This is a genomic window from Nonomuraea gerenzanensis (assembly GCF_020215645.1).
Taxonomy (GTDB): domain Bacteria; phylum Actinomycetota; class Actinomycetes; order Streptosporangiales; family Streptosporangiaceae; genus Nonomuraea; species Nonomuraea gerenzanensis.
In genome coordinates, this window is record NZ_CP084058.1 from 9,454,238 (window position 1) to 9,909,519 (window position 455,282).

A 455,282-nucleotide genomic window follows, 5' to 3' on the forward strand; every position below is an offset into this window, starting at 1 on the left:
CGCGCAGGTCGTCGAGGATGACGCGGGGGCCGACCGCGAGCCACAGGTTGAGCGTGTCGGCGTTGGAGGAGACGACGACGGCCGGCTCCGCGTGGCGGCGCCAGCGCTCCGCGTCGGCCACGCGGGCGGCGCTCACCCACGCGTACAGGGGCTTGAGCAGGGAGGCGCAGCGCAGCCGGGTCATGCCCGAGCTGAAGCTCACCGCCCGGGCGGGCGGCCCGCCGTAGCCACGCCTGATGCCCGCCGCCTGGGCGGTGGCACTGTGATCGAGGTCCTCTAGCAGCTCGTTGAAGCCCACGCACCCCACCGTAGACCTACGGAGGGCTTCCCCAGCGCTGTTCGTACCACTCCATGGTCGGCGCCGGGCCCGGCAGCTCGGTCAGGCCCGGCGCGCGCAGGCCGTCGAGGGCGATGGCCAGCAGGCGCTGCTTGACGTGCTCGTGCTCCGGGCGGGGCGGCCCCGCAGCCGGGCGGCTGAACTGCTCCATGAGCAGCGAGACGTCCAGCATGCTCACGTCGCTCCTGAGCACGCCGGCCTCGTGCGCGCGGGCCACCAGCCGCTCGGCGGCCTCGTCGGCGCGGCGGGAGGTGCGCCACATCTCCTCGGTGACCTCGATGGTGCCCGCGACCGGTGCCAGCGCGCCCGCCCTGTTGGCCACGCAGGTGCGGACGTACAGCGCCAGGCCCTCCCACGGGTCCGGCTCCGCCAGCCCCGCCTCCGCCGCCTCCACGACCCGCTCCATGGCGATCAGGCACAGGCGCTGGAGCAGCTCCTCCTTGGTGCGGTAGCGGCGGTAGAGGCTGCCCATGCCGACGCCCGCCTGCTTGGCGATGGCCGACACGGGCGCGTCGAAGCCCTGCGTGGTGAACACCTCGTGCGCCGCGCTCAGCAGCCGCAGATCGTTGCGTGCCGCCTCGGCCTGCCTGCCGCGTGTGCCCATGCGCTACAGGATATTCAGGGTCGCACGCCGGGTCGCACGGCGTCAGAAGCCGTGGCGGGTGAGTGCCGCCGCGAGCGCCACCGGCAGCAGCGCCACCACGGCGAACGCGATCGCCGCCCGCATCCGCCGGGAGACCCCGACCTCCGTCACGAACGCCGCCAGCGCCCCCGCCACGGCGAACGCCGCCCCTGCCACGGCCGCGTCGGCGAGCGACGACGGCCACGAGGGCAGCGACTCCCCCGCCAGCCGGAACACGATCAGCACCCCGGCCGCCGTGAGCGCCACCCGCCGCCCGGGCCGTACCGCCACCCGCTCCAGCGCGTACACGGCTCCGGCGAGCAGCACCAGGCTGATCACCACGACGACGCCGACGGCCGGCACCAGGCAGCCCCAGTCCTCGCAGCCGACGCCGGCCCAGGCCAGCCGTACCGTGGCCCACCACAACACGCCGAGCGCGGCGCACACCGCGGCCGCTCGCCCTGTTCGCCCCCTCATACACCAATGCTCCCATCAGCCGTGCCTGCCGCCCGATGGTCGTCCGCCTCCGCCTCGGCATGGCGGCCGAGGGCGCGCAGGGCGACCGCGCGGTTGGCGTACAGGTCGGACTGGGGTCGCAGCCCGATGGCGTGCGTCAGGTCGTCCACCGCGCCTTCCAGGTCGCCGGTGGCGTACCGGAGCACGCCCCTGCTCCCCCAGGCGGCGACCAGCCCCGGCGCCCGCTCCAGGGCCTGCTCCAGCGCCGTCCCGGCCTCCCTGTAGCGGCCCGCCGCCGTCTCCAGCTGGCCCAGCACCGTCAGCAGGAACGGGTTGCCCGGCGCGAGCCGCAGCCCGGTCTCGACGTCGGCCCTGGCCTCCTCGTCCCGTTCGCAGCCGGCCAGCAGCCCGGCGCGGTTGATGTAGGCGTCCAGGTAGCCGGGGTCGAGCTCGATCACCCGCCCCAGGTCCGCCAGCGCGGCCTCGACGTCCCCCTGCACGGCGCACAGCTCGGCGCGGTTGTAGTGCGCCTCCGGCAACGGCGGCCCGGCCCGCATGGCCTGCTCGAAGTCGGCCTCCGCCTCCTCGTGGCGGCCCAGCTTGAACAGCAGGTTGCCTCGTTCCAGGTACTGGTCGGGAAAGCCGGGATCGATGGCGATCGCCGCCCCGTAGTCCTCCAGCGCCTCCTTGGTCCTGCCCAGCGCGGCCAGGAGCTGCGCCCGGTTGGCCAGCAGCACCATCCGGTGCGGCCGGTGGCGCTCCCCCAGCTCGCCGGCCAGCTCGATGGCCGACTCCACCAGCGTCAGCGCGGCGTCGAGGCGACCCTGCCGCAGCTCGATCAGCGCCAGGCCGTTGCGGTCGAAGCCGAGCTTGAAGGCCCGCTCGGCGGGGTCGGGCAGGATCGTGGAGATCGCGATGGCCTCGTTGATCCAGGCCCTGGCCCTGGTCAGGTCGCGGCGCGCGGGATCGGGGTGCCGGGCGTCGAGCATGGCGGTGCCGTACGCCGCCGCCGCGTGCATCGCCGGGTCCTGGCTGGACAGGCGCACCAGGTCCCAGATCGCGCGGGCCTCGTCGGTGCGCCCGAGTCCGCCGAGTGCGGTCGCGGTGCGCTGGGCGAAGCGCCACCAGCTCGGCTCGCCCGGCGGCGTGCGTGCCATGCCGCGCTCCCCCAGCTCGGCCACGGCGTGCAGGAAGCCCTCGCGCGTGCAGCGGTCGACCAGCTCCCACAGCTCGTCGGCGCCGCGGGTGTCGGGCGGCGGCTCGGGGCCGCCGGAGTACAGCATGATCGTGAGAGTGGCGGGCGGGATCCGCCGCGTCATGACGTCCAGCAGCTCGGTGTCCGTGGGGTCGGCCGCGTCGGTGTTGCACACGGCGATCGCCCGCCCCGGGCGTACGGCGTCGCGGACGAACTCCGCGATCCCGTTGGCCAGCCGCAGCGTGCGGCGGGGCGCGGGCACGAGGATGCGCTCCTCGTCGGGCAGCTCCATGTCGATCGTGACCCGCGTGGGCCGCACGGTCCCGGCCAGCCGGGGTGCGGCCGCCAGGATCTCGATGTCGTGCGCGGCCACCAGCTCAGGCGAGCGCCGCAGCACGGCCGGCACCAGCCGGCCCAGCAGCTCGGCGGCGAAGGTATAGGGGCCGTGCGGCCGACGATGCGCGTCCATCAACGGCGTCAGCAGCCGCACGGCCCCCCATCGGGCGGGTGGTTCGCCCTGGACCCTGAGGTGGGACCTCTCCTCAGTCACCCCTTGTGAATGACGCTGGAGGTCCCAGCCAGCCTCGCGGTTCCAGGCTTGCGGACGACGATGCGCTTCATGACGTACCTCTCCACTTGGGGTTGAACACCCATTATTGGGTCACCCCACCGAATATCAAGGTTTATCGCGAATAAGTGGGAGGCTAATGGATAAAATGCAGTTGCCTTTTGTGGGGAATATCTAACCTATTAGGACCGAAACCACCGCTGCAATCCTGTGGTATGCGCGCGCTCCGATTCCTCCATCAAGTCGCACAGGCACCTGCCGAGCAGCGTGACCGACTGGCAGCAACCGGGCCCAGGATGGTTCCTGGCCCGCACGATGTGGGTGGCCCGCTCGATCAGCCGTTCCAGGCTGGGCTCGGAGCCGCCCTTGAGCGAGCGGGTCTGCCAGGGGCAGGAGGCCGCGTCCGCGCAGGCACTCTTGGCGATGTACGGCGCCGCCCCGCTCGTGAGCCGCAACGGGTCCGCACGCTTGATCCGGTGGCCGGCGAGCACGCGGGTGGCCCGGCGGGCGACGGCCAGCAGTCGGCGGCGTTCTTTTCCCCGCACCTCACTCCTGGTGGGCAACGCCAGCAACATCGCCCCGGCCATCAGCACCCCGCCCACGACCATGCCCCACCCCAGCCGCTCCTGGAACCAGATCACCGCGATCGCGGCGACCCAGAGCGGCTGGGACGACATGAGAATCTGGCTGGGCACGGCCGGCAGGTGCGCCTGGGCGTGGGAGCGCGCCAGGAAGCCGAGCGCGCACGAGATGACCGACAGGTGCAGCAGGATCATCCAGTCGGCCGGGGCGACCGGCACGGAGACCCCGTCGCGTACGGCGTAGCCGGCGCTGAGCACGCCGATGGTGAAGAGCTGGATCACCGTCAGCGCGTACGCCGGAAAGCCGGTGGGCCGCTCCGACAGGCGCCCCAGCAACAGTGTGTGACCGGAGTAGAGAGCGGCGGCGGTGAGCGTGACCACCAGCGCGAGCAGCGAGATCCCGCGCTCCTCCACCCCGCCGACCAGGGTGAAGACGGCCATGCCCGCCAGCGCCAGCGCGACCCCCGCCCAGATGCGCCGGCGCACCGGCTCCTTGAAGATCACCAGCGACAGGATCGGCGTGATCATCACGCTGCACCCCACGGCGAACCCGGAGACCGCCGACGGCAGGCTGCCCAGGGCCATGGCCTGGCCCACCTGCCCCACCCCGAACATCACCCCGAGCACGGCCCCGCTGATCCACGTCTGACGTGACAGCCCCCGAAGGCAGCCGGGTCTGATGAGGAACAGCGTCAGGGCGGCCAGCAGATAGCGCTCGGCGAGCAGATCCTCCACCGGTAACCGGTGGATGAGGTCCTTCATCAGCGGGAAGGCCGACCCCCAAGCGGCGCTGACGAACAACAGAAGCACGGCTCCCAGAAGGGGGCGGGGAGCGGGCACGTCTGCCATAGGGAAAGCATGGCACTACTGTTAGCAGCGCCACATGTACGTTCAGCAGCCGGAGGTGCTCCCTTACACCTGAGTGGTAAGACCCTCACCCGCGGGTTCGTACATCCTTATCCGTGGAAGCCGCTATACGACCTATCCCGACATTACGCCCATGAGAATTTCGCGCAAGATGTCAGGCTCCATGGCCGGTCGGACGTCACCCACCGTGACGGCGAAGGCCCGGCGGCGAGATCACGCCGAGCGGCCCCGGGAGAGCTCACCGGGGGAATCGGTCATTCGGGGCGGCCCCTGGAGGGGAAGGGGTGGGGCCGCGCTGTTCAGAACTCCAGAACAGCCGGGGGAAGCAGGCGTTTCTCACCGTAGACGACGGTCAGGCCGCCCACCTGCTCCCTGGACAGCTCGCGCCAGCCCCGGCGTTCGTACAGGGCCAGTGCCGCTTCCTGGTTGAGCGTCGTGTCACCTCTGACGCTGTGGAACCCGAGCTCCACCGCACGCCGTTCGAGCGCGATGAGCATGGCCGCGCCGAAGCCGCGCCGCTGGAACTCGGGATGGACCCGCAACCGGCAGATCTCCGCCGTGCCCGTGTCGACGGGTCTCAGCCCGCCCATGGCCACGACCCGCGAGCCGGTCTCCCCGACGAGGAAGTCGCCGCCGCAGGCCAGGTAGATCTCCTGGATGCGCGGGAAGTCGTCGTCGTAGTAGACGCCGTCACCGGGCATCAGGCCCACTTCGGCGAGGCAGATGCGATGGAGCGCGAGGATGGTGTCGAGATCCGACCACCGATAGCGTCTGATCGTCAGCTTCATCCATCGCCCCCTTTCAGCTCGGGCTGCCGGGGCCGCCGGAGGGCGGCCGACAAACCGTCCAGTCCTGGAACTCCGGCGTCCCGCGCGAGGATCGCCCGTTCGAGCTGCAGCGCGGGCCGCACGATGAGGTCGGTGAGGTACTCGTCGCCGACCATGTTGAGGGCCTTCGTCGCGATCGACACCGCCTCCTGCACGTCGCCGTCGATCAGCCGGCACTGCGCCTGGTCGAGCCTGATCAGCGTCTGGTCGAGGATGTGGTCCTCGTACTTCTCCAGCGCCTGGTCGAGCACGACCTCGGCCTCGATCGTCTGGCCCAGCTTGGTGAGCACGTCGCCCTGGTAGAAGTAGAGCTGCTTCTCGGTGTAACCGAACGCGACGTCCTCCTGGTCCTCGGGACGCAGGTGGGCGAAGGCGTTCCTGGCCCGCGCCAGGGCCCGCTTGGCCTGGTCGACGATCTCCTTCTTGGTCTCGCCGTTGGACATCATGGCCAGCGCCCTGGCCTCGACGACCGGCGCCATGGCCTGGGCCGCGCACGGCGTGGAGCCCGCCATGTCACGGCTCTTCTTGGCCAGGGTGAGCGCCTCGCGGGCGTCGCCGAAGTAGAGGGGCACGAGCGACTCGCGGGCCGCGATCCACGCCCGCAGCGCGCGGTCGCCGGTCTCGTCGGCGGCGGTGCGGCCGGTGCGGAAGAACGACCGCGCCAGCCGGTGATCACCCAGGTTGATCATGATCATGCCGGCCAGCCCGGCGAGCTGGGCGGCCATCCTGCACAGGCGCTCCTGCAGGTCGATGGGCTGGCGCCGGGCCATCGCCGTGCGCACCGCGCTGAGCTCCAGCAGCACGTCGCACAACAGCCGCAACGGGGCCGTCGTGGTGTACTGGCGGCCGAAGCTGACCGTCGCCTCCTCCCACTGGTCGAGCATCGCGGCGGACACGGTGGCCATGACCAGCGTCTCGTCCATCCTGCGCCGGATGCCCTCGCACGCCCCGAGCACGGGGCCCTCCAGATCGGCCAGGTTGGCGTCGGCCTGGAGTGAGTTTAAAAGGGTGCGCCGCAGGATGTTCTCGTTCTCCTCGTCCTCCGGCTCGGTCTCCATCGGCTGGATCACCAGCTCGCGCTCCTGAGCCGGCCGCTGCGGGCGGTCCGCCGCCTCCACGGCGCCGCTCAGCACCACCCCCGGCATCCGGTGGCCGTGGCCACAGATGCAGGGCGAGTCGTAGCCGAGCGCCGCGGGCTCGACCCGGTAGACGGTGCACAGATAGTGCAGGTACTCCGGGCCGGGGCGTTTGAGCCCGCTCTCGTACGCGGACAGGAGAGTCTCGCCGATGCCGGGCATCGCCTTGCCGTCGCGCTCGAACAGGGCTCTGACCTGCTCGATCACGTCGGCCAGCGCGATGCCGTAGGCCAGCCGATGCGCCTTGACCCGGCTCGTGCTGAACCCGGCGCACGCCTCGTGGATCTCATCAGCTATCTGAGCCGACGTGCGCCCGGCGGCCAGGCCCTTGGCCCTGATCCGCCGGGCGATCTCCGTCTCCCTGTGCTGTCTGCCGGACATCCCGGCCCCTCTCACGCATGTCTCGACCGGTCCGCAACTGGTGACTCAGCGTAGCCCTCAAGTTGCCCTGCGCCTACCCATGACTATGAAGCAATGCCGAGATGATTGGAACGCCTTGGAGCGGCCTGGGGATAAGGAACATCCTCCCGGGGACTGTTTCTTACATCCCGCGAGGAAGAAGCGACTCCCCGTGAGCGGAACCCCTCGTTGCACGAACCGTTGACTTGGGCCATCTTTGGCCCACCAGCAACCCTTCCCGAGGGAGGAAAGAACGGTGGGGGACGACAACTTCGAGCACCTGGAGCGTCTCGTGACAGAACTGGACGCCCGCGGGCTGCTCGCACGAGTGGTCCGGACCCAGAGCGGACGCACGTTCGTACGGGTCATCAACCCGAGCGCGACGAGTCTGTCCGAGAACGTCACATGCCGGTCGGCAGCGGTCTCCAACATGCGCGACTGGTGGTACTGCTGGTCCTGGGGCGAGCCGATGCACACGGCCGACGACCCCGCGGGTGCCGCGACCAAGGTCGCTCGCGTGCTCGCCGTCGTGGGGGAGTGACGACCCGGTGATCCGGGTGGAGCGCAGCCACCACGGCTCACCGCATCCCACGACGGCTACTGGGAGCCGGCGGAGTGGCCGGTGCGGAGGGTTTTCCGCGCGACGGAGCCCTGGCCACTCCGCCGGTTCCGGCCCGTTTCACGCGGCGCCGCGCGCCGCGTCCAGAAGCCGCCCGCCCGGGTCAGGGCGGGTGTTCGGGGGATCCCTCCCGGAACCGGCACGGGACACGCTTCCGGGTGCGTGCCCCGGTCCGAGCCGTCCGTCATCGGAGCGTCCGCTCTCTCCCTCCGCGGCCCAGAGAGCGGGCGACCCCGTCTTCCCCGGCGTGATGTGACGGCGGGCGGTTCGGTCAGCGGTATTTTTGGACCCGAAACGGTCCAATTTGCTGACCGAACCGCTTCCGGAGGGGGATCCACCATAGTGTTACTGCTGGTGACGCCGTCGCCACCGCCGACGACTCCATCGGTGCTGCCCGATATCGACAAGGTGACCTCACAAGTGGCCGTGACCTGCCAGAACGACCCCGTCTGCTCGACGATCGCCGGGATCTTCAACAACGCGGCCTGGGCACCTCTGGCAGCCATGCTGGTGGTCGTCTTCCTGATCCTCGTGTTCGCGTTCGTGCTCCGTAACGTCTCGCACCGGGTGATCACGAGGGTGGTCACCCGCGCGGCCACGGGGGGATCGATCACCAGCCGGTTCCGCAAGGGCGCGGCGACCGACGGCATCGACGCGTTACTGCACGAGCGGCGCAAGCAGCGGGCCGAGACGATGGGGTCGGTGCTCAAGCACATCGCCTCCGTCGTCATCCTCGGCACCGCCGTGCTGACCGTGCTCGACAGGCTGACGATCCCGATCGCCCCCCTGCTGACCAGCGTCGGCATCCTCGGCGTGGCTATCGGCTTCGGCGCGCAGGAGCTGGTGAAGGACTTCATCGCCGGCATGTTCATGCTGCTGGAGGACCAGTACGGCGTGGGCGACGTGATCGACGCCGGCCCGGCGGTCGGCACCGTCGAGGCGGTCACCCTGCGCGTCACGCGGCTGCGCGACGTGGACGGCCGCGTCTGGTACGTCCGCAACGGCACGATCACCCGGGTCGGCAACGAGTCGCAGGGCTGGTCGCGCGCGTTCATGGACGTGCCGGTGGCCTACGACGCCGACGTGGTCGGCGTGCGGGTGCTGCTGGAGCACGTCGCCGAGGAGGTCTGGGCCGACCCCGAGCTGCGCGAGTCCAAGGTCGTGGAGCCGCCGCAGGTGTTCGGGGTGGAGCAGCTCTCCGACAGCTCGCTGGTGTTCCGCATCACGGCCAAGACGCTGCCCTCCGCGCAGGCGGAGGTGTCGCGGGAGCTGCGGCTCCGGGTCAAGACGGCTCTGGACACCGCGGGCATCTCCATGGTCGCCACCGCCTAAGCTAGGAATCGTGACAGAGACCTCCTTCTACGACGCCGCCGGAGGCGAGGAGACCTTCCGGCGCCTCGTGCACCGCTTCTACGAGGGGGTCGCGGAAGACCCGATCCTGCGGCCGCTCTATCCGGAGTCCGATCTGACGGGCGCGGAGGAGCGGCTGCGGGGCTTCCTGATCCAATACTGGGGCGGCCCCAACGACTACAGCAAGCAGCGTGGTCATCCCCGGTTGCGGATGCGGCACATGCCCTTCGTGATCGGCGAGCCGGAGCGCGACGCCTGGCTGAAGCACATGCGTGACGCGGTCGACTCGCTCGATCTGCCCGACGAGCTGGAGACCAGGCTTTGGGACTATCTGGTCTACGCTGCCCAGAGTCTGGTGAACTCCCCCACCTGACGGGGCATGACACGCCACATGGATATCCCCTGGTGGCGTGACGCAGTCGTCTACGAGATCTATGTCCGCAGCTTCGCCGACGCCTCTGGAGACGGTGTCGGCGATCTGGCGGGGGTGCGCGAGCGCCTGCCGTACCTGCGGCGACTGGGTGTCGACGCGATCTGGCTGACCCCGTTCTACCGCTCCCCCATGGCCGACGGCGGCTACGACGTGGCCGACTACCGCGACGTGGACCCGCTGTTCGGCACGCTCGGCGACTTCGAGGCGCTGGTCGCCGACGCGCACGAGCACGACCTGCGGGTGATCGTGGACATCGTGCCCAACCACAGCTCCGCCGAGCATCCCTGGTTCCAGGCGGCGCTGCGCGGCGAGGGCCGCGACCGGTACATCTTCCGCGACACCGTCAACAACTGGCAGTCCACGTTCGGCGGCCCCGCCTGGACCCGGACGGCCGACGGGCAGTATTACCTGCACCTGTTCGCGCCCGGTCAGCCCGACTTCAACTGGCGCAACCCCGAGGTGCACGCGGAGTTCCTCGACGTCCTGCGGTTCTGGCTGGACCGGGGCGTCGACGGCTTCCGCATCGACGTGGCGATGGGCCTGTACAAGGCGGAGGGGCTGCCCGACGTGGGCGACCAGTCGTTCAAGTCGGTCTCGCCGGTGTGGGGGCAGCCGGAGGTGCACGGCGTCTACCGCGACTGGCGGCGGGTGCTCGACGGTTATCCGGGTGAGCGGATGGCCGTGGGCGAGGTGTGGACCGACAGTCCCGAGGATCTGGCCCGCTACGTGCGGCCCGACGAGCTGCACCAGAGCTTCAACTTCGCCTGGCTGCAGGCGCCGTGGTCGCCGACGGCGTTCAAGAAGGTGATCGACGACACGATGTCCACGGTGCCGTTCGCGACGTGGGTGCTGTCCAACCACGACGTCGTACGGCACCGCACCCGCTACGACACCGCCGACCCCGGCACGGGCCTGGCCCGGGCCAGGGCCGCGCTGCTGACGATGCTGGCGCTGCCCGGCTCCGCCTACCTCTACCAGGGCGAGGAGCTGGGCCTGCCCGAGGTGACCGACCTGCCGGACGAGGCCAGGCAGGACCCGGTGTTCTTCCAGTCGAAGGGCAAGCTGCCGGGGCGCGACGGGTGCCGGGTGCCGATCCCGTGGACGGTGGATCCGCCCTCCCACGGCTTCTCCCCCGGCGGGGTGGAGCCGTGGCTGCCGCAGCCGGACTCCTTCGCGGAGCTGAGCGTGGAGAAGCAGGAGGGGGTCGCGGACTCGACGCTGGAGTTCTACCGGCGGGCCCTGGCCTGCCGCCGCGAGCTGGTGCGCAGCATTCCCTACACCCTGGGGTGGCTGAAGTCTCCCGAGGGAGCGCTCTTCTTCACCCGGGGCCCGCTGATCTGCGCGCTCAACTGCGGCACCCGGCCGGTGCGCCTGCCGGAGCACGAGGAGGTGCTGCTGGCGAGCGGGCCGCTGAAGGGCGGGCTGCTGCCACCCGACACGGCGGTGTGGCTCAGGAGCGCTTCGACCGCTCCCAGCGCCGGGGGATGACGGGCAGCGAGGCCGCGGCGCAGGCCAGCCCCGCGGCGAAGCCGGCCCAGTAGCCGGCGCCGACGATCAGGGCTCCGGCGAGCGGCGTGACGGCCAGGGAGACGGTGTTCTGGACCGTGTTGTGGGTGCCGAGCACCTTGCCCGCCCAGCCGGGCCCGGCCAGCTCGCCCGCCGCGAGGTAGGCCAGCCCGTTGCCGGACACCGTCGTCACCGAGGCCAGCACGAGCGCCGCCGCCCCGAGCCAGGCGGTGGTGAGCGTGCCGGCGACCAGCAGCGCCAGCACCACGAGGTTGCCGAGGGTGAGGATGAGCAGGGGCCGCATGCGCAGGCGCAGGTGGTCGGACCAGCGTCCGGCCGCGATGCGGATCGCGGCCCCGGCGATCGCGGCCACGCCGAAGAGCCGGCCGGCCGCCACGTCGTCCCAGCCGTAGGTGGTGACCAGGCAGTCCACGCCGTACGTGGTGACCACCACCTGTGGCACCACGTGCAGCGCGCTGGTGGCGTGCACCCGCCAGAGCGCGGGCTGCCGGTACGGCGAGCCCGCCCGCGGCGTGCCCGGCGCCTCGATCGGGCGCGGCGGCTCGGCCATGAACAGCGCGGCCAGCACGGCGGCCAGCAGGCTCACGCCGGCGCAGAGCAGCAGCACGCCCGGTAACCCGTGGGCCCGGGCCATGGGCGGCAGCGCGAAGGCGGACACCGCCATGCCGAGGGTGAAGGAGACCTGGCGCACCCCCATGGCCACGCCGCGCTCCGCCGGCTCGAACCAGCGCAGCACGATGCGCCCGCCGCCCACCATCGCGGCCGAGCCGCCCGCGCCCGCCAGCGCCAGCAGCGTGATCACCGCCCAGGTGCTCCCGGCGAAGGCCGTGGCGGCCAGCATCGCGGCGGCCAGGCCCACGCCGGCGCCGAGGATCACCCGCTCGCCGTAGCGGTCGGCCAGCGCGCCCCAGGCGACGAGGGCGAGCATGACCCCGATGGCCGGGGCGTTGGCGATCAGGCCGCCTACAGGCAGTGAGACATTGAAATGTCGCAATATTTCGGGCATGACCAGAGGCAGGCCGAACAGCCCGAGGGTGACGCCGGCGTGCGCGTTGACGCCCAGCGCCAGCATCCACCAGCGCCTCATTCCGCGGCGTAGCGCTTCAGGTAGGTCCGCTCGTTCTCGGTGAGCCTGCGCGGGGCGGCCCGTTCGACGTCGTAGGCCGCCATGACCGACATGGCGGTGACGTAGAGGCCCTCGTCGTCGCGGATCTCGTAGCGCAGCGTGAACCGCACCGCCCTGATCTCCGTCACCCAGGTCTCGACCCGTACGGGCTGCGCGCGAAAGCCCAGCGGCCGGCGGTAGTCGATCTCGTGGCGGGTCACGACCAGGCCCTTGAACGGCTCGTCCCCCGCCACGTACGGATCGATGCTCAGCATGCCGAAGCGGGCGTCCTCCAGGTAGTCGAGGAAACGCACGTTGTTCACGTGCCCCTGGGAGTCGATGTCGCCGAATCTCACCGTGCGGGGATAGATGTGCCGTTCGGCCGGGGTGCTCTCAACCACGTCCGCCACCGTACCCGCCCCGGTCAGGTGGCCTTGCGCCGGGCCAGGCAGGACAGCACGGTCAGCACCGAGATCGCGGCCATCGAGCCGAGCACCCAGCGGTAGCCGGTCACGAGCTGCTCGACGGCCCCGCCGGAGAGCTGCGCGAGCGTGCCGGCGAACACGCTCTGGTGCAGCTCGGCGGGCAGCGGCGCGGTGAGGATCGACAGGACCAGGCCGGTGCCGACGACGTTGCCGGTGTTCTGCAGCATCAGGCGCATGGCGTTGACGATGCCGAGCCGGTTGGAGGGCAGGCCGTCCAGGATGGCGGTGGTGTTGGAGGGCAGGAACGCGCCCGAGCCGAGCCCGATGAGCACGAGCCCGGCCGCCACGGCGGGGTAGGGCGTGTCCGCCGACATCACGGTGAGCATGACGGCCAGCCCGCAGGTGGTCGTCGCGGCGCCGGCCACGGCGAGCGTGCGCGCGCTCATCAGGCGCTGCAGGAAGCCCGAGCTCACCGAGCCGATCATGGCGGCGATCGCCAGCGGCAGCACCTTCAGCCCCGCCTGGACGGGATCGTCGCCGCGCACCGCCTGGAAGTAGAGCGCGACCAGGAAGACCATGCCCATCCGGGCCACGGCGTTGAGGAAGGAGGCCAGCGTGCCGAACGCGAAGGCCCGTTCCCTGAACAGGCTCAGGTCCACCACGGGATGCGCCGCCCGCGACTCCCTGAGCAGGAACAGCGGCAGCCCCGCGACGAAGGCGGCCAGCCCGCCCAGCACCACCGGGTGGTCCCAGCCGAGCCGGGTGAACTCCGACAGCGCCAGCAGCAGCCCGCCCAGCGTGACCAGGACCAGGACGTTCCCCGGCCCGTCGAGCCCGCCCGCCCGTTCGGCCCTGGGCGGCCTGGGCAGCACCAGCACCCCCCACAGCAGGCAGAGCAGGCCGACCGGCACGTTGAACCAGAACACCCACCGCCAGCCCAGGCTCTCGGCCAGCACCCCGCCCAGCGTCGGCCCGATCAGCCCGGCGATCGAGAACGAGGCCACGTACACGCCCATGCCCTCGCCCAGCCGCTCGCGCGGGAAGGCGTCACTGATCAGGGCGGCGCTGTTGGTGAGCAGCATCGCGCCGCCCACGGCCTGCAGCACCCGCATGAACACGATCACCCACGCGTTCGGCGACAGGCCCGCGAGCAGCGCCGCCAGCGTGTACGTGGCGAGCCCCAAGAGGTACATTCGGCGCCTGCCGAACAGATCGGCCAACCGGCCGAAGACCACCATCAGCACGGTCGTGGTCAACTGATAGCCCAGAAGGATCCAGCTCGCGGCCGTGGCGCCGGCCCCGGTGTGCCGGGCGATCTCGGGCAGCGCGACGTTGATGGCGCTGCCGCTGAGGCCGGTCAGCACGCTGGCCAGGCTGACGACCGACAACGTTCGCCAGGCGTCTCGGAGTGGGGTGGTCGTCGTCGCCGGCAAGGGCCCTGTCCTTTCTAGATTTTAATACTAGAATCCAATTCAAATCGTCAGCCGGTCAAGGATCGAGGTGTCGGATGAGCGGGATCGTCGAAGGCCGCGTGGTGATCGTCACCGGTGCGGCCAGGGGCATCGGACGGGGACACGCGCTGGAGTTCGCCAGGCAGGGGGCCAAGGTGGTGGTCAACGACCTGGGCGCGGAGGTCGACGGCACCGGCTCGTCCGGAGCCGCGGCCGAGGTGGTGGCGGAGATCGAGGCCATGGGCGGGCAGGCCGTCGTCAACGGCGAGGACGTCTCCGACTTCGACGGCGCCGAGCGGCTCGTCAGAGCCGCCGTCGACCACTTCGGCCGCCTCGACGTGCTGGTCAACAACGCCGGCATCCTGCGCGACCGGATGCTCGTCAACATGACCGCCGACGAGTGGGACGCCGTCATCAGGGTGCACCTGCGCGGCACCTTCGCCCCGCTGCGCCACGCCGCGGCCTACTGGCGGAACAAGGCCAAGGCGGGCGAACGGGTGGACGCCCGGATCATCAACACCACCTCGTCCTCCGGCATCTACGGTAACCCGGGGCAGGGCAACTACGGCGCCGCCAAGGCCGGCATCGCCGGCCTGACGGTCATCGCCGCGAAGGAGCTGGAGCGCTACGGCGTCACCGTGAACGCCATCGCCCCCGCCGCCCTCACCCGCATGACCGAGAACCTCATGCCCGCCGGCGCCACCGGCGCCGACCCCGACGACATCGCCCCCCTGGTCGTCTGGCTCTCCAGCGCCGAGGCGCGCGGGATCACCGGGCGCGTGTTCAACGTGCGGGCGGGCAAGATCAGCGTGGCCGAGGGCTGGCACGCCGGGCCAGAGGCCGACAAGGGCAGCCGCTGGGACCCGGCCGAGCTGGGCGCCGTCATCCCCGCCCTGGTCGAGAAGGCCGCGCCCAACGCGCTGACCAACGGCCGCATCCCCGGACGGGAGGACTGATCCGCCATGGCACTCGACCACTCGCTGATCGGCGTCGAAGGGCCCGCCCACGAGCGGACGTGGACCGCGAAGGACACCATGCTGTACGCGCTCGGCGTCGGCGCGGGCACCTCGGAGCTGGAGTTCACCACCGAGAAGGAGCAGCGCGTGCTGCCCACCTTCGCCGTCCTGGCCGCCCAGGCACCCGGCCGGCGCATCGGCGACTTCGACCCGGCCATGCTCGTCCACGCCGAGCAGGGCTTCGAACTGCACCGCGAGCTGCCCGCCGCCGGTGGCGTGCGCACCACGTCACGGGTGACCGGCATCTACGACAAGGGCTCGGGCGCGCTGGTGACCTCCGAGGCGCGCGCCGTGGACCTGGCCACCGGGGAGCTCGTCATCGCCTCGCGCAGCTCGGTGTTCATCCGGGGCGAGGGCGGGTTCGGCGGCGAGCGCGGGCCGCGCGACGAGTGGGCGCAGCCCGACCGGGCGCCCGATCACAAGGTGACCTACTCGACGCTGCCCGAGCAGGCGTTGATCTACCGGCTGTCGGGTGACTACAACCCGCTGCACAGCGATCCGGCGTTCGCCGCCAGGGCCGGGTTCGACCGGCCCATCCTGCACGGGCTGTGCACGTACGGGGTGACGGGGCGGGCGCTGCTGCACACCGTGGCAGGGTCCGATCCGGGACGGTTCAAGGCCATGTCGGGGCGCTTCTCCAGCCCGGTCTTCCCCGGCGAGTCGCTCACGGTGTCGATCTGGGTGGACGGGGCCGACGTGCTGTTCAGGACGGCCAAGGACGACGGGACCGTGGTGATCGACCGGGGCCGGGCCACCATCACCTGACCCGCCAGCCGGACCTGGGGTGAGGGCGGGTGCCTCACCTCAGGTCCGGGCCTCGGCGGTCCACCGGGCGGGCTCAGGTCTCGTCGAGTGCCCTCAGCGGGTCGAGGCGGTGGATCAGGGTGACGGCGGCCTCGATGACCTCCCGCGCCTCCTCCTCGGTGTCGGAGGTGGCGACCTCCCGGGCCGCCTCGCCGATGATGCTGGTCAGCACCGCCACGGTGAACCGGTCGAGCGGATCCCCGCCGGCGCCCAGCAGCACCGCGTTCTGCCGCACCCACTCCCGTCCGCGCGTGCGGCGGATCAGCTCGAAGCCCGGCGGCCCGTCGCCGTCGATGAACAGGCGCACCAGGTCGCGCCGCTCCCACGCCCCGGCGAGGTAGGCCCGCGCCCCCGCGATCAGCAGCTCCACCGGGTCGGAGACGCCGTCCTTCCTGGCCTTGGCCACGCTGGAGGCGGACGCCTGCTCGTGGGCGGCCTGGTGGTCCTCGTACAGGGCGAGGAAGAGCTCGGTCTTGCCGCCGAAGTGGTGGTAGAGGCTGCCGACGCTGGAGCCGGCGCGGGCGACGACCTCGGAGACGTTGGCCTCGGCGAAGCCGTGCTCGCTGAAGACCTCGCGCGCGGCCTGCAGCATGCTCTTGCGCGTCTGCGCCGTACGGCTCCACTCCCACGAGGACTTGCGTGCCATGACAGCCATCCTAGCCCGCCGAATTCTAGAATCAGATTCTTGACACAGAGCCGTAACGGATAGAGTGTCTTCCTAGAGAGCGATTCTAGAAATAGCATCAGGGAGGCGGCTGTGGACTTCTCGCTCACCCCGGAGGAACGCCAGATCCGCGACACCGTCCGCGCCTTCGTCGAGAAGGAGATCATGCCGCTGGAGCCCGAGGTCCTGCGCAACGAGCGCGAGGGCCGGCCAGGTCTCGATCCCGACGTCCTGCGCGAACTGCGCGCCAAGGCCAGGAAGTCCGGCTTCTGGGGGATCAACACCCCCGAGGAGTACGGCGGAGCGGCGCTCGGCCCCATCATGTCCGCGATCATCGCCATGGAGATCGGCCGCACGTTCGTGCCGTTCTCGTTCGGCGGCAGCGCCGACAACATCCTCTACGCAGGCACCGAGGAGCAGAAGCAGCGCTACCTGATCCCCACCATCGAGGGCGAGCGCCGCTCCTGCTTCGCGATCACCGAGCCGGGCGCCGGCTCCGACGCCCGCAACATCCGCACCAGGGCCGTGCGCGACGGCTCGGAGTGGGTGATCAGCGGCGAGAAGACGTTCATCACGGGCGGCAGCGAGGCGGACTTCGTCATGGTGTTCGCCGTGGCCGGGGAGCACGGCGTCACCTGCTTTCTGGTGGACCGCGACATGGGCTGGAAGTCCGAGCCCATCCCGACCATGGGGCAGTGGGGCCCGGCCTCGCTCGTGTTCGAGGACGTGCGCGTGCCGGAGGAGAACATCCTCGGCGAGCTGGGCAAGGGCTTCGAGCTGGCCATGCAGTGGATCGGCCAGGGCCGTTACATGATCCCGGCGCGGGCCATCGGCTCGGCCGAGCGCATGCTGCAGATGGCCATCGACTACGCCAAGATCCGCAAGTCCATGGGGCAGACGATCTCCAACTACCAGGCCATCCAGTGGATGATCGCCGACTCCCAGGTGGAGATCGAGGCGGCCAAGTGGCTGACGCTCTACGCCGCCTGGCGGGTGGGCCAGGGCCTGGACGCCCGGCACGCCTCCTCGATCGCCAAGCTGAACGGCGCCGTCATGGCCAACCAGGTCGTGGACCGGGTACTGCAGATCCACGGGGGTATGGGCTACACCAAGGAGCTGCCGATCGAGCGGTGGTACCGCGAGCTGCGGCTGCTGCGCATCTTCGAGGGCACCGACGAGATCCAGCGCCGCACGATCGCCCGCAACCTCATCAAGGGCCACGCCAGGCTCGGTCTCATCGGGGAATGACGCGCATGTCGGTTGGGGAGCTGTTCAATCCGCGTTCGATCGCGCTGGTCGGGGCCACCGACAAGTCGGGGTGGTCGATCAGCACGCTGGCGAACCTGCGCGCCCACGGCTTCGCCGGGCCTGTGCACCTGGTCAACCCGCGGGGCGGCGTGGTGCACGGCCAGCCCGCGTACCGGAGCCTGACGGAGTTGCCCGAGCGGGTGGGTCTGGCGTACGTGATGGTGCCGACCGCGGCCGTGCTGGGCGTGCTGCGGGAGGGCGCCAAGCTGGGGATCCGCTGCTACGTGATCCTCACGGCCGGGTTCGGGGAGTCCGGGGAGGAAGGGGCGCGGCTGGAGGCGGAGGTCTCGGCCTTCGCGGCGGAGAACGGGCTGACGATTCTGGGGCCGAACGGCAACGGTTACATCAACGCGGCCGCCGGCGTGACACCGTACGGGCTGCCCATCCCCGCGCCGCTGCTGCGCGGCGCGGTCGGCGTGGTGTTGCAGAGCGGGGCGCTGGCCAGCTCCGTGCTGGGGTTCGCGCAGGCCCGCAACGTGGGGATCAGCCTGCTGACGTCGATGGGCAACGAGTCGGTCGTCACCGTGACGGACGTGGTCGACTATCTGGTGGACGATCCGGCCACCAAGGTCATCGCATTGTTCCTGGAGACGGTCAGGAACCCGGCCGAGTTCGCCCGCGTGGCCCGGCGGGCGCTGGAGGCGGGCAAGCCCATCGTGGCGCTCAAGATCGGCCGCAGCAAGCTGGCCTCGCACACCGCGCAGGCGCACACGGGCGCGCTGGTGGGCGACGACGACGTCATCGACGCGGCGCTGCGGCAGCTCGGCGTGATCAGGGTGCGGTCGCTGGAGGACCTCATCATCACGGCCGGGCTGCTGGCGTCCTCCGGGCCGCTGCCCGGGCGGCGGGTCGGGGTCGTCACGCCCTCGGGCGGCGCCTCGGAGATCATCGCCGACCGGGCCGAGGACGAAGGGCTGGAGCTGCCGCCGTTCGCGCCGGAGACGGTGGCGCGGCTGGCGGAGATCGTCCCGTCCTTCGGCACCGTGCAGAACCCGCTCGACGTCACCGGGTACGTGCTCATCGACCGCACCCTGCTGGGCCGGGCGCTGGAGGCGGTGACGTCGGATCCCGGGATCGACCTGATCATGCTGCTGTCGGAGCCGCCCAAGGTGGCGCCGCCCGACCCTGCTCCGGTGCTGGCCACGTACGCGGCCAGTGCGGCGCGGATCGCCGCCTCGCCGGTGCCGGTCGTGGTGGTGAGCAACGTGCTGACCGATGTGACCGAGTTCGGGCGGCGGGTGCAGGCCGAGACCGGGTTCCCGTACGTCGCGGGCGGGATCGAGCACGGGCTGCAGGCCATCGCGGCGGCCGTGCGCTGGTCGGAGCAGCGCGAGCGGGTGCTGTCCAGGCCCGTCCCGCTCCCCCGCGCCGTCGTGCCGCCCGAGGGGGCCGGCGGGGTGTGGGCCGAGCACCGGGCCGCCGCGCTGCTGGCCGCCGCCGGGCTGCCGGTGGTGCCGTCGGAGCTGGCCGCCGACGAGTCGGGCGCGGTCGCGGCGGCCGAGCGGTTCAGCTATCCCGTGGTGCTCAAGGCGGCGGCCGAGGGGCTCGGGCACAAGAGCGACGTCGGCGGGGTCCGGCTCGGGCTCGGCGGGGCGGAGGAGGTGCGGCAGGCCTACCGGGAGGTGGTCACCGCGGTGCCGTCGCTGGCCGGCGTGCTCGTGCAGCCGCAGCGCGGCGGCGGGATCGAGCTGCTCGTCGGCGTCGTACGGGATCCGGCCTGGGGGCTCACGCTGGCCGTGGGGCTGGGCGGGGTCTGGGTCGAGGTGCTGCGGGACACGGCGCTGCGGGTGCTGCCGGTGGACGCCGGGGAGGTGCGTACGGCGCTCATGGAGCTGCGTGGCGCGGCGCTGCTGAACGGGGTCAGGGGCAGTCAGCCCGCCGACCTGGACGCGGTGGCGGACGTGGTGGCCAGGGTCGCGGCGTTCGCGGAGTCGCTGGGCGACGGGCTGGATTCGCTGGAGATCAACCCGCTGCTCGTCAGCGGCTCCCGCGTCGAGGCCCTCGACGCGCTCATCACCTGGCGATGAGGTCATTCATCGCCTGGGAGCATGGGGAAACGGGCGGCCCGCCGGCCGCCCGTTTCCGTTCTCGTGGCTAGTCCACCTCGACCGGGAGCTCGTAGATCTCGCTCGTCGGATGTCCGGCCTTCTCGTGCACCCGCAGCACCGCCTCCTTCGACGGCCCCGACGACAGGCAGAACACCTTCCCCGAGTCCGGGTCCAGCCAGGCCCGCTCGAAGTGCACGCCCTCCGCCTCCTCGATCGCGAGGTCACGCTCGTGAGCGGCGCGGAGCTGCTCCTCGGTGGCGCCGACGAACCCGCTGTGCACGTCCATGAACTTCGGCATGGCGCATCCCTCCCCATGGGTGGAAGTGTCCCTCTTTCCTGGAAGGCGTTCCATGCCGTGCCATCTCACGGCAGGTGGTTGGCGAGCACCAGGGTGGCGGCCGAGGCGAACATGCCGCCGTTGCCGAGCACCACGCTCACCTCCACGTCCGGCACCTGGGCCGCCGCCTCGCCGCGGAGCTGGCGTACCGACTCCTGGATGGCGAACATGCCGTACATGCCGGTGTGCGTGTAGGACAGGCCGCCGCCGTTGGTGTTCAGCGGCAACCGGCCGCCCGGTGAGGTGTGGCCCTCGGCGATGAACGCGCCGGCCTCGCCCCGGCCGACGAAGCCCAGATCCTCCAGGCCGTAGATGGGCACGTGGGCGAAGGCGTCGTACACCATGAGATGATCCACGTCCTCGTGCGTGATCTTGGCCTCGCCGAACGCGGCCTCGCCCGACAGGCGGAAGCCCTTGGAGGTGGTGAAGTCCTCCATCTGCGAGATGATCGGCGACTCGGCGGCCTCGCCCGAGCCGAGCAGGTAGACCGGGGAGCGGCGGGCGCGCTCCTCGGTGGTGACGATCAGCGCGCCGCCGCCGTCCGTCACCAGGCAGCATTCCAGCAGGTGGAAGGGGTAGGCGACCATCCGCGAGCTGAGCACGTCCTCGACCGTGATGAGGTCGCGGTACATCGCGCGCGGATTGTGCTGCGCCCAGCGCCGCTGCGCCACCGCGACCTCGGCGAGCTGCTCGTGCGTGAGGCCGGTCTCCTTCATGTAGCGCAGCGCCGTGATCGTGAACGACGTGGGCGGCCCGACCACCCCGTACGGCAGCTCGAACTGCCCCAGCAGCGAGTCGGCCCCCAGCCCGAACCGCCCGGCCCCGACCCGCGACCGCCCCGACTCCCCGTGGGTGATCAGCACGGTGCGGCACAGCCCCGCCTTGACGGCGGCGGCCGCGTGGCGGACGTGGAAGAGGAACGACGAGCCGCCCACCCCCGTGCCGTCCAGCCAGGCGGGCGTGATGCCGAGGGCGTGGGCGATCTGGATCGGGCCCGGGGTGCCGACCGTGGCGATGCCGTCGATGTCGTGGATGGTCATGTTCGCGTCGGCGAGGGCGTTCCTGGCGGCCTCCAGGTGCAGCTGCACGGTGGAGTGGCCGGGCAGGCGGCCGACCTCGTCGGTCTCGGCGGCGCCCGCGATCACGATGGTCATCGGGCGCCTCCGGCCGGCTCGAAGAGCGGCACGCTGACGTCACCGCGCCGTTCGAACACCACCCGCAGCTCCATGTCCAGCTTCAGGTGCTCCGGGGTGTTCGGCACGCCGACGATGTTGGTCATCATGCGCACGCCCTCCTCCAGCTCGACGACGGCGATGGCGTACGGGGCCTCGTCCTCGAAGCCGGGGGCCGGGCGGTGGTTGATCACGTAGGAGTACAGGGTCGCGCGACCGCTGGCGCGGACCCATCCGACCTGGTCGCCGCCGCAGCGGGGGCAGCTCGGCCGCGGGTAGAAGTAGTGCCGCGCGCAGGGTTCGCAACGCTGGATCCTGAGCTCGCCCGCGGCCGTGCCGTCCCAGAAGGGCTGGGTCTCGGGTGTGGGCTTAGGTGCCGGCTTCATCGGCCTCCCCAATCCTAGTTCTAGAATTCCACTCTAGATCTAGGTTCTGCCGCGACTCAAGGGCCTGGGCGTCCGTCGCGGATCCACGGACTCGAGACGCCGTTCGCCGATCACGAGCCGGGGATGCCGTTGTCGATCATGGGCTGGGGATGCCGTCGCCGTTCCTGCCGCGCCCGGCCAGCACCTCCTCCAGCGTCGGCCGCTCCTCGACGGGCTCGCGCACGCCCGGCTGGGCGAGCTGGATCAGCACCCCGTGCGCCTCCTTAGGGTGCAGGAACACCTCCTGCCACCGCACATCGCCACGATTGAGCCCATGCAGCCGGAACCCGCGCGCGGTCAGCCGGGCCACCGCCGCGTCCAGATCGTTGACGTGGAAGTTGAGGTGATGCACCCCACCTCGCCCCCGCGTCAGCTCGAAGAAGCTGTCGAAGAACGTGGACCCGGCCAGCGGCTCCATCACCTCGACCTTGTTGCCGTTGGCGTAGGTGAGCTGCAGGGTGCGGTACCCGGCCACCCGGTTGTCCCCGCCGCCGCCCAGATGCCGGCCGCCGAGCAGGTCGCGGTAGATCGGGAGCAGGTCCCTGATCCGCGGCGCGGCCACCGCCGTGTGGTCGAAGTGCACTTCCAGCCCGTCGAGTTCCAGATCCACGCGGGGGCTCCTTCCACATTCGGAATCCTAGAATTTCATTCTAGCCGCTCACCCTTGACGGGCCCTCGCTGTGAGGCGCAACATCACAGAAAGCAATTCTAGGAATCGCTTCTAGAACGTACGGGGGTCCAGCTCGACCAGAAAGGCTGCCATGAGGCTGTCCTACGTCCGTGAGCTCGACGAGTACCCAACCGGCGCCAGGCGCATGAAGATCCTCACGATGGCCGTGCTGGCCATCCTCATCGGCTCCTACGAAGGGCAGATCGCGCCCGTCGTCCCCCTGCTGCTCGAAGACCTCGACATGTCGCTGACCACGTACGGCGCCGTGTCCGGCACGGCGGCGGTGGCCGGGGCGATCGCCTCCATCCTGGGCGGCCGGCTCACCGACCGGCTCGGCCGGGTCCGGCTGCTGATCCCGCTCATGGCGCTCACGGCCGTGTGCTGCTTCGCCATGACGCTCGTGCACAGCCCGCGTGACCTGCTGATCGCCAGGATCGTGCTGGCGTTCGTGGACGGCGTGGCCATGGCCAGCACCGCACCGCTGATCCGCGATTTCTCCCCGCGCCTGGGCCGGGCCCAGGCGTTCGGCTTCTGGACCTGGGGCCCGGTGGGGGCCAACTTCCTGGCCGCGGCCGTCGCCGGCTGGACGCTGCCCATCTTCGACGACTCGTGGCGCTCCCAGTTCGTCATCATGGGCTGCTTCTCGCTGGTCATCTCGGCGGTCATCGCGTTCAACATCGCCGACCTCTCCCCCGAGCTGCGCGCCAGGATCCAGCACACCGAGCGGGCCGCCACCGACGTCGTGGACCTGACCCGGCCGCCCCGCGTCCGCTCGCTGTTCGCCCGCCGCAACATCTGGGCGCACGTCGTCGGCATCTCACTGTGGCTGGTGCTCTACATCACGCTTTCCCTGTTCGGCCAGACGATGCTGGTCGGGGCGCTCGGCATCAGCAGCGCCGAAGCCTCCACCATCATGGCGGCCTTCTGGAGCCTCAACCTCATCACGCTCATCGTCACCGGCCGCCTGTCCGACCGTACCCAGCTCCGCAAGCCCTTCTGCCTCGGCGGCACGGTCGCGGCCGTGCTCGTCACCGGGTACCTGGCGGTCTCGCTCGGCCAGGAAGGCGTCTCCACCGGCACGCTCATGGTGGTGGGCGCGCTGCTCGGCGGCTCGCTCGGCGTCGCGTACGCACCCTGGATGGCCAACTACTCCGAGGACGCCGAGGACGCCGACCCTCGGCTGCAGGGCACGGCGTGGGGGTTGTTCGGGTTCCTCAGCAAGGGGATCGCGGTGATCGGGCTGCTGGTCATCCCGCATGTGGTGGCGGCCACGAACTGGCAGACGTGGCTGTTCGTGGCGCTGGGGTGCCTGGTGCTGTTCGTACCGGCGATCGTGATGTTCAACGGGCCGTGGCGGCGCCGCCCCGTCCCCGCTCCGGCCACGGTCGGCGTCGAGAGCTGAGCCTGCTCCGGCCACGATCGGCGGCGTCGAGAGCCGAGCCCGCCTCCGTTCGCTCGTCCCGGGGCAGGTCGTGGCCGCGGCGCGCGCTCACGGCGACGGCAGTCGGGCTCTCAGCCGCTGTTCATCCCGAAACACGAAACCCATGGACCAGCCCGATGCATGGCGTGGTCCATGGGTTGTCGTTCAGTCGAAACCGATCAGTCGCGGTGCAGCTTCCGGTAGGTCACCCGGTGCGGACGCGCCGCATCGGCCCCCAGCCGCTCGATCTTGTTCTTCTCGTAGTCCGCGAAGTTGCCCTCGAACCAGAACCAGTTGGACCCTTCTTCCCAGGCCAGGATGTGGGTCGCGATGCGGTCGAGGAACCACCGGTCGTGCGAGGTGATCACGGCGCAGCCCGGAAAGTCGAGCAGCGCGTTCTCCAGCGACGACAGGGTCTCGGTGTCGAGGTCGTTGGTGGGCTCGTCCAGCAGCAGCACGTTGCCGCCCTGCTTGAGCGTGAGCGCCAGGTTGAGCCGGTTGCGCTCGCCGCCGGACAGCACGCCGGCCTTCTTCTGCTGGTCGGGGCCCTTGAAGCCGAACGCCGCGATGTACGCCCGCGACGGCATCTCCACGTTGCCGACCTTGATGTGGTCGAGCCCGTCGGAGACGACCTCCCAGACGTTCTTGCTCGGGTCGATGCCGCCCCGGCTCTGGTCGGCGTAGGAGATCTTCACGGTGTCGCCGATGATGATCGAGCCCGTGTCGGGCGTCTCCCCGCCGGTGATCATGCGGAACAGCGTGGTCTTGCCGACGCCGTTCGGGCCGATGACGCCGACGATGCCGTTACGCGGCAGGTCGAACGTGAGGTTCTCCATGAGCAGCCGCTCGCCGAAGCCCTTGGTGAGGGCGTCGGCCTTGATCACCGTGGTGCCCAGGCGCGGGCCCGGCGGGATCTGGATCTCCTCGAAGTCCAGCTTGCGGTACTTGTCGGCCTCGGCGGCCATCTCCTCGTACCGCTGGAGTCGGGCCTTGCTCTTGGTCTGGCGGGCCTTGGGGTTGGACCGGACCCACTCCAGCTCGTCCTCCAGGCGCTTCTTGCGCTTGGCGTCCTTCTGGCCCTCGACCTTCAGTCGCTGTGCCTTCATGTCGAGGTACGTCGAGTAGTTGCCCTCGTACGGGTAGCAGCGGCCCCGGTCGAGCTCGAGGATCCAGGTGGCGACGTTGTCGAGGAAGTATCGGTCGTGGGTGACGGCCAGCACCGTGCCCGCGTACTTCTCCAGGTGCGACTCCAGCCACTGCACGCTCTCGGCGTCGAGGTGGTTGGTGGGCTCGTCGAGCAGCAGCAGGTCGGGCGCCTCCAGCAGCAGCTTGCACAGCGCGACCCGGCGGCGCTCACCACCGGACAGCTTGCTCACCTCGGCGTCGGGCGGCGGGCAGCGCAGCGCGTCCATGGCCTGCTCGAGCTGGCTGTCGAGATCCCATGCGTTGCGGTGCTCGAGCTGCTCCTGCAGCTTGCCCATCTCCTCCAGCAGCTCGTCGCTGTAGTCGGTGGCCATCTGCTCGGCGATGTCGTTGTAGCGCTGGAGCATCGCCATCGTCTCGGCGACACCCTCCTGCACGTTGCCGAGGACGGTCTTCTCCTCGTTGAGCGGCGGCTCCTGCTGGAGCATGCCCACCGTGAAACCAGGCATGAGCTTGGCATCACCGTTGGACGGCTGCTCCAGGCCGGCCATCATCCGGAGCAGCGTCGACTTTCCGGTGCCGTTCGGCCCCAGGACACCGATCTTGGCTCCGGGCAGGAACGACAGCGTGACGTCGTCAAGCACAACCTTGTCGCCGTGCGCCTTGCGCACGCGCTGCAGCGTGTAGATGTACTCCGGCATGCTCCCTAGCTTAGGGGCTCCCAACCCAGGCTTCCGCCGCTCCCTCCTTACCTGTGGCCGCCATTCCGCTGTGACGCGGCTCGGGTGGGGGTGGGGAGGGTGGCTTGGGTGGCATCGGTGGGGGTGCGGGAGAGCGGTTCGGGGGTGGCGCTTCTGGCACGTGTACGGGGCTGCGCGCCATACCTCAGTCCCCGAGCCCGAGCCCGAGCCCGCAGGCGGGGCGCGGCGGGGATCGAGACGCGCAGAAGAGGAAAGCGGAGAGATGCGCTATGGGGTCGATGTGCCGTCGGAAAGGTGCGATGGGGCGTCGGGAAGCTGCGCTACGAGGTGGCGAGGCGTCGGGAAGGTGCGTTACGGGGTCGGTGGGTCGTCAGGGAGGGAGGGCGGTGGAGGTGGTTGGACGGCGGGGATGCAGACGCGGTCGCGGCCCAGCTCCTTGGCGCGGTAGAGAGCCAGGTCGGCCGCCGTCAGCAGGTCGATCAGGTCGTCACCGTGGACGCTCATCAGCGCCACCCCGGCCGAGATCGTGACCCGGACCAGGGTGTCGTCCACGGGGATGGCCATGTGGCTGATGCGGACGCGCAGGCGTTCGGCCACGCGGCGGGCCTCGTCGATGTCGGCCCCCGGCAGCAGGACCACGAACTCCTCTCCCCCGAACCGGCCCACCACGTCATAGTCGCGAAGCTGGCCGCGCAGCATGGCGGCCACCCCGACCAGGACCTGGTCGCCGACGAGGTGGCCGTGGGCGTCGTTGACGCGCTTGAAGTGGTCGATGTCGATGATCAGGAGCGCCAGCGTGTCGCCGGTGCGGCGGGCGCGGACGATCTCGGTGTCGGCCTCGCGCTGCCAGGCCGCCGCGTTGAGCAGCCCCGTCTTGGCATCCGTACGGGCTGCGGCCTGGAGTTGGGCGTGCAGGAGGCTGCGCTGCAGGAGGACCACGGGCGGGAGGGCGAGGATCAGCAGGCCCAGGTTGAGGCCGCAGCCGATGGAGACGATGACGCCCAGGCAGAGCTCGACGACGTCGAGGAGCACACTCTCCCTGTCCCACAGGACCTCTCGCCAGGCGCTGTCGGGGTTGGCCGTGTGGGCGGCGATGGCGATGAGGGCGATGTTGAGCAGGGAGAAGAGCACGGCGGCCGCCACCGCGCAGAGGATCGGCGGCCCGCTGCCCTGCGTCAGCACCCAAGGATCGGCCACCAGCCAGTGGAACACCATGGACGCCGTACACCCGGCGAGACCGATGGCCGCAGAGCTGAACACGCGCCGATAGACCACCGTCGCCCGCACGCGGACCTGAAGCAGTATCTGCAGGACGATCGGCGCGAAAAGGGCATAGACCGGGGGCAAGAGCAACGCCACCGGCAACCACCAAGCCGACAGGAGGTCACGCGACACACCGGCGGGCATGCCCAGCCGCCTGCTCGCCTCGATGCACACCGCACCGCAACCCATGAGGGCGGCGAAGGTGAGCGCATCACGCCAGGCGAAGACGGTGGACGCCGAGAGCACCATGATCGCAACTAGGTCAAGAGCGACGATCGCGCACAAATAGACCACAAGCGGCCGACGTTGCCCAAGCAACGGCCAGCGGTCGGCCAGCGTTGACACACCGTCGCGAGACTTGATCGATGCGTGACTGGTCACCGCCATCTCGTCTCCTTTCTGACTAACGATGTGTAACACAATAATTGCGGAGTGTGCGTTGTGCGATGGGAACCGATACGTTGGCAGTGACCACACCTGCTCGCTTTTATGAGCAGGCCGTGACACAAGGAGCCGTGCAGGAAAGGAGCAGCCATGGTGCGGGGCGTGACCTGGACATGACAGATGCTCTAGCCATCTGACGCGGGCAACACACCATCGGCCGCCCCTCGGGGTGTCAACGGGACCCGGCCGGTGCCCCCTCCCCCCTCCATTCCGCCCTTTCGACTGCTTCGGCCGCTCTGCCCGATCTGGCACTGGATCTTTCGGTGCATCGCCGCTTCGAGGCTTGGGCTTCGTTGCTTCGGCGCTTGAGGGGTTTGCGTGCCTCGCCGCCTCGCCGCCTCGCCGCATCACCGCTTAGGCGCTTAGCCCGTTTCGCCGCTTCGAGGCTTGAGCACTTCGACGCATCGACGCATCGGCGCTGCGCCCTTCCTCGACGTCCTCCTCCGGAGTGGGGCCACAGGCAGCGCAGTGCGTGGGGGCACCGGGCTGTGGTCGGTGCCCCCGTGCGTGCCGTCGTCAGGCCGCCGCCTTCTCCGTCATCGTCAGCTGCTTGTCGTCAGCACCGGCGTGCTTGCCGCCCCTCTCGTCTCCCCCGCCTCCGGTGTCGCGTCGCTGGTCTTGCGCGTCTCGCCTCTTGTCGCCCGCTGTGCTCGGGACGCGGACCGTGCCGGCCTCTGGTTCGAGGGCGCGGAGAATGCCGTTCTTCGCCCCCTTCTTGCGTGAGGTGCCCTCGGACGTCTGCGGGGTGTCGCTGTCCGGGCCCGATGCCTGCATGGTGCCTTGGGCGGGGTCCGGAGTGCTGGCCGTTTCGGTGAGCTGTGTCGGAATGGCTGCCGGGGTGGGGGTTGTGGAGTTTTCGGTGGTCGGGGGGCGTTCGGTGCCGGTGGTGGCGTCCAGGGTGTGGAAGGGGTTGAGTTCTTCGTGGGGGGTGGAGTTGGCCAGGGAGCGTTGGGGGCGGGGGCCCATGGCCCAGTCGCGGGTTTCCTCGTCCAGGCGGTCGCGCATCTCCTTGCTCACGCCGCCGGCTCCGCCTCGCTCCGGCTTGGTGAAGGCCCCGGTGCCCCAGCGGAGGTCGTGTCCTACCGCGCTGGCCTCGATCTCGGGCATGAAGCGGCGATCGCCCTCGGCGCCGAACTCCCGGATGCGTAGCTTGCCTGACACCACCACGGGATGGCCTGCTCGGATGGAGGCGGCGACGTTCTCGCCGAGGGCGCGCCAGCAGCGGACTGTGAAGCAGACCTTTTCGCCGTCCGCCCATTGGCCTGTCTTCTTGTCGAAGAAGCGGTGGGTGGTGAGCACCCTCAGCGAGGTGACCTTGACGCTCTCGTCGAAGCTGTACTGCCTCGGCTCTGATGCGACGTTGCCGGTGAGTGTGATGTAGATGTCGTTCATCCCGTGCCTCCCATGTGGCGGGCCGGCTGCCCGCGAGCTGAGGAACACGGTGCCGGGGAGGGAGGGGGTGGGGAGGGGCCGAACGGGGTTCTGTGGATGAGGGATGCGGTGGGGGTGCGCGCCTGTGGGGGCAGCTCTGTCGGTGTCGTCCTGTGGCCGTTGGAGCTGTGGATGCAGGCTGGCGGGCTGTTGATCGTGGGCGGGGTGTCGTCGGGGCGGCTGCGGGTGTGAGTGCTGGCTGAGGCAGCGTCTGGCAGAGGGCCGTGGTGTCAGTGGGCCAAGGGGCTGCTGAGGTCAAGGGCGCCGATGCTGTGCGGACGGCGGCGGTGGTGGCGGTGAGGAGTGCGGCGCCGCGGCGAGGGTACGCCGGGCGGCGCCGTTGACTCATACGGACAGGTCGCGAAGGGCTGTGTAGAAGGCGTGGTGCCGGCCCAGCTCCCGCTCCACCGGCTCCACCACCATCGTGGTCGCCACGGCGGCGACCCTGCGCCGCATCTCGCGTTCCAGCCGCTCCCGCTCCCGCGAAGCCCCGAGCTCCACGAAGTTCCGGGACGCGATGCCGGACAGGGCGCCGAGACCGAGCACCGAGGCCATCATCAGCCCCACCCACGGCAGCGCCGCCGTGTCACCGAGGAGCTCCAGGGACGGTGGGAGCTGGCCGGGCACGAGGAGGCCGACCGCCAGCCAGGCCAGGCCCGCCACGAACGCCACCACCAGGAAGTACTGCCACACCTTGAGCGCCCGCCACCAGCCCGGCACGCGGTCGAGCTGCGGTGCCACCTCGGCGAGGTCCTCCGTGAGGGCCTGCGGGAGCTGGGTGGCGCGGGATCGGGCCGCCTGGTGCACGGCTGTGCGCCACACCGGCTGCATGCCCATGGACAGCCCGTCGGCCAGGGCCTGGACGGCGTTGGAGACCTCGGCCGACTGGGCGCTCACCGAGGTGGTGGAGATGCCGCGGATCTCGTCGCTCACGTCGTCCAGACGCAGGCTCTTGAGCGGGTCGCCGCGCAGCTTGTTGATCCAGCGCGGGTACGGCCAGCCGACCCACCGGCTCGACCGCTCCGCGTAGACGTTCTCCATGGCCTCGCCCACGGCCGGGACGCCGACCGCGTCGCACAGGGCGTCCGTCAGGCCCATCCTGCGGGCCTCGTCCACGGACGACGGCGCGGACAGCGCCTCGCCCATCGGCATGGCCTGGCTGAGCTTCTGCTCCAGCCGCTGCAGGTCCGCCTCGAGCTTCTGGATGGCGGCCCGCCGCCGGGCGACCGCGGTGGCGATGACGCTCTTGAGGCTCTCGATGCCGCGGCCGGTGACGGCGGAGGTCGGTACGACGCTCGGGTGCTCGACGCCTTCCCTGCGGAGCAGGTCGTTGAGGTCGATGACCAGCTCGGCCAGCTCCTCGGCGGTCAGCCGGTCGGCCTGGTTCAGCGCGAACACGGTGACGGCGTCATGCCCCGCCAGCTCTGTCACGTAGCGGCGGTGCGTGGAGGCGTCGGCGTACTTCTGCGGATCGAGCACCCACACCACCAGGTCGGCCAGGCCGATCAGCCGGTCGGCCTCGGTGTCGGTGAGTGCCCTGATCGAGTCGTGGTCGGGCAGGTCGAGCAGGATCAGCCCGTGGAGCTGGCTGTCGGCCTTGTCGAGCGCGCTGGCCCGGGAGAAGCGGTGACGCCACTGGATCTGCAGCCAGTCGAGCAGCGGCCCCGCGCCCTCCAGCCCCCACACGCAGGCGTGCGTACGGGCGGTGGTCGGCCTGCGTACGCCGGTCGGCGACAGCTCCAGCCCGGAGAGCGCGTTGAACAGCGACGACTTGCCGCTGCCCGTGCCGCCCGCGAGGGCGACGACGGTGTGTTCCGAGGACAGCTTGAGCCGGTTGCCCGCCCGCTGCAGCAGCGCGCCGGCCTCGGTGAGCAGCTTCTTGTCCAGCCGCCCCGGGCCCAGCTCCACCACCTTGGTGAGCGCGGTGAGGCGCGGCGCGAGCCCCGGCCTGGTGGTCGTGGTGGTCATCGAGCGACCTCAAGGTTGTACGTTGCCTGGTAGAGGCGGGTCGCGACGGATTCGTCGGGAATGCCCGCGGAATCGAGCGCTTGCACGTAACGCATGGCCTCCTCATCGAACAACATGCCGATCCTGGCCCGCAGGTCGCTGAGCGCCTTGGCCCCGATGCCGCGCAGCGACTCGGCGCCGAGCAGAGCGTTGACCAGCCGGTGCGGCACCCCTTCGCCGTTGCCGCCGCTGAACATGGCGACCATGAAGATCAACGCGAGCGACTCCGGATCGAACGAGACCAGCTTCGACACCGACCGCTTGGCCACGCCCTCCGTGCGGACGAGCTCGCCCACGTGCTCCTGCCACGACGCGATGGCCCGTCCCGTGTGACGGATGAGGTCGTCGGACGGCCGGTCGAGGTCCTCCCCCAGCTTGGCACCCAGCTCCGCGCGGTGCCGCCAGCGCGCCACCACCTCCTCGGAGGCGCGGTTCGCGGCGGCGACGATCACCGACTCCAGGCCGGTGCGGATGGCCGCCTTGAACGCCAGCACCCGCTCCGGCGCCTGCTTGGCCGCCCGCCCGCGCTTGCGCAACTGCAGTGACCGTACGAGGTCACCGGACCCCGCGAAGTCCTGCCACCGGGCGAGCACCTCGCCGTGCAGCAGGGAGCCGTTCCTGGACGCCTTGTCGATCTCGCTGAGCGCGCCGAGGAAGGCCGACTCCACGTCGCCGCGCAGCTCGGCCCTGAACGCGACCTGCGCCTCCAGGTGCTTGGCCAACGCCGGAACGCGGGTGCGGAAGCTGTTGAGCACGCCGTTGAGCGTCTCGCGGACGGCCTGCGCCCGCCGTTCCTCATCCACCGACAGCTCGGCCAGCCACAGCCGCAGATCGGTCATCTCGGCGTCGGGCAGCCGGCCGTCGCTCACCTTCGCCTCGTGGATGACGAACCTGTCGATGTCGCCCAGGCCGTACTCGGTGAGCATGCGGACGAAGTGCTTGAGCACCACGTCGGCGGAGCGCTGCTGCACCCGCGACAGCACGATCGCCAGGCGGGCGCCGCGCTCCTTGGCCAGGCGCAGCAGGTTCCAGGCGGGAGCGTCGGCGTAGCGGGCGGCCGTGGTGACGAAGATCCACAGGTCGGCGGCGTCGAGCATGCGGTGGGCGATCTCGTGGTGCTCCTCGACGACCGAGTCGATGTCGGGGGTGTCGAGCAGCGCGACGCCCTGCGGGAGCTTCTCCGTCGCGACGATGACCAGGCTGCCCATCCCGGCCTCGGGGGACGGCTTGTCCAGGCGTTGGAGGCCGCCGAGCAGCTCGCCCTGGGCGAACCACTCGTGGTCGTCCGGGTGGCAGACCAGGACGGGGGTGCCGGTGGTCGGGCGGCGTACGCCGGTGCGGGAGACGTTCTTCTCGGCGAGGCTGTTGACCAGGGTGGACTTGCCTGCGCCGGTGGAGCCGGCGATGACGATGAGGGCTGGGGCGGTGCGGGTTCTGACGCGGGGGAGGACGTAGTTCTCCAGTTGGGCCAGGAGGTCGGCCTGGGCCTGCCTGGCTTCCTCCGAGCCGGGGAGGTCGAGGCCGAAGCGGAGGTCTGCGACGCTTTCCCGGAGGGTGGCGAGGGCGGACATGAGGGCTTCGGCGGCCTCTGCGGGGAGTTCTTCGAGGGTTTCGCCTGGCTGGGCGGGCTTGTCGGCTGGTTCTTCGGGGTGGGGGGTGGGCTCGTCCTCGGGGGCGAGGTCCGATGCGGGCTCGGGGTCGGGGTCGGAGGCGGGCTCGGGCTGCGGAGTGGGCTCGGGCTCGGCTTCGGCGGCGGACCCAGGCTCGCCCTCAGACGCGGTCTCGGCGTCGAAGGTCCCGTCGGCGTCGATGGCGGGGACAGCGTCGGCTGCGGAGGCAGTGTCGGCGTCGGGGGCGGCATCGGTGTCGGCGTCGGGGGCGGCATCGGTGGCGGCGTCGGGGGCGTCGGCGTCGGGGGCGTCGGCGTCGGGGGCATCGGCGTCGGGGGCATCGGCGTCGGGGGCATCGGCGTCGGGGGCATCGGACGCGGAGGCAGGGCTGTCGGCCACAGGGGCCCAGGCATCGGACGCGGGGGCGTCGGCCTCGGAGGCAGCGGGCTCGGAGGCGACGGCCGCAGGGGCGGAGGTGCCGGTCTCGGAGGCGGAGGCTGCGGCTGCTGAGGCGGCATCGGCGTCGGAGGCGGCATCGGCGTCGGCTTCGGCGTCGGAGGCAGCATCGGAGGCAGCGGGAGAAGGCGGCTCGGCCTGGGCGGCAGCCGGTGAAGGCGGTGCGTCGGCTGCGGCAGGCGCGGCGCCGGGCCCGCCGAGCGCGGCCGGCTTCACGAAGAGGGACGGCCGCTCCGAGGCGGGCGAGCCGGAGCCACGCGCATCGGAGCCGTCACTCGGTTTCGCCCCCGGCGCCCCCGGCGCCGACGGCGGCTCGGCGCCCGGTCGGGGCTGCCGAAGGATGGCGGGCTTCTCGAAGAGGGACGGCCGCCGAGCAGGCGGCTCCTCACGGGCACCCCGCGCATCCCGCGACCCTCCGGAGCCCTCCTCAGGCTCACCGGACCCCGAACGAGCCTCGTCAGGCCCGGGCACCCCCGGCCGCCCCGCCGCCCGGTCCCTGCTGCGGGCCTCGGCGTCGAGGTCCTCGTCCGTCACCGGATGGAAGCTCAACGTCTGCTCCCCAGGCGACTCCTGCCACCCGTCATCCATGGCCGTGTTCACGGCAAGCGCTCCGCTCGTACCATCTCGACCTCCTGGCCGACCCGCACGACGTCGCCGACGATGACGATCGCCGGCGGCCGTATCCCAGCCGCGGACACGCGGTCGGCCACGGTGGAAAGCGAAGCGGTGACCGCCCGCTGGGTCGGAAGGGTACCGTCCTGTACCACCATTACGGGAGTCTCCGGCGAACGTCCGTCGCGGACGAGGGCTTCGGCGACCTTCGCCAGGCGCTCGACGGCCATCAGCAGCACCAGCGTGCCCTGGGAACGGGCCAGGCCGGGCCAGTCGACGGTGGAGCGGGGGTCGTCGGGCGCCACGTGCACGGAGATGACGTGGAACTCCTGGCTCACGCCGCGGTGGGTCACCGGCACGCCGGCGGCGGCGGGCACCGCGACGGCGCTGGTGAGGCCGGGCACGACCAGGACGGGGATGCCGGCCTCCGCGCAGGCGATCATCTCCTCGCCACCGCGGCCGAAGACGAAGGAGTCGCCGCCCTTGAGCCGGACCACGAACTTGCCCTGCCTGGCGCGGTCCACGAGCAGCTCGTTGATGGTCTCCTGGGACAGCGAGCGGCCGTAGGGCACCTTGGCGGCGTCGATGAGCTCGACGTCGGGGGCCAGCTCGTCGAGCAGGGCGCGGGGCGCGAGGCGGTCGGCGACGACCACGTCGGCCTGGGAGAGGAGCTGACGGCCGCGCACGGTGATCAGGCCGGGGTCGCCGGGGCCGCCGCCGACGAGGGCGACGCCGACCGGTTTGGTGCGGTTGCGGCGGGCGTCGACGGTGCCGTCACGCAGCGCCTCGACGACGGCGTCCCTGATGCCGGCGGCGCGGCGGGGGTCGCCGCCCGCGGTGATGGCGACGCCGATCTCGTCGACCCGCCCCGTGGCGGGTGTCCAGGCGGCGGAGGCGTCCTTGTCGTCGGCGCGCACGCACCACACGCGCTTGGCCTCCGCCTCGGCGGCGACCGCGGTGTTGACGGACCTGTCATCGGTGCAGGCCTGTACGAGCCAGGCCCCGTCGCAGTCGCCGACCTCGTAGGGCCGGGCGTGCCAGGTGACCCGGCCGGCCGCGATCAGGTCGTCGAGGGCCGGGGTGACGCCCGGCGACACGACGGTGACCTCCGCACCGGCCTCTAGCAGCGCGGGGACCCGCCGCTGCGCGACGCGGCCGCCGCCCACGACGAGGACCCGGCGGCCGGAAAGCCGCAGGCCGAGGAGGTAGGGACCCATGGGGGGAATCTCCCGTTCGCGAAGGTTTGTGTTAAGAGGTAAACCTACCGGCTCCGCATGCGTCATTTGCTGCGCATGGGTCAACGGCCGTCAAGAAGCGGCTGCCTGGGATCCCAGCGGGGCCCGCCCTCGTCGTCCTTGCGGCGGCGGGCCATCGCCGACAGGGCCTCCAGGATGACCCGGTTGCCGAGGAAGGCCGTGATGTCCGCGTGGTCGTACGGCGGCGCCACCTCGACCACCTCCATGCCGGCCACCGGCAGCTCGTAGCAGATGCGGCGGACGGCGTCGAGCAGTTGCCTGGCCGTGAGGCCGCCCGGCTCGGGCGTGCCGGTGCCGGGGGCGTGGCCGGGGTCGCAGACGTCGATGTCGACGGACAGGAAGATCTGGTCGCATTCGTCCAGCGCGATCCCGAAGGACTCGGTCAGGCATGCGTCAAGCCCGCGAGTCACAATTTCGGTCATTTCATAGGAACGCATATTTTGCCGAGCCATCCAGCCGAGCGTCTCCGGCTCGGGCCAGTAGCCGCGCAGGCCGAGCTGCAGGAACCTGTCGCCCCTGATCGCCCCGGACTCGATGAGCCGCCGCATCGGCTGGCCGTGCCCGTACAGATGGCCGAAGGCGATGTCGCCGGTGTCGGCGTGCGCGTCGAAGTGGATCATGGAGGTCCGCCCCGGCGCGTACGCCCTGGCGGTCCCCCGCGCGTCCGGCAGCGCCACCGTGTGGTCGCCCCCGAGCACCAGCGGGATCGCCCCCGAGGCCGCCACCCGGTGCACCGCCTCCTCGATGGCCGCCAGCGAGCCCTCCACGTCGCCCGAGTAGCACTCCACGTCACCGGCGTCGAGCACGCGCAGGTCGCGCAGCGCGTCCACGCGCAGGGCCAGGCTCGGCCTTGAGCCGTCGTGCGGCAGGTAGCAGGCCTGGCGCAGCGCCATCGGCCCGAACCTGGCACCCGGCCGGTTGGACGTGCCGCCGTCGAACGGCGCGCCGATGATCACCACGTCGGCGCCCGCGTAGCTGCCGGGATCGCTCAGGTCGCAGCGGTCCACCCCGAGGAACGTGATGTCGGGGCCGAACATGGGTCCATAACGAGACACTGTGCCTACCTCCAGTGCCATCATCATCACACGGGCTTCTCGGTCACTCCCGCCGAGTCGAACGTCGCCACGTCGTGCATCACGCGTACCGCCGCGCACACCATCGGGTGCGCCAGCAACCCGCCCGTGCCCTCGCCGAGCCGCAGCTCCAGGTCCACGAGCGGGCGCAGCCCGAGGTGGGCCAGCGCGGCGGTGTGGCCGGGCTCGGCCGAGCGGTGCCCGGCCACGCAGTGGTCCAGGGCGGCCGGGTCGAGGGCCGCCGCCACCAGGGCGGCGGCTCCGGCGATGACGCCGTCGAGGATGACGGGCACGCGCAGCGCCGCGCCGCACAGGATGAAGCCGGCGATGGCCGCGTGCTCGAACCCGCCGACGGCCGCCAGCGCGCGCAGCGCCTCGCTGGGCGAGCCGGACGGCTCCGTCACCGCGTTCGTGCGCAGGGCCGCGCGCACGATGCCGACCTTCAGCGCGTACGTCTCGTCGTCGATGCCCGTGCCCCGCCCGGTCACCTCGGCGGGGTCCTTGCCGGTGAAGGCGGAGATCAGCGCGGCGGAGGCGGTGGTGTTGGCGATGCCCATGTCGCCGGTGATCAGGCAGCGCGCGCCCTTGGCGACCAGGTCCCTGGCCACGACGATGCCCGCCTCCAGCGCCCTGACGGCCTGGTCGACGGTCATGGCGGGGCCCTGCGACAGGTCGGCGGTGCCGTACGCGATCTTGTGCGAGACCAGGTCGGGGGCGTCGGGCAGGTCGGCGGCGACGCCCACGTCCACCACGGTCACCGACGCCCCCGCCTGGGCGGCGAAGGCGTTGGCGACGGCGCCGCCGGCCAGGAAGTTGGCGACCATCTGCACCGTGACCTCCTGCGGCCACGGGCTGACGCCGCGGGCGTGCACGCCGTGGTCGGCGGCGAAGATGGCCAGGGCCGCGGGCTCCGGCATGGGCGGCGGGCAGGTGCCGGCCGCGCCGGCCAGGCGGACGGCGACCTCCTCCAGCACGCCGAGCGAGCCGCGGGGCTTGGTGAGGCGGTCCTGGTAGGCGCGGGCCTCGGCGAGCACCCGGGGGTCGGCGGGACGGATCGCCGCCAGCGTCTCAGCGAACACGGATCCTCCAGTCACGGGACGAGTTGGAGCGCTTCCTCGTAGCGGTCGATCACGACGTCGGCCAGGGTCTCGCAGTCGCCGATCACCTCGGCGCAGCGGATGTCGAGGTCGGGGTGCCCCGCGCCGTACGCCAGCGCCTGCGCCCAGACCCGCTCCAGCAGCCCGCCCGCGAACAGCAGGTACGGCACCACGATGACCCGCTTGGCCCCCAGCCGCCGGCAGCGCTCCAGCCCGCCGGGCACCCCGGGCGGGGTGACGGAGACGAAGGCGGTCTCGACGGTCATGAAGTCGTAGGCGTGCGTCTCCCAGAACAGCCGGGAGACGCGGTGGACCTCGGCGTTGGCGGTGGCGTCGGTGGAGCCCTCGCCGACCAGCACGACGGCGGTCTCCCCCGGCTCGATGTGCTGGTGCACGTCCTCGACCGGCAGGGATTCGACGGCCCGCAGCCGCGGCCTGGCGCCGGCCAGCTCCAGCGCGCGCGGCCTGGACAGCTCGGCGGCGGCCTCGTTGAGCCGCTCCGCCAGCAGCGCCAGCACGCGCGGATCGGGGCCGAGCGGGCGGCCGTAGTCGTACATCAGGGTGGGATGGCGCTGCTGCTCCAGTGCCATCGCGGCGGGGAACTCCTCGCCCATCCTGCTCAGGCTCAGCGGCAGCGCCACGAGCCGGTGGTGCCCCCGCGCGACCAGCGAGGCGACGGAGTCGCTCAGCCGCGGGGTGGCCCGCTCCAGGTAGCCGCCCGACACGTCGGCGCCCGACTGGTCGAGCCGGCAGCGCAGGCGGTGGACGAACCTGCCGAACTCGGCGGCGTAGGCGTCATCCTGTGAGCCCTGCCCGATCAGCAGGAGCGGCGGCTTCATCGTGAGGGTTCTCCGGTGCGGTGGACAAGGACACGCGAGGATAACCGATGCGCCCGTGTGGGGAACAGGTCACGCTGCGTGCGCAGGTGTCGCGTGCACCACGAAAACCGGGTCCGACGCTGCGAGACTGTGGGAGCCGTCGGGGTTGAGCACCAGCTTGGAGGCCAGGATCTGGGTGCCCTCGCCGCGGTAACCGTGCTCGCGCAGGCGTTCGAGCACCCCGGCGACCTGCTCGACCTTGCGCAGCGCGCACACGAGCACGCGCGGGCCCCTGGCGGCGCAGGCCACGATCACGTCCAGGCCGCCGCCGCCCACGAAGACGGCGTCGGGGTCGGGCAGCGGCTCCAGCGCGGGCGGCGCCTGCCCCCTGGTCAGCGCCACTTTGACGCCGTGTTCGAGCACGTTGGCGCGCAGTCTGGCGCAGCGGGCCTCGTCGCGTTCGACGGCCATCACGGCCGCGCCCAGCCGGGCGCACTCGACGGCGATCTGGCCCTCGCCCGCGCCCACGTCCCACACCAGGTCGCCGAGCCGGGGGCCCAGCTTGGCCAGCACGTACGCCCGCGCCTCCGGCGGGATCCCGCCCTCGAACGGCAGCGCCCACTCCGACGGCCCCGGCTGCGCGCCCGCCACCCAGCCCGGCTCCTTCGGCTGGTGCAGCGGATCGACGACGAGGACCACGTCGGGGTCCTTCCACGGCCTGGTCGTGGCCTCGCCCATGCGGCTGTGCGTGACCCGCTCGTCGGGCCCGCCGAGGTCCTCGCAGACGATCAGCGCGCGCGGCGTGGTGGGCGCCAGCTCCCTGGCGATCTCGCCGGGGCCGACGCCGGGCGCGACCAGCAGCGCGACCTTGGGGTGCGCGCGGCAGGCGTTGACGGCCCTGCTGAGCTGACGCGGGCCCGACGGGGCGACGACCAGCGCGTCCTCCCAGTTGAGCCCGGCACAGGCGAAGGCCCGGGTGACGAGCGAGGTGGCCGGCAGCACGTCCGGTTTGAGGCCGTGTGCCCGGAGCCGGCGTACGACGCCGAAGAAGCCGGGGTCGCCCTGCGCGAGCACGACCGCGGGCCCTTCGCCGTGCTCCAGGTGGTCGTCGAGGGCCTCCAGCAGCGCACCGTCCGCGGCGGTCGCCGCCGAGAGCTGGAGTTGTCCGAGAACGGCGTCGGGCCCCACGACGAGCCTGGCCTCCCGCAGCTTGCCCACTGCCTTGGCCGGAAGCTCGGTTCCGTCCCAGCCGACAACCGTGATCATTGCGCCTCACCGTCCTCACCACCAGGGTGACGGCTGAGAGGTGGTTTCACCAAGGGGTGCCGGGGCCATTCCGGTGTGCCCTCAGGCCAGGTCCGACGGGACGAGGCTGTAGACGATCATGTCCTCGCCGGCGATCGAGGCGCGGGCCAGCCCTTCCCGGACGAAACCGGCCTTCTCCGCGACCCGCTGGGAGGCGGTGTTGGCCGGGGAGACGCGGAGCTGGAGCCGGCTGAAGCCGTGCCGCTCGAACAGCCAGCGGGCGACCGCCTCGACGGCCTCGCCCGCGTAGCCCCTGCCTCTGGCCCAGGGCGCCGTCATGTAGCCGACCTCGGCCGTCCTGCCACTCCAGTCGAGGTCGCGCAGGTCCACGTTGACCACGTAGCGGCCGCTCGCCAGTTCGGTGGCCGTCCAGGCGACGCCGACGCCCCTGATCCACCTGCGCTCGGCGTGGGCGACGTAGGCGCGCGCGTGCTCGGCCGTGTAGTCGCGTGGCACGCCGGTGAACCGCTGGGTCAGCGGGTCGGCGCCGGTGGTGGCCACGTCGGCGGCGTCCTCGGGCAGTTGCCTGCGCAGCAGCAGCCGCTGGGTGCGCAGCTCGGCCTTGGCCAGGGCGGCGGCCGGCACGCGGCTGTCGTAGTGCAGCAGGCCGAACAGGACGAGGTCGTGCGCGCCGTCCTCGTCCACGACCGCGTCGCGCACCACGCCTTCCCAGGTGAAGCCCGCTTTGCAGGCGACGCGGAGCGAGGCGAGGTTGTCCAGCCTGGCGGTCAGGTCGATCCTGCGCAGCCCCATGCTCTCGAACGCCCAGTCCGTCAGGCCGCGCAGGGCCTCGGTGGCGAAGCCGCGGCCCCGGTAGAGGGGGTGGACGCCGTACCCGACCTCGGTCGTGCCCGCGCTCCACGACGTCTTGAACAGGCTGATCGCCCCGACGATGACGCCCTCGGCGTCGGTCATGGCCAGGTGGATGCCCTGGCCGGAGCGGCGCAGCTCGTGCACACCGTGCATCAGCCAGGGGGCGATCCCCGAGACCCTGGCGGGCGCGCCCGGCGGCAGGAAGCGGGTGCCGGACTGCACGATGGAGCGGACGCGGAGGGTGTCCTTGGGGCCGAACGGCCGGAGCGCAAGCCGTTCCGTGGCGATGCTCACGTCGGGATCGAACACGCTGTGGAGGGTACACAGTGGCGATGTTTGCCCACGAAAGCGGGGGTAGGGGCGGATTGAGAGGAGTGAGGCTGATGATGGAACGTGGAAGCGACAAGCACGGCCCCCGTCTCGACAACGAGCAGAAGCACGAGACCGAGGGCATGGTTCGCGGTGGCGGCACGACGCATGCCGAGGAGTGGAAGGAACCCGAGGCCATGCCGGCGCCCGGAGAGGAGTCGCTTCAGACGTACGCGCCAGGTCACGAGCCCGGTGTCCCGGAAGGCATGACGCAGCGGGACGTGAACCTCCGCAGCGACCTCGCCAAGTGGCTGAGCGACACCCATTGGCCCTCGTCCAAGCGCGAACTGCTGGCCCGCGCCCGCCGCGAGGGCGCGCCCGACCAGGTGATCGACCTGGTCGAGTCCCTGCCCGAGCGCAGCTACACGAACATGGCCGACCTCGCCAAGGCGCTCGGCATCGGCGTGGAGAAGCGGAGGTGGTGAGCGGTGCGGCTCGACTTCATCCGGCCGCTGTACGAGCGGCGCGGCCCGTACGCGTCGGTCTACCTGGGCGCGCTCACCGGCCCCGAACGGGAGTCCCACTGGCGCGGCATGCGCGACCGGCTCAACGGGCACCGCGGCCCGGTGGACAAGGCGACCATGGACGCGCTGGAGGAGCAGGCCCTCGGCGCCGCCGCCGGGCGGGCGCTGTTCGCCACGCACGGTGAGGTGGTGCTGGCCGAGTCGCTGCGCGAGGCGCCGTCCGAGCTGGCCACCTGGACGCCGCTGCCGCACGTCACGCCGCTGCTGATGCGGCGCGGCGAGAACGTGCCGCACCTGCGGGTCATCGTGGACCACGCGGGCGCGGAGGTGACCGTGTTCGGGGGCGGGGCGCCGCGCCGGGCCACCGTCGAGGCCACCGCCTGGCCGCTGCAGAAGACCGCCCAGGGCGGCTGGTCGCAGAAGCGGTACGAGCGGGCCGTGGACGAGGCCTGGGAGAAGAACGCGGTGGCCGTGGCCCACGAGGTCGACGAGCAGGTGCGCCGGATCGGCGCGGAGCTGGTCCTGGTCGCGGGCGAGCCGAAGTCGCGCTCTTACCTGCTGCACCACCTCGGCACCAAGTCGGCCGACCGGGTGGCGATGGTGGAGCACGGCAGCCGCGACGACCACGGCCGCTTCGAGCAGGACGTGGAGCAGGCGCTCGACGACTGGCTGGACCGCAAGCGGGCCGAGCTGCTCGAACGCCACCAGGAAGCCGCCGGCCCCACCGGCATGGCGCGGGTCTCGCAGGCGCTGCGCGAGGGCCGGGTGCACGCGCTGCTGCTGCCCGGCGAGCTGCCCCACCCCGTGTGGATCGGGGAGGGCGGCACGCAGCTCGCCACCGACCGGGGCGAGCTGCAGCGATGGGGCGTGGAGGAGCCCGTCCAGGAGCGCTCCGACTCCGCGCTGGCCAGGGCGGCCGCCATGACGGACGCCGAGCTGTGGTTCACCGACGCCGTCGAGGACGTGGCGGCGGTGCTCAGGTACTGATGACCACTTCCAGGGTGCGGGGGCCGTGCACGCCCTCGACCCGGTTCAGCTCGATGTCGCTGGTGGCCGAGGGGCCGCTGATCCAGGTGAGCGGACGCGACGGGTCGAGCCTGGCCACGGCCTCCGGCACGCCCGCCACGATCTGGTCGGCCCGCACCACGCACAGGTGGTAGTCGGGGACCAGGGTCTGGGCCCTGGTGCCCTGGCCGGGGCCGTGGTCGAGGACGATGGTGCCGGTCTCGGCGATGCCGACGGCGCAGTTCGTGATCACGCCGTCGGCGGTGTCGAGGTCGTCCCAGCCGCCCGCCCGGTCGAAGCCGTCGGGGACGATCATGCGCCGCTCGCCGAGGCACTCGTCGATCTTGGCGGCCAGCCCGGCCGCCGGGACCACGTGCACGATCGCCCGGTAGTCGTCCACCCGCTCGGCGAACAGCCCGACCAGGTCCTCGACCTGCCGTTCTGTCCGGTAGCGCCGGGGGATCTCCACGTCCCCCGCCCCGGCGACGGCCTTGCGGACCCTGGCGAGGATCTCCTCACGCGCGCTCATTCCGCTCCCACCAGTCTCTGAAGGATTCTTCGGGAATCTCGGGGATGTCCCGGGTGTCCGTCCACGCCGACAGCGGGCCGGGCAGCCGCTTCGGCACCAGCTTGCGTACGCGGGTGGCCGCGCGCTGCGCCTTGGCCAGCCGCTGGTGGTCGTTGAGTATCCAGCCGGCCACCTTCATGCCGGCCCGCTCCGCCGCCGCGTGCGGCGCCTTGGCCCGCAGGTCCACCAGCACCTCGGGGATGTCGATGGCCACCGGGCAGGCCTCGTAGCAGGCTCCGCAGAGGCTGGAGGCGAACGGCAGCGAGGCGTCCAGCTCCGAGGACATGCCCCTGAGCTGCGGGGTGAGGATCGCGCCGATGGGGCCGGGGTAGACCGAGCCGTACGCGTGGCCGCCCGCGCGCTCGTACACGGGGCACACGTTCAGGCAGGCCGAGCAGCGGATGCAGCGCAGCGCCTGGCGGCCCACCTCGTCGGCGAGCACGTCGGTGCGGCCGTTGTCGAGCAGCACCAGGTGGAAGTCCTGGCCCTCGGTGGCGCCGGTCCACATGCTCGTGTACGGGTTCATCCGCTCGCCCGTGGAGCTTCTGGGCAGGAGCTGGAGGAAGACCTCCAGGTCCCGCCAGGAGGGCAGCAGCTTCTCGATGCCGACGACGCTGATCAGGGTCTCGGGCAGGGTCAGGCACATCCGGCCGTTGCCCTCGGACTCCAGCACGACCAGCGTGCCGGTCTCGGCCACCATGAAGTTGGCGCCGGAGATCGCGACCTTGCTCCTGAGGAACCGCTCGCGCAGGTGCAGCCGGGCGGCCTCGGCCAGAGCGGGCGGGTCGTCGGTGAGGTCGGGGGTGACGTGCGGCATCTTGTCGAGGAAGATCTCGCGGATCTCCGACCGGTTGCGGTGGATCGCGGGGACCAGGATGTGACTGGGGAAGTCGTCGCCGAGCTGGACGATCAGCTCGGCCAGGTCCGTCTCGTACGCGGTGATGCCGTGCGCCGCCAGCGCCTGGTTGAGCTCGATCTCCTGGGTGGCCATCGACTTGACCTTGACGACCTCGGTCTCGCCGGTGGCCTTGACCAGGTCCGTCACGATGCGGTTGGCCTCGGCGGCGTCCCTGGCCCAGTGGACGGTGCCGCCCGCCCGGGTGACCGCCTCCTCCAGCTGGAGCAGGTAGCGGTCGAGATGGTGCAGCGTGTGGTCCTTGATGGCCTTGCCGGCGGCGCGCAGCTCCTGCCAGTCGGGCAGCTCGCCGACGACGCTCGCCCGCTTGCCGCGAATGGTGTGGGTGGCCTTGCGGAGGTTGAAGCGGAGCTGCGAGTTCTGTACGGCCTTTTTCGAGTTCTGCGGGAAATTTCCTGGCATGCCGATGAATGTCGCGCTCATTGGGCTTCCTCCGTCGAGGCGAGGATCTCGGCCAGGTGCATGGTCCTGACGCCGGTCTGCTGGCGGCTCAGGGTGCCGCCGATGTGCATGAGGCAGGAGTTGTCGGCCGCGCACAGCACCTCGGCCCCGGTGTCCATGATGCTGCGGGTCTTGTCGGCGCCCATCGCGGCGGAGACCGCCGGGTTCTTGACCGCGAACGTGCCGCCGAAGCCGCAGCACTCCTCCGCGCCGGGCAGCGGCACCAGCTCCAGGCCGCGCACGTTCCGCAGCAGCCTGGTGGGCCGGTCGCCCAGGTGCAGGCCGCGCAGCGAGTGGCACGTCGGGTGATAGGTCACCCGGTGCGGGAAATAGGCGCCGACGTCCTGGACCTTGAGCACGTCGATCAGGAACTCCGACAGCTCGTACACCTTCGGCGTGACCTCCGCGATCGCCGCCGCTCCCCTGCTGCCCGGCTTGGCCAGCTTCGGGTACTGCTCGCGCACCATGGCCGCGCACGACCCCGACGGCGCCACGACCGCGTCGTAACCGGCGAACACCTCGGTGAAGTGCCGGGCCAGCCGCACACCCTCCTCCCGGTAGCCGGTGTTGACGTGCATCTGCCCGCAGCACGTCTGGGCGGCGGGAAAGTCCACGTCGCAGCCGAGCCTGCGCAGGAGCGACACCACGGCCTTGCCGGTGCCCGGGAAGAGCGTGTCGTTCACGCACGTGATGAACAGGGCGACTCGCACGGCCCTCCTTCCGAAGTATGGTCCGACCACAGTATGGTCAGACCATATCGAACCACAACGTTTCCGGCCAGCATGAGGAGGCTCCGAGGTGGAGGACACCGGCTGGCGTCCCGTCAAGCGGACGCGGACGTTCGAGGACGTACTCGCTCAGATCGAGCGGCGCATCGCCGAGGACGGCCTCACCGTGGGCGACCGCCTGCCCGCCGAGCGCCAGCTCGCCGAGCAGCTCGGCGTCAGCCGCTCCTCGGTACGCGAGGCGATGCGCGTGCTGGAGACCCTCGGCGTGGTCTCCTCCCAGGTCGGCCGGGGCCCCGACGCCGGCGCCGTGCTCACCTCGCGCCCCGACTCGGCGCTGACCGACCTGCTGCGGCTGCACCTCGGCCTGGCCACTTTGGAGATGCGCGAGGTCATCGACACCCGGCACATGATCGAGCAGTGGGCCGCCGCCCAGGCCGCCACCGCCGGCGCCGACACCTCCGCCCTGGCCGCCGCGCTGGCCGGGATGGACGGGGCGCGGACGGCCGAGGAGTTCGTCGAGCACGACACGGCCTTTCACTGCGCGATCGCCGACGCCTCGGGCAACCGGCTGATCGCCGCCATCATGCGCTCGCTGCGCGACTCGATGCGCAGGTACTCGGTGGAGGCGGTGCAACGGCTGGGTGACACGTCGGTCCTGCGGGCGGACCACGTACGCATCCTGGAGGCCATCGAGCGGGGCGAGGCGGGCGAGGCGACGCGAGCCGTGTCGGAGCATCTCGCGCACGCCTACCCGTCGTTGTTCCGCTAGCCCTGACTGTCGGCCTGGCGGCAGCTCGCCCCCGAGCACGCGGCCATGGCCGCCAGCCGCCGGTCCAGCGCGGTGATCAGCCCGGGGTCCGCGGTCGCCGCCAGGTTGCTGAGCTGGTAGGGATCGGTGGTCAGGTCGTAGAGCTGCCGCTCCCCCGTCTCGTACTTGACATAGGTGTACTGCTCGGTGCGCAGCGCCTGGTAGGCGGGCACGGGCGTCTGGGCGGCCGACGACCTGTTGGCCGGCCGGGTGAACTCCACCAGCACGTGCCTGCGCCACTGTGAGGGCGGTCTGCCGCGCAGCAGCGGCACCAGCGAGCGGCCCTCCGCGAACGCCGGCATCGTGGCCCCGCCCAGCTCGGCGAAGGTCGGCGCGAGGTCGATGGTGGCCCCCAGGTGCGCGACCGTCAAGCCGGCCGTGACGCCCGGCCCGCGCACCACCATGGGGACCCTGACGGCCTCCTCGAACGGGGTGGTCTTGCCCTGCTTGAGGCGGTGCGTGCCGAGGTGGAAGCCGTTGTCGGAGGTGAAGAAGACGTAGGTGTCGTCCAGCTCGCCGCTCTCCCGCAGGGCGTCGATCACCGAGCCGACGAGGTCGTCCACGCCGAGCATGGCGCGCAGCCGCCTGCGGTAGTGCTCGTCCACGTCGGCCTGGGCGTCCAGGCCGAGCGCGGGCCTGTCGCGCAGCCACAGCGGCTCGTTGCTGACGTCCGTCTGGTTGAACGACGGGGTACGCGGCACCATGGCCAGCGGGAAGGCGTGCGCGTGCCGGTGGGCGGGGTTGGCCGGGTTGTGCGGGCCGATCGGGGCCAGGTAGAGGAAGAACGGCTCGTCGGAGTCCGTGATGAAGTCGCGGGCCTTGCGGGCCAGCACGTCGGACAGGTAGTCCTCCTCCTCCCAGCCGTAGTCGCGCGGCACGCCGTTCTCGTTGAGGCGGTAGCCGTACTCGTCGTAGAGCTTGCGCACCGGCACGGCCCACTCGTCCCAGCCGGGCGGCACGTACGTCTCCTCGGCCGTCTCCCCCGGATAGTGGTTGAGGAACTTGCCCATCAGGCCGGTGCGGTAGCCGGCCTGCTGCATCCAGGTGCCGACCGTGGAACGTTCCAGATTCGAGGTGTGGAAGCGGTCGAAACCCCCCTCGGGAGCGGTGTTGGTCAGCACGCCGTGACTGTGGACGTGCTGGGAGCGCAGGATCGACGCCCTGGAGGGGCAGCACCAGGAGTTCGTCACGAAGAAGCGGTCGAACGAGGCGCCCTGGCCCACCAGGTGCCGCGAGATGTTCGGGAAGAGCGGCAGGGTGCCGGTCTCCAGGTCGTCGGCCAGGATGAGGACGATGTTCGGCCGGGAGTCGCCCTGCGCGATCGTGGGCTCGGCCGCCGGCAGCAGAAGCAGCAGGCAGGCGAGCCGACAGAGGACCTTGAGCACAGAGTGTGACTACCCCGGAAGATCCTCCATTGACACTTGGGGCATCCCCGGCCGTAATAGAACTTAATTCCGGAGGTGTCCCCATGAAGCTCGGTCTGAACCTCGGCTACTGGCAGCGCAACGCCGACGACGCAACCGAATCGGTCCTGGCGGCCGAGCGGCTCGGCTACGACTCGGTGTGGACGGCCGAGGCGTACGGCAGCGACGTCTTCACCCCGCTGGCCTGGTACGGCGCCCGTACGTCCCGCATCAAGCTGGGCACCTCGATCGCCCAGATCTCCGCCCGGCCACCGGTCACGACCGCGATGACCGCGATGACCCTCGACCATCTGACCGGCGGCCGGCTGCTGCTGGGCGTGGGCGCCTCAGGGCCGCAGGTGGTGGAGGGCTGGTACGGCCAGCCGTTCGCCAGGCCGCTGGCCAGGACGCGCGAGTACGTCGAGATCATGCGCAAGGTGTGGCGCCGCGAGGAGCCGGTGACCAGCGACGGCGAGCACTACCCGCTGCCGCTGCCCGGCGGGCTGGGCAAACCGCTCAAGTCCATCACGCATCCGCTCCGCGCGGACATCCCCCTCTATCTCGGGGCGGAAGGACCGAAGAACGTGGCGCTGGCCGCCGAGGTGGCGCAGGGCTGGCTGCCGCTGTTCGCGTTCCCCGAGAAGATCGAGGAGATGTACGGCGAGGCGCTGTCCGGCGCCGAGCCGGGCTTCGACGTGGCGGCCATGGTGATGGTGCTGATCTCCGACGACCTTCGGGGCGCCCTCGACGTGGTCAAGACGATGCTGACGCTCTACATCGGCGGCATGGGCGCCAGGCAGCGCAACTTCCACGCCGACATCATCGGCCGGATGGGCTACGCCGAGGCGGCCGAGCACATCCAGGCGCTGTACCTGGCGGGGCGCAAGGACGAGGCGTTCCGGGCGATCCCGGACGAGCTGGCCGACGGCATCTCGCTCGTCGGCCCGCCCGGCCGGATCAAGGAGCGGCTGGAGCTGTGGCACCGCAGCCCGGTCACCAGCCTGCTCGTCATGGGGGTGCGGGACGAGCCGTCCCTGAAGCTCGTCCGCGACCTCGTTCTCGGTTAGCGGAGGAAGGCTAGTCGGGGCGGGGCGCCGGGTCGGCGGTGACCGAGCGGAGCAGCGGGCGGCTCAGCGCGCCCGCCGCGATCACCCCGGCGAAGCCCGCCACGACGCAGCCCGCCAGCGTGAGCGTGCCGGCCACGTTCATGCCGCCGATCATGAACGGCACCGCGCAGAACGCCCCCACCAGGATCGCCCCGCCGCCCATGACCGTCAGCGGGACGAGCGTCTCGGTGCGGCGGGCCCGGTCGAGCACCTCCAGCGGCGTGCCCGCCAGGCGCAGCAGCCCGTACGTCTGCCGCCGGTCCAGGATCGACGACGCGGCCGTGATCCCCGCGCTGGCGACGGCCACCAGGAACGACACCGACAGCACCACGATCGTGCCCACCCGCACGTCGGCCAGGAGGTCTATGCCGAACCGCCGGTCGTCGCGCTCGGTGGTCGGCGTGCGGCCCGGCACGAGGCCGGCCAGCGCGGTGCGGGCCCGGTCCACGGTGGCCGCGTCGGCGGTGCTGCCCAGCGCCGCGACCACCACGTCCTTGACGGGCCGCACCGTGGCCGTCACGCCCGCCGCGCGCAGTCGTTCGCGGGCCTGCGCGCTCACCTGCCCGACCTGGCCCGCGGGCGCGGTGACCCGGAGCTGGGGCGGCCCCGTCACCTCGGCGCCGAACCCCGACGGGCTGAGCAGGCCGAGGAAGCCGGCCACGAAGCCGGTCAGCGCCACGCCGCTCACCGTGCGCCAGGCGGAGCGCGGGTCGTCCACGAGCCGGCGGCCGGCGAGCAGCCGGGCGGGCCCCCGCGCGCTCGCCGCCGTGATCCGGCCGATCACGCCGACCACCCACGGCCCCACCAGGTTGACGCACAGGAACGCCAGAGCCAGCGCCACCGCCACGATCGCCACGCTGGTGCCCCTGGTCATGACCGGGAACGCGGCCAGCACCGCCAGCAGGGCGAGCACCCGGACGAACCGCATGGCGGGCGGCGTCTCCCGCTTGGCCACGCCGAGCGGGCTCACCACGACCCGCCGCAGGCCCGCCACCGCCGACAGCCCCACCAGCAGCGGCACCGCGACCAGCACTCCGGCCAGCGCGAGCGGCCCGGGAAGCAGGTCGGCGGCGAACCACGGCCCGCCCTGCATCTCGATCCTGGCCAGCAGCGGCACGGCCAGGGCGAAGACGACGGCCCCCGCCAGCGCGCCGGCCAGCGCGACCATCACCGCCTCCGCCACGGTCATCGCGACCACCTGCCCCGGTGTCGCCCCGATCAGGCGCAGCGCAGCCAGCCGCTGGTCGCGCCTGGCCACCGTGAGCCGGGCCGCCGCGCCCCCGAACACCAGCAGCGGCACCACCATCAGCACGCTGGCGACGAGCGAGAGCGCCTGGTACGCCTCCGCGTCCTCGCTCGGCTGCCCGGCCAGGCTCGCGACCTTGACGGGCGGCTTGGCGATGATCCAGTCGTCGGTCCGCTCTGCGGTCATGGCCGGGGCGTCCGGCTCCTGGCCGACGACCGCGACCAGCTCGTCCGGATGGACGAGCGCCTCGTCGCCGAGCACGCCCTCGGTGTCCGGATAGCGACCGGCCAGCTCTGCGGCGGGCAGTTCCTTCGCCAGCGCGGCCAGGGCCGGTGACAACCACACCTCGCCGGGCGCGGGGAAGCGCGGCATCCCGGGCGGCGGCGCCGGCTTCCTGCCCGGCAGGGCGGCCAGGTCGACGACGGTGATGGTGCGGTCGCGGACGAAGTCGAAGCGCGAGGCCTCGACGGCCACGGCGGCGCCGGACACGGCCGGGACCGGGTTGCGCCAGGCGCCGCGCTCGGCCCTGGCCTGGAAGGCGGAGTTCGCGGCCACGGCGAACAGCAGCAGCGCCGTGGCCACCGCGACGGCGCCCAGCGTGAGCCAGGTGCCCAGCATGCCCTTGCGCCCGCCGCCCCTGAGCAGCCGCCAGGTCAGGTCGAGGTTCACGCGAACACCCCGGGCTCCCGCGCCGGCAGCCGGCCGTCGCGGACCTCGACCGTGCGGTCGCACCAGGCGGCCACGTTCGGGTCGTGGGTGACGACGATCAGGCTCGCGTCGTTGTGCTTGGTGGCCTCCACCAGCAGCCGCATCGTCTCCTGCCCGGTCTGCTGGTCGAGCGCCCCCGTGGGCTCGTCGGCGAAGACCACGGCCGGCCTGGTGACCAGCGCCCTGGCGATGGCCACCCGCTGCGCCTGGCCGCCGGACAGCTCGCCGGGCCGCCTCGACTCCATGGAGGCCAGGCCGAGCGGGGCGAACCACTCGCGGGCCTGCCGTACGGCCTGGGGCCTCGGCACGCCGCCCAGCATGAGCGGGAGCGCCACGTTCTCCTCGGCGGGCAGCTCGGGCAGGAGCTGGCCGAACTGGAAGACGAAGCCGAACCTGGTGCGGCGCAGCGCGCTGCGCTTGCGCTCGCCGAGGGTGTCGATGCGCTGGCCGAGCAGGTGCACCTCGCCCCCGTCCGGCTTCATGATGCCGGCCAGGCAGTGCAGCAGGGTCGACTTGCCGGAACCGCTCGGCCCCATGATCGCCACGGCTTCGCCCGCCCGTACCGCGATGTCCACGCCGCCCAGGGCGACCGTCTGCCCGAACCGTTTGGCCAGGGCTCGTCCAACAAGCACGTCGTTCATGCCGTCCAGGCTCCCGCCGGAGCGGGGGGCGGCGGATCGGCCGTGCGTCCATACCGGCCTCAGCCGAACGGCTGATCCTTAGAGTTGAGCCCGTGACTATTCGGGTTCTCATCGCAGACGACCAGCAACTGGTGCGTACCGGCTTCCAGATGATCCTGAACGCCCAGCCGGACATGGAGGTCGTGGCCGCGGTCGCCGACGGCGCCGAGGCCGTGGCGGAGGCCAGGCGGCTGCGGCCGGACGTGTGCCTGCTCGACATCAGGATGCCCAAGCTCGACGGGCTGGAGGTGACCCGCGTGCTGGCGGGCCCCGGCGTGGAGAACCCGCTGCGGGTGGTCATCGTCACCACCTTCGACCTGGACGAGTACGTGTACGGCGCACTGCGCTCCGGCGCCACCGGCTTCCTGCTCAAGGACAGCGGCCCCACGCTGCTGATCGAGGCGGTCAGGGCCGCGGCGGCGGGCGACGCGCTGGTCTCACCGTCGATCACCGTGCGGCTGCTGCAGCACCTGGCCCAGCCGCGCAGGACCGCCGCGCTCCCCGCCAACGACCCGCTGACCGAGCGCGAGCTGGACGTCGTCCGGCTGGTGGCCAGGGGGCGGACGAACCAGGAGGTGGCCGGCGAGCTGTTCGTGTCGCTGTCGACGGTCAAGACGCATCTGGGCAGCATCCAGGCCAAGCTCGGTGTCCGCAATCGGGTTGAAATCGCAGCTTGGGCGTGGGAATCCGGCGTGGTGAGCTGATTAACAGCGGGGCTGCCGGGATACAAGTGAATCAGAACCTCAGCGCATGGCCCGGGGGGAGATCAACGTGCGCTACACCCAGGCATCGCCCACCAGAGCCGCCTCTGCCGTCTACCTGACGCTCACCGCCCAGATCCTCTCCCTCGGCGCTCTCGTGAGCTTCGAGCTGTCCCGCGGGCGCCGCCTCGCCGCCGAGCTCGCCGCGTTCGGCGGCCGGCCCCAGGGGGCCGACGCCGAGGCCGTGGTGGGGGCGGTGACGATGTTCGCGGTGCTGATGATGCTGGTGGCGGGCACCACGATCGCCGCCGCTGCCGCCTACGTGACCTGGCTCGTGCGCGCCAGGCAGGCCAACGACCGCTCCGCCGCGACCGCTCCCGTCGCGGCGGCCTGGCTGGTGCCCGGCGTCAACCTGGTCGCGCCGGCGGTGCTGGTCGACGAGGTCTGGCGCGGCACCCGCCCGCCGGCCGGGCGGCGCGGGCGGTGGCTGGCGCTGCTGGCGGGGTGGTGGGCGGCGTGGCTGGCCACGATCGCGCTGGTGACCATCCGGCTGCCGCTCGACGCCTCCGCCGGTGACCTGACGGGGGTGGGGGTGCCGGAGCTGGCCTGCGCCTCGGTGGCCGCGCTGCTGTGTGCCTGCACGGTGCGGGAGCTGACGCGGCTGCAGCGGGCGGCCCGCTCGGCCCGTCCGGCCGAGGCCGGCACCGTGCACACCTTCTCGCCGCAGGCGCCGCAGGCCGCGCCGGGGTCCACGGCGGTGGGGCGCACGAGCTGAGCCGCCCGTCAGGCCGCCGTCGGGCCCGAGCTGCCCGGGCTGGCGTGCCAGAGCTGCCTGGGCGGGTTGGTGGTGACGGCGGGGCCGAGGTCCGAGTAGGGCGACAGGCGGAAGCCGTTGGCGTACTCGATCGTGCGCCCGCCGACCCCCGCCAGCTCCTCCGGCGTCCGCTCGATGACGGCCCGCACCGCCTCGATCCCCCGGGAGCGCCATAGCGCGTCGAGATCGGCCAGGTTCCAGCAGTCGACCGCCCGCAGCGACACCGCGCGGGTCCCCGTGCGCCGGACCACCCCCTTGGCCAGCATGAGCCACGAGCCGAACACGATCGACGCGCACCGCCCCTGCACCGACTCGAAGAACGTCAGGTCGATCGGCCCCGTCGAGTCGTCGAGCGTGGCGAAGATGACGCGCTGGCCCGAGCGCACCGCCGGGGTCTGGGTGGCCACCTTGACCCCGGCGACCAGGATCTCCGCCCCGTTGCGCTGGGCGAGCAGGTCCCGGGAGCGCACCACTCCCAGCGCGTCGAGCAGTTCGTCGTGGAAGGTGACGACGTGCCGGCTGACGTCGATGCCGAGGATCTCCAGCTCGGCCTCGACCATCTCCGTCTCCGTCATCTCGGGCAGCTCCCCCGGCGACACCCTCTCGCCGAACCCGAGCGGGAGCTGCACCGCCGGGGGAGCCGCGGCCCTGGAGAGATCCAGATGGGAGTTGTAGCGCCTGGACTTGCGCGGGCCCGCCTGCACGCCGATCGCCGAGGCCCGGTCGAGCGCGCCGACCTGGGCGATCAGGTCGCGTCTGGTCAGCTCGCCGGGACGCCAGCGGCGCCCGTCGCCTGGGTGCAGGTCGTGCAGCGCGTCGAGGCCGCCGACCTGGACGATCCGCTCGATGATGGGCCGCGAGGGCCTGGCGCGGTCCCAGAAGTCGGCCAGCGAGGTGTACGGCTGCCCCGCCACCATGCGTTCGACCTCGGCCTCGCTCACACCCTTGATCGCCGAGAACGGCACCCGCAGCGCGTACCCCTTGCCGATCTCACCGATCTTGAAGTCTCTGACCCGCCGCCGCGCCTCGTCGGGTGAGCCCAGCTCGGCGGGCCGCACGCGGACCTGGACGCGCGGCCCGAGCCGCTCCACCTGCCAGTCCTTGCCCGAGTTGTTGATGTCCAGCGGCAGGATCTGCACCCCGCACTGCCTGGCCTCGTCGATGATGACGCGCGGCGGGTACATGCCGGGCTCGTGCGTGAGCACCCCGGCGAAGAACGCCGCCGCGTGGTGCCGCTTGAGCCAGGCCGACTGGTACGTGGGCAGCGCGAACGCCGCCGCGTGCGCCTTGCAGAACCCGAACGAGCCGAACGCGTCCAGCACCTGCCAGGCCCGCTCCACGGCCGCGTCGTCGAACCCGTTGGCCTGGGCCAGCGGGACGAACGCCCGGCGGACCCTGGCCCGCCCCTCCGGCGTGTCGAGCGTGCGCCGCAGCTTCTCCGCGTAGGACAGGTCGCGCCCGGTCATCACCGAGATGATCTTCAGCACCTGCTCGTGGAAGACCACGACGCCGTGCGTCTCGCTCAGCGCCTCCCGCAGCCGCTCGTGCGGATAGTACGGCTGCCGCCACCCGCCCCTGGCCTCCAGGTACGGGGTGACCATGTCGGAGTTGACCGGCCCCGGGCGGAACAGCGAGATGTCCACGATCAGGTCGTGCATCCTGCGCGGCTCCAGCTTGGCCACCAGCTCGCGCTGCCCGGGCGACTCGATCTGGAAGCAGCCCAGGGTGCGGGCGGCGCAGATCATGTCGTAGGTGTCCTGGTCGTCGTGCGGCACGTACTGGACGTCGGGGTCGTCGCCCTGCTGGGTGTCCAGCTCGATCACGACGTCGTCCACGCGCTTGACCTCGCTCAGCGCGTACGCCAGGGCCGACTGCATCCGCACGCCCAGCACGTCGAGCTTGAGCAGCCCGGCCTCCTCGACGTCGTCCTTGTCGAACTGCGACATCGGGAACTCCAGCAGGCTGCGCTCCACCGGCGTGCGGTCGCGCAGCCCGGCGTTGCCGATCAGCACGCCGCACGGGTGCAGCGCGATGTGCCTGGGCAGCCCGTCGAGCTTCTCGGCCAGCCGGAACACCCGGTCGAGCCCGGCCTCGCCGAGCCGGCTCTCGCGCAGCTCGGGCAGGTCCTCCAGGGACGCGGTGATCTGCTTGGCCCTGATGTGCGGGAACGCCTTGGCGATGGCGTCGATCTCGTGCGGCGGCAGGCCCATCGCCCCGGCGACGTCGCGGATGGCGCTGCGGGCCCGGTAGGTCTCCATCATGGACACGCACGCCACCCTGGACTCGCCGTAGCGGTCGAAGATGGCCTGGTAGCAGTCGAGACGGCGGGCCGACTCGACGTCCACGTCGATGTCGGGCAGGCCGATGCGGCCCTCCGACAGGAAGCGCTCCATGAGCAGGCCGTGGTCGAGCGGGTTCACCTCGCCGATGCCGATGAGGTAGTTGACCAGGCTGCCTGCCCCGGAGCCGCGGATGGCGCAGCGGATGCCCTTGTCGCGGATCATGTCCGTGATGCCGGCCACGGCGATGAAGTAGCCGGACAGGCGCTTGCGCTCGATGATGGCCATCTCGTCGTCCAGGCGCCGCCTGGCCTCGCCCGAGCGGTCGAGGCCGCGCCTGAACAGGCCGTCCTCGACCCGGTGGCGCAGCAGCGGCACGGGGTCGCGGCCGATCTCCGGCAGGTGCAGGCCCGGCGGGTCCTTGCGCAGCGCGAGCACGTCGAGCGGCTCCATCGCGCACGCCTCGGCCAGCCGCCTGGTGGTGAACAGCAGCCTGCCCACCCGCTCCTGGTCGGCGCCGCACACCTTGGCCGCCACCTGCCGCATCTCCTTGGTGCTCTTGAGGTAGGCGTGGGAGGTGGTGCGCTCCAGGTGGCGCGGGTGCAGCGGGACGAGCTGGCGGGCCGCGTCGAGCACGTCGCCGACCTGGTGGTCGGCGGGGTCGAGGTAGCGGACGGCGTTGGTCAGGACGGCGGGCACGCCCATGGTCTCGGCCAGGCTGAGCATGCGCACGGCGGTGGTGGCGTCGCGGAAGCCGTACTGGTCGACCAGCTCGATCACCACCCCGGGCACGGCGGCGCGCCACCTGCCGAGCAGCGCCATGGCGTGCTCGTCGCGCCGGTCGGCCACCGCGCGGCCCACGTCGGACCTGGGGCCGAGCAGCACCACGAGCCCGTCCTCCGCGCCGAACCCGTGCTCGCCCGGGCCGCCGGCCCACTCGCCGACCAGCTCGCGCGTCACCTTGGGCGCACCGCGCTCCCCCACGTGGTGCGCGGCCGTGACCAGGCGGCACAGGCGCGACCAGCCCTTGCCGCGGGCCAGCACGGTGACGCGGTCCTCGGCGTCGGCGCCGGTCCTCGGGCGCGGCGTGCGCGCCCCCGGCACCGGGGTGAAGGCCGAGGCGGGCACGTCGAGCGCCAGGTTCACGCCGACGACCGGCGCGATGCCGGCGTCCGCGCACGCCTGGACGTGCTTGATCGCGCCGTAGAGCCCGTCGCGGTCGGTCAGGGCGAGGATGTCCATCCCGTGCTCCGCCGCGCGGCTCACCAGCGCTCGCGGGAAGGCGGTGCCGTAGCGCATGGAGTAGGCGGAGCTCACGTCGAGGTGCGGGAACGGGGGCGCCATCAGTCCCACGCCCTCATCAGCAACCAGCCGTTGCCGGCGGTGTCGTAACGCAGCTCGTAGGAGCCGACCTCGCGGCCGGGGCTGGCCTCCACCCGCCAGAACTGGCGCTCACCGGGGTCGCCCTCGCCGGTCTTCCACCACTCGCGCGCGACCACCCACTGGTCGAGGACGCGGCGGACGAGATAGAGCCGGTCGCGCCAGACGAACTGGGTCGGCTCCCCGTCCCTGGTCCACACCTCTATCGGATCGCCATAGAGTCTGCTCAAGATCGCTTCTCCCCGCGGCTCTGGTCCGTATGCTGAGCCACCCGGGGGAAGACGGGCGCTATGACTCGAACATATGTTCTCCGGCGCCGAAACGCAAGTCGCCCGGGTGCCGCACGAGCGGGTTCGCGCCGATCGAGTTGCGGATGCTGAAAGCCACGCTGCCTGCGCGGTAACGGTCGTCGGAGGTCTCCACGGGACGGCCCTCGTGGGTGGTGGTGGTCCTGCGCTGGCGCAGCAGCGGGCTGCCGCGGCGCACCCCCAGCAGGCGGGCGTCCTGGGCCCCCGCCGGGACCGCGTCGATGAGGTGCTCACCGTAGGCGAACACCAGGCCGATGGATTCGTACAGCGCCTCGGTAACCGACTCGCAGTCGGCGGGCAGCTTCTCGACCGCGCCGGCCACCCACTCCGCGTACACCGTCCGCTCCAGCAGCACGGGTTCGCTCTCCAGCGTGCGCACACGCAGCACCTCCAGCACCTCCGAGGAGCCCAGCCTGGCTGACTCGGGGCCCCGTGCGGCCCTGCGGCGCTGGGCGATCACCTGGCCACCGTAGCGGTAACCGTTCGCGCGTGCCCACTGGGCGAAGCTGTGCAACTCGGCGAAGCTCTGGCTGCGCGTCCTGCCGAGCACGATCCGCCTGGCGCCCTGCCGGGAGCCGACCAGCCCCTCGGCGGCCAGCACGGCGATCGCCTGGCGGACGGTGCCGCGCGCCGCGCCGTGCCGCTCCGCCAGCTCGGCCTCGCTGGGGAGCTGGGAGCCGACCGGGTGCGCGCCGGACAGGATCTCGCCCCGCAACTCATCGGCGATCCGTTCATAGCGCGCAACCATCCCCGATCCTTCCCATTCACGAAAGAGCAACATTGATGCGACTAACTGGTGCTCGCTTGTTTGTACAAGTTCCCCTACGTTCTTGCCACACCCCCTGGAAAGTGGAGGCGTCGTGTTCACACCTCGCGCCCGTGCGGCCACCGTTGCCGCAGCCCTTACCGTAGTCACCGCGGCGTGCGGCGCCGCTCCGAGCACCCAGCAGACCACCCAGGCCTCGCAAGGCGGGGTGAACGCGGCCACCGCCACGTCCGCCGCCGACTTCGGCGGGCTCGACAAGCTGGTCGAGGCCGCCAAGAAGGAGGGGCAGCTGCACGTCATCGCCCTGCCGCCCGACTGGGCGAACTACGGCGAGATCATCGAGAAGTTCCAGGCCAAGTACGGCATCAAGATCGAGAGCGAGACCCCCGACGCGGCCAGCGCCGACGAGATCAACGCCGTCAAGACGCGCAAGGGCCAGGACCGCGCCCCCGACGTGCTCGACCTGGGCCAGTCGTTCGCGATCAGCGGGGCCAAGGAGGGGCTGTTCGCGCCGTACAAGGTGCAGGCGTTCGACAAGATCCCCGAGGGCCAGAAGGAGCCGACGGGGCTGTGGGTCAACGACTACGGCGGCTACGTCTCCATCGGCTGCGACGCCAAGAAGATCAAGACCTGCCCGACGAGCTTCGCCGACCTGCTCAAGCCCGAGTACAAGGGCCAGGTCGCGATGAACGGCAACCCGACCGAGTCCGGCTCGGCCTTCGCCGGCGTGTACGCCGCCGCCATCGCCAACGGCGGCTCCTTCGACGACATCCAGCCCGGCATCGACTTCTTCAAGAAGCTCAAGGACGCCGGCAACTACAACCCGGTCGAGACCACGCCCGCCACCATCGAGAACGGCGAGACCAAGATCAGCATCGACTGGGACTACAACAACGCCGCCTACGCGCCCCAGCTCACCGCCAAGGGCATCGACTGGAAGGTGAACGTGCCGTCCGACGGCAAGTACTTCCAGATGTACGCCCAGGCCGTCAACAAGGACGCCCCGCACCCGGCCGCCGCCCGCCTCTGGCAGGAGTACCTCTACAGCGCCGAGGGCCAGAACCTCTACCTCAAGGGCTTCGCCCGGCCCGTCCTGCTGCCCGCGATGACCGCCGACGGCACCGTGGACCAGGCGCTGGCCGCCAACCTGCCCGCGGTCGAGGGCGAGCCCGCGTTCCCGACGACCGAGCAGGTGGACGCCGCCAAGGCCAAGCTGGCCGCCGGCTGGGACACCGCGATCTCGGGATGACCCGCTCCCGATCGTCCAAGGGCCGGCTGGGGGCGCTGCCGCTGCTGGTGTTCTTCGCGCTCGTGTTCGGCGTCCCCGCCCTCGTGCTGGTGGCGGGGGCGTTCACGGCGCAGGGGCGGCCGAGCCTGGCCAACCTGACGCAGAGCCTGCAGGGCGGCTACCTCACCGCCATGATCGGCAGCGTGCGGCTGTCGGCCGTGGTGGCGGTGCTGGGCGCCGTCATCGGCACCCTGCTCGCGTACGCGGTGGTGGCCTCGCGCTCCCGGCTGCTGCGAGAGGCCGTGCTGACCGCGTCCGGCGTGCTGGCCAACTTCGGCGGGGTGCCGCTGGCGTTCTTCTGGATCGCCACGCTCGGCAACTCCGGCGTGGTCAGCGGCCTGGTAGGGCTGCCCTCCGGCTCCCTGTACACGTTCTGGGGGCTGGTCGTGGTCTACCTGTACTTCTCGATCCCGCTGATGGTGCTGGTCATGGCGCCCGCGCTGGACGGGCTGCGCCCGCAGTGGCGCGAGGCGGCGGCCAACAACGGGGCCACCGCCTGGCACTACTGGCGCTTCGTCGGGCTGCCAGTGCTGGCCCCGGCCATGCTGGGCGGGGTGGTGCTGCTGTTCGGCTCGTCCTTCTCGGCGTACGCCACCGCCAACGCCATGGTCGGCACCGTCGTCCCGCTCGTCACCCTCAAGATCGCCAGCGCGCTGACCGGCGACGTGCTGATCGGCTACGAGAACATCGCGATGGCGCTAAGCCTCGACATGGTGGTGGTGGCCGGGCTGGTGATGGCGATCTACCTGCCGCTGCAGAGGAGGACCTCCCGATGGCTGCACTGACCGGCCTGGAGCGCGTCTCGGGCGCCGCCGCCGAGCGCCCCCCGCGGGCCTGGTGGCGCGGGGTGGTGCTCCTGCTGGCCGCCGCCTACTTCCTGATCCCGCTCGGCACGTCCTTCTGGTACACCGTCCACACCCCGACGGCCGGCGTGTCGCTGTCGGCCTACGGCGAGCTGCTCACGGCCGAGGGCTTCGTCCGGTCGCTGTCGCTGTCGCTCGGGCTCGCGGTGGCCACGATCGTGCTGGTGCTGCTGCTGACGCTGCCGGCGATGCTGGCCGTGCGGCTGTTCGCGCCGGGGCTGCGCGTGGTGATGGAGGTGCTGTGCACGTTGCCGCTGATCGTGCCGCCGATCACGTTCGTCGTGGGGATCGGCACGGCGCTGCGCGAGGGCACCGACCTGCTGGCGCCGACGCCGTTGTGGGCCACGCTGATCGCCGTGCAGGACCCGGCGTTCCCCGTGGTGCTGGTGCTGGCGTACGTGGTGCTGGTGCTGCCGTTCGTGTACCGGTCGCTGGACGCCGGGCTGCGCACGATGGACGTGCGCACGCTGGTCGAGGCGGCCCGCAACCTCGGGGCGTCGTGGCCGTACGTGCTGGTGCGCGTCGTCGTGCCCAACCTCCGCTCCGCGCTGGCCAGTGCGTCGTTCCTGACGCTGGCGCTGGTGCTGGGCGAGTACACCGTGGCGAGCCTGCTCGGCTACGAGCCGTTCGCGGTGTGGATCGTGACCGTGTCGGGCTCCAAGGGGCAGCTCTCCGTCGCGGTGTCGATCCTGAGCCTGCTGCTCATCTGGCTGCTCTTGCTGGCCGTGTCCACGGTCTTCAGTAGGGAGAAGGGGAAATGACCGCATCGGTGGAGTTCCGGGCGCTGCGGCGGACGTTCGGCAAGACGGTCGCGCTGGACGGCCTGGACCTGGTCATCGCGCCCGGCGAGTTCGTCGCCCTGCTCGGCCCCTCGGGCTGCGGCAAGACGACGGCGCTGCGGTGCGTGGCCGGGTTCGAGCGGCCGGACTCCGGGGCCGTGCTGGTGGACGGCAAGGACGTGACGAACGTCCCCGCCAACAAGCGGGACGCGGGCATGGTCTTCCAGTCCTACTCCCTGTTCCCCAACCTGAACGCCCGCGACAACGTCGCCTTCGGCCTGCGCGTCCGCAAGGTGCCCGTGGCCACCAGGCGGGCCAGGGCGGACGAGCTGCTGGAGCTCGTCGGCCTGCCTGCGCACGCCGACCGCTACCCGCACCAGCTCTCCGGCGGCCAGCAGCAGCGCGTCGCGCTGGCCCGCGCGCTCGCCCTGGAGCCGCGCGTGCTGCTGCTGGACGAGCCGCTGTCGGCGCTGGACGCCAAGGTACGGGTCGCGCTGCGCGAGGAGATCCGCCGCCTCCAGCTCGACCTGGGCATCACCACCGTCTTCGTCACCCACGACCAGGAGGAGGCCCTGTCGGTCGCGGACCGGGTGGCGGTGCTGCGCGAGGGGCGGCTGGAGCAGGTCGGGGCGCCCGCCGAGGTGTACGACCGGCCTGCCACGCCGTTCGTGGCGGAGTTCGTCGGCACCATGAACCACCTGGCCGGGCGGGTCTCCGGCGACCAGGTGACGGTGCTCGGCCAGCTCCTTCCGGTGGACGGGCCCGTTCCGGATGATCCGTCCGTGGACGTGCTGATCCGTCCGGAGGCGGTGCGGGTCGTCCCGGCCGACGACGGGCCGTCCGAGGTGCTGGCGGCCTCGTTCCGCGGCGCCTCCGTACGGCTGCGGCTCTCCGTGGAGGGCGGCGAGGTGCTCGCGGACGTGCCCGGCCACGAGGCGGCCAGGCTCGGCGTCGGCGCGCGCGTCGTGGTGCGCCTGGTGGAGCGGCCCGTCCTCGTGGCGGCCCGCACGGTCACCGTCCCCGCCCCCGTCGTGGCCGCCGATGCCGTCTGACCCGGCGGCCGTCCTGCTCGACATGGACGGGACCCTGGTGGACACCGAAGGGCTGTGGTGGCAGGCCGTCGCCTCCGTCGCGGGGCGTCCGCTCACCGACGCGGACGTCCCCTTCGTCCACGGGCGCACGATCGAGGACGTGGCCGTGCACCTCGGCTCCCCCGAGCTGACCGGCCCGCTCACCGCGGCCTTCGCCGAACGCGTCGAACGGGACCTGACGGTCGTGCCGGGGGCGCCCGAGCTGCTGGCCGGGCTGGCCGCGAGCGCCATCCCCACCGCCCTGGTCAGCGCCTCGCCGCGGAGCATCGTGGAGCTGGTGCTGCCTCGGCTGGGGCACGTGTTCGACCTGGTGATCGCCAACGAGGACACCGAGCGGGGCAAGCCCTGGCCGGATCCGTACCTGGAGGCGGCCAGGCGGCTCGGAGCCGTGCCCTCGCGGTGCGTGGCCATCGAGGACAGTCCGGCGGGGATCGCGGCGGCCCGGGCGGCGGGGTGCAGGGTGCTGGTGGCGTCACCGGAGACGGGGTTGCCGTCGCTCAGCCGCATCCGCGTCTGAGGCCGCCACCGTAGGAGCGTCTTCCCGCCGAATCTGCTGCGGGAAGCCTCGTATCGGTAAGCTAGCGCGCCGTGAGCGGTGATACCTCCCGGATCGGGCGCTACAAGCTGCTTGGCGTGCTGGGGCGAGGCGGGATGGGCACGGTGCATCTCGCCGAGGACCCCGCCGGGCAACGGGTCGCCGTCAAGGTGATCAACCCCGAGCTGAGCCAGCACGAGCAGTTCCGCATGCGCTTCCGCAGGGAGGCGGACGCGGCCCGGCGGGTGCGCAGGTTCTGCACGGCCGCCGTCCTGGAGGCCGCGCTCGACGGCGACCAGCTCTACGTGGTCACCGAGTACGTCCCCGGCCCGAACCTCGACGCGGCCGTACGCCAGTCGGGCCCCCTGCGCGGCTCCAGCCTCGACGCGCTGGCCGTCAGCGTGGCCACCGCGCTCACCGCCATCCACGCGGCCGGGGTCGTGCACCGCGACCTCAAGCCGTCGAACGTGCTGCTGTCGCCCGTCGGCCCGCGCGTGATCGACTTCGGCATCGCGCGGGCGCTCGACACGCTCGGCGGCGTCACCGGCACCGGCGAGCTGGTCGGCACGCCCCGCTACATGGCTCCCGAGGTGCTGCGGGGCGACCCGGTCTCCCCCGCCTGCGACGTCTTCTCCTGGGGCTGCCTGGTGGCGTTCGCGGCCAGCGGGCGGGCCCCGTTCGGCGGCGACACCCTGCCCGCCATCGTCTACCAGGTGCTCAACACCGAGCCGAAACTCGACGCCGTCGAGCCCGGCCTGCGCGAGCTGGTCGCGGCGGCGCTGCGCAAGGACCCGGCCACCCGGCCCACCGCGCAGCAACTGCTCGACCACCTCGTCGGGCGGGCGGCCGCACCGGAGCAGGCCGCGCACACCGTACAAGCGGCCTGGTCGACCACCCCCTACACGTCCGTGCCCGCGCCGGTCCCGGGGCAGCGGCGAGGGCGGCTGTACGCGGGGCTGGCGGCGGCCGTGGCCCTCCTGGTGACCGTGGGCGTGGGCGCCTGGGCCGTGCTGCGGCCGAGCGGCCCGCCGGAGCTGAACCTGCTCTACGCCGAGGACTTCACGCAGACGTCAGGGGGCTGGAGCGGCACGTACGACGCCTCGGTGTCGAGCAGCTACGGCTACCGCACGGACGGCACGTACGGGCTGGACGTCGAGCCGTACGACGAGGAGAACTGGGCCCAGGCGCCCGCGCCCTTCCTGATCGCCAAGCCGACCACCACGCCCGACGCGTCGGCCTCGCCCACGCCGATGATGCCGGAGACCGTCCTGGTCAGCATCACCAGCGAGGTCAGGAAGGCCACCGGGGTGGGCGAGTACGGGCTCTACTGCCACGCGGCCGAGGACGGGACGTACTACGAGTTCGGGCTCGACACGACCGGGCAGGCCAGGATCCGGCGCATCTTCGACGGGGCGGGCAGCACTCTGGCGCAACCGGTCAAGGTGGAGGGGCTGACGGGCAAGGCGCGCATGACGGCGTCGTGTGAGCAGTCCGGGTCCGCGGTGCGGCTCACCATGTGGGTGAACGGGGAGCAGGTGCACGAGGTGGAGGATCCTAACGGGATCGGCAACGGGTATGTGGGGTTGTTCGCGCGGACGCCCAAGGATCGCAAGTCGTTGCTGAAGATGTCGTTCGACGACTTCGAGTTGCGGGGCACGGTGGAGCCCTGACGTCTCCATCGCCATGACGGGAGCCGCCGCCTGCGCGGCCCCTTGATCGCCCACCACCATCACCTGCCCGGGCCCCTGATGGCCTACCACCGCCTACAGGACACCTGCGCGGGCCCCTGATGGCCTACCACCGCCTACAGGACACCTGCGCGGGCCCCTGATGGCCTACCACCGCCTACAGGACACCTGCGCGGGCGGCGGCCAGCGCCGCGTCGGCGGCGCGGTCGGCGTCACGCTCGCTCACCGGCTCGTGCGCCACGAACAGCCGGTAGTACACGGGCGCGACCGCCACCCTGATCACCTCACTCGCATCGATGACCTCGGGCAACTGCCCCCGCGCGACCGCCCGCCGCACCACCTCGGCCGACTGCTCGTGCCTGGCCGCGAAGAACCCGTGCAGCGCCCGCGCGGCAGCGGCATCCTGAACGGCCGCCGCCACGAACGCCGACGACACCGGCCCCAGCTCCGGATCGGCGAACCCGCTCCGCACGAGCTGGACGACCCCCCGCAGATCCCCCTCGATCGATCCGGTGTCGGGCACGGGCCACGGCTCGGTGGCGGCCAGCGCCAGCGCATCGGCGATCAGCCCCTCGACGCCGCCCCAGCGCCGGTAGACGGTCGTCTTGTGCACGCCTGACCGCTCGGCGACGTTCTCCACCGTCAATCCCTGGTAACCCCGCTCGGCCAGCTCGGCCAGCGTGGCCTGCCGCACGGCGTCACGCACCCGCGCGCTCCGCCCTCCAGGACGCCTGCTCGTCTCCAAAAACTACTCCAGTTGCATTAGCCCCGATCCCGTGTAACACTAACGCTACCCCAGTTGCGATTGGAGCTCCATCCTGATCAGCCTCCACAAGGTCTTCAAGTCCTACGCCGAGCGCGCCGTCCTCACCGGCGTCTCCCTGTCCGTCGGCCCGGGCGAGCGGGTCTGCATCGTCGGCGAGAACGGCTCCGGCAAGTCCACCCTGATGCGCCTGCTGGCCGGCGTCGAGCACCCCGACGACGGCGAGATCAGGGTGACGGGTGACGTCGGCTACCTCTCCCAGACGCTCGACCTGCCGCCGACCCACACCGTCCGGCAGGCCGTCGACGCCGCGCTGGCCGGCCTGCGGGCCATGGAGCGCAGGATGCGGGAGCTGGAGTCCGCCCTGACCGACGAGGTCATGGACGAGTACGGTGAGCTGCTCACGGCGTACGAGCTGCGTGGCGGCTACGAGGCCGACGCCCGCGTCGACCGCGCCTTCCACGGCCTGGGCCTGGCCCACGTAGGCCGCGACCGGCGGCTGTCCAGCCTGTCGGGCGGCGAGCAGGCCCGCCTCGGCCTGGCCTGCGTGCTGGCCGCCGCGCCGAGCGTCCTGCTGCTCGACGAGCCGACCAACCACCTCGACGAGTCCGCCCTGACCTGGCTCGAAGACCGGCTGCGCGAGCACAGGGGCGCGGTGGCCGTGGTCTCGCACGACCGCGTCTTCCTCGACCGGGTCGCCACGGCGATCGTCGAGGTCGAGCACGGCTCCGCCACCCGCTTCGGCGGCGGCTACCAGGGCTTCCGCACGGCCAAGGCAGCGGCCAGGGCCCGCTGGGAGCAGGCGTACGCGTCCTGGTGCGAGGAGGTCCGCCAGATCCGCGACTACGCCGCCACCACCGCCCACCGGGTGGCGGCCGGCCGAGTCATGCGCGACAACAACAAGATGGCCTACGACCGCAACGCAGGCCGGGTCCAGAGCTCGGTGGCCACCCGCGTCCGCCACGCCCACGAACGCCTGCGCCGCCTGGAGACCAACCCCGTCCCCCGCCCGCCGGCCCCCCTCCGCTTCCAAGGCACCTTCACCACCACGTCCACCTCCCCCGCCGACCAGCACGACCCCACGCCCCTCCCCGACACGGCCGCACACCTCCCAGGCACGGCCGCACACCCGCGCCCCGGCATGACCGCTCCCCCACTCCCCGGCACGGCGGCTCCTCCACTCCTCGAACTACGTGACGTGCGGATCGACAACCGGCTGCGCATCGAGTCGCTGACACTCGGAAGGGGCGACCGGCTCCTGGTGCGGGGGCCTAACGGCGCAGGCAAGTCCACCCTGCTGCACACCCTGGCCGAGCGGGCGACCGGTTGCCGCGTCGGCTACCTCCCGCAGGAGGTGACGTTCGACCCCGCCCAGAGCGTGCTGGAGGCGTACGGCGTGGGCTACGCCGACGAACGCCGCGCCGCACTCCTGAACACCGGCCTCTTCCAAGCACACACCCTCGACCAGAAGGTGGGCACGCTGTCGGTCGGCCAACGGCGCAGGCTGGCCCTGGCCAAGCTGCTGGCGCACGAGCACGACGTCCTGCTGCTCGACGAGCCGACCAACCACCTGTCACCCACCCTGGCCGAGGAGCTGGAGCAGGCCCTCACCGCCTACCGGGGCACGCTCGTCCTGGTCTCGCACGACCGCGCCCTCGTCCGCCACTTCCACGGCACCGAGATCGAGCTGATCGAAGGACGCATCCGCTGACCTCCACCACCGCAGCCCGCCACCCAACCAGAACGACCACCAACACCACCATCGGGGGACACACATGCTGACCAAGATCGAGGCAGGCGCGCCGTACGGCATCGCGACCGCTACCGACGGAGCCATCTGGTTCACACTCGCCCACCAGGGCTGCGTCGGCAGGCTGGTGCCAGGCGAGGAGCCCGTGATCCACCGGCTCGACCCGGCCGACGGTCTACCGACCGTGATCACGAGGGGGCCCGACGACGCGATGTGGTTCACCGAGTACAAGGGCGGGCGCATCAGCCGCATCACCGCCGACGGACAGCTCGGCATCCACAGATCGAGCACCCCGTACGGCATCACAGCCGGACCAGACGGAGCCATGTGGTTCACCCAACTCGAAGCCACCAAGATCGGGCGAATCGACCCCGACGGGTCGTTGACCGAGTACGAGGTACCGGTGGAGGGCGGCATGCCGTCATTCATCACGGCGGGCCCTGACAACGCCCTCTGGTTCACCCTCAACCAGGGCCACGCGATCGGCCGCATCTCACTCACAGGCGAGGTCACCGTGTATCCGCTACCCACCGAGGGAGCGGCCCCGGTAGGCATCACGCTCGGACCAGACGACGCTCTCTGGTTCGTCGAGATCGGCGCAGGCCAGATCGGCCGGATCGACACCTCGGGCAGAATCACCGAGTATCCGCTCCCCGACCGGACCGCGCGCCCACACGCGATCATCACCGGACCCGACGGCGCCCTCTGGTTCACCGAATGGGCCGCCAACCGGGTCGGCCGCATCACCGTCGAAGGCGCCATCGAGGAGCATCCGCTGCCCACCATGCCGGGCGAGGGCGAAGACCAGGGCAAGGCCGAGCCCCACGGCCTGACGGTCGGGCCCGACGGGGCGATCTGGGTCGCGCTGGAGGCAGGAGCACTGGCCCGCCTCACCTGACCATCACCGCCCGCAGCACCAGCAGCCGACCCCGGAACGGCCCAACGCCGGCAACGGCCGTCTCCGGGGGCGGCAACACACCACCCGCACCCGCACAACCTCCCACCAGCAGCGGTCACCCTCGCAGACAACGCCATCACGCACACAACACACCACCAGCAGCGACGCCTTGGAAGACCACGACACCACTGAGCGGTAGCCGACGACCGGAGAAATGCCGAAAACTCCGGGCCTTCTCACCCGCCAGCCGCCAAAGTTGAGAAAACCCGCGAGATCCAGCTTCCGAGAGGACCTTCATGAAGCCTCTCTCGATCGTGGTCACCCTCACCGCCGTGGTGCTCGTCGCAGCGATGGGCTGGCTGCTCGGCCCGGGCGCCGCCTGGTGGCTGACGCATGTCGACGGGGTGACCGGCCTGTCCGGCGAGAAACTGGCAGCCGCTGTGGACGCGGTCCGCGGTCGCGCCCTCGCAGTCGCCACCGGCCTGGCGGCGCTGGCCGCGGTCTACTACACGGCCCGCAACGCCGACACCGCCCGGCGCACCTTCCAACTCGGCGAACGCGGCCACGACACCGACCGCTACGGCAAGGCGGTGGAGCAACTCGGCAGCGACGCGGCCCCGGTCCGGCTCGGCGGGCTCTACGCCCTGGAACAGCTCGCCGAGAACAACCCCGCGCTGAGGCAACGGATCGTGGACGTGATCAGCGCCTATCTGCGCATGCCGTACACGCCGCCGAGGGATGAAGGGCAGGAAGGCGGAGGGCAAGGCGGGCCCCGCACTGTGCCGGGCGGAAGGTCGATCGCTTCTGACGCTGTGACGGGCGGAGAACCTACCGCATCCGGCGCTACGACGGGCACAGGGCCGGCCGTGACGGGCGCAGGGCCGGCCGTGACGGGCGCAGGGCTGACCGTAGCCGGCGCAGGAGAGGCCTTTGCGGGTGATGTGGTGAGCGCAGGGGAGGCCGTTCCTGGTGGGGTGATGGGCGGCGGGGGTGGCCGGATCCATGGGCGTGATCCGCGTGAGGAGCGGCAGGTCCGGCTGACCGCCCAACGTATTCTGACCGCTCATCTGCGCCGTCCCGCTCTTGTTGAGCGACGTGGATGGCAACGCCTTCCACCACCACCCGACGCGTTCTGGCCTGGCATCCGGCTCGATCTCACCGCAGCCGCGCTCATCGGCTTCGACTTCGCTACGTGCCGGGCAAGTGAGGCGCTGTTCAACGAGGCCGCCTTCTACGGCACCGCCAGGTTCGACGGGGCCACCTTCGAGGGTTCCGCCTCGTTCGGCAACGCGATCTTCCACGACGGCGCCTCGTTCGTGGCGACCGGCTTCGACGGCAGCGCCTGGTTCCGAGGGGCCACCTTCCGGTACGGCGCCGGGTTCGGCAGGGCTGTCTTCCTCAACGGTGCTGATTTCAGCCAGGTCACCCTTCATGGCGACGCCTGGTTCGGTGAGGTCGTCTTCCACAACGCCGTCTCGTTCCAAGGGGCCGTCCTCCATGGCGAGGCCTACTTCGACGGGGCCGCCTTCAACAGCCTCGCTTGGTTCGGTCAGGTCTCCCAGGGCCGGAGCGTCCACCTCGCTGGGGCGTTCGTCACGCCGCAAGCCCTCGGAGTAGAGCACCAGTGGCCGCCCGGTTGGCTGGTGGAGCGGGACGGGAAGGGAGGTGGCGTGCTTCGGCAGCAGGTGTCGACCGACACGGGTGCGGAGCAGGAGGCAGGGCCTGATCTTCCTGCCTAGAGCGAGTCATTCGGGGCACGACTCGTGGTGGGTCTGCCGGCTTGGCCTGCGCGGGCCGGCCCAGGGGTGCGTGCCGTGGTCCCGCCACGGACGTCGCCCGGGGAACGTGAGCGTCACAATCCGGCCGCTAACGTCACCCTGAAACGGATGAGCGTCACAATACGACCACCCACATCGCCTGGTTACGGGTGAGCGTCGCAGTCCGGCCGCCGACATCACAGGGACAACGTGAGCGTCACGACGGTGGCTGGGTGAGTTTGGCGGCTACGGCGTCGAGAACCCAGTCCAGGCCAGTGGTGAAGGACTCGTCGGCGTCCACCTCCCTGCCGTCGTGCACGGCCTTGGCCAGCGTCGGGAAGCGGCCCGTGGCCAGCATCCTCGTCACGTGCGGGCCATGGGCGCGCTGCCACTCGCGCTTGGACAGCCCCGTGGCGCGTTCGGCCCGTACGTTCGCGATCTCACGTCTGATCGCACCGGTGACGTAGGCGCTGACGGTCTCCACCGCACGCCGGACCGTGTCGAGGTCGGCGAGACCGTCGAGAGCGGCCAGCGTGAACTCGGTCGAGGCGAGGGCGTTCGGGCCCAGGGTGGGGCGACCGCCGAGCAGGTCGGCCAGCCATTCGTGGCGGAGGGTGGCCTGCCTGGTGCGGTGGGCGTGCACGCGCAGCGCCTCCCGCCAGTCGCCTGGTTGCTCCTCGGGCAGGATCTCGGCGTAGACCTCGTCCACCATGAGGTCGAACAGCTCCTCCTTGGTGGAGATGTAGCCGTACAGGCGCATGGGGCCGGCGTCCAGCCTGGCGGCGACCTTGCGCAACGACACCGCTTCCAGCCCGCCCTCGTCGGCCAGCGCGACGGCGGCGGCGACGATCCGCTCCCGATCGAGCGGCACGGGGCGCGCGGGTGGCTCCGGCCGATCCCAGACAGTCATGGGATGCATCGTACTGTTGCGATACGGCGCATACGGTCAATACAGTGTATCGATATGAGACATCGTATCGCCGTAGTGGGAGGCGGGCCTGCCGGGCTGACCTTCGCACGCGTCCTGCAGCGCCATGACGAAGCCGTCACCGTCTTCGAACGGGACTCCGGGCCCGACGCCCGTCCCCCCGGCGGCACGCTGGACCTGCACGAAGGGATGGGGCAGCTCGCGTTGACCAAGGCGGGACTGCTGGCGGAGTTCCAGGCGCTGTCCCGGCCCGAGGGGCAGGCCATGCGCATCCTCGACACCGACGGGACCGTCCTGCGTGATTGGCGGCCGGGGGCGGAGGAGCGGGCGCATCCCGAGATCGACCGCGGGCAGCTCCGTGACCTGCTGCTCGGCTCGCTCGACGTGCAGTGGGGGCGGGGTGTTGCGGAGGTGGTGCCGGGGGCGCGGGATGGGGTGCTGGTTCGGTTCGCGGATGGGCGGGAGGAGACCTTCGATCTCGTGGTCGGGGCGGATGGGGCCTGGTCGCGGGTTCGGCCGGCGGTCTCGTCCGCGGTGCCGCGGTACAGCGGCGTCACTCTGGTCGAGACCTCCATGGACGATGTCGACGCCCGCCATCCCGATCTTGCTCGGTTGATCGGGGACGGTTCCATGGCCGTGTACGGCGTGAACCGTGCCCTCGTCGCCCAGCGCAACAGTGGTGGGCACGTCAAGGTGTACGCGCAGTTCCGCGCGCCGCTGGACTGGCACACGGACCTGGAGCGGCATTTGGGCCTGGGCCGGCAGCTGGAGGTGGAGCGGCAGCTGGGCCTCGGCCGGCAGCTGGACGCGGAGCGGCAGCTGGGCCTCGGCCGGCAGCTGGACGCGGAGCGGCAGCTGGGCCTCGGCCGGCAGCTGGACGCGGAGCGGCAGCTGGAGGTGGAGCGGGTTGAAGGGCGGGATGGGCGCGCGCGGCTGGATCTGGATGATGTCGAGGCTGTGCGGTCGAGCTTGCTGGCCTTGTACGACGGCTGGGCCGCGCCCGTCCTCGATCTTCTCCGTCACGGCACCGCCTTCGCTCACCGCCCGCATTACGTCCTGCCTGTGGGGCACACCTGGGCGCACGTGCCCGGGGTGACGTTGCTCGGGGACGCCGCGCATCTGATGCCGCCCTTGGGGGTGGGCGCGAATCTCGCGATGCTGGAAGGGGCCGAGCTGGCCGAGGCCGTCGTCGCCGCCGCATCCGGTTCCGGTGGGCTGGATGAGGCTGTGCGGGCTTTCGAGGAGGGGATGTGGGCGCGGGCCGGTCGGTACGCGAAGATGACGGCGGCGGGGCTGGAGCGCCTCGTGAGCCCGGATCCGGCCGAAGCCCTCGCCCTCTTCGATGAGCTCCAGCCGTCCTGACCGCCGCACTCGCGGACGTCGCCACGCTTCCCCAGCACGACCAGGCGACGCATGGGCGTGGGGCCGGTGGAGCGCATGGTGCCGGGCTGCTGTGCGAGCCCGAGTTCAGGAGGCGCAGCCGGCGAGGCTGCCGCCGGGCCGCGCGGGCTGAGGACCCACCAGGCGGCCGGCCGAAAGACGGCTCAGGACCGCACGAGCCAAGGTCCCCAAGACGACCGGCCGAGACACGGCACAGGACCGCACAGGCCAAGGCCCGCAAGACGACCGGCCGAGACACGGCACAGGACCGCACGGGCCGAACCCCGCGAGGGGCCCGGCCGAGGAGGCGGTGGAGGGCCGCCCGGGTGGCATTGGTCCTGAGGGGAGGAGTTGACTAGGACCATGCATGCCATCATCGTCTCCGCCCCAGGCGGCCCCGAGGTTCTCGAGTACGTCGAACGCCCCGACCCCGTCCCCGGCGACGGCGAGCTAGTGATCGACGTGGCCGCCGGCGGCGTGAACTTCATCGACATCTACCACCGCTCAGGCGCCTACCCCCTCCCCCTCCCCACCCCCATCGGCTCCGAGGGCGCGGGCACCGTGACGGCCGTCGGGCCCGGGGTGTCGGGCGTCGCCGTGGGTGACACCGTCGCGTGGGCGAACGTGCTCGGCAGTTACGCCGAGAAGGCCGTGGTGCCGGCGCACCGGGTGGTGCCGGTGCCGGAGGGGGTGCCGGCCGAGGTGGCGGCGGCGGCGATGTTGCAGGGGATGACGGCCCACTACCTGACCCACTCCACGCACGAGGTCAAGGCGGGCGACCAGGTGCTCGTGCACGCCGGAGCCGGCGGCATGGGGCAGCTGCTGATCCAGCTCGCCAAGCTCAAGGGCGCCAAGGTCTACACCACGGTCTCCACCGAAGAGAAGGAGAAGCTGGCCAGGGCGGCGGGTGCGGACGAGGTGCTGCGGTACGAGGACTTCGCCGAGGCGCTGAGCGGCCGGATCGACGTGGTGTACGACGGGGTGGGCAGGTCCACGTTCGAGGGCGGGCTGGTGGCGTTGCGCCCGCGCGGCCTGATGGCCCTGTACGGCGCCGCCAGCGGCCCCGTGCCGCCGTTCGACCCGCAGACGCTCAACAAGCAGGGCTCGCTCTTCCTCACCCGGCCCACGCTGGTCCACTACATCGCCGAACGGGAGGAGCTGCTGCAGCGGGCCGCCGACCTGTTCGGGTGGATCACGGCGGGGCAGCTCACGATCAACATCTCCCACCGTTACGCGCTGGCCGACGCGCGGCAGGCGCACGAGGATCTGGCCGCCCGCCGCACGACCGGGAAACTGCTCCTCATCCCCTGAAAAGCCTGCTGTAGCCTCGCGTTCATGGACATCGCAGGATCAATTTGGTCGTTCGCCGCCGTGGTCGCCCTGCTCACGCTGACGCCCGGCCTCGACACGGCCCTGATCCTGCGTACGTCCCTGCTGGGCGGCCGGCGGCCGGCCTGGGGCGTGACCTCGGGCATCCAGCTCGGGACGCTCTGCTGGGGCGTTCTGACCGCCGCCGGGCTGTCGGCGCTGCTGGCCGCCTCGCAACTGGCCTACGACGTGCTGCGCTGGGCCGGAGCGGCGTACCTGGTGTGGATGGGCGTGCGCATGCTGCTGACCAGGCGGCTTGAGCAGCTCGACGAGGATCATCGGCAGGAGGAGCTGCGATTCGGCGAGGGGCTGCGGCGCGGGTTGCTGACGAACCTGCTCAACCCGAAGGTCGGGGCGTTCTACGTGGCGATGTTGCCGCAGTTCATCCCCGAGGGGGCGCCGCACGCGCTGATGGGGCTGGCGCTGGCCGGGGTGCACGTGGTGGAGGGGCTGGTGTGGAGTGCGCTGCTGATCGGGTTCGCGTCGTGGATGGGCGGGATCCTGCGCTCGCCCGCCGTCCGGCGGCTCCTCGACCGGCTGACCGGCCTGGTGATCGTGGGGTTCGGAGTGCGGCTCGCCGTGAGTGAGTGACGTGGTCGTACGGCCGGCCGTGAGCGAGTGACCGAGCGAGTTACTCGAAGGGCCAGCCCAGCAGCCGCGCCCCGAGCACGGCCGTCTCCAGGGTGAAGCGCTGCGTCGGATCGTCGGGCGAGAACCCGGTCAACCGGCGGATCCGCTCCAGCCGGTACGTCACCGCCCGCGGGCTCACCCGCAACCGCCGGGCAGCCGCCGTCTGATTCCCCTGTGAGGCGAAGACAGCCTCCAACGTCTCCAGCAACGGCTCATGCCCGCCCCGCGCCTCCAGCAACGGGCTCAGCACACTGCTCACCAGATCCTCGATGGCCCCCCGATCGCGCAGCAACACCGGAAAAACCAGCAGGTCGGCCGCCTTGACCACGTCCACGGCCAGCCGCAGCCCATCGGCCAGCTCCAGCGCCTGCGCCGCCTCGCGGTAGGAGGTCACCACTCCCCCCGGCCCCCGGTGGGCCCGGCCGACGCCGACGCGCCAGCCGGGCGGGAAGCGGGCGCGTACGTGATGGGTGAACTCGCCCACGGCGGCGGGCAGGGTGGCCGGGGCCACGCAGACCAGCAGGCCGTCGCGGACGGCGACGAGCACGTTGTGGGAGCCGAACCGGGCGATGAGGTCGTTCTCGATCCGGTCCCCGTCGCCGGGGCGCAGGCCGCGGGCCGCCGCCACCACGTACGACTCGGCCAGCCGCAGCCCGAAGTGCTCCGCCCGTTCGGCCAGCCGCTCGGCCCGGCCCTGGAGCAGGTCGTCCACGAACTCCCTGCGCGCGCCCTCCTCGCGGCGGATGGCTTCGAGCTGCGCCGCCTCGTAGCCCTCCATCAGCGCGGAGACGGCCTTGCGCAGCGCGGGCAGCACCCCGCCGGGCAGGCCCTCGCCGGCGGCGAGCGCGGCGTCCACCAGGGCACGCAGCGAGAGCCCCAGCTCGGCGGCCCTGGCCCCGGCGGCGCGGTAGGCGTCCAGTGCCTCGCGGTCCGGTGAGCGGCCCGTCGCCGCGTGCTCGGCCAGCCGCTGCCCGTGCCCTTTGAGCAGGTCGGCGGGCAGCTCGGAGATCGCCATCAGACTCCTACGTCACGCCTGTCGAAGGCGAGCACCGCGGTGAGCGCGAGCACGGCCGTCGCCCCCGCGAGGACAAGGTAGTCCCCCACGGGCAGCCCGTCGTAGAGGGGCCTGCCCTCGGCGTAGTAGTGGAACGGCGAGACCCACTTCAGCCAGGCGATGGCGTCCATGGACCGGCCCACGGTGACGACGGTGTAGCCGGCCGCCGCCCATACGCCCACGACGGCGGAGGCGACGAGCTTGCGCCCGGTGGCGGCCCCGGTGGCCAGCGCCACGGTGCCGAAGAACAGCCCGAGCAGGAGCACCCCGGTGTGCCCGGCGAGGATGCGGTCGACCGGCACGCCGTTCTCCATGAGCGCGCTCATCCCCACGGAGACGACGAGCGTCGCGGCGGCCACGAGGAGCAGCCCCAGGGCGAGGCCGGCGAGCTTGTCGAGCACCAGCCGCCGCCGGTCCACCGGCAGCGTGACGACCAGCTCCAGCGTGCCCGCCTCCTCGGGCCCTGCCAGCGCCCGGTTGGCCAGCAGCGTGGCGCAGGCGATGAACAGCATGGGGACGAAGAGCTGGTAGACGACCGTCTGGAGGAACCCGGCGCCGGACACCATGTCCGTCATGCCGCCCATGAGGTCGCGCAGCGGGCCGGGGAACTTGGCGACGGCGGCGGGCCCGTACGTCTCGGGGTTCTGCTTCACGCTGCCGTAGACGGCCAGGTACAGCGCGATGAAGGCGCTGATGCCGATCGTCCACCAGATCAGCATCCGCCGGTTGTCACGCAGGCTTCTGGCGATCATCGTGCTCCCCCTCGCCGCTGTAGTAGGTCAGGAAGATCTCTTCCAGGTCCGGCTCGGCGCTGACCAGGTGCACGACCGTGAACGCGGCCGCGGCCTTGATCAGCGCGTCGGGCCGGCCGTCGATGGTGCAGCGCACGCTGGCCCCTTCGACGCGCAGGTCCCGCACGCCGGGCAGGTTCTCGAAGGCCGCGGCCGGCACCGGCGACTCGAAGTGCAGCTCGACCCTGCGCACCGCCTTCTCGCGCAGCGCGGCGACGTTCTCGACGGCGACGAGCCGCCCCGCACGGACGATGCCGACCCGGTCGGAGACGCTCTCCACCTCGGCCAGCACGTGCGAGGACATCAGGACGGTACGGCCGGACGTGCGCACCTCGCGCACCAGCGCCAGGAACTCCTGCTGCACCAGCGGGTCCAGCCCCATGGTCGGCTCGTCGAGGATGACGAACTCGGGCTCGTGCATGAACGCCTGGATCAGCCCGATCTTCTGCTTGTTGCCCTTGGAGAGCTTGCGCATCGGCACCGTCAGATCGGCGTCGAACCGCTCGGCCAGCGCCTCGATCCTGGAGGCCGGCACCCCGCCGCGGACCCGGCCCAGGAAGCGCAGGTAGTCGGCGGCCCTGTCGTGGCCCTCCAGCACCAGCTCGCCCGGCAGGTAGCCGATCCTGGCGCGGGTGGCGGGCTCGCGCGGGGCGGCGCCGAGCACGCGGACCGAGCCGCGGGTGGGCCTGATCACGTCGAGCAGGAGCCGCAGCGTGGTGGTCTTGCCGGCGCCGTTCGGCCCCAGGTAACCGAAGATCTCCCCCGGCTGGATCTCCAGCGTGAGGTCTTCCAGCCCGCGGCGCCCGCCGTAGTACTTGGTCAGCCCTTCGGCCTGCACTACTGCTGTCATGCCCGCATCGTCCCGCCTGCGGGGGCCTGGCGTCATTGAGCGAGTACGGCAGCTTGTGCCCCGGTTCGTTTCCGGAGCCCGGCAAACATCAACCGGGCTTGCGGGGGTAGAGGCAGGGACCGGAGTCCAGACGAACGGGGAAGAGGTCATGAGCCGCATAGGAGACTGGCTGAAGAAGGCGGAGGACCTGGCCAGAGGGCACTCCAAGCAGGCCGACCAGGTGCTCGACCGCGCCGAGCGGTACGTGAAGGAGCGTACGGGGCACAAGTACGACGACCAGATCGGCAAGGGTGCCGACGCCGTGCAGCGCCGCTACGGCGGCGGCGGGGCCGAGCATCGGCCGCCGTACCCGCCTCAGCAGCCCGCACAGCCGTATTCGCAGGAGGAGCGCGACCGGCGCGCCTGAGAAGGTGACAAGGGGGCGTGGCCGGGCCACGCCCCCTTCGCGCGGCTACCGGCCGGCGGCGTCCATGACCTTGCGTGAGTCCCGCTCGAACGAGGCCCTGGCCCCGAGCGTGAGCAGGCCGCCGATGGCCATGGGGACCACCAGGACGTACATGCCGGTCAGCAGCGAGTCGAACTGGTCGGAGGCGATGCCGACGACCAGCGAGCCGAACGCGGTGCCGAACGTGAGCAGCAGTTGCAGGACGGCGAAGCCGAGGCCGCGCGAGGCGGCCGGCACGACGTCGGCCAGGCAGGCGGTCATGTTGGGGATCGCGATCGACATCAGCGAGCACGCGAGGAGCACCAGGGCCGTCAGCCCGCCGAGCGAGTCCATGGACAGCGCCACGGCCAGCACCAGCGAGCCCGCCGTGATGCCGCTGCCGCCCGCCAGCAGCCTGCCGCCCTTGCGGGTGCCGTGCCACTTCCTGCCCAGCCACGAGCCCACGAGGGTGCCGATCAGCGTGCCCGCGATGGTGATGAGCCCGCTGATCGAGCCGGCCGCGCCCACGCTGGCGCCGAAGTTGCGGACCATGAGCGTGGGCAGCCAGAAGAAGATGCCGGCCAGGCCGAGGCTGAGCAGCGCCAGGCCGGCGCAGACGAACAGCAGGGTCGGGATGCGCAGCACCTGGCGGAGCTGCCCCCAGAACGGCGGCTTGGCCTGCGGCTTCACCGCCTCCACCGGCACCTGCTCGGTGGCCGCCTCCGACAGCGACTCCCCGGTGGCGACGAGCCGGTCCAGCTCGCCGCGGCGCGGCTCGCGCAGGAACCACACGAGCACCGCCGTGAGCACGCCGGGCACGACCATGATGAGGAACGCCGTGCGCCACGAGAACGCGTCGGCCAGCACGCCGCCGAGCAGGGTGCCGACGCCGCCCAGGTACGTGGTGACCCGCGTCAGCCCGTACGCCTTGGCCCGGCTGACCGGCGGGTAGTAGTCGGCCAGCAGGCTGCCGGCGGCGGGGTTGTCGATGTTCTCGGCCGCGGCCAGGAACACCCGCATCAGGTAGAACATCGCGAACCCGGTCGCCAGGCCGGAGCCGAGCGTGGCGATGGCCCAGCAGAAGACGACGATCGCGATGATCCGCGTACGGCTGAAGCGGTCCGCCAGGTAGCCGGCGGGCAGCGAGACCACGACGGCGGCCAGGGCGGCGGCCGTCGGGATGGAGCCGGCGGCGGTGTCGCTGAAGCCCCATTCCTGCTGGATGAGTGGGAGCACACCTGACAGGAGGTTGTGCTCGATCCGGTCCACTAGTCCGACGATGAAGAGCACCACGAGGGGTGCCCAGCCGAATGGCGCGCGGGACTGCGCGTCGATGGTGCCTGTACGCGGCGAACCGAACGTCCCGACCATGCCCACCCTTTCCGTAGGGAAATCTAGAATACAGTTCTAGGGCAATGTTCTAGCCAGAGTGGCAGAAGTCACAGCGTTCGTAAATGGGGAATTACCCGGAAGTTGCCTCCATGTACGGTGATCTCATGGTCAAGGGGGCATTGCTGGTCGCGGGTACCACCTCGGACGCGGGCAAGAGCGTGGTCACGGCGGGCATCTGCCGCTGGCTGGCCCGCCAGGGCGTCCGCGTGGCGCCCTACAAGGCGCAGAACATGTCGCTGAACTCCTACGTCACCGCCGACGGCGCCGAGATCGGCCGCGCCCAGGCCATGCAGGCGCAGGCGTGCGGCCTCGATCCCGTCGCCGACATGAACCCGATCCTGCTCAAGCCGGGCAGCGACCGCCGCAGCCAGGTCGTCCTGATGGGCAGCCCGGTCGCCGACGTGGACGCCATGGAGTACGGCGCGCTGAAGGACCTGCTGCGTAGCACCGCCCTGGAGGCGCTGGACCGGCTGCGCAAGCAGTACGACGTGGTGGTGTGCGAGGGCGCGGGCAGCCCCGCCGAGATCAACCTGCGCCGCGGCGACATCGCCAACATGGGCCTGGCCAGGGCCGCGAACCTGCCGGTGCTCGTGGTCGGCGACATCGACAGGGGCGGGGTGTTCGCCGCGTTCTACGGCACGGTGGGCCTGCTGGACGCCGCCGACCAGGCCCACGTCGCCGGGTTCGTGGTCAACAAGTTCAGGGGCGCCAAGGAGCTGCTGGAGCCGGGGCTCGATATGATCAGGCAGCTCACCGGTCGCGCGGTGTACGGGGTGCTGCCCTGGCTCGACGGGCTCTGGATGGACGTGGAGGACTCACTGGCCCTCGACAACCGCCGCGTCGCCGTGCGCGCCCCGTACGGGCGGCAGACCCTCCGGGTGGCGGTCGTGCGGCTGCCGCGGATCTCCAACTTCACCGACGTGGACGCGCTGGCCGCCGAGCCCGGCGTCGTGGTGCGCTTCGCCACCGGCCCGGCCGAGCTGGACGACGCCGACCTGGTCGTGCTGCCGGGCTCCCGCGCCACCGTCTCCGACCTGGCCTGGCTGCGGGACAGCGGCCTGGCGGCGGCCGTCCGCGCCAGGAAGGGGCCGGTGCTGGGCATCTGCGGCGGGTTCCAGATGCTCGCGGAGGAGATCGTGGACGAGGTCGAGTCGGGTGCGGGCCGCGTGGAGGGGCTGGGCCTGCTCCCGGTACGGGTCCGGTTCGGCCGCGAGAAACTGCTGGCCAGGCCCCAGGGCACGGCCTACGGGCAACCGGTGCGGGCCTACGAGATCCACCACGGGGTGGCCACGGTGGCGGGTGGTGAGCCGTTCCTCGACGGCTGCCGGGTGGGTGACACCTGGGGCACCACCTGGCACGGTGCGCTGGAGAACGACGGCTTCCGCCGCGCCTTCCTCGCCGACGTGGCGGCCAGGGCGGGGCGCGACTTCGTGCCCGACCCGGCCACCGACTTCGCGGCGCTGCGCGAGCAGCGGCTCGACGCGCTCGGCGACCTGGTGGAGCAGCACCTGAACACAGACGCGCTGCTCCGCCTCATCGAGCAGGGCCCGCCGGCGGGCCTGCCCACGCTGCCGCCCGGGACCGTGCGATAGCGGCTGCTACAGCTTGCGGCCGACGGCGCCGTACTGGAACACCTCGCGGTTCGTGAAGCTGGTGCCGGGCTCGGGCCGCCACTTCGGCAGCGACACCAGCCCCGGCTCCACCAGCTCCATGCCGTCGAAGAAGGCCAGCAGCTCCGCCTCCGTACGCAGGGTGAGCGGGGTCGCGCCGCTGGCGTTCCAGCGGGCGGCGGCCTCGTCCATCGGCGGGCACTTCAGGCTGTGCGCGATCGCCAGGTAGCTGCCCGGCGCCAGCGCCTTGAGCAGCGTGCTCACCGAGTCGTGCGCCTGCTCGGCGTCGGGCACGAACTCCAGCACGCCCATCAGCATCAGCGCGACCGGCCTGGAGAAGTCGAGTGTCCGCTCGGCCGCGCTCAGGATGTTCGCCGGCTCGCGCAGGTCGGCGTCGACGTAGTCGGTCTCGCCCTCCTCGGTGCCGATCAGCAGGGCGCGGGCGTGGACCAGCACGATGGGGTCGTTGTCGACGTACACGATCTTGGCTGCCGGGTTGACCGACTGCGCCACCCCATGGGTGTTGCTCTCCGTCGGGATGCCCGTGCCGACGTCGAGGAACTGGTCGACGCCGCACTCGCCGGCCAGGTGGCGCACGGCGCGGCCGATGAACTCGCGCTCGGCGCGGGCGTTGACCGGCAGGTCCGGCATGATCTTGACGATCTCGTCGCCGACCTCGCGGTCGGGCGCGTAGTTGTCCTTGCCGCCCAGCCAGTAGTCCCACACGCGAGCCGGGTGCGGGACGGAGGTGTCGATGCGGGCCAGCTCCGCCGCCCTGTCGATCTCCTGTGGTCCCTTGCCCATCCATGCCTCCCCGTCGGCGACCATGATCCTGCTGTTCGAGATCAACATAGACGCCCGCAGCCCGGCGTGGGGGACGAATCCCCATGAAGCTCCCCGCTCAGCCGGACCTCGCGGCCATCCGCTGGGCCGTGATCCACTCGTCGATCCGCTCCCAGTGGCCGTACAGCCACTCGATCCTCTCCTCACGGCTGTGCGGGACGGCTTCCGCGGGCACGCGCCACCACTTCGCGGTGATGTGCGCGCGTACGGGCAGGTAGCGCCAGATGTCGTGCAGCGTGACCAGGTCGTCGAGGCCGGTGTGCGCGACGAAGACGACGTCGGCCGACGGGCACGCCTCCAGGGCCGCGATGGCGCCGTTCGGGCGGGGCGGCAGCAGGTGGTCCATGCCGCGCGCCCGCTCCGCCTCGGCGAGCAGGCCCTTCTCCTCCAGGCGGGCGATCGCCTTCTGGCGGCGGCGCGGGGTGAAGTTGCCGCCCTCGGGGAAGATCACCAGGGCGTCCTGGCCGCTCATCGTGGCGGCCAGGCGGCGGATCTCCTCGATCACCAGGGTGTGGCCGGACTTGCGGGGCACGAACGCGTTCGGCAGGCGGTTGATGACCACGTCGAGCGAGGGGTCGTACTGGAGCGCGGCCTTCATCACGATGCGCGGCCGGCGCTCGTAGCGCTCCAGCAGGTGATGGATGAGCAGGAAGGAGTCTCCGGGGCCCGCGTGCCGCGACAGCACGATGATCGGCTTGGCCGGCCGGCCCGCCCCCTCCCCCGGCGCGACCTCCGGCTCCTCGATGTCCACCCGGAGCTGGAAGATGTGCACCGCGGTCGTGAACACCTTCTCCAGGAACCACTTGATCAGCGCGTAGTGGCGCTCCTGCCGCCTGGCCCCGCCCGCGACCCACAACCACGCGCAGGCGGCCAGCACGGCCGACTCCAGCGTCAGCCACACCATCGCGAACCAGACGAACCGCGCGCTCCTGCGCTGCGGCGGCGGCAGCCGGAGCGCGGCGGCGGCCGCGACGACCAGCCACAGCGGCAACGTCACCACCATGAACACGGTCAGCACGATGACCAGCGGCGCCAGCACCAGCCTGCGCACGATCCTGGGTGGAAGCACCCGGGCCTCCTTAAGGGCTCTCCCTTCATCCTGCCCTGTTGGACAGGTAGCTGGAAGAAGCCTGGTAGGCCCGCTCGATGCAGGCGGAGATCTGCGACACGTCGCGGTAGCGCAGCGGCGAGAGCGGCTCGGTCACCCCCGTCGGCAGCACGTGCACCTCCACGCCCGGCGGCAGCGTGGCCAGGTCCTCGGCGAACCGGTGCCGGCGGGCGATCTCGAAGGCCACCATGCCCACCTCCCAGAACCGCCTCGGCGGCGACAGCGGGCGCTCGACGCGGCCGACGTGCAGCACGTAGACCCGCTCGGCGCCGAGCGCCACGGCCCTGCCGATCGGGATGCTGTGCACCAGCCCGCCGTCGTAGAAGTGCTCGCCGCCGATCACGACGGGTGGCAGCAGCCCGGGCACCGCGCACGAGGCCAGCACCGCGTCGACCAGCGGCCCGCCGTCGAACCAGTGCGCCGCCGCGCGCTCGACCGAGGCCGCCACGCACTGGAACGGCACGGCCAGGTGCTCGATCCTGGAGACCCGCACGGTCGCGCTCAGCACCGCGCGCAGCGGGCCCATCGGGTGCAGGTGGGTGCCCGTCCTGGCCAGCGTGGACAGCCGGGACACCCAGGACCCGGCGAACGCCGTGCGGACGACGTCGGACTGCCACAGCCCCGTCAGCCTGGAGACGGCCTCATCAGGGTCGGCGGCGATGACGGCGCCGTTCAGGGCGCCGACGGACGTGCCCACGACGAGGTCGGGACGGATGCCCGCCTCGTCGAGCGCTCGCAGCATGCCCACCTCGTAAGCGCCGAGCACGCCGCCGCCCCCGAGCACGAACGCGGTCCCGGCCATGGATGAATTCTCCACCCTGCGGCGGAGTCCTCATGACGGGCTCACCTCGGGCAGACGCCTCCCTCGTGGGCGGCGGCCGCGGAGATGATCGCGTCGAGCCTGTCGCGGGTGCCGATCAGGTCGTCGATCCGCCCGTCGATGCGGCGGCGCTCGTCCCGCAGCCGGTCCAGCAGCTCGGGCGTGACCTCGCCGGAGATCACGCACGGCATCAGCGGCTCGATCGCCTTGCTCGGCAGCCCGGCCGCGTACAGGTTCTGGATCATCCACACCCGGTACACGGCGCTGTCCGGATACACCCGCTGCCCGCTCGGGCTGCGCTCGGCGACGAGCAGCCGCTGCTCCTCGTAGTAACGCAGCGCGCGCACGCTCACCCCGGTCCTGGCGGCCAGCTCACCGATCCGCACGTGATCCCCCTCACAGGCATTTGCCTCTGACGTCAACGTCAGGTTTTAGCGTATCCACACGTCACTCACTCAGGAGGAATCGATGGACCTCTCCGGATCGGTCGCGCTCGTCACCGGCGCCAACCGCGGCATCGGCCGCCACTTCGCCCGGCAGTTGCTGGAGCGAGGCGCGAAGAAGGTGTACGCGACCGCGCGCGACCCCGAGCGCATCGACCTGCCCGGCGTGGAACGGCTGCGGCTGGACATCACCGACCCGGCCTCGGTGACGGCTGTCGCCGAGGCCGCGCCGGACGTCACGCTGCTGGTCAACAACGCCGGCGTCGCCACCTACACGAACCTCGTCACCGGCGACCTGGACCAGATCCGCCTGGAGCTGGACACCAACTTCTACGGCCCGCTGCGCATGATCCGCGCCTTCGCCCCCGTCCTGGGCGCGGGCGGCGGTGGCGCGATCGTGAACGTGCTCTCGGCCCTGTCCTGGTTCTCCTACGACGGCGCCAACGCCTACGCCGCCGCGAAGGCCGCCGCCTGGAGCCTGACCAACGGCGCCCGCCTGGAGCTGCGCGGCCAGGGCACGCTGGTCACCGGCGTGCACCTGGGCGCCGCCGACACCGACATGATGGCCGGCTACGAGGGCGACCTGCTCGACCCGGCCGACGTCGCGCGGGCGGCGCTGGACGGGGTGGCGGCGGGCGCGTACGAGGTGGTGGTGGACCAGTGGTCGGCGCACGTCAAGGCGTCGCTGGCGGGCGACCCGCGCGCGTTCTACGACGCCGCTTGAGTCTCCAGTAAGGGGAGGCGCCAGAGTGGGCGCATGGACGGGGACACGCTCTACTCGATCGGCGACCTGGCCCGGCGCACCGGGCTGACGGTCAAGACCGTCAGGTTCTACTCCGATGCGGGGATCGTGCCGCCCACCAGCCGCAGCCCCGCCGGCTACCGCCTGTACGACCTCGCCGCCGCCGCCCGGTTGGACCTCGTGCGCACGCTGCGCGACCTCGGGCTCGACCTGCCCACGATCCGCAAGGTGGTGGATCGCGAGGCGTCGCTGCCCGAGGTCGCGGCGGCGCACGCCGACGCCCTGGCGGCGCAGATCCGCACGCTGCGCCTGCGGCGGGCGGTGCTGACAGTGGTGGCCAGGCGGGGCTCCACCCCGGAGGAGATGGAACTGATGCACGAGCTGGCCAAACTGTCGGAGGCCGAGCGGCGCCGCCTGATCGGCGACTTCCTCGGCGCCGCCTTCGGTGACCTGGACGGTGATCCGGGCTTCGCCGGAGGCATCACCTCGATGACGCCCGAGCTGCCGGACGATCCGTCGTCCGAGCAGGTGGAGGCGTGGGTCGAGCTGGCGGAGCTGTCCCGCGACCCGGACTTCCGCGCCGCCATGCGCCACCTGACGCAAGCCGTCGCCGCCGCGGGCCGCCCTGCGAAGGCCGTCGCCGCCACACCCCGCCCGGCGAAGGCCGAAGCCGCCACGCCCCGACCGGCGGCGGCCGACGGCCTCGCGCGCTCGGGGGCGGGCCGTGCCGCGGAGCCCGTGTTGCGGCCTGATCCCGCCGCGAGGGCCCGTGACCTCGCGGCCCCCGCCCTCGCGGCCGGCATCGACCCCACCTCCCCCGAGGCGCAACCGTACGTCACGGCGCTCCTCACCGCGTGCGGCGAGGACCGCGCCGGGCTGGCCGCCAGGCTGGAGGCGGCCGGCGACCCGCGCAGGGACCGGTACGTGGAGCTGCTGGCCGTGATCAACGGCTGGCCCCCGCCGACGCCCCTGGCCCCGGCGCTGACCTGGTTCACCCGGGCGTTGCGGGCCCGCTGACCACGCAGGAAGCCGGTGGTCGCCGGGGCCGCCTACCATACGCGCATGACCACGCACGGATTCACGCTGACGGCCGAGGGCCCGTTCGACTTCGCCGACTCGCTGCGGTTCGTCGCGGACTGGCCCGCCACCAGCGCCCTGCCCTCCGACGGCAGGGCGCTGCGCTTCGCGTACTGCGCGGAGTCGGACTGGCGGCCGATCGGCGTGACCGTGACGGGCGCGCCGGGCGGGGTCGCGGTCACCACCACGCGCCCCGCCGGGCCGGGGATCCGCGGCGAGGTGGCCCGGATCCTCTCCCTCGACGTGGACGGCGCCGGCTTCGCCAAGCTGGGCGAGGCCGACCCGGTGCTCGGCGACCTGCAGCGGCTGCGCCCCGGCCTGCGGCCGGTGTGCTTCTGGAGCCCGTGGGAGGCGGCGTGCTGGGCGGTGATCGTCCAGCGCTCCTCGATGCTGATCGCCTCCCGGATCAAGCAGCGCATCGCCGAGCGGTACGGCGCCGAGGTCGAGGTGGACGGGCAGCCGTGCACCGCCTTCCCGCCGCCCGTCTCGCTGCTCGACGCGGGCGGGCTCGGGCTGCCCCCGCAGAAGGAGGAGTGGGTGCGCGGCCTGGCCAGGGCGGCGCTCGACGGCCTGCTCACCACCGAGCACCTGCGCTCGCTGACTCCGGAGGAGGCGCTGGCCGAGCTGCGGGCGCTGCCCGGCGTGGGGCCGTTCTCCGCGGGGCTGATCCTGATCCGCGGCGCGGGCGCTCCCGACGCGTTCCCTGGCGACGAGCCACGGCTGTTCGCGATCCTGCGCGAGGCGTACGGGCTGGCGGAGGACGCGCCCCCGTCGGCGTACCGGAAGCTGGCCGACTCCTGGCGGCCCTACCGTTCGTGGGCCTCGTTCCTGTTCAGGGCCACCGCTTACGGCGTCATGGACGACCGGGAGCAAGCCCGTCCATCCGCCCAGGCGCACTGAGGTCGTGCTGGGTGAACATGTCGATCAGCAGGCTGATCGGCAGTTCGGCCTCGGTCGGGTAGCGGAAGTGCTGGTCGAGGTTGAGGGTGTAGCGGTTGCGCCGCCCGATCTTGTCGCGGTTGAGATAACCACCCTCGTGCAGGTCGCGCACGATGTTCTGCACCGCGCGCTCGGTGATGCCGATGCCGGTCGCGATGTCACGCAGCCGGATGTCCGGATTCCGGGCGATCTCCACGAGCACCCGGGCATGATGGGTGAGGAACGTCCAGCTGGACGCCTGGTTGTCGGTTGTACTCACGGCTTCTGCCTCTTCGGCCCGATACTGGCCCTCCACGGGCGAACGAAAAACCTTTCGCGAAGATCCTATGACGAAAAGTCTTTCCGGTATCTAACTACGGGCATAGAGTTGCGGGCAACGGCAGGCATACCCGCGGTAACCGTTGACCCCACCATCGCACCATCCCACCGCCAGGAGTGCCAGTGAACCTCACCTGTCGCCACCTCCCGGGGGCCACGCTCATCGCCGTGGCCGGTCAGGTGGACACCAGGAACTCCGCCCAGCTGGAGGAGTACATCGACCAGCACCGTGAGCGGCTGGACGAACATCTCATCATCGACATGAGAGAGCTGTCCTTCCTGGACAGCTCGGGCCTGGCCGTCCTGCTGGCCGCGGCCATGCTGGCCCGCGCCCACGGCGTGGGCGTGCATCTGGCCGGGCTGCAGTCGATGCCGGCCCGCCTGTTGGAGATCACCGGAACCGAACGCGCGGTGACGGTGTACGACCATGTGGAGCAGGCCATCGCCGCGGTCGGGAACCTCGATCTGGCCAACCCGGCGGAGCCGGCTTAGAAGCCGCCTCAGGGGCCGGCGTTGGGGGGCCTAGGCCGGGCGGCGGTGCACCCCCACCAGGTGACCGTTGTGCCGCACCTGCGCCTCCTCGTAGGGACACAGCGGGCGCGTGACGTACGCCTCGGCGATGCTGTCGGCGTGCCCGCGGTCCACGCCCCATCCGATCGTGTGCCAGCGCGCCTCGCCGTCACCGCCCGTGGTGTCCAGAACGGCGATCTCGAACAGCTCGGCGGCGGCAGGAGGCGTACAGCGGACCCGTCCGGGCGCCTGCCCGTCAACGGTGCGGACGTCCCGGCCGCCGATGCCGCGCTGGTCCATGTGGATCTCCCTCCGATCCCGACAACCCTGGTGCGAAGATCCATGCCCCGATCATCGGCGGATCAGTCATGCCGCAGGATGACCGGGGCATGACGCCGTCAGGGGTTCTTGCCCATGGCCTGGCGCACCACGTCGCGGATCCGGTCCATCATCGCGACGGGGGTGCCGACGAGCACGTTCTTGGTGGCCGACTCGGTGCCGGGGTGCGGGTGCGTGGGCGCCATCGCCTCGGCGGCCTTGACCCCGACGGCCATGGAGCGGCGCTCGGCCTCGGTGGTGTGGCCGCGCAGCTGGGTGAACTCGTAGCGCTCCTCGCTGCGGGCGTGCGCCTCCACGGCGGCGCGCAGCGCGAGCAGGTTCTGCATGAAGTCGGGCGCGTCAGGACCGGCCTGGTCCATCCGCATGAGCAGCTCCTTGGCCTGGTGCTCCTCGGCGAGGCGGTCGTCGACCACGCCGTCGCCGCCGTCGATCTTGCCGCGGGCGTAGGGGTGGACGATCTCCTCCTCGGCGGTCTCGTGCACGGCCAGCATCCGCACGAGCCGGGTGAACGCCTCCCCTCGCTGGTCGGCGGGTGCCTGCTCGACCTCGTCGAACAGGTCTCTGATCATCCCGTGCTGAGCCAGCAGCAGGTCGATGACATCGGTCTCGGACATGGTCTCCGGCGCGGTTCTCGTCATGACGCTCGTGCCTACCCGGCCCCGTACGGGTCACGCCGATTTCGCCGAGATCCTTACCGAGTGCGGAGATTTCGACGGGAGGGCGCAGAGATTGGACCGGGAAGCCTCGGGTAGGGCGCGCGGACAGGTCGCACGCCGACGACGAGCGCGAAGGAAACCACACCATGACCTTCAATCCACTGCGTGAGCGGGGCATCCCGCTGGACAAGCAACTACGCAACTGGAGGGAGCTGAACGTCACCCCGATCGACCCGGACCACGCCGACCCCTACACGCGGTGCCGGATCATCACGATGAACGGGATCGAGGTGGAGGCGATCCTGTTCAGCCACCAGCTCGCCCGCCACTGCCCCGACCTGGAGCTGAAGCAGCACCTGGCCCGGGTCCGCTACATCGAGGCCCAGCAGCAGAAGGTGGTCAACTGGCTGCTGCCCGGCCTGGCCTCCGTGCTGGAGACCACGATCGCCTACGAGCAGGTGGCGGTGGACCTGACCGCCTGGGTGGCGCGGATGGAGCCGGACCCGTACCTGCAGCAGGCCTACCAGTTCGGCGTGCTGGAGGACTTCGACCACCTCTACCGGTACGCCAACCTCTACGAGATGATCGAGCACCGCAAGGCGGAGAAGATCGTCGACAACCTGACCGAGGTCATGCCGGGCCGCCCGACGTACCTGCACCACCGCGACCCGGTGGACAACGTGCGCGAGCCCTACGACAAGAGCTCGGCCGCGCCGATCAGCAAGCTGCACGCGCTGACGATCATGTCGGCCGAGCAGCAGACGATGAACTTCTACATGAACGTCGGCCCCACCTACATGGAGCCGATCGCGCGCCAGCTCTACCAGGAGATCGGCCTGATCGAGGAGGAGCACGTCACCCACTACGAGTCCCTGGTGGACCCCGGCGAGAGCTGGTGGGAGATGCTGCTCAACCACGAGTACAACGAGTGCTACCTGTATCACTCGTTCATGGAGACCGAGTCCGACCCCAAGGTGAGGAACATCTGGGAGCTGCACCTGAACATGGAGCTGGAGCACCTGCGGCTGGCCGCCGAGCTGTTCAAGAAGCACGACGGCCGCGACCCGGAGCAGGTGTGCGCGCCGGAGCTGCCGCAGCCGGTGACGTTCGAGCCGAACAAGGCCTACCTGCGCGAGCTGATCGCCACCCAGATCGACTACACCACGCTGGGCACCGGCTACGTGCAGGACGCCCACGAGCGCTTCGAGAAGATGCAGGAGGCGCTGATGGGCGGCGAGAAGGCGCCGTCCGAGCGGGTCATCGACGACAACCGCGCCAAGTCCGGTGAGGAGTACCGGCTGCAGACCGAGGGCGAGCACCCCGTGCACAGCCTGCAGATGCAGCGCTGACCGGCATCAGGCCTCCTGCACCGGCAGCCTGAGCACGAACCGGGCGCCGGTGTCGGAGTCCTCGATGGTGAGCGTGCCGAGGTGCGCCGTCGCGATCTCGCGGGCGATGGGCAGGCCGAGGCCGGTGCCTCCGGCGTCGCGGCTGCGGGAGGCGTCCAGGCGGGTGAAGCGCTGGAAGACCACCTCGCGGTGCTCGGGCGCGATGCCCGTGCCGTCGTCCACCACCTCCAGCACGGCCTCGTCGCCCTGCCGCCGCACGGTCACGATGATCTGCGACTCGGCGTGCCGCTCGGCGTTGTCGAGCAGGTTCGTCAGCAGGCGGGCCAGTTGCAGCCGGTCGCCGTCGACCACCACGCCGGTCTGCAGCGTGGTGACGATGCGCTTGGAGCGCGGCCTGGCGGTCTCGGCCGTCACCAGGTCGGCGAGGTCGAGCGGCTCGCGCTCGTCGGGGGCGCCCGCGTCCAGCTTGCTCAGCGTGAGCAGGTCCGCCACGATCGCCTGGAGCCGCTCCAGGCTGGCCAGCACCTCGGTGCCGGTCTCCCGCCAGTCGGTGTCCTCGGGGTGGAGCAGGGCGTCCTCGATCTGGGCGCGCATCGCGGTGATGGGGCTGCGCAGGTCGTGGGAGGCGTCGGCGGCGAACTGGCGCTGCCGCTCCATCGCCACCTGCAACTGCCGCAGCGCCGACTCCAGCCGCTCGAGCATGTGGTTCCCCGTCTCGGCCAGCGCCCTGATCTCGTCGTCCGTCTCGGGCACGGGCATGCGCATCCCGCCGCCGCCCTCGCTGATCTCGGCCAGCCGCTTGGTGATGCTGCTGACCGGCCGCAACGTCCTGTCCACCACGCGGGAGACCCCGAACCAGGCCAGTGCGACGAGCGTGGCCGTCACCGCGGCCTGGAACGCGATCACCTCCGGGGCGACGTACCAGGGCACCCCCGCACCGATGCCGTAGATCACCCATTCGCCGTCCGGCTGGTAGGCGACCAGCGCCACCACCGTCTTGCACTCGCCGGGGAAACGCGGCAGGTCGCACATCCTGCCGAAGTCGTTGGCCTGGTTGTGCCGGGGCAGGTGCCTGGTCAGGCGCGGTGCGCCGGCCATGTTCGGCGACCAGGCCGCGGGGCGGCCGAGCGGGTCCACCACCTGAAGGCCGTCGAGCCCGCGCGGGTGCAGCACCTGGGGCAGCCTGCCCCGCTTGACCAGGAGCAGCACGGGCACGGTCCGGCCCGACACCTCCCGCACCTTGATCTCGGCCGCCTGATTGCGGATGCCGAACAACACGAACGCGCTGACGATGACGTTCAGCAGCAACATCGCGATGCTGGCCAACAGCGCCAGCCGCGTCCGCAAGGACCGGCCCAACCGTCTGCTCACACGCCTCCCCCGGGATCAGCAGAACACAGGGGGCACGTTCGCCGCTAACCTCGGGAGATTCCCCGACAAATCCGCCTAACGGCGCAGCAGCCGGTGCAGCGGGTAGAGCCCGGCGACGAGCACGATCAGGCCGCCGATCAGGAGGAACGCGCCGGTGCCCGCCGGCTCCACGCGCCCGCCGAGCTTCAGGGTGGGGCTCTCGGCGACCAGGACGGCGGAGCCGCGCTCGCCGTCGAGGTCGTACCGGACGACCGTCTCCGTGCTGTGCACGAACGTCTCGGCGTCGGGGAACAGCGCGCTGGAGATGGCGTGCGCGCCCCCGGGCTCGCCCTGGCAGGCGAAGGCGAAGGTGAGCACGGCGTAGCTCTTCTTCTCGCGCGGGCGCACGTCGGCGTCGCCGGTCAGGGCGGGGGCGCAGGGCCGCTCGTCGTAGGCGACGGCGAAGCGTTCTGTGACGTACTGGACCACGGCGTCGCGGTTCAGCTTGAGCTGGCGCAGCTGCTCGGCCCGCTCCTCGGCCTCGTAGGCGGTGGCGTAGAGCCAGGCGGACTTCATCAGCAGGTCGTACTCGAGGTCCAGGACGACCCGCACGTTCACCCCCGTGCCCGTCACCTCGGCGCGGGCGGTCGTGGACGCGTCGTGCGCCGCGGCGGGGGCAGGCAGCAGCAGCACGGCCGCCAGCAGCACGAAGGCGGGGAACCAGCGCGGCATGTCAGGTCTCCAGAGGGGGATGCCGCCCCGGGCCTCGCAGCCCGGGGCGGCTGTCGGACTAGCGGTTGAACCAGCGGTGCATCGGCGAGTCGGCGTCCCACCTGCCGGGCCGGCCGTGCTCGTCCTTGGTGACGAAGACGCTCGGCTCGGAGGCGGTCACGCCGCCGCCGGCGGAACGGGCGGTGACGAACCAGGCGTAGGCCGTGTCGTCCTTGAGCCGGTCCCACTTCACCGAGGCGACCTGGCCGGAGGCGACCCTGTCGCGCCCGATGACCCGGGTCGGCTTGTAGATCGCCAGCGAGTCGGTCTGCAGGCTCGTCGTGCGCGAGGTGAGGTCGACGGGCAGCACCATGTTGTCCTCGAGGCCGTTGTAGCGGCGCAGCGGGTCGTACTCGGTGGCGCCGAACTCGTTGAGCAGCGGCGAGAAGGTGTCCACGATCAGCTCCGAGCGCTTGACGTCGAACTGCAGCATCCGCAGGAAGCTGGCGCCGAACTGGAGCTGGTCGGTCGGGTTGTAGCCGCCGATCTCGGTGAGCCCGAGCCGGTCGGCCGAGACCGTGTAGAACTGGTAGTCCGCCAGCAGCTCGACGACTCCGTTGCCGACCTGGCCCACCTTCGGCTTGACGTTGGTGCCCACGCCGTGCTCGTGGCCGGCGAGGATGAGGAAGACGTTCGCGTTCTTCTCGACGACCGTCTTGTACAACATCGAGCCGTCAGGGGCGGAGAACCCGGCGCCGCGCCCGTCGGGGTTCGTGCTCGGCACGATGTAGTCGTGCGAGAGCAGGATGCCGTTGCGGTTGGGGTACTTCTTGAAGATCGAGTCCGCCCATTCGGCCTCGTCCCGCGTCACCCCGTACGACAGGCCGACCACCACGAAGTCCAGCCCGCCCGCGGAGAACAGGTCGTAGTGGTTCTGGTTGTCGCCCTCCTTCCACGGGCCGCCGTACTCGGCGTGCTGCCAGCCCTGCGCGGCCGTCTGGTAGCGGGAGGGGCCGTAGTACTGGTTGTAGACGGCCCCCGGGCCCTCCTCGGTGCCCGACTGGTTGTCGTGGTTGCCGGCGATGACGCCGTTGGGGATGCCGGCGTCGTCCAGCACGCGCTGCTGCCTGGAGGAGACCTCGAACTCGCCGGTGATCTGGCGCTGCATGGCCTCGTCGGCGGGCTTGCGGATGTTGTTCTCGATGATGTCGCCGGTGTGCGCGACGTAGGAGATCTTCCGCTGGTCCTTGTTCTCCTTGATCCAGTTCACGATGCCGGCGTAGGCGGACTCCCACACCGCGCGCTCCTCGGCCGTCTCCTGCTCCACCGCGCCTTCGGAGATGTACTGCGTGTCGGTGAAGTGCACGATCGAGAAGTCGTAGGTCGCGGGGTCGGCGAAGCCGTTCGGGTCGCCCGGCTCGATGTCGTCGGCGAACGGGTCCTCACCCGTCACCATGACGTGCACCTTCTGCCGGTCGATGTACCTGGGGTCCACGACGGCCGTGAGCGCGGTCTTGCCGCCTGCGACGCCGCGGGAGCTGGTCAGCAGGTCCCACGCCTTGGCCTTGGTGTTCCAGACCCGCAGCGACGCCAGCCGCTCGGGGTCGATCGAGCCCTCCCAGCGCAGCACGGGGCTGTCCGCGTGCCCCTTCACCTGGACGTCGAAGCGCTGGTAGACGAGGTCCTGACCGGTCGGCGCGTCGATGGTCTGGCCGTCGGCGGGCTCCAGCCCCCTGGTCCTGACCTTCTTCTCGCCCGGCACCTGGAGCGTGGTGGGCAGCTCCTTGGCCGTGCCCTGGTACACCTCGTCCGGGGTGAGGATCTCGGCCTGCGAGAACGTGGCCGTGACCTGGCCGCCGTCCGGCTCGGCCACCTTGGCCGAGAGCGTGGCCGGGTCCGACACGTCCACGGCGCCCAGTGCCGGGCTCAGCTCGGCCGGCACGTCGGGGACGCCCGCCGACTCGAACACGATCTCGCGCGTCGCGGTGTTGCCGAGGCCGTCGGCGCCGGTCACGGAGAGCGTGTGCCTGCCCGCCTTGAGCCCCGGGCCCACCTGGGTGCCGAGCTGCACGGGCTGCCCGTCGAGCTGGACGTCGGGGCCGGAGACCACGCCGGAGGCGTCCTCCAGCTTGACGTCCAGCACGACCGTGGCCCTGATCTTCTCCCCCGCCGCCGGGACGCTCTTGCTGACCTTCGGCGCGGAGTTGTCGGTGATGAGCGTACGCGTCGCGCTCTGGCCGCTGCTCGACTCGGCGGCCAGCGTGTGCCTGCCGTCCTTGACGGCCGTGGTGTCGAGGTCGGCGCGCAGGCCGCCCGCCGGGGCGTCCACCAGGAACTGCAGGTCGATCTCGGTCAGCGGGTTGACCGAGTCGCCGCAGTTGCCGTCGCCCATGGCGTAGGAGCTCTTGAGCAGCTGGCCGGTGGCCGTGCCCTGGGCCGGGGTCAGCACGAAGTTGGAGACCGCGTAGTCGTCGCGGTTGTCGCCGCAGGACGTCGGGTACGTGCCGGTCACGAAGTCGATCGTGTTCCAGCCGGGCACCAGGTACTCGTTCGGGATCGTCAGGTCGACGCGCTTGCTGACGAAGTCGCCGTCCACGACGATCTTCTGGCCGTTGACCAGCAGGTAGCTCTGGTAGCGGGCCTCGATCGAGTTGCTGCCGACGTTGAAGCTGAGCTTGGCCTCGCCCGAGCCGAGCGTCTCGACCAGGTGCACGGCCGGGGCGTCGATCGTGTAGCGCAGCTCGACCTCGCGCCTGGCCGCCTGGTCGCTGCCGCAGGTGCCGTCGCCCATCGTGTACGACGGCTCGACGCCCTGCCCGGTCACCGTGGCGCCATCGAGCGTCAGGGCCAGGTTGGAGATCGCGAAGTCGTCGCGGTCGTTGCCGCAGGACTCCTTGTAGTCGCCGGTGACGACCTTGATCGTGTTGTCGCCCGGCATCAGGAAGCGGGCCGGCACGGCGACGGTCGCGCGGCCGTTGACGTACGAGCCGCCGAGGTCGATGCGCTTGCCGTTGACGAGCAGGAAGTTGTTGTACTTGTCGTCCAGCGCGTCCGCGCCCACGTCGAAGGCGAGCATCGCGGCCCCGTTGCCGAGGGTGGCCTTCGTGACGGGCTCTTCGCCGTCCACGGTGAGCTTCTCGACCCCGCCACTGCTGCCGGCCGGGACGGTGGCGAAGACCGCCTTGGTGCCCGCGACCAGCGTGCCGTCCGTGGGCATCAGCCGCGGCGCGCCCGCCGGGGCGTTGTTGACGGTCACGGTGTGCTTGACCGTGACGCCCGCCGCGGTGGTGGCGCTGAGCACATGCGGGCCGTTGGCCAGCTTGGTGGTGTCCACGTCCGCCGCGAGGCCGGTCGTGCCCTGCGGGTCGGACTGGGTGAAGAACTTCAGCGTGGCGCGCTTGAGCAGCGTGGTGTTCGTGCCGCAGCTGCCGTCGCCGAACGAGAGCGTGTACGGGTTGTCCTCGCCGTCGGCGACCTCGCCGAGCAGCTGGAGTCCCACGTCCGACAGCACGAAGTCGTCGTAGTTGGTGCCGCAGGACGACGAGATGGCGCCGACGACGATCTCGACGGTGTTCTCGCCCTTGACGAGGTGCTCGTTGGGGATGTCCAGCGTCGCCCGCTGGCTGACGTAGTTCCCGATCTCCACCTTGTACGCGCCGTTGACCAGCACGTAGCTGTGGTACTGCGCCTCGGTGGAGTTGGAGCCGACGTCGAAGGCGAGCTTGGAGACGCCGACCGTACGGGTGGCGCCCTCGATCGCGGCGTCGTCCACGGCGAGCTTCGTGACGCTGTCGCCGGCGGTCGTGGGGACCGCCGCGGCCTTGACCGTGCCTTCGAGGTAGGCGCCGTCAGCCGGGGTCAGGGACGGCGGGTTCTGGGGAGCGGTCGAGGTCGGCGTCGGGGTCGGCCTGCCGCGCTCCTGCTGCTCAGGGTCGGCGTGCGCCGCCGTCACCAGGGTGTTGACCAGCAGGGCGGTGAGGGTGGCGGCAATGGCCAGCCGCCCCCGCTTGAATAATCTTCGTGATGCCGTTGGCTGCATCGGGTGCAGTCCCTTCTCAAACGTTCAGGGGCGCCGGTCAGGCGGCCCCCGGGCACCTTGGGGTGCGTGTGTGAACGCTGAGCGTGGAGTGGCTGAAGAGAACAGGAAATGTCTACTCATTCTGGTCATTTGTCACGAAACAGTGACGGGACCCACGGACTCCCCCGGCACCAGCGTGCACGGGATGAGCGTGTGCGGCGGTGTGTCGGGCACCCCTTCGAGCTGGTCGATGAGCGCGTCAACAGCCAGGCGGGCCAGCTCGCCCGCCGGCGCCGCCATGACGGTCAGCTCGGGCTCGATCATCTCGCCCAGCTCCCGCGTGGTGGACGCCGAGATGACGGACACGTCGCCGGGGATGGCGCGGCCGGCCGCCCGCAGCCCCTTGGCCAGGCCCGCCGAGGCGCCCTCGTTGACGAGGATGACGGCGGTGCGGTCGGGATGCTCCACGCACAGCGTACGCGCGGCCTCCCTCCCGCCGGCCGACGTGCTCTCGACCGCGACGATCACGGGCGGCACGCCGAGCGGCTCGATCGCGTCACGGTAGGCCGACTCGACCCGCATGATGCGGCCGGGCCCCGGGCCGCCCTTGGTGTGCTGGGTGACCAGCGCGATGCGCTCGTGGCCGTAGGAGCGCAGGTGGGCGACCGCCTCGTGGACGGTGGCGGCGAAGTCGATGTCCACGTACGGCAGGTCGTCGTCCTCGGTGCGGCCGATCAGCGCGAACGGCAGGCCGGAGGCGACCAGCCGCTCCACCCGGGAGTCACGGATCTGCACCTCCATCAGCAGCGCGCCGTCCACCAGCCCGCCCGCGAGCAGATGTGACATCTGCTCGTCGTCGTTGACCGGCCACAGCACCAGGTCGTAGCCGCGCGCGCGGGCGCCGTGCGCGGCGCCCATGACGAACTGGATCACCGTGGCGTTCGGCCGCGACTCCAGGTCGGGGTGGAGCAGGGCGAGGATGCGGGTGCGCGAGCTGGCCAGGGCGCGCGCCACGACGTTGCGCCGGTAGTTGAGCTCCTCGATGGCCGCCTCGATGCGGGCCCGGGTCTCCGGCGCGACCCGTTTGGTGCCGTTGAGCACGAAGGACACCGTGGCGATGGAGACGTTCGCCCGCGCGGCGACGTCGCGCATCGTGACCATGGCTGCCCGCTCTTTCCGTGAGGAAGCACTGCGACTATATCTCCAGGCCGCCTTCGGCAAAACGCTTAACTTGTTGTTGACATCACGGACAGATCAGCGCAACATACACAACAAGCGAACGCCGGTTAAGCGCTTTGATCGATCAGTGCCCGCCTGGCTCATCACCTCCATCTCCCCTGCTCGCAAGCCCTCCACTGCCGATTTCCGCGACCCGATCCAACGGGACAGGAGTCATCACATGGAGACAGCGCGGAAGCGCCCGGGAAAGGCGCCGAAAGTGGCTGTCGCGGCGGCGGTGCTCGCTCCTCTCACGCTGACCGCGTGCGGCGGAGCGGCCGCCTCCGGCACGGAATCCCCGAACACGCTGACCATCCAGGACTACTACGACGAGGCCCAGGACCCGATCTACCACTCCTGCGCGCGCGGCACCGGCGTCTCCATCGAGATCAGCCACGTCGCGGGCCCCGGCCTGATCCCCAAGGTGCTCCAGCAGAGCTCCTCCCGCACCCTGCCCGACGTGCTCATGCTCGACAACCCCGACGTGCAGCAGATCGCCGAGTCCGGCGCGCTCTCCCCGCTGTCCGACTACGGCGTCACCGGCGAGGGCATCCTGCCCGCCGTGGTGAAGGCCGGCACGTACGCGGGCAAGCTGTACGGGCTCGCCCCCGCCGTGAACACGCTGAGCATCTTCTACAACAAGGACCTGTTCCGGCAGGCCGGCATCACCACCCCGCCCGCTACCTGGGCCGAGCTGCGCGCGACCGCGAAGAGGCTGACCGGCCAGGGCCGCTACGGCTTCGCGATGAGCACCGTCAACACCTACGAGGGCACCTGGCAGTTCCTGCCGTTCATGTGGGGCAACGGCGGCACCGAGCAGGACATCACGACGCCGCCGACCGTCCAGGCGGTGCAGTTCCTCCTCGATCTGCAGAACGACGGGTCGATGTCCAGGAGCTCGATCATCTGGAGCCAGGACGACGTGATCGACCAGTTCATCGCGGGCAAGGCGGCGATGGTGGTCAACGGGCCGTGGCAGCTGCCCGCCCTGCGGGAGCAGCGCGACCTCGACTGGGGCGTCTTCACGATCCCCAAGCGCGACCCGTCGCAGACCACGGTCGCGCCGCTCGGCGGCGAGGTCTTCACCGTGCCGCGCACCGGGAACCAGGCCAAAATGGCCAAGGCGGGGCAGTTCGTGAAATGCCTCGTCTCCCCCGACAGGCAGCTCCAGTCGGCGCAGGTCAAGCAGATGGTGCCGGCGAACCCCGACGTCGCCGCCCGGGCCGCCGAACAGGACCCGGCGCTCGCCCCGTTCGTCACCACCGTACGGACCGCGCGCTCGCGTACCGCGCTGCTCGGCCCCGACTGGCCGCAGGCGGCGACCAAGATCTACAACGCCGTGCAGATCGCGCTGACGGGCAAGGCCGCTCCCGCCGAGGCCCTGCGCCAGGCGCAGGGCGAGCAGTAAGGAGCACCGTTGATGACCTCAGCCCAGCTGAGCCTGCCGATCGCGGCGGGCGAGCGCCGCACGTCGAGGTGGGCCCGGTTGCTGCGGCGGGCCACGCCGTGGCTGTTCTGCCTGCCCGCGATCGTGTTCGTGGCGATGTTCTTCGGCTATCCGATCGTGCAGAACGCCGTCATGAGCTTCCAGGAGTACACGACCGCGACGTTCTACAGCGGCCGGGCGCCCTGGGTGGGTGTGGCCAACTACGCGACGATCCTGTCGAGCTACCTGTTCACGACGACCCTGGTGAACACCGCGCTGTTCACGATCGGGTCGATCACCTTCCAGTTCGTGATCGGGCTGGCGCTGGCGCTGTTCTTCAAGCGCAACTTCCCGCTCGGCGGGTTCCTGCGGGCCATGCTGCTGCTGCCGTGGCTGATCCCGCTGATCGCCTCCAGCGCCGTCTGGAAGTGGCTGCTCGACCAGGAGAGCGGCGCGCTCAACCAGTTCCTCGGCCTGTTCGGGGTGCCGGCGGTGCCCTGGCTGGTCGATCCGACGCTCGCGCTCATCGGCGTGATCGGGGTGAACATCTGGCTGGGCATCCCGTTCAACGTCGCCATCCTCTACAGCGGGCTGCAGGCGGTCCCGAAGGAGTTGTACGAGGCGGGGTCGCTGGACGGGGCGACCGGGTGGAAGGCGTTCCGGCACATCACGTGGCCGAACCTGCGGCCCGTGGTCAGCGTCGTGATCGTGCTCGGCGTGGTGTACACGCTCAAGGTCGTCGACATCATCCTCGGCCTGACCGGTGGCGGCCCGGCCAACTCCACGCAGACGCTGGCGACGAACGCGTACAACAAGTCTTTTGTGGAGTTCGACTTCGGGCAGGGTGCCGCGATCAGCAACGTGCTCATCGTCGTGTCCCTCGTCTTCGCCCTGGTCTACCTGTATCTCACGCGCCGGGAGCCGACCGAATGAGCCTCAACATCCCGCTCGTGCCGAGAGCCGCGCGCAGGAACCTCGACCTGCGCCGGCTACCCTTGACCGCCCTGGGCGTCCTCTTCCTGGCCGTGATGCTCTTCCCGGTCTACTGGATGGTCAACAGCAGCCTGCAGTCCAGCTCCGGTGCCACCACCAGAGACTGGTTCCCGCTCGACGCCACGTTCTCCGGCTACGAGAAGGCCATCACCGAGCAGGGCCCGAACTTCGTCACCAGCCTGCTCATCGCCCTCGGCACCGTCGTCCTCACCCTGATCATCGCCACCCCGGCCGCCTACGGCCTGTCCCGCATCCGCTCGCGCGGCGCGAGCGCGTTCGTACTGGTGCTGCTGATCACGCAGATGATCCCCGCCATGGTCATCGCGAACGCGCTCTACCCGCTGTTCAACTCGCTCTTCCTGATCAACAACGTCTTCGGCCTGATCCTCGCCAACACGGCCGCGGGCATCCCGTTCGCGGTGCTGCTCATCCGGGCGTTCATGGGATCCATCCCGCGGGCGCTGGTGGAGGCGGCGATGGTGGACGGGGCCGGTCACCTGCGGGCGTTCGTCTCGATCGTGGTGCCGATCAGCAAGAACGCGATCGTGACGGCCGCCCTGTTCACGTTCCTGTCGGCGTGGAGCGACTTCCTGTTCGCCCTGACCCTGACCAGCACGCCGGAAGTCCGGCCCATCACCCTCGGCATCTACGACTACATCAGCGCGAACACGCAGGACTGGGACACGGTGATGGCCACGGCGGTGCTCGCCTCCGTCCCCGCGGCCCTGCTCCTGATCTTCGCGCAGCGTTACATCGCGGCAGGCGCCGTCGCCGGCGCCGTCAAGTGAGGAGTTCCCTGATATGACGATCCGTGTCCTGGTGTGGGGCGAGAACCGCCACGAGCAGGCCGAGCCCGAAGTCGCCAAGATCTACCCGGACGGCATGCACAACGCCATCCGGCGGGGGGTGGAGGCCCGGCTGGGCGAGCGGGCGACCGTACGGACCGCCACCCTTGACGACCCCGAGCACGGGCTCACCGAAGAGGTGCTCGCCGAAACCGACGTGCTGACGTGGTGGGGGCACGCCGCCCATGGGGAGGTGGCGGACGAGGTGGTGGAGCGCGTGCACCGGCACGTCCTGTCGGGCATGGGGTTGCTGGTGCTGCACTCCGGCCACTGGTCGAAGATCTTCACCAAGCTGATGGGCACCACGTGCACGCTGCGGTGGCGCAGCGAGAACGACCGCGAGCTGATCTGGACGGTCGCGCCGAGCCACCCCATCGCGCGCGGCGTCCCGCACCCGATCGAGATCCCCGCCCAGGAGATGTACGGGGAGCAGTTCGACATCCCGACGCCCGACGAGCTGATCTTCATCAGTTCGTTCAGCGGGGGTGAGGTGTTCAGGAGCGGGTGCACGTTCCGGCGGGGCAATGGCAAGATCTTCTACTTCAGCCCCGGGGATCAGGACTATCCCGTCTATCACCACCCCGACGTGCTGCAGGTCATCGCCAACGGCGTGGAGTGGGCGGCCGGGGATCCGGGGCGGCGGGAGTTGCCCACCTTGCTGCGGTACGAGGTGGGCGACTTCTTCAACGGGCACGGGTACCGGGGGGCGATGCACAACAAGGAGGGCGCTCAGTGAGTGGGCGGCCGGTGCGAGTGGTGCAGGTGGGGGCCGGGGCCATGGGGGCGGCCTGGCTGCGTACGCTGGCCGGAGCCGAGGAGGTCGAGGTCGTGGGGGTGGCCGATCTGGATGTGGGGCGGGCGGAGGCCGCCGTACGCGCGGCCGGCCTCACGGGCGCCGGGGTGAGCGGCGGCCCGGTCAGGGTGGCCGGTTCGCTCGGTGAGCTGCTCGCCGTGGTCGACGCCGACGCGGTCGTGAACGTCACCATCCCGGCGGCGCACAGCACGGTCAACATCGAGGCGCTCTTCGCCGGCCTCCCCGTCCTGTGCGAGAAACCGGCCGCCCCGACCCTCGCCGAAGCCCTCGTCCAGGCCGCAGCCGCCGAGGCCACCGGCCGGCTCCTGATGATCAGCCAGTCCCGCCGCTACTTCGCCGCCCTGACCACCTTCCGCGACCGGATCACCCAACTCGGCGCCCCCGGCCTGCTCACCACCGACTTCTTCCGCGCCCCCCACTTCGGCGGCTTCCGCGACGAGATGCCCCACCCCCTCCTGATCGACATGGCCATCCACGCCTTCGACGCCAGCCGCTTCCTGCTCGGCGCGGAACCGGTCTCGGTCGTGTGCGAAAGCTGGAACCCCGCCTGGAGCTGGTACCAGGGCGACGCGTCGGCCACCGCCACGTTCCTCTTCTCCGACGGCACCCGATACGTCTTCACCGGCAGCTGGTGCGCGGAGGGCCGGGACACGTCCTGGAACGGCGAATGGCGAGCCGTCGGCGCCGGCGGCACCGCCACCTGGGACGGTGAGGGACGCGTCACCTCCAGCGCGGCGGGGGTGGAGGAGGAGGTCCCGCCGGGCGCGCACGAGCAGATCGCCGGCGCGCTCGTCGAGTTCGTGGGCGCGGTCCGGACGGGCGCGGAGCCGGCCGGCTCGATCAAGGGCAACCTGCGCAGCCTGGCCATGGTGGAGGCGGCCGTCCGGTCGGCCGAGACCGGTGAACGGGTGAACATCGGCGCGTTGCTGGAACAGGCTTATGAGGAGGCACTCGCCTTGCCGGCGCGGGAGGAGATCAGGCAGCAGCTGAAGTCGTGGGGCGCGGCGGCGACCATCCTCAGCTGAGCTCCTCGCCGCGGCTGTGGTCGTGGCTGTAGTCGTGGCTGTGGTTGCGGCTGTGGTTGCGGTCGCGGCTGCGGCTGCGGCTGCGGCTGCGGTCGCGGCTGCGGTCGCGGCTGCGGCTGGAACTAGGACTAAGACTGGGGCTGAGGCCGGGACGCCTGCTGTGGCGTGCAACGCGGGCGTGGGTCACGGATGCGTTCAGAACCCAACCCGTGACCCACGACGCGTCACCCGGCTACTCAGCGGACGTGATGACGATCAGGCAACATGGGATCGTCCGGCAGTGGCGCCGCCTCCGGAAGCCGCCGAGCCGGAGCCACCTCGGCCCACCGCAGCAACGTATCCGTCGCCGCCACCCGATCAGCCTCGGACAACAACGCGATGGACGCCCCATGGTTGGCGCCCGGCGCCACGTACAGATGGGAATCGCGCCTGCTCGGCACGAACCGCTCAGCACTCCACGGATCATTCTCACCGTAGACGAACAACATCCGCTCCGACCGCGTACGCACCCAGAGGTCCACGTCCAGCATCGGCCGCGGATCGTGCCGGGAGCGCAGCTCCACGGGAAGCACCGAGTTGGGCTGGTAGAGCCCCCGATACCGGGTCAGCCCGCGCAGGTGCCGGAAGGCGAGGTCGGGCCAGCCGAGCTGGGTGGCCGCCTGGTAGTAGTACGGCGCGTAGTACTCCATGCCCTGGTCGGTGTAGAAGCTGAACGAGGCGACGTTGTCGATCCAGGCGTACAGTTCCTCGTCCGTGGCGGTCGCGGGCGGCACGGACGCGCAGTCGGCCACGCCGGAGTACTGCCAGAACGCCCACGCCGTGTCCAGGATCGTCATCTCGAACGACCGGTCGGCGCTGCCCAGCGTTCTGGCGAAGGTGTAACCGTTGCGCGCGGCGTCCGCCTCCAGCAGCGCCACCATCCGCGCGCGCCGCTTGAGCGCCTCACGCTGCACGTCCTCCAGCGCGGTACGGCAGGACTCGGTGCCGACGCGGGCGAAGAAGCGGTCGTAGGCGTGGTCCAGCGGGTTGATCGGGTCGTTCGGCGCGACGTAGGCCACCACGCCGTCCACATCGTCGGGATAGAAGCGGCGGTGGTAGACGGAGGTCATCCCGCCCTTGCTCACGCCCGTCTGGATCCACTTCCCGGAGTAGATCGTCCTGAGCGCCTGCACGATCCGGTGCTCGTCGGTCGCCTCCTGCCAGATGGTCAGATCGTGCCAGTCAGCCGGGGACGGGCGGGAGGAGCGGAAGAACCGGTGCTCGACGGACACCTGGTTGCCGTCGATCAGGCGGGTCGGCTCGGTACGCGAGGCCGTCGGGTTCACCGGCAGCCCGTACCCGCTGGTGGCGAGCACGACGGGCGCCTGCTCCGAGCGGTGGAGCAGGGTGAGCCGCTGCTGGAAGGTGCCCGCACCGGGGTCCCGGTGGTCGGCGGGCTGCGTGTAGCTCAGGACGAAGAACCGATAGCCCGCCGGCTGGGTCTCCGACACGACGGTCAGTCCGGTGATGGCCTTGAGCCGTTCCAACAGATCGTCCTGGGCCGCGGCGGTGGCCGAGGCGGCGGGCAGGACGAGAGCCAGCAAGGCCGCCAGGGCGGCCAGAAACCGTAATCGCACGGTACGCACTCCTTCGGAGGAGGACCGGTTTCGCCCGAACGTATACCGATCATGCCCCTCCGACCACCCCACCCCTGACACCCGAACCTGCGGAAAGCCCGCCAGGCTTATTCGGGCGGTCGAGGACGACTCGCGCAATGATCGTGAGTATCACGGCGAGAAGCGTCCCCCGTGGATTCGCGGAGGCTCCCTTGACAGGCAGCGATGCCCTGAGGGGCCCTACCCTGCCCTGCCCATGACCCCATGCATGGAACCCGGACATCGTCGCCAGCCGAAGCACGCCCATCCATCACCCCGATGCGCCAGCCGAAGCACCTCAGCTCATCACTCGGCGCGCAAGCCGAGCCACCCCTACCTCATCACCCAGCGCGCAAGCCGCAGCACATCATCCTCCTCACCCAGCGCGCAGCCCGCCGCCCCACACCAACCCCATCACCCAGCGCGCAAGCCGAGGCCCCCACACCAACCCCATCATCACGTGGTGAAGCGCGACAGAAGGATGGCGAGCCTGCGCTCATGACCATGAGCCGGCAGCCTTCCTGAGCGCATGAGCGTCGCCAGCCCATGCAGCGCCGCCCAGAACGTCTCGGTCAGCACCCCCACCCCCTCCTCATCACCATCGTCATCCGCATACGGCCGAACGGCCTCAGCCAGCTCCCCCCACGCCGCCCACAAGGCAGGCGGCGCGTCAGGATCGGCGAACGGCAGATCCACCCGCTGATGAAACATCGCGTCATAAAGCGCCGGCCGCCACCCAGCGAACGCCGTATACGCCCGCGCGACGCCCTCCAGAGCCCCGGCCGCGTCCACCGCCTCCATACGGGCAGCCCGCAACTCCTCACCCAGGCTGGCGAACCCCTCCACCGCCACAGCGGTCACGATCGCGTCCTTGCCCTTGAAGTGGCTGTAGAGCACCGGCTGGCTGTACTCGACCCGCTCAGCCAGCCGCCGCGTCGTCACCGCCTCCCACCCCTCGGCCTCGGCCAGCTCCCGAGCCGCCGTAATGATCATCTTCTCCCGCTCGGCCCGCACTCGCTCCCGGCGCGTCTGCATCGACATGCCTCCAAATCTAGCACCGCTAGCGATTCTGTCACCGCTAGTGCTAGCGTTGCTCCTATTCCTAGCACTGCTAGCACTTAAGGACGGACATGCTCACTTACGCTGCCTACGGCCTGGCCATCGCCCTCAATCTGCTGGTGCTGTTCATCGGCGCCCGCTTCCTTCTCGCACCGCGCCCCGCAGCCGCCGGCTACGGCGTCCCCGCCAAGGAGGACGGCGACCCGGCCTTCCTCACGATCAAGGGACTGCGCGACGGCAGCTTCGGACTGCTCGGCCTGGCACTCCTGGCCTTCGTCGGCCCGCTGGCCGCCGCCTGGTTCATGGTGGTCGTCGCCCTGGTGCCGTTGGGGGACACGGTGATCGTGCTGCGGCATGGGGGGACGAAGGCGGTGGCGTTCGGCATCCATTTCGCGACCGCCGTGGTCGTGCTCCTCAGCGCCGCCCTGCTCTTCGCCGTCAGCTGAGGAACTACCCAGCGCCGCGCCCTGCCTGCCGCGCCCTGCCCGCCGCGCCCTACCCGCGAGACCATACGCAACGCGATCACCCCCCACTCCCCCACCATCAGCCCCCAACCGCGCGCACCATCACACCGCCGCCACAGGCGCCGCCCACCCCCGCCATCGCCCGAAGACCACCCCCACCGGCGGACCCTCAACTGGCGCAGCACCCTCCCCTCCAGACAGCCCTCTCGGGCCCGGCTACGATCGCGGCTCCGTGCGATCCCGACGACCCACCACCGGCACCTCGCCCCCCATGTCCACCATCACCATCCCGCCCCCGACCAGGGACACGACAACCACATCCCCTTCCTCCACCCGGACAACGGGAACAGGCGGCCCTTCCTCCGGCACACCACCCAGCCAGACAAGGCTCACATAGAGCGCAGTGCCACCCGGGTGACCCGCCGCCAAGACATACGGCGTAGCGGAGTAATGCCCGTACGCATTGGTACCCACAGACGTGACCACGCCCGTACTCGTAAAACCATGCAGAGCACGGACAGCACTGGTCAGCCCATCCGGACGCCCGGCAAGCGCCAGACCAGCCTCCTCCCGCAGCGCCGGCTCAGCCATCGCGGCCAGGGCATGGCCACCATCCCGCACCTGATGCCCGCTCGGCGCCGTAACCCGGTGAATCCTGATCTCCGCCGCCCCGTCCACCACGGACGCGGTCACAACACGCACCGGACCATCCTGGTAAGCAGAGGCGGCGAAGCGGTCGGAAGCGGCGAGCGGCTCGATGTGACGGCGCAGCGAGGCGGTACCGTCAGAGGCGATGACGGTCACGCGGTTGTCCACGTCCTGCGCCCGCTCCCCCACCTCCGGCCCCGTGTGGCTGGTGTAGGCGAGCTTGGTGTAATACGGGTCAGGAGCACCATCGGGCGGCTGGACGCGGTCGCGGTCGCTGCCGTGGTTGACCAGGCGGACGACGCCATCCGCGCTGGTGGTGTGCAGGAGCCAGCCGGGAGCGGGCATGGTCAGCGACTGGTCGGCCAGCTCGACGGGCGCGGCCTCCTCGGGTGCCGTCCAGACGGGGTGGCCGGCCGGAAGCAGGAGGCCGAGGAACGCCTTGCTGGCCCAGTACGGCGACGCCGGCCCCGAGTAGGACTGGGCGATGGGCGGGAACGCGTCGTACCAGCCGATGGTGAGCAGGCCGCGCTCGTCCGGCGCGCCGCGCTCGGCGAAGTGGCGCAGCACGCGGCCGGCGATGCGGCGGGTGCGGCCGGGCGGGAGGGGCGTCGCGCCGGTGAGCGCGCCCAGCCACAGCGGCGCCACCGTCGCGAACCGGTACGTCAGCGAGCGCCCCTGGTGCACGGGCCCGCCGTCGGCGGCGAAGAAGTGCTGGTACTGCTCGAGGAAGCGGCGCAGCCGGCCCGCGTACAGCTCCTGCCTGGCCGTGTCACCGCTCATCCTGGCCCACAGCGACGGATACAGGTGCAGCGCCCAGCCGCAGTAGTAGTCGAAGTTCTTGCCCTTGCCGTCGGAGTACCAGCCGTCGCCGACGTACCACTCCTCGATGCGGTCCAGGCCGCCGCTGATCTCGGACGGTTCGTACGGCCCGCCCACCTCGGCCAGGAACTGCTCGACGATCACCCGGAACAGCACCCAGTTGTTCTCCGGCGTACGCCGCCCCACGAACCCGGCCAGCCACTCCACCACCCGCTCCCGCTCCCCCTCCGAGAGCCGGTCGAACAGCCACGGCCGCGTCTCGTGCAGCGCCAGCGCGATCGAGGCCGCCTCGACGAGCTGCTGCGACATGTCCGTGAGCGCGGGCCACGCGTACGGGTGCGCCGGATCGGTACCCGCGATCAAACCGCTCGCGTACCGCTCCAGCAGCGCCGGCGGCACGTCGCCGCGCGCTCCGGCGATCCTGAACGCGGCGAGCAGGAACGTGCGCGCGTACCCTTCGAGGCCGTCACTCACCGGCCCCGACCTGCTGGCCGTGCCCGGCAGGCGGTATTGGGCGAAGCCGTCGGTCGCGTACGGCAGCACGGAGTTCAGCAGGTGGTCCGCCGTGGCTTCCCAATGCTCTCGGGTACGGTGCTCATCAGGCATAAAGCGGATACTAGGCCACTAAGTCGGGGAAATAGAGACTTATCCGCCATCTAGTAGTAAGCGTTTAACCTCTGCTCCTCGCCTCGGCATGGCGGGAAACGAGTTGACGCCGCGACGGCCAGGCGGAAACATCGCGTGTAAGCGGTTTACCCATGTGTTTCACCGGGAGGTGGCATGGTCCGGCGTGCGACGTCCGACAGCGGGGAGCGGCGGCCGACGACGATCCGTGACGTGGCCGCGCACGCGGGCGTGTCCGTGGCCACGGTGTCCCGCATCCTGTCGGGCTCCTACCCCAGCGCCCCGGCCACCCGCAGCAAGGTCATGAAGGCGGTGCGCGAGCTCGACTACGTCGCCAACGCCAACGCCCGCAACCTCGCCGGAGCCAGCAGCCGCAGCGTCGCCATCATCGTCAACTCCGTCGTGTCCCCGCACTACGCCCACGTCGCCCAGGGGGTGCAGACGCAGGCGGCGCTCGAGGGCAAGCTGTGCATCGTCGGCACCACCGGCGGCGATCCGGAGCGCGAGCTGGCCACCGTCCAGCTCATGCGGCAGGAGCACGCCGAATGCGTGATCCTCGTCGGGAACGTCGTCAACAACGACGCCTACCGCGAACGCATGGCCGACTACGCCCGCGCGCTCGCCGCGGCCGGCTCGCAGCTCGTCCTGTGCGGACGTCCCACGCTCGGGCCGGACGTGCCGGCCCTCGTCGTCGAGTACGACAACACCGGCGGCGCCTACGCCATCACCAGCCACCTGCTCTCGGCAGGGCACCGGCGCATCCTCTTCCTCGGCAGGCACGAGGGCTACACCACCTCCGACAGCCGCATCACCGGCTACCGCAACGCCCTCGCCGACCACCGCGTCCCGCACGACCCGGGCCTGGAGGTCGACGGCACGATGGAGCGCAGCGAGGGGTACCGCATGATCCGCGAACGCCTCGCGGCCGGCCCGCCCGACTTCACCGCCGTCTTCGCGGGCAACGACCTCATCGCGGCCGGCGCCCGCCAGGCGCTGCGCGAGCAGGGGCTTCGGGTGCCTGATGACATCTCCATGGTGGGCTTCGACGATCTGCCGCCGTCCGTGGACATCGACCTCACCACCGTGCATGTGCCGCACGAGGAGCTGGGGCGGACTGCGGTGCGGCTGGCACTCGAACGGCGGCAGGACAAGGGGGCGGCGCCGGCTCGGCATGTGTTGCTCGGGACGCACATCATCGTTCGGGATTCTGTGCGGCCGTTGCGGGTTGAGCTGGGGTGAGCCCCGGCTGTGGCGGGGTGCCGGGGCTCGGTGGGTGCTGCTGAGGGTGGGTACGCTTCCGGACTCAGCCGGGGGCGCCGTCAGTCGGGTTCGACGTCGCCGAGCCAGATGTAGCCGTTGTCGACGTCGAGCCAGGCGTTCTCCGAGGTGCTCGGGCCGATCGCGTTCGCTACTTGCTGGACGATGTACGAGGCCGGGTAGGCGGTGGTTGCCTAGTCGCTCGATGCGGTGGTGGAGGGCGCGGAGAGGTCGCCGGTGGTCATGTCGGTGTAGACGTCGTGAGCCGCCGAATCGCCGGAGGTGTCGTTGGCCTCATTCGTGTCGCTGGGCGACATCTCGCCGATGAACGTGTCGCCGGACGCCGGCTCGCCAGACGCCAGCTCGCCAGGCGCCAGCTCGCCGGACGCCAGCTCGCCGGACGCGGTTTCTTCGGCCGCCATTTCGGCGGCGGCCGCGGCAGCAGCCATCATGGCGGCCTCTTCTGCGGTTGGCTCGGCGTAGCCGGGCATCTCTCCATCGGCCATCTCGCCGTCAGCCGCGGCGACACCCGCAGGCATCTCTGCATCGGCCATCTCGCCGTCGGGCGCGGCGACACCCGCAGGCGTCTCGCCATCGGGCATGGCGTCCTCAGCCATCTCGCCGGACGTGGCACCACCGGGCATCGTCCCGGCGAGCCCCGCCGCCTCCTCATCCGTCATCTCGACGTAGCCGGTCGTCTCGTCGTACTGCACCGCCTCGCCGTACTCCATGCGATCGACGATGTCGTACGCCGGCCCGGGACCGGCCCGCACCGGCGCGCCCTCGGGGTCGGCCACCCGGAGGTCGTCGTCGTCCGGCACCGGCTGGGCGGCCTGGGCTGGTCCGTGGCCCACGCCTACGTCGGCCTGGGACCGTACTTGACCCGCGTCCACGTCGGCCTGCGCCCGCACTTGACCCGCGCCCACGTCGGCCTGCGCCGTCGCCGCCGCGCCGAGCAGGCCCGTTACGCCCACAGCGCCGACGACGGCGAACTTGGTGATGGTGGTCCGCATCTCGGGTACCCCCGATTCCTGCTTCCTCGCGACCGCCGTTCCCGAAGTGGGAGAGCCGTCGCCTTGCAGTCACCTGTCGAGCTGCCCTCGGCCGGGAGGTCCCATCCCGCTCTGGCGTCAAAACCGGCCCAACTGCTCCTGCGGCTCATCCGTACCGACCGCCTCAACCGCCCTGCGGCTGGGAGCTCCGCCGGGGCCTCGCCGAGGCCGGTAGCACGGTACACAGTGCGCTCGTCCGCCTGACTGCACACCACCGGCCCGGGCCGGCGCATCTGTCGCGTTCTGGTGAGGCTGCTGTTCGGGCGCGAGGTAGGCAGGCAGGTGTGACAGCGGCCGCTACCGTCGTGCTCTCAAGCCACGCATCACCCCAGGACAGCGCCCCGCCACGGCGCTGTCACCTTCTCTCCATGGACGACCTCACGGGCGCCGGCGAACGCGGCCAGATCGGTGATCGCCTTCGCGACGGCCCGGACGGTGCTCGGGTCGGTGGTGGTGTCCTCCGGGAAGACGCCCTCGATCTCCAGCACCCCGCGCCGCCGGTCCATGCGCGGGACGAGCCGCCCGATCAGTCGCTCCCCGTGCAGGATCGGCATGATGTAGTGGCCGTACTGCCGCTTGTGCTTGGGGACGTACATCTCCGTGCGGAACGCGAACCCCCACAGGCGCTCGGTGCGCTCGCGATCGCAGATGAGGTTGTCGAACGGCGACAGGAGCGTGGTGTGCGGTTGCCAGGCGTCGCGTTCCAGCAGAGCGAGGGCGTCCACGTGCGCGTACCAGGTCTCGTCGCCGCCCTCCACCGCGACGGGGACGATGCGCTCCGAGCGGTGCAGGGCGGCGAGCACCTCGGTGAGGCCCGGGTAGCGGCTGCGGGTGAAGTGGTTCTCGATGTCGGGGGCTCGGGCGACGCCGAGGGCGCGCAGGGCGTGCTCGGTCGCCAGGGTCACCGCTGCTTCCTGGGAGAGCGGCTCGGCCTGCGTCCAGCCGGGGAGCCAGCGCTCGGCCAGGTCCCAGTGGCGGGTGCGGCCCTGCCTGGCGGCCACCATGATGTGGCCCTGGGTCCACAGGAAGTCCAGCATGCGTTCGACGTTGCGGCCGTTGGTCCAGCCGCTGGACTTCCACGGCACGGCGGCGAGGTCCTCGAACGCGCCCGGCGGGAGCGGGCCCGCCTCGCGCAGGCGGTCGAGCACGTGGCGACGTAAGACGTCGTTGGCTTCCAGCCAGCCGTGCACCATGCGGGCGTAGTCGGACTCGCCCTCGGCGTAGCGGCGCATCATGAGGTGGTGGATCGGGTAGTCCTCGGCCAGCACGATCGAGGCGGCGTGGGCCCAGTATTCGAACAGCCAGCGCTCCTGCCACAGGAGCGTGTCGAGGTCGGCGGGGCTGTAGTGGCCGGCTCGGCTCCAGAGCACGAGGAGGTGGCTGCGGGCCACCGCGTTGACGGGGTCGAGCTGCAGGCAGCGCAGGCGGCTCAGGATCGAGCGCAGGCCCTCCAGGTCACCGGTGGGGCGGGGGCCGGCCAGGTGCTGGCACATCACGGCCAGTCGTCGCGCCGACTCCAGGGTGAGGGTTAGGGCCACGAGGTGGGAGCGTAATCGAAAAGGCGTTCGATGGCAAAGTGGCTCAGGGGTTGTCGCGTTGCGGTGCAGAGGTGACGACGCAAGGGGGTGTGAGCGGCGTGGAGGGCTTGGGCGCGGGGCACACGGGGCGGTGATGTGCGGGGCGCAGGGGGCGGTGATGTGCGGGCCACAGGAGGCGGTGATGCGCGGGCCACAGGAGGCGGTGATGTGCGGGGCGCAGGGGGCGGTGATGTGCGGGCCACAGGGGGCAGTGTGCGCGGCGCATGGAGGCGGGGTGCAGAGGGCGCGAGGGCAGGGTGCGCAGGGTGCGGTCGCGGGACGCGGGGGTGCGGAGGACTCAGCGCGGTGGGCGCGAGGGCGCCGGGAGGCGAGTGCGCAGGTAGATGCCCGGCGCCCGCTCGGGTGACTCGGGGCCGGCCGGGAAGGCCGTCTCGCCGTTCCATCGGTACTCGGAGCTGGGGCCGGAGGCTTGGGATCGCCGCGCCGTCCGCCTGTCACGGCCGGGTGTCGATGAGGTTCTGGCGGGCGTCGCCGGGGAGCAGGTAGCCGGCCTTCACGTTGTGGGCGTCCGCGCGGACGACCGCCGCCACGTAATGGCCGTGGGTCGGGTACAGCCGGTCGAGCTGCTCCTGAGTGAACGGGATGTGCGTGCCGAACAGTACGCAGAACGTCTCGCCGGAGTTGTCGCCCGTGTTCAGCGCCCTGGGCGCCACCACCTGCGACAGCCGGATGCCCCCACGCGCCAGCCCCAGCTCGTCGCGCGCTTTGGTTCCGTCCGGGGCGAACTCCAGGGGCTGTGCGCTGGGCGGGGCGACGCCACGCCGCGCCCAGCGGGTGAGGTGGTCGTAGGCGGCGGCCAGGACGTGGTGCAGCGGCACGCGGCTGAAGGGCGGTCTGGCGCACGTGTACGTCGGCGCGGCCCCGAGATCGCGGGTGAGCAGCGGGACTCGGGCGTTGTAGCCGTGCCAGCCGGAGTGTGCGCTGCCGGCCACCTCCCAGCGGCGGAACCGCTCGGTGTCCGGAGGCCGCACGGGCGAGCGCACGTCCGTCTCCGACAGCACCTGGAAGACCGGCTCCGCGCCGGCGCGGGTGGGGGCCGGGCCGACGATCTGGCCGTAACCGTCGAAGACGCTCTCTAGGTGCGGCAGCACGGCGTCGTAGTAGACGGTCAGCCGGCCGGCCGACTGCGAGGCGCCGACGGCCAGCACCGTGTTCGCGCGCAGGCGGCCCAGGAGGGAGGGGCGGGCGGATGCCTTGATGGCCTTGGCCGCCTGGGAGAACACGTCGTAGGAGAGCTGGTCGGTCATGAACTGGCCGCCGCCCGTGACGTCGAGGGTGCCGTATCGGGCGGGGCTCCACTGGCGGAGCTGGTTCACGCCCACGCGCTGGGCCGAGACGCCGACCCACGCGTAGCCGGCGCGGGTGAGCTGCTCGGTGCTCCACAGGGCGTCCAGGTCGTAGCCGGCGGTGACGTTCTGCCACTCCATCAGTACGGTGCCGTTGAAGGTGGCCTGGATCGCCGGGCGGCGGACGATCACTCTGGTTCGGTACGGCACGTCGGAGGCGAGCAGCTCGCCCGTGGTGGTGTAGGCGTCGGCGTTGCCCGAGAGGTGGAACTCCTGCTCGACGTAGCCGCGTTCGCGCAGGTCGGCGTCGGTGGCCAGCCAGGGGTAGGTCTGGGAGATGTCCGGTGAGGCGGGGTCGCCCGGTAAGACGCCCGGCAGCGGGCCTTCCACCGTCGGCACGTCCACCAGGCCGGCCGCGATGGGGTGGGCTCCCGAAGCCACCGTTGCGGCCCTTGCGGCCGACGCGACCGTTTCAGCCGGAGCGGTTGCTGTGGCGAAAGCGGTCCTAGAGGTTGCTGTGGCAAGAGCGCTCGCAGCGGGGGTCGTTGCGGCCGAAGCGGTAGTCACGGCGGAAGCGGTAGTCACCGCCGATGCGGCGGGAGTGACCGCAGCCTGAGCCGCCGACGCGGGAAACAGGCTCGCGGCGAGCAGCGCCGCACCCGCGACCCGTGCCACTCGAGGGAGGGAAAATGCCGCCATCGCGCGATCTCCTTCCAGGGGCCCGGCAAGTCGGCCACCCCCGATGATCCCCCGCCCGGCAGCCCACGCGCATCGGCACAATCACCGGCGCACCGCGATCAAGCAGACGGCCGCCCCTCGATGCCATAAAGCGCGTGAAACAACGGCCACGTCAAAGCCGCCATCTCCCCCGCAGACCGCCGACACCCCCCTTGCAACCACTCAGCCGCCACCCCGATCAAAGCCCCCGCCGTAAAAGCGGCCGGCACATCAAGCGGCAACCCCAACGCCGACCCCACCAGATCCCCCGCGTCCCCCCTCTCCACCGCCTCCCGCAGCCGCTCCTCGATGGCCACAGTGCTGCGCCGCCGGATGTGATCGGCCACCCGCGCACTCCCCTGCGGCCCCAGCAACGCCCGATAGAGCCCCGCGTGCTCGGCGAGGCTGGCGAAAAAGGCCTCCAGCGACTCGGTGGCCTCCTGCCCTGGATCGGCCGCGTTGAAGTCACCGGGCAGGGACTCGATCAGCCGGTCGATCATCGCGGTGCAGGCGGCCTCCGCCAGCTCGTGCACGTCGCGGTAGTGGTCGTAGAACGTCGAGCGGCTCACCCCGGCGAGCTCGGCGACGTCGGCGACGGTGACGCGGGACAGGTCCTGCTCCTCGACGAGCTGGAGCAGCGCCCGTGCCAGGGCCGCCTGGGTGCGGCGCACGCGGCGGTCGCCCGTGGGGGTGCTGCTTGCTCTGCTCGTGACCACGGATTCACCCTACCGTCTGACTACATGTGCAGGTTTTCCTACAGATGTAGGGTAATCTGTGGGCGACACGAGGGAAAGGACTACGACCTATGCGGGTTTCTGCAGGTAGGACGGCCTCTCACCGGAGCGGGGCGGCGTGACTCCGTCCGGCAGCGTTCTGATCGTCGGCGCCTCCGCCGCCGGCCTGAGCACGGCCGAGGCGCTGCGGCGCCAGGGTCACCAGGGGCGGCTCACGCTGCTCGACGCCGAGCCGCACCTGCCGTACGACCGGCCGCCGCTGTCGAAGCAGGTCCTGGCCGGCGACTGGGAGCCGGCCCGCGCCCAGCTCCGCACGCAGGCGCAGCTGGAGGCGCTGGCCACGGAGTTCGTGCGGGGCGAGGCCGCCGTCTGTCTGGACGCCGCCGCCCGCGAGGTGCGCACGGCCACCGGCCGGGTGCTGCGCGGCGACGCCGTCGTCATCGCCACCGGCCTGACCCCGTGCCGGCTGCCGGGGCAGCAAGGGCTGGCGGGGGTGCACGAGCTGCGCGGCCTGGACGACGCGCTCACCCTGCGCGCCCACCTGACCGCCGCCAAGCGGCTGGTGGTCGTGGGTGAGGGCGTGCTGGGCGGGGAGCTGGCCGCGACGGCGCGCAAGCTGGGGCTGGACGTCACGCTCGTCGGCCTCGGCCCGGCGATCCTGGCCGAGCAGCTCGGCGGCACCGTCTCCGAGCTGCTCACCCGCACGCACGCGGAACGCGGGGTCGAGCTGCGGCTCGGCGTCGCGGTCGAGGAGCTGGCGTCCGCCGGCGGCCGGGTCACCGGGGTCCGGCTGGCCAGCGGCGAGCTGTTGCCCGCCGACGCGGTCGTGGTGGCCATCGGCTCGCGCCCGGCGACCGGCTGGCTGGCGGGCAGCGGGCTCACGCTCGGCGACGGCGTCGAGTGCGACTCGCGCTGCAGCGCCGCCGAGGGGGTCTACGCCGTCGGCGACGTGGCGTCCTGGCGACACGAGGGGCTCGGCAGGCGGCTGCGCCTGGAGAACCGCACCAACGCCACCGAGCAGGCCCAGGTGGTGGCCGCCAACGTGCTCGGCGCCGACCGCCCGTACGAGCCGATCCCGTACTTCTGGACCGACCAGTACGACATCAAGATCCAGGCGCACGGCCTGCCGTCGGCCACGGCCGAGGTGAGCATCGCGGAAGGCGACCCGGAGCAGGGCCGCTTCGCCGCGCTCTACCGGGAGGACGGCCAGGTCACCGGCGTCCTGGGCTGGAACATGCCCAAGCAGGCACGCGTACTGAGACAGCAGCACCTCGCCGCCCGGCCTGTCACCGCGTAAGGCCGGGCACGACACGGGCCGCCCGGCGGGCGGCCGAACGATCCGCGCACGAGGAGAATGTCGAATGAGTGTGAACGAGCAGGTCCTGAGCTATCCGATCCCCAACGACGCGGCGCTGGACCCGCCCGCGGAGTGGGCCGAGCTGCGCGGCGGGTGCCCGGTGGCGCACGTCAAGCTGCCCAGCGGCGACTCGGCGCGGCTGATCACCCGCTACGAGGACGTCAAGCAGGTGCTGGCCGACCCCCGCTTCACCCGTCAGCTCACCGCCCCCGACGCGGCCCGGCTGTCGGCCGACGGCGGCGGGGTGTTCAACAGCGACGTGGCCCAGATCATCCCCGACAGCGGTGACGGGCACCTGCACTGGCGGCGCCTAGTCGGCAAGTGGTTCACGGCCAAGCGCATGGCGGCCATGCGGCCGCGCATGGCGCAGATCGCCGAGGACCTCATCGACGACCTGGTCAAGCGCGGCGCGCCCGGTGACCTCAGGGCGGCGCTGGGCTTCCCGCTGCCGGTGTACGTGATCTGCGACATGCTCGGCGTGCCGGCCGAGGACCGTGACAGGTTCTCGTACTGGTCGGACACGCTGCTCAACCTGACCCGCTACGGCAAGGACGAGATCGAGGCCGCGCAGGCCGAGTTCTTCCAGTACATGTCGGACCTCATCACCGCCAAGCGCGCCGAGCCGGGCGACGACCTGCTCAGCGAGCTGCTCGCGGCCGGCGGCCCCGACGACGGCGGGCTGGCCGACCTCCAGATCATCGTCACGGGCATGGCGCTGCTGGTCGCTGGCCACGAGACCACCGCGAACATGATCGGCAAGATGGTCTCCATGCTGCTGGCCGACCGCGCCCGCTGGGAGGCGCTGCTGGCCGACCCGTCGCTGATCCGCACGGCCGTCGAGGAGACGCTGCGCCTGGACGCCAACTCGGGCTTCGGCCTGCCCCGCTACCTGCCCGTGGAGGCGGAGATCGGCGGCGAGACCCTGCCCAAGGGCACGACGGTGATCTGCAGCATGGCCGCGGCCAACCGCGACGAGAGCGCCTTCGAGGGCGCGGCCGAGATGGACCTGACCCGCAGCCCGAACGCGCACTTGGCCTTCGGCTCCGGCGCCCACTCCTGCCTGGGGCAGTCGCTGGCCCGCACCGAGCTGCAGGTCGTGCTGGAGGTGCTGCTGCGCAAGCTGCCGGGGCTGGAGCTGGCCGTGCCGGTGGCGGAGCTGGAGCGGGTGGAGGGGCTGGCGGTCGGCGGCCTGCGTACGGTGCCGGTCCGCTGGTGACAGCGATCAACGAGGAGGGAACCCCGAGATGAAGGTCACCGTCGACGAGGACAAGTGCTGCGGCGCCGGCTCGTGCGTGCTGCTCGCGCCCGAGGTGTTCGACCAGCGTGAGGAGGACGGCATCGTGGTCCTGCTGAACGCCGAGCCGGGCGAGGACCAGCACGCCGTGGTCCGCGAGTCCGCCGCGGTCTGCCCCGGCGCGGCCATCGAGGTCAGCGAGTAACGCGGCACTGATTCCAGGCGCACGTGCGGGAAGGACCGCCCGTGCGCCTTTCTCATGCGCGGCCTCCCTGGCACGCACTCGCGGCCTCCCACGCACTCATGCGCGGCGTCCCGGGCTCTCAGGCGCGCCCTCCCAGACGGGATCTCGTGCGCTCAGGAGCGTACGCGGGCAGCTCGGCGAGGATGTCGGCCAGCGAGACCGCGGCGAGGCTGGCCCGCCACGCCCGGTGCGCGTCGGCCATCTTCTCCGCCAGGACACACGCGCGCCGGCACTCCTCGGGCGGCAGCGCGCCCCGCCCCTGCTGGCGGATCTCACGGCACTCGTACGGCATAGACGCGCCGTCGACCGCCTCGACGATCTGCAACATCGTGATCTCGGCAGCCGCCCGGGCCAGCCGGAACCCGCCTCTCGGCCCGGTCGTCGCCGCCAGCACCCCGGCCCTGACCAGCGCCTGGAGCTGCTTGGCGAGGTAGGGCGCGGGCAGGTCGTAGTAGTCGGCGAGCTGCGCCGCGGACGCGGTGACCCCGGGCTCCAGCTGGGCCAGCGACGTCGCGCAGTGCAGCAACCATTCGGTGCTCACAGGCAACTTCACACCCGACAGCATATCGCGGATATTGCGGATCTATTTAGTCCGAGATACGGTCGGAGCGAGACGGGGATCGAGAAGGAGATCGTCATGCGAATCGCCATTGCCGGCGCCACCGGGAACATCGGCGCCCTGACCACCGCCGCCCTCGAACGGGACGGCCACGACGTGGTGCGCATCAGCCGCTCACTCGGTGTGGACCTGGTGACAGGCGAGGGGCTCGACGCCGCGCTCGCCGGGGTGGACGCGGTGGTCGACGCGGTCAACGGCCAGGGTGGCACGCGGGAGGAGACGGTGGCCTACTTCGCGGCCACCACGCGCAACCTGCTGGCCGCCGAGGAGCGGGCCGGCGTGCGCCACCACGTGCTGCTGTCGATCGTGGGCGTGCACCGGGTGACGGGCAACGCCCACTACGCGGGCAAGCGCGAGCAGGAACGCCTGGTGGAGGCGGGGCCGGTGCCGTACACGATCGTGCCGGCCACGCAGTTCCACGACTTCGCCGCGATGGTGGCGAGCTGGACGGAGCAGGACGGCGTGGCCCCGATCGCGCCGCTGCTCGTGCAGCCGATCGCGCCGGCCGACGTGGCGGAGGTGCTGGCCGAGATCGCACTGGGCGACCCGAAGGGCCGTTACGCCGACGTCGCGGGCCCCGAGCCGCAGGACCTGGTGGACATGGCCCGGCGGACGCACCAGGCGCGCGGGCGCGAGGTGAAGCTGGTGCCGACGTGGTCGGGCCTGTTCGGCACGGAGATGGCGGGGAACGTGCTGCTGCCGGGCGACGGTGCCCGCCTCGCACCGACCACCTTCGAGGAGTGGCTCGCCGGGCAGCGATAACGTGGTGCGGTGGAGCATGGAGGGCTGAGATGAACGAAGTGGTGGATCTGTCGCACGTGGTCGAGCACGGCATGATCACTTATCCCGGGCTGCCCGGGCCCGAGATCGCCGACCATCTCTCCAGGGAGGCGTCGCGCGGCGCGTACGCGCCCGGCACGGAGTTCCAGATCGGCCGCATCGGCATGGTGGCGAACACCGGCACCTACCTCGACACGCCGTTCCACCGCTACCCCGACGGCACGGACCTCAGCGAGATGCCGCTGGCGAGGCTGGTGGGCCTCGAAGGGGTGCTGGTGTCCGTCGGGGAGCCGAGGGCGATCGGGCGCGAGGCGTTCGACAAGCTGGAGGTCCGCGGCCGGGCGGTGCTGGTGCACACCGGCTGGGACCGGCACTGGCGCACGGAGCGGTACGGGCACGCGTCGCATCCGTTCCTGACCTCCGACGCCGTCGAATGGCTGGCCGAGCAGGGCGCCGCGCTCGTCGGCATCGACTCGGTGAACATCGACGACGTCGGCGACCCGGCCCGCCCCGCCCACACGAAGCTGCTGGCGGCCGGGATCCCGGTGGTGGAGCACCTGACCGGGCTGGAGCGGCTGGCGGGCCGGTCGTTCGAGTTCCACGCCGCCCCGCCCGCCGTCAAGGGCATGGGCACCTTCACCGTACGGGCGTACGCGGTGCTCCGGGGCTGACAGCGGGGCCGGGTGGTCCTGGTGAGCTGCGCTGCTCGGCGTACTGCCTGGCATCCAAGGCGATCAGCCCGGCCAGGACCAGCACCAGGCCGCCGAGCGGTGGGTGTCCACCCGCGTCAGAAGTACTGCTTGACGCGGAACTCCCGGACGAAGAGCGGCTCCGAGGCGCGGCCGAGCACCTTGACCTTCCTGAGGTGGGTGGCCTTGTCGATGGTCACCTTGACGCACTTCATGTGCACCTCGTGGTGCCCGGGAGGCGCGTACCGGGAGATGATGATCCCCCGCCTGCCGAATCCCCGCTCCGACAGCCCCACGCCTACCTCACGGTAGCTGCGCCAGGAGCCCTTCAGCGGGAACGCGGTGGAGCCGACGATCGCGTGGTTGGAGTCGTCGGGGCAGTGCAGGAGCACCCGGATGACGTCGTTCTGGTGGGGGGCGTACGGCGTGATGAAGAAGGATGTGAGCTTGCGCCACGGCGGCGTCTCCGCGCGGGCGGCTCCGGTGTGAGCGGCGAGGAGGGCGGCGGTGGCCGCCAGGCCGACGATGGCTCGCATTCGCCCTCCTCGCACGGTGTGACCAGGCTTTTTCTCATTGTGGTGACTCCACCGTCACCTGGGGTGACGCCACGCCGGTGGCGTTCCTGCTCAGGCCGCCAGCCCGAGCAGGAACGCGCCCACCACCGGGGCCAGGTAGAGCAGCGGGAACGGGAGGTGGCCGTACGAGCGGGCCCTGGCCACGGTGACGACGGCACCCGTGAAGTACACGGCCAGGCCGATCGTGGCCAGGACACCGATCACCGGCACGAAGAGCCCGACCAGCAGGCCGAGTGCGCCGGCGGCCTTGGCGGTGCCGAGCCACGGCCACCAGCGGCGGGCGACGCCGTACTCGGCGAGGGGCTCGACGACCCACTTGGCGCGCATGAAGACCGACAGGGCCGAGAAGCCCACCCAGAGGGCGGCCAGGACGGTGACGATGGTGTAGGCGGTGGTCATCGGGTGCTCCTTCAATGCGGTTTTCGATGCCTTCACCGCCTTGACCCCTGGCATCGGGAATGTGTGACAGCCTCGCCGCCACGCATCACATCGACGTAAAATGCCCGGTATGCGACGTTTGAGCAGCACGGTGGTCGTGGTGGCGGGGGAGGGAGCCGCCGGGGTGGTCGCGGGGCTGGACAGGCTGCACAACGTACGGGCGATCAGCCGGGGTGAGCGCAGCGCGGCCGAGGTGATGGAGCTGGCCGGGCGGTCGGCGGCCACCTATGTGGTGCACGACGCCGATCCGCTGGCCGACGTGGCGGCGGCGTGGGCCGCCTACTTCGACGGCACCGGGGTGGTCGGGGCGCTGGAGGTGGCCATCGAGGCGGCTCTGGGCGAGCTGCGGGGCGGGCGGCTGGTGTTGCCGGACTACTACCTGGTGCTGGAGCCCGACGAGTTGTCCCAGACGTGGCGGCACTGGTGGCTGGGGGTGCTGGCGGGGGTGGCGCCCGTCCGGGTGGTGCCGGTGAGTGCGTCCGCGGGGGCGGTCGCGCAGGAGCTGGGGCGGTTGGCTGCCGGGCGGTGGTGGCCCGCCGATCTGGAGGCGTGGTTGCGTGCGCTGCCCAAGGTGGTGCCCGACCAGGCCGGTCTGCCCACCGCCGCCGCCATCGCCACCCCGGCCTGACCCGCCAGTCCCCGGCCGGACTCCGCTTCCAGGTGCTCCCGCAGGTGCGCGGCGGCGTGCCGGTCGGCTTCCGAGGTCACCTCCAGGCCGGCCGGCTCGGCCCGTGCCGCGTGGCCGTCCGAGGTCCATCGGACCTGTTCTGAGGGACTTTGGTCCCTGCCTCGGACGGGGCGGATCACGAGAATCTTGGCTTCATGTCTGCTGATGTCCCCGTGACCGAGCTAGGCGCGCCGCCGTTCGCGACGCGCGCCGGGGTGCGCAGGGCGGTGGGCGCCGCCGTGGCCGCGCCGTCCGTGCACAACACCCAGCCCTGGCGGTTCCGCCGCGTCGACGACGCCACCATGGAGCTGTACGCGGACCTCGACCGGTTGCTGATCGTCACGGACCCGATGGGGCGCGGGCTCGGCATCAGCTGCGGGGCCGCACTGTTCAACCTCAGGCTGGCGCTCCGGATGACCGGCCACGACGCCCGCGTGACGCCCCTGCCCGACCCCGCCGAACGCCCCGACCTGCTGGCCACCGTGCGGGCCGTGCCCGGCGAGCCGCCACGGGCCGACGAGCGCCTGCTGTACGAGATGATCCCGCACCGGCGCACGAACCGGTTCCCGTTCGACGGGCAGCCGCCCCCGAGGGAGGTCTTCGTCGAGCTGGTGCACGCCGCCCACACGGAACACGCGACGCTGGTGCCGGTCACGGGCAGGGCCGCGCGGCGGGTGCTCGACCTGGTGGGCGCGGCGGAGAACACGCTGGCCGCCGACGAGTCGTACCAGGCCGAGCTGGCAAGCTGGACCGGCACAGGCGCCTGCTCCGACGGGGTGCCCGAGCACGCCTTCGGCCCCCGCCCCGCACGCGGTGAGCTGCCCATGCGGGACTTCGCCCCCGGCGCGGCGCGGCCGGGCGCGGCCTTCGAGCCGCGACCGAGGCTGGCGGCCCTGTTCACCCGGCAGGACGGGCCGCGGGACTGGCTGCGGGCCGGGCAGGCGCTGCAACGCGTGCTGCTCACCGCCACCGCGCACGGCGTGGCGGCGTCGCTGTTCAGCCAGCCTCTCGACCTGCGTGCGCCGCAGCACCGCGGTGACCGGGTGGGGCCGTTCGGGCATGTGCAGATGCTGGCCAGGTTCGGCTACGGGCCGCCGGTCGGGCAGGTGCCGCGACGGCCCGTGTCCGAGGTCGTGGAGCTGCGGGAGGGCCGGCGTGGCTGAGTCGGCGGACGCCCGCCCCGTGCTGATCCAGGGGGGCATGGGGGTGGGCGTGTCCGGGTGGCGGCTGGCGCGGGCCGTCGCCGTGACCGGGCAGCTCGGCGTGGTGTCGGGCACGGCGCTGGACGTCACGCTGGCCAGGCGGCTGCAGCTCGGCGACCCCGGCGGCCACCTGCGCAGGGCGCTGGCGAGCTTTCCGGTGCCCGAGGTCGCCGAGCGGGTGCTCGCGCGTTACTTCGTGCCCGGTGGCACGGCCGAGGGGGTGCCGTACCGGCCGGTGCCCAGGCTCGGGCTGCGCGGCAGCCGCGCCGGGGACGAGCTGACCGTGGTCGCCAACTTCGCCGAGGTGTTCCTGGCCAAGGAGGGGCACCGCGGCCTGGTCGGCGTCAACTACCTGGAGAAGATCCAGCTCGCCACCCCTGCCGCCGTCTACGGCGCGGTGCTCGCCGGGGTGGACTACGTGCTGATGGGGGCGGGCATCCCGGTGGAGATCCCGCGCCTGCTCGACGACCTGGCCGAGCACCGCCACGGCCGCATCTCGGCCGCCGTGGCGGACGGCGGCACGGGTGAGCACGCTGAACACACCGTGGGGATCGACCCGGTGGCCCTGTTCGGCCGCCGCCTCCCGCCGCTCCCCCGCCCCCGGTTCCTGGCGATCGTCTCCTCGCACGTGCTGGCCGCGTACCTGGCCCGCGCACCCCGCACGCGCCCGGACGGCTTCGTGATCGAGACCCCCGTCGCGGGCGGCCACAGCGCGCCACCGCGCGGCCGTGTGGTGCTCGACGAGGCGGGCGAGCCGGTGTACGGGCCACGTGACGACGCCGACCTGGCCAAAGTGGCCGCGACCGGCCTGCCGTTCTGGCTGGCCGGCGGCTACGGCACGCCCGGCGGGCTGGAGCGGGCGCTGGCGGCGGGCGCCGAGGGGATCCAGGTGGGGTCGGCGTTCGCGCTGTGCCGCGAGTCCGGGCTGGACTCGGTGCTGCGCCGCCGCCTGCGCAGGAGGGCCGGGCTGGTGCGCAACGACCCGCTCGCCTCGCCGACCGGGTTCCCGTTCAAGGTCGCCGCCGTTCCGGGGACGCTGTCGGAGCAGGACGTGTACGAGGCCAGGCCCCGCCTGTGCGACCTGGGTTACCTGCGGACCCCGTACGAGAAGGCGGACGGCTCGATCGGTTACCGCTGCGCGGCCGAGCCGGTGGACGTCTACGTGCGCAAGGGCCGCCCGGCGGAGGAGACGGCCGGACGGCGCTGCCTGTGCAACGGCCTGCTGGCGGCGATCGGGCTGGGCCAGCACCGCCCCGGCGGGTACGCCGAGCCGCCGCTGCTGACGCTGGGCCAGGACACCGGTTTCCTCGACGGCCTGCCCGACGACCACTCGGCCGCCGACGTCGTGGCCCACATCCTGCTGGGCGCGCACCTGTAGCACCCGGCCTCTGCCATGATCGCCACATGAAACGCATGAGCGTCGTGCTGGTCTTTGCCGGGTTGCTGAGCCTCGCGATCCAGGGCGGCGCCGTTCACGCGGCGCCCGTGCCCGGCGCCCTCGACTCCGTCGTCGCGGCCGTCAAGAAGCAGTTCGCCGAGAAGAGCAGCGTGCGCTTCTCCGTCGCCCGTCGCGGCGGGCCGGAACCCGCCGTGCCGACCCGCATCTCCGGCGCCTACCGCTTCAACGCCTCCGGCATGTACTCCGCCGACACCACGGAGATCACCGAGGAGGGAACGGCGACGGGCCGGTACCGGGCGATCACCATCGGCCGGGAGTTCTGGTCGCAGGGCTACGTCCGTGCCAGGAACGGCAAGTACCTCTGGAAGTCGCCGTCGAAGGTGGGCGAATGGAGCGCGTGGCAGAACCTGGCCGGGGTCGTCTGGGGAGATGACCTGATCAACGGGATCAACCCGCACTTCCTCGACCTGGCCGCCTCCTACGACACGGCCAGCGCCGACGGCGGGACCGTCGAAGGCGTGGCCACGACCCTCCACAGCGGCACGGTGACGGTCTCCGACCTGGGCGAGCGGCAGGCCGGGATCACCTTCGGGACCGAGGAGGAAGAATACTCGGACAGCGGCCCGATCACCTGGAAGCTCTGGGTGGGCCCGGACCACCTGCCGCGACGTTTCCACGCGGTCATCGCCTTCATCCCGGCGCAGGGCGGCGACGCCAGGACCATGACGATGAACATCGTCTACCGGAGCTGGGGCAGCCCCGTCACCATCACGCCCCCGCCCGAGCACCGCATCTCCGACGACTGGTGACCGCTCAGCCGGCCGTGGCGGCGGCGCGGCGGACGGCCGCCGCGCGTACCGCGGTGAGCGTCAGGACGAGGGTGATCGCGGCCGTGACCGCCAGCAACCCCAGCTCGGTGACCGAGCTGGGGTTGTCGGCCGGCGCGACCTGGGCGACCAGGGCCCACCAGCAACGCCTGCTGAGCCGCCGAGAGCCCGAGCACCTCCTTCAGCCGGGGGCCGAGCGGGCTGAGCAGCGCCCAGGCCCGGAAGTTCACCGCGAAGCCCAGCGTCGCCAGGCCGAGCATCAGCGGTGGCCGGTGGGTGAGGTGTTCGTCATGTGCCCCTCACAGGGGTCACGAGAGGTGGTGGGGTGGCTCCGCGCGGGATGCCGGTGCCGCCGAGCCGTAGCCTGGTGTGGAAGTCCTCGACGGCGGCGAGCACGCCGGTGAGGATGCGGGGCGAGTCGCGGGCGGCCAGGGTGCGGTGGTAGGCGCACGCGGTGCGGACGGCCGCCGTCATGTCGGCCAGCGGCTCCTCCGCCAGCCGCCCGTCCGCCACGGCGGCCGCGATCCAGGCCAGGTACGCGCGCACGCGCCGCAGGTAGACGGCCCTGCTGGAGGGGGCCAGACGGGAGTGCGCCAGCGCGCCGGCGTAGGCGTGCAACAGCCCGTCGTACGGGGCGGGCAGCTCACCGGCGGCGGCGAGTGGGAGTGGGCGCATCGGTCCTCACCCGGTGGTGGCGAGCAGGGCACCGGCGGCCCCCAGCAGGACCACCGCCGCGCTCCGCACCGCGCTCATCGCCCGGCCCCCGACCGCCCGGCGCGGGAGGCCCCGGCCCCCGGACGCCCGAGCCGGGAGGCCCCTGCCCCCGGACGCCCGAGCCGGGAGGCCCCTGCCCCCGGACGCCCGGCGCCCGCGGGCACGGCCCGCCGCCGGTAGACGACGTACGGCCGCCACAGGTAGGCGACCGGCGCCGACCAGACGTGCACCAGCCGGGTGAACGGCCAGATGGCGGCCAGCAGCCAGGCGGACAGCGCGTGCAGCTGGAAGATCAGCGGCACGTCCGCCATCAGCGCGGGATCCGGCCGGAAGGTGAGCACCCCGCGGAACCACACGGCGATGGTGGCGCGGTAGTCGTAGCCGCCGCCGAGCAGGTTCTTGCCGATGGTCGCGGACAGGCCGAGGAGGATGACCACGCCGAGCACGGCGAACAGCACCTTGTCGGCGGTCGTGGTGGTGGTCCGGACGCGGGGGCTGGTGAGGCGGCGGGCCAGCAGCAGGCCGAGCCCGGCGACGACCATCAGCCCGGCCACGGTGCCGGCGCTCACCGACACGAGATGGTAGAGGTGCTCGTCCACGCCGACCGCCGCGGTCCAGCTCTTCGGCACGAGCAGGCCGAGCACGTGCCCGGCGATGGCGGCGAACGCACCGAGGTGGAACAGCGGCGACCCGAGCCGCAGCAGCCGGCTCTCCAGCACCTGGGTGGTGCGGGTGGTCCAGCCGAACTGGTTCACGCGCCAGCGCCAGACGTGTCCCACCACGAAGATCGTCAGAGTGATGTACGGGATCACGACCCAGAGCGCGACGCTCACGGCCGTACCTCCATTTCGTCGAGCGGCGGACCGTACGGCGCCAGGCCGACCTCCTCGGCGGGCGGCCCGGCCAGGGCCAGGTCGGCGACGGCGGCGCGGTCGGCCGCGGACAGCTCGGGCAGCTCGGCGTGCAGCGCGTCGAGCACCAGCGCGTACGGCGACCCGGCGGAGCGCAGGGCGGAGCGGATGAGCTCCAGCCCCCTGCGGTGCTGGCGCAGCGGCGCCTCGCCGGTGACGGGCCCCGCCAGGGCGGCGAACTCGCAGACCACCGGCAGGAAGTCGGGCAGCTCGCCCTCGGGCGGGACGAGCCCGGCCACCCGGTAGCGCTGCTTGAGCGTGAGCAGGGCCATGCCCCGGCGGCGGGTGTCGCCGTGCAGGTAGTAGGTGAGGTAGAGGCTGGACTTGCGGCGCAGGTCGAACGTCTCGACGTAGGAGCGGGCCAGCGGCATCGGCTCGCACTCGCGGTACCAGGCGGTGAACGCGACCAGCGCGTCCCGGCCCGGCGAGGCGGGCAGCGCGTCGGCGGCGCGGCACAGCTCGTCCCGGGCGGCCAGCAGGCCGTCGTCGGGGTACTGCAGGAGCAGCGACACCAGCCGCATGAACGCCGCTCTGCCCGCGCCGCGCCCGTCCGCCCGCTCTCCCGCACGTGCGTCGGCGGCGGGTGGCCGGGCGGCCGACACGACAGCCGGACGGCGGCGATCGGCGCGCCGGAGGCGGAGCTTCACGCCGCACCTCCGTCACGACCGGCGAAGAGCCTGAGCCCGAGACGCCCGTCGGCACGCCTCCCGGTCAGCCCGACCGGCGGGAAGCCCCCCATGCCGGGCCCGCCCTCTCCGTCGAGGCTGCACCCGTCCACCTGCCCGGCCAGCGCGGCGGCGTCCTCGCGGTGGGCGGCGGGCACGACGTACCGCTCCTCGTACTTGGCGATGGCCAGCAGCCGGTACATCTCCTCCACGTCGGCCGCCGTCATCCCCACGGCCTCCAGCAGCTCGCCCGGCCGGCTGCCGTCGAGGCTCCTGGCCCGCATGTACGCGCGCATGGCCGACAGCTTCATCAGCACCCCGGCCACCACCTCGGTGTCCCCCGCCGAGAACAGGCTCGCCAGGTAGTCGAGAGGGATGCGCAGGTCGGTGATGGCGTGGAAGACGTTGTCGGGGTCGTCGGCGTCCGCGCCGACGCCGGTGACGGCGTCCAGCACGGGCGACAGCGGCGGGATGTACCAGACCATGGGCAGCGTCCGGTACTCGGGATGCAGCGGCAGCGCCACCCGGTACTTCATGGCCAGCCGGTAGACGGGCGAGCGGCGGGCGGCGGCGATCCAGTCCTCGCTGATGCCGGCGGCGCGGGCGGCGGCGATCACGGCCGGGTCGTCGGGGTCGAGGAAGACCTGGCGCTGCGCCTCCAGCAGGTCGCGCGGGTCCTCGACGCGGGCCGCGCCGAGCACGGCGTCGGCGTCGTACAGGATGAGCCCGAGGTAGCGCAGGCGGCCGACGCAGGTCTCGGCGCACACGGTCGGCTGCCCTGCCTCGATGCGCGGGAAGCAGAATGTGCACTTCTCGGCCTTGCCGGTGCGGTGGTTGACGTACACCTTCTTGTACGGGCACGACGACACGCACATGCGCCAGCCCCGGCACCGGTCCTGGTCCACCAGGACGATGCCGTCCTCCTCCCGCTTGTACATCGCCCCGGACGGGCAGGCGGCCACGCAGGCGGGGTTGAGGCAGTGCTCGCAGATGCGCGGCAGGTGGAACATGAAGGTCTTGTCGAACTCCAGCTTCACCTTCTCGGCCATCGCGGCCAGGTTCGGGTCGGCGGGGGCGTGCTCGGGGGCGCCGCCCAGGTCGTCCTCCCAGTTCGCGCCCCAGGTGATGGCCAGGTCCTCGCCGGTGATGGCCGACTTGGGGCGGATCACCGGCGTGTGCGGGCCGGCGGGGGCGTTGAGCAGGGTGTCGTAGTCGTAGGTGGCCGGCTCGTAGTAGTCGTCCAGGCCGGGCAGGTCGGGGTTGGAGAACAGGTTGACCAGCCGCTTGATCCGGCCGCCCGCGCGGAGCTTGAGCCGGCCGCGCCGGTCGAGCTGCCAGCCGCCGTGCCAGCGCTCCTGGTCCTCGTAGCGCTTGGGGTAGCCGACGCCGGGCTTGGTCTCGACGTTGTTGAACCAGACGTACTCCACGCCGTCCCGGTTGGTCCAGGTCTGCTTGCAGGTGACGGAGCAGGTGTGGCAGCCGATGCACTTGTCCAGGTTCATCACCATGGCGACCTGTGCCATGACGCGCATCAGTAAGTCACCTCCTGGCCGCGGCGGCGGATCACGGTGACCTCGTCCCGCTGGTTGCCGGTCGGCCCGTAGTAGTTGAAGGCGTAGGTGAGCTGCGCGTACCCGCCGATGAGGTGGCTGGGTTTGAGCAGCAGGCGGGTCAGGGAGTTGTGCACGCCGCCGCGCCGGCCCGACCGCTCGGTGAGCGGGACGTTCACGTTGCGGTCCTTGGCGTGGTACATGAACACGGTCCCGGCCGGCATGCGGTGGGAGACGACGGCCCTGGCGACGACGACGCCGTTGCGGTTGTACGCCTCGATCCAGTCGTTGTCGGCGACCCCGATGCGGGTGGCGTCCTCGACGCTCATCCAGATCGTCGGCCCGCCGCGCGACAGCGCCAGCATGTACGCGTTGTCCTGGTACTCGGAGTGGATGGACCACTTGGAGTGCGGGGTCAGGTAGCGGACCGTCACCTCGGCGGCGCCCCCCTCGCCCTGCTCGCCGTAGTGGCGCGGCAGGTTGAGTGGCGGCCGGTAGGCGGGCAGCTGCTCCCCCAGCTCGATGATCCAGTCGTGGTCGAGGAAGAAGTGCTGGCGTCCGGTCAGCGTGTGCCACGGCTTGTCGCGCTCGACGTTGATCACGAACGCGGAGTAGCGGCGCCCGCCGGTCTCGGAGCCCGACCACTCGGGCGAGGTGATCACCGGCTGCGGCCTGGACTGCGTGTCGGCGAACGTGATGCGCTTGCCCTCGTGCTCGGCGGCCAGATCCGCCAGCCGGGTCCCGGTGCGCCGTTCCAGCGTCTCGAAGCCCTGCGTGGACAGCCGGCCGTTGGTCGTGCCGGACAGCGCGAGGATGGCCTCGCACATGCGGTCGGCCGTCTCCAGCGAGATCCGGCCCTCGGGGGTGGCGCCGTTCTTGTCGCGCAGGTGCACCAGCTCGGGCCCGACCTGGTAGGTGATGCCCTTGGTGGTCAGCCCGAGCTTGCCGAACAGCGGCCCGATGCCGCGCATGCGCTCGGCGACCGCCGGGTAGTCGCGCTCGACCGTGACGAGCTTCGGCATCGTCCTGCCGGGGATCGGCTCGCACTCGCCGTGCTTCCAGTCGAGCACCCGCCCGCCGGGCTGGGCCAGCTCGTCGGGCGTGTCGTGGGTGAGCGGCACCGCCAGCACGTCCGTACGCCTGCCGAGGTGGGTGGCGGCCAGCTTCGAGAAGGCGTCGGCGAGGCCGAGGAAGACGTCGTAGTCGGCGCGGGTCTGCCAGGGTGGCGCGATGGCCGGGTTGAAGGCGTGCACGAACGGGTGCATGTCGGTGCTGGACAGGTCGTGCTTCTCGTACCAGGTGGCGGCGGGCAGCACGACGTCGGCGAACAGCGCCGTGGACGTCATCCGGAAGTCGATCGTGGTCAGCAGGTCGAGCTTGCCCTCGGCGGCCTGGTCGCGCCAGGTCACCTCGACCGGGTGGGTGCCCTCCTCGTTGCGGGTCTCGGCGTCGGCGCCGAGCAGGTGGCGCAGGAAGTACTCGTTGCCCTTGCCGGAGGAGCCGAGCAGGTTGGCCCGCCAGACGGTGAGCACGCGCGGGAAGTTGGCCGGGTCGCCGGGGTCCTCGGCGGCGAAGCGCAGGCGGCCCGAGGTCAGCTCGTTCACCACGTGCTCGGCGACGGGGACGCCCTTCGCCCGGGCCTCCTCGGCGAGGTCGAGCGGGTTGCGGTCGAACGTCGGGTGCGACGGCAGCCAGCCCAGCCGGGCGGCCTGGGCGTTGCAGTCGGCGAACGACCGGCCCTCGAACAGGCCCTCGCCCAGCGGGCTGGCCAGCTCGTCCGCGCCGATCCGCTCGTAGCGCCACTGGTCGGTGGCCAGGTACCAGAACGCGGTGCCGGCCATGTGCCGGGTCGGCCGCTGCCAGTCGAAGGCGAAGGCCAGGTGCTGGAAGCCGGTGATCGGCCGGACCTTCTCCTGGCCGACGTAGTGCCCCCAGCCGCCGCCGTTGACGCCCTGGCAGCCGGTCAGCGTGGTCAGCGCCAGGAACGCGCGGTAGATCTGGTCGGAGTGGAACCAGTGGTTGGTGCCGGCGCCCATCGCGATCATCGAGCGGCCCTCGGTGACCTCGGCGTTGCGGGCGAACTCGCGGCCGATCCTGGCGATCGTGGCGACCGGCACCGAGGTGATCTCCTCGGCCCAGGCCGGCGTGTACGGCTGCGCGGCGTCGTCGTAGCCGGTGGGCCACTGCCCGGGCAGCCCGTCGCGCGCCACCCCGTACTGGGCCAGGAGCAGGTCGAACACGGTCGTGACGAGCTTGCCGGCCACCTCGGTGACGGGCACGCCGCGCCGCATGACGGAGCCGCCCTCGCTCTGGCCCTCGTCGAACCGCGGCAGGTCCACCTCGACCGCGCGCCCGCCGAGCGGCGAGTGAGCGGACGCCACGCCGTCCAGGCCGAGTGGCGAGTGAGCGGGCGCCACGCCGTCCAGACCGAGCGGCGAGTGAGCGGACGCCGCCCCGTCCAGGCCGAGCAGCGTCAGCGCGGGCTCGGCGCCGTCCAGGTCGAGGTTCCAGCGGCCCTCGCCCTCCTGGCCCCAGCGGAAGCCCAGCGAGCCGTTCGGCACCACGGGCGCGCCACTGGCCGCGTCCAGGAAGACGGTCTTGAACTGCGCGTTCTCGCTCTCCTCGCCGAGGTCGGCGGCGGTCACGAAGCGGCGCGGGACGTAGGCGTCGCCGCGCGGCTCCAGCGTGACCAGGAACGGCAGGTCCGTATATTTCCGTACGTAGTCGGTGAAGTAGGGGACCTGGCGGTCGCGGAAGAACTCCGACAGCACCACGTGCCCCATCGCCATGGCCAGCGCGCCGTCGGTGCCCGGATGCGGGGACAGCCAGTCGTCGGCGAACTTGACGTTGTCGGCGTAGTCGGGGCTGACCGCGACGACCTTGGTGCCCTGGTAGCGGGCCTCGGTCATGAAGTGGGCGTCCGGCGTCCTGGTGACCGGGATGTTGGAGCCCCACATGATCAGGTAGCGGGAGTTCCACCAGTCGGCGGCCTCGGGCACGTCCGTCTGGTCGCCCCAGACCTGCGGCGAGGCGATCGGCAGGTCGGCGTACCAGTCGTAGAAGGACAGCAGCGTGCCGCCGATCATCGACAGGAAGCGGGTGCCGGCCGCGAACGAGGCCATCGACATGGCCGGGATGGGGGAGAAGCCGACGACCCGGTCGGGCCCGTACCGCTTGATGGTGTGCACGTGGGCGGCGGCCATCAGCTCCAGGACCTCCTCCCAGCTCGACCGCACGAACCCGCCCTTGCCGCGCGCCCGCTTGTAGGCCCGCGCACGCTCCGGGTCGCCGGTCAGCTCCGCCCAGGCCAGCACGGGGTCGCCCAGCCGGTCGCGCGCCTCCCGCCACATCTCCAGCAGCACCCCGCGCACGTACGGGTAACGCACGCGCGACGGCGAGTAGGTGTACCAGGAGAACGAGGCGCCACGGGGGCAGCCGCGCGGCTCGTACTCGGGCGATCCCGGCCCCACCGACGGGTAGTCGGTGGCCTGGTGCTCCCAGGTGATCAGGCCGTCCTTGACGAAGACCTGCCACGAGCACGAGCCCGTGCAGTTCACCCCGTGGGTCGAGCGCACGACCTTGTCGTGCGCCCACCGGTCCCGGTAGAAGCGGTCCCACGCTCCCGGGTCGATCTGGTGCAGGGTACGGCCGTCGGCGGACACCTCCGCCCTGGTGAAGAACTTCCTGGCGGCAAGCAACGGCCCCATCCCGGGCACCGCGTCGATATCACTCACGTGCTCAGCCTCGTGGCTGCCGTCCGGCCCGAGGCAGGGACCAAAGTCCCCAGTGAGGGGTCCGATGGACCCCTCAGGGAGGGCTTACCAGGTGACCCAGAGGTCCTGCAGGCCGCCTGACATCATGCCGGTGCGCAGGCGCAGGTCTCCGGGGTGGTCGCGGAGCCGCAGGCCGGGCAGGCGGCTGGTCAGCGTGCCGAGCACCACCTGAAGCTCCAGCCGGGCCAGCGGCTGCCCGAGGCAGTAGTGCGGGCCGGCGCCGAACGTCAGGTGCTGGGCGCCGTTCTCGCGGCGCGGGTCGAACCGGTCGGGGTCGGCGAACTTGGCCCGGTCGCGGTTGGCGGCCGCGAGGTGCGGGATCACCGTGCTGCCCGCGGGCACCGTGGCGGTGCTCAGCTCGACGTCCTCGGTGCTGAACCTGGGCAACCCGCCGAGCACCGACAGCGTGCTGTCCAGGCGCAGCACCTCCTCGACGGTGCCGGGGATCAGCTCGGGGTCGTCCACGACGTCCTCGTAGCGGCTCCTGTCGGCCAGCAGCATGGCCGTCATGATGGCGATCATGTTCGAGGTCGTCTCGTGGCCCGCCAGCAGCAGCGCGCGCACGGTGGCGACGAGCTCCTGCGCGCTGAGGCGGTCGTCCTCGGTGTCGGTGATCCGGGTCAGCTCGCTGAGCAGGTCGTCGCCGGGGTGGGCGCGGTTGCGCTCGATCAGGTCGGAGACGTAGCCGTTGAACTCGCGATAGGCCTGGTCGACCTCGTCCTGGGTGTAGCGGGTCAGCGTCAGCATGACGCGCGACCAGTGCGCGAACCTGTCCTGATCCTCGACCGGCGCGCCGACCAGCGCGCAGATGACGCGTACGGGCAGCTGCATGGCCAGCCCGGCCGACAGGTCGCCCGGGGAGCCCTTGGCGAGCATGGCGTCGAGCAGGTCGTCGGTCATCGCCTGGATCCGGGGCCGCCACAGCTCCATCCTGCGCAGCGTGAACCAGCCGCTGAGCAGCCGCCGCCAGCGCAGGTGCCCCTGGCCGTCGCGGATGCGGGCGACGCCGGCCCGGCGGCGGTTGAAGAGCCCGCCGTCCTCGGTGGTGGCCAGCCTGGCGGCGCCGTCCCTGGCGAGGTCGCGGCTGAAGCGCGGATCGGCCATCACCATTCGGGCGTCGTCGTACCTCGTGACCACGGTGGCCACGTCGCCGCTCGGCAATCGTACGGAGGCCACCGGGCAGCTCTCGCGCAGCTGCGCGAGCTGGGGCGGCGGTTCCAGAGCGGTGGGGCGGTCGAACGGGAAATCAGGGATCGCGTCAGCCATCGCCTTTGTCCTCCGACTGGGGAGTCCGACCCCTACGAATATAAGAAGATCATCAATTGCTGACAATCGCCTTCATTCGACGGGGACGGATTCGGCGCCGCCACCACTCGGAACCTCTAGTGAGCGGCTTCGTACTGCTCCACGACGGTGGAGGCGATACGGCCCCGCTCGCTCACCGGCAACCCCTGGGCCTTGGCCCAGCGCCGGATCTCCGTGGCCTTCTCACGGCTCACGGCACGCGAGGACAGCGCGCCGGGGCGGCGGCCGCGCAGCACGCGGTCGGCGCGGACCGCACGGGCCTTGGTGATATAGGGGGCCAGAGCCTTCTCCAGCTTCTCCCTGTTCGAGCCCGACAGATCGATCTCGTAGTTCACTCCGTCGAGCGCGAACCGTGTCGTGCCCTCGGCCTCACTGCCGTCGATGTCATCGATAAAGGACTCAACAATACGCTTCGCCATAAGGGTGCTCCAATTAACGTCACGGGCTGCAGGTACTGTAGCCCGCTTCAGCACATCGTGCATCACCGAGGGGTGCGATACCTGCGCAAACGACTTTAGCGAACCCGCCCCGCACCAGCACGTGACTTGCACATGATGGAACCGGACAGCCGCTCGTCCGAGATCACCGGCGGGCGCGCATTGAAGTTGAATTCAAACCTTTCCCTTGCTGCATAGGGCTTTCCGGCGCCGGCCCGCCCCGCGTCAGGAGTCTTCCGGGACGCGGGGCGTGGGCTCTACCTGCCGCGCTGTTTCCCAGAGATAGTCGAACTGCTCGACCCAATAGGCGTACCAGCGCTCGTGCCGCTCGCGAGTGAGGTCCACGTGCATACGCGCGAAAGTGGACTGGCCCGCCCCGTGCAATTCGACGATCGCGCGGCCCTGCCAGGCGTCCGGATCGGTGAGCACGAGGCTGAAACCGGGGTTGTAGGGGAACAGCCGGTACTCCACCTTTCCCGGCGTCTTCCAGCCGCGCATTCGCGCCAGCCGTTCCAGCACCGCGCCGAGCGCGACGGGCAGGCTCTGGATCTGATGGTCGTCCGACTCGTCGAGCTGCTTGCGGGCGATCTGGATGGCCTCCTGGCGGTCGGGGTCCAGCACCACGACCCGCACCCGCGCGTCCCGGTGCTGCAGCACGCTGGTGCGCAGGGTCTCGCACACGTACGGGGACAGCAGGTTGGCGGCGGACGGCGCGAAGATGCGCACCTCGCGGACCCCGTCGAAGAGCCTGGGCAGGGGCGTCTCGTCGAAGTCGGCCCGGTCGCCGAGCACGTCCCGGCCGCCGCGCGGCTGCTCGGGCAGGGTGGCGCGGTAGAGCAGGACGCCGAGGCCGGCCAGTGCGGCCGCCCACTTGACCTCTTCCGAGACGACGTCGCTGATCACCGAGACGACGGCGAAGAGCAGCAGGATGAGGGCCATCGCGTAGGTTTCGATGTTCTTGCGCGCCCGCACGTCGGTCTTGACCCGTCGCAGCAACCTCATCGCCACCGCCTCACGTCGGCCCGGTCCTGACTCCATTCTGGAGTGCCGGGCGTCCGCCCGCCCATGAAACTTTCATCCCTGCCGCCACCTGCCTCTCAGCCACCCACCTGGGCGGAGTCACGGGGCTGCGCAGAACGACGCAGTGGATTTGCAAACGGTTGCAGCATCGCGCTTCCGGAGGGGATCGGCCTGTGGTTGACTCGCCCTCACTTCGGGAAAGCGCTTACCCGCCCTTCCATCTCGAAACGGAGTTCCGCGTGCGCGAACAGGAACGATTCGGCAGAAGGCTGGCGGTCGTGCTGGCCACCGGCCTCCTCGCGACCGGAGGACTGGTGGTCGCGCTCAACGGCACCGCCTCGGCCGCCCCGGCCAACGGCGACTACACGCTCGTCAACTCGAGCAGCGGGCTGTGCGCCACCGTACCCGGCCAGAGCACCGGCGACGGCGTCCAGCTCACCCAGAGCACCTGCTCGGGCGGCGCCGGGCAGGTCTTCACCCTCACCGCCTCCGGCAGCGCCTTCCAGATCAAGGCCCAGCACAGCGGCAAGTGCGCGGGCGTGCGCGACGCCTCCACCTCCGCGGGCAAGGCCGTCCAGCAGGAGGGCTGCACCGGGGCCGCCTCGCAGACCTGGCAGCTCACGGCGTCCGGGTCCGCCTACCGGGTGGTCAACTCCAACGGCGGCAAGTGCCTCAACGTCAAGGACAACTCCACCGCGTCCGGCGCGCTTCTGCAGCAGAACTCCTGCGACTCGGCCGCCACCAAGCAGTGGACGCTGCGGGCCGCCGGCGGCTCCGGCCCCGACCCCACGCCGACGCCCACGCCCACGCCGACCGTCACCCCGACCAGCGGCGGCGGGGACGGCAGCGGCCCCTGGCCGACCGCCACGGGCAGCGTCAAGCTCGCCGACACCCAGCAGGTCACCAACTTCGACGGTGGCATGAAGAGCTACTACGGCATCGGCGACGGCGGCCAGAGCGAGAGCCAGGACCCGATGTTCGAGGTCGCCAACGGCGGCACGATCCAGAACGTGATCATCGACGCCCCCGCCGGTGACGGCATCCACTGCCTCGGCTCGTGCACCATCCGCAACGTGTGGTGGAACGACGTCGGCGAGGACGCCGCCACGTTCATGAGCTCCAACTCCTCGGCGACCTACCTGGTGGACGGCGGCGGCGCCAAGTCCGGCTCCGACAAGGTCTTCCAGCACAACGGCGCCGGCACCGTCACCATCAAGAACTTCCAGGTGCACAGCTCAGGCAAGCTCTACCGGGCCTGCGGCAACTGCTCCTCCTCCTACCAGCGGCACGTGCGGATGGAGGGCGTCACCGCCCGCTCCACCAAGGTGCTGGCCGGCATCAACACCAACTGGGGCGACACCGCGCGCTTCAGCCGGATCACGGTGTACGGCAGCGCGGTCATCTGCGAGAAGTACCGTGGCGTGCCGAAGGGCAGCGAGCCCACCAAGATCGGTGAAGGCGCCGACGGGGTGAACTGCATCTACTCCCCGTCCGACATCACCTGGCGCTGACCCGGCGCGTGGCCCCCGACCGCAGGCCGGTCGGGGGCTCCGCCATGTCACTCGGGGATGCTGGCGAGCTTGTCGGGGTTGCTCAGGACGTAGACGTCCCGTACCTGCTCGCCGTCGGCGGTCAGGTCCAGCACCATCACGGCGAACGGCCCCTCCTCCGACAGCAGCACCACGGACGGGTCGCCGTTGACCTGCTGGTAGCGCAGCTCGACGTCCTGGTTGTGGCGGGTGCCCGCGACGATCGTGCGCGCCACCTTGTCCCGGCCGCGGATCGGGCGCGGCCCGCCCACCGCCGACTTGCCGCCGCCGTCGGGCCACAGCGTGACGTCCGGCGCGAGCAGCTCCATCAGCGCGCCCAGGTCGCCGCCGAACGCCGCCTCCACGAACCGCTCGGTGACCGCCTGGTGCGTCCGCCGGTCGATCCTGGCCCTGGGCCGCCGCGCCTGCACGTGCTCGCGGGCCCGGTGCGCGATCTGGCGGACCGCGGCCGGGCTGCGGTCGATCATCCCGGCGATCTCGGTGTGCCGGTAGGCGAACACCTCGTGCAGCACGAACACCGCCCGCTCCAGCGGGGTGAGCGTCTCCAGGACCACCAGCATGGCGATCGACACCGACTCCGCCCGTACGGCGGGATCGGCCGCGTCTGTGGCCAGCGGCTCGGGCAGCCACGGGCCCAGGTAGGTCTCCTTGCGCCTGCGCAGCGCGCTCTGGTGGGCCAGGGCCTGGTTGACCGCGATGCGCACCAGGTAGGCGCGGTGGTTCTCGATCGTCTCCAGGTCCTTGGCCGACCACGCCAGCCAGGTCTCCTGGAGCACGTCCTCGGTGTCGCCGACCGTGCCCAGCATGTTGTAGACGATGGAGAACAGCAGCTCGCGATGGCCGGCGAACAACCGGGAGGCCCTGCTCTCCTGTGTCTGCGTCTGCTCCATCCCCGCTCCCCGTGCCGGTGCCGTCGTATCCACGATCAAGAGCTCGCCGGGGGCCCCGAGTGTGACGCGATCCGCGCAGGTGTGATCCGCATCATAGGAACCCCGCCAGGGTGTCACAAACGCGACCGCCAGGACGTCTTAGAGGTACCTGAGTGACAGCGAGGTGAATCATGGCCTGGCGGATCGCCATGGACGCCACCGAGGCGACGCTTACGACGAGCACGTCCAAGGACCCCCTGTATACGCTTCCCGGTCTCGACGGCGCCTTCTACCTGCGGCCGGGCGGTGAGCTGGCGGGCTTCGCGCTGCGGCTGCCGCTGCCCTCCCGGCGCGGCGGGCAGCGGGACCTGTGGTGGGAGGCGGCCGACCTGGACCGCGAAGGGCGGGCCTGGCTGCGGTACGGGCAGCAGGAGGTGTGCCGGGAGGTGTCCGTGTTGTGCAGGCAGATCCCGGGTGAGCGGCCCTACGAGAAGATCGTGCTGGAGACGGCGTTCTCCTCCTGGAGCCTGCGCCTGCCCGGGGTGCCGTTGCTGCGGCCGCGCCGGTTGACGTTGCGGCTCTTCAGCGAGTTGCGGACGGTGGAGAGCACGCCCGACCTGCCACGCTGAGGCGGGCGGGGGTCGTTCAGCAACCGGTTGCCGGAAAGTCCGGCGTCGAGCACGGCTGTGGCCCATGGGCACTGCCCAGACGGGCTCAGCTGAAGTCGGCGCGGTGGTCGGCGACCCACTGGGCGTAGGTGCGGGCGGGGCGGCCGGTGAGGTCCTCGACGACGGAGTTGACCGGCGCCGGCTTGCCCACCGTCGCCTCCATCAGGTCGAACAGCGCGTTGACGAACGCCGGGTCCATGAACTGGCCGAGCTGCGCCCTGACCGGCCCGGCGTCGAGCTCCTCGAAGCTCAGCGGTCGGCCGAGCACCGTGCCGAGCACGCGCACCTGCTCGGCCTGGGTCATGGACTGGGGCCCCGTCAGCTCGTACACCCGGCCCGCGTGCCCGTCGCCGGTCAGCACCCGGGCCGCCACCGCGGCGACGTCGCCCTCGTGGACGGGCGCGCTGGTGGCGCCGGCGTACGCGCCGCGCACGACGTCGGAGCCGCCGAGCTGCATGGCGTACGACAGCGAGTTGACGGCCGGGAAGAACAGCCGCAGGATCGTCCACTCGGCCCCGGTGGCCTTGACGGCCTGCTCGACGCCGTGGTGGTAGGCGGCGATCACGTCGGGCTGCCGGTCGGCCCCGTCGATCACGGCCCCGGAGGACAGGAACACGATCCGGCCGACTCCGGCCCGCCGCGCGGCACGCAGCAGCGGCGCCGCCTCCATGCCGTACGGCAGGACGAGGAAGAGGGCGCGCACCCCGCTCAGCGCCGGCGCGAGCGTCTCCTCCTGCGTCAGGTCGCCCCGCACGACCTCGACCCCGGCGGGCAGCCCTGCCCTCTCCGGGGTGCGGCTCAGCGCCCTGACCCGGTGCCCCTCGGCGGCGAGCGCTTCGACGGTCTGCCGACCGAAGTGGGCCGTGGCCCCGACTACCAGGATCATCTTCGTCCTCCTCTGTGCATCCGGCGGAACTCTCCGCCGTGGACCCCACTCTATCAGAACGGAATGCTTCGTTCCTCCACGGGCCGACCAACTGTGGCCGCCATTGAATTGCCTAAAGCCTTTAGGTATTTGCATACTGTGTTGCGGCAAATGGAGGCAGGGTTATGGCACGGGCAGGGCTGACCGCGGAGCGTCTGGTGCGGGCGGGCGCGGAGCTGGCCGACGAGATCGGGTTCGACCAGGTGACCGTCTCGGCCGTGGCCAGGCGGTTCGACGTCAAGGTGGCGAGCCTGTACTCGCACGTGAAGAGCTCCCACGACCTCAAGACGAGGATCGCGCTGCTCGCCTTGGAGGAGATGGCCGACCGGGCGGCCGAGGCGCTGGCCGGGCGGGCGGGCAAGGACGCGCTGACCGCCCTCGCCGGCGTCTACCGCGACTACGCCCGCGAGCACCCTGGCCGCTACGCCGCCGCCCAGCTCAGGCTCGACCCGGAGACGGCGGCCGCCGGCGCGGGCGTGCGGCACGCGCAGCTGACACGGGCCATCCTGCGCGGCTACGACCTGGCCGAGCCCGACCAGACGCACGCCGTACGACTGCTGGGCAGCGTCTTCCACGGCTACGTCAGCCTGGAGCTGGGCGGCGGGTTCGACCACAGCGCGCCCGACACCCAGCAGACCTGGTCCCGCACCATGGACGCCCTCGACGCCCTCCTGCGCAACTGGCCCCCCGCGGCCACCGAAGACCTGTAGCGATCGGCTGACATCATGCTCATCACCACCCCCATCACCGAGACCCTCGTCCGCGGCGCCGCCGACCTGGAGCGCACCGAGCACGGCCTGCTGCCGCACCGGCTGCCCGCGCGGGCCCGCGCGCAGTGCGCCGACGGCCAGCTCGCCGTGGCCGAGTCGCAGCCCTCCGGCGTGCGGCTGGCCTTCCGCACCACGGCCACCACCGTCGAGCTGGACGCGCTGCCCACCAAGCGCGTCTACCTGGGCGCGCCGCCCCGCCCCGACGGCGTGTACGACCTGCTCGTCGACGGCCGCCTGACCGGCCAGGCGAGCTTGCCCGACGGCGATACGGTGACCGTCGACCTCGCCACCGGCTCCGCCGAGCACCGGCCCGGCCCGGTCGGCACCGTCCGCTTCACCGGGCTGCCCGCGCGGGAGAAGGACGTCGAGCTGTGGCTGCCGCACAACGAGACCACCGAGCTGGTCGCGCTGCGTACCGACGCCGCGATCGAGCCGCTGCCCGGCCGCGGGCGCAGGGTGTGGCTGCACCACGGCAGCTCGATCAGCCACGGCTCCGACGCGGCGAGCCCCAGCACCACGTGGCCGGCCCTGGCCGCCTCCCTGGCCGGGCTGGAGCTGATCAACCTCGGGATGGGCGGGAGCGCGCTGCTCGACCCGTTCACCGCCCGCGCCATGCGGGACACGCCCGCGGACCTGATCAGCGTCAAGATCGGCATCAACCTGGTCAACGCCGACCTGATGCGGCTGCGCGCGTTCGGCCCGGCGGTGCACGGCTTCCTCGACACCATCCGTGAGGGCCATCCGACCGCGCCGCTGCTGGTCGTCTCGCCCCTCTACTGCCCCATCCACGAGGACACCCCGGGGCCCGGCGCGTTCGACTTCGCCGCGCTCAGCACCGGCAGGCTGCGCTTCCGCGCCACCGGCGACCCCGCCGAGCGGGCCGCGGGCAAGCTGACGCTGGGCGTCATCCGGGAGGAGCTGGCCCGCATCGTCGAGCAGCGGCGGGCCGGCGACCCGCACTTGCGCTACCTCGACGGCCGCGACCTCTACGGCGAGGCCGACCACGCCGAGCTGCCGCTGCCCGACGAGCTCCACCCGGACGCCGCCACCCACCGCCTCATCGGCGAGCGCTTCGCCAAGCTGTCCGGCTGCTGAGCCCGCCTGGTCAGTCGAGCCTGCCCTCGCGGGCGCCGGCCAGCGCCTCCCCCTCCGGCTCGCCCTCGTCGGTGACGTCGTCGTCGATGAGGAAGCCGCCCGACTGGTGCCGCCAGAGCCTGGCGTACGGGCCCTGCGCCTGGAGCAGCTCGCCGTGGGTGCCCTGCTCGACGATGCGGCCCTTGTTGAGCACGACGAGCCGGTCCATCCGGACGACCGTGCTCAGCCGGTGGGCGACCACGAGCGCGGTGCGCCCCTGCATCAGCCGCCACAGGGCCTCCTGGACGAGCAGCTCGCTTTCGGAGTCGAGAGCGCTCGTGGCCTCGTCCAGCAGCAGGATCGGCGCGTCCCGCAGGATGGCGCGAGCCAGGGCCAGGCGTTGCCGCTGGCCGCCGGAGAGCTTGACGCCGCGCTCCCCCACCAGCGTGTCGAACCCGTCGGGCAGCGACTCGGCGAACTCCGTGACGTGCGCCGCCCGCGCCGCCTGGAGGATCTCGGCGTCGGTGGCGTCCGGCCGGGCGAAGGCGATGTTGTCGCGGATCGACCGGTGGAACATGGCCGGCTCCTGCGGCACGTACGCGATGAGGCTGCGCAGGTCGGCCTGGCGCAGCCGGGCGATGTCCTGGCCGCCGATGAGGATGCGGCCGCCGTCGATGTCCATCAGCCGCAGCAGCAGCCGGGTGAGCGTGCTCTTGCCGCCGCCGGACTGGCCGACCAGCCCGATCCTGGTGCCGCTGGGGATGTCGAGATCGAGGCGGTCGAACAGGGGCGGCCCGTCGCCGTAGGCGAAGCGCACCCGCTCGAAGCGCACGCTCGCGTCGGCGGGCCGCAGCGGCTGCGGGTCGGGCGGGTCCACCACGGTCGGCGGGTCGAGCAGCAGCTCGGTGAACTGCGCGGCCTCCGTGAGCACGCTCTCCAGGCGCCGGTAGATCTGGTTGAACTCGAACATGATGCTGATCGTGTTCGTGTAGTAGGTGAAGGTCACCACGATGGCCTCCACCCCCAGCCCGCCGCGCAGCGCCACGGCCAGGAGCAGGCCCACGGCGCTGGTCAGCACCGACATCGGCGCGACGACGGTGTCGACGCGCAGGTTGCCGTAGTCCCACGAGCGCAGCGACAGCCTGGTCTGCTCGGCGATCCTGGCGCGGTGCTCGGTGGCCTCGCGGTCCTCGGCGGCGAACGCGCGTACGGTGTCCATGTTGGACAGCACGTCGGCCACGTGACCCGACACCCGCACCTTGGCCGCCTCGCGCTCGTCCACCAGCGCCTGGCGGCGGCGGATGAGCGGGGCGACGAGGAAGCCGGTGACGACGATGAGCCCCAGCAGCACGATGACCAGCAGCGGGTCGTAACTCCACAGCACCACCGAGGCGAAGGTCAGCGGCACCAGCTTGGCCATGATGGAGAACGTCATCGTGTCGACGAAGTCCTCGAACCTGCTGGAGAAGCCCAGCACCCGCTTGGTCAGCGAGCCGGCGAAGTTGTCGTGGAAGAACGCGGCGTCCTTGACGAGCAGCTCGTCCATGCCGACGACGCCGAGCCGCTCGATGCCGCGCGCGTCCGTCCGGTTGAGGAAGTGCAGGCCCACCCGCCAGAACACCTCGCCCGCCAGCAGCAGGCCGCCGAAGGCGAGCACGTACGGCAGCAGCGCGTCCACGGCGCCGTCACCGCCGCCGGCCAGGTGCCCGACGAGTGCGGCCACCGCCAGCGGCGCCAGGTAGTACAGGCAGACGTTGCCCAGGGCCGGCAGCGTCAGGGCCGGCGCGGCGACCCGCCACTGGCGCCTGAGCTCGCCGAAGTAGTAGCGCAGGACCAGCAGGATCGAGGATTTACGCGGGGACGGAGTGTCTCCGGAGCCTTCGCGTGTCCCGAGCACAGTCATCCGCCCTCCCCGAACGCCGATACCCGCCGTCGTCATGCTGCCGCAGTCCGTACGCGAGGAGCGACTGATTTTTCTCCCCCGCGAACTCGATCACCGTCCCCTGTTGTGCGCGCGGCGGGGGTTCCTGGACGACGCCGGGCGGAGCCGCCGCTCCGCCCGGCGCGGGCTCACGAGGTCAGAAGGCCAGCTCCCGCCAGGTCCGCACCTCCTCGGCGGTCAGCGTCCTGGACAGGATGGCGGCGCGATCCACGCCTCCGGTCATGCGCTGGCCGCCGCCCTGGTCGGCGCCGAAGCGCAGCGGCCGGGCGGCGCAGCCGGTGATGCCGTCGGCGCCGACCTGGCCGGTGGCCACGCGCGTGCCGTCCACGTAGAGGGCGAGCGTGCCGGTGCGGTCGAGGGTGACCACGAGGTCCAGCCAGCGGCCGGTGGGCAGGGTGGCGTTGAGGGTGACGTTCGCGCCGGCGCCGATGAAGCGCACCTGGTGCGACGGGGTGACGTCGATGAGCACGCCGTCGGTGCCCGGGTCGCCGGACGGCTGGGAGTCGAACAGCCTGCGGTAGCCGCTGCCCTGGACCTTCACCTCGGCGGCGAACGTGGCCTCACGCACCACGCCGAGCGTGGTGTTCGCGGTGGTCAGGTACGTGCTGCCGTCGAGCACCAGCCCGCTGCCCGACGGGGCGGCGGGGTCGTAGGCGGCGGTGCCGCCCGCGACGGTGGCGTCACGGCCGTTGCCGGAGCTGTCGGCGACCGTTGCGCCCTCCTTCGGGTCCCAGGCGACCAGGACGGAGCCGGCCGGGGCGGGCGCGCACGGCTCCAATGCGAGCACGGCGGAGGCCGCGCCCCGCCACGAGTCGCCGGCGACCGAGGCGGACAGCACCGCCCGCCGCGAGCCGTCGGCCGGCCCCGGCGTGACGGTGAAGGTGGCGGTACGCGACCGGCCGGGCGCCACGCCCGCCAGGTGCCGGGTCGCCGGCGCGGCGGTCCAGCCCTGCGGCACGGTGAGCGTCACGTCGGCGGCGGGCACCGACCTGCGGCGGGTGGCCGCGACGGTGACCCGCGCCTCGAACGGCGTGCCAGGGGTGGCGGTGGCGGGCGCCTGCAGGGTGACGGCGGCCTCGTTCTGGATCGTGTACGTCTTGCCCGCGCGGGCGTTCCAGCTCAGCGTGTCGCCGTCGCGGCGCGGCCCCACCTCGTGCCCCTGCTCGTCGTGGACGCGGTAACGGCCGGCGATGAACGACGACCTGACCTTGATCGGCCCGGTCCTGCCCGGCCGGACGGTGATCGTGTCGGGGGCGCCGTCCTTCCAGGCGGCGTCCACGGTGACGTCGCCGCGGGCGCGCAGGCCCTGGACGGAGCCGTCGCGCCAGGTGCTGGGCAACGCGGGCAGCACGTGCACCACGTCGTGCTGGCTCTGCAGCAGCATCTCGGCGACGCCGGAGGTGGCGCCGAAGTTGCCGTCGATCTGGAACGGCGGGTGGGTGTCCCACAGGTTGTCCAGCGTGGACGCCTTGAGCTGCTCGGCCAGCATCTTGTGCGCGTGGTCGCCGTCCAGCAGCCGCGCCCAGAAGTTGATCTTCCACGCCTTGGACCAGCCGGTGCCGCCGTCGCCGCGCGCCGTCAGCGACACCTTCGCCGCCTCGGCCTCCGGGGTTCCGGGCAGGATCTGGTTGCCGGGGTGCAGGGCGTACAGGTGGGAGACGTGCCGGTGGGTGTCGGTCCTGGAGTCCCAGTCGCTCTTCCACTCCTGGAGCTGGCCCCAGGAGCCGACGCGCAGGCCGGGGTCGAGCTCGGCCAGGGCCGCGCTCACCTCGTCCTGGAAACCCGCGTCCGTCTTCAGCTTCCTCGCCGCCGCCAGGGCGTTGGTGAACACCTCGCGGACGATCTGCTGCGACATCGCCGCGCCCGCCGAGAAGTCGCCGTGCTCGGGCGAGTAGCTCGGCGAGACGACGAGCTTGCCGTCGCGCGGGTCGGTGTGCAGGAAGTCGAGCCAGAACTCGGCCGCGCCCTTGAGCACCGGGTACGCGGTCTCGCGCAGGTAGGCCTCGTCACCCGTGAAGCGGTAGGTGTCGTACAGGTGCTGGGTGGTCCAGGCCGCCGCCTCGGGGAACCAGAAGGAGCTGGCGTAGTCGTGCACGCCGGTGAAGCCGAACGGGTTGGTCTCGTTGTTGACCACCCAGCCGCGGGCGCCGTACAGGTCCTGGGCGGTCTTGCGGCCCGGGGCCACCAGCGCGGTGATGTAGCGGTCGTACGGCGTGGTCGTCTCGTGCAGGTTGGTCTGCTCGGCGAGCCAGTAGTTCATCTGCAGGTTGATGTTGACGTGGTAGTCGGCCGACCAGGGCGGGTTGGTGACGTTGTTCCACACGCCTTGCAGGTTCGCCGGGAGCAGGTCGTTCTCCCGGGAGGAGGAGATGAGCAGGTAGCGGCCGTAGGCGAAGAACAGCGCCTCCAGCGCCCTGTCGTCGGCCGAGACGCCGCCGGTGTAGTTCCTGCGCAGCTGGTCGGTGGGCACGGCGGGCGTGCTGCCGCCGAGGTCGAGCCGCACCCGGTCGAACAGCTTGCGGTAGTCGGCGACGTGCGCCTGCCTGAGCTGCTCGTAGCCCTTGGCCGCGGCGGCGTCCACGGCGGCGGTGACCTTGGCGTGCGGGTCCTCGCCCCGGTAGGCGGGGTAGGTGCCGGCGTAGTCGGTGCCGGCCGACAGCACGAAGACCGCGCTGTCGGCTCCGGAGACGGTGATCCTGTCGCCTGCGTCCGTCCGCGTGCCGCCCTCGGTGAGGACCTGCACCTGGGCCTCGAACTTCATGCCGTTGTCGCGCAGGGCACCGCGGATGGTGAGCCTGCCGCCGGAGGCCGTGACGGTCTTGTCGCCGCGCGGCGAGGTGTGCCGCAGGGTGAACGACACCTTGCCGCCCTGGTCGGCGGAGACCCTGCCGACGATCACGTTGCCGGGGTTGCTGGCGAAGTACTCGCGGGAGTGGCGCACGCCGTCCGCGGTGTACCCGACGCGGGCCACGGCCTCGCGCAGGCTCAGCTCGCGCCGGTAGCCGGTGGGCGCCGTGTGGCCGAAGTCGAGGAACAGGTCGCCGAAGGTCTGATACGCCCCGAACCCCGTCTTGGGCTGGCCCAGCTTGGCGGCCACGTCGTTCGGCGTCATCCGGCCGTCGCGGTCGATCCGCTGCTGGACCTCGGCGATGGCGCCGGGCCGCGGGGTCCGCCAGTTGCCGTGGTCGTACCCGGCGGCGCCGGGGCCGCCGGTCCACAACGTCTTCTCGTTGAACTGGAGCTGCTCGGTCGCCACGCCGCCGAAGACCATGGCGCCCAGGGGGCCGTTGCCGATGGGCAGGGCCTGGGTCTCCCAGTCGGTGGCGGGCTGGTCGTACCAGAGGGATAAGTCATCGGGTGTCTCAGCGATGGCGGCGGTCGCACCGGCGGGTGCGGACAGGCCGGCGGCAAGCGTCAAGGCGACGATCAGGGCGCTGCTGAAGCGTCGCCTCGGGGGGTGCGGCACGGAATCCTCCGATCACAGGAGCCTTGGTCCAAGGAGATAGCATCGAAACAGGGCCGTAACAAGACTTCTCATCCGATGTTTCTTGCGGCACGCTGGGTGGTAGAGGAACGGAACAACAGGCCGCACCCGTCCGATCACCTGCGTCGTCGAGCATCCGTCAATGATCCGTCGACACGCAGGCTCTATCCTCGTGCGCCATGTCCACTGACCAGGTCGCGGTAGAACAGACCGCTCCCCATACGCTCCCCGCGAGCGACGCCCCCGACGGCGAAGGCAACGGCGAGGAGGGCAACGGCGGTGTCCTCTACCTGATCGAGCGCATCGGCTCCGTCATCGTGCCCATCGGCGTGACCCTCTACGCCGTGCTCTACCTCGGTGTCGAGGAGATGTACAGCGTCTTCGGCATCAGCCCCCAGCAGGCAGGCATCGACCAGTCCGTGCTGCTGGGCCGCCTCATGGGCACGCTGATCCTGATGCTGCTGATCGCCATCCCCACGCTCGGCTTCGCCGTCGCGCTCTGCTGGGTGGCCGACAAGGTGACCCGCGGCGCGCTCAGCAGGGCGGTGCAGGCCGTCCGGCGGCGGCCGTGGGTGGCCGCGCTGCTCGCCGCGCTGTGGTGCGGCGCCACGTACTGGGGATTGTTCAACATCTTCGGTGACCTCGACCTGGCCGTCATGGTCGTCATCGCCGTGGGGCTCGGCGTGGTGACGTTCCTGGTGCCGTTCAGGCTGCTGCGCCGCAGGCCGGTCGGCCGCGCCGCGACCAAGGTCCTGCTCGGCGCCCTCACCGGGGTCGGCCTGGGCTTCCTGCTGATCCTGGCGATGGTCAGGGGCGCGCTGGAGGTCCAGGAGACCGGGCAGGCCAACGAGCTGCTCAGCTACGTCGGCTTCCAGGACCAGTGGACGATCATCAAGAACGCCGAGGACGACAAGCCGCTCTACGACGGCCGCTGGATGATGCTGCTCGGCGAGAGCGACGGCACGTACGTCTTCTACGACTGCGACAAGTACGAGACGTTCCGCCGCCCCATGGAGACGACCAACCTGGGCTCCATCCAGCTCGACCCCGAGCGGGAGAAGGGTTACACCTGCGGCTCGCTCGCCGAGGAGTAGGAGACCCGGGGCGGGTCGAGGCCGGCCAGCAGGGCGCGCACGTCCGCCGCGTCGGGTGAGCCCTGCCGCTCCATGATCGTCAGCGCCTCGGCCAGGCAGGCCCTGGCCCGGCTGAGCCGGCCGAGCCCGCTCAGCGCCTGGCCGAGCACGGCGAGCGCCTTGCCGCGCATCCAGCCCCGGTCGGCCTCGTGCAGCATGGCCAGCGACTCCTCGGCGTGGTCCACGGCCCGGTCCGGCCGGCCCATGCCGAGGTGGGTCTCGGCCATCCGGCGCAACGTCAGGCCCTCCCAGGCGCGCTGCTTGAGCCGGCGGAACTCCGCGCGGCCCTCGCCGAAGCGGGCCAGGGCCTCCTCGTGGCGGCCGGCCGCGCCCAGCGCGACGCCCAGCTGGTAGACGATCTGCGGGTTCGGCCTGCCGCCGCTCAGCTCGCGGGTGATGTCGGCGGCCAGCTCCCCGGCCCGCACCCCCTCCGCGCCCCGGCCGGCCTCGGCCAGCACGAGCGCCAGGTTGCCCATGATGACGGCCTCCTCCGAGCGGTGGCCGAGCGCCCGCCAGGTGGTGATCGCCTCCTCGTACAGCGCGGTGGCCTCCTCGTAGGCCCGGCGGTCGTGCGCGAGCATGGCGAGCACGTTGACCGCGCCCGCGTGGTCGACCAGGCGGGCCTCGCCGCACGCCCGCACGGCCCTGCTCTCCGCGGCGGCCGCCTCGACGGCCCTGCGGGAGTAGAGGATCTCGCCGCGCTTGCGACGGGCGTGCGCCTCGGTGGCCCGGTCGCCGCGCTCCGCCGCCGCCGCGACGAGCCGCTCCGCCATCTGCTCGTACGCGGTGGTGCTCGACTCGAAGTCGAAGACCAGGCTCATCATGTCGAACAGCGACACCGCGTCCCGCAGCCCGGTGCCCGGCGTCTCGGCGAGCTGGTGCAGGCAGCACAGCATGCCCTGCTCCTCGGCCTGCCCCCACTCGATCGCGGCGTCCAGGTCCGCGAACGGCGGCCGGGGGCCGTACGTCCTGGCTGGGTCGAGCACCGGGTCGCCGGGGTACATCTCGCCGATGATCCAGGCCATGGCCGCCAGGTAGTGGCCGAGCAGCCGGTCGAGCACCTGCCGCCGGACGTCCTCGCCCTCCAGGCGGGAGCGGGCGTAGAGCTTGAGCAGGTCGTGATGGCGGTAGCGGCCGGGCGCCGGCGACTCCATCAGGTGCACGTTCACCAGGGCCTCGCACAGCTCCTCCGCCTCGGCCTCCGGCACGTCCAGCACCGCCGCCGCGGCGGGCGCGGTCAGCCCGGCCGCGTTCGGCACCGCCAGCAGCCGGAACGCCCTGGCGTGCGCCTCGTCGAGCTGGTCGTACCCGAGGGCGAACGTCGCCTCCACGGCCAGGTCGTCCACCCGCAGCTCGGCCAGGCGGCGCCGCTCGTCGGCCATCCGCCCGAGCATCCTGGCCAGGCTCCAGCCGGGGCGCGCCGCCAGCCGCGAGGCCACGATCCTGATCGCCAGCGGCAGGTAGCCGCACGCCCGCATCAGCTCGTGCGCCGCCTCCCGCTCGGCGGCCACCCGCTCCTGCCCCACCACCTTGGCCAGCAGCGCCAGCGACTCCTCCGGGCGCATCGCCTCCAGGCCGAGATGCCTGGCGCCCGAGAGCGCGGCCAGCCTGGCTCGGCTCGTCACCAGCACCGCGCAGCCGGCGGTGCCCGGCAGCAGCGGGCGCACCTGCGCCGCGCTCGCCGCGTTGTCCAGCAGTACCAGCACCCGCCGCTCGGCCAGCACCGACCGGTAGAGCGCGGCCCGCTCGTCCAGCTCCTCCGGGACGCCCGCCGCGTCCGCCCCCAGCGAGCGCAGGAACCCGCCCAGCACGACCTCCGGCGCCAGCGGGCGCGGCCCGGCGCCCTGGAGGTCCACGAAGAGCTGGCCGTCGGGGTAGGCGGCGGCCAGCCGGTGCGCCACGTGCACGGCCAGGGTGGTCTTGCCCATGCCGCCGGCGCCCGCCACGGCCGAGATGACCAGCGCCGAGCCGCCGCCCTCGCGCAGCGCCCGCGTCACCTGCTCGACGTCCGGCTGCCTGCCGGTGAAGTCCGTCATGTCGGCGGGCAACTGGCGCGGCACCGGCTTGGCGGCCGGCACCGGCTTGGCGGCCGGGGCCGCCTCCTGCGGCCGGGCGCCGAACGCGGCGTCGGCCGTGATGATCCGCCGGTACAGCTCGGCCAGCTCCGGCGACGGATCGACGCCCAGCTCGTCGGCCAGCAGCTTGCGCAGGTCGGTGAACACGCCGATCGCCTCGGCCTGCCTGCCCGAGCGGTACAGCGCCGTCATCAGCAGGCCCGCCAGCCGTTCCCTGACCGGGTGCTCCGCGCAGAGCGTGGTGAGCTCGGCGACGACCTCCGCGTGCCTGCCCTCCTCGACGTCCTCGCCGAGCCTGCGCTCCAGCAGCGCGAGCCGCCGCTCCGCCAGGCGGGCCCGCTGCGCGTGCGCGTACCCGCCGTCCAGCCCGGCCAGCGGCTCTCCCTGCCAGAGGGCCAGCGCCTCGCCGGGCCGGCCCTGCCGGGCCAGCTCGTCCAGGTCGGCGAGGTCGCAGGTGCCGGTGGTGAGCGCGTACCCGCTGCCGACGGAGGCGATCACCTCCGCGCCGAGCACGGCGCGCAGCCGGGAGACGTAGGTACGCAGGGTGCCGACGGCGCTGCGCGGCCGGGCCTGGCCCCAGAGCGCGTCGAGCAGCTGGTCCTGGCCGACCACCCGGCCTCCGGCCGTCAGCAGCACCGCCAGCACCAGGCGCTGCTGCGGCGAGCCGACGTCCAGCTCGGCGCCGTCCCGCCAGGCACGCACCGGGCCGAGCACCGAGAAGCGCAGGTCTGGATCACTCATCGGACAACACGGCGACGCACTCGTCTCCTCAGGGGGCGTTACCGGATCGAGGCAAGCATCATAGGGGACGGCTCCTGTCCGGTGTGGCCCGTTTCGCGTGTTGACACACGTGTGCGTCGGCTGGCCGCGCGGCCATGATCTCCAGGAAGAGCTCCCACCCCGCCCACCGACTGAAAGGCCGCACATGCTCCCTCCCTACCTCCCGCTCCCCCCGTCCGACCGCCTGCTCTCCCCGCGCACCGGCTGGACCCGCGCCCACTGGGAGGCCCTGGCCGACCACCTGCTGGAGGCCGTCATGCCGTACGCCTCACCGGGGCGGGCGCAGTTCCGGCTGCCGGGGCGGGCGAGCTGGTCGGGGGTGGAGCTGGACGGGCTGGAGGGGTTCGCGCGGACGTTCCTGGCCGCGTCGTTCCGCATCGCGGGCGCGGGCGGGGACGTGCCGCACCTGGTCGAACGGTACGCCGGTGGGCTCGCCGCCGGCACCGACCCGTCGAGCGGCGAGTCCTGGCCCGTGCTGACCGACCGGTCGCAGCAGCTGGTGGAGGCCGCCTCGATCGCGATCGGCCTGCACGAGACCCGGCCGTGGTTGTGGGACCGGCTCGACGACGGCGTGCGGGAGCGGGTGGTCGACTGGCTCGGCGGGTTCGTCGGGAAGCGGACCTGGGACAACAACTGGGTGTTGTTCCAGACGGTGACGGAGGAGTTCCTCAAGTCCGTCGGCGGGCCGTACGAGCAGCGGGAGATCGACCGGGGCCTGGAGCGCATCGAGGACTGGTACGTCGGCGACGGCTGGTACACCGACGGCGGCTCCAGGAACTTCGACCACTACTGCGGCTGGGCACTGCACCTGTATCCGCTGCTGTGGACGCGCATGTCGGGCGACGCCGAGCGGGCCGCGACCTACGCGGGGCGGCTGCGCGAGTTCCTGGGCACCTACCAGCACTTCTTCGGCTCCGACGGCGCGCCCCTGCATCAGGGGCGCTCGCTCACCTACCGGTTCGCCGCCGTCGCGCCCGTCTGGCTGGGCGCACTCGCCGACGCCACCCCGCTCACGCCCGGGCAGACCCGCAGGCTGGCCTCCTCCGTGGCCCGCCACTTCGCCGAGCGCGGCGTGCCCTCGCCTGACGGGCTGCTCTCCCTCGGCTGGTACGAGCCGTTCCTGCCGGTGACGCAGGCGTACTCGGGGCCGGCGTCGCCGTACTGGGCCTCGAAGGCCTTCGTCGGCCTGCTGCTGCCTCCCGACCACCCGGTGTGGACCGAGTGCGAGCAGCCGCTGCCCATCGACGAGCGGGACGTGACCGCGGCCGTCCCCGCCGCCGGCCTGCTCCTGCACGGCACCCGCCACGACGGGATCGTCCGCCTGCTCAACCACGGCAGCGACCACGGCGCCCCGCCTGACGACCCGCACTACGCCAAGCTCGCCTACTCCACCCGCACCGCGCCCGAGGCGGCCGAGCACGCCTGGGCCCGCGACCTCGACAACCACCTCGCCCTCGTCGGGCCGGACGGCCTCCCCTCGCGCCGGACCGCGATCCGGCCGCTGATCTGCCACGACACCACCGCCTCCTCCTCGTACGAGACCGGCACGGGAGCCGTGGTCACCACCACCTCCACCGTGTCCGGCCCCTGGGAGGTACGCGTCCACGAGATCACGGGCGAGCCGGGCGGCGGCACGGTGCGCGAGGGCGGCTACGCCCTGTCCGACGCCGGCCCGCCCGCCTCGGTCAGCGGCGACGGGTGGGCGCTGGCCCGCCGCGCCGACGGCCTCACCTCCGCCGTCATCGGCCTGTACGGGTGGGAGCGGGCCGAGGTGGCGCGGGAGGTCGAGTCGAACGCCTTCGGCCCGCACTCGGCCATCCCCTGCCTGCACTCCGGCACGCCCGGCCTGCACGTCTCCCTGGTCGTGCTGTCGGGCGACCAGGTGCATCCGGGTGCGTTGCGGGAGGCCGTCACGGTCGCCGTGAGCGAGGAGGCGGTCGTCGTCACCTTCCCCGGCGGCACCGGCGCGACGGCGGCGCGTACCGCTCAGACGCTGCGCAGGACCGAGACCACCACGCCCAGCACCACGGCCTCGTCGCCGTCGATCACGTCGTAGGCGGGGTTGCGGGGTTCGAGGAGGACGTGCCCGCCGCGCCGCCGGTACACCTTGACGGTGGCCTCGCCGTCGATCATCGCGGCGACGATCTGGCCCGAGTGCGCCTCCGGCTGCTGCCGGACGACCACGATGTCGCCGTCGCAGATCGCGGCGTCGATCATCGAGTCGCCCCTGACCCGGAGGCCGAACACGGTGCCCCTGCCGGTGAGGTCGCGCGGCAGGGTCAGCGCCTCGTCCAGGTGCTCCTCGGCCAGGATGGGGCTGCCGGCGGCGATGTCGCCGACCACGGGCACGCTCACCAGGTCCGCGGGCTGCTCCGGCGCGGCGGCCCGCAGGAACGGGCGCACGTCGATCGACCGGGTCACCGTCGTGCCCCGGCGCAGCAGCCCACGCTCCTCCAGGCTTCTCAGGTGCTTCGAGACCGACGAGGGCGACCTCAGCCCGACGGCGCGGCCCAGCTCGCGGGTGCTCGGCGGGTAGCCGTACCTGGCCACCCAGTCCCGGATCGTGGCCAGGATCCGCTGCTGGCGCTGGGGCAGGGCCGAGAAGTCCACGTACTCGAAGGCGTCATGATCGTCGTAGCTGGTCACCTGCGAAATGCTAGGCCCATCGCGGGCCCGCCGGGGTGGCGGGCCGCTCTCGTCAGCCCTCCTTTACTTGTGCGAGCAGTTGGTGGCGCAGGGTGCGGGCCGCGCGCAGGAAGGCGCTCGATCCCTTGCGGGCCGCCACCTCGGCGAGCACGGGGACGGTGCCGCCCGCTCCGGCCCGGCTGGCGGTGGGGTCCGGGGTGGGGTCCGGGGTGGCGTCGCCCGCTCCGGCCCAGCGGGCGGCGTCGCTCGCGAACGTGAGGGCCTGGGTGTGACCGGCGTGCGGCCGTTCGTCCGGGCCGGGCAGGTAGACGGACAGCAGCCCCGTCATGACCTCCCACACCTCCCGGTGCGCCCCCTGCTCCGCGCAGGCCTCCAACGCCACGCGTACGGCGCTCATCTTGGCCACGTCCCGCCGCAGGCACAGCCCGAGCTGCCGCCCGCACTCCACGGCGGGCAGGCACCCGGCGGCAGCCGCACCCAGCAGCAGCGCCTGGCCGCGCTCCGGCCAGCCGTACGTGCCGCGCTCGGCGAGCTGGACGGCGATCAGCAGCGCCATCGCCTCGCCCACCGGCCCGTCCTGCGAGAGCAGCCCGGCCACGTACCGGTCGAAGTAGCCGGGCCGCTCCCATGTGTTGAGCAGGTGCGGCAGGAGATGCATGGCGACCGCCTCCCGGTCGCAGGGCAGCGTCATCGACCAGGACTGCATGTACTTGCCGCGCTCGTCGCCGTACCCGTAGGGGTCCGGGTCGGACAGCAGCAGGTCGATCGACGCCAGCCCCGTCGGCTCGATCCGGATGCGGGGGTGCAACCGCGGGCTGTGCGTGCCCTTCTCCCGGTCGTGCGTGTAGTGGCCGCCGGCGTGCGACCAGTCCACGCGCAGCTCCGGCCGCGGCCGGTCTGCCAGCCAGCGCGCCAGCCTGGTGCCCGCCTCCGAGGTCAGCTTCGCCGCCCGCTCGATCACCTCCGCGTCCACCTCGCGCGGCAGCCGCAGCAGCGCCTGCCCGAGGTCGGCGGGCAGCGCCTGGACGCCTGCCCGCTCGTACCCCTCGACGCGGGCGACCAGCTCGGCGGGGTCGAGGTGGCCGGAGGTGAGGGTCGGGGTGGCCAGCAGGTACGGGGGCAGCGTCCCAGCCTTCAGCGCGGCGTGGATCTCGGCGCAGCGCAGCAGCATCACGTGGTGCGGGGCCGAGATGTGCCGCAGGTCCGGCAGCCGGTCACGCGGTGGTTGCTCCACCACCCCGCCGCGCCTCTTGCTGCGCAAGGCGGCGAACATTTCTTGGAGCTCCGCCTGGCCGACTTCCTCGCCAGCGCTCATGAGGATGACCTGGCTGCCGAACCGGGACTCCTCCTCTTCGGGCTCCGGGATGGGTGGCTCCCGGCCGGGATCGGCCGCCTCGCGCAGCAGCGCCTGCAGCCAGTCGCTGAGCTCGTACCAGTGGCGCCGCCCGTAGAGGTGGCCGGGCTCGGGGCAGGGCCGTTTCGACGGGTCGCGGACGAAGGCGTCGAGCCAGCGCTCGAAGGTGACGCCCTCGCCGACCCGCTTGCAGGTGGTGGTCAGGTCGTCGAGCGGTGGGGGGAAGGGCTCGCGGGCGGGCGGCTCGAAGGGCGGCAGCTCCCCTGGCACGAACCCGTCGGCCGGCTCGGGCTCCTCCTCTGGTGCCACCTCGCCGTACGCCTGGGCCAGCGTCGCCGCCAGCTCGGGCGGCAGGACACCGGCGGCAGCGCGTACGGCTTCGGCCCCGGCCGGGGTGAAGCGGCTCGCGTGCTTGACTGCCAGGCGTACTGTGCGCTCGCGTACCTCGTACGACTCGCAGAGGAAGGCCGAGGCGAGGGCGGGGGCGAGGGCGTCGAGGTCGCCGGGGGTGTCGCGGGCGGACTGGTCGAGCAGGGTCAGGCCGGCGCGTACCAGCTTCGTCTCGGGGCGGAACAGCAGCGCCGACACCGCCTCCCCCAGCTCCGCACCGCTCAGCCCGCCCGCCCGCCGCACCTGCCGCAACGCCAGCTCGGCCACCGGGCCGGGGGCGGCGGGCAGTAGGCGCAGGTAGTCGCGGATGCGTTCCCGGGAGGGGCGGGCGGCTCCCGCAGCGGCGACTCGGCCGCGCGCCGAGGCGAAGAGGGCACCGCGCACGCGGCCGACGCAGTGGGCGCGGTGGACGCGGTGGGCGCGGTGGGCGGCCGTTGCAGGTGGTCGCCGGTGCGGTCCCGGGCTGGGACGAGCAGCTCGTGCAGCCGGACGAAGAAGCGCAGGTCGGTGGCGCTGCCGCCGCGCAGGAAGCGGCGCACGCAGCCGTCGACCAGCGGCTCGGGCGCGAGCGTGCCCACCGCGACCGCCGCGCGCAGCGCCCCCAGCCAGGTGCGCCGGCTGCGATCCCAGTCGGGCGGGTCGGCGGTGTCGTTGCTCAGCGCCCGCCCCACCCCCTCGGCCTCGAACAGCCGGGGCAGCAGGTGCCAGGCCAGCGGATCCAGGGCCAGGTCGGGCGGCGGCTGGGACACCCAGGCGGTGGTCAGCGGGTCGTGGTCGGGCGGGGCGGCGCCGGTGCGGCGCAGCAGCTCCAGGGCCAGCGGCACGCTGTCGTCCCTGGCCTGGGTCCGGGTGCCGCGCAGGCGCAGCGCCAGGCGTACGGCGAGGTCGGCCTGCCACTGCGGCGGCCGGGCGGCGATCACCCGCAGCAGGGGCCCGAGGTCGCGCGCCGGCCACCAGCGGGTGAACTCGCGCCGGTAGAGCCAGGTGGCGACGGCCGCCGCCCCGCCGAGCACACCCGCGCCCGCGACGCGCATGGGCTCGATCCAGTCCTCGCTCCCTGACCAGCCGCCGCGGTCGCGTTCGACGACCGCCTGCCTGGCGTCGGCGATGTGGCCGGGCAGCTCGCGGGCCACCTCGCGGCGCCCGGCCTCGTCGAGGGCCAGCACCGCGGTCGCGACCCGGGCGGGGTCGCCGGCGCTGATGGCCGCGCGCACGCCCGGCCACGCGCCGCTCATCGGGGGGTGTGTGATCATGCCGCATACGGTAGGGATCGCCGCCGACAGAACCGGCCCGCGCGCGTCACGACGCCACCGCTGCCCGCGCCCCTCAGAGCACCAGGCGGCGCACCGAGTCGGTGAGGGACCGCGCGCTGCGGAACGTCCCCGGCTCGATCATTTCGTCCGGGAATTCGATGGAAAGGCGTTCCTCAAGCTCCGTCAGCAATTCCACCATACGCAGGGAGGTAAGCCCGGCGGAGTTCAGTTCGGTGTCTGGGCCGAGCTCTCCGGCGGCCATTCCCAGAGTTTTCTCGATAAGACTCGTGACTATTTCATGAAGCTCATCCACAGTGTTATCCTCGGTCGATCGATCACTTCCGACAAGGGCTGATGATCCGTGGCCGACGTGCATCGTTACCCCTCCGCCGCGCCTGCGCGCAGCTGCTTCACCGACTTTTTCGACGAGCATCTCCGAGCCCGTCCCGACGCTCCGTACATCACCGGCGACCCCGCCGGGGCGGGCGCGCAGCGCACACTTTCCTATCGGCAGCTCGACGCCTGCAGCCGCCGGCTCGCGTATTGGCTGAAAGGCGAGCTGGGCGGCTGCGAAACCGTCGGGCTCATTCCGCGCAACGAGCTGACGTCGGTGCTGACGATTTTCGCCGCGGTACGCGCGGGATACCGCGTGCTGTTCCTCAGCCCGGCCGATCCCGAGGCGCGGCTGCGGCAGCAGACCGAGGCGCTCGGCGTGACGGCCGTCCTGAGGTCCGCCGCCGTGCCCGACGACGCCTGCGCCGGGGCGATCCTCGTCCCCGAGCCGTACGACCTGCCCGACGCCGGGCCGTTCGCGGCGCCCGCCGCCGACCCTGGTGATGACGTGTTCTACTTCGGTACGTCCGGCTCCACCGCCGCCTCGAAGCTGGTCGCCCAGTCCCGTCGCAACGTGGTGTCCAACGCCGAGGCGGTCCGCCGGCACCACGGGCTGGGCCCGGGCGACCGGTTGCTCGGCTGCCTGCCGATCCATCATGTCAACGGGGTGCACTTCTCGCTGATGGCCACGTTCATGGCGGGCGCGCACGTCGTGCTGGCCGGCGGGTTCGACCCGTTCGCCTACCCGCGCCTCATCGAGCGGCACCGGCCGCGCATCGCCAGCGTGGTGCCGAGCATCCTGGAGACGCTGACGGCCACGTGGCGGCGTCCCTCGCTGCCCGCCGAGTTCGGCTACTTCGTCTCGGCCGCCGCGCCGCTGCCCACCGCGACCGCCCGCGCCGTCCGCAAGCGGCTCGGCGCCCGCGTCCTGCAGGGGTACGGGCTCACCGAGACCACCAACTTCTCCACCACCATGCCGGCCGGCCTGCCGGAGAAGGACGTCAAGCGCTTCCTGACCGAGGTCGACGTGCCGTCGATCGGGGTCGCGGTGCACGGCAACGAGGTGGCCGTGCTGACCAGGGACGGCGAGCGGGCAGCCCCCGGCGAGGTCGGCGAGATCTGCATGCGCGGCCACAACGTCATGAACGGCTACGCGGGCAACCCGGCCGCGACGCGGGAGGCGTTCGAGGGCGGCTGGTTCCACTCCCAGGACCTCGGCTTCGAGCTGCGCGACGCCTCGGGCCGGGGCTTCTTCTTCGTCACCGGGCGGCTGAAGAACATCGCGAAGGTGGGCGGCGAGTCCGTCTCGCTGGAGGAGATGGAGAAGGTGCTGCGGGCGGTGCCGTACGTGCGGGACGCCGCCTGCGTGGCGGCCCCGCACCGCTACCTCGGGGAGGAGATCGTCGCGGCCGTCGTCCACACGGAGGACGCGCCGGAGACGGTCAACGTGCGTCCGCATCTGCTCGCCGCCTTCGCCCACAGTGTGGTGCCCAACCGGGTCGTCCGCCTCGACGCGATCCCCAGGACGGCGACGGGCAAGATCCGCCGCCCCGAGCTGGCCCGCCTGCTGCTGTCGCCGTCATGACCGGCTCCCGATCGGCCCGCTCCTGGACGACCGCCTTCCGAGCGACACCACCAGTCCGGCCGCGCGCCGGGCGCCGCCCGCCGCGGTCATCCTGTCCCTGAGGGTCAGGCACGCCGTCCGGTACGACGGGTCGTGCAGCACCTGCCGCACGGCCTTGGCCAGCAGGTCGGCGTTCACCGTGGCGAACACGTCGTGCGGGTCCCAGAGCGCCACCGCCGCCCCGCCCGCGATGGCGATCTCGGCGTTCGGGAGCTGGTCGCCGACGCCGGGCACCGAGATCATCGGGACGCCCGCGAGAAGGCTCTCGGCGGTGCTGCTGGTGCCGTGGTGGGTGATGAAGGCGTCGGCGTACCCGTTCAGCAGCTCCCGTTGCGGGAGGAAGGCGCGCACCACGAAGTTGCCCGGCCACGCGGGCTCGTCGGCGGCGGTCAGCGAGGAGCCGGTCGCCACCACGACGAGCACGTCGTCACGGTCGCCGAGCGCGCCGATCAGGTGGTCGAGCAGGGCGAGCAGGTACGCGCGCCCGCTCGGCGCCCCGCCGACCGGCGAGCCGAACCTGAAGCCGGTCAGCACGGTGCCGAGGGAGAACAGCACGATCGAGCGGCCCGCCCGCCGCGCCGCGTCCAGGACGTCATAGGGGAAGCTCCGGTCAGAGCGATCGTGCGGCCCGGCCTCCCCCACCGACGGGCCGACGAACGCGCAGGTGCCCTCGTAGCGCGACAGTGCGGCGTGCAGCCGGGGCGCCGTCACCGCGTCCACCCGCCTGGACATCGACTCGATCGCGGTGACGATCGACAGGTCCGGCGACGGGAAGAGCACGGGCAGCAGCCCCTCCTCCAGCGGATCCCAGCCATACAGCGCCCGGTAGCGCCGCCCGGCCGAGGCCGGCTCGCGGGAGGCGTGCTGGAGCACGAACTGCTCGCCGAGCGCGCCGTATCCGGGAAAGGTGACCAGCGACGCCGACGGCACGCCGAGGGCGCGGGCGGCGACCAGCCCGTGCACGCAGAACACGTCGTACAGCACGACGTCGGGGCGGAACTCGGCGGCGCGCGCCGTCATCCGCTCGCTGACCGCGAGCGGCTCGACGAAGCTCCGGTACGCCAGCTCCGACACCCCCACCGGCACCGACGAGGAAGGGGCCGCGGCCTCGACGGGCACGTGACACGCGCCCGCCGCCGTGAGGGCCGGGCCGAGCGAGGCCGGCGCGAAGCTGCGCACCTGCGCCACGTCGGGATGCCCGGCCAGCGCCCGCACGATCGGCAGGAGCGGGTTGACGTGCCCGATCGCGTCGATGGGGAAGACCGCGACCCTGACACCGCTCGCCGGGCTCATACGAGGGGAAGCGGTTTGCGGATCTGGATGGCGGGCTCGATCCTGGGCGTACGGTAGTCGCGGCCGTTGCAGTAGCCGCACGCCCGCAGGTGCGTCGTCCTGCCGTACAGGCGCCGGATGCCGGCCCGCAGCTCGGCCCCCGACAGGTCGCCCGTCAGGTCCACCACGTCGGCGGGGTCGGCCGGGATGGCGCCCAGGTTGGTGCCGTTCGCGGAGAACGGGCAGCGGTAGAGCTTGCCGTTGAGCAGGGTCAGGATGTCGTTGACGCAGCAGTTGCTGAACATGTCGTCGAGCACGGCGTCGCTGCGCTCGACGAACCTGATCCGCCCGGAGTCGGTCCAGACCGGGATCTTCGACAGGTGGGTGACGCCGTTCTCGCGCAGCGTGGCGAGCAGCTCGTCGTGTTTCCTGGAGTGCGCGCCGTAGTCGGTGATCTCCACGACCACCTTGTCGTGGCGCAGGCAGTCGAGGTTCTCGCCGCGCGGGACGATGGTGGCGTTGGTGTAGATCACCACCTTCTGCACCTGCTCGTAGCCGGTCAGCTTCCTGATCACCCGGTGCACGCGGGGGTTGACGAAGGGCTCGCCGCCCAGCACCCGGAACTCGTAGATCCCGTCGATCGCGGCCACGATGCGGCTCACCGCGCTGTCCAGCAGGTCGAGGTCGCTGTGCCGGGGCTTGGTGTAGTACTGCATCAGGTTCGAGCAGTCCTGGCACTTCATCGAGCACGCCTCGGTCACCACGACGTCGAGGTACTTCAGGACGAGCGGGTCGTCGGCCGACTCCCTGGCCTTCAGGCACTCCCACTTGTGCAGTGCGATCTTGCGCTCGATCAGCACGAGGTCCATGCCTGTGTCGCAGTCGCGGAAGTCGAAACCGTCGAGGAGCTCGACGCAGTCGTGGAGGTCGGTGAACCCCATCGCGCGCAGCCGCGCGGTCATGGTGGTGAGGTAGTTCCCGCACAGGAAGACGCAGGAGTCGGCGGGCAGCTCGGCCAGCCGTTCCGGCGCCCGGATCGTCAGGCCGCGCAGGGTCTGGCCCTGCTTGCTCTGCCGGCCGTCGGCGAAGCAGGTGACCCGCACGCCCAGCCGGGTCAGCGCGGCGTGCGCGAGCACGCCGATGTCGCCCGCGCCGAAGAGCACGACGGGCCGGCCGGTGGCGGCGAGCTCGCTCACCAGGTCCGGCGCCACATAGGTCTTCATCGAAGTCCTCACTGCCGTAGGAGCTTCTGGAGGTGGACGTAGCGCCTGCCCGTCTCGTCGGCGTGGACCGGGCCCTGCTGCTCGAAGCCCAGCCCCAGCAGCATGGTCCTGGTGTCGGTGAGGTCGGGGTTGGCCTCCGCGCGCAGCGCGTCGGCGCCCGCGGCGGTGGCCAGCCTGATCGCCCGCCTGACGCAGCGCACGCCGGCGAAGGAGCCCTCGGCCAGCAGCTCGGGCAGGACCGCCAGCCTGCTGAGATAGACGGGATCGCCGGCGGCGGGGAAGGCGGACGGGTCCAGGCCCGAGGGGGGCGAGCAGCTGAGGGTGAACGACGCGACGGCCTGCCCGCCGTGCCGCAGCACGTGGACGGAGCCGCGCGACACCAGGGCCCTGGTCGTCTCGATCCGCCTGGCGGGTGCGGCCGTGCCCGTACGCCCGGCCTGGTAGGCGTCGGACCGGACGAGCAGCTCGTGCAGCTCGGCCGCGTCCTGTCCGTCCTCCCACGCCCAGTCGGCGTCGCCGCCGGGCCGGGTCATGCCCCGGCCGCCGCCACGGCCTGTTTCACGACCGTCATCCGGCTCACGGAGTCGATGGGCAGGTGCGGCACGCCGAACGAGAGCAGCTCGAGCGGCTCGCGCACCGCGTGGTTGGTCTTCACCCCGTGCGCGTAGTCGGCCGGCACGTAGACGGTGTCACCGGCGACCATCTCGTAGTCGACGCCGTCCACGTGAATGTAGCCGCGTGAGCTGAGCACGTAGAGAATGTGCGCGCCCGGATGCGTGTGCAGCTCGAATTCGGCGCCGCTTTCCATGGTGATGCGGTCGGCACCGACTTCCACGCCCCGCTCGATCAGCTCGGCCGCGCCGGCCGTGCCGCGGATTCCTTTCAGCACGACGCCGTCGGAATCGTAGAGGAAACTCTCGGGGCGGTTGAACACATTGCGAATGTGGGTGTCGGGATCGAAACGTACCTGATTTCCTCCCAGTTCGATGGGAGAATTCCCCGTTAGTGACATGAGCCGCATGCTAGTTGCGCCATTCAGCGGCCGACAACCGCTATCGTGCTCTGTCAGCTCCTGGCGATGGGGAACTCGTGGACGGTGCGGTGCCGGTACCGCTGCCCGGGGTCGAGCCGGACCGAGGGGAAGTCGGGCCGGTTGGGCGCGTCGGGCCAGGCGCCGGCCTCCAGGCAGAGCCCCGCCCTGGGGGTGCGGTAGTGATCGGCCGAGTAGACGCCGAGGCCGGGCTGGTCGGTGATCACCCACATGGTCCGGCCGCTGGCCTCGTGGCACAGCTCGGCGGCCCAGGCCGGGTCGTCGAGCACGTAGAAGGTGTCGAGCCTGGCCCTGTCCAGCCGCCGGGGCCTGGTGTAGTCGAGCGGGGTGCCGGTGATGTCGCGCGGCGGGCCGGGCAGCGGGATCAGCTCGTCGTCGAACGCCACCGTGCGGCGGGAGTTGAGCGCCAGCCGGTGGCCGTCGATCGGCTCCGACCCGCCTGACAGGTTCCAGAAGGCGTGGTTGGTGAGGCCGACGATGGTGGGCGCCGTGGTGACCGCGCCGAACTCGAAGACCAGCCGCCCGTCGGGGCCCAGCTCGTAGCGCGCCTCGGCCGTGAGGTCGCCGGGATAGCCCTGGTCGCCGTCGGGGCTCTGCAGCGTCAGCCGCAGGACGAGCCGGTCGCCGCGCGTCTCCGCGTCGGCCTCCCAGACCTGGCCGTCGAAGCCCAGCGGGCCGCCGTGCACGTGGTGCGCGCCGTCGTTGCGGTCCAGCTCGTGCACGACGCCGTCGAGGGAGAAGGCGCCGCCGGAGACGCACCGGCAGTAGCGCCCGACCGTGGCGCCGACGTAGGCGGGAGATCGGCGATCCTCGTAGGAGCGCAGGTCGGGCAGCCGGACCACGACGTTCTCCGCCCGCCCCGCGCTGTCGGGGACGAGGACCTCGACCAGCGTGGCGCCGTAGGTCCACACGGTGGCGGCGAAGCCGTTGCCGGTGTCCAGCGTGTACGCGTGCACCTCGGCCGGCTTACGCCCGCCGTGGCCGCTCGTCCTGCCGACCGGCGTGCGGACGATCCCCACCTGGACCTCCGGTCAGAACGTGGCCCGCCAGACCCTCGTGTGACACATTGGACCACTCCCGCCCGAACGAGATCAATGGGGAGCCATGCTCAGATTCGGCGTTCACTCCGGCCAGCAGTACAGCACGTTCGACGACTGTCTCGACCTGTGGCAACGCGCGGAGCAGCTGGGATACGACTGGGTGTCGTTGTTCGACCACTACCGCCCGCCGCTCGGCGGCCCCGACGGCCCCTGCTTCGACGGCCCCGCGCTGCTGGCCGCGCTGGCCGCCAGGACCAGCAGGGTGCGCTGCGCCATCCTGGTCTCCGCGGTCACCTGGCGCCACCCGGCGGTGGCCGCCGCCGTCGCCGCGACCATCGACCACATCTCCTCGGGCCGGCTGGAGTTCGGCGTCGGCGCCGCCGGGCCCGACCTCGGCTACGAGCAGTACGGCCTGCCCTTCCCCGCCCCGGGCACCCGCCTGAGCATGCTGGAGGAGTACTGCCAGGTCATCCGCCGTCTGTGGGACGGCGAGCGGGTCACCTTCCACGGCGAGCACTACCGGCTGACCGACGCCTACCTGCGCCCGCGGCCGATCCAGCGGCGCCTGCCGCTGGTGATCGGCGGCGGCGGCGAGCGGCGCACGCTGCGGATCGTGGCCAGGCACGCCGACGTCTGGAACTCCCTGGCCGGCGACCTGGACGGCTACCGCCGCAAGGTGGGCCTGCTGGCCGGCTACTGCGCCGAGGAGGGCCGCCGCCCCCAGGAGATCCGCCAGTCGATCACTTTCCGGGCCGTCCTCGCGCCGACCCCCGAGGAGGCCGCGCGGCGCCGCGCGGAACGGCTCGCCCTGCTCCCGCCCGGCTCCCCCGACCTGGCCGAATATCTCACCTTCGGCACGCCGGAAGAATGCGTCGAAGAGCTGCTGCCTTATGCGGAGGCCGGCGTGCGGGATTTCCTGCTCGGCTGCCGCCCGCCGCTCGACTGGCAGACCATCGAGCTTTTCGCGACCCGGGTCGGGCCGGCGCTGCGGGAGAAAGCGCACGCTGAAAGAAGCTGAACAATCCCGCGCCGGATAGCATGCACTCGGGTTCACGGGGAGTGTGACATATGCATCATGGTGCATTCACAGAGAATTCGACCGATCAGCATGTGACGGCCAGGCGGAACCTGCTCGACAACGGCACCATTCTGCCGCCGCCCGCGGCAGAGATTGTCGAGGCGACGGCCGCCGGATTCCTGGGCGGCCCGGTGCACGACACGATGGATGGCCTGGCCTCGACCGGCTGCGCGGTCGTGCGGCTGGACGAGCCGTTGTCCACGCGCCAGTTCCTGGCCTTCGGCGCCCTGCTGGGCCAGGCCCAGCCGGAGCGGGACCCGGCCGTCCTGCCCTACGTCGAGGAGGAGGTCGTCCTCAACCTCCGCCGTGAGCACGCGACCACCGCCGACGTCTCCCTGCAGCCCTTCGCGACGAACTCCCTGTCGCTGCACACCGAGAGCAGCGGCAGGCGAGCCGCGGCGCAACCGCGCTACATCGTCCTGATGTGCGTCGCCCCCGGCCACGATCCGACGGCCTCCCAGACGGTCCTGGTCCCCATGGCCGCCGTGGCGGACCGGATCGGGCCGCGGGCGGCGGCGACGCTGCGCGAGACCCGGTACCGCCACAGCACCGAGGGTCCGCACCTCCTGCGTACGGTGGACGGCCGGCCCGTCTTCTCCTTCCGCGACTTCCTCTCCCAGACGCTGGAGTGGACCCACCTCGGGGACGCGGCGGCGCACGACGTCAACCAGGCCGTGCTCGGCCTGCTGGCCGCCATGTACGACGGCTGCGCCACGGGCGTCCACTGGGCCCGGGGCATGATCGTCGTCATCGACAACACCTTCTTCTTCCACGGCCGTACCGCGAGCCCGCCGGCAGCCGCGGCCTCCGCTGCCCCGCGCCACCTCAAGCGGCTGCGCATCATGTGATCGCCGAGCCCCGAAGGACACGTCATGCGGTTATTCGAATCCGTACGCCCGGCCCGCCTGCCCGCGGTCCCCGGCCCGCCCGCCTCCTTCGCCGGCCGGGACGGCTTCGCCGACGGTTTCGTGCCCGCCGTGGACGACCGGATGCTCGACGTCTACGCCCGCGCCCGCAACCCGGAGGACCCGCTGGAGCTGCGCGACCTGTGGCTCGGCCGGGTGGAGTGCGAGCTGGGCGCCCGCGCGCACCGGGCCGCGCAGGCCGAGCGGTGGCGCTCGGCGACGGTGCTGCGCACGGTCGAGCCCGCGGACGTGCTGGGCTCCAGGGCCACGGTCCGCTTCGTCAAGGAGCTGTTCAACTGGTTCTTCCGCGACGACCTCTACGGCGAGCTGCGCCCGCAGGCCACGCACATCCTGTCCGGCGGGTCCATCGACGAGCAGGCGTGGGGTCTGCCGCAGACGCTGAAGGACTGCATCCGCTTCGCCCTCGACATGGACTGGTACGGCTACTCCGACTCCCGGGGCCGCCGGCCGGTGCGCGAGGCCGTGGCCGAGTACGAGAACGCCCGCATGGAGACCCCCGCCTACCGGGCCGAGAACGTGGCGGTCACCCTGGGCGGCACGTTCGCGGTCAGCTCGCTGGCGGACTTCGTCCTGCACGGCGCGGCCCCCGCCGGCTCGCCCGCGCTGTGCGCGATCCCCAACTACCCGCCGCTCGTCGAGACCGTGGCCCGCCGCTCGCAGGTGCGGCTCGTGCCGCTGCCCTCGCTGGACGGGCGCACCTCGCTGCAGCCGCTCATCGACGCGCTGACGCCGGACACCCCGATGATCCTGCTGCAGACGGTGGGCAACCCGACCGGGGCCGCCGTCGTGGAGGCGGACCTGGCCAGGCTCGTCAGGGCCGCCTCGCCGTCCACCATGATCGTGCTGGACGAGTGCCACGAATGGCTCGGCCCGGTGCGGCCGTGCTCGGCCGTCCGGGCCGCGCCGAACGTCATCCGCGTCTCCAGCCTGTCGAAGACCTGGTCGGCCCCCGGGCTGAAGGTGGGCTGGCTGATGGCCGACGAGCGGTTCGTGGCCGACTACTACGAGTACGCCTCCACCACCTTCGGCGGGCCGCCGTCGTTCTTCTACACGGTCGTCGAGGTGCTGGCCAGGATGGAGCGCTGGCTGCTGACCGGCCTGGTCACGCCCACCGCCGCCGAGCTGGCCGAGTTCGAGCCGGCGTACGGCATGCGGCTCGGCCCGCTGAGCGCGGCCTACCGCTCCTACCGGGCGGAGCGGCTGCGCCGCGAGGCGGGCCTGACGGCGCTGCGCGGCCAGGCGAGCAGCGCGCTCGCGCGGATCCCCGCGCGGGTGCTGGAGCCGCACTACTCGATCAACACCATGGTGGAGTTCACCGGCTGGGACGACTCCTACCGGTGCTTCCGCGACCTGCTGCGCGACAGCGGGGTGTCGGTCTTCCCCGGCATCCTCACCTTCTGCTTCTCCGGCGGCGTCGTCCGGATCACCAGCTCGCGCCGCGAGCAGGAGCTGCGGGCCGCGCTCGGCCGGCTGGAGTCCGCCTTCGCGCCGGCCTCGCCGGGGTGACGCCATGGCCAAGCTGATCATCGGCATGGTGCACCTCAAGCCGCTGCCCGGCACCCCGTACCACGAGGAGGGCAGTCTCCCGCGCACGATCGAGACCGCGGTCGAGTCGGCCCGCGCCCTGTTCGACGGCGGCGCGGACGGCTGCCTGGTGCAGACGGTGGAGCGGGTCTACCGGGTGGACGACGAGTCGGACGCCGCCAGGACCGCCGCCATGACCCTGGTCGTGAACGCGATCGTCCAGGCCACCGGCCCCGGCTTCCAGGTCGGCGTGCAGCTCATGCGCAACGCGCTCAAGGCCTCGCTGGCCGTCGCCACCGTCACCGGCGCCGCCTTCATCAGGGCGGGCGCGCTGGTCGGCGCGACGCTCACCGAGCACGGCATGGTGACGGCCGATCCGATGGGCGTCATGGAGTACCGCCGCCGCATCGGAGCGCAGGGTGTGCGGGTGCTCGCCGACATCGACTCCAGCCACTTCACCTGGTACGGCGGCGGCAAACCGACGCCGGAGGTGGCCAGGGCGGCCGTGCGGGCGGGCGCCGACGCGGTGGTGCTGGGGCACGCCGACGAGCGCAGGACCACGGAGCTGATCGCCGCGGTCCGCGCGGCCGTCCCCGGCGTGCCGGTCATCCTGGCGGGCCACACCGACCACGCCAACGCGGCCAGGCTGCTGGCCAGGGCCGACGGCGCCTTCGTGGGCCGCTGCCTGGAGCGCGGCGGCTGGGGCGGCAGCGTGGACGTGGACCTGGTCAGGCGGTACGTCGAGCTCGTCAGGGGGATCGCGTGAACCCCGAGGTCCTCATCCGGCAGGCGGAGCGGCTCGCCGACGATTTGCGGGAGCTGACCGGTGTGTTCGCGCGGCGGGTGGCCGGGCTGCTGGGCGAGGACGAGCGCGGCACGATCGAGCGCGTCTGGCTGGTCGGCGACGGCGACTCCTACCACGCCTCGTGCGCGGCCGAGCAGGCCTTCGCCGTGATCGGCGGCGTGGCGTGCAGGCCCGCGGGCGCCTTCCGGTTCTCGGCCTACGACGCGCCGTGGGCGCACCGGCCGGGCGGAGGGCGGACGCTGGTGGTGGCGGCGAGCGCGTCGGGGCGCACGCCCGCCGTCCTGACCGCGCTGGAACGGGCCGCCGCCGAGGGCGCGCTCACCCTGGCCGTGACCGGGACGGCCGGCTCGCCGGTGACGGAGGTGGCCGAGCGGATCCTGCTGGTGGACCTGCCCGGGCTGGAGCCGTCGCCGGGGGTGCGGACGTACCAGGCGAGCCTGCTCGGCCTGACGCTGGTCGCGATGCGGCTGGGCGGGGCGCAGGCGCTGCACGCCGAGTTCGGGCCGCTGGCCGGCGCGGTGGCCGCGACGCACCGGGTCACCGGCGGGCGGGCGGCCGAGGAGGCCGGGCGGCTGGCCGGGCACGCGTCCGCCGTCGTGCTGGGCAGCGGGCCGAGTCACGGCACGGCCCTGTTCGCGGCGGCCAAGCTGGTGGAGTCGGCCGGGCTGTTCGCCCTGGGCCAGGATCTGGAGGAGTGGGCGCACGTCGAGCGGTGGGCGTACCCGCGCGACATGCCGGTGTACGTGCTGGCTCCGCCCGGCCGCTCCCGACCCCACGCCGGGAGGATCGCCGCGCGGGCCCGCGAGCTCGGCAGGCACGTCGTGGTCGTGGCGGACGACGGTGACACGGCGGCGCAGGCGACGTTCCCGGTGGCGGGCCGGGTGCGCGAGGAGCTGTCGCCGTTCCTCTACCACCTGTTCGCCGTCCACCTGGCGGCGCGGGTGGCGCAGCGGCTGGGCAGGCGCCCGTTCCAGCGGGACGGGGCCGGCGCATGAACGTGCCGCTACCCCAGCCGTACGGTGACCGTCTTGGGCCGCTGGTACTCGGCGAGCGCCAGCACGCTCAGGTCGGTGCCGTGCCCGGAGCCGCCGCGCCCGCCGTGCGGCAGCTCGGCGGTCTGCTCCAGATGGCAGTTGACCCACACCTCGCCCGCGTTCAGCGCGCCCGCCAGGTCCAGCACCGGCCCCACCGCCGCGCCCCAGACGCTGGCCGCCAGCGCCTGCGGCAGCCCGTTGGCCAGCCGCACGGCCTCCTCCAGGTCCCCGGCTGCCTGCACGGTGAGCACGGGCGCGAACACCTCCTCGACGACGGCCGGGGCGTCCGGTTCGAGCTCGGCCAGCACGCGGGCGGGCCGCCAGTAGCCGCCGGACTCGCCCGCGTCTGCCCTGACCGGGCCGGTGTGCTCCACGCCCGCGCCGCTACCCGCGATGATGCGGTCGTGCCGGGCGGCCTGCCCGGCGTTGTTCAGCGGGCCGAAGCCGGTGCCCGCCTCGCACACCGCCATCGCCTCCGCGAGGCGCTCGACGGTCTCCTTGTAGTTCTCCCGCAGGGTGATCACGCGGGCGGGGGCCGCGCAGCTCTGCCCCGCGTTGTAGGTGCAGGCCGCGGCCAGCTCCGCGTACGTGTACGCGGGCGCCCCCGGCAGCACCACGGCCGGGCAGTTGCCGCCGAGCTCCAGGCTCACCCTGCGCAGCCCGGCGGCAGCGGCGACGTCGAGCCCGCCGGCCACGCTGCCGGTGAACGCCACCGCGTCCACCCCCGCGCGGACCAGCAGCCTGCCCGTCTCCCGGTCGCCCGGCACGACGGTCAGCACGCCGGGGCCCAGGGCCTCCCGCGCGTGCGCGGCCAGCAGCAGGACGCTGTCGGGCGTGGTCTCGGCCGGCTTGAGCACCACGGCGTTGCCCGCCGCCAGGGCAGGCGCGAGCCGCCACATGGCCATGAGCAGCGGATAGTTCCACGGGACCACGGCCGCCACGACGCCCAGCGGCTCCCACCGCACCCAGCTCTCCCGCCCGGGCAGCCGCCTGCCGCCCGCGGGGGCGAGGTCCGTGCGGGCGGCTCCCGCGTAGAAGCGCAGCACGTCGGCGCTCTGCGCGACCTCCGCGACGGCGTCGCCGCCCGGCTTGCCGGTGCCCGCCCGCTCGGCCGCCGCGTAGTCGCCGGCGCCCGCCTCGATGGCCTCCGCCAGGCGCAGCAGCGCGCGGGCCCGCTCGCCGGGCACCCGCGCCGACCACCGTGGCTGCGCCTCGCGCGCGGCCGACACCGCCTCGGTCACCTCCAGCTCCCGCGCCGGCCGGTACGTCAGGCGCGCCGCGCCCGTCCGCGGATCGGCGACAGTGACGAGTTCCGGCGAAGAATCGCGCGCGCCGTCCGCGGAGAAGAGCTGATCGGTCACAACGGTGATCGTAACGAACAGCCACCGTTCCGACGAGAGCGGAGATTCCTCGCCGAGCGTGCCCGCCTGTCCTGCCATCAGGAGTGAGAATGAGCCCGACAATTTCCAGTCTTTTCGCGGAGCAGGTCGGCCGTACTCCCGACGCGCCCGCCGTTCAGCACCCGGACGCGGGGCGCGAGCTGACGTATCGCGAGCTGTCCCGCGAGGCCGACCGGCTGGCTCAGGCGCTGGTAGCGCGCGGCCTGCCGCAGTGCGGCAGGGTCGCGGTCTGCCTGCCCCAGGGGGTGGACCGCATCGCGGCCTTCCTCGCCTCAGGAAAGGCCGGCGCCGCGTATGTGTCCATGGATCCGGCCCAGCCCAAGGCCCGCCACGAATTCATCGCCGAGGACAGCCGCGCCGATATCGTGATCACCGTGAAAGAGCTCGCCGAGCACTTTCCCGGAACGCCTGCCCTGCTCGTCGACGCCGACCGCGCGGAAATAGCCGCGATGCCGCCGGAACCGCCGCCGGTCACGCGCGGCAACGAGGTGGCCGTCATCTATTACACGTCGGGGACGACCGGCACGCCGAAAGGCGTCCTCGTCCCCCACGCGAGCATCGCGCATTTCCTGGCCAGCCTGCGCGACCCGGCCCTGACGCCGACCGACCGCATGGCCCAGGTCAACAGCCCGGCCTTCGACGCGAGCACGTTCGAGACGTACGGGGCGCTCACCAGCGGCGGCTGCCTGGTGATCCTCAGCAGGGACCTGCTCACCGACCCCGCCGAGTTCGGCGCGGCGGTCAGGCGGCACGGCATCACCGCGATGCTGCTGGCCACGTCGGTCTTCCACGAGATCGCGGCCAGGAACCCGGCGGCCTTCGCGCCGCTGCGCCTGCTGGTGACGGGCGGTGAGACCCTCGACCCGCGCCGGGCCCGCGACGTGCTGGCGGCGGGGCCCGGTCACCTGCTCAACGCCTACGGCCCCACCGAGACGACCACGTTCGTCACGTGGCACGAGATCACCGCCGTCCCCGACGACGCCCGCTCGATCCCCATCGGCCTGCCGCTGGGTGAGGTCCGGGCTTACGTCCTCGATGAGGAGCTGCGGCCCGTGCCCGAGGGCGAGCTGTACCTCGCCGGCCCGTGCCTGGCCCTGGGCTACCTCGACCGTCCCGAGCTGACGGCGGCCGCCTTCGTGCCCGATCCCGCCGTGCCGGGCGAGCTGATGTACCGGACGGGTGACCACGTACGGCGCGGGCCCGGCGGGGTGCTGGAGTTCGTCGGGCGTACCGACCGGCAGGTGAAGCTGCGCGGCTACCGCATCGAGCTGGGCGAGATCGAGGCGCAGGTGATCGCGCACCCGGACGTGGCGGGCGGCGTCGTGCTGGTCGAGGGTGAGGGGGACGGCAGGATGCTGGTGGCCTACGTCGTCCCCGCCCGGGACGCGGCCGGTGACCTGGCCGGGCGGCTGCGCGCGTACCTGGGCGAGCGGCTGCCGTTGTGGATGGTGCCCGTGCTGACCGTGCTCGACCGGCTGCCGCTGACGTCCAGCGGCAAGATCGACAGGGCGGCGCTGTCCGAGGCCGCCGGGAAGCCGGACGCCCAGGCGGGCCTGGCCGGGCTGGCGCCGCTGGAGAGCTGGCTGGCCGGCGTCTGGACCGATCTGACGGGCATCGCCCCGAAGGGGCCCGACGACGACTTCTTCGTCATCGGCGGCCACTCCGTGCTGGTCGGCAGGCTGCGCGCGCGGGTCCGCGCAGCGCTCGGGACGCAGCCGCCGCTGCGCGACTACTTCACCCACAGCAGGCTCTCCGAGCAGGCCGCGATGCTCCGCCGCCACGACGGGAGCAGGAACCTCGACGCGCTGGCCCGCGCGCTCGCCGACGGGCGGGCCCGCTGATGGCGGCCATCGTGCTGTGCCGTGACGCCGCCGACTTCGCCGCCCGGGCCGGCACGTGGGCGCCCGGCCGCCCCTTCCCGCTGCTGGACTGCCCCGCGCTCGGCAGGTACCGGTCGTTGTTCCCCGACGGCCCGCTGCCCGGGGCCGAGCGGGAGGAGCGGCCCGGCGTGGTGGTGTCCGTCGGCGACGCGGCGGCGGCCGGCCGGATGCTGGCCGCCGCGACCGGCCGCGAGCACCACCGGGTCGAGCCCGAGCACCTGCTGAAGCGGCTGGCCGGGCACGCGGGCGAGCTGGTCGCCGTGGTGGGCCTGGCGGAGGACCTCACGGCGGCCGGCGACTGGCCGGGCGCGAGCGGCGCGACCGTGGGCGTGCTGACCGCCCGCGGCCTGCCGTCGCTGGCCTGCCTGGTCTACCGGAGCCTGACGGTCGGCGCGGTGGGCGAGGACCGCGTGTTCATCGCCTCCCACCCCATGCTGGAGGACTCGGAGTCGGCCGACACCGTCGAGTTCGCCGGCCTGGACGTGGTCCGCGAGCGCAGGCTGAAGGTCGTGGTGGTGCGCAGCCTGGGCAAGGAGTGCTGCGTGGGGCTGCCCGACGGCATCATCTGCGGGCGCTCCGACCCGATCGACGGCCCGCTGCCGCCCTTCGAGCCGCACTACCGTCACATGCCCTGCATGAAGGGCGAGGGCTGCCACCGCGCCGACCTCACCGAGGACCAGCGGCTGCCCGCGGCGGACGTCCACGCCACCGTCGTCTTCACCCACAGCTGCGGCTCCATCGGGGTGGGCGCCAACCTCTACCCCAACCACCTCGCCCTCGCCCTGGGCTTCATGGAGGGCACGGCCGTGGCGGTGGTCGGCGCCATGGGGGTGCACATCGTGCAGCGCAGCGCCCAGGCCGAGTTCGAGTCGGCGCTGGCCGACGGGCTGCCGCTGGGCCGCGTCGTCGAGCGGCTGGCCGAACGCGTCCACCCCATCAACGGCTACCTCAACCGGTTCGGGCTGCTCGGCGACCCCGGCCTGGTCGTGCCGTGGCCGAGCGGGCGCGCCGCGCTCAGGAGCACGCCCGTCCCGCGCGCCGACGAGACCGTCGTGCGCCGGCTGGCCGAGCTGCACAACGTCATCCTCCCCCGCCTGGAACGGCTGCCCTGGCTGGAGCCCGTCGCGGACGCCGTCGAGATCACCGGCCTGCGCGAGCAGGTGCGCGAGCTGTCGGCCGACCTGCTCGCGCCCGGCCTGGCCGAACGGGTGACGCGGCTGGAGGACGAGGTCGCCGACTTCCAGGTGCGGACCGTCCGGCAGGTGGCCGCCGGCATCTACGTCTCCGGCTGGAACTACGGCGGCCCCTGCCTCGACGGGCTCCGCCAGGTCGCCCAGCGCGACGAGCCGTGCCCGGGCTGCCTGCGGGACACCGCCGTGCTGGTGACCCTGCGCCATGCCGTTCATGACGGGCTGACCGTGCGGACGCTGCAGTGCCGCAGGTGCGGGGACATCTGGTGGAGCAGCGAGAGCGGGGAGCCGACCGTGGTGCTGCACGGGCCGGTGGACGTGGATGCCGTGCGGGGCAGTGTGGCGCGGCCTGTGCGGGAGATCCGTAACGGTGGTGGTGAGCGGTTGCGGGGTGGTATCGGGTTCGCGTTCGCGTTGCGCAAGCGGTTCGGGTTGCCGCCTGAGACGTGCTCGCCGGTTTCGGTGGGGCCGTACGGGAGTGTGACGTACACGGCGGAGACGGATCTGATCAACTATCGGCCCAGGCCGGACGTGCACACCTCCGTCTTCGTGGCGATTCTCAACGGGCACTATCTCGCCTCGGCCATGATGCTGCGCCTGTCGTGACGGGCGCGTCGCGGCGGCGGCCTGGCGGGGTGGTCTGTCGCGGCGGCGCTCCGGCGGGGTGATGCTCAGCGGGCGCGCAGGGCGGTCAGCAGGGACGCCACCTCGTCGACCACCTCGCGCCCCGACCGTTCGTCCACCACGTCCCCCCGCCACCGGGCGGCGACGGCCCAGCCACCGTCCGGCTGCGGCTCCACCTCCACGACCAGCGGCGCGCCGGCCCGGGGCGCGCGGACCCGCACCGGCTCGACGACCAGCTCCGTGCCGCCGAACGAACCGGCCTCCAGAGGTGCCTGCAGGGCGACCATCACCTCGTACAGAGGCACGCGGGCGACCCCCGGCCGCAGGGAGCGCACGAGCCGGTCGTACGGGGTGCGCGCGTGGCGCAGCGCCCGCAAGGTCAGGCGGGCCGTCTCCGCCACGCGCTCCTCCGCACGGCCGTCCCGCACCGCCTCGAACGGCAGCACGACGGGGTTGACGAAGCAGCCGATGACGGGGTTGAACACGCTCTCGAAGCGGCCCGAGGCGACGGTGGCCAGGTTCAGCCGGTCGGCGCAGAAGACGCGGCCCAGCGCGCGGGCCGTGCCGTACAGGACGCTCGCCAGCGGGACGGATCCCCGCGTGCGCACCGCCGCCGACAGCTCGCCCACGGCCCCGGCGTCGAGCACGATCTCGTGCTCGTGGCGCGCGGCCTGGTCGGTGAGCGCGGGCGCGGGCAGCAGGGGTGGGGGCTCCGTGTCGAGCAGCTCCCGCCAGAACGGCAGGTCGCGGTCCGCCCACCGCTCCACCATGTCGTGCTCCCACTGCGCGTAATGGTGGTAACCGGGCACCGGCTCCCAGCCGGGTGCGCGGCCCGAGGCACGGGCGGCGTAGGCGGTCGCGAGGTCCTCGAGGAGGATCAGCTCGGATCGGCCGTCGAAGACGATGTGGTGCAGGCTCAGGCAGAGCAGCCAGGACTCGGGGCCGAGCCGCGCCAGGCGGGCCCGGAGCGGGGGGTGCTCCTCCAGGTCGAAGGGCTGGTCCCACCAGTCGGCGCAGATCTCGGCCGCGGCCGTCGTGGGGGTGGTGGGTTGTGGGAGGCAGGCCGTGGGGATGGCGGCCGGGGGTGATCGTCCGGGGTCCGGGGGGAGCACGCGCTGGAGGGGGCCGTGCTCGTCGTCCCAGTAGTGGACGGTGCGCAGGATCGGATGCCGCCGCACCACGTCGTCGTAGGCGGCGGTCAGCGCGTCGGGGTCGAGGGGGCCCGACAGCAGGTACGCCAGGACGACGTGGTTGTCGTCCTGGCCGGGTGCGAGCGTCTCGTCGAGCAGGAAGCGCTGCTGGCCGTGGGACAGCGGGACGGGCACGCCCGCGCTCCCGCCGGTCGGGCCGGACGCGCCCACGCGTCCGCCGAGCGGTGCGGTCACGCCCGCGCCTGCGCCGAGGGCGCCGGTAGCGGCGCGCCGCACCAGCTCGGGCAGCGAAGCACTGGCCAGGACGTCGGGCACGCGCACGTCGGTGCCCAGCCGGGTCGAGAGCCGCATGGCCAGCCGCAGCGCCTGCTCCGGCGTCAGCCCGGCGGGATCCAGCCCTGCGACCGCGCCCAGGCGCCACCGCCCGGCGAGCGCCTCCAGCTCCGCGAGCAGCGCCGCAGAGTCAGCGGGCGCGGCAGGCGCGGCAGGCGCCCGGCCCTCTCGCTCAACCCCACGCACCCCCGCCATCACCGCACCTCCTCCACCAGCGCCCCCCGATCCACCTTGCCACTGGACGTCAGCGGCAACGCCGCCACCCGCCGCCACACCACCGGCACCATGTAATCGGGCACCCTCGCCCCCACATGCCTCCTCAGCTCGCCGGCAGCAAGCTCCTCCCCCACATACACGGCCACGAGCTGCGCATCCACCACGACCACAGCCACCTCCTTCACCCCACCATGGCCGCGGACCACCGCCTCCACCTCATCCAGCTCCACCCGATACCCCCGCAGTTTGACCTGCCGATCCAGCCGCCCCAGATGCACGAGCACGCCACTCTCCCACCGCACCCGATCCCCGGTGCGATACCAGTCACCACCCTCCGGCACCCCGTCCACCACCTCGTACGGCCCATCCCCCCGCAAGAACCGCCCCGCGTTGTCCCCCGGATCGACGTACCCCGAGAAGCGCTGCCCGCCGCGCACGCACAGCTCCCCCTCCTCCGCGACGACACCACCACCATCCAGCACCACGGAGTCGAGATGCCCGTACACCCGGCCGATGGGCACGGTGCCGTTACCGGTGGGGATCCAGTCGTCCGCGCTCGCGGGCAGCCGGTGGTTGGCGCACACGCCGGCCAGCTCCGTGGGCCCGTAGTTGTTCTCGATGACGTTCGCGCCGACCGCCGAACGCCAGGCGGCCACGGCGGCGTAGTCGAGCTGCTCGCCGCTGAACATGCTCCACCGCAGGTCGGGCAGGCACCCCTCGGTGAGGGTACGGGTGCGCCGGGCCAGGGTGATGATCGACGGCACGGTGTCGAGGTGGGAGATGCGCTGGTCCCGCAGGAACCGTACGGGGCTCAGCCAGGTGCGCTGCCCGGCCACGACGAGCGTCGCGCCGGTGGCCCACGTGGCGAGCAGCTCGAACACCGACGCGTCGAAGGTCAGCTCCGCCGCCTGGGCCACCCGATCTCCCGGCCCCAGCTCGTACAGGGGGCACACGTGGCCGAGGTAACGCGCGAGCGCGCGGTGCGTGATCGGCACCCCCTTGGGCGTGCCCGTGGAGCCCGACGTATAGATCACGTAGGCGTCGTCGTCCAGGCCGGGGCCGGAGACGGCGGCGCGGGCGCCTTCGGTGGAAACCGTCAAAACGGGCACGCCGGGAGGCAGGCGCGGCGCGGGAGGCCCGTTCAGCAGCACCAGGTCCGGCTCGGCGGCGCGCACCACGTCGGCGGTCCTGGCGTCGGGCCAGCGCGGGCTCATGGGCAGCACCGCGCCGCCCGCCCTGAGCACGCCGAGGTAGGCGGCGTAGGTCAGGGCGGACCTGTCGCCGCGCAGCGCGACCCGGCGGGTGCCGCCGAGCAGGGGCGCCACGTGGCCGCTCACCACCGAGGACAGCGCCCACAACTCGCCGTAGGTGAGGTCGCCGTCCTCCAGGCTGAGCGCGGTCAGGGACCGGCAGCGCCCGGCGGTCTCCTCGATCCGGGCGACGATGTCATGCATGGTGCTGCTCCGATCAGTTCGCCGGGGCCGGCTCGGGCTCTGGGGCGCGCAGTTCTCGTACGCTCGGGTAGGCGAGGCTGACCAGCCGTGGCAGGGCGACCACCGCCGCCATCACGGCCAGCACGACCGTCGCGGTGGTGCCGTCGGCGGCGGCCAGGGCGCCCAGCGCGTACCCGGCCGGACGCAGCGCCTGAGAGCTCAGCCAGTCGTAGGACGAGACCTTCGACAGCGCGTCCTCGGGCACGTGCTGTTGCATGGTGGTGATCCAGAGCGAGTCGGCCGCCGTCATGCCGGCGCCCGCCAGCGCGATCACCAGCGCCTGCACGGGGGCGGGCACGCCGAGCGCGATCAGGAGCAGCGCGGGCGCGAGCAGCAGCTCCGCCAGCCTGGCGACCAGCAGGGGCCGCCGGGGCCGGTAGCCGGCCAGCAGCACCAGGTCGCCGAGCACGTCGCCGACGCCGAGCGCCGCGACGACCAGGGCCCAGCCGAACGCGCCGCCCTGCTCCTGAAGGGCCAGCACCGGCCCCGCGACCATGAACACGGCGATGGCCACGTGCGTGCAGGCGAAGCCGGCGACGCTCGTCCAGATCCAGGGGGTGCGGGTGACCAGCCGGAAGCCGTCGGACAGCTCCTTGAGCAGGCCGCCGCCCGCGCGGGGCGGCGCGGCCGGCACCCTGATCCGGGAGGCGAGCCAGGCGCTGACGAGGAACGTGCCGCCGTCCAGGAGCAGCGCCCAGCCGGCGCCGACCGTGGCGGCCAGTCCGCCGGCGATCAGCGGCCCGGCGACGCCGGACAGGCTCCTGGTGATCGACATCAGCGCGTTGGCCCGCTGCAGGTCCTGCTTGGGGACGGTGAACGGGGTCAGCCCGGTCGCGGCCGGCAGGTGGAACGCCTGGGCCGTGCCGAACACCACCTGCACAACGATGAGCAGCGCCAGGTTCACCTGCCCTGACAGGATCATGGCGCCGAGGCCGAGCTGCACCAGGCCGCGCACCACGTCCATGCCGGCCATCACCAGGTGGCGCGGCAGCCGGTCCGCCCACACCCCGCCCACGAGCAGGAAGACGACCAGCGGGACCGTGCTGGCGCCCAGCGCGAGGCCGGCCGCCGCGCCCGAGCCGGTGACCTCCACCAGCCCCACCGTGAGGGCGACGAGGCTGAGCATGTTCCCGGTGACGGACACCGAGAAGCCCGCGTACTGGTACCGGAACGACCGGTGCCGCAGCGGCGCGAGGAACTCCTTCCACCGCGTCACCGTCGCCCGCCCGTCTCCCGCGCCAGCACATCGAGCACCCGGGCCACCGCCGTGTCGAGCGCGGGCCGGTCCGGGGCGCGCAACGTCACGTTGGCCGTCCTGAACTGCGTGACCGACTTGGGCGCGCCGTCCTCGGCCAGCTCGTCCACCGCGCACACACCGGGCAGCGCGCGCAGCTCCCGCCGTCTCAGCGACGTGCGCACGGGCCCCGCCCTGTCGGCGAACGCGGGGAACACGCCGGCCGCCGCGCCGCGCATCGCGGTCAGGTCCACCTCCGGCGTCTGGCCGGCCGCCACCCGCAGCGCCAGCGCGACCAGGTCGGGCCCGCCGAGGAGGCGGAAGAGCCGCGCCGTGTGCCCGGCCAGGCGCCCGTTCACCTCCAGCAGCTCGAACCCCGCCGCCGTGAGCAGCAGCTCCGTGTGCGTCAGCCGGGACCGCACGCCGAGCACGCCGAGGATCCGGCCGGTGTACTGCTCGGCCGCGCGGCGCAGCTCCTCCGGCAGGCAGGACGGGAGGATGTCGCCCTGGACGTGTACCGCGTCCGCGCCCGCCGGCCCGGCGCCCCTGGTCACCGCGACCGGCAGCTTGTCGAGCACGCCGAGATGCACGCGCCCGGCGGGGGCCGACAGGGTCTCGACCGAGACCAGGCTGCCCAGCCAGGCAGGACCCGCCGGATGCGGCACCGGCTCGATCCGCGTCTCCAGCATCAGCCCGGCCCAGCCCCGCCGCAGGGCGACCTGCCGCCGCACGTCCCGCTCGTCGTCGAGGAAGGCGACGCCCTGGCCGCCCGCCGCCCGCCTGGGCTTGAGCACGCACGGACGGCCCAGCTCGGCGAACCCCTTCACCAGGTCCTCCGGCTCGTCCACCGGCACGGCCTCCACGGAGGTGAGCCCGTGCTCCTTGAGCAGGCGCCGCTGCACGAGCTTGTCCCACGGGCGGGGCACCGACGTGGTGGCCCGCGCGTGCAGCTCGTCGGCGAGCTCCAGCTCGTCGTCGTGGAACGTGGTCACGCCGCGCAGGCCGAGCGAGGCCACCAGCTCCCCGTACCCCCGCTCCGGCAGCACGTGACACTCGAAGAAGCGCTCCGCGACCCGCATGACGTCCGGATGGGCCGCCGCGACCGCCGCCCTGACCAGCATCACCACCTCGCACACCCCCTGGGCGGCGACGTAGATCTCGCGCAGGTTGGCGGCGCCGTCCGGGCGGTGGCAGACGCCCAGCCTGGGCCTGGTGGGCTCGGGCATGGCGGCCCCCGCTAGCGGGCGCCGGCCGAGCGCGCGCCGTCGAGCAGCGTGCCCAGCCGGCCGTCCACGAAGAACTGCTCCAGCGGCACCTCGACGCCCAGCCGCGACTCGATGCGCTCGATGAGCGTGACCGCCAGCAGGGAGTTGCCGCCCAGCTCGAAGAAGTCGTCGTCCGCCGAGGGCGCGTCGACGTCCAGCACGTCGCACCATTCGGCCAGGACCACGTCGTCAGCCTTGTCCACGTGTCCTCCAGTCACGTTGCGATCAGGTCAGTCTCACGGCCCAGACGGGGGAGAGCGTGGCGCCCCTGCGCGTCTTGGGCGTCTCGGCGTCGAGGCCGAGGTCCAGGGCGGTGAGGCGCCGGTCCATGGCGTGCCTGAGGGGAGCGTGGATCAGGCTCTCCACGTACGCCTCGTGCCGGTGCGGGGTGTCGTCGGCGACGCCGGTCTCGTAGATCTCCAGCCGGCCGCCGATCGCGCAGGCGAACGTGACGGCCAGGCAGACCTGGGCGGCGTCGTCGGCGTGCACCGCGAAGGCGATCCGCTCGCCCACCGGCTCGGCCGCCCACCGGGACAGGCGCATCCGGAGCAGCCGGGGGTGCTCCTCGATGCCGTGCCTGCGCTTCACCGCCGCGACCAGCTCCGCGCCCGCGTCCACGGCCTGCCGGGCGGGCATGACCGTGCACCGCAGCCCGGCCTCGGCCGCCGCGCGGCGGTCCTTGAGCACGGTCCTGCGCCCGCTGTGGCCGAGCCCGGCGAGGAAACGCTCGTCATCGGGCGGTACGGCGATCGTGGCCAGCCGCCCGATCCGCTCCCGCCACGGATCATCCGGCTCCGGCGAGCCCTCGGAAACGGCCCGCCGCCGGCCCTGCTGCGGGGAGCCGTCCTGGCCCGCCGGGGTGAAGGCGGCGACCTCCTCGTCCCGCACGTAGAGGGCCGTCGCGACCAGGCCGCGCCGCTCGGCCTCGGCGCGCGCCCGGGCGACGAGCGCCCGCCGCACCGATTCCGCCTGCCCGGCGGGCAGCGCCGCACAGGTCACCGCCCCCGCCACCAGATCGGCGCAGCCCCCGACGAACAGGTACGACCGCGCGTCCTCCACCTCACCGAACAGCCGCGGCGCCAGCACGCCCGGATCGAGAACGGCACTCGGCACGGCGCGGCTCTTCACCCGCTGCACGGGCAGCAGCCCCAGGACGCCCCCCTCCCCGACGGCCAGCACGACCTCCGTCTCCCAGGAGGCGGACAGATACGGCCGCCCCAGCCTGCCGGGCAGCAGGCTCACGGAGGCCGCCTGCCACTTGCGCCCGGACAAGCCGGCAGGCAGGTCGTCGGCCCCGATCACCTCTGTCGTGACGAGCAGCGCCGCGTGCCCGGTCACCGATAAAGTCGTCATCCGCCGTCACCTGGCCGGTACTTTTCTCCGGAGAACTCCGCCACTCGGGGAACCTAATCCACCGTCTCCGCGCGGAACGACTCATATCGTGCGGTATCCGCCTTAACCGTCGAGAGCCATTCCTGTATCGGGTCTCTTGGCCGCCCGTCATGGTCATGTCAGGGTTACGGTCACGGGTCGTGCCGACGGGGAGTGATCGCCATGTCCGTACCCTCCACCGACGCGGTGGTCATCGGCGCCGGGTTCTCCGGCATGTACATGCTGCACCGCCTGCGCGGCCTGGGCCTGACCACCCGGCTCTACGAGAGGGGCGACGGCGTCGGCGGCACCTGGTACTGGAACAGGTACCCGGGCGCCCGCTGCGACGTGGAGAGCGTCGAGTACTGCTACTCCTTCTCCGAGGAGCTGCAGCAGGCGTGGGACTGGACCGAGCGCTACCCGTCCCAGCCGGAGATCCTGCGCTACGCCGAGCATGTCGCCGACCGGTTCGACCTGCGCCGCGACATGCGGTTCCGTACGCGGGTCACCCGCGCCGCCTACGACGAGGCCACCGCCCGCTGGCAGGTGGAGACCGACCGCGGCGACCGGGTGTCGGCCCGGTTCCTGATCACGGCCGTGGGCTGCCTGTCGGACGCGCGGATCCCCGCCTTCCCCGGCGCCGCCTCCTTCAGGGGCGAGAGCCACCACACCGGGCGCTGGCCGCACGAGGAGGTGGACTTCGCGGGCAGGCGGGTCGCGGTCATCGGCACCGGCTCCTCCGGCATCCAGATCATCCCGGTCATCGCCGAGCGGGCCGCCGAGGTGACGGTCTTCCAGCGCACGCCCAACTACACGATCCCGGCGTGGAACCGCCCGATGCGGCCCGAGTACGCCCGCTGGGTGAAGGACAACCACGCCGAGATGCGCCGTTCGATGCGCGGCTCCCCGTTCGGCATCGCGGCCACCTTCAACCCGGGCTCGGCCCTGGAGGCGTCCGAGCAGGAGCGCCTCGACGAGCTGGAGAAGCGGTGGGCGCACGGCGGCCCCGGCTTCCTCGGCGCCTTCGCCGACACGGCGGTGGACCCGCGGGCCAACGAGCTGGTCGCCGAGTTCGTCAGGGGGAAGATCCGCCAGATCGTCGATGACCCGCGGGTGGCCGAGCTGCTGTCGCCGCGCGACCATCCGATCGGCACCAAGCGCCCCTGCTTCGACACCGACTACTACGCCACCTTCAACCGGCCGAACGTGCGGCTCGTGGACGTGCGGACCGCGCCGATCGAGGAGATCACGGCGACCGGGATCCGCACCGCCGCGGCCTCGTACGAGGTGGACACCATCGTCTACGCCACCGGCTACGACGCGATGACCGGGCCGCTGCTCGCCATCGACATCACGGGGACGGGCGGCGTGCCGCTGCGCGCGAAGTGGGCGGCCGGCCCCCGCACGTACCTGGGCCTGATGACCGCCGGGTTCCCGAACCTGTTCACCATCACCGGCCCCGGCAGCCCGTCGGTGCTCAGCAACATGTTCGTCTCCATCGAGCAGCACGTGGAGTGGATCGCCGGCTGCCTGGAGCACCTGGCCAGGACGGGCGCGACCGTCATCGAGGCCGATCCGGACGCCGAGGACGCCTGGATGCGGCACGTGGGCGAGGTGGCGGCGCAGACGCTCTTCCCGCGCGCCGACTCCTGGTACCTGGGCGCGAACGTCCCCGGCAAACCGCGGGTCTTCATGCCGTACGCCGGCGGCGTCGGCACCTACCGGGCCACCTGTGACGAGATCGTGGCCAAGGGGTACGAGGGCTTCGTGTTGTCGCCGTGAGAGCCCCGGGTGACGCCGGCGGCACGCGCGCATCGGCCGAAGCCCACACATCGGTGCCCCCGAATGGACACGAAGTGTCAATGTTCAAGATTTCATGACTCGTCCACGCCCGAGACAGGATTTTTCGTCGTTTGTCGGTTTACGCTCCCCGTCATGCGTGTTAAGTCCCGGGTCCCGGCGATCCTCGTCGTAGCCGGCCTCGCCGGTTCGATCGCCGCCCTGTCCTCACCCTCCGTGGCCGCCGCGGCGCCAGGCAACGTGGTCATCAGCCAGGTCTACGGCGGAGGCGGCAACACCGGCGCCCCCCTCTCCAACGACTACGTCGAGCTGTTCAACCGCAGCGCCGCCCCCGTCTCGCTGGACGGCTGGTCCGTGCAGTACACCAGCGCCAGTGGCACCGGGAACTTCGCCTCCAACAAGGCCGACCTGGCCGGCACCCTGGCGCCCGGCCAGTACCACCTCCTCCAGCTCGCCGCGGGCAGCACGCCCAGCGGCGCGCTGCCCCAGCCCGACAGCGTCGGCTCGATCAACATGAGCGGCACCGCGGGCAAGGTGGCGCTGGTGCGCTCGGCCGAGGGCCTGGCCTGCAACGGCTCCACCACCGCCTGCTCCGAGGCCCAGCTCGCGCAGCTCGCCGACCTCGTCGGGTACGGCACCGCGAACTTCTCCGAGGGCACCCCCGCCCCCGCGCTCACCAACGCCACCGGCGGGTTCCGCAAGAGCGGCGGCTGCGCCGACACCGACGACAACGGCGCCGACTTCGAGACCGCGGCCCCGGCACCGCGCAACAGCGCCACGGCCGCGGCCCCCTGCGGCGACGGCGGCGAGCCCACCCCGACGCCCACGCCGACCCCGACCCCCACCCCCACCGAGAGCTGCGACACCCCGGCCACGCACCAGATCCCGCAGGTGCAGGGCAACGGCGACGCCAGCCCGGTCGCGGGGCAGAACGTCCGCGTCGAGGGCGTGGTGACCGCCTCCTTCCAGGGCTCCGGCGGGCTCGGCGGCTTCTACCTGCAGGCCGCCGGGCCGGACGCGGACCCGGCGACCTCCGAGGGCCTGTTCGTGTACTCCTCCTCGCCGGTCAAGGCCGGTGACCGGGTGCTCGTCTCCGGCAAGGCGATCGAGTACAACGGCCTGACCGAGATCTCCCCCGCCACCGCCGTGAACGTCTGCGGCACCGGCACGGTCAGGGGCACCGAGATCGACCTGCCGCTCAGGAAGGGCCTGACCTTCGAGCGCTACGAGGGCATGCTCGTCACCTTCGACGACGACCTCGCGATCTCCGAGACCTACAACCTGGCCCGGTACGGCGAGCTGCTCCTGGCCGAGGACGAGCGGCTCTACCAGCCGACCGACCGCGAGGGCGTGGACCCCGACAGGGACGCGCGGCGCAGGATCCTGCTCGACGACGGCTCGAACGCGCAGAACCCGGCCACGCTGCCGCACCACACCCAGGGCTCGAACAGCGTCCGCGTCGGTGACGAGGTGCGCGACCTGACCGGCATCCTCACCTACGGCTTCGACGTCTACCGCGTCCAGCCGATCGAGCCCGTGCTCTTCCGCGCGAAGAACCCGCGCCCCGCCCGCCCCGAGCGGGTCGGCGGCGACGTCCGCGTGGCCAGCCTCAACACGCTCAACTGGTTCACCACGCTCGGCTCGCGCGGCGCCACCACCGCCGAGGAGCGGGACCGTCAGCTCGCCAAGCTGGTGGCCAACATCACCACGCTCGACCCCGCCGTGGCCGGGCTGATGGAGGTCGAGCGCAACGCCGACGTGGCGCTCAACGCCCTGGTGGACGCGCTCAACGCCAAGGCGGGCGCGGGCACGTACCGGGCGATCAGCCACCCGAACCCGGGCACCGACCTCATCCAGACCGCGCTGATCTACCAGCCGGCCAAGGTCACCCCGATCGGCCCGGCGCGCTCCTCGGCCGACCCGATCTTCAACCGGCCGCCGCTGGTGCAGACCTTCGGCCCGGCCAAGGGGCACGGCAGGACGTTCACGGTGCTGGTCAACCACTTCAAGTCCAAGGGCTGCACCGACGTGGACGGCCCCGCCACCGGCCCGGACGCCGACCAGGGTGACGGGCAGAGCTGCTACAACGCCAAGCGCGTCAAGCAGGCGCAGGCCGTGCTGTCCCTGATCGAGGAGCTGAAGCTGAAGAACGCGCTCGTCCTCGGCGACATCAACGCCTACGGCGAGGAGGACCCGATCGACACCTTCGAGGACGCCGGGCTGACCAGCCTCAGCAAGAAGTACGTCGAGCCGGACGAGCGCTACAGCTACGTCTTCGACGGCCTGTCGGGCGAGCTGGACCACGTGCTGGCCGACAAGGGCGCCCGCAAGCTGGTGACCGGCGCGACCATCTGGCACGTCAACGCCGACGAGGGCCGGTTCATGGACTACAACACCGAGTTCAACCCGCCCTACCTGTACGCGCCCGACGCCTTCCGCTCCTCCGACCACGACCCGCTGCTGGTGGGTCTGCGACTCTGAGATCACGCCGACCGGCCGCGGCGGAGCCGGGCTCCGCCGCGGCCTTTCTCATGACTCCAGCAGGCGGCCCTCCGACAGCTCCAGCCACCGCTCGACCCCGATCTCGGCCAGGAACCGCTCGTCGTGGCTGACCACGATGAAGGCCCCCTCGTACGCCGCCAGCGCGCTCTCCAGCTGCCCCACGCTGACCAGGTCGAGGTTGTTGGTCGGCTCGTCGAGCAGCAGCAGCTGCGGCGCGGGCTCGGCGCACAACACGCAGGCGAGCGTGGCGCGCAGCCGCTCGCCGCCGGACAGCACGCCCACCGGCAGGTGCGCGCGCTGGCCGCGGAACAGGAAGCGGGCCAGCAGGTTCATCCGCTCGGGCGCGGGCATGCCGGGGGCCGCGTCGGCCAGGTTCTCCGCCACGGTGCGGTCGAGGTCGAGCAGGTCGAGCCGCTGTGACAGGTAGGCGACCCGGCCGTCGGCCCGGCGCGTGGTGCCGCCGTCCGGCGTGAGGTCGCCGCTGATCATGCGCAGCAGGGTCGACTTGCCCGCGCCGTTGGGGCCGGTCAGCGCGATGCGCTCGGGGCCGCGCACGGTCAGGTCGAGGCCCGGCTCGGCGAACAGGCCGCGCGCCTGCAGGTGCTCGCCCTGGAAGACCGTGCGCCCGGCGGGCACGTTCGTCCCCGGCAGCTCCAGTGCGATGCGCTGGTCGTCGCGCAGCGCCCGCCCGGCCTCGTCGAGCCTGGCCTTGGCGTCGCTGACCCGGGCGGCGTGCATCTGGCCCGCCCGGCCCGCCGACTCCTGGGCGCCCCGCTTCATGTTGCCGGCGAAGATGCGGGGCAGGCCGGCGTTCTTGAGGTTGCGGGCGGCGTTGCCCGCGCGGCGCTCGGCGCGCTCGCGGGCCTGCTGCATCTCCCGCTTCTCGCGCTTGAGCTCCTGCTCGGCACTGCGCACGCTGCGCTCAGCGGCCTCCTGCTCGGTGCGCACGGCCTCCTCGTAGGCGGTGTAGCCGCCGCCGTAGAAGCGCACCTCGCCGCGTTCCAGCTCGGCGATGCGGTCCATGCGGTCGAGCAGGACGCGGTCGTGGCTGACCACGAGCAGGCAGCCGTTCCAGTCGCCGAGCAGGTCGTGCAGGCGGTGCCGCGCCGCGAGGTCGAGGTTGTTGGTCGGCTCGTCGAGCAGCAGCACGTCGGGCCGCTTGAGGAGCTGCGCGGCCAGGCCGAGCGAGACGACCTGGCCGCCGCTCAGCGTGCCGAGCCTGCGGCCGAAGTCGAGCCCGTCGAGGCCGAGCCGGTCGAGCTGGGCGCGAGTGCGCTCCTCGATGTCCCAGTCGTTGCCGATGGTGGTGAAGTGCTCCTCGGAGGCGTCGCCCGACTCGATGGCGTCCAGCGCGGCGATCACCGGGGCGATGCCGAGCACCTCGGCCACGGTCAGGTCGCCGGTCAGGGGCAGGCTCTGCGGCAGGTAGCCGAGCACGCCCTTGACGGAGACGTCGCCGCCGGACGGCCGCAGCTCCCCCGCGATGAGCTTGAGCAGCGTGCTCTTGCCCGCGCCGTTCGGCGCGACCAGACCGGTACGGCCACCGCCCACGCTGAAGGACAGGCCGGTGAAGACGGGGGTGTCGTCGGGCCAGGAGAAGGACAGCCCGGAGCAGATGACGAATGCGTCAGACATGGCGAAAAACCTCGAAGAAGGTGACCCGGGCACGCGAAAGAGGCCCGGCGGGGAAACAGGAAAGGGGGGATCGACGACCTGGGCCACACCGGCGACGGTCAGCGCGCGTCAGCCGGGGCCGGGTCAACCTCCGGTATCACCCGGAGATGTCGTCGTCACCTGCCACGTCTGGTCTCCTAGTAGTCATGAATGAGCACTTTCCACATTAGCACCCCGCGAAAACTGCTCGCGCGGCCCACGTCAGCCGTGCTCCTCCCGGGACACGTCCTGCCGTACGAACAGCCCGGGGCCCCGGTCCGCCCACAGCTCCTCGTCCAGGTGGTGGTCGCGCCACGCCTCGGGCGGATCGGCGAGCCAGTCGTGACCGAAGATCGCGTACGGGTGGCCGGCGCCCGCGTGCGTCAGCTCGTACTGCCCGAGGTAGGCCATCAGCGGCCGCCACAACGGCCCGTTGGCGACGAGCAGGTACGAGGCCGCCAGCCCCGGCTCGTGCAGCCAGCGGCGCAACAGCCACGCCTGGAACACGTCCGTGATGGGGGACGGCTTGGCCTCGAAGGCGGGGCAGATGAGGTGCCGCGCGATCCCGACGTGCGCCCCCTGGGGCAGCGCCATGCGGCGGCTCACGTCGTGCCAGATCTCCCCCACCACGGGGTCGGCGTCCAGCTCCTCCGGTTCGAGCCGCCGCAGCGTCAGCCACGTCAGGTAGGCCCGCAGCCGGTTGTCCGCCCGGGAGCGGAGCAGGGTGAACGCCTCCGGCCGGCGGTTGAGCCAGAACCGGACGGATGCGGCCGTCAGCTCCCCCTGGGACTCGCGGGCCATCGCGACCAGCTCGTCGTGGTCGGCGGGGGTCACCTCGCACGCCCGCACGTCCTCCTCGCCCACCTGCGACACGTACCGGTTCAGGACGCCGCCGCGCCGCCGCAGCCGGCTGATCGTGCGCATCACCGCCACGGACGCGAGCGGGTCGCGGGCGCCGCGCAGCAGGTCGCCCATGGCGTAGTGGCGGATCGTGCGGTGCATGCGCTCGTAGCCGGCGGGGTCGCGCCAGCGCAGGTGGTGGTCGAGGGCCTCGCGCAGCACGCCGCCCACGTCCAGGCCGCGGGCGGCGGTCTCGACGTACGGCTGCGCCGCGAGCCAGTCGAACAGCTCCGCCGCGCGGCCCTCCGGCAGCACCGCCGCCAGGAGATCCTCGGTGGTGTGCCGGGCGTGCGCGCAGACGTGCAGCGCCCGCCGGTGCAGCTCCGACGGCACGTCGCCGGCCAGCCGCGCGAGCACCTCGTCCACCACCTGCCGGACCGCCTCCCGCCGGGCCGGCTGGCCCGTGGCCGACATGCTCCTGCCGACCTCGGCGGCCAGCGACAGCGCGAACGGGTGGCCCGCCGCGAAGTCGGCGATGGATCCGCGCAGGCCCGGCTCGACGCCCCTGGCTTCGAGCAGCGCGGTGGACTCGGCGGCGGTGAGTGCCTCCAGGTGCCGGATCGTGATCGCTCCCGACCAGGCGGGATCGGTGAGCCAGGCGGCGCTCGGCCCTGTCCTGCCCGCCAGCACGACCACCGTGTCGGCGGGCAGCCGCCTGAGGTAGTCGTCGCGCAGCCACGGCTCCAGCTCCGCCAGCTCCTCGAAGGAGTCGATGAGCAGGACCGGGCCCACGGCCCCTGCCAGCTCCTCGGCGCACCGCTCAAGGCGCTCACGCAGCCCGGCGCCCCGTTCGAGACATTCGCGCGCCCCGGCGACCCGTTCGAGACGCCCGCGCGCTTCGGCGCCGGCTCGCAGGTGGCGCACGGGGCGGCCCTCGGCGGCGGCGTCCTCGGCGAGCTGGCACAGCAGCGCCGACTTGCCGATCCCGGCCGGTCCCCGGACGAACAGCACCCCGGGACGCCCCTGCTCCAGCAGGTCCACGAAGGCGGCACGCTCGGCGGCCCTGCCGACGAACCGCGCCCCGGCCGGCCGGACCGACGGCTCGCGCCTACCAAGCGCCGCCACCCGCGACGCGCCCGCCTCCCGGGACACGGCCGCCACCCCGGACACGGCCGTCACCGGGGACGCGGGCGCCGGCTCGTCGTCGGAGTCCGGCTCGGCCCGCAGGATCCTGTCGTGCACGGCCCGCAGCCGAGGCCCGGGGCTGACGCCCAGCTCCTTGCCGAGCAGGTCGTAGACCATCCGGTAGACCTCGAGCGCCTCGGCCCGCCTGCCGCCGCGATACAGCGCGAGCAGGTAGATCTCGTACAGCGGCTCCTCAAGCCGGTTGCGCTCGATGAGCAGCGGCACCTCGGCCGCCACCTCGGCGTGCTCGCCGCGCTCCAGCCGCAGCCGCAGCAGCTCCTGGACGGCGACCAGCCGCAGCCGCTCCAGCCGGTAGCGCTCGCGCTCGGCGGCCTCGCCGGGGACCCCGGCCAGGGCCGTGCCCGTCCAGAGCCCGAGCGCCTGCTCCAGCAGCTTCACCGCCCCGGGCAGGTGCCCGCCCTCGCGCTCCTGCCTGGCGGCTTCGAGCAGGTCGGCGAACTCGACGGCGTCCACGGCGAACAACGCGGGATCCAGCATGTAGCCGCCGGACCGGGAGCTGATCGCCGCGTCCAGCCCGTGCGCGGACAGCAGCCGCCTGAGACGCGAGATATACGTCCTGACGACGGCCTCACCGGTGGCCGGCGCGTGCTCGCCCCACAGTCCGTCGATCACCTCGCCGATCCGTACGAAGCTGCCGCTGTTGGACAGCAGCAGCATCAGGACGGCCTGCTGCTGCGGCGTGCCCAGATCCAGCCGGGTGCCGCCGCAGGCGAGGCCGGGCGGGCCGAGGACGGTGAACCTGCACGGGGGCGGAGACATGCGGTAGAAGCTAGATTCGCCCGGCTGCGCGCCGCGACCGTCAGATGACGCCATCTGTGTACGTCATGTGTACGTCCGGTCGGACCCCGAGTTGTGACGAAGAACTTACATACGGCGGACAAGCCTGGCAATACGCCAAAAGCACGACTCGTCATCAGTAGGGTCGATCAGGGATGCCCACGAGGCGTCCCGAGTAACACGCGAACAAGAGGTGGGGGAACCTCATGGGCGGGGTGAGCTTCGGGCTGCTGGGCCCGATCAACGTGTGGAGCGGCGGGGAGGAGCTGGACGCGGGGTCCCCCCAGCAGCGCGGGGTGCTGGCCCTGCTGCTGCTCGGGGAGGGGCGCCAGGTCTCGCTCGACGAGATCGTGAGCGCGTTGTGGGACGGCGAGGCGCCGCGCAGCGCCGTCGTCAGCACCCGTACGTACGTCTCGCGCCTGCGCCGGATGCTGGCCGACGGCGGGGGCGCCGGACTGGGCACCGAGGCCGAGATCAGGTCGGCGGGCGGCGGCTACCAGCTCGTCGTGGACCCGGGCACGGTGGACGTCACGGTGTTCCGCCAGACGGCCGCCGCCGCGCGTGAGGCGCGCGAGCGCGGCAACGCCGCCGAGGCCTCCCGGCTGCTGCGCGGCGCGCTGGCACTGTGGCGGGGGCCCGCCTTCGACGGGCTGGGCGGGGCGTTCTTCGAGGGCCGCCGCACCTGGCTGGAGCAGTTGCGGGCCTCGGCCATGGAGGAGCGCTGGGCGCTGGACATCGAGCGGGGCGACTGCGGCGCGGCGATCGCCGAGCTGACGCTCGCGACGGCGGCCGAGCCCTACCGGGAGCGCTGGTGGGAGCTGCTGATGTGGGCGCTCGACCGCGACGGCCGCCGCACGGAGGCGCTGGCGGCCTACCGGCGCGTCGCCCGGCTGCTGGACGACGACCTCGGCCTGGACCCGGGGCCCGGCCTGCGCCGGATGCACGCCCGGATCGGCACGGCGGCCGGGGCGTCCCTGGTCTGAGGCGCACGCACACCCGTCCAGGGGTGTCGTCAGTCCGGCGGGTAGCTCTTGAGTATGCGGGCGAGGTCGGCGCGCGAGCTGACCCCGAGCTTGGGGTAGATCCGGTGCAGGTGGGTGCCGACGGTGCGGTGCGACAGGTAGAGCCGCTGCCCGATCTCACGGTTCGTCAGCCCCTCGGCGGCGAGCTGCGCGATGCTCAGCTCGTGCGGCGTCAGCCGGTCCCGGGCGTCCGGGTCGCGGACGGGGCTCGACTCGCCCGCGCCGCGCAGCTCCTGCCGCGCCCGCTCGCCCCAGGCGGCCAGGCCGAGCGCGTCGAAGGCCTCCCTGGCCGCACGCAGGTGCACGCGGGACTCCACGGCCCGGCGCCGCCGGCGCAACCACTCGCCGTACGCCAGGTGCAGGCGCGCCCGCTCGGCGGGCCACCCGGTCAGGTCCGCCCGCAACGCCGCCGCGAACAGCTCCTCCGCCTCCGGGCCGGGGGCGAGCACGGCGCGCGCGTACCGCAGCCCGAGGTGCAGTGCGGGCGACGGCGTGGCGGCGGCCAGCGGCTCCAGGCCGCGCAGGACGTCCCGCATGGCCTCGCTCCGCCCGGCGCGCAGCGCGGCCTCGGTCAGCTCGGCGAGGAAGTAGGCGCGCAGGGCGAGCTGGTAGGCGGGGTCGGTGGGGTCGAGGATGCGGCTCAGGTCGGCGAACGCGTCGTCGAAGCGCCCCTCGCTCATGGCCGCGAGACCGCGCGCGAGCTGCACGGTGGCCAGGACGGGCCGGGCGGCGGCGGGCAGCGCGACCCGCTCGGCCTCGTCCGCCAGCACCCTGGCCTGCTCGTGCTCGCCCCGCAGCGCCGCGATCTCGGCCTGGACGGCCGTGGCCAGCCCGTACATGAACGGCTGGCCGGTCTCCGCGGCGAGCCTGGCGGCCTCCTCGGCGGCGGGGACGGCGGTGTCCAGGTCGCCGAGCCTGGTCGTGCTCCACGCCTGGACGGCCAGCGCCCTGGGGAGCAGCCCGAGCCTGCCCTGGGCGCGCAGCCCCGGCGCCGCGACCGCGGAGAGGCGGGCCGCCACGTCGAACGCGCCGACCTGCATGGCGGCGCTGCCCAGGTACCGGTCGGTCTCCGGGTCGGCGCCCGCCGCCCCTGCCAGCTCGCGCAGGCCGCCGAGCACGGTGGCGCCCCGCTCGAACGGCGCCGCGTACGCGTTGATCGCGACCATCCGCGGATCGCCTGCCGGGAGCGGCAGCCCGTCGGCCACCCGCAGCACCAGGCGGCGGGCGTCCTGACCGGGCTCGGACCAGAAGCAGCGCATGGCGGCGCCCCACAGGATCCGGACGGCCGGCTCGACGATGCCTCCGGCGGCGACCGACTCCGCCAGCTCGGCCAGCTCGGCCACCCGGGAGACGTCCTCGCGCACGCCGTCCTCGAAACCGCTGAGCATCCAGGCGGCGGCGGCGCGGCGGCGCGGGGACAGGTCCAGCTCGCGCGCGTCGCGGACCAGGCGCTCGGCCGTGTCGCGGCTGCCGGACTCGAACGCCAGCTCGGCCGCGCGCAGCAGCCTGAGCGCCTTGCCCTCGCGGCCCTCGCTCAGCCTGGCCGCCTGCTCCAGCGCCGCCACCGCGGCGGCCACCGCGCCCCTGCGCCTGGCCTGGGCGGCCGCGCTGTCCAGCTCGGCCGCCACGCCCTCGTCGGCTCCTGTCGTCGCGGCCGCCCGATGCCAGGCCCGCCGGTCGGGGTGCTCGCGCAACGTCTCGGCCAGCGCCAGGTGGGCCCGCCTGCACTCGGCCATCGGGGCGGCGGTGGGGATGGCCGACCGCATCAGCGGATGGCGGAACCGCACCGTGCCGGCCCCCAGCTCGACCAGCCGCGCCTCGACGGCCGGCGCGAGAACCTCCACCTCGGCCCCCGCCCCGACGTCCGGACCGGGCGGTGCCGTGCTCAGGATCAGCCGGGTGGCCGCGAGGGTCTCCGCGAGCGAATCGCTCTCGTTGAGGGCCGCGACCAGCAGGGCGGTGCGGGCAGGCGCGGGCAGGGTGGCCACGCGGGCGGTGAACGCGCGTTCCAGCCGCTCGCTCAGGGGCATCACCGGCCCGATCCCGCCCTGGTCGCCCACGGCAGCGGGCAGCTCGATCAGCGCCAGCGGGTTCCCGTCCGCCTCCAGAAGCACGCGTTCCCGCACGGCAGGGGCGAGGCCCGGAGCGGTGGAGTGGAGCAGCTCGGCGGCGGCCTCGCGGGAGAGCCGGCCCACGGGCAGCTCCGACAGCCCCGCCTCCAGCAGCGGCGACGGCTCGCCGTCCCGCAGGGTCGCGACCACGGCGACGGGCTCGGACTCGATCCGGCGCGCCACGAAGGCGAGCACGTCGGCGCTGGCACGATCGAGCCAGTGCGCGTCCTCCACGACGACCAGCAGCGGCCGGACGGCGGCCACCTCGGCCAGCAGCGTCAGCGCGGCCAGCCCGACGACGTACGCCCCCGGCCCGCCCACCTCACCGGCAGCGGCCTCGGCGGACGAGTCCCCGAGACCCAGGGCGTCGCGCAGGGCGTCGCGCTGACGGCCGGGCAGCGCGTCCAGCTCCGCCCGCACCGGGTACAGGAGCTGGTGCAGCCCCGCGTAGGCGAGGTTCCGCTCGGCCTGCGCCCCGGTCGTCGTGAGCACGCGCACCCCGGCCCCCGACGCCACGGAGACCACCGCCGCGACCAGCGCGGACTTGCCGATGCCCGCCTCACCCCTGATGAGGACGCCACCGCGCTCCCGGAGCCCCTCGACCAGCCCGGTCAGAGCCTCCAGCTCGGCCTCCCGCCCGAAAAGCGGCATGGTGGTGCGTCCCCTCATCTCGGCCACGCGGGTCGTGGGGGACCTTACCCGAACCGGCGCGACCCCCTGCAACAGGACGTATACCTCACAACCGCCCCCGCGCCCCGCCCGCCGACCGTTCGTCAACGGAGTCTTCTCCCGCCGCTCCTACGCTGCCATGGCATGTCCACCAACACCGAGGCCCCGGCAGTGGTCGAGACCCGCCTCGTCCACGACCTCCACCGCCTGTGGCCGATGATCGCGGGCGTGGCGCCCGACGTGGCGGCGCGCTTCGACGTGCTGAGCGAGGAGCACGACCGGCGGCACCTGGAGCACGATGGCTCGGCGGAAGGCTGAGGCGCGCATGTCTCTGGGACTCGCGGTGCCCTTCACCGATCCGGCCGCGCTGATGGCCTGGGCCCGGCACGCGGACGCGGGCCCGCACGACAGGATCGGTGTCCCCGACCGGGTCGGGCACGAGGTGATGCCGAGCTGCTGGCCCGACGGCCTCGCGCAGCTCGACCGCCTGGCGGACCTGCTGTCATGACCGCTCCGGGGGGATCGGCGACGGTGGTGGGCCGTGACGGCGAGCGGGCGGCGCTGTCGGAGTTCCTGGCGGCCCCGGGCGGGCAGGCGCTCGTCCTCAGGGGCGAGACAGGGGTCGGGAAGAGCGTGCTGCTCGACCACGCCGCCGCCCTCGCCGCCCCCGGGCACGAGGTGATCAGGGCCGCGGGGGTGGAGGCGGAGTCGGAGCTGCCCTACGCCGGCCTGCACCAGCTCCTGTATCCGCTGCTGCCGCACCTGTCCGGGCTCGACGAGGGGCACCGCGCCGTCTTCGACGTGGTCTTCGGGCTGCGCGCGGGCACGGCGCCGTCGGTCATGTCCCTCGGCATCGCCGTGCTGGACCTGCTGACCCTGGCGGCGTCGCAGCGCCCGCTGCTGCTGGTGCTCGACGACGGCCAGTGGCTGGACGCCTCCAGCATCGAGGTGTGCGGGTTCGTCGGGCGCCGGCTCGCGGGCAGCTCCGTGAAGCTGCTCGCCGCCGTGCGGTCGGACGTCGGCTCCCGCTTCGACACGGCCGCGCTGCCCGAGCTGGCGCTGGCGCCGCTCTCGGACGAGGACGCCGGGCGGCTGCTGGACCTGCGGCACCCGGGCCTCGGCCGTCAGGCCCGCGGTGCCGTGCTGGAGCACGCCAGGGGCAACCCGCTCGCACTGCTGGAGCTGCCGCCCCACGTGGGGTCCGGGGAACCGCTCGGGTTCGGCGCCGTCCCGTTGTCACGCCGTCTGCAGCACGTATACGGCATGCGCATCGAAGGGCTGTCCGGTTCCGTACGCGAGGAGCTGCTGCGCGGCGCCCTGGACGGCGTGGGCAGGCCCGGCTCCGGCACCCGGTACCGCATGCGCGACACCGGCGAGGCGGTGGCGGCCGGTCTCCTGGAGGCCGACCCGGCCACCGGCGACCTCGTCTTCCGCCATCCGCTGATCCGTTCGACGGTCGTCCAGCTCGCGACGCCGAACCAGCGCCGCGCGGCGCACGAGGACCTCGCCCGGGTGCACCGCGACGACGTGGAGCGGCACGCCCGCCACCTGGCGGCCTCGCGGGTGGACCCCGACGAGCAGGTGGCCGCCGCGCTGGAGGCCGCGGCCGAGTCCGCCACCAGGCGCGGCGGCGCGGTCGCGGCGGTCGCCTGGCTGACCCGCGCGGCGGAGCTGAGCGAGACCCCGGCCGACCGCTCCAGGCGGCTCGGCGACGCGGCCTTCATCGCCGGGCACGCCGCGCTCCTGGACCAGGCACAGAAGCTGGTCCGCGCGGACCCGGCGCCGGGCCGGGCCGAGTCGCCCGCCACGGCGATCGCCTCGGCGTACGTGGCCCTGTACGAGGACGGCGACGTGCGCTCCGCGCACCGCCGGGTCGCCGCCGCCATCGAGAACCTGCGCGACGACGACACCGAGACCCCGACCCGCCTGGTGGACCTGCTGCTCGCCACCAGCCTGTACGCCGGCGACAGCGCCTCCTGGCAGCACACCGAGCAGCTCATGGACTCCCTGCGTGACCGCGTCCACCCCCTCTCGGCCGTCTACCGCCACGCGTGGAGCGACGTCGTCCGCCACGGCGCGGGCGTGCCTGAGCAGGTGGAGCAGGCGTTCGCCGACGTGGCGGCCCTGGAGCCGTGGGACGTCTCGCGCCTGGCCGTGGCCGCCTACCACGTGGACACGCTCGGCCGCTACCGCCCCTCCCTGCAGCGGGCCGTGGACCGCGAGGTGGAGACCGGCGCCGTGGCGAACGGCATGACCATGCTGCACCTGATCATGCTCGACCAGCTCGCCGCGGGCGAGTGGGACGAGGCCGAGCGGACGGGGCAGCGCGCGCTGGAGCTGAACCTCGCGCACGGCAACGCCCTGTTCGCCCACCACACCCGCGCCTACCTCGGGCTCCTGGCCGCCCTGCGCGGCCGGCTGGAGCGCGCCCGCGAGCTGCAGGCCGTCGTGGACGCCTGGGCCAGGCCGCGCGGCGTCGGCTTCCTGACCCAGATCGCGGACGCCACGGGCACCGCGGCGGCCCTGAGCGAGGGCGACTACGAGGCCGCCTACCTGCACGCCATCGGCATCACCCGGCCGGGCTCGTTCGAGCCGTACGCGCACCAGGCCACCCGCACGCTGCTCGACCTGGTCGAGGCCGCCGTGCACACCGGCCGCCTGGACCAGGCCCGCCTGCACGCCCAGGCCGCGCTGGACGCCGGCCTGCCCGGCATTTCGCCCCGCCTCGCCGTGATCACGTACGGCGCCGTCACGATGACGACCGCCGACGAGAAGGAGGCCGAGGAGATGTACCGGCGAGCCGAGGCCGAGCCCGACGGCGGCGGGTTCCCGTTCGAGCTGGCCCGCATCCGGCTCGCCCACGGCGTCCGGCTGCGCCACACGCAGGGCCCCAAGGCGGCCCGGCCGCTCCTGGCCCGCGCCGCCGAGACGTTCGACCGTCTCGGCGCCACCGGCTGGGCCGAGCGGGCCCAGACGGAGCTGCGGGCCCTGGGCGTGGCCACCGGCGTCTCGCCGGCGCACCTGACCGCCCTGACCTGGCAGGAGCACCGGATCGCCGAGCTGGCCGCGAGCGGCCTGACGAACAAGGAGATCGGCGAGCGCATGCACCTGTCGCCGCGCACCGTCAGCTCGCATCTCTACCGCGTCTTCCCCAAGCTGGGCATCACCTCGCGGGCCGCGCTGCGCGACGCCCTGGGCAAGCTGGGCCGGTGACCCGTCAGCCACGGATGCCCCGCTCGGCCAGCCAGAGCAGCACGTAGTCGGCGACCGCCCGCCAGCCGCTGTCGACGACCAGCGAGTGGGCACGGTCGGGGAACTGCTTGAGGCTGCTCACCGCCGTCGAGTCGCCGTACAGCTTGTACACCGCCCGGGTGGCGGAGTCGGGCACCAGCCGGTCCTCCTGCCCGGAGATCAGCAGCAGCGGCCCGCGCCCGGTGTTGCCGGTGTCCACCGCCGCGCGGGGATGCCGGCCGCCGCTCAGCTCGGTCAGCAGCCGGGCCGGCGCCGGGACGACGTGCCGCTCGAAGAGCCGCGCCGACTCCTGCTCGACGACCGCGTTGGCGAAGACCTGGCGGAACAGCCCGGCGTTGAGCGACGCCGGCCACGGCTCCCAGGCGACGGGACCGGCGGGGACGGGCGCGATGGCGACGGCGGCGCGGCCGAGGTTCGTACCGAGCAGGTGCTGCGCGATCAGCCCGCCCACGGAGTGGCCGACGATCACCGGCGGGGTGTCGAAGGAGCGCACGATGCCCGCGTAGTGCTCGGTGAGCGCGTCCAGCCCCAGCTCCGCCCGGGGCTGTCGGCGGGCCTGGGCCACCGTCGGCGGCTCACCCGGCCAGCCCGGCGTGCGGACGGTGAACCCGAAACTGGAGAAACGTTCGTCCCACGGCCGCCAGGACAGCGCGTGCAGCCACACGCCATGGATGAAGACGACGGGGGTGGGGTTCACGGATCCTCCGATAGCGCTTGACGTGCGTCAAGGATCTGGCGGGCGGCCCGCCGGCGGGAACAGTCGAATGACTCAATGTCGAGCGAATGCCCGGCCGCCGGCGGGTGCGCCGGGGCCCGGGGCCGCGTCCGCGCGGCCCCGGGCCCCGGTCCGGTCAGTGGCGGGGCGTGGTGCACCGGAAGCTCGCCGCGTCGGCCAGGTCGCCGTGGCCGGTGTAGCGGGAGACGGACGGGTACAGGCACAGCTCGCGCGTGATGGTCTTGCCGGAGGCGTCCTTGGCGGAGGCGCTCAGCGTGCGCGGGGCCTTGCCCTGCTCGACCCAGGCGGTCAGCGCGCCCAGGGCGTCGGTCGGCACCGGTCCTGCGCCGCCGGCGCCGCAGTGGTTCACGCCGGGCGCCAGGAACAGGCGGTAGAAGTCGTCGACCCGCTCGGAGCCGCCCATCGCCCGCTCCACCTTCCGGCGGTAGTCGACGGTGCCCTGGGTGGGGATGAGCTGGTCGGCCTCGCCGTGCCAGGTCAGCAGCTTGCCGCCGGCCTTGCGGAAGCCCGACAGGTCCGGGTCGTCCGTGCCGATGATCGCGTCGTACTCCCTCTGGGACTGACGGAACAGGTCGGCGAACTGGGCGTAGGTGATCGTCGTCAGGTCGAAGGAGGGCTGGCGCTTCAGCCAGGTCTGCACCCAGGCGGCCGGGACGGGGAACGGCTGGCCCACGCGCTTGCCGTCCTCGCCGGGCACGGTGGCGGCCAGGTCGAAGGTGGCGCCGATCGGCACGCCGTACCAGAGCTTCTTGCCGGAGGGCGTGCGCGGCCCGTCCCAGATCTTGCGGACCACCGCCGCGTCGGCCGCGGTGATCGTCTCCTTCACGCCGTCGCACTCGACGGTCTGGCCGATCAGCTTGCGCGGGTCGAAGGCGCAGCGGGCGGGGTCGCCGACGATGCCGTCACGGGCGCCGTCCAGCGTGTCGCACGCCTTGACCGCGGCCTGGTTGAACAGGTTGAACTCGCAGGCGGCGGGATAGGTCCGCTCCTCGTTCATCACCACCTGCGGCCACAGGGTGGCGACCTCGAACTCGTCCCAGTTGACGGCCGGGGCGTCGGCCAGGATGCCGTCGTAGTCGCCGGGGTGGCGCTGGGCCTCCATGTAGCCCTGGCGGCCGCCGGTCGAGCAGCCGTTCCAGTACGAGTAGGAGGCGGGCTTGCCGTACACCTTGTCGATGACCTGCTTGGCGACGAGGGTCATCTCGTGCTGGGAGCGGTCGGCGAAGTTCTTCAGCAGCGGCTTGTCGACCTCGCCGTCGCCGGTCAGGGCCCAGCGCGTGTCGATGTAGGTGCTGACGCCGGCGTCGGTGGTCGCGGCGGCGTAGCCGGTCTTGACCGCGCCGGCCAGCGCGGCGCCGTAGTCGCCGGCGGCGAAGGCGCTGCCGCCGACCGCCTGGAACCGGCCGGTCCAGCCCTGCTCGGGCAGCCAGACCTGCACCTTGGCGTGGTCGCCGACACCCGGGTGGGTGAGCGTGACCGTGACCGCGCAGTGCGCGGGCACGTCGGGGACGTCGACGGCGGGCAGCGGCGTCACGGCCGGAACGTGCACGGTGCCCGCCTCGCGGCGCTGTGCCGTCACCGATTCCACCGTGGTGCCCGCGGGCGCCTGCACCGCGATGGCGGAGTCGCAGGTGAACGGGGCGGCGACCGCCGCCGCGGCGCTGGTCGGCAGGCAGAGGGCCGCCGCCAGCGGCACACCGGCCGCGAAGGCGGCCAGGAGTCTTCTCATGGGGTTCCCATCACTGGAGTACGCGGATCGCTGCGCAGCAGGTCCGGCCGGGTCCCTGTTGCGGTGCTCCTACTCTCGCCCGCCCGGCCCGCACGGCACATCAGTCACATGACGGCAGGAACTGACGGTCCCCACGCGCGGGCCCGGCGCCCGGAAAACCCCCCGCCACGCCGCGCTTCCTGGCCCGCTCCGGACGGCTGACCGTCATGTGACGGAACGCGGGAGCCGGGAGACTTCCGGAGCGGTGTCGATTCCGGCCGGGCCCGATCGACGCGTTGGCGAGAGCACGTCCTTCGACGACATCCAGGAGATGTGATGAGCACTGTGGTGATGCACAACGTCGTGTCGGTCGACGGCTTCATCGCCGACGAGCACGACGAGGTGGGGCCGCTGTTCGACTGGTACACCAACGGCGACGTCGAGCTGGTGCCGGGCTCGGGTCTCAAGGTCTCCAAGACCTCGGCCGACTACGTCAAGCCGATCTGGGCCGCCATCGGGTCGATGGTGATCGGGCGGCACCTGTTCGACATGACCGATGGTTGGGAGGGCAGGCCGCCGACGGGCGAGCACGTGGTCGTGGTCTCCCATCGGCCCAAGCCCGAGGGGTGGCACCCCGAGGCGTCGTACCACTTCGTGGACGACGTGGCGCGGGCGGTCGCGCTGGCCCGGGAGCTGGCGGGCGGGCGGAACGTCGCCGTCGCGGCGGGCGAGGTGGGCGGGCAGGCCTTCGCCCTGGGCCTGGTGGACGAGGTGGCCATGGACGTGGTGCCCGTGGTCCTCGGCTCGGGCAAGCGCTACTTCGGCCCGGTCGCCGCCCAGCACCTGCTCGACGACCCGCACGTGGTCGTCCAGGGCGACCGGGTGCTGCACCTGCTCTACCGGGTCCGCCGCAAGCCGTAGTGACCCGCTGCGTCGTCGACGCGGGTGGTCGGTGGTCGCCTTGACCCGCTGCGTCGTCGACGCGGGTGGTCGGCGGCCGACCGCCCGCCGTGCTCCGTGACCCGGGGTCAGCTCGCCTGCGGCTCCTCGCGCAGCGGGAAGTGGCAGGCGACCTGGTGCGCCCCGCCCTCCAGCACCGGCTCGGTGGCGCAGACGTCCTGGGCCAGCGGGCAGCGGGTGCGGAAGCGGCAGCCGGTCGGCGGGTTGAGCGCGCTCGGCAGCTCGCCCTTGATCGTCGTGTCCGGGCTCGGCGTGTGCCCGGGGTCGGGCGAGGGCACGGCGTCCAGCAGCGCCTGCGTGTACGGGTGGCGCGGCGCCCGCACCACCTGGTGGGCGGGCCCGACCTCCACCAGCTTGCCCAGGTACATCACGCCGATGCGGTCGGCCATGTAGTCCACCACGGACAGGTCGTGGCTGATGAACACGTACGACAGGCCCAGCTCGCCCTGCAGGTCGCGCATGAGGTTGAGCACCTGGGCCTGCACCGACACGTCCAGCGCGCTGACGGGCTCGTCGGCGACGATCAGCCGTGGCCGCAGCGCCAGCGACCTGGCCAGCCCGATGCGCTGCAACTGCCCGCCGGAGAACTCGTGCGGGTAGCGCTCCAGCGCCCGGCGCGGCAGCCCGACCTGGTCGAGCAGCTCGCTCACCCGGGCGCGGCGCGCGGCGGCGTCGCCGACCTGCTGGATCTCCAGCGGCTCCGTGAGGATGGAGTCGATGCGCATGCGCGGGTTCATGGCCGCGTAGCTGTCCTGGAACATCAGCTGCACCTTGCGGTGCATGCGGTGGCGCTCGCGCCGGTCCAGGCCGGCGATGTCGGTGCCGTCCACGACGATCCGGCCGCCCGTGGGGGCTTCGAGCCCGGCGACGAGGCGGCCGACGGTGGACTTGCCGCAGCCGGACTCGCCCACGATGCCGAGCGTCTCGCCGGGCTTGACCTCGAAGGACACCCCGGCCACCGCGCTGACGCGCCCGGCGCTCCTGCGCAGGCCCGCGCCGCCGGCGTCGTACTCCTTGACCAGCTCCCGCACGCTCAGGATCGGGTCGGCCTGCTCGGAGGCGGTGCGGTCCCGGCCGGACGGCGGTGCGATCGTGACGGGCTCGGTGACCGGGTGCAGGCAGGCGAACGCGTGCCCGTCCCCGGTGAGCGCCACGTCGGTGGTGCGGCACTCGTCGGTGGCGAAGCGGCAGCGGGGCGCGAAGCGGCAGCCGGTCAGCGGCCGTGACAGGTCCGGCGGCAGGCCGGGGATGCTGTAGAGGCGGCCGTCGGCGGCCGACTCGGGCAGGGCGCGCATGAGCGCCTCGGTGTAGCGGTGGCGCGGCGCGCGGAACAGCTCGGTGGTCGTGGCCGTCTCGACGACGCGGCCGGCGTACATGACGGCGACCCTGTCGGCGCGGCCGGCGATCACCCCGAGGTCGTGGGTGACCAGGATGACCGCCATCTTGAACTCCTCGCGCAGGTCGTCGATGAGCTCCAGGATCTGGCGCTGGGTGGTGACGTCCAGGGCCGTGGTGGGCTCGTCGGCGATGAGCAGGCGCGGGGAGCGGATGAGCGCCATGGCGATGACGACGCGCTGGCGCATGCCGCCCGACAGCTGGTGCGGGTAGTCGTCGACGATCTTGTCGGGGCGGGGCATGCCGACCCGGCGCAGGATCTCGACGGCGCGCTCCCGCGCCTCGGCCTTGCTCACCCCCTGGTGCACCCGCAGCGGCTCGGCGACCTGCGCGCCGATGCGCATGGTGGGGTTGAGCGAGGTGAGCGGGTCCTGGAAGACCATGCCCATCTCGACGCCGCGCACCCGGCGCAGCTCGGACGCCTGCATCGTGCGCAGGTCACGGCCGTCGAAGAGGATCTCCCCGCCGACGACGCTGCCGCCCGTGGGCAGCAGCCCCATGACCGACAGCACGGTCATGGTCTTGCCGCTGCCCGACTCCCCCACGACGCCGAGCGTCTCGCCCTGCCTGACCTCGAGATTGACCCGGTCGAGCGCGTGCACCGTGCCGCGCCGCAGCGCGATGTCGGTGCTGAGGTCACGCAGCCGCAGCAGCGGCTGGCTGGGAACCTCCATGTACGAAACCTCCTGCTAACGCCGCCGGAGGCGGACCTCGAAGACGTCCCTCAGCCCGTCGCCGATGAAGTTGAAGGCGAGGACGATGAGGATGATGGCGATGCCCGGCGGGTACAGCAGCCACCAGTGGCCGCTGAAGGTGTCCGACAGGCCGTCGGACAGCATGCCGCCCCAGTTCGCCGCGGGTGGCGGCACTCCCAGGCCGAGGAACGACAGGTAGGCCACGTACAGGATCGCGTCGGCGACCTGGAAGGTGGCGTTGACGATCACGGTGCCGATGGCGTTCGGGATGATGTGCCGGCGCACGGCGCGCCCGCCGGTGCCGCCCATGCCGCGCATCGCCATGACGTACTCACGGGTGCGCAGCGTCAGCGCCTCGCCGCGGACCAGCCGCGCGGGGCCGAGCCAGGCGAACGCGCCGATGATGACGATGAGCATCGGCACCGTGGGCGTCACGATCGAGGCCATGAGCATGAACAGGAACAGCGCGGGGATCGACATCATGGCGTCCACGACGCGCATCATGACCGCGTCCACCCAGCTGCCGGCGAACCCGGCGACGGCGCCCCAGACGGTGCCCACGACGGTGGCGAGCAGGCCGGCGGCCAGGCCGACGATGATGGACGTCTGACCACCCAGCATGAGCCGGCCGAGCTGGTCGTAGCCGACGCCGTCGGTGCCGAGCGGGTGCCCGTCCGTGCCGGGCGTCAGGAAGACCTTGGTCAGGTCGGTGTGCACCTGGTCGGTCTGGTAGACCAGCGGCCCGAGGAAGGAGAAGGCCGCCAGCAGCACGAACAGGCCCACGCCGACCAGGGCGAGCCGGTTCTCGACGAAGACCTCGAGCCCCTGCCGCCACATCCCCCGGACGGGCGCCTCTTCCTGCGGAGCGGTCATGACCGGCCTGCCTTGAGTCGTACGCGCGGATCGACGGCGGCGTAGAGCACGTCGGCGACCAGCGCGCCGAGCACCGTGGCCACCGAGATCAGCAGCGTGACGCCGAGCAGGATCGGATAGTCCCGCTTGAGCGCCGCCTGCCAGAACAGCAGCCCCATGCCCGGGTAGTTGAACAGCCGCTCGACCACCAGGGCGCCGCTGAACAGCGCGGGCAGGTACATGCCGAGCAGCGTGATGACGGGGAACAGGCCGTTGCGCAGCGTGTGCCCGACGATCACCCGGCCCTCCGACAGGCCCTTGCTGCGTGCCGTGCGGACGTAGTTCTCGTTCAGGTTGTCGACCATGGACGAGCGCACGTAGCGGGAGTAGACCGCGACGGTGAGGATCGTCAGCGTGAGCGTGGGCAGCACCAGCCCGGCCGGGTCGGCCAGCACCTCCGCCATCGTGAAGCCCTGCGGGGCCTCGGGCGGCAGCACCGGCCACACCTGGGAGAACAGAATGATCATCATGAGACCCATGAAGAAGATGGGCGTGGCGTAGGCCAGCAGCGCCAGCCCGTTGATGGTGTAGTCGGGCCAGCGGTTGCGCCGCACCGCCTGCACCACGCCGAGGGGGACGGCGACCACGACGGCCAGCAGGGTCGAGGCCAGCGACAGCAGCATGGTCTTGGGCAGCCGCTGCCAGATGGCCTCGGTCACCGACTGGTTGAGCTGGAAGGAGTAGCCCAGGTCGCCCTGGACCAGCCGCTGCAGGTACATCGCGTACTGCTGCCACAGCGGCCGGTCGTACCCCATCTCGTGGTTGAAGGCGGCGATCTGCTGCAGCGTCGCCTCCTTGCCCAGGATGGCCCGCGCCGCACCGCCGGGCAGCAGGTGCAGGATCACGAACGTGATCAGCGTCACCAGGATCACGATGACCAGGGCCTGGCCCAGGCGCGTGAGGAGGTAGCGGGCCAACGGTCAGCTCTTCCAGGACCAGTCTTGGAAGTACATCAGGTTCATCGGGTCCTGCGGCTCGACGCCCTGCAGGCCCGACTTGTACGCCGAGATCTGGTAGACGGGGTTGGGCATCCACAGCACCGGCAGGTCCTTGGCCAGGAAGTCGTTGTACTCCTGGAGGGCGCCGGCGTCGGCGGAGAACTGCGCCTTCTCGATCAGCTCGTCGGCCTCGGGGTTGCTGTAGCTGCCGAGGTTGACGGGGGCGTCGGTTTGGAACAGGCGCTCACCGGAGGCGAAGGCCGGGTAGTACCAGCTGCCCTGCGAGCCGAAGAACGACATGTCCCAGTCGCACTTGGACTCCTCCGGCTTGCAGGCCGGGGTGACCGCGACGGAGTCGGGCACCTCCTTGATGGTGAGCTGCACGCCGACCTTGGCCATCGCCGACTTGATCTCGGCGAACATCTTGGTGGTCGCGGCGAAGCCGGACTGGCTGGTGACGGTGAAGCTCAGCGGGGTGTCCTTGGCGATGCCCTCGCCGCACAGCGCGGGGTCGGCGCAGGTGGTCTGCCCGTCGGGCGTCACCTTCCAGCCGTGGCTCTCCAGCAGCTGCTGGGCCTTGGCCGGATCGAACGGGTAGACGCAGCCCTGCCCGGCGGGCGAGCCCTGCTTGGCCGGGACCGGACCGCAGGTGGGGGCGGCCATGCCGGACCAGATGACCTTGCTGATCGTGGGCTGGTCGATGAGCATCTGCAGCGCCTGGCGCAGGTACGGCTGCTTGAACAGCACCCCGCTCTTGGGGTTGTTGTAGTTGAGCTGCAGGTACGTGATCGACCACCCGTACCAGGGGGCGACCTTGTAGCCCTTCGACTCCAGGTAGCCCTTCTGCGACAGGTTGGCCGGCGGGATGTAGCCGTAGTCGATCTGCCCGGCGCGCAGCACGTTGAACTCGGCGTCGTCGCCGGTGAACGGGCGCAGCGTGATCTTGTTCAGCTTCGGCTTGTCGGGGCCCGAGTAGGCCTCCTGCTTGGCCAGGACCACCTCGCCGCTGGGCACGTAGCTCTCCAGCTTCCACGGCCCGCTGGTGGTCTTCCACAGCGGGTTGGTCGCGTACGACTTGGGGTCCTTGGAGGCGGCGGTCAGCTCCTCGAAGGTCTTCTTCGCGTCGCCCTTGTCCCAGGCGTGCTGGGGCAGCGGGACGATGCGGTTGAGCTGGTTGCCGACGAACCAGGCGGCGTTGTACGCCTTCGTGGTCGTCAGCGTGAAGGTCTTGTCGTCCTTGACCTTGAAGGACGAGACGTTGTCCGGGAAGCCGCCGGGCTTGTAGGAGGCCCACTTGTCCTTGTTGGCGGTGACGAGGTCCCACCAGAACTGCACGTCCTTGGTGGTGATCGGCTTGCCGTCGGACCAGGTGTTGTCCTTGAGCTTGATGGTCAGCGTCTTGCCCTCGTCGCTGACCACGGGCGGCTCGGCCAGCGACCGCTGGGTGTTGATGTTGTCGGTGCTGGAGCCGTCGAGCTGGTAGCTGTACAGCTTGCGGTACAGGGCGGTGGAGAAGATGTCGTTCTCGCCCTGGGTGAAACCGGGGGCCGAGATCGGCAGGATCCAGTTCGGCGTGCGCAGGGCCACGGTCACGGTGTCCTTGCCCTGCGCGCCGCCCTGCTGCGAACTGCCGCCGGCGCCCGCGCTGCAGGCGGTGAGACCGAGCCCGATGGCCACCACGCCGCTCACGATGCGGGTTCTCGTCCCCATGTTTCTCCTCGTCGAGACGTGCGCGTGCCCTCCAGGGGCCCTTCAGTCCGGAGAATGTATAGAGGTGCAAGTTGTAAGTCAATGCGAAAAATCAGCTTTGTTCGGGACACTTATTTCGGGATAGAGTCCGCGGCGAAGCATCTATCGGGTGATCGTCTTCGTGCTCGATGATGGGTGTTCCATCAAGGGGAGGAGAGGCATGTCGGAGCCGCCCGCCAACGTGCGCGAGCAGACGCTGAGCCTGCTGGCCAGCGGCAAGGCCGCCTCTCGCGCGGATCTGGTGGAGCTTTTGGAGGTGGCTCCGTCCACGGTCTCCAGCGTGGTGCGCCGCCTGCTGGAGGAGGGCACGATCCTGGAGGAGGGCGTGGGCGCCTCCACCGGGGGTCGCCGTCCGAAGATCCTGCGGCTGCGCGAGGACGGCGGCGTGTTCGTGGTGGCCGAGCTGGGCGCCCGGCACGCCCGCGTCGGCCTCTGCTCACCCTCCGGCGCCCTCCAGGCGGCCGAGGAGTTCGCCGTCGACATAGGAGCAGGCCCCAAGGCGATCTTCGACGCGGTCACCGCGGCCTTCGACGGCATCAGGACCGCCCACGCGCCCGGCCGCCGGCTGCTGGCCGTCGGCATGGCGCTGCCGGGCCCCGTGGACTTCCCCCACGGGCGGCTCATCGGGCCCGCCCGCATGCCGGGCTGGAGCGGCTACGACGTCCAGCGCGACCTGCGCGACCGCTTCCAGGTGACCGCCGTCGTCGACAACGACGCCAAGGCGGCCGCCATCGGCGAGTACGTCACCCGCGCCGAGACCGGCGACATGATCTACGTCAAGGCCGGCAGCGGCATCGGCGGCTGCCTGGTCAGCGGCGCCCAGATCTACCGGGGCGGGCGCGGGCTGAGCGGCGACGTCACGCACGTCAGGGTGGCCGACAGCGGCGAGCGCGAGTGCTCCTGCGGCAGCCGCGGCTGCCTGGAGACCGTGGCCAGCGGCGCCGCGCTGGCCCGCGAGCTGGCCGGGCGCGGCCTGCCCGTCACCAGCCTGCGCGACGTCATCGCCGCCACCGTCAACGCCGACCCGGCCGTGGTGACCCTCGTCCGCCAGGCCGGCCGCCACCTGGGCGTCGCCCTGTCGGGCCTGGTCAACTTCCTCAACCCCGACAGCGTGGTCATCGGCGGCGCGCTGTCGAGCCTGGACGTCTACGTGGCGGCCGTCAAGGGCATGCTCTACGAGCGCTGCCTGCCGCCGCTGACCCAGTCGCTGTCCATCGAGGCGAGCATCGCCGGCCCCGACGCGGCCCTGATCGGGCTGGGCCGGCTCCTGCGGGAGACGGCCGACGTCCGCCCCTCCTAGAAAGCACCGTAAGTGTCTCTGCGTATCGCCATCTGTGGCATCCACATCGAGTCCAGCACCTTCTCGCCGCACCTGAGCGGCACCGCCGACTTCGAGGTCACGCGCGGCCAGGCCCTGCTCGGCAGGTACGGCTGGCTCGGCGACCCGTGGGCGGCCGAGGTGGAGTGGGTGCCGATCGTGCACGCCCGCGCCCTGCCCGGCGGGGCCGTCGAGCCCGCCGCGTACGACGCCTGGCGGGCCGAGATCGTCCAGGGCCTGTCGGACGGCGCGTTCGACGGCGTGCTGCTCGACATCCACGGCGCGATGAGCGTCGTCGACCGCCAGGACGCCGAGGGCGACCTGATCACCGCGATCCGCTCCGTGATCGGCCCCGAGCCGCTGGTGTCGGCCGCGATGGACCTGCACGGCAACGTCTCCCCCACCCTGTTCGCCGGCTGCGACCTGCTGACCTGCTACCGCACCGCGCCGCACGTGGACGTCTGGGAGACCCGCGAGCGCGCCGCCCGCAACCTCGTCGACGCCCTGCGCAGGGGCGAGCGCCCGCACAAGTCGCTGGTCCACGTGCCGATCCTGCTGCCCGGCGAGATGACCAGCACCCGCGTCGAGCCCGCCCGCGGCCTGTACGCCCGCATCCCCGGCATCGAGGCCAGGCCCGGCGTGATCGACGCGGCCATCTGGATCGGCTTCGCCTGGGCCGACGAGCCGCGCTGCACCGGCGCCGTCGTCGCCACCGGCACCGACGCCGCCGCCACCGAGCAGGCGGCCCGCGAGCTGGGGCAGGCGTTCTGGGACGCCCGCGACGAGTTCGCCTTCGTCGCGCCCACGGGCTCCATGGACGAGTGCCTGGACGCCGCGCTCAAGGAGGGCTCCGCCCGCCCGTACTTCATCAGCGACTCCGGCGACAACCCGGGCGCGGGCGGCGCCGACGACGTCACCTACGCGCTGGAGCGGATGCTGGCCAGGCCCGAGATCCGCGACGGCTCGGCCCGCGCCGTCTTCGCCTCCCTCTTCGACCCCGAGGCGGTGGCCCTCATCGGCGACCTGCCGGTCGGCTCGGCCGTCAGCGTGCGCGCCGGCGGCCGCGTGGACACCCGGCCGCCGGGGCCGCTGCCGCTGGAGGGCACGCTGGAGGCCGTGGCCGACGATCCCGACGGCGGGCGGGTGGTCAGCGTGCGCATCGGTGGGCTGAGCGTCTTTCTGACCTCGCGCCGGATGCAGTACCGGCTGCTGGAGTCGTACGGGCGGCTGGGGGTGGACGTCTCCGGGGTGGACGTGGTCGCGGTCAAGATCGGGTATCTGGAGCCGGAGCTGTTCGAGGCGGCGGCCGATTGGATGCTGGCGCTGACGCCCGGGGGTGTTGACCAGGATCTGCAGCGGCTGCCGTACCGGAACCTGAACCGGCCGATCTTCCCGCTGGACCGGGACGCCGCGCTGAACGTCTGACACCGTCGCCGCGGGGGCTGATCGCTTGACACCGTCGCCGCGGGGGCGATAGGCCCGTCGCTCGTGTCAACCAAAATCGCCGTATCCGGGTTATGCGCCCTGGCGCTCCTGGTGCCGCTGGTCCCCGCCGCCGTCCTGCCCGGAGCCGCGAACGTGGCCACCTGCGCGGCCGTCACCGCATTCCTGGTCGTGCCCGTCGTGGTGCTGCGGCGCAGGCGGTGGGCGCCCCGGCTGGGCGCCGCGCTGCTGGCCCTGCTCGCCGTGGCCGCCGCCTTGCCGCCGCTCACCGGGCTGGGCGCGCGAAGCGAGGAGGAGTTTCGGCACGCTCTGACGATCGCGGCCGCGGTGGGTAGCCCGGCCGACGTGCAGGCCCTGATCTCCAGCGGATCACTGAGCGCCCTGCCCTGGGACGGCGACTTCCTGCTGCTGCTCGCGCTCGCCTGCCTGGCCGGCGCCGGGCTGCTGCTGGCGCTCCACCGGCTTCTCCACCACCAGGCGCGTGAGCTCCTCCCACTGCGCTGGCGGTGGCCGCTGGCCATGTGGGGTGCAGCCCTGCTGCTGGTCAGCGTTCCCGTGGCGATGATGCTGGGGATCCTGGGCGACTGGCCCAGCGAGGCGGGGATGTCGTTCGTCGACGGCGCCTGCTTCGGCAACGTGGCGGAGCTCATGGCCGCGACGGCCGTCCTGGCCCTCCTGCCGCATCCGATCGTGGTCGCCGTCGGCTTCGGCCTGTGGGCGCTGCTGGCGGCCACAGGGCACCGGCCGACGGCCCGGGTCGCGGGCTGGCTGACGGTGGTGCCGCTGGTGGCCCGTGACCTGATGGTGAGCTGGCTGCCCGTGCTCGACTGCACGCTGTCCCCGGACGAGGTGGCCAACCCCGTCACGCCGGGTTGGGTGCTGTACGTGCTGCTCCCCGTCGTCCTGATCCTCCTGGCGGTACGGCTGCGCCGGGCCCCTCGCTAGGGCGCGGCGCGAGACACCTCGGCGCGGCTGGGCGGCCGCGCCGTCACCCCCGCCGCGCCAGGCCCCGGCAGCGCCACCAGATCGACCCCCACCTCCCGCAACGCCTCACCCGGCAGCCCGGCCAGGCACCCCGAGGACCGGGCGATCAGCGCGCCGGGAACGTGACGCGCGCGGCGCCGAGCAGCGCGACCGCGGCCTCGACGTCCTTGCGGTCGGCGATGCCGGTGTAGGTGTGCAGCACGTTCGCGATGTGGTGCCTGGCCTCGGCCCTCATCGGGCCTGCTCCTGCCACTGGCGGACCCAGGCGCGGCCGTAGTCGTTGCCGTGCGGGGTGCGCAGCACGGTGTGCACGTGGAACGGCTTGGGCGTGTCGTAGTCGAGGAACACCCCGCAGTGGTGGTCCAGCTCGGCGATGAGCACCGGCGACTGCAGCCGGTAGTAGAAGACGTCCCCGGGCCGATGCCCGCCGATCCAGCAGAACCAGGTCTCGTCGAGGTGCTCGGCGATCTCCCGCAGCCGGGCGGCGCGCGGCCCTTCCGGCAGCAGCCGGACGAACGCGGCGGCGATCGCCAGGGCGCGCTCCCGCGCCTCGGCCGGCACGTCGGTGAGGCGCACGCCTTCGACGGGGATGACCCGGTTGTCCTGGAACGCCCCTGCCAGGTGCCGCTCGTCGCCCGGGTGCACCCGGCCCTCCGGCATCGCGGGATCGACCATCCGCTCGTACAGGACGGCCTGCCGCCGCTGCTCCTCCGGCAGCGCGGCCATCAGCCGCAGCCCCAGCTCCACCCGGTCGGCGAACAGGTCGCTCAGGCCCGCGTGCGGGCCGGCGTCGATCTCGTCGGGCTCGGCGCCGAGGAACACCGGCGACAGCGCCATGCGGCCCTCGACGACCAGGCAGTTGAGCGCGCAGTGGTGGCCGTAGAGCTGCCAGCCCCACGGCGCGCGCGGGTCGGGGGTGCCGTAGAGGGCGAGGTTGTAGCTGAACTCGTTGAGTATGGTCTCCAGCCCGACGACCTCGCCGAGGAAGCCGTTGACCAGCATCATCGCGTGCGCCAGCCGGTAGCCCTCGGGCGAGAGCGAGGCCCGCACCAGGGCCAGCGCCCGCTCGCGGACGGCCGGCGGCTGCAGGTCCAGCCGCAGCCCCGTGTCGAACTGCATGAACTCCGGGTTGGCCCAGGTCTGCCACTCCACGGCGTCCACGGGGAAGGCGATCCGCTCGCGTCCCTCGTCGTCCAGGGCGGCCAGCAGGTCGTGCGCGGCGGCCACCATGGCCTCGACCGGCGCCTCCTCCCCCGGCTCCGCGGGCTTGAGCGGGTACAGGCCGGTGCGCAGCACGCCGTTCTCCGTGACGCCGTGGAAGGCGTTCCTGTACAGCGGCGTCCAGCCCTCGACCAGGCCGCCGGTGAACGTGCCGGGCTTCCTGGCGAACTCGCGGTAGGCGTACGGGTCCAGGCCCCGCACCTCAGCCAGCCTCGGGTGATCGGGCGGGAACAGGTACTGGCGGTACTCACCGGGCATGACGGAGCCCCTTCGGTCTTTCTCAGGTGGTGGTGTTGTGCCGGGCGACGGCGGCGCGGACGGCGGCCTCGTCACCGGCGGCGATCGCCTCGACCAGGTCGGCGTGGACCTGGTAGCGCTCGGCGCGGTAGCCGGTGGCCGCCGCGTCGTCGTCGAAGCGCGAGGACGCGGCGCCCAGGTGGCCCAGGGTGCCGGTGTAGACGGCCCGGGCCATCGCGTTGGGGCTGATCGCGGCGATCCGCTCGTGCAGCGCCCAGTTGGCGCGCATGAAGCCGGCCCAGTCGGGCGCGGCGCGCAGCTGCTCCAGCAGGCCGCGCAGGTCGGCGACGTCACGCCCGGTGCGGTGCCGGGCGGCGCCCACGTCGATGAGCTCCTCCAGGTGGTCGCGCAGCTCGATGGCGTCGGCGACCGTGCCGGGCTCCTCCTCGACGCTCAGCAGCGTGTGCCGCAGCCGCACCACGGGCCCGCGCTCGGCGACGAACAGCCCGCCGCCGCGCCCCGGGCGGATCTCCAGCACGCCCCGGTCGCGCAGCAGCCGCACGGCCTCGCTGACCGTGGCGTAGGCGAGGCCGGTCTCCGCGCGCAGCGACTCCAGCGTGCCGACCGGCTCGCCGGGGGCCAGCCCGCGCGTGCGGATCCGGTCGTCGAGCAGGGCGGCCAGTCGCTCGGCTCGCGTACGCGCGCCCTGCCCCAGGCCGGTCAGGGCTTGTCCGGACGAGGAACTCTGCGGCATAGTCCTTATCTAAGCACAAACCTTCGAACCTTTAGAAGGGTTCGCACCCTTCGCCGCTAGGAGAGATGACCGATGAGGATCGTGGGGATCCGCCGGAACGGCGGCCCGGTCGAGGTGGCGTCGCTGTCGCCCGACGGCAGCGAGGTCGCGGTGCTGGCGCCGCTGGAGCGCTTCTGGGCCGACGCCCGGGGCCACCTGGCTCAGGAGCCCGCGGGCGAGACCGTCCCGGCGTCGGCGGTCACCTTCGTGCCCCCCGTGCTGCCCGGCGCCCGGGTGATCTGCATCGGGCTGAACTACCTCAAGCACGTCGCCGAGGGCTCCTTCGCGGGCAAGGACCTGCCGCCGCACCCCACGTTGTTCGCCCGCTGGACGCAGTCGCTGACCGTCGGCGGCGCCCCGGTGCCGGTCCCGGCGAACGAGGACGGCCTCGACTGGGAGGGCGAGGTCGTCGCCTACGTCGGCGCGCCCCTGGTGGACGCCGACCCGGAGCAGGCGCTGGCCGCCGTCGTCGGCTACTCGGCCTTCAACGACATCACCTCGCGCCGGGCGCAGAAGCTGACCAGCCAGTGGATCCTCGGCAAGAACGGCGACCACTCGGGCCCGCTCGGCCCCCTGGTGCCCGCCGCCGAGGTCGGCGACCTGCGCGACGGGCTGCGCGTGCGGACGCGGGTCAACGGCGAGGTCGTCCAGGACGGCAGCACCGACGAGATGGTCTACACCGTCGGCGACACGCTCTCGCTCGTCTCGCGGACGTTCACGCTGCGGCCCGGCGACCTGCTCGCCACCGGCACGCCCGCCGGGGTCGGCTACGCCCGCACTCCCCCGTGGCTGCTGCGGCCGGGCGACGAGGTCGAGGTCGAGATCGAGCGCCTCGGCACGCTGCGCAACCCGATCGTCGGCAACGACGCCCGGCTGCGCCCCGCATGACCAGGCCGGGCGCCCGCGCGCTGATCGAGGCCACGGTCGATGCCGGCAGCTTCCGCTCCTGGGACGAGCCGATCGACCGCGGCGCGTACGACCCGGACTACCTCGCCGTGCTGCGGCGCGCGGAGCAGCGGGCCGGCACCGACGAGGCCGTGCTCACCGGACGGGCCTCGATCCGGGGGCACGCGGCGGCGCTCGTCGTCAGCGAGTTCCGCTTCCTGGGCGGGTCCATCGGCGTGGCGACGGCGGAGCGCATCGTCGCGGCCGTCCGGCGGGCGACGCGCGAGCGGCTGCCCCTGATCGCCGCGCCCGCCTCCGGGGGGACCCGCATGCAGGAGGGCACGCCGGCGTTCGTGCGGATGGTGGAGATCAGCCGGGCCGTCGTGGCGCACAAGGCGGCGGGGCTGCCGTATCTCGTCTACCTGCGGCATCCGACGACCGGTGGGGTGTTCGCGTCCTGGGGGTCGCTCGGGCACGTCGCGGTCGCCGAGCCGGGGGCGCTCATCGGCTTCCTGGGGCCGCTGGTGTACCGGACGTTGCGGGGCGAGCCGTTCCCGGAGGGCGTGCAGGTGGCCGAGAACCTGGTCGACAAGGGGATCCTGGACGCGGTCGTGCCCGCGCACGAGCTGGCCGGCGTCGCCGCCCGCGCCCTCGCCCTCCTGTCCGGCCCACCCCACCACCACCCACCCACACAGGCACCGCCACCCGGCACCCCGTCCGCACAGGCGCCACCACCCGGCACCCCGTCCGCACAGGCACCACCACCCGACACCCCGTCCGCACAGGCGCCGCCGCCCGAGCCCGCGGTCGTCGAGGGGGGCGATGCGTGGTCCTCGATCGCCCTGACCCGCCGCGCCGACCGTCCCGGCGTGCGGGAGCTGCTGCGGTACGCCGCCGACGACGTCCTGCCGCTGCACGGGACCCAGCTCGGCGAGACCGACGACGCGCTCCTGCTGGCGCTCACCTCGTTCTCCGGCACCCCGTGCGTCCTGGTCGGGCAGGACCGCCGCACCCAGTCCCAGCACCGCCCCCTGGGCCCGGCGGCGCTGCGCGGCGCGCGGCGCGGCATGCGCATCGCCCAGGAGCTGCGCCTGCCGCTCATCTGCGTCATCGACACCCCGGGAGCCGACCTCTCGGCGGCGGCCGAGGAGGGCGCGCTGGCCGGCGAGATCGCCCGCTGCCTGGCCGAGATGGTGGAGCTCACCGTGCCCACCGTCTCGGTGCTGCTGGGCGAGGGCACCGGCGGCGGCGCGCTGGCGCTGCTGCCGTCCCGCCGGGTGATCGCGGCCGGGAACGCGTGGTTGTCGCCGCTGCCGCCGGAGGGCGCGAGCGCGATCCTGCACGGAGGGCCGGAGCAGGCGCCCTCCGTGGCCAGGCGGCAGCGGGTGCGGGCGGCCGACCTGGTCGCCGAGGGCATCGTGCACGCGGTCGTGCCGGAGCACGTCCCGGCGCACGAGGACCCGGCCGGGTTCGCCCGCAACATCGCCGCCGAGTGCGTCCGGCAGATCGATCTCCAGCGGTGAAGCGGACAGGCCGGGCATCGGTCAGGCCGGGCAACGGTCAGGCCGGGCGCTGGAGCAGCTCGCCGATCTGGGCCAGCTCCGCCGCGCTCAGCGGCCCGTGCCGCAGCGCGCCCGCGTTCTCCTCGGCCTGGGCCACCGTCCTGATCCCGGGGATCGGCACCGTGCGGTCGCTGCGTCCCAGCAGCCAGCCGAGCGCCCCCTGCGCGAGGGTGCGGCCGCCGGAGGTCAGGATGTCGCGGATCGCCTCCATCATGGCGAGGAACTCGGGCGCGGGCCGGCCGTCGCGGAAGAGCGTCATCCAGGCCGGCGAGTCCCCCCGCACGTCGTCGTCCGGCAGCCGCGACTCGGGGCCGTACTTGCCGGACAGCAGCCCCATCGCCAGCGGCCCCCTGTTCACGGACGCCAGCTCGTGCGTGTCGCAGACGGCCAGCATCGCGGGGGCGTCGCGCAGGACGCTCAGCTCGTGCTGCACAGCGGCGCAGTGCGGCCCCTTGGCGAAGGCCGCCGCGCGCTCGGGGTCGTCGGTGCTCCACCCGTACGCGCGGATCAGCCCGTCGTCCACGAGCTGCTCCAGCGTGGCGAGCAGGTCGTCCACCCGCTCCAGCGGCGCGTCGCCGATGTGCAGCTGGTAGAGGTCGATGCGGTCGGTGCCGAGCCGTTCGAGGGACGCCGCGCACGCCTGCCGGATGTAGCCGGGCGAAAGGTCGCGGCCGGTGACGGTGCGGGTTCCCGGGTCGAAGACGTTGCCGAACTTGGTGGCGATGACCACCTCGTCGCGCCGTCCGGCCAGGGCCCGCCTGAGCACCCGCTCGCTGTGGCCGGTGCCGTAGACGTCGGCCGTGTCGAAGAACGTGACGCCGAGGTCGAGCGCGCGGTGCACGGCCGCGACGGACTCGTCGTCGTCCACCTCGCCCCACCCCGCGGGCTTGCCACCGGAGACGAACGGCCCGCCGATGGCCCAGGCGCCGAACCCGATGGCGCTCACCTGGATGCCGCTCCGCCCGAGCTGCCGGAAAATCATGTCGAGGCTCCCTCGTGCCATGGACTCGTTGGTGAGGACGACGTTGCCACCTGGAGGGGGCTCCAGGTCAAGGCCGGCCGCGCACTGGCGCCGGAGGAATCATCGGTGGAGCATGCGGTTCATGACCACCCGCGATGACACCATCCTCGTCGGGACCCCCGACTTCAAGGCCCAGGCCCACGCCCGCTACGCCGAGCTGCGGGAGCGGGGCCCGATCCACCGCGTGCGCTCCGCCGACGGATCGGCCGTCTGGCTGGTCGTCGAGTACGAGCTGGGCCGGGAGGCGCTGGCCCACCCGAAGCTGAGCAAGGACCCTGAGCCGTTCGCCGAGCGGCTGCGCGCGGCCGGGCAGCACATCATGCTCGCCGGCTCCGGCTTCGGCGGCAACATGCTGACCGCCGATCCCCCCGAGCACACCCGGCTGCGCCGCCTGGTCTCGAAGGCGTTCACCGCGGGCGCCGCCGAGCGGCTCGCCCCGCGCATCGAGCAGCTCTCCCACCGGCTCGCGGACGCCTTCGCCCCCGCAGGCCGGGCCGACCTGGTCGCCGCCTTCACCAGGCCGCTGCCCATGGCGGTCATCTGCGAGCTGCTCGGCGTACCCGAGGAGCGGCGAGCCGACCTGCAGCGCTGGACCCGCGAGGGCATGAGCAACCCCTCGGAGGAGCAGCGCGCCGCCCTGCTTGCGCTCAACTCCTACCTGCGGGTCCTGCTGGACGACAAGCGCCGGGTCCCCACCGACGACCTGCTCTCCCAGCTCATCCGCGTGCACGACGACGACCACGGCCGCCTGTCCGACACCGAGCTGCTCGGCACCGCCGTGCTGCTGGTCGTGGCCGGCCACGAGACCACCGTGAACCTCCTGGGCAACGCCCTGGCCGCGCTGCTCGACCACCCGGAGCAGGCGGCGTACCTCAGGGAGCGGCCCGATCGGCTCCCGGCGGCGGTGGAGGAGTTCCTGCGCTACGACGCTCCCGTCGAGACCACGCCCGCCCGCTTCGCCACCGAGGATCTCACGCTCGGCGGCCAGCGCATCAGGGCCGGTCAGGCGGTCGCGGTCGCGCTCACCTCGGCCAGCCGCGCCGCCCTGCCCGCCGACGAGGCCGACCGCCTCGACGTGACCCGCCCCGAGCCGCGGCACCTGGCCTTCGGTCACGGCATCCACTACTGCCTGGGCGCCCCGCTGGCCCGCATCGAGGCCGCCGTCGGGCTGCGCGTGCTGCTGGCCCGACTGCCGGGTCTGGCCTGGGCCGACCCGTCGGCGGAGCGGCGCTGGCTGCCCGCCGGCATCACCCGCGGGCCCGTCGCCCTGCCCGTGCGGTTCACCGCCTCCCCGTGACCGTTCCGCCGCGCGCGTCATCCGGACGGCGGCTCCCGGCGAATCAACGGCACACGGCTGACGCCGCACACATATGAGGTGGTGGTCCCGGCGCGCGGGGTGACCGGGACCCACCCGCTTTCCCGGCGGCGCCGAAATCACGACTCGGCGGCGTTCGGCCGCGCTTTCTGGCGTGCCTCACCGAAAAGGCCCTATTCTCACGCGCTGTGAAACTCCTCAAGATCGCGGCACTCGCCTGCGCCCTCGTGGTGCCCATGACGGGAACGGTCGCCGCCGACGCCTCGGCATTTCCGGTGAAAAACCCGGTGCTCACCAAGAACGCCCTGTACGACTCGGGCCCGCTGGCCGCCACGACCTGCACGGAATTACCGGTGGAAGCCTGGGACCGCGGCAAGGTGCAGGCCTACCTCGACGAGGTCTTCCGCTGCCTGGAGAACACCTGGGAACCGCAGTTGAAGAAGGCCGGACTGCCTTACGAGCCGGTCAAGGTCCGTTACGTCAAGCGCATGCCCAAGAAATACTGCGGCAGCAGCACCTCGGACGAGGAATCTCAGGCCTGGTATTGCGACTGGGACCGCACCGTGTCGCTGCAACTCGGTAAATCCTGGCTCGCCTACCCCGACGACCTCTTCCTGTTCAACCTGGCGTCGCAGATGTACGCCTACCACGTGATGAAGCTGGCCGGCCTGTACGACGCCGGCGAGGAGCTGCGGGCCGGCAGCAAGGCCGAGAACTACGAGCAGAGCCGCCGCGCGTACCTGCAGTCCGATTGCCTGGGCGCCGTCTTCATGCAGAGCGTCTGGCCGATCAAGGGCAGGACCACGGCCGACTGGGAAACCGTCGTGAGGATGGCCGGCGGCGACGAGCCGGGCGAGGAGCCCTGGTACGGCAAGCGCGCCACCATCCAGAGCTGGATGCGGGCCGGCTTCCGCACCGGCGACCCTGGCTCCTGCAACACCTGGGCGGCACCGTCGTCGAAGGTGGCCTGAGCCTGCTCGGCTCGCCGCAGCCGCCTCGGGCCTGAGTCCGCTCAGGCTCGCCGCAGCCGCCTCGGGCCCGAGTCCACGCCGCGGGCCGGGCGCCGAGGATGAGCTTCCTGCGGTCACCGCGATCGGCCGGCATCCCGCTCGCAAACCTCAGCCGGACACCGGCGCGAAGATCTGCGCCACGTCCGGCCTGGTCCTGATGAAGGCGAAGCCGTGCATGAGATCGGCCAGCTTCTGCACCCCGGCCCTGTCGGCCTCCATCGTGAACTCGCCGAGCCGCATGGCCGCCGCCACGTCCGCGGAGATCTGCGTGTACGTCGGCACCACCTCGTCGATGGCCTTGCGGTCGGCGCCCGCGATCTGCTGCCCCTTGGCCAGCGCCCGGTGCAGGGCGGCGGCCGTCTTCGGATGCTCGGCCAGCCACTGCTCCGTCACGCCCCACCCGTCGATCGGCACCCCCTCCGTGGGCCCGCCGATGGTGTCGACGATCTCGACGGCGCCGTCCCGCTTGGCCGCGCTCAGGAACGGCTCGGCCAGCCAGGCCGCGTCCACCTTGCCCGAGGCCAGGGCGCCGAGCTGGTCGGCGAAGGGCACGGCGACGAACCTGACGTCGTCCGGCTTGAGCCCCGCCTGCCGCAGGTGCGCGTTGACCACGGTGTGGCCGAGCGTCTTGAGCACGTTGACCGCGATGGTCTTACCTTTGAGGTCGGCCACCGTCCTGATCGGCGAGCCCTCGGCCACGACCACGGCGCAGAAGCCCGGCAGGCCGCCCATCGTGTGCTGGAACAGCTTGAGCTTGGCCGCACCCGAGTCGTTGATCGTCAGGAGTGACACGTAGCTCGTCAGGAACGCGTCCATGCTGCCATTGATGATCTTCGGCATGACGGCGGTCGGCGCCTGGATGATCTCCGTCTTGACGGTCAGGCCCTCCTCCTTGAAGAAGCCGCGCTTCTCGGCGATGAACAGCGACGCCGAGGAGGCGACCGGCACCACGCCGATCAGCAGCTCGGTCTTCTCCAGCCCGACGCCGGAGGCCGTGCCGCCCTGCTGCCCGCCGCTGCCACCGCCTCCGCCGCACGCGCTGAGTGCCAGCGCCACCGCCATGCCCACGGCTACGATCCTGGTCAGTCGCATCGCCACTGCCTTTCCCCAGTCCAGTGGTCCGGCGGAGGCCGGGAGCGCAGCCCGCCGGCGTCCGCATGCCGATGTCCGAGTGGAACGCGCCCGCCGGCGCTCGTGACCTGGCGGGCGTTCGCGCAGGATCTTGACTCTGCCGTCAGGCTACGCCGGAGGTGTTTCACTCCGCCTTCATCCGCGGACGCGGGCTCAGTCGCAGCCGCAGCTCCGCCTCGTCACCAGGGCCGCGCCCAGCGACGGCGCCGTGGCCGTGCTGTCGAACAGCAGGTCCACGGCCTGCCTGGCCATCGGCTCGAGCGGCTGCCCCGCGACGGTCAGCGACGGGGCCGTGTGGGCGCTGTCGGGCGTGCCGTCCAGGCCGATGACGGCCACCCGGCGGGGGACCGGCAGGCCGGCGGCGCAGGCGCCGGACAGGACCCCGATGGCCTGCTCGTCGGTGGCCGCGATCAGCGCGTGCGGCACCGCGTCCCGCGCGGCCAGGGTGCGGATCAGGGTGTCGGCGGCGGCGCGGGAGTAGGCGGAGCGCAGGAGCGCGCCCCGCCCGCCGGTGGCCTCCTGCCAGACCTCGCGCCGGCGGCCCACCGGGCCGGTGTCCTGCGGGCCGGCCAGGAAGGCGACGTCGCGGTGACCGTGGGCCCGCAGGTGGGCGACCGCTTCGCGTACGGCCCGCTCGTTGTCGGCGGTGACCAGGGGTGTCGGGCCGGCGGCGGGTCCGTTGTGCAGGTACACGGCGGGCACGCCGGCCGTCCTGGCGAGCGCGGCCACGTCGTCGTCCGCCTCGGCGGAGGCGATGACCAGCCCGTCGACGCGGGCGTCGAGGAACCGCTCGACGAGATGGCGCTGGCGCTCGCCGGAGTAGCCCGCGTTGCCGATGAGCATGAGCCGCCCGTGCCCGGCGAGCGCCTGCTCGACATGCCCGGCCAGCGCGCCGAAGTACGGGTTGAGGGCGTCGGCCAGCACCAGGCCCACCACCCCGGTGATGCGCGAGCGCAGCGCGCGGGCGATGCGGTTGGGCCGGTAGCCGAGCTCCCGCGCGGCGGCCAGCACGCGCTCGCGGGTCGCGGCGGCCACCGGGCGCGGGCCGTCGTTCATGACGTAGCTGACGACCGCCGTCGAGGTGCCGGCCCGGCGGGCCACGTCGGCCACGGTGATCTGCCTGCTCATGGGCTTTACATTCTCGCATCTCATCGATTAGATAAGCCATCTCCCGATCTAATCGATTAGACGAGGTTCAGGTTGCCCCGACTCCCCCTGCTCATCGACACCGACACCGGCTCCGACGACGCGGTGGCCCTGCTGCTGGCCGTCAGCGGCGGCGACGTCCGCGCCGTGACCACCGTGGCGGGCAACGTGCCGCTGCCCACGGCCACCCGCAACGCCCTGATCACGCTGGAGCTGGCCGGGCACTCCGGCATCCCCGTCCACCCCGGCTGCGACCGGCCGATGACCCGCCCGCCGTCCACCGCCCAGCACGTGCACGGGCCCGACGGCATGGGCGACACCGGCCTGCCGGACCCGGCGGGCCGTCCCGCCGACGGCCACGCGGTGGACGTCCTGCTGACGCTGCCCCGCTCCCGCCCGGGCGAGCTGACGCTCGTCACCCTGGGCCCGCTCACCAACCTGGCCGCCGCCCTGCTCCGCGACCGCGAGCTGCTGACCCGCTTCCGCCACGTCTACTGCATGGCGGGCGCGGCCGACCTGTGCGGCAACGTCTCGCCCACCGCCGAGTACAACGTGTGGGCCGACCCCGAGGCCGCCGCCGTGGTGCTGCGGGCGGCCACGCCCGGCCGCGTCACCTGGATCGGCTGGGACGTCTCGCGCAGGTACGCCGTCATGACCCCCGGCGACCAGCGCCGGCTGGAAGCCCTCGGCACTCCCCTGGCCGCCTTCGCCCACCGGATCAACCGCGCCGTCGCCGACTGGGCCCGTGACGTCACCGGCCTGGCCGGCTACAACCTCCCCGACCCCGTCGCCATGGCCGTGGCCCTGCACCCCGAGCTGGTCCTCGGCAGTGAGCGCGCCCACGTGGCCGTGGCCCTCGGCGACGAGACCCGCGGCCAGCTCGTCATCGACCGCCGGCGCGCGGCGCCGCCGCCCAACCTGACCCTGGTACGCCAGGTGGACGAGCCGGGCTTCAAGCGCCTGCTCCTCGACGCCCTCACCCCCGCCTGCCTGACGGAAGGACCCGCATGACCGGCCGCCACGACCTGCACTGCCACCTCGACGGCTCCGTCCGCCCCGGCACGGTCGCCGACCTGGCGCGCGAGCAGGGCATCCCCCTCGACCGTCCCGTGACGGAGCTGGTCATCGCGCCCGCCGACTGCGGCAGCCTGACCCGCTACCTCACCTACCTCGACCTGCCGCTGCGGGTCCTGCAGACGCCCGAGGCGCTGCGCCGGGCGGCGCGCGAGCTGGTCGAGGACTGGAGCGCCGACGGCGTCGTCCACGGCGAGGCGCGGTTCGCGCCGCAACTGCACGGGCGGCAGGGCATGACGCTGGACGAGGCGGTGTCGGCGGTCGCCTCCGGGCTGGCGGAGGGGCGGGCCGCGACGGGCGTGCGTACGGCGCTGCTGCTGTGCTGCCTGCGCCACCAGTCGCCGGAGGAGAGCCTGGCCGTGGCCGAGACCGCCGTCCGGCGCCGCGACGTGGTGGACGGGCTGGACCTGGCGGGTGACGAGCGCCTGTATCCGGGGGCGCCGCACCGGCCCGCCTTCGACCTGGCGCACGGGGCGGGGCTGCCGTGCACCGTCCACGCGGGCGAGGCGGCCGGGCCCGAGAGCGTGTGGGAGGCGATCGACGTGCTCGGCGCCCGCCGGATCGGGCACGGGGTGCGTAGCGCCGGGGACGGCGCGCTGCTCGAACGCCTGCGCCGGGACCGGATCACGCTGGAGATGTGCCCTGTCAGCAACGTGCAGACCGGGGCCGTGCCCGCGCCGGCCGGGCATCCCGCCACCCGGTTGCTGGCGGCGGGGCTGGCCGTCACGATCGGCACCGACGCGCGCACCACGTCGGCGACCTCGCTGGCGCGCGAGTTCGCCGTCCTGCGCGAGTCGGCCGGCTGGACGGCCGAGCAGGAGCGGCTCGCCCAGGAGCACGCCGGCGCCGGCGCCTTCGGCAACCGCCCCGCCGACGCACCCTGACCAGGCAGCGCCCAGCAACGCGCGGCGGCGAGCGGCGGCGGCGAGCGGCGGCGGCGAGCGGCGGCGGCGAGCGGCGGCGGCGAGCGGCGGCGGCGAGCGGCGGTGGCGAGCGGCGGTGGCGAGCGGGGAGCGGCGATCAGTTCGAGCGCGGCGGCCTCACCGCCCCAGATCCGCGCGCCGCCGGAAGACGCCGTAGAGCCCGCCCGCCAGCGAGATCCCCATGATGGCGATCAGCCGGATCAGGTCGGAGCCGCCGGAGACGACCAGCTCGCCGGGCGGGTGGATGAGGAAGCCGGTGGCCAGCGTCCAGGCCAGGACCCCCGTCACGGCGGCGGCCCACAGATCGGCCGCCACCACGGCGTACAGGCACGCGGCCAGCCCCATGACGGCGAACCGCGCCTCGACCTGGGTGTCGGGGACCAGCAGGGCGGTGATCGCGCACGCGGCGACCGTCACGAAGAACCCGACCCCGATGAGGAGTTCGGTGGGGCGCCGGCCGGCGGACTTGGGGCTGCGGAGGAACATAAGTCCCCATTCAAGGGTGGGACGGGGGTTCGAGCAACCGCGGGGAGGCCGGGAGCCCGCGGCCCGGCCTCCCCAGGGGGTCACTGGAAGGTGAGGGAATCGATGGTGACGGTGCTGTTGCCGCCGTACCAGAAGCCCATCGCGAGCTGCCCGGGAGCCGAGCGGCTGATCCCGTTGGCCGCCAGCGGGATGCGGATGTCCTGGTAGGCGGTGGTGATGGCCGGGTGGCCGCCGCCGTCGAGCGTGAAGTCGCCGAAGACCTTGGTGGTGCCGCCGAGGCCGAGGCTGAAGTGGCTCTGCTCGCCCCCTGCCGCGCCCTTGATCCGGACGACGAGATGGGTGTACGCGGACAGGTCGGTGTGCACGTCGCTGCCGAACCAGCCGCAGTTGGCGTAACGCAGGGCCAGCGCCCCGCCGGACACGACGCCCGAGCCACCGCCGTTGCCGAAGCAGTTGCCGCCGGTCCACTTGCCCAGGTCGTTGCGGGCGGCCGACGGGTAGGCCGGGTTGCCGTCGAAGTCGTCCAGGACCAAGCCCGTGGTGGAGGACGGGAGGGTGGTGACGGTGACGGGCGCGGAGGCGGCGGAGGTGTTGCCCGCCGCGTCGTGCGCCTTCACGGTGTAGGTGTAGGCGGTCGCCGGGCTCAGCCCGGTGTCGGTGAACGAGGTCGTCGCCGTGGTACCGACCTCGGTGGAGCCGCGGTGGACGCGGTAACCGGCCACGCCCACGTTGTCGGTGGCGGCCGTCCAGGACAGGGTGACCGAGCCGGAGGTGCGGGACGGCGACGTCAGCCCGGTCGGCGCGGCCGGCGGCGTGGTGTCCGTGCCGCCGCCTGAGCCGACGGTGACCTGGCCGAGCGTGAGCCAGCCGTCGGCGCCCTGGGTGGCGTTGGCGAAGCGCAGCTTCTTGGCGTTCGCGGAGACGGTCTCCAGCGGGCTCCGCACCCGCATCACCCACTGGTAGCCGCCGTTGGGCACGCCGGAGAGGTTCACGCCGGTCTGGAAGTACTGCGGGTAGCCGTAGTCGCGGTAGGCCGGGTCCTGGCCGACGCCCCAGTCGGGGAACGCGCGGATCTTGAGCGGCATGACCGTGCGCAGGTCCCACGGCGTGTCGAAGGTCTTGACCACGGTCCCGGCGCTGTCGCGCAGGCCGAGGGTGACCGTCCACGGGTAGTAGAACGGCGCCACGCCGTGGTTGCTGATCCGCACGCCGACGTTCGTGGCGCCGCTCGCGGTGTTCTTGAAGTAGGCGTTGTCGACGGTGAGGTCGTAGCCCATGAGCCGGACGGCGGCGGCCACGTCGGGGTCGTCGGCCGCGTAGCCCTGGCTCTGCTCGTTGATCTTCCAGGTGGTGTGCTCCAGCTCGATGCACGCCTTCATGTTGTCCACCTGCCCGGAGCCGCCGGGCCAGGACGCGAACGCCGAGGTCTGGATCTCGGGCCGCACCTCGCCGCCCATCGACGAGGTGATCCACTTGTTCTCGGCGCCCACGTTGAGCGCCCGCTGCAACTGGGCCCAGCCGGCCCCGCCGAGCGACTGCGGCAGCGTGACGCCTGCCAGCGGCGAGCCTTCCCTGAAGCAGAAGGAGTCGTCGTGGTAGCCGAGGTCCAGGCCGGTCGCCGCGCCGCCCGCCGAGTCGGGGTAGCGCAGCTCCAGCTTGGTCTCGTCGAAGGCGGCGTCGTAGGCCCGCAGGAGCTGCGCGGCGTGCGCGTCCGTCGGCATGTGGTTCGGGTAGCTGTCGCCGCTGGTGTCGGTGTCGTACGGCCAGGTGTGCCACTCGCCCCAGAGCCCGATCAGGCCCAGGTGGATGAAGCCGATGCGCGGGTCGCCGTCGTAGCGGGCGCCGAAGGCGGCGATGAAGTCGTCCAGCGCGTCGAGCAGGTAGGGGTTGTCGTAGTCGGGGCTGGTGGTCCCCCACCGGGTGTTGGTCCGGTACGGGACGTGCCCGTCGAAGCAGCGCGGGATGGCGTTGGCGGGGTGGGTGCCGCTGCCGTCCGGATACTCCATGTAGAAGCGCACCGCGGCCTGGTTGCCGTACGAGGCGATCTCGTTCAGCGCGCTGTCGAGGATCGACCAGTTGATCTTCGAGCAGTCGGCCGGGTCGGTCATCACCTCGGACAGGCCGAAGTAGCTCCAGGTCAGGGAGTGCGGGTAGCCGGTGTTCTGGTCGCTGCCCGGCCAGTAGAAGCGGGCGAAGCCCTTGAGCGGGTTGTCCAGTGGCGCGGGCGCCGCGGCCAGCGGATGCGCCTGGAGGGACGGGTCGGGCGAGGCGGGGGCCGCCGGCCGGGGCGGGACCCCGCCGGGGACCGGCGCGAGCGCCCACGCCTGGGCGGCGGGGAGCAGGGCGGCCGCGACGGCGGTCAGGGCGGCTAACACGACCTGGCGAAACCGCCGGGACGGCCGGACAGGGACAGGCATGGGTGACAGACCTCCGTGATACGTGGCAGCAGGCGAGCCGCCGGGGCTCGCCACATGGGGGTTGACGTGGGACGGAAGGGCTCGGAAGCGCTGTCGCGCGCTCGCCGACTTATGCGGAGCTATTGACAAACTTCCGCTGCCCCACATCATTATTCGGGAGTCACTCCGTGACAAGAGGGCAATCTCACCGAGCGCCGAGGACGATGATGAGAACGATGCGGGCCGAGGAACGGTCGCAGGCCGCCGAGCCGCCGGACGACACCGGCGCCGCCCGGCGAAGACGGGCCCGGCCGCGTGACGACCGCCGGGCGGCCTGGCTCTTCCTGATCCCGGCGCTCGCCGGTTTCGTGATCTTCTACGGCTACCCCACCGTGCGCGGGCTCTGGTACTCGCTGACGGACTACAACCTGCTCAGCGAGCCCGCGTTCGTCGGCGGCGAGAACTACGCCCAGCTCGTGCGCGACCCGCAGTTCTGGCACTCGCTCGGGGTCACCGTCTACTACGTCGTGGTCAACATCGGCTCGCAGCTGCTGCTCGGGCTGCTCCTGGCCGCGCTCATGCACCGCCTCACCCGGTCGGTGGCGCTGCGCGCGATGCTGCTGCTGCCGTGGCTGGTGCCGAACGTCACCGTCGCCCTGCTGTGGGTCTGGCTGCTCGACGCCGACCTCGGCTTCGTCAACCACCTGCTGAAGGCGCTCGGCTTCGGCACGGTCGGCTTCCTCGTCTCACCCGACTGGGCCCTGCCGACGATCGGCCTGGTCAACACCTGGGCCTACACCGGCTACACCGCGCTGCTGCTCTACGCGGGCATGCTGCAGATCCCGCCGCACCTGTACGAGAGCGCCGCCCTCGACGGCGCCGGCGAGCTGCGCATGTTCCGCTCGGTCACGCTGCCGATGCTGCGGCCCGTCCTGGCCCTGGTGCTGGTCGTGTCGCTGATCGGATCGTTCCAGATCTTCGACACCGTGGCCGTGGCGGCGGGCGGCCGGGGGGCGAGCAGCGCGATCAGGGTCATCTACTACTTCATCTACCAGCACGCCTTCCAGTACTTCCACATGGGTTACGCCTCGGCGGCGGCGCTGATGCTCGCGCTCGTCCTCGGCGTGCTCACGGTCGTGCAGTTGCGGCTGCTGCGGGCGTCCAGCTCGGATCTGGCCTGAGGAGGCGACACGATGCGGCGCATGCCCACGCTCGGCAGGCTGCCTGCCTGGGCCGTCCTGATCGGAGCCCTGGTGCTCACGATCTTCCCCTTCTACTGGATGGTCCGCACGGCCCTCACCCCGGCCGCCGACCTCTACGCCGACAGCGGCTCCCTGTTCCCGAGCAACCCGACCCTGGTGAACTTCCAGCGCATCCTCGGGCTCACCAGCCAGGAGGAGGCGCGCGCGGCGGGCGGCTCGGGCGCGCGGATCGACTTCGCCCGCTACCTGCTCAACTCGGTCGTCTACAGCGGCCTGATCGCGACGCTGCAGACGTTCTTCTGCGCGATGGCCGGGTACGCGTTCGCCCGGCTCCGCTTCCCCGGCCGCGAGCTGGTCTTCGGCATCGTGATCGCCGCGCTCATGGTGCCGCCGATCTTCACGCTGCTGCCCAACTTCGTGCTGGTGAAGAACCTCGACTGGGTCAACACCTTCGCCGGGATGGTGGCCCCGTCGATCCTGATGACCCCGTTCGCGGTCTTCTTCCTGCGGCAGTTCTTCCTGTCCATCCCGCGCGACGTGGAGGAGGCGGCCCGGCTCGACGGCAACGGCGCGTGGGGCGTGTTCTGGCGCATCGTGCTGCCGATGAGCCGGGGGCCGCTGATCACCATCGGGCTGACCACCACGGTGTGGGCCTGGAAGGACTACCTGTGGCCGCTGCTGGTCGGGCGCGAGGAGGAGACGCGCGTCCTGACCGTCGCGCTCGGCGTCTTCCTCCAGCAGTCGCCCAACACCCGCCCCGACTGGACCGGCCTGATGGCCGGCTCGACCCTCTCGGTGCTGCCGGTCCTGATCCTGCTGATCTTCCTCGGCCGGCGGCTGGTCCAGTCGCTCAACTTCTCCGGAATCAGATAACCCCCCTGAAAGAGGCATCATGAACACCACCAAGCGGGCCGGCCTGGCGCTGCTGTCGCTGGCGCTGGCCGGCACGCTCGCCGCCTGCGGCTCCGGCGGCGGCGAGTCGCAGGGCGCGGCGGCCGGCGGCAAGGTCACCCTCGACTACTGGCTCTGGGACGACAGGCAGCTCCCGGCGTACCAGGCGTGCGCCGACGCCTTCCAGAAGGCCGAGCCGAACATCACCGTCAAGCTCACCCAGACGGCCTGGGCGCAGTACTGGCAGAACCTCACCACCCAGCTCGCCGCCGGCCAGGCCCCGGACGTGTGGACCGACCACGGCTCCTACTACCCGCAGTTCGTCAGCAGCGGCCAGATCCTGGACATCCAGCCGTTCGTGACCCGCGACAAGGTGGACCTGACCCAGTACCAGGAGGGCCTGGCCGACCTGTGGGTCAAGGACGGCAAGCGGTACGGCCTGCCCAAGGACTGGGACACCGTCGCGCTCGTCTACAACACCACGATGCTGGCGGAGCGGAAGGTCAAGCCCGAGGAGATGGCCGGCCTCACCTGGAACCCCACCGACGGTGGCACGCTCCAGCAGGTCATCGCCAAGCTCACGGTGGACGAGAGCGGGCGCGACGGCCTCGACCCGGCCTTCGACAAGAGCAAGGTCAAGGTGTACGGCTTCCTGCCCGAATGGGGCGACGGCGCCCAGGGCCAGAACGGCTGGGGCGACCTGGCCGTGGCCAACGGCTGGACCTACCTGGACAAGAACCCCTGGGGCACCCGGTACCAGTACGACGACCCCAAGCTCGCCCAGGTCATCGACTGGTACAAGCAGCTCATCGACAAGGGATACGCGCCCAAGTTCGACAAGCAGTCCACGCTGGGCAGGGAGGCGGTGCTCAACGCGGGCAAGGGCGCGATGTCCTTCGCCGGGTCGTGGACGATCAACACCTTCCTGGGCTCCGACGCCGACCAGAAGTTCGCGTTCGCCCCGATGCCCCTCGGACCGGCCGGCGTGCGCAAGACCGCCATCAACGGCCTGTCCGACGCGATCTTCGCCGGCACGGAGCACAAGGAGGAGGCCTGGAAGTGGGTGAAGTTCCTCGGCTCCGCCGACTGCCAGAACCTCGTCGGCGACCAGGCCGTCGTCTTCCCCGCGATCAGGACGGCCAGTGAGAAGGCCGCGGCGGCCCACGAGGCCAAGGGGCGTGAGGTGCGGGCCTACCTCGACCCGACCGAGACGCGGGGCGGCACGTTCCTGCTGCCCATCACCGACCACGGCAACGAGATCAGCCAGATCGTCCAGGACGCCATCCAGTCGATCGTCCTCGGCCAGATCGGCACCGCCGAAGGGCTGAAGCAGGCCAACGACCAGGTCAACGCGCTGTTCACCTGATCATCGCACCCAACGGAGAAGGAGCATCATGCCGCTGCTCGTCGAGCTGGCAGGCCGTACCGTAGCCCTTGAGCCGACCGGCTCCGAGCCACCGCAGCAGATCGAGGGCGGGGTCGTCCTGCCGCCCGGCCGGGTGGCCGTGCTGCACGGCCTCGGCGACGCGCTGTTCTACCGGCACGGGCAGAACTCGTGGAGCCCGTGCGGATGGCGGCGGTTGTCCGAGCCGCCGCTGCGCATCGCCGACCCGCGGCGCCGCATCACCGCCGACGACCCCGTCTGGGACGATCCGGCCCGCCACCACTCCTCGGCGGTCGCCGCGCTGCAGGGCGACGACGGGCGGGTCCTGCTGCTCGGCGCGCTCGGCATCGGCACCCCGCGCCTGACGGGCGACCGCGACACGCTCGCCGGCTGGTACGAGGACGACGGGGCGCCCTGGTTCCTGGCCTACGGCGACGAGGAGGAGGTCTTCGGCGCCTACACCCGGGCGCTGGCCGACCGGCTGGGCACCGGCGGGCGGCGCGCGGGCAACGTCTGGTGCAGCTGGTACGCCTACTACGAGGGCATCACCGAGCCGGGCCTGGCCAAGGACATCGACGCGCTGAACGGCCTGCCCTTCGACGTGCTGCAGGTGGACGACGGCTGGGAGGAGATGGTCGGCGACTGGGAGCCGAACGCCAAGTTCCCCTCCGGGATGCGCGCGCTGGCCGACCGGATCGCCGCCGCCGGGATGACGCCGGGCCTGTGGCTGGCCCCGTTCATCGTGCTGCCGGGCTCGCGCACCGCCCGCGAGCGGCCCGAGCTGCTGCTGCGCGACGAGCGGGGCGAGCCGGTGGTCGCGGGCCACAACTGGGGCACCGGCTACTGGGCGCTGGACCTGTCCAAGGCCGAGGCGCTCGACCACGTGGAGCGGCTCGTCCGGCGGGTCGTGCACGAGTGGGGCTTCCGGTACCTGAAGCTCGACTTCATCAACGCGGGCGCCGCCCCCGGCGTGCGGCAGGGCGGGCTCGGCCGCGAGCAGGCCTACCGGCGGGCGCTGGAGCTGATCAGGCGGACGGCGGGCGAGGAGGTGTACCTGCTGGGCAGCGGCGCGATCCTGCTGCCCTCACTCGGCCTGCTCGACGGGCTGCGCAGCGGCCCCGACGTGGCGCCGATGTGGCAGAACTACGCCAGCGACGACCCCTCCGACGCGATGGCGCGCAACGCCGTGGTCAACACGCTGCACCGGCTCTGGCACGCGCCGCTGGCCGAGGTGGACCCGGACGTCGTGTACTTCCGCAGCCGCCTCAACCTGCTCAGCGACCAGCAGCTCGGCTGGCTGCGCGACCTGGCCACGGTGTGCGGCTTCCGCGCCGTGTCCGACCCGCCCGGGTGGCTGCGGGCCGAGGAGCTGGCGGAGATGACGGCGTACCTGTCGGCCAGGCCGGCCGTGGTGCGCAAGGGCCGGTACGTGTTCGCCATCGACGGCCGGGAGGTGGACTTCGGTCCGGCCGTCGCTCCTGACGGGCAGTGGTATCCGATCTCCTGAGGTCGCACTACTCTTTTGTCAAGAGCGCATCGTTAATCAGGGGGGCCACGGTGACCGAGCAGGTCACGACCGGGACGGACGTCAACCGGATGCGGGAGCTCAACGCGCTCAGCATCGTCAGGGCGCTGCGGGGCAACCCGCCGTCCACCGTCACGGAGCTGGCCACCCGCACCGGGCTGTCCCGGCCGGGCACGGACGTCATCGTGCAGGGCCTCGTCGCCGACGGCTGGCTCACCGTCGTGGAGCCCGACGGCAGCAGCATCGTCGGGCGCCCCGCCCGCCGCTACCGGTTCAACGCCGGCACCGGTCACGTGGTCGGCGTGGACGTCGGCGCCCACAAGGTGCTGGCGATGCTCGCCGACCTCGACGGCACGGTGGCGGCGACCAGCAGGCTGCCCGTCGATCCCGGCGCCGATCCGGCGGCGCGGCTGGCCGTCGTGGACGCGGCGGTCGACGAGTGCATGGCCGCGGCAGGGCTGCGGCCCGAGGACATCTGGGCGATCACCGTCGGGGTGACGGGGCCGGTCGACGCCAGCGGCCGCACCGCCCTGTTCACCCCGCTGCCCGGCTGGGCCACCGTGGACCCGGCCGACCACCTGGCCGGCCGCTTCTCCTGCCCCGTCCAGGTGGAGAACGACTGCAAGCTGGCCGCGCTGGCCGAGCGCTGGCAGGGAGCGGCACGCGACGCCGACGACATCGTCTACCTGCTGGCCGGCATGCGCCTGGGCGCCGGCCTGATCATCGACGGCACGCTGCGGCGCGGCTACGGCGGCGCCGCCGGCGAGATCGGCGCGCTGCGCGCCGTGCGCTGGCTCACCGCCCCCTCCCACCTGCAGAGCTGCCCCAGCCTGCCGCCGGGCATCGACACCGACGACGCGGCCGCCTGGGTGTTCAACGCCGCCCGCGCCGGCGACAAGACGGCCAGGACGGCCGTGCGCCGCTTCACCCGCGACCTCGCCGTGGGCGCCGCGGCCCTGGTGCTCGCCCTCGACCCGCAGGTGGTCGTGCTCGGCGGCGGCTTCTCCCGCTCCGCCGACCTCATCCTCGACCAGCTCGCCCGCGAGCTGGCCCGCACCTGCCTGCGCGTTCCCGAGCTGCGCGCCTCCACGCTGGGCGCCGAGAGCGTCGCCCTGGGCGCGCTGCGCCTGGCGCTCGACGAGGTGGACGCCCGCCTGTTCGAGGCGGGCCTGCCCGCTCCGGCGGCACCGCGCGCCTGACCTGCCCGGCGTGTACGCTGTGGAGCGAACAGCCTGGGAATCTCCCTCCTGCCCCCCGAGGAGCGACTGAGAATGGCGCGCCTAGGTGATCGTGCGGATCAGCTCACCTGCTCGTTCTGCGGCAAGAGCCAGCGGCAGGTCAAGAGGCTCATCGCCGGCCCTGGCGTCTACATCTGCCAGGAGTGCATCGAGATCTGCAACGAGATCATCGAGGAGGAGTCCGAGGAGACCACGGAGGTCAGGCGCGGCCACCTGCCCAAACCGCACGAGATCTACGCCTTCCTCGACGCGCACGTCGTCGGCCAGGAGAAGGCGAAGAAGACACTGTCGGTGACGGTCTACAACCACTACAAGCGCATCCTCTCCGGCCACACCGGCTCGCGCGGCGACGACGTGGAGCTGGCCAAGTCCAACATCCTGCTGCTCGGGCCCTCGGGTTCGGGCAAGACGCTGCTGGCGCAGACGCTCGCCAAACTGCTGGACCTGCCGTTCGCGATCGCCGACGCGACGGCGCTGACCGAGGCCGGCTACGTGGGCGAGGACGTCGAGAACATCCTGCTCAAGCTCATCCAGGCCGCCGACCACGACGTGCGCAGGGCCGAGACCGGCATCGTCTACATCGACGAGATCGACAAGATCGCCCGCAAGAGCGAGAACCCGTCCATCACCCGCGACGTGTCGGGCGAGGGCGTCCAGCAGGCGCTGCTGCGCATCCTGGAGGGCACCACCGCCTCGGTGCCGCCGCAGGGCGGGCGCAAGCATCCGCAGCAGGAGCTCATCCAGCTCGACACCACCAACGTGCTGTTCATCTGCGGAGGCGCGTTCGCGGGCCTCGACCAGCTCATCGAGCAGCGCGTCGGGCAGCGCCGGACGGGCTTCAACTCGGTGCTGCGCCCCGCGGGCGAGCGCGCCGGCGGCATGCTGACCGCGCTCATGCCGGAGGACCTGGTCAGATACGGGATGATCCCGGAGTTCGTGGGCCGGCTGCCCGTGCTCACGACGGTGCACGACCTCGACCGCGAGGCCCTCATCCAGATCCTCACCGAGCCCCGCAACGCGCTGGTCAAGCAGTACGCGCGGCTGTTCGAGCTCGACGGCGTGGAGCTGGGGTTCACCCCTGACGCGCTGGACGCGATCGCGGAGCTGGCGCTGCTGCGCGGCACCGGGGCGCGCGGCCTGCGGGCCATCATGGAGGAGGTGCTGCTGCCGGTGATGTACGACGTGCCGAGCCGCACCGACGTGACCCGCGTGCTGATCACCGAGGAGGCGGTGCTGCAGAGCGTCAACCCGAGCCTGGTCCCCCTCGAACGCGCCGCCGCCCTGGCCAGGAAACGTGGCCCGCGCGAGCAGTCGGCGTAGCGGCGGCCGAAGATTGTCGGCCGCGCTGGCGGGTATCCGCCTGACCATGCGACTCGGCGTACTCGACATCGGCTCCAACACCGCCCACCTCCGCATCGCGGACCTCACGGCGGGCTACCCGCCGGAACCGGTGGCCACGCTGAAACGCCGGCTCCGCCTCGCCGACGCGATCGGCAGGGACGGGGTCATCGGGCGGGCGGCGATCGACCGGCTGACCGAGGCCGTCGGGGAGGCCGCCGACGTCGCGGCGCGGCATCGGGTGCACGAGCTGGTGCCGTACGCCACCGCCGCCATCAGGGACGCCGCCAACCGCGACGCGATCCTGACGGAGATCCAGGCCACCTCGGGCGTGCGCGTCGGCTACATGGACGCCGAGCAGGAGGCCAGGCTGACCTTCCTGGCCGTACGCCACTGGTTCGGCTGGTCGGCAGGGCCGATCCTGATGGCCGACATCGGCGGCGGCTCCATGGAGCTGGCCTACGGCGGCGGCGAGACCCCCGACTGGGCGATCTCCCTGCCCTTAGGCGCCGGCCGGCTGACCCGCCACCACCTGCCCGACCCCGATCGGGTGCGGCGCAAGCACCGCCGCCGGCTGCGCGAGCACGTGGAGTCGGTGCTCGCCAGGGGGGCCCGCGGCCTGCCCGCCGGGCGCCGCGCCGACCACAGCACCGCCGTCGCCACCTCCAGGACGTTCGCCCAGCTCGCCCGCCTGTGCGGGGCGCAGAAGGCCAAGGCGGGGCCCTACGTCGTACGCGAGCTGCGCCGCGACGACCTGCGCGAGGCCATCGAGCTGCTGGGCGCCAGGACCCCCGAGGAGCGGGCGCAGCTGCCGGGCGTCTCGGCCGCCCGCGCCCGCCAGATCCTCGCCGGGGCCATCGTCGCCGACGCCACCATGACCGCCCTGGACCTGCCGGCGGTGCGCATCTGCCCGTGGGCGCTGCGCGAGGGCATCCTGCTGGACCGGCTGCACCACTCGGCCGGAGCCGCCCGGCACCTGTACGCGGTCAAGGGCGCGAGCGCCTGACCCGGGCCACCTGCTCTCCGGGGAATCAGGCCACCACACGCACGGTCTCCAGGGAGGCATCGGCGGCGTCCGGGACGACCATGCCCCCGCTCCGCCCGTCGTGCAGGTAATCCAGCACCTCCATGTTCAGCCGCTCCCCCGGCAGTGCGGCGGGGATGCCCGGCGGGTACGGGGTGATCAGCTCGGCGGCGATCCGCCCGGCCGCCTCCCGCCACGGCACGTGCTCGGCCGGGCCGAAGAACGCGTCCCTGGGCAGCATGGCCTGCTCCAGCCGCAGCTCGGCCGGCGGCGGGATGCGCAGGCGCGGCGCGGGCGGCAGCTCGCCGGCGTGCCCGGCCAGCTCGCGCAGCGCCTCCAGCAGGCGGCCGGTGGTGTCCTCGTCGTCGGCGTGGGTGAGCTGGACGCCGATCCGCCGGTGGTCGGCCAGGCCCACGTTGATCCGGTGGCGCTCGCGCAGCCGGTCGGCGACCTGGTAGCCGCCCGTGCCCAGGCCGCTCACGTCCACCATGAGCTGCAGCGGGTCGGCGTCGAAGGCCCGCCCGTGACCGCAGAAGTCGTCGCGGCCGTGCACGTGCAGGCCGTCGATCGCCTCGATGCTCGCCCGTACGGACTTGGCCAGCTGCAGGGTCCTGTCGTAGATGGCGTGGCCGTGCTCCACCATCTGGCGGCGCCAGCCGTCCAGCGCGGCGTACACCAGCACCGACGGGCTGGTGGTGCTGAACAGGTCGGCGCGCTCCTTGAGCAGCTCGGGCGCGATGAGGTCGCCCTGCAGGTGGAAGACCGAGCTCTGTTCCAGGCCCGAGCCCATCTTGTGGATGCTGGTGACGCAGACGTCCGCGCCGGCGTCCATGGCCCAGGTGGGCAGGTCGGGGTGGAAGGGCAGGTGCGCGCCCCAGGCCTCGTCCACGATCAGCGGCTTGCCGTGCTCGTGACAGACCCGCGCGAGCGCGGCCAGGTCGGTGCAGGTGCCGTACGGGGTGGGCGTGACGACCAGGGCGCCCTTGGCGTCGGGGTGCTCGGCGAAGGCCGCGGCGAACGCCTCGGGCGACGGCGGGTGGGCCAGGTGGAGGTCCTCGTCCCACTGCGGTTCCACCCATACCGGGTCGATGCCGGCCAGGACGAGCCCGGCCACCACGGACTTGTGCGCGTCACGGCCGATCAGCAGCTTCTCGTGCGGGCCCGCCACCGAGAGCATGGACGCCTTGACCGACAGGGAGCTGCCGCAGGTGGAGAAGAACGTCTGCGCCGCCCCCACGGCGTCCGCCATCAGCTTCTCCGCCTGCTCCAGGAACCCTCCCGAGCTGGACCGGTCGTCCAGCCCGCCCACCGAGAGCACGTCGGAGCGGAACACCTCCTCGCCGAGCACCGCGGCGACCCGCGGATCGACGCCCCTGGCCTGCTTGTGGCCCGGCGGGGTGAAGGGCAGCTGCCCGCTGTCGTGATAGTCCTGCAGTGCCTGCAAGATCGGCGCCTGAGAATGGTCCATGAGCCCGCCCTTGCCCCGTCGCGGAGGCGGGAAACGGACAACCCGGTGGATTGCACGTGCCGGCGGCGGGCAGGGGTGCGGGGTGCGAGCTCCGCCTTCTCCCCATGTCGCCTGGCCCGTGATGTACCACCGGTGGTCGCGGATGACCTTCATCCACTGGCGTTACCGGCCGGAGCAGGTGCAGGCCCTGCTGCCCGCCCAGCTGGAGGTCGAGCCGTTCGACGGGGCGGCCTGGGTGGGGCTCACCTGCTTCCTCATGGAGGACGTGCGGGTGCCCGGCGTGCCCGCGCTCCCGTGGGTGTCCACGTTCCCCGAGACGAACCTGCGGACGTACGTGCGCGACGCCCGCGGGCGTACCGGGATCTGGTTCTTCTCCCTGGACGCGGGGCGGCTGACCGCCGCGCTCGGCGGGCGGGGCGGCTTCTGGCTGCCCTACCACTGGTCCGACATGTCGGTCGAGGCCGAGAACGGTCACACGCGCTACCGGTGCCGCCGGCGCCTGCCCGGGCCGGTCGGCGCGCGGTGCGACGTGGACGTGGAGATCGGCGTGCCGCTGGTGGAGCGGGAGCGCGACGAGCTCGCGCACTTCCTGACCGCCCGGTACCGGCTGTTCAGCCTGGTGGCGGGGCGGCTCGCCGCCGCCCGGGTGGAGCATCCGCCGTGGCCGCTGCACCACGCCCACCTGACCGGCCTGGACCAGAGCCTGGTGCGGGCGGCGGGGCTGCCCGCGCCCGAGGGGCAGCCCGTCGTGCACGCCTCCCCGGGGGTGCGGACGCGGGTGGGGATGTGGTGCTGGTGAGGTGTCGTCAGGCGGCTTCGACGGCGGCGAGCAGCCGCGCCGCGCGCAGATCCGGCACCTCGTGCCTGACCCGGTTCATCACGTAGCCGAACGCGAGCCCGCTCGCCGGGTCGGCGAAGCCGAGCGAGCCGCCGAGCCCGCCGAACCCGAAGGCCGTGGGCGAGTACCAGAACGCGTCCGGGGTGGGCAGGCCGAAACCGGTGCCGATCCGTACGGGCACGCGCAGGATCCGGTCGACTCCGGCGACCTGCTCCTCGGTCGCCGCGGCCAGGGCGGCGGGGGTGAGCACGCGGTGCCCGATGAGGGCGGCGTAGAAGCCGGACAGGGCGCGGGCCGTGCAGACGCCGTTGGTGGCGGGCAGCTCGGCGGCCTGCTCCTCGGGTCTGTTGTGGTCGAGCGCGGGCTGGACGAGCGTCATCGCCCGCGTGGTCAGCGACCCGGGGTCGGTGTAGGCGGCCAGCACGTCCCGCATGGGCTCGGGGACGGCGTCCAGGTCGATGGCGGCGGCGTCGAAGGCGGCCGGGTCGGTGACGATGCGGCTGACCCGGTGCTGCTGCGAGGCGGGCAGCCCGATCCACAGGTCCAGCCCCAGCGGCCCGGCGATCTCCTCGGCGAGGAACGTGCCGAGGCTGCGCCCGCTGACCCGGCGTACCACCTCGCCGACCAGCCAGCCGTAGGTCAGCGCGTGGTAGCCGTGCTCGGTGCCCGGCTCCCAGAACGGCCGCTGGGCCGCCAGCGCGCGCACCACCGGGTCCCACGCGACGGCCTCGGCGGGGGTGACCGGGTGGTCGAGGGCGGGCAGGCCGGCCTGGTGGGTGAGCAGCCACCGTACCGGGATCCGCTCCTTGCCGCCCGCCGCGAACTCCGGCCAGTAACGCGCCACGGGCGCGTCGAGGTCGAGGTCGCCGCGCTGGGCCAGCAGCAGCGCGCACGCCGCCGTCACCGCCTTGGTGGTGGAGTAGACGACCTGCAAGGTGTCGCGCTGCCACGGCCGGCCGGTCTCGGGGTCGGCGATCCCGCCCCACAGGTCGACGACCTTCCGGCCGTGCAGGTGAACGCTGACCGCCGCGCCGATCTCCTCGCCGGAGGCCAGGTTGGCCGCGAACGCCTCGCGCACCGCCTCGAACCCCGGTGCCGTCTCCCCGTGTACTGCCGCTGAGCCGTTCGCGAGCATGCGTCATCACCTTCTGTGTTCGTGCTGCTGATGGGTGAGGGCTCAGCGGCGGAACTTCTCGACGAGCCAGGCGCACAGCTCCGGCTCGCTCATCTCGGGGAACTCCGCCTGGAACGTGGCCAGCGCGCGCAGCGCCTCGTCCCTGTCGAGGCCGCGCGCCAGCGCCGCCTTGAGGTACTCCTGGCGCGCGGCGGTGGGCCGCCCGCCGCCGGCGCCGCGGCCCGGCAGGCTCTCGCGCCAGCGCACGATCTCCTGCACCCGGTCGGCCCGCCAGCCGGGAGCCCCGTCCACCTCGACGTCAGGCTCGGGGAAGGGATGCTCGGAGCCGCCGGGATGGCGCGTGCGCCACTTGTGCACCGCGTGCCGGCTCACTCCCAGGGCCTCGGCCACGCCGAGGACACCGAGATAGCGCTCGGTCATGGGTGCACCAGCTCGCCCTTCGTGCCTCCTTCGCGGATCTCCACTTTTACCACGTCCGGCGCCTCGCCCTCAGAATCATTGTCTCCAGAAGAGACGATGTTTGCAACCCTTCTCACGGCTACGTCTTCTACGACGGCACCATCGCCCGCCGGCTCAGCTGATGGGGCGCGCCGCCCACCGGCTCGGGCTCGGCCGCCGCTGACCTGCGCGTCGAGACGGAGGCGGTGCAGCTCCGGAACGGCCCATACGCGGGCGACGTCAGCGCGAGAACGAGGTCAGTGCAGCTCCAGCGCGACCTCCAGGCGGAGGTAGGCGTCGACCCAAGATTGCTCGACCGCCTCCTCGGAGCCGTGAGCCCGGGCCGCCGCGAACACCGTGACGGCCTGGGCGACGCGGCGCAGCCCGAGCACGGTCAACCGCTGGGAGGCGGCGGCCAGCCGTTCCCCGTAACCGGGCGGCAGGTGCGACAGACCGTGATGGGCACACTCGGCGAGCAGCCCCCGCGTGTCGGTCAAAGCCGCTGCCAGCGGCTCCGGCGGCTCCTCCACGGCGACCTCCAGCGTGCCGCCGCCCCCGGCGGGCCGCAGGTCGGGGACGATCACCCGATCACCGGCCGCCAGCCCGAGCGGCTCGACGACGAGCCCGCCCGCCTCCCGCCCGACCACACCGCTGACGAACCGCAGCTCGCCCTCCTCACCGGCGAGTGCCGCCGCCAGCGCGTCGAGCCGGCCGGGCGCGGCCGCGGTGTGGGTGGCCCTGACGACGGCGGTGCCGCCCGCCCGGTCCACGATCACGGCGTCGAGCCGCTGGTCGCCGGGGGCGTACCAGACGGCCTCCACCTGGGCGACGGCGACGACCCGTACCAGCTCGGCCTCGACCCGCGGCCGGACGGGCCGCAGCGGGAGCGCGTCGAGCTCGCGGCGCAGCGCCGCGTAGTCCGTGACCACCAGGGGCGCGGGCAGCTCGCCCCAGTCGCCCCGCGACGGGCTGACCGTCGTCCTGGAGATCCGCCCGGTGGCCAGCCGCACCGTACGGCTCGCGCTGCGCACGGCGGACTCCGTGACCACGCTCCCCGTGGCCAGCGCGGACAGCGTGGCCGTGGCGATGCGCCGCCGCGCCAGCGTCGCCCCGTCGTCCTCGCCGTCCCACTGGCGGCGCAGGACCAGCACCATGGCGTTGTCGGCGTGCGCCAGGTAGACCTCGGTGATCCGCTGGTCGCCCACGCCGCGGACCCGGCAGCCGAGGCTGTCCAGCCGGGCCCTGCGCAGCGGGGTCTCGGCGGCCTCCGCCGTACCGAGCACGCTGCTGCGCAGGGTGGCGTCCGGCCGCGTCACCGCGCGGTGGCGGGCGTGCAGCTCGGCGACGTGGCTCGCGAGCAGTTCGGGGCGGTAGTGGGCGCTTCGGTCGCGGTAGGCGGTCAGTTGCTCGGCCAGGTCCGCGACGGCCAGCAGTGGCCAGCGCAGCCCCGCCTCGTCGAGGTGCCGCCGCACGTCGGCGATGGTGGTGTCCAGGCCGGGGCCGAGGTTCGCCGCGCCCGCGCGCAGCACCGTGCCGGCCAGGCCCAGCGCCCGTTCCAGCCCCGACCCTGCGCCCGCCTCCGCCTCGCCGCCGACGTCCACCCGGACCTCCGGCACGCCGGGGTGCAGCTCGTCGGCCACCCTGAACGCCCAGACCGCCAGCGCGATGACGTCGTCGCGGCTGCCGGCGACGCTGTCGGTGTGCACGAAGCCGAGATCGCCCGGCACCAGGAACCGCACGGTCGCGGTGGCCAGCTCGACCTGCGGCACCGGGTCGGCGGCGGTCGGGCGGCGGATCCTGGCGGTGTACCCGGCCCGCTCGGCCCGCCGCGCGGCGGCCACCAGCCGGGCGCCGATCCTGGCGGTGAGCTCGTCGTCGGTCACCTCCCCCGGCGACCAGGACGACAGCACCGGCCCGCGCCCCGGCACGCGCCCCGGCACGGGCCCCGGCGCCGTTCCGGCGCTGGACCCCGGAGCGGCACCGGCGCCGGGCGCGGGTTCCGGTGGGCAGTCCGGCGCGGCCTCCGGATCGGCCTCGGCGTGCAGGCGCTGGTAGGCGAGGATCACCGCGAGGACGTGCCGGCAGACCCCGGTGGCCCCGCAGGTGCACCGGGCCACGTACAGCCCGCCCGCAGGCACGCTGGTGGCGGGCCCGCCGGGAAAGTCGCCGTGCACGGTGCCGTCGTCATCGGTACGCAGCGCGGGCACGGCCTCCTTGCCCGCCCGCTTGACCAGCCCCCGGTTGGTGAGCGCGGCGAGGGAGTCGGTGCTGAGCCCGAGCAGGTCGCTCCTCATCGGCCCACGTGCTCCGCCACGAAGGCCGCCAGCTCGCCGGGCGTCATCGCGCCCACGTACGCCCCGGCGTCGGCCAGCCGCTGCGCCAGCTCCCGGTCGAAGGCGGGGTTGGCCTGCTCGTCGAGGGCCGCCAGGCCGAGCACCTTGCTGCCCTGCCCCACCAGGTCGCGCACGACGCGCACCAGCCGGGCCGGGTCGCCGCCCTCGTAGAAGTCGGAGATCAGCACGACGATCGCCCGCCGCGGCTGCTCCACCAGGCCCGCGCCGTACGCCGCCGCGCGGGCGATGTCGGTGCCGCCGCCGAGCTGGACCTTCATCAGCAACTCCACAGGATCGTCGACGTCCGCCGTCAGGTCCACCACCTCGGTGTCGAAGGCGACCAGGTGGGTGCGCACCCCGGGCAGCCCCCACAGGCAGGCCGCGGTGACCGCCGAGTGGATCACCGAGTCGACCATCGAGCCCGACTGGTCGACGAGCAGGATCACCTGCCACTGCTCCAGGTGGCGGCGGGTGCGGGAGAAGAAGTACGGGGTCTCGATCACCACCTTGCCCGTCTCGGGCTGGTAGCGGCCGAGGTTGGCGCGCAGGGTCCTGACCATGTCGAAGTTGCGGGCCAGCCGCAGGCGGCCGGGCCGGCGCACCTTGGTGCCGGTGAACGCGGTGCGCACCTCCGTGGCCAGCTTGTCCATCAGCTCGCGGACGACCTGCTCCACGATCCGCCTGGCCAGCCGCAGCACCTGCGGGTTCATCAGGTGCTTGGTCCGCAGCACGGCCTTGAGCAGGGCGGGGTTGGGCTCGATGCGCGCCAGCACGGCCGGGTCGGTCACCACGTCGTGGATCTCGTAGCGCTCGACCGCGTCGCGTTGCAGCCGTTCGACGGTCTCCTTGGGGAAGAGCCGGGTGATGTCGTCCAGCCAGTCGAAGGTGGTCAGCGTCGACGGGCCCGAGCCGCCCTGGCGGACGCCGCGCCGGCGCAGGTCCTCCTCGCGGCCGTAGAGCCAGTCGATGGCCGCGTCGCGGGCGGCGGCCCGGCCGCCGAGCGGCGCGCCGCCGAGGCAGGCGCCGCCCGGCTCGCCGAGCAGCAGGCGCCACCGTTCGAGGGTGGGGTCGGTCACGTGATCAGTCCCTCCCGGCGCAGTGCCGTCTCGGCCCGCTCGTCCAGTGCCATGCCGGCGGCCACCAGCTCGGGTGCCGCCTCCAGCCGCATCAGGTCCCATCCGGACGCCGCTCCGGCGCGCCGCTCGACCAGGCGGGTGGCGATGAGGTGCCGCTCGCGCGGCGGGAAGAAGCCGAACGCCTGGCGCAGCGCGGGCAGGGCCACCAGGAAGTCGTCGTCGGTCAGCGCCCCGACCAGCTCGTCGAGCAGCTCCAGCATGCCGGGGGTGTGCAGCACCTCCTCACGGGCGAGCGCGAACAGCCCCGCCAGCCAGTCCCCTGCCGTAGCGGGAACGAACGCACCACGCACCCCCCTGCTGGGATCCCCGGGTGGCGCGCCGCGCAGTGACCAGCCCAGCCCGAGCGACGCTCCGCGCAGGTCCGGCGGCGCCTCCTGGCAGGCGGCGAGCCGGTCCGCGACGCCCAGCGCCAGAGGCGTGTCCAGCCCCAGCGACGGGCCCGCGTGCCTGAGCGCATCACGGACGGCGACCATGGCGCCGATGCGCGGCAGATCAGCCGGCGCCGGGCCGCCGCGCACCCCTTCGACCAGCCACAGCACCCGCTCGGTGACCGCCCGCACGACCGTCCCCAGGGTGGTGCTCCCACTGGTGCGGAAGAGGTCGTCGTGCCGCCACATCGCCAGGGCGACGGTGAGGGTGCGCCCCAGAGCTCCCAGGTCGGCCGCCGCGCCGACGGCCCGCGCCACGTCGTCCAGGACGCGCCCGGCCAGCTCGCCGATGCCGCACAGCGCCGCGTCGAACAGCACCTCGGCCAGCTCGTCCAGCCCGGCCCCCGTGAGGCGTTCCGCGAGCGCGGCGGCGGCTGCCTCCTGCGGATCCACCCCGTACGCGCCCGCCTCGATCAGGGCGGGCAGCCGGTCCTCCGACTCGGTCAGCACCCACCGTTCGACCAGCTCGGCAGGCCCGCCGGGGCGGGGCCCCGAGGTGCGTGCCACACCCGGGATGCCCAGCACCCGCAGCCGGTGCAGCAGCATGCTGCGCTCGCGCCCGGTCTCCTCGGCGAGGTCGAGCCGTTCCTCGCCGGGCTCCCCCAGCACCGCGAGCACCGCGTGGACCAGCGGCGGCAGCGGTGTCGAGCGGTGCAGGCGGCCCACCCGGTCGCCGCTGAGCGCCGCGATCATCTCGACGATCACCGGATGGCTGCCCGGCTGCAGCGGCCCGCGCGACGCCCAGGGCAGCGGCGTCTCGATCGCCTCGCTGACCAGCGCGCTCGCCAGGCCGTCCAGCACGTCCACGCGGGCGGGATGCGGATGGCCGCGCATCAGCGCGATCCCGTCCGCGGTCGCCCTGGCGGCGATCAGGTCCGCCGTGGACACCGGCTGGCGGCGGGCGCGCAGCCGGGCCGTCACCGCCTCGGTGAGCCCGCGCGCGGCCTCGGCCGGGCCGGACTCCCACAGGTGCTGGTAGTAGCCCGGCGACGGCATGCCCGACTGGTAGCCGTCGAAGGCGTCCAGCCGCCGGAAGGAGTACGGCACCAGGTAACTGCCGACGGCGGCGCCCTCGGGCGGCCGCGGCACCTCCGGCCAGCTCTCGTCGCCCCGCCCGGCCAGCCGGATCAGCGCGGGCCGGTGGAAGCCGCCCGTGACGACGACCACCGGCCGCTCGCCCGCGTCGGCCGCCGCCGCCCTGATCCAGTGCGCCATGTACGCCTCGCGCGCCGCGTCGTCCGGCCCCGCCTGCGTGTCGCCGCGCACCAGGTCGAAGTAGGTGGCCAGCCGTTCGGCCAGCCCGGCGGCCGGCTCGATCTCGAAGAGGTGGTCCCACAGCGCGTCCGCGTTGTCCACCGAGAAGGCCCGGCACAGCCGCCCGACCACCTCGCCGTAGCGGGCCTCGGCGTCGGCGTACCGGTTGCGGACGTCGGCCAGCGCGGGATGCCAGGCGGGCAGGTCGATGAAGCGCAGCTCGGCACCGGTGTCCCGGCCCGTGGTGAGTGCCGTCCACTCTGGCGAGTAGTCGCACAGGGGCGTCCACGAGCCGTGACGTCGTTCCTCGTCCCGGTAGCCGGTGTAGACGGCGATGGGCAGCTCGTGGCCCAGCAGCAGCTCGTCCATCCGGTGGTTCATGTCGGAGGGGCCCTCGACCAGCACGTACGCGGGCCGCAGGGAGGCGATGGTGTCGGCGACCAGCCGGGCGCAGGCCGGGCTGTGGTGCCGCACGCCGATGAACGTGACCGCCATCGTCAGCCCGGCAGCAGGTGACGGGCCTCGTACAGGGCCTGCCACTGGTCGCCGTGCCGCCGCCGCTGCTCCAGGTACCTGCGCAGCTTGGCCAGGTCCTCCTGGTTGTCCTTGGCGGCCGTACCTGCGAGGCAGGAGACCAGGTCGGCGGCCGTGCCGGGCTCGCCGCGCAGGAACCAGCCGCGCAGCCCGACCGCGTGCGCGACGGAGACGGCCTCGGCGGTGCTCATCACCCCCGACAGCCGGTCGGTGGCGTCGCCGCGCGCCGTCTGCCCTTCGCGCAGCTCGCGGAACGCGGTGACCAGCACCTCCAGCACGTCGCGCCGGGGCGGCGCGGCGACGCCCGAGCGCTTGAGCAGCGCGGTGGCCTCCGCCTCGACCAGCAGCAGCTCGGTCTCGAAGTCGGCGATCGGGAAGACGGTCTCGAAGTTGAAGCGGCGCTTGAGCGCGGCGCTCATCTCGTTGACGCCGCGGTCGCGGGTGTTGGCGGTGGCGATGACGGTGAACCCCTCCTCGGCGAACACCATCGACTCGGGGCCGCTCAGCTCCGGCACGGCCAGCACCCGGTCCGACAGCGGCGACAGCAGGCAGTCCTGCACCTCCAGCGGGCACCGGGTGATCTCCTCGAAGCGCACCACCTTGCCCTCCGCCATGCCGCGCAGCAGCGGCGCGGCGACCAGCGAGCGGGTGGACGGGCCCTCGGCGACCAGCAGCGCGTAGTTCCACGAGTACTTGATCTGGTCCTCGGTGGTGGCCGCCCCGCCCTGGATGGTGAGCGTCGAGGTGCCGCTGACCGCCGCCGCGAGCAGCTCCGACAGCAGCGACTTGGCCGTGCCCGGCTCGCCCACCAGCATCAGCCCGCGGTTGGTCGCGAGCGACACCAGGGACCGGTCGATCAGCGACGGATCGCCGACGAACTTGCGGCTGATGCCGAGCCGCTCGTCCCCCAGCACGAAGCGGCGGGCGGCCCGCAGGCTCAGCGCCCAGCCGGGCGGGCGGGCGTCGGTGTCGTCCGCCCGCAGCCGGGCCAGCTCATCGGCGTAGCGGACCTCGGCAGGGGGCCGCTGCACGTGCTCGCTCATCGGGTGATCTCCCGCAGGTCCCGGAGGATCTCGGACGCGGTGACGGGGTCGAGGTCGGCGACGGAGACCCCGACCAGGCTCTGCTCGTCGGCGAAGTCGAGGGAGCCGATCGAGATGCCGGGATCGAGGCCGACGGTGACGGCCCTGCCGCCGGGCACGTCCCGCTCGATCCAGCCCTGCCAGCCGGCGTCCTGCGGGTCGCCGCGCCGCCAGCCGCGCCGTTCGAGGCCGATCACCGCGCGGGTGGGGACCTTGGCGGCCTCTATCTCGGCGATCAGCGCCGCGTCCGGCTCGTACGTCTCCCTGCCGAGCTGCGGGAACGGCTGAAGGATCTCGTAATCGGCGAACACCTCGGCCCAGGCGGCCGGCCCCTCCCCCAGCTCCAGCGGGTGCACCACCCCGACGAGGGCGTCGCTGGGCAGCACCAGCGGATCGTCCTCGACGTCGGCGAAGCTGCGGTCCTCGGCCACGCGCAGGGTGCCCGTGAGCTGCCCCGAGGAGTCGTAGACCCCCCACACCAGCCGCCGGACGATGTGCCAGAGCAGCGGATGCCCGACGAGCAGCCGCCCGAACTCCTCGGCGCTCCACCGGCGCCGGGTCACCATGGCCTGCTCCAGGCGGCGGATGTTGTCGGACGCCACGGCGCGCACGTCCTTCTTCAGCCCGGCGAAGCGCTGGTAGGCGGCGGGCGCCAGCTCGGGGTCGTCGTGCACGCCCGGCTTGGGCAGGTTCTTCAGCCGCTTGCCGGCGGCGTCGGCGACGTACGGCTTGAGCTGCTCGTCGAAGCCGACGACGAACTGCCTGCGGCCGTAGTCGAGGCTCAGGCTGCCGTCGGCGGACAGCCCGAAGTCCGGCACCAGCCGGTCGGCCAGCTCCTGCGGCGTCAGGGCCAGCTCCGCGGCCACCTCGGCCATCTTCTGTTTGGCCCGGCTCTTCAGCCCGCCGAACTTCACCTTCTCGGCGATGCCGTGCAGGTGCATCAGCGCGACCTCGGAGCCGATGCCCGCCAGCAGGTCCAGCCCGGCGACCGCGCGGGCGTGCCCGCCCTCGCCGGGCCAGACCCTGATCAGCGGGGTCAGCCTGCGGACGGTCTCGTCGTCGCCGAGCAGCCCCAGCGCGTCCATCACCCAGCTCTCCTTCGCCGGGTATCCGGCCGCCTGCCAGCGCAGGAACAGCGCCCAGGCGAACTCCGCCAGGCTGCGCCCGTCGCAGACCTCCTTGACCAGGGCGAGACCGGCGTAGACGTGGCCGCGCTTGGAGATCGCCAGCATCGTCAGCACGTGCCGGACCGCCTCGGGCGGCAGCGCGCCCGCGTCGCCGCGCAGGTTGATCGGCGTCAGGATCGCCACGTCCGCCCACTCGGGCAGCACCGGCATCCTGGCGGGCAGCGCGTCGAGCGGGTCGGCCGCGAGCAGGCCGGCGACGGCGGCCTCGGCCTCGGGGCCGTACCCGGCGGCGGCCCGCATCACCGCGTCGTGGGCGCCGCCCGCGGTCAGCGCGGTCAGGGCCTGCTCGGCCTGCCGCCTGGCCGCGCCGGGCTTGCCGAGGGCCGCCGGGATCAGCGCCCTGGCGGCCGGCTCGGGGTGACGGGCCAGCCACGCCAGCGCGGTGGCGCGTACCGACTTCAGCCGGGACAGCCAGTCGGCCATCAGCACCGCGATCTCCGGTGAGGTGAACGGGAGCAGCACCGCGGCGGCCGAGGCGGGGCCGCGCCGGGCGAGGTCCAGCACCAGGGGCAGCGCCGCCAGCTCGAACCTGGCGGCCACGCGGGGCAGCCAGTCGGCGGTCCCCCACGTGTCGGTGGGGCGCCACTTGCCGAGCAGCGGCGTGGCGAGCTGCTCGGGCCCGGAGACGAACAGGGCGATCTCGTTGTACCAGTAGCGGTGGTGGCCGGCGTCACCGGCGATCTGGCGGGCGAGCTGATCCCAGGTCTGGTTGTAGATCTCTCCCCAGTGATCGCTCCTGCCCCGCCAGTTGTCCCGCTCGCCGGGCGCCCACGCCACGGCGGGCTCGTCGGCGCACGTCAGGCCGCTCACCACGACCGGCTTGCGGGCCTTGCGGGCACGGGTCCACGGCGGGCTGACGAGCACCTCGGGCAGCGCCTCGGGCGGCGCGGTGACGAGGGGCGCGGCGTTGGCGATCGTGTCGACGCGCGCGGCGGCGGCGCCGTCCACGCTCGCGAGCACCTCCGGCACCAGCTCGGGGTGGGTCAGCACGTGGGCGCGCAGCAGCAGGTCCACGGCCTTGCCGCTGGAGGCGGCCAGCAGCCGCATCGCGCGACGCGGGAAGCGGGCCGCCGCGCCGATGAAGGCCGGCTGGGTGTACTTCTTGTCGATCCGGTCGAGGAGCACCCGCATCGCCGCGTCGGTCGGCAGCTCGGCCAGCATCCCCAGCAGCCGCCGCTCGTTGTCCGCGCTGTAGGCGTCGTCGAGCCAGCCGGCCAGCACCGGCACGGCCTCGGCGCCCATGCCGTCCACGAGCGTGGCGGGCAGGGTCAGCGTGTGCAGCACCGAGTAGCCGGGCACGTGGCCGGCGATCAGCGCGGCCTGCTCCGGCGTGCTGATGGCGGCCACCAGGTGGACGGCGAGATGGTGGTTGACGCCGCTCACCTCGGCGCAGTCGGCCGTGACCCAGCCGGGCTCGGTCGGCGCCAGGAAGGAGGCGGCCACCCGCTGGTGGATCCCGCCCTCCCTGCACCGCGCGAGTGCCGCGACGACCTCGGCGTACTCCTCGTCCGGCGCGGCCACGAGTGCGGCGCGGACCCGGGCGCCGAGGTTCGCCCGGTAGCCGCCGTACCAGTAGCGCGGGTACTCGTGGGCGGCCATCCGCTGGACCCGCCAGAGGTCCTCGTCGATCACGAGGTCCAGCGAGGCGAGCTCGGCCACGGCCAGCGCCGCGAACACCGGGCCGCGCTCGGCCAGCCACGCCTCCGGGAACAGCGGCGCCAGCTCCGTGTCGTGCCCCGGCAGGGACGCGACCACCACCGCGGCGCCCAGCGGCGTGGCGGTGGGCTCGCCCGCCAGGTACGCGGCGCCCGCGGCGGCCAGCTCGGCGTCGCGGCACTTCGCCAGCGAGTCGAGGAGCACCTTGCCGCGCTCGGCCAGCTTGGCGGCCAGCTTCGCCGGCGCGTCCGCGTCGGGCGCCTTCGCCGCGACCTTCGCCCCGCCCCGCCGCGGGTGCAGCGCGCGCAGCCAGGCGGCGGGCATCACCAGCCGGTCCTCGTCCTGCGCGTGGTGCTCGGTTGACGGGCCGCCTAAGGCCGTTCGATCCGTGCTCATGCCGGAACGCCTCCATCATCTCGTGATCGACAGCGGCGAGTATGGCGGGCCCGACCGACAAAGCGCGCACCGGATCCAGCCGGATGGTGAAGACCGCGCGGCTGCCGCGCTGAGCACCCGGCCGCCGTGGGACGGAGGCCGTTCAGCCCGCCCTGGGCACGCCGAGCAGCGGCAGCCACACTTCGTCCACGATCTCCGCGATCGCTTCCTCCGGCACCGGGCGCATCGTCATGAACAGGTCGTGCCGCAGCAGGTCCAGCGGCAGGTTCAGGACGCGGGGCGGGCGCGGCGCGGCGGGCAGCTCGCCGCGTTCGACCGCGCGGGCGACGATGATCTCGAAGGCGGTCGGGTGGCCGGGCGGCAGGAGGGTGTCGCGCAGCTCGCCGAGGCTCGTACCGGTGTCCTGGAAGTAGTCCACGAGCTGCACGCTCATCAGCGTGATCATGCCCGCGCGGTCGGCGTCGGCGTTGCGCAGGAAGCCGATCGCGTCCTCGCGCAGGCTGCCGGTGTCGGGCACCTCGATCGGGCGCCAGTACCTGGCGAGCGTGGCCAGCAGCAGGTCGTGGTGGTGCGGCCAGCGCCGGTAGAGCACGGGGCGGCTGGTGCCGGCGCGGGAGGCGACGGCCTCGTAGGTGAAGCCGTGGTATCCGTGCTCCAGCAGGACGTCCCAGGCGGCGTCGAGCAGCGCGTCCTCCAGCCTGGCGCCCCGCCGCCGCGCCGGGACGGTGGCGCCGCCGTCGCCCGCGTTCCGCTCGCGCTTGAGACTCACTCGCGTACCTTAGCGCGGCCGATCAGGCCGGGCCGAGGCCCCGCCGCCGGGCGCCCCGGCGGCGGTGTGTGACCATGTTCCCCGAGCATCTGAGCCGGAGAGAACATGACGCAAGCCCCCCGCGACTCCCCTCCCAGAGCGGCCGCTCCCCGGCGGGTCGCGCTGATCGTGGCCGTGGCGTGGTTCATGCAGAACCTCGACACCACGATCATCAACACCTCCCTCCCCCAGCTGGCCGAGACGTTCGGCGTCGACTCCGTCAGCGTGAACATCGGCATCACCGCCTACGTCGTCGCCGGCGCGGCCTTCATCCCGCTCGGCGGCTGGCTGTCGGACCGGTACGGCGCCAAGCGGGTGTTCGCGACCGCGATCGTGGTGTTCGGCCTGGCCTCGGTCGGCTGCGCGGCGTGCACGGAGTTGTGGCAGTTCGTCCTGGCCCGCGTCGTGCAGGGCGTCGGCGGGGCGCTGATGATGCCGGTCGGCCGCATCATCGTGCTGCGCAACGCCGGCAAGGAGGACCTGCTGCGCGCGACGGCGCTGATCACCTGGCCCGGCCTGATCGCGCCGGTCATCGCCCCGGTCGTCGGCGGCGCCCTGACCACCTGGTACGGCTGGCAGTGGATCTTCCTGCTGAACGCGCCGCTCGCGCTCGTCGGCACCGCGCTGGTGCTGGCGTTCGTCCCCGGCGTGCGCGAGGCCGCCCGCAGGCCGCTGGACCGCACGGGAACGGTGCTGATCGTCACGGCGCTGAGCCTGACCATCTACGGCCTGTCCGAGCTGGCCCATCCGTCGGCGCTGGGCCTGGACCTCGCGCTGCTCGCCGTCGGCTCGCTGGTCGGGGTGGCCGCCGTCCGGTGGTTCCGCCGGGCCGCGCATCCGCTGATCGACCTGGCGCCGCTGCGGGTGCCCACGTTCGCGGCCTCGACCCTGTACGCCGGGAACCTCATCCGGCTGGCCATCAGCGCGACCCCGTTCCTGCTGCCGCTGATGCTGCAGGAGGCGTGGCGGCTGACGCCGCTGGAGGCCGGTCAAGTTGTGCTGGTGTACTTCCTGGGCAACCTGGTGGTCAAGACGGTGACCACGCCGCTGCTGCGGCGGCTCGGGTTCCGCACGGTGCTGATCGGCAACGGCGTGGGGGTGGCGCTGTCGATCGCGGCCTTCGCGCTGCTGGATGCCCGTACGGGGTTCGTCGTGGTGGCCGTGGTGGCCTTCGCCGCCGGGGTGACCAGGTCGATCGAGTTCACCGGGATCAACACGCTGTCGTTCGCCGACATCGGCCCCGAGGACCGGGCCTCGGCTTCCATGTTCTTCAGCATGATGCAGCAGATCTCCATGGCGCTGGGCGTGGCCGCCGCGGCCATCGTGCTGCAGGTCGCGCACGGGGCGGCCGCGACCCCGCTCACCCAGGGCGACTTCGCCGTGGCCTTCTGGCTGTCCGGCGCGGTCGCGCTGCTCGGCGCCCTGCTGATGACGCGGCTGCGTCCCGACGCCGGGCACGAGGTCACGGGGCACCGGCCCCGCGAGAAGGGCCGGGTCACCGCGCGCCGCTGAGGTCCCGCCCGATGCTCGGCGTCGGGGCGCCGGTAGGCTCGCGTCGGCACGTACGGCCTGTTCACGCGGAGGTGGCACCAGTGCGCATCGGCATCGTCGGGGTCGGCGAGATCGGCCGGGCCATCGTGACCGGGCTGTGCGAGGGGGACGGCGAGGTGCCCGAGGTGTTTCTCTCGCCCCGGGGCGCCCGCGCGGCGGCGGAGCTGTCGGAGCGCTACCCGAGCGTGCGGGTGTGCGCCGGCAACCAGGACGTGGTGACCCGCGCCGAGCTGGTGATCATCGCCGTCCGCCCCCACGACCGGCACGAGGCGCTGGCCGGACTGCGGGTGGACGACGGCAAGATCGTGATCAACGTGATGGGCGGCGTCGCCAACGAGGACCTGCGCCGCACGCTCGGCACCGGCGCGCCGGTGGTGCGGGCCATCCCCCTGCCCGCCATCCGCGAGCGCCGCTCGGTCACCGTGACCTGCCCGTCGCACCCGGTCGTGGACGCGCTCTTCGCTTCGCTGGGCGGGGCCCTGCCCGTCGCCGACGAGGCCGCCTTCAACGTCTTCTCCGCCCTGACCGCCACGCTGAGCACGCACTACGCCTACCTCACCACGCTCTCGTCGTGGGCCACCGGGCACGGCCTGGCCGCCGAGGAGGCGGACCGCTACGTGCGCGGCCTCTTCGAGGGCGTCGGCCGCAGCCTGAGCGACGAGAGCCGCTCGCTGCACCGGCTGGCGGCCGACCACGAGACCCCGAAGGGGCTCAACGAACGGGTCCGCACCACCTGGTTCGACCAGGCCAACTCCGGCACGCTGCGCGCGACGCTCGACGCCCTGCTGGCGGACCTGAAGTAACCCCAGGTCAGTCGGGGTCCACGGGGCCCCAGATGCCACGCAGGGGGCGCATGCCGTCCTCCACGTAGTCGGCGATGGGGCGCCGGCCGCCGTCGAGGTACCACTGCTCCAGGGCGGCGAAGCAGCCGAAGGTGAGGGCGTTGGTGGCCACGCGCGCCTGCGTCTCGCTCAGCCGCCCGGCCGCCGCGATGAGCGGCGCGATGCGCCCGCTCGCCCGGTCGAGCGTGGCGCAGACGGCGCCGCCGGGGCCGGGAGTCGCCGGTGCTGCTGGAGGAGATCCCGCCGGCGGACCGGCCCGAGATCCTGCGCCGCTACCTAGCACCGGCCGGGCCGCCCTCCGCGCCCAGCGCCCACGTCCACACCTCAGCGGAACGACGGCACGACCAGCTCCACCAGCGCATCCACATCGGCATCCACCATCGGCTCCCCCGTCATGCCCATCCGGTGCAACAGGGTCCCGACCACGACGTCGATGAAGAACAGCACCCGGTTCTCCGGCTCCCCCAGCGCCCGCTGGAGCGCGATCCGATAGGGATCCTGCAACCGCGTCGAGAGAATCTCCCGCAGCTCCGGATCACTGACCGCATCGCTGAACACCCCCGCGAACGCATCGCCCACCCCCGGCTCACCGATCTTCCCCGCGGTCCAGCGGACGGCCGCGGCCATGATCTCGGCCCGGCTCCCCCCCTCCAGCGGCACCGGGCCGAACGCGTCGAGCAGGCAGTCCACGATCAGCGCGCCCTTCGTCGGCCACCGCCGGTAGATCGTCGTCTTCGCGATGCCCGCGGCGGCGGCGATGCGCTCCACCGTGGCACGCGCGTAACCCAGCTCGTGAACCGTGCGCAGCGTCGCGGCGAAGACCACGTCGTTGACGCCGGAACGCGGGCGGCCGGGCGGCCGGGCGGGTGTGCTCGACATCATTCTCACACGATACCCAGTTGCGCTACCTTAGGTTTCGAAACCTCAGGTAGCGAAATCTCAGGAGAGACTCATGACCGACCTCACCGCGATGCGGCGACCGGCCGAGCCGGACTGGTCCACGGTCACGACCGAGGAGCTCATCGCCTTCCGCGACGCCGAGAACCACGTCCGCGCCTCCACCGCCGCCCGGGTGATCACCGGGGAGCCGGACCCGGGCGTCACCATCGAGTGGCAGCAGGTGGCGCTGCCCGGCCGCGAGCTGCCCGTCCGCGTGTACCGGCCCCTGGCCGGCGGCGTCCTGCCCCTCGTGCTCCACGTGCACGGAGGCGGCTTCGTCGGCACCGCCCCGCAGAGCGACTGGGTCAACAGCCACCTCGCCGCCCGGCTCCCGGCGCTCGTCGTCTCGGTCGAGCACCGCCTCCTCGACTGGGAGACGCCGCTGTCCGCCGCCGTCCAGGACGGCTGGGACGTGCTCCGCCACGTGGTGGACGACGCCGCGGCGTGGGGCGTCGACCCGGCGCGCGTCGCCGTCTTCGGCGAGAGCTGCGGCGGGCTGATCTGCGCGCTGGCGGCCGTCAGGGCCGGCGGGGAGCGCCTGCCCCTGCGCGCGCAGGTGCTGGTCAACCCCGCGGTGGACGTGGCCTCGACGGCCCTGGATTACGACTCGGTGGCCCGGTACCCGGACACCCCCACCCTCACCGTGCCGCAGCTGCGCTTCTTCCAGCGGCTGGCCGTCCCCGAGGGCGCCGACGCCCGTGCGCTGTCCCCGCTGTACGCCGGTGACCTGGACGGGCTGGCCCCGGCCCTCGTGGTGGTGCCCACGCACGACCCGATCGCCGACCACGGCCGCCGTTACGCCGAGCGGCTCCAGGCGGCAGGGACCTCCGCGCGGCTCAGCGAGTACCCGGCAGCGGGGCACGCGTTCCTGAGCATGCCGGGCATGGCCCCCCAGGCGACGCCCGCACGCGCGGAGATCCTCGCGTTCCTCCAGGAGTCCCTCAGTGACTGAGTCCACAGCGACCGAGCCCACCGCGACCCAATCCACCGCGACCCAATCCACCGCGACCGAATCCACCACGACCGAGCCCGCCGCGACTGGGGTCACCGTGGCCGGGCTGCTGCGCCCGCACGCCGGCGGTTTCGCCGCCCTGGTGACCCTCCAGGTGATCGGCGCCGTGGCGGGCCTGGCGCCGCTCCTGGCCGTGGCCGAGCTGGGCCGCGCGTTGCTGTCGCCGGGCCCCGTCGATCGTGCGCACGTCTGGTCAGCAGTGCTCGCCGGCGTGGCCGGCCTGCTGGTCCGGCTGCTCTTCACCGCAGCCTCCTCGGGGATCGGGCACCTGCTCGACGGCCAGGTGCAGCTCACCTTCCGCCGGCGGCTGGCCGCGCACCTGGGCCGCGTCCCGATCGGGTGGTTCTCCCGGCGCAGGACGGGCGAGCTGGCCAAGGTGGTGGGCGAGGACGTGAGCGCGGTGCATCCGTTCATCGCGCACACGCCAGGCGAGCTGGTCTCGGCGTTCGTGGTGCCGCTGGTGTCGCTGGTCTACCTGTTCACGGTGGACTGGCGGCTCACGCTGATCACGTTGATCCCGGTGCTGCTGGCGGTGGCGCTGGTCCCGCTGATGATGACCCCCGGGCGGCAGCGCGAGCAGCGCGAGTTCGACGCGGCCATGGGGCGGATCGCCGGCTCGGTGGTGGAGTTCGTGCAGGGCATCGCGGTGGTCAAGGCGTTCGGCGGCGCCGGGCGTACGCACCGCAAGTTCTTGACGGCCACGGACGAGTTCGCCGACACCTTCCTGCGCTGGGCTCGCGGGATGGCGCCGATCGCGGCCGGGATGCAGACGGCGCTGGCGCCGCCGTTCGTGCTGCTCGTCGTGCTGATCGGCGGCACCGTCCTGATCGCGGGCGGCGGGCTGGCGCCGGCCGACCTGCTGCCGTTCCTGCTGCTGGGGCTGGGGCTGACCGCTCCGGTGGCCGCGCTGGGGCACGGCTTCGACGACATGCAGGCGGCCGGGCGCGCGGTCGGCAGGATCAGGGACGTTCTGGCGGTGCGGCCGCTGCCCGAGCCCGGCCGCCCGATCGCGGCGCGCGGGCACCGGCTGGAGCTGCGCGGCGTGCGCTTCGGCTACGACGCGGAGCGGGAGGTGCTGCGCGGCATCGACCTGGTGCTCGAACCCGGCACGGTCACCGCGATCGTGGGCCCGTCGGGCAGCGGCAAGTCCACGCTGGTCCAGCTCCTGCCCCGGTTCTTCGACCCCACCCACGGCTCGATCACCCTGGGCGGCGTCGATCTGCGCGAGCTCGGCAGCAGGCAGCTCTACCGGACGGTCTCCTTCGTCTTCCAGGACATCCGGCTGCTGCGCGCCTCCATCGCCGACAACATCGCGCTGGCGGTCCCCGAGGCCGACCGCGAGCAGGTGGTCAGGGCCGCCAGGCTGGCCAACATCCACGACCGCATCATGGAGCTGCCGCGCGGCTACGACACGGTGCTGGAGGAGGAGACCGGGCTGTCGCGCGGCGAGGCCCAGCGGATCGCCATCGCCCGCGCGCTGCTCGCCGACACCCCCGTGCTGGTGCTGGACGAAGCCACCGCGTTCGCCGACCCGCAGACCGAGCAGGCCGTACGGCGGGCGCTGGCCACGTTGCAGGGCGATCGCACGATCGTGGTCATCGCCCACCGGCTGGAGACGATCGCCGACGCCGACACCGTCGTGCTGCTGGACGACGGAGCGATCGTCGAGCGCGGCACCCCCGCCGAACTGCTGAGCCGCAAGAACGGCAGATTCGCCGCGTTCTGGCGATCCCACCGAGGAGACGAGCCCCGATGATCCGCATGCTGCTGCGCGTCCTGGGACACCAGTACGCGCGACCGGTGCGCCGCACCGTGGCCCTGATGACGGCGACCGCGGTCGTCGAGGGCCTGTCGTACGTCCTGCTGGTCCCCGTGCTCCAGGCGCTGTTCGGCGACGATCCCGCCGCGGCCCGGCCGTGGCTGATCGGGTTCGGCGCGGCGGTCGCGGTCTACGCCGTGCTGCGCTACGTCAGCGACCTGTCCGGGTTCCGCGTCGGGACCACGCTGCTGCGCGGCACGTACCGGCGGCTCGGCGACCACCTGGCCCGCCTGCCCGTCGGCTGGTACGGCCCCGGCCGCGTCGGCGAGGTGTCGCTCCTGGCCAGCAGGGGCGTGCTGCAGGCGATGAGCGTGCTCGCGCACGTGCTGGCGCCGTACGTCTCCGCCGCCGTGACGCCCCTGACCATCGTCGCGGTGATGCTCGCCTACAACTGGCAGCTCGGGCTGGCCGCGCTGCTCGCCGCGCCCGTCGTGGCGGGCATCCAGCTCTGGACGGGACGCGCCACGGCCGCGGCCGACGCGGACCGTCACCACCGCGACCAGCAGGCGGCCGGCCGGGTCATCGAGTATCTGCAGGCCCAGCCGGTGCTGCGGGCGGGCGGTCGCACCGCCGAGCGCTTCGGCCTGCTCGACGACTCGCTGCGCGAGCTGCGGCGCGCCTCCCGCCGTTCCATGCTGTCGGCGTTGCCCGGCATCCTGGGCCTGTCGCTCACGGTGCAGGCGATCCTCACCGCGCTGCTGGTGCTGGGCACGTACCTGGCGCTGGGCGGGGCCATCGGCCCGGCCGAGGTGCTGGCCATCCTGGTCCTGGCCACGCGCTGCGCCGACCCCCTGCTCTCCCTCGGCGACATCGGCGGGCAGGTCCGCGGCGCCCGTGCCGAGCTGGTCAAGCTCGACACGCTGCTGCGCACCCCGCCGCTGCCCGAGCCGGGCGAGCCGCTCAGCCCGGCCCGCCACGACCTGGAGTTCGACTCCGTCACCTTCCGCCACGGCGGCCGCACGGTGATCGACGGCCTCTCGCTGACCCTCCCTGAAGGCCGGCGGCTGGCCGTCGTCGGCCCCTCGGGCGCGGGCAAGACCACCCTGCTGCAGCTCCTGGCCCGTTTCCACGACGTGGACGCCGGCGCCGTCCGCATCGGCGGCGTGGACGTCCGCGCCATGGACACGCAGATGCTGATGGCGCGGATCGCCATCGTCTTCCAGGACGTCTACCTCTTCGACGGCACCATCGAGGACAACATCAGGCTCGGCCGCCCCGACGCCACCGAGGCCGAGGTCCGCGCGGCGGCGGGCGCGGCCCGCCTGGACGAGGTGATCGACCGCCTGCCGGACGGCTGGGCCACCCCGGTCGGCGAGGGCGGCGCCCTGCTGTCGGGCGGCGAGCGCCAGCGCGTCTCCATCGCCCGCGCCCTGCTCAAGGACGCCCCCATCGTGCTGCTGGACGAGGTCACCTCCGCCCTCGACCCGGTGAACGAGGCGGCCGTGCACCAGGGCATCGAGCGGTTGATGGCGGGCCGGACGGTGGTGATGGTGGCGCACCGGCTGCGTACCGTGCGCGACGCCGACCACATCGCGTTCCTGGACGGCGGCCGGATCGTGGAGGAGGGCACGCACGACGAGCTGCTCCGCCGAGGCGGGCGCTACGCCGCTTTTTGGGATATTTCCATGGCACCGAATGGCCATTGAGCCGGGACGCTCCCAAGAAAAACAAATAACGGCGATCATCTTCACCGGGTCCTCACCGACACCGGGCGGAAGGTGCCGCTGCTCGTCGTGGCCGTGCAGCGGAGCAGGCGGCGACCCTGTCGTGAGCGCCTAACGCACGTCGGGGTCGCGTACCCCCGCCCACATGCCCAGGCAGGCCAGCACCCCCAGCCCCGCGCACATCACCCAAACCGCACCCCCCACGTACTGGAACAGCGCCGTCCCGATGCTCGGCCCGACGGCCCACCCCGCCGTCTGGCAGGTGGACAGGGCGCCGATGTAGCGGCTGCGCAGGGCGGGAGTGGGGGCGGCGAGGGCCGGGTACGCACCGATGGACGGAGCGCTGATGATCTCCCCCATCGTCCACACCACGGCGCCGACCACGAAGATCCACGGGCCGAAGGGCAGGCCGAACAGGCCCAGGCCGACACCGAGCAGGAGGCAGCCGGCGGCGACGGTGGCACGCATGGAGAAGCGCTGGATGAGGGTGGTCAGCGGCAGCTCGACGAGGATCACCAGGGCGCCGTTGAGCGCGACGACGGCGCCGTAGAGGGCGGTCGGGTAGCCGCTCTGCTGCACCTCCAGCGGCAGCGTGGACTGGTACTGGACCTCGGCGACCGCGGTGACGAACATGCCCGCCAGGAACAGCAGGAAGCGGCGGTCGCGCAGCAGGTCGCGGTAGCGGGCCCGCGTGCTCTCGGGAGCGTCGGCGTCCCCGCCGATCGCCGCATCCCCGATCGCCGCATCCCCGCCGGCCGCCGCGCCCCGGCGGCCGGCGCGGGCCGGGATGACGAGCAGGACGACGACGGCGAAGAGCAGGCTGACGACGGCGTTGACGGCGAAGACCACCGGATAGGAGTACGCGGCGGCCAGCCACACCCCGAGCAGCGGCCCGATGGCGGCGCCCACGTTGAGCCCGAACCGGCTGGCGGCCGACGCCATCACCAGCCGCTGCGGCGGCGTCAGGTCGGCGAGCATCGTGGCCGCGGCCGGCCGGTACATCTGCCCGAACGCCCCCGCCGCGAAGCCGACGGCCAGCAGCGGGACGAACGCCGTGACGGCGGCGAGCCCGGCCGTGGCGACGCCGCACAGGACCATCGACCAGATGATCACCGTCCGCGCGCCGAACCGCCCCGTCGCGCTGCCGCCGGCGAACGTGCCCAGGATCGACCCGGCCCCGAACCCGGTGAGCACGAGCCCGGCCTGCGCGGGGCTGTAGCCGATGCCGGTCAGGTACAGGACCAGGAAGAGGGCGACGAAGCTGCCCATCCGGTTCAGCGCGATGCCGAACAGCAGCACGATCGCCGCCCGCGGCAGCTCGCGCAGCGTGCGGATCACTCCGGCGGGAGCCTGGTCGACGGGCGAATCGGTCATGCGGGGCTCCACGTGCAACGTAACGCCGCCAGCGACCGGCCGAGCGCGTCGGACAGCTCCTCGCGGGTGGCGGCGGTGGCGGTGACGAAGGCGACGCGGCCCTCCATGAGGTCCTTGTGCGGCAGCAGGACGACCTCGCCGGGGCCGACGAGCGGGACGGCGAGCCCGGCCTCCGGCGGCAGGCCGGCCGGGGAGAAGGCGATCTCCTCGACGCGGGTCCGGTGCCACGGCGGGTAGGCGAACCTGATCCCGGCGCACAGTGCGCGCGTGCGCGTGAGGTCGGGCGCGTCGCCGCACGACACCGCCGCCAGGGCCAGGCCCGGGTCCACGCCGGAGGCGCTGTGGCACAGGTACGAGATGAGGTCGCCGCCGAGCCGGCCGTTGATCTCGATGAGCTTCGGGCCCTCGTCGGTGAGCTTGAACTCGGTGTGCGTGGCGCCGGTCGAGAACCCGACGGCCGCATGCACCTGGGTCAGGAAGCGGGTGATCGCGGGGTCGCCGAGCAGCGGGTCGTCGCCGCGCGTCCAGTGCCCGGTCTCCTCGAAGTACGGCGCGTAGCCCAGCTCCTTGTGCGAGACGACGACCGGCATGACATGGCCCCGCCGCAGCACGCAGTCCACGGCGACCTCCGGCCCGGTGAGGTATTCCTCGATCAGGACGGAGCGGTCCGGCGATCGCAGGTCGGCGGCCGGCAGGCGGTGGGCGGGCGCGAAGTGCTCGGCCAGCTCCGCGCCGTCGCGGACCAGCGCGACGGCCTGGCTGGCGACCCCGGCCCTGGGCTTGACGACGACCGGGTAGCCGAACTTCTCGGCCGCGGCGTGCGCCTCGGCCACGTCGCCGACCAGCACCGACTGCGGCTGCGGCACGCCGCGCGCGGCCAGCGCCGAGCGGGTGGCGTGCTTGTCGCGGCAGGCGCGGGCGGCGCCGGGGCCCGGCCCTGGCAGGCCGACGGCCGCGGCGGCCAGCGCGGTGTCCACGACGTGGCTCTCCGCCCAGGTCATGACCCCGTGGACGGCCTGCCGCGCGACGATCTCGCCGACGGCGGCCACGATGCCCTCCGCGGTCATGCCGGGCACGACGGTGGCGCCGGCGATGTAGGGCGTCTCCCACTCGGCGGGCCTGCCGATGACGAGGTGCACCTCGTAGCGCTCGCCGATCTGGCGCAGCATGAACTCCCTGTACAGGCGCGGCCCCGTCCCGACCACCACCAGCCGCTTCACGACGCCCGCTCCGCACCGATGCCGACGAACGCCATCAGCGCCGGGGTGGCGGCGCGGTTGTGCCAGGCGTGCCGGGTGCCCTGCTGGACGACGCAGGCGCCGGGGGTGAGCCGCACCTCCTCGCCCGAGTCGAGCTCCAGCCACAGCTCGCCCTCCAGGCAGATGCCGTAGTCGAGGGTGTCGGTGGTGTGCATCCCCGAGGAGTCGCCGGGCTCGAAGACGTCCATGAGCCCGGGCAGCCGCTCCTCGACCTCCGCGTCGATCTCGGCCTGCTCCTCGGGCGAGGGCACAGCCGACGATGCAGCGGACGCGGGCGGGAAGCGTACGAGCAGCAGCCGCGTCCCGCCGGCCCCGGCGAAGAACGGCAGCGTGACCGGCGCCGCCGCCTTCGGGCCGACGGTGGCGCCGCCGTCGGGGCTGCCCCACAGCAGGTACATCTCCTGGCCCGGCAGCGCGCGGGCGGTGATCGGCGGGACGAGCGTGTCACGCACGACGACCGCCGCGCCGTCCGGACGGTAGCCGGTCACGATCAGGCGCGGATCGATCGCCATCACAGGCCCCCTTGGTGCCGCAGCCGCTTCAGCGTGTCCTCCTCGGCCGCGCGGAGGTCCGCGCAGGCGGCGGCCACGCGGGCGGCGTCCACCTGGCCGAGCGCCTTGCCGATCATCAACTGGTTCCTGATGTCCCTGCACCGCCCGACGAGGTCGGCGAGCGCCGGTTCCGCGTCCGCGAACGCCGGTTGCCGGGCCGCGAACGCGCGCAGGCAGGCCCGCGACCCCTCGTAGACCGAGAAGGCGTCGTAGAGCAGGGCGATGGTGCGGGCGGGGGCGATCCACGGTGTGGCGAGGAGGTCCGCGACCCCGTCCAGCAGCGTGTAGGTGTCGTCGTGGGCGCGCAGGACCTCGGCGAACCCGGCCGCGGATCCGGCCAGCGCGGCCCGCTCGTCGTACGGGCCGGTGGGGAACCAGCTCACGTGCCGCAGCTTGCCGTTGTCGTAGGCCGCGGCGATGACGTCCTCGGAGTAGGTGTACCGGCACAGCACGCTCGCCCGGTTGTCGTCGAGGATCGACCACTGCCCGTCGGCGTAGGAGGTGAGCGTGATGGTGTGGACGACGTGGTCGGTGCGGTACTCGGGCGTGTGCGGCAGGTAGTAGACGTCCACGAAGAGGATCACGTAACCGGTGTCGCGGGCGGTGTCGACGATGAGGTCGCGGGCCTGCGCGTAGGTGTCGAAGGGGAGGTACTCGCGGGCGATCCCGACCCGGGCCAGGGCGGCCGGGTCGAGGAGGTCGCTCTGGAAGTCGTACTTCGGGCGGCCGACGCGGATCACCTGGTCGGCGATGTCGTCGCAGGTGACCAGGCAGCCGGCGAAGACCAGCGGCAGGTCGGGGACCCGCTCGGCGAGCATGACCATCGCCTGCCGCTGGTAGCAGTTGAGGAACGACCGGTCGTACAACTGCTGGTCGTAGCCGTAGACGTCGTCTCTCATGGCGTCAGATCGTCCTGGTCATGAAGGCGCTGTGCGGGTCGGGGCCGTAGCCGCCGAACGGGCCGCAGGGCTCGAAGCCGAACTTCTCGTACAGCTTCCTGGCCCGCGCGAAGTGCTCGGTGGAGCCGGTCTCCAGGCTGAGCCGGGTCAGGCCCATCGCCTCGGCCTCCGCCAGCATGTGGGTCAGGAGCTGACCGGCGATGCCGTCGCGGCGCCGCTCGTAGGCGGTGCGCATGGACTTGATCTCGCCGTGCGTGTCGTCCATGCGCTTGATCGCGCCGCAGCCGACGAGTTCGTCGCCGTCGTACACGGACCAGAACGTGACCTCGGGGACGCGCAGCGCGTCGAGGTCGAGGGCGTAGACGCTGCCGGGCGGGGTGATGGCGCGCATCTCCTCCAGATGCTCCTCCAGGAACGCGGCGATCTCCGGCCCGCGCAGGTCGTCGACCACGATCTTCATTGCCTTGCCTCCAGTAGTGCGCACGCGAAGAAGCCGGGTGCGGAGGCCTGCGCCAGGTAGAGCGCGCCCCGCTCCAGGCCGGTCTTGTCGGTGTAGTCCATCAGATTGATCAGCCAGTCGGCGTTGCCGCAGTGCCCGTACCTGGTCATCGGCTCCTGGAAGTGCAGCAGCCCGCGGGCCTGCCCGGCGGCCATCGCGTTGAAGCCGGCGACGGGGGCGTACAGGCTGGAGGTGAAGATCTTCGTGACGTGCCCCGGCTCGCGGCCCGCCCGCGCGAACGCCTGGCCGAGCGCGGTCCTGGCGACCGCCTGCCTGGACGCGAACGTGTCCTGCCCGACCATGCCGGCGAAGTCGGCGGCCAGCCCCGTCCCGGCGAGCGTGAGGCCGCCGTGCTCGCGGCTGATCAGGCAGCCCGCCACGGCGTCCCCGAACAGCGCGAAGGACTTCACCCGGTCGCGGTCGTCGGGAGTGCGGTCCAGCGCCACCAGCACGACGTGGCGGGCGCCCGCCGCCGCCAGGTCCCAGCCGTAGCGCAGCGCCTCGATCGAGCTGCAGCACTGCTGGAGCGACACGATCGCGGGCACGCACGCGGTCAGCCCGGCGGCCCGCATGACCTCGACGGCGACGTCCCTGCCGAGCAGGCCGAGCGCGCCGTCGGAGGTGGCCAGCACGAGGCGGTCCACCTCCCCGGCCCTGACCCCGGGCGCGCTCAGCACCTTCGCCACGCAGTCCACGACGTACGGGACGAGCGGCCCGGTCATCTTCCTGTACGTGCCCGTGCCCATCGCGGCGAACGCGGCGTCCGGCGACACCGCGCGCCACAGGTCGTCGAAGCCGGGGATGTCCTCCGGGCGGCCTTCGGCGTCACCGGTCACGTACGCGAAGGATCCGATGCCGGTCACTCAGACCTCGGCCGGCGCGCACGCGTCGATCTCGTCGAGCACCGACAGGATGCCCTCGACGTTGTCCAGCAGCGGCACCCATTCGGGGCGCAGCGCGATCCGCCCGTTCGCCTTCTCCTCGATGTAGCTGTTGACGAGGATGAGGATGTTGAGCGAGCTGATCCCGAGTTCGGCGCGCGTGGAGCCGAGCGCGACCTCGTCGTAGGTGAGCGGCGGGGCCATCGGCTGCTTGGCGAGGAAGTCGACGAAGTTGCGCAGCCGGTCGTCGAGGTCAGGCATCGGCGGCCACCCGCTTGAACTCGAAGCCGTTGAGGTTCCTGGTGTAGATGCGGTTGTAGCCGTACCTGTCCTCGCCGGAGACCAGGACGCAGCCGTGGTAGTCGAGGCTGATCTCGTCGCCGAACTCGACCAGCCGGTCCACGTGCTCGTACACCTTGGTCTGCGGGATGACGTAGCGGGAGGCGTAGCCGAGCCGGGTCTGGTCGCTGATGTTGGGCAGCGAGCCGTGCACGCACTTCTCCACGAACAGCACGAACTGGCCGGGCTCCATCTCCATCTCCACGACGTCGTCCTTCTCCGGGTCCCAGTCGGGGTCGAGCTGCAGCTCGGAGTAGTCGTAGCCGAAGAAGTCCGTCTTGCGCTCGGGGTTCTTGGTCAGCCGCTTGGCCTCGTCGTAGAACCAGCGCTTCTGGCTGCCGCGGATGAAGCGCAGGCAGCCGTTCTCACGCTTGGCCGGGGAGAAGGCGGTCCAGACGCTGACGTCCTGGAGCACCGCGTCGTCGTCGCGGTCGTAGGCGAAGCTCAGCGAGGGGGTGGCGGCGGTCGTGGTCTCGCCGACGATGTACTTCTCGACCTGGTGCCAGCCGGTGCCCGCGTCGCCGGGCTGCTTCTGGAAGATGTTGGACTTCCAGCAGATGATGTCCTCGCCCAGGAGCGAGCGGAGCTTGTTCACGATCTCCGGCCGCGAGATGTGCGCGGAGAGCGTGTCGCAGTCGAGGTGCCGGTCGTAGTTGATGATCGTCGAGTTGTGCGGCTTGTTCTTCGACAGCGCCATCTCGATCATGGCCTTGCTCCAGATCTGCTGAGCCTCGCCGGGCTCGTAGAGATCGAAGGGGCCAACGTAGCCGTTGTCCTTGAAGAACTGGACCTGCTCGGCGGTGAGGCCGTCGGTCAACGAGGTCATCTGCCTGTGCCCTTCTTGTCCAGAAGCCGTTGTGCGTTTCGCCACATGAACAGGTCGCGGTCGGCCTGCGGCATCTCGGCAGGGAAGGCCCCTTCCGCCGCGAGCCGTTCCACGAAGTTGGTCTGCTTGCCCTGCAGCCGGAAGATCGGCCAGTCGGTGCCGAACAGCACCTTGTGGTTGATGTTGCGGCGGAAGAACCGGTTGAGCCCGGCCACGCCGTCGGGGGCCTCGTAGCCGCTGGCGTCGATGTAGACGTTCGGCCGGTTGTTGCAGAGCATCGCACACTCGTCGGGATAGTGGACGCTGCCGTGCGCGAGCACGAAGTCCACGCCGGGGAAGTCGCGGGCGGGCCGGTCCACGTAGATGGGCAGCGCGATCTCGAAGTCCAGCGCCGGGGAGGTCGCGCCGATGTGCGAGAGCACCGGCAGCCGGCGTTGCGCGCAGATCTCGTAGAACGGGTAGAGCGCCGGGTCGTCGAGGCGGTAGCCGCACGGCGGGTAGAGCTTCAGCCCGTCGAAGCCGTACTCGTCGACGGCCCGCTCGAACAGCGCGATCCCGTCGGCCCCCCAGCGCGGGTCGACGCCGGCCAGCACGCGGAAGCGGCCGGGATGCCGGTCGACCACGACCTTGTGGTGGTCGATGATCTCCTCGATGGAGTGCGTCCCGTCCTTGAGCGTGTAGGTGAAGTCGGGCACGAGCAGCACGGCCTCGTCGATGCCCGCGTCGTCCATCTCCTTGACGAGCTGGTCGCAGAGCGGGTCCTGGAGGGTCGCGTCGTGCATGCGGCGCAGCCGTTCCTTGGTGACGGGCAGGCCGCGCGCCTGCATGGCCGCGGCCATGTTGTCGACGACCCCGTCGCGGAACGAGGGCGGGAAGCACAGCTCGGCCGCGACGTGGCAGTGGAAGTCGATGATCGTCATGAGTTCGCCCCCAGGCAGATGCCGACGAGGTCGTGCACGTACTCGGCTTCGATGAACTGCTGGATGTGGTCCATGGCGTCGATACCGGTCTGCTCCTCCAGCACGAACACGATGCTCATAAGCCCGATCGAGTCGACGCCGAGGTCGTTCCTGAGACTCATGGACGGCGCCACGTCCCTGCCGGGCAGGACGCTGGCGATGATCTGGCAGAGCGCCTCCTCGGTCACCTGTCGCCACTCCTCCACACGGCGCGCATCACCGCGCCACGGTCGATCTTGAAATTCCTGGTCAGCAGGCCGCTCTCCACGGTCAGCTCCGCGGCCGGGCGGACGACGGTGGTCGCGATCCGGTGCGACGGCTCGCGGCCGGCGTTGAGCCGCTGCACGGCCGACTCCACCTCGGCGGCCCCCGCCAGGTCGTCGGTCCAGACGACGCAGGCGAGCAGCGCGGCGCCGTCCGGCAGGGCCACCATGGCGCGCGCGCCGGGCAGGGCCCGTTCGAGGTCGGCCTCCAGCTCGGCCGGGTTGATCTTCACGCCGCTGCGGGTGATGATCACATTCTTCTTGCGGCCCGTGAGCCGCAGGAACCCGTCCTCCATGACGCCGAGGTCGCCGGTGGCGATCCGGCCGTCGGGCAGGAAGACCGCGTCCTGCGTCTCGACGCCCTCGTAGACGTAGCCGACGACCTGCGGCCGCTCGGCGCGCACGATGACCTCGCCGTCGTCGCCGAGCTCGACGGTGATGCCGGCCACGGGCCGTCCCGCCGTGCCGATCCTGGCCCGGCCCGGCACGTTCATGGCGATCCAGCCGATCTCGGTGCTGCCGTAGAGCTCGTAAAGCGGCGCGCCCAGCTCGTGGAACAGCGCCACCATGGCCGGCGGCACGGGCGCGGACCCGATGTACATGAGCCGGACCCGCGAGCCGTACATCGACAGCCAGCCGCGCCCCTTGGTGATCCGCTCGGGCGGGTCGGCGGCCAGGACCCGGTTGTGGAGCAGCTCGAAGAAGGACGGCGGGCCGAGGATGATCGTGGGCTCCACCGTCCTGAACGCCTGGAACATGATCTCCGGCGGCACCACGGTGACCGCGCAGCCCGTCCAGATGGCGAGGTAGGTGAGGTAGCGCTGCTGGAAGTTCGAGTACGGCATCACGATCGCGAGGTCGTCGTCCGTGGTCACCTGCCACGCGCGGGCCGACAGCTCGACGGTGTTGGCGATGCCGTCGTCGGTGAGCAGCAGGCCCTTCTGCGTGCCCGCGGTCCCCGAGGAGAACGCGATCGTGCACACGCCCGGCGGCAGCACCGGCGCGTCGGCGTGCCGCACCGGGTCCAGCTTGACCGGCCGTTCGGTGAGGACCGCGGTGCCCGCGGGCGGGCCGTCGTCACCCGGCAGCGGCCGGGTCACCAGCAGCGCCGTCAGCCGGTACCTGGCCACGAGCGCGCCGATCTCCGCGGGCTCCGAGCGGTTCTCCGCGGGGATGGCGACGGGGACGCAGCCCAGGGCGAGCAGCGCGAGGTCGGCCAGGATCCACTCGTAGGAGTTCGGGCCGAGCACGCCGACGAGGTCGCCCGCGCCAAGGCCGCTGTCGCGCAGCTCACCCATGAGCCGCACGGCGTCGTCGTGGATCTCGGCGTACGTCCTGACCAGCGTGCCGCCGTCCCGCGACAGGAAGCGCATCCGCTGGCCGGGATGCTCGGCGAGCCTGTCCACCAGGGAGTCAACGAACATGGAGGTGTTCCTGCACGTACTCGACGGACTGCATGGGCCTGCGGCGCAGCTCCTCGACCAGCGGCGCGAGCGGCCCGAGGTCGCCGGGGCCGTACGCGTCGTGGAAGGCCAGCGCGGGCCGGGGGTCGGGCAGCAGCAGGACCTCGGCCAGCACGCGGGCCAGCGACCGCAGCCCGGCGAGCACCACGTCCGGCTCGCCGACGAGGACGGGGCCGTCCAGCGCCAGCGCCCCCAGCTTGGCGAAGTAGGACAGCTGCAGGAACATGCCGTCGCTGTCCGGGAACGTGCCGAGCCCGCGGTCCACGTAGCGCAGGCACTCGGCCAGGTAGTACGCGATGACGTCGGCCTTGTCCAGCCCGAGCGGCTCGGCCCACACCTCGGCCAGCAGCAGGATGCCGAACACGTCGGCGGCCGTCTCCTGCAGCACGCCCACGATCCAGTGGTCGGCCCGCCACAGCGGGTCGAAGTCCGTCGCGGGCCGGTGCACGAAGTGGCCGAACTCGTGGCTGAGCACGCCGAGCACCGGGATCCCCGCGAACCGGTCGGCCGCCGGGTCGAAGGGCCGGCCCACCCGCACGTACCGGGCGGCGAGCGGGGCGGACACCGCGTCGAGGACGGCGCGGTGGGTGTTGCGGAAGTAGTAGGTCTTCTTATACGGCGACTCCTTGACCCCTTCGTCCTCCGGCAGGAAGTACGCGATGTGCTTGGGGTGCAGGTTGCCCTCCCCCGCCATGAAGAACAGCCGGGTCGCGGCGAACGCCGGCAGGTCGCCGAGCCGCAGGTCCGCCATGAGCGTGCGCAGGTACGGCTCGGCCCTGTCCCGCTCGGCCAGCGCGGCGGTCACGAACTCCTGCCCCGCGTCGTCGCGGCGGCAGGCGAACGCCGTGGGCAGCCCGCCGGGGTCCTTGCCCGACCAGGTGCCGAGATGGCCGGCCACGAGCGTCACGTCCTCGCGCAGCTCCGCCAGCTCGCACAGGGCCTCGGTCGGGTAGCCGCGCTCGACGGCGTCGGCCCGCAGCCCGAGGGCGCGCCGGTCGGCGTCGCCGGGCAGGTGCTTGGCGATGTCGCGCATGGCGGAGGCGATCAGCGCCGGCGTCTGGAAGCGCCGGCCGGTCTCGGGCAACGAGGCCGGCCGCCTGCCCTCGGCGGGCGCCGCCGCGTCCTTGGCCTGGTGCCACTCGGCCTCGACGGCCGACTTCAGCGTGGCCAGCCCCGCGAGGAGGCCGGCGCCCAGGTCGGGGGTCTCGGCCGCAAGGTCCAGGCAGGCCAGCTGGTAGCCGCCGGACGGCGGCCAGAAGGCGCTGCGCCGGTCACGGAAGGTCCCGACGGCGGCTCGATTGTGCGAATAGTCGAACCTCATGCGTTCTTCTCCAGGGAATCGGCGATGACGAGCGCTGCGCCTTTTTCGCCGATCATCATGCTCGCGGCGTTCGTGTTGCCGGAGACCATGGTCGGCATCACCGAGGCGTCGATCACGCGCAGCCCGGACAGGCCGCGCACGCGCAGCCGGTGGTCCACGACCGCCATCGGGTCGTCGCCCATCCGGCACGTTCCCACCGGGTGGTAGGAGGTGTCGCCGTGCTCCCGGGCGTAGGCGACCAGCTCGTCGTCCGTCCTGACGTCCTGGCCCGGGATCAGCTCGTACGCGCGGTACGCGTCGAGCGCCGGCTCCGCCACCACGCGGCGGGCGATGCGCATCCCGGCGACCAGCCGCGCGCGGTCGGCCTCGGAGTCGAGGAAGCGCGGCCTGATCGCGGGTGGCGCCGCCGGGTCGGCGGAGCGGATGTGGATGGACCCGGCGGACTCGGGCCGCAGCGGGTAGACGCCCAGCGTCATGCCGGGAGCGGTGTCCAGCCGCCGGGTCGCGCCCGCGCCGTAGCTGGCGGGGGCGAAGTGGAACTGCAGGTCCGGCCGCGGCTCGGCGTCGGAGGAGCGGACGAACCCGTGGCCGAGCGCGATGGGCAGGCTGAGCAGCCCCCGGCGGCGCGTCAGGTATGTCGCGATCTCGCCGGCCAGGCGCAGGCCGCGCGAGCGCTCGTTGAAGGTGATGGGACGGCGGACCCGCCAGCGCAGCCGGGTCGCGTAGTGGTCGCGGAAGTTCTCCCCCACGCCTGGCAGGTGGTGCACGACCGGCACCCCGGCCGCGGCCAGCACCTCGGCCGGGCCGACCCCCGACAGTTCGAGCAGTTGCGGCGACTGCACGGTGCCCGCGCTGAGGATCACCTCGCGCGCGCAGTCGGCCCGGCGGGCCTCGCCCCGGTGGCGGAAGCGCACGCCGACGCAGCGCCTGCCCTCGAACCGCAACCCGGTGACGTGCGCGCCGGTGACCACGAGCAGGTTCGGCCGCCGCATCGCCCGGCGCAGATACGTCCCCGCGACCGACGAGCGGCGGCCACGGTCGTGGTTGACCTGGTAGTAGCCGAAGCCCTCCTGGTCACCGGAGTTGTAGTCGGGGTTCTCGCGGTACCCGGCCTTCTGCGCGGCCAGCAGGAACGCCTCGCACAGCTCGTCGCGCTCGCGCGGCGGCCCGACGCTGATCAGCCCGTCCCGCCCGCGGCCCGGCCCGCCCAGCTCCGTGCGCTCCAGTCTCATGAAGTACGGCAGCACGCCGGCCCACGACCAGCCGGGGTTGCCCAGGCGCTCCCACTCGTCGTAGTCCTCGCGCTGGCCGCGCACGAAGATCATGCCGTTGATCTGGTTGGACCCGCCGAGCAGCCGGCCGCGCGGGATGCGCAGGCTCCTGCCGCCGATCGTCGGGTCGGCCTCGGTGTCGAAGCACCAGTCGTAGCCGGGGTCGCCCATGAGGATGGTCTCCGCGGCCGGGATCGACAGCAGCGGGCTGCGCCGCCGCGCCCCCGACTCCAGCAGCAGCACCCGCGTGCCGGGGTCCTCCGACAGCCGCGACGCCAGGATGCAGCCCGCCGCGCCCGCCCCCACGATGATGTAGTCGGCCCGCATCTAACGGACCGCCGCGAGCGTGGTCCGGTGCATCAGGCGCCGGTGGTTGACGTGGTCGTAGTAGGTGGCCATGTGCATGGCGCTGCGGTTGTCCCACAGGACGATGTCGCCGACCCGCCACCGGTGGCGGTAGGTGAAGCGCGGCATCGTGGCGAACTCCTGAAGGAAGGTGATGAGCGGCCGGCTCTCGTCCTCGGGCAGGCCGACGATCCGCCACGGCACGTTGCCGCCGACGTACAGCGCCTTGCGCCCGCTCACGTCGTGCACCTTCACGATGGGGTGCGCGACGTCCGCCCACTCCGCGCGCTCCTGCTCGGTGGGCGGGGGCCGGTCCGGGTAGTTGTAGGGGCGGGACTGGACCCGGCTGATGACGACCTGGAGGCCGGCGATCCGGTCCTTGATCCGGTCGGGGAGCGCGTCGTAGGCGGCGTACATGTTGGCGTACCACGTGTCGCCGCCGGTCGGCGGCACCTCCCGCGCGTACAGCAGGGAGCCCGTCGGCGGCTCGGTCAGGTACGCGCCGTCGCTGTGCCACACCCGGCCGCTGTACGCCGAGCCGATGGGCTTGCCGTCGCGCGTCAGGTTCGACAGGACGAGGATCTCGGGATGCTCGTCGGCGTTGAACCGGGACCGGGTGTAGCTGACCACCCGCCCGAACCTGCGGGTGAACTCCACCTGCTGGTCCGGAGTCATTTCCTGGCCGCGGATCAACAGAATGGTCCGGTCGATCCACGCCTGATAGATGCGCTCGAAATCGTCGTCGGAAATATGCCCGGTGACGTCGAGCCCGCGAACTTCAGTGCCAATGCATTCCGTGATGGGAATCAATTCGAGCATGGCCGAACCTCACCTGGAGTCCGTTGCGGCAATGGCGGGAGCATACGACGCGGCCACAGCGCGGCGCAAGGAAGCCAGTGCCACTGAGTTTTCCCGTAACGGCTGCGGCAAACGCCCCGGTAAGTGTCGTGACAAAAACCCGGACACCGGCGCTGAGCAGCCAGTTAACATGTTACGTACTTCTCACACTCCTGGATTAAACATATTGTGGATCTTGATTGGTCCACTAAGAAAAGCGGCCTTCCGCCCTCCGTCGGCCGCGTGTTACGCTGCAGCCCCCGTGTTCGACGGCCGCGAATAACCAAAGGCAGAAATCGCCTCTCCGGTGCGGCGTCGACACCGGTTGACCCCAGGGAGGGAAAGAGTGCCGCAATCCAAACCGGAGCTGGCGCGCATTCACGACTACTATTGTCTGCCCCGCTCGGTCGGCTCCGATTCGCAGAGCATCTATGACATCTGGGAGAGCGGTGGCGCGTTCAACGACTCCATCACCCCGTCCACGTACGTCCCCGAGTACCGCTCGCACATCGTCCTGAAGATCCTCATGCTGACCGCGCCCGACTCGGCGGTGCTGTCGCTCGGCTGCGGCAACGGCTTCGTCGAAGGCGACCTCGCCGGGCACGGCCGCGACGTGCGGGCCATCGATTGCAACGCCGAAGCCGTCGAGCTGACCAGGAAGAAGGGCGTCGACGCGCGCACGCTCGACTTCTTCGAGCTCAGCTCGGCCGACACCGCCGGCGTCTCGGCCGTCTACGCCGACGGCCTGCTCGGCCACCTCTTCGACGCCACGCAGGGGCTGAGCCCCGCGCTCGGCAAGCTACGCGACCTGGCCCTGCCGCCGGGCGCCCACCTGGTCCTGTCCAACGACGCGCCGCGCGACCGCAAGGCCGACTTCGCGATGCACGAGCACGTGGACGGATTCTGGTTCATCGCGAAGGACTATCTGCACAAGAGCCTGATTTCTTTCGGGTTCGAGCCGCTGGAAAGCTATTATTTCCCGTACCAGCGGCCGGTCAGCGGAATGCGTAACCGAACGATCTGTGTTGCGCTCGTGCCATGACGATCGGATCCCGCCGTGCCGATGTCGGCTGAATTCGCCGAGCGGCTGCTGCCGCTGCTCCCCGAGCTCGTGGCGAGTTACCAGACCCCCTTCCACATCTACGACGCCCGCGGGATCGTGGCCACCCACGAGGCCATGGCCCGCGCCTTCGGCGCCGCCGGCCACCGGCAGTATTTCGCGGTCAAGGCGTTGCCCAATCCGAATGTCCTGGCGTTGCTCCGGGCCGCGGGGAGCGGTTTCGACTGCTCCTCGGCGGTCGAGCTGCGCCTCGCTCTGGCGGTCGGCGCGCAACCCGGCGACATCGTTTTCACGTCCAACAACACCGCCCTGCCCGAATACCGGGCCGCGCTGGCCGCGGGTGCGTTGATAACTTTCGACGACCGGTCGTTCGCGAAGAAAGTCGACGAGCTGCCCGAGACCGTCGCCTTTCGCATCTCCCCCACCGGGCTGGCCGACGGCTGCGCGCTCATGGGCAGCGCGGCGCACAGCAAGTTCGGGGTGCCCGCGCACGAGCTGGCCGGCGCGTACGCCGAGGCTCGCGCGCGCGGCGCCCGGCGGTTCGGCATCCACGGCATGACGCTCGCCAACGAGCTCGACACCGGCCGCGCCGCGCGGGCGGCGGCCGAGGTCATCCGGCTCGGCGCGCGGGTGGCTGAAGCGGTCGGCATCGAGCTCGCGTACGTGAACGTCGGCGGCGGCCTCGGCATCCCGTACCGCGAGGACGACAAGCCCATCGACTTCATCGCGTACGCCGAGGAGATCCTCGCCGCCAGGGAGGAGCACTTCGGCCCCGGCGGGCCGCGCATCCTCACCGAGATCGGCCGGTACGTCACCGGCCCGCACGGCGTGCTCGTCACCCGCGTCATCAACCGCTGCCGCAAGGGCCACGAGATCGCCGGCCTGGACGCCTCGATGTCCGCGCTGATGCGGCCCGCCCTGTACGGCGCCTACCACCACATCTCGCTCCCCTTCGCCGGAGGGCGGCCCGCCGGCAGGTTCGACGTCGTCGGCGCGCTCTGCGAGAACCTGGACAAGTTCGCCATCGACCGCGAGCTGCCCGAGCCGCGCGACGGCGACATCGTGCTCATCCACGACACCGGCGCCCACGGCCACGCCATGGGCTTCACCTACAACGGCCGCCTGCGGCCCGCCGAGCTGATGCTCACCGACGGCGGGGACGTGGTGGAGATCCGGCGTGCCGAGACCTACGACGACTACATGGCGACCGTCCGCTGGGGAGCGTGATCCATGAACAGGAGCTTGGTCGAGTCCGCCTTCGAGCGGCGGCGGTCACTGTCCGAGGACGACCTGGCGGCCCTGGCGCCGCACGTCGCCGCCGGCCTGGCTGCCCTCGACCGCGGCGAGCTGCGCGCGGCCCGGCCGCAGGGCCCTGAATGGGTGGTGGACACGTTCGTCAAGAAGCTCATCCTGCTGTCGTTCCTGCTCAACAGGAACGAGGTCGGCGACGGCGGCCCCCTGCGGCCGAAGAGCTTCGACAAGATCGCGCTCAAGTTCGAGACCTGGGACGAGCCGGCCTTCCACGAGGGACGCCTGCGGGTGGTGCCCGGCGGGGTGGTCCGGCTGGGCGCGTACGTGGGGCCGGGGGTCGTGCTGATGCCGTGCTTCGTCAACGTCGGCGCCCACATCGGGGCGGGCACGATGATCGACACGTGGGCCACCGTCGGCTCCTGCGCCCAGATCGGGGAGCGCTGCCACATCTCGGGCGGGGCCGGGATCGGAGGGGTGCTGGAGCCGATCGGTGAGCAGCCGGTCGTCGTGGAGGACGACGTCTTCGTGGGGGCGCGGTCGGAGATCGCCGAAGGGGTGGTGGTGCGGCGGGGGGCCGTGATCGGGATGGGGGTGTTCCTCGGCAGGTCCACGCCGATCGTCGATCGGGCCAGTGGGAAGGTCTCTTATGGGGAGGTGCCTGAGAACGCGGTGGTCGTGCCTGGGGCGCGCACTGATCCCCATAATCCCGATATTTCGGTTTATGCGGCGATCATCGTCAAGCACGCCGACGACCGCACCCGCGGCAAGACCGCCCTGAACGACCTCGTCCGCGACTGAACCCCGCCACCATGCCCCCGCCCACCCCACCACCCGCACCCAGGCCGCCCGCCGCACCGGCCTCAGCGCCCGCCACTGCACCGCCCACGCCTCCTGAGCCGCCCACGCCTCCTGAGCCGCGCATACCTCCTGAGCCGCGCATGCCTCCTGAGCCGCCCACGCCTGAGCCGCCCGCCGCATTCACCTCGCCACCCGCGGTCAAGCCGTCCGCCAGGCCGGCCTCCGAGCCGTCCGCGACCGAGCCGGCCGCCGGGCCCACGGTGTTGTCGCGATCGGGGCCGAGTGCGTTCGACCGGCTGCGTGCGCTCCTGGCGGACGTGCCGGCGCCCGCTGACCGCAGCCCGATCTCGCTGCACCTAGGCGAGGCCCGCCTGGTGACGCCGCCGGTGGACGGCCGGCTCCTCGCGGACGTGGCAGGCTGGACGCGCTATCCTCCGCTCGGCGGCACGCCCGAGCTGCGCGCCGCCTACACCGGCTGGCTCGCCCGCCGCTTCGGCGGCCACGTGGCCGTCGCCGTCCGCGAGGGGTCGCTGGCGATCGAGCCGTCGCCTGGCACCAAGCAGGCCGTGGCGGCGGCCATCGCCCTGTCCGTCACCGCATCCGTCACCGCGCCCGTCAGCGCGCCCATCACCGCGTCCGCGCCGGCGGTCGTCCTGCCCAACCCGTTCTATCCCACCTACCACGCGGCGGTGCAGGCGGCAGGCGGCCGGGCGGTCTTCTACGCGCACGCGTCGGAGCTGCCCGCCGCCGTGGCCGGTCGCCGGGACGTCGGCGCGGTCGTCCTCTGCTCGCCCGGCAACCCGCGCGGCGAGACGCACACCCCCGACGAGCTGCGGGCGATCGCGACGGCGACGTGGGCGGCCGGCGCGCTGCTCGTCATCGACGAGTGCTACATCGACCTCGTCCACGGCGCGCCCGCAGGCGGTTTCCTGGCGTGCGGTGCGGCGGGCACAGCGGGCGCGGCGGGCATCGCGGGCGCGGCGGGCATCGCGGGCGGGGCTGGGCGGTTCCTGGTGTTGCACAGCCTGTCCAAACGTTCAGGCATGCCGGGGCTGCGGTCCGGTTTCGTGGTCGGGGATCCGGCGAGCGTGGCGGCGTACGCCAACCACAATCGCGCCTGCGGGGTCTCGACGGCGGAGCCCGTGTGCGCGGTGGCGGCGCGGCTGTGGGCGGACGACTCCCACGTCGCGCGCCTGCGCTCCGCCGTGAGCGCGAACTGGGACGTCGCGGACGAACTGCTCGGCGAGCTGCCCGGTTACCGGCGGGCCGAGGCGGGCTTCTTCCTCTGGCTGCCGGTGCCGGACGACGAGGAGGCGGCCCGCCGGCTGTGGCGCGAGGAGGCGGTGATGGCCATGCCGGGCCGCTACCTCGGCGCACCGACCGACCACGGCACCACCCACGGCACCACCCACAGCACCACCCACAGCACCACCCACAGCACCACCCACGGCGGCACCCACACCGCCAACCACCGTGCCAACCACTGCGCCAATCACGGCGCCAATCACGGCGCCAATCACGGTGCCGGGCCGGGCGCCAGTCCGAGTGCCGGGCCGGGCGCCAGTCCGGCGGCCGCGCCCGGGGCCAACCCCGGGGCCGGGCACCTGCGTATCGCGCTCGTTCACCCACAGGACCGCACCCGCGAGGCCCTGACCCGGGTGCGGCGCACGCTGACCACGACTGCATGGGAGCTGACCAGATGAGCGGCGGCCTCGTCGGATGGATCGACCACGAACGCGACCTCACCCAGCACATGGACACCATCCGCGCCATGTCGGACACACTGGCCGCCCGCGCCCCCGACGGCGGCGCACTGCACCTCACCCGCCACGCGGCACTGGCCCACCGCCACCTCGCACTCCCGAGCACCCCGCAAAGCCCGCAAAGCCCGCAAAGCCCGCAGCGCCCGCAAGGCCCGCGAGGTCCGCTAGGCCAGCTAGGCCCGCAACCGGCCCTGTTCCCGACCCAGCAAGGCGACGGCGTCGCCCTGGCCTACGACGGCGCGATCTACAACCTGGCCGCTCTGCGCCGCGGCCTCGGCCTGTCCCCCCTCGCCACCGACACCGACGTACTGCTGCACGCCTACCTGACCCACGGCGCCGACTTCGTCACCTCCCTGATCGGCGCGTTCGCCCTGGCGATCTGGGACGGCCGGGACCGGCGGCTGCTGCTGGCCCGCGACCACCTCGGCCTCAAGCCGCTCTACTACCACCCCTACCCGGGCGGCATCCTGTTCGCCTCGCTCCCCGGCGGGATCATGGCCAACCCGCTGTTCACCCCGCGGCTCGACCGGTCGCTGATGACGATGGTGCTCCAGCCGCGCCTCACCCTCGCCGGTGAGACGCCGCTCGAAGGTCTGCGCGAGGTCGAGCCCGCGCACGTCCTCACGTACACCCCCGATCGCGGCCCGCACTCGCGTGCGTACTGGCGGCTGGTGAGCGAGCCGCACGAGGACCCGCCGGCGCGGACCGCCGAGCGCGTGCGGGAGCTGTTCGACGCCGCGGTGGCGGGCCAGTTGCCCGCCTCGGGGCCGTGCGGGGCGATGTTGTCCGGCGGCGTGGACTCGACGTCGGTGGCGGCGCTGGCGGCGCGGCTGCTGCCGGGGAAGCTGGACACGTACTGCGTGGAGTTCGACAGCGACAGGGCGCACTTCGCGCCGACCGAGCTGCGTCCGGACGTGGACGCGCCCTTCGCGGCGGCGGCGGCGCAGTTCATGGGCAGCAGGCACACCACGCTCACCGCGACGATGCGGGACCTGCTGGCCGCCATCCCGGCGACGCGGCGGGCGCGGGACCTGCCCGGCTGGGGGCAGTTCGACGCGTCGATGTACCTGCTGTTCCGGCGGATGCGGGAGGACACGACGGTGGCGCTGTCCGGGGAGGCGGCCGACGAGTTCTTCGGCGGGTACCCGTACCTCTTCAAGCCCGAGCTGATCGGGCGTGACACCTTCCCGTGGCTCGGGGACGGGCCGAAACTCGCCGACTACCTGGTGCCGGAGCTGGCGCGGGAGGGCGACGAGAAGGCGCGTTACGCGCAGTTGCTCGGCGAGGTGCCGCGCCTGCCGGGCGAGCGGGGGCTGGACGCGCGGATGCGGGAGGTGCTGTATCTCGGGATGGCCGGGCCGCTCGCCGTCGTGCTGGACCGCAAGGAGCGGATGAGCGCGGCGCAGGGGCTGCACGTGCGGCTGCCGTTCTGCGACCACCGGCTCGTCCAGTACGTGTGGAACGTCCCCTGGTCGATGAAGTGCGGGGGCGGGCTGAAGAGCCTGCTCAAGGACGCGATGGCCGGGCTGCTCCCGCCGTCCACGCTGAACCGGCGCAAGAGCGCGTACCCGCACGTCCAGAACCCCGCCCATGATCAGGCGCTGGTGCGCGAGGCGAGGTGGATCGCGAACGCGAGCGAGTCGCCGCTGCGCCCGATGTTCGACGCGCCGCGCCTGAACGGCCTGCTGGACCGGATCGGCGCCGGCGAGCTGCGCGCGCAGCTGCCCGGCGGGTCGAGCGGCGCCCAGCTTCTGGTGAACCTCGTCGAGCTGAACGCGTGGGTGCGCGAATATCGGGTGTCCATATCCTAATATGCATGGTGATCAACCCCCTTAGCCGGCGTTCCGCTCTGCTGGGCGCCGCGGCCGTGGCCGGCCTCACCCTCTGGGACGCACCGGCCGAGGCGGCGGCCGGCGCCGCCGCGTTCGACGCGGCGCGCGAGCGGTGGGTGAGCCTGCTGGCCGGCGGGGAGTTCGACACCGGCTACACCGACCAGACCCGCGCGATCGAGGGCTCGGCCGCCGCGGTGCTGCGCAAGCTGAAGCCCGCCGCCCGCCGGCCGAGCCTGTGGCCGGACCTGCCGCTCGACGACCCGCGCACCGGCAACTTCAACCGCTCCTACAACCGCATGCGCACGCTGGCGCTGGGCTGGGCCACCCCCGGCACCGCGATGCACGGCGACAAGCAGGTGGCCGAGGTGGCAGCCAGGGCGCTGGACTTCCTGTACGAGCACGCCTACCACGAGAAGCTTGACCCGCGCGGCAGCAACTGGTTCTGGTGGGAGATCGGCGTCCCCCGCTCGCTCACCGACACCTGCGCCCTGCTCTACGACGGCCTGCCCAAGGACCGGCTCAAGCGCTGGCTGCGCCCCCTGCGCCGCTGGTGCCCCGACCCGGAGCGCCGCGTCAGCCACCCCGGCGTGGTCGAGACCGGCGCGAACCGGGCGGGCAAGGCCATGGCGGTGGCGATGCGCGGGCTGCTCACCTACGACGCGGGCCTGATGAAGCGGGCCAGGAACGCGGTCTCCGACCTGCTGCGCACCACCAGGGGGCCGGGCGACGGCTTCTACCGTGACGGGTCGTTCATCCAGCACGACGTGTACCCCTACAACGGCAGCTACGGCGTGGACTACCTGGAGAGCGTGGCCAGGCTGATCGCCATGCTGGCGCGCTCGCCGTGGGAGATCCGCGACATCGGCCAGGTGTACGACATCGTGGACCGCTCCTTCGTGCCGTTCGTCTTCGACGGGATGATGATGGACTGCGTACGCGGCCGGTCCATCTCCCGCCAGGGCCACCGCGACTACCACTCGGGCCAGAAGACGGTCGAGGCCATGCTCACCCTGCTGGAGACGGCGCCGGAACGCCACGCCCGGCGCTGGCGTCCGCTGGTGAAGGGCTGGCTCACCCGCAACCAGGCCGTCCCGTACGACACGATCGCCCCGCTGTCGAGCATCGCCAAGGCCAGGGCCCTGCTGGAGGACCCGTCGGTGCCGGTGGGCCCGCGCACGACGGGCACGTACGTCTTCGCCGACATGGACCGGATCGTGCACCGCCGCCCCACCTGGGCCTGCGCGATCGCGATGAGCTCACGCCGCACCGGCGCCGCCGAGGCCATGAACCGGGAGAACCTGCACGGCTGGTACACCGGCGACGGCATGACCTACCTCTACACGGACGACCTGACCCACTGGAACGACGAGCTGTGGCCGACGATCGACCCGTACCGGCTGCCGGGCACGACGGTCGACACCCGCAGGCGCGCCGATCTGCAGCACGGGCACCGCCGCCTGCCGCCCACCCCGTGGGCGGGCGGCGTGGCCCTGGACGGCGAGTACGGCGTGGCCGCCATGAAGCTCGTCGCGGGCGGCTCCTCCCTGCGGGCCAGCAAGGCGTGGTTCCTGCTCGACGACGCGGTGATCGCCCTCGGCGCCGGCATCACCGCCTCCGACGGCCGCCGCGTCGAGACCATCGTGGAGAACCGCAACACCCACGACCGCCACCCGCCGCTGGCACAGGGCGAGCGCTGGATCCACCTGCCGGGCGTGGCCGGCTACGCGCTGCTCGACGGCCCCGCCCCCAAGGTGATCCGCGACGAGCGCACCGGCCGCTGGCGGGACATCGACAAGGGCGCCACCACCGGAGGCGACAAGACGCCCGTCACCAGGCACTACACGACGATCGTCCTGGATCACGGCGTCGATCCGCGCAAGGCCCGCTACGCCTACGCCGTGCTGCCGGACGCCTGCGCCGCCCAGACCGCCGCCTACGGCCTGCGGGTCCAGATCCTCGCCAACTCCGCGACGGCGCAGGCCATCTGCCGCGGCGACCTGCTCGCCGCGGTCTTCTGGCGCGCGGGGCGCGTCGAGACCCCGCACGGGCCGCTCGCCGCCGACGGCCCCTGCACGTTGCTGGTCCGGCGCGACGACCGGCGCGTACGGCTCGCGGTCGCCGACCCCTCCAGGACCGCCGACGAGGTACGGATCACGCTGCCCTGGCCGGTGAAGTCGATCAAGGAGAAGGACCGCAGCGTGCGCAGGGCCAAGCGGGCGATCAAGGTCGAGGTGGGCGGCAGTCGCGGGCACGCCCACACGGCGGTCGTGGGCATCTGAGTCACCGCGGCCGGGTTCACCGGCCGCCGGCCCGTCTGGCGTCCACGTCTACAACGAGGTCGGGAGCGGGCCGCCGTTCCAGGTCATGGCGTCACCGAAGGCGGCCAGGAGATCGACGTCGCCGCCCGAGGCGTCGGCGTAGGCGCGGTGCAGGTTGAGCACCAGCCGCTCGGCGTCCGCCCACCCGGCGAACTCCCCCAGGTCGGCCTCGCGAGCCGCGTCCAGCGGCCCGAGCCCCTTCTCCTGCCCCTTGCGCGCCACGTCCAGCACGAACCGGTAGTACCGCGCGTGCGCCGCCAGCACCTCCGGCAGCTCACCGGCCGTGACGAGCGGCCCGTGCCCCGGCACCACGTGCTCGGGCTCGAAGCCCGCCAGCCACTCCAGCACCCGCAGCGCGCCCTCCACCGACCCCATCAGCAACATCGGCGTGAGCCCGTTGAACAGCAGGTCCCCGGCGAACAACACGCGCTCCTCCGGCAGCCACGCCACCACGTCGCCGGGCGTGTGCGCGGCGTACCCGGGGTGCCGCAGCTCGATCCGCCGCCCGCCGAGATGCACCGTCAGCTCCGCCGTGAACACCACCGACGGCGGCCTGCGCGTCACGTTCCCCCAGTCGGGCACCGGCGTCCACACGGGCGGGCAACCGTCGATGAGCGGGTCCGCCAGCAATGCCTCCCGCATCGCCGCGTGCCCGAAGATCACCGTCTGCTCCGGCAGCAGGCTGTTGCCGTAGGCGTGGTCACCGTGCTGGTGGGTGTTGACCGCCATCCGCACGGGGGCGCCGCCGGTCGCCCCGGCCACCGCGTCCAGGAAACGGCGGGTTCGCTCCTCGGTGGCGCACGTGTCGACGACGAACACGCCGTCCTCGCTCACCACGGCGCCGGAGTTGTTCAGCCACCAGGTGCCGTCCGGCTGCACCCAGGCATGCACCCCCGCGACGATTTCCCGCAACTCCATCGATTTCCTCCCATGTCAGCACTTGTGCCGCTTCATCCTCTCGTCGGCTGGTTTCGGGCTCGCCAGCCGGGCGGTTCAGGACGCGGATGGCTGCTCTCATCGGTGCTGAGACGCAGGTGGCGGGGCGGCACGCCGGTTTTCGGGCATCCGGGAGGCGTGACCGCTGACAACCGTGTGTTAGCCTGGATCGCGTTGCAGTTATGGTACCCATAAGACTTATGCGCGCCTGACAGACTCGATCTACAGGCGCGTTTCTGTTTTCCGGCTATTTTCCGGATGGGCTCATCGCGGCGGCATTGAGATTCACGAGGTGTGAATCTCTAGTTTTAGGCACTGTCTGAAGGAGATCGACATGGCCACCGGCACCGTCAAGTGGTTCAACTCGGAAAAGGGCTTCGGCTTCATCGCGCAGGACGGCGGCGGCGCCGACGTCTTCGCCCACTACTCCAACATCGTCGCCAACGGCGGCTACCGTGAGCTGACCGAGGGACAGAAGGTGTCCTTCGACGTCGTTCAGGGTCAGAAGGGCCCGCAGGCGGAGAACATCGTCGCCGCCTGACCTGTCGGCACCCCAGGAGGCCGGGCCCGCGCTCAGCGGGCCCGGCCTCTTGCTGTCCTGACCGGCCTCAGGGCCAGCCGTAGACCTTCTTGACGGCGGCGGCGACCTCGGTGACCAGGCCGGTGCTGCTGCCGTTGGTCAGGACGGCGAAGCCGGCGCCGAGCTTCGGGTAACCCACGAACAGCGACTTGAAGCCGTAGTTCGAGCCGTCGTGGCTGTAGGAGAAGCCGTCGGTGCCCGTGCCCGCGAGGAACAGGCCGCGGCCCATGCCCGGCTGGGGTCCCTGGCTGAGGAGCGTACGGACCGAGGCCCGGGTGAGCGGGCCTGCGAGGTCGCCGGAGGCCGTGTAGGCCCGGTTGAGGTAGGACACCAGGCGGCACAGGTCCAGCACGTTGGTGTAGAGGCCCGCGGCGGCCGACTCCGGGTAGCGGTTGCGCTTGCCGGGGATCACCGCGCCGGTGCCGGTGTGGCCGGCGGCCAGCTCGAAGGCGGGCGTGAGGGCGTACGAGCTGGTGGTCATGCCGAGCGGCGCGAAGACCTCCCGCTGCATGTAGGCGGCCAGCGTCATACCGCTCTGCTGCTCCACCATCCGCTGCAGCAGCACGAACCCGGCGCCCGAGTAGTGGTACTCGGCGCCCGGCGCGGTGGTCAGCTCGATCTTGGGGCTGTTACCGGCGCCGTTCATGACCTGCAGCAGCGTCGGGACGGTCGCGTCCGGGCCGTAGCCGGCGAAGCCGCCGCCGCCCGCCTCGAACCCGGCGCAGGCGCTCGCCGGGGCGGTGGAGCCGCGGCCGATCACGCCGCCCCGGTGCGTCAGCAGGCGGTCGATGGTGGGCGCCGCCGTGGAGGTCACGCATGAGCGGCGGGGCAGGCTCCAGCCGAGGTAGGGGCGGATGTCGGCGCTCAGCGCGATCTCGCGGGTCTGGAGCAGCCGCATGACGCCGACCGCGGCGACGGCCTTGCTGATGGAGGCGGCCTGGAACGCGGTCTCCGGATGGGCCGCCGCGTCGCCACCCGCCTCCAGGCGGCCGTAACCGGTCGACCAGGCGATCTTGTTGCCGGTGACCACCGCGAGCGCGAGGCCGGGCGTCTTGTAGGCGTTCATCCGCTGCCAGATCGTCGCGCCGCCGACCGCGTTCTCGACCTGGCGCACTTTGTCGGCGGCCAGCGCCGGGACCTTGCCGCGCGAGGCCAGCGCCCAGCCGCCGGACGGCGAGAAGGCCACATTGTGCACCTGCCAGTCGCCGCCGGCCAGGGTGTTCATCCGGTCGAAGCAGGCGTCAGGGATGCCGCGGGCGTGGAACTCGTCCTGCGCCACGACCGTCCAGCCGCCGGCGCGGGGGAAGGCGACGCGGGTGATGCGGCGCCCGCCCTGCGTGAGGTTGCGCATCATCTGGTAGCACTCGTCGTCCACGCCCTTGGCGTAGTAGCCGGCGGAGGCGGCCACCACCCACCGGTCACCGCCGGCCGGCGGGAAGGCGACGTCCACGACCTGCTGGCCGGCCTCGTAGAAGGCGTCGATGCGCTGCTGGCACGCCGCGGGCAGGCCGCGCGCCGTCACGCCCCGGTCGGTGGTGATCACCCAGCGGTCGCCGCCCTCGGGCGGGAAGGCCACACAGTTGATCTTCCGGCCGGCGTCGGACAGCTTGCCCAGCTCGGTGAAGCAGGCGTCGGGGATGCCGCGGGCGAAGTACCGGCCGTCCTGGGTGACGATCACCCAGCCGCCGGAAGGCGTGAACGCGAGCGCCGAGACGCCGTACGGGGCCAGCTCGCCCAGCTTGGTGTGCGCCTCGTCGGGGACACCGCCGTCGTGGTACGGGTAGCTCGCGGCCTGCGCCGGGGCGACGTGTCCCGCCACGGCACCCCATCCTGCGGCGCCTGCCAGGGTCAGGAAACGTCTGCGATCCATGCGGTCACTCCTCCTCGGGACGGGGCGCCGATGATCCTAAACCCTCCTGAACCCGGTCATGCTCGTCCGCGTCCAGACCGCGGTAGAGCTCGAACCCGGCGCGCAGGCCGTCCGGGCGGACGTACTCGTCGGTTTCCGCCGGCCTGAAGGGGGACCGCGGGATCGCGCCTGCTAGGCGGGCAGGTGGGCGAGCACCTTCGTCAACGCCTCGACGAGGTGCTCGGCGCCGGTGGGGTCGGCCATGAGCATGGGCTGTCGGACCCAGAGCACCTCGCGGGCCGCCGCCTCGGCGTTCGGGCAGGGCTGGGTGCGGGCGCCCGCCTCGGTGAGCGCGGGCATCGTGCCCAGGGGCGGGTAGCCCTCGTCGAGAGGCACCCCTTCCGCCGCCATGGCCGCCAGCAGGAACGAGCGGTCGAACGGTACGTGGAAGCGCAGCATGAGCAGGTGGCGCGAGTCGCGCGTGGTGCCGGGCGGTGGCGGGACCACCGTCACCGGTGCCGGGCCACTCGGCGGGCCGGTGGGCGGGAGCTCGCGTGCCACGGCGGCGGCAGAGGGCGGCAGCTCGCGTTCGACGGCGGCGGCGAAGGCGTTCCTGCGGTCGATCTCGTCATCCAGCCGGTCCAGCCAGGGCAGCAGCAGGGCGGCCTGGAGCTCGGTCAGGCGCAGGTTCCAGCCGACGCGCGGATGCCCGTACCAGGCGCCGTCCAGCGCGCGGCCCACGTTGCAGACCGACCAGACGGCCTCGTGGACCTCCCTGGCCCGGCAGACGACCAGGCCGCCCTCCCCCGCCGTCATCGCCTTGCTGGACTGGAAGCTGTAGACCCCGGCGTCGCCCAGCCCGCCGACGGGGCGGCCTCGGTAGGTGGCGCCGTGCGCCTGGGCCGCGTCCTCGACGACGGCCAGGCCGTGTCGTGCCGCGATCGCGTTGAGCGGATCCATGTCGGCGGGGCTGCCCGCGAGGTGCACCGGCACGATCGCGGCGGTGCGGGGGGTGAGCGCCGCCTCCACGGCGGGCGCGGACAGGTGGAGGTCGGTGGCGTCCACGTCCGCGATCACGGGCGTGGCGCCGGCGAGCAGGACCGCCGTGGCGGTGGCGACGAACGTGTACGCCGGCACGATCACCTCGTCACCGGGGCCGACGCCGAGGCCGCGCAGCGCGGCGAACAGGCCGAGCGTGGCGTTGCCGACGGCCACCCCGTGCTCGACCCCGGAGCGGCGGGCGAACGCGGCGACCAGGTCCGCGCACGCCTGCCCGCCCTGCGTGGCACCCCACCGGCCGCTCTCCAGCACGGCGGTCACGAGCGCGCGCTGGGCGTCGTCCATCGGCGGCGGCCACGACGGCCACGGGTCGGTACGCACGGGGGTGCCGCCGTACAGGGCGAGCGTCGTCATGGGGAGGCTCCTTCAGGGGTGCTGCCGTCACAAGCCAGCGTCGTCATGGGGAGGCTCCTTCAGGGGTGCTGCCGTCACAAGCCAGCGTCGTCATGGGGACGCTCCTTCGAGGGTGCTGCCGTCGAAGGCGAGCGTCGTCATGGGACGGGCCCGCCCGGGATGCCGCCGCCGGTGTGGAGCGGGTCGTGCAGGATGCGGGCGAGGTTGCCGCCCTGGATGAGGGCCCGGTCGGCGTCCCCGAGCGGCGCGAGGGCGACGCGGCCGAAGCCGACCCGCAGGTCCAGGAAGCACGCGTCGGAGCCGTAGACCACCCGATCGGCACCCACCAGGCCGGCCAGCCGGGCGATCCACCGCCCGGTCATCTTGGACCCGCAGATCTCCAGGAACACGTTCGGATGCTCACCGACGAGCTCGGCGGCGCGGGCGAAGCCGTACGGCCAGAGCCCGGCATGCCCGAGCAGCAGCGGCACGCCGGGATGCCGGCGCGCCACGGTGACGAACCGCCCGGGGTCGCTCCACGGCGAGTCCGTCTGGCCGTGGGCGAGCACGGGCAGGCCCAGCTCCCACACGGGGTCGTAGCGGCGGTCGTCGAGCGCGCACTGGTGCACGTCCGGGTGGATCTTGACCCCCCAGACCCCGTCGGTGACGAGCCGGTTGCGCTGGTGCGGGTTGTAGACCTGCCACACCCCGAACCTGCCGGGATGCCGCTCGGCGGCGGCGAGGGCGAGCCGGTTGCCCTCCTCCGCGCAGGGCCCGACGGCGAGCAGGTGGCTGATGCCGATGGCGTCGATGCCGAGGCGGTCCATCAGCGCCACCATGCCGTCGGCCGACTGGTCGGGGATGAGGAAGTCGGGCCACGGGCCGAGGTGGCCGTGCGCGTCGAGGATCACAGCAGGCCACCTCCCGACGCGATCAGGGCGATGTCGGCCTCCGGCAGGTCGAGGTGGTCGAGCAGGAAGCGGGGGCCGCAGTCGTCCATGACGGGGGCGCCGGTGCCGAACACCAGCCGCCCGGCCCCGAAGTGCCCGGCCAGCCATTCGACGCCGCGCTGGGTGTTGACGGTGCCGATCTCCACCCACAGGTTCGGGATGGCGGCCATCAGCTCGCCGATGGCCCGCAGCCGCCGGTAGCCGGGGTTGAGCAGCAGGATGCGCTGCCCGGGCAGCTCCCGCGCGAGCGCGAGCAGCTGTCCGGGCGAGGTCTCGTCGAAGTCGACGGCCACCGTGACACCCAGCTCCGCCAGCCATCGCAGGGTGGTCGGCCCGGTCAGCTCGAAGCGGTGCCTGGCCGGGCAGAGCCTGACCATGGGCACGTCCCAGTGGGGCGCGGGCTCGAACGGATCGGGCAGCAGCACCGGCACCGGGACGAGCCGGGGGTCGTCGAGCCGGAACAGCGCCTCGTTCCCCGCGCGGGCGTCGGAGTAGAGGCTGGGGCTGTGGGTCACGTAGGCGCGGTCGATGCCCAGCCGCCGCATGTCCGGCCTCGGGTCCTCCGGCAGGTCGTCGAAGGGTACGGGGCCGACCAGGCGGTGGGCGTCCACGACGGGGTACGGCATCAGCTCTGGGGCGGGGTGACGGTCAGCGGCGGGCAGCCCGGGTCGAGGTCGATCCTGGCCAGGTGCCGGCCGCTCAGGGCCCACGCCTTCCAGGAGCCGGGCTCGAAGTGGAGCTGCGGATTGGTGTACCAGTCGTCACCGAGGCCGGTGGCGAGCTGCGTGGCGTGGTCGCTCAGCTCGTAGGCGTTGCCCCCGCCGAAGAACGTGCTGACGAACACCCGGCCGCGGTGCACGGTCAGCTCGCCGTACCCGGACAGGGTGCCCTGATGCTTGACCGTCCTGGTGGCCAGGTCGAGGGCGATCCAGGCGCCGGAGTTGCGCTTGTAGACGCCGTAGAGCAGGCCGCCGTGGACCTTGACGTCCTGGAAGGTGCGGTGGCCGGCGACCGGGTCCACCTGCCACAGCACGGTACGGGTGCGCAGGTCGAAGGCCGCGATGGAGGCCGAGGCGTGCACCGGCGGGGTGCCGCCGCCGCCGAGCACGTCGCCGCCGAGGTAGACGACGCCCCTGCGGGCGTCCAGCGACAGGCTCATCAGGCTCTGGCCGGGGATGACGCCCTTGTAGACCTCGATCAGGCCGGTGTCGGGGTCCACGATCGACAGGGCGCCCTCCAGCTCCGCGCCCAGCGGGGCGGAGGCGACGAGCAGCTTGTCGCGCACCGGGTCGTACTCGATGTCCCAGGGGCGCTGCTGGCCCTGCCCCAGGTAGCCGAGGCTGCGGACCTCGTCGGTGCGCAGGTCGATGGAGACGATGTTCCCGCTGGGGTAGATGGCGGCGTAGATCTTGTTCCCCCGGCGCACGAGGTCCTTGGGCTCGCCGGGGACGCGGAAGCGGCGCTGCTCCCCGGTACGCAGGTCGCGCACGTCCATGAAGAAGTGACCGCCGACGTAGACGGCGCGGCCGGGCACCAGCAGCATGCTCTGCGGGCGTTCTGCGCCGGCCGGCAGCCCGGCCTCGATCAGGTCGGTGAACTGCGACTGCCCGGTGCCCAGGTCCAGCGACCACATGCCGCCGCTGCCGGAGAAGCCCACCAGCGTGCCGTCGCCGGTCAGCGCGATGCGCCGGGTCTCGTCGTCCCGCGACGGCGGCTCGGCGGCCTTGACGGGCGCGCTGTCGCCGGTGCGGTAGCGGTAGACGGTGCCGTCGGGGCGCGAGGTGGCGTAGAGGGTGCCGTCGGCGGCCACGGTCAGCGCGTCGAAGCTGCTGCCGCCGAGCGGGACGCGCCGGAGGTCGGTGCCGTCCTTGCGCACGTCGATGAGGGTGGGGCCGCTGGTCGCGTACACCCGGTCGCCGTGCTCGGCGACCACCCCGATGCCGGTCGTGCCCTGGGCCAGCTCGGTGACGGCGCCGGTCGCCCGGTCGATCGCGACGAGCTTGCCCTTGTCGAGCAGGCCCGCGTAGACGTGCCCGGCGTCGGCGGCCAGGGCCCTGACGTACCGCTCGCCGGCGGCCAGCACGCCGAAGTCGCGCACGGCGCCGGTGGCGGGGACGTACTCCTTGACCCGGCCGTCGGGGTAGGTGCCCGCGTAGATCGTGCCGTCGGGGGCGGCGGCCAGCGCCCAGATGTAGCCGCCGTTCCTGCCGAAGGAGGCCAGGTGCGCCACCTCGCCGGTGGCCGGGTCGAAGCGGTAGAGGTCGGGGACGGGGTAGGTGCCGACGTAGATCTTGCCGCCCGACACCGCCGTGGCCCAGCCGCCCTCCGGCTCCCCGGTGGCCGGCCCGTCGGGCAGCCGCACGCTCCTGAGGACCTTGCGGGTGCTCAGATCGATCTCGGCCAGTACGGGCGGTTTCTGGCCGCGCGTGACGACGTACGCCTTGCCCTCGTGGACGGCGGCGCCCACGATGGCGCCGGTCATCGAGGCCGGCCCGAACGTCTCCACCCGAGGCTCGGCGCACGAGGCCGCCTGGCTGGTGACGGCAGCCGTCCGTCCGGGAGTGGCCGCCTGGCTCGGAGCGGCAGCCGTCCGCCCGGAAGCGGCCGCCTGACCGGAAGCGGCCTGGGCCGGTGGCACCGGCAGGAGCAGGCCGGCGGTCAGGGCCGCGAGGACTGCGAGGGATCTACGCGGCACAGCCGCACCTCCACGTGAGCGTGTTGCCCAATTTTGGCCCAGACCGTAATGTGCTGAGCTTGATAAGTCAATGGAGGCGGTTGTGACGGCGTTCGACGCGAGCAGGCTGATCGGTGACCTCAAGGTGGACCTCGACGTGGACGTCCTGGTCGGCGCCTACCCCGACCGGGACGGCCCGCCGGGCACGCCCCGGGCGGTGCTGGACACGCTGGCCGCGCACGGCATCAGGGCGGGCGCGGTCGCGTCGTTGCGGGCCGCGCTGTTCGACGTGCGCTCGGGGAACGACGAGGTGCTGGCGCTGGAGCCGCCCGTGGTTCCGGTCGGGACCGTGGACCTGCGCGACCCCATCGGCGCCGTGCGGGAGCTCGACCGGCTGGCCGGGCTGGGCGTCAGGGCCGTCAGGCTGTTCCCCGACGAGCAGGGCGTGGAGGCGGGCTTCCCCTCGGTCCGCCACGTGGCCAGGAAGGCGGCGGAGCTGGGGCTCGTCGTGCTGACCGGGGGTGACGTGCGGCGGTTCTGGCAGCCGTTCTCCGGCCTGGACGCCACGGTGGTCTTCCTGGACACGCACTTCTACCACCTCGGCGACTTCCTCGTGGTGGCCGCCGACGAGCCCGGCTTCCACACCTCGACCCGCCTGCTGAACTCGCCCGACGCGCTGGAGACCGTACCGGCCGACCGGCTCCTGTACGGCTCCAGGACACCCCACTACGAGCCGGTCGTCCCCCTGCTGCGCCTGGCGACCAGCGGGCTGAAGCCGGAGGAGATCGCCGCCGTGGCGGGCGGCAACGCGAGGAGGCTGCTCGGATGATCATCGACGTGCACGCGCACTGGGGCCCGTGGTTCTTCACCATGGACGTGGCCGGCGCCAACCTGACCGCCATGGACCGCTTCGGCATCGACCTGTCGATCGTCTCGGCCACCGAGGCGGTGATCTACGACGCCCCGGCGGGCAACCGGGCCCTGGCCGCCTGGCTGGCGGGCCAGGACCGCCACCTCGGCTACGTCACCGTCAACCCCCGCAGGCAGGCCGACGCCGAGCGGGACCTGCGCGCGTACCTGCCCACCGGCAGGTTCGTCGGCGTCAAGCTCCACACCGACTACACCCGGTCGCCCGTCTCCTCGCCCCAGACCCGCGAGGCGCTGGCCATGGTCGCGGAGGCGGGCGTGCCCGCGCTCGTCCACACGTGGGGCGCCACGGTGCTGGACCTGGCCGAGGTCTGCCTGGCCACGCCCGGCCTGCGGGTGATCGCCGGGCACATGGGCGCCGACGGCCACGCGCACGCGATCGAGGCGGCCGGCGCCTGCGACCGCCTCTACCTCGAACCGTGCTACTCCCACGCCCCGGCCGGCCGGATCGCGCAGGTGGCGGCGGCGGTGGACCGCACGCGGCTGCTCTTCGGCACCGACTCGACCCTCATCGACCCGGCCTCGGCGTTCGGGGCGGTGGCGGCGGCGGGGCTGGACGCGGAGACGGCCGAGCTGGTCGCGTGGCGGAACGCCGTACGACTTTTCGATCTGGACATTACGGCCTAGTCCGTTATAGCGTGCGGCCACCCTCACAAGGAGTGACCAGCGAATGATCCCCCGCCGCCGTTTCCTCCACGCCGCAGCCGTCTCCACCGCCGCTGTCAGCCTGCCCGCCGTCAGCCTGCCCGCCGCTCCCGCGCTGGCCGCCACCCGCGAGCCGAAGGGCACGATCACCGACCTGGGCCCGGCCAGCGTGGCCGGCCCGCTGGGCAACGCCGAGTTCGTCGGTGACGTGCTCTACCTGGGCTCCCGGGGCCTGTCACCCAACGTCGTGGGCGCCTACGACCTGGGCCAGGACAAGGTCACGGCGCACTTCGAGATCCCCACCGGCGTGGGCATCTGGGCGATGTGCAAGGTGGGCACCGACGTCTACGTCGGCACGCACTCCCGCTCCGACCTCTACCGGATCGACACGCTCACCGGCACCACGACCCGGCTGGCCCAGTACACCGACGACTACATCTGGACCATGGCCGCCTCCCCCGACGGCAAGGTCTACCTCGGCACCTCCCAGCCCGGGCGCGTGCTGGAGTACGACCCCGCCACCGGCGCCACCCGCGACCTGGGCGAGCCCGCGCCAGGCGAGGCGTACGTGCGCAGCATCCAGGCCGACGACACGCACGTCTACGCCGGCGTCGGCACCAACGCCCACCTGGTCGCGATCGACCGGCGGACCGGCGAGAAGCGCGACCTGCTGCCCGCGGAGGTGGCCGACCGCGACTGGGTGTCGAGCATGTCGATCAGCGACACGCACGTGGCGGGCGGCATGAACTCGCTGGCGGAGCTGCTCGTGCTGGAGAAGGCGGATCCGGCCGCCTACCGGGTGGTCAAGGCCACCGCGCCGGGCGAGAAGTACATCGTCTCGGTGCTGATCCACGACGGCTGGGTCTACTTCGCCGGCCGCCCCTCCGGCACGTTCTACCGCTACGAGCTCGCGACCGGCACGTACGAGGTGCTCGGGGTGCCCTTCCCGGAGGCGCAGACCGTCCGCCTCCTGGCGCACGGCGGCCGCGTCTACGGTGTCCAGGAGCCGGGCGTCTTCGTCTACGACCCGGCCACCGGCGACCTGGGCTACCTCAGCCACGTCCAGAAGGGGTTCAGGGCGGCCCCCGAGGAGCCCATGTCCGTGCACTGCGACGGCGAGCGCGTCTACGTGGGCGGCAAGGGCGGCTGCGACCTGCACGACCTGGCCACCGGCGAGGTCACCCGGCTGCCCGTCCCCGGTGAGCCGAAGACCATCATGACCGCCGGGACGACCACCTACCTCGGCGTCTACACCCAGGCCGCGCTCTACTCGCACCGCGCCGGCGACCCCGAGGCCAAGCTGCTCTTCCGCACCGGCCACAATCAGGACCGGCCGAAGGACCTGGTCCACGACCGGCTGACCGGCCTGATCGTGATGTCCACCCAGCCGGAGCCGGGGCACCAGAACGGCGCGCTCGACGTCTACGACCCGAGGACCGGCCGCGTGGACACCTACCGCCCGGTCGTCGAACGCCAGACGGTGTTCTCGCTGACCGCCCGGCTGGGCACCGTCTACCTGGGCACCAGCACGCAGGAGGGCCTCGGGGCGCCGCCGGTGACGACCACGGCCCGGCTGGCGGCGTTCGACCTGCGCACCCGTACGGTGAAGTGGGAGGCCGAGCCGGTGGCGGGCGCCCAGGCCGTCACGAGCCTCAAGCACACCGCGCTCGCCCTGTACGGGATCACCGACGCGGGCGTGCTGTTCGAGTTCGACCTGCGCACGCGCAAGGTCACGCGCACGCTGAAGGTCTGCGACAGGGGCGGCGACCTGGTGCTCGCCGGGCGCTACGGCTACACCAGCGACGAGGACGCCGTCTACGAGCTCGACCTGGTGCGGCTCACCTCGCGCAAGCTCGTGCAGGGGCTGGCCAGCGACTGGTTCGGAGGCGGCTCCCGGATCAACATCGACCCGTCCCGCAGGGCGCTGTACGCGCTGAAGGGACGCAACCTGATCCGGGTGGCTCTCTGAGCTACGCGGCCAGCACCTTGGCGCGCTCGCCGTCCGGCAGCGCGGGCCCGTGGGGGTCGTGGGCGTACTCCTCGGGGACGAGCCCCTCCGCGGCGGCGAGCCAGGCCATGCGCTGGACGTAACCCTCCATGGGCGCGGTGAACGTGGCCGCCGCCAGCCGGTCCAGGCGCGCGGCGGCCTTCTCGAAGCCACGCAGGTCCGCGCCCTCGTACGCGCGCAGCACCGCCGCCGTCGTGCCCACCGAGGCGGCGGCGATGCCCACCAGCGCCGCCTGCGCGCCCCACAGCAGCGAGGCGGCGAACATGCGGTCCTCGCCGGTGATCGCCAGCCGGCCGGCCTCCAGGGTCAGGGCGATCGTCTCCTGGCACGCCATCGCGTCCGACAGCAGCGCCGTCTTGAGGCCGGCGACCCCGGGCAGGCTGAGGATCCGGCGCAGCGTGGCGGGCGGGCACGGGTTCGTGTAGAGGTCGAAGGCGATCATCGGCAGCCCGGCGGCCGACCACACCGCCTCGTGCAGCGCCACCCTGTCGCCGGGCTCGGGGAACACCAGCACCGCGTCGGCGCCCAGCTCCGCGGCCATCCGCGCGTCCTCGACCGCGCTGGAGGCGCCGCCGCCCCGCGCGCCGCCGACGCCCACGACGACCGGGACGCCCGCGCGGCGGGCGCGGGAGATCACCCCGGCACGCACCTGCGCGGGCAGCAACGGCCCGCGCCCGGTGTGCGCGAGGACGGCCAGGGCGTCGGCGCCCGAGGCGGCCAGCCGGCGGAAGTACGACTCCGCCACGTCGAGATCCACCTCGCCGGCCCCGGTCATCGGCGTGAGCGCGGCGGCGGTCAGGCCACCGCGCAGGCGGTCACGCACCCCGGCGGCCCGCGCATCGATCGGCGTGCTCATCCTCGCTCCCCTCACCGGACGTCCCGGGCGACAAGCGTAGGCCGTCCCGCTCAGCCGGTCACTTCAGGCCGGTCATCGCGATGCTGTTGACCAGGTAGCGCTGCAGCAGGAAGAAGACCACCAGGCACGGCACCGCCGAGACCGCCGCGGAGGACATCAGCAGCGACCACTGCATCTCCTCCGTCTTCAGCACCGTGAGCCCGACCGTCAGCGTCCGCGTGGCGTCGCTCTGCGAGATCACCAGCGGCCACAGGAAGTCGTTCCAGTGCCACAGGAAGACGAACACGCCGAGGGTGGCCAGGATCGGCTTGGTCAGCGGCACCACGATCGTCCAGTAGACGCGCAGCTCCGAGGCCCCGTCCACCTTGGCGGCGTCGAACAGCTCGTCGGGCAGCCCCAGGATGAACTGGCGCATCAGGAAGACCGCCTGCGAGTTGGCCAGCGTCGGCACGATCAGGCCCCAGAAGGTGTCCACGCCGTCGAGGTCGGAGATGAGCACGTACAGCGGGATGAGCGTGGCCTGGAACGGCACCATCATGGTGGCCAGGAACGTCCACAACATGGCGTCGCGCCCCGGGAAGCGCTTCTTGGCGAACGCGTAGCCGGCCATCGACGCGGTGAGCAGGATGATCACCACGGAGACGCCCGAGTAGATCAGCGAGTTGAGCGTCCACTCGGCGAACCCCGACGCGCTCAGCACCTGCGCGATGTTGTCGAGGGTGAGCGAGTCGGGCCACTGCGCCGGCACGGTGGGCGCGTTCCTGGGCGACAGCGCCACGATGACCATCGCGGCGAACGGGCCGAGCGTCAGCAGCGACATGATCGCGAGCAGCGTGTAGAGCGGCCACCGCCGGCCGTGGCGGCGGGGCCTGGCGGCCTGCCGCTCGCGGACGGCGGCGGGGCGCGTGGCCGTCAACGTCATGTGTTCTCCTTGCCGACGAACCGGCGCTGGATCAGCGAGACGACCAGCACGATGGCGAAGAGCACCATCCCCCAGGTGGCCGCGTAGCCGAACTCCCAGAACCTGAAGCCGCGTTCGAAGATGCCGTAGATGAGGGTGTAGCTGGCCTTGGCGGGCCCGCCGCCGGTCATCACGTAGATCGTGTCGAAGACCTGGAACGAGGAGATGGTCTCGATCACCAGCACGAAGAAGATCGCCGGCTTCAGCAGGGGCAGGGTGATGCTGCGGAAGCGCTGCCACGGGCCGGCCCCGTCCACCCTGGCCGCCTCCAGATAGGAGCCGGGGATGGCCTTCAGCCCCGCCAGCAGGATCAGCATCGAGTAGCCGAAGCCCTTCCAGCAGGAGACGACGGCCAGGGCGGGCAGCACCAGCTCGGCCCGCTCCATGAAGCCGACGGGCCCCAGGTCCAGCTTGGCCAGCATCCCGTTGAGCAGCCCGTCGAACTCGTAGATCCAGCGCCAGATGAGGCCGGCGAAGACGAAGCTGGTCACGTACGGCAGGAAGAGGATGCCGCGGAACAGCCCGCGCATGAAGACGATCGAGTTCAGCAGCAGGGCGGTGCAGAGCGAGACGGCCATCACCAGCGGCACGTAGATGACGGTGTAGATCAGCGTGGCCTGAAGGCTGGACCAGAAGTTCGGGTCGTTGACGAGCCGCGTGTAGTTGTCGGCGCCGACGAAGCTCCACTCGCCGCCGATGTTCCAGTTCGTCAGGCTCATGCCCGCCGCCCCGAGGGTGGGGAAGATCCTGAAGATCAGGAACAGCACGAGCATCGGGAGCACGAACAGCAGCCCCGTGATCGGGTCACGCAGGCGTTGACGCACCGGATCTCACACCCTTCCGAGCAGGCGGGCCGCCCCCGAAGCGGCCCGCGTCGTGTCAGCCACCGCTGGCCAGCAGGTCGTTGCCCTCCTTGGCGGCGGCGTCGAGGGCCGTCTTGGCGTCCTCCTCGCCGATCAGCGCCGCCTGGACGTGGGCCGCGACCATCGCCATGACCTGGCGGGCCTTGGGGTGGGTGTCGCCGGGGAAGGCGTACTGCAGCGACTTGGCGAACTCCTTGGACGTGGCCGACTGGTCGGGGATCGTCACGTCGGTACGCGCGGAGAAGAAGCCCGACTCCTTGGCCAGCGGCCCGGCGACCTCGGGCGAGGCGATGTAGGCGGCGAGTTTCCTGGCCGCGTCCTTGTTCTCGGAGTGCTTGGCCAGGACCAGGCCGCCGGGGATGCCGAACGCGACCCGCCTGGTGCCCTCCAGCGGCAGGCCGATGCCCACGTTCTCGGCGCCGATCGCGGCGCCGAGCTGGTCGGCGTTGAGCGCCGTGGCCGCGTGGTACATCGCGGTCTTGCCGGCGGCGAGCGCGCCGCCCTCGATGTCGTTGCCCTTGCTGGCGGTGTTCTCGGGCAGGCCGCCCGCCGCCTTGAGGTCGAGCAGGAGCTGCAGGCTGGCGACGCCCTCCTGGCTGTTGACGGTCACGCTCTTGCCGTCGGGGGAGAACACCGAGCCGCCGTTGGCCCACAGGATCGGGTAGAAGCTCTGGTTGAGCGAGACCTCCGGCTTGCCGGGATAGTCGAGCACGGCGACCTTCTTGGCGGCCAGCTTGGGTGCGGCCTCCTTCAGCTCGGCCAGCGTCTCCGGCACCTTGGTGACTCCGGCGTCGGCGAAGAGCTTCTTGTTGTAGATGGGGGCGGTGATCGTCTGGTAGACGGGCACGCCGTAGAGCTTGCCGTCCACGGTCAGCGCGGTGAGGGCGTTGGGCAGGTAGCCGGCCTTGTCGGCCGCGATCACGTCGTCCACGGGCTCCAGGGTGCCCTGCTGGGCGTACTGGGGGATCTGGTCCGGGCCGAGCACGACCAGGTCGAAGCCCTTCCTGGAGGCCAGCGCCGTGGTGATCTTCTCCTGGCGGCCGTCCCAGGGCTGCTGGTCGACGGTGACGTCGATCGCCGGGTTCTTGGCCTCGAAGTCCTTCTCGACCTTGTCCCAGAAGGCCTTGTTCTTGGCCTGGTCGGAGATGACGGGGTACATCCAGAGAGTCACCGCGCTCTTGTCCGAGCCCGAGCCGCCGGAACCGCACCCGCCGATCACGACGCTGAGGGCGACCGCGAGGCCTGCTGCCGCTTTGTTTCTCATCGGCGGCGATCCTTTCCTGAATACCGGTCCTGACCGAAACCTAGTGATCGGGGGTGGCCCGGTCAATGCCTGATACATGAACGTGACTAGGGGTGGGCGGAGTGGCTCGCGATGGCTTCCGTGATGGCCTTGACGTGCTCGGACGTGTAGTGCTCGTTCCAGTCGAGGGTCAGCAGCGTGGCGGCGACCAGGCGTTCGGCCTCCGGGCACGGGGCCGGGCGGTAGCCCTCCAGGGGGTAGCGGGAGGAGCCGTAGACGGGGCCGTCCCACAGCGGGGCCCGGTTGAGGGGCTCCTTCAGGTAACCGGCCCGTGCCGGAATCCCGGCCGCGGACAGGCGCGCCGCCAGCTCGGGCGCGCCTCCGCCGGGCAGGACGAGCGGGAACAGCCACCACGCGTGCCCGGCGGGCCGCGGCAGCCCCAGCTCGACCCCCTCCGCCTTCAGCCCGCGCAGGGCCTCGACGAGCTCGCCGGCCGTGCGGCGCCTGGACGCGACGACCCCGGGCAGCTTCGCGAGCTGGGCGCGGGCCACCGCCGCCTGCAGCTCGGTCATCCGGTAGTTCAGGCCCAGGCTCTCGTGCGAGCGTCCCGCCGCCCGGTCCCAGCCCTTGTCCGCGAACAGCCGCATGCGCCTGGCCAGCTCGTCGTCGTCGGTGAGCGCCAGGCCGCCGTCGCCGCAGGTGATGTGCTTCCACTGCTGCAGGCTCAGGGTGCCGACGTGGCCGGCCGTGCCCGCGTACCGGCCGCCGGGCAGCTCGGTCAGCCACGCCTGCGCGCAGTCCTCGATGAGCGTGAGGCCGTGCCGGTCGGCCAGCCTGCGCAGCTCCTCGACCTTGGCGGGCGCGCCGAACAGGTGCACCACCATGATCGCGCGGGTGCGCGGCCCGATGAGCGCCGCCACGGCGTCCGGATCGAGGTTGCCGTCGGCCGGGTCCACGTCGGCGAAGACAGGAACCGCGTTCTGCGCCAAGATGGGGGCCACGGTCCCGAAGTCCGTGATCGGCGTCGTGATGATCTCGTCACCGGGGTCCGGCGCCGCCGCCACGACCGACAGGTGGAGGGCCGCGGTGCCGGATGCGCACGAGATCGCGTGGCGGGAGCCGTACAGCTCCGCCACCTCGCGTTCGAGTGCCCGCGCCTCGGTCCCCCACACGGAGTTGAGCATGCCGGAGCGGATGACGCGGTCCAGCGCGGCCACCTCCTCGTCGCCGAGGGTGCGGCCCGCGGGCTCGGCCATGTTGGGAAAGTGCAGGGTCACCGGATAGCCTTTCGGTCTAGACCGTAAAGTAGGGGAAGGAGACGCGGGTGGGTTTCGTCATCGGAGTCGTCGGCCCGCACGATCTGGTCGACGACGTCGCGGCCACCTGCGAGGAGCAGCCGGGCGTGAGCGCGCTCCGGCTCGACTACGACCACGAGTCGCAGGCGCCGGCCATCGTCGAGGCGCACGCGACCTCGGTCGAGGGCTGGCTGTTCACCGGCATCGTGCCGTACATGCTGGCACGCGGCGCCGACGTGCTCACCCGGCCCGCCGTGTTCGTCGACTACTCGGGCGCGACGCTGCTGAGCGCCCTGGTGCGGCTCCAGCACGAGGGGCAGGACATCACGCGCCTGTCCATCGACACCATCTCGCCCGCCGACGTCACCGCCACCTACGTCGAGGCCGGGCTGCCCACCGGCGAGCTGCGCACGCTCGGCTACCGGCCCGAGACCACCTCCAAGAAGATCATCGCCTTCCACCGCCGCTCGCCCGACCACCCGGTGATCACCTGCCTCAGCTCGGTGCACGAGGCGTTGCGCGAGGAGATGCAGGTGCTGCGGCTGGCGCCGTCGGACCATTCGGTGCGCACGGCGCTGCGCCAGCTCCTGCTCACCGCCGAGGGGCAGGCGCAGGAGGACGCGCAGATCGCGCTCGGCCTGGTGGAGGTCGACAGCGAGGAGGGCCTGCTGCGCGAGGCCGGTGCGCTGGCCGGCACGCTGGCCGGGTTCCGCGGGGGCAAGCACCTGCTGGTAACCACCCGCGGCCCGCTCCACGAGGCCACGGGCGGCTTCACGGGGCTGCCCATGCTGGCGCGGCTGGCCAATCACAGCAGCGTGGCCCGGGTGGGGTTCGGCCTCGGGCGCAGCGCCGCCGAGGCCGAGAGCCTGGCCCGCCGCGCGCTGGCCAGGGCGCGGCGCATCGGGAACGTGGCCGCCGTGCTGTCGCTGCGCGCCGACACCGACATCGTGCTCGAATCGGTGATCAGCGCGCCCGCCGGCGGGCAGAACCTGCCGCTGATCGCGCGCCGCGTGGGATTGTCGGTGCCGACCCTGGAGAAGCTGCTGGAGGCCCGCGACGCGGCCGGCGGCGAGGCGCTGACCACGCGCGAGATCGCCGAGCGGCTCGCCGTCCAGCAACGCACCGCCCGGCGCATGCTGCACCGGCTGGAGCTGGCCGGGCTGGCCGAACGCACGGGCAACCTGACCAGCGGATCCAGCGGCCGTCCCCTCACCCTCTACCGCCTCACCCTGTAAGCCGTCGTCTGCTCAGGCCAGCCATCGGTCCAGCCCCTGCGCGACGAAGTCGTCGTCGCGCAGCCACGGGTAGGCGGCCCAGACGCGGTCGATCTCGGCGAGCTGCCCGGGAGACAGGTCCTCCTCCGGGTCCAGGCACCAGCGGCCCGCCAGCAGCCCCTGGCGGCGCAGCACCTCGTGGATGCCCGGGATGCAGCCGCGGAAGCCGTTCGCCGAGTCGAAGATGGCCGCGTTGGCGTCGGTGAGGTGACCGTCCAGGCCGAGCAGCCGGCGCACCGCGGCGTCGTCGCCGGAACGTGCCAGCGCGGCCTCCTCCAGCAGCTCCACCGCCCGCCGCACCCACACGGCCCACTGGCCGAGCAGCCCGCCGACGAACTCCACCTCCACCTGCCGCCCGTCCACGACCACCCGGTGCGAGGTGATGAGATCGGCCAGGATGTGGTCGTCGTTGCCGGTGTAGAGCGCCACCTCCCCGGCCCGGCCCGCCCGTACGACGCCGTGCAGCACGTCCAGCGTGCGATACCGGTCGAAGGGCGCGACCTTGACGCCCACGACGGACTCGATGCTCGCCAGCCGCGTCCAGAACTCGCGCGACAGTTGCCGCCCGCCCACGGCGGGCTGCAGGTAGAAGCCGATCACGGGCAGCACCTCGCCCACGGCCCTGGCCCGCTCGATCAGCCCGTCCTCGTCGAGCTCCCGGTACGGGCTCAGCAACACCATGTGATAGCCGAGCGACCGGGCCAGCTCCGCCTCCGCCACCGCCTGCTCGGTGGGCCCGGTAGCGCCGGCCACCAGCACCACCTCCCGCTCGAACTCCTTGGCCGCGCCCGCGGCCAGTTCGAGCACGGGCGCGAGCAGGCCGGTGCCGTGGATGGCGAACTGCGTGGTGTGCACGCCCACCGCCAGCCCACCCGCGCCGGCCTCGACGTAGTAGCGGGTCAGCGCGCGCTGGCGGCGCTCGTCCAGCTTCCTGTCCTCGGTCAGGGCCAGCGGATGCGCCGGGATCACCAGACCGCGCCTGAACAGGTCACGTACGGACCTCTGCGCCTCCGGAGTCCGTACGACCGAGGCGTGCGCCCCCGAAGCCGGAACTGCTGCGGTTTGTGCCTCTGAAGCCGTGCCGAGCACGTGAGGTCCCCCTTTGCCGTGTGAAGTGCGCACGTGCGTCAGAAACGTCCGTCGCGGCGCTCGAACTTGGTGGGCTTGCCCAGCAGCGGCCCGCCGCCGGCGACCCAGCGCGCCGTGTGCTCGATCAGCTCGGCGGGGGTCAGCTCGGGGTAGCCGAACAGGCGGTGGCAGCGCGACGCGTTCGACAGCAGCGCCGTCGGCGCCTCCTCCCCGGTGAACACCGGCTCCTTGCCGAGCGCCTCGCCGAGCGCCCGCGCCGCCTGCCGCACCGAGATCAGCTCGGGTCCTGTGACGTTGAGCACGTACGGCGGCACGTCGGCGAGCAGCAGCGACCGCAGCGCCACCTCGTTGGCGTAGCCCTGCCAGACCACGTTCACCTGACCCGTCGTCAGGTCGATCGGCTCCCCGGCGAGCACCTTCTGCGCGAGGTCGACCAGCACGCCGTAACGCAACTCGACCGCGTAGTTGAGGCGCAGCAGCGACATGGGCGTGCGGTTCCGCTCGGCGAAGTACGTCAGCACGCGCTCCCTGCCCAGGCAGCTCATCGCGTAGTCGCCGACAGGACCGGTGGGCGAGCCCTCGGTGCTGCCGCCGCCGGTGACGGGGACGAGGGGATAGACGTTCCCGGTGGACAGCGCCGCGATCCTGCTGCCCGCGAACCGGTCGGCGACGCGGCCCGGCAGGTAGGTGTTGGTGAACCAGGCGGCGTGCGCGCGGCCGCTCGTGCCGAACTTGGCGCCGACCAGGAACACCACGTGGGGCGCGTCCGGCAGCTCGCGCAGCGCGCCCTCGTCGGCGACGTCGGCCGCGACCACCGTGGCGCCCTCGTCCTGGAGGGCCTGGGCCAGACCCGGCTCGGAGAAGCGGGACACCGCGATGATCCGCCTGTCACCGCCGGTGGCCTTCAGCGCCAGGCGTACGAGGCTCGGGCCGAGCTTGCCGCCGGCGCCGAGGATCATGATGTCGCCGTCGAGCTTGCCCAGATCGTCGACGAGCCCGGGGCTCGGCCGTGCCAGCCGCTCCTCGAGTTCCGCTGTCGTGCGCACGCGGTCTCCTCCATCCTCGATTTACGGTCCAGACCGTAACTGGGCGATGCTGCGGCTGTCAACGGCAGGGCCGACTCACAGGACGGGAGGAGGCGGTCAGAAGTCCTCGCGCGCCCGGACCAGCACGTCGAGGACGGCCCTGGTCTCGCTCCACGGCACCGGGCTCGGCGCGCCGCCCACCATCGCGAGGAACGCCTCGACCGTCCCCTCGTACCCGAGCCCGCGCACCGGATCGTCCCCGCTCTCGATCACGAACGTCTCGCTGCCGTCCCGCTTGTGCAGCGTGACGCTGTAGGACTCCGACTCGGACACGCCGAGGATCTCCACGGTGCCGGGGATGCCGTCGTCCCAGCGCAGCGCCATCACCCCGGTGTCCTCCGAGCGGAGCGTGGCGTAGTGCCGCCGCGCCCCCGCCGCGCCCACCAGCCGTACGCCGGGCCCGAGCAGCGCCACCAGCAGCTCCACCCCGTGGATGCCCATGGTGACCATCGTGCCGCCGCCCTCCCCCGGCGTGTCCTGCCAGGCGTTGTAGCCGGTCGCCCACAGGCCCACGTCGTGCCGTACGGTCGCCCGTACCGCCAGCACCTGGCTGCGATCGACCCGCGCGCCCGCGAAGGCGGGGGCGAACCGCAGCACCGACCCGGACAGGACCCGATCATGGATGGGCAGCCGGTCGAGCTGCTCCAGCTGCGCCCGGCTGGCGGCGGCGGGCTTGTTCACGAAGCACGGCAGCCCGGTCTCCAGCACCTTCGCCAGCGCCTGCGGGACCTGCGGGTTGGGCACGGTCAGCACCACCCCGTCGAGCCGGCCCGCCAGCACCTCAGCCAAGCTGCCGGCCACCTTGGCCCGCGGGTGCTCCTCGGTGAACCGGCCGAGCCGCTCCGGGTCCTGCTCCCACACCACCAGCTCGGCATGGCGGGACAGGGTGCGGGCGTCGGTGTAGGGGTGACTGGTGGCGAGCCCGGCGAGTGCGATGCGCACGGCTTGTCCTTCCATGTCCGGCAACGGGTGCGGAAAGCGTAGCCAAGCCCGCCGGCGCCGATTTCGCGCGCCTGGTTCGTGGACCAGCGGTCTAAGATCGCTTCGGCGCCGTGCCGTTGACCCCCCTCGACATCGGAGCATCGTGTCAAGTCGCAACCAGCTCGACCAGTGGGCGTACTTCGAGGAGCGCGGGCTGGCGGAGAGGTTCGAGTGCTCGTGGATCGAGGCGCCCGATCACCGCGCGGTGTCCGCCGCGCTGCGGGCCGAGGAGGAGACGCTCGCCTGCGATTTGGACCAGGCGCGGCGGTGGTATCGCGCCCATTCGGGGGAGGATCTCGTCTGGGTGGCCGAGCACAGCCCCGGCTGGGTCAAGGCGTTCACGGTGTCCGGATGGTTTCCGTGGCGGGCACTCGACTCGCTCCCGCAGCCACGCGGCAGAATCTACGACCTGTCCTATGACGGGCTCGGCGCGATCAGCGAACCGGTCTATTACAACGGCAGCGAATGGGCGGACATCCCCGCCGAGCACTGGGAGCGTCCCAGGCAGGAAGGGGCAGGTCTCGTCGGCTCGGGCGGCCTCGCAGAGGAGATGAACTTCTACCTCGCCGCGCTGGCGTACACGACCGGCCGGTTCATCGACGACACCTGGTTCAGCACGCCAGGGCTGCTCTGCCGCATCCCGGAAGGAGCCTGGCCCCGATGACTGACCAGTGGGAGCACCTGCGCGGCGCCGGCCTGGCTCGCGGCTTCACCGGCACCTGGGTCGAGTCGGGCGACGCCGGCGCCGTGGCCGCCCTGCTCGGCGCCGACCTCACCTCCCGCCAGGACTGCGACCTCACCACCGCCATGGCCCACTACCGGCCGATGGCCTTCACCGAGCGCATCTGGGCCGGCCGGCACTCCGACGGCTGGACCCACGCCCTCACGATCAGCGGCCCGCCCCCGGTGACCAGCGGCCTGACGGAGGCGGGCCTGCGTTTCCTCCAGATCCGCACCCTGGACGCCGAGGTCTACGACCTCCTGCACGGCGACGGCGGCACGACCGCCCGGGCGGCCCAGCGCTGGTACGGCGAGGTCCTCGTCGACCCGGGCTCCATGCTGGAGCCGTACCTGCGCGAAGCCGGCCGCCCGGCGATGCCGGCGGCGGTCCACCGTGGGTCCTGGGTCAGCGAGCCCGAGGACCACGGACGGGCCTGCCTGGAGATCTACCTCTTCCTCGCCGGGCGCATGAGCGGCCGGTTCGTCGACCGGGCGTGGCTGGGCGAGCAGAGGAGCCTCTACACGGTCCCGTCGTCGCCGGCGACCTAGCCCTTCCGGGTCATGGTGGACTCGTAGCCGCCGCCCCCGGGGTAGACCCACGCGCCGGTGACGGTGCTGCCGTCGGCGCTGAACGTGCCCTCGTAGTAGGCGGGGCTGCCCTTCGCGCCGCCCCAGATGGTCAGCTTGTCGCCGGCCAGCTCGTACACGTAGTCGAGGGTGTTGCCGGTCGAGTCGTAGAAGCGCGACATCACGTCCGTGCCGGCCGGCTCGCCGAACGGGCGCAGGTTGCCGATCACTTCCAGGCCGGTGACCGGCTGGCCGAACTGGGTGAGGTCGACGTGCTGGAGCAGGAAGAACCCGCCGGGCATCCACTCGTACCGCACGGTCCCCTCGGCACCGCCGGTGATCTCCCAGGTGCCGACCAGGCGGTCCAGGGCCTTCACGTCGGCGCTCGGCTCGTAGGTCTGCGACATCTCGTTCTCCTTGTGGGTCGGGTGATTGCTCGCCGGTACCTCGGAGCCCGCCGTCGGGTCTCGACGCTCGCCCGCTGTGATTCAGATCACATCGCGGACGTGTCGAGAGCGTGCGTCCGGCTCCGAGGTAGCGGCAGGAACCACATCGGAGAGGCCCGCCCGGCCTCGCATACGCTTCCCCGTACGCCCGGAAAGAGGATCATCATGAAATACCTGCTGCTCGGCTACACCCCGGCCGCCGCCTGGGACGCCGCGACCGCCGAGACCCCTTCCGCGCAGGCGCTGGCCGCCTTCGCCGCCTACCAGCGGTTCGAGCAGGAGCTGTACGCCACCGGCGAGTTCGTCGGCAGCGAGGGCCTCGGGCATCCGGCGGTCAGCACCACCGTCCGCAGGACGGATGACGGGGTGGTGGCGACCGATGGGCCCTTCGCCGAGCTGAAGGAGGTGCTGGCCAGCTTCGCGGTGATCGACGTGGCGAGCCAGGAACGTGCCGTGGAGATCGCCTCGCGGATCGTCGAGGTGCTGGGCGAGCCGATCGAGATCCGGCCGATCATGGGTGAGGACTTCACGGCGTGACCGATCACCCGAACCCCGCGCCGGGCACGGAGGCACCGGCCGCCGGCACGGAGACGCAGGCCGCCGGCACGGAGACGCAGGCTGCTCTTGAGCACCTGCTGCGCACCGAGGCCCCGCAGGTTCTGGGTGCGCTGGTGCGGCGCTTCGGCCGGTTCGACGTCGCCGAGGACGCGGTGCAGGAGGCGCTGCTGGCCGCCGGCCGCGCCTGGCCGGTCGAGGGCGTGCCGGAGAACCCGCGCAGCTGGCTGATCCGCATCGGCTACCGGCGCATGGTGGACCTCCTCCGCGCCGACCAGGCCCGTCGCCGCCGCGAGCAGGAGGCTGGCCTCGCCGAGCTGGCCATGCAGAATCCGGACCGTCAGTCCGGCCCACCGCCGGAGACCGACGACAGCCTCGCCCTGCTGCTGCTCTGCTGCCACCCCGCGCTGAGCGCCACCTCCCAGGTGGCGCTCACGCTGCGCGCGGTGGGCGGCCTGACGACCGCCGAGATCGCGCACGCCTACGGCACCTCCGAGAACACCATGGGCACCCGCATCAGCCGCGCCAAGCAGCAGCTGGCCCGCGCCGGCGCCCGCTTCACCCCGCCGACCGAGGCCGACCGCGACACCCGGCTGGCCGCCGCCACGCAGGTGCTCTATCTGATCTTCAACGAGGGCTACACCGCCTCCACCGGCGACCGGCTCGCCCGCCTCGACCTGACCGCCGAGGCCATCCGGCTGACCCGCATGCTCCACCGGTCCCTGCCCGCCGACGCCGAGGTCACCGGCCTGCTCGCGCTGATGCTGCTCACCGAGGCCCGCCGTCCCGCCCGTACGGGAGGCCACGACGAGCTGATCCCCCTGGACGAGCAGGACCGGTCGCGCTGGGACGCCGCCCTCATCCGCGAGGGCACCGACCTGCTCGACCAGGTCTGGAGCCGCCGCCAGGCCGGCCCCTACCAGTTGCAGGCGGCGATCGCGGCCGTGCACGCGGCGGCCCCCTCGCCTGAGCGGACCGACTGGCCGCAGATCGCGGTGCTCTACCTGTGGCTCGAACGGCTCAGCCCGACCGCTCCTGTACGGCTGAGCCGGGTGGTGGCGGTGGCCAAGGCGTACGGGCCGGCACGCGGGCTGGCCCTGCTCGACGACCTCGACCGCCGCTTCCGGCTCGACCAGGACCCGCTGGTCCGGCAGCGTGTGCTCGCGGTGCGGGCCCACCTGTTGCGGATGACCGGCGACGCGGCGGGCGCGGCACGGCTGTACCGCGAGGCGGCCGCCCTGACCGGCAACCAGGTCGAGCAGCGGTATCTGCTCGATCAGGCCGAAGGGGTCAGCTGAGCAAGGAGTCGTGCGGCCTCCCCGCGACCCGACCGCCGCCATGAGCACGGGATCGCCCCCGCTCCCGTGGCTAGACTGCCGCCATGACCACGGAGTCGTCCCCCCTCACCATCGCCCAGCTGGCCGAGCTGGCCGGCGTCTCCACCGCGACCGTCTCCAAGGTCGTCAACGGCCGCTCCGAGGTCTCCCCCGAAACCCGCGCCGCCGTCGAAGAGCTGATCCGCCTCCACGGCTACCGCCGCCAGCGCCGCCGCTCCACCCCCACCACCCTGGTCGAGCTCGTCTTCCACGCCCTCGAAGGCGACTACCCCGTCGAGATCACCAAGGGCGTCGCCGACGTCGCCCGCGCCCACGACCTCACCGTCGCCATCTCCGACCTGCACCACGACCACACCACCACCCAGAGCTGGCTGGACGGCGTGCTGCGCCGCCGCCCCACCGGCGTCATCGCCGTCTTCTCCGGCCTGACCGAGGCCCAGCACGACCAGCTCATCCACCGCGAGATCCCCCTGGTGCTGCTCGACCCGGCCGACGCCCCCGCCCGCAACATCCCCTCCGTCGGCGCCGGCAACTGGAACGGCGGCCTGACCGCCACCCGCCACCTGCTCGAACTCGGTCACCGCCGCATCGCCATCATCACCGGCCCCGACGCCGCCCTGCCCAGCCGCGCCCGCCTCGACGGCTACCGCACCGCCCTCGACATGGCCGGCCTGCCCGCCGACCCCGCCCTCATCGCCCGCGGCGACTTCCTCATCGAAGGCGGCCTGGCCCAGGCCCACCACCTGCTGCGCCTGCCCGACCGCCCCACCGCCGTCTTCGCCACCAACGACGGCCAGGCCATCGGCGTCTACCACGCCGCCCACCAGCTCGGCCTGCGCATCCCCGACGACCTCAGCGTCATCGGCTTCGACGACCTGCCCTCCGTCCGCTGGACCATCCCCCCGCTCACCACCATCCGCCAGCCCCTCACCGACATGGCCGCCGCGGCCACCACCATGCTCCTCACCCTCGCCCACGGCGACCCCCTGCCGCAGAACCGCGTCGAACTGGCCACCGAGCTCGTCATCCGCGCAAGCACCGCACCCCCGCCCGCCTGAACCGGACGCCGCGGGGCCGCTCAACCAGCCTTCCGGGGTTCTCCGGACGGTGGGGCAGCGCGGCGGTGGCGCTTCCTCGCCGGCTGCGGAGCGTCCGGCACCGCGGCGCGCAGCCCGCGCCGGAGAGATTCGATCGTCATCTCCACCTGGCCCTGATGCCATCCCCCCATCAGGTTGACGGTCCTGCCCGCACCCTCGATGGTGTGTATCGCGAACCCGTCCCCCGCCTCGGGGGGCAGGACCAGTTGACGCAGCGGCGCGCTGATGTTGCCGTAGCTCCGGTAGGGCACCGAGGTCATCAGCTGCACCGGCTGATCAGCCTCAACCGTCAACCGCTCGAACGCCCGCCGCACGTGCGCCTGGTAGGCGCGCAGCGCGCGGGCGAACCTCGACTGCTTCGAGCCGTATCCGAGGGTTCTGGCCAGGAGGTTGCCGGAGCCGGAAGCCCCGGTCAGCTCTGCGGCTTCCGTGAGGAGCTGAGCCAGGAGCAGGCGGCGGTCCGCCGGCAGGGCGTGCAGCTCCACGCCGGCGACGCCGATGCCCCAGAGGCGGAGCTCGTACTGGTCGATGCGGTCCTGCACCCACTCCGGGCACTTCTTCCTGAAGGCGAACTCGGCGTAGGCCAGTGCCAGGCACTCCCGCGCCGTCCTGGGGTTCGGGGCGTCCTTGCCGACCGTGGCCGCCCTGCGCGTGGCGCGGATCGTCTTGACGTTGTTGATCACGGTCGCGATGCACATGGCCACGGCCGTGCCCGCCGAGATGAACGCGGCGACCTCGGATCCCGTCAGCCCTGTCGTGGCCGTGACGGCGAACGTCCCCGCGCCGAAGACGAGAGAGGTGACGGCCACGACGAGCAGCACGAGGTACGGGCGAGCCCAGGCGTCCTCCTGCGGCGACCCACTTTCGGGATCCGCCTTTCCGGCCCGCCATCGCAGGCCGACCACGACCAGCCCGGCCACCGCCACGCAGGCGATCAGCACGTACGGCCAGAACTGCGAGGCGCTGGCGCCCGCGGGCGCATCGAGGACGCTGACAGGGATCGTCATCGCGCCCCCAGGAGGAAGAAGATCCAGGAAGGCGTGCCAGGAGGGCGATCCATAGTCCTCCATGATGAGCTACCGGCGTCGGCCGTGCCGGGTCTTTCCTGCGACGGGCACCGGTGATCAGCCCGAGACCGCAGGCGCGACCTCCCCGGCCGTCTACGCCCGGCCCGCCGCCGCCAGCGGATCCGCCGCGCTCATCACCGGCTGGACGTAGGACACGAGGTGATCGACCTCCGTGAAGCCCGCGGCCTCGAACACGGGCGTGATGGGCGTGCCGGCCACGTACATGACCGTCTCCCCCACCCCGTGCTCCGCCAGCAGCCGGTCGGCCTCGCGGAGCAGGTCGCGTTCCAGCGTCTCGTCGGCCTGGCCGGCGCCCGCGCCGAACCACCACACCACGCCGAGCCCGCCCGCGGGCTCCTCGACGACGAGTTCCGCCGAGCAGCCGTCGCCCTCCGCCTTGACCCACCAGCCGGGCGGCGCCTGACTCCTGACGACCTCGACCCCGGGCCGCCCGGTGGCCGCGGCCTCGGGCGGAACCCTTCGATGCAGGTACCGCCAGCTGTCGCGGCCACGGAAGCCGGCGCGTTCGAGGACCTTGGTGGTGACGGGCCGCCGGCCCGCGGGCAGGGCTGCGAGTCCGAGGCCGAGGGAGGCGGTGAAGGCGTGGACGACGGTCCTGCCCGCCAGCCCCTGGAGGGCGTGGGCCACGAGGTCGTCCACCACGTCCGGGATCTCCTGCCCGTGCAGCCAGAGGATCTGCCCGGGGCCGCCGTCGCGGTGCGCGGCGTAGGAGACCGCGCCGATGACGCGGTCGTGGTGGTCGGCCAGGACACAGGTTCGCGGAGGTTCGAGCCCGGCCCAGGCCACGGGGTCGCGGCGGGAGGTCCCGGCCAGGGCGTGGGCGAGCTCGGAGGCCGTGCAGGCGGGCTGGCCCGGCAGGCGGTCGGCGTCGATCAGCGCGAGCACCGCCTCCTGGTCGAAGGGGTGGTAGCGGCGCATCCTCGGGCCCGGCAGCCGGGCGGACGGCGCCTCGCGGCAGCGCAGCAGGATCTCGTTCGCGGTCAGCGTGTTGCCTGTGCGGGCGGCGGTCTTCATCGCCGCGGCGGCGACGGGAGCGGTGGTGTCCGGGGGGATGACCAGGAGCAGGAACCCGTCCTGGTTGCCGCGGATCATCCTGATCGTGTGGGGGGTGGCCGACAGGCTGCTGACGCGCAGGAAGCGCCCGTCGAGCAGCAGGTGGACCGGCACCTCGTCCCAGGCCGCGCGGTCGAGCCGGATGCGCAGGACGGGGCCGAGCCGGTCCTGCAGAATGCGGATGAGCGCGGGCAGCTCGCGGCACAGGTCGGTGGAGTACGGCCACCAGGCGCCGTCGAGTGTCCCGTCGCGGGTCAGCGTCGGCTCCAGGAAGATCCGGGGCGGCCGGTCGGGACGGGACCTGGCCGAGGGTTGCTGGTTCGGCATCTGACGTGCCGCCTGTCTCCGGCGTGGAAGGGGCCGGGTGGGCCTGAGGCGACGTCGGCGCGGCTGCCGGCATGCGGAATGTCCCAGGTGGCTTCACTCTACGCCCGTCCGATCCGGCGCACGGGTTTCACGGTGTCCGCCGAGCGGCATGGGATGATCGCCGTGGGCACGCGGGGGGAGGGGAAGCAGGCATGAGGCTGGAGATCCACGAATATCTCAGTGTGCTTTCCGAGGTGTCCTCGGCCATGACGAGCAGCCTGGACGCCGACACCGCGCTGCGCAGGCTGTGCAGGATCCTCGTGCCCCGGCTGGCCGACTGGTGCGCCGCCGACCTGGTGGAGGAAGGGACGATCCGCCGCGTCAGCGTGGCGACGAGCGGCCGTCCGACGGACCAGCCCACCGGCATCGGGCCGCTGCCTCCGGAGACCGAGCACCTGCTCCTGCGCCTGCTGCGGGCCTCGGACCCGCTGCTGGTCCGCGCCTGCGCCGACTCGCCGGACGGGGCGGCCGTGCGGGAGGCGGCCATACCGGAGGCGGCCGTGCGGGAGACGGCCGTGCGGGAGGCGGCCATGCGGGAGGCGCCCCTGCGGGAGGCGCCCCTGCGGCTGCCGCCCGAGGGCTCCGCGATCGTGGCCCCGCTGCGCGTCCGGGGCAACGCGCTCGGTGCGCTGACCCTCGCCCGCCTCGGCCCCGCCACCCCGCTGACCGACGCTGACCTGCCGATCGTGGAGGACCTGGCCCACCGTGCCGCCCTCGCCGTCGAGAACACGCGCCTGTACGGCATGCAGCACGAGATGGCCACCAGGCTCCAGCACGCCATGCTGCCGAGGCTGCCCGACCTCGGCCCGCTCCGCCTCGCGGCGGCCTACCTGCCCGCGCGGGAGTCGTCGCAGGTGGGAGGCGACTGGTACGACGCGTTCCGGCTCTCCGACGGCACTCCCGCCCTGGTGATCGGCGATGTGGAGGGCCACGACATCACCGCCGCCACGCAGATGGGCGAGGTCCGCAACATGCTGCGGGCCCTGGCCTTCGACGGGCGCGAGGGGCCGAGCGGCATCGTCTCCCGCCTCGACAAGGTGCTCGCCGGGGTGGGCGGGCGCCTGCTGACCACCATGGTGCTCGCCCGCCTGGAGGGCCCGGGGGCCGGTGGCTGGCGGCTGCGCTGGGTCAACGCCGGCCACCCGGCGCCGCTGCTGATCACCCGTGACGGCGGCACCCGGTTCCTGGAGGCAGGGCGGTCGGCGCTGCTGGGCCTCGACCCCCTCCTGCCGCGCGAGGACGCCGTCGCGATGCTGCCGCCCGGCTCCACGGTGCTGTTCTACACCGACGGGCTGATCGAGCGCCGCACGGAGCCGCTGGAGCGCGGCATGACCCGGCTGCGCCGCCGGGCCGGCGCGCTGGCCGGCGCCGACGCGCAGACCTACTGCGACGAGCTGGTCACCGTCGCCGACACGGCCAACGAGGACGACATCGCGCTGCTGGCGCTTCAGCTGCCGGACGACCGAAGCTGAATCACGCCACCATCCGCAGGCTCCGGCCCAGGCCCGTCATGCGCAGCAGCCGCGACAGGAACGGGCGCGGCCCGACCATCATCATCGTGATGCCCTGCGCCCGCGCCCGGCGCTGGATGCCGATCAGCACGGCCAGGCCGCCGGCGTCGCAGAACGTCACGCCGGACAGGTCGAGGACGAGCAGGCTCGTGCTGGTGTTCAGCGTCTCCAGGAGCTGCCCGCGCAGGGCGGCGCTGGTGAAGAGGTCGATGTCGCCGGACAGGTGGACGGTGGTGGGGGTCGCCGGGCCTGCCGCGCCGGGTGGGGCCGTGTCGCTGGCGGTCATGGGGGTCTCCGATCGGCGAGGAGCAGAAAGGATGGGCCAGGACCGTGACGGCCTGGCGGGGCTGGTGCGAAGCCCTCGAATCGTCTGTCGCCGTAGACGACGCCGACCTGGATGTCAACGTACGAAAAATCCTCGGTACCGCCAGACTACCTGCACGGCACCGCTTTCCGGGTGCCGTGCGAACGCCACGCCGAAGGTTCGCGGCCGATTTCCGGCGCCCGATCGCAGGCGTGGGCCCGGGTTCTCCCCGGCTCGGGCCGGCGGATCCGCGGATTTTCCGGTGGCAGCCGCACAAGTGTGTTAGCCTGATGACGTTGCAGTTATGGTACCCATAAGACTTTATGCGCGCCCTGACAGAAATGTACGGGCGCGTTTTCTGTTTTCCGGCTCTCTTTCCGGGTGGGCTCATCGCGGCGACACGAGATTCACGAAGTGTGATTTCTCTCGTTTCCGGCACTGTCAGAAGGAGATCGACATGGCCACCGGCACCGTCAAGTGGTTCAACTCGGAAAAGGGCTTCGGCTTCATCGCGCAGGACGGCGGCGGCGCCGACGTCTTCGCCCACTACTCCAACATCGTCGCCAACGGCGGCTACCGTGAGCTGGCCGAGGGCCAGAAGGTGGCCTTCGACGTCGTCCAAGGTCAGAAGGGCCCGCAGGCGGAGAACATCGTCGCCGCCTGACGACGCGCAAGCACGATGACCGGGTCCGGGCAGGAGCCGCGGGCCTGGCCCCGGCACCGCCCGGGCCCGGTCTCGTCGTGCCGGTCCGGCCGTCCGCGGGCCGGATCCCGACCGCCCGGGAGCAGGCACATTTCGGCTCGGGCTCGATTTATTCGCCGGTCAGGCGCATACTTGCCCAATGAGACGTACTTCGCCGGCCGGCCGGCGACGCCCGCCGGGCAGCCCCTTCAACACCCCGGAAATACCTCCCCCGCCCATCGAGCAGTTTGTGGCCGGAGATCGGGTGAGCCACGACAAATTCGGGCTCGGCAGAGTCCTCGCGGTTGGCGAGGATGACACCGTTCTCATCGATTTCGGCGCGGAAACGTATCGCATCGCCTCGCCGTACGCGAAACTCGTGAAGCTGTGACGAGCGCCGCTCCGCCCCCGGTGCTCGCCTGACTCCGCCTGAGCGAGCAGGATGGTCCACTGGGACGGCTCCCCGACCGCGGCACCGTAGAGGCACCGTAGAGGCAAGGCCGCGCGATCCGTCCGAACCGGCGAGCCGGCCTCGTCGCCGGTCGGCTCTGCGACAATCCGGAGGATCCATCATCAGCGAGCCCAGCGCACGCACCGTACGCCGTCGCATCGTCGAGACCGCGACCTTCGGCATGGGCGAGCGGTCCCACCACGAGACAGCCAGCTGGACGTGTCCCCACGGGCGGCATGTCGGCCAGGGCTGCGTGACGTGCTACCGCGCCACGGTTCAGCCCGACCCGGCACTGCCGCTGTGGTCGGCCGTGGTGTGGTTCACCTCGCCCCGGCCGATCCCGATCAAGGTGCTGCACGACGTGCATCGCCACGATCGCGACTTCGCCCTCGGCCAGCCCTCGACGCCGCTGGTCTTCCTCCTGACCGGGCAGGCGCGCGCGGCCCAGGGGGTGGAGGCGGTGGCCTGCCTGGTCGGTTTCCTGCTCCAGAGCCGGGGCGCCATCGACGACTTCACCGTGACCGAGGTGCGCGCCACCCGCTTCTGACGTGCCGATCGGTCACCCCTCGTGCGCAGCCGCGTTCACATTCCTGCCCGCCGAGGGGATTAGGCACCCGATCGACGGCAAGAGGGATAGACGAGGTCCAGCAGAGGGCTTCGTCTCGCTCGAGGTACGAGGCGTGCGCCGGTGTGGACTTTCCTTCTGGACGCGACGACTGCCGCAACTGGAAGCAGGACACATCCATGACCGTCCAGAGCATCGAGTTCCACACCATGACCGCCGAAGAGATCCTCGTCGCCATGGTCGAACCAGACATCTGCGAACCCGACCGGATGCGGCTGCGCGAGCGGCTCGTCCAGATGCACCAGAGCCTGGTGACCGAGATCGCCCGCCGCTACCGCAATCGCGGCGAGCCGGCGGAGGACCTCTTGCAGGCGGCCTACGTCGGCCTGGTCAAGGCCATGAACGGCTTCGACGCCGGTCTCGGGCACGAGTTCCGCGGCTACGCGGCCGTGACCATGGCCGGTGAGGTCAAGCGCCACTTCCGCGACCGCACCTGGGCGGTGCGGGTGCCGCGGCTCTTCCAGGAGCGCCGCTCCGAGCTCAACCGGGTCACCGCCGAGCTCACCCAGGACCTCGGCCGCTCCCCCACCCTGACGGAGCTGGCGGCCAGGATGCGCCTCCCCGAAGAGGAGGTGCTGCTGGCGCTGGAGGCCTCGACCGCCTACAGCACCCTGTCGCTGGACGCGCCCATCGGCTCGGACGAGCCCGACTCCGCCTGCCTGGGCGATCTCATCCCGGACTACGACCAGTCGCTGGACACGCTGATCGACGCGCACGCCGTCAAGCCCCTCATCGACGCGCTGCCTGAGCGGGAGAGACACATTCTGCTCCTGCGCTTCTACGGCAACCTCACCCAGGCGGAGATCGCCGCCGAGTTCGGCATCTCGCAGATGCACGTCTCCCGGATCCTGCGTGCCGTGCTCACCAAGCTGCGCGCGTCGCTGACGACCATGGACGCCGGCTCCGACCGCCCCTCCCACGCGGCGGCCTGACCGGCTCGGCACGGCCGCCCCTGCTCTGGAGGCAGCAGGGCAAAACGGTATAGCCTTCACAGGTTCTACAACGAAATATTGCCTATGCCCCGCGGGAGCACATCATGACCGTTCACGGCGAAGCCGACCGGCTCCGAATGGAAGTGCTCCTCAAGGAGCGGGGTGAGGCCATCCTCAAGCGCTGGATCGATCTGGCCGCGGTCAGCGGCGGCGGCCACGCCGATCGGGTCCTGCTGGCCGGCCGGCTCACGGAGATCCACCACGCCCTGTGCCGCTCGCTGGAGCAGGACGGCGACACCAGCGACCTGCGCGGGCTGCTGGCGGAGCTGTCACGCGGCCAGGCCCGCGAGGGGTTCACCCCGTCCGACACCGCGACCGTGGTGTTCAGCCTCAAGCAGGCGGTCTACGAGGCCGTCGAGTCCGACGAGGACACGGGCACGCTGCGCGGCTACATCTGGTTCTCCCGGTACGTGGACGAGCTGGGCCTGTTCACGTTCGAGACCTACGTCACCGCCCGCGAGCGGATCATCTCCGGCCAGGCCGAACAGTTGCTGGAGCTGTCCACTCCCGTGGTGAAGCTCTGGGACGGCATCCTGGCGGTGCCGCTGGTGGGCACGCTGGACTCCGCCCGTACCCAGGTGGTCATGGAGAAGCTGCTGCAGGCGCTGGTCGAGACCGGCGCCGGGCACGCGGTGATCGACATCACCGGGGTGCCCGCGGTGGACACCGAGGTGGCCCAGCACCTGCTCAAGACCGTGGTGGCGGCGCGGCTGATGGGCGCCGAGTGCGTCGTCTCCGGGATCCGGCCGCAGATCGCCCAGACGATCGTCGCGCTGGGTATCCAGTTCGGCGACATCATCACCAAGTCCTCGCTGGCCGACGCGCTGGCGCACGCGCTGCGGCGCAGCGGCGTACGGGTCCCGGGCGCGGCGGACCAACTGGCCGGCGCGGCGTCGGAACGGTCCTGATGGACCGGGTCCCCATCCTCAGGCTCGACGACCTCCTCATCGTCTCCATCCAGCTCGACCTGGAGGACCAGGGCGTGCTGGCGTTGCAGGAGGACCTGGCCGAGGTCATCGTGCGGACCTCCGCTCGGGGCGTGATCATCGACATCACCGCCGTGGAGATCGTCGACTCCTTCATCGGCCGGATGCTGGCCGCCATCGCCTCCATCTCGCGCGTGCTGGACGCCGAGACGGTCGTGGTGGGCATGCGCCCGGCGGTGGCCATCACGCTGGTCGAGCTCGGCCTGTCCCTCGGCGGCGTGCGTACCGCCCTCGACCTGGAGAAGGGCGTCGCGCTGCTCGGCAACCGCTCTGCCGCCAGGGCGGTCCCGGTGCCCAGGTGAGCGGCGGCACCGAGCTGACCGGCGTGACGGTGGTCACGTGGAGCAGCTGATCCGCTCCGGGCACGAGATGTGGATCCGGGTCGAGGAGGCCGGCGCGATCGGGGCGGCCCGCCGCGCCGCGACCGTGCTGGCCGGAGCCCTGGGCTTCGCGGAGGTCGCCCGCGAGCGGGTGGCCATCGCGGTGAGCGAGGCGGCCTCCAACCTGGTCGCGCACGCGGTGGAGGGGATGATGCTGATCCGGCCGCACCTCTTCCCGACCGAGGCGGGCGCCGAGGCGGCGGCGGTCGAGGTCCTCGTCCTGGACCGCGGGCCCGGCATCGCCGATCTCGGCCTGGCGCTGCGGGACGGCTACTCCACCGCGGGCACGCTGGGCGTCGGGCTGGGCGGCATCACCCGGATGACCTCGGCGCACGACGTCTACTCCGTCCCCGGCAAAGGCACCGTGATCTGGATGTGCTTCACCGCCGACGACCGGCCGCCGCCCGCGTCGCGGGTGAGCGGGCTGAGCAGGCCCATCGGCGAGGAGCACGTCTGCGGTGACGCCTTCGCCTGCTTCGACACGCCGCGGGCGGCGGTGGTGATGATGTGCGACGGGCTCGGCCACGGCGAGCCGGCGGCGGAGGCCTCGCGCCTGGCGGTGCGCGTCTTCCAGAGCCACGGCGAGCTGCCGCCGGTGCCCCTGCTGGAGCGGCTGCACGAGGCGCTGCGGGCGAGCAGGGGCGCCGCGGTGGCGGTGGCCAGGCTCGACCGGGCGAGCGGGCGCGTACGCTTCGCCGGGGTGGGCAACATCGCGGCCTGGATCGTCCGCCCCGACGGCCGTCAGGGCCTGATCTCGCTGCCCGGCATCGCCGGGCAGTACAGCAGGACCTTGCGCGAGTACGAGTACGTCGCCCCGCCGCACAGCATGATCGTGATGCACTCCGACGGGCTGTCCGGCCGGTGGGACATCGCGGCCTATCCCGGCCTGACGGCCCGCTCCCCCGCGGTGGTGGCCACCACGCTGCTGCGCGATGCGGGCACCCGCCGCGACGACGCCTGCGTGGTCGCGCTGAAGGTGGCGTCATGAGGGCGGCACCGCTGGCCACGATCCGGGTCAGGGACGACCACGACGTCTTCGCCATGCGCCGGATGGGCCGCGAGGTCGCCGCGGCGGCCGGCATGTCGGAGCAGGACCAGATCCGGGTGGCCACGGCGCTGAGCGAGGTGGGCAGGGAGCTCGTCATCGACGGGGGCGCCGACGTGCGGGTCGACTTCCTGCTCGACGCGGACGACCTGGTGATCTCGCTGACCCTGCCGCTGACCCTGCCGCTGGCCCTGCCGCTGACCCTGCCCTCCGGCGGCCACGACCGGGCCGAGGGCGTGACGATGGCGGCGCGGCTGATGGACGCCGTCGAAACCGACCGGCCCGGCGAGCTGCTCCTGCGCAAGCGGATCGGCGCCACCCGCTCGCGCTCGGCTGAGCAGATCCGCGCCGCCGTCGAGGAGCTGCCTCCCGGCAGCGCGCTGGACGAGCTGCGCCAGCAGAACCGGGAGCTGGCCTCGACGCTGGAGGCCGTGCGCCTGCTCTACGCCGAGCTGGCCGAGAAGTCGCGGCAGTTGCAGCAGACCGGCGAGACCAAGGACCGCTTCTGGGCCACGGTCAGCCACGAGCTGCGCACGCCGCTGCACTCCATCATCGGCCTGGTCGGGCTGCTCACCGGGCCGTGCGCGTCGCCGCTGAACGCCGAGCAGGGCCACCAGGTCCAGCTCATCGGATCCTCCGCCCGGACGCTGCTCGACCTGGTGAGCGAGCTGCTCGATCTGGCCAAGGCGGAATCGGGCCGGCTGGAGCCACAACCGGCCGAGGTGGACGTGGTCGCGCTGGCCGAGTGGCTGCGCCTGACCCTGACGCCGACGTCCGGGGACGCACGCGTCGAGCTGACCGTACACGTCGCGCAGCCGCCGCCGGCGGTGTGGGCCGACGAGGCGATGCTCACCCGGATCCTGCGCAACCTGCTGGCCAACGGCCTGAAGTTCACCGAGGACGGCGAGGTGCGGCTGGCCATCGCCGACGATCCGGCGACGAGCGAGACGGTGTTCACCGTGACCGACACCGGGATCGGCATCCCCGCCGAGCACCTGGACCTCGTCTTCGAGAACTTCCACCAGGTGCCGGGGCCCGCTCAGGTGCGGGGCAGGGGCACCGGGCTCGGGCTGCCGTACGCCCGCGAACTGGCCGAGGCGATGGGCGGCACGCTCACCTTGACCAGCACCCCGGGGCGGGGCGTCACGGCCACGCTGCGCCTGCCGCACAGCTCTCACGACGTGCCGATGGTGCGGCGCGTGCTCGTCGCCGACGACGACCCCGCCTTCCGCGCCCGGGTCCGCCGCATGCTCACCGGGTTCGCCGCGCACGTGGACGAGGCGCCCGACGGCACGGCCGCGCTGGCGGTCATGCGCTCGGCGCCGCCCGACCTGGCGCTGCTGGACCTGCTGATGCCGGGGCTGGACGGCGTCGCGCTGTTACGGCTCATGACCGAGGACGAACGGCTGCGCGCCATCCCCGTGATCGTCATGGCCGTCTCCCCGGTGGACGGGCACGCCTTCGAGGCCGACGTGACGCTCGGCAAGCACGACCTGCGCAGGGACGTGCTGCTGGACGCCATCCGCCAGGCCATGAAACGGCACAGGTGACCGGAGAGCCGCCCATTCGCGGAGCCGCACGGGCCCTGCCTCCGGGAGGGGAGGTCGGAGGCAGGGCCCGAGCCCTGTGGGTCAGCGGGTGACCTGAATGAGGGCTACCGAGCTCGGAACCTGGGCGGACTCCGGCACGGTGAGCGGGATGGCCCGGGGTCCCACGCGGCCCAGCCGCCGGCCCGCCGTGGTCGAAGGCGACGGTCAGCGTCATGCGCCTGTTGTCGCGGGTGGGGGTCGTCAGGTCGGTGATGTCGCGCACCAGCGACGCCGGATGCGCGGATCGGTCATGCCGAGGAACCGGCAGCGGATGCCGCGCGCGTGCAGCACCGGCGCGTGCTTGCGGACGGCCCGGCGGACGAGCCGCATGAGGAGGTCGATCTCGCCGGCCGGGCGCCGCCAGTTCTCCGTGGAGAAGGCGTACAGGCTCAGCCAGCCGACCCCGGCCGCGCGCAGCCTCGATGACGGCCATGACCACCCCCATAGCTTTCCGTGACCATACCACTACCTCGCGTCCCGTCCGGCACTCCTGATCCGGGCCGCGCGCGGCGGCCCGCAATCGCCGTAGCTGATAACCGCGGCTCACCTTCCCTGTTTCCGGCGGTACGCCCATCACCTTGACTGAGAGATGACCAGCCGGCGCAGCTCGCGTCGCTGTCACCGTGAGGGCGCCGTCATGACTCTGGACGCACAAGGGACGAACGCGACCGTCCGCGCGGGCCTGAACGGTCAGGTCCCCCGCTGCGATCACGTCGCCGAGCTCTCCCCCGTGGAGCCGGGCCCGGCCGAGTGCGCGGCATGCGTGGCGCTCGGCCGCGCCTGGACGCGCTTGCTGGTGTGCCTGAGCTGCGGCTGGGTGGCCTGCGCCGACGACGCGCGAGGCGGTCACGCCCGTGCCCACTACGAGGAGACCGACCACCCCGTGGTCGCCGCCCTGGCAGCGACATCGACCTGGCGCTGGTGCTACGTGCACCGCCGCACCGTGTAGACGGAAGAAAGAGAACCTATGACCATTTCCGAACAGGCGGCCGGACGCCGCCAGGACTACGACGGCACCTCGCCCTTCCCCGGGGCCGAGGAGCACGTCCCGGCCGGCCGGCTCCAGGCGGGGCTGACCGCGGCGATCGTGATCGTGCCGATCGTCGCGCTCGGCGTCGCGATCTCCCTGTCGTGGGGGCGCGGGTTCACGCTCACCGATCTGCTGCTGGCCGCGATCCTGTACGTGCTGACCGGCCTGGGCGTGACGGTCGGCTTCCACCGGCTGCTCACCCACGCCTCGTTCACCGCGCGGCCGTGGCTGCGCGTGGCGCTGGCCGTCGCCGGCTCGATGGGCTTCCAGGGGAACGTGATCGACTGGGTGGCGGTGCACCGCCGCCATCACGCGTTCACCGACCGGCCGGGCGACCCGCACTCCCCCTACCGGTACGGCACCGGCCTGCGCGGCCAGTTGCGCGGCCTCGCCCACGCCCACCTCGGCTGGCTGTTCACCGACGACCGGACCCCCGCCGAGCGCTACGCCCCCGACCTGCTGGCCGACCCGGCCATGGCGCGCGTCGCCCGGGCCTTCCCCGCGCTGTGCGCGCTGTCGCTGGCGCTGCCGTTCCTGGCCGGCTGGGCGATCACCGGCACCCTGTACGGCGCGCTGACCGCGTTCCTGTGGGCCGGGCTGATCCGCGTCGCGCTGCTCCAGCACGTCACCTGGAGCGTCAACTCCCTGTGCCACGTCATCGGCACCAGGCCCTTCAAGACGCGCCGCCACGACCGCTCGACGAACCTGTGGCCGCTGGCCCTGCTGTCCTTCGGCGAGAGCTGGCACAACGGTCACCACAGCGAGCCCAGCTGCGCCCGTCACGGCCTGGATCGGGGGCAGCTCGACCCGTCCGCCGCCGTGATCGGCCTGTTCGAGCGGCTCGGCTGGGCCGGCGACGTGCACTGGCCGGACCAGGAGCGCCTCCAGCGCCGCCGCGCCGTCCGGCGACGGCAGGCCCGCGCCCCGTCCGCCGGAGCCGATCCTGCCGGTGGCTCACCGGGGCCCGCGCCTGGCTCTTGACGCGGGGGACCTCCGGAGGCCGTGCCTCGCACGTGCGGCTTAGAGTGGAGGGAGCCCGGATCGGCGCCGCCCGGGCGGGAGGGGTGGCGGGCGTGGAGTTGCGCCAGTTGCGCTATTTCGTGACGCTGGCCGAAGAGCTGCACTTCGGCCGGGCGGCCGCGCGCGAGCACATCGTGCAGTCGGCGCTGAGCCAGCAGATCCAGCGGCTCGAACGCGAGCTGGGCGTGCGGCTGCTGGACCGCAGCACCCACCACGTCGACCTGACCCCGGCGGGCGCGGCCTTCCTCGTCGAGGCCCGCCAGATCCTCGACCACGTGGGCCGGGCCAGGCAGACGGCACGCAACGCCGCCGCCTCCGTGCCCACGCTGCGGGCCGGCATCATCGACGCCGGCTACGACACCATGCCGCAGATCCTGCGCGAGCTGCAGCGCACCCGTCCGGACATCACGATCCACCAGGTCGAGGCGGGCACCCCCGAGCAGTACCGGCAGCTGGCCGACGGCCGCCTGGACATCGCCATCGGGCCCGACTCGCAGGCTCCGCCCGGGGTGGCCGCCAGGCTGGTCAGGCTCGATCCGCTCGGCGTGCTGGTGCCCGACGAGCACCGCTTCGCCGGGCTCGACGGCGTGCCCGTCGCCGCGCTCGCCGAGGAGCCGCTGCTGCTCGGAGAGGAGTCGCAGACGCCGGAGCTCAACGAGTTCGTCGTCATGCTGTGCCGCTCGGCCGGGTTCGCGCCCACCGTGTACGAGGGCACCGTGCAGAGCAGCCGCGCCGCCGCCGACCTCGTCCTGCAGCGTCGCTGCGTCCACTGCGTGCCCTCCTCCTTCCGCACCTCCAACCGGCCGGGCACCACCTGGCGCCCGCTGGTCGGGCTCGCCACGCGCTTCCCGTGGTCGCTGCTGTGGCACCAGGACAACCCCTCGCCGCACGTCGCCGCCGTCATCGACAGCGCCGGGGAGCTGGCCGAGCGGCTCGGCTGGCTGCAACCCCGCAGCCCCGCCAAGTCCACGGGCTGAGCTGCCGCACACGCCCGGGTCTCAGGCCGGTGCGCCGTTGAGGATCTCGACCTTGCCGCTGTCCAGCGAGTAGTACGCGCTCACCACGGCCAGCGCCCCCCTGGCCACCAGCGGAGCCAGGTCCCGGTTGCCGCGCAGCGCGTCCGCGGTCAGCTTCACCTGGGCCCTGGCCATCGTCTCGGCGGGGTCGGCCGGGTCGTCGCGGACGGCCTGCTCGTACGCCGGGCGCAGCGCCTCCACGATCGCCTGGAGGTTGCCCGGCAGCGGCTCGCCCGCCCGCAGGGCCCGGTGCGCGGCGGCGATCGCGCCGCACCGCTGGTGTCCGAGCACCACGATCAGCGGGGTGCCGCTGGTCATCGGCCCGTACTCGACCGATCCGGTGATCACCGGCCCGACGGCAGTCCCGCCGCTGCGCATGACGTAGAGATCGCCCAGCCCGGTGTCGAAGACCAGCTCGGGCGGCACCCGGGAGTCGATGCACGACAGCACCGCGCCATAGGGCTGCTGGCTGGTGGCCAGCAGTTGCCTTCGGGTCGGGTCGCGGTCGGGGTGGTGGAGCGTGTTGCTCACCCAGCGTCCGTTGCCCTGCATCAGCCGGTCGTAGGCGGCCTTCGGGGTGCTGGGTGCCGGCTGGCGCGGCTGCTCGGCGCCGGCCGACGAGCAGCCGAGCAGGCAGGACGCTGTCAGCGACACGGTTCCCGCGAGCAGCGTCCGCCGCCCTGGGCCATCAGCCTGCATGCTCACGTCTCCAGATTCGAAGGAATGCGAAGCGTAAGAGTAACGTGACGGTGAGTGTTCAGTAAGGGGTAATTGCTGATATCGAATTACTGTTATCATTGATTCCATGGCCGATCGGGAAGAGGTTCGCCGGCGCATCATCGACGCCACGACCGAGCTGCTGCGCAGCAAGGGCCGCGACGGCGTGACGACGCGCACGGTCAGCGCGGCGGCCGGCGTGCAGGCCCCCACCCTCTACCGCCTGTTCACCGACATGAACGGGCTGCTCGAAGCGGTCGCGGCCGACGGCTTCGCGCGCTACCTGGCACGCAAGCACAGTCAGCGGCTCTCCGACGACCCCGTGAACGACCTGCGCCGCGGCTGGGACATCCACGTCGGCTTCGGCCTCGAGCACCCGGAGCAGTATCTGCTCATGTACGGCCAGCCCGTTCCCGGTGCCCGCAGGCGCACCGCCGAGCAGGCGATGGAGCGGCTCCGCGTGCTGGTGGAGCGGATCGCCGTCGCGGGCCGGCTCTCCGTCGGCGTCGAGGCGGCCATGGGCATGGTGCACGCGGCGGGCGTCGGCCTCACGCTCAACCTCATCGGCACCCCTCCCGAGGAGCGCGATCCGGCCCTGCCCGACCGGCTGCGCGAAGCCGTGCTCACGGCGATCACCTCGGACGTTCCTGACGGCGCGCCGAGCGTCGCGCAGCGGGCCGTCAGCCTGAAGGCGGTGCTCGGCGAGCTGCCCGGCCTCTACACGCCGGGCGAGCGGGCGCTACTGGACGAGCTGCTCGACCGTGCCGCGGACCACGGCGGCTAGAGCAGCTTGTCCCGCGTGAAGGGCACATCCCTGAGGCGGCGGCCGACGGCGTGGTGAATGGCGTTGCCGATGGCCGCGGGCACCCCGGTGCCCGGCGTCTCGCCGAAGCCGCGGACCCCGAGCAGCCTGTCGTCCGGGGCCGGGTCCGGGTCCACGAACAGCGCCTCCACCGCCGGAGTGTCGGCGCAGACCGGCACCAGGTAGGTGGACAGGTTGGGGTTGACGACCCGGGCCGTGTGCGGGTCCACCACGGTGTGCTCCATCAGCGCGAAGCCGATCCCCCACGTCACGCCGCCGATGACCTGCCCGCGCGCGGTCCGGCGGTTGAGCACCCGGCCCAGGTCGTGCGCGGTCACCACCCGGGTCACGCGCACGCTGCCCAGCCGCGGCTGGATCCGCACCTCCACGAACACCGCGCCGAACGAGTGCCCGGCCGTGTTGTCCTGGCTCCCGGTCGTCTCGACGGAGTCGCCGTGACGGGTCATGACGTCGCGGTAGGTGTCCGCGCGGCCGCCGGGGGCGAGCAGGCGGCCGTCCTCGGTGACGACCTCCTCGGCGGGCACGCCGTGCAGCGGGGAGCGCGGGTCGGCGACGGCGAGCGCGATCACGGCGTCCCGCGCGCGCCGCGCCGCGTCGGCCGCCGGGCCTGCCACGCTGGGCATCGTGGACGACCCCGCCGACACGGCCGCGTCCGGGTAGGCGGTGTCGCCCAGCAGCGTGGTGACGTGGCCGAGCGGCAGGCCGAGCCCTTCGGCGACGACCTGGCTGAGCACGGTGTAGGTGCCGGTGCCGATCTCCTGCGAGGCCACCCGCAGGGTCGCCCGCCCGTCGGCGTCGATCGTGAGCCGGGTCCGGGAGGAGATGAAGCCGTAGGTGTGGGTCTCGGTGGCCATGCCCCAGCCGACGTACTCGTCGCCGTCCCTGGTCGTGCCCGGCTTGGGGGCCCGCCGGGCCCAGCCGAACGCCTCGGCCGCGGCCCGGTAGCACTCCAGCAGCCGCTTGCCCGCGTAGGGCCGGCCGGTCTGCTGGTCGATCGCGGTGTGGTTGCGGATGCGGAGCTCCACCGGGTCGATGCCGAGCTCGTGGCTCAGCTCGTCCATGGCGGTCTCCAGGCCGAAGTGCGCGGTCGTCTCCGGTGAGCGCATGTAGCTGGAGGTCGGCAGGTCGAGCCGGACGCCGAGCTGCCGTACGTGCACGTTCGGGCAGGCGTACAGGCGGTAGGCGGAGTCGCTGCCGTTGTAGACGGCCTCGTCCGTGCGGGTCACCTGCGCCGTCGAGGTGCCGGCGATGGCGGTCAGCACGCCCTGCCGGGTGGCGCCGAGCCGGAGGTGGTGGCGGTACTCGGCGCGGTGGCCGTTGGAGGTGTACATCTGGGCGCGCGACAGCACCAGCTTCACCGGCCGGCCGGCGAGCTGCGCCGCCGCCGCGGTGAGCAGCGTGTGCGGATAGGTGGGGCCCTTGGCGCCGAACCCGCCGCCCAGGTAGGGCGAGACGACCCTGACGCTGTCCCGTTCCTTGCCGAACGCGAACGCCACGGCGTTCCTGGCGAACACCACGCCCTGGGTGCTCTCGTACAGGGTCAGCGTGCCGCCGTCCCAGACGGCGGTGGTGGTGTGCGGCTCGATCGGGTTGTGGTGCTGCATCGGGCTGCCGTAGGTCTGGTCGACGCGCACCTCGGCCTGGTCGAGTGCCGCGGCGGCGTCGCCGCGGACGAGCTCGTTGGGCCTGTCGCGGAACCTCTCCGGCAGGAACGCCTGGTCGAGCGCGTCGGCCAGCCGCGCGACCGGCTCCTCCGCCCGGTAACGCACCCTGACCAGGTTCGCGGCCTCCTGCGCCTGCTCCAGGGTCTGGGCCAGGACGTAGGCGACCGGCTGCCCGTGGTGGTGCACCCGCGTGTCCTGCATGGGGATGAACCGCCTGTTGAACGGGAAGTCCGGCAGGCGCAGCCGCGGCATGTCGGCGTGGGTGTAGACCGCGACGACCCCGGGATGCGCCAGCGCCTGCCCGGTGTCGATCTCCAGCACCTCGCCCCTGGCTATGGTGCTCATCACCAGGTAGCCGTGGAGCACGCCGGGCACCTCCTGGTCCGCGGCGTACCGGGCCGCGCCGGTGACCTTCGCCCGGCCGTCCACCCGTGCCACGCCCTGCCCGACCAGCCCGCTCATCGCAGCCCTCCCAGCTCGCCCAGGATGCTCGCCAGCGCCCGCTGGACGAGCTCCACCTTGAACCCGTTGCCTTCGTACGCCCGCGCGTCCCGGACCAGCAACCGCCCCGCCTCGGCGATCGCCTGCCCGGTGAGCGGCCGGCCCCGCAACGCCGCCTCGACGCGGGTGTCCCGCCATGGGCGGGTGCCCACGCCGCCGAACGCCAGCCGTACGTCCCGCACCACGCGCCCCTTCGTGCGCAGCGCCGCCGCCACCGACACCACCGCGAACTCGAACGTGGCCCGGTCGCGCAGCTTCAGGTAGCGCGACTCGGCGGCCAGGGCGGTGCGCGGCACGTCCACCCCGGTGATCAGCTCGCCCGGGCGCATCGCTGTCTCCCGGTCCGGGGTGGAGCCGGGCAGGAGGTAGAGATCGGTGATGGGGACGGCGCGCTCGCCGGCGGGGCCGAGCAGGTGCACGGTGGCGTCCAGGGCTGTCAGCGCCACCGCCAGGTCCGACGGGTGCGTGGCGATGCAGTGGTCGCTGCCGCCGAGGATCGCGTGCCCCCGGTTCTGCCCGGTGATCGCCGGGCAGCCGCTGCCCGGGGTCCGCTTGTTGCAGGGTGCGGCGGAGTCACGGAAATATCCGCACCTGGTGCGTTGCAGCAGATTTCCGCCGATCGAGGCCATGTTGCGGACCTGCGGGGACGCCGAGGCGAGCAGCGCCTGCGCCAGCACGGGGAACTCCCGCCGCACCCCGGGGTGCTCGGCGACCTGGCGCATCCGGGCGGCCCCGCCGATCCGCAGCCGCCTGGGGTCGACGGCGATGCCGCCGAGGCCGAGCCGGTTGACGTCCACGAGGTGGTCGTGGGTCTGCGCGCCGTCGCGCATCAGGTTCAGCAGGTCCGTGCCGCCGGCCACGTACGCCGAGCCGGGGGTGTTCGCGGCGGCCCGCACCGCTTCGGCCGGATCGCCCGCGACCGTGTAACCGAAGGCTCTCACCGCCGCACCTCCTTCGCGGCGTCGGCGACGGCGGCGACGATGTTCTGGTACGCCGCGCACCGGCACAGGTTCCCGCTCATCCACTCGCGGATCTCCGCCTCGGAGCCCGCGTGCCCTTCGCCGATGCAGGCCACGGCGGACATGATCTGGCCGGGAGTGCACGCCCCGCACTGGAAGGCGTCGTGCCGGATGAACGCCTCCTGCACCGGATGCAGCTCCTCGCCCCGCGCCAGCCCCTCCACCGTGGTGACCTCGGCACCCTGCCGCATCACCGCCAGCGTCAGGCACGACTTGACGCGCTCGCCGTCCACCAGCACCGTGCACGCCCCGCACTCGCCCCGGTCACAGCCCTTCTTGGTGCCGGTCAGGCCGAGCCGCTCCCGTAACGTGTCCAGCAGCGTCACTCTCGGCTCCAGGACGACCTTGCGCGGCTGCCCGTTGACCGTCATGGCGACCTCCACCGACGCCCCGGGGGCGACGGTGTACGCCTGAGCCGCGGCGGCCGGGGCGGCGGCGCCCGTCCCCGCCACGGCCGAGCCCGCCGCCGTCGCCGCGATGGCCTTGAGCACCGTACGGCGGGTGTGCCCCGGCGGGTCCGGCGGCACCTCCGGCTCGGAGATGAATCTGCTGCCGTCGTCGATCATCGTGCTCCCTTCCGTACGGAGCGGCTCCGCGGCGAACGAGACCTCGCGGATCTAGCGACGGCAGCAGTATTTCGTTAGCAATGATTACAAGTCAACTGACGATAACGAAAAAGTGTTATCTGCGCTCACCGATGCGCGAGCCGTGCCAGGGTGCGCCTGCCCAGCCGGCTCATCGGCGGGTTGCTCTCGGCGTAGTACCAGACCAGCCCCATCGCCTGCTGGAACGCCCACGCCCGGCCCCGTTCCCACTCCAGGTCGTCGCTGCCCAGCTCCCGCCTGAGCACCGCGCGCGGGCCGCTCTCCAGCAGGTGCCAGGCGCTCACCAGGTCCAGCGCGGGATCGGCCGCCTGAAAACCGCCGGCGTCGAGCACCCCGGCGAGCCGGCCGTCGCGCACCAGCACGTTGCCGGGGATCAGATCGCCGTGCACCATGACGTCGGGCGCCTGGCGCGGCAGCTCGCGCAGCCTGGCCCACAGCCTGCGCAGCGCGGGCACGTCCAGCAGCTCCTCGCTGCGCTCGAAGCAGGTCTCCAGCCATCCGTCATGCGTACGCAGCTCGCCGCCCCTGCCCTGCCCGGCGAAGGTACGCCCGCGCGTGTCGATCGCCCGCAGGTCGTGGATCAGCTCGGCCAGGTCGCCCGCGAACGCCTCGGAGCCGCCCGGGTCCTCCTCGGCGGCCACCGTGCCCGGCACCCAGGTCTGCACCGACCACGGCAGCGGGTAGCCGGCGCCCGGCTCCCCGATCGCGACGGGCTCGGGTGCGGGGAACCTGATGTGCGCCGCCAGCTCGCCGGCCGCCTCCGCCTCGCTTTCCAGCAGGCGGCGGACCTGCTCCGGATCCCCCGGCTGCAGCGGGAACCGGGCGGCGAGCCGGTCGCCGATGCGGAAGATGGCGTTGACGGTGCCGTCACCGGCGACGGCCTCGACGGGCAGGGCACGCCACTGCGGGAACTGCCGGCCCACGAGCAGGCGGGCCTGCGCGGCGGACACGGTGAGCTGGTCGGCGTGCATCTTCTGTTGTGGCGAGATGTCGGTCACCTCCGGTCGGTCAGAAGGCGGGGAAGGCCCAGCCTGAGGGATGGAACGGCGCGCGCTCGCCGCGGCAGCCGAGCGAGGCGACGGCGACCGCGCCCGGCCGCAGGTCCTCGACCCGGTCTGCCGAGGCCAGCGACGACAGCGTGGTGCCGACCAGGTAGGCCGCGCCCAGCTCGGCCGAGGTCAGCAGCAGGTCGGGACGGGCCCTGGTGCGTTCGCCGGTGACGGAGCCGCCGTCGGCCAGCCGGGCCTGCCAGAGCTTCTCCGTACGGTCGACCCAGCCGACCCCGGCGAGGCGGGCGGTGTCGTAGACCTTCTCCGGCAGCGGGCGGGCCTCCTGCCGGCCGAGCAGCCGGACGGTGCCGTCGCCGAAGCCGGTGCCCGGCCGCAGGGCCATGAGCCTCTTGTCGCCCTGGATCTCGGCCACGTGGCTGACCAGGCCGTACCCGAAGCGACCGTAGATCGTGGCGTCGGCGGCGTTCAGCGCGGCGATCGGCTCGCCGCCCGATTCGTACAGGTCGGTGAACTGCCTGCGCATCATCGCGGTGAGGATACCGCGACGCCGGTGCGCGGGCAGGACCGCGACTAGCGTGATGCCGGCGACCGGCGTGAGCGCGCCGGGGACCGTCATGACGCGCCGTAGATCGACGCGCCGCCGGCGATCTCCGCGCCGTCGCAGGCGGCGAGCGTGCGCCCGTGGGTCGAGGGAGACGGCGGCGTTCCGCAGGCCGCCCTCCCGCCAGTCCTGGCCGTAGGTCGTGGTGACCGCACGAGCCCACGCGTCGCGCTCGTGGGCGCCGATGGTCCGCAGCGGATGGGTGGCTGTCATGTTTCGAGGGTGGCCGGGTGAACAGGCGCGGCCTGACACATGGTTGTATTGCACAACTAGATGGTTGTATCGTCGAACCATGGCGGACGAGCGCGAGCTTCAGGAGGCCGTGGCCCGGTTCGTCCGGGCCTTCGGCCTGCACCAGCCCGACCAGACCCCCTGCGGGCGGCCCGTTCCGGTGTCGGAGGCGCACGCCCTGGGCGAGCTGGCCAGGGACGGCGCGTTGCGGCAGAGCGAGCTGAGCCATCGGCTGCGGCTGGAGAAGAGCACCACCAGCCGCCTGGTCACGCAGCTCATCAACCGGGGCTGGGCCGAGCGTGTCCCGGCCCCGGACGACGGGCGCGGCGTGCTGGTCCGGCTCACCCCCGCCGGGGTCAAGGCGGCCGGGCAACTGGCCGAGGCCAGGGCGGCCCGCTTCGCCGCGATCCTCGGACGCGTACCGCAAGCCGAACGCACGGGCGTCCTGCACGCCCTGCACATCCTCACGGAGGCCATGGATGAACCCTAGGAGACGACCGCTGCTGGCCGGCCTCGTCGCGCTCGCCACCGCCACGGCCGGCTGCGCCACGAGCGGGGCCACGGACGGCCGGCCCACGACACAGGCGCAGGCAGACCAGCAGGCCACCACACAGGCGGACCCACAAGCCACCGCGCAGACGCAGGCGGACCGGCAGGCCGAGATCGAGACCAGGAGCCGCCAGGTGATGCCGTTCGACCTGGAGCGCACCACGCACCGCTTCACCAAGACCGGCACCGGCGGCGAGCAGACTGTCACCGCGAAGGACCCCACCGACGCCCAGCAGGTCACGCTCATCCGCGGGCACTTGAGTGAGGAGGTCAAGCGCTTCGGCCAGGGCGACTTCGGCGACCCCGCCTCCATCCACGGCGGCGAGATGCCCGGCCTGCGCGAGCTGGCGGCCGGCCACGACCGGATCGACGTGCGTTACACCGAGGCCACCGCCGGAGCGCGGATCACCTACACCACCTCCGACGCATCCCTCATCAAGGCGCTGCACGCCTGGTTCGACGCCCAGGTCTCCGACCACGGCCGGCACGCCGAACACGGCTGACCCCGCCGATACCGTACCCCGGTAAGGCTCAATGGTGGTACGCGTGGATCACCGCGTGCCCCTTGCCCCGTCCGATGATCCACTTGTTGATGGGCGTGGTGACGAGGAAGGCGACGAGCAGCGAGAACGCCAGGGCGCCCCAGAACAGGAAGGAGGCGAGACCGGCATCCATCGCCCCGGGGATGATCAGCATGATGCCGTTGTCGACGATCTCCATGACCAGGATCGACAGGGTGTCGGCGGCCAGGGCGAGCCGCAGCGCCGTACGCCACTTGAGCCCCGCGCGGAACAGCCCGCGCAGGGTGAGCGCATAACCGAAGACGAACGCCAGGGCGACGGCCAGCAGGATGCTGGGCAGGTCATGCCAGCCCAGGGCGGTGGCGATGACCATGCCGAGCACCTCTCCGATGGCGCAGCCGGTCAGGCAGTGCAACGTCGCGGACGCGGCCACTCCCCAGGTCGCCTTCGGCGGCTCGTGGTGACCGTGGTCGTGGCTACTATGCGCGTCAGTAGAGGGGTGCGTTTCATGCCCACCCGAGTGCATCGATTCAGACATTGGCACCTTCTAGGTCGTTCAGTCACGCTTTCGCCCGGCCAACCTATACCCCCTGGCCGTATCGTGGCAACGCTGGGCCGGCCGCCGTCTCCTATGCGGGGTCGGACACCGGGCACGCGATGACGTGCCCGGTGTCGTCCCGCACTCAGAGCCGGTCGAGGATCCGCCGCAGCTGCGCCACCTCGGCCTGCTGCGTGGTCTCGATGGCCCTGGCCAGCTCCTTCGCCTCCGGGTTGGCGCCGCTCGACTGCTCGGTGCGGGCCATCTCGATGGCGCCGTCGTGATGGGCGATCATCTGCCGCGCGAACAGCTTGTCGAACTCGGCGCCCTTGGCCGCTTCGAGCTTGGCCAGGTCCCCTTGGGACATGATGCCCGGCATGTCATGCCCCATGCCGCCCTCCGGCGCGGCCTTGCCCCACGCGGTCAGCCAGCCCTTCATGAGCTGGATCTCCGGGGCCTGGGCCGCCTTGATCTTCGCCGCCAGCTCCTTGATCTCCGGGTCGGCCGCACGCCCGGGCGCCAGCTCGGCCATCTCGACCGCCTGCTCGTGATGCGGGATCATCATCTGCGCGAACATCACGTCCGCGTCGTTGAACGCCGCGGCCGGGCTCTGCGTGCTGACGGTGGCGGCAGGGGTGCCGGCCATCCCTTCGTGCCCGGGCGTCGCGCCGGTGTTCCCGCCACAGGCGGCCACCAGGGCGAGGGCGCCTGCGACGACGGACATCTTGCGGTTGATGCGCATGGTTGGGTGTTCTCTCGATCGGGTTGAAAGTAGGCAGCCTGTTCCGCACGAGCCACCGGCCTATATGCGCAACATCGAGAGAATCGCCAGGCGCCGGGACGTGAGCCGGGGCGGAGGCCGGGCGACCCGGCCTGCGGGCGGGCGCGTCCCGCCCGTGTCACCGCCGCGTCGCCCCACCCTGGCGCAGGTCGCGATGAGCAGCAGGATCATGAACGTCGCGAGCACGGCCAGGCAGACATCCGTCGGGTCGAACCCCGGCATCCCGCCGTCGGGGACGTGAGCCGCCATGCCCACGGGAGCGACCTCCACGCCATGGGCGGAGCCGCTGTGCCGGCCGTCCAGGTGCCCGAGAGTGTGCATGCCGCAGACGCCCAGGGCGAGGGCCACGAGCAGGACGGCGCGCAGCACCCGCACTGTACGGCGCCGCCACATAGATCCCACCGCCCCTCGCGATCAGCCACACGTCACGACACTCGCCAGTGTACTAGCGTCGATCGTAGACAGCTTCACCTCTCCCCATGCCAACAGCGCTCGGTCGTGCCACGCGCTCCCGGTCGCGCCTCTACGATCGCCGGTAGCATGTGGGGGGACTGACGGGGTGGGAGGGACTGTCACATGGCGCGTGGCCTGGGAGAGCTCGAATCCACGATCATGGATCACCTGTGGGCGATCAGGCGTCCCGCCTCTGTCCGCGACGTCCTGGAGCACCTGCGGCAGGAGCGCACGCTCGCCTACACGACGGTGATGACCGTGATGGACAAGCTGCACACCAAGGGCCTGCTCAAGCGACGGCCGGAAGGCCGCGCCTACATCTACGAGGCGGTGTCGTCGAAGGAGGCCTACACCGCCGAGGTGATGCGCGAGTCGCTGGCCACCAGCGGCAACAGGGCGGCGACGCTGGTGCACTTCCTGGAGCGGCTGACTCCGGAGGAGGCCAGCGCCCTGGACGCGGCGCTGCGGGTGTACCCGCCCGGGGGGCGCAGCTCATGATCGTGGCGATTGTCCTGGCCCTGTACTGCCTCTTCGCGGCGACGGTGCTGCCGAAGGTGCTCGGGCGGGCCGCCTGGGCCGACCGCGCGCCGCGCCTGGCCATCGCCGTCTGGCAGGCGGCAGGGGTGTCGGTGGTGGCCTCGGCGCTGTTGTCGGCGTTCGCCGTCGCCGTCCCCGCCTCCGTGGTCGGGCACGGCCTGGCCGACCTGTTCGAGGTCTGCGCCGCCCTGCTCGGCCACGAGGCGAGCCCGGACTCGGCCACCACCTACGCCGGTCTCGCCGTCGCCGGGCTCCTCCTGCTCAGAGTCGCCTGGGTGGGCGCCGCGGTCCTGCTCCGCGCCCGCCGCGAACGCCGCCGGCACGCCGAGGCGCTGTCGCTGCTCGGCCGGCACGACGGCGACCTGGGCGCGCTCGTGGTGGACTACGACGAGCGCCTGGCGTACTGCCTGCCCGGCAGGAAGGGCCACGCGGTCATCACCACCGGCACGCTGCGCTCGCTCGCCCCCGAGCAGGTCGCGGCCGTGCTCGCGCACGAGCAGGCGCACCTGCGGGGGCGCCACCACCTGCTGCTCGCCGCCGCCGAGGCCCTGGCCAGGGCGTTCCCTCGCGTGCCGCTGTTCTCGCGGGCCCGCTTGGAGGTGGCGCGGCTGGTCGAGCTGCTGGCCGACGACGTCGCGGCCCGCCGCCACCAGCGCATTCACCTCGCGACGGCCCTGGTCGGCCTCGCGACGGGGAAGGTGCCGTCGTTCGCGCTGGGCGCCGGTGGCCAGACGGCGCTGACCCGGGTCCGCCGGATGCTGCACCCGCAGGCGCCGCTCGGCCGCCGCGAGCGCCTCGCCGGTCGCCTCGCGGTCGCGGCGCTGCTCGCGGGCCCGGCCGTCCTGGCGGCGGCGCCGGGGGTCGCCGCGTTCCTCGCCCACCACTGCCACTCCCTGCTCGCCGGTTAGCCGTTCGAGCCGCACAGCGAAGGGTGGCTCCGCGCCCTCCGGCGCGAAGCCACCCCGTGCCCGTTACTTGAAGCGGCGCAGCCGCAGGCTGTTGCTGACGACGAAGACGCTGGAGAACGCCATCGCCGCGCCCGCGATCATCGGGTTCAGCAGGCCGAGCGCGGCCAGCGGCAGCGCGGCCACGTTGTAGGCGAAGGCCCAGAACAGGTTGCCCTTGATCGTGGACAGCGTGCGCCGCGACAGCCGGATGGCGTCGGCCGCCACCCGCAGGTCGCCCCGCACCAGCGTCAGGTCGCTGGCCTCGATGGCGGCGTCGGTGCCGGTGCCCATGGCCAGCCCCAGGTCCGCCTGGGCCAGCGCGGCGGCGTCGTTGACGCCGTCGCCCACCATCGCGACGACCTTGCCCTCGGCCTGCAGCTTCTTGACCACGTCCACCTTGTCGGCGGGCAGCACCTCGGCGATCACCTCGTCGATGCCGACCTCGGCGGCGACAGCTCTGGCCACGGCCCCGTTGTCGCCGGTCAGCAGCACCGGGGTGAGACCGAGCGAGCGGAGCTGGGCGACGGCCTCCTCGCTGGTCGGCTTCACCACGTCGGACACCACCAGCACGGCACGGGCCTTGCCGTCCCAGCCGACCGCGACCGCGGTGCGCCCTTCGGCCTGCGCCTCATGCAGCGCCCGCTCCAGGTCGGCGGGCAGGTGCTGGGACCACTCGGCCAGCAGCCGGGGGCGGCCGACCAGCACCGCGTGCCCGTCCACGACGCCCTGCACGCCCAGGCCCTCGACGTTCACGAAGTCCGTCACGGTGGCCCCCGAGCGGGCGATCGCCCGGGCGATCGGGTGCTCGGAGGCGTGCTCCAGCGCGCCGGCCAGGCGCAGCACCTCCTCCTCGCTCTCCCCCTCGGCCACGTGCACGGCGGTCAGCGTCATCCTGCCCTCGGTGACCGTGCCGGTCTTGTCCAGCACCACCGTGTCGATCCGGCGGGTGGACTCCAGGGCTTCCGGCCCCTTGATCAGGATGCCGAGCTGGGCACCCCTGCCGGTGCCGACCAGCAGCGCGGTCGGGGTGGCCAGGCCCAGGGCGCACGGGCAGGCGATGATCAGGACGGCCACGGCGGCGGTGAACGCGGCGCCCACGCCGTCACCGGTGCCGAGCCAGAAGCCGAGCGTGCCGAGGGCGAGCGCGATCACGATGGGCACGAAGATGCCGGAGATGCGGTCGGCGAGGCGCTGCACCTGCGCCTTGCCGGTCTGCGCCTCCTCCACCAGCTTGGCCATCTGGGCGAGCTGGGTGTCGGCGCCTACCCGGGTGGTGCGCACGACCAGCCGGCCGCCCGCGTTCACCGTCGCGCCGGTCACGGCGTCGCCCACCCCTACCTCGACCGGCACCGACTCGCCGGTCAGCATCGAGGCGTCCACCGCCGAGGTGCCCTCCTCGACCACGCCGTCCGTGGCGATCTTCTCGCCGGGCCGGACCACGAACCGGTCGCCCACCTTGAGCTCCTCGACCGGGACGCGCCGGCCGTCGGCCAGCTCCACGTCCTTGGCGCCCAGCTCCATCAGCGCCCGCAGCGCCGCCCCCGCCCGCCGCTTGGAGCGGGCCTCGAAGTAGCGTCCGGCCAGGATGAACGCCGTGACTCCCGCCGCGGCCTCCAGGTAGATGTTGCCCGACCCGTCGGTGCGCTCGATGGTGAACGCGAACGGGTGCGTCATGCCGGGCGTGCCCGCCGTACCGAAGAACAGCGCCCACACCGACCAGCCGAGCGCGGCAATCGTACCGATGGAGATCAGGGTGTCCATGGTGGCGGCGCCGTGTCGCAGGTTCGTCCAGGCGGCCTTGTGGAACGGCCAGCCCGCGTACACCACCACGGGCGCGGCCAGCGTCAGCGACAGCCACTGCCAGTTCGTGAACTGCAACGGCGGGATCATCGCCATCGCGATCACCGGCACGGCCAGCACCACGGCGGTGATCAGGCGGTTGCGCAGCGGCTGGAGCTCGTCCTGCGGCTCCTGCTCGGCTCGCTCGGCCTGGGGCGGGGCGGGCAGCTCGGCGGTGTAACCGGCCTTCTCGACCTCGGCGACGAGCTGCTGCGGGTCGACGCCCTCGGGGAAGGTGACCTTCGCCTTCTCGGTGGCGTAGTTGACCGTGGCGGTCACGCCGTCCAGCTTGTTCAGCTTGCGCTCGATGCGGTTGGCGCACGAGGCGCAGGTCATGCCGCCGATCGAGAGCTCGACCGCGTGCTGCCGGTCTTCGGTGACCTGGGACATCACCGTTCTCCTTTCTCTCGCTCAGTGGCTGTGGTCGTCGCCGTGCGCGCTCGGTGCGGGCTCCGGCTCGGGGACCTGCGGGCGCTCGCCGGCGCTCAGCGTGAAGTCGGCGGTACGGACCTCGCCCTCGTGCTGGAAGTCCAGGAAGAGGCGGTAGTCGCCGGTGCTGGGCACCTCGGCGTAGAAGACGATCTCGGGGCCCGCCTCGGTCTTGCCGTCGCCGGGTGCGCCGTCGGGATGGACGTGCAGGTAGGCGAGGTCGCCGGCGCGCAGGGCCACCAGGTGGCCGTAGGCGCCGAGGTAGGGCTGCAGGTCGGTGACGGGCTTGCCGTCCTTGGCGACCTTGAGGGTGAGCTTGCTGGACCGCCCGGGGGTCAGCTCGCCGTCGATGGTGACCTCGTAGCCGTCGACCGTCGCCGTGCGGCTCTGCTTCGGCAGTGCCTCGGGCTGGTAGTCACCCGCCACGGACAGGTCGGCGCCCAGGGTCAGAGCGCTGCCGCCGGTCGGCGCGAAGTCGGCGAAGGCGCGGTACGGGCCCGCCTTCGGCAGCGTCAGCTTCACCGACCAGACGCCGTCGGGCGCCATCTCGGGGTGCACATGCTGGAACGTCGTCAGGTCGCGGGAGGCGACGATGAGGTGCAGCTTCTTGTCGTGCTCGACTTCGTAGCCGGTGACCGGCCTGCCGTCGGGGCCGGTCACGGCGAAGCGGAAGTCGGCCGGCTCGCCGGGCTTGATCGTCGTGGTGATCGGGTTGAGGGTGTAGCCGTTCTCGGACACTTGGAGCCCCCCGGGGGTATCTTCCTGCACCTGCTCGGTGGCGTGCTCCCCGTGCGCCGCGCTCGCGCTCGCGGTGGGCGCCGCCATGGCGGCGTGGTCCTCGGCCGCCGGCTGCGTGCCGACCGGCCCGACCACCTTGCCCACACCCAGGGCGCCGCCGAAGACGACGGCCAGCCCCAGCACGTACGAGCCGAGCTTCATCGCGGTGTTCACTGGTTCGCCACTTCGTAACCGGCCTCTTCGACGGCGGCGACGATCTTCGCCGGGTCGACGGGGCCGTCGCTGTCCACGGTCAGCAGGCCGGTCGCCAGGTCCACCTCGACACCGGTGACACCGGCCACTTCGCCGACCTCCTCCTTGACCGAGCTGACGCAGTGGCCGCAGGTCATGCCCTTGACGGTGTAGGTGGCGGTGCTCATATCGATCTCTCCTTCAATCCGTGGGTCAGGAACGAACAAGTCTCGCGATGGCGTCGGAGGCCTCCTTGACCTTGGCCTCCGCCTCGGGCCCGCCCTTCAGCGTGGCCTCGGCGACGCAGTGGGCCAGGTGCTCCTCGAGCAGCGCCAGGGAGAACGACTTCAGCGCGCTGGTCGCCGCCGACACCTGCGTCAGGATGTCGATGCAGTACTTGTCGTCCTCGACCATCCGCTGCAGGCCGCGGACCTGCCCCTCGATGCGGCGCAGGCGCATCGCGTGGTCCTGCTTGCTACCGGTGTATCCGGCCATGTCCACCCCTCTCCTCGGTCGGCCGCTCGTGTCAACACCATACCCCCCTATGGTATTCCTGGCAACCGATCGGCCGGGGGTTGACATATACCCCCCACTGGTATTTATTGGCCGTCGCACATACCCCCTAGGGGTACTGAGGAGACTGGAGAGAACCCATGTCATCACCATCCCCCCGGCGCTGGACCGCCCTGGCCCTGATCGCCACGGCCCAGTTCATCGTCATCATGGACACCTCGATCATCGGCGTCGCCCTGCCCCGCATCCAGCAGGACCTGGGCTTCTCCCAGGAGAACCTGTCCTGGGTCTTCAACGCCTACGTCGTCGCCTTCGGCGGCCTGCTCCTGCTGGGCGGCCGCCTGTCGGACCTGCTCGGCGCCCGCCGCGTCTTCGGCGCCGGCTGGCTCATTCTGCTCGCCGGCTCACTCCTGGCGGGCATCGCCCCCGAGGTATGGGTGGAGCTGACCGGCCGCGCCGTCCAGGGCGTGGGCGCCGCGCTGATCGCCCCGTCGGCGCTCACCCTGCTGATGATGCTCTTCGGGCACAACCCTGGAGAGCTGACCAAGGCCCTGGCCCTGTACGGCGCCGCCGCCCCCGCAGGCGGCACGGCCGGCGTCTTCCTCGGCGGCGTCATCACCGAGTACCTGAGCTGGCCGTGGGTCTTCTACATCAACCTCCCCATCGCGCTGATCGCGCTCCTGACCACCGGCGCGCTGATGCCCGCCGCCCCCTCGCGGCGCGGCTCCATCGACGTGGCCGGCACGCTGACCGTCACCCTCGGCCTCGGCGCCGCCGTCTACGCGATCGTCCGGGCGCCCGAGACCGGCTGGGGCTCGGCGCAGACCTGGCTCGTCCTGGCCGCCGCCGTGGTGCTGCTCGGCGCGTTCGTCGCCATCCAGGCCCGCCGCCACGAGCCGCTGATGCGCCTGTCGATCTTCCGTACGCCCGATCTGGCCGCCGCCAACCTCACCCAGCTGCTGCTGGGCGGCGCCTGGATCCCGATGTGGTTCTTCCTGAACCTCTACCTTCAGCAGGTCCTCGGCTACAGCGCCTTCCCCAGCGGCGCCGCGCTCGTGCCGATGACCGCCCTCATCATGATCGGCATGATCGCCCTGGCGCCCCGGACCATGAACCGCCTCGGCGCCAAGGCCACCACGGTCACCGGCCTGCTCCTGCTCGCGGCGGGGATGGCCTGGCTGTCGCTGATCAGCCCGGACGGCGGCTTCGTCACCGACGTCCTGCCCGCCAGCCTCGTGGCCGCCCTGGGCATGTCGCTGGCCTTCATCCCGTCCCTCGGCACCGCCATCTCCGCCGCCCGCCCGGAGGAGGGCGGCCTCGCCTCGGGCATCGTGAACACCAGCTACCAGATCGGCTCCGCGCTCGGCCTGGCCGCCATGACCGCCGTCGCCACCGCCAACGGCGCCGGACGGCTCGGCGACCCGACCGCTCTCACCAGCGGCTTCTCCGCCGCCTTCGTCGGCGCCGCCGCCATCGCCCTGGTGGGCGCCCTGACCGCCGCCACCACCCTGCGCAGCCGCACCGGCGCCGGGCAGGTCAACGCCTCGCGTGGGTGACGGGCAGCGGTGGCCGGGCCGGCGCCCCGGATCCAGTGGAGGTAGGAGAAGAAGCTCGCCACGGTGTTGATGACGGCGGCCACGTCCAGCCAGGCGTGGCCGCCGTCCCACGCCGCGGCGAACACCAGCACCTTCCCGGCGAAGACCGCGGCCGGTTCGCCTGGATCCACGACGTGCGACAGCCTTCAGGCGAGGAACGGGGACAGCAGCCAGGCGGCGGCAGCGCCCGCGAGCAGCCAGGCACCGATCTGGATCAGAAGGTACTTCCTGCGCACCAGCCTGCTCATCGCGAAGAGCTGGCCGGCCAGCGTTTCCAGCTCCGCCCGCGCCGACCGTTCGAGTGCGGCCACGAGCCCCTGGGCCGAGTCCTGCGCCAGCACGTCGCCGTAGAAGCCGACCAGCGTGGCGCTCACGGCCACCGCGCCCATGCCGAGGAGTACGGAGGCCTTGGTGTCCGCGCGGATCGCCTCCCCTCTGACCTCGTCCAGGATGCGCCGGGCGGTACCGGCCGGCCAGGCGCGGGAGGGTTGTGCGGTCATGCCCGGCCCGGTGATCCGGTGCGGGCCGCCTTCACCTGGGCGATGAGCTCGTCCATGCGCTGGCGGCGCTCGGCCTCCTGAGCCGCGCCGGCCAGCCGTGCGGTGTGCTCCTCCTGCGCGACGAGCAGTTTGATGCGCGTTTCCTCCCGGTGCAGCCGGGCTTCCTGCTCACCGGTGCGCAGCCGTTCGTTGAGCCTCAGGTCGTTCTCGTGCGACCGTTCCCTGCCGGCGAGCTGGGCGGCGAGTCTGCGGTCGTACGCGCCGGGTTTGGAGAGCAACTTGGACAGCACCGGAAGGCAGTCGATGAGGATGAGCATGCCGGCGAGCAGCAGGTGCGCCCACCAGACCGTCCAGCTCAGCGCCGCCAGCGCCTTGAGCGCCTCGAAGCGTTCGAGGACGCCGGGGATGGCGGCGTGCTTGGCCCGCTCGGCCGCGAGTCTGAGGTCGATCTGCTGCTGCACGTCCCGGTGGTAGGCGGCCGTATCGGCGTTGAACTTCTTGGTGAGCTTCCTGACGGTAGTCCGCAGGGTGGCGAGCTCACGTTTCTTGGCGTCCAGGCCGAACTCGGCGCGGAAGCTCCGCAGGTGCTTGTCGCGGACCCCACAGCGCTTGCCCTCCCCCGGGATCCCGCTCATGCCCTTGCCTGTGTCGCCGCGGCACTCCTTGCTCCACTCTTCGTGCCCTCTCATCTCCTTCTCGAGCAGCGGGTTCACCTGTTTGGTGAACGCGTCCAGGTCGGCGATGGCGCGATCGAGGGGCCGCCGGTCAGGGTGGACGAGGTTGAGCTGGTACGACCGGCAGTCGACGCCGGGCGTGGGCTCGGGATGGCAGTTCCTGTACGCGTCGCGCAGTGCCCGCTCGTCCGCCAGCTTTCCGGCCGCGATCTGCGTGGTGACGGCGGACTCGAAAACCTTGAGCGTCAGCGGCTCCGAGATCAGGAAGCCGAGCACCAGGGCGATCAGGAGCCGGGGCAACAGGCGGTAGACGCGGCCGGGCCCGATCACCCCGTGCGAGCTCGCGATCAGCCAGCTGTCGATGACGCAGATTACGACTCCCCACAGCGCGGCACCCGCGATACTCGCCACCAGCCCCGCCTGCACGAACTGGCTGAGCGCGATCCACAACGACACCGCTGCCAGCACGGCGGTGCACACGACGATCGCACCGGTGCGGGTGAGCCTCGGCCCTTCTTCCGGCACCCAGTCCAGCACGTCCTCTCTCACCCCGATGAGCCCGCGCAAGGCCGGCCCGATGCCGTGCCGACGGGAGAAGGGCGGCCGGTGACGACCGGGAGCGCGGGTGACCTGCTCCCGGTCGATGACCGCCGTCATCTCCCGGCCTCCTCTTCTGGCAGGACGGCACCCGCGTGGCCGGCGGCGCTCTCGATCGGCGTGACGATCTCGGCATCGATGACCCCGGCGTCGACGGGCCCCGCCCCCTGCGTCACCACGGTCGGCTGCTCGGAGCTCATGCAGGTTCGCAGAAGGAAGGACGTCACGGCGCCCAGGTCCGCGAAGTCGAAGGCGCCCCTGCCCGCCAGCACTTGCGCCAGCTTCGTGCTGGACTCGACCTGCCGTTCCTCCCGCTGATGCTCCCGGTCCCGGTGCTCCTTGGCATCCTTCCACTCGCGCTCCTCACGCATGACGGCCGTGCTCTCCGCCTGCAGTCGGACCTGGGCCGCGATGCGCTCCCTCTCCAGCTCCCCCTCGCGGTCATGCTCGTCACGACGCGCCTCGAGCTGCCGCAGCGCGTGGGCCGTCTCGTGGGCGAGCGTGTCCTGGCGTGCCTGGGCATCGGCCTCGATCTGCTGGCGGTTGAGTTCCAGCTGGCGCCGGTGCCGCCGCTCCTCCTGTTGTTCGTCCCTCTCGCGGTCGAGCTGGACCCACAGCCGGTTCTCCTGGCCCGCCTGCTCGCGTTGCCGTTGTTCCCGTGCTGCGGTGACGCTCTCGTCGTGGCGGCGGATCAGCTCCTTGACGTCGAGCTCGCCAGACACGACGGCGAGGGCGAGGGCTGCGTACGGCTCTCCCCCGGTCTCCTGAGCGAACAGCTTGGCCCTGCCGAGGTCGGCGGCGAGCCGGCGCCGACTCTGCTCCTGCAGGAACTCGGCCTCCGCCTGCTCGTGCTCGCGGGTGATCTCCCGGGCGCGGGCGGCGTGGGCGAGCCGTTCGCGTTCGTTCTCGGCCTGGGCGCGGGCCAGGTCGCGCTGGTTCTGCGCCTGGGTCAGAGCCAGCTCGCGTTCGTTCTCGGCCTGCGCGCGGGCCAGGTCGCGGGCGAGCCGATGCTCTTCGAGCCGGTCGTCGCGCTCGTACGCGCGCCGCTGGACCTCGATCTCACGCTCCAGCTCGATCTCATGCTTGCGCCGCCTGTACTCCCTGGTCTGCTCCGCTTGCACGCGCTGCTCGTCGAGCACGTCGATGCCGGTGATCCGCACGCGCATGCCCGGGAGTTCGAGCGGCGTCAGCTGGGCGTACATCTCCAATTCGAGCTGCGCGTCGGCGCGTACGGCCGCCGCCTCCTCGATCGGGTGCCGGACGCCGAGCTGGTGCAGACCGTCGTACCCGCGCAGGTACGCCCGGGCGGCCTCGGCCAGGTCCCGATGGCCGGCCCGGACCACGGCGACCTCGTCCACGACCGTCCAGGCGAACGTCACCCGCAGGATGAACTCCTCGGCGCCGCGCCACGGCAGCCGCATCTCCACGGTGATGGGCTTGTCTCGGGTCAGATCCACCACGCTGTAGCTGACCGCGTTGACCACGTGCTTCTCGCGCTCGCCCAGGTGCCGGTGCTTGCTGCTGAGGTAGGTGTCGCCGTCGGTGAGGACCACGGCCTCGTGCGGACGGGGCACCGGGATGTCGCCCGTGGACCGCTCGCGAGCGCCCAGCCCGAACGGGCCGCGCCTGCCGGCCTGGGGCAGGCTCTCCTGCGAGGTGATGGGGTAGGGCAGGGTCATGATGACTCCAGGATTGAGGAGACGAGGGAGACGAAACGTGGAGTGCGACCCTTGGCGCGGGTGACCGCGTACCGGGTGAACTGGGTCGCGAACAGGCGGCGCTCGTGGGCGGGCAGCGCGGCCCGCAGCGCCGTGAGCAGGTCGTGGACCGTCCCCTCCGCGCCGTCCACCGAGCGGAGGAGAGTGTGGATGGAGTCGAACACGACGGCCCGTCTGGGCTGGTTGATCAGGATCAACGCCCACAGGTCGGCGAACGCCCCCGCGTCCCGGGGCTGCTCACACAGGTGCCGCGCCGCTACGAGACCCTCGCCGGACCGTGCGCCGAGCACGGCGATCGCGATGTCGGCGGCATGCCCCCACTGGGTCAGGTTCCTGCGGCCCGCCTCGCGCAGCCGCGAGACGAGGCTGCGCAGCACGATCTTGCTGTCGGCGCTGTCGTTCGCGGTCTGGCCCAGGTAGAGCCGCGGGATCGCGGCGGTGGCCTCGGGGCCGACCGGCGCCGGCCGCTCCGACAGGTTCCACAGGTGCCACAGCGCGTCGCTCAGATAGCGCAGGCCGACGGTCTCGGAGAACGCCTGGGCCGCCGTGCAGTTGCGCAGCTCGTCCTTGCTGCGCGCCCATCTGATCGCGGTACGGCGGGCCAGCGGCGCCATGGCGTCGTTGAGGCACATCAGCGACAGCACGTTCACCGCCTCCTTCGCCCGGGTGCGCCGCTGGTCGGCGGACCACGGCTGGAGGAGGTGGGCGCGCACACCGTGGAAGTCGTGCTCAGCGAGCAGCGCCACCCCATCCGCGACGTGGGCGCGCACCGCCGGATCAGGCTCGTCGACCAGCGTGTCGAGCCAGCCGTACACGTTCTGCCAGAAGTCCTCCGGATAGCGTTCGCGCAGCGCGGCCAGGACGTGCGATCGGTACCTCCCGGATCTGAACTGCAGGCAGCGCGCGCTCTGCCCCGAGATCGGGTCGACCTCCTCGGCGGCGCGGGTAACGACGGTGATCAGGGACTTCTCGTCGCGCTTCCTGCTGGGCGTGAGCGCGGCGGGCAGCGCGGGCTCGCTCGCGATGCCCGCCGGCAGGACGGCGTCCGCCAGCCGGCAAGCCCATGGCTCGAATACTCTTTCCGGCAGCCCGTGAAGGAACACCGCGGCCGTCGCCTCGAGCACGTCACGCGGATCGTGTCCCTCGTCGAACCACCTTTCGACGTCTCTGCGGTGCGCGAGGTCGAGGCCGGCGAGAGAGGTCGCGACATCCATCCCGCTCGCCAGGTTCCCCGCGAAGCGCACCAGATCGGGCAGGCTGTGCCGGCGCAGCTCCGCCAGGTCCGCCCCTTCGGGACGCACGCCGTATCTGGCCAGAAGGTCTTCGGGAGGCGGCGGCTCCCAGTGGAAGTGCGGGATGAGTGAGGACAGCGGCTGCTCCCTCGTGATGACGAGGTGCACCCCCTTGACGCTGCGGATCTTCGTCGCCAGCGCGGCGACCTCGGCGTCACCGGCCCTGGGCCCGGCCCCCTCGCCCGACCAGCCGAAGATCACGTATGCCCTGTCGTCGTCGCACTGGAACGCGAGCAACTCGTCCACGGGCTGATCGGGCAGCATGATCGGGGGGCGGCTCTTGCCCAGGTCCGCCATCAGGTTGAGCGCGCCCGTGCGCTTGCCGCCGCCCCGTGCGCCGTACAGGACGACGACGCGCTCGTCCCGCAGTGCTTGGAGAGCCGGCGCGTGGGCGCGCGGTGGTGCGTACCGGTCGATCGCCTTGGCCATCATGCCGGACGGCACCTCGCCGGACAGGCGGTGCGTGGCTCGCAGGCCACCGATGCCGATCGTCGTGCCGGTGCCGGTGGTGAGCGAGTCGATCTGGACGAACTGGACGGATACCTGTGGTGTCGTGGTCATCGGTTGACTATCCCGATCACACCGTGGTCGCCCAGCCGCACCGCGCCCTTGAACACGTTCCGCACGTGCTGCGCCGGGGCGCGGTCGTCCTCGCCGGCCGGCTCGTCCTGGTGCAGGTCGAGTGCGTGCACGTCGGCACCGGGCACGATCAGCCATGCCGTGCCCCGATACTTCTTGACCACGACGGAGACCTCCCTGAACTCCTCGGGCCGCCACCCCGAGAGGCGGGTGGCCACAGAGCTCTGGTAGATCTCGTCCGAGACGATCAGCGCGAGCTGGGCGTCCCTGACAGTCGCGATCGCGGTGCGCACCGGTGCGGCGTCCACGAGCCGGCCTGCCACGATGGGGGTCTTGCCGATATATCCGTTGGCGCCCGCGGCGAGCGGACCGGTGTGCGCGGACAGGCGCAGACGCATCGGGGGTCCGTCGTCCCTGGTCGCGTTCTTTTCGCGCAATCGCTGGTGCAGGTTCCGCACGAAGTCGCCGACGAGGCGGGGCTCCGCGTCGAGGGAAGGCAGCACGGCGAAGACGCCGTCGCCGCTCTCCTGGATGTCCCAGCGATCGTGGTCGAGCCGCGCGACCTCCGCGGCCTGAGCCAGCAGGTCGCGGAAGACGGCTTGGTCGGTGGCCTGACGCGGTGGGCCGCCCGCGCTGTAGCCGACGATGTCGGCCGTGAGCAGCAGACGACGGAAGGTTTCTGGCATGGGGACTCCCATCGAGGTGGTGGGTGGTTCCGGGGATGCGGGCAAGTGGCGGCATCCGGTCCGGGGTGGGCAAGCTTGGCATGGCCGTTCCGCTCAGAAGGCGGACTGATACGGCTTCTGCGTCACTTGAGGGTGCTCAGGTCACTCCCATGACCCGGCCATGCGCCGCAGGCGGGCCACGTCGAGAATGATCACTCTTCCGTACGCGTTCTTGGCGACGCCCGCGTCGCGCAGGGTGCGCATGGCGTTGCCGGCGGCGTCCTTCCTGGCCCCGATGAGCCGGCCGAGCTCCTCCTGGGTCAGGGGCACGCCCAGATCACGGCCTTCCGTAACGGGATGGCCGTGGCGCTCCGACAGCTCGGCGAGCACGCGGACGAGGCGGGTGAGCACGTCGTACCCGCCCAGGTCCGCGCGCCGCCGGTTCGCCCAGCCGAGCCGGCCGGCCATCTGCCTGGTCACGGCGCGCCACGCTGCTGGATGACGGCGTAGGAACGCGGCGAACGTGTCCTTGGGGATGGCGTGCACCAGGCAGTGGGAGCAGACAGTGACTGTCGCGGACCTGGGCCGGTCGCAGAGCGGCGCCAGCTCTCCGACCAGATCTCCGCTGACGCGGATGCCCAGCAGCACCTGCTCGCCGTTCTCCAGGTCGATGGTCACCTTCACCAGGGCGTCGCGCCCTCCAGGAGCCGGCCTCAGCAGGAAGACGTGCTCGTCCTCCGGATCTCCTTGACGGATGAGGACGTGCCCGGCCCGCCGGGGCGTGGCTGGGCTGAGCACGAGGAGTTCCCTGCCGGTGGCGGTGTCCAGCTCGGACATCAGCGTGCCCGCGGGCCACGGATCCGCCGTACGAGAGGTCATCCCGGCCCTCCCTCCACCTCGTGCCTCATTCCTTCATCCACCTCGAGGAAGCGGAAGCCTCAACGGCAGGCGGGAAGATGCATCGCCTCGACGTACCCCCAACGGCCGGAGTTGGGCGCGTACCCGAGGATCCACTCGGTGGGCCCGTGCGAGCCGCAGGCCGCGGTGGTGAGGTAGAACGGGTCGCCGGCACGCACGTTCCCGATCACGAACGACGCCGGCGCGCTGCGGACGGATCCGACGGAGTCGGGACGGATGAGCGCGCGCCGCGTCGTGTCGGCCGGCGGCGAGCTGATCGGCACGGTCGTCAGCTGGTTGTCGCCGCCGATGGCCTGGAGGTCCTGGACCGGAGTGCCGCGGTCGCCGCCGCTGTAGGCCGACGAGTCGCCCAGGCACGACCTGTTGATGAACCCCCAGTTGGGACGGCTGTTCTTGGAGTAGTCGAGGACCAGGGCGTAACCCTTGTAGGTGTAGCGAACCCCCACGGCGCCACCCCGCTTCTTGGCCCACGAGCGATCCGGCACGCCCGGCTTGGGGAAGTTCTCATGAATGCGGCAGTCGCGCGTCAGGGTCGTCCGGTGCGTGTAGTGCGTCTCGGCCTGAGCGGAGGCCACCGCCGGGGTGGCTGCCACGACCGCGAGGGCGCCCAGCGCGGTGATGAACTTTGTACGCATGCGTTTACTCCTGAGGTTGCCACTACGAGGGTTCGCTGATGCGACCGCTTCGTATTCTTAGCCCTCCCAAGACAGCGATACGAAGATTTCTCGTGTGAAATTTTGCGAAAGGCAGAGAAATCCCTGAAAAGCGCTGAAAGTCCACCTTGGACCGGTTCGACCAGCTTCGAGGGGCAGCGTCCGGGGATGCGAATTTAGCTCATTAAGCCCTTTCTTGAAAAGATCTTCAGGTAGGGTTGCCCCCAGTTTCCACGCCTCCCACCTGGGTGAAAGCACCTTTCGCCATGCCTGAAAGGGGTCAACGTGTCAACAGACGGCCACAATCTGGACGAAAGTAACTTCGGGGGAGTGACGACGCTTCACGACCGGTTGACGGTCATTCTTGCTGCGACCGGTACTACTCAGACGGCACTCATAAGGAAGATGGAGCGATTCGGCTTCGTCATGTCCCCCGCCACCCTCAGCAGGATGCTCACCGGAAAGCGCATGATCAACGAGAGAGAACTCGAGATGATCTGCAAGGCGCTGGGGCGGGACGAATATCTCCCGGAGCTGCTGGCGTTGCGCGACGGAGGCGCTCCGCACCCACCAGCGCCGCCCCCTCCATCCCCTCCGCCCTCCGGGACGAGAGCCACCACCGAGACGCAACCGATCGGCTCCGGCCCTCGCCGGCACCTGTTCAAGGCCGGGCTCGCGGGCCTGGCCACCATCGGGCTGATCACCGTCGTGGCCTTCATGATCTCGCAGGGCTCCGCCCCTACCGCGTCCGTGCCGACTTCCTCGAAGACCCACAACAGCCCGGCCACCTCGGTCGCCCTGCCCGACTGCACCCGGCACGAGGTCTCCGCCAAGGACCTCTGGCTGCGTGACGAGTACGGCTCGACACTCGTGGAAATCGTCCAGGGCACGAAGCTCACCGTCAAGAACACCCGTAACCCCCGAGGCCACAGGTACTGGGAAGTCGTCACGGACGACGGCAAACGCGGCTGGGCCGACCACCGGCACATGAAGCCGCTGTGTCCCGTGGGCTGACCGCTGCCGCAGCGCCGCAGCCTGCCATGAGTCGCCTGGCGGTGGCGCACGAGCACCCGCGCGAACGCCGTCGGCCCGCGACGCCGGCGGGCCCTGTGACCGGAGAGGGTCATCACAGGGACCGCCGACGTCGCGGGGTCATCTCACTGGGCGGAGGGGGACGAACGGCCGGTCAGGGAGTGGTGAACAGCCACCACTGGGGGGTGCCGTTCTGCGCGCAGAAGTAGGACACCCATTGACCGGCCTGCTGCCCTTGGTTGCCGGCCACCCAGCAGACCTCGTAGCTGGCGTAGGGGCCGTATACGGACTGGGCCGTGGCGGGAGAGACGCCGACGCCCAGCGCCAGGCAGATGGCGGCGGCGAGGCCGGCGAGCAGGCGGGTTGCGTGCTTCATCGTTGATTCCTTTCTGGAGAGGTTCAGCAGGCGAGGAGGAGCGAGAAGGGCCGGTCGTCGTCGACGCTTCTCGGGCTGGGGCCGGAGGGGGTGGCCGTGCGGACGAAGAGCGTTCTCCCGTCGACGGCGCCGACCAGGATGGACGCGCTGCCCGGGCCGGGGTCGCTGCCGCCGTTGGTGTTGATCGTGCCGGTGAGGGCGCAGCGGCTGATGTCGGCGTTCGTCCTCAGGTTGTAACGCCCCTGGCCGAACTTGTTGACGTTGCCGATGCCCGAGGCGGCGAGCAGATTTCCGTTCGCGGCCACCTTGGCCCAGAACGTCGTGCCCGCGGCGGCCCGCGCGGAGGCGTTCTGTGCCGTCGCCGCCGAGATGGTGAAGGCGCTGCCCGCGACGAGAGCGGCGGAGGCCGCCACCGTCAGGAGAAGCCTGGTCGAATTTTTCATTTCTACCTCCTGGGAGAGTTCCTGCGGAATGGAGATGGGCGCGCGGGATCGGAATATGAGTGAGGGGTGCGGGCGAGGTCAGATGTTGTGCGAGAAATCGCCGCCGAAGCCCGCGATGAAGACGTGGCTGTCGATCTGGCCGGCGGCGAAGAACATCGAGATCCCGCATCCGAAGTTGATGCCGTCGCGGCCCACGGGGAAGACGTTGTTCCCGCTCAGGGCGTGCACATGATCGCCTTCGATGCCGAGGTTGTCCCTGGCCAGGATGCGGTTGGGGCCGTCCCAGACGTGCACGTGGAGGAGTGAGCTGGTCTCCCGGGCGTGGAAGAGGATGAGCACCCTGTCGAGGGTGGCGCGGCGGTCCTCGACGATGACGGGGGTGGGAATGGCCAGGTGGATCCAGTCGCCGCCGTTCGCGGGGAGCGAGAAGGTGACGCCGAATCCCTGGCGGAATGCGTTCGTGGCGGGATTCTCGGCCACGGCCGTGAAACCGTGCTGCCATGATGCGTACGCTTTTGACATTGTCATTCTCCTTGCGGTCCGGCTTTTTCTGATGACTCAAAGATAAAAGGCCGCAGGAGAAGCTCGATATCCCTAAGGTTGGGGGGCCGCATTTCTCGAAAAGGTGCCCATATGGGGCTCAGCTGCTGAGCAACATCAAATCCGGCCACACGGCGGGGACGAACTAGGGCTGTGCACCGCAGGACTTCTCGCTGACCAGCGCCGTCGGCGGGAAGTCCTGAGGGTGGTGCCTGCTTCGGCGGAAACGGTGAAACCCATGGTGCCGGCGACACCTCGGGTCCGAGCATGGCTCGGCGCGGGTGGACCCCGTGTGCCCCGTGATCCGCGCAGCCCGGTTGCTGACCCTACGCGCAGGTCTTCTTCTCAGGGGCGCAGAACTCGACCTCCGGGTAGCTCGCCGACGGCTTGTCGAGCAAGGGCTGCGGCTTCTTGCGCAGATGCTGGTCGAAGAAGGCCACGACGTACCTGCGAGTGATGGCCATGGCACGAGCGCCGGGAATCTCGGCACCGTCCTCGATCCCGAGCTGATCGACCAGCACCCCGAGGTCGGTGAAGGACAGGTGCACGGCTCCCGTCACGAGCAGCCAGCGCTTCCAGCCGTGCAGCCCCGCCCAGACACCCTCCCAGTTCGCGCCGGTGCCGGGCCGGCCCGGCGTGTACGTGGCGGGCTTGCCCAGCAGCAGGAACGGCCGGGACAGCCCGGCTTCGGGCAGCGGGGTCTCGACGGTGCCGTCCACGTCGATGCCGGCCCGCAACCGGGAGTCGGCGGCCATGGCCGCGAGCGTGCTCGCACCGCCGGCGGACTGGCCGGACATGGCGATCCTGGCGGGGTCGATCAGCCGCGCGTGCTTCCACTTCGGGTGCGCGCCGGTCAGCTCGTCCAGGACGAAGGAGACGTCGGCGGCCCGGCCCTGCTCCAGCTTCTTCCAGACGTCCGGGTCCTTCTTCATCTCGCACGTGACGCAGGTCGTGACCCGCCCGTCGGGGAAGGTCTGCGCGACGTTCTCGTAGGTGTGGTCGACGGCGGCCACCACGTACCCCCTGCTCGCCAGCTCCTCGGCCAGGCCGGTCAGCTCGGACCTGGGCTTGCTGTGCCCCGGGGAGAGCACGACGAGGGGCAGGCTGCGCGCGCGTCCCGCAGGGCGGGCGTCGGTGAAGGCGTGGGTGCGCACCTTGCTCAGCGTGTCGGCCGGGATGCCGGTGATGCCGCCGTCCTTGAGAAGCAGCTCGGACTCCTTGGGCGTCATGTACTGCGCGCGGTGACGGCCAGGCGCCTTGGCCGGGTACCACAGCGAGACCATGAGCTCGCGCGCCTTGACACCGGGCACCCAGGGGTCGGGGCGCGAGGTGTCCTTGAGGTGCAGGGACGTGGTGCCGACCGGCCGCGAGCCGGTGGGCTTGGGCAGGTGCAGCTCAGCGGCGGCCGAGGCGGACGCGGAGGACGAGGCCGGGCCGAGGCTGGTGGCGGCCATGACGGCGACGAGCCCGGTAACAGCGATCAGGTGACTCATGCCGAGTGACTATACGCTAAGGGTATACGCTTGATGTATACCGCCTTCTACAGTTGAGGAGCTTTGATCACGGTCGGTCTCGATCAAACCGGGCCGCTTATGCGCCCTGACCCTGCGCGGCGCTGGCCGGCTCGAACCAGGTGGCCGAGATCGACCCCTGCACCTTCAGCATCAAGCGCCGGATCGACCTGCCCGGCCATCCCTGCCCGATCTCCCTGGCTCTGACCGGCGAACGGCTGTGGGTGGGCTACGGCTGTTCGGCGCGTTCGAGGGCGGCTTCCTCGCTCTCGACCTGGCGGCGACCTCCGCCCGCTCCCACCCCGCGCGGCACGATCGACGGCGGGACGCACGACCATTCGGAGGTACGGGACCTCGTGCTCACCTCCGACGGAACCCGGGTGATCTCGGCGTTCGACACCCCGTACCGGTTCGACACCTGGGACACCACGACCCTGTCCCGGACCGGCCACTACGGCCGGCACCACGAGGCGTTCCCCACAGGACTGGCGATCAGCCCGGACGACACCCACGTCGCCGGCGGCCGTGACGGGAACACCGATGTCACGGTCTACGACGCGGCGACCGGCGCGCCGGTCTTCTCCGAGGACGCCCCGGCGGGCAGATTCGTCACGGGCGGGCTCGCGTTCTCGGGCACGAGCCTCTACGCCCTGCTGAGAGGGGCCGGGGACCGGCTGCGCCTGCGGCGGATCGAGGACGTCACCCCCGCCCCGGCGCCGCCGGCCTGACCGATCACCCCAGGGAGTCGAGCCGCTTGCGCCCCTTGTCCGTCAGCGACGCCAGGTGCACCCCCACGCCGAAGGTGGTCAAGCCCGACCTGGCCGCCTTCGTGAACTCCGCGACCACCGACTCCGACGGGAACTCCTTGACCAGGACGTCATAGGCCGCGAATCCGTGGTCGCGGATGGCGGCGAGGACCATGTCCGTGTTCAGCTCGGAATGTTCCACGATCTCCTCCAGCAGGGTCGCCTTGCCCTTCACCATCCCACCGTCCGGCGAGACCTGCCATCCCATGAGGACTTCCCCGCGGCCGGGACGCGCCACTGCTACAGTGATCGACTCCATCGAGTCGATCAAGGAGGAAGGACGATGAACCGATCGAACGCCTTACGCATCGGACGCTCGGCACTGGCGGTCGCGGGAGCCGTCACGCTGATCGCCGTCGCGTCCCCCGCACTCGCCGCCCAGAAGGCCACGCTGGGGCCGTACGGGTACGGCAGCCTGAAGCTCGGCATGAGCACCGCGAAGGCCAAGGCGACCGGCAGGCTCATCCGCAAACCGGCGGGCGACCACGCCGGGTGCACGGGCTGGGACCTGAAGGAGAAGCCGTACGGCGAGTACCAGGTCGGGGCGATCATCTCCAAGAAGTACGGGCTCACCATGATCGTCGCGCATGCCGGCATGAAGACGCCCAAGGGCATCGGCTTCGGCTCCACCAGGGCCCAGCTCAAGGCCGCCTACCCCGACCTGCGGCGCGGCCCGGGAGGCTTCCCCACCGCTAGCGTGCCCGGTAACAAGAAGGCCTATTACCTCTTCTACGTGTCCCGCACGGACAACCGGGTCGCCGGGATGTCGCTGGTACTCGCCAAGCACGACTGCCGCAAGTACTGAAGCGCCCGTGAGCCGCGGCCTCAGCGCAGGGGGTCGAAGTCGGCCAGGGCTTCCGGCTGCTTGCCGGTGGTGATCCACTCGGCCAGCAGCCGGCCGGTGATCGGGCCGTGCGCCAGGCCCCACATGCCGTGCCCGCCCGCCACGTACACGGTGGGCGCCACCGTCCTGCCGATGAGCGGCCGACCGTCCGAGGTGATCGGGCGCGGCCCCACCCAGGCGTCGGTCCGCTCGTCCCAGCGCACGCCCCGCAGCAGGGGACGGACGGAGGCGATGATGGCCTCCAGGCGGGCGGGCACCTGCGGCGCGTCCGGGTCGCGGAACTCCATCGTGCCCGCCACCCGCAGCCCGCCCCGGTAGGGGGTGCAGGCGACCCGGACATCGGGCAGGTAGAGCGGGCCGGGGACGGGATGGTCGACCGGCACCGTGAAGGAGTAGCCGCGACCCGCCCGCACCGGCACGCGCACGCCCCACTGCCTGGCCAGGCGGGGCAGCCAGGCGCCGGTGGCGAGCACCACGGCGTCGGCGGACAGCATGGTGCCCTTGGCCGAGCGGACGACCGCCTTGCGGTCGTCGGTGCGCACCTCGTCGACCTCGAACGCGTACAGGGTCGCGCCCCGCCGCATGACCGCCTCGCCGAGGGCGTGCACGAAGGCGCCCGGGTCGACGTAACGCTGCCCGCCGATGCGCACCCCCGCGCCCAGCTCCCCGCCGGCGAGCGGGACCTGCTCGGCGAGCCCGTCCCGGTCCAGCACGGTGTGCTCGACGTGCTGCCCGACCTGCTGGAGCCTGCGCAGCTCGCGCAGCAGGCCCTCGGCCTGCCGTGAGGTGCGGAACGCGGCCGTGATCGGCGCGTCGACGACCGGGGCGGACACGCCGTTGCGGGCGAGCACCTCGTACGCCTCGACGCACTCCTCGTTGAGCGGCAGGTTGGCCCGCGCGGCCCGGGTCCAGGAGCGCCAGCCGCTGTTGGCGGCGAAGCGGGTCAGGAACCTCCAGAGCCCGGGGTCGAGGCGGGCCGGCACGTACAGCGGCGCGGCCGGGTCGAGCAGCGAGCGCAGGCCGTAACGCAGCACGGCGGGCTCGTTCAGCGGGATGGCCAGGCCCGGCGCGACCCAGCCCGCGTTGCCCCAGGACGCGCCGGCCGCCACGCCCGCGCGGTCCACCACGTCCACCTGGACCCCGCGCTCCTGCAGGAACCAGGCGGTCGACAGGCCCACGATGCCGGCGCCCACCACGATCACCGAGCGCGGCCAGTTCCCGGCCATGTCCCCACCTCCAGGTACGAATGCCGATGTCCCGGACAGCATGGCCCGGGGGCCGACCTGCGGCGTTGTCGGCGGACGACAATCGCGGCGCCGCCGTTGTGCCGCCGGCACAACGGCCCGGCCCGGGTCAGGTGCCCGGCTCGTCCTCGACGGCCGCGAGCATGATGGTCATGGCCAGGCGCTGCCGGGCGTCGGCGAGGTCCAGCGGGGTGAGCTCGCCCAGCTTGCGCAGCCGGTTGCGTACGGTGTTGGGGTGCACGCCGAGGCGTTCGGCGGCCACGGCGGGATCGCCCTGCGACTCCAGCCAGGCGCGCAGCGTGGCGACGAAACGCGTGCCGTGGCGGGCGTCGTGCCGCAGCAGCGTGGAGACCGGTCCGCGGGCCGGGGTCCGGCCGGTGCGCACGGCGGCGCGCAGCCGTCGCAGCAGGATGTCGTCCCAGGAATCGTCGTAGGCGGGCGGGAGGTCGTGGGGCCGGCTCTCGTGCAGCGCCAGGCATTCGTCGGCCTCCTGGCGGCCGGCCGGCAGCTCCGCGGCCTCCGCGGGGGCGCCGATCCCGGCCGCGACGCGTACCTGGGCGGGCAGCTCGGCGGCCAGCGCGGAGATCCACCTCCGCGCCGCGTCGGCCTGCTCGGCGGGCAGGACGGTGTAGAGCGTGTCCCCCAGCAACGCGCTGCGGCCCGGCCTGGACCAGCCGAACCCGGTGGTGGCCTGCTCGAAGGCCAGCAGCAGCGCGGCGTGCCGATCACCGCCTACGCGCCGGCCGCCGGCAGGGCGCCGATCACCGTCGGCGTGCTGGTCGCCGTCGGCGTGTGCGCGTACCGCGACCACCCGCAACGGCTGTGGCGCCAGTCCCAGCCGGCTGATCACCGTGACGGCGTCGGCGCCGCCCTCCAGCAGCCGGATGATCAGGTCGGACTCCACCTGCCGCTCCAGATCGGCGCTGGCCCGCGACCGCAGCAGGTGCAACGCGACGGTGTGCGCGCCATCGGCCAGGGCACGCCGGTGGGCACCGGCCGGCGGTCGCTCGCAGGTCACCCACACCGAGCCGAGCAACTCCCGACCGGCCCGTACCGGCACCACCGTCCGCGCCGTCAGACCGTGCTCGGGGTCGGCGGGCACGAACACGGGATCGTCCGCCGCCGCCAGCCGGTCGAAGACCCCCCGCCGCTGGAACAGCTCGCGCAACCGGTCGGGCACCCGGCGGGCGAGGATGGTCTCCAGCCGGGCAGGATCGCCCGCCTGCTGGGAACGGGAGTAGGCCAGCACCCGCGAGTGCCGGTCCTCGATGGTCACCGCTCCCCCGAGGGTGTCGGCGAGGCTGTCGGCCAGGGCGAACAGGTCGGTCGGCCCCCGCCCGGAGGCGGTCTCACGACTCTCCAGCACCAGCCCGTACACCACCCCGGCGAGCTGGCTCCACGGGATCGCGGGGTCGGCCAGCAGCACCGCCACCTGGTGCCGGTCACCGAGCGCGGCGGCCTGCCGGTCCAGATCGGCGCCGCTCGCCGCCGCGTCGCCGGAGCCACCGTCGGCGCCGCTCCCGGCCGCGTCACCAGAGCCGCCGTCGGCGCCGGACGGGGCGGGCCGGACCAGGACGGCCTTGGCCTTGGCCGCGACGGCGCACCGCACCGCCTCGGCGATCGAGCCGGTGCCGATGGCCAGGAGCAGATCACCCGTGACATGCCGGCCGGCGGTGTCGGGCACGGCCACGCCGTGCAGCCACGCGGCGCGGGCCTCGGGCCGGTTGCACAGCCGCACGCCGTACCCGCCGAGCACGTTCACCAGGCGATCCAGTGTGATCATCATCAGCTTCCATGGAGAAGGGAGGGGCAGGGGTGTCCTGCCCCTCCGTGGGGTCAGGCGGCCTCGTGCCGCCGCTGGCAGTCGATGCAGGTGCGCGCCAGCGGCCGGATCTCCAGCCGTTCGAACGGGATGGCCGCCTCACAGTGCGCGCAGCGGCCGTAGGTGCCGGCCGCCAGCCGGTCAAAGGCGTGGGACAACTCGGCGACCGCACGCTCGGCGGCGGCGACCGAGGCGACCAGCTCCTGCCAGGTGCCGTCGCCGCCGTTGCTGTCGCGCTCCTGCTCGCGCAGCTCGTCCAGGTGTCGTCTGCGCTGTTCGAGCTGCTCCTGCAGGTCCTCGCGCAGCGACTGCAGCTGCACGGCGCTGAGGTGGATGCTCGTACGGTGCTCGCTCATGATCAGTGGTTCCTTTCTGGGACGGTACGCGTCAGGAAGCTTCGGCGGGCGTGGGCCCGCGAGGTGGTGCGCCAGGTCGGGCGCGTCAACGGAGCGGTGCGCCGGATGCAGGCGTGTCAGCGGACCGGCGGGGCGGGGTCGCCTGCCAGGTCCGGTCGCAGGCACAGCCGCATCAATCCGCGGACGATGGCGTACTGCGGCTCAGGCGCCGCGGTGACCGGTGCCCGCAGCGCGGCGCGCAACCGGCGCAGTAAGTGCACGTGGTGCGCGCCGCCCCCGGTGATCACCAGGCCAAGGGCACGGACGGCCGGACGGGCGGCGGCCGGCAGGCGGCGGAGCAGCCCCGCCGTCATGTCGACCACGCTCTCCAGCGCCGCCGCCGTCGGCCCCGCGCCGGTGGTGGTGCTGAGCTGGAGGCTGACCGCGTCGCTGACGCCCCCGTCCCGCAGGACGACGGCCTCGACGATGCCCGCTCCGACGTCCAGCAGGAGCCGGGGACGGCCACCGAGCACGTCCAGACCGGCGCCGACGGCGGCCGCGAGCGGCTCCTCCACCAGGACCACCTCGCATCCGGCGATCCCCGCGACCGCCGCGCGGACCGCCGCGCGGTCGCCCGCCGACGCCGCCACCGGCACTCCGGCCAGCACCCGCTCCAGCGGCCGGCTGTCGTAGAGCCGCGTGTCGCGCAACGCCAGCCGCACCAGCCGCACGCAGGCTCCCGGGTCGGCCACCATGCCGTGGCGGACCGGCCGCACCACGTCCACCTCACCGGCGGCGGACGAGCGCCGCACGACCACCGACGGCCGGTCGGCGATGGCCTGCCCGCCCAGGATCAGCGCGCGCGTGCGAGCAGTTCCCAGGTCCAGCGCCGCGAACCGCCGCGACGCGCTCATGCCGCGCCTCCGCGCGGACGCTGCCGCACTATGGGGAGGCGAACGTCGACGACGAGCATCACGATGATCAGCTCCTAGCTGAGGTCGAGGCAGGGGCGGCATGCGACAGCCGCCCCGCACATCCGACGGCCCGGGCGAACGGCGACTGCCGCTTGCCCTGCCGTGGAGAAGGTCAGGAAGTGTTGACGAGCGCACGATGCTCGCCCTGCCGGCGGACAGGTGGTGCAGCGTCCTCGAGCGCACGACACGCCGAAGCAGCGGTCAGGAATGCACCGGCCGTGCGGTCAGGCTCTCCATCGCGCGCCGCCGGCCCAGCGAGAAACGCCGCCAGCGAAAAACGCCGCCCGCGAAGAACACCGACTGCCACGAACACCGCGTGCGAAGAAGACCGACTGCGAAGAAGACCGACTGCGAACGCCGACCCGGCGAAGACGCCGGCAGGCGGAGCAGACGCAGGCTGAGCGAACGTCAGGCCCAGCAGACCGCGCGCTAGGCGATCGGCGGGCTCCGCGACCCCGCGATGCGATGCGCGAGCTGTTGCGGATCACGCAGCAGATCCGCATCCGACCCCACCCACGACATCAGCGCCAGATGAGCGGGCTCACTCGGAAGGCTGCCACGCAACGGCCGCCACAACGACAGCACGTGATGCTCGCGCATGTTCCCGGCCTGCGGCGGCAGGCTGGACAGATCGGCGTCCTCCCCGCCCGGCACCCACATCTGCCCGACGGACGCCTGCGTGACCACGGCCGAACCGCCACCACGCGCCTCACCCACGGCGCCGATCGACATCAACGCGATCAGGGACAGCAGAACGAGACCCACCACGCCGGTGAACGTGATGGACCCCTGTGGTGTTCTCCACGGCCCCCGCATAGGCCCGACCATAGCCCAGCCTGCCGAAAAAGGCATGTCAGGCCGGTGGACGGGCGCGCCCACCCCCTGGGGGTGCCTTCTTCTCACAACCACCCGAACCGTAAAGTGAGGGCGATTGCACCAGTGATACAGGGAGCACGTGTTGCACGAGAAACTGTCGTCGATCTACGACAACGTCCTGCGCCGCAACCCCGGGGAGGTCGAGTTCCACCAGGCGGTGCGCGAGGTGCTCGAAAGCATCGGCCCGGTTCTCGGCAAGCATCCCGAGTACGCCGACTCCAAGATCATCGAGCGCATCTGCGAACCGGAGCGGCAGATCATCTTCCGGGTGCCGTGGCTGGACGACCGCGGCGAGGTGCAGATCAACCGCGGCTTCCGGGTCGAGTTCAACAGCGCGCTGGGCCCGTACAAGGGTGGGCTGCGCTTTCATCCGTCGGTCTACCTGGGGATCGTCAAGTTCCTCGGGTTCGAGCAGATCTTCAAGAACGGGCTGACGGGCCTGCCGATCGGCGGCGGCAAGGGCGGGTCGGACTTCGACCCCAAGGGCCGTTCCGACCGTGAGGTGATGGCGTTCTGCCAGAGCTTCATGACCGAGCTGTACCGGCACATCGGCGAGTACACCGACGTGCCGGCCGGTGACATCGGGGTCGGCGGGCGGGAGATCGGCTACCTGTTCGGTCAGTACAAGCGCATCACCAACCGCTACGAGTCCGGCGTGATCACCGGCAAGGGCCTCGTGTACGGCGGCGCGCAGGTGCGCACCGAGGCGACCGGCTACGGGTGCACGTTCTTCGTGGAGGAGATGCTCAAGGCGCGCGGCACGTCGTTCGACGGCAAGCGGGTCGTGGTGTCCGGCGCCGGGAATGTCGCCGTCTACGCCATCGAGAAGATCGAGCAGCTCGGCGGCGTGGTCGTGGCCTGCTCCGACTCCTCCGGCTACGTGCTCGACGACAAGGGCATCGACCTCGCGCTGCTCAAGCAGGTCAAGCAGGTCGAACGCGGCCGGCTGGAGACGTACGCGGCCCGCCGCGGAGCGCATGCCACGTTCGTGCCGGGCCGCAGCGTCTGGGAGGTGCCCTGCGAGGTGGCGATGCCGTCCGCCACGCAGAACGAGCTCACCGGCCGGGACGCCGCGTTCCTGGTGGACAACGGCTGCGTCGCGGTCGGCGAGGGCGCGAACATGCCCACCACGCCGGAGGCCATCAAGGTCTTCCTGGAGGCGGGCGTCGCGTTCGGCCCCGGCAAGGCGGCCAACGCGGGCGGCGTGGCGACCAGCGCGCTGGAGATGCAGCAGAACGCCAGCCGCGACTCGTGGTCGTTCGACTTCTCCGAGCGCCGGCTGCAGGACATCATGCAGGACATCCACGCCCGCTGCCTGAACACCGCCGAGGAGTACGGCATGCCGGGAAACTACGTGGCGGGCGCCAACATCGACGGCTTCCGCCGGGTCGCCGACGCCATGCTGGCCCTCGGCCTGATCTGAGGTCGAACGGTGTCGCGCCGCTTACGGAGGCCGGCGATGCCTCAGCCGACCCGCGTCCCGTGGCGGCGCCACCACGCCCACGCCCAGGGCGTGGTGGCGAGCTGAACGACCTGGCCTGGCTGCACGGGACGCCCGCGACCACGTTCGGTCCGAGGATCAGCGGGTGAGCCTTTTCGCCACGTCCACCGGCGAGTGAGCCTTTTCCCAACGCCCACCGACGGATGAGTCTTTTCGCGACGCCCACCGGCGGGTCATGCTCTTTCCGAGGCAGGTGACGCGGATGGCAGCAGAGGTGATCGCGGATCGGCCGTACCGGCTGGCGCGCCGGGTCGTGACGCGGGCGCCGCGCCTGCCCCTGGTGGCGGGCCTCGCCGGGCTCACCGCCGTAGCCGTGGCGGTGATGGCCGGACCGGCGGGATGGTGGCCGGTGCTGGTGGCGGCCGGCGGGCTGGCGGGCGGCGCCGGGCTGGCCGTCGCGGGCCTGCGCGGCATGGTGGCGGCGCAGCAGGCCGAGCTGGACAGGCTGGGTGAGCTGGTGGAGCGGCGGGCCGAGCAGGTGACGGCGCTCAGCCACGAGCTGCGCACCCCGCTGAGCATGATCAAGGGGGCGGTCGACCTGCTCGGTGAGGGCAGCCCGGGGCCGTTGACGCCGGCGCAGCAACGGTTCGTCGCCGTCCTGGACCGGCAGTGCGGGCAGGTGATCGATCTGTGCGAGAGCCTGCTCACCCAGGCCAAGATCGAGGCGGGCCTGTTCACGCCGCGCCTGGAGCAGGTGGACATCTCGGTCATCGCCCGGGACGTCGTCACCGCCATGCGGGCGTTGTGCGCGGAACGGCAGCAACGCATCACCCTGGACACCCCGCAGGTCACCCCGCCCATCCCGGCCGACCCGATGCTGATCGCGCAAGCGCTGACCAACCTGCTGTCGAACGCCGGCCGCTTCACCACCGTGGGCGGCAGCATCGACGTGCGGGTGATGGCCATCGACACGGGCATCGCGGTGTACGTCACCGACGACGGCGCGGGCATGACCAAGGAGCAGCGGCGGCGGTTGTTCCACCGGTTCGTCACGGGCCGCCCGCTGGCCGACGGGACCGGGCTGGGCCTGGTCATCACCAAGACCATCGTCGAGCTGCACGGCGGCTCCATCATGGTGGACACCACGTCGATGCACGGCACCACGTTCCTGTTCACCCTGCCGGGGCGGGAGGAGACCTGATGACGACGGCCCTCGTGGTCGACGACGAACCGCAGATGACGGCGATCGTCGCGTTCGCCCTGGAGACGCAGGGGTTCACCGTGTACACGGCGCACGACGGGGCGACCGCGCTGAACGTCCTGCGTACCCGTGAGGTGGACCTGGTGGTGCTCGACGTGCTCATGCCCGCCCTCGACGGGCTGACGTTGTGCGAGCGGATCAGGGCCAGGTCGGACGTGCCGATCATGCTGCTCACGGCGCTGGCCCAGCACGAGGACGTCATCGCCGGGCTTGAACGGGGCGCGGACGACTACGTGACCAAGCCGTTCCACCCCCGCGAGGTGGCCCTGCGCGCCCAGGCCCTGGTGCGGCGGCACCGGCGGGGCGGCGGCGACGACCTGCTGCGGGCCGGTGACCTGGTCGTCGACCGGGCCACGCACACGGTCACTGTCTCGGGGCGGCGGCTGGAGCTGCCCTACACCGAGTTCAAGCTGCTGGCCCACCTCATGGCGCGGCCGGGCCGTCCGCAGTCGTGGCAGGATCTGCTGCGCGCGGTGTGGGGCACCTCCGACCTGATGGGCGGTCGTGACGTGGTCAAGTCGACCGTCTACCGGTTACGGTCGCGGCTGGCCGCGCTCGATGCCGCGGGGTACGTGCAGACGGTGCGCGGCGTCGGCTACCTGATGCCGGACGACCTGCGGGAGCCGGATGACGAGCCGAGGTGACGGCGCCGTCACCTACGCTCACGGCGCTGTCACCGGAGCCGCCCTGCGCGCGGCCTACTTTCTGGGCACGGCATTCCACCGGCCCGGCCCGAGGAGGTCCACGATGGCCGCAACGCTGACCCGTCCCGTCTTACTGATCGCCGGCGCGCTCGTCCTGTCCGGCTGCGCCCGCGCACCCAGCACCGCGCCCGCCGACACCGGCAAGGTCGTCGTCGCGTGCGGCGCGACCGAGGAGTGGTGCGCGGCGATGACCTCGGGGTTCACCGCGGCGACGGGCCTCGACGCCGGTTTCGTCCGCCTTTCCAGCGGCGAGGCCCTGGCCAGGATCCAGGCCGGCGCCGCGAACCCGGAGTTCGACGTCTGGCACGGCGGCCCGGCCGACGGGTACGCCGCCGCGGCCGGCAACGGCCTCCTGGAGAAGTACGTCTCGCCGAACGCGGCCGCCATCCCCGACCGGTACAAAGACCCCGGCGGCACCTGGACCGGCGTGTACGTCGGCGTGCTCGGCTTCTGCGACAACACCAAAGTGCTCGGTGAGAAACGCCTGCCGGTGCCGCAGTCGTGGCAGGACCTGCTGCACCCCGGCCTCAGGCAGAACATCGGCATCGCGCACCCGTCCACGTCCGGCACCGCGTACACGGCGTTGTGGACCCAGGTCACGCTGCACGGCGGCGCCCCCGACGCGGCGCTGGCGTACATGAGACGCCTGCACCCGAACGTCCTGCAGTACAGCAAGTCGGGCGCCGCGCCCGCGCAGCAGGTCGCCAGAGGGGAGGTCGGCGTCGGGATCGTCTTCTCGCACGACTGCGTGGCGACGCGCGAGCAGGGGTTCACCGACCTGCGGGTGACCTTCCCCGCGGAGGGCACGGGCTACGAGGTGGGCGGGGTCGCGCTGGTCAAGGGGGCGCACAACCCCGTCAGCGCGCGCCGGTACATCGACTGGGCGCTGACCCCGGCGGCGCAGGAGATCGGCCCGGGCGTCGGGTCGTACCAGGCGCCGACCAACCCGCAGGCCAGGCGGTCGGAGAAGACGGCCGACCTCGCGACGCTGAAGCTCGTCGACTACGACAGCGGCGCCGCGGGCGCGCACAAGCTCGACCTGACGCGGCGCTTCGACGCGGAGATCGCCAAGGCACCGAAGTCCTGATCCCCCGGTCCTGCGCGGGCGCACAGGGACCGCCCGCCTCAGCACCGAAGTCCCGATCCCTCGAAACCGCGCGGGCGCACAGGGGCCGCCCGCCTGAGCGGGAGAACCACCCATGACTGCTCTGCCACACTCTCCACCCGACGATCCGCCGCCCACCCCGACCCCGACGACGCCGACCCCGACACCCACCTCGGCGAGGCGACCGCCGCGCCGACGCCGCCGACGCCGTCGTCGTCGTCGTCGTGAGCTGAGCGTGCTGGCGGCGATCACCGCCTGCGCCGTACTCGTCCTGAGTGGCAGCATCTTCCCGATCGGCGCGGTGCTGGGATCCGCGCTGTCACCGGAGGCCTGGCCACGCTACGCGCGGTTCTTCACCTCCCCGGTCGACCTGCGGATCCTGGGGAACACGCTGGTGCTAGGCCTCCTGGTCGGCCTGGCCGGCACCGCGATCGGCTTCCTGTTCGCCTTCGTGCAGACCCGGCTGGACGTACCGGGCAAGCGGGTGCTGCACGTCATCGCGCTCGTGCCGGTGGTGAGCCCGCCGTTCGCGGTGGCCACGGCCACGATCGTGTTGTTCGGCAGGCGAGGGCTGGTGACGCACGGGCTGCTCGGCGTCGAGTACGACATCTACGGGCTGGACGGGCTCGTGTTCGTCCTGTCGTTGTCGCTGTTCCCGGTGGCCTACCTGGGGCTGCTCGGCATGATGCGCGGCCTGGACCCGGCCATGGAGGAGGCCGCCATGACCATGGGCGCCTCCCGGTGGCGGATCTTCCGCACGGTGATGCTGCCGCTGCTCGCGCCCGGGCTGGCGGCTCCGTTCCTGCTGCTGTTCGTGGAGGCCATCGCCGACCTGGCCAACCCGCTGGTCGTCAGCGGCGACTACACGGTGCTGGCCAGCCGCGCCTATCTGGCCGTCACCGGTGAGTACGACGTCACCGGCGCGTCCGTCTACAGCCTGATCCTGCTGGTGCCGTCGATCGGGGTGTTCGCGGCCCAGCGCTACTGGCTGGGCCGCAAGGTCCGCACCACCATCACCGGCCGCCCGGCCGGGAACGTGCAGCTGGTCACGAGCTGGGTGCGCTGGCCGATCCTGGCGCTGGCCTGCCTCGTCGCGCTGATCATCGTCACCCTCTACGGCACGGTGGTCGCGGGCGGCGTCACCCGCGTGTTCGGCGTGGACCACACCCTCACCTTCACCCACCTGCACGAGGTCCTGCTCGGCGTCGGCCGCGCGGCCCTGCTGGACACCACCCTGCTGGCCACCGTCGCCACCCCGATCGCGGGCCTGTTCGGCCTGCTCATAGCCTGGCTCGCGGTACGCCAGCTACCCCGCTCCGGCGGCTGGCTGGACTTCGCGGGCACGCTCGGAGTCGCCGTCCCGGGAACCGTGCTCGGCATCGGCTACCTGCTCGCCTACCGACCCGACCGTTACGTCGGGGACGTCCTCGTCCTGCCCGGCCTCGTGGGCGGCAGCGCGGTGGCCGGCGGAGCGCTCGTGATCGTGCTCGCCTACGTCATCCGCTCCGTGCCCGCCGGCCTGCGCACCAGCACGGCGGCCCTGTCACAGGTGCATCCAAGCCTGGAGGAGGCCTCGAAGGACCTCGGCGTCGGCCCCCTGCGCACGTTCCGCCGGGTGACGTTGCCGCTGATCCGACCGGCCCTGCTCACAGGACTCAGCTACGGCTTCGCCCGCAGCATGACGTCCATCTCGACCATCATCCTCCTGGTCACCCCGGGCACGCAGATCATCACCTCCCAGATCCTCAGCGCCGCGAACACCGGCCGCTACGGCGTCGCGTTCGCCTACTGCACGGTGCTGACGGTCCTGGTACTGACCGGCTTCGCCCTCATCCGCCTGCTCGTCGGCCGCACCGCCACCCTGCACCGCGTCACCGGAAGGAACCAACGATGACCAACGACACACCCCGCGGACGCCTCCGCCTCGACCGCCTCACCAAGGCGTTCACAGCCCGCGGCGCGGACCCGGTCGTGGCCGTCGACTCGGTCTCGCTCGACGTGTCACCCGGCGAGTTCATCACCCTGCTCGGCCCCTCCGGCTGCGGCAAGACCACCACGCTCCGCATCGTCGCCGGCCTGGAGGAGGCGTCGAGCGGCCACGTACGCCTCGACAACCACCCGATCGACGCGCTCCCACCGCAACGCCGCCCCATGGCCATGGTCTTCCAGAGCTACGCCCTCTTCCCCCACCTCACCGTGTACGACAACATCGCCTACGGCCTACGCTCCCTGCACCGCGGCAAGGACGAGACGGACAGCGCCATCCGCATCGCCCTCACCAGCATGAACCTCACCGGCCTCGAACACCGCAGCCCCCACGAGCTCTCCGGCGGCCAGCAACAACGCGTTGCCCTGGCCCGCGCCCTCGTCATGCAACCGGAGGTCCTCCTCTTCGACGAGCCCCTGTCCAACCTCGACGCCAAGCTGCGCGTCGCCATGCGCGCCGAGATCCGCCGCATCCAGCGCCGCCTCGGCATCACCAGCCTGTACGTCACCCACGACCAGGACGAGGCGATGACCATGTCCGACCGGGTGGTGGTGATGAACAAGGGCCGCATCGAACAGACGGCCACCCCGTCCGACATCTACTTCCGCCCGGCCACCGTGTTCGTGGCGGACTTCATCGGCCGGGCGAACTTCATCGAGGTCGTCCCTCGGCTCGTGGAGGCGGGGAGTGCGGTGGTCACCGCGCTGGGGCGGGACATGACCGTCGCCGCGCATCCTGCCGTACAGGCGAACACTGCCGCTTACCTCATGGTGCGGCCGGAGACGCTTTCGCTGGCTGCTGCGCCCGAGGGTGGGGTGGGCACGGTGCTGCGGGCCGGTTTTCATGGGCACAGTGTGGATTACGAGGTCGAGACCGGCTCGGGGACTCTCATGGTGACTGTGCCTGGGCCTGATCCGCAGGGGGTGTTGGGCGAGGGGACCAATGTGCGGGTCTTGATTGATCCTGGGCGAGCGTATGTGCTGGTCAAGTCGTGAATCGTGAGGGGCCGCGGAGGCGGGCTGACACCCCTTGAGAACGAACCACTCCCCATGAGCAGACATGGCGGACGGTGAACGGAAGCGGGTACCGCAGGTTCGAACCTGCCGGGGGCACGCTTCTCGACCGAGCATTTCGACCTCTGACCCGACGGTTTCTCTGCTACACACGTGCGCCAGCGCGGGCGCGGCAGGCGCCGGACCTGGCCGGTGGCGAGCGCCACCGTGCAGCTCTCCTCCACGAGACTGCTCATGCTCCGGATGGTGCAGGTGAGGTGCGATCCGTCCAGATCGAACGTCATCGCATGGGCCAGCAGGTGCCGGTGCGCATCGCGGTACACCACCTGGCGGGCTCCGGTCCGCAGGCCACCGATCTGCACACCGGAGCCGGCGTCGAGCGGCTTCGTGCGTGCCTAGAACTTTCCTGAGCCGGTCCACTACTTCGGTGCAGCTCGATTACGTCGAGCTTCGAGGTGCCGGGATGAGTCAGGAGAATCTGATCACGATGCATCCGCCGCAACGCAGAGGGCGGCGACGACGATTCACCGACGATCGCACCGCATTCCGCCATGGCTGCGAAGCGCAGCGCAGCACATCGTCCTCCACCGTCGGCCCCGCTGATCGACGTCCTCGACGCCGGACCGCATGCCCGCCGTTCTTCACCCTCACTGCGACATGGATGACAAAACAATCTTGATCACGTCAGAATGCGGAGCCGTCCAGCATCTATCGCACCTGGAGGAACCTCCCATGCGCCGCCCCCTCGGATTACTCGCCGCAACCACCGCCCTGGCCACCATCACCGCACCCGCGAGCCCGGCGCGGGCTGTCACGGCGTCCGCATCCAGCGCCGCCAAGGTGGGATCGGCGCAGGAGAACGAGGTGGTGCGCCTGGTCAATGTCCGGCGGGCCAAGAAGAAGGGATGCCGGGCCCTCAAGCACCACCCGCAACTCCACCGGGCCGCCCGCGGGCACTCCACCGACATGGCGGAGCAGGGCTACTTCGCGGGCACCTCCCGCGACGGCCGATCCCTCACCGACCGCATCGAGGAGGCCGGCTTCACCGGCGGCACCAGCTTCGCGGAGAACATCGCCAAGGGCCAGCGCACCCCGGCCCAGGTCGTACAGGCATGGATGAACGCCTCCAGCACCAAACCCGCCATCATGAACTGCAGGTTCACCTTCATCGGAGTCGGCGCGGTCAAGGACTCCGACGGCGCGATCTACTGGACCCAGACCTTCGCCGCCAGGTGAAGGTCTGGGTCCAGATCAGTGCTTGCGCTTCTTCCGGCGGCCCCGGGCTCCCGGCGGCCGGGTAGGAACGAAGCGTAGAGGGTGGCGGGCTGTCTTGCGGAGCGGCTCGGCCACCAGCTCGCGCAGCTCCCGCAACCCCACGACATCGGGATGCCCCGACGCCAGGATCGCCTCCACGAACTCGTACGCGTCTCCACCCCCCATGCTCCTGATCTGCTCGACCAGCCCTTCAGGCCCTGCGAGCTCCAGCACCGACAGGAAGTTCTCCGCCCCCATCAGCAGGTTCTCCCGCTCACTCAACGCCTCGGGGCTCATCTCCCCGGCATCGACGAGCAGGGACCACACGGCAGGCCCGAGGACCGGGTCATGACGCAGTTCATGCAGGAGCCGCCGTTCGGGTAGGGCATCGGCCAGTACCCGCAACATCGCCCACGCCCGCGTACGGAACGGACAATCCCGCACAACCTGCAGCAACCCCTCGACGTCCTGCCCCGGCCGGGCCAGCCACCCCTGGAGCTCCACGACGGCGTCCTCCGGCGGATAGTGCTGCGCGAGCACCCCGAGCAGCCCAGCCGCGGGTGCGGTGGCCAGCTCACCGATGAGCGGAGCGTCACGGCCCTCGGCGAGGAGCCGGTCGCGGACACCCCGCACGCCGAGCGGGGTGAGCCGGACCAGCGGGAGCTCCGGCTCGGCCAGGGCGGCACGCAGGCGTTCGACCGCGTCCGGCGGCAGGGGCTGGTCGGCGTGATCGAGGTCGCTCGCGAAGAGAGGATCGGCGGGACCGCGTGAGAGTTCCACGACCCCGAGCTCGGCCAGAACCGCGAACATGCGCCCCAGATCCAGAGCAACCTCACGTCGCCAGAGGTCACGCAGGCGCTCTTCCCCCTGGTCGAGAACGAAGTACTCCTGGCAGGCCAGCCACACCGTCTCTTCGAGCCGGACGACGGGCATCTCGTCCAGCCCGTACATGGAGTTGAGCACGTCCGGCAGGATCTCCTCGAAGAGCTCGGCCAGGATCGGCTCGGGCCGCCACGTCGTGACGGGCACGGTCACCACCCGCCCCAGCTCCGGCAGCACCTCGAACGCCCGCCGCCACAACGCCTCCGGATCCCTCAGCAGAGGTGCGGCCTTGGCCACCCGCAACAGCCGGCCCTTGCTGATACGGACCAGCCGCAGCTTCTTGGCCCAGGCGAGCAGCACATTGAGCTGCGGCAGATCCGTGGCACTGCGGACCCGCAACCGCTCCTCATCGGTGCCCAGCAGGGCCGACACCTCGCGAGCGTCCGCGACGCGCAGATTGCCCGCATCCGTGAGGGCGCGACCATCCTTGCCCACCCAATCGGCCAGGGCGATGAGCCGCTGCACCGTCCGGCTGCCCGCGGCGGCCTCCGCCAGCTCCGCCGCAGGCGGCAGAGAGACAGGCGGCTGCGGGAAAGCGCGTTCCTCGCCGATGCCACCGTGCAGGAAGCGGTTCTCCATGATCTGGTCGAGCACCTGCTCGTCGTACGGAACGCGCCCGGCGTCGAGATCGCGCTTGAACCGCTCGAACGCCCCGGGAACGGTGAGATCCACGCCCTGCTCAAGAGCCGTATGCGCCCAGAACGTCGCCAGCCCCCGCAACGTCGGATCGTCGAGCGCGGCCGCATACTCCACCCGCGCCCCCTCGATGACCCCCTCCGCCTGCGCGAGCGTGGCGCCGCGCGGATCGCGAAGCCCCGTCACGTCGAGATAGCGCAGGTACGTGCGCAGCACCTCCGGCGCTCGCTCAAGCTCCTCCCGCGAGGCCGTCACCGCGTACGGCACGTACCGCAGCAAGAAGAACCTGATATCCGCCTCGTCCCAGTACGCCAGCCGACCGTCCCGGCTCTCGTGCCGCGCGTCGACGGCGGCGGAGAGCAGCAGGTCATCGACGGGATGCCGGTGCTCCTGCGCCCAGGTCACACACCGCCGGATCAGCAGGCTCTTGGCGGCCTCGAACTCCTCGGCCTCTTCAGGCTCGAACCAGGTACGCATCCCTTAAGCCTCCCACTCCTCCAGGGCCACCGTCTCGCCTGCCGGTCTCCGCCGGCACATGAACGAGCACCTCACCGCCCTGCGCCGCGAGATGATGCGTCTGTCCTGCGCACTCCAGCAAGCCAACTTCATCGCGCTGATGCGTGCATTTGCCGACGCCATTCTGACGGACCAATAGGAAGCGGTTGTTCTCCTGGCGAAGGCCATAATCGCCCTCTGCCCTTCGGAACGCAGCATGAGCACTGCCGCACCGCCCCCGGATATGCCAGGAAGATCTTTAAGCCTTCTCCTGACCAGCCGTTGAACTACCCACCACACTGAGGGTCGTGACACTCGATCTCGCCAAGGTGCGGGACCGCCTGGTCCCTCTCCCCCTGCTTCACCAGGTGGCGGCTCTGCTCAACATGCCGCCCCTGGATGAGACCACCACCCACGGCGACCCGCCGATCAAACAGCGGACGGCTCTCTATGCCAGCATCGCCGACTGGTCGTGGCTGTCCGCGCAGGCGGCCCAACGGTTCGGTGAGCCGGACGACGCGCCTGAGAGCGCCGGACGGTTCGCCTATCTCGTCGAATACACTGACCAGCATGCCAAGGGCTGGTACGAGGCTCCTGGCGAGCGGTCCGAGGGGATCATCCTGGCCCAGAGTGCCGAGACGGTCGCGCAGACGGTGCTCACCAGCTACATCACCCACCTGGCCGAGTATCGTGACGACTACGAGCTCTGGCTGGTGGATTCGCTGTCCTTGCGGGCGAGTGTGTGGCATGTGGACACCGCCGAGGCGCATCGGCGTTATCGCCGGCCCAGCTGGCCTTCTTCGGCGCACACGTTTCAGGAGACCAGCGTTCCTCCGCACGCGGTCGAGATCCGCACGCCCGTCCAGATAGGCCGACTGATGGATCATCACATCGAGCCATGAGCGCCCGGCAGCAAGGAGTCAGTACCGGTGGGCGGGCGGCGCCTGAACGCGGCTTGTACGACGAGGGTCACGTGGCCGGGTCCGGTTCAAGTGAATACTGGCGGCAGGCGGAGGTACTCACGCCGCTGGTCAAGGCCGGAGGGACGCGGACTGGCTCATGGCCGTTCCCTCGCACGCGTCCATGAGCGCTGGCTTGACGGTCTTGCCCGAGGTGACGACGGCGGCCGCAGGGAAGATCGCAGCCTTCTGCCCGCTGAGGAGGCACGCGACGGGACGGGGCCGTTGTCGTTGCCGGGACACATTCATACGTAGCGCAGCACGAACTGCCCACATGATCAAGCAGGCTCCACCGTGAGCGGCCTGCACGTGTGCGTCCACGAAGGCACGGGCGATGGTGGGCTCACGCATGGAGACGACATCTCGTCCACGAGTGAGCCCGTCCTGGTGGCCTCGGCCTCGATACGGCGCATGGCCTTGGCCTGATCGGATCAGGTGGGCGGCCAGCAACTGCTCGGGCGTGGTCAGGGCCGGCAGCGGCGAGTCTCCGGGCCGCGCCAGTCCCGGATGTCGCCGAAGGTGGCGCCGCCGGCCAGGACGAGTGCGAGGGCGCCGGTCGTGGTGCTGCCCGAGGGGCGGCGCGTCGAGACGCATGAAGAGGCCGGTGGCCTGCCGAGCAGAGCGCCGCCCGGCAGACCACCGCGGACATGCCACTTGACGCGATCTTCGTCAGCCCGCGCTGGGGTCCGATGTGCCTGCGCTGGGCCTTCATCCACATGAACGGCGAATACGCTCGCCACAACGGCCACGCCGACATCCCGCGCGAACGACTCGACGGCACCGTCGGCACGTGGCCCCGGAAATGCTCGAGGGCCGTCTTTCACCTCGCAGACCACGTGGGTGACGTCCCGGGATCAGCACAGCTGAACGTGATGTACATCGGCGAACGGCCGACGTACACCACAATGAGAGCGATGTCAGCTCATCTCCCTGCACGAGCCGCAGCCTCACTTCATGGCTTGGCTCTCGGCGACGCCTTCGGCTCCCAGTTCTTCGTCCCGGCCAATCGACCCGTCCTCTCTTCTCGCCTCCTTCCGCCCGCCCCGTGGCAGTGGACGGACGACACCGAAATGGCGTGCTCCATCTACCGCGTCCTGGCCGACCACGGCACCATCGACCAGGACGAACTCGCCACGAGCTTCGCCACCCGTCATGACTTCGACCGCGGATACGGCCCGGCGACAAACCGGATGCTCCGGCTGGTACGTGAAGGAGCCGACTGGCGGGCGCTCTCCGCGGGGCTTTTCGACGGCAAGGGCTCGTGGGGCAACGGCGCCGCGATGCGGGTGGCGCCACTCGGTGCCTGGTTCGCCGACGACCTGGCCGAAGTCGTCCATCAGGCCACCCTGTCGGCGCAGGTCACCCATACTCATCCCGAAGCGGTGGCCGGCGCCGTCGCCGTCGCGGTGGCCACAGCCGTAGCCGTCAGCGACCCCGGTCTGCCTGCCGGGCACTTCCTCGATCGCGTCAGCGGGCACGTGCCCGCGAGCATGGTCCGTGACGGGATCGCCGAGGCCCGGCAGCTCCTCACCATCAGCGACCCCACGCTGGCCGCCCGGATGCTCGGCAACGGGCGACAGGTCTCCGCGCACGACACGGTGCCGTTCACCCTCTGGGTGGCAGCCCGTGAACGCCATGACGTCGAGACGGCCATGTGGACCACGGCGGCGGCCGGCGGGGATGTCGACACCACGTGCGCCATCGTCGGCGGCATCGTCGCGGCTTCCGGAAGCACCCGCCTCCCGCCGCAGTGGAGAGGGAGCTGCGAGCCGCTACCGAGCTGGGCAGGCGCCCCGCCGCTCGCCCATGAACCTGGCCGCTGTAGTCGATAGTCTTCTGGGGCATCGGGCTGGTCTTCCACGTCTGGAGCTACTCGCCGCCCCGCTCGAACACCGCGCACTGAGCGCGTTCAGAGTTCGGCGAGCAACTTCTCGGCGCGGCGGGTCGACCAGCGTTCCGGCCAGGATCTGGTCGGTCTCCGCCGCGATGCCGGCCGGGTCGTCGCCGTCGAGGGCGCGGGCCCAGTACCAGATCAGCCGGATGTAGTGCTCCTGCTGAACGGCGGCGCGGCCGGTGCCCACGGTCATCCAGCGATCGATCATGCGCAGCACCCAGCCCGCGTCACCGACCATCGAAGCGATGATCGCGGTGCAGTAGGCCCAGGTCGCGACCGCATACGCGTCGTCGGGGCCGTCCCCCTTGTCGATGATGGTCTGCGCCGTCCCGACGTCACCGTGCAGTGCCGTGACGACGGCGTGCCAGCCGGGCCACTCGCCCGAGACGTCACGCCGGATCGGGGTCTCACTGTGCGCGAAGACCACGCCGTCGAGCAGGGCGGGGTTGTTCTCGCTGAAGCATCGCAAGGCCTCACCGATGTTGCCGATGTCCCATTGGTGCAGGCCCCAGGCTTGCCGGCCGTACACCTGGACGACCGGATCGCGGGACGCCTCCCCCTGTAGGCTGAGGCCCAGGCCGAGCATGACGATGCCGATGGCGAGGGGCAGGCTGGCTAGGATCAAGGAGGAGCCCATGGCGGACATTGTGCGGCATGGTCAGCGGACGGCGACGTCCTCGGCATCGGGGTGGAGTGGAGCGGTGTGCTTCGGGCCGCGCAGGGCGACGTAGAGGAGCAGTGCGGCCATGACGCCGGCGCCGATCCACATGGCCTGCTGCCAGCCGTCGACGAAGGACTGCTGTGCCGCGTCGATCAGGTCCTGGGCGTGGCCGCCGGTCCCGGGCGCGGCCTCGATGGCGTTGGCGATGCCTGCGCGGGCGGTCTGCGCGGCGCCCGCGGGGATGCCGTCGAGCCTGCCGTCGATGGCACTGCGGTAGCCGTCGGCCAGGAGCGCGCCGAGCGTGGCGACGCCGAGAGCGGTGCCGAGCTCGCGGGTGACGTCGTTGAGCGCGGAGGCGACGCCTTGCTCGGCGCGGGGCAGTGAGCCGGTGATGGCCTCGGTGGAGGGCGTCATCGACAGGCCCATGCCGATGCCCATGGCGAGCATGCCGGCCAGGATGGACGGGTAGCCGCCGTCGACGGATACGAACAGGGCCATCAGGGCCAGGCCGAGCGCGCCCAGGGCGACGCCGGCGGTCATGGTGGAGCGGGCGCCGATCCTGGCGGCCAGCTTCGGGGCCAGGCCCGAGGTCACCATCATCATGACGGCCATCGGCATCATCGCCACCGTCGACAGCAGCCCGGACCAGCCGAGTACGGCCTGGAAGAACGGGAAGAGAACGACGGCGATACCGGCCTGGACGCCGAAGACGACCAGCAGGGTGATGGAGCCGGAGGCCAGGCCCCGCTCGCGGAAGAGGCGGACGTCCAGCAGAGCCGCCTCGCGGCGGTGCAGCTCCCAGGCCACGAAGGTGATCGCGGCCACGACACCGACGGCCAGGCTGATCAGGGTGATGGGGGCGGTCCAGCCGCGTTCGGGGCCTTCCTGCAGGACGAAGATGAGGCCGATCACGGCGATGACGGAGACCAGTGCGCCGATGGTGTCGAAGGAGTGGGCGGAGCGTTCGCGGGAGTCGGGCACTGATCTCAGCGTCATGGCCAGCGCGACGACGATCAGCGCCACGGGCAGCACGAACAGCCAGCGCCAGTCGGCGACGTCGACCAGCAGGGCGGACAGGAACATGCCCAGGATGCCGCCGCCTCCGGCGACGCCGGTCCACACGCCGATCGCCTTGCCTCGTTCGTTCTCGGGAAAGGTGGAAGTGATGACGGCCAGCGTGATCGGCATGATCATCGCGGCGCTGACGCCGGCGGCCAGGCGGGCGCCGATCATCACCGCGGCCGACGGGGCGAGCCCCGCGGCGGCGCTGGCGGCACCGAAGACGATCAGCCCGGTGATCAGCATGGGCTTGCGGCCCAGCCGGTCGCCGATCGCGCCGAGCGGCAGCAGCAGTGCGGCCAGGGCAAGGGTGTAGATGTTGATCATCCACAGAACGGTGGTCTGCGAGGCGCTGAACTCGACGGCCAGGTGGGTCTGGGCGACGCTGAGCCCGGACACCGAGGCGATGACGGCCATCAAGGCGATCGAGACGGCGATCAGGATGGCGCGCAGCTGACGCGCGTCCGGTGTGCTCCCGTTGCTTGCCGGCTTGGCCGCCGTCCGGGGAGGCTGGTTGATACTCATGGTTTCCTTCCGAAAAGGGCATGCGGAATCAGCGCCGGACAGGGCCGGTCGCCAGCTCGGTGAGGTTGCGAAGATCCGCCTGGATGCGACATTAAGCGCTTGTTGCATGTGGGGCATACCATGTTGCCTATGACGCAAGAAGATGGGCAGCTGGACGGCCTCGTACGCAAACGGATCCGCGCGCTACGGGTCGCGCAAGGCTGGTCGCTGGAGGAGCTGGCCACGCGCGCCAACCTCAGCCAGTCGTCACTGAGCCGGATCGAGAACGGCCAGCGCCGCCTCGCCCTGGACCAGCTGGTCACCCTCGCCCGCGCGCTGGACACCAGCTTGGACCAGCTCGTGGAGAACGCCGCCGAGGACGTCGTCATCAGCCCGATGATCGACAGCACGCACGGCCTGATGCGCTGGCCGGTGAAGGGCGACCCCGGCATGAGCGTGATGCGTCAGCGGATGACCGACCCGCCGCCCGACAACCCGGCCCGCATGCGCGCCCACCCCGGCCGCGAATGGCTGGTGGTGCTGTCCGGCACCGCCATCCTCATGCTCGGCCACCGGCGCTTCCGCATGGAGACCAACCAGGCCGCGGAGTTTCCCACCATGATGCCGCACGCCATCGGCGCCGAGGGCGGGCCGTGCGAGATCATGGGCATCTTCGACCGCGACGCCCGCCGCGGCCATCAGAAGGACGCCGACGGCGCCGAAGTGGGCTACGGAGGCGTCCAGGGCCCCTGCGAATAGCGGGTCACCGTCGCGCGGCCGGCGGGTGCGACGGCCGCCGCATCACGCCTCCTGATCTTGCCGTCCCGGGACGCCGCCCGCACGCAGGGACAGGCGGCCCGCTGTCAGAGGGGCACCTCCCAGCTCAGCCGGGTCCCGCCCGGCTCCGGGCTGTCCAGCTCGGCGGTGCCGCCCAGCCGCCCGGCGCGTTCCTCGATGTTGCGCAGCCCGCTGCGGCGCCCGCCCTGCCCGACCCCGACGCCGTTGTCGGAGATCACGAGGGTGAGCCGCCGGGCCGCGACCTCGATCGACACCTCGGCACGGGTGGCGTGGGAGTGGCGTACCACGTTCGACAGCGCTTCGCGCAGGACGGCCAGCAGGTGCTCGGCGACCTGCTCGCCGACCAGGGTGTCGATCTGGCCCTCCATGCGCAGGCCGGGCATGAAGCCCAGGTGCCCGCCCGCGCCCTCCACCAGGTCGACGATCTGCGCGCGCAGGCCGGGGGCGCTGTCCTCGCGGGCGCCCTGCAGGGCGAAGATGGACGAGCGGATCTGCCGGATCGTCTCGTCCAGCTCGTCGATCGCGTGCTGCAGCCGCTTGGACGCCTCCGGCCGTTCCACCAGGCGGACCGTGCTCATCAGGGTCATGGCGGTGGCGAACAGGCGCTGGATGACCACGTCGTGCAGGTCCTTGGCGATGCGGTCGCGGTCTTCCAGCAGGCCGAGCCGTTCGGCGTCGCGGCGGGCCTCGGCCAGCTCCAGCGCGATCGCGGCCTGGCCGGCGAACGCCTCGAGCATCTGCTGGTCGCCGTGGCTGAAGGGCAGCCGGCCGCTGCGCTTGGTGAGGGTGAGCACTCCGCGGACCCTGGGCACGGCGCCCACCGGCACCAGGAGCGCGGGTCCATAGCCCAGCCGCCGCAGCGGTGAGTCGAGGTCGGCGACGCTCTGCAAGTCCGTCTCCGAGAGCGGCTCGCCCTGGGTGAAGGCGTCTCCCGCCAGGGTGGAGGCGAGGTCGAACGTGGCCCCCAGCACCTCGTCCGCTCCTTCGCCGTCCGCCACCTCCACGGTCAGCGACTCGCCGGACGCCTCGGGCAGCAGCACCTGGACCAGGTCGGCGTCGCACATCTGGCGGGCGCGGGCCGCCATCGTGGCGAGCACCTCGTGCGGGTCGGCGCCGGACAACAGGCTGGTGGTGAGCTCGGCGGAGGCCTGCAGCCAGGTCTCGCGCCGCCGCGACTCCTCGTACAGGCGGGCGTTCTCCACCGCGACGCCGGCGGCGGTGGCCAGCGCGATGACGACGGCCTCGTCCTCCTCGTCGAACTCGCCGCCGCCGCGCTTCTCGGTGAGGTACAGGTTGCCGAAGACCTCGTCGCGGACGCGTACGGGGACGCCGAGGAAGGTGCCCATCGGCGGGTGGCCGGGCGGGAAGCCGTAGGACTCGGGGTGGTCGGAGATGCGGCCCAGCCGCAGCGGACGGGCGTCCTTGATGAGCAGGCCGAGCAGGCCCAGGCCGTGCGGCCAGTGCTCGATCTTCGCGATCTCCTCCTCGGTCAGCCCCACCGGGATGAACTGCAGGAGCGTGTTCTCCTCGCCGACCACGCCGAGCGCGCCGTAGCTGGCGTCCACCAGGGTGGTGGCGGTCTCGACGATGCGCCGCAGCACGGTCTCCAGGTCCAGGTCGCTGCCCACGGAGACGACGGCTTCGAGCAGGGCGTGCACGCGGTCACGGGTGGCCAGCACGGCGGTGAGCCTGGTCTGCAGCTCTGCGAGAAGCTCATCGAGTCGCATCTGCGGCATCAACGGACGGACCTCACTTTCCGACATGCGATCAGTCTCGCATCTCGTCGGGCATGCGCCCACTCTCCTTGTCCGGTGCCCGCGCACTGCCGCAGTGACGACAACCGTCGCGGTGGGCATGAGACACGGCTGCGATCAACGGCCGTGCCTTGAAGGGCTTCGGTCCGTACGCGAGGCACCGCCCGGAGGATCATGACGCACGATGTGATGAGTGCCGGATGACGTGGTGCTGGACGTATGGCCGCCCCACGGCAACGGCGTGGACGTCCGCGGCGAGGTGCGTTCCAAGCTGCCGGAGCCGGCGTGCCTGATGCTGAAGAGGGACCGTGGCGGAGGGCGAAGGAGGTCAGGTTTTGGACATGATGGCGACGTGGGCCACGGCTTCGTACCGTCCTCTGGTGGCTTGGATGTAGGCGAGCCAGGCCCTGCGGCGTACCTCCTCCAGCAGCGGCCCGTCACTCTCGCTGAGCAGGGAGATGTAGAGGTGCACCGTCCCCTCCAGCTCCATCAACCGGACGTGCGGCCGGTCCGCGTCCTCGCGGAACAGAGGACGGATGGCCTCACTCACCGCCCGCCTGGCCGCGGGGCCGGTGGCGGCCATGGCGCAGGCGCAGGCGTCCACGAGTTCGTCGGCTCGGCAGATCGTCGCCGCCTCGCCCAGCGCGGTGTCTTCCGGTGTCGGCCCGGCCACCAGCAGCGGGACGCGGCTGCGTAACGCGCACAGCACCCCTGCCTCCCGTAGCGTCAGTCGTCCGGGCGCCGGCCGGACGTCCACGACGAGGTCGACGCCCCCTTCCGACAGCGGGCAGCGCCTGCCTGCCGCCAGACCGGCGCATGGCGCGCCACCGTCGTCGGCGCCGTGGCAGAAGGCCAGCTCATGTCCTTCCGCGGCGAGCAGGGCCGCCGGGACCGCGGCCGCGGCCCGCTCCGATTCGGTCAACAGGATTCTCATGCTCCACACCCTGTCGGGATGGCACGCGACCGGCCAGGGACCAAGGTCCTCCTGAAGGTCCCTGCGCGTCCGCTCGCGCCGGAGACCGCGCACGGCGCGCAAGCTCCACCATTCGCCGCCGGGAGCCGGATCGCCCCGACACCGCGTGGTGGGCGGGGTGAGCGCGCCGGCGCGTTCAGATGCGGCGGGGCGAGGATGACGGTCATGATGTGCTGTCCGGCCGGCGGATCACGACCGGCGGACCACGGCCACCGGGCAGTGGGCGCGGCGCAGGATGCCGCGGCTCACCGAGCCCAGCCCGGCGGAGGCGAACCCGCCGAGCCCGCGCGACCCGACCACCACCAGATCGGCCTGCCGGGACGCCCTGGCCAGCACCGTGACCGGATTGCCTTGGCCGATGGGTTCGTGGCGGTGAGCACCCAGACCACGAGGCTGGCGCTGCCGAACGCCGCGAGCGACGCGGGCAGCAGGAACACCCCTGAGCCGATCATGTTGCCGACGACCAGCGCCGTCGCCATCCACGGGCCCAGCCTGCGGCGCCGCGGCAGCGGAGTGACGGACGTGATGATGTCCTCCTTCCAGGCTCATCACCAGCACATCAGCGCCGTCGCCGCAGGTACGGAGGCTGACGTCCTCCATCCTGGTGACCTTGGTCCCCCCGGGAGGTGCCCTTCGGCCGCCGTGCTGGCCGCGCACATCAAGGAGGGTGAAAGCGGACTTCCGACACGAAGGGGGAACCATGACGGCGATCGCGTCCGAGGCGTGGCGTGGCTTCAGGGGCACGGCCTGGCGGAACAGCGTGGATGTCCGCGCCTTCATCCAGGCCAACTACACGCCCTACACCGGCGAGGCGGGCTTCCTGTCCGGTCCCACCGAACGCACCCGCGCCGTGTGGGCGAAGGTGAGCGCCCTGTTCCCGGAGGAGCGGCGGCGCGGGATCCACGACGTGGACGCGGCGACCCCGTCGTCCATCACCGCGCACGCGCCCGGCTACATCGACCGCGAGCGTGAGCTGATCGTGGGCCTGCAGACCGATGCCCCGCTCAAGCGGGCCATCATGCCGGCCGGTGGGCTGCGCATGGTGGAGAACGGCCTGGCCGCCTACGGCTACCAGCTCGACCCCGCCGTCAAGGAGATCTTCACCAAGTACCGCAAGACGCACAACGACGGCGTGTTCGACGCCTACACCCCGGAGATCCTGCGGGCCCGCAAGGCGGGCGTCATCACCGGCCTGCCGGACGCCTACGGCCGCGGCCGCATCATCGGCGACTACCGCCGCGTCGCCCTCTACGGCGCGGACCGGCTCATCGAGGCCAAGCGCGCCGAGCTGCGCTCCCTGGACGACGCGGACGCCTCCGAGGCCGTGATCCGCGATCGCGAGGAGCTGTCGGAGCAGCTCAGAGCACTGAACGAGCTGAAGCAGATGGCCGCCGCCTACGGCCACGACCTCTCCGGCCCGGCCGCGACCGCGCAGGAGGCGGTGCAGTGGCTGTACTTCGCCTACCTGGCCGCGATCAAGGAGCAGAACGGCGCCGCGATGTCGCTGGGCCGCACCTCCACGTTCCTGGACGTCTATCTGGAACGCGACCTCGCCGAGGGCCGCATCACCGAGGAGCGGGCGCAGGAGCTCGTCGACGACTTCGTGATCAAGCTGCGCATCGTGCGGTTCCTGCGCACCCCCGAGTACGACCAGCTCTTCTCCGGCGACCCGACCTGGGTGACCGAGTCGATCGGCGGCCTCGGCGAGGACGGCCGTCCCCTGGTCACGCGGACGAGCTTCCGCTACCTGCAGACGCTGCGCAACCTCGGCCCCGCGCCGGAGCCGAACCTGACCGTCCTCTGGTCGCCGCGCCTGCCCGAGCCGTTCAAACGCTTCTGCGCCGCCCTGTCCATCGAGACCAGCGCGATCCAGTACGAGAGCGACGAGCTGATGCGCCCCCGCACCGGCGACGACACCGCGATCGCCTGCTGCGTCTCGGCCGCGCCGGTGGGCCGGCAGATGCAGTTCTTCGGCGCCCGCGTCAACCTGGCCAAGACCCTCCTGTACGCGATCAACGGCGGCCGCGACGAGCTCACCGGCGCCCAGGTCGGCCCCGCGTACCCGCCGCTGACCGGCGAGGTGCTCGACTTCGAGGAGGTGAGCAAGGCGCTGGAGCGGATGATGGACTGGCTGGCCCGCACCTACGTCAACGCGCTCAACGTCATCCACTACATGCACGACAAGTACGCCTACGAGCGCCTGGAGATGGCCCTGCACGACCACCCGGTCAAGCGCACCCTGGCCTGCGGCATCGCCGGTCTGTCGGTCACCGCCGACAGCCTGTCGGCCATCAAGCACGCCCGCGTCAAGGTGATCCGCGACGAGTCGGGGCTGGCGGTGGACTACCAGGTCGAGGGCGACTTCCCGGCCTACGGCAACAACGACGACCGCGCCGACGCCATCGCCGTCGAGCTGGTCCGCTCGTTCATGGCCAAGATCCGCGAGCACCGTACGTACCGGGACGCCGAGCACACCCAGTCCGTCCTGACGATCACCTCGAACGTGGTCTACGGCAAGCACACCGGCAACACCCCCGACGGCCGCCGCGCCGGTGAGCCGTTCGCCCCCGGCGCCAACCCGATGAACGGCCGCGACCGGCACGGCATGATCGCCTCCGCCCTGTCGGTCGCCAAGCTCCCCTACGACCAGGCCCTCGACGGCATCAGCCTGACCAGCACCACCACCCCCGACGGGCTCGGCCGCACCCCTGAAGAGCGCGTCGCGAACCTGGCCGGGGTGCTCGACGGCTACTTCGACGCCGGCGGCTTCCACCTGAACGTCAACGTCCTCACCCGCGCCGTCCTGCTGGACGCCATGGCGCACCCGGACCGCTACCCGCAGCTCACCGTGCGCGTCTCCGGCTACGCGGTCAACTTCGTCCGCCTCACCCCCGAGCAGCAGCGCGACGTCGTCAACCGCACCTTCCACGGCTCGCTGTGAACGGTTCCGTCAGCTCCTGGGATCTGTCGGTCGGCGTGGACGGCCCCGGCACCCGCTTCGTCGTCTTCACCGCGGGCTGCCCGCTGCGCTGCCAGTACTGCCACAACCCGGAGACCTGGCGGATGCGCGACGGCCGCCAGGTCACCGCCGATGAGATCATGGCCGAGATCGAGAAGTACCGGCGGTTCATCTCGGTGGCCGGCGGTGGCGTGACGATCAGCGGCGGTGAGCCGCTGCTGCAGCCCCGCTTCACCGGCGAGCTGCTGCGCCGCTGCCACGAGGCCGGCCTGCACACCGCCCTGGACACCTCCGGCCTGCTCGGCGTCCGCGCCACGGACGCCCTGCTCGCCGACACCGACCTGGTGCTGCTCGACATCAAGTCCTACGACCCGGCCACCTACCGGCGCCTCACCGGCGGCCCGGTCGAGCCGACCCTGCGCTTCGCCCGCCGCCTGGCCGAGCTGGGCCGGCCCACCTGGGTGCGGTTCGTGCTGGTCCCCGGGCTCACCGACGCGCCGGACAACGTGGACGCCCTGGCCCGCTTCGTCGCCGGCCTCGGCAACGTCGAGCGGGTGGACGTGCTGCCCTTCCACCGCCTGGCCACCGCCAAGTACGAGCGCCTGGGCCTGCGCTTCCCCCTCGCCGACGTGCCGCCACCCGGCCGGGAGCTGCTGGAACGCGTGCACGCCCAGTTCCGCGCCCACGGCATCGCCAGCAGCTGACATCGCGGGCTTCCTGCCGGATCGGGCTCCGCGATCAGCGGCGTGCCCGCCACCTCCAGCAGCTCCTCCTCGACGGGGCCGGGTCCGCCGTCGTGCACCTGCGCCGCCGTGACGGCGACTGCCGCGCCGATCCGCCGGTTGAGACCGATGGGTGACGCAAGGCCCTGCCGAAGGTGACACGTGACCCCTCACGTACGGGACCTTCGGCACTGATCAGGGCGCCGCCGGGGCATGAAGCTGGAGGTGAGAGCCGATATAGGGAGAGAAGAACCATGCGCGCTGCCGTCGTCACCGCCTTCGACCAGCCCGTCGAACTCCAGGAGGTGCCCGTCCCCGAGCCCGGGCCCGCTCAGGTCCTGGTCCACATCGAAGCGAGCGGGCTGTGCCACACCGACATCCACGCCGCCCAGGGCGACTGGCCGGTCAAACCCGCGCTGCCGTTCATCCCCGGCCACGAGGGCGTCGGCGTCATCGAACAGGTGGGCTCCGCCGTGACCGGCAGGGTCGTCGGCGAGCGGGTGGCCATCCCCTGGCTCGGCTACGCCTGCGGCAGCTGCGAATACTGCGTCAGCGGCCGGGAGACCCTGTGCGAGTCCCAGCTGAACAGCGGGTACGCCGTCAACGGCGGCCACGCCGAGTACGCGGTCGCGCACGCCGCCTACGTGGTGCCGGTGCCCGACGGCGTCGCCCCGGCCGAGGCCGCGCCACTGACCTGCGCGGGGGTGACCACGTACAAGGCGGTCAAGGTCTCGGGCCTGCGCCCCGCCGAGCGGGCGGCGATCTTCGGCATCGGCGGGCTGGGCCACCTGGCGCAGCAGTACGCGCAGATCTTCGGCGCCGAGACCATCGCGGTGGACGTCACCGAGGACAAGCTGCGCCTGGCCAGGGAGCTGGGCGCCGATCACACGGTCGACGCCGCGCGCACCGATCCGGTCGCCGAGATCAAGTCCCTGGGCGGCGCGGACGTGGCGATCGTGCTGGCCGCCAGCCCGCGCGTGCTGGAGCAGGCGCACGCCTCGCTACGCCGTGGCGGCCGGCTGGTGCTGGTGTCGCTGCCCAAGGACAACACGATGAGCCTGCCGATCTTCGAGACCGTCCTGGGCGGCATCAGCGTCATCGGCTCCATCGTCGGCACCCGCGCCGACCTGGCCGAGGTGTTCAGGCTGCACGCGGCGGGACGCACCAAGGTCATTTATGAGACCCGCAAGCTGGAGGAGATCAACCAGTCCTTCGACGACGTCCTGGCCGGCACCGTGCCCGCCCGTCTGGTTCTCGAGCTGTGAGGATGTGAAAGACGGGAAAGTCCGGCGCGACCCGTTCGAACTCCGCCGGCGGAGCGGGCCGGTCCACCGGCAGGTGCGGTCGCGCCCGGCGCGAGTGCCAGGTAGCGGCGCAGGATGGGAGCACGCTTCGCGGGCTCGGCCTCCGCCAGCCGGACGTCCGTGCGCCGGCCGTGGCGCAGCACCGCTCGCCCCCCGGCCGCGCGCACGTTGAGCACCCAGTTCGTGTTCCGGCCGAGCATCGCCACCAGGTACCGCTCGCCTTCGACCCCTGCGGCTCGTGCGGGCGTCCCATGCTGCGGATGCGGGTCAGGGAAGGATGCCGATCGACCCCGTCCAGCACGAAGCCGATCAGCTCCAGGTAGCCGTCCAGCCGGATCACCGTTCGATCCTGACCACGGCGAGCGGGCACGGGGCGTGGTGCAGCAGCGCGTGGCTGACCGAGCCCAGCACCATCCCGGCGAACATGCCCTGCCCGTGCGAGCCGACCACCAACAGCTCCGCGCCGGCCGCGGCCTGCCGCAGCACCTCGACCGGATGGCCGTGCACCAGCTCCTCGACGACGGCCACCCCCGGAAACCGCACGCGCAGGCCGCTCAGCGTCTCCTTCAGCGTGCCCGGTCCCTCCCCCGCCGCGGGTTCGAACCCCTGCTGGGCGCGGGCGTGCACGACCCGCAGCCGGGCGCCGCGCAGCGCCGCCTCGGCGAAGCCGAACTCCAGCACCCGGGGCGACGCCGCGGACCCGTCCACCCCGGCCACGATCTCACCTGCCGAGGAGACCTGACGGACCACCACGACGTCACACGGCGCGTGCCCGGCCACCCCGTAGGCGACAGAGCCGACCAGCATCCCGCGCACCCCGCCGAGCCCGTGGCTGCCCACCACCAGCAGCTCCGCGTCCCGCGCGGCCTCGATCAGGGCGGCGCGCGGGTCGTCGGGCAGGAAGGTCGTGCGCAGGCTGATCTTCGGCTTGTCGCCGCGCGCGCGTTCCTCCGCCGCCGTCAGCACGCTCCTGCCGCCCTCGCGCATCCACGCGGCCACCTCGGCCAGCCGGCCGGTCTCCGTCTCGTACGCCCAGCGCGGCATCGCGTGCGCCACCAGCAGCGGCACGTCCCGCAGGGCCGCCTCCCGCGCCGCCCAGCCGGCGGCCTCGAGCCCGGCCCGCGAGCCGTCCACTCCCACGAGGATCATGACTTCTCCTTCAGATCAGTTTCAAGGTCGACGAAGACCCGCCCGCCCTGGGGGCAGGGCGGGCGGGTTGCCGGGGTGGCTACTGGAGCCACGGGGTGCGGCGGACGATGGGCAGGTTGCCGAGTCCGAGGGTGCGGCCGGCGCCGGCCAGGGCCAGGCCGATGAGGACGATCGCGTAGACGATGTGGTCGTCCATGAACGGGTTGGTGGTCAGGGGCAGCTCGGCCGCCCACATGAGCAGCAGCATCGCGGTGCCGGCGCCGGCGGCGATCCGGGTGCCGAGGCCGAGCACGAGCGCCACGCCGACGCCGGCCAGGCCGGCCATGAACAGCCAGTCCACCCACACCTGCCCGGCCAGGCCGGTGAAGAAGCCGCCCAGGGCGTGCTCGCCGGTGCCCTTGAGGAAGCCGGTGGTGGGGCTGCCGCCGTTGATCCAGGCCTTGGCCGCCGGGGTGGCGAAGCCGAGGCCGAAGGTCTTGTCCAGGAAGGCCCACAGGAAGATCCAGCCGATCGCGATCCGGGCGGCGGCCCAGACGTAGTCGACGGGGTTCTTGTGCTCCGCCTTGCCCACGCCGGCGTGCATCACGGGCTGGTTGATGGTGGTGGCCATGGCGGGCCTGCCTTTCCTGTTCTGTCGCGTTTCCCTTGTGCACCTTCATCACATCGGTTTTCGCGGCCGCTGCTCAGAGCCGGACGACCCGCGGCAGAAGGACCTTGGTCCTCCCCGTGGGCAGGGACCTTCGGCACACAGGCGGGGCCCTCGGACGCTCCGCGCAGCCGGTCCGGGTCCGGCGGCGTCGGCGGCAGGAGGTGTGTGATGTCCGTTTCACTCGCTACCGAGCTCGGCGTCCGGAGGCTGCTGGTGGCGGGCCGGGCAGGCGCCGTCGGTGTTCAACACCCAGCCGGGACGACAGCGCTGGGCGTGGCACCCCGGAGGGGCAGGGGGTGCCACGCCGATGCGCAGGAGTACGGCGGTGCCGTCGGGGCCGGTGCTGAACACAGCGCTGTCGGCCAGGCGGCGCATCAACCAGATCCCCCGGCCGCCGGGCACGGAGGGCGGGGGCAGGCACGCCTGGTCGAGTGTGCGGGCCGGAATACCGGGGCCGGCGTCCCTGACCTCGCAGAACAGGTCGTCGTCCGCCCACCACAGGGTGAGCCAGCCCTGCCCTCCGCCATGTTCCACGGCGTTGCCGATGCTCTCGTTGACCGCTGTGAGGAAGTTGTCGAGCCGCTCGCTCGTCAGTCCCCGTCGCCGTGCTTCGTCGCGGACGGCATGGCGCGCGGCGCACATGCTGTTCTCGTCGAAGCTCATGGTGAGCAGCGTCACCATGATCACGTCCCTCGCTCGGTGAAGTGTCTGTTGGCTGGAGCGGGCCTTCGTCGTCTTCGTGTCGCTCACACCATCCGCTGGGCCATCTCGACGAGCCGGTTGGCGTAGCCCCACTCGTTGTCGTACCAGCCGAACACCTTGACCAGGTCGCCGCTGGCCTGGGTGAGCGCGGAGTCGAACACGCAGGAGGCGGCGTCGCCGATGATGTCGCGGGAGACCAGCGGGTCGGTGCTGTAGCGCAGGATGCCGCGCAGCGCGCCGTCGGCGGCGGCGGCGGCGAAGGCGTCGTTGATCTCCTGCACGGTGACGGAGCGGGTGAGCTGGGCGGACAGGTCGGTGATGGAGCCGTCCTCGACCGGCACGCGGATGGCGATGCCGTCCAGGCGGCCGTTCAGCTCGGGCAGCACCTGGCCTACCATGCGGGCCGCGCCGGTGGTGGTCGGCACGATGTTCACGGCGGCCGAGCGGGCCCGGCGCGGGTCCTTGTGCGGGGCGTCCAGCAGCACCTGGTCGCCGGTGTAGGCGTGGATGGTGGTCATGAAGCCGCGCACCAGGCCGAAGCTCTCGTGCAGCACCTTGACCATCGGGGCCACGCAGTTGGTGGTGCAGGAGGCCAGCGAGACGATCTCGTGGCGGGCCGGGTCGTAGGCGGCGTCGTTGACGCCGGGGACGATGGTGGCGTCCAGGCCCTTGCCCGGCGCCGACAGCAGCACCCTGCGGGCGCCGGCCTTGAGGTGGCCCGCCAGGGCGTCGCGGGTGCGGAAGCGGCCGGTGGCGTCGATGACCAGCTCGACGTCGTACGCCCGCCAGTCGAGCTGCGCCGGGTCGGCGACGGAGGTCACGGCGATCGTGCGGCCGTCGACCTCCAGCAGGCCGGGGGCGGCGGTGACGGGCACGTCGAGCGGCCCGTAGGTGGAGTCGTGCTTGAGCAGGTGGGCCAGGGTGGCCTCGTCGGTGATGTCGTTGACGGCGACGATCTCCAGGTCGGTGCGCAGCGCGCGGCGCAGGACGGCCCTGCCGATCCTGCCGAATCCGTTGATGCCGATTCTCATGTTTTCATGATCCGCTCGCCTCCGGTGCGTTCCTTAGAGGCGGCGGTCCCCGACTCAGGGGACTTTAGGCCCTGAGATGCCGAGCCCGGGACGGCAAGGCCCCCACTGGCGAGACCAGTGGGGGCCGCTCGTCGCGTCCGCTCAGCCCTTCTGCGCCCAGTCCCCCAGCGACCAGTCACGCACCTCGGGCATGTCCTCCAGATGCTCGACCACGTACGCCTGGTGCTCGGCGAGCTTGCGCTCGCACCAGGCCATCAGCTCGCTCGCGCCGCGCGGCAGCCGCCGGGCGTTGTTGAGGGCGTCCATCACCAGGTGATACCGGGACGCCCGGTTGCGCACCGTCATGTCGAACGGCGTGGTGGTGGTGCCCTCCTCGATGAAGCCACGCACCCGGAACCGGTCGGCGTCCGGACGTCCGTGCACCAGCTGATGGATGGCACCGGGATAGCCGTGGAAGGCGAACACCACATCCACGGTGTCAGTGAACAGCTCGGTGAACAGCGTCCCGCTCATCCCGTGCGGATGGTCCTTCGGCCGCGGCAGCGTCATCAGGTCCACGACGTTGACCACCCGCACCTTGAACCCGGGCAGCCGCTCCTTGAGGATCTGCGCCGCCGCGACCGTCTCCATGGTGACCACGTCCCCGGCGCAGGCCAGCACGATGTCGGGGTCGCTGGTGCCGTCGTCGGTGCCGGCCCACTCCCAGATCCCGGCGCCGCGGGCGCAGTGCTCGATCGCCTCATCGATGCTCAGCCACTGCAGCTGCGGCTGCTTGTCGATGACGATGAGGTTGATGTACGAGCGTGAACGCAGGCAGTGGTCGGCCACCGACAGCAGGCAGTTGGCGTCCGGCGGCAGATAGACGCGGGCCACGTCACCACGCTGGGTCAGCACCACCTGGATCAGGCCGGGCCCCTGGTGGGAGAAGCCGTTGTGGTCGTTGCGCCAGGCGGTCGAGGTGAGCAGCACGTTCAGACTGGGCACCTTGGCCCGCCAGGGCAGCCGGGTCGCCTCCTGCAGCCACTTGCCGTGCTGCACCGTCTGCGAGGCGCTGACCATCGCGAACGCCTCATAGGTGGCGAACATGCCGTGCCGCCCGGTCAGCGTGTAGCCCTCCAGCCAGCCATGGCAGTTGTGCTCCGACAACACCTCCATCACCCGCCCGTCCCGGCTGATCGCCACGTCGTCATCGGTGACGCATTCGGCGAAGGCCCGATCGGAGACCTCGAACACCGCGCCGAGCCGGTTGCTGTTGGTCTCGTCCGGGCAGAACAGCCGGAAGCTGTCGGGATTGTCGCGGTAGACGTCGCGCAGCAGCTCGCCGAGCCGGCGGGTCGACTCCACCCGCGTCTGCGCCGGTTGCGGCACCTCCACGGCGTAGTCGCGGAAGTCGGGCAGGGCCAGGTCGCGGGTCAGCAGGCCGCCGTTGGCGTGCGGGCTGGCGCTCATCCGCAGCTCGCCCTTCGGGGCCAGCGCGCGTACCAGCTCGGAGGGCGCGCCGGTGGCGTCGAACAGCTCTTCCGGCCGGTACGAGCGCAGCCAGTCCTCCAGGATGGCCAGGTGCTCGGGGTTGTCGCGCACCCCGGACAGCGGCACCTGGTGCGAGCGCCACGTGCCCTCCATCTGCACGCCGTCCACCTGGCCGGGCCCGGTCCAGCCCTTGGGCGAGCGCAGCACGATCAGCGGCCACCGCGGGCGGCTCCCGTCCCAGCCGCCGGTACGGGCCGCGTGCTGGATGGCGCGGATCCTCGCCCAGGCGTCGGCCAGCGTCGCGGCGAACCGGTGGTGCATGCCGGGCAGGTCGGAGCCCGCCACCTCCAGCACCTCGTACCCGTGGCCCTCCAGCAGCCGCCGCACCTCATCGGGGTCCTTGCGGGACAGCACGGTGGGGCCCGCGATCTTCGCGCCGTTCAGGTGCAGGATCGGCAGCACGGCGCCGTCGCGTTCGGGGTTGAGGAACGACACGCCCTTCCACGACCCCTCCAGCGGCCCCGTCTCGGCCTCCCCGTCACCCACCACCGCCACGGCCAGCAGGTCCGGGTTGTCCATCACCGCGCCGAACGCGTGCACCAGCACGTACCCCAGCTCGCCACCCTCGTGGACGGAGCCCGGGGTGGTCACCGAGACGTGGCTGGGGATGCCGCCCGGGCTGGAGAACTGCCGGAACAGCCGCAGCATCCCGGCCTCGTCCTGGCCGACGTGCGGGTAGATCTCGCTGTACGTGCCCTCCAGGTAGCCGGCGGCCACCAGCGCCGGGCCGCCGTGCCCGGGCCCGGCGAGGTAGATCGCCTGCTGGCCGGTGTGCCGGATGAGCCGGGAGACGTGCGCGTAGATCAGTGACAGGCCCGGGCTGGTGCCCCAGTGGCCCAGCAGGCGCGGCTTGATGTGCCGTGGCGCCAGCGGTTCGCGCAGCAGCGGATTGCCCTGCAAGTAGATCTGCCCGATCGTGAGGTAGTTGTTCGCCCGCCACCAGGCGTCCAGCTGGTCGATCTCCCCGGCCTCCGGGGCGGCCAGCCCGCGCAGCAGCTCCTCATCGACGGCCTTGCGGATCTGCTCCTCCGACACCTCGGTCATCAGCACATTCCCTTCTCAGCGGTTAAGCGGAAAATCTTGGACAGTGGGTGGGTCAGGTCGCGCGGACGACCGCCACCGGGCAGCGCGCGTGGTGCAGGACACCCCGGCCGACCGAGCCGAGCAGCGCCGAGCCACGTCCGCGAGAGCCCACCACCAGCAGGTCCGCCTCGCCCGACGCGTCCACCGGATGGCCCACGAACGCCTGCTCGATCACCGTCACCTGCGGATACTTCTTCTGCAACGTCTCCAGCAGCTCCACGGCCGGCGGCTGCCCGGCCCCCGCCGGCGTCCGGCTGTGCAGGATCCGCAGCGTGCTGTCCCGCAGGGCGGCCTGCTCGAAGGCGTAGGCCAGGGCAGGCCCGGACGCGGGCGAGTCGTCCACCCCGGCCACCACCTGCCCGTAACAGGGCCGCAGCTCGCCCCGCACCACGACCACCGGGCAGGACGCCTCCCCGGCGACGTGATCGCTGACCGAGCCGAGCAGGGCACCGGCGAGCGCTCCCCGCCCCCGGCTGCCGACGACCAGTTCGGTGGCCTCGCCCGCCAGGTCACACAGCGCCGGCGCGGCGGCCCCCTCCACCGTTCGCGTGCTCACCTCGACCGTGGGCCGGCGCTCGTGCACCAGCGCCAGCGCCTCGTTCAGCACCTTGCGGCCCGCGCGCAGCACCGAGTCGGGCAGGGCGGCGTTCGCGAATCCGGCGATCTGGTACGGCGCGCGATCCAGCGCGTGGACCAGCAGCAAGGGCTCGTGCATGCGATGCGCGTCGGCGGCGGCCCAGGCGACGGCCGCCCGCGAAGGCACGGACCCGTCGACACCTGCAACGATCATGGCTTCTCCTCCGTCACCGCTCCATGGGACCGCAGCCGGGACACCCGCGGACAGGGCCGGAAGTCCCACGAGCCCAAGGCCCAAGGCCACCCGCCGAGCAGTGGCGGCCCCGCACCTTGTGCGGGGCTTGACGTCCTGCTTCGCCGGCTGGGCCCATCAGCGCGGTAGTCAGGACTTTCGCCCGCAGGCGGTCGCGTGCGACCGGTGGTGCGCTGGTCGCATGAGTACTTATCCGGTGCGGGTCGAGGCTCGCCTCGACGAACCGCTCAACCGTGGCCTCTGGATCGTGAAATGGTTCCTGGCGATCCCGCATTACCTGGTCCTGAGCCTGCTGTGGATCGCCTTCGGCGTTCTCACCGTCGTGGCGTTCTTCGCGATCCTGTTCACCGGGCGCTACCCGCGCGCGCTGTTCGACTTCAACCTCGGCGTGCTGCGCTGGACCTGGCGGGTCGCCTACTACACCTACGGCGCCCTGGGCACCGACCGCTATCCGCCCTTCACCCTCGGCGCCGCCCCCGACTACCCGGCCACCCTGGAGATCGACTACCCGGAACGGCTCTCCCGCGGCCTCGTCCTGGTCAAATGGTGGCTGCTGGCCATCCCGCACTACCTCGTCGTGGGCCTGTTCACCAGCGGCAGCGTCATCTCCTGGAACGACGGCCTGCCCGACGGCGGCGGCGTCCTCTACACCCTCGACTGGGGCGGCCTCATCGGCCTGCTGGTCCTCATCGCGGCGCTCTGCCTGCTGTTCACCGGCCGCTATCCGCACGGCGTGCACGACCTCGTGCTCGGGCTGAACCGGTGGGCGATCCGAGTCGCCGCGTACGCCACGCTCATGACCGACGCCTACCCGCCGTTCAGGCTGGAACAGGGCGGCCACGAGCTGCCGCGCCTCGAACCCCCGCCCGCTTCTGCGCACACCCCCGCCCGGCACGGCGCCGCCTCCGTCGTGGCCCTCACCGCCGGCTCCGTCCTCGCCTTCGCCGGGCTCGTCACCGCGGCCACCGGTACGAGTGCCGCCCTGCTCGGCCGGGCCCGCGACACCGGCGGCTTCATCAGCACCGGCGCCCAGCGGGTGGCCGCCGCCCTCCCCTGGCTGGAAGGGCTGACGACCGGGCTCTTCATCGCCACGGCGGTCCTGCTGGTCGCCGGCGCGGCGCTCATCCTGACCGGCATCCGCCTGGCCACCGTCCCGGCGTCAGCACCCGTACCCGTCACGCCGGCGCGTTGACGCGCCCGCCCACCAGGAACAGGGCAGTCCGCCCCGGAGAAGGAGGTTTCCGATGAAGGCACTGATCTATCACGGACCAGGCAGGCGCGCCTGGGAGGAGGCGCCCGACCCACAGCTCATCGACCCGACGGACGCGATCGTCCGCGTGGACGCCGTCACGATCTGCGGCACCGACCTGCACATCCTCAAGGGCGACGTGCCCGCTGTCGAGCCCGGCCGGATCCTCGGCCACGAGGCGGTCGGCACCGTCGTGCAGGCCGGCGGCACGGTCACCACCGTCGAGCGAGGCGACCGGGTGCTGGTCTCCTGCATCACCGCCTGCGGCCGCTGCCGCTACTGCCGCACCGCGATGTACGGGCAGTGCCTGGGCGGCGGCGGCTGGATCCTCGGCCACCGCATCGACGGCACTCAGGCCGAGTACGTACGGGTGCCGTTCGCCGACACCTCCACCCACCCGCTGCCCGGCGGCGTCACCAGCGAGGCGGCGCTCATGCTCGCCGACATCCTGCCCACCTCCTACGAGGTCGGCGTGCTGAACGGCCAGGTGCGGCCCGGCGACACCGTCGTGGTGGTCGGCGCCGGCCCCATCGGCCTGGCCGCCATCAGCACCGCGCAGTTGTTCACGCCGGCCCACATCGTCGCCGTGGACCTGGCCGTGTCCCGGCTGGAGGCCGCCAAGCGGCTCGGCGCGGACGTCCTCGTCGGCGCCGGCGACGACCCGGCCGCCGCGGTGGCCGAACTGACCGGCGGCCTGGGCGCGGACGTGGCCATCGAAGCGGTCGGCGTTCCCGAGACCTTCGAGCTGTGCACCCGGCTGGTCCGCCCCGGCGGTCACGTCGCCAACGTCGGCGTCCACGGCGCCCCCGCGACCCTGCACCTGGAGGAGCTGTGGATCCGTAACCTGACCATCACCACCGGTCTCGTCGACACCCACTCCACCCCGGCCCTGCTCGACATGGTGGCCGCGCACCGGCTCGACCCGACCACCTTCATCACCCACCGCTTCGGCCTGCACGACATGGAGGCCGCCTACCGGACGTTCTCCGACCCGGCGACCACCGGGGCGCTGAAGGTCGTCCTGTCCCGGGACGCGGACGGCTGAATGATCACCACGGCCCGTCACCGCCGTCGAGGCGCTGACGGGCCCAGCACCAGCACCCGCGGGGTGTGCGGGGTGAGGAAGGGCACGATCTGCCAGCCCGGGCGGGCGTTGACGGCGTACAGCAGGGCCCCGTCGATGACGGCGGCGATGGTGTAGCCGGTGCGGCGAGCGGCGGCCGGACGCCGAATCGGCGCGTGCGTCTCCATCCTGAACCTCCAACGATTCTCAGGAGGGTCGTGATCTCCCGTAACGCTACGACCGGCAGCCCGCGGAGAGGCAGAGGCGAAGGTCGGCCCGCATTCGCCGGAAGGCCCCCGAAGCACCGGGAAGGCGCTTCCGACCCTCCGGATAGGGACCAACGTCCCTGTTTCCGGCGCCCCGATTTCGTGAACATCGTCATGTGAACCAGCTGCGAGCGCCGGTGCCTCCACAGGAGAGCAAGGCGAGCACGGAGGACATGACGGTGACCCCATCGACCGGGCTGACGTCCGCCCAGGCGGCCGCACGGCTCGCACGCGACGGTGCCAACCTGCTCCCCCAGAAACCCCCTGTGCCCCTCTGGCGCCGCATCGCCGGCCAACTGCGCGACCCGCTCATCATCGTCCTGCTCATCGCCGCGGTGCTGACCATCACCACCGGAGACTGGGCCGACGCCGCCGTCATCCTGCTGGTCATCGTGGTCAACACCACCGTCGGCGTGATCCAGGAGATCCGCGCCGACCGCGCCATCACCGCCCTGGCCCAGCTCGCCGGCCCGGAGGCCCGCGTCGTCCGCGACGGCCATCAGCAGCAGATCCCCTCCAGCGACATCGTCGTCGGAGACCTGCTCATCCTGGGCGAAGGTGACATCGTCCCCGCCGACGCCGACGTCACCGAATCAGCGGCCCTGCTCATCGACGAATCAGCCCTGACCGGCGAATCCGTACCGGTGGACAAACCCGCGAGCCGGCCGCTCTCCGCCGGCACCGTCGTCGTCCGCGGGCGCGGCCGGGCCCAGGTCACCGCCACCGGAGCGGCCAGCGCCAGCGGCCGCATCGCCACCCTCCTGGTCCAGGCCGCCACCCTCACCCCGCTGCAACGCCGGCTGATGGGCGTCGGCCGGCTCCTGGCCGGCGTCGCCGTCCTGCTGTCAGCGGTGGTCCTCGCGCTGGGGCTGGTCCGCGGCCAGCCGGTGGAGCTGATGGTGATCACCGCCATCAGCCTCGTCGTCGCCGCCGTCCCCGAATCCCTGCCCGCCGTCGTCACCCTGAGCCTGGCCCTGGGGGCACGCCGGATGGCCGCCCGCCACGCCCTGGTCCGCAAACTCCCCGCGGTGGAGACCCTCGGCTCCGTCACCGCCCTGGCCACCGACAAGACCGGCACTCTCACCGAGGGCCGCATGCTCGCCCGCCACCTGTGGACGCCGACGGCGCAGGCCACGATCAGCGGCACCGGCTACGCCCCCGAGGGCGAGATCACCGGCGACGCCGGATCCTTCGAGGCGCTGCTGACGGCGGCGACCCTCTGCAACGACGCCCGCCTGGCACCCCCGGCCGACGACACCGGCGAATGGGCCGCCCTGGGCGACCCCACCGAAGCCGCCCTGCTCACCGCCGCCGCCAAACTCGGCCTCGACCGCACCACCGTGCAGACTCGCCACCCCCGCCTGGCCGAGCTGCCCTTCGACAGCGACCGCAAGCGCATGACCACCCTGCACCAGCTCCCCGACGGCCGCACCCGGCTCATCTGCAAGGGCGCACCCGAAGCCCTGCTGCACCACCCCGTCCTGACCGACGAAGCCGACCTGCTCACCCGTGCCGCCACCCAGGCCGACGAGTTCGCCCGCGCCGGATACCGCGTCCTGGCGGTCGCGAGCACCGACCTCGACAGTCCCCCCACCACCCTCGAAGAGCACGGCCTGTCCCTGATCGGCCTGATCGCCATCCTGGACCCACCCCGCCCGGCCGCCGCCACCGCCATCGCCGATTGCCGGCGTGCCGGCATCAAGCCCATCCTCATCACCGGCGACCACCCCGGCACCGCCCGCGCCATCGCCACCGAACTCGGCATCATCACCGACGGCGACCCCGTCATCGACTGCCGCGAACCCGGCGCCTTCGATCGAGGCCAGGCCGGCGTCTACGCCCGCGCCACCCCCGAGCAGAAACTCGACATCGTCCAGAACCTCCAGGACCAGGGCGGCGTCCTGGCCATGACCGGCGACGGCGTCAACGACGGCCCCGCGCTGCGCCGCGCCGACATCGGCGTGGCCATGGGGCGGCGCGGCACCGAGGTCGCCCGCCAGGCCGCCGACCTGGTCCTGGCCGACGACAACCTCGACACCGTGGTCGCCGCCGTCGAAGAAGGCCGCCGGGTGTACGCCAACATCCGCCGCTTCCTCGTCTACGGCCTGTCCGGCGGCGCCGCCGAGATCGCCGTGATGCTGCTCGGCCCGTTCGTCGGCCTCCCGCTGCCCCTGCTGCCCGCCCAGATCCTGTGGATCAACCTGCTCACCCACGGCCTGCCGGGGGTGGCCCTGGGCGGCGAGCCGACCGTGCCGGGAGCCATGGCCGACCCGCCCCGCCCGCCCAGCCAGAGCATCCTCGGTGCGGGCCTGTGGCAACGCGTCATCCGCATCGCCGTCGTCCTCACCGCCGTCACGCTCGGCGTCGCCCTCTGGGCCGCGGCCACCGGCCGCCCCTGGCAGAGCATGGCCTTCTTCGCCCTCGGCGCCACCCAGCTCGGCGTCGCCCTCGGCTCCCGCACCCGCCCCGGCTCCCTGGCCAACCCCATGCTGCTGTACGCCGTCGCAAGCGCGTTCGTCCTGCAACTGGCCGCCCTGTACCTGCCACCACTACGCCAGCTCCTCGGCACAGAACCACTCGATCTCAGCGACCTGCTGATCGTCACCGCACTGTCGGTACTCGGCTACGCCGCCGCCCGCCTCGACCGGATCCTCCACCCCTCCCCCCGTCCACAAGCGAACTCCGCCTGAGGAACACCGTGAGACGGCGGGGCGGGGCCGTCGCTCTTGCCGCTTCCGCGAGGACGTCCGCCGCAGGCCTGGGTGTGCCCGGTGTTGGCGCGGATGCGGGTGCGACGGTTGCGCAACGCCGCACGACACGATCGAGGTGTCGTCGGGCGGCGCAGCGCCGCCCCGGAGGTGAGGAGTGATGCGGCATGGCTGCTGCGACTCTCAAGAAGGTCCGTGGCCGGCGAGCGATCTGGGTCGCGGCGGTGGCCGTGCTCGCCGGCATCGGCTCAACGGTCCCGGCGTCCGCCGCGGTACCTCCCGAAGTGATCATCGCCGACACGTTCGCCACCCGGACGGCGACGGGCGCCGCGAACATCTTCTTCAGCTTCGCCGTCCCGGCCGGGAGCTGGACGGCCGAGGCCACGCTCACGGCCCGCAACAACACGGCCGTGGCGTCCGGTCTGGCCTGCACGCTGCTGATCATCAGTGAGAGCAGCACCAACAACAGCAGCACGGTCGCCTCGCTGGGCCCCAACGGCCAGCTCGCCAGCCTGGCGGCGGTCACGGCGCGCACCGTGAGCACGTCCGGGATCGTGCGGTTGTCGTGCAACGCGACCACGACCTCGAACATCTCGGTGTTCAACGTGAGCATCATGGCGACGCGCGTCAACTCCTTGACCCGCGTGAACCTCGGCTGAGCATACGATCGGCCCGGTGGCTCCAGCGCCCGTGAGCGAGCACCGGACCACGTCATGACGGGGACAGCGACGTCCCTGTCATGACCCGGGCCCAGCTCTCAAGCCACGCAGCTCACCATTCGAGCGGCACAGGGTCCCGGGCGCTCAGTTGTGCCGCCCCCATCCTCTGCTCCGCTGCTCCTTCTGCACCTCTTTCTGCGCGGCCTTGAGCGCCTCCGCGCTGGCGGTCCTGCCGTCCTTCTCGGCGTCCCTGATGGCGTTCGCCGCGAACCTGTCCTGGACCTCCAGCTCACGCAGCCGGGCCTCGTTGACGTTCGCCTGGTGCTGGGCGCTGTTCTCCGCCGCCTTCTGCACCGTGGGAGGCGGCACGTCGTCCGCGGAGCCTCCTCGGCCGAACCAGCCCCTGGCCTCCAGCCGCTGGCCGCCGCGCGGGACGGGACCCGCCATCGACGGCCCCGGCCCGGCGGGAACCCGGCCGCCCGCCCCGGCATAGGCCGGAGGTGGGCCGCCCGGGCGCTTCATGGCGCGGATCAGGTTCTCGAGAGGGTCGAGGACCTTCCGCCTGATGGCACCGGTGAGCACGTTGCCGGTGCCCTCACGTACCTCGTTGAGGATCTTGCCCGTCCTCTGGCGTCCCTGCAGCAGCTCGGCCGTCGCCCTGACGGGCGCCGTGGGGTCCGGGCTCATGTACTGCATGAGAGCCCGATAGGTGAAGTACGTGGCCGTGGCGCCGGCGACGAGCCCCGCGGCCTTGACCACGCCGGACAGGCCGTCGAGGGCGACGGGCATGGTGCTCGCGGCGGCGTTGGCCTGGGCGAGGTGTCCGCCCTCGTTACCGCTCTGCCGCCAGTGGCCGGCGAGCGCCGTGCCGCCGTCCCCTCGGTAGGCCTCCTGCGTCTGCCGCATCGTGGACTCGGCGTCCTCGGCCGCGACGCCGGTGCCGGCCGCCACGGTCCTGAGCGCGGCGGCCTGCTCGTCCATCCCGTCGGTGTGTGGGAAGATTCCGGCCGGAATGCCGATCATCTCCAGTGCCTGAGCGGCTTGTGGCGAGAGAGTCATAGCGCCTGCCCGTCGATCCGGCGATCGAGGTCGCCCAGGGAGGCGTGTTCGGCAGTGGTGATGTTCGACCCGGCAGCGTGCACCTGCTCACCGGTCCTGTTCAGGCCGGGGCCGAGCTCGCTCAGCACTTCGTGCAGGTAGTGACCGCTGAGACCGAGCGCCGAGGCGCATTCGGCGATCAGGCCCACCTGCCCCCACGAGGCGCCGCCGATCTCGCGCTGCCTGAGCGCCTGCACGGCCGCGTCGTAGTCTTCGCCATGGGCGTTCATCCGGCGGGGGGCGTGTTCGCCGACCCACTCCCTGTCGATCTCGAGTCCGCTCACGCGACACGACTGTAGTCGGACACCTCAGGCCATCTGGCGATCTTTAGCGTTTTGCTCGTGTTCGTCGGCACACACGGTCTACTGTTGGGCCGAGCTTCGCACAGGTAGGAACAGAGGATGACGATGCCACCACGATCCGCTGACCAGGAGGAACTGCTCGCCTACATGAAGCGCGCCCAAACTGCGGTGCGCAAGCTTCAGCAGGCCCAGGAACGGATCGGCGCGGTCATCGGCGAAGGCGCCAGCGCCGACGAGCTCGTCAGGGCCACCTGCGACGGCCGGGGCGTCTTCTCGCAGGTCTGGCTCGACCCCCGCGTGATGCGCCAGGACCTGGAGACGCTCGGCACGACCGTCACGGCGGCACTGCAGTCCGCCCAGCAGGACGCGGAACGCCAGAGCACGGCCATCAGCCGGCAGGCCCTCGACGGCATGGACCCCCTCCCGGAGCCACCCGACGCACGCGTCATCCGCGACCACATCGATCAGGTCGCCCGCGACATCCTGGAGGCGTGAGCTTTGGCCGGCGACCACACGGGCGTGGACGACCTGTTGAACGAGGACTTCGACGAGGCCGGACGCCGGGCCGGACGGCTCCTGGACTCCGTCGAAACGCTCCGGGGCGACCTCGAGGAGATCAACGGTGTCGGGGAGGCGGCGGCGGGCCAGGTCAAGGCCAGAGTCACCGCGAACGGCAAGGTGCTGGAGGTCACCTTCGGCCCGCGGACCCCGCGCACGGACAGCCGGGCGCTGGCCGAGCAGGTGCTCATCGCGGTCCTCGATGCGCAGCGCGACGCCGAGCTCAAGTGCCAGGAACTGATGCGGGAGACGCTGGACGGCTACGACCCGGCCGCGGCCAGAGCCGATCTCGACCGGATGCTGGGGCTTCGATGGTGAGCGTCGTCCTGGTGCCGCCGTCGGAGCCGGCGCGCACGTCGTCCGGAAGCGCACCGGCCTGACCAGGGCCGGCCGGATGGACGGCATCCGCCGCTCGCGCCGGCTGCTCGCGCCCCTCGCCCACCTTCGCCCTCTGACGGCGGAGGCCGCGCTCCGATCACGCCAATCGTCGTAGTGCGAGCTGGCCGCTCGAATCCGCGCCGTCGCCGATTCCGCCTCCCACCGTCGTGGGGCGAACCACTCGGACGACACCGGGACGGACGCCGCTTTCAGGCCCCCGCTGCGGCTCTGATGCGATCGGCCGGATCCGCGCCGACGGGAGAAGCACAAGCAGTGACTCCCCTGGGTCAGGCCGATAATGGCCCGATGAAGGTACGTATCGGGATCGCGCCGCCACCGGGAGACACCCCCGACCACCTCGCCGGGCTCGCGGAGCGGGCCGAGGCTCTCGGGATCGACTCCCTGTGGCTGTCCGAGATCGTCCACGGGCCGTCTGTCGAGCCCGTCGTCGGCATGGCCTACACGCTGGCCGCCACCCGCCGGCTGAAGGTCGGCACGGGGGTGGCGATCCTGCCGGGCCGCCACCCGGTGCGGGTGGCCAAGCAGCTCGCGTCGCTGGCCGCGCTCGCCCCCAAGCGCGTGCTGCCGGCCTTCGGGCTGACGCCGGCCAGGCCCGCCGAACGGGAGGCCTTCCCCGTTCCCGGGCCCCGCGGCGCGGTGTTCGACGAGTCGCTCGAACTGCTCAGGCTGCTCCTGCGGCAGGAGCAGGTGACCTTCCACGGCGAGTTCTTCACGGTGCAGAACGCCGGGGTCGGCCCGCTGCCGGCCAAGCCGCTCGACATCTGGGTCGGCGGCAGCGGAGAGCGCGCCCTGCGCCGCGCCGGCCGGCTCGCCGACGGCTGGCTGGCCAGCTTCCTCACCCCCGACCAGGCCGCCGCCGGCCGTACGGCGATCGCGGCGCACGCGGCCGAGGCCGGCCGCGAGATCGAGCCCGACCACTACGGCACCAGCCTCGCGGTGGCCGCTGCCGAGATCCCCGCCACCGCGATCGATGCCATCGCCCGCCGCAACCCCGGCGCCGATCCCGCCGAGATCGTCCCGGTCGGCTGGGCCGCCGCCCGCGACGTGATCGAGCGCTTCGTCGAGGCCGGGATCACCAAGTTCGTCGTACGGCCCGCCGCGCCCGTGTCCTCGGCCGAGCGCTGGCTCGACGAGTTCGCCGACCACCTCATGCCGCTGCAGAACTGAGCACAACCGTGACCAGGCACCACGAACGAGGAGGGCCCTGCTTGGTGCAGGTGGACCGCGCCGAGTTCGATGTGAAGGCCGTGATGCACCGCCCATCCAGGTCCTCGACCCGGCCGCCGCGCCAGCCGACGACCATCCGCAGCGGCATCACCTGATCCCCGAGAGCACCGGCATCCCTCTCGCGGTGATCCTGACCGGCGCCAACCGCGACGACGTCACCCGCTCAGTCACGCCTGCCCGACGAGCCCGCCCGCGTGCCCGCCTCGAGCGGTTGCCGGCTGAGACCCTGCGCATCCTGGTCATCAGCCTGGCCGGCGAGCGCGAACAGCACACCGGATCGATCCCCAGATCGGCACACGGCATCGGCTCCCCGAGAGCCATCACCGCAGGCGCGCTCAGGAGGCTACACCTTCGTCCAGAGCTGGCTAGGCTCCGAGCCATGACCTCGATTGACATGACCTGGTGAGCCCCACCCGCCTGCTGGTCATCGGAGCCGATGCGGCAGGGATGAGTGCGGCGCACCAGGCGATCCGGGCGGCCGGGACCAAGCTGGCCGTGACCGCGCTGGAGGCGACCGGCGATACGTCGTACTCCGCCTGCGGCATCCCCTACTGGGTCGCCGGAGACGTGTCGAGCGGCGACGCCCTGGTGGCCCGAACCGCTGAGGAGCACCGGAAAGCCGGGATCGACCTGCGGCTCGGCGCCACCGCGACGGGGGTCGACCGGCAGGCCCGCACCGTCACCTACCGGGATGCCGGCGGTGAGCAGGTGCTGGGCTACGACGAGCTGGTGATCGCGACCGGCGCGTCGGCCGTGGTGCCCGACTGGGCCGTCGATCCCGGCACCGGGCTGCGGTATGCCGGCGTCGCGCCGGTCAAGACGCTCACCGACGGCGCCGCCTGGCTGGACCTGCTCGCGGGACTGCCCGGAGGCGGTGGCCGGGTGGTCGTCGCCGGCGGCGGCTACATCGGCGTCGAGATGGCCGAGGCCGCCAGGAGGCGTGGCCACACGGTCACCGTGATCACCCGTACTCGGGTGATGAGCTCCATGGACCCGGACCTGTCCGCTCGCATCGAGAAGGGCATGCGCGAGGCGGGGGTACAGGTCCTGACCGGCTTACCGGTCGTGGGGCTGGACGTGGCGGACGGACGGGTGCGGGGCGCGTACACGGCGGAAGGCGAGCACCATCCGGCGGACCTGGTCGTGCTGGCGCTGGGAGTCACCCCGAACACCGCTTACCTCGATCTCGCCGAGTTGCCGAGCGGCCCGGGCGGCGGCCTGCGACCCGAGCCGGACGGCAGCCTGGCCGACGGCATCTGGGCCGCCGGTGATTGTTGTGAGACCCGGCATCGGCTCACCGGCACGTGGACGTATCTGCCGCTCGGCACCCACGCCAACAAGCAGGGCCGGATCGTCGGCACCAACCTCGTCACCCCAGGCGCGCTGCGGTTCGGCGGCGTGCTGGGCACCGCGATCACCCGATTCGCCGTGGGCGCGACCTACTTGGAGATCGCCCGTACCGGTCTGAGTGAGCACGAGGCAGCCGCCGCCGGCATCGAGGTGACGTCCCTGGTCACAGAAGGCAGCACGGCCAGCGGCTACATGAGCGAGGCCGACCCGATCACGGTGAAGGTGCTGGCAGCACCCTCGGATCGCCGGCTGATGGGCGCGCAGGTCGTCGGCGGGCGTGGCGCGGGCAAACGCATCGACGCGGTCGCCACCGCCTTGTGGCACGGCGCGACCGTTGACGACCTGGCCTGGTCTGACCTGTCCTACGCGCCGCCGTTCGCCACGGCGTGGGAGATCGTACAGGTCGCGGCCCGGCGCCTGGCCGACAGACTGTAGTCGTCCGAGGGGAGGCAGGTCAGGGGCTTGAGCCCAGGAACGGTCACCTGACGAAGCTGGCAGGCACGCTCGGCGATCAGCCCCGATGCAGGCCGGTCGGAAGCTGATCAGGAGGGACGGCCAACGCTCGTGTCATCGGGGGGCACCGAGGGCGACTGGTGACGAACCGGCATCTGGTACTGCGCTCAGCCACGCTGCGCACATGAGCCCGAGTCCGATGCTTACAGGGATCGCCCGTATCAGCCTGATTGCCAGGCGCTTCCGCCGGCCTCGCACGCGACGATGCACGAGAAAACCAGACACGAGTACGCCAGCGCCGGACAGACCACCACGCCCCAGACGAGAGTGTTCGAGAATTCCGGCTCCGTCAGATGGCGTTCCCTGGCCAAGTCGTCAGATCGCTGATCCGGTAGTGGAGGGCCCCACGATGTTCGGCGGCGTAGTCACCCCGCCCTTGACGGAATGCCAAGTGGCGGGCCACTCATGAGGAGGACGCGCCAGGATCGCGCAGACCTCACGCGCCAGTTCGTTCGGGCTACGGCCGCGCCAGGGAGTGGCGACGAAGATCTGGTAGTCATCCTCGATCTCAAGCCAGACCTCGAACAGATCAGGATCTCGGGGGACGGCTCTCTTGGCGCTGAGGCCGTAAGTCAGCAGTCGGTCATGGTCAATGCTCGTCAGGACCAGCCGCCCCGCGGTGCGCATCGGGGTCTCCCACGAATGATCCACGGCGACCCGCGCGACCTCCAGCTCGTACTGACTGGCCGAGAAGCAGGCGCCTCGGTCCGCGGGCACCTCTCCCGACCATTCCCAGCGCACCAGGTCCCCATCACGGGTGATGGTGACGTCCGTGCCCCCGCAGTCGTAGACGCCGCATGCGCCGCAGCGAGCGATCGCGACCGTGTGCGGCCGGGAATCGGCCAGCAGTCGATTGGCCGGCACCAGGACGTCGTACGGATCCATCCCCAGCCCCGCCCCGGCGGAGGTCATCTCCGCTCCGTTGACGTAAACCTGCAGCTGGAACGATTCGCTGCCTGGCCTGCTGGACGCGGGCGCGACCGCCAAACGGAGAAGGTCGATGCTCGGTTCTCCGCCGCTCCCCTTCACACCGCTCATGATCCACCATCATGACGGCCTGACCGCCCGCTTTCGCGCGTGCAAGCCTGATCATCTACCAGCAATCCGCCTGGGCTTCGGGCCACGCAGAAAGACAAACGTAATCCGGCGGGCCGGGGCTGAGGAACGAAGCCCCGGCCCGCCGATCGCCCCCGACCATGTCCGGCGACCAGACACGCAGTGGCGATCGTAGGGCTGCATCTGTGCGGTGGTGCGGCAACCCCGGTCGGAGCGTTCGGTCGGTACGAGGCGGCGGGCGTGCGGTGGCTGGCCCGGTGTCCCGCCGCCGTCCGGGACGGGACTCCAGGCCGCACGCCCGGACGGCGGGCGGGCAGCGGGCGGGCGGAGGGCCGGGGGTACGGCGGCGCGCCGCGCCGCCGCTTGAATACGCCGTGGAGTTGGAAATCCGCTGCACAAGGTCGAGTTCCGCAAAGCCAAGGTGAGCGGCGAGGTCGACCGGCGCTCGGTGGTCAACCCGCAGCAGGCCCGCGAACTGCTCACCGCGATGACCTACGAGCATTCCGCGTATGTTCCGCGACCAGTGGCACAGGGCAACTTCGGACCGCCTCCCGCTGCCTGCGGGCCAAAGCTAACGATCATGCAAAAGACCAGGTCAACCGTAGATTGCCCGGTCTCGGTTGCGCGCCCTGCAGGATTCGAACCTGCGACCGTCGGATAACGTCAGGCGGTGCCGGGCCCTGACGGCGTATGACGGCGCGCGCGAGCACGCGCCGAGCACGGCCGACAACTGCATTTGATCATTACATCGCGCCTCCACAGCGGGAGCTCCATGCTCCAGAGCACGCCGGAACGCGCATGATCGCCGTCGCCGTGCTCGACTCGCGCTGCCACGTCACAGCCTTCGAGAAGCACGCCCGCCCGGCAAGCCGATCCTCGCCCGGTCAGGACTCACACAGAACTCGCGACCGACGCCAGCATCCCTCAGCAATCTCGTTGTCGTCTCTGGGCCCGCAGCCGCCGGCCCAGACCTGGGCCATTGAGCCCCATGCCATGATCCTCACCTGCAAGCAGCCGGTCGTCGGCGCCGCCGCGGCCGACCACGGCATACCGTTCCGGCATTGGATGCAGCCCCATTCCACTCATCCACTTACAAACACATAAAGTAATCGAGTGATTGCGACGAGTGTCTTAACGCTTCCCTGGCTCCCTGTCGGCAGCCTGGCCCAGGCCACACCCACACCACCCGGATATGCAGACCCCGCCACGGGCACCTGGCTGATGAGTGCCATCGACTTCTCCGAGGACGGCTTGCTGATCACCCGCACCCACACCGCCGGTCAACGCGGAGATCCCGTCCGGGCCAACGAGCGCATGCTGGGACCCGGCTGGCAACTGCAGCCGCTGGGCGGCATGCTGGGCAACCGACTGCATGACCACAGCGATCACGGCTTTGTCGTGCTGGACCTCGCTTCTGGCACCGAGTCTCACCGCTACCTCGCCGATCCGTCCCGGCCAGGGGCCTTCGTGCACGCCGGCGGTCTCATCGTGCGCAACAGCGACGACACCTTCACCCAGACCGACGAGACGGGCCTGATCGTCACCTGGTCTCGGGTGCACGGCCACGTGCTGCCCATCTCGGTGGGCCTGGCCGATGGCGACTTCCAGAGCGTCACCAACGACGTACACCGCCGAGTGCGCCGTCTGGCCTCCCCCGCCACTCCCGGAGCGGACTGCCGGGAGCCTGACCCCGCATCATGCTCCACGGCCACCTTGATCTATGCCGACAGAACCACCGCCACGCCATCCGCGCCAGGCGAGGTAACCGGCCTGCTCGCGTCGATCAACTACGACGCCGCCGGCGACACGCCACCGGTAACGGCTCTCACCTATCGCTACGACGCCAGCGGACATCTTCGCCAGGTACGCGATCTGCGACGGCCAGACAAAAATCCTGAACGTCGCTTCGTATACGCCTACTCGGCAGACGGCGACATCACGAAGATGACCACCACGGAGGAGGGGTCATGGCACCTCACCTACTCTTCCCCGGGCACCTTGGCGAACGCGGCGCGGCGCACCATACGCCTCGGCGCCCGAGCCTGTCCCACTCCCTATGCCGCCGACTACATGCTTCGCGGCATGTGCAAGACCAGCGTCGACGTGCGCCAGGGTGCGAGCAAGGTCATGCGGCCCCCGTTCTGGAAAGCGACACTGACCGGCGGGTCGGTGATGGGTATCACCAACGACGGCTGCAGCGCCCCATCATCGGCAACAAGCCCACCTACTGGCTGGACTTCCGCGCCGCATGCGACTCCCACGACTACGGTTACGGCCTGATCCGCAACAGCCTGAACGGCGATCGAAACGGCCTGGACCGCTCCCAGCGCACCCACGTCGACGCTGTCTTCCTGACCATCATGAAGGAGAACGCATCTGCGCCGCCATCACCGGCACAGTCGCCGACCCTTTTCGCGGCACCCAGTCGTCCAAACGCTCCATCTGCCTCAGCTACGCCAACACCTTCTACAAGGCCGTCCGAGCCAAGGGCGACGGCGCACTCTGAGACATCACTGTCATGAAGAGGACACATGACCCACCTCCTAAGCCGCAGCCCGAAATCCACCCTCGGCCCACTGTCGCTCACGATCACCTCGTACGTGGCCGCCGTCGCCCTCCTGACCTGGGCAACGATCAACGGCCATCTCGGCGGCCACATGTACGGCCGGATCCTGATCACGGTGCTGAACTTCCCCGCCTCTCTGATCAACCTGCTCCTCGACGGCCCACTCAGGCATGCCCTCATCGGCGAGACCACCACCGATGAGATCTCCGCCTGGAGCTACGTGATCTTCGCCTGGCCCGGCCTCCTCATGGCGCTCATTCTGGCCTGGTGCCTCACCCGGCACCGGCCTCACCGATTCACTCGAATCCTCAGCTGGACCCTCACCACAGCCGTCCTTTTGTCCGGCATCGCGATCACTTTCGACCAATGGGCACCCCGTCGCCCGTACGGCTGGCCATTCGTCCTCTGCGGCGCAGGCATGGCCATCGGCCTGCTGCTCACCCGACGAGCCGTCAGGCGAACAGGCTGACGGACGCGAGACCGCCATCGCCTGGGCAGCGCGGCGCGCGCAGCCGGGACATTCAGGGGAAAGTGGTGCGACTCTTCGGTGCGGCGCAGGTCCATGCTGTCGGATCCGTCCCACCGGTTGTTCGCGGCTGCCTGGCGAGCTCGCCATGCCGGCTCGCCAACCGGAATGGTGCGTTCGATGCACCATTCGACCCACCAGTTGTCGGCGAGCGTGGCGGCGTCTTCTCGTTCCGGCCCGCGGTCATCTCGATCGCGATGCCAGGCGACGAACTCGTCGGTGATCGGGTTCAGGTTCTGCTGAGGCTGGCGCTCAGGAGCGGTGGTGAACGACTCGCACAGGGCGCGGACGCGCTGGCGCAGGCGGAGATGCTCAACGATGAGCTGTTGCGACTCGTTGCCGATCAGCGCGCACCCAGCAGGTCGGAACGGCACAGCGAATCCAGCAGACGGCGGGCGGGTGGACTGCTCGCACGGAGCCGGTCGGGTGGAGACGAGTGCCGCGATCGTTGACCGGCTCGCCCATAACGCCACCATCATCGAGACCGGCACCGGCTCCTATCGGCTCGCCCAATCCCGAGCACGCGCCGAAGCCTGACCATCCGCCAGCGATGAGAACCAGCAGCTTCAGGCCTTCCAACAGCTCGGGCCAGTACTCCCCTTCAGGCTGGCCCGTCGTAGTATCCCGGGCCTGCGATCAGCACGCTCTCAAAGCACGTGAACCGGTCGATCGTCTCTTGATCCGCACCGCGGAACGGGACCGTTGACCGAGACATCCCCACCGACAACTCGGGAACCACCAGACCGTAGTCCCCGTCGTCGACCTCGACGTCATACCGGGCCCGGAGCTCAGCGATCATCTGATCGGCAGGAACGGAGAACACGTCCATACCGTTGAGGAGCACCCGCGCTCCGCCAATTCAAGGGCTCCGCCCCCGGATACGGCGCATAAGGCCGCGCCGCTCCCCACCCCGCCAGCACACGACCGGCTTCTTCGAACGAAGCCCCCAGCAGCAACCACCAGCAGCCCGCAGCGGCTCCAACTCGATGACCAACGGCCCCATGCCGACTCCGACATGCGCAGATCAGCCCGGAAACCACTCCCGAGCGACCCGACCTCAGTGCCCCGCCATACCCCGGCCATCACGCTCACGCCCCTACGAACTCCGACCAGCACAAGATCGAGAAGTGGTGCTCAAACTCGTGACCATGACGCACCCCGACGATCAGCTGGTGGTGCTCGAACCCGTGACGAACTGGTGCCCGTTCTCGCGTTCCTAGCCGGACGCGGAGTCATGACCGGCATACCTTCGTCATACCGCCGGCCGATACAGTTCCCGCCTCGATGATCACCATCAAGGGCGACACCTGGGCCTGGAGCCAGACCGCACCAGCCGCCCGCGTCGGCACGGGCACCGTTCCTGGTGGGAAGTGCTCCGGTACGTCGACCACCGTAAGGCCGTGCGACATCATGACCGCCAACGGGTTTCTCACCCCCGCAACAGAGGTCAGAGCGGGGTCCTGCACGATGCACGCCGACGCTTCCGGACGTCAATACGTCAACATCGCCTGGGACCAGACCGCGTGGCGCACCGAGGAATGGCGGGTCGAAACCGCGCCTGACGGTACGTACGCGCGCCTGACGTTCAAGTACGGCCGCACATTCACCCACGGCTACGGCAGCAACGCCGGGCTGACCGTGCGGCGGCCGATGGAGGCGGTGCTCGGGCATGACGCGCCGCTGACCATGACCTATCACCGCGGGACCAAGGGGAGCATCGCGTACGTCGGCAGGACCTGGAACATGGGCCAGTACCTTAAAGACCAAAGCCTGCAGAACTCCATCCAGCAGGTGACCAGTAAAGACAGCCGTGACACGCACTGGCACTGCTGCAGCTGCCTGGCGAAGGACAGCCAGTGCTACAAGGGCAACTCCCATGTCTACCCGTTGCTGCAGATCATCGACGACAAGGCCAGGTGGCGTGGCTGGGTCGGCGTCGAGGCTTCCTTCCATCCGTACGACGGCCAGGCGGATCCTCGTCGGCACGACATGCTCTCGGTCTTCCGCGTCACTGAGTGGGCTTGACGTTGTCCGCAGGTAAGAGTGTGATCCTCCATCGGTGTGGCTCTTGCTCAGTGGCCTGGACGATCAAGCGGTGCGGGCATGTCCGTCTTGCCGGTGCCGGACGCACGGGAGGCCACGTTCCACCCTGCCGGAATTGTAGAGAGGTTGTAGTGCATGCGTAGAGGCGCCGATGACAATCGACATCGCAACTTCCTCACAGCCGAAAGGGGGTTCAACATGAAGGCTGAGAGCAAGCCGGTCAAGAAGGTTTCGCTGCAGATCCGCAAGCTGGAGAAGGTCGAGACCACGTCTTGGCGCGATGGCGGCGGCTGAACAATAGCGCATCGGCCGGCCGGGCATCGCCTGGTCGGCCGATGCTCGTTTCCCCCGAAATTCTCAGCTGAAAGGCCGTCGTGCTCCGCCCGAAGATCAAAAGCGTACACCAGCCCGTCGCCCTGCCCGGCGACCGCATCATCATCGGCACGATGCAACTGGGCGTCTCCTCCGAGATCCAGGACGACGAGGACGGCACGATCGCCAGGCTCATCACGCTCATGGACGGCACGCGTACGATCGACGAGATCTGCGCGGCCTGCCCGGACGTCGATGAGCAAGACGCTCGCGAGGTGATCGCGGGCCTGATCGGCCACGGTTTCGTGGAGGACGCCGCCGCCCCCCTGCCCGTCGGCCTCACCGAGCGCGAGGCCGCCCGCTATGAGCCGTCAAGGCACTTCTTCTCCTGGATCGACACCAGCCCCCGCAGCTCTCCGTACGACGTCCAGGCCCGCATCAAGCACGCCAAGGTGGCGCTGCTCGGCATCGGCGGCACCGGCTCCGCGGTCGCGGCCGGGCTGGTCTCCAGTGGCATCGGGGCGCTGGCCATCGGCGACTTCGACACCGTCGAGGAGCCGAACCTCACCCGGCAACTGCTCTACAGCGAGGCGGACATCGGGCAGCCGAAGGTGGACAGCGCGGTGGCCAGGCTGCGCGCCATGAACAGCCTGGTGGACGTGACCGGCACCGCCCTGAAGGCGAGTGGCGCCGATGACATCGCCAAGCTGATGGAGGGGTGCGACGTCTTCGTGCTCTGCGCCGACGAACCGCAGCCGGACATCATGCTCTGGACCAACGAAGCCGCGCTGCGCACCGGCACCCCCTGGTTCGTCAGCTTCTACACCGGGCCGATGGCCGTCGTCGGGTCGCTGATCCCGGGCGAGACCGGCTGCTTCGCCTGCCTGCAGCGCCAGGAGGACCAGCGCGAGTACCGCTCCGAGGGAAGGCCGCTCACCGCCGAACGGCCGAACGCCGTGATCGCGGCAAGCGCCAACATCAGCGGCCATCTCTGCGCTCTCGAGACGATGTATCACCTCGCCGGGCTGCCCGCGCAGACGCGCGGCAGGTTCTTCCACTGGAACTACGCCATGTGGACCCACTCGTACTACATCGACGTTCCCCGCTACGACGACTGCCCGGCCTGCTCGTGATCACCACCAGCAGCCGGGTCGACCTGCACCCTCTGATCTCCCGTCCCGACGACGACGATCCGGACGTCATGGTCTTCGGCCGGGCGGAGATCGGTGAGTACATCGAGCTGCCCACGGTGTACGGGGAGGCGCTCCGGCTGCTGGGCGAAGGCCACCCGGCCGGTGCGGTCGAGAAGCGCATCGCCGATGAGCAAGGCGCCGAGATCGACGTCGCCGAACTCGTCGAAGCCGCCACCGGTCTGGGGTTCATCCGCGCGATCGACGGGGAGCCGGTGCCCGACCCCGCTACGGGCGCCCCGCGCAGCCATTTCCCATGGCTCACCGCACGGCACGTCGGCTGGATCTTCGGTCTGCCGATGAAGGTCCTGTGGGCGGCGACCACGGTGGCGGCCCTGGCGGCCCTCGTCATGCGGCCCGAACTCGTGCCGACGTACGAGCATTTCTTCTGGAGCGACTATGTCGGCCTGGCGGTGCTGGTCAACACGGCGATGATGTCGGTGGCGATCAGCGCCCACGAGATGATGCACCTCATGGCGGCCCGCTCGCTCGGCACGCCGGGGCGGATCGGGTTCGGCACCCGGCTGTACACCCTGGTCGTGCAGACCGACGTCACCGGCGTGTGGGGCGTGCCCAGGCGCCGCCGCTACCGGGCCTACCTCGCCGGGATGACCTGGGACTTGTTCCTCATGGCCACGATCATCCTGCTGGTGGCGTACGTGCCGATGCCGTCGCTGGCCGCGGCGTTGCTGCAGGCGCTGCTCGTGACGGTGCTCATGACCATCCCGTTCCAGCTCCAGGTCTACATGCGCACGGACCTGTACTACGTGCTGCGCGACCTGCTGCGCACCAGCAACCTCTTCGACGACGGCCTGGCGTACGCCAAGTACCTGCGAGCCAAGGTGTGGGCCGCGGTGCGGCGGCGTCCCCCGCCTGCGGAGGATCCGACCACCGGTCTGGACCCGCACGAGCGGCGGGCCACCCGCGTCTACGCTGTCGTCCTCGTGGTCGGAGGGACCTTCGCCCTCGGCAACTACGCCCTCTTCGCCATCCCGATCGCGATCGAGGCGGTGCTGCGCGCGGTGGACGCCCTCGCCGGCTCCTTCACCGGCGGGCCGATTCTCCCGGCGATCGACTCGGGCCTGCTGATCCTCGTCGAGGGCGGCATCCAGGTGCTCTTCGTGATCACCTTCATCCGCACCCACCCGCACTGGTTCGGCCGGATCAGCCGCCGAGCAGGTCGGTGACAACGCCGTCCGATCAGCAGGAGCCTCCATGCGATTGATCCCGGCGTCCAGCAGAACGGCCGGCGCAGCTTGGCGAGCCCGAGGTCGAGTCAGCCGGCCGCCCAGAGGCCGGCGAATCAGCTGCTGAGTGCGCTGGAGAGGGTGACCACCGCACCGACGAGGAGGGCCACCAGCACCACGTTGCGGAAACGATCCGGGTTGATGCGGCTGAAGACCGCGTTGCCGGCGAACCACCCCAACCGCACGACCGGCAGTCCCACCAGGCCGATCCAGATCGAGTGGGAGTTCACCTGGCCGGCCACGGCGAACCCGACCAGGCTGAGCACGCTGGTGCCGGCGAACATCGCCGAGAGGGTGGCGCGGAACTTCGCAGGGTCATACCCCATGCCCTGGAAGGCGGCGATCGTCGATGGCCCGTTGGTGCCGGTGGAGGTCGAGAGCGCGCCGGAGACCCGGCGCCCACCAGCACGGAAACATTCCCGGGCACCTTCACCCGCCGCCACACCATGACCGTGCAGCCCAGGACTCCGATCCCGATCAGCACGGTGAGCACTTGCGGGGACGTCACCGCGTACACCCAGAGGCCGAGCGGCATGCCGGTCATGGCGATCACGGCGATCACGGTGATCTTCCACTCGGCGTGGTGACGTTGACGTACGGCGATCGTGACGGTCCTGGCCAGGGCGGACATCGTGGTTGCGCCTGCCGATGATCACATCCATCCAGGTCATCGCGCTGCGAGGGCTTCGCGTGGCGTACGCGAGCTCCGGTCACCCGGGAGACGGAAACGCGTACGGCAGGACGATCCGCGTAACCGCGCACCCTGATGGCGCTTGGGTTGCCCAAGCCTGTAATCTTCTCGCCGATCACGCCGAGCATGTGCACGAACCCGGGTGCCGACCTCCGCCACGGAGAAGACGTACGGCCGGCGCAGGGTGACGGTGTCCACCGCGGAGAAATCACACGCCAGCGTGCTCGCATGTGGGCGCGGACGAAATCACGCCAGCGATCACCGGCCCGCTGCGGTGCCGGGCCCAAGCGCCCCCGCTTCAGGACCGACGGATCGTCGCACCGCTCACCTGATTGCCCAGATGCCGCAGTTCGCCACGGATACGCTCGTGACCTCAGCGAGGTTTCTCCCGCGCCAGCCTCTGGATCAGCGCCATGACCGCCGAATCGGTCGCAGGCCGCAGGCACTACCGCCCCCCGCAGGACCGAGCGACAGTGACGTTCTCGAACGAGCTCTCCGTGGATGCGTGAAGCCCGACGCCGCCGCTGCGCACAACGGTGTCGCGACCCTTCAGGATCTGAACGCCGTTCAACGTCACGGTGATGCGGTCACCGTGAATCGCCGCACCCAGTCGCACGGGACCTGTCAACGGGTTGCTGATGGACGCCTTGGCCACTGTGACCGGACCCGACGCGTGAGCCTCGCGGATGATGCTCGCGTACTGGGTTCCGTCGCTGGTCTTGCCGACGTGGATCCGATACCCGTACGCGTCCGTGGTGTCTCGCAGCGAGATTCCCGCGTTACCGACGGATCCGTCGATCGTGACCGTGGTCTCCACGACATGGTCGCACGCCTCGGAGAAGCGCGTCGGCAGTGTCGAGTCGGCCAGTACGTGCGCCCGGCCACCGGCAGGCGGCTGGAGGTGCAACTTGCCCGAGGCGACGGACACCGACCCTGTCATTCCTCGCCAACTGGCCTGATCGAGCCCTTCCCTGATCACGATGTTGTCGAAGGTCGCGGCCCGCCGATGGGTGAAGGCGGCGGCACCACCCGTCGGCAGCTGTCCGTCATCCGCGGAGATCGACGTGTCGCCGACCTTGGCGCTCAGATGCCTCCCGATCGCGGATACGACCAGCTTGTGCGGGACGTTGGCGCCGCTCGGCAGTGCGGTCTCCGCGAGAACCTCGGTCGTCGAGTCGTAGATCTTCACGAGCTTCAGCGTCGCTCCCGACGTGGAGTTGAGCACTTCGGCCCGGTAGTAGTTGCGGGAATTGTGATAGCGGAACGCGAGACCGGTACGGGCCGTCGTCTGGCCGCGTACCCCGGGAACGATGTCCGCGGCCATGACCACGTCATCGGGTACGTCCTGCAGCGCCGCGAACGACACCATGTCCGCAGTCGAGGTCTGTGCCAGCTGCGTGTCCGGCTGTGCGCCGGTCAGCGCCCAGGTCCCCTGGACCGGCGTCCAGCCGCCGAAGGATCCGTTGAAGTCATGGACGGTGCGATCCAGGCCGACCTCGTCGAACTCGTCGTTGAGCACGGGTGCCGGGGCGAAGTGTTCCTCGAGTGACACGGTGATGAGGTTGCCCGTGCGGGTGAACGCGATCGGGGTGTCGTTCACCGTCACCGCGTTCGCGTTCGGCGCGTTGATGGAGAGGATGCCGGTGAACGGGTCCCCGAGCGAGATCCGGGCGGTCGCGCCGCGCAGTTCCACACTGACATCGGACACCGGTGCGGATGCGCTGATGACGGTGTCGTCCTGATCGATCAGCGACGACCCTCTGGTCAGCGCGTACCTGGTGAGCCCGCCGCCCGAAGCACGCTCGAGGTAGGCGGTCTCCGCGTTGGTCGCGGCGGCTCCGAACGCCCTCGACGAGGGAGTCGCCTCGCGCGAAAGGTAGAAGCGTCCGGTCGCGTCCGGCAGGGTGATCTCCATCGCCGTCGCCACGGAGTGACTCACCCCGGGCATGGCGATGCGCTTCGCCGTCACCGAGGGCGCCGCGCCGGCCCGGCCGGGAACCACGACCGTGTCCAGTCCCGTCGGCCCTGTGGAGGACCAGTCGTAGGACAGGTAGTCGACGTTGGTGAGCACCTGCTCGCCGACGCGTACGGCGCCATCGTCGTGGACCGTGGGGGTCACCGCGGCGCCGGGCGTCGCCACCGGGATGAGCCGCACGCCGGCGACGGGTGCGGCTCCTGGCACGGTGTCGAACCCGACCGTGGCGACCTTCGTCGCCGGGTTGACGGTCACCGGATCACCGGGGAAGTGCCAGAGCTGCCGGTAGTCGTGCGCGGCGGTGTCACCGGTGAGGGCGTCGGAGACCACCCAGAAGCCGGGCTTGACGAAGTAGACAGCGCGATCGTGCTCGACCGGCCGGTAGCCCATCGCCGCACCGCGGTAGATGTCGAGGCCCGCGTTCGAGCGCCACAGCGACGTTGTGCGGGGAACGCCCTTCTCCTGCGGGAGCCCGTCGACCTCGATGGTGTTGTGCGCCTCGGTCCTGCGGCGCATCCACTCGTTCGTTTCAGTCGGGCTGTAGTCCCCCACCCCGGAGTCGACGATCAGCGGACGCCCGTACGCCGCCATCACCAGGCTGAGGTCGTCCGGATGCCGATGCGAGGCGGTGTAACTGGAGTTCTGGTTGTTGATCAGCATGTACCGGGCATCGGCGTCCCACCCGGAACGCTGAACCGCGAAGCTGATCGGAAACACCGTGGACGGCAGCGTCGGGGCGGTCCCCTGCGTCCGGCCGGAGGCGACCCAGGTGAAATCGGGCCAGGAGTTGCGTACACCGCTCCTGCGAATGGCCGACGTACCCGCGTCGTTGTTCGGCGTGTCGCCGATCGCCGCGGGTTCCAGATTCGGCTGACGGGTCGCGAACAGCGAATCCGCGATCCAGTCCGCCGCCTGGACGAGCGCATCGGGAAGCGTTCGCCCGTTGGCATCCCCGACCGCTATGACGGAGTTGAGGATGTCCGCCACGTATGCCTGATAGTTGAACGCCGGTTCGCGGTACACACCGTCGCCCTTCAAGTACGCGCGCAGGAACCGCTCGGCCGAGCGCACCGCGAACCACTCCGAGCCAGGCGATGACGAGAACTCGGGCAGGAACACGGCCGCCGCGTAAACGGAGCGGGCCATCGACACGTACCAGTTGTTTCCGATATGTATCTGCAGCGCGCCGACGAGGAAGTCCGTCGTGGCGTGCACGCCGGACAGGTACGCCACGAGATCGGTCGCGTCGATGCCAGGATCGGCCCGGAACACGGAGAACGCGCTGACCAGCTGGGCGAGCCGCTTGGCCGCCGACAGATTGCGGTTCTGCGGCCAGCTCTGATTGTCGGCGAAGAAGTCCAGCGAGATGTCCATCCACGCCGCCGCGTACGCCGCACGCTTGGCCGGGTCGCTCTCGGACACGTAGGCGTACGTCAGTTTGGGCATGAACGTGAAGTCGCTCATCAACGTCTGAGCGCCGCCCGGGATGGTCTGCGTCCCACCCCAGAGGTCCTGCCAGTCGATGTCGATCCGCTGCTCGGCGCTGTCGTAGAAGTTGCGGGTCTCGGCGCCGAACCGGAAGATCCCCGCCGCGATCTCGTCGGGGCCCGAGTCGCCACCGCCCAGTCCCTCAGCCGGAGCCGGGTAGTGGACGTCGTCGCGGCCCGCGTAATAGACCTTGAGCTCGCTCGCGGCGCCCGCTTCATCACCGGCGGCCAACTTGGCCACCACCGCGCCGAGCCCCGGGCGCGTCAGGTCGAGCAGCCCGCCGAGATCCGACATGTCGGCGGCGGCGGCACTGCCCGGCGACAGAAACGCCGCCACCAGAGCCAGCACGACCGCCGCACGGACCCGGCGACGCGTGTACCAACGTAACGTCACTGTCTTCTCCCTGACTTGGCTGAGTCCACGTCAACCACCCGCCTGCTCCTCGTACTCGGCCTTGATCTTGTCTCCCACCCGGTCCATGAACTTCTTGATGGCCGGCTGCCACGCCGAGACGGGCTTGTTCCCCAGCTGGATCTCCAGCAGCACCGAGTCCAGTTCCTGCTGCTCGCTGGCGGCCTTGCTGGCGGCGGTCTCCGAGTACAGCCCGAGGGTCGGGTCCGCGACGGCAAGCGGGACGCCGACGGCCTGGTGGTCGTGCTGGTCCTGTACGGCCTGGCGGTTGCCCGGCTCGTAGATGACGGGCGACGCTTCGGCGAGGTACCGCACCGGCAGGAACATCTGGCTGCGCGCGGCCTCGGTGAGAGTCGGGTCGGAGCCGTTGCGGGTGAACGTCTGGCCCTCGACGCCGTACCGGAGGGCCAGGTACTCGCTGCTGCCGAAGGGTGCGCACAACCAGTCGAGGACCCTGAGGATCTGCTTGATCCGGTCGGCGTTGTCGGTCTTGGCCATGGCGGTGAAGCTGGAGAGGGTCGGGCCGGGCGTGCGTACCTGCGTCCCAGTGCCGTCGCGGGTGGGCGAGAGCATGCCGGTCAGGCGGAAGCCGGGCACGTCTTTCGCCTGACCGTAGAACTTGCCCCACCCGGCGTACCCGCCGATGGTGAACGAGGTCGTGCCGGCCAGCATCCACGCGTTGCGCTTCGTGTTGGGCGCGCCCGCGTGGTCGGGATGCACCACCCCCGACTTCACCAGCTCGACGGTGTCCTCGAGGGCCTGCGTGAACTGCGGTGTCGTCCCGGAGTGGGTGAAGACCCCACCTTCGGCCTGCCAGACGCCTGTGCCGCCGGGCCAGTTGCCGGTGATCCCGTTCATCTCAAGGATCGTGTTGAACGGGATCTGTCCGAACGCCCACCGACCGGCCCGCTCGTCGGTCAGCGCGTCCGCCATCTCCTTGAACTCGGCCCACGAATCGGGCTGGAGGCTGAGTCCTGCCTTGGCCAGCAGGTCGGCCCGGCTGTACAGCACGGTGCCGATCCGTGCCCGCGGCACCGGGATGCCCCAGATCCGCTGGTCGTAGACGGTGCTGCGCCAGGCGTCGGTGGGCAGGGCGGCGAGGTTCGGGTAGGCGAGGACCGCGTCCCCGGACAGGTACTCGGTGAGGTCGGTGAATGTCGCCTTCAGCATGGCCGGCATCTGCTGGACAACGCCCTGGATGGCCACAATGTCGGGGAGATCTCCACCGGCGATGGTCGTGGCGACCTTGCTCTTGTAGTCGGTCGAGGCGACGTACGTGATCTTCAGTTCGGTGCCGAGTTCGCTGTTGAGGTTCTGCCAGTAGGGGTTCGAGCCGAGCGCGGGGGCGATCGGGTCGTAGGTGTACGTCAGTGCCGTGACGGCTTCGCCCCGCACCGGTTGTGATGCGGCGCTGGAGGCGGCCGGGTAGGTGAAGTATCCCGGCGACACCCCGGCCGGCTTGGCGGCCAGGTCGGGCGGGGCCGCGGTGACGGGCTTGTAGGTGGGCAGCTTGACCGGCCCGGTCGAGCTGTTCGGCGAACTCGGGCTGCCGTCACCGCAGGCCCCGAGCAGCGGGGCCAGCCCCGTTGCCGCGCCGAGTGCCAGGACGTGGCGGCGGCTGAAGAGGGGTGCCATGACGTCTCCTTTCCACATGGCATGGACGACCGGTCAACCCTTGACGGCGCCGACCATGAGTCCCTTGGCGAAGTGCTTCTGGATGAAGGGATAGATGAACAGGATGGGCAGGACGGAGATGACAAGAATCGCCATCTGGACGGAGATTTGCGGTGGCAGGTTCTCCAGGTTCGAGCTGAGCTGGTCGGATCCGATCGGGGTGTTGTTGACGACGTAGGTGCGCAGCACCAGTTGCAGCGGCCACTTCTCCGACGACTGGAGGTACAACATCGCGGAGAAGAAGGCGTTCCAGTACGCCACTGCGTAGAACAGCCCGATCACGGAGACGACCGCCTTCGACAGTGGCAGGACGATCCGCAGCAGGATGCGCATCTCCCCCGCACCGTCGATGTAAGCGCTTTCCCGCAGCTCACCGGGGATCCCCTGGAAGAACGCGCGCATGACGATGACGTTGAAGGCGTTCACCAGCACCGGCAGGATCAGTGCCAGGTAGCTGTCCAGCAGGCCGAGCTGTTTGACCGTGAGGTACATCGGGATGATGCCCGGATTGAACAGCAGGGTGAACACCGTCATCAGCAGGATCGGCTTGTGCAGCAACGAACCCGGCCGCGACAGCGCGTACGCCAGAGCGATCGTGCTGACGAGGCTGAGTGCCGTGCCGACCACGGTGATGCCGGCGCTCACCAGCAGCGCACGGGTGACGATTCCTCCGGACAGGACGGCCCGGTAGGAGTCCAGCGTCGGATCGTTCGTCCACAGCACGAAGCCGCCCGCCCTGTTGACCTCCTCCGGGGAGGCGATGCTGGTCATGAGCACCGCCCAGAACGGCACCAGAACCGCCAGGCAGCCCAGGCCGAGCACGAGTCCCCGCGCACCGACCCCCAGCTTGCTGGGCTCGCCCATCCAGGCCGGACGCCGGCTGCGGCCCGAGCGTGGCCGCGGCCCTGCGCCCGCGGCGGGGCGCGCCACGGACACCGCGGTCGGCGCAGGTCGGCTCGTCATTTGGCGTACACCCCCTGCTCGCCCAGGGCGTGGGCCAACCGGTTGGCGCCGAGCACGAGCGCGACACCGACCATGCCTTTGATCAGCCCCACCGCGGCCGCGGTGCCCCAGTCGCCGCCGACGATCCCGTGGTTGTAGACGTAGGTGTCGAGTACTTCGCTGGCACCGGCACCGACCTGTGCCTGCTGCAGGATGATCTGCTCGAACCCGACGGACAGCGAGTCACCGAGCCGCAGAATCAGCAGCAGGACGATCACCGGGCGGATGTAGGGCAGGGTCACGTGCCACAGGCGGCGAGCCGCCGAGGCGCCGTCCACCACCGCGGCCTCCATCTGCGCCGGATCCACTCTGGACAGTGCGGCGAGGAAGATGATCGTCGACCAGCCGGTGTCCTTCCAGATCACCTGTGATGTGATCATGAGTTTGAACAACTCGGGTACGCCGACGACGTAGAACGTGGACAGGTCGGCCGAGCGCAGCCAGGCGTTGAGCATCCCGCCGTTGCCGAACATCTGCTGGAACAGGGCGACCACGATGACCCAGGACAGGAAGTGCGGCATGTAGAGGATCGACTGGGTGAGGCGTTTGAGCCGTTCGCTGATGGTCGCGTTCAGGATCAACGCGAGGCAGATCGGCAGCGGGAACACGAAGATCACCTGGATCAGCGTGATGATCAGTGTGTTGACGAGTGCGTTGAGGAAAACCGGGTCGCCGGTGAGCATCGGCTCGAAGTTGTCCAGCCCGACGTACGGGCTGTGCCAGATTCCGAGGAACGGCTGGAAGTCCTGAAACGCGATGATGTTCCCGCCGAGCGGCAGATAGTGGAACAGCAGCAGCGCCGTGACCCCGGGAAGCGCCAGCAGCAGCAGGACCCGGTCGCGCCGCCAGCGGTCGCGCAGGCTACGCATCGCCGGTCTCCACCGGTGCAGGCAGGCCGATGGGCCGGCCCGCGACGCAGGCTTGCACCGCCGCCCGCAGCCGGTCGTCGGCATTGGCCGCGAGCCTCCTGCTGCGGGCGACCGCGGGCGCCGGGTCGGTGGCGATGCCGGTGACCGCCGCGACGACCGTCGCCGCGGCACGATGGTCGAGCTCGATCACCAGGTCCGGGGCGCCGAGGTCGGCGAACATCTGAGATTTCGTGGTCTCGGTCGGCTGCCGAAGGTAGACGGTCGGGATCGCATGTCGTGCGGCCAGGATCGGCGAATGACACTCCATGCTGACCACCAGCGACGAGACGGCGTAGACCCCGGTCGCCTCCTCCAGCGGCCAGTACCGGTCCAGGAGCCGGACCTGACCGAGCGTCTGTGGACTGAGCAGGCTGGGAAGCTGCTCGTGAGCGAGCTCGACGGCATAGCTCATCTCGGGCACCACGACGGCCGGCAGGCCGCTGACGCGTACCCAGGTCTCGATCGCCGCCGCCAGCACCGCCAGGTCGTGCGTCACGGTGGCCCGGTTGACCGCGTCGCGCCGCATCTGCTCGCGGGTCGGCTCCGTACCGTAGATCTTCGCGTAGGGGGCGTAGCGCAGCCGCGGAACGAAACAGGCGAACCGACCGGGCCGCAGGCCGAAACCCTCCAGCAGGCGAGCGGCCGCGACGGCGTCAGTGTGGTCGAACGCGAACGTGCCGTCCGGCCCGAAGGCGAGGTCGGGCCCGGTTATCTTCTGGCCGCGCAGGGTGGCCAGGGTCAGCGTTTCGCGGCAGTACACGAAGTCGGCGCTGTCGAAACGGTCCTTGACGTCGTCCTCGAGATAGGACGGTGGGAGCAGGTCGACCATCTGTGCCAGCTCCGGCAGTGTCGCCATGGTCGGTGGGCACAGCGGATCCACGGTGATCCCGAAGTACCCGTACGGGCGGCCCACGTGCTCGCGCCACCAATCGATCTCGGTGCTCTGGAAGGCGTCGGCGCCCGATCCGTGCATCAGGACGTCCGCACCCTCGATGGCGGCGGCCAACTCCGGGGTGCTCGGCCCGTCCCCGCCGAGAGTGCCGTCGACGACGCGCACGTCGGGAAACGCGTGCCGCAGCATGGATCGTTCGCGCTCCTCCAGCCGCACCGGCCAGAGGATGACCTCGGCCTCGGGGGCGAACCGCTGAAACGCCCGCACCACGCCAGGGGAGTGAGCCACGTCGCCGATGTTCACCGTCGCCCAGGAGGACCGCAGGAGGACGGTGCGACGTGTCGATGTCATGTGTACTCCTTGTTGACGTAACGTTAATTCAAAATAGGGATGGTGAGACGTTACGTCAAGAACCGAGTAGGCTTCTACCATGGCAACGCAACGTGACGTCGCACGGGCGGCTGGGGTGTCACTCGCCGTGGTGTCGGCGGTGGTCAACGGCACGAGCCACACCCGGATGAAGGAATCCACCCGCACCCGGGTGCTCCAGGCGATGCAGGAGTTGGGCTACCAGCCGAACCAGACGGCGCGCTCGCTGCGGCTCAACCAGACCGACATGATCGCGATGATCCTCAACAAGCTCGACAACCCGGTCTACGGACCGCTGCGGCAGGGGGTCTACGAGGCAGCGGCGGAGCACGGCGCGACGGTCCTGCTGGGCGATGCCGAGACCATGCGCTCCGGCAGCCAGTTCCTGACCCGGCTGCTCAGCCAGGGCACGGTCGACGGTATCTTGATCCGCGGCGAAGGGCTGCTGGACGACGACGTGATGGCCGAACTCCGCTCCCACCCCAAGCCGATCCTCATCCTGGAACACGCACTGGACCATCCCTGGATCGACGTGGACGACCGCCGCGCGGGCGAGATCGCGACGCGGTTCCTGGTCAACCTCAGCCACCGCCACATCGTCTTCGTCGGTGGCTCGGGATACCTCTCCCAGCAGCGCTACCTGGGCTACCAGCAGGCGATGGACGCCGCCGGCCTGACACCGGCTCCGCACCTGGCCACCGGGTTCGGTGAGCAGGCCGGCGCCGACGGGCTCCGGCAGGCCATGCAGGCGGCGACCGCGCCGACCGCCATCGTCGTCAACAACATCATGAGCGCGGTCGGGGTCCTGGCCGCCGCACGCGACCTCGGCATCGCCATCCCCGACCAGCTATCGGTGGTCGGCATCCACGACGTCGACCTGATGCAACACCTGCGCCCGGCCGTCACCGCAGTCCGGATGCCCATGTACCAACTCGGCCGGGCCGGCGTCGAGGCGCTTTACGACCTGATCGCGGGACGGCCACGCGCGGGCGGTGTCATCACCGACCCCGAACCCGAACTGGTGATCCGTGACTCAGCGACTGCTCTGACCCGGATCCGCGATTAGCGTTCGTTGGCGAGTATCGGCAGCGCACCCGCGAAGACGCCGAGCACGAGGTGCCACGGTTTCCGCCAGCCCAGAGACGACCATGGCCGCCGGTCCAGAAATCGCCGGATCAGATAGACGAACAGTAGCGGGAGGCTGAAGCCGATGATCGCCTGGGCGAACATGAGGACCATGGCGAGCAGGACGGTCCAGAGGGTTTTCATGCCGGGAACGCTACGAAGCGGCGGAGTCTCGGCGCATCGAGCCAGGGATAGAACTCACCATGACCAACGTCATGATGACCTTCGGTGGATCACAGGGTGCCCGGCGGAACCTGAACCGCCCCGATGACATTGATGGAGACGTGGCGCTCGCTTACCACCCAAGAGTTCCATCAGGCGTACCCACGGGATGCCATCCTCCAGGCGCCGGCCAGGGGTAAGGACGAGGCTCGAGCCGGAGATCGAGCGGGTACGGCTTCTTTGCCGTTGATCAAGAAGCTGCCCCCGAGCGCCGCCGTCGCCAAGGTCGCCGAGTTGAGGCCGCTCCCCGATCTCGGGTGAGATGCCAGTAAAATTGAACATGATAGTCATTACCGATAACATCCCGCGTCGTGTACTTAGGTTCCTCTCAGCGTTCCTCCCCCTCTGACGATCTGACAGCACCGCCTGGTCACGCGCGGCGTCGTCTGTCGCGACGCACAGGGCTGCTTTGCGTGGCGCTTTCGGTCACAGCGTGTGTTCTGGTCGTGCTGTCCGGCGCGACGGGTTCGGTGTCGGTGAGCCTGGTGGAGGCGGCTCAGATCGTGATCGGGCATCTGGTTCCGGGGATGCCGTGGATGTCTGACGGGACGTTGACGCCGTTGCAGGATCAGGCGGTGTGGCAGTTCCGGCTGCCGCGGACGCTGTTGGCGGCGCTGGCCGGTGCCGGCTTGGCTCTGGCGGGCGCATTGATGCAGGTCACAGTCCGCAATCCGCTCGCCGAGCCCTACATCCTGGGCGTGTCCTCCGGAGCGAGCGTCGGGGCGGTGCTCGTGATCGTGTTCGGTTCGGCCGCGCTGGGCGGGTTGTCGTTGAACGTGGCCGCGTTCGCGGGCGCCTTGGCGGCCTGTGTGGGCGTCGGGGCGTTGGCACGGAAGGACGGGGCGCTGTCGCCGATGCGGATGATTCTGGCCGGTGTCGCGCTGGGAACCTTGCTGAGCGCGGTGACGAGCTATCTGACGATCTCCACTGACGCGCAGAACGTCGTGAGTGTGTTGTTCTTCCTGCTGGGGAGTGTGTCGGCGGCGTCGATGCCGAGCCTGATCGGCCCGGCTGTCGCGCTCGTGGTGGCCGGGATGATCGCGGCGCTGCTGGCGCGGTCGCTGAACGCGCTGTTGACCGGGGACGAGTCGGCGGTCTCGCTGGGGGTGCACGCCTCCCGGTTGCGCGGGCTGCTGCTGGCGGTGGCGTCTCTGCTGACCGGCACCGTGGTCTCGGTCGCCGGCGGGATCGGGTTCGTCGGGCTGGTCGTCCCACACATCGCGCGGATCGCGGTCGGTGCGGACCATCGGCGGATGCTGCCGGTTACGGTGCTGGGTGGGGCTGTGTTCCTGATGATCGCAGACCTGCTGGCGCGTACGGTTGCCGCGCCGACGGAGATCCCCTTGGGCATCCTCACCTCATTCGTCGGCGCTCCGTTCTTCCTGTGGCTGATGCGGCGGAACGGGGCCGAGCGTGCGGGGTTCGGCCGATGAGAGTGGAGTTCGACGACATCACCGTTGCCCTCGGCGGCCGGGACGTGGTGCAGCAGGCGTCGCTGACCGTTGACTCGGGCACGGTGGTGGGCCTGGTAGGGCCGAACGGCAGCGGAAAGTCCTCGCTGCTGCGTACGCTCTACCGTGCGCTGAAGCCTCGGCAGGGCACGGTGCGCCTCGACGGGCAGGACGTGCAGCACCTGAGCGGCAGGCAGGCGGCACGAGCGGTAGCGGTCATGCTCCAGGACCCGGTGACCGACTTCGACTTGAGCGTTCAGGAGACGGTGCTACTCGGCCGTGCCCCGCACCATGCCTCCTTCGGCCGGGACACCCCGGACGATATTCGCATCGTGGACGAGGCGATGCGCCGCGCCGAGATCACGGACCTCGGTGACCGCATGGTCGCCACTCTCTCCGGGGGTCAGCGGCAGCGTGTCATGCTCGCCCGCGCCCTCGCCCAGGAGAGCCCAGTGCTGGTGCTGGACGAACCGAGCAACCATCTCGACATCAGCCACCAGCACGAGTTGATGAGCACGGTGCGCAGTCTGGGACGCACCGTGATCGCCGCTCTCCATGACCTGAACCTCGCGACCCAGTACTGCGACCGTGTCGTCGTGCTCGCCGCCGGTCGCATCGTCGCCGCCGGGCCGCCGGCTCAAGTGTTCAGCCCTGAGCTGATCCGCACCACCTTCGGCGTGGACGTCCGCGTCCTCGGCGACCCCGACGAACCCGTCTTCGCCTTCCGCCGCCTCGATGCGAGCGGTGACCCCATCGATGTGCCCTCCACCCGAACAGAAAGCAGCACCCACCCATGACGCGCGCCTCTCGCATCCCCGCCCGATCCGCCGCCATCGCGAGCGCCGCCGTAGCGTTGTTTCTCGCCGGCTGCGGCACCTCTGTGACACAGGCCTCCCCGAGACCCAGCGCGGCCGCCGCGGTGACGCTGGAGAACTGCGGCCGGAAGGTCGTCGTCAATGACGCTCCCAAGGCGGCCGTCGGCATGCACCCGGCGCAGACCGAGCTGCTGCTGCGTCTGGGCCTGGCCGGCCGCATCGCCGGGCAGGCCCAAGCCAAGGCGCAGGCACTGCCGGAGGACGTGGCACCGCTTGCCGCGAACATTCCGATGATCGGCGGGGTCACCCCGCCCAGCCGTGAGGACCTGTTGGCCGTCAAGCCGGACTTCGTCTACTCGCCCACCACCTACGAGTTCACCGCAGAGCAGGGCTTTGCCAGCATCGAGCAGCTCGAGCAGGCCGGAGTCTCCGTCTACGTCGCCAACGGCGGGTGCAAGGACCGCCGCATGACCGGTGAGGTCACGGATCTGTTCACCGATCTGGAGAACATCGGCAAGATCTTCGGCGTTGAGGAGGCCGCCGCCGGCCTCATCGCGAAGAGCCGGGCCGACCTCGACAAGGTCGCCAAGGCGCTCGCCGACGTGAAAAAGCTGCGCGTCGCACAGGTGTACGTCGACGGCACCACCCTGCAGACCATCGGCGCCGGCGTCGAATACGACATCCTTCGCCTGGCCGGGGCCGACAACGTCTACACTCCCGATCAGCCGGCGTTCGCGAAGTTCTTCGCGGCGACGATCACACCCGAGTCCCTCGCGGCCGAGCGGCCCGACGCCCTGGTGTTCTCGGTGTACGACGAGAAGCACGAGGCCGCGACCCGCAAGTACCTCACCACTACCTTCCCGGACATGCCGGCGGTGCGCAATGACCGGCTGATCGCGGTCTCCAGCGCCGACGTGTTCCCCGGAACGCTGGGCAACATCTCGATCGTGCGGCGGATCGCGGAGCGGCTCTATCCTGATGCGTTCTGACCCGGGATCCGTCGACGCCTCCCTGCGACTGACGGCGGCGTACCGACGTGATCGGCGCCGGTCTCGGCAAGGCGCGGCTGCTCCCCCACTGGCCTGAACACGGTTATCGTTTGCTTGCTGAATCCGGACTTCGGAAGGATTGGGTGCGAAGACGAGCCGCGATCATGGCGATAGACCCTCCTGGCGGCGGCCCTGTGGGGTTGCGGCGGCCAGAAGCTGACCGGGCACGACGGAAGGCGGCTCACTCTGGCCGCCCACGCGACCTCGTCGCCGGACCAGAAGATCCGTACTACACCCATCAGACGTTAGGCGTGTGGGAGCCATTGGTGACGGTGGACGACAAAGCTGCGGCCCGTCCCAGCCCTCGCGGCGTCGTGGGTTGCCGCGAATGAGGGCGCCGCTGGACGTTCACGCTGCGCGCAGGCGCGCGGTTCAGCGACGGCACGCCGCTGACCGCCGAGTCGGTGGTGGCCGACGTCGAGCGGTTCCTGCGGATCGCACCCCGGCAGTCGGCCTTCTTCAGTCTCGACGCCGGGATGGAGGCCGCGTACGGCAAGCTCGGCGCCGTCCGCGCCGAGGGCGGCAAGGTGGTGTTCGAGCTGAAGGAGGGCGTGGCCGACCTGCCCGGCAGGCTGGCCGGCTTCTCCAGCATGGTGCAGTCACCGAAGGCGTTCACCACCGGTGAGCCCTTCGCCGACAGCCGATCGGTACCGGACCGTACACGGCTGGCCAGCTGGTCCAAGGGCCAGCAGGCCGTGCTCACCGCCAACCCGCACTCCTACGGCGCCGCAGCCGACTACGACACGATCGTGGTCAGGGCGATCCCGGACGCCAACGCGCGGGCGAGGTGGACGGGCTGATCGACAAGGGCGCGCTGCTGCCCGGCCAGGTCGCCGCGATCGCCGGTGACAGCCGGTTTTCGGGTCGTCCGCAGCCCTTCGGTGCTGACGCACTACCTGACCTTCAACGCCTCCCGCGAGCCGTTCTCCGCCCCCTGCTGCGCCACGTCGTCGTCGGCCTCACCGCCCCGGCACCATGATCATCCGCAGCTTCCTGCTCGACTGGCGGATCGGCGCGGCCTTCACCGCCGGAGCGCTCCTGTGCGCGCTGACCCTGCGCCTGCTCATGGCCATCGTGCGGCGCAACGACGACGACTACGAGCACGACATCGGCGTCAGCGCCTCCCGCATCGTCGAGTACGCCCGCCAGCAGCCCACCCTGCGCGCCCGTGGCGTGCCCGACCGGCCCGAACTCGGCACTCTGGAGGAGTCCCTGATCCGCCGGCAAGGCTCCCAGTCACGCCTCACCATCCGGGGAGCGTGGGGGATGATCGCCTTCTTCGGCCGCCGACCTCGACCGGGTGGCCCGCCTCGACGAGGTCGTCGAACGCCTGCCCGACGGCTGGGACACCCGGGTGGGCGAGGACGGCTCCACCCTGTCCGGCGGCGAGAAGCAGCGCGTCTCCATCGCCCGCGCCCTGCTCAAGGACGCCCCCATCGTGCTGCTGGACGAGGCCACCGCCGCCCTCGACCCGGCCAACGAGGCCGCCGTCGCCGACGCCATCGCCGAACTGGCCCGCGACCGCACCGTCATCGTCGTCGCCCACCGCCTGGCCACCGTGGTAGCCGCCGACCACATCCTCGTCCTCGACCACGGCCGGATCACCGAACACCTCGACCACGACAGCCTGCTGCTGCACGGGGGCCGGCTCGTCGCCGCCGGGTCTCCCGGGCAGGTTCTCACCGAGGAGACGGTGGAGCGCGTCTACCGCGTACGAGCGGAGATCACCCGCTCCACCACCGGCCGGCCGAGCCTGCGATACCTGAGCCGGGCCGGGTCCGCAGGAGCCGATCGGACCGGAGCTGCCGCCCGCCCGTGAACCCCACGGGCCTCGGCCGGCGGGGCCCGCCCCACCGGCTGCCTCACGGGCGGTGCGCGAACAGGTGGGACAGACGCTTGGAGAGCTCGTCGTAGGAGCCTTCGGCGGCGACGCGTCCCTCTTCCAGCAGCACGATGTGGTCCGCCTGGCGGATGGTGGACAGGCGGTGGGCGATGACGAGCGTGGCCCGTCCGGCTGCGGCTTGCCGGAGCGACTCGATGAGGCGGGCCTCGTTGTCGGGGTCGAGGTTGGCCACCGCCTCGTCCAGCACGAGCGCCGGCGCGTTCGTGGCGAGCGCCCGGGCAACGGCCACCCGGGCGCGCTGGCCGCCGGACAGGGTGGCGCCCCGCTCGCCGACCGGCAGTTCGGGGTCGAGGATGAGCTGGGCGGTGCGCAGGGCAGCGGTCGCGTCGGCGTCGGGGGCGCCGAGCCGGACGTTCTCCTCGATGGTGCCGGCGAACAGGCGCACGTCCTGCGGCACGACCGTGACGTGCCGGTGCGGTGCGGCGATGCGCGGCAGCGGCACGCCGCCGACCAGGATGCGACCTTCGTCCGGGTCCCAGTAGCGCAGCAGGAGCGACACGCAGGTGGACTTGCCCGTCCCCGAGGCCCCGACCAGGGCGACCGTCTTGCCGTACGGGATGCGGAAGGACACGCCGCGCAGCACGTCGGGCCCGCCGGGCGTGTAGCGGAAATGCACGTCCTCGAAGACCACGTCCGGCCGGTCGGCGACCTGGAGGGGCTCGCGCGGCGGGGCCACGTTGGCGGGCGCGGTGACGAGCGTGTGCACGCGGTCGGCCGCCGCGCGCAGCGTGCCGTACTCCTTGAGCAGCAGCGCCACCCGCGCTGCGGGGCCCAGCGCGCCGGCGGCCAGCACCATGGCCACCGGGGCGTCGGCCGGGCTCCGGATCGCCGTGGCGACCAGGAGCAGCGTCCCGGCCGCCGCGACGGCGAGCAGCAGGTCGGTGAGGGCCGCCTCCAGCCCACCGCGCGCCGCGTTGGCCGCGTGGGCGCGGGCCAGCCGGCGGGTCCTGCGCGCGAGCAGGTCCCTGCGGCGTTCCAGCGCGCGGAAGGCGGTGAGCTCGGGCATGCCCTGGACGGTGTCGATGACGTCGGAGGTCAGCTCGGCGGTGGCAGCGCGCAGCTCGTCGCCTTGCCGGCGCGAGGCATTGCGGAACCACAGCGGCACGGCCACCACGCACGCGGCCAGCGGCAGCGACACCGTCAGCAGCAGCGGATCGATCATCGCCGCGGCCACGCTGCCGGCGATCAGCACCGTGCCGGCCGTGATGAGCTGCGCCAGGGTGTGCGCGAACAGCCATTCCAGGGTTTCGATGTCCGACAGCGCGGCCGCCGACAGGTCACCGCTGCGACGGCCGAGCAGGCGGGCCGGGGCGGTCCTGGCGATCGCGTCGTACACCTGGCCTCTGAGCCTGGCCAGCACCAGGTAGGCCAGGTCGTGCGCGACGTAGCTCTCCCACCAGGCGGCGATCGTGACGACGGCGACCAGCCCGCCGAGGACGGCGCCGGCCAGGTCGAGTGGCGCGCTCTGCCCGCTGATCACCCGGCCGACCAGCCAGGCTCCGGTCACGCTCGAACCGAGTGTCGCGAGTTGCCCGAGCAGGTTGGAGAAGAGGGTGGAGACGAAGGCGCGGCGGTGCGCGCCGACGGCGCCGGCGAGCCAGCGGATGGACGGGTTCATGCCACGCTCTCCAGAAGGGTGCCGTTGTCCAGGGTCACCACATGGTCGGCCTGGCGGACGGTGTCGGGCCGGTGGGCGATCATCAGGCAGGTACGTCCGCGCCGCACCTCGCGCAGGGCCTGCTCGGTGCGGGCGTCCACATGTGAGGTGGCCTCGTCGAGCACCAGGACGGGGGCGTCGGCCAGCAGCGCCCGAGCGATGGCCAGGCGCTGCCGCTGCCCGCCCGACAGTGTCGCCCCGCGCTCCCCGAGCGGTGTGTCGTAGCCGTCGGGCAGCGCGGCGATGAAGTCGTGGGCGACGGCCAGCCGGGCGGCGGCGACCAGGTCCTCGTCGTCCGCGTCCGGTCTGGCCAGGCGCAGGTTCTCGGCGACCGTGCCATGGAAGAGGTAGGTGTCCTGCGCCACGACGGCGACCCCGCCGCGCAGCGCGTCGAGCGTGAGGTCGCGCACGTCGATCCCGCCGATGGTGATCCTCCCCTGGTCGGGGTCGTGGTGGCGTTGCAGAAGGGCCGCGAGGGTGCTCTTGCCCGCGCCGGACGGGCCGGTCAGGGCGACGGTGCGGCCCGGCTCGACGGTGAAGGAGACGTCGCGGACGGCGGGCCGCCGGGCGCCCGGGTAGGTGAAGGTGACGTGCTCGAACGTGATGGCGGGCGCGTCGGGGAAGTCGCGCCGCGTTCCCCGGTCCTCGACGGCCGGGGACGCCGCCAGCAGGGCCTCGATGCCGTCAACGGCCGTGATCCCGAGATATCCGGCGTGCCAGGCGTCGGAGAGACCCTTCACCGGGCGGAAGCACTCCACGGCGATCAGCAGGACCGCGAACATCTCCCACGCGCTGCCCGCGGTCGTGGCGGCGAGGATGGCCGCGGCCGAGCCCGCCTGCAAGAAGAACGTGTTGATCCCGGTCTCCACCAGCGAGATCCTGAGCTGGCGCATCGTCGTCAGGTAGAGGTCGTGGGCTCGTCCGGCCAGCCGTGCGCCCAGCGTGCCGGCGGCCCCGAACGCGCGTAGCGTCGCCATGCCCTGCGTCGCCTCCAGGTAGTCGGAGGCGAGCGCGCCGAACGCGGCCCACCGGCCGCGTCCTCGCCGCAGCAGGGTCGCGTCCCAGAACCGGGGAATGATCAGGACCCCGGCCACCGCCGCGGCCAGCACTGCCGCCGCCGGCGCGTTGACCGTGAACAGCCAGCCGACCAGCGCCACCGGCACGCAGAAGGTGACGACGACCTGCGGCAGGTAGCGGCTGAAGTAGGGGTCGAGCCCCTCCACGCCCTCGACCACGGTGGTCTGCAGGTTCCCGGTGCGCGTGCCGGTCAGGTGAGCGGGCCCGAGCCGGCTCAGGTGGACGATCAGCCGGTCACGCAGCCTGGCCTTGATCAGCCCGCCCGCCCACACGGTCACGGCCTCCCTGGCCCACAGAAGCGCCGCCCTGGCCGCGATCACGGCCAGGGCCCAGGCCAGCAGGCGAATCGCGGTCATGGCGTCCCCGCGCACCAGGGCCGCCAAGGCCGCGGCGAGCAGGACGGCCTGGGCGACGTACGCGGCGCTGACGGCCAGGCCCAGCCCCACGCAGGCCGCGATGGGCCCGCCCACGCTGCCGGCCAGGTGCAGCAGCCGGCGATGAACGATCACTCGCTGTCCTTTCCAATCCCATGGAGGCATGATTCGCCCTTGATGTGGAGCGAGCGTAAATGATAACTATTTTCACCGTCTAGAGGTGATAACGGCCTGGGGCTGCTGCGGGAGTCGGACTCCATGGAGGAGGCGCTGGAGCCAGCGGGAGTCGCACACCTCGCCGACCGCGTCCTGGATACGCTGACCGGCGGCGAGCGCCGGCGCGTCCGGCTCGCACTCGCCGTGGGCCAGGACACCGGCCTCCTCGTCCTGGACGAGCCGACCACCCACCTGGACGACCGCCACCAGCTAATTAGATGCCCTCGAACTCGCGCGCGGCCTGCGCGAGGCGCGCGACCCGACCGTCGTGACAGTTCTGCACGAGCTGAACCACGCGGCCTGCTTCGCCGAGCGCATCGTCGCGTTGCACGACGGGCGGGCCTGAATCGACGGACGTGATCACGCCGCGGCCCATCGGCAGCAACAAGTACAGGAACGGCCGGCCATGGGCGGGGCGTGGACGGACACCGAATTCGCGTTCGGCCGGCCCGACGGCAACCGCCTGTACCCGCAGCACGTCTCCGACCAGTTCCTCTGGCCGGCCTACCTGGCTGGCCTACCTGGCTGGGCTGCCGCCGATCCGGCTCCACGACCTCCGCCGTGGCGCGGCCTCGCTGATGCTGGGTCCCTGCCGCACCGCGCCACCCCGGCAGCCGATCTAAGCCGCCTCGCCCAAGGCCCTGCCCGAGCGCAGCCGTGACGCCGACACCCACGCCCGCGTCCGCGTCCGCCACGCCCTTGCTGACGACCAGCAGCATGATCCGCCAGCGTCCGGGGTCGGCCAGGACCTGGAGCAAGTACGCCCGTGCCGCCCGAACGGGTCAATTGTTCCGGCGACGTCGGTAGTAGGCGTAGGTGACGGCGGCGAGCAGGGGTCCCCACAGCAGCAGCGGGAGATAGCACAGGTAGTAGATCGCCGCCTCCCAGCCGCCTGCTTGGGTGGGGAAGTTGGCGGGAGTCGGCTCGCCTCGCAGGGTCACTCCGGCGAGCTCGGTGACGACGGCGGCTGTCCACAAGACCGTCAAAACCATGGCGCCGAGACCGGCGGGGATGACGGCGACCGACGTCGGCACTCTGCGGCCACCCAGCCCAGGAGCCCAGCGCGGAAACCGTTCCCCCCAGGCGGCGACCAGTCCGACGGCCGCGAACGCCACCAGCTCCGACACGACGGACAGCAGGACGACGTAGGCCCGCTCGCCGAGCGGCAGCCCATCGCCGAACGCGAACGGCAGCCGCCAGAGGCCGGACGGCAGCACGGTGAATGGGATGGCGTAGGCGGCGATCCGCGCCCAGCGGGGGACCCCGGCCACCGGAGCATGGGCGGCTCTCCACGCGCTACGCAGCCGCCCGGTGGCCACCGGCGGGTTCATGGTCGATTCCGCTGTTCCGGTGGTCATGGCAGCCGGCAGCGGCGTGCCGAGGATCCGATCAGTTCTCGTCATGCCGATCACGCTAAGAACGACCGGACCTGGCCGCCTCCCCCTGGCGAGGGAGTACGCCGGACGGGCCGTCGGCTAACGTCGATCGTCGTGAAGCACCACATTGTTCGAGCCGTGCGGGCCGGGATCTACCAGCTGCTGGGCGCCGCGCTGCTGACCCCGGTCGCCGTGCTGCTCGGCCTGCCCATCCTGACCGAGTGGACGCCGGAGCGCGTGCTGGTGTTATGGGCGGCCTGCCTGCCGGCCTCCGTGCTGCTCGCCCTGACGCCGCTGATGCGGCGGCTGGAGGCGGCCGCGTTGTCGGAGCTGCTCGACGTTGAGGTGCCCAAGCAGGCGGACCGCCTCTACCTGGTGGTGCTGACCAGCCTGCACCTGTACGTCGGTGGCACGCTCGGCGCGGGCATGTTGGCGCTGACGCCCGGCCTGGTGGCGCTGCCTGAACAGGCGCGGGCGGGGCTCGGCGAGCCTGCCGAGGTGCTGCTGATCGCCGTCACCGTGCTGAGCGTGATGGTCGCCGCGGGACTCGGCCAGCGCTGGGCGGCGCGCCGGCTGCTGCGAACCGAACCATCACGCGTGATCGACGAACTCGGCCGCCGCCAGAGCCTCGCCCTGGAACTGCACGACTCCGTCGGCCACGCCCTCAGCGTCGTCCTCGTCCAGGCGATGGCCGCCCAGGCGGCACTGCAACGCACCAGACCCGCGCTCGCCGTACAGTCACTGGAGCACCTGACGGCCACCGCCCGCCACGCCCAGCAGGACCTGGACGTACTGCTGAGCGTGCTCGACGACGGGGGCACCACCGAGACCCCCACCCTGGAGGCCCTGCACACGCTCACCCGCGGCCTCGACGTGCACATGAACGCCGTCGAACACCTCGACAAGATTCCGGCCGCGACCTCGCGCACGGCCTTCGCCCTCGTGCGGGAGGCGCTCACCAACGCCCTGCGTCACGGGCGCGGCCCGGTCACGCTCGACGTCGCCGTCGGCACCGGTCTGGTCCTGACCGTGGACAACGCGGTCGCGGGCAGCCCCGGCGGGCAGGGGCGCGGCCTGACCGGCATGCGCATGCGGGCCCGCCTGGCCGGCGGCACATGCACCTGGGAGGAGGCGGACGGGACGTGGCGCGTTCAGGCGAGGCTGCCGCTGTGATCCGCATCGTCCTGGCCGACGACGAGAAGCTGATCCGTTCGGGCTGGACGACCATGCTGTCCCTCCACGACGACATCGCGGTGGTGGGCGAGGCGGGCGACGGCCGCGAAGCCGTCGAGGCCGGCACCGGCGCGGACGTCGTGCTGATGGATATCCGCATGCCCCGCATGGACGGCCTGGCCGCGACCCAGGAGCTCGCCCGCCGCTCCCCGGCGACGCGCGTCATCGTGGTCACCACCTTCGAGAACGACCAGCTGGTGTGGGGCGCCCTGCGCGCCGGCGCCGCGGGCTACGTGCTCAAACGCGCGCCCGCCGACGAACTGGTGGAGGCCATCCGGCTGGTGCACTCACGCGACGCGCTGCTCTTCCCCGACGCGCTGCGCCGCATCGCCTCCCCGCACGTCGGTACGGCCACGCCACGCGTGCCGGTCGAGCTGACCCCTCGCGAGCTGGATGTCCTGCGGCACATCACGCTCGGGCAGAACAACGCGGAAATCGCGGCCGCCCTGCACGTCACCAAGGAGACGGTCAAGACACACGTCGGCAATGTCCTGGGCAAGCTCGGCGCCCGCGACCGCACCCAGGCGGCCGTCCTGGCCTACGAACTCGGCCTCGTCTTCGCCGGTGCCCAAAGGCCGGCCCCTTTGACGGGCGATTGGTCATAGCACGGCGGACACGCCGACGACCGGGCTGAGTGTTGCGGACGATCCCGTAGGAGGCCGGACCGCATAAATACCAACGAAGTAGTGCCTGACCTCCATGGTCACGTACATGAGCGAGCATGGCGGCGCGACGACCAGGACAACCGCTCGCCGGGACGGTGTGCGACTCCAGCACGACATCCGGTACAGCGCCGAAGACGTCGCACGACGGCCGGCGTGAGCGCCGCGCCGGAGGTCACCGCCCTTCACGGTGGAGGCGTCAGCCTCGCCGCGGCGCCGACGCCTTCCTGGCCACTCCGCGCACTGCCAACTCCAACACCCACCGCGCCTACGCCTCAGCGATCGAGAGCACCATTGAGCGGCTCGGCAGCGACCGGCCGTCGCCGACGTCATCGACGCAGAGATCGGCGCCGCGCTCACCGAGCTGTTGGACCGATGCGCGCCGGCGACCTGGAACCGCGACCGCGCCGCCATCACCTCCTGGCTGACCTGGTGCCAGACCAGGAAGCACTGTGCCGCCCCGTCGGTCCCGGCCGAGGCCGAACGCCGCGCGGAGAGCACGGATGAGACCCGCGGGGCGCCAAGACCACCACTACCCATCCGATCGGAGCGGACCGATGTCGTCCAGGAGGCCGGAGACCAATCTGATCCGCGTACGCAACTTCCCCTACGCCAGCGGCATCCCATGAAGCATGAAATCTCGTACGTCACTCGTGGCACTTGCCCTCACCGGCTTAACGGCGACCGCCCAGCCCGCGGCCGCTGAAGCGCCGGCCACAATCGCCTACGCGCAACGGACGCAGACCTGGGAAGTGGTGCTGACCAGCGGGAAGGTGGTAGAGGTGCCGGAGGCGCTCGCCGTAGCACCCAAAGAGGCGGTCAACGAGGGGGCGCGCGCGCCGTTCCTGATCAGCGGGGACGGACGGCACATCTTCTACTACCGGAAGAAGGACGGCCTGTTCGTGGAACGGACCGTGCACGGCAAGGAGCGGGTGGTCGCCAAGGGCATCACGGCGTACGCCATCGGTGAGGAGTGGCCGTTTGTGTCCTATGACGGCAGTTTTGTGGTCACCGGGACCTCGGGACCGGGGCTGGGCGTCTTCGTGGACCTGCGCAAGGGCAAGGCGATGGGGCCGCCGGAGAAGACGGACGCATGGGGCCTGGCCGGGTTCAGCCCGGACAGCACGCGGCTGCTGCTGCGCGGGGAGCGGATGGTCGTGTTCGACCGGGCGCTGCGGTCCCGCCTGCGGCTGAAGACGCGGCTGGCCCCGAGCGCGCTGGCGGGGGACTACACCACCTCGGCCGTGCTGGTCGGCGAGGGGGGCAGGTACCGCAAGGTGCGTCTGCTGAGCCTGCGCACCGGCCGCGCGGGTGCCGTGGTGAGTGTGAAACTGCCGCGCGGGCAGTACATCGACGATATTGACTTCGACCGGTCCGGGCGGCTGGTCGTGCGATCGAGGACCGCGACTGGAGTGGCGGTCTACCAGGTCTCGCGGAGGACGGGCGCGGTGAAGCTGCTGAAGGAGATCGAACGGCCCGATGCGGCGGTTTGGGTGCTCCCCCACGACGACGCCTACGAGCCGTGGACGGAGAGGAAGTGAGCGATCAGGGCCCTTGAGCTGCGGTGCGACCGGACCAGTGTTGTAGTGCGTCAGGTAGCGTCGCCGATCCGCGAGCACTACGCGCGCCTGCACGCGGCACTGCGGCAAGGGGTTCGGGCCCGGATCCCGGAGCATGCGACGCCCCCTGGGCACCACTCCGGAGGCGCTCACGGTCCTGCTCGTGGGAACCGTCATCGGCGTGCACGCACAGTGGCGGGTGACGCCCGAGGTAATCGACCTCAAGGCCGTCCAGGCCGCGATCCGCGCCCTGCTGCCTCCGAGCCTCGGCCTCGCCTGACAGCGGCGCAGCCGTGGACTCGGGCATCAGACCTTCAGGCGGCGGGCATCAGGCCTTCAGGCGGCGGGCATCAGGCCTTCAGGCGGTGGGCATCAGGTCGCGGCGGCGCAGGAACGCCAGCCCCGCCGTGGTCAGGCTGATGGCCACCACGGTCAGCCCCAGCAGTGGCGCTACTGGTGACGAGGCGCTGCCCAGGAGCATCGCCGGCACGTGCACGAACGGCGAAAGGTCGAGGAGGATCCCGGTGGCCAGCTTGAACTCCGCCAGCAGATCCACGACCAGGAAGAGGCCGAGCGCGGTCCAGCTCACGGCAGCCGCCAGCCGGGGCAGCAGGCCGGACAGCAGCGTCGCGATCCCGGCCACGACCCAGACCGCGGGCAGGTAGGCGAGCGTGGCCCCGGTGACGCGGGCCACGTCGCCGTCGAAGGTGAGCCCCGCTGCCGCACCCAGCACGGTCAGCAGCAGCACCGGGCTCACGACGGCGAACACCAGATGGCTCAGCGCCCAGCGCAGCCGGCCGACGGGGGTGGACAACAGCAGCTCGGCCCGGCCCGCCGCCTCCTCCGCACGAGCGCGCAGCGCCGACACCAGCGCCGCTCCCGCGACGAGCTGGCTGAGCACGTACATCACGAAGGTGAAGAACACATCCGAGAGCCGTGCTTCGGCGCCGCCGAGGGTGGCGGCCAGCTCCCGGAACTGCGGCGTGTCCAGTTGGGCGTTCAGCCCGCGCGCCGCGACGCCGAGCAGGGCGCCCAACGCTCCGAAACCGATCGCGAAGCCGGCCAGGGTGCCGCGGTGCAGGCGAGCGGACAGGCCGAACGCGCCCGGCAACGTTCCCTCGGCAGGTCCGGGGCGGGCGGGGATCAGGCCGCCCGCCATGTCCCGCCGCGTGGACAGCGTGAACGCGACCCCTGCCAGGGCGGCGGCGAACACCGCGATGAGCCCCAGCACCCACCACTGGTCCCCGGCGTAGGGCCTGGTCAACCGGACCCAGCCGAACGGCGTCAGCCACGCCAGCCAGCCGATGCCGCCGGTGTCGGCCAGCGAGCGCAGCGCGAACAGCAGGCCGCCGATGGCGATGGCCATGCCGCGCGCCGTACCGGAGGATGCGGTGAGCTGCCCGGTGATGGCGGCCACGGCCGCGAACGCCCAGCCGCCCGCGGCGGTGGAGAGCCCGAACAGCAGCGAGGAACCCGCTGGCAGCCCGCCCGCGACCAGGGCGGGCACCGACAGCAGACCGTGCAGCAGGTTGGCGGCCAGCACGACGGCGAGGGCGGCGGCCAGTGGAGCGTGGCGGCCGATGACGCCTGAGGCCAGCAGCTCGCGCCGTCCGGTCTCCTCCTCGACGCGGGTGTGCCTGATCATCAGCAGGATGCTGATCAGCCCGCCGATCAGCGCCAGAGAGGAGCCGAGCGTCCATGCGGTCAGGCCGCCGACGCTCGCGTCATAGATGGGGCCGCGCATGGCCAGCTGCGCGGGGTTGCTCGCCGAGGCCGCCGCGAAGGAGTCGCGAGCGGCCTGGTCGGCGTACAGATCGGTGGTGGCGGAGGCGATGCTCGCCGGAAGCAGCGCGGTGATCGCGATCCACACAGGCAGCAGCACGCGGTCCCTGCGCAGGATGAGCCGGATCAATGTCCCTGTGCCGGTCATGGTGCCGGTCATCTGGCGGCTCCCTCGTAGTGGCGCAGGAACAGCTCCTCCAGTGTCGGCGGCTGCGTGGTCAGGCTGCGTACGCCCGCCCGGGCCAGCTCGGCGAGCACCGGGGTGAGCGCGTCGCCGTCCACCTGGCAGCGCAGCCGGGCACCGTCCACGGTCAAGCCGTGCACGCCGGGCAGGGCGGCCAGGCCGGGCGCCGGCCCCGCCAGCTCGGCGGTGACGGAGGTGCGGGTGAGGTGGCGCAGGTCGGTCAGACTGCCGGACTCGACCGTGCGGCCGGCGCGGATGATGCTGACGCGGTCGCACAGAGTCTCCACCTCCGACAGGATGTGGCTCGACAGCAGCACCGTACGGCCGTCGCGCTTCTCCTTCAGGACGCAGTCGTTGAAGACCGCCTCCATGAGGGGGTCGAGGCCGGAGGTGGGCTCGTCCAGGATCAGCAGCTCCACGTCGGAGGCGAAGGCTGCCACCAGCGCGACCTTCTGCCGGTTGCCCTTGGAGTAGGTGCGGCACTTCTTGCGGGGGTCGAGCTCGAAGCGCTCCAGCAGCTCGGTGCGGCGTTCCGGGTCGAGGCCGCCGCGTACCCTGCCCAGCAGGTCGATGACCTCGCCGCCAGTGAGCGAGGGCCACAGGGTGACGTCGCCGGGCACGTAGGCCAGGCGCCGGTGCAGCTCGGTGGCGTCGCGCCAGGGGTCGCCGCCGAGTAACGCGATCCGGCCGCTGTCGGCGCGCATCTGGCCGAGCAGGATGCGGATCGTGGTGGTCTTGCCGGCGCCGTTGGGGCCGAGGAAGCCGTGCACCTCGCCCGTCTTGACGGTGAGATCGAGCCCGTCCAGGGCCCTGGCCTGGCCGAAGGTCTTGACCAGGCCGTCGGCGTGCACTGCGGCGTTCATTGCTGTCCCTCGAGCTTGTCCAGGCCCGTCCGCGCTTGGTCGAACAGTTCGCGGCCGAGGAATTCCGGTCTGATCAGGTCGAGCTGGGCCTTGCCGACGCGCAGCGCGCCCTGCGGGTCGTACAGGTCCGTGCCCAGCGCGCGGGAGACGTGCTCGTGCAGCACCGTGATGCCGAGCTTCATCGCCGTCAGCACGGTCGCGCGGGCGCGGTGATCGGCCTCGGCCTGCTCGTCGTCGGAGAGATGCTCCTCCGTCACGCTGACGAGTTCGTCGAACATCGCGGCGGCCGCGGGAGAGCCGTCCACGAGGGCGCGGCCGAGGTACTTCATCAAAGGCGGCGCGGTCCGATGGACGTTCTCGATGAATTCCGGCTTGTCCAGGCCGCGCTCGGTGACGCCCGCGGTGGCCTGGTCGCGCAGGTAGCCGAGGACGTACTCGTCGCACGCGTGCCTGAGCGCCTCCTTGGTGCCGAAGTGGTGCTGCACCAGGCCCGGCGAAACCTTGGCGGCCTCGGCGATCCCGCGGATCGTGGTGGCCTTGACCCCCTGCTCGGCGAACAACGCCATCGCCGCGTCGCGGATGCGCGCACGCGTCGTCAGGTCCTCTTCAGTGATTGGTCGCACGTCCAACAGTCTATACAGATGTATTGGTCACCATGCAAGCGTTCAGCGCTGGTCCAGGGTCCTTCAGGCGTGCCGGCGGCGCCGACAGTAGGCGTAGGCCAGGGCGAGCACGATCGGACCCCACAGCGCGAGCGGGGTGATGCACACCATGGCCAGCGCCTGCCACCAGCCGTTCTCGTACGCCATGCGGCCGGAGACGCCGACCCACGTGAGCACCATCCACACCGAGACCACGGTCAGCACCAGCCCACCGGCCACGGCGGGAACGACCGCCGCCATCGGCGGCACCCGCCGGCCGCCGATGACCGGAATCCAGCCCGGCACCACCTCGCCCCACCGGCGCACCAGACCGATGCTGAGCAGCCCCGCCAGTTCCGTGAGCACACTGAGCCCGAACACGTACGGGATGGTGACCCACAAGGGCGACACCGGGGCGTCGCTGAGCTGACCCATCTCGAAGTGAAAGGCGAACGGCAGCCTCCACAGACACGAAGGGAGCAGCAGCCAGGGAAGCGCGTACGCGGCACGCAGCGCCCAGCGCGGGACGGGCCGTTCGGTGTCGCTGGTGGCCGGAGCCTTGTGCGGCAAGTTGATCGTCATCGTTCTACCTCCGGGGTTGTCTGCATCACCAGTCGACGTGTAATCGATCTTGATGATTCATTGGGCCGTCGGGGGCCGGGCCGGCCGTCGAAGGCGAAGACCGGCGAGCAGCCGTCTCTCCCGCGTCCGCTCCTGTCGGCCCGCACCCTGGCGAGATCGTTCTCAGCGCCAACGGCGTCCGTAGACGGCGATCGACAGCAGTACGCCGACATCGGTCTCTCCCGTACCATCGCCGCCTCCTGGCCTCTGGAATCAGGACCCAGACTGCGCTCGCGCGGCGAGGAGGACATCTGCCGATCGGCTGATTCGCCGGCGCGGGCGCTGCCCTAAAGTGCCGCCCATGAGACTTCTGGCAGGCGGGCTGGTGGCGGCCGGCGCGCTCGCGCTCGCACTCGTCCTCCGGCCGCTGCCGAGCGCGCTCGTCGTCGTGCCCGCGATGCTCACGGCCGCGGCCATGTGGCTCGTTCGGTGGCCGAGGGCACGCCCCCACCTCGCGGCGATCACGGCGGCTACCGGTGTGACCGGCGCGGCGTGCACGCTCGCCTGGCTGGCCGATCCCGGCACCGCCGGCGGCCCGTCGACCTACGTTCACACGGTCGCCGTGCTCACGCTCATCACGCTGACCGTACGCTGGGCCGCCATACGGCAGGCGGTCCCGGCGGTGGGGGCGGCCGCGATCTCCGAAGCGCTGCTGGCGCTGCAGATCACCCAGCCGCCACCCTCGGGCCTCGACGCGGTCGCCCTCACCCTCTTCTGGTCCATCGGCACGGCGGGCGCGATCGGTCTCGGCGCCTACCTGCGCACCCTCGACCGGCGCCGGGTCGAGGCGGTCAGGCAGGCCCGCCGCACCCAGCGCCTGCAACTCGCCCGCGACCTGCACGACTTCGTCGCCCACGACGTCAGCGCCATGGTCCTCCAGGCCCAGGCGGCGCAGATCCTGCTCGAGCGCGATCCGTCCGAGGCCGCGGCGGCACTGCGGGCGATCGAGGAGGACGGCGCACGAGCGCTCGCGTCCATGGACCGGACCGTGCGCATGCTGCGCGAACTGGAGGGTGAGCGCGCCTCCGCCGAGCCGCTGCCCGGACTCGACGACCTGCCCGAGCTGGTACGGCGTTTCGCCGACGCGGGCTTCCCCGACACCGAGATGCGCGTCGAACCATCCGGCCCGGTGCCGCGCGAAGTCGCGACCACGATCTACCGCATCGTCGTCGAGGCGCTCACCAACGTCAGAAAGCACGCGCCGGCCGGGTCGAGCGTCGCCATCCAGGTGAGTGACGAGACCGGCGCGGTCGTCGTGACCGTCGCCGACCACGCGCACGACCACGCACGCGACCAGACCCCGCCGCGCCTGCCGGCCGCCGAACGCGCCGGTGTCGGCCTGACCGGGCTGACCGAGCGGGTACAGGCGCTGGGCGGCGAGTTCACCGCCGGCCGCGCGGCCGGCGGCGGCTGGGTCGTCAAGGCGGTGTTCCCATGACCATCCGGGTACTGATCGCCGACGACCAGCCGGCCGTCCGGCGCAGCTTCCGCACGATCCTCGACGCCCAGCCGGACCTGCAGGTGGTGGGCGAGGCAGCGGACGGCGTCGCCGCGCTCGACCTCGCCGGACAGCTCCGGCCGGACGTGGTCGTCGCCGACATCCGCATGCCGCGCATGGACGGGCTCGAACTCACCCGCCGCCTGGCCGGCCCCGAGACGGCGGCGCCGATGCGGGTGATCGTCGTGACCACCTACGACCTCGACGAGTACGTGCACGCCGCGCTCCGCGCAGGAGCCTGCGGGTTCCTGCTCAAACACGCGGGGCCGGTGCTCCTCGTAGAGGGCATCAGGGCGGCGGCAGCGGGCGATGCCTTGATCAGCCCCTCGGTGACCGTACGCCTGCTGCGCCACCTCACCCCATCACCCGCCCGCACCGGCGTGGCCGGTGAACAGCCGCTGAGCGACCGCGAGCTGGAGATCGTCAAGCTGGTCGCCGCGGGCAGGTCCAACCCCGAGATCGGCGCCGAGCTGTTCATCTCGGCCGGCACCGCCAAGACCCACGTGGCCAACATCCAGCGCAAGCTCGGCGTGCGCAACCGCGTGGGCATCGCTGCCTGGGCCTGGGGACACGGCCACGCGTGAACCCTGAGCGAGCGCCTGCGGTGACGCCGACACCGTTCGATCGCTTCGACGGCCGTCGCTGCGGCGCTCTGTTCGCCTCGCGCGTTGCGTGCGGCGGTCGTGTCAAGGACGCCGAACCCGTCCACATCGATCACGCCCACGCCCAGGCGGATGGCCATACCTGGCTGTACGGGCGACCCAGGCCGGCCCCGTGACGAGCCGGAGCTCGGCACCACCCGAATCCGGGACACCACTCACGCATCTGAGATCACGCGCAGTCGTGACGGCGCCGGCACGCCTCGCCGCACGACCGACGCCTACGCCCACCGGGCACGCCGCCGCACGGCTGCAAGGCCCGCGCCAAGCACGTCGCCGCCGCCTCCCGGCTTAGCAGGCAGGCCGTCCGTGACCTGCTTGGTTGGCGCGGCACCCAGCCCACTTCACCCGTCCTCCTACAGCGGTTCCTCATCCTCCATGCGAACCTGCGCACAGACTCGGGAAGGTCGATCCTCCGTAGTGGTCTCGTCCAGAGCCATGACGGCCGGGGCCGACTCTGATCGCGCCGGCCATCGGACAGGCCGCCTTGGACCGAGGGACGCGCCACTACGCCCCTCGGCCCCCGGGAATGCGGCCCGGCTGCCGGGCGCGTGCCACGAGTCTGCTGCTCGTACGGTCGGGCTCCTAGCGTGCGACGGCCAGCCATCGGCTCACCGCGGCCATCGCCGTCCCCTCACTGTCGGCGTCGATGCGGGCGGCGAGGTCAGCGATCGTGACCTGGCGTAGGGCGTCCGCCCAGGCCTTCTCGGCCGCGGCCATGGCGCGGGCGATCGCGCACGGCCGCTGGCATCGTTCGGCCGGAAGGGCGAGTGGGCCTCGCTGCCGGATTTCGGTGCATCGGTAGGCGGACTCGTCGCCGTCGATGGCCCGCACCACCTCCAGCGCCGAGATCTCGGCGGGGGGCCGGGTCAGCTCATATCCGCCCACCTGGCCGGCCCTGGACTGCACGATGCCGGCACGCGAGAGCGCCTGGAGGTGCTTGGCCAGGTAGGCGGGCGGGGTGCCGTGCAGTTCGGCGAGCCTGGCCGCCGGGACAGGGTCACGGCTCTGGCTGAGGGTGACGCAACTGTGCAGTGCCCACTCCACCCCGCTGGACAGCTTCATGGTCGCCAGCCTATCGAACTCGGACATCTTTTGTCCGGGTCGTGATAGAACTCGGATAATAACTGTCCGAGATCATTTGGAGGGTGCATGACATCGACCGCTTCACCGTCAGCCAAGCAGACGCTCGGTCTGGCGGGATTGGCGATGTTCGTGGGAGCGGCCAACCTGCGGCCGGCGATCGCCGCGGTCTCGCCGCTCGTGGACCGCATCCGCGCTGACCTGGATTTGACCGCGACCGGGGTGGCCCTGCTGACGACCGTTCCCACGCTCGCCATGGGGTTGTGCGCGCCGCTTGCCACCATGGCGGGCCGCCGGCTCGGGCTCCATCGCGGAGTGCTGCTCGGCCTGGTCGTCATCGCCGTGGCCACCGCCGCCCGCCTCGTCGGCGGACCCACCTGGCTGCAACTGAGCTGCGCGGCGGTCGTGGGGGCCGGGATCGCCATCGCCCAGACGCTGCTGCCCGCCATCGTCAAGAGCCGCTTCGCCGACCGAGCGAGCCTGACCACCGGCCTCTACACCGCGGGGCTCGGCGCGGGCGGCGCTGTCGCGGCCGGAGTCAGCGCACCCCTGGCCGACTTCCTCCAATCCTGGCCAGGAGCGCTGGCCTCCTGGTCGGTGCTCGCGCTGGCCGGGGCGGCAGCATGGACAGCGTTCCGGCGCTCCCTGACACTCGACCGGACGGCCACCCCCACGGGCCCGCTCACCACGGGGCTGCCCTGGCGCAGTGGTGTGGCCTGGCGGGTGACCGCGCTGTCGGCGGCCAACTCCGCCCTGTATTACTGCGAACTGGCCTGGGTCGTCCCCCTGCTCCAAGAGAACGGGCTCGGCACTGGGGCCGGGATGCTGCTCACCGTAATGATCGGCATCCAGGTGGTGGCGATGCTGGCCGTGCCGGCCGTATTCGGCGAACGGCGCGATCTGCGCGTGGGGCTCACACTGACGGCAGCGGTGACCGCACTCGGCTTCACCGGCCTGGCCCTCGCCCCCGGCACGGTGACCTGGCTGTGGATCCTCGCCCTGGGCATCGGGCACGGCGGCCTGTTCACCCTGGTGCTGACCGTGCCGGTGGCGGTCAGCCGCGACGCCGCCGAGGCCGGCAGGATCAGCGCCATGGCCTTCTTCGTCGGATACGTCTGCGCCGCACTGGCTCCCCTGCTCGTGGGCGTCCTGCGCGACGCCACGGCCGACTTCCGCCTCGCCTTCGTCCTGCTGGCCGCCACAGCCGCACTGACCATCGTGCCCATCACACGGCTGCAGAAGGGAGCGGCGCGTTCATGACACGGCTCGATCCCGTTGAAGTCATCGCCCTGTACCGCCGCTGCTACGCCGACCCGCCCTGGTCGGAAACCCCCGAGCAACTCGACGCCTACCCCGATCGCCTGACGAGGACCCTGGAGCATCCCTCTTTCAACGCGTGGGTCGAACGCGACCACGAAGGAGAGCTGATCGGTATCTGCTACGGCTGGCCCACCCCCGCGGACCTGTCGGGCAACCGAATCTACGACATGCTCACAAGGTCCTTGGGCGCGCCCGCCGTCTCCAACCTGACCGCGGGCTCCTTCGAGGTCGTCGAGCTATTCGTCCACCCCGAGGCCCGTGGGAGGGGAATCGCCTCCGCATTGCTTACCCAGGCCGTCGCCGGCTGGCCCAGAGCATGGTTGATCACCTCTCCACAAGCACCCGCCGCCCGGCTGTACCGCCGCCTGGGCTGGCGGGAGGCCGGCCCACTTCCGGGTGATCCCCCACTGGCGCTCTTCACATTCGAAAGCGATCAGCGGATCGCGCACGAGCATTAGGAATGTCCTGAAGATCTTGGTGGTCTGGTCAGGTCGAGTTTCGGGATGCAGACTCGGGTCGTGATGGGGCGCCGGAGGGCTCCGGCCGTGCCTGAGGTGTGGGTCGTGTGCCGGGAGATGATCCCTGCCGGGAGCGTGTTCGCGTTCCTGGCCGGGCATCGGCGGGTGTTGTTCCCATCGCAGGCGTTCGCGGACATGTACGCGCCGGTCAACGGGCATCCGTCGGTGCCGCCGGGGCTACTGGCCACAGTCGTGGCGCTGCAAGCGCTGCACGGGCTGTCGGATGAGGAGGCGGTCGGAACGCTGCGGTTCGATCTGCGGTGGAAGGCCGCCTGCGGGCTGGGCCTGTATGACCAGGGCTTCGATCCGTCGCTGCTGACCTACTTCCGGCGTCGGCTGGCCCGCTCGGCGGACCCGGACCGAATCTTCGGAGCTGTGCGCACGGTGGTGGAGCAGACCAGCGTGCTGACCGGCCGGATCCGGCGGGCGCTGGATTCGGCGGTGCTGCTGGATGCGGTCGCCACCCAGGACACCATCACCCAGTTGATCGCCGCGATCCGCCGGGTGGCCCGCCGGGTGCCCGGCGCGAGCGCGCTGGTGGCGGCGCACTGCCACGCCTGCGATTACACCGACCCGGGCAAGCCAAGAATTGCCTGGGACGATGAGGAGGCCAAGATCGCCTTGGTGAGCGGGCCGGTTACCGACGCGCTCACCCTGCTGGACCACCTGACCGGCCGGGACCTGGACGAGTCGGCCGCGCACGCGGTCGGTCTGCTGGCCCTCCTCGCCGGCCAGGATGTCGAGCCCGCCGAGGGTGCCGATGGCACCGACGGACGATGGCGGATCGCCCGCCGCACCGCACCCGACCGGATCATCTCCACCGTCGACCCGCAGGCCCGCCACATCCACAAGAGCCAGCAGCAGCGGGACGACGGCTACAAGGCCCACCTGGCCGTCGAGCCGGAGACCGGCCTGCTCATCGCCGTCGCCCCGCGGCCAGCCCGCCGTGACCGGCGGGTTCACCCTGGACGACTTCACCATCGACACCGACGCCTGCACGGTCACCTGCCCCGCCGGCCACACCGTCCCCCTGACCGAGCCAGGTGGCCGCTACCAGCAGCCCCGCGCCACCTTCACCGGTCTGTGCGCCGCCTGCCCGCTGCATGATCGGTGCACCACCGCCAAGACCAGCCACATCGTGACCATCCGCCCGCACCACGATCTACAAGCCGCCGCCCGCCACCAGGCCGCCACCGACCCCGCCTGGCAAGACGACTACCGGCGCTGGCGGCCCATGGTGGAGCGCGCCGTGGCCTGGCTGGTCTCTCGCGGCAACCGCCGCCTACGCTACCGCGGCACCACTGCCAACGACCGCTGGCTTCACCACCGCGCCGCCGCCCTCAACCTCCGCCGCCTGATCAACCTCGGACTCACCCACACCAACCGCATCTGGACCCTCAACCCGATCACCGCATGGCAACAGGGTGAGCCAGCTCATGCCACTCACCCATCAAGATCTTCAGGACATTCCTGGTGACACTCCCTGTGTCAACCTTGTGCATCAGATAGGGCAGTCGGGGCTGCTGCGGCGCCGTGCTTGGCGGCGTCGTACGGGACGCCATCAAGCCAGCAGCGCCAGATGACATGGATCCACGCACAGGCCAGAATCCGGATGGCATGGGCGTGGTCCTTGCCGTTGCTACGCGCGTCGGTATAGATCTTGGCGGCCCACGGGCTGGAACGTCGACTGTTGCCAGCGAAGGTGGTCATGGCTTTACGGAATCTCTTGTTGCAGGGCCCAGCGAAAGCCCACAGCCCGGTGCCGACCGGAGGCTCTGGTGACCGGGCATATCCCCGCGAGCGCGGCGATCGAGTCTGGCCCGGCATAGGCCTGGCGGCACTCGCCCCACTCGGACAGGATCTGAGCTGCATTGATCCGCCCGCCGTGACTCCGCCGGGCCGGGCCGACCTGGCGGCAGTTCCTGACCGCACATGCCCAGGCGATCGTCGCCTGCGACTTCCTGGTGGTCGAAACGGTGCTGCTCAGACGAAGCGATCGCCCTGGACACGAGCGCCATCAGGGGTTCGGGATCGGCGTAGAAGACGCGGGTGGCGCGCAGCCGGACCAGCACCTGAACCGGGTGAGCAGCCAGTGCATGAGAGATGTCGGTGGCGTAGTTGCCCGCCTCCAGCATCATCAGCGGCGGGGGATCGCCCTCGGCCGGCCTGCCGGTCGCCTGTAGATAACCAAGGAGGCCGATGATCCGTCCGATGGTGACATCGGTGTGGTCTTCGCCCGGGCGGATCCGGCGTGCCTGGATCGGATCCACCCACGAGGACGCGCCCCACTGCACCCCCACCAGCAGGCTGTAGGGCCAGCCGGGCAGCCACTTGTCGCCGCCCTTGCCCTCCGTGCCAAGCTCAAGTGAGACAAACCACGTCCGTGTGGCCGAGCAAGGTCTTGACCAGCCGCCACGGGTCGCCGAAGAGCAGGGCGAAGTCACGGCGGTCGGCCGTAGTGGGTCTCCATGAGCCGGTTCAACAGGATCAGCATGTAGAGCGCGAAGGTGTGCCTTCTGCCCCACTTGCTGTGTGCGGTTGTGTTTGTGTGGCGATCGAGCAGGCGGCTTTCCGTCGGGGTGTTCGCGCTGCCGGTCGACGCTCGTGGTGCGTTTCCGGGCAAGTAGCGTGACGCAGATCACTGGCTTGAGGCGCGTAGAGCAGGTTGTCGGTGGTGCCTGCGATCGTGTCCTGCATGGGCGAACTGGTCGAGCGAGTGGATGAACGGGGCCGCGTTCTGGGATTCGTGGATCGCGCAGAGGCGGAGCGTCGGCGATGGATGCATCGGATCGCGACAACGATCTGTCGCGATCCGATGCGGCGGATCCTCGTTCCGCGCCGGGCGGTGTCGGCGTACAGCTGAACGTACAGGGCATGTAGATGTAGACGTGCAAGGCTCCATGTGCCAGCTGATTCCCCGTCGTGGCAGGCTGGGCGCACTGCTCAGATGGTGTGAGGCACAGTCGCCGTCAACGGCGCCTTCGGCGTCGGGGCATCGGTTGGACTGCTGTCAACCCAGGTACACACGATTCCGCTGCCTCTGGCTGCGGCTGCGCCGCCCAGCCGTTCGGGAGACAACCATCGGTCGGCGAACCGCAACTTCCGGCCGTACCGGCGGAGACAGTGCCGTACCTAACGTGCCATACATGAGTTGGCTACGAATCGTGACCAGAGGCCCGGCTCGGCTGAGCGCCGCCGCGCTGCTGCTCATCCAGGGATGCGGTGCGACGGAGGCCCCGAAGGGGCCGGCGGCGTTTCCGGGTCCTGAGGTTGTGCTGGACAGCGGGACGATCCGCGGGGTCGCCGACGGAGATGTCCTGAGATATCGCGGCATCCGCTACGCAAGCCCGCCGGTCGGCGAGCTGCGCTGGCGGCCGCCCCAGCCGGTAGCCAGGTGGCGGGGCGTCGTGCCCGCGACGACCTCCGGCCCGGCGTGCCCGCAGGCGAGCGACAACGCGAAGGAGAGCAGCGATGCCGAGGACTGCCTCACGCTCGATGTGACCTTACCGGAGAAGGCGGGCAAGAAGCCGCGGCCGGTGATGGTCTGGCTGCACGGCGGCGGGTTCAACGCGGGCCGGGGCGCCGACTACGACCCGCGCCGCCTCGCCGTGCAGGGCGACGTCGTGGTGGTCACCGTGGAGTTCCGGCTCGGTGTGCTCGGCTACCTGGCCCTGCCGGGGATGTCCGGCGGGGGCACGTTCGGGCTGCAGGACCAGCAGGCGGCACTGCGGTGGGTACGGCGGAACGCGGCGGCCTTCGGGGGCGACGCCGGGAATGTGACGTTGTTCGGCGAGTCGGGCGGCGGCATCGCCACCTGCGGCCACCTCACCTCCCCCGCCAGCCGCGGTCTGTTCCACAAGGCGATCATCCAGAGCGGCACGTGCGGCACCGTCCTGCTGCCGAACGCGGTCTCCCCTGGCACGCCGAGACTCCCTTTCTGGCGCCCGCTGAAGGAGACGTACGCCGCCACCCGTACGGCCGCCCGGCAGGTCGGCTGCCGTGAGGCCGCCAGGATGCCGGAGTGCCTGCGCGCCAAGCCGGTCAAGGAACTGCTGAAGCTGACCGGGTACTTCGCGGCGGCCTCGTACGGCGGCCCCATCCTTCCCGTCGCCCCCGACAAGGCGAGGGACTTCGCCCGGGTGCCGGTGCTGTCGGGCCACACGTCCAAGGAGGCCCTGATGATGGCCGGGGTGATGAGCCTGCTCGGCCGGCCGATCACCGACGCCAACCTGTCCGGCCTGCTCCGCCAGGGCTTCGGCGATCAGGCGGACGAGGTCACCCGCCGCTATCCCCGCGACCGGTACGGCACCGCGAACGAGGCGTGGGCGGCGCCGTACACGGATGCGATCTTCTCCTGCCCTCATGTCGCCACCCAGGACGCCCTCGCCAAGCACACCAAGGTGTACGCGTATGTCTTCGGCGATGACACCGCGCCCCCGTTCATCCCGACCGTGCCCGGTTTCCCGGCCGGCGCGGGACACGCCTCGGAGCTGGCGTACCTCTTCGACGTCAAGGACAAGCCGATCAACCTCGACGGCCGGCTCGTCCCGCTCACGAGGACCCAGCAGTCGGTGGCCCGGGATATGGTGACCGCCTGGGCCACGTTCGCGCGGACCGGCACGCCGGCGTCGAGCGGCAAGGCGTGGCCGCGCTGGCAAGGCGGCAAGCCGGTGGCCCACCTGATCAGCGAGCGCCCGGGCAGCACCGCCACCACGTCCCCGCCCCGATGTGACCTGTTCAACCGACCATGACCTCCGCACCCCAGGCGAACGAGGCCAGGAGGGCTCAGGCCTTCCTGGTCCTGGCCATGGTCGCCTTCATGCTGCTCGACCTGGCCCTCTACCGGAACGTCCAGCGCACCAGCGGCCCCCTCGGCCCGGCCGCCGGCCTGGTGCTGAGCCTCGTCGTGGACGCCTGCCTGCCCTTCCTCGGCCGCTTCCCCCGTACGGTCGCGCTGGTGGCGTGCGCGGCAACGGTGGTGGCGGCCGTCGGGGACATGCTGGCACTCGGCACGTTCACCCCGGCCGAGCAGATCACGCCGGTGACCGCGCCGCCGTGCACGCCGGTGATCGTGTGGTTCCTGGTCCATCGGCTGCCGCGCCCGAAGGCGCTGGCGTACGTGACGGTGCTGGCCGTGTCGGCCATCCGGCCGTGGGTCCCGGACTGGGAGACGGTGTACGCCGGTCTCACCACGACGATCCTGCCCGCCGTACTCGGTCTGTACATCCGCGCCCGCCGCGAACTGGTGGAATCGTTGCGGGACCGGGCCGAAAGCGCCGAACGGGAGCAACGGCTGCTCGCCGAGCGGGCCAAGGCGGGAGAGCGGCAGCGGCTGGCCGGGGAGATGCACGACATCGTCACCCATCACGTCACGGAGATCGTCCTGGCCGCCGGCGCGCTCAAGGTCTCGACCGCCGACCACGCCGTCCAGTCCGCCGCCGAGCACATCCGCGACGCGGGCACCCGCACGCTCACGGAGTTGCGCGACCTGATCGGCATCCTGCGCCACGGCCGGCGCCACGAGCCCGAACGGTCGACGCATGTCACGCTGACGACCTCCGACCTCGAAACCCTGGTGAACGGGGCCGTCGCGGCGGGCAACCCGACCACCTTGCGCGTCACCGGCCGGCCGGGGGTGGTGACTCCGGCGATCGCGCGGGCTGCGTACCGGGTGCTGCAGGAAGCGCTGACCAACGCCAGGAAACACGCGCCCGGCACGCCGGTGGAGGTTGAGGTCGCCTACGACCACCACACCATGACCGTCACGATAAGCAACACCTCACCCGTGATCACCTCCGAGCTGGCGGCGAGCGGCTCAGGGATGGGCCTCGACGGGCTGCGGAGCCGCGTCACCCTGCTTGGCGGCGCCTTCACCGCCACCCCCGACCCGGACGGCGGATTCCGCGTCGCCGCCACCCTCCCCGCCTCCGTCCCCACGGAGACCGATGTCCCCATGGAGTCCGAGCATCGCACCCCGCGCGGGCAGGATGTCCCCGACGGTCGGCATGGACGGTAGACGACATGATCAAACTACTCGTGGCCGACGACGATCCCATGGTCCGCCGTCACCTCCAGACGATCCTCGCCTCGACAGGCGAAATCGAGGTGGTGGCAGAGGCCGAGGACGGGGCGGAGGCAGTGGAGGCCGTGCTGCGTACGGCCCCCGACGTCGTACTGATGGACATCAGGATGCCCGGCGTGGACGGCATCACCGCAACCGCCGAGATCACCAGGCTGTCCACCCCACCTGCGGTCATCGCCCTCACCACGTTCGACTCCGACACCCACGTCCTGAGGGCGCTGGCGGCGGGAGCCAGCGGCTTCCTGGTCAAGTCGACGCCGCCGGAGGACCTGCTCGACCTCGTCAAGGTGGCGGCCCAGGGGCACACCGTACTGTCCCCGACCGCCGCCCGCCATCTCATCTCGCGCTCTGCCAGGACCGACGACCACACCCGGGCCGCCCAGGAGAAGGCCGACGCGCTGAGCGAGCGCGAACGCGACGTACTCGGCTGCCTCGGGGAGGGGCTGGCCAACGGCGAGATCGCAGCGCGGCTGTTCCTGTCGGAGACCACGGTCAAGAGCTACGTCTCACGACTGCTCGACAAACTCGGCCTGGCCAACCGCACCCAGGCGGGCCTGCTCGCCCACCAGGCACGCCTCGTCCCCGACAACCGGCAGGACGAAACGCCGTTGAGAGCCTGTCAGGCGAAATCTCCTGAAAATGGTCAGGAACGTTGATCCGGCGGCAAGGGGCACTGCTGACCGTCGTCCTCCACCACGACCCGTACGAGCTGGACGTGCGGGTGGAGAACGAGGGGCGCCAAGGCCGCTACCAGGACGTGGCCGAGAACCTGAAGGTCAAAGGGGCCCGGATCGGCGAGGCCGACCGGTTCGTGATCTGCCTCAACCCCGAAGGCGCCGAACGCGACGCCGCCATCCGCCGGCGTCTGATCGCCCAACTGGAAGAGGTGATCGCCGACACTGACACGCTCAGCGCCACCAAACGCGCCGAAATGCGCGGCGTCATCTCCACCAAGCCGGGCCTGAACCGGTATCTGCGTACCATCACCTACCGCCGCGTATGGGCCAGAGCGCGCGCTGACGCGCTCAGACCAACCGAAGTGGCCTCGCCACTCGCCAAGCGGGTCTACGACCTCCGCCACGCCTGCGTCTCCACGTGGCTCAACGCGGGGGTGCCCGCCACCCAGGTAGCCGCCTGGGCCGGACACAGCGTGGAGGTCCTGCTGCGCATCTACGCCAAGTGCGTGGCTGGCCAGGACGAGGCCGCCAGGCGCCGCATCCTCACCGCTCTCCAGCAGGACTGATCGCCTGGGAAGGCATTGGGAAGGATCACCCGGTGATGCCTGGCGATAGCCGTACACCACCGGACACAAGACAAGAGCCCCTGACCCACATCTCAGGTGGTGCCGGGTCCTGACGCCCTGTGACGGGGCGTACGAGCACGTGCCGAGCACGGCACACGCCCTATTGAATTGATAAATCACGCTTCCTGGCAGAGATCCCGCACGCCAGCACTGTCGGCCCGCCCATGGATGATGGTCGCAGTGCTCGGCACGTGCTCCATCACCGACACCACGTCCGGGGGCGTGACCCGGGCGGCCTGCAGGAACCGGATCCTGACGACCAGCCGGCGGTCGCTGGGGCTGGCCGGGGAAGTCCTGTGGCAGGTGCCACCGCTGGACGAGGACAGCGCCATGGAACTCTTCGCCGAACGGGCGGCCGCAGCTGTCCCCGGGTTCACTCTCGACGCCGGACTCTCCAAGACCGTCGCCGAGGTCTGCCGTCGGCTCGATGGGCTGCCTCTAGCCCTTGAACTGGCTGCCACGCGACTACGCGCGCTCGACATACAAAAGCTGGCACACCCCGCCGCCGCCTCCGCCGACCGGGTCCATCCGGGTGCAGCGCCGGGTGGGCCGAGGCGGCCGGATCATGGTGGGCAACCAGCGGATGAAGCTCGGCAAGGGCAACGTCGGGAAGATGGTCACGGTGGTGATCGAGGAGACCTACTTCCGCATCCTGCACGGCGAAGAGGAGGTCGCCACTCGACCCCGCAGGAATACCGTGCCGATCACCCAACTGAAGGTCCACGCCCGCCACTCCAACCCAGGCAAGCCGTCCAGCATGTCCTGAGACCTTCATCGCCGGACCAGCACGCCGAAAACGTCAAGCCTGTCCTGAGTGCACCCAGTCAAAGAAGTCGTGAGACCACACAATCATCCGGAGTGCTGCGCGAGGGCGGCCGCGTCATCACGGTGAGCTCCGGGCTCGGCACTCGAGTCGGCGTCCCGGGCGCGGCCGACTATGCGGCGACCAAGGCGGGGGTCGAGCGGTACACCATGGGCGCCGCCCGCGACCTCGGCTCCGGGGCATTACCGCCGACGTCGTGGAAGCCGGGCTGACGGAGGGCGGCATGGAGCCGCCAGACCCCGAGGCCCTCAAGGCTCTGCTCAGCTCGCTGTCCCACGGCATCGTGGTGTAGCGCATCGGCTACACCACCGGCCCAACCCCAACCATAGGCCGTGCCTACTTTCCCTGTGTCGCCAGTTTGAGCGGACGGCTGGGGCCTGGGGCAGGCGTTGGCGTCCACGCGTCGCGACGACGTCGCAAACCTTCCGCCATCAGGGTTGAGGGCGTATGGCGACGATAGCGATCTCACCACTGACGGCGTAGTCCGCGACCACGGGCGCCACCACGCTGTCGACAATGACCGTGGCCTGGCCGGCCGATCCGGAGGTGTAGCTCACGCCGTCCACCACCGCCTCCTCCGCGACCAGAACGGGCACTTCGGAGTCGCGTCCGCGCCCGGGCACGTGAATGAGCTGAACCCGTTCCCCTCGTTGGAGGTCGTAGGGCGCCTGACCCGGCTTGAGCGCCAGCCCCAGCCTGACAGCCCTTCCGGCGACCGCTCCGTCGTCGCCGCCCGCGACCATCGGCCGGGTGAGCAGTGACCCCGGCAGCACCGTGACCGTGGCCACGGTCGCCGCCACCTGATCCCGCTGGGACCAGGACCAGTACGAGACTCCGTCATCAGCGATCCGCGCCTCCTGTAGCACTTCGGGATGGAAAGGCTGTCCGGCGCCCACTCGCTTGGTGACGCGGATAACGGACGTACGCTCGTCGGCACGCATCACCAGCAGAGTGGTGGCCAGGGCGCCACCGAGCACCAGCAGTACGGCGAGCGCGGCAAGCCCCGGGCTGCGTTGACGGGACCACTGCGGCAGCCCACGGGAAGCGGCTCCAGTCAGCACACCCACTCCTTCGGTCCTGCACGGAAACGGGCCGTTTCGGAGCCCTGGTCTTTAAAAGTTGCGTGCCGGGTTGCACCAGCGCCACGAGCCACCTTCAGGGTCGACGTCGGGGCCATAGCAGAATTTGGCCCGCTTGATGGAACCGAAGAACACCGAGTCCAGTACACATCCGCGCTTCGGCCCGGTCTGCAGGAGTATCGTCCGGCCTATCGTCGTCTGATACTCCACGGCCACCTTGTCCTTATCATCCACGGCATCACACAGCGCGACACTCTTACGGTTGGCGCTGATCTCGACATTGCCGAGTCGGCCGTACCCGTCATTCCATGGTCGTCCTGATGCCCACACGGGCCCGGATGCCGTCAGCGAAGCAGTCAGCATTCCGGTTGCTACCAGCACCCAGGGTGGCATCGCCTCTCCCTTCCAGTCACGACGCCACATCATGTCACTGATGGTAATTGAATACAATCAGAACGTAGCGAAAGGATAAAGCGCGTGATCCCTTGACCTGGCTGGCGGCCAACGGGATGCCATATGTGACCGTACGAGCATTCTGAGCTCCCCACCCGGTGAGGGTGCAGGCCGAACGCCCGCCAGATGCGCCCCGCGCCAAACGACGATCTGCCCACCCGGCGTTGAAGGCCCGCCGCGGCCAGTGGGCGGCACCCTTTTCAGGTGCGGACCACTAACTCCTCCACATCCGCGTCGGCGAGTGTGCGCGGCGTGGCCTGGCATGCCGCGCCCTGTTCACAAGTGAGTAGCACACCGATCACGGTCGAAGCACCCGCATCTGAAGAGCGGGAACGCTTTACACTTCTCCCGCTGCGGATATCGCCTTCACCAGGCCAAACAGCAGTCAAGTGACGGGCGATGGCGATCAACCCGTCTACCAGGGGCTCTACTACGTCATCAGGCGAACACCCCACCCGCGATCATGCCGTGATCAGCGCCACCGCACCACGGATGAAACGGGTCTAATGGTGACTCCACCCGACTACGCCACCAAGCAGGTCTCCTCGGAATCACCACACCCACAAGATCGTCATTCTTCGACATGGCCCAGCTTGGCAAGGTTCAGCCTGGGAGGCGACGTCATGGCGGCTGGCAGCACCACACGCAGTTGCGCGCACCCGGTCCAGTTCAGAACGCTCGCTGCGTGACCTGGTTGAAAAAGTACTCACAAGCAGCATGTTCGTCCTTGAATCGCTGCAATTCATATTTGGCGCCTCGTTCGAACCAGAACGCCTGCCATACTTTTCCCTGCTTACGCAGACACCACTGGCTGTCATCCGGTTGTTCCAGGATGCAGTAGAGGTGGGGATCGATGTCTGTGTCGGCGAGTGCTGCCCGCAGCTCTTGAACATTCATCACGAGACCACCCTGATATCCCCGTTCTTGAGCAGCGAGTCGATGCCGTTGGGCAGGAGTATCTGGAAGCCGCCTCCCGGCTGGCCGAACCATGGGCGGACGAGACCATACTGGACGTCGATGGGTCGCGTCACCTCATAGGTCGTCAGCCTGCGAGATCTCGCCGACCGATCAAGGGCGCGGGTCTCGAAGGCCGTGCCCGCTGGAGAGACGAATCGGCCTCCGTCCAGCGCCGGATCGTAGCCGTACCTGTCGAATCGGTCCCCTGAATTCAGCCGGAGATCTACCGGCGGCCCGTCGAATCCGTTGTTCCGTGGCCATCTGTAGTTGTTGTCGCGAGGGTATGCGGCGAGGCCGAGGGGGTCGAGCCAGCCGGTGGTGTTGAGGACGTAGGCGTGGGGAAGCCAGCCGCCCACCAGGCCGAGGGGATCGTTGCTGAGGAAACGGGCGGTCTGGGGATCGTAATGGCGGAAGTAGTTGTAGTGAAGGCCGGATTCTTGGTCCGCGTACTGGCCGGGGAATCGCAGCGGGCAATCCGCGCCCGCTGTGATCGCGCCTGAAGAGGTACCCCAGTGGGCCTGGTTCAGGCGCCAGGTGAGGTGGCCTTCAGGGGCGGCGAGTTCGAGTGGGGTGCCAATCAGGTCGGTGATGACGAGGGAGAACTGGGCGTCGATCCACTCCTGCGGGGCGTGTTGCGCGGGGATGCGTTCGGTCTGGGTGAGGGGGCGGAAGGTATCGGGGGCCCAGTTCCATATGGTGGTCCGGTCCTCGCTGATCTGCTCGGCCAGGTTCAGGCCGTCCCACACGAAGTGCACACGGCCGGTCCCGTCGGCGCGTTCCTTGGCGATGCGGCGGCCGAGTGGATCGTACAGGTAACGCCATTCCTGCCCGTCGGGTGCGGTAACGCCGATCAGGCGGTCGTCGGCGCTCCAGGTGTACCGCCACGTCTCCGTCCGGCCTCCCAGGCGTTCCTGCCGGCGTGCGACGGTTCGGCCCTGGGAGTCGTACTCGTAATGGAGGTGTCCCGCCTGCTGGAGCAGGGTGCCGGCATAGGCGCGCGACCCCTGAGCATCCCTGGGCCCGGGCCAGGCGGCGTCGGTGATCTGACCGGTGGAGTCGTAGGCGTAGTGCTCGCTCCAGCCGGAGCCGTGGACGGCGGTGACCCGGCCGCGCGGGTCCAGGTCGTAGCGGCGACGGCCGGACAGCAGGTCGTCCACCTGGACGAGATAGCCGTCGGGCCGGTAGCTGTGGGAGCGCCGCTGAATGGCGCGGCTACCTTCGGACGCGGGGCGGAGGGTTTGGGCACGTACGCGGGAGTCGGGATCCCAGTGATGGGTGAGCGACATCCCGGTGCCGAAGCGCCGTGATGTTTCGCGGCCCGCCGGGTCGTAGCCGAATTGGATGATGTGGCCTGAGGTGTGCAGGGCCACGAGCCGATCGTCGGCGTCGTACTCCCAGATGCTCTCCGCACCGGATGGGGTGCGATGGTGAGTACGGCGGCCCATCGCGTCGTACGTGCTGGTCAGGGTGCGGCCGTTGCAGGTCTCGGCGATCACGCGGCCGTGCTGGTCGCGGACGAGCTGCAGATCGGCGTCCGCGTTCGCGGCACGGGTCAGCCTGCCCAGAGGATCGTAGGCGAGAGTCGTGACTTGGTCACCCGATTGCCGCTCGATCGGCCGGTTCAGGTCGTCGTAGGCGTAGCGGGTGGGCTGACCGGCGCCGTTGACGCGTTCCGTGATCCTCCCGGCCGGATCACGGATGTAAGTCAGAACGCGGTGGTTGAAGTCGGTCTCGCCGATCAGGGCGCCGTTGGGGTCGTAGGTGTAGCTCCAGGTCAGACCTTGGGGGTTGGTGACCTGGACGAGGCGCAGTTCGGTGTCGTGAGTGAAGGTGAGACGGGCACCGTCCGGTGTGGTCTGTGCCGCGGGTAGGTCGAAGGGGCCGATGTCAGTACGGGTGACCTGGCCGAGCGGGTCTCGGTGCTCGATCAGGTTGTTCTCGGCGTCGTAGGCCCAATGCTCGGTGGCCCCGCTGGGCAGGTTTCGGGAGGCGAGTCTGCCCTCGACGGTCCAGGTGTAGGAGGTGGTCTGGCCGAGCGGGTCGGTGACGGAGGTGATGCGGCCGAAGGGATCGCGGTCGTAGCGGGTGGTGGCGCCGAGCGGGTCGGTCACGGCGGTGGGCAGGCCAGCCTCGTTGGTCTCAACGGTGTGGGTGTGACCGAGCGCGTTGGTGACCGAGGCCAGGTGGCCGTGCTCGGTGTAGATGTAGCGGTGGAGAGAGTCGGCGATCAGGTTGCCGCGCTCGTCGCGGGTCAGCGGCCAGGCGGTTGCGTCGAAGTCGGTGACGACAGTCGGCATGCCGTGCTCGTCCCGGTTGAAGGTGCGGCGGGCGCCGTCCGGGCGAGTGATGGCTTGAAGGTGCAGGTCGTCGTGGTGGTAGGTGGTGGTGCGGCCGAGCGGATCCGTGTGGGCCAGCAGGCGGTCGTGGCGGTCCCACTCGTATGTCGTGGTGTGACCGAGGGGATCGGTCTCCTGGGTGACCTGGAGCAGGTCGTTGTAGCGGTAGGTGGTGACGTGGCCGAGGGAGTCGCGGGCGGTGGTGACCCTGTCGGCGTAGCTGATCTCGGTGTCGAAGACTCCGTCGATGCCGGTACCGGCCGTGCAACGCCCCTGACCGTCGTAGGTGTAGGCGTACCACGTGCCGATCCGGTCCCGCCAGCCTGTCATGCGGCCGTCGGCGTCGTAGGAGAAACGCAGCGGCAGGCCCGAGGAGTTGGTGATCTCGGTGAGGTTGGCATGCTCGTCGTAGCCGTACGTGATGAGGGTCTGGGCCGCCTCGCGTAGCCGGATGGCGACGACTAGACCGGCATGGGTTTCCAGGCCGAGGTGGTAGCCACCGGAGTGGACCACCTCGACCGGGACGCCTTCGCTGGTGTAGCGCAGGTCGATGCGGTTGCCGTTCCGGTCGGTGATCGCTCCCAGGGGCAGCACGTGCGGCTCCCCCGCCTCCTCGGTGGGCAGGTCGGGCGATACCGCGAAGTGGAGAGTGTGGCTGGCGGCAGGATCGGTGACCAGGTAGTGATCGGCCTTCCGGTACAACAGCCAAGGGGGGCCGTTGCCGGGAAGAACCGGTCGTTCCCCATCGGGATGAGAGAAGGTGAGCAGCGCGCCCGAGGCGGTGGCCATGCACACCCCCTCCGCATCGATCTCCAGCCGCTGATCCAGCGTCGAGGCCCACGACGGGCCGAACCAGCGCCCCTGCCGATAGCTGGACAGGTACGTCCGCTCCAGCAGCAGCGGCAGGACTCCGGGCAGTTCCACGTCGGTCTGCGGCAACAGCACCGTGCCGGACGGGAAGTGCACCGGATCCTTGCTGAAGAACTGCTTGGTCTTCTGCCACGCCGTGCTCGCCGCAGTGGACACGCGCCCTGCCCCGGCCCGCATCGCCGACCGGATGGTGGAAGTGCCCACAGCCCCGAGCCCAGCCGGCAACGCGCCGCGCAGCGCCGTCGCCCCCGCCGGCAATCCAGCGCGCAGCGCACCCAGCCCCAGCAGTTGACCACCGCCGGCGCGTACGCCGGCGGCCATGCCACTCAACCCGGCCACTGCCTTGGCCCCCTGCGCCAGCAGCCCCACCTGCCGACCGCCCGGTAAGACGCCGATCCCGTCCATGACAACCTGCCCCAGGCCGCCCCTGCCCTGGCGGAACTTGTTGAGGGAGTCGGCGAACACCACCGCCCCGGCCACCACCGCCGCCCCCAGCAAGACGGCCCCGGCGATTCCACCGGTACCGACCACCAGCAGCGCCAGCCCGGCCACCATCGCCACGTTGCGGGCCAGATTGACGAAATCATCCCAGGAGCGGAACGGCGTGCTGACGGTGTCCCAGGCCTGCTCCAGCCAGGACTTGTTCTGGATGCCAGAGCCTTCCAGCGCCTGCTGGATACCCTCGGCCGCCCTGTTCTCGGCCTCACCGCGCAGCCTGGCCGCCTCGTCGGCGATCCGCCGTGCCCGGCCCCGGTCGGCCTCGGCGTTCTGCGCTCGCTGCACCGGCGGGCGTACCGAGGCTTGCAGGCTGGGATCAGCGGCTTTCACCGCTGATTCGACCTCGGCCAGGCCGGTGAGCCCAGACGCAGCAGGCAGTAGAGCGCGAATCTCGCGCAGAGCGCCCTGATACTGCATATCGGCCGATCGGCCCTGGCTCAGTGCGGTGCCTGCCTGCGTCTTGGCCTGGCCCAGGCTGTCCGCAAAGGTCTTCAACGCGTTGCCCGCACCTCGGTAAGCAGCGCCCAGCTTGGCCAGTTCCGCGGGTAGCCTGCTCAGCGCTTCGGTGTACTTCGGTGCGTAATCGCCATGCATCCGCAGTGCCGAACTGTTGGAAGCCACCCCGTTCAGCCGAGCGGTGTTGTCCTCGGCCAGCTTGGCCTGGCCCAGCAGCTTCTCAGCCAGAGTTCGGACTTCCTCCGGGTTTCCCGGCGTGGGGTCACCGGTCAGCCCCAATGTCTCCCATCCGCCTGGCATGCGATCACCTGCTCCGTGGAGGTCCCCTCCTCACCGGTACGCAAATGACAAAGCACGAGGTTCGATGGGATTGGAAAGGAGTTCAGGCGACCAGTTCCAGCGGGTTTCCCCTATGCCCCGAGAAGGCAAACAGAGACATCAGGCGCGTCGCCAGCCTCAACCAGGACGATCACACGACTGGCCCGCCGCGACCCAGGGCAATGGTGCCCGTCGTTCGGACGAGGCCCGTCGTGAACCGGAACGGCTGCGTCGGCGTCTTGAGCAGAGTCCGTGCGCGCGAGCACACACCGAGCACAGCGTCCCTGACGTCAACCCTCGGCATCCACGCCACAGGAGCGTTACCCCAGTTCAAGACCCTGTGCGGCCCTTGGTTTGCACGCTTGCAACAGGGTGGGCCGTCGGATTGAGCATCCAACAGCGGGAACCCGTGCGTCCGACGCTCTGACAACGCAGATAGGAGCGATTCTCAAACGTTCGCCACGCCTTAACAAACGATCATCAGCATCCCCACCTGCCTCGCCCCCTCGAACGACTCGAACATGAAGGCCGGGTCAAGGCATGGCTCACCTGATCAAGATAAGCGCGCCCTGCAGGATTCGAACCTGCGACCGTCGGATTAGAAGTCCCAGGCAAGGGGTTCATAGCGGTTCACCATGGGCCGCTCTACCAGGCATGACCCCCTGGTGCTCTCCGGCGGACTCCAGTGAACCACGCGGCGCTGCTACATGCGCTGCTACACAACACCCAAAGCGTGATCAAGCTATATCAGCAGGTCACGAGGGCATATTCGTCCCCCACTCCCCCACCTCAACCGCCCCTAGCTGAAGTAGCCCACGCCAGACCTCAACAACAGGAGCGGCCCCGGGCCGGTGCGCCAACACCAGCCCGGGGCCTGAACCCGACCCCTGCACACACAGGAGAAGGATCTAATGGAGAACACTTCCACACCCGTCGTGCGCTCAGCGAAGCAGGCGGCACGCTGGCCGCGTATCGGGCGCTTTCTGCAGGCCCCCTTCCGGACCCGCCGGCACCACCCCGTTCCGCCCGCCGAGGCCCGCGTCGAGACCGGCACACCCGGTCGCGGAGACAAGGCCATCCGGTCGTTCGCCGTCGTCGTCCTCCTCGGCGTCGCGGGTGCCGCCGCGTACGTCTCGTACCACCACTTCTACGCCCTCGCCATCGCCCTCGGAGAGCGGCATGACATGGCGATCCTGTACCCGGCCATGTCGGACGGCGTCATCGTGATGGCGTCGCTCGTGATGGTGCACTGCTCGATCCGCCGCTTGCCGGTGCCCGTCCTGGCGTGGATCGCGCTCATCGGCGGCGGCGTCGTGACGCTGGTCGCCAACGTCGCCCACGGATGGAACGGCGGACTTGGGTCTCGCCTGCTCAGTGCCCTTGCCCCCATCGCGTTCGTGGGCGCGTACGAGCTGCTGATGTGGCTCGTCAGGTCCGGCCGGAAGGTCGCCGACAGGGCCGCCGCGACCCCCTCGGAGCTTCACGTGTGCGAGCCCGTCGAGGTCGTTCGCGAGGTCGAGAAGGTCGTCACCACCCTGCCCGTGGACCGGTTCGAGGCGGCACGACTCACGTTCGAGGAGAGCCTCAAGCCGGGCAACAAGCGGGTCGGCCGGCGGGCCCTCATGAACCGGTGGGGCATCGAGCAGCGCGAGGCCGAGGAGATCATCGCCGAGGTGGAACGGGAGCGCGCCGGGACCGGCACGGCGCCCGCCCTGCCGGTGCCCCCGACCGGGCTGTCTGTACCGTCCGTCAACGGGTCGCCCGCGACCGGTACGGCGGTGGCCCCGTGATCCGCTGGGAGTACGTCGTCGAGGGGTTCAACCGGTGGGACGCGCGCCAGCTTCACGAGATCCTCAACGATCGCGGCGGGGACGGCTGGGAGTTGGCCGCGATCGACTGGGACACGCGCGTCATGATCTTCAAGAGGTGGTTCTGATGACCGCCCTCATCATCGCCACGCTCGTGGTGCTGTTCCTGTCGAGCGCGGCCCAGGACGCCCGCCCGGCCGACCGTACGCCGCTCCAGGTCGCCGCGACCGTGCGACACACCTCGTGGTGGCGGCCCGCCTGGCGGCTGCTCGCCCTGATCGTCGGCGGGCTGCTGATCGCCCTCTAGTACGTCCCGAGCTGATCCGCGAGGGGCTCGCGCGGCGCGAGGAGGACGACGGCGGGGCGGGTTAAGTTACCGCCCTGCCTCTCGAAACCGTGCTCTCGGGGGATCTCGGAGCCCTCGGGACGGACGGCGTAACTCGCTTAACTCTGGACGTTTACGCAGGTCGGGGTAGTCAACTTCGGTCCCCGGCCTGCCTAACTCGCCGAGTTACGAACGTAACCCCCGTAACTCGGCCATCAACTCCGAGCCGAGCCCTCGGGCCAGACGATCGTCACGGGTAGGCCACGCTCTCGGGCGTCGGCCACCACCTCGGCCGTTCCTCCCTTACCGGTGCCGGGCTGCCCATCCCAGACGGCCACCAGTTCGTCGATCGTGTCCAGCACGGCATTGTTGGCGGCCTCGTACGCCTCGCGGTTGGCGTGGTCGAAGTCCATGAGCCGGACGGTCGCCGCGGCGGTCATGAGCCGGTCGAACTGCTCGGCGTGGTCCGGCTTCACCTTGGCCTCGCGGTAGTCCCTCGACGGTAGAACGACCTCCAAGTCCCCGCCGGCCGCGAGCACGGCCTCGGCGAACAGGCTGTCCGCCCCGCGAGCGATGCAGGACACGCCCACGAGGTCGCCGCCCAACGAGGCGAGGTGCGCGCGTAGAGCGTCGGAGACGAGGCGGGCCGCCTCGGGGGTCAGGTTCATGTGGCCGGTCACGCCGATGCGCATCATCGAGCCCTTCCTGTCGTGGGGGTTCTAGCGTGCCAGCGTCTCGCGGATGTGCTGCTGCAAGGGCGCGACGACGGGGTCTTTCCGGGTCTCGATCTCCACATAGAACTCGCGGAGCTGAACGCGGACCCGGTCGGACTGCACTTGCCCGGCGGTCTCGGTAGCCGCGTTGCCCACGGACACGGCCTCGTCGATGTCGCCGCTGATCAGATGTGCGTAGGCGAGCCCCACTTGATCGAGCGCGAGACTACGCAGGCTTGAGCGCTGCCGGAGTGCCACGGCCCGCCGGATGTGGTCGAGGGCGTCGCTCGCGAACCTGCTGTCCTGCTGGGACAGCTCCAGGTACCGGCCGCCGGTCACTCCGGCCAGCTCGGCGGCGTCGAAGTACGTGATCCACTCCGGATCGGGGTCGTCCGAGCTGATCTCGCTGAATGCGTCCTCGGCGGCGCCGGTGGCTCGTTTGAATGACTCGGGCCGCCCCATCGCCGCGTACGACCACGCCTCACGGGTGTGCAGCATCGCGCGGAGTCGAGGGGTGGCAGTTGACCTGACCCCGTCGAGGGCGAGCCGGGTCAGCTCCAGCGCATCCTGTGGTTGATCGAGGTACAGAAGTTGCCGGGCCATGGACGCGAGGACGCTCGCGCCGAACGGCCTGTCGCCGGCGGGCTTGGACGCCTGCAGAGACAGGGCGTAATACTTCTGCGCTGCGGTCTGCATGCCGCAGTCCCATGACATGGTGGCGGCGACCTTGGAGAGCTGCGCCATCACGTGGAAAAGGCGGGTTCGGATCTCGTGCGGGTGGTTGTCTCGGACGAGATCGGCTACCTCGTTCAGTTGCCCGATCACGGCCTTGCGGGCGAGCCCGCCCCCGTGCTGGTCATCCCACGTCCGGAAGACGTTCGTGGCTGCTTCGAGCTGGGCGACCTCGTCCAGGCCGATCCGCCCGGCCTGGACGGTCACGGGCGGTTCGGGAGTCGTCTTCGCGAGCCAGCGCTGTACCGGATCGACGAGCGGGAGCCCGGCGGTGATGGCCAGCGCCTTGACCGCGTCTCGGCGGTTCAGCACGAGATCGCTCTTGGTGATGTCGTAGATGGCATCGGCTGTCGGTCCTGCTTCCCAGAGCCAAGGGAGGGAGGGCGAGGAGACCGAGTTCGCGACGTCGTTGGCGCTTTCATCGGTCGTGACCTCCGGCAACGCCGGACGCTCGAACAGCTTAGCCTCTGGGATCTCGAACGCGCGTGAGTACAGAAGGGGATACGGGTCACGCGGAGAGCCCTTGCCCGCCTCATGGCGTTTAACCCTCGTCAGGACCGACTCGAACTCTGCCATGGCGATCTTGTCACCGGCGGCCTTGAGCAGGTGGACAGCCAGTTGCTTCTGGGACCAGCCGCGTTGCCTGCGCTCGTGCCGGATGCGTTCGGCGTATGCCGGGAGGGGCGTCTTGCGGCCGGTCTCGTCTGTCATGCCGCACCTCGTCACGGGGGAAGGTGACACGCTCGCGTCCCCCAGTGTCCCCTAACGACCCCTGTCGTGGTGCTGTTACACAGCGTTGTGATGAATCTGTGCACCCGGATACAGAAAGCTTCTACTCTTGGACGGCTCGTGATGATCGGAGTCGTGCCCGACATGGCCTGACCTGCGACGGTTCGCGCGCCACGGTGGAACTTTTCTCCGCGCTGCGCGACCTCTTGCCGGGCGCTCGGGGGTGCGTCCGGCGGGTGCGATTCGACCACGCGCACCCCGTTGACTACCTGACCGCAAGGCCGATCATCCGCGCGTATCGGCGGCCTACCGGCTCGTTCCTGTTCCTCGGCGGTGCGTGATGGCATCGGGCGTGATCGAGGCATGGCTTGAGCTGGAACCGATTGACCGGCAGGTCGCTGTGCTGCGCCTCACCTATCCGCAGTGGGCGACCGAGTACGTGTTCACCCCGAGCGGCCTGGTCTGGCGGGCCGTTCCGTGCTGGCAACTCACGGTCGAGCAGCTCGCCGCCGGGGTGGCGCGTCGGTTGGAGCGCGGGAACCCTGTCGCGCTCATGGCGGACTTGAGCGATCAGGCGCGGATCATCCGCGACTTGACCGCGCCCCGTACGTGAAGCTTCCCCGGCCCGTCGTCGCGTGCGGCGTTCGGCGGGTCGGGGAGTCCAAGCCGGACCTTGGCGTCCGGCACCACCAACCCGAGGAGAACCAACTCATGGCGAAGGACACGGGACGGGTAGAGCCCGACCTGCACGCGATTGAAGTGCCAGCGGACAAGTGGGCGCACCTCGACGGCACGGGCCTGGAGTACGCGCACATCGGGGACAGCGACGACTACGCCGTCCGGGACAAGGGCCAGCCCGAGACCCAGATCCGCAGGCCCG

At 71.7% G+C, this 455,282-nt stretch carries 405 protein-coding genes and 6 pseudogenes (2 of these 411 running past the window's edge); 187 read left to right on the top strand and 224 right to left on the bottom strand.

Annotated elements, in window-relative coordinates:
- The 7 genes from LCN96_RS43940 to LCN96_RS43970 form a co-directional block, all read right to left on the bottom strand.
- Positions 1-298, bottom strand: partial view of a hypothetical protein gene (locus LCN96_RS43940; RefSeq protein ID WP_225268319.1) — the start only. 473 nt of this gene lie to the left of the window's left edge; only the first 298 of its 771 coding nucleotides appear in the window; the start codon lies at positions 296-298; the stop codon falls past the left edge of the window.
- A gap of 16 nt (positions 299-314) precedes the next feature.
- A complete protein-coding gene (locus tag LCN96_RS43945; protein WP_225268320.1) occupies positions 315-941 on the bottom strand; it encodes a TetR/AcrR family transcriptional regulator in 627 nt (208 codons plus the stop codon).
- Between the two features lie 42 nt (positions 942-983).
- Positions 984-1,436, bottom strand: coding sequence for a hypothetical protein (locus tag LCN96_RS43950; RefSeq protein WP_225268321.1), 453 nt, complete (start codon positions 1,434-1,436; stop codon positions 984-986).
- Positions 1,433-3,160, bottom strand: coding sequence for a tetratricopeptide repeat protein (locus LCN96_RS43955; RefSeq protein WP_225268322.1), 1,728 nt, complete (start codon positions 3,158-3,160; stop codon positions 1,433-1,435). The genes LCN96_RS43950 and LCN96_RS43955 overlap by 4 nt, the downstream gene beginning before the upstream one ends.
- A gap of 200 nt (positions 3,161-3,360) precedes the next feature.
- A complete protein-coding gene (locus tag LCN96_RS43960) occupies positions 3,361-4,569 on the bottom strand; it encodes a DMT family transporter (RefSeq protein ID WP_263657399.1) in 1,209 nt (402 codons plus the stop codon).
- Positions 4,570-4,925: 356 nt separating this feature from the next.
- Entirely contained in the window at positions 4,926-5,414 is a 489-nt protein-coding gene (locus LCN96_RS43965; RefSeq protein WP_225268324.1) for a GNAT family N-acetyltransferase, read from the bottom strand.
- Positions 5,411-6,970 carry an XRE family transcriptional regulator gene (locus LCN96_RS43970; protein ID WP_225268325.1) on the bottom strand — a complete coding sequence of 520 codons (1,560 nt, stop codon included), beginning with the start codon at positions 6,968-6,970 and terminating at the stop codon, positions 5,411-5,413. The genes LCN96_RS43965 and LCN96_RS43970 overlap by 4 nt, the downstream gene beginning before the upstream one ends.
- A gap of 274 nt (positions 6,971-7,244) precedes the next feature.
- Between LCN96_RS43970 and LCN96_RS43975 the strand changes: the two genes are divergently transcribed.
- The 4 genes from LCN96_RS43975 to LCN96_RS43990 all read left to right on the top strand — a co-directional run bounded on the left by LCN96_RS43975 (position 7,245) and on the right by LCN96_RS43990 (position 10,878).
- Positions 7,245-7,529 carry a hypothetical protein gene (locus LCN96_RS43975; RefSeq protein WP_225268326.1) on the top strand — a complete coding sequence of 95 codons (285 nt, stop codon included), beginning with the start codon at positions 7,245-7,247 and terminating at the stop codon, positions 7,527-7,529.
- Between the two features lie 498 nt (positions 7,530-8,027).
- Positions 8,028-8,939: a mechanosensitive ion channel family protein gene (locus tag LCN96_RS43980; RefSeq protein ID WP_225268327.1), complete on the top strand. Its 912-nt coding sequence runs from the start codon at positions 8,028-8,030 to the stop codon at positions 8,937-8,939.
- A gap of 10 nt (positions 8,940-8,949) precedes the next feature.
- Complete coding sequence (locus LCN96_RS43985) at positions 8,950-9,330, top strand: globin (protein ID WP_318528332.1); 381 nt, start codon at positions 8,950-8,952, stop codon at positions 9,328-9,330.
- 18 nt (positions 9,331-9,348) lie between these two features.
- The gene (locus LCN96_RS43990; RefSeq protein WP_225268328.1) at positions 9,349-10,878 is read left to right on the top strand and encodes a glycoside hydrolase family 13 protein; all 1,530 of its coding nucleotides are present in this window, start codon (positions 9,349-9,351) and stop codon (positions 10,876-10,878) included.
- On the opposite strand, the gene LCN96_RS43995 is transcribed toward LCN96_RS43990, so the two are convergent.
- The 3 genes from LCN96_RS43995 to LCN96_RS44005 are packed head-to-tail and all read right to left on the bottom strand — an operon-like array spanning position 10,841 to position 13,880.
- On the bottom strand, positions 10,841-12,004 hold the full coding sequence (locus LCN96_RS43995; protein ID WP_311132080.1) for an MFS transporter: 1,164 nt from the start codon (positions 12,002-12,004) through the stop codon (positions 10,841-10,843). The genes LCN96_RS43990 and LCN96_RS43995 overlap by 38 nt on opposite strands.
- Positions 12,001-12,423, bottom strand: coding sequence for an acyl-CoA thioesterase (locus tag LCN96_RS44000; RefSeq protein ID WP_311132081.1), 423 nt, complete (start codon positions 12,421-12,423; stop codon positions 12,001-12,003). The genes LCN96_RS43995 and LCN96_RS44000 overlap by 4 nt, the downstream gene beginning before the upstream one ends.
- Positions 12,424-12,446: 23 nt before the next feature.
- The gene (locus LCN96_RS44005) at positions 12,447-13,880 is read right to left on the bottom strand and encodes an MFS transporter (RefSeq protein ID WP_225268331.1); all 1,434 of its coding nucleotides are present in this window, start codon (positions 13,878-13,880) and stop codon (positions 12,447-12,449) included.
- A gap of 74 nt (positions 13,881-13,954) precedes the next feature.
- Between LCN96_RS44005 and LCN96_RS44010 the strand changes: the two genes are divergently transcribed.
- Both LCN96_RS44010 and LCN96_RS44015 read left to right on the top strand, forming a co-directional pair.
- Positions 13,955-14,854 carry an SDR family oxidoreductase gene (locus LCN96_RS44010; RefSeq protein WP_225268332.1) on the top strand — a complete coding sequence of 300 codons (900 nt, stop codon included), beginning with the start codon at positions 13,955-13,957 and terminating at the stop codon, positions 14,852-14,854.
- Between the two features lie 6 nt (positions 14,855-14,860).
- Positions 14,861-15,679, top strand: a complete 819-nt coding sequence (locus LCN96_RS44015) for a MaoC family dehydratase (protein ID WP_225268333.1) — start codon at positions 14,861-14,863, stop codon at positions 15,677-15,679.
- A 73-nt stretch (positions 15,680-15,752) separates the two neighbouring features.
- Here LCN96_RS44015 and LCN96_RS44020 read toward each other — a convergent pair whose 3' ends face one another.
- Positions 15,753-16,364, bottom strand: coding sequence for a TetR/AcrR family transcriptional regulator (locus LCN96_RS44020; RefSeq protein WP_225268334.1), 612 nt, complete (start codon positions 16,362-16,364; stop codon positions 15,753-15,755).
- A gap of 111 nt (positions 16,365-16,475) precedes the next feature.
- Here LCN96_RS44020 and LCN96_RS44025 point away from each other — a divergent pair, with 111 nt between their 5' ends.
- Together LCN96_RS44025 and LCN96_RS44030 are read left to right on the top strand one after the other, a co-directional pair.
- On the top strand, positions 16,476-17,630 hold the full coding sequence (locus tag LCN96_RS44025; RefSeq protein WP_225268335.1) for an acyl-CoA dehydrogenase family protein: 1,155 nt from the start codon (positions 16,476-16,478) through the stop codon (positions 17,628-17,630).
- A gap of 5 nt (positions 17,631-17,635) precedes the next feature.
- The gene (locus LCN96_RS44030) at positions 17,636-19,717 is read left to right on the top strand and encodes an acetate--CoA ligase family protein (RefSeq protein WP_225268336.1); all 2,082 of its coding nucleotides are present in this window, start codon (positions 17,636-17,638) and stop codon (positions 19,715-19,717) included.
- Between the two features lie 67 nt (positions 19,718-19,784).
- On the opposite strand, the gene LCN96_RS44035 is transcribed toward LCN96_RS44030, so the two are convergent.
- The 4 genes from LCN96_RS44035 to LCN96_RS44050 form a co-directional block, all read right to left on the bottom strand.
- Complete coding sequence (locus tag LCN96_RS44035) at positions 19,785-20,036, bottom strand: SCO4226 family nickel-binding protein (protein ID WP_225268337.1); 252 nt, start codon at positions 20,034-20,036, stop codon at positions 19,785-19,787.
- A gap of 65 nt (positions 20,037-20,101) precedes the next feature.
- A complete protein-coding gene (locus LCN96_RS44040) occupies positions 20,102-21,229 on the bottom strand; it encodes a thiolase C-terminal domain-containing protein (RefSeq protein WP_225268338.1) in 1,128 nt (375 codons plus the stop codon).
- The gene (locus LCN96_RS44045; protein ID WP_225268339.1) at positions 21,226-21,633 is read right to left on the bottom strand and encodes a Zn-ribbon domain-containing OB-fold protein; all 408 of its coding nucleotides are present in this window, start codon (positions 21,631-21,633) and stop codon (positions 21,226-21,228) included. Before LCN96_RS44045 ends, LCN96_RS44040 begins: the two co-directional genes overlap by 4 nt.
- A gap of 136 nt (positions 21,634-21,769) precedes the next feature.
- Positions 21,770-22,282 (bottom strand): VOC family protein, encoded by a 513-nt coding sequence (locus LCN96_RS44050; RefSeq protein WP_225268340.1) that lies wholly within the window; start codon positions 22,280-22,282, stop codon positions 21,770-21,772.
- A gap of 151 nt (positions 22,283-22,433) precedes the next feature.
- On the opposite strand from LCN96_RS44050, the gene LCN96_RS44055 reads away from it, so the two are divergent.
- Positions 22,434-23,744: an MFS transporter gene (locus tag LCN96_RS44055; RefSeq protein ID WP_225268341.1), complete on the top strand. Its 1,311-nt coding sequence runs from the start codon at positions 22,434-22,436 to the stop codon at positions 23,742-23,744.
- A 197-nt stretch (positions 23,745-23,941) separates the two neighbouring features.
- Here LCN96_RS44055 and ettA read toward each other — a convergent pair whose 3' ends face one another.
- From ettA to LCN96_RS44110, 11 genes are all read right to left on the bottom strand, one after another.
- Complete coding sequence (gene ettA / locus LCN96_RS44060) at positions 23,942-25,606, bottom strand: energy-dependent translational throttle protein EttA (protein WP_225268342.1); 1,665 nt, start codon at positions 25,604-25,606, stop codon at positions 23,942-23,944.
- Positions 25,607-25,957: 351 nt separating this feature from the next.
- Positions 25,958-27,118 (bottom strand): GGDEF domain-containing protein, encoded by a 1,161-nt coding sequence (locus LCN96_RS44065; RefSeq protein ID WP_225268343.1) that lies wholly within the window; start codon positions 27,116-27,118, stop codon positions 25,958-25,960.
- A 711-nt stretch (positions 27,119-27,829) separates the two neighbouring features.
- Entirely contained in the window at positions 27,830-28,705 is an 876-nt protein-coding gene (locus tag LCN96_RS44070) for a single-stranded DNA-binding protein (protein WP_225268344.1), read from the bottom strand.
- Positions 28,706-29,089: 384 nt separating this feature from the next.
- Positions 29,090-30,712, bottom strand: a complete 1,623-nt coding sequence (locus LCN96_RS44075; RefSeq protein WP_225268345.1) for a GTP-binding protein — start codon at positions 30,710-30,712, stop codon at positions 29,090-29,092.
- On the bottom strand, positions 30,709-33,417 hold the full coding sequence (locus LCN96_RS44080; RefSeq protein WP_225268346.1) for a dynamin family protein: 2,709 nt from the start codon (positions 33,415-33,417) through the stop codon (positions 30,709-30,711). The genes LCN96_RS44075 and LCN96_RS44080 overlap by 4 nt, the downstream gene beginning before the upstream one ends.
- Positions 33,414-34,646, bottom strand: a complete 1,233-nt coding sequence (cobA, locus tag LCN96_RS44085) for a uroporphyrinogen-III C-methyltransferase (protein ID WP_225268347.1) — start codon at positions 34,644-34,646, stop codon at positions 33,414-33,416. Before cobA ends, LCN96_RS44080 begins: the two co-directional genes overlap by 4 nt.
- Before the next feature lie 80 nt (positions 34,647-34,726).
- The gene (speB, locus tag LCN96_RS44090; RefSeq protein ID WP_225268348.1) at positions 34,727-35,722 is read right to left on the bottom strand and encodes an agmatinase; all 996 of its coding nucleotides are present in this window, start codon (positions 35,720-35,722) and stop codon (positions 34,727-34,729) included.
- 44 nt (positions 35,723-35,766) lie between these two features.
- A complete protein-coding gene (gene cobT / locus LCN96_RS44095) occupies positions 35,767-36,837 on the bottom strand; it encodes a nicotinate-nucleotide--dimethylbenzimidazole phosphoribosyltransferase (RefSeq protein WP_225268349.1) in 1,071 nt (356 codons plus the stop codon).
- An 11-nt stretch (positions 36,838-36,848) separates the two neighbouring features.
- Positions 36,849-37,694: a sirohydrochlorin chelatase gene (locus LCN96_RS44100; protein WP_225268350.1), complete on the bottom strand. Its 846-nt coding sequence runs from the start codon at positions 37,692-37,694 to the stop codon at positions 36,849-36,851.
- A 69-nt stretch (positions 37,695-37,763) separates the two neighbouring features.
- Positions 37,764-38,939, bottom strand: coding sequence for a bifunctional cobalt-precorrin-7 (C(5))-methyltransferase/cobalt-precorrin-6B (C(15))-methyltransferase (locus tag LCN96_RS44105; RefSeq protein ID WP_225268351.1), 1,176 nt, complete (start codon positions 38,937-38,939; stop codon positions 37,764-37,766).
- An 81-nt stretch (positions 38,940-39,020) separates the two neighbouring features.
- Entirely contained in the window at positions 39,021-40,100 is a 1,080-nt protein-coding gene (locus LCN96_RS44110; RefSeq protein ID WP_225268352.1) for a GNAT family N-acetyltransferase, read from the bottom strand.
- 74 nt (positions 40,101-40,174) lie between these two features.
- Between LCN96_RS44110 and LCN96_RS44115 the strand changes: the two genes are divergently transcribed.
- Both LCN96_RS44115 and LCN96_RS44120 read left to right on the top strand, forming a co-directional pair.
- Positions 40,175-40,585: a DUF2795 domain-containing protein gene (locus LCN96_RS44115; RefSeq protein ID WP_225268353.1), complete on the top strand. Its 411-nt coding sequence runs from the start codon at positions 40,175-40,177 to the stop codon at positions 40,583-40,585.
- A 3-nt stretch (positions 40,586-40,588) separates the two neighbouring features.
- Entirely contained in the window at positions 40,589-41,611 is a 1,023-nt protein-coding gene (locus LCN96_RS44120; RefSeq protein ID WP_225268354.1) for a baeRF2 domain-containing protein, read from the top strand.
- On the opposite strand, the gene LCN96_RS44125 is transcribed toward LCN96_RS44120, so the two are convergent.
- From LCN96_RS44125 to LCN96_RS44135, 3 genes are read right to left on the bottom strand one after another with little or no spacing between them, the layout of a single operon-like run.
- Positions 41,601-42,158: a LutC/YkgG family protein gene (locus LCN96_RS44125; RefSeq protein ID WP_225268355.1), complete on the bottom strand. Its 558-nt coding sequence runs from the start codon at positions 42,156-42,158 to the stop codon at positions 41,601-41,603. The two genes, LCN96_RS44120 and LCN96_RS44125, sit on opposite strands and share 11 nt — an antisense overlap.
- Positions 42,145-43,536: a lactate utilization protein B gene (locus tag LCN96_RS44130; RefSeq protein ID WP_225268356.1), complete on the bottom strand. Its 1,392-nt coding sequence runs from the start codon at positions 43,534-43,536 to the stop codon at positions 42,145-42,147. The genes LCN96_RS44125 and LCN96_RS44130 overlap by 14 nt, the downstream gene beginning before the upstream one ends.
- A complete protein-coding gene (locus LCN96_RS44135) occupies positions 43,533-44,264 on the bottom strand; it encodes a (Fe-S)-binding protein (protein ID WP_225268357.1) in 732 nt (243 codons plus the stop codon). The genes LCN96_RS44130 and LCN96_RS44135 overlap by 4 nt, the downstream gene beginning before the upstream one ends.
- A gap of 88 nt (positions 44,265-44,352) precedes the next feature.
- On the opposite strand from LCN96_RS44135, the gene LCN96_RS44140 reads away from it, so the two are divergent.
- On the top strand, positions 44,353-45,051 hold the full coding sequence (locus LCN96_RS44140) for a FadR/GntR family transcriptional regulator (RefSeq protein ID WP_225268358.1): 699 nt from the start codon (positions 44,353-44,355) through the stop codon (positions 45,049-45,051).
- On the opposite strand, the gene LCN96_RS44145 is transcribed toward LCN96_RS44140, so the two are convergent.
- Entirely contained in the window at positions 45,048-46,475 is a 1,428-nt protein-coding gene (locus LCN96_RS44145) for a sulfatase family protein (protein ID WP_225268359.1), read from the bottom strand. The two genes, LCN96_RS44140 and LCN96_RS44145, sit on opposite strands and share 4 nt — an antisense overlap.
- Positions 46,476-46,558: 83 nt before the next feature.
- Between LCN96_RS44145 and LCN96_RS44150 the strand changes: the two genes are divergently transcribed.
- A complete protein-coding gene (locus tag LCN96_RS44150; RefSeq protein WP_225268360.1) occupies positions 46,559-47,560 on the top strand; it encodes an LLM class F420-dependent oxidoreductase in 1,002 nt (333 codons plus the stop codon).
- Positions 47,561-47,570: 10 nt separating this feature from the next.
- Here LCN96_RS44150 and LCN96_RS44155 read toward each other — a convergent pair whose 3' ends face one another.
- Positions 47,571-49,514, bottom strand: a complete 1,944-nt coding sequence (locus LCN96_RS44155) for an FtsX-like permease family protein (protein ID WP_225268361.1) — start codon at positions 49,512-49,514, stop codon at positions 47,571-47,573.
- Positions 49,511-50,194: an ABC transporter ATP-binding protein gene (locus LCN96_RS44160; protein WP_225268362.1), complete on the bottom strand. Its 684-nt coding sequence runs from the start codon at positions 50,192-50,194 to the stop codon at positions 49,511-49,513. Before LCN96_RS44160 ends, LCN96_RS44155 begins: the two co-directional genes overlap by 4 nt.
- 92 nt (positions 50,195-50,286) lie before the next feature.
- On the opposite strand from LCN96_RS44160, the gene LCN96_RS44165 reads away from it, so the two are divergent.
- Both LCN96_RS44165 and LCN96_RS44170 read left to right on the top strand, forming a co-directional pair.
- Positions 50,287-50,937 (top strand): response regulator, encoded by a 651-nt coding sequence (locus tag LCN96_RS44165; protein WP_225268363.1) that lies wholly within the window; start codon positions 50,287-50,289, stop codon positions 50,935-50,937.
- A 46-nt stretch (positions 50,938-50,983) separates the two neighbouring features.
- Positions 50,984-51,709, top strand: coding sequence for a DUF4328 domain-containing protein (locus LCN96_RS44170; protein WP_225268364.1), 726 nt, complete (start codon positions 50,984-50,986; stop codon positions 51,707-51,709).
- 8 nt (positions 51,710-51,717) lie between these two features.
- On the opposite strand, the gene LCN96_RS44175 is transcribed toward LCN96_RS44170, so the two are convergent.
- From LCN96_RS44175 to LCN96_RS44185, 3 genes are read right to left on the bottom strand one after another with little or no spacing between them, the layout of a single operon-like run.
- The gene (locus LCN96_RS44175; protein ID WP_225268365.1) at positions 51,718-55,371 is read right to left on the bottom strand and encodes a DNA polymerase III subunit alpha; all 3,654 of its coding nucleotides are present in this window, start codon (positions 55,369-55,371) and stop codon (positions 51,718-51,720) included.
- Positions 55,371-55,637 (bottom strand): DUF6504 family protein, encoded by a 267-nt coding sequence (locus LCN96_RS44180; RefSeq protein ID WP_187414801.1) that lies wholly within the window; start codon positions 55,635-55,637, stop codon positions 55,371-55,373. Before LCN96_RS44180 ends, LCN96_RS44175 begins: the two co-directional genes overlap by 1 nt.
- Before the next feature lie 58 nt (positions 55,638-55,695).
- Complete coding sequence (locus tag LCN96_RS44185; RefSeq protein ID WP_225268366.1) at positions 55,696-56,463, bottom strand: GntR family transcriptional regulator; 768 nt, start codon at positions 56,461-56,463, stop codon at positions 55,696-55,698.
- Positions 56,464-56,689: 226 nt separating this feature from the next.
- On the opposite strand from LCN96_RS44185, the gene LCN96_RS44190 reads away from it, so the two are divergent.
- From LCN96_RS44190 to LCN96_RS44215, 6 genes are all read left to right on the top strand, one after another.
- Positions 56,690-57,730 (top strand): ABC transporter substrate-binding protein, encoded by a 1,041-nt coding sequence (locus LCN96_RS44190; RefSeq protein WP_225268367.1) that lies wholly within the window; start codon positions 56,690-56,692, stop codon positions 57,728-57,730.
- A complete protein-coding gene (locus tag LCN96_RS44195; protein ID WP_225268368.1) occupies positions 57,727-58,554 on the top strand; it encodes an ABC transporter permease in 828 nt (275 codons plus the stop codon). Before LCN96_RS44190 ends, LCN96_RS44195 begins: the two co-directional genes overlap by 4 nt.
- A complete protein-coding gene (locus LCN96_RS44200) occupies positions 58,542-59,393 on the top strand; it encodes an ABC transporter permease (protein WP_225268369.1) in 852 nt (283 codons plus the stop codon). The genes LCN96_RS44195 and LCN96_RS44200 overlap by 13 nt, the downstream gene beginning before the upstream one ends.
- On the top strand, positions 59,390-60,463 hold the full coding sequence (locus LCN96_RS44205) for an ABC transporter ATP-binding protein (protein WP_225268370.1): 1,074 nt from the start codon (positions 59,390-59,392) through the stop codon (positions 60,461-60,463). Before LCN96_RS44200 ends, LCN96_RS44205 begins: the two co-directional genes overlap by 4 nt.
- The gene (locus LCN96_RS44210) at positions 60,453-61,019 is read left to right on the top strand and encodes an HAD family hydrolase (RefSeq protein WP_225268371.1); all 567 of its coding nucleotides are present in this window, start codon (positions 60,453-60,455) and stop codon (positions 61,017-61,019) included. The genes LCN96_RS44205 and LCN96_RS44210 overlap by 11 nt, the downstream gene beginning before the upstream one ends.
- A gap of 71 nt (positions 61,020-61,090) precedes the next feature.
- Positions 61,091-62,707 (top strand): serine/threonine-protein kinase, encoded by a 1,617-nt coding sequence (locus LCN96_RS44215; RefSeq protein WP_225268372.1) that lies wholly within the window; start codon positions 61,091-61,093, stop codon positions 62,705-62,707.
- A gap of 175 nt (positions 62,708-62,882) precedes the next feature.
- Here LCN96_RS44215 and LCN96_RS44220 read toward each other — a convergent pair whose 3' ends face one another.
- Positions 62,883-63,431, bottom strand: coding sequence for a TetR/AcrR family transcriptional regulator (locus LCN96_RS44220; RefSeq protein ID WP_225268373.1), 549 nt, complete (start codon positions 63,429-63,431; stop codon positions 62,883-62,885).
- Positions 63,432-63,546: 115 nt separating this feature from the next.
- Between LCN96_RS44220 and LCN96_RS44225 the strand changes: the two genes are divergently transcribed.
- From LCN96_RS44225 to LCN96_RS44235, 3 genes are all read left to right on the top strand, one after another.
- Positions 63,547-65,199 carry an ABC-F family ATP-binding cassette domain-containing protein gene (locus LCN96_RS44225; protein WP_404823992.1) on the top strand — a complete coding sequence of 551 codons (1,653 nt, stop codon included), beginning with the start codon at positions 63,547-63,549 and terminating at the stop codon, positions 65,197-65,199.
- A 64-nt stretch (positions 65,200-65,263) separates the two neighbouring features.
- Positions 65,264-66,136 carry a Vgb family protein gene (locus LCN96_RS44230; RefSeq protein ID WP_225268374.1) on the top strand — a complete coding sequence of 291 codons (873 nt, stop codon included), beginning with the start codon at positions 65,264-65,266 and terminating at the stop codon, positions 66,134-66,136.
- 296 nt (positions 66,137-66,432) lie between these two features.
- Entirely contained in the window at positions 66,433-67,875 is a 1,443-nt protein-coding gene (locus LCN96_RS44235) for a pentapeptide repeat-containing protein (RefSeq protein WP_225268375.1), read from the top strand.
- Between the two features lie 235 nt (positions 67,876-68,110).
- On the opposite strand, the gene LCN96_RS44240 is transcribed toward LCN96_RS44235, so the two are convergent.
- Positions 68,111-68,803 carry a TetR/AcrR family transcriptional regulator gene (locus tag LCN96_RS44240; RefSeq protein ID WP_225268376.1) on the bottom strand — a complete coding sequence of 231 codons (693 nt, stop codon included), beginning with the start codon at positions 68,801-68,803 and terminating at the stop codon, positions 68,111-68,113.
- A 54-nt stretch (positions 68,804-68,857) separates the two neighbouring features.
- Here LCN96_RS44240 and LCN96_RS44245 point away from each other — a divergent pair, with 54 nt between their 5' ends.
- The 3 genes from LCN96_RS44245 (at position 68,858) to LCN96_RS44255 (ending at position 72,160) form a co-directional block, all read left to right on the top strand.
- Positions 68,858-70,183 (top strand): FAD-dependent oxidoreductase, encoded by a 1,326-nt coding sequence (locus tag LCN96_RS44245; protein ID WP_225268377.1) that lies wholly within the window; start codon positions 68,858-68,860, stop codon positions 70,181-70,183.
- A 381-nt stretch (positions 70,184-70,564) separates the two neighbouring features.
- The gene (locus LCN96_RS44250) at positions 70,565-71,512 is read left to right on the top strand and encodes a quinone oxidoreductase family protein (protein ID WP_225268378.1); all 948 of its coding nucleotides are present in this window, start codon (positions 70,565-70,567) and stop codon (positions 71,510-71,512) included.
- A gap of 60 nt (positions 71,513-71,572) precedes the next feature.
- Complete coding sequence (locus tag LCN96_RS44255) at positions 71,573-72,160, top strand: LysE family translocator (protein WP_225268379.1); 588 nt, start codon at positions 71,573-71,575, stop codon at positions 72,158-72,160.
- A 40-nt stretch (positions 72,161-72,200) separates the two neighbouring features.
- Here the strand turns inward: LCN96_RS44255 and LCN96_RS44260 are convergent, their stop codons facing one another.
- From LCN96_RS44260 to LCN96_RS44270, 3 genes are read right to left on the bottom strand one after another with little or no spacing between them, the layout of a single operon-like run.
- Complete coding sequence (locus LCN96_RS44260; protein WP_225268380.1) at positions 72,201-73,214, bottom strand: PucR family transcriptional regulator; 1,014 nt, start codon at positions 73,212-73,214, stop codon at positions 72,201-72,203.
- Positions 73,214-74,005 carry an ABC transporter permease subunit gene (locus tag LCN96_RS44265; protein WP_225268381.1) on the bottom strand — a complete coding sequence of 264 codons (792 nt, stop codon included), beginning with the start codon at positions 74,003-74,005 and terminating at the stop codon, positions 73,214-73,216. Before LCN96_RS44265 ends, LCN96_RS44260 begins: the two co-directional genes overlap by 1 nt.
- Positions 73,983-74,894, bottom strand: a complete 912-nt coding sequence (locus LCN96_RS44270; protein ID WP_225268382.1) for an ABC transporter ATP-binding protein — start codon at positions 74,892-74,894, stop codon at positions 73,983-73,985. The genes LCN96_RS44265 and LCN96_RS44270 overlap by 23 nt, the downstream gene beginning before the upstream one ends.
- Positions 74,895-75,042: 148 nt before the next feature.
- Between LCN96_RS44270 and LCN96_RS44275 the strand changes: the two genes are divergently transcribed.
- A complete protein-coding gene (locus tag LCN96_RS44275) occupies positions 75,043-75,300 on the top strand; it encodes an antitoxin (protein ID WP_225268383.1) in 258 nt (85 codons plus the stop codon).
- A gap of 45 nt (positions 75,301-75,345) precedes the next feature.
- Here the strand turns inward: LCN96_RS44275 and LCN96_RS44280 are convergent, their stop codons facing one another.
- The gene (locus tag LCN96_RS44280) at positions 75,346-76,689 is read right to left on the bottom strand and encodes an MFS transporter (RefSeq protein WP_225268384.1); all 1,344 of its coding nucleotides are present in this window, start codon (positions 76,687-76,689) and stop codon (positions 75,346-75,348) included.
- A 110-nt stretch (positions 76,690-76,799) separates the two neighbouring features.
- Between LCN96_RS44280 and LCN96_RS44285 the strand changes: the two genes are divergently transcribed.
- Entirely contained in the window at positions 76,800-78,302 is a 1,503-nt protein-coding gene (locus LCN96_RS44285) for a cobyric acid synthase (RefSeq protein ID WP_225268385.1), read from the top strand.
- A gap of 6 nt (positions 78,303-78,308) precedes the next feature.
- On the opposite strand, the gene LCN96_RS44290 is transcribed toward LCN96_RS44285, so the two are convergent.
- The 4 genes from LCN96_RS44290 to LCN96_RS44305 form a co-directional block, all read right to left on the bottom strand.
- On the bottom strand, positions 78,309-79,124 hold the full coding sequence (locus LCN96_RS44290; RefSeq protein WP_225268386.1) for an SAM-dependent methyltransferase: 816 nt from the start codon (positions 79,122-79,124) through the stop codon (positions 78,309-78,311).
- Between the two features lie 97 nt (positions 79,125-79,221).
- Positions 79,222-80,232 carry a 1-acyl-sn-glycerol-3-phosphate acyltransferase gene (locus LCN96_RS44295; RefSeq protein WP_225268387.1) on the bottom strand — a complete coding sequence of 337 codons (1,011 nt, stop codon included), beginning with the start codon at positions 80,230-80,232 and terminating at the stop codon, positions 79,222-79,224.
- 25 nt (positions 80,233-80,257) lie between these two features.
- Entirely contained in the window at positions 80,258-81,073 is an 816-nt protein-coding gene (locus LCN96_RS44300) for a patatin-like phospholipase family protein (RefSeq protein WP_225268388.1), read from the bottom strand.
- Positions 81,074-81,114: 41 nt separating this feature from the next.
- Positions 81,115-81,477: a MerR family transcriptional regulator gene (locus LCN96_RS44305; RefSeq protein WP_225268389.1), complete on the bottom strand. Its 363-nt coding sequence runs from the start codon at positions 81,475-81,477 to the stop codon at positions 81,115-81,117.
- Positions 81,478-81,559: 82 nt separating this feature from the next.
- Between LCN96_RS44305 and LCN96_RS44310 the strand changes: the two genes are divergently transcribed.
- The 3 genes from LCN96_RS44310 to LCN96_RS44320 are packed head-to-tail and all read left to right on the top strand — an operon-like array spanning position 81,560 to position 84,253.
- Entirely contained in the window at positions 81,560-82,258 is a 699-nt protein-coding gene (locus tag LCN96_RS44310; protein WP_225268390.1) for an SDR family oxidoreductase, read from the top strand.
- 33 nt (positions 82,259-82,291) lie between these two features.
- On the top strand, positions 82,292-83,293 hold the full coding sequence (locus tag LCN96_RS44315) for a MerR family transcriptional regulator (protein WP_225268391.1): 1,002 nt from the start codon (positions 82,292-82,294) through the stop codon (positions 83,291-83,293).
- A 45-nt stretch (positions 83,294-83,338) separates the two neighbouring features.
- Complete coding sequence (locus LCN96_RS44320) at positions 83,339-84,253, top strand: DNA-3-methyladenine glycosylase family protein (protein WP_225268392.1); 915 nt, start codon at positions 83,339-83,341, stop codon at positions 84,251-84,253.
- Here LCN96_RS44320 and LCN96_RS44325 read toward each other — a convergent pair.
- Positions 84,207-84,587 carry a MarR family transcriptional regulator gene (locus tag LCN96_RS44325; RefSeq protein ID WP_225268393.1) on the bottom strand — a complete coding sequence of 127 codons (381 nt, stop codon included), beginning with the start codon at positions 84,585-84,587 and terminating at the stop codon, positions 84,207-84,209. The two genes, LCN96_RS44320 and LCN96_RS44325, sit on opposite strands and share 47 nt — an antisense overlap.
- 146 nt (positions 84,588-84,733) lie before the next feature.
- On the opposite strand from LCN96_RS44325, the gene LCN96_RS44330 reads away from it, so the two are divergent.
- Positions 84,734-85,102 (top strand): STAS domain-containing protein, encoded by a 369-nt coding sequence (locus LCN96_RS44330; RefSeq protein WP_225268394.1) that lies wholly within the window; start codon positions 84,734-84,736, stop codon positions 85,100-85,102.
- A gap of 30 nt (positions 85,103-85,132) precedes the next feature.
- On the opposite strand, the gene LCN96_RS44335 is transcribed toward LCN96_RS44330, so the two are convergent.
- Together LCN96_RS44335 and LCN96_RS44340 are read right to left on the bottom strand one after the other, a co-directional pair.
- The gene (locus LCN96_RS44335; RefSeq protein WP_225268395.1) at positions 85,133-85,420 is read right to left on the bottom strand and encodes a hypothetical protein; all 288 of its coding nucleotides are present in this window, start codon (positions 85,418-85,420) and stop codon (positions 85,133-85,135) included.
- A 98-nt stretch (positions 85,421-85,518) separates the two neighbouring features.
- Positions 85,519-86,097 (bottom strand): hemerythrin domain-containing protein, encoded by a 579-nt coding sequence (locus LCN96_RS44340; protein ID WP_225268396.1) that lies wholly within the window; start codon positions 86,095-86,097, stop codon positions 85,519-85,521.
- Between the two features lie 164 nt (positions 86,098-86,261).
- On the opposite strand from LCN96_RS44340, the gene LCN96_RS44345 reads away from it, so the two are divergent.
- Positions 86,262-87,464 (top strand): hypothetical protein, encoded by a 1,203-nt coding sequence (locus LCN96_RS44345; protein ID WP_225268397.1) that lies wholly within the window; start codon positions 86,262-86,264, stop codon positions 87,462-87,464.
- Positions 87,465-87,470: 6 nt separating this feature from the next.
- On the opposite strand, the gene LCN96_RS44350 is transcribed toward LCN96_RS44345, so the two are convergent.
- The 4 genes from LCN96_RS44350 to LCN96_RS44365 form a co-directional block, all read right to left on the bottom strand.
- A complete protein-coding gene (locus LCN96_RS44350) occupies positions 87,471-88,835 on the bottom strand; it encodes a sensor histidine kinase (protein ID WP_225268398.1) in 1,365 nt (454 codons plus the stop codon).
- Positions 88,836-88,910: 75 nt separating this feature from the next.
- Positions 88,911-89,546, bottom strand: a complete 636-nt coding sequence (locus LCN96_RS44355) for a hypothetical protein (protein WP_225268399.1) — start codon at positions 89,544-89,546, stop codon at positions 88,911-88,913.
- Between the two features lie 58 nt (positions 89,547-89,604).
- Positions 89,605-93,564, bottom strand: a complete 3,960-nt coding sequence (locus LCN96_RS44360) for a metallophosphoesterase (RefSeq protein WP_225268400.1) — start codon at positions 93,562-93,564, stop codon at positions 89,605-89,607.
- Between the two features lie 132 nt (positions 93,565-93,696).
- A complete protein-coding gene (locus LCN96_RS44365) occupies positions 93,697-94,704 on the bottom strand; it encodes a LacI family DNA-binding transcriptional regulator (RefSeq protein ID WP_225268401.1) in 1,008 nt (335 codons plus the stop codon).
- A 277-nt stretch (positions 94,705-94,981) separates the two neighbouring features.
- Here LCN96_RS44365 and LCN96_RS44370 point away from each other — a divergent pair, with 277 nt between their 5' ends.
- Genes LCN96_RS44370 through LCN96_RS44390 form a run of 5 tightly spaced genes read left to right on the top strand, consistent with a single transcriptional unit; the run spans position 94,982 to position 99,864 of the window.
- Positions 94,982-96,169 (top strand): sugar ABC transporter substrate-binding protein, encoded by a 1,188-nt coding sequence (locus LCN96_RS44370; RefSeq protein ID WP_225268402.1) that lies wholly within the window; start codon positions 94,982-94,984, stop codon positions 96,167-96,169.
- A 12-nt stretch (positions 96,170-96,181) separates the two neighbouring features.
- Positions 96,182-97,120, top strand: coding sequence for a carbohydrate ABC transporter permease (locus LCN96_RS44375; RefSeq protein WP_225268403.1), 939 nt, complete (start codon positions 96,182-96,184; stop codon positions 97,118-97,120).
- Positions 97,117-97,968 (top strand): carbohydrate ABC transporter permease, encoded by an 852-nt coding sequence (locus tag LCN96_RS44380; RefSeq protein WP_225268404.1) that lies wholly within the window; start codon positions 97,117-97,119, stop codon positions 97,966-97,968. The genes LCN96_RS44375 and LCN96_RS44380 overlap by 4 nt, the downstream gene beginning before the upstream one ends.
- 13 nt (positions 97,969-97,981) lie before the next feature.
- Complete coding sequence (locus LCN96_RS44385; RefSeq protein ID WP_225268405.1) at positions 97,982-98,761, top strand: ThuA domain-containing protein; 780 nt, start codon at positions 97,982-97,984, stop codon at positions 98,759-98,761.
- A complete protein-coding gene (locus LCN96_RS44390) occupies positions 98,758-99,864 on the top strand; it encodes a Gfo/Idh/MocA family protein (RefSeq protein ID WP_225268406.1) in 1,107 nt (368 codons plus the stop codon). Before LCN96_RS44385 ends, LCN96_RS44390 begins: the two co-directional genes overlap by 4 nt.
- A 236-nt stretch (positions 99,865-100,100) precedes the next feature.
- Here the strand turns inward: LCN96_RS44390 and LCN96_RS44395 are convergent, their stop codons facing one another.
- Complete coding sequence (locus tag LCN96_RS44395; protein ID WP_225268407.1) at positions 100,101-101,480, bottom strand: S28 family serine protease; 1,380 nt, start codon at positions 101,478-101,480, stop codon at positions 100,101-100,103.
- A 474-nt stretch (positions 101,481-101,954) separates the two neighbouring features.
- Positions 101,955-102,539: a TetR/AcrR family transcriptional regulator gene (locus tag LCN96_RS44400; protein WP_225268408.1), complete on the bottom strand. Its 585-nt coding sequence runs from the start codon at positions 102,537-102,539 to the stop codon at positions 101,955-101,957.
- A gap of 89 nt (positions 102,540-102,628) precedes the next feature.
- On the opposite strand from LCN96_RS44400, the gene LCN96_RS44405 reads away from it, so the two are divergent.
- The gene (locus tag LCN96_RS44405; RefSeq protein WP_225268409.1) at positions 102,629-103,003 is read left to right on the top strand and encodes a DUF4267 domain-containing protein; all 375 of its coding nucleotides are present in this window, start codon (positions 102,629-102,631) and stop codon (positions 103,001-103,003) included.
- Positions 103,004-103,237: 234 nt separating this feature from the next.
- On the opposite strand, the gene LCN96_RS57240 is transcribed toward LCN96_RS44405, so the two are convergent.
- A complete protein-coding gene (locus LCN96_RS57240; RefSeq protein ID WP_311132086.1) occupies positions 103,238-105,094 on the bottom strand; it encodes a DUF2264 domain-containing protein in 1,857 nt (618 codons plus the stop codon).
- A gap of 174 nt (positions 105,095-105,268) precedes the next feature.
- Between LCN96_RS57240 and LCN96_RS44415 the strand changes: the two genes are divergently transcribed.
- Entirely contained in the window at positions 105,269-106,351 is a 1,083-nt protein-coding gene (locus tag LCN96_RS44415) for a LacI family DNA-binding transcriptional regulator (protein WP_225268410.1), read from the top strand.
- Positions 106,352-106,563: 212 nt separating this feature from the next.
- Here the strand turns inward: LCN96_RS44415 and LCN96_RS44420 are convergent, their stop codons facing one another.
- The 4 genes from LCN96_RS44420 to LCN96_RS44435 all read right to left on the bottom strand — a co-directional run bounded on the left by LCN96_RS44420 (position 106,564) and on the right by LCN96_RS44435 (position 111,738).
- The gene (locus LCN96_RS44420; RefSeq protein WP_225268411.1) at positions 106,564-107,382 is read right to left on the bottom strand and encodes a hypothetical protein; all 819 of its coding nucleotides are present in this window, start codon (positions 107,380-107,382) and stop codon (positions 106,564-106,566) included.
- 362 nt (positions 107,383-107,744) lie between these two features.
- A complete protein-coding gene (locus LCN96_RS44425; protein WP_225268412.1) occupies positions 107,745-108,959 on the bottom strand; it encodes a winged helix-turn-helix domain-containing protein in 1,215 nt (404 codons plus the stop codon).
- Between the two features lie 494 nt (positions 108,960-109,453).
- Positions 109,454-110,746, bottom strand: a complete 1,293-nt coding sequence (locus tag LCN96_RS44430; RefSeq protein WP_225268413.1) for an alpha/beta hydrolase domain-containing protein — start codon at positions 110,744-110,746, stop codon at positions 109,454-109,456.
- A 356-nt stretch (positions 110,747-111,102) separates the two neighbouring features.
- Positions 111,103-111,738, bottom strand: a complete 636-nt coding sequence (locus LCN96_RS44435; RefSeq protein WP_225268414.1) for a TetR/AcrR family transcriptional regulator — start codon at positions 111,736-111,738, stop codon at positions 111,103-111,105.
- Positions 111,739-111,874: 136 nt separating this feature from the next.
- On the opposite strand from LCN96_RS44435, the gene LCN96_RS44440 reads away from it, so the two are divergent.
- From LCN96_RS44440 to LCN96_RS44450, 3 genes are all read left to right on the top strand, one after another.
- A complete protein-coding gene (locus tag LCN96_RS44440) occupies positions 111,875-113,053 on the top strand; it encodes an NAD(P)/FAD-dependent oxidoreductase (protein WP_225268415.1) in 1,179 nt (392 codons plus the stop codon).
- Positions 113,054-113,117: 64 nt separating this feature from the next.
- Positions 113,118-114,329: a cytochrome P450 gene (locus LCN96_RS44445; RefSeq protein WP_225268416.1), complete on the top strand. Its 1,212-nt coding sequence runs from the start codon at positions 113,118-113,120 to the stop codon at positions 114,327-114,329.
- A gap of 28 nt (positions 114,330-114,357) precedes the next feature.
- On the top strand, positions 114,358-114,552 hold the full coding sequence (locus LCN96_RS44450) for a ferredoxin (RefSeq protein WP_225268417.1): 195 nt from the start codon (positions 114,358-114,360) through the stop codon (positions 114,550-114,552).
- A 118-nt stretch (positions 114,553-114,670) separates the two neighbouring features.
- On the opposite strand, the gene LCN96_RS44455 is transcribed toward LCN96_RS44450, so the two are convergent.
- Positions 114,671-115,144 carry an RrF2 family transcriptional regulator gene (locus LCN96_RS44455; RefSeq protein WP_225268418.1) on the bottom strand — a complete coding sequence of 158 codons (474 nt, stop codon included), beginning with the start codon at positions 115,142-115,144 and terminating at the stop codon, positions 114,671-114,673.
- Between the two features lie 84 nt (positions 115,145-115,228).
- Here LCN96_RS44455 and LCN96_RS44460 point away from each other — a divergent pair, with 84 nt between their 5' ends.
- Together LCN96_RS44460 and LCN96_RS44465 are read left to right on the top strand one after the other, a co-directional pair.
- The gene (locus LCN96_RS44460; RefSeq protein WP_225268419.1) at positions 115,229-115,972 is read left to right on the top strand and encodes an SDR family oxidoreductase; all 744 of its coding nucleotides are present in this window, start codon (positions 115,229-115,231) and stop codon (positions 115,970-115,972) included.
- A 29-nt stretch (positions 115,973-116,001) separates the two neighbouring features.
- Positions 116,002-116,661, top strand: a complete 660-nt coding sequence (locus tag LCN96_RS44465) for a cyclase family protein (protein WP_225268420.1) — start codon at positions 116,002-116,004, stop codon at positions 116,659-116,661.
- A gap of 116 nt (positions 116,662-116,777) precedes the next feature.
- On the opposite strand, the gene LCN96_RS44470 is transcribed toward LCN96_RS44465, so the two are convergent.
- The gene (locus LCN96_RS44470) at positions 116,778-117,215 is read right to left on the bottom strand and encodes a hypothetical protein (RefSeq protein WP_225268421.1); all 438 of its coding nucleotides are present in this window, start codon (positions 117,213-117,215) and stop codon (positions 116,778-116,780) included.
- A 90-nt stretch (positions 117,216-117,305) separates the two neighbouring features.
- Positions 117,306-117,653 carry a DoxX family protein gene (locus LCN96_RS44475; RefSeq protein ID WP_225268422.1) on the bottom strand — a complete coding sequence of 116 codons (348 nt, stop codon included), beginning with the start codon at positions 117,651-117,653 and terminating at the stop codon, positions 117,306-117,308.
- Positions 117,654-117,762: 109 nt separating this feature from the next.
- Between LCN96_RS44475 and LCN96_RS44480 the strand changes: the two genes are divergently transcribed.
- The 4 genes from LCN96_RS44480 (at position 117,763) to LCN96_RS44495 (ending at position 121,769) form a co-directional block, all read left to right on the top strand.
- A complete protein-coding gene (locus LCN96_RS44480) occupies positions 117,763-118,320 on the top strand; it encodes a hypothetical protein (protein ID WP_225268423.1) in 558 nt (185 codons plus the stop codon).
- Between the two features lie 194 nt (positions 118,321-118,514).
- Positions 118,515-119,522: an Acg family FMN-binding oxidoreductase gene (locus tag LCN96_RS44485; protein ID WP_225268424.1), complete on the top strand. Its 1,008-nt coding sequence runs from the start codon at positions 118,515-118,517 to the stop codon at positions 119,520-119,522.
- Positions 119,515-120,939 carry a nitronate monooxygenase gene (locus tag LCN96_RS44490; RefSeq protein ID WP_225268425.1) on the top strand — a complete coding sequence of 475 codons (1,425 nt, stop codon included), beginning with the start codon at positions 119,515-119,517 and terminating at the stop codon, positions 120,937-120,939. Before LCN96_RS44485 ends, LCN96_RS44490 begins: the two co-directional genes overlap by 8 nt.
- Before the next feature lie 35 nt (positions 120,940-120,974).
- Positions 120,975-121,769, top strand: coding sequence for a hypothetical protein (locus LCN96_RS44495; protein WP_225268426.1), 795 nt, complete (start codon positions 120,975-120,977; stop codon positions 121,767-121,769).
- Between the two features lie 306 nt (positions 121,770-122,075).
- On the opposite strand, the gene LCN96_RS44500 is transcribed toward LCN96_RS44495, so the two are convergent.
- The 8 genes from LCN96_RS44500 to LCN96_RS44535 form a co-directional block, all read right to left on the bottom strand.
- A complete protein-coding gene (locus LCN96_RS44500; protein WP_225268427.1) occupies positions 122,076-122,462 on the bottom strand; it encodes a hypothetical protein in 387 nt (128 codons plus the stop codon).
- A gap of 74 nt (positions 122,463-122,536) precedes the next feature.
- Complete coding sequence (gene narI / locus LCN96_RS44505; protein WP_225268428.1) at positions 122,537-123,334, bottom strand: respiratory nitrate reductase subunit gamma; 798 nt, start codon at positions 123,332-123,334, stop codon at positions 122,537-122,539.
- On the bottom strand, positions 123,331-124,059 hold the full coding sequence (narJ, locus tag LCN96_RS44510) for a nitrate reductase molybdenum cofactor assembly chaperone (protein WP_225268429.1): 729 nt from the start codon (positions 124,057-124,059) through the stop codon (positions 123,331-123,333). The genes narI and narJ overlap by 4 nt, the downstream gene beginning before the upstream one ends.
- The gene (narH, locus tag LCN96_RS44515) at positions 124,056-125,609 is read right to left on the bottom strand and encodes a nitrate reductase subunit beta (protein WP_225268430.1); all 1,554 of its coding nucleotides are present in this window, start codon (positions 125,607-125,609) and stop codon (positions 124,056-124,058) included. The genes narJ and narH overlap by 4 nt, the downstream gene beginning before the upstream one ends.
- Positions 125,609-129,334 carry a nitrate reductase subunit alpha gene (locus LCN96_RS44520; RefSeq protein ID WP_225276197.1) on the bottom strand — a complete coding sequence of 1,242 codons (3,726 nt, stop codon included), beginning with the start codon at positions 129,332-129,334 and terminating at the stop codon, positions 125,609-125,611. The genes narH and LCN96_RS44520 overlap by 1 nt, the downstream gene beginning before the upstream one ends.
- Before the next feature lie 111 nt (positions 129,335-129,445).
- Positions 129,446-130,666 carry a cytochrome P450 gene (locus LCN96_RS44525; protein ID WP_225268431.1) on the bottom strand — a complete coding sequence of 407 codons (1,221 nt, stop codon included), beginning with the start codon at positions 130,664-130,666 and terminating at the stop codon, positions 129,446-129,448.
- Positions 130,667-130,782: 116 nt separating this feature from the next.
- Positions 130,783-131,124 (bottom strand): histone-like nucleoid-structuring protein Lsr2, encoded by a 342-nt coding sequence (locus tag LCN96_RS44530; RefSeq protein WP_225268432.1) that lies wholly within the window; start codon positions 131,122-131,124, stop codon positions 130,783-130,785.
- Between the two features lie 243 nt (positions 131,125-131,367).
- Complete coding sequence (locus LCN96_RS44535) at positions 131,368-132,144, bottom strand: hypothetical protein (protein WP_225268433.1); 777 nt, start codon at positions 132,142-132,144, stop codon at positions 131,368-131,370.
- A 257-nt stretch (positions 132,145-132,401) separates the two neighbouring features.
- On the opposite strand from LCN96_RS44535, the gene LCN96_RS44540 reads away from it, so the two are divergent.
- The gene (locus LCN96_RS44540; protein ID WP_225268434.1) at positions 132,402-133,673 is read left to right on the top strand and encodes a pectate lyase; all 1,272 of its coding nucleotides are present in this window, start codon (positions 132,402-132,404) and stop codon (positions 133,671-133,673) included.
- Between the two features lie 47 nt (positions 133,674-133,720).
- Here the strand turns inward: LCN96_RS44540 and sigJ are convergent, their stop codons facing one another.
- Complete coding sequence (gene sigJ, locus LCN96_RS44545; RefSeq protein ID WP_225268435.1) at positions 133,721-134,602, bottom strand: RNA polymerase sigma factor SigJ; 882 nt, start codon at positions 134,600-134,602, stop codon at positions 133,721-133,723.
- Positions 134,603-134,772: 170 nt separating this feature from the next.
- Here sigJ and LCN96_RS44550 point away from each other — a divergent pair, with 170 nt between their 5' ends.
- Entirely contained in the window at positions 134,773-135,210 is a 438-nt protein-coding gene (locus LCN96_RS44550; protein WP_225268436.1) for a hypothetical protein, read from the top strand.
- An 85-nt stretch (positions 135,211-135,295) separates the two neighbouring features.
- On the opposite strand, the gene LCN96_RS44555 is transcribed toward LCN96_RS44550, so the two are convergent.
- On the bottom strand, positions 135,296-136,135 hold the full coding sequence (locus LCN96_RS44555; RefSeq protein WP_225268437.1) for an SDR family oxidoreductase: 840 nt from the start codon (positions 136,133-136,135) through the stop codon (positions 135,296-135,298).
- A gap of 164 nt (positions 136,136-136,299) precedes the next feature.
- Here LCN96_RS44555 and LCN96_RS44560 point away from each other — a divergent pair, with 164 nt between their 5' ends.
- Together LCN96_RS44560 and LCN96_RS44565 are read left to right on the top strand one after the other, a co-directional pair.
- Positions 136,300-136,884 (top strand): TetR/AcrR family transcriptional regulator, encoded by a 585-nt coding sequence (locus LCN96_RS44560; protein ID WP_225268438.1) that lies wholly within the window; start codon positions 136,300-136,302, stop codon positions 136,882-136,884.
- A gap of 15 nt (positions 136,885-136,899) precedes the next feature.
- On the top strand, positions 136,900-138,039 hold the full coding sequence (locus LCN96_RS44565; RefSeq protein ID WP_225268439.1) for a GDSL-type esterase/lipase family protein: 1,140 nt from the start codon (positions 136,900-136,902) through the stop codon (positions 138,037-138,039).
- Positions 138,040-138,049: 10 nt separating this feature from the next.
- Here the strand turns inward: LCN96_RS44565 and LCN96_RS44570 are convergent, their stop codons facing one another.
- Together LCN96_RS44570 and LCN96_RS44575 are read right to left on the bottom strand one after the other, a co-directional pair.
- Positions 138,050-139,921 (bottom strand): ABC transporter ATP-binding protein, encoded by a 1,872-nt coding sequence (locus tag LCN96_RS44570; RefSeq protein WP_225268440.1) that lies wholly within the window; start codon positions 139,919-139,921, stop codon positions 138,050-138,052.
- Positions 139,922-140,096: 175 nt separating this feature from the next.
- Complete coding sequence (locus LCN96_RS44575; RefSeq protein ID WP_225268441.1) at positions 140,097-143,378, bottom strand: glycosyl hydrolase family 95 catalytic domain-containing protein; 3,282 nt, start codon at positions 143,376-143,378, stop codon at positions 140,097-140,099.
- Between the two features lie 245 nt (positions 143,379-143,623).
- Between LCN96_RS44575 and LCN96_RS44580 the strand changes: the two genes are divergently transcribed.
- Positions 143,624-144,538, top strand: a complete 915-nt coding sequence (locus tag LCN96_RS44580; protein ID WP_225268442.1) for a hypothetical protein — start codon at positions 143,624-143,626, stop codon at positions 144,536-144,538.
- On the opposite strand, the gene LCN96_RS44585 is transcribed toward LCN96_RS44580, so the two are convergent.
- Positions 144,508-147,393, bottom strand: a complete 2,886-nt coding sequence (locus tag LCN96_RS44585) for an AfsR/SARP family transcriptional regulator (RefSeq protein ID WP_225268443.1) — start codon at positions 147,391-147,393, stop codon at positions 144,508-144,510. The two genes, LCN96_RS44580 and LCN96_RS44585, sit on opposite strands and share 31 nt — an antisense overlap.
- Before the next feature lie 184 nt (positions 147,394-147,577).
- Here LCN96_RS44585 and LCN96_RS44590 point away from each other — a divergent pair, with 184 nt between their 5' ends.
- Positions 147,578-149,488, top strand: a complete 1,911-nt coding sequence (locus LCN96_RS44590) for a DUF2264 domain-containing protein (RefSeq protein ID WP_225268444.1) — start codon at positions 147,578-147,580, stop codon at positions 149,486-149,488.
- Here the strand turns inward: LCN96_RS44590 and lexA are convergent.
- The 4 genes from lexA to LCN96_RS44610 all read right to left on the bottom strand — a co-directional run bounded on the left by lexA (position 149,419) and on the right by LCN96_RS44610 (position 153,388).
- A complete protein-coding gene (lexA, locus tag LCN96_RS44595; protein ID WP_449867121.1) occupies positions 149,419-150,087 on the bottom strand; it encodes a transcriptional repressor LexA in 669 nt (222 codons plus the stop codon). The genes LCN96_RS44590 and lexA overlap by 70 nt on opposite strands.
- A 43-nt stretch (positions 150,088-150,130) precedes the next feature.
- Positions 150,131-151,393 (bottom strand): DUF7824 domain-containing protein, encoded by a 1,263-nt coding sequence (locus LCN96_RS44600; protein WP_225276198.1) that lies wholly within the window; start codon positions 151,391-151,393, stop codon positions 150,131-150,133.
- Positions 151,394-152,043: 650 nt separating this feature from the next.
- Positions 152,044-153,075: a hypothetical protein gene (locus tag LCN96_RS44605; RefSeq protein ID WP_225268446.1), complete on the bottom strand. Its 1,032-nt coding sequence runs from the start codon at positions 153,073-153,075 to the stop codon at positions 152,044-152,046.
- A 73-nt stretch (positions 153,076-153,148) separates the two neighbouring features.
- Positions 153,149-153,388, bottom strand: a complete 240-nt coding sequence (locus tag LCN96_RS44610; protein WP_225268447.1) for a phosphopantetheine-binding protein — start codon at positions 153,386-153,388, stop codon at positions 153,149-153,151.
- A 48-nt stretch (positions 153,389-153,436) separates the two neighbouring features.
- Here LCN96_RS44610 and LCN96_RS44615 point away from each other — a divergent pair, with 48 nt between their 5' ends.
- The gene (locus LCN96_RS44615) at positions 153,437-154,993 is read left to right on the top strand and encodes a class I adenylate-forming enzyme family protein (RefSeq protein WP_225268448.1); all 1,557 of its coding nucleotides are present in this window, start codon (positions 153,437-153,439) and stop codon (positions 154,991-154,993) included.
- Here the strand turns inward: LCN96_RS44615 and LCN96_RS44620 are convergent.
- The 5 genes from LCN96_RS44620 to LCN96_RS44640 are packed head-to-tail and all read right to left on the bottom strand — an operon-like array spanning position 154,988 to position 159,597.
- Entirely contained in the window at positions 154,988-156,325 is a 1,338-nt protein-coding gene (locus LCN96_RS44620) for a nucleotide disphospho-sugar-binding domain-containing protein (RefSeq protein ID WP_225268449.1), read from the bottom strand. The genes LCN96_RS44615 and LCN96_RS44620 overlap by 6 nt on opposite strands.
- Positions 156,322-157,527 (bottom strand): radical SAM protein, encoded by a 1,206-nt coding sequence (locus LCN96_RS44625; RefSeq protein WP_225268450.1) that lies wholly within the window; start codon positions 157,525-157,527, stop codon positions 156,322-156,324. Before LCN96_RS44625 ends, LCN96_RS44620 begins: the two co-directional genes overlap by 4 nt.
- Positions 157,528-157,535: 8 nt before the next feature.
- Positions 157,536-158,060 (bottom strand): hypothetical protein, encoded by a 525-nt coding sequence (locus tag LCN96_RS44630; RefSeq protein ID WP_225268451.1) that lies wholly within the window; start codon positions 158,058-158,060, stop codon positions 157,536-157,538.
- A complete protein-coding gene (locus LCN96_RS44635) occupies positions 158,057-158,539 on the bottom strand; it encodes a cupin domain-containing protein (RefSeq protein ID WP_225268452.1) in 483 nt (160 codons plus the stop codon). The genes LCN96_RS44630 and LCN96_RS44635 overlap by 4 nt, the downstream gene beginning before the upstream one ends.
- A gap of 53 nt (positions 158,540-158,592) precedes the next feature.
- Positions 158,593-159,597 (bottom strand): aldose epimerase family protein, encoded by a 1,005-nt coding sequence (locus tag LCN96_RS44640; RefSeq protein ID WP_225268453.1) that lies wholly within the window; start codon positions 159,595-159,597, stop codon positions 158,593-158,595.
- A gap of 85 nt (positions 159,598-159,682) precedes the next feature.
- On the opposite strand from LCN96_RS44640, the gene LCN96_RS44645 reads away from it, so the two are divergent.
- From LCN96_RS44645 to LCN96_RS44665, 5 genes are all read left to right on the top strand, one after another.
- Positions 159,683-160,636: an LLM class flavin-dependent oxidoreductase gene (locus LCN96_RS44645; RefSeq protein WP_225268454.1), complete on the top strand. Its 954-nt coding sequence runs from the start codon at positions 159,683-159,685 to the stop codon at positions 160,634-160,636.
- 92 nt (positions 160,637-160,728) lie between these two features.
- Positions 160,729-161,544 (top strand): TauD/TfdA family dioxygenase, encoded by an 816-nt coding sequence (locus LCN96_RS44650; protein ID WP_225268455.1) that lies wholly within the window; start codon positions 160,729-160,731, stop codon positions 161,542-161,544.
- Between the two features lie 24 nt (positions 161,545-161,568).
- A complete protein-coding gene (locus tag LCN96_RS44655) occupies positions 161,569-163,128 on the top strand; it encodes a pyridoxal phosphate-dependent aminotransferase (protein WP_225268456.1) in 1,560 nt (519 codons plus the stop codon).
- 4 nt (positions 163,129-163,132) lie between these two features.
- Positions 163,133-163,912 carry a BtpA/SgcQ family protein gene (locus tag LCN96_RS44660; protein ID WP_225268457.1) on the top strand — a complete coding sequence of 260 codons (780 nt, stop codon included), beginning with the start codon at positions 163,133-163,135 and terminating at the stop codon, positions 163,910-163,912.
- Positions 163,909-164,946 (top strand): SIS domain-containing protein, encoded by a 1,038-nt coding sequence (locus LCN96_RS44665; RefSeq protein WP_225268458.1) that lies wholly within the window; start codon positions 163,909-163,911, stop codon positions 164,944-164,946. The genes LCN96_RS44660 and LCN96_RS44665 overlap by 4 nt, the downstream gene beginning before the upstream one ends.
- A gap of 8 nt (positions 164,947-164,954) precedes the next feature.
- Here the strand turns inward: LCN96_RS44665 and LCN96_RS44670 are convergent, their stop codons facing one another.
- Entirely contained in the window at positions 164,955-166,346 is a 1,392-nt protein-coding gene (locus LCN96_RS44670; RefSeq protein ID WP_225268459.1) for an aldehyde dehydrogenase family protein, read from the bottom strand.
- Between the two features lie 89 nt (positions 166,347-166,435).
- Between LCN96_RS44670 and LCN96_RS44675 the strand changes: the two genes are divergently transcribed.
- Both LCN96_RS44675 and LCN96_RS44680 read left to right on the top strand, forming a co-directional pair.
- On the top strand, positions 166,436-168,226 hold the full coding sequence (locus LCN96_RS44675; protein WP_225268460.1) for a non-ribosomal peptide synthetase: 1,791 nt from the start codon (positions 166,436-166,438) through the stop codon (positions 168,224-168,226).
- Entirely contained in the window at positions 168,226-170,061 is a 1,836-nt protein-coding gene (locus LCN96_RS44680) for a hypothetical protein (RefSeq protein ID WP_225268461.1), read from the top strand. Before LCN96_RS44675 ends, LCN96_RS44680 begins: the two co-directional genes overlap by 1 nt.
- Before the next feature lie 65 nt (positions 170,062-170,126).
- Here the strand turns inward: LCN96_RS44680 and LCN96_RS44685 are convergent, their stop codons facing one another.
- The 6 genes from LCN96_RS44685 to LCN96_RS44710 are packed head-to-tail and all read right to left on the bottom strand — an operon-like array spanning position 170,127 to position 177,124.
- On the bottom strand, positions 170,127-171,758 hold the full coding sequence (locus tag LCN96_RS44685; protein ID WP_225268462.1) for a condensation domain-containing protein: 1,632 nt from the start codon (positions 171,756-171,758) through the stop codon (positions 170,127-170,129).
- Positions 171,758-173,233 (bottom strand): AMP-binding protein, encoded by a 1,476-nt coding sequence (locus LCN96_RS44690; protein ID WP_225268463.1) that lies wholly within the window; start codon positions 173,231-173,233, stop codon positions 171,758-171,760. The genes LCN96_RS44685 and LCN96_RS44690 overlap by 1 nt, the downstream gene beginning before the upstream one ends.
- Positions 173,234-173,246: 13 nt before the next feature.
- Positions 173,247-174,488 (bottom strand): MFS transporter, encoded by a 1,242-nt coding sequence (locus LCN96_RS44695; RefSeq protein ID WP_225268464.1) that lies wholly within the window; start codon positions 174,486-174,488, stop codon positions 173,247-173,249.
- A complete protein-coding gene (locus LCN96_RS44700; protein ID WP_225268465.1) occupies positions 174,485-175,732 on the bottom strand; it encodes an ATP-grasp domain-containing protein in 1,248 nt (415 codons plus the stop codon). The genes LCN96_RS44695 and LCN96_RS44700 overlap by 4 nt, the downstream gene beginning before the upstream one ends.
- 11 nt (positions 175,733-175,743) lie before the next feature.
- Positions 175,744-175,974, bottom strand: a complete 231-nt coding sequence (locus LCN96_RS44705) for a phosphopantetheine-binding protein (protein ID WP_225268466.1) — start codon at positions 175,972-175,974, stop codon at positions 175,744-175,746.
- Positions 175,975-175,996: 22 nt separating this feature from the next.
- Positions 175,997-177,124 (bottom strand): hypothetical protein, encoded by a 1,128-nt coding sequence (locus LCN96_RS44710; RefSeq protein ID WP_225268467.1) that lies wholly within the window; start codon positions 177,122-177,124, stop codon positions 175,997-175,999.
- 201 nt (positions 177,125-177,325) lie between these two features.
- Here LCN96_RS44710 and LCN96_RS44715 point away from each other — a divergent pair, with 201 nt between their 5' ends.
- Together LCN96_RS44715 and LCN96_RS44720 are read left to right on the top strand one after the other, a co-directional pair.
- Positions 177,326-178,924 (top strand): flavin-containing monooxygenase, encoded by a 1,599-nt coding sequence (locus LCN96_RS44715; protein WP_225268468.1) that lies wholly within the window; start codon positions 177,326-177,328, stop codon positions 178,922-178,924.
- 153 nt (positions 178,925-179,077) lie between these two features.
- The gene (locus LCN96_RS44720; protein WP_225268469.1) at positions 179,078-181,423 is read left to right on the top strand and encodes an ExeM/NucH family extracellular endonuclease; all 2,346 of its coding nucleotides are present in this window, start codon (positions 179,078-179,080) and stop codon (positions 181,421-181,423) included.
- Between the two features lie 48 nt (positions 181,424-181,471).
- Here the strand turns inward: LCN96_RS44720 and LCN96_RS44725 are convergent, their stop codons facing one another.
- Positions 181,472-183,079 (bottom strand): ABC-F family ATP-binding cassette domain-containing protein, encoded by a 1,608-nt coding sequence (locus LCN96_RS44725; protein WP_225268470.1) that lies wholly within the window; start codon positions 183,077-183,079, stop codon positions 181,472-181,474.
- A gap of 240 nt (positions 183,080-183,319) precedes the next feature.
- Positions 183,320-185,902, bottom strand: coding sequence for a BTAD domain-containing putative transcriptional regulator (locus LCN96_RS44730; RefSeq protein WP_225268471.1), 2,583 nt, complete (start codon positions 185,900-185,902; stop codon positions 183,320-183,322).
- Positions 185,903-186,126: 224 nt separating this feature from the next.
- Between LCN96_RS44730 and LCN96_RS44735 the strand changes: the two genes are divergently transcribed.
- Positions 186,127-186,903 (top strand): AfsR/SARP family transcriptional regulator, encoded by a 777-nt coding sequence (locus tag LCN96_RS44735; RefSeq protein ID WP_225268472.1) that lies wholly within the window; start codon positions 186,127-186,129, stop codon positions 186,901-186,903.
- A 29-nt stretch (positions 186,904-186,932) separates the two neighbouring features.
- On the opposite strand, the gene LCN96_RS44740 is transcribed toward LCN96_RS44735, so the two are convergent.
- On the bottom strand, positions 186,933-189,704 hold the full coding sequence (locus LCN96_RS44740; protein WP_225268473.1) for a helix-turn-helix transcriptional regulator: 2,772 nt from the start codon (positions 189,702-189,704) through the stop codon (positions 186,933-186,935).
- 162 nt (positions 189,705-189,866) lie between these two features.
- Here LCN96_RS44740 and LCN96_RS44745 point away from each other — a divergent pair, with 162 nt between their 5' ends.
- Genes LCN96_RS44745 through LCN96_RS44755 form a run of 3 tightly spaced genes read left to right on the top strand, consistent with a single transcriptional unit; the run spans position 189,867 to position 192,935 of the window.
- Positions 189,867-190,040 (top strand): hypothetical protein, encoded by a 174-nt coding sequence (locus LCN96_RS44745; protein WP_225268474.1) that lies wholly within the window; start codon positions 189,867-189,869, stop codon positions 190,038-190,040.
- Positions 190,041-190,047: 7 nt separating this feature from the next.
- Positions 190,048-190,230, top strand: coding sequence for a hypothetical protein (locus tag LCN96_RS44750; RefSeq protein WP_225268475.1), 183 nt, complete (start codon positions 190,048-190,050; stop codon positions 190,228-190,230).
- Positions 190,227-192,935, top strand: coding sequence for a helix-turn-helix transcriptional regulator (locus LCN96_RS44755; protein ID WP_225268476.1), 2,709 nt, complete (start codon positions 190,227-190,229; stop codon positions 192,933-192,935). The genes LCN96_RS44750 and LCN96_RS44755 overlap by 4 nt, the downstream gene beginning before the upstream one ends.
- Before the next feature lie 4 nt (positions 192,936-192,939).
- Here LCN96_RS44755 and LCN96_RS44760 read toward each other — a convergent pair whose 3' ends face one another.
- Both LCN96_RS44760 and LCN96_RS44765 read right to left on the bottom strand, forming a co-directional pair.
- Positions 192,940-193,671 (bottom strand): alpha/beta hydrolase, encoded by a 732-nt coding sequence (locus LCN96_RS44760; RefSeq protein ID WP_225268477.1) that lies wholly within the window; start codon positions 193,669-193,671, stop codon positions 192,940-192,942.
- A gap of 154 nt (positions 193,672-193,825) precedes the next feature.
- The gene (locus tag LCN96_RS44765) at positions 193,826-195,439 is read right to left on the bottom strand and encodes a tannase/feruloyl esterase family alpha/beta hydrolase (protein ID WP_225268478.1); all 1,614 of its coding nucleotides are present in this window, start codon (positions 195,437-195,439) and stop codon (positions 193,826-193,828) included.
- A gap of 315 nt (positions 195,440-195,754) precedes the next feature.
- On the opposite strand from LCN96_RS44765, the gene LCN96_RS44770 reads away from it, so the two are divergent.
- Positions 195,755-196,339 carry a dihydrofolate reductase family protein gene (locus tag LCN96_RS44770; protein ID WP_225268479.1) on the top strand — a complete coding sequence of 195 codons (585 nt, stop codon included), beginning with the start codon at positions 195,755-195,757 and terminating at the stop codon, positions 196,337-196,339.
- A 107-nt stretch (positions 196,340-196,446) separates the two neighbouring features.
- Here LCN96_RS44770 and LCN96_RS44775 read toward each other — a convergent pair whose 3' ends face one another.
- Genes LCN96_RS44775 through LCN96_RS44790 form a run of 4 tightly spaced genes read right to left on the bottom strand, consistent with a single transcriptional unit; the run spans position 196,447 to position 202,028 of the window.
- The gene (locus LCN96_RS44775) at positions 196,447-198,447 is read right to left on the bottom strand and encodes an ABC transporter ATP-binding protein (RefSeq protein ID WP_225268480.1); all 2,001 of its coding nucleotides are present in this window, start codon (positions 198,445-198,447) and stop codon (positions 196,447-196,449) included.
- A 15-nt stretch (positions 198,448-198,462) separates the two neighbouring features.
- The gene (locus LCN96_RS44780) at positions 198,463-199,341 is read right to left on the bottom strand and encodes an ABC transporter permease (protein ID WP_225268481.1); all 879 of its coding nucleotides are present in this window, start codon (positions 199,339-199,341) and stop codon (positions 198,463-198,465) included.
- Positions 199,338-200,297, bottom strand: coding sequence for an ABC transporter permease (locus tag LCN96_RS44785; RefSeq protein WP_225268482.1), 960 nt, complete (start codon positions 200,295-200,297; stop codon positions 199,338-199,340). Before LCN96_RS44785 ends, LCN96_RS44780 begins: the two co-directional genes overlap by 4 nt.
- 3 nt (positions 200,298-200,300) lie before the next feature.
- The gene (locus LCN96_RS44790) at positions 200,301-202,028 is read right to left on the bottom strand and encodes a peptide ABC transporter substrate-binding protein (RefSeq protein ID WP_225268483.1); all 1,728 of its coding nucleotides are present in this window, start codon (positions 202,026-202,028) and stop codon (positions 200,301-200,303) included.
- Between the two features lie 199 nt (positions 202,029-202,227).
- Here LCN96_RS44790 and LCN96_RS44795 point away from each other — a divergent pair, with 199 nt between their 5' ends.
- From LCN96_RS44795 to LCN96_RS44805, 3 genes are all read left to right on the top strand, one after another.
- On the top strand, positions 202,228-203,367 hold the full coding sequence (locus tag LCN96_RS44795) for an ROK family transcriptional regulator (protein ID WP_225268484.1): 1,140 nt from the start codon (positions 202,228-202,230) through the stop codon (positions 203,365-203,367).
- A 12-nt stretch (positions 203,368-203,379) separates the two neighbouring features.
- Positions 203,380-204,810: a M81 family metallopeptidase gene (locus LCN96_RS44800; protein WP_225268485.1), complete on the top strand. Its 1,431-nt coding sequence runs from the start codon at positions 203,380-203,382 to the stop codon at positions 204,808-204,810.
- Positions 204,811-204,873: 63 nt separating this feature from the next.
- Positions 204,874-205,773: a hypothetical protein gene (locus LCN96_RS44805; protein WP_225268486.1), complete on the top strand. Its 900-nt coding sequence runs from the start codon at positions 204,874-204,876 to the stop codon at positions 205,771-205,773.
- Positions 205,774-205,918: 145 nt separating this feature from the next.
- Here the strand turns inward: LCN96_RS44805 and LCN96_RS56955 are convergent, their stop codons facing one another.
- Genes LCN96_RS56955 through LCN96_RS44815 form a run of 3 tightly spaced genes read right to left on the bottom strand, consistent with a single transcriptional unit; the run spans position 205,919 to position 208,024 of the window.
- Positions 205,919-206,047 carry a hypothetical protein gene (locus LCN96_RS56955; RefSeq protein ID WP_263657400.1) on the bottom strand — a complete coding sequence of 43 codons (129 nt, stop codon included), beginning with the start codon at positions 206,045-206,047 and terminating at the stop codon, positions 205,919-205,921.
- Entirely contained in the window at positions 206,044-207,291 is a 1,248-nt protein-coding gene (locus LCN96_RS44810) for a DUF3500 domain-containing protein (RefSeq protein WP_225268487.1), read from the bottom strand. The genes LCN96_RS56955 and LCN96_RS44810 overlap by 4 nt, the downstream gene beginning before the upstream one ends.
- 22 nt (positions 207,292-207,313) lie before the next feature.
- Entirely contained in the window at positions 207,314-208,024 is a 711-nt protein-coding gene (locus tag LCN96_RS44815; RefSeq protein ID WP_225268488.1) for a FadR/GntR family transcriptional regulator, read from the bottom strand.
- Positions 208,025-208,096: 72 nt separating this feature from the next.
- Between LCN96_RS44815 and LCN96_RS44820 the strand changes: the two genes are divergently transcribed.
- Positions 208,097-208,951, top strand: a complete 855-nt coding sequence (locus LCN96_RS44820; protein ID WP_225268489.1) for a fumarylacetoacetate hydrolase family protein — start codon at positions 208,097-208,099, stop codon at positions 208,949-208,951.
- On the top strand, positions 208,948-210,471 hold the full coding sequence (locus LCN96_RS44825; RefSeq protein WP_225268490.1) for a carboxyl transferase domain-containing protein: 1,524 nt from the start codon (positions 208,948-208,950) through the stop codon (positions 210,469-210,471). Before LCN96_RS44820 ends, LCN96_RS44825 begins: the two co-directional genes overlap by 4 nt.
- Before the next feature lie 37 nt (positions 210,472-210,508).
- Here LCN96_RS44825 and LCN96_RS44830 read toward each other — a convergent pair whose 3' ends face one another.
- Positions 210,509-211,513: an aldo/keto reductase gene (locus LCN96_RS44830; RefSeq protein ID WP_225268491.1), complete on the bottom strand. Its 1,005-nt coding sequence runs from the start codon at positions 211,511-211,513 to the stop codon at positions 210,509-210,511.
- Positions 211,514-211,613: 100 nt separating this feature from the next.
- On the opposite strand from LCN96_RS44830, the gene LCN96_RS44835 reads away from it, so the two are divergent.
- On the top strand, positions 211,614-212,828 hold the full coding sequence (locus LCN96_RS44835) for a cytochrome P450 family protein (RefSeq protein ID WP_225268492.1): 1,215 nt from the start codon (positions 211,614-211,616) through the stop codon (positions 212,826-212,828).
- Positions 212,829-213,034: 206 nt separating this feature from the next.
- Positions 213,035-213,817 (top strand): neutral zinc metallopeptidase, encoded by a 783-nt coding sequence (locus LCN96_RS44840; RefSeq protein WP_225268493.1) that lies wholly within the window; start codon positions 213,035-213,037, stop codon positions 213,815-213,817.
- Positions 213,818-213,964: 147 nt separating this feature from the next.
- Here the strand turns inward: LCN96_RS44840 and LCN96_RS44845 are convergent, their stop codons facing one another.
- Together LCN96_RS44845 and LCN96_RS44850 are read right to left on the bottom strand one after the other, a co-directional pair.
- Positions 213,965-214,948, bottom strand: a complete 984-nt coding sequence (locus tag LCN96_RS44845; RefSeq protein ID WP_225268494.1) for an ABC transporter substrate-binding protein — start codon at positions 214,946-214,948, stop codon at positions 213,965-213,967.
- A 192-nt stretch (positions 214,949-215,140) separates the two neighbouring features.
- Positions 215,141-216,115, bottom strand: coding sequence for a LacI family DNA-binding transcriptional regulator (locus tag LCN96_RS44850; RefSeq protein ID WP_225268495.1), 975 nt, complete (start codon positions 216,113-216,115; stop codon positions 215,141-215,143).
- 72 nt (positions 216,116-216,187) lie between these two features.
- Here LCN96_RS44850 and LCN96_RS44855 point away from each other — a divergent pair, with 72 nt between their 5' ends.
- Together LCN96_RS44855 and add are read left to right on the top strand one after the other, a co-directional pair.
- Positions 216,188-217,144 carry a nucleoside hydrolase gene (locus LCN96_RS44855; RefSeq protein ID WP_225268496.1) on the top strand — a complete coding sequence of 319 codons (957 nt, stop codon included), beginning with the start codon at positions 216,188-216,190 and terminating at the stop codon, positions 217,142-217,144.
- Positions 217,141-218,091, top strand: a complete 951-nt coding sequence (add, locus tag LCN96_RS44860; RefSeq protein WP_225268497.1) for an adenosine deaminase — start codon at positions 217,141-217,143, stop codon at positions 218,089-218,091. The genes LCN96_RS44855 and add overlap by 4 nt, the downstream gene beginning before the upstream one ends.
- A gap of 156 nt (positions 218,092-218,247) precedes the next feature.
- Here the strand turns inward: add and LCN96_RS44865 are convergent, their stop codons facing one another.
- Both LCN96_RS44865 and LCN96_RS57245 read right to left on the bottom strand, forming a co-directional pair.
- Positions 218,248-218,616 (bottom strand): hypothetical protein, encoded by a 369-nt coding sequence (locus tag LCN96_RS44865; RefSeq protein WP_225268498.1) that lies wholly within the window; start codon positions 218,614-218,616, stop codon positions 218,248-218,250.
- An 80-nt stretch (positions 218,617-218,696) separates the two neighbouring features.
- Positions 218,697-220,991, bottom strand: a complete 2,295-nt coding sequence (locus LCN96_RS57245; protein WP_318528333.1) for a fibronectin type III domain-containing protein — start codon at positions 220,989-220,991, stop codon at positions 218,697-218,699.
- Positions 220,992-221,248: 257 nt separating this feature from the next.
- Here LCN96_RS57245 and LCN96_RS44875 point away from each other — a divergent pair, with 257 nt between their 5' ends.
- From LCN96_RS44875 to LCN96_RS44905, 7 genes are all read left to right on the top strand, one after another.
- Positions 221,249-222,193, top strand: a complete 945-nt coding sequence (locus LCN96_RS44875; RefSeq protein WP_225268499.1) for a carbohydrate ABC transporter permease — start codon at positions 221,249-221,251, stop codon at positions 222,191-222,193.
- Between the two features lie 12 nt (positions 222,194-222,205).
- A complete protein-coding gene (locus LCN96_RS44880) occupies positions 222,206-223,087 on the top strand; it encodes a carbohydrate ABC transporter permease (protein WP_225268500.1) in 882 nt (293 codons plus the stop codon).
- 19 nt (positions 223,088-223,106) lie between these two features.
- Positions 223,107-224,471 (top strand): ABC transporter substrate-binding protein, encoded by a 1,365-nt coding sequence (locus tag LCN96_RS44885; RefSeq protein ID WP_225268501.1) that lies wholly within the window; start codon positions 223,107-223,109, stop codon positions 224,469-224,471.
- A 28-nt stretch (positions 224,472-224,499) separates the two neighbouring features.
- Complete coding sequence (locus LCN96_RS44890) at positions 224,500-225,996, top strand: glycoside hydrolase family 36 protein (RefSeq protein WP_225268502.1); 1,497 nt, start codon at positions 224,500-224,502, stop codon at positions 225,994-225,996.
- 50 nt (positions 225,997-226,046) lie between these two features.
- On the top strand, positions 226,047-227,213 hold the full coding sequence (locus LCN96_RS44895) for an ROK family transcriptional regulator (protein WP_225268503.1): 1,167 nt from the start codon (positions 226,047-226,049) through the stop codon (positions 227,211-227,213).
- Positions 227,214-227,285: 72 nt separating this feature from the next.
- Positions 227,286-228,572, top strand: coding sequence for an ATP-dependent Clp protease ATP-binding subunit ClpX (gene clpX / locus LCN96_RS44900; protein WP_225268504.1), 1,287 nt, complete (start codon positions 227,286-227,288; stop codon positions 228,570-228,572).
- A gap of 46 nt (positions 228,573-228,618) precedes the next feature.
- On the top strand, positions 228,619-229,596 hold the full coding sequence (locus LCN96_RS44905; protein ID WP_225268505.1) for a Ppx/GppA phosphatase family protein: 978 nt from the start codon (positions 228,619-228,621) through the stop codon (positions 229,594-229,596).
- A gap of 25 nt (positions 229,597-229,621) precedes the next feature.
- On the opposite strand, the gene LCN96_RS44910 is transcribed toward LCN96_RS44905, so the two are convergent.
- Positions 229,622-231,082 carry an aminotransferase class I/II-fold pyridoxal phosphate-dependent enzyme gene (locus LCN96_RS44910; RefSeq protein WP_225268506.1) on the bottom strand — a complete coding sequence of 487 codons (1,461 nt, stop codon included), beginning with the start codon at positions 231,080-231,082 and terminating at the stop codon, positions 229,622-229,624.
- A gap of 142 nt (positions 231,083-231,224) precedes the next feature.
- On the opposite strand from LCN96_RS44910, the gene LCN96_RS44915 reads away from it, so the two are divergent.
- A complete protein-coding gene (locus tag LCN96_RS44915; RefSeq protein ID WP_225268507.1) occupies positions 231,225-231,881 on the top strand; it encodes a YqjF family protein in 657 nt (218 codons plus the stop codon).
- Positions 231,882-231,888: 7 nt separating this feature from the next.
- On the opposite strand, the gene LCN96_RS44920 is transcribed toward LCN96_RS44915, so the two are convergent.
- The 8 genes from LCN96_RS44920 to LCN96_RS44955 all read right to left on the bottom strand — a co-directional run bounded on the left by LCN96_RS44920 (position 231,889) and on the right by LCN96_RS44955 (position 244,268).
- Entirely contained in the window at positions 231,889-233,055 is a 1,167-nt protein-coding gene (locus LCN96_RS44920; RefSeq protein WP_225268508.1) for a serine hydrolase domain-containing protein, read from the bottom strand.
- A gap of 42 nt (positions 233,056-233,097) precedes the next feature.
- Positions 233,098-233,475: a hypothetical protein gene (locus tag LCN96_RS44925; protein WP_225268509.1), complete on the bottom strand. Its 378-nt coding sequence runs from the start codon at positions 233,473-233,475 to the stop codon at positions 233,098-233,100.
- Between the two features lie 275 nt (positions 233,476-233,750).
- Positions 233,751-235,787, bottom strand: coding sequence for a hypothetical protein (locus tag LCN96_RS44930; RefSeq protein WP_225268510.1), 2,037 nt, complete (start codon positions 235,785-235,787; stop codon positions 233,751-233,753).
- A complete protein-coding gene (locus LCN96_RS44935; protein WP_225268511.1) occupies positions 235,784-236,902 on the bottom strand; it encodes a VWA domain-containing protein in 1,119 nt (372 codons plus the stop codon). Before LCN96_RS44935 ends, LCN96_RS44930 begins: the two co-directional genes overlap by 4 nt.
- Positions 236,899-239,139: a DUF5682 family protein gene (locus LCN96_RS44940; protein WP_225268512.1), complete on the bottom strand. Its 2,241-nt coding sequence runs from the start codon at positions 239,137-239,139 to the stop codon at positions 236,899-236,901. The genes LCN96_RS44935 and LCN96_RS44940 overlap by 4 nt, the downstream gene beginning before the upstream one ends.
- Positions 239,140-239,141: 2 nt before the next feature.
- Positions 239,142-240,221 carry an ATP-binding protein gene (locus LCN96_RS44945; protein ID WP_225268513.1) on the bottom strand — a complete coding sequence of 360 codons (1,080 nt, stop codon included), beginning with the start codon at positions 240,219-240,221 and terminating at the stop codon, positions 239,142-239,144.
- Entirely contained in the window at positions 240,218-243,499 is a 3,282-nt protein-coding gene (locus tag LCN96_RS44950) for a DUF4132 domain-containing protein (RefSeq protein WP_225268514.1), read from the bottom strand. Before LCN96_RS44950 ends, LCN96_RS44945 begins: the two co-directional genes overlap by 4 nt.
- Before the next feature lie 142 nt (positions 243,500-243,641).
- The gene (locus LCN96_RS44955) at positions 243,642-244,268 is read right to left on the bottom strand and encodes a TetR/AcrR family transcriptional regulator (RefSeq protein WP_225268515.1); all 627 of its coding nucleotides are present in this window, start codon (positions 244,266-244,268) and stop codon (positions 243,642-243,644) included.
- A gap of 105 nt (positions 244,269-244,373) precedes the next feature.
- Between LCN96_RS44955 and LCN96_RS44960 the strand changes: the two genes are divergently transcribed.
- Together LCN96_RS44960 and LCN96_RS44965 are read left to right on the top strand one after the other, a co-directional pair.
- A complete protein-coding gene (locus LCN96_RS44960) occupies positions 244,374-245,819 on the top strand; it encodes an MFS transporter (protein WP_225268516.1) in 1,446 nt (481 codons plus the stop codon).
- Between the two features lie 80 nt (positions 245,820-245,899).
- Positions 245,900-246,661, top strand: coding sequence for an NAD(P)-binding domain-containing protein (locus tag LCN96_RS44965; RefSeq protein ID WP_225268517.1), 762 nt, complete (start codon positions 245,900-245,902; stop codon positions 246,659-246,661).
- Between the two features lie 7 nt (positions 246,662-246,668).
- Here LCN96_RS44965 and LCN96_RS44970 read toward each other — a convergent pair whose 3' ends face one another.
- Positions 246,669-246,983, bottom strand: coding sequence for a hypothetical protein (locus LCN96_RS44970; RefSeq protein WP_225268518.1), 315 nt, complete (start codon positions 246,981-246,983; stop codon positions 246,669-246,671).
- 41 nt (positions 246,984-247,024) lie between these two features.
- Complete coding sequence (locus LCN96_RS44975) at positions 247,025-247,582, bottom strand: TetR/AcrR family transcriptional regulator (RefSeq protein WP_225268519.1); 558 nt, start codon at positions 247,580-247,582, stop codon at positions 247,025-247,027.
- Between the two features lie 70 nt (positions 247,583-247,652).
- Here LCN96_RS44975 and LCN96_RS44980 point away from each other — a divergent pair, with 70 nt between their 5' ends.
- Genes LCN96_RS44980 through LCN96_RS44990 form a run of 3 tightly spaced genes read left to right on the top strand, consistent with a single transcriptional unit; the run spans position 247,653 to position 252,116 of the window.
- Positions 247,653-248,591: an alpha/beta hydrolase gene (locus tag LCN96_RS44980; RefSeq protein ID WP_225268520.1), complete on the top strand. Its 939-nt coding sequence runs from the start codon at positions 247,653-247,655 to the stop codon at positions 248,589-248,591.
- On the top strand, positions 248,584-250,407 hold the full coding sequence (locus LCN96_RS44985) for an ABC transporter ATP-binding protein (RefSeq protein WP_225268521.1): 1,824 nt from the start codon (positions 248,584-248,586) through the stop codon (positions 250,405-250,407). The genes LCN96_RS44980 and LCN96_RS44985 overlap by 8 nt, the downstream gene beginning before the upstream one ends.
- The gene (locus LCN96_RS44990) at positions 250,404-252,116 is read left to right on the top strand and encodes an ABC transporter ATP-binding protein (RefSeq protein WP_225268522.1); all 1,713 of its coding nucleotides are present in this window, start codon (positions 250,404-250,406) and stop codon (positions 252,114-252,116) included. Before LCN96_RS44985 ends, LCN96_RS44990 begins: the two co-directional genes overlap by 4 nt.
- A 129-nt stretch (positions 252,117-252,245) precedes the next feature.
- Here LCN96_RS44990 and LCN96_RS44995 read toward each other — a convergent pair whose 3' ends face one another.
- From LCN96_RS44995 to LCN96_RS45060, 14 genes are read right to left on the bottom strand one after another with little or no spacing between them, the layout of a single operon-like run.
- The gene (locus LCN96_RS44995; protein WP_225268523.1) at positions 252,246-253,508 is read right to left on the bottom strand and encodes an MFS transporter; all 1,263 of its coding nucleotides are present in this window, start codon (positions 253,506-253,508) and stop codon (positions 252,246-252,248) included.
- Positions 253,505-254,728: an ATP-grasp domain-containing protein gene (locus LCN96_RS45000; protein ID WP_225268524.1), complete on the bottom strand. Its 1,224-nt coding sequence runs from the start codon at positions 254,726-254,728 to the stop codon at positions 253,505-253,507. The genes LCN96_RS44995 and LCN96_RS45000 overlap by 4 nt, the downstream gene beginning before the upstream one ends.
- Entirely contained in the window at positions 254,725-255,279 is a 555-nt protein-coding gene (locus LCN96_RS45005) for a cupin domain-containing protein (protein WP_225268525.1), read from the bottom strand. Before LCN96_RS45005 ends, LCN96_RS45000 begins: the two co-directional genes overlap by 4 nt.
- Positions 255,279-256,217, bottom strand: coding sequence for a hypothetical protein (locus LCN96_RS45010; RefSeq protein WP_225268526.1), 939 nt, complete (start codon positions 256,215-256,217; stop codon positions 255,279-255,281). The genes LCN96_RS45005 and LCN96_RS45010 overlap by 1 nt, the downstream gene beginning before the upstream one ends.
- Positions 256,218-256,221: 4 nt before the next feature.
- A complete protein-coding gene (locus LCN96_RS45015) occupies positions 256,222-256,677 on the bottom strand; it encodes a GNAT family N-acetyltransferase (RefSeq protein WP_225268527.1) in 456 nt (151 codons plus the stop codon).
- Positions 256,674-257,579, bottom strand: a complete 906-nt coding sequence (locus tag LCN96_RS45020; RefSeq protein WP_225268528.1) for a beta-ketoacyl-[acyl-carrier-protein] synthase family protein — start codon at positions 257,577-257,579, stop codon at positions 256,674-256,676. The genes LCN96_RS45015 and LCN96_RS45020 overlap by 4 nt, the downstream gene beginning before the upstream one ends.
- Positions 257,580-257,858, bottom strand: coding sequence for a hypothetical protein (locus LCN96_RS45025; protein WP_225268529.1), 279 nt, complete (start codon positions 257,856-257,858; stop codon positions 257,580-257,582).
- Entirely contained in the window at positions 257,851-258,762 is a 912-nt protein-coding gene (locus LCN96_RS45030; protein WP_225268530.1) for a chlorinating enzyme, read from the bottom strand. The genes LCN96_RS45025 and LCN96_RS45030 overlap by 8 nt, the downstream gene beginning before the upstream one ends.
- On the bottom strand, positions 258,759-259,682 hold the full coding sequence (locus LCN96_RS45035; protein WP_225268531.1) for an amidohydrolase family protein: 924 nt from the start codon (positions 259,680-259,682) through the stop codon (positions 258,759-258,761). Before LCN96_RS45035 ends, LCN96_RS45030 begins: the two co-directional genes overlap by 4 nt.
- Entirely contained in the window at positions 259,679-259,909 is a 231-nt protein-coding gene (locus LCN96_RS45040) for an acyl carrier protein (RefSeq protein ID WP_225268532.1), read from the bottom strand. The genes LCN96_RS45035 and LCN96_RS45040 overlap by 4 nt, the downstream gene beginning before the upstream one ends.
- The gene (locus tag LCN96_RS45045) at positions 259,906-261,408 is read right to left on the bottom strand and encodes an AMP-binding protein (RefSeq protein WP_225268533.1); all 1,503 of its coding nucleotides are present in this window, start codon (positions 261,406-261,408) and stop codon (positions 259,906-259,908) included. The genes LCN96_RS45040 and LCN96_RS45045 overlap by 4 nt, the downstream gene beginning before the upstream one ends.
- A complete protein-coding gene (locus LCN96_RS45050; RefSeq protein ID WP_225268534.1) occupies positions 261,398-262,768 on the bottom strand; it encodes a hypothetical protein in 1,371 nt (456 codons plus the stop codon). Before LCN96_RS45050 ends, LCN96_RS45045 begins: the two co-directional genes overlap by 11 nt.
- The gene (locus tag LCN96_RS45055) at positions 262,765-264,366 is read right to left on the bottom strand and encodes a GMC family oxidoreductase (protein ID WP_225268535.1); all 1,602 of its coding nucleotides are present in this window, start codon (positions 264,364-264,366) and stop codon (positions 262,765-262,767) included. Before LCN96_RS45055 ends, LCN96_RS45050 begins: the two co-directional genes overlap by 4 nt.
- Positions 264,367-265,203: a TauD/TfdA dioxygenase family protein gene (locus tag LCN96_RS45060; protein ID WP_225268536.1), complete on the bottom strand. Its 837-nt coding sequence runs from the start codon at positions 265,201-265,203 to the stop codon at positions 264,367-264,369.
- Between the two features lie 364 nt (positions 265,204-265,567).
- Between LCN96_RS45060 and LCN96_RS45065 the strand changes: the two genes are divergently transcribed.
- The 6 genes from LCN96_RS45065 to LCN96_RS45090 all read left to right on the top strand — a co-directional run bounded on the left by LCN96_RS45065 (position 265,568) and on the right by LCN96_RS45090 (position 274,204).
- Positions 265,568-266,263 (top strand): class I SAM-dependent methyltransferase, encoded by a 696-nt coding sequence (locus LCN96_RS45065; RefSeq protein ID WP_225268537.1) that lies wholly within the window; start codon positions 265,568-265,570, stop codon positions 266,261-266,263.
- A 21-nt stretch (positions 266,264-266,284) separates the two neighbouring features.
- Complete coding sequence (locus LCN96_RS45070) at positions 266,285-267,508, top strand: diaminopimelate decarboxylase (RefSeq protein ID WP_225268538.1); 1,224 nt, start codon at positions 266,285-266,287, stop codon at positions 267,506-267,508.
- A 3-nt stretch (positions 267,509-267,511) separates the two neighbouring features.
- Complete coding sequence (locus LCN96_RS45075) at positions 267,512-268,330, top strand: 2,3,4,5-tetrahydropyridine-2,6-dicarboxylate N-succinyltransferase (RefSeq protein ID WP_225268539.1); 819 nt, start codon at positions 267,512-267,514, stop codon at positions 268,328-268,330.
- Positions 268,331-268,470: 140 nt separating this feature from the next.
- Positions 268,471-270,033, top strand: coding sequence for an aminotransferase class I/II-fold pyridoxal phosphate-dependent enzyme (locus LCN96_RS45080; protein ID WP_225268540.1), 1,563 nt, complete (start codon positions 268,471-268,473; stop codon positions 270,031-270,033).
- Positions 270,015-271,904 carry an asparagine synthase (glutamine-hydrolyzing) gene (asnB, locus tag LCN96_RS45085; protein ID WP_225268541.1) on the top strand — a complete coding sequence of 630 codons (1,890 nt, stop codon included), beginning with the start codon at positions 270,015-270,017 and terminating at the stop codon, positions 271,902-271,904. The genes LCN96_RS45080 and asnB overlap by 19 nt, the downstream gene beginning before the upstream one ends.
- 5 nt (positions 271,905-271,909) lie before the next feature.
- Positions 271,910-274,204 carry a polysaccharide lyase 8 family protein gene (locus LCN96_RS45090; protein ID WP_225268542.1) on the top strand — a complete coding sequence of 765 codons (2,295 nt, stop codon included), beginning with the start codon at positions 271,910-271,912 and terminating at the stop codon, positions 274,202-274,204.
- 48 nt (positions 274,205-274,252) lie between these two features.
- Here the strand turns inward: LCN96_RS45090 and LCN96_RS45095 are convergent, their stop codons facing one another.
- On the bottom strand, positions 274,253-275,161 hold the full coding sequence (locus LCN96_RS45095; protein WP_225268543.1) for an MBL fold metallo-hydrolase: 909 nt from the start codon (positions 275,159-275,161) through the stop codon (positions 274,253-274,255).
- A gap of 352 nt (positions 275,162-275,513) precedes the next feature.
- On the opposite strand from LCN96_RS45095, the gene LCN96_RS45100 reads away from it, so the two are divergent.
- A complete protein-coding gene (locus LCN96_RS45100; RefSeq protein ID WP_139637865.1) occupies positions 275,514-275,720 on the top strand; it encodes a cold-shock protein in 207 nt (68 codons plus the stop codon).
- Positions 275,721-275,787: 67 nt separating this feature from the next.
- Here the strand turns inward: LCN96_RS45100 and LCN96_RS45105 are convergent, their stop codons facing one another.
- The 5 genes from LCN96_RS45105 to LCN96_RS45125 form a co-directional block, all read right to left on the bottom strand.
- Positions 275,788-277,629 (bottom strand): serine hydrolase domain-containing protein, encoded by a 1,842-nt coding sequence (locus tag LCN96_RS45105; protein ID WP_225268544.1) that lies wholly within the window; start codon positions 277,627-277,629, stop codon positions 275,788-275,790.
- Positions 277,630-277,800: 171 nt separating this feature from the next.
- Positions 277,801-279,021 (bottom strand): DegT/DnrJ/EryC1/StrS family aminotransferase, encoded by a 1,221-nt coding sequence (locus LCN96_RS45110; RefSeq protein WP_225268545.1) that lies wholly within the window; start codon positions 279,019-279,021, stop codon positions 277,801-277,803.
- Between the two features lie 137 nt (positions 279,022-279,158).
- Positions 279,159-279,911, bottom strand: coding sequence for an amidohydrolase family protein (locus tag LCN96_RS45115; RefSeq protein WP_225268546.1), 753 nt, complete (start codon positions 279,909-279,911; stop codon positions 279,159-279,161).
- Positions 279,908-280,576, bottom strand: a complete 669-nt coding sequence (locus LCN96_RS45120) for an amidohydrolase family protein (RefSeq protein ID WP_225268547.1) — start codon at positions 280,574-280,576, stop codon at positions 279,908-279,910. The genes LCN96_RS45115 and LCN96_RS45120 overlap by 4 nt, the downstream gene beginning before the upstream one ends.
- Positions 280,576-282,645, bottom strand: coding sequence for an outer membrane protein assembly factor BamB family protein (locus tag LCN96_RS45125; RefSeq protein WP_225268548.1), 2,070 nt, complete (start codon positions 282,643-282,645; stop codon positions 280,576-280,578). Before LCN96_RS45125 ends, LCN96_RS45120 begins: the two co-directional genes overlap by 1 nt.
- Before the next feature lie 82 nt (positions 282,646-282,727).
- Here LCN96_RS45125 and LCN96_RS45130 point away from each other — a divergent pair, with 82 nt between their 5' ends.
- The 3 genes from LCN96_RS45130 to LCN96_RS45140 are packed head-to-tail and all read left to right on the top strand — an operon-like array spanning position 282,728 to position 286,165.
- Positions 282,728-283,453 (top strand): amidohydrolase family protein, encoded by a 726-nt coding sequence (locus tag LCN96_RS45130; protein ID WP_225268549.1) that lies wholly within the window; start codon positions 282,728-282,730, stop codon positions 283,451-283,453.
- Entirely contained in the window at positions 283,450-284,178 is a 729-nt protein-coding gene (locus LCN96_RS45135; protein ID WP_225268550.1) for an amidohydrolase family protein, read from the top strand. The genes LCN96_RS45130 and LCN96_RS45135 overlap by 4 nt, the downstream gene beginning before the upstream one ends.
- Positions 284,179-284,221: 43 nt before the next feature.
- Positions 284,222-286,165, top strand: a complete 1,944-nt coding sequence (locus LCN96_RS45140) for a PQQ-like beta-propeller repeat protein (protein ID WP_225268551.1) — start codon at positions 284,222-284,224, stop codon at positions 286,163-286,165.
- A 1-nt stretch (position 286,166) separates the two neighbouring features.
- On the opposite strand, the gene LCN96_RS45145 is transcribed toward LCN96_RS45140, so the two are convergent.
- The 5 genes from LCN96_RS45145 to LCN96_RS45165 all read right to left on the bottom strand — a co-directional run bounded on the left by LCN96_RS45145 (position 286,167) and on the right by LCN96_RS45165 (position 291,383).
- Complete coding sequence (locus LCN96_RS45145) at positions 286,167-287,060, bottom strand: dihydrodipicolinate synthase family protein (protein ID WP_225268552.1); 894 nt, start codon at positions 287,058-287,060, stop codon at positions 286,167-286,169.
- Between the two features lie 58 nt (positions 287,061-287,118).
- The gene (locus tag LCN96_RS45150) at positions 287,119-287,982 is read right to left on the bottom strand and encodes a carbohydrate ABC transporter permease (RefSeq protein ID WP_225268553.1); all 864 of its coding nucleotides are present in this window, start codon (positions 287,980-287,982) and stop codon (positions 287,119-287,121) included.
- Positions 287,979-288,845 (bottom strand): carbohydrate ABC transporter permease, encoded by an 867-nt coding sequence (locus tag LCN96_RS45155; protein ID WP_225268554.1) that lies wholly within the window; start codon positions 288,843-288,845, stop codon positions 287,979-287,981. Before LCN96_RS45155 ends, LCN96_RS45150 begins: the two co-directional genes overlap by 4 nt.
- A gap of 55 nt (positions 288,846-288,900) precedes the next feature.
- Positions 288,901-290,148 carry an ABC transporter substrate-binding protein gene (locus tag LCN96_RS45160; RefSeq protein ID WP_225268555.1) on the bottom strand — a complete coding sequence of 416 codons (1,248 nt, stop codon included), beginning with the start codon at positions 290,146-290,148 and terminating at the stop codon, positions 288,901-288,903.
- A gap of 86 nt (positions 290,149-290,234) precedes the next feature.
- Positions 290,235-291,383, bottom strand: coding sequence for a DegT/DnrJ/EryC1/StrS family aminotransferase (locus LCN96_RS45165; protein WP_225268556.1), 1,149 nt, complete (start codon positions 291,381-291,383; stop codon positions 290,235-290,237).
- Between the two features lie 68 nt (positions 291,384-291,451).
- On the opposite strand from LCN96_RS45165, the gene LCN96_RS45170 reads away from it, so the two are divergent.
- The gene (locus LCN96_RS45170) at positions 291,452-292,657 is read left to right on the top strand and encodes a hypothetical protein (protein WP_225268557.1); all 1,206 of its coding nucleotides are present in this window, start codon (positions 291,452-291,454) and stop codon (positions 292,655-292,657) included.
- Between the two features lie 12 nt (positions 292,658-292,669).
- Here the strand turns inward: LCN96_RS45170 and LCN96_RS45175 are convergent, their stop codons facing one another.
- From LCN96_RS45175 to LCN96_RS45185, 3 genes are all read right to left on the bottom strand, one after another.
- Positions 292,670-293,665, bottom strand: coding sequence for a dihydrodipicolinate synthase family protein (locus LCN96_RS45175; RefSeq protein ID WP_225268558.1), 996 nt, complete (start codon positions 293,663-293,665; stop codon positions 292,670-292,672).
- Positions 293,666-293,823: 158 nt separating this feature from the next.
- Entirely contained in the window at positions 293,824-294,831 is a 1,008-nt protein-coding gene (locus LCN96_RS45180) for an NAD-dependent epimerase/dehydratase family protein (RefSeq protein WP_225268559.1), read from the bottom strand.
- A 96-nt stretch (positions 294,832-294,927) separates the two neighbouring features.
- Positions 294,928-295,812 carry a Gfo/Idh/MocA family protein gene (locus LCN96_RS45185; RefSeq protein WP_225268560.1) on the bottom strand — a complete coding sequence of 295 codons (885 nt, stop codon included), beginning with the start codon at positions 295,810-295,812 and terminating at the stop codon, positions 294,928-294,930.
- 142 nt (positions 295,813-295,954) lie between these two features.
- On the opposite strand from LCN96_RS45185, the gene LCN96_RS45190 reads away from it, so the two are divergent.
- Positions 295,955-296,515: a hypothetical protein gene (locus LCN96_RS45190; protein WP_225268561.1), complete on the top strand. Its 561-nt coding sequence runs from the start codon at positions 295,955-295,957 to the stop codon at positions 296,513-296,515.
- The gene (locus tag LCN96_RS45195; protein WP_225268562.1) at positions 296,512-297,120 is read left to right on the top strand and encodes a hypothetical protein; all 609 of its coding nucleotides are present in this window, start codon (positions 296,512-296,514) and stop codon (positions 297,118-297,120) included. The genes LCN96_RS45190 and LCN96_RS45195 overlap by 4 nt, the downstream gene beginning before the upstream one ends.
- Here LCN96_RS45195 and LCN96_RS45200 read toward each other — a convergent pair.
- A complete protein-coding gene (locus tag LCN96_RS45200; protein ID WP_225268563.1) occupies positions 297,117-297,545 on the bottom strand; it encodes a hypothetical protein in 429 nt (142 codons plus the stop codon). The genes LCN96_RS45195 and LCN96_RS45200 overlap by 4 nt on opposite strands.
- Positions 297,546-297,749: 204 nt before the next feature.
- On the opposite strand from LCN96_RS45200, the gene LCN96_RS45205 reads away from it, so the two are divergent.
- The 3 genes from LCN96_RS45205 to LCN96_RS45215 all read left to right on the top strand — a co-directional run bounded on the left by LCN96_RS45205 (position 297,750) and on the right by LCN96_RS45215 (position 300,534).
- A complete protein-coding gene (locus LCN96_RS45205; protein ID WP_225268564.1) occupies positions 297,750-298,121 on the top strand; it encodes a YciI family protein in 372 nt (123 codons plus the stop codon).
- On the top strand, positions 298,118-299,437 hold the full coding sequence (locus LCN96_RS45210; protein ID WP_318528334.1) for an RNA polymerase sigma factor: 1,320 nt from the start codon (positions 298,118-298,120) through the stop codon (positions 299,435-299,437). The genes LCN96_RS45205 and LCN96_RS45210 overlap by 4 nt, the downstream gene beginning before the upstream one ends.
- An 83-nt stretch (positions 299,438-299,520) precedes the next feature.
- Complete coding sequence (locus LCN96_RS45215; protein ID WP_225268565.1) at positions 299,521-300,534, top strand: LacI family DNA-binding transcriptional regulator; 1,014 nt, start codon at positions 299,521-299,523, stop codon at positions 300,532-300,534.
- Between the two features lie 20 nt (positions 300,535-300,554).
- On the opposite strand, the gene LCN96_RS45220 is transcribed toward LCN96_RS45215, so the two are convergent.
- Positions 300,555-301,580 carry a hypothetical protein gene (locus LCN96_RS45220; protein WP_225268566.1) on the bottom strand — a complete coding sequence of 342 codons (1,026 nt, stop codon included), beginning with the start codon at positions 301,578-301,580 and terminating at the stop codon, positions 300,555-300,557.
- A gap of 153 nt (positions 301,581-301,733) precedes the next feature.
- On the bottom strand, positions 301,734-303,041 hold the full coding sequence (locus LCN96_RS45225) for a DUF5994 family protein (RefSeq protein WP_225268567.1): 1,308 nt from the start codon (positions 303,039-303,041) through the stop codon (positions 301,734-301,736).
- Positions 303,042-303,232: 191 nt separating this feature from the next.
- Between LCN96_RS45225 and LCN96_RS45230 the strand changes: the two genes are divergently transcribed.
- Complete coding sequence (locus LCN96_RS45230; protein WP_225268568.1) at positions 303,233-304,552, top strand: PP2C family protein-serine/threonine phosphatase; 1,320 nt, start codon at positions 303,233-303,235, stop codon at positions 304,550-304,552.
- Between the two features lies 1 nt (position 304,553).
- On the opposite strand, the gene LCN96_RS45235 is transcribed toward LCN96_RS45230, so the two are convergent.
- The gene (locus LCN96_RS45235) at positions 304,554-304,877 is read right to left on the bottom strand and encodes an STAS domain-containing protein (protein WP_225268569.1); all 324 of its coding nucleotides are present in this window, start codon (positions 304,875-304,877) and stop codon (positions 304,554-304,556) included.
- Between the two features lie 475 nt (positions 304,878-305,352).
- On the opposite strand from LCN96_RS45235, the gene LCN96_RS45240 reads away from it, so the two are divergent.
- The 8 genes from LCN96_RS45240 to LCN96_RS45275 all read left to right on the top strand — a co-directional run bounded on the left by LCN96_RS45240 (position 305,353) and on the right by LCN96_RS45275 (position 311,606).
- Positions 305,353-305,559, top strand: coding sequence for a cold-shock protein (locus tag LCN96_RS45240; protein ID WP_225268570.1), 207 nt, complete (start codon positions 305,353-305,355; stop codon positions 305,557-305,559).
- A gap of 178 nt (positions 305,560-305,737) precedes the next feature.
- Positions 305,738-305,968 (top strand): hypothetical protein, encoded by a 231-nt coding sequence (locus LCN96_RS45245; protein WP_225268571.1) that lies wholly within the window; start codon positions 305,738-305,740, stop codon positions 305,966-305,968.
- A gap of 241 nt (positions 305,969-306,209) precedes the next feature.
- Complete coding sequence (locus LCN96_RS45250; protein ID WP_225268572.1) at positions 306,210-306,575, top strand: hypothetical protein; 366 nt, start codon at positions 306,210-306,212, stop codon at positions 306,573-306,575.
- A gap of 197 nt (positions 306,576-306,772) precedes the next feature.
- Positions 306,773-307,585: a SigB/SigF/SigG family RNA polymerase sigma factor gene (locus tag LCN96_RS45255; RefSeq protein WP_225268573.1), complete on the top strand. Its 813-nt coding sequence runs from the start codon at positions 306,773-306,775 to the stop codon at positions 307,583-307,585.
- 104 nt (positions 307,586-307,689) lie between these two features.
- Positions 307,690-308,553: an STAS domain-containing protein gene (locus LCN96_RS45260; protein ID WP_225268574.1), complete on the top strand. Its 864-nt coding sequence runs from the start codon at positions 307,690-307,692 to the stop codon at positions 308,551-308,553.
- A complete protein-coding gene (locus tag LCN96_RS45265) occupies positions 308,553-308,933 on the top strand; it encodes an STAS domain-containing protein (RefSeq protein ID WP_225268575.1) in 381 nt (126 codons plus the stop codon). The genes LCN96_RS45260 and LCN96_RS45265 overlap by 1 nt, the downstream gene beginning before the upstream one ends.
- 37 nt (positions 308,934-308,970) lie before the next feature.
- Positions 308,971-309,999: a SpoIIE family protein phosphatase gene (locus LCN96_RS45270; RefSeq protein WP_225268576.1), complete on the top strand. Its 1,029-nt coding sequence runs from the start codon at positions 308,971-308,973 to the stop codon at positions 309,997-309,999.
- Positions 309,996-311,606 carry an ATP-binding protein gene (locus LCN96_RS45275; RefSeq protein WP_225268577.1) on the top strand — a complete coding sequence of 537 codons (1,611 nt, stop codon included), beginning with the start codon at positions 309,996-309,998 and terminating at the stop codon, positions 311,604-311,606. The genes LCN96_RS45270 and LCN96_RS45275 overlap by 4 nt, the downstream gene beginning before the upstream one ends.
- Before the next feature lie 240 nt (positions 311,607-311,846).
- Here the strand turns inward: LCN96_RS45275 and LCN96_RS45280 are convergent, their stop codons facing one another.
- Positions 311,847-312,062 carry an undecaprenyl diphosphate synthase family protein gene (locus LCN96_RS45280; protein ID WP_225276200.1) on the bottom strand — a complete coding sequence of 72 codons (216 nt, stop codon included), beginning with the start codon at positions 312,060-312,062 and terminating at the stop codon, positions 311,847-311,849.
- Positions 312,063-312,282: 220 nt separating this feature from the next.
- Between LCN96_RS45280 and LCN96_RS45285 the strand changes: the two genes are divergently transcribed.
- From LCN96_RS45285 to LCN96_RS45295, 3 genes are read left to right on the top strand one after another with little or no spacing between them, the layout of a single operon-like run.
- Positions 312,283-312,594, top strand: coding sequence for a UBP-type zinc finger domain-containing protein (locus tag LCN96_RS45285; protein ID WP_225268578.1), 312 nt, complete (start codon positions 312,283-312,285; stop codon positions 312,592-312,594).
- Between the two features lie 18 nt (positions 312,595-312,612).
- Complete coding sequence (locus LCN96_RS45290; RefSeq protein ID WP_225268579.1) at positions 312,613-313,656, top strand: acyl-CoA desaturase; 1,044 nt, start codon at positions 312,613-312,615, stop codon at positions 313,654-313,656.
- Positions 313,657-313,688: 32 nt separating this feature from the next.
- A complete protein-coding gene (locus LCN96_RS45295) occupies positions 313,689-314,672 on the top strand; it encodes a LysR family transcriptional regulator (protein ID WP_225268580.1) in 984 nt (327 codons plus the stop codon).
- Positions 314,673-314,693: 21 nt separating this feature from the next.
- Here LCN96_RS45295 and LCN96_RS45300 read toward each other — a convergent pair whose 3' ends face one another.
- The gene (locus LCN96_RS45300) at positions 314,694-315,410 is read right to left on the bottom strand and encodes a carbonic anhydrase (RefSeq protein ID WP_225268581.1); all 717 of its coding nucleotides are present in this window, start codon (positions 315,408-315,410) and stop codon (positions 314,694-314,696) included.
- Positions 315,411-315,516: 106 nt separating this feature from the next.
- On the opposite strand from LCN96_RS45300, the gene LCN96_RS45305 reads away from it, so the two are divergent.
- Complete coding sequence (locus tag LCN96_RS45305) at positions 315,517-316,212, top strand: TetR/AcrR family transcriptional regulator (protein ID WP_225268582.1); 696 nt, start codon at positions 315,517-315,519, stop codon at positions 316,210-316,212.
- On the opposite strand, the gene LCN96_RS45310 is transcribed toward LCN96_RS45305, so the two are convergent.
- The 5 genes from LCN96_RS45310 to LCN96_RS45330 form a co-directional block, all read right to left on the bottom strand.
- Complete coding sequence (locus LCN96_RS45310) at positions 316,209-318,377, bottom strand: xanthine dehydrogenase family protein molybdopterin-binding subunit (protein ID WP_225268583.1); 2,169 nt, start codon at positions 318,375-318,377, stop codon at positions 316,209-316,211. The genes LCN96_RS45305 and LCN96_RS45310 overlap by 4 nt on opposite strands.
- A complete protein-coding gene (locus LCN96_RS45315) occupies positions 318,374-319,357 on the bottom strand; it encodes an FAD binding domain-containing protein (protein WP_225268584.1) in 984 nt (327 codons plus the stop codon). Before LCN96_RS45315 ends, LCN96_RS45310 begins: the two co-directional genes overlap by 4 nt.
- Complete coding sequence (locus LCN96_RS45320; RefSeq protein WP_225276201.1) at positions 319,354-319,806, bottom strand: (2Fe-2S)-binding protein; 453 nt, start codon at positions 319,804-319,806, stop codon at positions 319,354-319,356. The genes LCN96_RS45315 and LCN96_RS45320 overlap by 4 nt, the downstream gene beginning before the upstream one ends.
- 320 nt (positions 319,807-320,126) lie before the next feature.
- Positions 320,127-321,038 (bottom strand): aminoglycoside phosphotransferase family protein, encoded by a 912-nt coding sequence (locus LCN96_RS45325; protein WP_225268585.1) that lies wholly within the window; start codon positions 321,036-321,038, stop codon positions 320,127-320,129.
- Positions 321,039-321,048: 10 nt separating this feature from the next.
- Positions 321,049-321,864, bottom strand: a complete 816-nt coding sequence (locus LCN96_RS45330; protein WP_225268586.1) for a GNAT family N-acetyltransferase — start codon at positions 321,862-321,864, stop codon at positions 321,049-321,051.
- A 79-nt stretch (positions 321,865-321,943) separates the two neighbouring features.
- Here LCN96_RS45330 and LCN96_RS45335 point away from each other — a divergent pair, with 79 nt between their 5' ends.
- Both LCN96_RS45335 and LCN96_RS45340 read left to right on the top strand, forming a co-directional pair.
- A complete protein-coding gene (locus LCN96_RS45335; RefSeq protein WP_225268587.1) occupies positions 321,944-322,372 on the top strand; it encodes a MarR family winged helix-turn-helix transcriptional regulator in 429 nt (142 codons plus the stop codon).
- Positions 322,362-322,934, top strand: coding sequence for a hypothetical protein (locus tag LCN96_RS45340; protein ID WP_225268588.1), 573 nt, complete (start codon positions 322,362-322,364; stop codon positions 322,932-322,934). The genes LCN96_RS45335 and LCN96_RS45340 overlap by 11 nt, the downstream gene beginning before the upstream one ends.
- A gap of 28 nt (positions 322,935-322,962) precedes the next feature.
- Here LCN96_RS45340 and LCN96_RS45345 read toward each other — a convergent pair whose 3' ends face one another.
- The 3 genes from LCN96_RS45345 to LCN96_RS45355 all read right to left on the bottom strand — a co-directional run bounded on the left by LCN96_RS45345 (position 322,963) and on the right by LCN96_RS45355 (position 324,640).
- Positions 322,963-323,385 carry a DUF4396 domain-containing protein gene (locus LCN96_RS45345; RefSeq protein ID WP_225268589.1) on the bottom strand — a complete coding sequence of 141 codons (423 nt, stop codon included), beginning with the start codon at positions 323,383-323,385 and terminating at the stop codon, positions 322,963-322,965.
- A 250-nt stretch (positions 323,386-323,635) separates the two neighbouring features.
- Entirely contained in the window at positions 323,636-324,214 is a 579-nt protein-coding gene (locus tag LCN96_RS45350) for a DUF305 domain-containing protein (protein ID WP_225268590.1), read from the bottom strand.
- A gap of 78 nt (positions 324,215-324,292) precedes the next feature.
- A complete protein-coding gene (locus LCN96_RS45355) occupies positions 324,293-324,640 on the bottom strand; it encodes a hypothetical protein (protein ID WP_225268591.1) in 348 nt (115 codons plus the stop codon).
- Between the two features lie 207 nt (positions 324,641-324,847).
- Here LCN96_RS45355 and LCN96_RS45360 point away from each other — a divergent pair, with 207 nt between their 5' ends.
- Together LCN96_RS45360 and LCN96_RS45365 are read left to right on the top strand one after the other, a co-directional pair.
- On the top strand, positions 324,848-325,222 hold the full coding sequence (locus LCN96_RS45360) for a BlaI/MecI/CopY family transcriptional regulator (RefSeq protein WP_225268592.1): 375 nt from the start codon (positions 324,848-324,850) through the stop codon (positions 325,220-325,222).
- Positions 325,219-326,169, top strand: coding sequence for a M56 family metallopeptidase (locus LCN96_RS45365; protein ID WP_225268593.1), 951 nt, complete (start codon positions 325,219-325,221; stop codon positions 326,167-326,169). The genes LCN96_RS45360 and LCN96_RS45365 overlap by 4 nt, the downstream gene beginning before the upstream one ends.
- 63 nt (positions 326,170-326,232) lie before the next feature.
- Here the strand turns inward: LCN96_RS45365 and LCN96_RS45370 are convergent, their stop codons facing one another.
- Genes LCN96_RS45370 through LCN96_RS45385 form a run of 4 tightly spaced genes read right to left on the bottom strand, consistent with a single transcriptional unit; the run spans position 326,233 to position 329,940 of the window.
- Positions 326,233-328,437, bottom strand: coding sequence for a heavy metal translocating P-type ATPase (locus LCN96_RS45370; protein WP_225268594.1), 2,205 nt, complete (start codon positions 328,435-328,437; stop codon positions 326,233-326,235).
- A 21-nt stretch (positions 328,438-328,458) separates the two neighbouring features.
- Positions 328,459-329,427 carry a DUF748 domain-containing protein gene (locus tag LCN96_RS45375; RefSeq protein ID WP_225268595.1) on the bottom strand — a complete coding sequence of 323 codons (969 nt, stop codon included), beginning with the start codon at positions 329,425-329,427 and terminating at the stop codon, positions 328,459-328,461.
- A complete protein-coding gene (locus tag LCN96_RS45380) occupies positions 329,424-329,633 on the bottom strand; it encodes a heavy-metal-associated domain-containing protein (RefSeq protein WP_225268596.1) in 210 nt (69 codons plus the stop codon). Before LCN96_RS45380 ends, LCN96_RS45375 begins: the two co-directional genes overlap by 4 nt.
- Before the next feature lie 25 nt (positions 329,634-329,658).
- Entirely contained in the window at positions 329,659-329,940 is a 282-nt protein-coding gene (locus LCN96_RS45385) for a metal-sensitive transcriptional regulator (RefSeq protein WP_225268597.1), read from the bottom strand.
- A 158-nt stretch (positions 329,941-330,098) separates the two neighbouring features.
- Here LCN96_RS45385 and LCN96_RS45390 point away from each other — a divergent pair, with 158 nt between their 5' ends.
- A complete protein-coding gene (locus tag LCN96_RS45390) occupies positions 330,099-331,514 on the top strand; it encodes an MFS transporter (RefSeq protein WP_225268598.1) in 1,416 nt (471 codons plus the stop codon).
- 185 nt (positions 331,515-331,699) lie between these two features.
- On the opposite strand, the gene LCN96_RS45395 is transcribed toward LCN96_RS45390, so the two are convergent.
- The 7 genes from LCN96_RS45395 to LCN96_RS45425 form a co-directional block, all read right to left on the bottom strand.
- Entirely contained in the window at positions 331,700-332,053 is a 354-nt protein-coding gene (locus LCN96_RS45395) for a hypothetical protein (protein ID WP_225268599.1), read from the bottom strand.
- Positions 332,050-333,384: a DUF4407 domain-containing protein gene (locus tag LCN96_RS45400; RefSeq protein WP_225268600.1), complete on the bottom strand. Its 1,335-nt coding sequence runs from the start codon at positions 333,382-333,384 to the stop codon at positions 332,050-332,052. The genes LCN96_RS45395 and LCN96_RS45400 overlap by 4 nt, the downstream gene beginning before the upstream one ends.
- Positions 333,381-335,003, bottom strand: a complete 1,623-nt coding sequence (locus LCN96_RS45405; protein ID WP_225268601.1) for a coiled-coil domain-containing protein — start codon at positions 335,001-335,003, stop codon at positions 333,381-333,383. The genes LCN96_RS45400 and LCN96_RS45405 overlap by 4 nt, the downstream gene beginning before the upstream one ends.
- Positions 335,000-336,895, bottom strand: coding sequence for a hypothetical protein (locus tag LCN96_RS45410; RefSeq protein ID WP_225268602.1), 1,896 nt, complete (start codon positions 336,893-336,895; stop codon positions 335,000-335,002). Before LCN96_RS45410 ends, LCN96_RS45405 begins: the two co-directional genes overlap by 4 nt.
- Positions 336,892-337,599: a nucleotidyl cyclase domain-containing protein gene (locus LCN96_RS45415; RefSeq protein ID WP_225268603.1), complete on the bottom strand. Its 708-nt coding sequence runs from the start codon at positions 337,597-337,599 to the stop codon at positions 336,892-336,894. The genes LCN96_RS45410 and LCN96_RS45415 overlap by 4 nt, the downstream gene beginning before the upstream one ends.
- A gap of 141 nt (positions 337,600-337,740) precedes the next feature.
- Positions 337,741-338,457 (bottom strand): Crp/Fnr family transcriptional regulator, encoded by a 717-nt coding sequence (locus LCN96_RS45420; RefSeq protein ID WP_225268604.1) that lies wholly within the window; start codon positions 338,455-338,457, stop codon positions 337,741-337,743.
- A gap of 59 nt (positions 338,458-338,516) precedes the next feature.
- Positions 338,517-339,131 carry a hypothetical protein gene (locus LCN96_RS45425; protein ID WP_225268605.1) on the bottom strand — a complete coding sequence of 205 codons (615 nt, stop codon included), beginning with the start codon at positions 339,129-339,131 and terminating at the stop codon, positions 338,517-338,519.
- 423 nt (positions 339,132-339,554) lie between these two features.
- On the opposite strand from LCN96_RS45425, the gene LCN96_RS45430 reads away from it, so the two are divergent.
- Positions 339,555-340,163: a helix-turn-helix domain-containing protein gene (locus LCN96_RS45430; RefSeq protein WP_397351807.1), complete on the top strand. Its 609-nt coding sequence runs from the start codon at positions 339,555-339,557 to the stop codon at positions 340,161-340,163.
- 172 nt (positions 340,164-340,335) lie between these two features.
- Here LCN96_RS45430 and LCN96_RS45435 read toward each other — a convergent pair whose 3' ends face one another.
- The 4 genes from LCN96_RS45435 to LCN96_RS45450 form a co-directional block, all read right to left on the bottom strand.
- Positions 340,336-340,557, bottom strand: a complete 222-nt coding sequence (locus tag LCN96_RS45435) for a hypothetical protein (RefSeq protein WP_225268606.1) — start codon at positions 340,555-340,557, stop codon at positions 340,336-340,338.
- A gap of 23 nt (positions 340,558-340,580) precedes the next feature.
- Positions 340,581-341,000, bottom strand: a complete 420-nt coding sequence (locus LCN96_RS45440) for a hypothetical protein (RefSeq protein ID WP_225268607.1) — start codon at positions 340,998-341,000, stop codon at positions 340,581-340,583.
- A gap of 78 nt (positions 341,001-341,078) precedes the next feature.
- On the bottom strand, positions 341,079-341,522 hold the full coding sequence (locus tag LCN96_RS45445; protein WP_225268608.1) for a DUF6623 family protein: 444 nt from the start codon (positions 341,520-341,522) through the stop codon (positions 341,079-341,081).
- A gap of 344 nt (positions 341,523-341,866) precedes the next feature.
- Positions 341,867-343,033 (bottom strand): alpha/beta hydrolase family protein, encoded by a 1,167-nt coding sequence (locus LCN96_RS45450; RefSeq protein ID WP_225268609.1) that lies wholly within the window; start codon positions 343,031-343,033, stop codon positions 341,867-341,869.
- Positions 343,034-343,173: 140 nt separating this feature from the next.
- Here LCN96_RS45450 and LCN96_RS45455 point away from each other — a divergent pair, with 140 nt between their 5' ends.
- Positions 343,174-343,779 carry a WD40 repeat domain-containing protein gene (locus LCN96_RS45455; RefSeq protein ID WP_225268610.1) on the top strand — a complete coding sequence of 202 codons (606 nt, stop codon included), beginning with the start codon at positions 343,174-343,176 and terminating at the stop codon, positions 343,777-343,779.
- Positions 343,780-343,783: 4 nt separating this feature from the next.
- Here LCN96_RS45455 and LCN96_RS45460 read toward each other — a convergent pair whose 3' ends face one another.
- Complete coding sequence (locus LCN96_RS45460; RefSeq protein WP_225268611.1) at positions 343,784-344,065, bottom strand: hypothetical protein; 282 nt, start codon at positions 344,063-344,065, stop codon at positions 343,784-343,786.
- A 75-nt stretch (positions 344,066-344,140) separates the two neighbouring features.
- Between LCN96_RS45460 and LCN96_RS45465 the strand changes: the two genes are divergently transcribed.
- Complete coding sequence (locus tag LCN96_RS45465; RefSeq protein WP_225268612.1) at positions 344,141-344,662, top strand: hypothetical protein; 522 nt, start codon at positions 344,141-344,143, stop codon at positions 344,660-344,662.
- 20 nt (positions 344,663-344,682) lie between these two features.
- Here the strand turns inward: LCN96_RS45465 and LCN96_RS45470 are convergent, their stop codons facing one another.
- The 5 genes from LCN96_RS45470 to LCN96_RS45490 all read right to left on the bottom strand — a co-directional run bounded on the left by LCN96_RS45470 (position 344,683) and on the right by LCN96_RS45490 (position 349,844).
- Positions 344,683-345,927 carry an NAD(P)/FAD-dependent oxidoreductase gene (locus tag LCN96_RS45470; protein ID WP_225268613.1) on the bottom strand — a complete coding sequence of 415 codons (1,245 nt, stop codon included), beginning with the start codon at positions 345,925-345,927 and terminating at the stop codon, positions 344,683-344,685.
- A 127-nt stretch (positions 345,928-346,054) separates the two neighbouring features.
- Positions 346,055-347,728, bottom strand: a complete 1,674-nt coding sequence (locus tag LCN96_RS45475) for a PucR family transcriptional regulator (protein WP_225276203.1) — start codon at positions 347,726-347,728, stop codon at positions 346,055-346,057.
- Between the two features lie 53 nt (positions 347,729-347,781).
- Entirely contained in the window at positions 347,782-348,123 is a 342-nt protein-coding gene (locus tag LCN96_RS45480) for a TraR/DksA family transcriptional regulator (RefSeq protein WP_225268614.1), read from the bottom strand.
- A gap of 116 nt (positions 348,124-348,239) precedes the next feature.
- Positions 348,240-349,016, bottom strand: a complete 777-nt coding sequence (locus LCN96_RS45485) for a rod shape-determining protein (RefSeq protein ID WP_225268615.1) — start codon at positions 349,014-349,016, stop codon at positions 348,240-348,242.
- A 489-nt stretch (positions 349,017-349,505) separates the two neighbouring features.
- Entirely contained in the window at positions 349,506-349,844 is a 339-nt protein-coding gene (locus LCN96_RS45490; RefSeq protein ID WP_225268616.1) for a hypothetical protein, read from the bottom strand.
- Positions 349,845-350,031: 187 nt separating this feature from the next.
- Here LCN96_RS45490 and gdhA point away from each other — a divergent pair, with 187 nt between their 5' ends.
- The 8 genes from gdhA (at position 350,032) to LCN96_RS45530 (ending at position 358,699) form a co-directional block, all read left to right on the top strand.
- Complete coding sequence (gene gdhA, locus LCN96_RS45495; protein ID WP_225268617.1) at positions 350,032-351,375, top strand: NADP-specific glutamate dehydrogenase; 1,344 nt, start codon at positions 350,032-350,034, stop codon at positions 351,373-351,375.
- Positions 351,376-351,655: 280 nt separating this feature from the next.
- The gene (locus LCN96_RS45500; RefSeq protein WP_225268618.1) at positions 351,656-352,594 is read left to right on the top strand and encodes a sensor histidine kinase; all 939 of its coding nucleotides are present in this window, start codon (positions 351,656-351,658) and stop codon (positions 352,592-352,594) included.
- Positions 352,594-353,298: a response regulator transcription factor gene (locus tag LCN96_RS45505; protein ID WP_225268619.1), complete on the top strand. Its 705-nt coding sequence runs from the start codon at positions 352,594-352,596 to the stop codon at positions 353,296-353,298. Before LCN96_RS45500 ends, LCN96_RS45505 begins: the two co-directional genes overlap by 1 nt.
- A gap of 103 nt (positions 353,299-353,401) precedes the next feature.
- Positions 353,402-354,445, top strand: coding sequence for an ABC transporter substrate-binding protein (locus LCN96_RS45510; RefSeq protein WP_225268620.1), 1,044 nt, complete (start codon positions 353,402-353,404; stop codon positions 354,443-354,445).
- A gap of 253 nt (positions 354,446-354,698) precedes the next feature.
- The gene (locus tag LCN96_RS45515) at positions 354,699-356,357 is read left to right on the top strand and encodes an ABC transporter permease (protein WP_225268621.1); all 1,659 of its coding nucleotides are present in this window, start codon (positions 354,699-354,701) and stop codon (positions 356,355-356,357) included.
- The gene (locus LCN96_RS45520; RefSeq protein WP_225268622.1) at positions 356,354-357,445 is read left to right on the top strand and encodes an ABC transporter ATP-binding protein; all 1,092 of its coding nucleotides are present in this window, start codon (positions 356,354-356,356) and stop codon (positions 357,443-357,445) included. Before LCN96_RS45515 ends, LCN96_RS45520 begins: the two co-directional genes overlap by 4 nt.
- Before the next feature lie 275 nt (positions 357,446-357,720).
- Positions 357,721-357,873, top strand: coding sequence for a hypothetical protein (locus tag LCN96_RS45525; RefSeq protein WP_225268623.1), 153 nt, complete (start codon positions 357,721-357,723; stop codon positions 357,871-357,873).
- A 322-nt stretch (positions 357,874-358,195) separates the two neighbouring features.
- A complete protein-coding gene (locus LCN96_RS45530; protein ID WP_225268624.1) occupies positions 358,196-358,699 on the top strand; it encodes a CAP domain-containing protein in 504 nt (167 codons plus the stop codon).
- Between the two features lie 15 nt (positions 358,700-358,714).
- Here LCN96_RS45530 and LCN96_RS45535 read toward each other — a convergent pair whose 3' ends face one another.
- Entirely contained in the window at positions 358,715-360,712 is a 1,998-nt protein-coding gene (locus tag LCN96_RS45535; RefSeq protein WP_225268625.1) for a hypothetical protein, read from the bottom strand.
- A gap of 326 nt (positions 360,713-361,038) precedes the next feature.
- Here LCN96_RS45535 and LCN96_RS45540 point away from each other — a divergent pair, with 326 nt between their 5' ends.
- The 3 genes and pseudogenes from LCN96_RS45540 (at position 361,039) to LCN96_RS45545 (ending at position 363,521) form a co-directional block, all read left to right on the top strand.
- Positions 361,039-361,632, top strand: a complete 594-nt coding sequence (locus LCN96_RS45540; protein ID WP_225268626.1) for a hypothetical protein — start codon at positions 361,039-361,041, stop codon at positions 361,630-361,632.
- Between the two features lie 671 nt (positions 361,633-362,303).
- Positions 362,304-362,456 (top strand): annotated as a pseudogene (locus LCN96_RS56960) (mycothiol transferase); the annotation flags it as partial.
- A gap of 147 nt (positions 362,457-362,603) precedes the next feature.
- Positions 362,604-363,521, top strand: a complete 918-nt coding sequence (locus tag LCN96_RS45545; protein ID WP_263657555.1) for an ADP-ribosylglycohydrolase family protein — start codon at positions 362,604-362,606, stop codon at positions 363,519-363,521.
- On the opposite strand, the gene LCN96_RS45550 is transcribed toward LCN96_RS45545, so the two are convergent.
- Both LCN96_RS45550 and LCN96_RS45555 read right to left on the bottom strand, forming a co-directional pair.
- The gene (locus LCN96_RS45550) at positions 363,462-364,220 is read right to left on the bottom strand and encodes a hypothetical protein (RefSeq protein WP_225268628.1); all 759 of its coding nucleotides are present in this window, start codon (positions 364,218-364,220) and stop codon (positions 363,462-363,464) included. The two genes, LCN96_RS45545 and LCN96_RS45550, sit on opposite strands and share 60 nt — an antisense overlap.
- Before the next feature lie 21 nt (positions 364,221-364,241).
- Positions 364,242-365,828: an MFS transporter gene (locus LCN96_RS45555; protein ID WP_225268629.1), complete on the bottom strand. Its 1,587-nt coding sequence runs from the start codon at positions 365,826-365,828 to the stop codon at positions 364,242-364,244.
- Positions 365,829-365,957: 129 nt separating this feature from the next.
- Here LCN96_RS45555 and LCN96_RS45560 point away from each other — a divergent pair, with 129 nt between their 5' ends.
- Entirely contained in the window at positions 365,958-366,566 is a 609-nt protein-coding gene (locus tag LCN96_RS45560; protein WP_225268630.1) for an XRE family transcriptional regulator, read from the top strand.
- Between the two features lie 104 nt (positions 366,567-366,670).
- Here the strand turns inward: LCN96_RS45560 and LCN96_RS45565 are convergent, their stop codons facing one another.
- From LCN96_RS45565 to LCN96_RS57555, 3 genes are all read right to left on the bottom strand, one after another.
- Entirely contained in the window at positions 366,671-368,368 is a 1,698-nt protein-coding gene (locus tag LCN96_RS45565; protein ID WP_225268631.1) for a sensor histidine kinase, read from the bottom strand.
- 319 nt (positions 368,369-368,687) lie between these two features.
- Positions 368,688-369,293, bottom strand: coding sequence for a hypothetical protein (locus tag LCN96_RS45575; protein WP_225276289.1), 606 nt, complete (start codon positions 369,291-369,293; stop codon positions 368,688-368,690).
- A gap of 228 nt (positions 369,294-369,521) precedes the next feature.
- A complete protein-coding gene (locus LCN96_RS57555) occupies positions 369,522-370,112 on the bottom strand; it encodes a universal stress protein (RefSeq protein ID WP_397351808.1) in 591 nt (196 codons plus the stop codon).
- Between LCN96_RS57555 and pflB the strand changes: the two genes are divergently transcribed.
- The 3 genes from pflB to adhP all read left to right on the top strand — a co-directional run bounded on the left by pflB (position 370,033) and on the right by adhP (position 374,278).
- Positions 370,033-372,273 carry a formate C-acetyltransferase gene (pflB, locus tag LCN96_RS45585; RefSeq protein WP_225268632.1) on the top strand — a complete coding sequence of 747 codons (2,241 nt, stop codon included), beginning with the start codon at positions 370,033-370,035 and terminating at the stop codon, positions 372,271-372,273. The genes LCN96_RS57555 and pflB overlap by 80 nt on opposite strands.
- Entirely contained in the window at positions 372,270-372,995 is a 726-nt protein-coding gene (gene pflA, locus LCN96_RS45590) for a pyruvate formate-lyase-activating protein (protein ID WP_225268633.1), read from the top strand. Before pflB ends, pflA begins: the two co-directional genes overlap by 4 nt.
- A 272-nt stretch (positions 372,996-373,267) precedes the next feature.
- The gene (gene adhP / locus LCN96_RS45595; RefSeq protein WP_225268634.1) at positions 373,268-374,278 is read left to right on the top strand and encodes an alcohol dehydrogenase AdhP; all 1,011 of its coding nucleotides are present in this window, start codon (positions 373,268-373,270) and stop codon (positions 374,276-374,278) included.
- Positions 374,279-374,653: 375 nt separating this feature from the next.
- On the opposite strand, the gene LCN96_RS45600 is transcribed toward adhP, so the two are convergent.
- From LCN96_RS45600 to LCN96_RS45625, 6 genes are all read right to left on the bottom strand, one after another.
- Positions 374,654-375,466 (bottom strand): universal stress protein, encoded by an 813-nt coding sequence (locus tag LCN96_RS45600; RefSeq protein WP_225268635.1) that lies wholly within the window; start codon positions 375,464-375,466, stop codon positions 374,654-374,656.
- 79 nt (positions 375,467-375,545) lie between these two features.
- A complete protein-coding gene (locus LCN96_RS45605) occupies positions 375,546-376,076 on the bottom strand; it encodes a hypothetical protein (protein ID WP_225268636.1) in 531 nt (176 codons plus the stop codon).
- A 216-nt stretch (positions 376,077-376,292) separates the two neighbouring features.
- Positions 376,293-376,796 (bottom strand): ATP-binding protein, encoded by a 504-nt coding sequence (locus LCN96_RS45610; protein ID WP_225268637.1) that lies wholly within the window; start codon positions 376,794-376,796, stop codon positions 376,293-376,295.
- Positions 376,797-376,861: 65 nt separating this feature from the next.
- Entirely contained in the window at positions 376,862-377,848 is a 987-nt protein-coding gene (gene gap, locus LCN96_RS45615) for a type I glyceraldehyde-3-phosphate dehydrogenase (protein WP_225268638.1), read from the bottom strand.
- Between the two features lie 141 nt (positions 377,849-377,989).
- A complete protein-coding gene (locus LCN96_RS45620; RefSeq protein ID WP_225268639.1) occupies positions 377,990-380,422 on the bottom strand; it encodes a phosphoketolase family protein in 2,433 nt (810 codons plus the stop codon).
- A gap of 52 nt (positions 380,423-380,474) precedes the next feature.
- On the bottom strand, positions 380,475-381,251 hold the full coding sequence (locus tag LCN96_RS45625) for a universal stress protein (RefSeq protein ID WP_225268640.1): 777 nt from the start codon (positions 381,249-381,251) through the stop codon (positions 380,475-380,477).
- Positions 381,252-381,471: 220 nt separating this feature from the next.
- On the opposite strand from LCN96_RS45625, the gene LCN96_RS57250 reads away from it, so the two are divergent.
- Together LCN96_RS57250 and LCN96_RS45635 are read left to right on the top strand one after the other, a co-directional pair.
- Entirely contained in the window at positions 381,472-382,482 is a 1,011-nt protein-coding gene (locus tag LCN96_RS57250; RefSeq protein WP_311132092.1) for a DUF4389 domain-containing protein, read from the top strand.
- Between the two features lie 52 nt (positions 382,483-382,534).
- Positions 382,535-383,584, top strand: a complete 1,050-nt coding sequence (locus LCN96_RS45635; RefSeq protein WP_225268641.1) for a zinc-dependent alcohol dehydrogenase family protein — start codon at positions 382,535-382,537, stop codon at positions 383,582-383,584.
- Between the two features lie 17 nt (positions 383,585-383,601).
- On the opposite strand, the gene LCN96_RS45640 is transcribed toward LCN96_RS45635, so the two are convergent.
- On the bottom strand, positions 383,602-383,790 hold the full coding sequence (locus LCN96_RS45640) for a hypothetical protein (protein ID WP_225268642.1): 189 nt from the start codon (positions 383,788-383,790) through the stop codon (positions 383,602-383,604).
- 194 nt (positions 383,791-383,984) lie between these two features.
- Here LCN96_RS45640 and LCN96_RS45645 point away from each other — a divergent pair, with 194 nt between their 5' ends.
- On the top strand, positions 383,985-386,558 hold the full coding sequence (locus tag LCN96_RS45645) for a cation-translocating P-type ATPase (protein WP_225268643.1): 2,574 nt from the start codon (positions 383,985-383,987) through the stop codon (positions 386,556-386,558).
- A gap of 185 nt (positions 386,559-386,743) precedes the next feature.
- A complete protein-coding gene (locus tag LCN96_RS45650; RefSeq protein ID WP_225268644.1) occupies positions 386,744-387,235 on the top strand; it encodes a hypothetical protein in 492 nt (163 codons plus the stop codon).
- Between the two features lie 144 nt (positions 387,236-387,379).
- Here the strand turns inward: LCN96_RS45650 and LCN96_RS45655 are convergent, their stop codons facing one another.
- Both LCN96_RS45655 and LCN96_RS45660 read right to left on the bottom strand, forming a co-directional pair.
- A complete protein-coding gene (locus LCN96_RS45655) occupies positions 387,380-388,216 on the bottom strand; it encodes a hypothetical protein (RefSeq protein WP_225268645.1) in 837 nt (278 codons plus the stop codon).
- A 74-nt stretch (positions 388,217-388,290) separates the two neighbouring features.
- Positions 388,291-388,617: a hypothetical protein gene (locus LCN96_RS45660; RefSeq protein WP_225268646.1), complete on the bottom strand. Its 327-nt coding sequence runs from the start codon at positions 388,615-388,617 to the stop codon at positions 388,291-388,293.
- 123 nt (positions 388,618-388,740) lie between these two features.
- Between LCN96_RS45660 and LCN96_RS45665 the strand changes: the two genes are divergently transcribed.
- The 4 genes from LCN96_RS45665 (at position 388,741) to LCN96_RS45680 (ending at position 392,604) form a co-directional block, all read left to right on the top strand.
- A complete protein-coding gene (locus LCN96_RS45665) occupies positions 388,741-389,130 on the top strand; it encodes a YbaB/EbfC family nucleoid-associated protein (RefSeq protein ID WP_225268647.1) in 390 nt (129 codons plus the stop codon).
- Between the two features lie 24 nt (positions 389,131-389,154).
- On the top strand, positions 389,155-389,511 hold the full coding sequence (locus LCN96_RS45670) for a YbaB/EbfC family nucleoid-associated protein (RefSeq protein WP_225268648.1): 357 nt from the start codon (positions 389,155-389,157) through the stop codon (positions 389,509-389,511).
- Positions 389,512-389,877: 366 nt separating this feature from the next.
- On the top strand, positions 389,878-390,759 hold the full coding sequence (locus tag LCN96_RS45675) for a TIGR03854 family LLM class F420-dependent oxidoreductase (protein ID WP_225268649.1): 882 nt from the start codon (positions 389,878-389,880) through the stop codon (positions 390,757-390,759).
- A 462-nt stretch (positions 390,760-391,221) separates the two neighbouring features.
- Positions 391,222-392,604, top strand: a complete 1,383-nt coding sequence (locus LCN96_RS45680; RefSeq protein WP_225268650.1) for an FAD-dependent oxidoreductase — start codon at positions 391,222-391,224, stop codon at positions 392,602-392,604.
- 393 nt (positions 392,605-392,997) lie between these two features.
- Here LCN96_RS45680 and LCN96_RS45685 read toward each other — a convergent pair whose 3' ends face one another.
- Positions 392,998-393,720: a hypothetical protein gene (locus LCN96_RS45685; protein WP_225268651.1), complete on the bottom strand. Its 723-nt coding sequence runs from the start codon at positions 393,718-393,720 to the stop codon at positions 392,998-393,000.
- A gap of 1,239 nt (positions 393,721-394,959) precedes the next feature.
- Here LCN96_RS45685 and LCN96_RS45690 point away from each other — a divergent pair.
- The gene (locus LCN96_RS45690) at positions 394,960-396,018 is read left to right on the top strand and encodes a hypothetical protein (RefSeq protein WP_225268652.1); all 1,059 of its coding nucleotides are present in this window, start codon (positions 394,960-394,962) and stop codon (positions 396,016-396,018) included.
- 251 nt (positions 396,019-396,269) lie between these two features.
- Entirely contained in the window at positions 396,270-396,773 is a 504-nt protein-coding gene (locus tag LCN96_RS45695) for a hypothetical protein (RefSeq protein WP_225268653.1), read from the top strand.
- Between the two features lie 658 nt (positions 396,774-397,431).
- On the opposite strand, the gene LCN96_RS45705 is transcribed toward LCN96_RS45695, so the two are convergent.
- Positions 397,432-397,674 (bottom strand): hypothetical protein, encoded by a 243-nt coding sequence (locus tag LCN96_RS45705; RefSeq protein ID WP_225268654.1) that lies wholly within the window; start codon positions 397,672-397,674, stop codon positions 397,432-397,434.
- A gap of 440 nt (positions 397,675-398,114) precedes the next feature.
- Between LCN96_RS45705 and LCN96_RS45710 the strand changes: the two genes are divergently transcribed.
- From LCN96_RS45710 to LCN96_RS45720, 3 genes are all read left to right on the top strand, one after another.
- Complete coding sequence (locus LCN96_RS45710; RefSeq protein ID WP_225268655.1) at positions 398,115-398,855, top strand: hypothetical protein; 741 nt, start codon at positions 398,115-398,117, stop codon at positions 398,853-398,855.
- A gap of 392 nt (positions 398,856-399,247) precedes the next feature.
- On the top strand, positions 399,248-400,318 hold the full coding sequence (locus LCN96_RS45715) for a HesA/MoeB/ThiF family protein (protein ID WP_225268656.1): 1,071 nt from the start codon (positions 399,248-399,250) through the stop codon (positions 400,316-400,318).
- A complete protein-coding gene (locus LCN96_RS45720; protein WP_225268657.1) occupies positions 400,315-401,562 on the top strand; it encodes a hypothetical protein in 1,248 nt (415 codons plus the stop codon). The genes LCN96_RS45715 and LCN96_RS45720 overlap by 4 nt, the downstream gene beginning before the upstream one ends.
- Positions 401,563-401,678: 116 nt before the next feature.
- On the opposite strand, the gene LCN96_RS45725 is transcribed toward LCN96_RS45720, so the two are convergent.
- On the bottom strand, positions 401,679-402,065 hold the full coding sequence (locus LCN96_RS45725; RefSeq protein WP_225268658.1) for a TSUP family transporter: 387 nt from the start codon (positions 402,063-402,065) through the stop codon (positions 401,679-401,681).
- Positions 402,066-402,074: 9 nt separating this feature from the next.
- Here LCN96_RS45725 and LCN96_RS56965 point away from each other — a divergent pair, with 9 nt between their 5' ends.
- Positions 402,075-402,209, top strand: coding sequence for a hypothetical protein (locus LCN96_RS56965; RefSeq protein WP_263657401.1), 135 nt, complete (start codon positions 402,075-402,077; stop codon positions 402,207-402,209).
- A 549-nt stretch (positions 402,210-402,758) separates the two neighbouring features.
- On the opposite strand, the gene LCN96_RS45730 is transcribed toward LCN96_RS56965, so the two are convergent.
- The 5 genes from LCN96_RS45730 to LCN96_RS45750 are packed head-to-tail and all read right to left on the bottom strand — an operon-like array spanning position 402,759 to position 411,014.
- On the bottom strand, positions 402,759-406,169 hold the full coding sequence (locus LCN96_RS45730; RefSeq protein WP_225268659.1) for an alginate lyase family protein: 3,411 nt from the start codon (positions 406,167-406,169) through the stop codon (positions 402,759-402,761).
- A 30-nt stretch (positions 406,170-406,199) separates the two neighbouring features.
- Complete coding sequence (locus LCN96_RS45735; protein WP_225268660.1) at positions 406,200-407,822, bottom strand: extracellular solute-binding protein; 1,623 nt, start codon at positions 407,820-407,822, stop codon at positions 406,200-406,202.
- Positions 407,823-407,855: 33 nt separating this feature from the next.
- A complete protein-coding gene (locus tag LCN96_RS45740; RefSeq protein ID WP_225268661.1) occupies positions 407,856-408,824 on the bottom strand; it encodes a carbohydrate ABC transporter permease in 969 nt (322 codons plus the stop codon).
- A complete protein-coding gene (locus tag LCN96_RS45745) occupies positions 408,821-409,816 on the bottom strand; it encodes an ABC transporter permease (protein WP_225268662.1) in 996 nt (331 codons plus the stop codon). The genes LCN96_RS45740 and LCN96_RS45745 overlap by 4 nt, the downstream gene beginning before the upstream one ends.
- On the bottom strand, positions 409,725-411,014 hold the full coding sequence (locus tag LCN96_RS45750; protein ID WP_225268663.1) for a polysaccharide pyruvyl transferase family protein: 1,290 nt from the start codon (positions 411,012-411,014) through the stop codon (positions 409,725-409,727). The genes LCN96_RS45745 and LCN96_RS45750 overlap by 92 nt, the downstream gene beginning before the upstream one ends.
- Positions 411,015-411,093: 79 nt before the next feature.
- Between LCN96_RS45750 and LCN96_RS45755 the strand changes: the two genes are divergently transcribed.
- Complete coding sequence (locus LCN96_RS45755; RefSeq protein ID WP_225268664.1) at positions 411,094-412,098, top strand: LacI family DNA-binding transcriptional regulator; 1,005 nt, start codon at positions 411,094-411,096, stop codon at positions 412,096-412,098.
- Here LCN96_RS45755 and LCN96_RS45760 read toward each other — a convergent pair.
- The gene (locus LCN96_RS45760) at positions 412,095-412,301 is read right to left on the bottom strand and encodes a hypothetical protein (protein ID WP_225268665.1); all 207 of its coding nucleotides are present in this window, start codon (positions 412,299-412,301) and stop codon (positions 412,095-412,097) included. The two genes, LCN96_RS45755 and LCN96_RS45760, sit on opposite strands and share 4 nt — an antisense overlap.
- Before the next feature lie 524 nt (positions 412,302-412,825).
- Between LCN96_RS45760 and LCN96_RS45765 the strand changes: the two genes are divergently transcribed.
- The 5 genes and pseudogenes from LCN96_RS45765 to LCN96_RS45785 all read left to right on the top strand — a co-directional run.
- Complete coding sequence (locus tag LCN96_RS45765; protein WP_318528336.1) at positions 412,826-413,812, top strand: FecCD family ABC transporter permease; 987 nt, start codon at positions 412,826-412,828, stop codon at positions 413,810-413,812.
- Positions 413,809-414,627, top strand: coding sequence for an ABC transporter ATP-binding protein (locus LCN96_RS45770; RefSeq protein WP_225268666.1), 819 nt, complete (start codon positions 413,809-413,811; stop codon positions 414,625-414,627). The genes LCN96_RS45765 and LCN96_RS45770 overlap by 4 nt, the downstream gene beginning before the upstream one ends.
- A complete protein-coding gene (locus tag LCN96_RS45775; RefSeq protein WP_225268667.1) occupies positions 414,624-415,634 on the top strand; it encodes an ABC transporter substrate-binding protein in 1,011 nt (336 codons plus the stop codon). Before LCN96_RS45770 ends, LCN96_RS45775 begins: the two co-directional genes overlap by 4 nt.
- 404 nt (positions 415,635-416,038) lie before the next feature.
- Positions 416,039-416,494: pseudogene (locus LCN96_RS45780) on the top strand (ABC transporter substrate-binding protein); the annotation flags it as partial.
- A gap of 497 nt (positions 416,495-416,991) precedes the next feature.
- A pseudogene (locus LCN96_RS45785) lies at positions 416,992-417,513 on the top strand (ATP-binding cassette domain-containing protein); the annotation flags it as partial.
- Between the two features lie 43 nt (positions 417,514-417,556).
- Here the strand turns inward: LCN96_RS45785 and LCN96_RS45790 are convergent.
- Both LCN96_RS45790 and LCN96_RS45795 read right to left on the bottom strand, forming a co-directional pair.
- Positions 417,557-419,215 (bottom strand): ABC transporter ATP-binding protein, encoded by a 1,659-nt coding sequence (locus LCN96_RS45790; protein WP_225268668.1) that lies wholly within the window; start codon positions 419,213-419,215, stop codon positions 417,557-417,559.
- Positions 419,212-420,840: an ABC transporter ATP-binding protein/permease gene (locus LCN96_RS45795; protein WP_225268669.1), complete on the bottom strand. Its 1,629-nt coding sequence runs from the start codon at positions 420,838-420,840 to the stop codon at positions 419,212-419,214. The genes LCN96_RS45790 and LCN96_RS45795 overlap by 4 nt, the downstream gene beginning before the upstream one ends.
- Positions 420,841-420,963: 123 nt before the next feature.
- On the opposite strand from LCN96_RS45795, the pseudogene LCN96_RS57560 reads away from it, so the two are divergent.
- Positions 420,964-421,098, top strand: a pseudogene (locus LCN96_RS57560) (ATP-binding cassette domain-containing protein); the annotation flags it as partial.
- A 37-nt stretch (positions 421,099-421,135) separates the two neighbouring features.
- Here the strand turns inward: LCN96_RS57560 and LCN96_RS45805 are convergent.
- Positions 421,136-421,399, bottom strand: a complete 264-nt coding sequence (locus LCN96_RS45805) for a hypothetical protein (RefSeq protein WP_225276290.1) — start codon at positions 421,397-421,399, stop codon at positions 421,136-421,138.
- 304 nt (positions 421,400-421,703) lie between these two features.
- A complete protein-coding gene (locus LCN96_RS45810; RefSeq protein ID WP_225268670.1) occupies positions 421,704-422,324 on the bottom strand; it encodes a hypothetical protein in 621 nt (206 codons plus the stop codon).
- 87 nt (positions 422,325-422,411) lie between these two features.
- Between LCN96_RS45810 and LCN96_RS45815 the strand changes: the two genes are divergently transcribed.
- The 4 genes from LCN96_RS45815 (at position 422,412) to LCN96_RS45830 (ending at position 426,031) form a co-directional block, all read left to right on the top strand.
- Positions 422,412-423,470, top strand: coding sequence for a sensor histidine kinase (locus LCN96_RS45815; RefSeq protein WP_225268671.1), 1,059 nt, complete (start codon positions 422,412-422,414; stop codon positions 423,468-423,470).
- A complete protein-coding gene (locus tag LCN96_RS45820) occupies positions 423,467-424,135 on the top strand; it encodes a response regulator transcription factor (RefSeq protein WP_225268672.1) in 669 nt (222 codons plus the stop codon). The genes LCN96_RS45815 and LCN96_RS45820 overlap by 4 nt, the downstream gene beginning before the upstream one ends.
- 689 nt (positions 424,136-424,824) lie before the next feature.
- A complete protein-coding gene (locus LCN96_RS45825; protein ID WP_225268673.1) occupies positions 424,825-425,733 on the top strand; it encodes a hypothetical protein in 909 nt (302 codons plus the stop codon).
- Between the two features lie 133 nt (positions 425,734-425,866).
- Positions 425,867-426,031 (top strand): hypothetical protein, encoded by a 165-nt coding sequence (locus LCN96_RS45830; protein ID WP_225268674.1) that lies wholly within the window; start codon positions 425,867-425,869, stop codon positions 426,029-426,031.
- A gap of 78 nt (positions 426,032-426,109) precedes the next feature.
- On the opposite strand, the gene LCN96_RS45835 is transcribed toward LCN96_RS45830, so the two are convergent.
- From LCN96_RS45835 to LCN96_RS45850, 4 genes are all read right to left on the bottom strand, one after another.
- Positions 426,110-427,693, bottom strand: a complete 1,584-nt coding sequence (locus LCN96_RS45835) for an ABC transporter permease (protein WP_225268675.1) — start codon at positions 427,691-427,693, stop codon at positions 426,110-426,112.
- The gene (locus LCN96_RS45840; protein ID WP_225268676.1) at positions 427,690-428,580 is read right to left on the bottom strand and encodes an ABC transporter ATP-binding protein; all 891 of its coding nucleotides are present in this window, start codon (positions 428,578-428,580) and stop codon (positions 427,690-427,692) included. Before LCN96_RS45840 ends, LCN96_RS45835 begins: the two co-directional genes overlap by 4 nt.
- On the bottom strand, positions 428,577-429,203 hold the full coding sequence (locus LCN96_RS45845) for a TetR/AcrR family transcriptional regulator (RefSeq protein WP_225268677.1): 627 nt from the start codon (positions 429,201-429,203) through the stop codon (positions 428,577-428,579). Before LCN96_RS45845 ends, LCN96_RS45840 begins: the two co-directional genes overlap by 4 nt.
- A gap of 63 nt (positions 429,204-429,266) precedes the next feature.
- Positions 429,267-429,803 (bottom strand): hypothetical protein, encoded by a 537-nt coding sequence (locus LCN96_RS45850; RefSeq protein WP_225268678.1) that lies wholly within the window; start codon positions 429,801-429,803, stop codon positions 429,267-429,269.
- A gap of 340 nt (positions 429,804-430,143) precedes the next feature.
- Here LCN96_RS45850 and LCN96_RS45855 point away from each other — a divergent pair, with 340 nt between their 5' ends.
- Complete coding sequence (locus tag LCN96_RS45855; RefSeq protein ID WP_225268679.1) at positions 430,144-431,280, top strand: sensor histidine kinase; 1,137 nt, start codon at positions 430,144-430,146, stop codon at positions 431,278-431,280.
- Positions 431,277-431,924: a response regulator gene (locus LCN96_RS45860; protein ID WP_225268680.1), complete on the top strand. Its 648-nt coding sequence runs from the start codon at positions 431,277-431,279 to the stop codon at positions 431,922-431,924. Before LCN96_RS45855 ends, LCN96_RS45860 begins: the two co-directional genes overlap by 4 nt.
- Positions 431,925-432,584: 660 nt before the next feature.
- Here LCN96_RS45860 and LCN96_RS45865 read toward each other — a convergent pair.
- The gene (locus LCN96_RS45865; RefSeq protein WP_225268681.1) at positions 432,585-433,091 is read right to left on the bottom strand and encodes an RrF2 family transcriptional regulator; all 507 of its coding nucleotides are present in this window, start codon (positions 433,089-433,091) and stop codon (positions 432,585-432,587) included.
- Positions 433,092-433,151: 60 nt separating this feature from the next.
- Between LCN96_RS45865 and LCN96_RS45870 the strand changes: the two genes are divergently transcribed.
- The 3 genes and pseudogenes from LCN96_RS45870 to LCN96_RS45880 all read left to right on the top strand — a co-directional run.
- Positions 433,152-434,342 (top strand): MFS transporter, encoded by a 1,191-nt coding sequence (locus tag LCN96_RS45870; protein ID WP_225268682.1) that lies wholly within the window; start codon positions 433,152-433,154, stop codon positions 434,340-434,342.
- Complete coding sequence (locus LCN96_RS45875) at positions 434,339-434,860, top strand: GNAT family N-acetyltransferase (protein ID WP_225268683.1); 522 nt, start codon at positions 434,339-434,341, stop codon at positions 434,858-434,860. Before LCN96_RS45870 ends, LCN96_RS45875 begins: the two co-directional genes overlap by 4 nt.
- Before the next feature lie 63 nt (positions 434,861-434,923).
- Positions 434,924-436,301, top strand: a pseudogene (locus LCN96_RS45880) (transposase); the annotation flags it as partial.
- A 107-nt stretch (positions 436,302-436,408) separates the two neighbouring features.
- Here the strand turns inward: LCN96_RS45880 and LCN96_RS45885 are convergent.
- Entirely contained in the window at positions 436,409-436,630 is a 222-nt protein-coding gene (locus LCN96_RS45885) for a hypothetical protein (protein ID WP_225268684.1), read from the bottom strand.
- A complete protein-coding gene (locus tag LCN96_RS57675) occupies positions 436,627-437,220 on the bottom strand; it encodes a hypothetical protein (RefSeq protein ID WP_263657402.1) in 594 nt (197 codons plus the stop codon). Before LCN96_RS57675 ends, LCN96_RS45885 begins: the two co-directional genes overlap by 4 nt.
- Positions 437,221-437,615: 395 nt before the next feature.
- Between LCN96_RS57675 and LCN96_RS45895 the strand changes: the two genes are divergently transcribed.
- The 5 genes and pseudogenes from LCN96_RS45895 to LCN96_RS57255 form a co-directional block, all read left to right on the top strand.
- Positions 437,616-437,783 carry an NUDIX hydrolase gene (locus tag LCN96_RS45895; protein WP_225268685.1) on the top strand — a complete coding sequence of 56 codons (168 nt, stop codon included), beginning with the start codon at positions 437,616-437,618 and terminating at the stop codon, positions 437,781-437,783.
- A 283-nt stretch (positions 437,784-438,066) separates the two neighbouring features.
- A complete protein-coding gene (locus LCN96_RS45900; protein ID WP_225268686.1) occupies positions 438,067-439,671 on the top strand; it encodes a carboxylesterase/lipase family protein in 1,605 nt (534 codons plus the stop codon).
- Positions 439,668-440,936: a sensor histidine kinase gene (locus LCN96_RS45905; RefSeq protein WP_225268687.1), complete on the top strand. Its 1,269-nt coding sequence runs from the start codon at positions 439,668-439,670 to the stop codon at positions 440,934-440,936. The genes LCN96_RS45900 and LCN96_RS45905 overlap by 4 nt, the downstream gene beginning before the upstream one ends.
- 5 nt (positions 440,937-440,941) lie before the next feature.
- Positions 440,942-441,658 (top strand): response regulator transcription factor, encoded by a 717-nt coding sequence (locus tag LCN96_RS45910; protein ID WP_225268688.1) that lies wholly within the window; start codon positions 440,942-440,944, stop codon positions 441,656-441,658.
- 80 nt (positions 441,659-441,738) lie between these two features.
- A pseudogene (locus tag LCN96_RS57255) lies at positions 441,739-442,245 on the top strand (hypothetical protein); the annotation flags it as partial.
- Positions 442,246-442,421: 176 nt separating this feature from the next.
- Here the strand turns inward: LCN96_RS57255 and LCN96_RS45920 are convergent.
- Complete coding sequence (locus tag LCN96_RS45920) at positions 442,422-442,637, bottom strand: hypothetical protein (protein WP_225268689.1); 216 nt, start codon at positions 442,635-442,637, stop codon at positions 442,422-442,424.
- Between the two features lie 233 nt (positions 442,638-442,870).
- On the opposite strand from LCN96_RS45920, the gene LCN96_RS45925 reads away from it, so the two are divergent.
- On the top strand, positions 442,871-443,071 hold the full coding sequence (locus LCN96_RS45925; protein WP_225268690.1) for a hypothetical protein: 201 nt from the start codon (positions 442,871-442,873) through the stop codon (positions 443,069-443,071).
- Positions 443,072-443,163: 92 nt separating this feature from the next.
- On the top strand, positions 443,164-443,340 hold the full coding sequence (locus tag LCN96_RS45930; protein WP_225268691.1) for an SDR family NAD(P)-dependent oxidoreductase: 177 nt from the start codon (positions 443,164-443,166) through the stop codon (positions 443,338-443,340).
- A gap of 219 nt (positions 443,341-443,559) precedes the next feature.
- Here LCN96_RS45930 and LCN96_RS45935 read toward each other — a convergent pair whose 3' ends face one another.
- From LCN96_RS45935 to LCN96_RS45950, 4 genes are all read right to left on the bottom strand, one after another.
- Positions 443,560-444,189, bottom strand: coding sequence for a hypothetical protein (locus LCN96_RS45935; protein ID WP_225268692.1), 630 nt, complete (start codon positions 444,187-444,189; stop codon positions 443,560-443,562).
- A gap of 51 nt (positions 444,190-444,240) precedes the next feature.
- Complete coding sequence (locus tag LCN96_RS45940) at positions 444,241-444,633, bottom strand: hypothetical protein (RefSeq protein WP_225268693.1); 393 nt, start codon at positions 444,631-444,633, stop codon at positions 444,241-444,243.
- Between the two features lie 696 nt (positions 444,634-445,329).
- Positions 445,330-445,557, bottom strand: a complete 228-nt coding sequence (locus LCN96_RS45945; protein WP_225268694.1) for a hypothetical protein — start codon at positions 445,555-445,557, stop codon at positions 445,330-445,332.
- Positions 445,557-450,077, bottom strand: coding sequence for a glycohydrolase toxin TNT-related protein (locus LCN96_RS45950; RefSeq protein WP_225268695.1), 4,521 nt, complete (start codon positions 450,075-450,077; stop codon positions 445,557-445,559). Before LCN96_RS45950 ends, LCN96_RS45945 begins: the two co-directional genes overlap by 1 nt.
- 929 nt (positions 450,078-451,006) lie before the next feature.
- Between LCN96_RS45950 and LCN96_RS45955 the strand changes: the two genes are divergently transcribed.
- From LCN96_RS45955 to LCN96_RS45965, 3 genes are read left to right on the top strand one after another with little or no spacing between them, the layout of a single operon-like run.
- Positions 451,007-451,885, top strand: a complete 879-nt coding sequence (locus LCN96_RS45955) for a DUF2637 domain-containing protein (protein ID WP_225268696.1) — start codon at positions 451,007-451,009, stop codon at positions 451,883-451,885.
- Positions 451,882-452,031 (top strand): hypothetical protein, encoded by a 150-nt coding sequence (locus LCN96_RS45960; protein WP_225268697.1) that lies wholly within the window; start codon positions 451,882-451,884, stop codon positions 452,029-452,031. Before LCN96_RS45955 ends, LCN96_RS45960 begins: the two co-directional genes overlap by 4 nt.
- Positions 452,031-452,210 (top strand): hypothetical protein, encoded by a 180-nt coding sequence (locus LCN96_RS45965; protein ID WP_225268698.1) that lies wholly within the window; start codon positions 452,031-452,033, stop codon positions 452,208-452,210. The genes LCN96_RS45960 and LCN96_RS45965 overlap by 1 nt, the downstream gene beginning before the upstream one ends.
- A 233-nt stretch (positions 452,211-452,443) precedes the next feature.
- On the opposite strand, the gene LCN96_RS45970 is transcribed toward LCN96_RS45965, so the two are convergent.
- Both LCN96_RS45970 and LCN96_RS45975 read right to left on the bottom strand, forming a co-directional pair.
- Positions 452,444-452,923 (bottom strand): hypothetical protein, encoded by a 480-nt coding sequence (locus tag LCN96_RS45970; protein ID WP_225268699.1) that lies wholly within the window; start codon positions 452,921-452,923, stop codon positions 452,444-452,446.
- A 24-nt stretch (positions 452,924-452,947) separates the two neighbouring features.
- On the bottom strand, positions 452,948-454,384 hold the full coding sequence (locus LCN96_RS45975; RefSeq protein WP_225268700.1) for a helix-turn-helix domain-containing protein: 1,437 nt from the start codon (positions 454,382-454,384) through the stop codon (positions 452,948-452,950).
- A 358-nt stretch (positions 454,385-454,742) separates the two neighbouring features.
- Between LCN96_RS45975 and LCN96_RS45980 the strand changes: the two genes are divergently transcribed.
- Both LCN96_RS45980 and LCN96_RS45985 read left to right on the top strand, forming a co-directional pair.
- Positions 454,743-455,015, top strand: coding sequence for a hypothetical protein (locus LCN96_RS45980; RefSeq protein ID WP_225268701.1), 273 nt, complete (start codon positions 454,743-454,745; stop codon positions 455,013-455,015).
- A 98-nt stretch (positions 455,016-455,113) separates the two neighbouring features.
- A protein-coding gene (locus LCN96_RS45985) for a hypothetical protein (RefSeq protein ID WP_225268702.1) crosses the window boundary here: on the top strand, positions 455,114-455,282 show its 5' portion. Its footprint extends 242 nt past the window's final position; the window shows 169 of its 411 coding nt (coding positions 1-169); its start codon is at positions 455,114-455,116; the stop codon falls past the right edge of the window.

Bases quoted from the DNA above. Each gene is read 5' to 3' on its own strand.
- LCN96_RS43945 (WP_225268320.1), bottom strand. From the start codon at position 941: ATGGGCACACGCGGCAGGCAGGCCGAGGCGGCACGCAACGATCTGCGG.
- LCN96_RS43950 (WP_225268321.1), bottom strand. From the start codon at position 1,436: ATGAGGGGGCGAACAGGGCGAGCGGCCGCGGTGTGCGCCGCGCTCGGC.
- LCN96_RS43965 (WP_225268324.1), bottom strand. From the start codon at position 5,414: ATGAAGCTGACGATCAGACGCTATCGGTGGTCGGATCTCGACACCATC.
- LCN96_RS43970 (WP_225268325.1), bottom strand. From the start codon at position 6,970: ATGTCCGGCAGACAGCACAGGGAGACGGAGATCGCCCGGCGGATCAGG.
- LCN96_RS43990 (WP_225268328.1), top strand. From the start codon at position 9,349: ATGGATATCCCCTGGTGGCGTGACGCAGTCGTCTACGAGATCTATGTC.
- LCN96_RS43995 (WP_311132080.1), bottom strand. From the start codon at position 12,004: ATGAGGCGCTGGTGGATGCTGGCGCTGGGCGTCAACGCGCACGCCGGC.
- LCN96_RS44010 (WP_225268332.1), top strand. From the start codon at position 13,955: ATGAGCGGGATCGTCGAAGGCCGCGTGGTGATCGTCACCGGTGCGGCC.
- LCN96_RS44015 (WP_225268333.1), top strand. From the start codon at position 14,861: ATGGCACTCGACCACTCGCTGATCGGCGTCGAAGGGCCCGCCCACGAG.
- LCN96_RS44020 (WP_225268334.1), bottom strand. From the start codon at position 16,364: ATGGCACGCAAGTCCTCGTGGGAGTGGAGCCGTACGGCGCAGACGCGC.
- LCN96_RS44030 (WP_225268336.1), top strand. From the start codon at position 17,636: ATGTCGGTTGGGGAGCTGTTCAATCCGCGTTCGATCGCGCTGGTCGGG.
- LCN96_RS44035 (WP_225268337.1), bottom strand. From the start codon at position 20,036: ATGCCGAAGTTCATGGACGTGCACAGCGGGTTCGTCGGCGCCACCGAG.
- LCN96_RS44040 (WP_225268338.1), bottom strand. From the start codon at position 21,229: ATGACCATCGTGATCGCGGGCGCCGCCGAGACCGACGAGGTCGGCCGC.
- LCN96_RS44045 (WP_225268339.1), bottom strand. From the start codon at position 21,633: ATGAAGCCGGCACCTAAGCCCACACCCGAGACCCAGCCCTTCTGGGAC.
- LCN96_RS44055 (WP_225268341.1), top strand. From the start codon at position 22,434: ATGAGGCTGTCCTACGTCCGTGAGCTCGACGAGTACCCAACCGGCGCC.
- ettA (WP_225268342.1), bottom strand. From the start codon at position 25,606: ATGCCGGAGTACATCTACACGCTGCAGCGCGTGCGCAAGGCGCACGGC.
- LCN96_RS44065 (WP_225268343.1), bottom strand. From the start codon at position 27,118: ATGGTGCTCTCGGCGTCCACCGTCTTCGCCTGGCGTGATGCGCTCACC.
- LCN96_RS44070 (WP_225268344.1), bottom strand. From the start codon at position 28,705: ATGAACGACATCTACATCACACTCACCGGCAACGTCGCATCAGAGCCG.
- LCN96_RS44075 (WP_225268345.1), bottom strand. From the start codon at position 30,712: ATGACCACCACGACCACCAGGCCGGGGCTCGCGCCGCGCCTCACCGCG.
- cobA (WP_225268347.1), bottom strand. From the start codon at position 34,646: ATGGGTCCCTACCTCCTCGGCCTGCGGCTTTCCGGCCGCCGGGTCCTC.
- speB (WP_225268348.1), bottom strand. From the start codon at position 35,722: ATGTTCGGCCCCGACATCACGTTCCTCGGGGTGGACCGCTGCGACCTG.
- LCN96_RS44100 (WP_225268350.1), bottom strand. From the start codon at position 37,694: ATGAAGCCGCCGCTCCTGCTGATCGGGCAGGGCTCACAGGATGACGCC.
- LCN96_RS44105 (WP_225268351.1), bottom strand. From the start codon at position 38,939: ATGATCACGGTTGTCGGCTGGGACGGAACCGAGCTTCCGGCCAAGGCA.
- LCN96_RS44115 (WP_225268353.1), top strand. From the start codon at position 40,175: ATGATGGAACGTGGAAGCGACAAGCACGGCCCCCGTCTCGACAACGAG.
- LCN96_RS44125 (WP_225268355.1), bottom strand. From the start codon at position 42,158: ATGAGCGCGCGTGAGGAGATCCTCGCCAGGGTCCGCAAGGCCGTCGCC.
- LCN96_RS44130 (WP_225268356.1), bottom strand. From the start codon at position 43,536: ATGAGCGCGACATTCATCGGCATGCCAGGAAATTTCCCGCAGAACTCG.
- LCN96_RS44150 (WP_225268360.1), top strand. From the start codon at position 46,559: ATGAAGCTCGGTCTGAACCTCGGCTACTGGCAGCGCAACGCCGACGAC.
- LCN96_RS44160 (WP_225268362.1), bottom strand. From the start codon at position 50,194: ATGAACGACGTGCTTGTTGGACGAGCCCTGGCCAAACGGTTCGGGCAG.
- LCN96_RS44170 (WP_225268364.1), top strand. From the start codon at position 50,984: ATGGCCCGGGGGGAGATCAACGTGCGCTACACCCAGGCATCGCCCACC.
- LCN96_RS44175 (WP_225268365.1), bottom strand. From the start codon at position 55,371: ATGGCGCCCCCGTTCCCGCACCTCGACGTGAGCTCCGCCTACTCCATG.
- LCN96_RS44185 (WP_225268366.1), bottom strand. From the start codon at position 56,463: ATGGTTGCGCGCTATGAACGGATCGCCGATGAGTTGCGGGGCGAGATC.
- LCN96_RS44195 (WP_225268368.1), top strand. From the start codon at position 57,727: ATGACCCGCTCCCGATCGTCCAAGGGCCGGCTGGGGGCGCTGCCGCTG.
- LCN96_RS44200 (WP_225268369.1), top strand. From the start codon at position 58,542: ATGGCTGCACTGACCGGCCTGGAGCGCGTCTCGGGCGCCGCCGCCGAG.
- LCN96_RS44205 (WP_225268370.1), top strand. From the start codon at position 59,390: ATGACCGCATCGGTGGAGTTCCGGGCGCTGCGGCGGACGTTCGGCAAG.
- LCN96_RS44210 (WP_225268371.1), top strand. From the start codon at position 60,453: ATGCCGTCTGACCCGGCGGCCGTCCTGCTCGACATGGACGGGACCCTG.
- LCN96_RS44230 (WP_225268374.1), top strand. From the start codon at position 65,264: ATGCTGACCAAGATCGAGGCAGGCGCGCCGTACGGCATCGCGACCGCT.
- LCN96_RS44235 (WP_225268375.1), top strand. From the start codon at position 66,433: ATGAAGCCTCTCTCGATCGTGGTCACCCTCACCGCCGTGGTGCTCGTC.
- LCN96_RS44240 (WP_225268376.1), bottom strand. From the start codon at position 68,803: ATGACTGTCTGGGATCGGCCGGAGCCACCCGCGCGCCCCGTGCCGCTC.
- LCN96_RS44245 (WP_225268377.1), top strand. From the start codon at position 68,858: ATGAGACATCGTATCGCCGTAGTGGGAGGCGGGCCTGCCGGGCTGACC.
- LCN96_RS44250 (WP_225268378.1), top strand. From the start codon at position 70,565: ATGCATGCCATCATCGTCTCCGCCCCAGGCGGCCCCGAGGTTCTCGAG.
- LCN96_RS44260 (WP_225268380.1), bottom strand. From the start codon at position 73,214: ATGGCGATCTCCGAGCTGCCCGCCGACCTGCTCAAAGGGCACGGGCAG.
- LCN96_RS44265 (WP_225268381.1), bottom strand. From the start codon at position 74,005: ATGATCGCCAGAAGCCTGCGTGACAACCGGCGGATGCTGATCTGGTGG.
- LCN96_RS44270 (WP_225268382.1), bottom strand. From the start codon at position 74,894: ATGACAGCAGTAGTGCAGGCCGAAGGGCTGACCAAGTACTACGGCGGG.
- LCN96_RS44275 (WP_225268383.1), top strand. From the start codon at position 75,043: ATGAGCCGCATAGGAGACTGGCTGAAGAAGGCGGAGGACCTGGCCAGA.
- LCN96_RS44280 (WP_225268384.1), bottom strand. From the start codon at position 76,689: ATGGTCGGGACGTTCGGTTCGCCGCGTACAGGCACCATCGACGCGCAG.
- LCN96_RS44285 (WP_225268385.1), top strand. From the start codon at position 76,800: ATGTACGGTGATCTCATGGTCAAGGGGGCATTGCTGGTCGCGGGTACC.
- LCN96_RS44290 (WP_225268386.1), bottom strand. From the start codon at position 79,124: ATGGGCAAGGGACCACAGGAGATCGACAGGGCGGCGGAGCTGGCCCGC.
- LCN96_RS44300 (WP_225268388.1), bottom strand. From the start codon at position 81,073: ATGGCCGGGACCGCGTTCGTGCTCGGGGGCGGCGGCGTGCTCGGCGCT.
- LCN96_RS44310 (WP_225268390.1), top strand. From the start codon at position 81,560: ATGGACCTCTCCGGATCGGTCGCGCTCGTCACCGGCGCCAACCGCGGC.
- LCN96_RS44315 (WP_225268391.1), top strand. From the start codon at position 82,292: ATGGACGGGGACACGCTCTACTCGATCGGCGACCTGGCCCGGCGCACC.
- LCN96_RS44320 (WP_225268392.1), top strand. From the start codon at position 83,339: ATGACCACGCACGGATTCACGCTGACGGCCGAGGGCCCGTTCGACTTC.
- LCN96_RS44335 (WP_225268395.1), bottom strand. From the start codon at position 85,420: ATGGACCAGCGCGGCATCGGCGGCCGGGACGTCCGCACCGTTGACGGG.
- LCN96_RS44340 (WP_225268396.1), bottom strand. From the start codon at position 86,097: ATGACGAGAACCGCGCCGGAGACCATGTCCGAGACCGATGTCATCGAC.
- LCN96_RS44345 (WP_225268397.1), top strand. From the start codon at position 86,262: ATGACCTTCAATCCACTGCGTGAGCGGGGCATCCCGCTGGACAAGCAA.
- LCN96_RS44355 (WP_225268399.1), bottom strand. From the start codon at position 89,546: ATGCCGCGCTGGTTCCCCGCCTTCGTGCTGCTGGCGGCCGTGCTGCTG.
- LCN96_RS44360 (WP_225268400.1), bottom strand. From the start codon at position 93,564: ATGCAGCCAACGGCATCACGAAGATTATTCAAGCGGGGGCGGCTGGCC.
- LCN96_RS44365 (WP_225268401.1), bottom strand. From the start codon at position 94,704: ATGGTCACGATGCGCGACGTCGCCGCGCGGGCGAACGTCTCCATCGCC.
- LCN96_RS44375 (WP_225268403.1), top strand. From the start codon at position 96,182: ATGACCTCAGCCCAGCTGAGCCTGCCGATCGCGGCGGGCGAGCGCCGC.
- LCN96_RS44380 (WP_225268404.1), top strand. From the start codon at position 97,117: ATGAGCCTCAACATCCCGCTCGTGCCGAGAGCCGCGCGCAGGAACCTC.
- LCN96_RS44385 (WP_225268405.1), top strand. From the start codon at position 97,982: ATGACGATCCGTGTCCTGGTGTGGGGCGAGAACCGCCACGAGCAGGCC.
- LCN96_RS44400 (WP_225268408.1), bottom strand. From the start codon at position 102,539: ATGTCGATGCAGACGCGCCGGGAGCGAGTGCGGGCCGAGCGGGAGAAG.
- LCN96_RS44405 (WP_225268409.1), top strand. From the start codon at position 102,629: ATGCTCACTTACGCTGCCTACGGCCTGGCCATCGCCCTCAATCTGCTG.
- LCN96_RS57240 (WP_311132086.1), bottom strand. From the start codon at position 105,094: ATGCCTGATGAGCACCGTACCCGAGAGCATTGGGAAGCCACGGCGGAC.
- LCN96_RS44415 (WP_225268410.1), top strand. From the start codon at position 105,269: ATGGTCCGGCGTGCGACGTCCGACAGCGGGGAGCGGCGGCCGACGACG.
- LCN96_RS44420 (WP_225268411.1), bottom strand. From the start codon at position 107,382: ATGCGGACCACCATCACCAAGTTCGCCGTCGTCGGCGCTGTGGGCGTA.
- LCN96_RS44445 (WP_225268416.1), top strand. From the start codon at position 113,118: ATGAGTGTGAACGAGCAGGTCCTGAGCTATCCGATCCCCAACGACGCG.
- LCN96_RS44450 (WP_225268417.1), top strand. From the start codon at position 114,358: ATGAAGGTCACCGTCGACGAGGACAAGTGCTGCGGCGCCGGCTCGTGC.
- LCN96_RS44460 (WP_225268419.1), top strand. From the start codon at position 115,229: ATGCGAATCGCCATTGCCGGCGCCACCGGGAACATCGGCGCCCTGACC.
- LCN96_RS44465 (WP_225268420.1), top strand. From the start codon at position 116,002: ATGAACGAAGTGGTGGATCTGTCGCACGTGGTCGAGCACGGCATGATC.
- LCN96_RS44470 (WP_225268421.1), bottom strand. From the start codon at position 117,215: ATGCGAGCCATCGTCGGCCTGGCGGCCACCGCCGCCCTCCTCGCCGCT.
- LCN96_RS44475 (WP_225268422.1), bottom strand. From the start codon at position 117,653: ATGACCACCGCCTACACCATCGTCACCGTCCTGGCCGCCCTCTGGGTG.
- LCN96_RS44480 (WP_225268423.1), top strand. From the start codon at position 117,763: ATGCGACGTTTGAGCAGCACGGTGGTCGTGGTGGCGGGGGAGGGAGCC.
- LCN96_RS44485 (WP_225268424.1), top strand. From the start codon at position 118,515: ATGTCTGCTGATGTCCCCGTGACCGAGCTAGGCGCGCCGCCGTTCGCG.
- LCN96_RS44495 (WP_225268426.1), top strand. From the start codon at position 120,975: ATGAGCGTCGTGCTGGTCTTTGCCGGGTTGCTGAGCCTCGCGATCCAG.
- LCN96_RS44500 (WP_225268427.1), bottom strand. From the start codon at position 122,462: ATGCGCCCACTCCCACTCGCCGCCGCCGGTGAGCTGCCCGCCCCGTAC.
- narH (WP_225268430.1), bottom strand. From the start codon at position 125,609: ATGCGCGTCATGGCACAGGTCGCCATGGTGATGAACCTGGACAAGTGC.
- LCN96_RS44520 (WP_225276197.1), bottom strand. From the start codon at position 129,334: ATGGGGCCGTTGCTTGCCGCCAGGAAGTTCTTCACCAGGGCGGAGGTG.
- LCN96_RS44525 (WP_225268431.1), bottom strand. From the start codon at position 130,666: ATGGCTGACGCGATCCCTGATTTCCCGTTCGACCGCCCCACCGCTCTG.
- LCN96_RS44530 (WP_225268432.1), bottom strand. From the start codon at position 131,124: ATGGCGAAGCGTATTGTTGAGTCCTTTATCGATGACATCGACGGCAGT.
- LCN96_RS44535 (WP_225268433.1), bottom strand. From the start codon at position 132,144: ATGAGGTTGCTGCGACGGGTCAAGACCGACGTGCGGGCGCGCAAGAAC.
- sigJ (WP_225268435.1), bottom strand. From the start codon at position 134,602: ATGGAGCAGACGCAGACACAGGAGAGCAGGGCCTCCCGGTTGTTCGCC.
- LCN96_RS44550 (WP_225268436.1), top strand. From the start codon at position 134,773: ATGGCCTGGCGGATCGCCATGGACGCCACCGAGGCGACGCTTACGACG.
- LCN96_RS44555 (WP_225268437.1), bottom strand. From the start codon at position 136,135: ATGATCCTGGTAGTCGGGGCCACGGCCCACTTCGGTCGGCAGACCGTC.
- LCN96_RS44560 (WP_225268438.1), top strand. From the start codon at position 136,300: ATGGCACGGGCAGGGCTGACCGCGGAGCGTCTGGTGCGGGCGGGCGCG.
- LCN96_RS44565 (WP_225268439.1), top strand. From the start codon at position 136,900: ATGCTCATCACCACCCCCATCACCGAGACCCTCGTCCGCGGCGCCGCC.
- LCN96_RS44570 (WP_225268440.1), bottom strand. From the start codon at position 139,921: ATGACTGTGCTCGGGACACGCGAAGGCTCCGGAGACACTCCGTCCCCG.
- LCN96_RS44580 (WP_225268442.1), top strand. From the start codon at position 143,624: ATGTCCACTGACCAGGTCGCGGTAGAACAGACCGCTCCCCATACGCTC.
- LCN96_RS44585 (WP_225268443.1), bottom strand. From the start codon at position 147,393: ATGAGTGATCCAGACCTGCGCTTCTCGGTGCTCGGCCCGGTGCGTGCC.
- LCN96_RS44590 (WP_225268444.1), top strand. From the start codon at position 147,578: ATGCTCCCTCCCTACCTCCCGCTCCCCCCGTCCGACCGCCTGCTCTCC.
- LCN96_RS44600 (WP_225276198.1), bottom strand. From the start codon at position 151,393: ATGAGCGCTGGCGAGGAAGTCGGCCAGGCGGAGCTCCAAGAAATGTTC.
- LCN96_RS44605 (WP_225268446.1), bottom strand. From the start codon at position 153,075: ATGATCACACACCCCCCGATGAGCGGCGCGTGGCCGGGCGTGCGCGCG.
- LCN96_RS44620 (WP_225268449.1), bottom strand. From the start codon at position 156,325: ATGAGCCCGGCGAGCGGTGTCAGGGTCGCGGTCTTCCCCATCGACGCG.
- LCN96_RS44625 (WP_225268450.1), bottom strand. From the start codon at position 157,527: ATGAAGACCTATGTGGCGCCGGACCTGGTGAGCGAGCTCGCCGCCACC.
- LCN96_RS44630 (WP_225268451.1), bottom strand. From the start codon at position 158,060: ATGACCCGGCCCGGCGGCGACGCCGACTGGGCGTGGGAGGACGGACAG.
- LCN96_RS44635 (WP_225268452.1), bottom strand. From the start codon at position 158,539: ATGTCACTAACGGGGAATTCTCCCATCGAACTGGGAGGAAATCAGGTA.
- LCN96_RS44645 (WP_225268454.1), top strand. From the start codon at position 159,683: ATGCTCAGATTCGGCGTTCACTCCGGCCAGCAGTACAGCACGTTCGAC.
- LCN96_RS44655 (WP_225268456.1), top strand. From the start codon at position 161,569: ATGCGGTTATTCGAATCCGTACGCCCGGCCCGCCTGCCCGCGGTCCCC.
- LCN96_RS44660 (WP_225268457.1), top strand. From the start codon at position 163,133: ATGGCCAAGCTGATCATCGGCATGGTGCACCTCAAGCCGCTGCCCGGC.
- LCN96_RS44675 (WP_225268460.1), top strand. From the start codon at position 166,436: ATGAGCCCGACAATTTCCAGTCTTTTCGCGGAGCAGGTCGGCCGTACT.
- LCN96_RS44680 (WP_225268461.1), top strand. From the start codon at position 168,226: ATGGCGGCCATCGTGCTGTGCCGTGACGCCGCCGACTTCGCCGCCCGG.
- LCN96_RS44685 (WP_225268462.1), bottom strand. From the start codon at position 171,758: ATGGCGGGGGTGCGTGGGGTTGAGCGAGAGGGCCGGGCGCCTGCCGCG.
- LCN96_RS44690 (WP_225268463.1), bottom strand. From the start codon at position 173,233: ATGCATGACATCGTCGCCCGGATCGAGGAGACCGCCGGGCGCTGCCGG.
- LCN96_RS44700 (WP_225268465.1), bottom strand. From the start codon at position 175,732: ATGCCCGAGCCCACCAGGCCCAGGCTGGGCGTCTGCCACCGCCCGGAC.
- LCN96_RS44710 (WP_225268467.1), bottom strand. From the start codon at position 177,124: ATGACGACTTTATCGGTGACCGGGCACGCGGCGCTGCTCGTCACGACA.
- LCN96_RS44715 (WP_225268468.1), top strand. From the start codon at position 177,326: ATGTCCGTACCCTCCACCGACGCGGTGGTCATCGGCGCCGGGTTCTCC.
- LCN96_RS44720 (WP_225268469.1), top strand. From the start codon at position 179,078: ATGCGTGTTAAGTCCCGGGTCCCGGCGATCCTCGTCGTAGCCGGCCTC.
- LCN96_RS44725 (WP_225268470.1), bottom strand. From the start codon at position 183,079: ATGTCTGACGCATTCGTCATCTGCTCCGGGCTGTCCTTCTCCTGGCCC.
- LCN96_RS44730 (WP_225268471.1), bottom strand. From the start codon at position 185,902: ATGTCTCCGCCCCCGTGCAGGTTCACCGTCCTCGGCCCGCCCGGCCTC.
- LCN96_RS44735 (WP_225268472.1), top strand. From the start codon at position 186,127: ATGGGCGGGGTGAGCTTCGGGCTGCTGGGCCCGATCAACGTGTGGAGC.
- LCN96_RS44740 (WP_225268473.1), bottom strand. From the start codon at position 189,704: ATGCCGCTTTTCGGGCGGGAGGCCGAGCTGGAGGCTCTGACCGGGCTG.
- LCN96_RS44745 (WP_225268474.1), top strand. From the start codon at position 189,867: ATGTCCACCAACACCGAGGCCCCGGCAGTGGTCGAGACCCGCCTCGTC.
- LCN96_RS44750 (WP_225268475.1), top strand. From the start codon at position 190,048: ATGTCTCTGGGACTCGCGGTGCCCTTCACCGATCCGGCCGCGCTGATG.
- LCN96_RS44755 (WP_225268476.1), top strand. From the start codon at position 190,227: ATGACCGCTCCGGGGGGATCGGCGACGGTGGTGGGCCGTGACGGCGAG.
- LCN96_RS44765 (WP_225268478.1), bottom strand. From the start codon at position 195,439: ATGAGAAGACTCCTGGCCGCCTTCGCGGCCGGTGTGCCGCTGGCGGCG.
- LCN96_RS44770 (WP_225268479.1), top strand. From the start codon at position 195,755: ATGAGCACTGTGGTGATGCACAACGTCGTGTCGGTCGACGGCTTCATC.
- LCN96_RS44775 (WP_225268480.1), bottom strand. From the start codon at position 198,447: ATGGAGGTTCCCAGCCAGCCGCTGCTGCGGCTGCGTGACCTCAGCACC.
- LCN96_RS44780 (WP_225268481.1), bottom strand. From the start codon at position 199,341: ATGACCGCTCCGCAGGAAGAGGCGCCCGTCCGGGGGATGTGGCGGCAG.
- LCN96_RS44790 (WP_225268483.1), bottom strand. From the start codon at position 202,028: ATGGGGACGAGAACCCGCATCGTGAGCGGCGTGGTGGCCATCGGGCTC.
- LCN96_RS44795 (WP_225268484.1), top strand. From the start codon at position 202,228: ATGTCGGAGCCGCCCGCCAACGTGCGCGAGCAGACGCTGAGCCTGCTG.
- LCN96_RS56955 (WP_263657400.1), bottom strand. From the start codon at position 206,047: ATGAGGGCCGAGGCCAGGCACCACATCGCGAACGTGCTGCACACCTAC.
- LCN96_RS44810 (WP_225268487.1), bottom strand. From the start codon at position 207,291: ATGCCCGGTGAGTACCGCCAGTACCTGTTCCCGCCCGATCACCCGAGG.
- LCN96_RS44815 (WP_225268488.1), bottom strand. From the start codon at position 208,024: ATGCCGCAGAGTTCCTCGTCCGGACAAGCCCTGACCGGCCTGGGGCAG.
- LCN96_RS44820 (WP_225268489.1), top strand. From the start codon at position 208,097: ATGAGGATCGTGGGGATCCGCCGGAACGGCGGCCCGGTCGAGGTGGCG.
- LCN96_RS44825 (WP_225268490.1), top strand. From the start codon at position 208,948: ATGACCAGGCCGGGCGCCCGCGCGCTGATCGAGGCCACGGTCGATGCC.
- LCN96_RS44830 (WP_225268491.1), bottom strand. From the start codon at position 211,513: ATGGCACGAGGGAGCCTCGACATGATTTTCCGGCAGCTCGGGCGGAGC.
- LCN96_RS44835 (WP_225268492.1), top strand. From the start codon at position 211,614: ATGACCACCCGCGATGACACCATCCTCGTCGGGACCCCCGACTTCAAG.
- LCN96_RS44845 (WP_225268494.1), bottom strand. From the start codon at position 214,948: ATGCGACTGACCAGGATCGTAGCCGTGGGCATGGCGGTGGCGCTGGCA.
- LCN96_RS44850 (WP_225268495.1), bottom strand. From the start codon at position 216,115: ATGAGCAGGCAGATCACCGTGGCCGACGTGGCCCGCCGGGCCGGCACC.
- add (WP_225268497.1), top strand. From the start codon at position 217,141: ATGACCGGCCGCCACGACCTGCACTGCCACCTCGACGGCTCCGTCCGC.
- LCN96_RS44865 (WP_225268498.1), bottom strand. From the start codon at position 218,616: ATGTTCCTCCGCAGCCCCAAGTCCGCCGGCCGGCGCCCCACCGAACTC.
- LCN96_RS44875 (WP_225268499.1), top strand. From the start codon at position 221,249: ATGCGGGCCGAGGAACGGTCGCAGGCCGCCGAGCCGCCGGACGACACC.
- LCN96_RS44880 (WP_225268500.1), top strand. From the start codon at position 222,206: ATGCGGCGCATGCCCACGCTCGGCAGGCTGCCTGCCTGGGCCGTCCTG.
- LCN96_RS44885 (WP_225268501.1), top strand. From the start codon at position 223,107: ATGAACACCACCAAGCGGGCCGGCCTGGCGCTGCTGTCGCTGGCGCTG.
- LCN96_RS44890 (WP_225268502.1), top strand. From the start codon at position 224,500: ATGCCGCTGCTCGTCGAGCTGGCAGGCCGTACCGTAGCCCTTGAGCCG.
- clpX (WP_225268504.1), top strand. From the start codon at position 227,286: ATGGCGCGCCTAGGTGATCGTGCGGATCAGCTCACCTGCTCGTTCTGC.
- LCN96_RS44905 (WP_225268505.1), top strand. From the start codon at position 228,619: ATGCGACTCGGCGTACTCGACATCGGCTCCAACACCGCCCACCTCCGC.
- LCN96_RS44910 (WP_225268506.1), bottom strand. From the start codon at position 231,082: ATGGACCATTCTCAGGCGCCGATCTTGCAGGCACTGCAGGACTATCAC.
- LCN96_RS44915 (WP_225268507.1), top strand. From the start codon at position 231,225: ATGACCTTCATCCACTGGCGTTACCGGCCGGAGCAGGTGCAGGCCCTG.
- LCN96_RS44920 (WP_225268508.1), bottom strand. From the start codon at position 233,055: ATGCTCGCGAACGGCTCAGCGGCAGTACACGGGGAGACGGCACCGGGG.
- LCN96_RS44925 (WP_225268509.1), bottom strand. From the start codon at position 233,475: ATGACCGAGCGCTATCTCGGTGTCCTCGGCGTGGCCGAGGCCCTGGGA.
- LCN96_RS44930 (WP_225268510.1), bottom strand. From the start codon at position 235,787: ATGAGGAGCGACCTGCTCGGGCTCAGCACCGACTCCCTCGCCGCGCTC.
- LCN96_RS44940 (WP_225268512.1), bottom strand. From the start codon at position 239,139: ATGGCGGTCACGTTCATCGGCGTGCGGCACCACAGCCCGGCCTGCGCC.
- LCN96_RS44945 (WP_225268513.1), bottom strand. From the start codon at position 240,221: ATGAGCGAGCACGTGCAGCGGCCCCCTGCCGAGGTCCGCTACGCCGAT.
- LCN96_RS44950 (WP_225268514.1), bottom strand. From the start codon at position 243,499: ATGAGCACGGATCGAACGGCCTTAGGCGGCCCGTCAACCGAGCACCAC.
- LCN96_RS44960 (WP_225268516.1), top strand. From the start codon at position 244,374: ATGACGCAAGCCCCCCGCGACTCCCCTCCCAGAGCGGCCGCTCCCCGG.
- LCN96_RS44975 (WP_225268519.1), bottom strand. From the start codon at position 247,582: ATGATGTCGAGCACACCCGCCCGGCCGCCCGGCCGCCCGCGTTCCGGC.
- LCN96_RS44980 (WP_225268520.1), top strand. From the start codon at position 247,653: ATGACCGACCTCACCGCGATGCGGCGACCGGCCGAGCCGGACTGGTCC.
- LCN96_RS44990 (WP_225268522.1), top strand. From the start codon at position 250,404: ATGATCCGCATGCTGCTGCGCGTCCTGGGACACCAGTACGCGCGACCG.
- LCN96_RS44995 (WP_225268523.1), bottom strand. From the start codon at position 253,508: ATGACCGATTCGCCCGTCGACCAGGCTCCCGCCGGAGTGATCCGCACG.
- LCN96_RS45005 (WP_225268525.1), bottom strand. From the start codon at position 255,279: ATGGCGATCGATCCGCGCCTGATCGTGACCGGCTACCGTCCGGACGGC.
- LCN96_RS45010 (WP_225268526.1), bottom strand. From the start codon at position 256,217: ATGAGAGACGACGTCTACGGCTACGACCAGCAGTTGTACGACCGGTCG.
- LCN96_RS45015 (WP_225268527.1), bottom strand. From the start codon at position 256,677: ATGAAGATCGTGGTCGACGACCTGCGCGGGCCGGAGATCGCCGCGTTC.
- LCN96_RS45025 (WP_225268529.1), bottom strand. From the start codon at position 257,858: ATGCCTGACCTCGACGACCGGCTGCGCAACTTCGTCGACTTCCTCGCC.
- LCN96_RS45030 (WP_225268530.1), bottom strand. From the start codon at position 258,762: ATGACCTCGTTGACCGACGGCCTCACCGCCGAGCAGGTCCAGTTCTTC.
- LCN96_RS45035 (WP_225268531.1), bottom strand. From the start codon at position 259,682: ATGACGATCATCGACTTCCACTGCCACGTCGCGGCCGAGCTGTGCTTC.
- LCN96_RS45045 (WP_225268533.1), bottom strand. From the start codon at position 261,408: ATGTTCGTTGACTCCCTGGTGGACAGGCTCGCCGAGCATCCCGGCCAG.
- LCN96_RS45050 (WP_225268534.1), bottom strand. From the start codon at position 262,768: ATGAGGTTCGACTATTCGCACAATCGAGCCGCCGTCGGGACCTTCCGT.
- LCN96_RS45055 (WP_225268535.1), bottom strand. From the start codon at position 264,366: ATGCGGGCCGACTACATCATCGTGGGGGCGGGCGCGGCGGGCTGCATC.
- LCN96_RS45060 (WP_225268536.1), bottom strand. From the start codon at position 265,203: ATGCTCGAATTGATTCCCATCACGGAATGCATTGGCACTGAAGTTCGC.
- LCN96_RS45070 (WP_225268538.1), top strand. From the start codon at position 266,285: ATGTCGGCTGAATTCGCCGAGCGGCTGCTGCCGCTGCTCCCCGAGCTC.
- LCN96_RS45075 (WP_225268539.1), top strand. From the start codon at position 267,512: ATGAACAGGAGCTTGGTCGAGTCCGCCTTCGAGCGGCGGCGGTCACTG.
- LCN96_RS45080 (WP_225268540.1), top strand. From the start codon at position 268,471: ATGCCTCCTGAGCCGCCCACGCCTGAGCCGCCCGCCGCATTCACCTCG.
- asnB (WP_225268541.1), top strand. From the start codon at position 270,015: ATGGGAGCTGACCAGATGAGCGGCGGCCTCGTCGGATGGATCGACCAC.
- LCN96_RS45090 (WP_225268542.1), top strand. From the start codon at position 271,910: ATGGTGATCAACCCCCTTAGCCGGCGTTCCGCTCTGCTGGGCGCCGCG.
- LCN96_RS45095 (WP_225268543.1), bottom strand. From the start codon at position 275,161: ATGGAGTTGCGGGAAATCGTCGCGGGGGTGCATGCCTGGGTGCAGCCG.
- LCN96_RS45100 (WP_139637865.1), top strand. From the start codon at position 275,514: ATGGCCACCGGCACCGTCAAGTGGTTCAACTCGGAAAAGGGCTTCGGC.
- LCN96_RS45105 (WP_225268544.1), bottom strand. From the start codon at position 277,629: ATGGATCGCAGACGTTTCCTGACCCTGGCAGGCGCCGCAGGATGGGGT.
- LCN96_RS45110 (WP_225268545.1), bottom strand. From the start codon at position 279,021: ATGACGACGCTCGCCCTGTACGGCGGCACCCCCGTGCGTACCGACCCG.
- LCN96_RS45120 (WP_225268547.1), bottom strand. From the start codon at position 280,576: ATGCCGTACCCCGTCGTGGACGCCCACCGCCTGGTCGGCCCCGTACCC.
- LCN96_RS45135 (WP_225268550.1), top strand. From the start codon at position 283,450: ATGATCATCGACGTGCACGCGCACTGGGGCCCGTGGTTCTTCACCATG.
- LCN96_RS45140 (WP_225268551.1), top strand. From the start codon at position 284,222: ATGATCCCCCGCCGCCGTTTCCTCCACGCCGCAGCCGTCTCCACCGCC.
- LCN96_RS45145 (WP_225268552.1), bottom strand. From the start codon at position 287,060: ATGAGCACGCCGATCGATGCGCGGGCCGCCGGGGTGCGTGACCGCCTG.
- LCN96_RS45150 (WP_225268553.1), bottom strand. From the start codon at position 287,982: ATGACGTTGACGGCCACGCGCCCCGCCGCCGTCCGCGAGCGGCAGGCC.
- LCN96_RS45160 (WP_225268555.1), bottom strand. From the start codon at position 290,148: ATGAGAAACAAAGCGGCAGCAGGCCTCGCGGTCGCCCTCAGCGTCGTG.
- LCN96_RS45165 (WP_225268556.1), bottom strand. From the start codon at position 291,383: ATGGCCGAGCCCGCGGGCCGCACCCTCGGCGACGAGGAGGTGGCCGCG.
- LCN96_RS45195 (WP_225268562.1), top strand. From the start codon at position 296,512: ATGACTGACCAGTGGGAGCACCTGCGCGGCGCCGGCCTGGCTCGCGGC.
- LCN96_RS45200 (WP_225268563.1), bottom strand. From the start codon at position 297,545: ATGTCGCAGACCTACGAGCCGAGCGCCGACGTGAAGGCCCTGGACCGC.
- LCN96_RS45205 (WP_225268564.1), top strand. From the start codon at position 297,750: ATGAAATACCTGCTGCTCGGCTACACCCCGGCCGCCGCCTGGGACGCC.
- LCN96_RS45215 (WP_225268565.1), top strand. From the start codon at position 299,521: ATGACCACGGAGTCGTCCCCCCTCACCATCGCCCAGCTGGCCGAGCTG.
- LCN96_RS45220 (WP_225268566.1), bottom strand. From the start codon at position 301,580: ATGACGATCCCTGTCAGCGTCCTCGATGCGCCCGCGGGCGCCAGCGCC.
- LCN96_RS45225 (WP_225268567.1), bottom strand. From the start codon at position 303,041: ATGCCGAACCAGCAACCCTCGGCCAGGTCCCGTCCCGACCGGCCGCCC.
- LCN96_RS45230 (WP_225268568.1), top strand. From the start codon at position 303,233: ATGAGGCTGGAGATCCACGAATATCTCAGTGTGCTTTCCGAGGTGTCC.
- LCN96_RS45235 (WP_225268569.1), bottom strand. From the start codon at position 304,877: ATGACCGCCAGCGACACGGCCCCACCCGGCGCGGCAGGCCCGGCGACC.
- LCN96_RS45240 (WP_225268570.1), top strand. From the start codon at position 305,353: ATGGCCACCGGCACCGTCAAGTGGTTCAACTCGGAAAAGGGCTTCGGC.
- LCN96_RS45245 (WP_225268571.1), top strand. From the start codon at position 305,738: ATGAGACGTACTTCGCCGGCCGGCCGGCGACGCCCGCCGGGCAGCCCC.
- LCN96_RS45250 (WP_225268572.1), top strand. From the start codon at position 306,210: ATGGGCGAGCGGTCCCACCACGAGACAGCCAGCTGGACGTGTCCCCAC.
- LCN96_RS45255 (WP_225268573.1), top strand. From the start codon at position 306,773: ATGACCGTCCAGAGCATCGAGTTCCACACCATGACCGCCGAAGAGATC.
- LCN96_RS45260 (WP_225268574.1), top strand. From the start codon at position 307,690: ATGACCGTTCACGGCGAAGCCGACCGGCTCCGAATGGAAGTGCTCCTC.
- LCN96_RS45265 (WP_225268575.1), top strand. From the start codon at position 308,553: ATGGACCGGGTCCCCATCCTCAGGCTCGACGACCTCCTCATCGTCTCC.
- LCN96_RS45275 (WP_225268577.1), top strand. From the start codon at position 309,996: ATGAGGGCGGCACCGCTGGCCACGATCCGGGTCAGGGACGACCACGAC.
- LCN96_RS45285 (WP_225268578.1), top strand. From the start codon at position 312,283: ATGACTCTGGACGCACAAGGGACGAACGCGACCGTCCGCGCGGGCCTG.
- LCN96_RS45290 (WP_225268579.1), top strand. From the start codon at position 312,613: ATGACCATTTCCGAACAGGCGGCCGGACGCCGCCAGGACTACGACGGC.
- LCN96_RS45300 (WP_225268581.1), bottom strand. From the start codon at position 315,410: ATGCAGGCTGATGGCCCAGGGCGGCGGACGCTGCTCGCGGGAACCGTG.
- LCN96_RS45305 (WP_225268582.1), top strand. From the start codon at position 315,517: ATGGCCGATCGGGAAGAGGTTCGCCGGCGCATCATCGACGCCACGACC.
- LCN96_RS45310 (WP_225268583.1), bottom strand. From the start codon at position 318,377: ATGAGCGGGCTGGTCGGGCAGGGCGTGGCACGGGTGGACGGCCGGGCG.
- LCN96_RS45320 (WP_225276201.1), bottom strand. From the start codon at position 319,806: ATGACGGTCAACGGGCAGCCGCGCAAGGTCGTCCTGGAGCCGAGAGTG.
- LCN96_RS45330 (WP_225268586.1), bottom strand. From the start codon at position 321,864: ATGACAGCCACCCATCCGCTGCGGACCATCGGCGCCCACGAGCGCGAC.
- LCN96_RS45335 (WP_225268587.1), top strand. From the start codon at position 321,944: ATGGCGGACGAGCGCGAGCTTCAGGAGGCCGTGGCCCGGTTCGTCCGG.
- LCN96_RS45340 (WP_225268588.1), top strand. From the start codon at position 322,362: ATGAACCCTAGGAGACGACCGCTGCTGGCCGGCCTCGTCGCGCTCGCC.
- LCN96_RS45350 (WP_225268590.1), bottom strand. From the start codon at position 324,214: ATGTCCGTCGTCGCAGGCGCCCTCGCCCTGGTGGCCGCCTGTGGCGGG.
- LCN96_RS45360 (WP_225268592.1), top strand. From the start codon at position 324,848: ATGGCGCGTGGCCTGGGAGAGCTCGAATCCACGATCATGGATCACCTG.
- LCN96_RS45365 (WP_225268593.1), top strand. From the start codon at position 325,219: ATGATCGTGGCGATTGTCCTGGCCCTGTACTGCCTCTTCGCGGCGACG.
- LCN96_RS45370 (WP_225268594.1), bottom strand. From the start codon at position 328,437: ATGTCCCAGGTCACCGAAGACCGGCAGCACGCGGTCGAGCTCTCGATC.
- LCN96_RS45380 (WP_225268596.1), bottom strand. From the start codon at position 329,633: ATGAGCACCGCCACCTACACCGTCAAGGGCATGACCTGCGGCCACTGC.
- LCN96_RS45385 (WP_225268597.1), bottom strand. From the start codon at position 329,940: ATGGCCGGATACACCGGTAGCAAGCAGGACCACGCGATGCGCCTGCGC.
- LCN96_RS45390 (WP_225268598.1), top strand. From the start codon at position 330,099: ATGTCATCACCATCCCCCCGGCGCTGGACCGCCCTGGCCCTGATCGCC.
- LCN96_RS45395 (WP_225268599.1), bottom strand. From the start codon at position 332,053: ATGACCGCACAACCCTCCCGCGCCTGGCCGGCCGGTACCGCCCGGCGC.
- LCN96_RS45400 (WP_225268600.1), bottom strand. From the start codon at position 333,384: ATGACGGCGGTCATCGACCGGGAGCAGGTCACCCGCGCTCCCGGTCGT.
- LCN96_RS45405 (WP_225268601.1), bottom strand. From the start codon at position 335,003: ATGACCCTGCCCTACCCCATCACCTCGCAGGAGAGCCTGCCCCAGGCC.
- LCN96_RS45410 (WP_225268602.1), bottom strand. From the start codon at position 336,895: ATGACCACGACACCACAGGTATCCGTCCAGTTCGTCCAGATCGACTCG.
- LCN96_RS45415 (WP_225268603.1), bottom strand. From the start codon at position 337,599: ATGCCAGAAACCTTCCGTCGTCTGCTGCTCACGGCCGACATCGTCGGC.
- LCN96_RS45420 (WP_225268604.1), bottom strand. From the start codon at position 338,457: ATGACCTCTCGTACGGCGGATCCGTGGCCCGCGGGCACGCTGATGTCC.
- LCN96_RS45425 (WP_225268605.1), bottom strand. From the start codon at position 339,131: ATGCGTACAAAGTTCATCACCGCGCTGGGCGCCCTCGCGGTCGTGGCA.
- LCN96_RS45430 (WP_397351807.1), top strand. From the start codon at position 339,555: ATGGAGCGATTCGGCTTCGTCATGTCCCCCGCCACCCTCAGCAGGATG.
- LCN96_RS45435 (WP_225268606.1), bottom strand. From the start codon at position 340,557: ATGAAGCACGCAACCCGCCTGCTCGCCGGCCTCGCCGCCGCCATCTGC.
- LCN96_RS45440 (WP_225268607.1), bottom strand. From the start codon at position 341,000: ATGAAAAATTCGACCAGGCTTCTCCTGACGGTGGCGGCCTCCGCCGCT.
- LCN96_RS45445 (WP_225268608.1), bottom strand. From the start codon at position 341,522: ATGTCAAAAGCGTACGCATCATGGCAGCACGGTTTCACGGCCGTGGCC.
- LCN96_RS45450 (WP_225268609.1), bottom strand. From the start codon at position 343,033: ATGAGTCACCTGATCGCTGTTACCGGGCTCGTCGCCGTCATGGCCGCC.
- LCN96_RS45460 (WP_225268611.1), bottom strand. From the start codon at position 344,065: ATGGGATGGCAGGTCTCGCCGGACGGTGGGATGGTGAAGGGCAAGGCG.
- LCN96_RS45465 (WP_225268612.1), top strand. From the start codon at position 344,141: ATGAACCGATCGAACGCCTTACGCATCGGACGCTCGGCACTGGCGGTC.
- LCN96_RS45470 (WP_225268613.1), bottom strand. From the start codon at position 345,927: ATGGCCGGGAACTGGCCGCGCTCGGTGATCGTGGTGGGCGCCGGCATC.
- LCN96_RS45475 (WP_225276203.1), bottom strand. From the start codon at position 347,728: ATGATCACACTGGATCGCCTGGTGAACGTGCTCGGCGGGTACGGCGTG.
- LCN96_RS45480 (WP_225268614.1), bottom strand. From the start codon at position 348,123: ATGAGCGAGCACCGTACGAGCATCCACCTCAGCGCCGTGCAGCTGCAG.
- LCN96_RS45485 (WP_225268615.1), bottom strand. From the start codon at position 349,016: ATGAGCGCGTCGCGGCGGTTCGCGGCGCTGGACCTGGGAACTGCTCGC.
- LCN96_RS45500 (WP_225268618.1), top strand. From the start codon at position 351,656: ATGGCAGCAGAGGTGATCGCGGATCGGCCGTACCGGCTGGCGCGCCGG.
- LCN96_RS45505 (WP_225268619.1), top strand. From the start codon at position 352,594: ATGACGACGGCCCTCGTGGTCGACGACGAACCGCAGATGACGGCGATC.
- LCN96_RS45510 (WP_225268620.1), top strand. From the start codon at position 353,402: ATGGCCGCAACGCTGACCCGTCCCGTCTTACTGATCGCCGGCGCGCTC.
- LCN96_RS45520 (WP_225268622.1), top strand. From the start codon at position 356,354: ATGACCAACGACACACCCCGCGGACGCCTCCGCCTCGACCGCCTCACC.
- LCN96_RS45530 (WP_225268624.1), top strand. From the start codon at position 358,196: ATGCGCCGCCCCCTCGGATTACTCGCCGCAACCACCGCCCTGGCCACC.
- LCN96_RS45535 (WP_225268625.1), bottom strand. From the start codon at position 360,712: ATGCGTACCTGGTTCGAGCCTGAAGAGGCCGAGGAGTTCGAGGCCGCC.
- LCN96_RS45545 (WP_263657555.1), top strand. From the start codon at position 362,604: ATGTCAGCTCATCTCCCTGCACGAGCCGCAGCCTCACTTCATGGCTTG.
- LCN96_RS45550 (WP_225268628.1), bottom strand. From the start codon at position 364,220: ATGGGCTCCTCCTTGATCCTAGCCAGCCTGCCCCTCGCCATCGGCATC.
- LCN96_RS45555 (WP_225268629.1), bottom strand. From the start codon at position 365,828: ATGAGTATCAACCAGCCTCCCCGGACGGCGGCCAAGCCGGCAAGCAAC.
- LCN96_RS45560 (WP_225268630.1), top strand. From the start codon at position 365,958: ATGACGCAAGAAGATGGGCAGCTGGACGGCCTCGTACGCAAACGGATC.
- LCN96_RS45565 (WP_225268631.1), bottom strand. From the start codon at position 368,368: ATGTCGGAAAGTGAGGTCCGTCCGTTGATGCCGCAGATGCGACTCGAT.
- LCN96_RS45575 (WP_225276289.1), bottom strand. From the start codon at position 369,293: ATGAGAATCCTGTTGACCGAATCGGAGCGGGCCGCGGCCGCGGTCCCG.
- pflB (WP_225268632.1), top strand. From the start codon at position 370,033: ATGACGGCGATCGCGTCCGAGGCGTGGCGTGGCTTCAGGGGCACGGCC.
- LCN96_RS57555 (WP_397351808.1), bottom strand. From the start codon at position 370,112: ATGAAGGCGCGGACATCCACGCTGTTCCGCCAGGCCGTGCCCCTGAAG.
- adhP (WP_225268634.1), top strand. From the start codon at position 373,268: ATGCGCGCTGCCGTCGTCACCGCCTTCGACCAGCCCGTCGAACTCCAG.
- LCN96_RS45600 (WP_225268635.1), bottom strand. From the start codon at position 375,466: ATGATCCTCGTGGGAGTGGACGGCTCGCGGGCCGGGCTCGAGGCCGCC.
- LCN96_RS45605 (WP_225268636.1), bottom strand. From the start codon at position 376,076: ATGGCCACCACCATCAACCAGCCCGTGATGCACGCCGGCGTGGGCAAG.
- LCN96_RS45610 (WP_225268637.1), bottom strand. From the start codon at position 376,796: ATGGTGACGCTGCTCACCATGAGCTTCGACGAGAACAGCATGTGCGCC.
- gap (WP_225268638.1), bottom strand. From the start codon at position 377,848: ATGAGAATCGGCATCAACGGATTCGGCAGGATCGGCAGGGCCGTCCTG.
- LCN96_RS45620 (WP_225268639.1), bottom strand. From the start codon at position 380,422: ATGACCGAGGTGTCGGAGGAGCAGATCCGCAAGGCCGTCGATGAGGAG.
- LCN96_RS45625 (WP_225268640.1), bottom strand. From the start codon at position 381,251: ATGATCGTTGCAGGTGTCGACGGGTCCGTGCCTTCGCGGGCGGCCGTC.
- LCN96_RS57250 (WP_311132092.1), top strand. From the start codon at position 381,472: ATGAGTACTTATCCGGTGCGGGTCGAGGCTCGCCTCGACGAACCGCTC.
- LCN96_RS45635 (WP_225268641.1), top strand. From the start codon at position 382,535: ATGAAGGCACTGATCTATCACGGACCAGGCAGGCGCGCCTGGGAGGAG.
- LCN96_RS45640 (WP_225268642.1), bottom strand. From the start codon at position 383,790: ATGGAGACGCACGCGCCGATTCGGCGTCCGGCCGCCGCTCGCCGCACC.
- LCN96_RS45650 (WP_225268644.1), top strand. From the start codon at position 386,744: ATGGCTGCTGCGACTCTCAAGAAGGTCCGTGGCCGGCGAGCGATCTGG.
- LCN96_RS45655 (WP_225268645.1), bottom strand. From the start codon at position 388,216: ATGGACGAGCAGGCCGCCGCGCTCAGGACCGTGGCGGCCGGCACCGGC.
- LCN96_RS45665 (WP_225268647.1), top strand. From the start codon at position 388,741: ATGCCACCACGATCCGCTGACCAGGAGGAACTGCTCGCCTACATGAAG.
- LCN96_RS45675 (WP_225268649.1), top strand. From the start codon at position 389,878: ATGAAGGTACGTATCGGGATCGCGCCGCCACCGGGAGACACCCCCGAC.
- LCN96_RS45685 (WP_225268651.1), bottom strand. From the start codon at position 393,720: ATGAGCGGTGTGAAGGGGAGCGGCGGAGAACCGAGCATCGACCTTCTC.
- LCN96_RS45690 (WP_225268652.1), top strand. From the start codon at position 394,960: ATGAGTGCCATCGACTTCTCCGAGGACGGCTTGCTGATCACCCGCACC.
- LCN96_RS45695 (WP_225268653.1), top strand. From the start codon at position 396,270: ATGACCCACCTCCTAAGCCGCAGCCCGAAATCCACCCTCGGCCCACTG.
- LCN96_RS45710 (WP_225268655.1), top strand. From the start codon at position 398,115: ATGATCACCATCAAGGGCGACACCTGGGCCTGGAGCCAGACCGCACCA.
- LCN96_RS45735 (WP_225268660.1), bottom strand. From the start codon at position 407,822: ATGGCACCCCTCTTCAGCCGCCGCCACGTCCTGGCACTCGGCGCGGCA.
- LCN96_RS45740 (WP_225268661.1), bottom strand. From the start codon at position 408,824: ATGACGAGCCGACCTGCGCCGACCGCGGTGTCCGTGGCGCGCCCCGCC.
- LCN96_RS45745 (WP_225268662.1), bottom strand. From the start codon at position 409,816: ATGCCGACGACCGGCTGCGGGCGGCGGTGCAAGCCTGCGTCGCGGGCC.
- LCN96_RS45750 (WP_225268663.1), bottom strand. From the start codon at position 411,014: ATGACATCGACACGTCGCACCGTCCTCCTGCGGTCCTCCTGGGCGACG.
- LCN96_RS45755 (WP_225268664.1), top strand. From the start codon at position 411,094: ATGGCAACGCAACGTGACGTCGCACGGGCGGCTGGGGTGTCACTCGCC.
- LCN96_RS45760 (WP_225268665.1), bottom strand. From the start codon at position 412,301: ATGAAAACCCTCTGGACCGTCCTGCTCGCCATGGTCCTCATGTTCGCC.
- LCN96_RS45770 (WP_225268666.1), top strand. From the start codon at position 413,809: ATGAGAGTGGAGTTCGACGACATCACCGTTGCCCTCGGCGGCCGGGAC.
- LCN96_RS45775 (WP_225268667.1), top strand. From the start codon at position 414,624: ATGACGCGCGCCTCTCGCATCCCCGCCCGATCCGCCGCCATCGCGAGC.
- LCN96_RS45790 (WP_225268668.1), bottom strand. From the start codon at position 419,215: ATGAACCCGTCCATCCGCTGGCTCGCCGGCGCCGTCGGCGCGCACCGC.
- LCN96_RS45810 (WP_225268670.1), bottom strand. From the start codon at position 422,324: ATGACGAGAACTGATCGGATCCTCGGCACGCCGCTGCCGGCTGCCATG.
- LCN96_RS45825 (WP_225268673.1), top strand. From the start codon at position 424,825: ATGAAATCTCGTACGTCACTCGTGGCACTTGCCCTCACCGGCTTAACG.
- LCN96_RS45830 (WP_225268674.1), top strand. From the start codon at position 425,867: ATGCGACGCCCCCTGGGCACCACTCCGGAGGCGCTCACGGTCCTGCTC.
- LCN96_RS45835 (WP_225268675.1), bottom strand. From the start codon at position 427,693: ATGACCGGCACCATGACCGGCACAGGGACATTGATCCGGCTCATCCTG.
- LCN96_RS45840 (WP_225268676.1), bottom strand. From the start codon at position 428,580: ATGAACGCCGCAGTGCACGCCGACGGCCTGGTCAAGACCTTCGGCCAG.
- LCN96_RS45850 (WP_225268678.1), bottom strand. From the start codon at position 429,803: ATGACGATCAACTTGCCGCACAAGGCTCCGGCCACCAGCGACACCGAA.
- LCN96_RS45855 (WP_225268679.1), top strand. From the start codon at position 430,144: ATGAGACTTCTGGCAGGCGGGCTGGTGGCGGCCGGCGCGCTCGCGCTC.
- LCN96_RS45860 (WP_225268680.1), top strand. From the start codon at position 431,277: ATGACCATCCGGGTACTGATCGCCGACGACCAGCCGGCCGTCCGGCGC.
- LCN96_RS45865 (WP_225268681.1), bottom strand. From the start codon at position 433,091: ATGTCCGAGTTCGATAGGCTGGCGACCATGAAGCTGTCCAGCGGGGTG.
- LCN96_RS45870 (WP_225268682.1), top strand. From the start codon at position 433,152: ATGACATCGACCGCTTCACCGTCAGCCAAGCAGACGCTCGGTCTGGCG.
- LCN96_RS45875 (WP_225268683.1), top strand. From the start codon at position 434,339: ATGACACGGCTCGATCCCGTTGAAGTCATCGCCCTGTACCGCCGCTGC.
- LCN96_RS45885 (WP_225268684.1), bottom strand. From the start codon at position 436,630: ATGACCACCTTCGCTGGCAACAGTCGACGTTCCAGCCCGTGGGCCGCC.
- LCN96_RS45895 (WP_225268685.1), top strand. From the start codon at position 437,616: ATGGGCGAACTGGTCGAGCGAGTGGATGAACGGGGCCGCGTTCTGGGA.
- LCN96_RS45900 (WP_225268686.1), top strand. From the start codon at position 438,067: ATGAGTTGGCTACGAATCGTGACCAGAGGCCCGGCTCGGCTGAGCGCC.
- LCN96_RS45905 (WP_225268687.1), top strand. From the start codon at position 439,668: ATGACCTCCGCACCCCAGGCGAACGAGGCCAGGAGGGCTCAGGCCTTC.
- LCN96_RS45910 (WP_225268688.1), top strand. From the start codon at position 440,942: ATGATCAAACTACTCGTGGCCGACGACGATCCCATGGTCCGCCGTCAC.
- LCN96_RS45920 (WP_225268689.1), bottom strand. From the start codon at position 442,637: ATGGCGCTGTCCTCGTCCAGCGGTGGCACCTGCCACAGGACTTCCCCG.
- LCN96_RS45925 (WP_225268690.1), top strand. From the start codon at position 442,871: ATGGTGGGCAACCAGCGGATGAAGCTCGGCAAGGGCAACGTCGGGAAG.
- LCN96_RS45940 (WP_225268693.1), bottom strand. From the start codon at position 444,633: ATGATGTGGCGTCGTGACTGGAAGGGAGAGGCGATGCCACCCTGGGTG.
- LCN96_RS45945 (WP_225268694.1), bottom strand. From the start codon at position 445,557: ATGAATGTTCAAGAGCTGCGGGCAGCACTCGCCGACACAGACATCGAT.
- LCN96_RS45950 (WP_225268695.1), bottom strand. From the start codon at position 450,077: ATGCCAGGCGGATGGGAGACATTGGGGCTGACCGGTGACCCCACGCCG.
- LCN96_RS45955 (WP_225268696.1), top strand. From the start codon at position 451,007: ATGGAGAACACTTCCACACCCGTCGTGCGCTCAGCGAAGCAGGCGGCA.
- LCN96_RS45965 (WP_225268698.1), top strand. From the start codon at position 452,031: ATGACCGCCCTCATCATCGCCACGCTCGTGGTGCTGTTCCTGTCGAGC.
- LCN96_RS45970 (WP_225268699.1), bottom strand. From the start codon at position 452,923: ATGATGCGCATCGGCGTGACCGGCCACATGAACCTGACCCCCGAGGCG.
- LCN96_RS45975 (WP_225268700.1), bottom strand. From the start codon at position 454,384: ATGACAGACGAGACCGGCCGCAAGACGCCCCTCCCGGCATACGCCGAA.
- LCN96_RS45980 (WP_225268701.1), top strand. From the start codon at position 454,743: ATGGCATCGGGCGTGATCGAGGCATGGCTTGAGCTGGAACCGATTGAC.